Here is a 458463-nt window from a genome sequence, read left to right as displayed (position 1 = left end):
ACATCGCGAGCGACCTTGATATGCGCGATCGCCAGCGGCACCTGGGCGGTGCGCGAATATCCAATCGCCGCGCCCATTTCGAGGGTGAGGCATTGCGCAAGCAGTTCACTGCGCGCCTCGAGCAGCGCCTGCAGGCGGTCGAGCAGACCGGCACGATATTCCGGCGTGGTCCGGCTCCAGGCGGTGAATGCCCGGCGGGCCGCTGCAACGGCCGCATCCACGTCCAAGCTGTTTCCGAGCGGAAACCGAGCCACAACCTCTTCGGTGGAGGGGTTCACCACCAAGCCCTTGGCGGTGCCGCTTGGCTCGGCCCATCGACCGTCGATGAAGAACTTGTCCAGGTGGCCGTTGCGCGAGAGATGTTCGAGGGGCGTGATCACGCGACAAGATCCTTAATGCGGGAATAGGCACCCAGAACCGGCAGGAACCAGGGGCGCCCGAAATGGCCGGGTATCGCTGGCCATTCGAAATCCTTCCAGAGGTTCAGGTCGGGGCGCCCATCCATGACATCAGTCATGGTGCTGCCTATCAGCGTCGACTTATCCAACCAGTGAGAGGCAAATTTCATTTTCTTGACCGCCAGTGCTGATTAGAGTGGGCTCGTCCGAGGCGTGTGTTCGCGTCTACCAGCCGCGCATCCGCTCCCAACGCGTTTCAATCTTGGGGCTGTCCCCGTTGACGACGCTGTAGAAGTCATGCTGGGCAGCCATCGCGCACGCATGGTTGGGCAGGATCCGGACCCGAGACCCGAGCGGCAGTTCGGGCATGGATTTCCCGGAACCGGCACGAATGGAGAGGATACCGTGTTCCTGGCTGGCCTGGGCCACAATCACATCTTCAAGCACGCGCCCCTTTTCGTCGCAGACCACGCCGTAACCCTGGTCGATCTGCTGGTTTGCGGTTCCCCGGTCGCGCGATAGCGCCATCCACCCAGCGTCAACCAGCACCCATCCATTTTCCGGCTTGGAGCCGATAACGGTGGCTAAAACGGAAATTGCGAGATCGTCGCGGTCGCAGACGCCAACCCCATGCTGGACGAGATCGAAGAACATGTAGACGCCGGCGCGCAGCTCCGTGACACCCTCCAGGTTCTGGGCGAAATGCGCTGTCGGCGTCGAGCCGACGCTGACGACCGGACAGGCGTGGCCATAAGCGCGCAGGATTTCAGCGGCGCGCACGGCGGCTGAACGCTCGTTCTCCGCTGCCTTGACCAGCGCATTGGGTGTGTTCAAGCCGTAGGATTCGCCCGCGTGAGCGAGAACGCCGACGAGCTTGGCACCGGCAGCGACAACCCTGTTGGCCACGTCGAGCAATCTTGGGTCGTCCGGCCTCAAGCCACCGCGATGGTCGTCGCAGTCCAGTTCGATGAGGACCGAGGGCGTCATGCCGGTGGCTTCGCGCACTCGGGCCAGGGCGTCGGCCTGGTCCACGCAATCGAGAAGCAGCTTCACATCGGCGCCGGTACGGCGACAAAGCTCCATGGCGCGCCTTGCCGAAGCCGGCGAGATGCCGACGGCATAGGTGATGTCGCGAAAGCCGTGGTCCGCGAAATACGCCGCCTCGGCGACGGTCGAGACCGTGATGGGACCGGGTCCCTGTGGAAACACGTCGCAAGCGACGTCGATGCTCTTGGCCGTCTTCATGTGCGGACGCAGCACCACGCCGAGCTTCTTGGCGCGTTCAGCGAGGCGTTGAATGTTGCGTCCGAGCCGTCCGCGGTCCAGCAGCAGGGTCGGCGTCACAAGGGCGTCGATACTCTTCGCCGTCGCGCTCCCTGATAGATTTGCCGCCCTATTGTCCATGACCTTGTTTCCTAAATGAACGACTGGTTTGCCAATGCGTACATGTGGGCCAGCCCGTCAGAAACGGGTCGTTGCCCTTTGACCATAGCGGTGGCACTGCCGGTCCGCTTGAGGCCGAGGCTCTCAAGCCAGTCGCCCAATCCATCCTCGGCATAGACGTCGATGCGAACGAATTGATCGCGAAGCTTCGAAAGCTGGGCCAGGATCAGAAGCCGCGCGTCCTCCACGCTTTCGGCCGCACAGGGGCCGACAACATAGCCGCGCCCGAACTTCCTGGCGATGGCGTAGCCGGCAACCCGCCCCGCGCGCTCGATAACGACGACCTTGCCCGCATCGGCGAGCGCAGCCACCATCGCCGTCCGGGGCATGCCGGTGGCCCGTTCGTCGAAGGCCTGGATTGCCGCGAGGTCTAAGACCGTCGCCTGACGGATGTCAGGGGTCGTCTGCGTCACGGCAACAGTCAGCGGGCCCTGGTGCTGAAGTACAGTGCCCCAGGCAGTGAAGCCACGCCGTTTATAGAGCGCGAGCCCCTCTTCGGTCGAATTGAGCAGCACGTGGCGCCCCTGTGTAGCCGCAAGCAATCCATCAAAGAGCCGGGAGCCGTTGCCGCCGCCTTGCGCGGAGCCGGTGACGATGATCATTCCGGCGGAAGCATAGGTCGGTCCGTAGCTCCAGGACATGGCCGTGCCGATCACGTGTCCTCCCCGCTCCAGGACCAGACCATTTCCAACCATTGCGGCAAATTCCCAATCCTCCAGGCGATAGGGCCAGCCCATCTCCTGCGACAGCTTCAGCGCGCCCGGCAAATGGCGGGGCTCCAATTTCATCAGCTCCATCTGGTTGCTGACGATGTCTGTGCCATGCTCAATTGCCATAAGTGCAACGCTGTCATTCGATCCAGGATTGAAGTCGCACCTTAGAGTGGCGTCCGGCGGACAGATTTCGCTGCTGTTTTGCGCTTTCAATTCAGCGGGATTGTTCGTTTTAAGCAGTTCCTCGGCATCCCAAATTGCGCAAATCAGGCGAGGACTATCGGGCACCTAGAATCGCTCCGCCTGGTTGCCCTGCGATCGGCCGAGGTCCGCATCGTTCGCTGTGGCGTGCGATTTCTGCCTCGGTAACGCCGTAGCTGCAACCAGCGATAAACGACTGACGCACATGGGGAATTTTGGATGATCTACATCAGCGAGGAGGAATCGGCCGCCCTTGTCACGCATGAGCTTGCTTTCGAGGCGGCGCGGAAGGCTCTCGTGGCAGCAGCGTCGGGGCGGAGCTGGGTCTTTCCTGCTGTTCTCGGGCGCACACAGGAGGCGACCAATACCTTCTCAGTCAAATCCGGTTCGTCGGATGACCTAACCGGCGTGAAAATCGGCTCCTTCTGGTCTGGCAACCCGGCACGTGGCCTTCCCCGCCACAACTCCACAATCGTGCTGCTCGATCAGCATTCAGGTCAGCTCAGCGCCGTTATCGAGGCCGGAAAGGTCAACGCCTACAGGACGGCCGCAGCCGACGCGGTTGCGGCCGATTTACTTGCGCGCAAGCGAGCCAAAGTTCTGGCGATATTCGGCGCCGGCAATCAGGCGGGCTTCGAAGTGATGGCGGTGGCCCGCATCCGCCCAATTGAAACCGTGCTGGTCGTGGCGCGGCCTTCGCCGCAGCTCGACGCTTTTGTCGATCAGATCGGCGAAAAAGGCCTGGATGCGCGCGCTGCCTTGCCGGAAGAAGCCGTGCGCGCAGCCGACATCGTGGTCACAGTGACACCCTCACGCGAACCGCTGTTCGATGCCGCTTGGGTGGGACCCGGAACCCATATCGTCAGCATGGGGTCGGATGCCCCGGGCAAACGCGAATTGCCGAGCGAATTATTTCCCAGGGCACGCCTGTTTTGTGATCTGCTTTCCCAGTCCGTCCAGATCGGCGAGTTCCAACACGTGCGCGACGACATCGACGGCGGCGTACTTGCGGTGACGCCAATCGGCGACGTCGTTGAAAAACGTGCTCCCGGACGCCGCTTCGACTATGAAATCACTGTCTTCGACAGTTCCGGTATCTCTCTCCAGGACCTCTACATGGCCGACGCGCTGATCCGCGCGAAAGCGTCCCACCACTGATCGGCCTCGCACCGACAGGTCCAGCCCCGACGAATTTTTTCCGCTGCACTGGAAAAAACCTTTACAGCCGAGCCGTGCTTCACGGCACCGCATGAGCTCAAGACTCCGGCCCACCGCCAAAGACCATATGGCAACCAAGTCCCAGATTCGATAGCCCTGAGTGAGAAACCAGCGTCATCGTCGCCATCAGAATTCTGCCCTGGACGTTCATGCCCGCAGATGGCGAGCCTTGGAGGGAGCCGCAAGCGCCGCCTACCAATCCATCACCACCTTGCCCGAACTGCCGCTGCGCATCGCATCGAATCCAACCTGGAAATCATCGATGCCGATACGGTGGGTGATCAGGCCTGAGACGTCGAGCGGGCCCTGGACCAGAGCTATCATCTTGTACCAGGTCTCGAACATCTCGCGGCCGTAGATGCCCTTGAGATGCAGCATCTTGAAGATGACCTTGTTCCAATCGATCTCGAACCCGGTCGGCGCAATGCCGAGGATGGCGATCTTGCCGCCATTGTTCATGGTGTCGATCATGTCGCGGAAGGCGGGGGCTGCCCCCGACATCTCCAGGCCGACATCAAAACCCTCCGTCATGCCGAGCGCCGGCATCACGTCGCGCAGTTTTTCCTTGGAGGCGTCGACGACATGCTGGACGCCAAGCTTGCGCGCAAGATCCAGCCGAACCGGATTGATATCCGTGATAACGACCTTCCTGGCGCCGACGCATTGCGCCACCAGCGCGCCCATGATGCCGATCGGTCCGGCCCCGGTGACCAGCACGTCCTCGCCGACCAGATCGAAGGACAATGCGGTGTGGACCGCATTGCCCAGGGGATCGAAGATCGCGGCGATCTCGTCCGGCACATCGTCGGGGATCGGCACGACATTGTGCTGCGGGATCGCCAGGTACTCGCCGAAGGCGCCCGGGCGATTGACGCCGACGCCGAGCGTGTTGCGGCACAGATGCCCCCTGCCCGCGCGGCAGTTGCGGCAATGACCGCAGACGATGTGGCCTTCGCCCGACACACGCTGGCCGACCTTGTATTCGGTGACCGCGGCGCCGAAATCCGCAACGGTGCCGACGAATTCATGGCCGGTCACCATCGGCACGGGCACCGTCTTCTGTGCCCACTGGTCCCAATTGTAGATGTGGACGTCGGTGCCGCAGATCGCGGTCTTTTTCACCTTGATCAGGACGTCGTTGGGGCCGATTTCCGGCACCGGCACCTCTTCCATCCAGATGCCCGGCTCGGCGCGAGTTTTTACAAGTGCGCGCATCATGTTGGACATCAGCTAATCACTCCGAGTTCGCGGCCGACCTCACCGAACGCTGCAACCGCCCGGTCGATATCGGCTGCCGAATGGGCGGCCGACATCTGCGTCCTGATCCGGGCCTGGCCCTTGGGCACGACGGGGAAGGAAAACCCGATCACATAAATGCCGCGCTCGAGCAGCATGTCAGCCATCTGCAAAGCCAGCGCGGCATCGCCGATCATCACTGGAATGATCGGGTGGTCAGCTCCGGCCAATGTGAAGCCGAGCTTTTTCATGCCGGAGCGGAAGCGCTCCGCGTTCTCATAGAGACGTTCACGCAGCCCTTCGTTCCTCTCGATGATGTCGAACACCTTAAGCGATGCCGCCGCGATCGCTGGCATCAGTGTGTTGGAAAACAGATAGGGTCGCGAGCGCTGGCGCAGCCAGTCAACGACCGGCCTGCTCGCCGCCGTGTAGCCACCCGAGGCACCCCCCAGCGCCTTGCCTAGCGTACCGGTGATGATGTCCACCCTGCCCTCGACGCCGCAATATTCCGGCGTGCCACGGCCATGCTCACCGACGAGGCCGACAGCGTGGCTGTCGTCCACCATCACCATTGCCTCATATTTTTCTGCGAGGTCGCAGACGCCCGCCAAATTCGCGATGATGCCGTCCATCGAGAAGACGCCGTCGGTGGCGATGAGCTTGAAGCGGCTGCCTTCAGCCTTTTTCAGTTCTTCCTCAAGGCTCCCCATGTCATTATTGGCGTAGCGGAAGCGTTTCGCTTTGGAGAGCCGCACACCGTCGATGATCGAGGCATGGTTGAGCGCGTCGGAGATGATCGCATCCTCTTCGGAAAACAGCGTCTCGAACAGGCCGCCGTTGGCGTCGAAGCAGGAACCGTAGAGGATCGTGTCTTCCATGCCGAGGAAGCTCGATATCTTTGCCTCGAGCTGCTTGTGTTCCTCTTGTGTGCCGCAGATGAATCGTACCGAGGCCATGCCGTAGCCGTATCGGTCGAGCGCGGCCTTCGCCGCCTCGCGCAGCTCTTCGCTGTCAGCGAGGCCGAGATAGTTGTTGGCACAGAAATTGAGCAGCTTTCGGGCGCCAACCTCGATTTCGGACCACTGGGGCGAGGTGATGACGCGCTCGCGCTTGTATAGGCCCTCCGCCTCGATCTGCGAAAGCAACTCGCGAACGCGGTTGTTGAGAGTCGGTGCCATCCTGCTTTTGCTTCCATTGGTGATCTTCGCGGTCTTGCTCATGCGATTTCTCCCCTGTGCACGCGTAACATGCGCTCGCAGTGGCTCGGATCGTGTGCTTTGAGGATTGCAGCCTCCCGAGGCTGGTGCAGGTCCCAGAGACGCGATAGCCAAAAGCGAAATGCTCCAGCGCGTTGCATCGCGGGAAGCAATATGCGTTCGGCTGGAGTAAGCGTTCGAACGGACTCATAGGCGCCTAAGAAAGCGGCTGCTCGCTCACCGTCTTGGCTGCCGGTGCAGTCATCGACGCACCAGTCATTGAGGCATACGGCAATGTCAAATAAGAAGGCGTCGCATCCGGCGAAGTAGAAATCAAAGACGCCGGTCAGCTGACCACCGTCAAACAACACGTTGTCACGAAAGAGATCAGCGTGCACCGGCCCCTTGGGTAGTTGCCGGTAGGTGGAGGACTGGGCAATTTGGTTCTGAAAGGCCAATTCCCTTGTGAGCAGCGAGCACTGTTCCTCAGATACCCAGCGGCCGACCACAGGCACCACCTCGTTCCACCATTCGAGACCACGCGGATTGACCTGGTGTCGTGGATAATCGGTCCCAGCCAAGTGTATTCGCGCCAGGGTCTCCCCGATAGAGCGACAATGCGACACTGTCGGTGCTGTCACGCTCTCGCCAGGAAGCCTGTTGACGACCACCGCAGGGCGATCTTTCAGCGAATGAAGGATTTCGCCTTTGACGTTGGCAACCGGATCCGGGACCGGCAGGCGCCGCGCCGCAAGGTGCTTTATAAAATGGAGGTAGAAAGGCAATTGTTCGAATGTCAGGCGCTCAAACAAGGTGAGCACATACTCTCCGGTTTCGGCATCTACGAAGTAGTTCGTGTTCTCAATTCCGGTCGTGATGCCGCGAACAGAACGCGGCCAGCCTAGACCCAGCTCCCCAAAGAAGGCTGCGACTTCGTCGAATGACAGCTTCGTATATACAGCCATGGCGGAAATAACGATCTCCGATTGCTCAAGCAGTTCTTCAGCAGGCCGCACCCTGCACGATTTCGGCGATGTAGGTCTTTACGGTCTGCGCATCGGCGGGAATGACCTTAAATCGTCTCGGCAAATCTTCTATTCCATCGAACCGTTCTGGACGATCTGGCTCGCGGCCCAAAGCCTCCCTGATGGTCCCCGCAAATTTGACCGGCAGGGCCGTCTCGAGCACGATCATCGGCATCTCCGGAACGGAGTGCCTGCGTGCGACCGTGATGCCGTCAGCAGTGTGTGGGTCGATTAACGCGTTGAAGCGGCGCCACGTGTCACGGATCGTCTCCAAGCGGTCGGCGTGCGTGCTCTTGCCGCTGTAGAAACCAAAACGAACCGCCACCTGCGCAAAGGCGGGATCACCACTGAGATCGAACGATCCTCTTCCCCCGAGCTGGTTGTCGAACATTGATTTCGTTCGGCTCGCATCGCGACCGAGCAGGTCGAAGACGAAACGCTCGAGATTGGAGGCCTTGGAAATGTCCATCGATGGGCTTGATGTTTCATACGTGTCCGCTCGGCCCCGCACGCGATACACGCCGGTGCGGAAGAACTCATCGAGCACGTTGTTCTCGTTGGTTGCAATGACGAGACGGGATACGGGAAGTCCCATCATGCGCGCGACGTGACCAGCACAGATGTTTCCGAAGTTCCCTGAAGGAACGGTGAAGTCGACCTCTGATGTGTTCCCCGCGGTGACCTGGAAGTAGGCGGAGAAATAGTAGACGACCTGAGCCATCAGCCGGGCCCAATTGATCGAATTGACGGCGCCTATCCGGTGGCGCCTCTTGAAATCACCATCGCCGGACACGGCTTTCACGATATCCTGGCAATCGTCAAACACCCCTTCGATGGCGATGTTATGGATGTTTTCGTCCTGCAGGCTGAACATCTGGGCTTGCTGAAAGGTGCTCATGCGTCCGTGCGGCGACATCATGAAGACCCGCACCCTCTTCTTGCCGCGCATGGCATATTCCGCCGCGCTGCCCGTGTCGCCACTGGTCGCCCCGAGGATGTTTAGTTCCTCACCACGCCGCGCCAGTTCATACTCGAGCAGATTGCCAAGCAACTGCATCGCCATGTCCTTGAACGCCAGCGTCGGGCCGTTCGACAGTTCCGCCACGTGGAGACACGTCTCAAGCGCGCGCACCGGCGCGATCCTGGTGGTTCCGAAAACCTCGGGCGTATAGGTCTTTGCGCAGATGGCCTTCAGATCGACGGGCGGAATATCGTCGATGTAGAGCGACAGGATCTCGAAGGCGAGGTCCGGATAGGACAGCCTTCGCCACCGATCCAGCATTGGGTCATCCACAAACGGGTACGTCTCGGGCACATAGAGCCCGCCATCCGGCGCCAGACCTTCAAGCAGGATCTCGCAGAACTTCCTGCGTTCGGAATGGCCGCGTGTGGAGATGTAGTGCATGTGATGCTCTTCCCTGTAGACGCGATCGTTCAGCCGGGCCGCAGCGCCGCATGGTCAATGGGCCGCCAGTTTTAGCGGTCAGCGTTGGGCCCGCCACCACGCGATCTTGTCCTGCAGGCCATAGCGGCGATTGTTTGTGCGCGTCAGGCCTGACTTCCGGCTGATCTTCAGATAGCGGCGATGTCCAGCTTCGAGCCGTCGACCAGACGCGACAGGCGGAATGGTGTAGGATCGACGCAAGGGGTGTCGTTTACGACAAGCTCTGCGGCCAGATAACCAAGCCCCGGGCCCAAACCGAAGCCGTGGCCCGAGCAGCCCGCCGCGAGGACGAGACCTTTCACCGCATCCACCTGCGACACCACAGGCACTGCGTCGGGCGTGCAATCGACGAAGCCGCCCCAGGCACTATCGATCTCTATGTCGCCGAGTTGGGGGAAGGTCTTCCGGACACTCTCCACGACTTGGCTTACCAGCCATTTTAAGGGTGGAGGATCCAGCACCCGATTCTGTTCGAAGATCCGATCGTCGCTGGTCAGCAGCGCCGGCATTGAGTCCGGCCCCGAAAGGAACGATTGACCGATGCCGAGCCTGACGTTCTTTAGGCGACGCAAGAATTGCGGCATGAATTCCCGGCTATACCGGATCGCTTGGGGCGTGATTTCGAGATTCGCCTTGCCGCTGATCGCAAGCGTATAGCTGCCGTCCAGTCGGCGCGTGATCGTGCAGTAGGGTGTGGAGACCGCCTCGCCTATGTTGATTGTCGGGGTGGAACGCAGCGCGGTCTGCCGGATGCTCGCTAGGGGGAAACTGATCCCGAGCGGCCTAAGGAAGCGCGAGGACCAGGCGCCAGCGGCGCACAGCACCGCGCCGGTTCTGATGTAGCCCTTCTCCGTGTGCACGCCCGCGATCTTGCCGTTGGCCAAGTCGAGCGCCCGCGCGGCGCATTCCTGGTGGATGGTGGCGCCCAGAGCTCTGGCCCCATCGGCGATAGCCGGCGCGGCGAGCGCAGGTTCGGCCTTACCATCCCGATCTGAATAGGTCCCGCCGACCCATTTGTCGCGCGCTTCGGGGACGCGCTCGGCCACCTCCGCCCGGCTCAGCATGCGGGTGTCGACCTCGTATTCCCTGGCGACCTCGCGCCACCTTTCCCAGCCGGCGAGCACAGCCTCGTCGTGAGTCGCATAGACGAGACCGCAGCGTCGAAATCCAAGGTCCCGATTGATATCGCGCGTCAGCTCGTCCCACAGTCGCATGGAGATCACCGAGAGCGGCAGTTCGCGCCGATCGCGGTTCTGCTGGCGGCACCAACCCCAGTTTCGGCTCGATTGTTCACAGGCGATGTGGCCCTTCTCTAGCAGAGCCACAGAGAGGCCACGCTTCGCCAGGAAATAGGCGGCCGTAGAGCCGAGGATGCCGCCGCCGACGATGACGACATCGACTTCGGCCGGGAGACGCTCATCGCTGTGAATGCGTTCGACTCGGGGCGACATGTTCCAACCAACCTCGGCTGCCATGAAGGCGGAAGCAAAGTTCCGATCAGCCCTTCATCGCATCGTGCGCTCGAAAGAATGTGCCGAAATCATCTAGGACTTCGCCAGATGTGCGCGCTTTTGATCCCTTGATCGATACGAACTGCTCAGGCCCGACCGAGTTCCAGTTCGGCGCAGGGCGGCGTAACCTGCTCGCGAGTCCGTTGGATCGCGCTTGAGGGTCTTGAGCCTGCGTGCGAAGTTGTAGGCGGCAACGAAGTCGGCGAGGTGTTACCCGAACTGCTCGTGGCTCTCCTAGCAGAAGCGTTTGACCGTGGCGTCCTTGATCGTGCGGTACATCCTCTCGACCTGTCCATTGGTCCAATGATGCTTGGCCTTAGTCGTACGGTGCTCGATGTCGTTCGTGGCCTAGGCATATTCGAAGGCGTGCGCCCAGAAGCGTTCGCCCGTTGGCTATAGCCCCTTTGATCAGCGGCGCGGCCGAGCCTCCGGCATTGGGTGTGGTGAACTGCTTCCATCGTCGGTGAGCACTGAGTGGATTTATAGGGAACGGCCGCGATCAACCGGAGCAGGAACTCTCGGGAGACGACAGTGGTGGCCTTCTCATGCAATTCCATGAAGGCGACCTTCGAGGTACGATAGATGGCGACGAACTTGTGCTGCTTGCCCTGATGCGGGATCGTCGGCTGCAACGCATAGAAGCAGTCATCCTGCGGCGGCAGCGTATAGCGTCGAAAGGCGACGATGACGGCCTCTTCATCGACCGTGAGCAGGGTCGACCGCGCCTCCTTCGGCGCAATCGGCAGATCGAGGACACAGATTCGACTCTGCAACTTCGCGACGGTCTTCTTCCATAGCGCTTCGCCGGCGCCGTCAAGCTCCGCGGTGCTCCAGCCGGGCCGCAGCGACGAATGGTCAAAAAGGCCGTCACCTTTGGCCTCAGCGGCTGGCGCGCCAGAAGGCGATACGGTCCTGCAACCGATAGCCCTGGATAATCGCAGGCATGAACCACGGAGTGCCGCGATAGAGCGGGATGGCGGAAGGCGGTCGAAAGTCGAACGCTGTGCGCGACTGCTCACCATGCCCGATCAGCTTGTGGGCCGCACGCATGCCGATCCATGGCGCCCAGACCACGCCCGAACCGCAGAAGCCGGTGGCATAGACCACACCTTCCTTCTCGAAGATTCGGGGCAGCATATCGCGGTTCATCGCGACGTTGCCGAACCAGCAATGCGAAAGGCGCACGTTTTCCAACTCCGGGAAAAGGTTCACCAGGCCCTTGCGTAGCAGAAGTTTCGGCGCCACCGGATCGCCGACGCGAGAACTGTCGCGCCCGCCCAGCAGAATGCGTTTTCCGTCGGGCGAGGGACGATAATAAAAACCGAGTTGCCGGTTTTCGGTGATCGTCATCAGCTTCGGCATCAGTTGCGCCATGACATCGGGCGCAAGTTCCTCGGTCACGATGATCCGGCTGCGGACCGGAACCAAGCGGCGACGCAGGAAGGGAGCGGCGCCGTCGGTATATCCATTGGTGCAGACCAGAACCTGCCGTGCATCGACCGTCCCTGCCGAAGTCACCACGCGGAACCCCGAACCGTTCCCCTCGATCGACTTGACCACTGTATGCGAATGGACCGTCAACCCGGATGCGAGCGCCACCCGCAGGAGCTCAGCGTGGAACTTTGCGGGGTGCAGCCCGCCAATGTCCATCCGAACGGTTCCGCCGCGGTAGAAGTCGGTGCCGATATAATTTCGCTGCTCGGCATGCGGAACGGCGTAGGACTGGATCCCCAGTTTCTTCGCCAGTGTCTCGGCGCCACGCGCCATTATCTCATACTGTTGATACCCGAAAGCGCCTTTGAACTGGCCAACCAGCCGGAAGTCGCAGTCGAGCCCTTCGGTCTTGATGAAGTCGTAGAGGAATTCGCGCGCGATCTTGCCCTCGGCCTCGATCGCCATGGCCTTCTCTTCACCGAAGCGCCGGGTGATCGTGGCATGGTCCGGCCGGATGCTGCCGCTCGTAATCCCGCCGTTGCGCGTGGAAGCACCCTCGCCCGGATGCATAGCATCGAAAGCGGCGACCGAGCGCCCCTCGCGCGCCAGCACAAGCCCAGCCGAAAGCCCGGCATAGCCGGCGCCGACAATCACCACATCGAGCTTCTTTGCCAGCGGCTGCCGCGGCAGCGGCATGACGGGCGCCGCTTCCCACCAGTAGGGCGTGTTCTTTTCGGCGACTTTGGGCTCTTGCACGTGACTGACTTCTCTTGATGTTCCAGGGATTAAGAAAGCGGCCGCTCGCGGCACTTCAAATATGGTCGTCCCGGACGTCCAGCGCGTCACGCAGTCCGTCACCAATGAAATTGAAACTGGTCACCGCGATGGTGATTGCAGCTCCGGGAATGATGGCCAGCCAAGGTGCGCTGCCCAGATATTGCTGGGCGCCGTTGAGCATGTTGCCCCAGCTGGGCAATGGCGGCTGAATTCCGTAGCCCAGGAAGCTGATGTAGGCTTCCATTAGAATGGCGCGCGCGACCGTCAGGGTGGAAGCAACGATAATGGGTCCCATGGCGTTGGGCAGTATCTCGCGGAACATGATGTGGGTGCCGCTCAATCCCAGCATGCGCCCGGCCAGGACGAACTCGCGTTCCCGCAACGAGCGGACTTCCGCTTCCACGATACGGGCAACCTCCATCCAACTGGTGAGGGCGATGATGACGGTGATCATCACAGGACTGGGCTTCAGTGCCGCAGCCAGCGCCAGGAGCAGAAAGATCGAAGGGAACGACAGGAAGCCATCGACCGTGCGCATCAGCGTCGCCCCGATCCAGCCGCCGCGATAGCCGGCGATCACGCCGACAAGCGTGCCGACGAGGGTCGACAATACCATGGCGAAGAAACCCACCAGCAGCGAGATTCGTCCCGCCATCAACAATCTTGCCGCAAGGTCGCGGCCAAGCGGATCAGTGCCCAGAAAGTGGTGGCCCGTCAGCGGTGGGGCAAAGCGGGCCCGCAGATCGATATACAGTGAGTCATAAGGCAGTAGATGGGGGCCGAGCACGCAAGCAAGCACGAGGAAAATGATCATCGCCAACCCGAGCAGCGCCAGGCGGTGTCTCATGAAACGAAGCGCCGCGCGGTTGTTTGTCCATCGGCTTGGAGCTGCATTTGCGGTGAGAGCGGTCATATCGGCTGTCTCCTGTCGGGGAAGTTGCGCGCTCAAGCCAGGCGAATACGTGGATCGACAATAGCGACGACAATGTCGGCGATTAGGTTTCCAAGCAGAACGAGGATGGCCGAGAACATCAAAAGCCCCATCACAACCGGATAGTCGCTATAGCCAAGGCTATCCAGGAACAACCGTCCCATTCCCGGCCAGGTAAAGACGGTTTCGGTCACCAGAGCGCCGGTGAGAACACTGGGAAGCTGCATCCCGGCCAAGGTAATCATCGGCAAGAGTGCGTTGCCGACGACATGCCTCATCAGAATCCGCCGTTCGCTCAATCCCTTGGCCCGAGCCGTCTTGACGAAGTCCTGGCTGATGGCGTCGAGGGTCGCCGTCCGCATGTAGCGGCTCCAGATCGCGACATGGACCAGCGACAGCACGATGCTTGGCAGGATCAAATGGTGGAGATATCCCAGGATCGAGGCATCTCCGATCTCGGACATATTGCCCGCGGGCAGCCAGCCCAGCTTCAGGGAAAAGATGTAGATGCCGACGAGTCCGAACCAGAAGGTAGGGACCGACAAAGCGATCATGGCACCGACAGTCGCTAGATAGTCGAATAGCGAGTAGCGGCGTGTGGCGCCCCGAATTCCAATCCAGGCGCCAATGGAGATCGCAATCACGGTTGAAGATCCCATCAGCAGCAGCGTGGCGAACACGTGGCTGCCAATGATCTGCAATACCGGCGCTCCGTCGCGGAAGGAGTGTCCCCAGTCGCCCTGCAGCAGCCGCCATGCCCAGTCCAGGTATTGGATCCATATAGGCCGATCGAGGCCAAGCAATCCCTTCAGCCGCTCGATATCCTGCTGGGTCATTCCGGGATCGAGCCCGAATTGCGCCAGTGGGCCGCCCGGGAGGAGGTTCAGAATGCCGAAGCCGATGATCGAAACGATCACAAGCAGCACCAGGCTCTGCGAGAGGCGATTGAGCAGGAAGCCGCGCATTCTGAGTCCTCCGTTGTGGGTTGGCGATTTTAGGCTGTTGCCGTCGCCGCAGTGAAATCCGGCGACGGCAATAGGATGGATCAGGCCTTCCAGCGCCAGTCTGCGGCATGCCACGACGCGGTGCGCGTGTTGGCATTGGGCTTGAAACCGTCCAACCCTGCCTTGCGTCCGAGCACGTTGGTGATCGCTAACAGCGGCAGGAAGGGCAGATCATGACGCACCACTTCCTGCACGCGGTTATAGATCCCGTGCCGCTCTTCCTGATCGAAGCTGCGAGCACCCTTTTCAAGCAGGGCATCGACTTCGGGGTTGGAATACTGCCCGGTGTTCGAACCGTGCCCGCCTTGAGCAGCGATTGCCTTCGTATGGAGGCGGTTTGTGGCGTCGGGGTCCGCGGCAATCAGATAGGTAACGCCCACCATGGCGGTGTCGAACTGCGACTTCAGCCAGAATTCGCCCCACATGACCGCAGCCGGCAAGTTCGAGATCGTCATCTCGACGCCGATCTCGGCAAACGTCTGCTGCAGGAACTGCTGCGTCTGCTCGCGAAGATTGTTGCCTGACGTCGTCGAATTGGCAAAGGACAGTCGCACTCCATCCTTGGCGCGAATTCCATCCGGGCCTGGCGCCCAGCCGGCCTCATCCAGAATTTGTCGCGCGCGGTCCATATTGAATTCCTGCGCGGGCAGGTTCGGATTGTAGTAGTAGGACTCCTTCGGCATGAAGGTCTCGGTGAGAGTGCCCACGCCGTAATAGATCGTGTCAACGATCGCTTTCCTGTCCATTGCGGCGTAAAGCGCCTGGCGCACTGCCAGGTCCTTGAACTGCGGGCGCCCCAGATTGAGGTAGATCGACTCCACGGATGCGCCGGTCTCCAGTGTCACCACGCGGTCTGGCAATTCGCGGGCTTCAGCATAATGGTCGGCGGTAATGTAGGATTGATCGACCAGGTCGACGTCGCCGCTCTTGAACTGCGTGTAGAGCACCGTCATATCGGGGATGTATTTGAAGATGAGCTGCTCGACATAGGGGCCCTCGCCGGCATGCTCGGGGTTGGCGACGAGCTCGATATGGTCGCCGGCTACCCGTTGGCTCCACTTGAAAGCGCCGGTGCCGATCGGCGCCTGGTTGAACGCCGCTGTATTCGGATCGCCCTCTTTCCCCAGGATGTGCTTGGGCACTATGAAGGTTTCGGCCAGGAACGACAGATAGGGCGCAAAAGCCTCCTTCATCCGCCAGGTGATCTCGGTGGGCGAAACCACCGTAATGTCCTGCACGAGCGAATGGCCGCTTGTACGCCAAGCGCGAAATTTCGGGTTGGTGATGAGCTCAAGGGTGAATTTCACGTCCTCGGCCGTGAAGGGCTCGCCGTCGTGCCAGCGAACATTGTCACGTAACCGGATGCGCCAGTTGAGACCATCCTCCGAAATGCCGCCGTTCTTCTGGCTTGGCACCTCGGCCGCGAGGTTCGGCTGAAGGACACCTTCGGCATCCATCCTGACCAACGCATCGAAAACCGAGAAATGGACCGCGTCATCGACTTCGATATGCGCCATCAGCGGATTGAACACCGTCGGCTCTTGTGAGAGGCCGACGACGACGCGACCGGCCGGGCCCGTGGCAGGGGTCTTGGCGAAAGCGGACTTGCCCAGAAGATTGGGCGCGATCAAGCCTGCAGCCCCACCTAGCGCCATCAGTCGGAGTGCCTGGCGTCTCGAATAGTTGGATGTAGTCGTTGCATTTTTGGTCATCGTAGTTCCTCTCTTGTTATTTTTCATGCGTTTGCTGCAATGGGACGGGCATTGCCTGGCCGCTCCCCCGGAATCGCCGCCACGAGTTGGCGCGTGTAGGCTGCTTGCGGGTTCAGGAATATCTGCGAGGGCGGTCCGCGCTCGACGATCCGGCCCTTCTGCATCACGGCGATTTCATCGCAGATTTGGCTGGCGACTCGCAGGTCGTGCGTGATGAAGACCATCGATACGCCAGTCTCGCGCTGGATCTGGTCCAGAAGCTGCAGGATCTGCGCCTGGATCGACACGTCGAGCGCGGAAACCGCCTCATCGGCAATGAGCAGCTTCGGTTTGAACATCAGCGCGCGCGCGATGCCTATGCGCTGGCGTTGCCCACCCGAGAACTCGTGCGGATAGCGGCCGAAGGCGCCGACATCGAGACCGACATGGGCCAGGAGCGCCCGCGCTTCCTCGCGCGCTTGGGCGTAAGGCATTCCGTGTGCCACCGGACCGACCGTGATGATATGGCCGACCGTTGAGCGTGGGTTCAGAGACGCGAAGGGATCCTGGAAGATCATCTGGATCCGCGGTCGAAGTGGGCGGAACTTCGCTTCGGAAAGCTTGGCGATGTCAGATCCCTCGAACAAAATCTCGCCGCCGTCGCTGTCCAGCAATTTGATCAGAAGCCGGCCCAGCGAGGATTTTCCTGAACCGCTCTCGCCTACGACGCCCAGGGTGCGGCCTTGCGCCAGTTCGAACGAAACCTCGTTCACCGCCATCACAATCCGCTGCGCTCCGAATAGCGCGCTGCCGCCATGATAGGTCTTCACCAGACCTTCGACTTTCAGGATCGGCTCCTTGCTGGCGGCTTCCGCACGAGGGCGATCTTCGCCGGTCAGATGCGGTACGGCCGCGATCAGGCGCTGCGTATAGGGATGCTTGGGCGACTTCAGCACCTGCTCGGCGCTGCCCTGCTCGACGATGTGACCTTTTTCCATCACCACGACGCTGTCGGCGATCTCCGCCACCACGCCAAAATCGTGGGTGATGAACATCACGCTCATGCCCTTGCGGCGCTGAATGTCGCGGATCAACTCCAGAATCTGTGCCTGGGTGGTCACGTCGAGCGCAGTGGTTGGCTCATCGGCGATCAGCACCGTCGGCTCGAGCGCCAAGGCCATGGCGATCATGACGCGCTGTCGCTGCCCGCCCGAAAGCCGGAAAGGGTACTGATGATACATGAGTTCGGGATCTGGCAAGCCCACTTCGGTGAGCAGCTCAATGGCGCGGTCGCGGCAGGTTTTTGGCGTGCCGTATCCATGCGCGGCCATGACCTCGTCAATCTGCGCGCCCACGGTCATCAGGGGATTGAGCGCCGAGAGCGGATCCTGAAAGATCATCGACACGACCCGACCACGCAGGTTGCGCAGCTTGTCGGGCGACATGCCGATGATGTTCATCCCCTCCAACTGTATTGAACCCGATGAGAGGCGGATCACCTTGGGCAGGAGCCCCATGATCGCGTTCGCCGTGACCGACTTGCCTGATCCGGACTCGCCTATGATGCAGAGGATCTGGCCGCGTTTCAGATCGAACGAGATATTCTCGACCGCATGGACCCGCTCCATCCCGGCCGGCAGGCTTACGGTCAGATCGCGCACCGAAAGCGCTATGTCATGGGGGGCAACAGCCTGGATGCTTGCGACCATCTGGATCAGATCCCCTTCAACCGAGCGGGTCCACGCTGTTGCGGACCGCATCATCGCCCTTTGAGCAGAAGCGCCTCACCGCAACAGCCGTAGCCTGGGCATCTCGACGCTTCGCACGCTGAGGCCGCGAGAGACGGGTTCTGCTCATCCAGGCCACTCCCTTATGAAAATCCGGCCGTGTACCGAACTGTGTTCCCTTTTCTTGGAGAACTCACCGATGGGGCAAACTGTGCCTTATCGGATGTCCTCTGGAGCCTGCCCGCCATAAAGAGGTTGGCTCCGTTCTTTCAGCCAGTTTGACTGTTCTGTTTCCGCAGAGTCATCGAAACTTGGCCCGCGAGCAGCACGAACTTCTGAAAAGAGCGTCCGAATTGGCATTTCACTCTGTTTGGCCTGATGATGATAGCGTGGGATAGGTGAGAGTCTGAGAGTGATTGCCCCAAAAATGAATGAGCAATGAGGCCAGCCGCCGTGCCGACCTGTCCAAGGCGGGCACGGCATTCCTTGTCACAGGAATTTGCACGATCCGCCGCGCCGGGATTTTCCGCATTTGAAATGGATTGGCACCCATCCAGGCGTTGAAGGTAGGTAGTAACCGGCGTCACCTGTACGAAGCCCGTGATGCGCCCATGCGATGCCTCATCAGGATGCCTGTAAAATGGTAGTGCGGAACCAAGCACGGCAAACTGTGCCGCTCATCGAGAAACTCTACCCGGCCTATCAATGCTCGGTTGCTGCTTTTCGATGCCGGTCGACCACATTCAGCTAGGCGAAGCTCGCAGGGCGCTCTTTCAAAGGTGCTGGGGGCTCAGGCCGCTGAACTGCGCTTGGAGCCACTCTGCGAGTTCAAACTCCACACCTTGCAGTTCACTCGACCCCAACCATATCAACCCATATTGACTGCCGTCGGGGTCAAAGCCAGCAGGCGCCGCCAGGCTTCCTCGTTCCACATCGTCAACCGCGAGTACGAGCGGACTGAGGGCTACACCCAAGCCTGCGGACGCTGCCTCGACGATCAGCGCGTGATTGTCGTAGTATCGCATTTCTGTGGGTCGACGCGCCGACGGATGGGTCTTCAGCCATTGCGCCCACGCGTCAGGTCGAGTCTTCGACCCGAGAGCGAGATAGTCGCCACGTTCGAACGCTGGCACCACTTCCGGCCTCATAACGGGCCCAACCGTTTCGGGGAAAAGGGTCCGGACGTTCCATGTCTCGGGCACAGCGAAGTCCAGCCGTCGAATAGCGAGATCGACCTGTTTCTTGCGAAATTCCACAAGCCCACCACCCACGGAGAGGTGGAGGGCCATGTTCGGATGCGCCACTTGAAGCGCCGCCAGGCGCGGAATAAGCCAACGCATGGCAACTGAAGGCTCGCAGGAGAGCACAAGGGCATTCTTCCCGGCATTGGCGGTACGCAGGCTTTGCACTGTGGTGGCCAACTCACCGAAGAACTTCCCGAGAGTCAGGTTGAGTGTCTCGCCAGCCGGGGTGAGCCGCAGGCCTCGCCCATTCTTTTCAAACAACCTGACCCCGATGTCATGGGCGAGTTTGGTGATACGGCGACTCACGGCGCCGTGCGTGAGCGCAAGCGAGTCTGCTGCAAGCCGGACCGAACCCAGCCGCGCTGTTGCTTCGAACGCTCGCAGGTCGTCGAGCGAAGGTATGTCCGAGCGATCCATCAGTGACAATCTATCACCGATTTCGTCAGAAACTATCGCTATTCATACTTGGCGACGTTTTGTTAATTGATGCATGCGCACCCATCATCAACCCAGCATAGCGGTCCTCGCCGATGACCTCACCAGCGCGGCAGATGGCGCAGCACCTTTCGTCGCCCGCGGCTTGACTGCATCGATCGGCAGACGCCAGCTTCCGAACCAAGCGGCAGCGGTAATCGCAGTCGATAGCGGTTCGCGGTCTGCTACTTCGTCGCAAGCGTTCGAGGCGGTCGCTCGATTGACCGCACGACTTGCCAGCCGTGCCGTGCTCTATAAAACGGTGGACTCCACTCTACGCGGCCACGTAACGGAGGAGCTTGAAGCATGTTTTGCGGCGAGCGGCCGCAAATCGCTGCTCTTCGCGCCGGCGTTCCCCCAGGCCGGACGTACGACAGTGAGGGGCATTCAGTTCGTTGACGGCATCCCGGTGTCGGAAAGTGCGTATAGCCATGACCCCGTGCATCCCGTGCGGCATTCCGCGCTAGTCGACCTGGTCCCCAACTGCATCAAGAATGTCAGGCTGCTTGATGCAGAAACGCAGGAAGAACTCGATTCGCAGATTGCTTCCATCGAGGATCCAGAGTCGGTCCTTTGGGTTGGTTCTCCCGGAATGGCTGCAGCCCTATCGCGGCGTTTTGTGCAAGCGAAGACCCCACCGCCATTGCTCGATGGCATCAGTAGCGATGTCTTGGTCGTCATTGGGAGCGCAAATTTGCGCAGTCATCAGCAGGCAGACCAACTCCAGGAGGTCAGGGGCGTGATGCTGCTGCGCGGACCAAGGGCGCGCGAGGCGGACTCGGCAGCGGTGCTGCGCCGTATCGCACAAGACGCAGCGCAAGAGCTTCAAAGCCCACGCTTCGGCGCTTTGATCGCCACCGGCGGCGACACGATGGACGCGATCCTGGATCTTCTCAACGTCCGTGAGTTCGAGATCCTGCAAGAACTCGATCCCGGATTCCCACTTGGTCTCGCCAGGCTTGGCGATGGGCGCTCGCTCCTGTTCGCGATGAAGGCCGGTGGCTTTGGCAGTGACGACGCCCTGACGCGCGCCGTCGCGCGGATACGTGGAGCAACCCAATGAAGAACATTCCCCCGCTTGCTCTCACGATGGGCGACGCCTCCGGCATTGGACCGGAGATCGTGGCGAAGGTGCTTGCGAAGGGCGGCGAACGCGTCGTCGTGTTCGGCAGCTATGTTGTCATGCAGGATATTGTACGCCGGCTCGGGTTGAACATCGAGGTGCGACGCATCAACGCTGCCGATGCAGCTCAATTCGAGCCGCGGCGAATTGAAGTTATCGAAACCACCCGCATTACCGGGTCCCCACCAATCGGGCGTATCAGCGCGATCTCCGGGCAGGCGGCCTTCGACGCCATCGTTGCAGCGATCGCAGCAGCGAAGTCCGGACAAGTGAGCGGCATCGTCACGGCCCCGATCAATAAAGAGGCGATGGCCAGCGCGGGAATCCGCTACCCCGGCCATACCGAAATTCTGGCCGACTACGGCGGCGCCAAGCGCGTGGCGATGATGCTTGCGAACGATGACATCCGCACGGTGCTCGTCACGATCCACACGTCGCTGAGCAAGGCGATCGAACAGGGCGATTTCGACGCTCAGCTATCCGCCATTCGGCTCGCCCACGACGGTGGAAAAGCTCTCGGCTTCGCGATCCCGCGTGTCGCCGTAGCAGGTCTCAATCCGCACGCAGGTGAAGGCGGCCTCTTCGGGGACGAGGAAATCCGGATCATACAACCTGCAATCGACGCGGCCCGAGCCGAGGGCATCGACGCCACTGGCCCTTATCCGGGCGACACCGTCTTCATGCAAGCACGTCAAGGCCGATTCGATGTTGTGGTGGCACAATACCACGATCAAGGGCTGATCCCTGTGAAGTATCTCGGGTTGGAAAAGGGCGTGAACATCACGCTTGGCCTGCCGTTCGTCCGCACCAGCCCAGATCATGGCACGGCCTTCGACATCGCGGGCCGGGGGATTGCAGACCAGGCCAGCTTGGAAACGGCGCTTGCCTACGCCAAGCGGCTGGTAGCGGCGCGAACCAAAACGAACTAGATTCGAAAGGAACCACCACCGATGGGGTTACGCTTTATCTTCATGCTTACGCGCAATGACCGCACGGTTCCGGACGCGTCGCAGCAACTTCAAACCGCGCTCAGCTTTGGCGTGCGGCACATCGGGTTCAAGGACATCGGCGTGCCGATCGAGCAGCTGAAAGGCCTCAATGCAGCCATCAGGACGGGCGGTGCAACTTCCTATCTGGAAGTCGTGTCACTGGACCGCGAAAGCGAAATTGCTTCGGCAAAGGCAGCTGCCGCAATCGGCGTTGACGTTCTTCTTGGTGGCACGCGGGTCGACGATGTGCTGCCGATCCTCAGGGACACCGGCATCCAGTACTTCCCGTTTCCGGGTCGGATTGCCGGTCATCCGAGCGTGCTTGAAGGCGCCATCGACGAAATTGTCGAAAGTGCCAAGACGATTGCAGGGCGCGATGGAGTGCATGGCCTGGACCTGCTGGCATACCGTTCGGCGCAGAACGTGCCCGAGTTGATGAAGGCTGTCTGCGCTGCGGTCACCAAGCCTGTCTACATTGCAGGTTCGATCGACACCCCTGAACGAATCGCAGTCGTCCAAAGCGCAGGCGCAGCTGGTTTTACGATTGGGACTGCGGCTTTGGATGGCAAGTACCCGGCCAATGGGAATGACCTACCAAGCCAACTCACCGCGATCATTCGCGACGTCGCTGCCCTGAACAAGCACCTTTCGCCAATTCACAAGAAGAATTTGTCAATTGAGTTTGCCGGGCTGCACGCGCCTTGGGAGCCTAAAGTCGAGGTGCATGTCAACAACATGCAAATCCAGGTCGCCCTGTTCAAGGGAAGCTCTAACTGGTCATTTCGGCAGCACGACGATCAGCTGTTCTTCGTTCACCGGGGACGCCTGCTCATGAAATTTCGTGACCGTGAAGAGATCATCGAACCCGGAGAGTTCATCGTCGTTCCATATGGCGTTGAGCACAGTGCGGTGGCCTTGGGCGAGGAAGGATGTGAAGTGTTGCTGGCAACGTCAACCGCTCTACCCTGCTACCCACCCGCGGGAACTGATCTCGCACACTCTGAGCGATCCCAGTTGACTGCTTAGCACGACGGAACCGACTGCTAGGTTTCAGTGAAATCATGACGCAAGGCGCAAGAGCAATCATGACCGTGGCTATAGTGCTGCATCGCGCCGACGGCGCACCCGTTGCAAGCTCTTTCCGCAGGGCAGCGTTCGGCAAGGACGACCCCTTGGTGGGGCATCGCGAAATCGCCTGGGAAGGACCGGACTCGATGATCGTGGGCCGAACCAGCTTTATTGGTGAGCTCGAAGTCGCAAGCTTCCCCCACATCGAAACCATCGTCGTGGTGGAAGGAGAGCTGATCCCCACGGCGACCGGGACGGCCCGCTGGTGCTCGGGCCGCAAGCGGCGTTGTCATCGGATGTGGCACCGCGCTTCGGATCCAGAGCGGATCAGGCGTGCGGTTTTCGTTCTGCGCAGCCGCTTGCGACAAACCGACGAAGCCCGGCCTTGTCCAACTGTTCGCCGACGCCGACATCAAGCCGTCTGCTTCGCTACCGGCCGAGGCCTTGCTTGGCCCGGCCCCGCAATGCCGCAGCGACAACGTCTTCTCCAGCGACGGCGCGGATTGCCATGCGGGCACGTGGGATTCGACCCCATAGGCCGCTTACGCAATCGACGCCCCTTCACACGAGATGGCTTTGAGGCTTCAGCCTACCTCCCCTCTGTGAGGTGGGACGCCAGCGAGCTTTTCACGCAATAATTTGCATGTCCTAAGGCTCACTAACCGCAGGATATTCCGTCCAGGCACACAACTCCGCAGCCTGTCTATTCTCGGCGCGGGTTAGAATGCTTCAGAGTAACCGGAGTCCCGTAGATGCCCGCGCCGCTAATGCACATCGAGTGCAGCCCTTCCCTGCCCCGCGAGGCGGACGTCGTCGTGATCGGCGGCGGCGTCGTGGGCGTGTTCACGGCGTATTATCTCGCACGCCGCGGCTTCAGCGTCGCCCTGGTCGAGAAAGGGCGGGTGGCCGCCGAGCAGTCCAGTCGAAACTGGGGCTGGTGCCGCCAGCAGAACCGTGATGCGCGCGAGCTGCCGATGGCGACCAAGAGCCTCGATCTCTGGGAGAAGGTGGCACAGGAGACTGGCGAGAACACTGGATTTCGCCGGTGCGGGCTCCTCTATCTCTCACAAGACGAAAATGAGCTGGCGGGCTGGGCGAAGTGGCGTGACTTCGCCGGGACAGTGGGCGTTACGACGCATGTGCTGAGCGCGGAGGAAGCCACCGAGAAGGGCAAGGTGACCGGACGCAAGTGGAAGGGCGGCGTTTTCTCACCGACTGACGGAACGGCGGATCCGTCCAAGGCAGTGCCGGTTGCCGCCCGCGGTATCATGGCGGCCGGCGGTACCGTCCATCAGCATTGCGCGGCGCGCGGGCTGGAGTTGAGCGCTGGCAGGGTCAGTGGCGTCGTTACGGAAGCGGGAACCATCCGTACGAAGACCGCGGTCATGTCCGGAGGCGCGTGGGCTTCCTCCTTCTGCAGCCAGCTTGGTATGCGCTTCCCGCAAGCTGCCGTGCGTCAATCCATTCTAGCCGTGGCGCCAGGCGCAAGCGGCCTGCCCGATGCCCTGCATACAGCGAGCGTCTCGCTGACGCGGCGCAGCAACGGTGGATACACGCTGGCTATCAGCGGGCGGGCTCGCGTCGATCCAACGCCGCAGCAGTTCAGGTTCAGCCGCGAGTTTATCCCGATGTTCGCCCGCCGCTGGCGCAATCTCGCCCCGGGCGCCTTCGAGGGCTGGCGCCAAGGCCATGAAAGCCTGCGCAAATGGGGCCTTGACGATATTACGCCAATGGAACGGAACCGGATTCTCGACCCGAAGCCCGACATGGGACAGATTCGACTGACATATCGAAGAGCCTGTGAATTGATCCCCGAACTCCAGCGCGTCGCAATCTCCGATGCCTGGGCGGGCTATATCGACAGTACACCCGACGGCATTCCCGCGATCGGTGAAGTGGAGGGGATTCCGGGCTTCATCCTGGCGGCGGGATTCAGTGGTCACGGCTTCGGCATTGGCCCCGGCGCGGGGCATATGATCGCCGACATCATTACAGGCAGCGAGCCTATTGTCGACCCGCGTCCTTATAGGCCCGAACGCCTGAAGACCGCTGCGTGGGGCAAGGTCGCTGAATTCTGAGAAGATCAACTTACAGGTAACAATCGGTCGCACACGAGATTAAGGCTGCGAGCAGCCGTGCTGAAAACAGGGAAGTGACGATGCGCGAATACGAGATTGCCGCCATTCCTGCCGACGGGATCGGCCCGGAGGTGATCGCCGCCGGTCTCCAGGCGCTTGAGGCGCTGCAGCAGCGCTGCGGCGACTTCAAGCTGCGCGTCCAGCACTTCGACTGGGGCTCGGACTACTACAAGGCCAATGGCCGGATGATGCCCGAAGATGGAGTGGCGCAACTGAAGCGCTTCGATGCCATCTTCTTTGGTGCGGTCGGCGCTCCCGATGTGCCCGACGACATCACGCTTTGGGGTCTCCGGCTGCCGATCTGCCAAGGCTTTGATCAATACGCGAATGTGCGGCCGACCAGGATATTGCCGGGCATCGTTTCGCCGCTGGCGGGCGTTGGCCCCGGCGATCTGGATTGGGTGATCGTGCGGGAGAATTCGGAGGGTGAGTATTCCGGCCATGGCGGCCGTGCCCACCGCGGCCTCCCAGAGGAGGTCGGAACCGAAGTCGCGATCTTCACGCGCGTCGGGGTCACGCGCATCATGCGCTATGCATTCCGGCTGGCGCGGTCACGGCCGCGAAAGCTCCTGACTGTGGTTACGAAATCCAACGCGCAGCGTCACGGCATGGTAATGTGGGATGAAATCGCAGCCGAGGTGGCGCAAGAGTTCCCTGACGTCTCGTGGGACAAGATGCTGGTTGATGCTATGACGGTGCGTATGACACTCAAACCTCGCAGCCTCGATACGATCGTCGCCACCAATCTTCACGCCGACATTTTGTCGGACCTTGCGGGCGCGCTGGCGGGCAGTCTCGGCGTTGCACCGACCGCCAACATTGATCCCGAGCGGCGCTATCCCTCGATGTTCGAGCCAATTCACGGATCGGCCTTCGACATCGCCGGCAAAGGTATTGCCAACCCGGTCGCCACCTTCTGGACCGCTGCCCAGATGCTCGAACATCTGGGCGAAAGCGCAGCCTCCGTCCGGTTGATGAGCGCAGTGGAAACAGTGACCAGTGAGGGCGTGCTGACGCCGGACGTGGGTGGCACAGCGACCACGCAGGACGTGACGGACGCCGTCTGCCGGACGATCCGCAGTTCGAACGTGTGACAGGTTTGCGATGAAGCTCGACAAGATCGACATCAAGATCTTATCCCAACTGCAAAAGAACGGGCGGGTCACCAACGTCGAGCTTGCCGACCTGGTCAACCTCTCGCCGAGCCCTTGCCTGATGCGGGTGAAAAAGCTTCAGGCGGAAGGCTTCATTACCGGCTATTCCGCCCAGATCGATGTGTCCAAGCTCGGACAGACTCTAACGATCTTCACCGAGGTCACGCTCAAGCACCATCAACAAAACGACTTCGCGAGGTTTCTCACAGCCGTTCAGAAAGTGGATTCCGTCATCGAATGCCATCTGATTTCGGGCGGGTATGATTATCTTGTGAAGTTCGTCACAGCGGGCATAAGCGAGTATCAGACGATCATGGAGCGCATGCTCGAACTGGATATCGGGATCGACAAATATTTCAGCTTCGTCGTGCTGAAGTCACCGATCGTAAAATCCCATTTGCCTCTCGATGTCATTTTCGACAAATGAAAAGCCGCTCCGCGGTCTGAACACCTGGAGCGCGCGCCGGTGTTTTCTTCTGCTGAGGTCCCATAGCTGCAAATTGCTTGGCACCTGGCGGAATGCGGCACCACCCTGAGGGTTTGCTTCGTCCCCGCTCGGCGTCTGCCGCCTGGACGGGGGAGCTCCGGCGATGGCGAGGATCAGCCCTTCATCGCCGCCCGCACATCCTTGTCTTCGAGGGTTTGATCCAGCGTCATCCGGGTGCGTTCCAGGATACCATCGATTTCGTCGTCCGTGCAGCAGAGCGGTGGTGCAAAGCCGAGAATGCCGCTGTTGAAGGCGCGAATGACAAGGCCATTCTCCCAAGCGCGGTCGAAGATGCGGCGTCCCGGATCTGCCGCCGCCGGCAGCGGCGTTTTGCGCGCCTTGTCGGTCACCAGTTCGACCGCGGCCAGCATGCCGCGACCGCGAATATCGCCAACCAGCGGGTGATCGGCGAGCGAGCGGAGGCCCTTCATCAGGCGCCTCCCGGCCTTCCGGCCGTTCTCGAGCAAGCCATCTTCATAGAGACGCAGGCATTCCAGCCCGACCGCCGCGCTCACCGGATGGGCTGAGTAGGTATAGCCGTGGCCGACAGCCGTTTTGCCGGCCCCGTCCGCGATCGTATTGTAAACATGGTCGGTCATGAAGACGGCGCCCATCGGCACGTAGCCCGACGTCAGTCCTTTTGCCGTGGTCATCAAATCCGGCACGACCTCGTCTTCCTCACATGCGAACAGGGGCCCGGTGCGGCCGAAGGCGGTGATGACTTCGTCGGCAACGAACAAGACGTCGTGTTCTTTGCACACGGCGTGCAGTGCCTTCAGCCAGCCTGCCGGTGGAACCAGGACACCGCCCGAACCCTGGATGGGTTCGGCGTAGAAGGCCGCGACGCGATCAGCACCCAGTTCGGCGATCTTGTCCCGCAGTGCCGCGACCGATGCGTTGATGATCGCCTGCGGGTCGGAACCGACCGGATTGCGATAGGCGTAGTGCGAAGGTATCTTGTGCTGCCAGTCGTAAGGCACGCCGAAGCCAGCATGGAAAGCCGGAAGCGCGGTCAGACCTGCGCCAACCGTAGAGGATCCATGGTAGCCATACTCGACCGAGATAAACTGGTCTTTTCGCGGCGTCCCCTTGGCATGGTAGTAATAGCGAACGAAACGGATCGTGCTGTCAATCGCGTCGGAACCGCCCAGCGTGAAATAGACATGGTTCAGATCGCCAGGCGCCAGTTCGGCAAGGCGCGCTGCGAGACGAATGGCGGGCTCAGATCCTAGCCCGAAATATCCTGTCGCATAAGGAAGCTCTCTTAGCTGCTTCGCCGCTGCTTCGACGACGCTTTCTTGCCCGTATCCGATGTTGACACACCAGAGACCCGCGAACCCGTCCAGCAAGGTTTTCCCGCTTGCCTCGGTCACCGTTGCGCCCTTGGCGGATTTGAGCACCCGCACGCCCGTTTCTTCATGGCTCCGATAGCTTGAAAATGGGTGAACCAGATGTGCACGATCGAGTTCGATCAATGAGTTGGCCAGCATTTCTTCCTCCGATTCAGCCTAGCGCCTGACTAACGAGCGCATAAGTTTGGTGTGACCTGATTTCGACCTTCGGCTCGTCTGCGGTTCGTCGCATCGTGATGCCACCGCCGACGTGGGCCAGCCCGCGACGGGTGAGCCACTCGCCGAGAGCCGTGGATTCGTCGGTGTCGATACGGACAAACTCGCCCGCACTGTCGGCCAGCAGGAAGTCGATCAGGCATCTCGCTTCGTGAAGCTTCCTCCCCACCACCGGCCCAATCACCAGCCCTCGGCCAAACCGACGAACTGCGGCAAACGCCTGAACATTGCCTTCATCGCGAACGACGGCGAACTTCGCGCGCTCGCGCAACGAGCGCATGAGCGCCGACCGGTCATGACCAAACGCCGCGCGATCCAGAGCAACAAGGCGCGCGTGGTCGCCGTCCTTGCCCCATGACACATGTGCCGGTGCGTCTACAGACGGCGCCAGGCCCTGGTGTTGCACGATCTTGCCGGTCGCGACGAATCCCAGCTTCTCGTAGAGCGCGAGCCCTTCCTGCGTCGCCACCAAATAGCAGGTGCGCCCGCCTGCCTTGGCAAGCGCCTCCTCCATCAGCTTGCGACCGAGCCCGCGACCACGCATTGCGGCATCGACAATGACCATGTTGACGGTGGCGGCATCGTCGCCATAGGGCGTCATCAAGATCGTCCCCACCACTCGTCCTTCCTCCTGGACAACGACGCCTTGGCTGAGCGATTGCATCAGTTCCCAGTCTTCACGACGGTGCGGCCATCCAACATGACGTGACAATTCGAGAGCATCCCTCAGATGCGCGAATGTCATCGTTTCCAGCGTAATTTGCTGCGTGGTCATGGTTCAGTCCGGGCCTGAATTCTCTGAGCTCAAGGTAGGCTGCCGCAGACAGCAGTTCCTTCCGACCAGGAGCTGAGCGATAGGTGTTTTGACTTTCCTTTGCCGCCGGCGCCGCATGTTATGCGGACGGACAGCGGGCCGATCGCGCTCCCCTCGCAGACCGAAACGGTCTCGGGCGCAACTCTCTGCCAAGGCTCTACCGCGATACGAAACAATCTGCTTCGGGGCGCATCGAATGCGGCGACTCGTCTTGTTCGGCTCTCATTATGATCCTCGCTGTTAAAGGCACGCAGTGCCGAAAGATTGGAAGGATCGACGCCCATGACCCAGTTCAGACCGAAATACATCATTTTCGACTGCTACGGCACGCTGACCAACTTCGACATGGCCGGCGCGGCGCGACGCGTTTATGGCGCGCGACTATCCGCAACCGTGATGGCGCAGTTCATCAAGGACTTCTCGGCCTATCGTCTCGATGAGGTTCTTGGCGCCTGGAAGCCCTACAGCGAGGTCGTGCACAATTCCGTGGAGCGCGCCTGCAAGCGCAACAATGTGACGTTCCGGCCTGAGGACGCCCAGCGCATCTATGCGGAAATCCCGACATGGGGTCCGCACCCGGATGTACCGGCGGGGCTGGCCAAGGTCGCCAAGGAGATTCCGCTGGTGATCCTGTCGAACTCCATGAAGAGCCTGATCATGTCGAACGTGGAGAAACTCGGCGCACCTTTCCACATGGTCATCACGGCCGAGGAGACCGGCGCCTACAAGCCGCATATGAAGGGCTTCGAGTATATGTTCGACAAGCTCGGCTGCGGCCCGGAAGCCGTTACGCATGTGTCGTCCTCGTTCCGCTACGATCTCATGACCGCCTATGATCTTGGCATCAAGAGCAAGGTCTGGGTGAATCGCGGCCACGAGCCCGCGAACCCCTTCTACGAATACACCGAGATCAAGGACATCGGCGGTCTGGCCGGCGCCGTCGGGCTGGAGCCCGTTCGTGAATTCGCCTGAACGTCTGTTGTTAGTGCAGTCGCGCCAGGCTGATACCCTCCCACCACGTTAATGATCACTGGTCGCAATACGGAGAAAGGGGCGGTTTTCACCGCCCCTTTCTTGTTGTTCCAACACTTTGGAAGCTGCAGGTGTCTCCACCTGCTTGCAAGACAACTAGTTAAGTCCGCCAACATGAAGCGTCTTGACCTCGAGATATTCCTCGATGCCGAGCTGCGATCCTTCGCGCCCCACCCCTGACTGCTTGACACCGCCGAAAGGCGCAACCTCGGTCGAGATGAGGCCGGTGTTGAGCCCGACCATGCCGAACTCCAGCGCCTCGGCCACACGCCACGAGCGCTTGAGGTTCTCCGTATAGAAATAGGCAGCAAGGCCAAATGGCGTACCGTTCGCGATCGCGATAGCCTCTTCCTCCGTCTCGAAGCGAAAAAGCGGCGCCACCGGACCGAACGTCTCTTCCGATGCCAGCAGCATCTCGGTCGTAGCCTCTCCCAGCACGACGGGCCGTGCATATTGCTTGCCGTCCGGCACTGTCTCGCTCTGGGCGATGATCCGCGCGCCTTTCGCCTGTGCATCCGCGATATGACGCTCGATCTTGTCGATCGCGGCCGCGTTGATCATCGGGCCGATCTCAGTGCCGTCATCGGTCCCTGCGCCAACCTTCATCCCCGCTACGCGCTGGCTCAGCTTTTCGGCAAAAGCGTCGTAAACGCCCGCTTGCACCAGAATCCGGTTCGCGCAAACGCAGGTTTGACCCCCATTGCGGAACTTGGATGCGATCACCCCCTCGACTGCATTGCCCAGATCGGCGTCGTCAAACACGATAAAGGGCGCGTTGCCGCCGAGCTCGAGGCTGAGCCGCTTGATGCTATCGGCCGCGCCACGCATGAGCAGCGCTCCTACGCGGGTCGAGCCGGTGAACGAGATCTTGCGCACCGTCTCGTTGGCCATCAGTTCGTTGCCGATTTCGGTGGGCATGCCGGTGACAATGTTGATCACCCCGGCCGGAATACCTGCCCGTTCCGCCAGAACGCCGAGCGCCAGCGCCGAGAATGGCGTGAATTCCGACGGCTTAATGACAACCGTACAACCCGCGGCCAGCGCCGGCGCCACCTTGCGCGTGATCATCGCGTTGGGGAAATTCCATGGCGTGACGATGGCACAGACGCCGACGGCCTCCTTCAGCACCAGAATGCGGCGCTCGGGCGTTGGCGACGGAATGGTCGAGCCACCGATCCGGCGTGCTTCTTCGGCGAACCATTTCACGAAGGAGGCGCCATAGCGGATTTCACCGCGTGCCTCCGCCAGAGGCTTGCCCTGTTCCAGCGTCAGCAGCAACGCCAGGTCCTCTTCATTTTCCCGTATCAGGCTGTGCCAGCGTTCCAGAAGCGCTCCGCGTTCGGCATGGGTCCTGGCCTTCCAGTCCTTGAACGCCGCCTGGGCTGCATCTATTGCAGCCCTTGTCTCATCTCGGCCCATGTCGGGCACGGTTCCAAGCACCTCCAGACTGGCCGGATCGGTCACATCGACAGTCGCGTTGCTGTACGCATGCTGCCAGACATCGCCAATCAGCCCCCGCTGGCGAAACAGATCCCCATCTTTCAGGAAACCAATCTTCGTAATTGCGTTCATGGTCTTTTCCTCTGCTCTTTCAGCTTAGTCCTGCCAGCACGGCCCGCGTGATTGCTTCAGTGCTGTCCTTACCCGCAATCGTGCCTATTCCGCGTGCGGTTGCGGACTCGATTGCCGACATCACTTCGGCCGCGGCCTGCTCCTCGCCCAGATGCCCGAGCATCATGGCGCCGGACCAGATCGCGGCGATCGGATTGGCGATGCCGAGATGCGCGATATCAGGTGCCGAACCATGGACAGGCTCGAACATGGAGGGCGCGCTGCGATCGGGATTGATATTGGCGGAGGCGGCGTAACCGAGTCCGCCCTGGATGGCCGCTCCAATATCGGTGAGGATGTCGCCAAAAAGGTTCGAGGCGACGATCACGTCGAGGCTTTCAGGCGCCAGCACCATGCGGGCGGCAATGGCGTCGACGTGGTAGGGCGAGACCTCCACATCGGCATAGTCTTTCGCGACCTCGCGCGTGACCTCATCCCAGAAAACCATGGAATGTCTCTGCGCGTTGGATTTGGTGACGGATGCGAGCTGCTTACGACGCGTCCGCGCCTGTTCGAAACCGAAACGGAGGATTCTTTCGACGCCCTCACGCGTGAAGATTGCCGTCTCGATCGCGACCTCTTTGGTCGTACCGGAATGAATGCGCCCACCGGCGCCGCAATATTCGCCTTCCGTGTTCTCGCGGATGCACAGTATATCGAAACCCTCACGACGAAGGGGGCCCTGAACGCCTGGCAACAGCCTGTGCGGCCGTATGTTGGCATACTGCGTGAATCCTTTGCGGATTGGCAGGAGCAGTCCGTGAAGCGATACGGAGTCGGCCACCTTCGCTGGCCATCCCACAGCGCCGAGGTAAATCGCATCGAACTTCCGCAGCATCTCGACGCCGTCAGGCGGCATCATCGCACCGGTTTCCAGATAGTAGGCGCACGACCATGGAAATTTCGTAGGATCAAGGGCGAAACCGCCTCGCTTTGCCGCCGCCTGCAGCACCTGCCATCCCGCCTCGGTCACATCCTTGCCGATGCCGTCGCCGGGAATAAGCGCTATCGTGTAAGCCTTCATTGAGATCCTCCTGGAGACCGATGGGCACCGAAGGTCGCAGCTTGCTCAACACGGCAGCGACATTCGGCATCTCGTACCTGGTTTCATCGGAACAATAGTCGACAGCACGCCGCATTTTTCGCCGAGAATGAGCCGCCCGGCCGCGTCGAATCGCGTCGGGCGGAACCTGGAAAGTCGATTGTTCTGGAACCGCCGCGCGGACTATTCGGCCGGACCTTGAGCGTTGAGCTCAGTCGTAAACGCTGACGTAGATCTTGCGCACGGTTTCGATCGTGCGCCAGACGCCGACAAAGCCGGGCTTCATCACGAAACTGTCTCCGGTACGGTAAGTCTTGGTCTCACCGCCCTTCTCCTCGATCTCGACGAGACCCGAAACGATGTGGCAGAATTCGCAGGTAGTGCCCTTGATAGAATGCGTCTCGCCGGGCGTCGCCTCCCAGACGCCGGTCAGGACCTTCTCGCCTTTCGAGGCATCCTGCGCCCACGTCTTGAAGGATGGATTGCCCGAAATTAGCCGCTCTGGAGCCGGTAATGCCTGCTTCGGCGCGAAGGCTGGATCTGTGTCGATCGTGATCAGAAGTGACATGTCATGTTTCCCTGTTAGTAGCCGAGTGTCCGATCGACGAGGCCGATCAGTTCTTCCCCGGCGCGGTGGCGCCGGATATTGTCCACGACGGATTGCGCCGCGGAATCTGCTTGCGTTATGGAAGCGATGTGCGGCGTGATCGCCACCTTCGGGTGCCGCCAGAGCGGATGGCCGTCCGGCAGCGGCTCGGGATCGGTGACATCGAGCATTGCGGCATCAAGGTGCCCGCTATCGAGAGCCTGAAGCAGGGCGGTTTGGTCTAACTGCGGCCCGCGGCCGACATGCAGCAGCCTCGCCCCGGCCGGCAGCAGGGAAAAGAGTTCCGCATCGAGAATGCCACGGGTTTCCTCCGTCAGCGGCAGCAGGCAAACGAGAATATCCGTCCGTGCGAGGAAACCGGCAAGCTGATCCGCTCCATAGAAGCAGGTGACGCCGTCGATCTCCTTCCTGCTTCGGCTCCAGGCAGCGAGGGGAAAGCGAAACGGCAGCAATCGCTCGATAGCCGCCTGCGCCAGCATGCCGAGGCCGAGAAAGCCCACGCGGCGCTCGGCGGCTTGCGGAGCGGCAAGACCGAGCCACGACTGGCGCTTCTGCTGTTCACGATACGCCACCATATCCCGGTGGAGATTCAGCACGCCGAGAACGACATATTCCTGCATCATGCGAATGATGCCGTCCTCGACCATGCGCACCAGCTTCACCTCCTGAGGCAGGCTTTCACGCTTGAACTGGTCGACGCCGGCGCCAAGCGAAAACAGCACTTCGAGATTGCGATAGCGCGCGATGTCATCTGGTGCCGTCCAAGTCAGGAGGTAGCGCACCTTCTCCGGGTCGACACATTCGCTGCTGTGGAACAATTCGACGTCCGGGAGCTCGCGTGCGAAAACCTTGCGGAAGACTGCTGCGCGCACCGGGTCGGAATTGAAAAGAAAAGCCATGAAACCGCCCTCTCCCGCTATACGGCAAGGCGCTTGCCGAGACGCTCGATCATGCTCTGGCAGGCAACAAGTTCGCCGATCTCAATATATTCGTTGGCACGATGAGCCCGGCTGATATCGCCGGGACCGCAGATGATCGCGTCGATGCCGGCCTGCTGATAGAGACCAGCCTCCGTGCCGTAGCTCACCGCAGACAGAGGCTCCCGCCCCGTCAACTCGGTCAGAAGGGCTGCCAAACCACTCTCCTGCGGGAGCGAAAGCCCCGGATACGCGCTCAGCTCATGCCACGCCACGTCAAAGCCGCTGTCACCGAGCGCGATTAGCTGGGCCTTTACCGGCTCAAGCAATGATGATGGGGAAACACCAGGCACGGCACGGACCTCGATATCGGCGGTGCAGCGATCAGGGATGATGTTGACGGCTTGGCCGCCAGCGATGACACCAACCTGCAATGACGAGTATGGAGGCGCGAAATCCGTGTCGAACGGCCCATCCGCGAGGGTCTGACCATAGGCCACGATCTGCGTGACGAGACCTGACATTGCATGCACGGCATTCAGTCCCAGCTCGGGCCGTGAAGAATGGCCGGACCGTCCTATCACCTCGAGCCGCGCGGCCGCCTTGCCTTTGTGCCCCCGCACGGCTTCCATCCGGCTCGGCTCACCGATAATCGCGCCAAGCGGCTTCTCGCACAGGCTTGGCAGGGCGGCGATGAGATGCGGCACACCACGGGCACCCGCCTCCTCGTCATAGGAGAATGCGAGATGAATGGGCCGCTGCAAGTTCGTCGCCGCAAGCCGCGGCAGCGCGGCCAGCACGCAGGCAAGAAAGCCCTTCATGTCGGAGGTGCCCCGGCCATGAAGCCTGGCGCCATCGTGGCGCAGAACAAAGGGATCCGAGTTCCATTCCCGCTCACCGGCCGGCACGACATCCAGGTGGCCCGACAAGATGTAGCCGCAGGCCCGCCGCGGCCCGATCGTGACAAACAGGTTGGACCGGTCGCCTTCGGGGCCGCAAAGGACGGTCGTTTCTGCTCCGGCCGCCTCGCAATATTCACGCACCCAGTCGACGATCGCGCCGTTGGGCGAGCCCACGACCGAGGGGAACGCGATCAGCGTCGCTAGAATTTCTTCGACATTCACCGGGCGCCGCTCCACTCGCACTTCGCTGGATGCGACAAGTGTGGCAGCAGGCGAGAGCATTCCGTGCCGAATGAAGCTATGCTTTGGCCGAAGATTTCGAATATTGGCCCGGAACCAGCGAAACCTGCTGGCTTTCGGGTGCAATCATAAGGCAAAGACGGCTGCGGCACCGTCAGCGACGACAGGACGTGCTCGCGAGTTGGATATAAGGAGCAGGTCGACTGAAATGCAGAGATCAGTGCGCCTGAAGTCTTTCGAACTGGTCGCGCGGGACATCGATGATGTTGACGTCGAGTTGCTGCACGCGCTGTCGATCTCAGTCCGCTGGCCGCATCGGCCAAAGGACTGGGATCTTCTGCGCCGTGCCGGCCGCGGCATTGTTGCCGTAGACGGCATTGGCCGGGTTTTCGGCAGCGCGATGTGGTTTCCGCAAGGGGACGATTTCGCCACCATCGGCGTAGTCATCACAACGCCCCGCACACAAGCGCAAGGAGGCGGCCGATGGCTCATGGACCAAGTGCTCGAGCAGTGTGGCGATCGCAATTTGGCGCTCAACGCCACCCATGCCGCCTATCCTCTCTATGTCTCACTTGGCTTCACGAGCGAGGGGATCGTATATATGCGCCAAGGAGAGGTTCCGCCGGCACTCCCTGCCCTGCCTGATTTGGAAGGTGAATTGCAGACGCTGCCGAGCGACAGGCTGAATGAGATCATCGAGCTGGATACGCGCGCGTTTGGCACAAACCGCGAGAGGCTGCTCGCATTGCTCTCAGCGGATGCCTCGATCTGCACTTTGAGCCGTGGCGGCGAGATCGTCGGCTACTCCATGTGTCGCGAGTTCGGGCGTGGCTACGTGATCGGCCCGATGGTCGCGCGCAGCGATCTGGACGCGGTCCATCTCACAGCCGTCCATCTGAGAAATCTTGCAGGACGCTTCGTCCGAGTCGATACCCGGGAGAAGGATGGCATGTTTGCCGCGTTTCTCGAGCAGTGCGGCCTTGGCATTGCCGAGACCGTTACGACAATGTCCAAAGGGCGTCGCTTCCTGAACCGGGAAGAAAACGGAGCGTGGGTTTATGGATTGGCTGGCCACGCATTGAGCTGACTGCGGCACCACAATGCGACCGAAAGGCGCCACTGCAGATTGTGGCAGTGCGGTTTCCACGACTATGCCTTCGTAGTGGCATTTCTGGGTTACCCGTTCCCTTGAAGATATCTTCGGTGTGGCCCATCCGCCATCAATCACTCTCGCATTGTTGCGAAAGGCAGCAAGCAGGCCGCCCTTCCCTCAGCCTCCGGATCGCAGCCGTCTAGGGGCTCCGTGACAACATCAGGCATCCTTTGGAAGCACCTGAAGGACCCGTGCGATGAACATATGGAACTCGGCCATGTAGTTGCGCAAGAACTCCTGCGTGGATTCGACTGTGACTTCGCCGCCGTCCGTGATCAGGCCCGGCGTGAACTGGATGTAGGCTTCCGGAGCGTTCATCTGCGGGGAGTTGCAGAAGCTCAGCACGCTGCGCAGGCTCTGCTGGGCCACGGCGGTCCCTATGGTTCCGGGCGAGGTCCCAATGACAGCTGAGGGCTTGCGGGCGAACGAGTTCTTGCCATAAGGGCGGCTGGCCCAGTCGATTGCGTTCTTCAACCCACCTGGGATCGAGCGGTTATACTCGGGCGTTATGAAAAGGACTGCCTCCACCGCGGCGATAGAGTCTTTGAAAGCGCGCGCGACAGGTGGAAACTCAGCATCGTAGTCGTAGCTGTAGAGCGGCAAATCCTTGAACGAAATCTCCGACATTTCAAGCTCTGGTGGAGCAAGCTGCACAAGCGCTTTCGCAAGCTTGCGATTGATCCCCTGCATGACGCTATGGCAAAAACATCGTTCAGCAGCTTCGTGCAGTCAAGCGCCTACGACACCAATGTAGAGCGCGGGCACTCTCGTGATGTCGCCGCTGGGGATATGTTGCCGCAGAACAGAGTTCACTTGAGCCCAGTGTCCGCCGAAGACAATCGAAGCGTATTCAGCGACAACATGGCGCCAGGGTTTACGACGGCGGTACGTGGCCGGACTGTGTGCGCCATCGGTGTTGGTGCCTAAGTACAATAGGTCCGAGAATCCCTCAGTCGGATGAAGTGAGTTCGTGAACTAAAAAAGGCCGGACTGATAAGCCCGGCCAGGTTTGAAGATAAATACCTCCTGAGGGGAACGCGTCGACGTATGGGGGAAACTCTCGACGCAACACCTATGTGGGACGTGTAGCTTCTCTTACAACGACAGGGTGGTGGACCACAATCGCTGCTCCGTCGAGCCAGGGACGCAAAGCTCGCTTTCGGTTGCCGAGCAGATGGGATAGGAACAGCGACTTCGCTTCTCGCTTCCCATAGATGCCGAGCGACGTCCGCCAGGCCCCGCGCGACGCGGTGGGGACTATCCAGGTCTATGTTTGTCTCTTCGACCACAAACGCCTGGACGGCCTCCTTGCGTCTGGGCTCATAACGGATCGCCGAGACGCAGGCATCGAGCGCCCCGCGGATCGTATGGCGCTGAACTTCGACCGTCTTCCATTTGCGATCGGCCGTCCTGGCCGTGGTTGCGCACTACGGGGCTAGTCAGCTTCGACCGTGCAATGGAGGCCAGCTTGATAACATGCCCACCCGCGTCACGCTCGTCCTCGCTGATGTGGCCGTTCGTCATCAGCCAAGCCAAGATCTGCGGTGCCGACATTGCCGTGGTCTTAGGTTGCTGGAGTTCGGCAATGTTGTCGTTTGCGGCTTCGAATGGATCCTGCGTCGGAGTCTCGTCGACCTGGCCGGCGCGGATGGCAGCGTGCATTAAGTGTCCTCGGTATGGTGGACTTGTGAGCAGTCGTATTTAGTGGTTTTCTAATTCAGCAACCTTGTACGGAAGGTGATCACATGGCGTCGCCTGTGTTTAAGATTGAGCTCGAGAGCGATGTCGAGTTCGGCGAGATGGTATCGTTGATGGGATGTTATAGTGACGAGGAATATAGGAGCCTTGTCCAACAGCGATGCAGTGATAGCCACCGTCGGGAAGTGCTCTTCCGAAACATCGCGTTCGTGGATGATGTCACGAATGCGTTCGCTCCATTGAATGCGAAAGTCGAACATGAGATCGCGGACGTCGAGTCTATCGTTAAGCGGAATAGGAAAGCGAACAAACTGTTTAACGAGATTGATCGGCTGGGTGGCTCTAGGGGCTTCGACGATCCTTTCGAGGAGACTTTCAAGTTCAGGGCTGAGCAGCACTTGAGTGGTCCCGAGTTTGCCGATCTAGCGAAAATCATCATCTCGAGCGGTGCCTTAGGAGCGGGAGGCGCCGCCGTTCTGAAAGCCACTAAAGACATTGTGATAAAGTGGCTCGACAACCGCGGAAAGAAGAAGGTGAAAATCTCGCTCGGCTCCGGGAAGTCGATCGAGATCGTAGGACCTATCAGCGACCGCAAAGTTTCCAAGATGCTGGGCTTTCTGCAGGAGGGGCTAGACGACATGCCGGAACCGGCACGGCCCAAGCTGGCTGGTGATCCAGATCCTCCAACCAAGCGGAGAGGTAAGGCTCCTCGATCGATCTGATCGCTCATTCAACGTTTCATTCCTTCTTCTGTGTCAACTTATCAACTTTTTGAACTTTTCCCAACGCCCGTACAGCAAAGGGGAAAGCCGTAGAAACCAGAATCTAAAACCAATGGGCAAGGTTCAATAGTAAGAGGTTTAAATATATTTTCTTCTCTATATGTATTATGTCTTTACGTTTCGTCATGTCACGCCTACTTTTCATACCGGCAAAGTTAGCAAAAAACTTCAAAAGTTCGAAGGCCATTTTTGCCACCCCGAACTTTTGAAGTTGTAGCCAACTTTTCGCGCCTCCAGAAGTTTGAAGGATGCTCGAGCGCCCGGCTTCGACCGACCCGACAAGTCTACCGCCTTCCCGGTCTCGATAAGCCATGTGAGCGCCTTGGCAACGTCTTCGCTGTCGGCCTGGCTGAGGCCCTCCCGCTGCAGCAACTGAGGCCAGGGCAAGGTCTTCTCCTCGGCCTGCGACAAAGCACGGACAATCGCCTTCCGGCTTCTGCCATGGATCCAGCCATGTGCTGTTCGGCACCGTCAGTGGTGGCCTGAATTGAACGGTGGACGATCGCCCATCCCCATCCCACGTCATGGGCGGTTATCACCGGGTCTGACGGACGCCATCGCCAGGAATCCGGCGAGGACCGTAGCCTTGTCGCCATAGCGGCGTCCGAGGGCGCCGCTAGGGAAGGCGAGCAGGACGCCCGACGCAAAATAGACTCCGATGAGGATCCCAATGTCGGCCAGACTCGCTCCGAGGCTTTGGCTAAGCTGCGGCGCTATGGATCCTACGCTGACGAGCTGGAAGGCGAAGGCGGCGCGAGCGACGAACAAGACAGCAAGAATGGTCCAGCGGCTTCGCACTTGAATCCTCCCCTGGGCTGACAATCGGCGCATGGTTTTCCATCAAATGCGTCGCCCACTCAGTCCAATCAATCATGATTCAATGTTTGCAGATCATGTCGGCCAGCAGCCCAGGAAAGCGCCTCTTCTAGCCGGTCGTCCCCCCAAAACGTTTCGCCATCCACGACGAAAGCCGGGGAGCCGAAAATGCCATAGCTGCGGGCCACATCCGTTTCAGCCTTGAGCCGCTCATGGGCGCGGGCGCCGTCGGCCTTGGCAATCACATCGTCGACATCATGACCGAGGGGAGTCAGCACATGCCCCAGATGAGCGCGACTACCCAGTTCCATGCCTTCCAAGTACCACGCCGTGAAGCTTGCGACGGTATAGGCCTCACACCAGCCCTCCTCGGCCGCCACCATGGCGACCCGGTTGGCCAGAAGGTCCGGATCGGTCGGCCAGATGGGCGCCCTGACGTAAGGCACGCGGTGCTTCGCCGCGCGCCGCTCCACATCGCGCCACATGTATTGCACCTTTGCCGTCTGGGTGCGGAGGGCAATGTTGTTCTCGGCCATGACGGTGCGGACATTGAAGGGGCGCCATCGAACGGCAACACCCGACTGTTTCGCCATAGTGTCAATGCGCATCACCGACAGATATGCGTAGCCGCTCCCAAAGAAATAGAAGAAGTCAATCTGCTTCATTTCCACCGCCTCCGCGCCGCAGCCAACTCGGCAACGAACCAATGAATCAGTCAGTGCTGTTAAGGCTGCACATGCGTATGAGCCATGACCCGTCGGCCTGTCGTTCGAAGACGTCGACAGACGTACCGTTGCCGACCTCCAAGCCCTCGGTATACGTGGCCAGGCACCAAGCCAACTCACCAGATTTGCCCGCGTGTATCACTGCCATTTTCTTGTGGGTCGCCTCCCTGTGCCCGTTCGTCCAGGTTGCGTGGAGAGCTTCGACAGCGTCGCGGCCCCGAGCAGGAGACGCGTAGGGCGAATGCAATTCGGCATCGGCCGTAAACATGGCGCCGCATGTTTTGGCATCGCCAGCACGATAGGCAGCCACATAGGAATTCCAGAAAACCTGCAGTTCCTCGTGGATCGACATGGGACGGCCCTCCGGTAGCCAGTTTACTATATTAGCGGTTTCTTAGATGTGCGACAATTCTCCCATGCTGGTCCGCCGCTGGCCATCTTCCCACCTAGCCGTTATCGCGGTGGCCCCGGGGTCGGTCTCCGCTTCTGGCAGTATGCGACCTCACACCGCGCACGGGTGCGCTTATGGGATGTCGGAAAGGCGGGCTCTACGTCTGAGTTCAGCGGAGATTAGATATTCAGGAGCAGACCGTCCACGCCTCGGTCGCCTCACCCCCTCCACACCGTAGAGCGGAGAACGGCCTGCATATGCTCTGCCAAGTCGAGTTCACCGCGCGCCTCGATCTCTAAAAGGTACCGAGCCTTGGCTAGGCGGTCCGCTTCCCCCACCGCAGGGTAGCCGCAGATGGCGAGCAGCGTCCTCTCCTCCTCCCGGCTGGCTCTGTCGGACTCTTTGCTTCCACCGCCCATGTTATGCAGGGCTTCACCGAACGCAGCATAAGCTATCTTGTGCGCCTCAATCAGCGCTAGCAGACTATCGGACGGTCCTCGGTCTCGATCTGACGGCTCAGTACCGATTGCCATTGCCGCAACTGTCGAGGCGACGACTGCGCTGCCAGAGTGGAGGAGCAAGGCGCGGCGGTTGATAAGCCACGACCACGCCGGCCGTGCGCTCGACGCTATGGAGATCGCCGGCGATGATTGGCAGCGCCGCGGCGACGATCGTCTGATCGATCACGGCGAGGAACATCGGCAGCATGATCGACGGGAACAGCGTCAGAAAGGAAGCCTTCGTGGAAGCGGCTTCGGCTGACGCAAGGGTGGGATCGCTGGCGGACATGGCTAATGCCGGGCGCAACGGAGTGGCCTGCCGGTCACCATGGCCGGTGCCCTCGCTGCGATCGGCAAGCTTGCCTAGGACGAGCAGCCGTCACATTGGCCGCCCGAGCCACATGTTTGCGGTGAAACAGGCTTGTGCGCATATGGCTGCCTCCCTCGCAGATTTTATGCAATCCTTCTATCATAGATCAAATTTTTGCTTGATGTATATAATGATGGCGTTCTATGTTGATCAAGGGAATAGCCGGGCGGGCGCTGGACGCAACGCCGGGAAGGTGTGCGCCCCGATCCAGAACGTCCGTCACGCAGGGAGGAACAGATACGCATGGTCAACTACATTACAGATGAAGTGAAGGCCCTGATCGGATTGGAATCCGAGTGGGAGGAAGGCTGCGATCCGGTCGAACGCGGCCAGATCCGTCGTCATTTCCAGGCCACTATGGACAATGACCCAGTTTACTGGGACGACGCGCATGCCGCCGGCACGAAATTCGGTTCGGTCGTCGCTCCGCCGCTGTTTCCCTTGCACGTTCTGCGGCCAGCGCCCGGTACGCCCGACCCGTTCGAACGCGCCGCCAAAGACCCAGACTTCGATGGCTCCGTGCGTGGCCTGATGAAAGGCCTCAAGCCCCTGCCCATTCCACTCACGCGCGTGCTCAACGGCGGCAACGAGGTCGAGATCTACCAGCAGGCGAAACCTGGCGAAACCGTTCGGGTCCGCTCGAAATATCTCGACATCTACCAGAAGGAGGGCCGGACCGGCACGATGGTCTTCCTGCTGACGGAGACTGTCTACACGAACGGCGATGGCGAGCTTCTGCTCAAGGCCATCCAGACGCGTATCCTGCGCTGACCGTTCGATTCCCGGAGGAACCCATGACACAAGTTTATTTCGATGACGTCGAAGTCGGATCGACCATCCCGCAGATCGCCAAGGGGCCGATGACCACCGCCCACATCATGCGTTGGTCGGCTGCCATGGAGAATTGGCACCGCATCCACTACGACAAGCCCTACGCAACCGAGCACGACAAAGTTCCGGACGTCCTCATCAACGGGAGTTGGAAGCAGCACGTGCTCTCGCAGATGTTGAAGGACTGGGCGGGCGCCGGAGGCTGGCCATGGAAGATCGCTTTCCAGTACCGCGAAATGGATCTGCCGGGCGACACCATCACCGGCTGGGGCAAGGTCACCGGCATGTCCGAGAAGGACGGCCTCGGCCACATCGAACTTGAGATCGGGCTTCGCAACTCGCGCGGCCTCGATTCCACCAAGGGCACGGCAACCGTTGTGCTGCCGAAGAGAGGCGGCAAGCCGGTCCCATACCCGTTTGTCGCACCGAAGGCTTAGGAGGCAACGATGAGCGATCTGCCCAAGAAAGTCACGATCTACGAAGTCGGCCCGCGAGAAGGCTTCCAGTTCGAGAAGAACTTCATACCTACGGAACGCAAGTTGGAACTCATCAACGCGCTTGCCGATACCGGGGTTAGCGACATCGAGGTTACCTCCTTCGTCAACCCAAAATGGGTGCCGCAGATGGCGGACGCTGACGAGGTCTCGGCCGGCCTCAAGCCGAGGAACGGCCTGCGCTACTCCTGTCTCTACCTGAATACGCAGGGTCTCAAACGGGCGGCGGCCACCGGCAAGTACCATCTCGACGGTTCGCTGAAGCTGGGCGCCAGTCCAGCCTTCATCAAGAAGAATACCAACAAGACCATTGAGGAAACGGTTGCAACCTACCCCGAATGGATCGAGACCTATCGTCAATTGGGTGTTGCGGTGGAACAGGCGACCGTCAACGCCGCGTGGGGCTGTAACTACCAGGGCGAAATTCCCGTCGACTGGGTCTTGTCGCGCATTTCAACCATCGAGGAAGTCATCAACGACGCTGGCTCCAAGCTGAAGCGGCTGCTGATCTCGGATACCATGGGATGGGGCAACCCGTTGCAGACCAAGCAACTGCTCGGTGCGATCCGCAATCGATGGCCGGACGCCGAACTGCGCATCCATCTGCACGACACGCGCGGTCCGGGGCTGACCAATGTCTATGCCGCGCTTGAACTCGGGGTCGCGCATTTCGATTCCGCCGTCGCCGGCCTCGGCGGCTGTCCATTCGCCGGTCATTCTGCGGCGGCGGGCAACATATGCACGGAAGATCTTCTGTTCATGCTGCAGGAAATGGGAATCGAGACTGGCATCGACCTGGAAAAAATGATCGAGGCGGCGCGTCTTGCCGAACATGTCGTTGGTCATCAATTGCCCGGCAAGGTCATGAAGGGTGGCTCCCTGGCAAAATACCGACACGCCGCCTGATTTCGGTGTGTGGAAACGGGGATCCTGCCGCCGATAATGGCCTGCCGAAACGCAGGCCCTTTTGTTTGAGCCGCGCTTGGATCGGGTCAGCGTTCGAGAGAACCGCTGATCCGATCCAGTGCAGTTGCCCTACGGCGTCATGTCCGCAAGGTTGACGACGTTGAGTAGGTCTCGGCCATCTGCCAGCCGATCGAGATTAGCGAGCATCTGGTTCCAGATCCGCTCACGCGATTGCCGGCTGGAACCGGCGCTGTGTGGTGTCTGAACAACGTTGTCCAGGCTTCGCAACGGAGACTCCACCGGCAGTGGTTCTTTCGCATAGGCGTCGAGCGCGGCCCGAATCCGCCCGTTTCGAAGGGCATCAAGCATTGCCTCCTCGTCTACAATCGCTCCGCGGGCGATGTTGACCAGAAGCGCATCCCGCTTCATCGCGGTGATCTCGGAACGGCCGACCATGCCTTTTGTCGACGCATTCAGCCCAGCGGCGATAACGACGATGTCGCTGGCGCGCATGAGAGTGGGAAGGTCGACAAAGGCGATATCCGATCTGCCTTCGGCGGGGACGGTGCGGGTATGAACCAGCACCCCGGCGCCGAACGCCAGAAACCGCCTGGCGAGATCGGCGCCGATCGAACCGAAGCCAAGGATGCCGACGGTCTTGCCGCCGATCTCCTCGCCGCTCCAGACCTCCGCGCCGGACCAGCCACCCACACGCATGCTTTCGACTTGCCAGACCAGTCCGCGCAGGGCAGCCAGTACCAGCATGAAACAGTGCTCGGCCACGGCATTGCTGGTGGCTTCGGGTGTGTTTGCGACGCGGATGGCAAGCCGCCCCGCGGCGGATAGGTCAATACGGTCTGTACCGATGCCGACCTGCTGCACCAGGCGCAGGCGGCGTGCGTGCCCCAGCAGATCCTCGTTTACCCAGACGCGGCGGGTGACCAGCGCATCAGCATTGCCAAGAGCGGACGCCAGAGCAGCAACGTCGTCGTGACGCACGTAGGCGACATCGTGGGACAATGGCGGCGTCGTCTCGGGTTCGAGGAAACCGTCCGTGCCTATCACAATACGCAATACCTGCCTCCCTTGCCGCTGCCCAGCCGCCGTTGGCACGGTCGCTAGGCACCCGATCGCGCGGCCGTTTGCCGGCGCCATTCCTCGTGGTCGAACTCGATGCCGGCACCCGGCTGCTCGCTCGGCCGCACGCGCCCGTTCTCAGGTTTCAGTTCGCCCAGCATCAGTGGCGGCGGTGCTTCGTCATTCGGGCCATAAAAGACAAGGTATTCGGCGAGCGGGCAATTGGGCGTCGCCATCATCAGATGGGTAGCCCAGGGCTGGAGGACACCATTGTGCGGTATGACCGGAATTCCATGAGACGATGCCATTGCCGCGACGCGGCGGATTTCGGTGATGCCACCGCACCAAGCGACATCGGGTTGCAGGATGTCGGCGCAGCCGCGTTCGATGAGATCGCGAAAACCCCAGCGCGTATATTCGTGCTCTCCGGTCGCGACCAATGGGCCATTAAGACGGCGGCGCAGTTCCACATGGCCGTCGAGATCGTCGGGCAGCAACGGTTCCTCGATCCAGCGAACGCGATACTCGGCCGCGGCCCGTGCGAATTCGAGCGTGTAGTCCACTGTCCAGGACATCCAGCAATCGACCATGATGTCGATGTCGGGACCGACGGTCTCACGCACCTCGGCGACGCGCTCAACGTTGCGTCGAAGGCCCTCCTTGCCGTCGGGAGGCCCATAGGCCATGGGCAGCTTGGTTCCTATATAGCCCTCCTTCACCAGGGCGTCGGAGTCGGGATGCGTGGCGTAGCAGGGAAGCGAGGCGCGCATCTCGCCGCCCAGGATGCGGTAGAGCGGCTGTCCCATCCATTTGCCCAACAGGTCCCACAAGGCGAGGTCGATGCCAGAGAGAGCCATGACCGGCGCACCCTTGCGTCCGTAGGCGAGGGTGGAAAGGTACATCTGGTCCCACAGCATTTCGATGTTGCGAGGATCCTTGCCGACCAGCAGGCCCTTCAAATGCTGGGCGACGATCGTCTCTACGATGGCGCCGCCGCGTGTCATTCCGACACCCGTCAAGCCATCGTCGGCGATAATCTCGATGAAGACGTCCTGCGCGTTCGGTCCGCGCCAACCGCCGCGTTTGCCGCCGTACTCGGGATAGGCCGACATCGGCGTCGAGACGCGGATCTCGTTCAGCCACGAACCGCGCGGCGGCGGGGCGATATAGGAGCGGACATCGAGAATACGCATGGGTATCAACCCGCCTTCCGCTTTTCATGAAGCGTTTGCCGCGGACGGCAGACGACAAGCGCGTCCAGCGCGGTCGTGCCCTGCCCCTCACCGAAGACCGCCAGCGGGTTGATATCGAGACTTTCGATCGCATCGCGGGCATCCGAGGCCAGCTCGGATACCGCGACCAGCGCCTCGGCGAGCGCCTTGCGGTCGAACTTCTGGCTGCCTCGAAATCCGGCGAGCAGGGTGGGCAGCGCCCGCACCTCGTCGATCATCTCCTCGGCCTCGCGCCGGTTTACCGGACACAGCCGCCATGTCGCCGCCTTCAGCGCCTCGGCCAGAATGCCGCCGAGACCCAGCATGATCACGGGGCCGAACTGCGGGTCCTGCGAGGTGCCGACAATGAGCTCGATACCGCCACTCCTCATGCGCTGCACGAGGACGCCGGGGATGATGGCCTTCGGCGCATAGGACTTCGCCGATGCCATGATGGCATCGTAGGCCTGTTCGAGGCCCTCGGCGTCCTTGATGCCCAGCCGGACGCCGCCAGCCTCTGTCTTGTGCGAAATGTCCGCCGAGACAATCTTCAGAACGACCGGGTAACCGATCGCTTCGGCTGCCTTGGCCGCGTCCTCCCGGTTCTTGCAAAACTGTTCCGCAACGCCCGTAATGCCATAGGCCGCCAAAACCTGTTTGCTCTGATATTCATCGAGGCCGGTTTCCGCTTCCGCAAGAGCGGCGCGGACCGTCTCGAGATCGCGGCGGGCCGCTGGGCGGGTCGCCCCGGCCTCGGCAATCGAAAGTTCTCTGGTGCGGTGATAGGCGATCAATCTGCGCGCTGCCTTGGCGGCCTTCGCCGGGAGATAGAAGAGCGGCACGTCCGATGCCTGGAGCCGCCTCAAGGCGTCGAGGTCGCGGGCGTCCTGGGTCGAGCCGGTCCATGTGAACAGGATGGGTTTGCGGGCCTGTTTCGAGGCCTCGATGATCGTGTCGGCCTGCATGGCGCCGCCGACGCTCGACATCAGGACGAGATCCTGCTCGCCCTCCGAAAGCAATATATCGAGCACGCGCGGGAAATCCGGGCCCGTGCCGAACCCTGTCAGATCCGCCGGATTGGCGGCCGACCCGCGATCACCCATGATCTCGAGAAGCTGGCCCCTTACGCCGTCCGACAGAACCGGCACGTCGAGCCCCTCCTCGGCGCATTTGTCGGCCATGAAGGAGCCCATGCCGCCCGACTCGGAAATCACTCCCATGCGTTTGCCGCGAGGCCTGATTTTCATGCGGAACATTGCGGCGGTTTCGAGAAGCTCGTCATAGTCATCGACGCGGATGACGCCCTTCTGCCTGAACAGCGCGTCCTGCACGTCGTCGGAGCCGGTCATCGAGGCGGTGTGGCTGCTCGCCCCGCGCGCGCCGGCCTCCGTGCGGCCGATCTTGAGCAGCACGAGCGGCTTGCCCGCCTCCCGGGCCATGTCGGCCGTCTCGACGAATTTCTCGCCGTCCTTGAAGCCCTCCACCACGGCCGCGACGGCGCTGATCTCGGGATCACGCAGCATGTACTGGATGAAGTCCGAGGATTCGAGATCAGCCTCGTTGCCTGTGGCGACCATGTACCGGAAGCCAATGCGCTTGTCCTCGGCTGTGCAAAGCAGCGGGCGATAGGCCGTGGCGCCGCTCTGCGAGACCAGGCCGATCGTTGGGTTGAAGGCCAGCATGTCGGGGCCTATGCGCGTCGAAGGCGTGGTCCAGCTCTTGCCCGCGACATTGGCGAGGCCAAGGCAGTTCGGACCGCACACGCGAATGCCGCTGTCGCGGGCCAGTTGCCGTAGCTCCGCCTGACGCGCCCTGCCCTGGTCGGTTGCCAGTTCGGCGAAACCGGCGGAGATGATGAGCGCCGACTTCACCCCCCTTTCGATGCATTGGCGGAAGGCAGGCAGGACCTGCTCCGACGAGACCACGATGCAGGCCAGGTCCACGGCTTCGGGCAGGTCGACGACGCTGGGATAGCTGCGCACGCCGAAGATCTGGTCGCGATTCGGGTTGACGGGATAGAGCCGTGCCGAACTTCCGGTATTGACCAGGTTTGGAAGGAACCGCCCGCCATAGCCCGGCTTTTCCGTTGCGCCGACGATGGCAATCGAGGCGGGGTTGAACATGGCATGGATCGATCGGAACTTTGCCTCGTCGTTGCTGGCCGGCTTCACGTCTTGCACTCCTGATTCAATTCTTGGATGGCTGGCTCTCAGGCCTTAGGCGTCATCGAAGGTCCAGGCACCGAATGCCGGGCTTTGGAGATCAGCAGGCGCAAAAGCGGCAGGGCCAGCATGAGGACCACGACAACCATCAGGGTTCCGGAAATCGGCCGGTCGAAGAAGATGAGCGCATTGCCCTGCGACATCATGAGCGACTGCCTGAGTGCCGTTTCCAGACCGTTGCCGAGCACCAGCGCGAGCACCATGGGTGCCGCGGGGTAGCCGAACTTCTTCATGAAGTAGCCGAGCACGGAGAAGATCAGCAGGACCCACAGGTCGAACATCGAGGCGCTGACGCTGTAGACGCCAACCACCGCAAAAACGATAATCAACGGGCCGAGGATTGTGAACGGGACGCGCAGGGCCTGCACGAACGCCGGCACGAAAGCGATGTTGAGCACCAGCAGCATCACGTTTCCGATATACATGGAGGCAATCAGGCCCCAGACGAATTCGGGATGGCTGGCGAACAGGAACGGCCCCGGTTGGATGTTGAACAGGGTCAGCGCGCCTAGCATCACCGCTGTCGTGGCCGAACCTGGGATGCCCAGTGTCAGCATCGGGATCATCGAGCCGCCGGTGGACGCGTTGTCGGCCGAACCCGGACCGGCGACGCCGGCGATCTCGCCCGTGCCGAACCGCTCCGGATGCTTGGAGAACTTGCGCTCGGTGACATAGGAGAGCAGCGCCGCGACGGCGCCGCCGGCGCCGGGCAGGATGCCTACGAGAAAGCCGATCACGGTGCCGCGCGCGATGGGCGCGGCGCTTTCCCTGATGTCCTGCGGGGTGATCATCATGTCCTTGAGCGAGGCCCTGATGACCTTGTAGCTGGCCATCTGCTCCAGGGTCAGCAGCACTTCCGCGATGCCGAACAGGCCGACCGCGATCGGCAGGAATTTTATGCCGTCGGCCATCGCGAGCGACCCGAAGGTAAAGCGCTGATAACCCGTGATCATGTCGAAACCGACCAGCGACAGTGTGAGGCCGAGAAACGCCATCAGGTAGCCCTTGAGCTTGGCATCGCCCATCAGGCCCGCCACCGCTCCGAGGCCGAGCAGCATCAGCGCGAAATACTCGGGCGGCCCAAAGCTCAGCGCCCATCGGGCGATAGGAGGCGCAAACAGCATGAGCATCACCACGCTGAACGTGCCGGCTATGAAAGAGCCGATGGCTGAGATCGTCAGCGCCGGACCGGCGCGCCCCTTCTTGGCCATCTCGTAGCCATCCAGGCAGGTCGGAATGTTGGAGGCCTCGCCGGGAATGCCGACCAGCACCGAAGTTATGCTGCCGCCGAACATCGTTCCGGAATAGATGCCGGCCATCAGGATCATCGCGGTGACCGGTTCCATTCCATATGCAAACGGCAGCAGCATCGCGATGCCGGCGACCGGCCCGATGCCGGGCAGCGCGCCGATAAGCGTGCCGGCGATCACGCCGATCGTGCAGAACAGCATGTTAACGGGCGTCACGGCGACCGAGAAGCCGGTCGCGAGATGGCTCAGAAGATCCACGACCATACTCCCGTGACGTTGTCGCCCAGGAAACCCTTGGGCAACGTGATTTCGAGGGCCACGTCAAAGACCTGGTGAACGAAGATGCCCATGACAAGCGCCACCGGCAAAAGCACGTAGAGCCGACGCATTCCGAGCAGGTAGCCGACCACGGCCACGAACAGCATCGTCGTGGGCACGAAACCGAGCGGATTAATAAGCAGCAGGAAGAGCATGAAACCGGCGAGCATCGAGATAATGTGCCGCCGGCCCGTGGCATCCGGCCAGACCTCGTCCGCAGCCAGCCCATTCCATTCACGGGCCGCCTGGATTGCCACGGCGATCCCGAAGCCAAGCACGCCAAGCGAGGCCCAGAACGGCAGGAAACCCGGTCCAGGCGCGCCGCGATCGAAATAGAAATAGTCCATCTGCGTAACCGACTGCCACAGAATGACGGCACCGAACGCGGCGAGCAACACCGGCAGAATGATATGCGCTTTACTCACGAGACCTCCCGTCTATCCATGCCAGGCGGGCTGCGGCCGCTATTTGATCAGGCCTATTTGCTTGTAGATCCGCTGGATCGTCTGCATCGTTTGCTGGATGAAGCCGCGCCACTCGGCCGGCCCGAGATACTTGTTCTGGCTGCCGGACTTCTGAACGTAGTCTACCCATGTGCCGTTGGTGCTGAGCTTCTTGAACAGTTCGCCATACCACTGCACCTCCTCGTCCTTCAGTCCGGGTGGACCAAACCAGCCGCGCGCGAGGTTGAGGACGACGTCGTAGCCGAGTTCCTTCATTGTCGGGACGTCCGGCAAGCTCGGATTCCGTTCGGCGTCGAATATTGCCAGCGCCTTGATCTGCCCGGCGCTTATGAGTTCCTGCGCGTTGGAAAGTTGCCTGGACCCTACGGCTACCTGGCCCCCAAGCACGGCCGCCTGCACTTCGGCGCCGGAGGCGAACGGTATCTGGTTGAATTCGACCCCGGCCGCGGCGCCGAGCGTGTTGGCCACGACGCTGTCCCAGCCGGACCCGCCGGCACCCGCCATGGTCACCGAACGTGGTTTCTTCTTCAGCTCCGCCGTCACATCGGCGAGGGTGTTGTAGGGTGAATTGGCTGCCGCGATCACGACGGAGGAGTCGAGCGTCGAGAGGGCAAGCGGGGTGAGGCCCGTCAGGGGATCGACGGGCGATTCGCCAAGAACCGCCTGCAGCAGCAGCGCTCCACCGCCGGGCATGAAAACATAGGGATCGCCTTTGCGGTCGGAGACCAGCGCGGTGCCTATCAGACCGCTTGCACCTGGCCGGTGGTCGAGCGTCATCGGCTGGGACAAGTACTTCGCCTGCGCCGAAATCTTCGCGACCGCATCCGATATCTGCGACGGTCCCCCGCCCGGCCCCCACGGGACAAGAATGGTGATCGGCTTGCTTGGGAAAGCGTCCAACGCTTCGGCGCTGCCGGCGAAGAGGCCCGAGCCCGCCGCAATGCCGGCGATCATCGAGCCCTTGAGCACCTGCCTGCGGTTCGGCGAAAGGCCCGCCAGACGGCGTGCCGCATCGTTTTGGAAATCATCCATCATCAGGTTCCTCCCGTTTGACGTCTGGCAAATGCCATTAGGCAGCTGACCTCGTCGTCCGAGGCCGGCTGAATAGCGTTACTTCACGACACCGATCTTGCGGTAGATGCTGCCGACGGTGTCGAGGCCGTCCTTGATGAACTTCGCCCAGTCTTCAGGTCCCAGATACTTGTTCTGGATGCCGGAAGAGGTACAGAAGTCCTGCCAGGCCTTGGAAGCGCCGACCTTCTTGAAGAAGTCGGCGTACCAGGCCACCTCCTCTTGCTTCAGGCCAGGAGGCGCGAACCAGCCGCGCGACAGATTGAGCACCACATCGAAGCCAAGCTCGCGCATGGTCGGGACGTCGGGAAGGCTCGGATTGCGCTCGGCGTCGAAAATGGCGAGCGCCCGAACCTGCCCCGCCTTCAGAAGGTCCTGGGCGTCGGACAGCTGACGGGTGCCGACGTCCACCTGCCCGCCAAGAACGGCTGCCTGCACATCGCCGCCGCCTCCGAATGGTATCTGGTTGAACTGGACGCCCGCCAGATTGTTCATGACGGTCTCAAGCATGCCGTCCCAACTGCCCGGTCCGCCGCCGGCGCCGGCCAGGGTCACGGAGCGGGGCGAGGACTGCAGTTTCTTGATGACGTCGGCCATCGTCTTGTAGGGGGCGGCCGTGCGGGTCATGACCACGGAAGAATCCACCGCGTTGAGCGCCAGCGGCGTCAGATCCTTCAGCGGATCGACTGGGGTATCCTTGACCACCACCTGAGCCAGCAGCGCACCGCCACCAGGCATGTAGGTATATGAATCCCCCTTTCGGTCCGCGACCAACGCGGTGCCGATGAGGCCGCTGGCTCCCGGACGATGGTCGAGCGTAATGGGCACCGGCGAGAATTTTTGCTCCATCCCAATCTTGCTGACCACGTCGGCGATGGTCGATGCACCGCCGCCGACACCCCAAGGCACCAGACATGTTATTGGTTTGTTTGGAAACGTGTCGGCGGCGAAAACGCTGGTTCCGGAAAAACCCAGTCCAACGGTTCCGGCGACGGCTCCCATGAAGCCTCGACGATCGAGACGAATGTCGCCAATCCCGTCCATGGCGCTCGATTGCTGCACTGTGCTCATGTGTTTTTTCCTCCCATGAAGCGTTCTCCCCCGCAGTGCGAGCCCGCTCTCACTGCGCTTTCGCCGGTTGCCGGTCGCTGGACCGATCTCCTCCTCCGGCGCATCATCCGCCCTGCCATTGGTCAAGGCAGCTCCTCCGCAGATTTTATACACTATGACATAACTATATACAACTCGCAATTATTAGATGAAATCCTTGGCTTGCCTCGCCCGCAGAACGAGAAGCAAGGGCTCGCTTAACGCCGCTTCTTGTCGATGAAGGCCTGTTGCGCCTCGACGCGCTCGGACGTCTGGTGCAGCAGCTTGCGGCACTCCGCCAGGAACTGTTCGGCCTGCGTATGCCCGGCAAGATCAAGAAGATAGGACATGGCACGCTTCGTATAGGCCATCGCCTGCACCGGCTGGCCCGCCAGCTGTTTGGCGATGGCGGCGACGGCTCCGTCGAGCTCGCGATCCTCCACCGCCTTGTAGACGAGCCCCCACCGCTCCGCCTGCTCGCCCGACACCCAATCGCCGGTCAGCAACATGCCAAGCGAACGGGCGCGGCCAAGCGTGAACAGCGGTAGTCCAGGCAAAGTCCCCGCTTGCACCTCGCGGATTGAAAAGCGCGCACTCTTCGAGGCTACGGTGATGTCGCAGCATTCCGTGGCGATCGCGCAGCCGCCGCCGGCGGCAGGACCGTGGACACGGCCGATGACCGGCTTTGGCAACTTGCGCAGGCGATCGCGTGTACCAAGGTTCAGGCGACCGTAAAGCGCGCCTTCGGCAGGGGTGGCCCTTGTCGATTCCTTGAAGTCGCGCCCGGCGCAGAAGGCCGGTCCGTTACCGGCTAGAACCAGGACGCGGATGCTGTCGTCAGCTTCCACGATATCCAGCGCCTCGAGCATTTCCGTGAAGAAGCGAATGGTGAGCGCGTTGCGTTGCTCCGGACGGTTGAACGTTACCGTGGCGATGCCGTCCCTCGCCCCGAAAAGAAGCGTCTCGAAGTGTCCCGCCTGCTCGGCAGCAGTCGTGACAGTCGGTGTTTTGCTTGCTTTACCAGTCATGATGTTCCTCCCATTGGTGACCGCCGCCTCCTGCTGCGGCATCGCGATGCCTAGAGCCGGATGACTTCAGGCCGAATCGGCTTGCAATCTGAATCCGTTTCCAAATCGAAGAGACAGAGCACGATGTCGCCCGAAATCGCTTCACACTTTTCGACATCAGGCTCTAGCATTCGCGCTTGGCGCGAATGCTAGCCACAAGATCGGCCTTGGCACCGTTGGCGTGATCGCGAACCAGCGTGATCAGGCGAGCAAGCTCCTGATTGCGCAGGGCCTGTAGAATGCGTTCGTGCTCTTCCACCATGTCGAACATCCGCGCTTCGCTGTAACCGTAGCGCCCGCGCAATGTCCCAAGAAGCTTGGCGAAGCGGTCATAGATTCCACGCGCTTCCGGATTGTCGGCGTGGAAGTAGAGAAGATCGTGGAACCGCAGATTAAGTTCGAAGACGGTATGGACGTCTCGCCGTTCGGCGGCTGCGGCGAGTTCCTCATGCAATGCGACCAGCTTGGCCATGGTGGAGTTCGTCATGTTTGGGAGCGAACTGCGCACCAGCAGCACCTCGATAGCCGTTCTGAGATCGTAGATATTGGCGACACGGCCGGCGTCGAGCGACAGAACAGTCGCCCCGCGATGCGGCAGGATGGTTACAAGCCCCTCCCCCTCCAAGGCCTGCAGGGCTTCCCGGACCGGCATCTGGCTCAGGTTGAAGCGCTGCACGAGGGAGCCCGTGGTCAAGCGGGTGCCGGCCGCAAGTCTGCCGGACAGGATCTCGGCGCGGATGAAATCTCTTATTGCGGCATAGGCGGGGACGCCGGGCAGCAGATCCAGAGGGGTGTCGACGTTCATTTGTTTCGCTCCGTCGGCCGCCAAGTTTGATATAATATTTGTCTTTAGATCTAATCATACGTCAATGTCAATTTCCCGCATGGGCGACAAAGGGTGCAGCTTTTATATAAGATAGCATGATTGTATCGAATTGGCTTAGGCGTTAAATGAGGTCGGCACTCACCGAAGCAAGGAGCAAAGTCATGGCTCAAAACAGCCTCAAGTGGCTCGGACAATCCGGCTGGCAGATCACCACCTCCAAGGGCAAAGTCCTGTTCATCGACCCATGGCTGACCGGAAATCCCCTGGCGCCGGTCAAGATCGAGGATTTGCCCGCGGCGGGCTTCTTGTTGCTGAGCCACGACCACGCAGACCATGCCTCGGATGCCGTGGCCGTCACCAAAAAGACCGGCGCTACCTTGGTCGGGCAGCCTGAAACCATGGCCATATACAAGGAAAAAGGCGCCCCCAACACGCTTGCCATGAACACGGGAGGCAGCATCGATCTCGATGGGGTCCAGGTGACCATGACGGACGCCTATCACACCAGCGCTAGCGGGACCCCGGCGGGATATATATTGACGTTGGAGGACGGCAAGGTGGTCTATCACGCGGGCGATACCTGCCTGCATGCCAACATGTCCACATGGGGCGAACTGTTCGATATCGACCTCGCCCTTCTGCCCATCGGCGGCCGATTCACAATGGACGCTCGTCAAGCCGCGCGCGCCCTGAAACTGCTGCGCGCCAGAGCGGCGGTGCCGATGCACTACCGTACCTTTCCGCTGCTGGCGCAGAGTGCCGACGAGTTCGTTCAGCGCGCCGCGCAGGATGCTCCCCGGTCCAAGGTCCACGTTATCGATCCCGGCGACGAGTTTCTTCTGTAGGACTGTAGGACGACCCCAATCCGGAAGCATTTTCCGAGACCGCCATTGACAGCCGGACATATTATATATAATCGACAGCTATATGATCTTATCGATAGTCATTTGATAATAAGATGCTAAAGGTGGACCGCCTGGCGCGAGATGGTAGCCGGGTGTGCTGAAGCAGGCCTCGACGTCCATCGGGAGCAGTCTAGGGTCGAGGACAGAACTTGAAGATAACGGGCATCGAAACTTTCGTCGTCGACTGTTACCGGACGAACTGGATTTTCGTCGAAGTGCGAACCGACGAAGGCATAGTGGGCGTCGGCGAAGGCAGCATCGAGTATCGCGAACACACGGTCTGCAAGGCGATCGAAGAACTGTCTCCGATACTCATCGGCGCCGATCCGTTCGCCATCGAAGGGCTGCACATGCTGATGCAGCGCGAGAGCTACTGGTGGTCCGGCCCGATCCTGAGTACAGCCATCAGCGCCGTGGAACTCGCGCTTTGGGACATCAAGGGCAAGGCCCTCGGCGTCCCGGTTTACCAGTTGCTCGGAGGCAAGGTGCGCGACCGCATCCCGGTATACGCCAATGGCTGGTTCGCCGGGGCGCGGACCGGCGAGCAGTTCGCAGAGAAAGCCTGTTCCATCGTGGAACAAGGGTTTCGCGGCCTGAAACTGGATCCGTTCGGTCAAGCCTATCTCTCCATGACGACAGCGGAACTCAACGAATCCATCGGCAAGATCGCCAAGATACGCGACGCGGTGGGACCGGACATCGACATCATGGTCGAGGCGCACGGCCGCTTCAACGTCATGACCGCCATCGAAGTCGGCAGAGCGCTGAAGGATTTCAGGATACGCTGGCTGGAAGAGCCGACAGTCCCCGAGCGGAACACCGCGATAGCCCAGGTGCGCAAGGCAACGCAGGTGCCTATCGCCGCGGGCGAACGCAGCTATTCACGTTTCGACTTCGGTGAGTTGCTCGCCTGCGAGGCGGTCGACGTCATCCAGCCCGATATATGTCACGTTTCGGGGCTTCTGGAGATGAAACGCATCGCCGCGCTGGCCGACACCGAGCTTATCCCCGTGGCCCCGCACAATGCCAATGGCGCGGTCTGCCATGCGGCGGGCCTGCACTTCGCGGCCAGCTGCAACAATTTCATGGTCCTCGAGACGTTCGCCATCGATGTGCCCTGGCGCAGGGAGATGACGACCGAGGACTGGACGTTCCAGGACGGATGCCTGCTGGTGCCCGAGACGCCCGGCCTGGGCGTGGAACTGCGCAAGGAAGCCTTGTGCAAGCATCCTTACAAGCAGCATAGCCTGCGCCACTTCACCGGCAAGCTGACCGACATCAGACCGCCGGACTCATGCCGCTGGTTCTGAACCGCTGTCCGCCCTTTGATAGCGGCAGCCGACATCTCGGGGCACCTATGGGCTCCGCCATACGCAAGACCATATGAAGAAGGGTGTACGACATGCTGGCCACGGAAAAGATTAAGAAGGTCCACATTATGGAAGTCGGCCCTCGGGACGGTTTCCAGTCCGAAAAGCAATTCGTGCCGACCGAGAAGAAGATCGAGATCATCAACGCACTGTCGCGGACTGGCGTGCCTGAGATCCAGATCACGTCGTTTGTCCATCCCAAGGCCATTCCGCAGTTCGTCGATGCCGAGGACGTGGTCGCCGGGATCGACATCGTACCCGGTGTCAGCTATCGCGTCATGACGCCCAACATGCGCGGGTTGCAGCGCGCCCTGCCCTTCAAGGACCGTATCACCACAGTGAGCTTCATGCTCTCGGTGACCGAGTCGCACAATCGCGCCAATGGCAACCGATCGATCGACGAAACGTTGGAAGAAATCGCACGCATGGCGATTATCGCCCAGGATGCGGGTTTTACGGTGTCGGGCAGCATGATTTGCAGCCTCGGCTGTCCGTTCGAGGGACAGGTTTCGACCGATCAGCTCGAACGCGTGGCGGACAAATATCTTGGACTCGGCATTACAAATATGTCGCTTGCGGACACCATCGGCGTGGCCAATCCGAAGCTGGTGCACGACATCGCTTCGCACATGCTGAAGAAGTATCCGCAAGTCACCTGGAACCTGCATCTCCACAATACGCGCGACATGGCCCTGGCAAACACGCTGGCAGCGATGGAGGCGGGGATGTCGCGGTTCGATGGCGGCGTCGCCGGGCTCGGCGGTTGTCCCTACGCGCCAGGCGCGACGGGCAATATCGCCACCGAGGATATGGTCAATATGCTCCACGGCATGGGAATCGAGACCGGAATCGACCTCGACAAGCTTTTGGCGATCGCCAATTCCCATAAGGCCTTCATCCCACACACCCTCGACAGCGCTCTGGTGCGCGCCGGGCGCGGGAACGTACTTCTGCCCGCGCCGGAACGGCAGCAGAAAATCGCCTGACGCAGGCAGTCCGGCCGTCCTACTGTACTGAGAACCCGGCGTTCGTTCGCCGGGTTCTCCGTGTTTGTCCGCGACCACCGTAGCAGTGGATCGAGACATCGCCGCACCGCTGTGTGCATGGACGAGCGCATCATGGTGTGCTAGACAGCTAAAGGTGACGTCTTACTGGTGAAGGCAAGAATGTCTCGAAATATAATTGCAATGCGCAAATATATTTTCTCCTCACCGAAAGAATAGTTAGCGGTCAGAGTCGTAGCATCAGATGAATCGCCAAAGTCCACGGGGGCAAATGTCGACGAAGCTGGAGATTGAATCGGGCATTCCGGCCTATGCTGCGCTTCGCGATAGGCTACGCGCTGAAATCCTGTCGGGCAAGCTGGCCGCAGGTGCCCGCCTCACCACGGCATCGCTGGTCGAGCGCTTCGGTGTCAGCCAAATGCCGGTTCGCGAGGCGCTGCAGGCACTCGAGGGCGAAGGGCTGATCGAGATCGCACCGCACCGCGGGGCAGCGGTCTTGCCGCTCGACGAGACGCGCGTTCGCAACATCTACGATCTGCGCGGCGCTCTGGAATCGCTGCTGATTCGGCTCGCCGTCCCCAATCTGAGCAACCGGGCCATGGCCGAGATTGCGGCCACTCATGAACGAATGAAGGCCGAGGTCGGTCAGCAGGATCTCAGCCACCTCTTTGCGCTCAACAGCCAGTTCCATGACCTCATTTACCGGCACGCCGACAATGCCGAGGCACTTGCCATGTACAATCGCTACGCAAGCCTGCTTGGCACACTGCGTGAGGCATTCGGCTTCAGCGTCGCGCGGATAGGGCGCATGATGATCGAGCACGAGGAAATCCTCATGGCGCTACGGGCACAGGACGAGGAAGTTCTCACCGATCTTATCGAACGCCATTGCGAGGGCGCAAAGCTCGACATGCTTGCCCTGATGCATAATGGTGTCACCAGAAAAAAAGCGCCCCCCGCTCAAAACAACCTTTGATGCGCTTACCGAGGCGAGCGTCCTGGCGACCTTGACGAGCCGTCTCGCGCCCGGCCATCCATCCTTGTTCCAAGACACCGGCGACGCGACCTCCCCTGTCGTTCGCCACGACCGTTGTGCATGTCGTTTCACGCGAATGCACTGGGACCATGTGCGCCCTGCGTTCGAGCAACTCGCCGTCCCCCCACGTTTTTGCCGATCGCTCCCGGCTAACGAAAGTGTGATGGCCCTCCCGACTGTTGTTGACCCTGCCATCGAGTTATATATAATAGCATGGTATTTAATACAATATTAGACGGGAGGCTCTGTGGCGGATCGGCCGAAATAGGTTGTCCCGTTCAACTGTTCAAATGGCCCTTTTGGCCCGGCACAGCTGGCCGAAACAGCCGAAAACACGGGAGGAAAAAATGGTTTCGAAATTTCATTCATTGATCCGCTTCGCAGCCGCGGTGGCGATCACGGTATCGGCGGGCTTAGCAGCCACGTCGGCGGTGCGGTCCGAGGACTATCCCAACCGGGATATTACCTTCATCGTCCCCTTCAACCCCGGAGGAGGCACGGATCCGATTTCCCGCTTCTACTGCGCCGAACTGGAGAAGGTGCTCAACGTAAACATCAACGTCATCAACAAGCCGGGCGGCTCCGGTTCGATCGGCATCGGCCAGATCGTCAAATCGCCGGCCGACGGATACACCATTGGGATTGCTACCAATTCGGCGCTTGCCTATCAGCCCTTCATTAATGACGGCTTGGCCTGGAAGTCACCTGACGACTACCAGCCGATCATCAAGCTCGACGATCTTCCGGCCATTTTGGCGGTGCGCGCCGATGCGCCCTGGAAAACGTTCGAGGACTTCATGGCGGACGTCAAGAAGAACCCGGGCAAGATCAGGCTTTCCAATTCCGGCGTCGGCACGCTACCCGACCTGCTCATCCAGCAACTGGACAAGAATGCCGGCACCAGGATCGCCAGCGTGCCATTCACAGGCGGGAGCGGCGAGGCCATGGTGGCGCTGCTTGGCGGCCGCGTCGAAGGTTACATCGGCTACGGCGCTGCGGTGGTGGGACAGTTGAATGCCGGCAAGGTCAAGATCCTCGCTCATTTCCAGAAGGGCAAGCTGGAATACTTCCCCGAAGCCGAATCCGTGATCGACGCCGGCTACGACGTCAGCCTCAGAACCGCCAACTATGTGGTCGCCCCAAAAGGCCTGCCCGACGATGTGAAGAATAAGCTGGCGGAAGCTTCCAAACAGGTCGTCATGAGCGATGCTTTCCTCGACTTTCTTAAGAAGCAAGGCTTCCTGCGCGACGCCAAGGGCCCAGATGAGGTCAAGGCGGAATTGGTTCAGTATGGAAAGGACTTTTCAGACCTGATTCAATTCATCGGCAAAGAATAGGCCAGCGTGACCTAACGACCATGACGTTCCAGAAGCGAACCGTCTATCTCGTTTCCGGGATCGTCGGTATTATCCTCGCAGGTGCCTATCTGGCACTCGCGGTCCGTCTGCCCTTTGGGCGGATGGACCGGCCGGGAGCGGGAGTGTTTCCGGTTTTTGTCGGCATCATTCTCATCATCGCCAGCTTTGCCGCGCTTTGGGAAGGCTGGCGGATGAACTCCATTCCATCGATCAGATTTCCCGTGGGCACCGACCTCAAGAGGGTGCTTGCGCTTGTTGCGCTGCTGTTTGGCTATTTTTTCGCACTCCCCTGGCTCGGACAGATCGTCGCCGGCGCAATCTTCTGCATGCTGTTGATGCGGGTTTTGTCGGATACGTCCTGGTTGCGCATCATTGCCTATTCGGTGACCCTTTCGCTCATCCTCGACCTGGTATTCGAACGACTGCTGGCCGTGCCGCTTCCGCACGGCGTGCTCGGACTCTGAAGGCCGAAAGGATCTATCCCGTGAATGCGCTCGACGGAATTATCTACGGCTTCGGTGTCGTCTTCACCTATCAGAACCTGCTGGCGGCCTTCGCGGGCGCCTTTGCCGGCACGGCGATCGGCGTTCTGCCCGGATTGGGGCCGACGGCGGGCATCGCGATGATCCTGCCCATCAGCTATTCGTTCGATCCGACCACCGGCCTCATAATGATGGCCGGCATGTATTACGGCGCCATGTATGGCGGCTCGACCACGGCGATTCTGGTCAACATGCCTGGCGAGGCCGGATCGATCATGACCTGCGTCGATGGCTACGAGATGACCAAGAAAGGCCGCGGCGGGGCGGCACTTACCATCGTAGCGGTCGGATCCTTCATCGGCGGCACTTTTGCCACGCTGGGTGTCATGCTGTTTGCGCCGCTGCTGGCGGATTTCACCATCGAATTCGGCCCCATCGAATTCTTCGCCATGGCGGCGGGAGGCTTGCTCCTGTTCTCACGGATCTCGGGCGGCACGTTCGCGGCCGGGGTATTTCCGATGGCCATCGGCCTCGTACTCAGCACAGTCGGACAGGAGGCTGTCAGCGGACTGAACAGATTCACGTTCGGGTTCACGGAACTGAGCCTGGGCATCGAACTGGTCGCCGTCGTGGTGGGCGTCTACGGCGTCGCCGAGATCATGTCGGTGGTCGAGACCAAGGAAAGCCAGGTGCGCCCGGCTAAGGTCAAGATACGCGAGTTGCTGCCAAACCGCGAGGAGTGGCGCCGCTCATGGGCGCCATTCGGACGCGGTACCGTTCTCGGCTTCCTGCTTGGACTCTTGCCTGGCCCACACACCACGCTGTCCAGTTTCATATCCTACAGGCTGGAGCAAGCGGTTTCCAAATATCGTCACGAGCTTGGCACTGGCGCTATCGAGGGCGTTGCCGGACCGGAGACCGCCAACAACGCCGCCGCCACCGCGACCATGGTGCCACTCCTGGCGCTTGGCCTGCCATTCGGCGCCGTCACGGCGCTGATGTTGTCGGCCATGATGGTTCAAGGCATTCAGCCTGGCCCGATGCTGGTGATCACGCATCCGGAGATTTTCTGGGGCCTGATCGCCTCGATGTACGCCGGCAACGTCATGCTGCTGCTGCTGAATGTGCCAATGATCGGCATCTGGGTATCGATGTTGCGCATACCGTTGCACATCTTCCTTCCCGCAATCCTGCTGCTGGCCATCATCGGTGCCTACAGCGTCAACAACAGCATGCTCGACGTGTTCGTGCTGATCGTGATGGGCATTTTTGGCTACATCCTCAAGAAGTGCGACTTCCAGTTGGCGCCGATGGTGATTGGCCTCGTGCTGGGGCCGATGATCGAAAAGGACCTGCGCGAAGGAATGTTCATGAGCCTCGGAGATGTCAGCGCCTTCTGGACCAGCCCCGTCGCAATCGTCATCTGGCTGATCGTGCTGGTTACGCTGCTGGGCTCACCCGTCCGAAAGCTGGTTAGGCGTATACTGGGCGTACCCGAAGGCGAGGCAATCCCCAATTCCGAAGAATAGCCTAAAGCCGCCGCGAGACGACACGAACACCCGCGCTGGGCGGCCAATCGACGACAAGGGAAGGACAGTACATGGCCGAAGAACAAGCCAAAACCGACAATGTGGGGCCGCTCGCCGGTCTCAGGGTCATCGATGCCGGGGTGATCTTTGCCGGTCCTTTGGTGGCGACGCTGCTGGGCGATCTCGGCGCGGATGTCGTCAAGATCGAGCACCCGAAGGGCGACGATGTGCGCAAGACGGGCAAGTTCAAGGACGGCGAAGGCTTGTGGTGGCGGGTGACCGCGCGCAACAAGAAGGCCATCTCGATCGATATGGGCAAGCCCGAAGGCGCTGAAGTCGTGCGCAAATTGGCCGGCTCCGCCGACGTTCTGGTGGAGAATTTCCGAGCCGGACGATTCGGAAAATGGGGGCTGGACTATGCAAGCCTGTCCAGGCTCAACCCTGGTTTGGTGATGTTGCATATCAGCGGCTACGGTCAGGAAGGGCCCTACAGCCAGCGGCCCTGCCTGGGCACGCTCGCTGAGGCGTTCAGCGGGTTCGCCCACGTGAACGGTGAGACGGATGGCCCACCGACCCTGCCCTCCTTTCCCGTAGCCGACAGCGTGGCGGCCATCTACGGCGCCTATGCGGTCATGGCCGCGCTGTGGGCTCGAGAGAAACGCGGCGGCAAGGGCGAGGAGATCGACATCAATTTGTACGAGCCTCTGCTCAGCTTGATGGGCTCCATGGCCATAGACTACGACCAGCTCGGTTTCGTCGCCAGGCGGCACGGCAATCGGTCGATCTGGAGTGTTCCTAGGAACGCCTACAGGACCAGCGACGACCGCTGGGTGGCCATATCGGGCGCTGCCAACTCGGTCACGCAGCGCCTGTTTCGCGCCATAGACCGCAACGACATGGCAGACGATCCGGGGTTGGCCACCAATCAGCTGCGCGCGCAGCGCATGGATGAATGTGACAGCGCGATAGCGGACTGGATCGTCCGGCACACGCTTGAAGAGGTTATGGCCCGCTTTCATACCTACGACGTGGTGGCCGGCCCCATCTACGACATCGAGCAGATCTTCAATGACCCGCAGGTGCAGGCCCGCGGCACATTCGCCCAGCTCGATGACCCGGCGCTCGGCAAGGTGCGCATCCAGGATGTTGTGCCTCGATTCACCAACCGACCCGTCCATATGCGCTGGCTGGGCAGGCGCGAGATTGGCGCCGATACCGAAAGCGTGCTTGGCGACCTCGGCTATTCCAGCGATGCGCTCGAACAGCTTGAATCCCAGGGAGTGATCAAGCGCGCTTGCCTCAACAATAGCGCGCCTCGCGTAGATTGACGCTTGCCCGGGTTGAACGATGTCCTGCCCTATCTTGCCGTTTTACAATGACCTCTTCCTGAAAACCGGTTCTTGTCCACAGCATAGGCATTTGCAGGATTTCGCACTGCGCCCGCTGAACCTGTTACGGCCATGGGTTCGACCTGACCGAAACAACAGGAACTTGGAACCGTGAATTCTCTGATTGGAATCGGCGAAGTCTTTGTCATCAACCTCGCACTGTCAGGTGACAATGCCGTCGTGATCGGCCTTGCCGCAGCAGGCCTGCCGGGGCAGCAACGCAGAAAGGCTATCCTTTTTGGGATACTTGCAGCAACTCTACTTCGCTTATGCTTTGCCCTTATCGCAAGCCAGATGCTCGATGTGTTCGGGCTGTTGTTTGTCGGCGGCGTCCTGCTTGCGTGGGTATCTTGGAAGATGTGGTCCGAACTGCGCCAAGACAACAAGGCTCACTGCCTGAATAACGAGGGACACCCGGACAATGTGCCTTCAAAGACGCTGTTTCAGGCAGTCACCCAGATCGTGATTGCCGACGTGTCCATGTCGCTGGACAACGTGTTGGCTGTTGCAGGAGCCGCAGGCCAGAGCACGACCGTACTCGTTGCGGGACTTCTGATGTCTATCGCACTGATGGGCGTTGCGGCTACGTTTATCGCCGATGTGCTGAACCGATGGAGGTGGCTCGGCTATGCTGGTGTAGCCCTGATTGCTTATGTCGCCGTCACAATGATTTGGCAGGGCTCCGAACAAATGTTGAGCTCCGGGATACTCGGAAACTCGTTGTAACCCACCGAGCTGGCATGCCTCCGGTCAACGAGCAGTTGGCTCAACCTCGCTAGCGTCGGCATCGGCATGCGTCAGCAGCACGGGTGCAAAATGGACCGCGACATGGTGCCATATGTTACGCCGGATACCAAAGTTCATTCAATTTCCATGCCTTTCCTTCGTCTTGAAGCTTTATCAAATGCGCATCCACATTGCGCTGCGCAGCCCGCATCAGCTTGGGGTGCGCGTTGCGGTATAGTGCATCCGAAATCTGCTTTACCGACATACCATCGACGGTCAGCGATTTTAGGATCTCTTTTTCGCGGGTCTGCCTTCGTTCCAAAAGGTCACAGACATGTGGCAAGGGTTCGAACAAGGCTGGCCCGTGCCCCGGCAGATAGACCTTGTCTGATCGGTCGATCATAAGCTGCAGACTGACGAAGTATGCCCTCATGTCACCAAGGGGCGCCGAGACAACGGTGCTCGACCATCCCATGACGTGGTCACCGGTAAAAACGGTCCCATCGGGACCACAAAAACATAAATGATCAGGAGCGTGGCCCGGAGTGTGGAGCGCGGTCAGATCTGCAACGACGTCACCATTCGTGATCGCGCGGTCGGGGATAAAGTCCGTGGTCGGGTTTTTCCCGAAAGCGTATGTGGGGACACCAAGCGCTGCTTTCAGCATCGGTAGGGCGCCGATGTGATCATAGTGGGCGTGACTGACCAGGATCCCGGCCGGTGACGTCTTAATCGCCGCGATCACCGCCGCGACGTGACCAGCGTCATCTGGTCCTGGATCAAGAACGAAAGTGCCTTCAGGACGATCCAGGAGGTACGTGTTAGTGCCGTGGTAAGTCATAGGCCCAGGATTTGGTGCCACAACACGGCCGACACCGGGCAGCACCGGCATGTAGATCCCGCGAGGGGGTTCCGATTCCGTAGAAAAGGGCATCAAGGTTTTCCCGAGGCAAGCGAGTTGCCGAATATGATGTCTAACGCACCGTATCGCGCGTTTCGCTGAGGTTTGGCTGCCTGAGGTACTTGTTACCCAACGTCAAGTCCGACAGTTCGACACCCTTCTCGTCTACCACCTCAAAGTGCAAACAATTCTTCATCCCCTCCTGGCCTCCTGGAGCCCCAGCTTTGCGCGGTTTGGGTTTGAAACCTGGGGAGTGTGGAAACAACGTCCTCACCAAATCTATTCTCCGAATATCCATCATTCTCAAAGCTAAGGAATAGCTCCAAAATTGCCAGGTTTTGACGACCGCAATATCAATGCTTTAGCGTCGGCCTCGCTTCGGGCAGCTTTGCGGCTCGCACGCCTCGCAAACAAAACTCAACTATGCCATCGCCCCGTGCCCATCCGGTGAAGACCGCAGGTGGCTTGAGCCTGTTTCTAGAAATTTGATCGGAGCGCCACGACTGCTTCTGCGGCTCTATCGCACAGTTTCGCCGTCTCGCGATCGGGGAGATCGGCGCGGCATCCCTCACCACAGTCCCGTCGGCTGCCGACGGCCAGATGAAGCGGCCGCGTTCAAGCTTCTTCGTGAACAGGCAAGCACCCTGGCCGATGCGCGGAATTCCCTTCTGGTTCTTCCTGACCGCCACCCTCTATGTGAGCCTTGGGATGGTCTGGGGCACTCGAGCTGCCGTTCGACATTTTCGATCGGCCCGGAATGTTGCGACGCTGGAATGGTTGTAGAATTCGGCTTTCGTAGTGCCATCGCCATCATGGTGGCTTGAGGACGTTTGCCTTCGGCTTCTGCCTGCCCGGTTTCGCCTTACATTCCTTGGCCCTCGGCTTCTTCAGCTTTCCCGGTTTTCCTTCGGGCTTTCCAGTTCGAGGCGCGATAGCGGGCCGTGGTTGTACTCGTGCGTCACCCGCTGAACGGTCTCCTTCTGCGCTTCACGAGGCCGGCGCTTTCGACTGCATGGCCATGACAAAGCTCCTTCCAAACTCGGTTTTGCCTTTGCCGTCGATGGCTGGACGTGAATTCTATGGAAGAACGGAAGCTGCCCTCGGCGCCTCACCAGCGAATGACGATCACCTTATCTCTCCCGCCGCCCAGTTGGATCGCCTCGGTGCCATCGGACTTGCGGCTACCAATTTGAGCGTCGTCAACGATTTCTACCGCAGTAGGATTCATGCCAAAGGCTTCGTCCACTTCGGCGCTGCAGACCAGCGTCTCCGGCGGTAAATCCTTGATCTGCTCTAAAAGCTCGCGAACGGTCATTTCGCACCTGTTTCATGGAAGTGGAAGACACAGATCGCAAACTGCCCCCCTCGCGAAATGTTCCTCCTGCACGGCGAATATCCCCGCAGGCGGAGCTGATGGCATCGCTCAGCCGCTCAGCGGATCTTGCGGGCGACGAGGTGATGAAGGATCCGCTTGGGAGCATCACCTTTGCCCCTTCGTTTGCTTATGGCTGCCCCTGGCCGCCGCCGGACCCGTAGATATTTCCGGTTGCGAAGCTTGCATCGTTGGCTGCCAACTGCACATAGATGGAGGCCAGTTCCGCCGGCTGACCCGGCCGTTCCAACGCAGTTGTGCTGCCGAATTTCTTGTATTTTTCCTCCGACGCGCCGCCGCTTATCTGCAGGGGCGTCCAGATCGGTCCCGGGGCCACGCCGTTTACGCGAATACCCTTAGGTCCGAGCTGCTTCGCCAACGACTTCACGTAGTTCATAGTCGCGGCCTTGGTCTGAGCGTAGTCGTAGAGCTCGGGCGAAGGATCGTAGGCCTGTTCCGAGGTCGTTCCGATTATGCAGGATCCTGGCTTCAGATGCGGCAGCACCGCCTTGATGATCCAGAACGGCGCGTAGATGTTGGTCTTCATTGTAGCGTCGAAGTCCTCGCTCGTTATGTCGAGGATGGAGGGTTTCGCCTGCTGCCGGCCGGCATTGCAGACGACGATATCGAGCCCGCCGAGCTGCTGCAGGGCGTCGGCAACCAATTTCTGGCAGAAAGCCTCCTCCCGCAAATCGCCGGGAAGCGCGACTCCGGTCCTGCCGGCATCTCGTATAAGTTGGATCACCTCACTCGCGTCGGGCTCTTCCGACGGATAGAAGTTGATCGCGACATCCGCTCCTTCGCGCGCATAAGCAATAGCGGCGGCCCGGCCCATACCGGAATCGCCTCCCGTGATCAGAGCTTTGCGACCCGCAAGCCGGTCTGAACCCTTGTAGCTGGTCTCTCCGTGGTCGGGTTTCGGCTTCATGTCGCGTGCCAGGCCGGGCCAGGGCTGCGTCTGTGCTTCGAATGGCGGCTTCGGGTACTTGGAGCGGGGATCTTGCATCGCGGGTCCGTTCTCTGAGATTTTGGTCGTTGTTTGCTGGGCGCTGGCCGTACCCGAGACGCCGGCCGCTATTCCGACTCCTGCTGCCGCCATGACTTCACGTCGGGACAATGAACGGGGACGGTCTTTGGTCATTCGACTTCTCCGAGGCGCGTGAAACGTCCGAACCGCCTCGGCCTGATAAGGTTCCTTGGTCCGATCGAGAGAGCCCGAGGAGGGCCGCCATGTCATCTTTTCTCCACGGGATGGCGAATTTTCTCCACGGGATGGCGAATGGCTGGGCGGCTGGTTGCGCAGGAGGTCCGATTGACCGCGAACCCAAGAGCTCTCAATGCCCGAGATAAGGAAGCAATGGAGCAAATCATCGGCTATGACAGCCGAAATTACCTCGACTGGAGATCGGCAGTGCGTACGAGGCGATCCTGCTGGCGTTGTGGGCCCACAGAATTTCGCCTACCCAATTGACCGCTAGCAGAGTTCTTTGCCCGTTAGCGGCAACGCATCTTCGTCCAATGATTTGAGCCGGCCGATCCGGAGCTCGCGGCTGGTGATTGATCTAATCGGTCTGCACGAGCGACATAATTTCACCTTTGACAAGCGCCTGGGGATTACGCGGCCTCTTCCGTCTCAGCGTAATTGACGGGAATCTGCAGGTATGACGGGTCGAGCCGTCGAGCCCAGTTCCTCTCAGCATCGAGCAGTTCATCCTCCTCAGTCAGGCCGTTCATAAAGAGCCTGAGGACGTGCGCAGCAATGCGCGCTGCTTCGTTCGAAGCAGGGGCTACGCCGCGCTCTTTGCAGACGGAGTGACAAACGTGGGCAAGCATAACAATATCGCTCGGCCCCAAAAAACGACCAGGATACAACATACCGTTCTCTGCTCAAAAGCTACTGATGGCTACCGGTTACGCAAGGTTACCAGCAGTTACAATTAACTATGATAGTCATGCACCTCGACTTTGCGAAACATCCATTGCGCCCTCGAAAGGGCGTCAGGTACCAGCAGCACTGAGGCCGAGCCGGACGCTGGGCTGATCTGGCTGCTCGGGAGAATGTGAGAGAGCCTGAAAACTTGGACGAAGTGAAGCCGCTGGACCCGGGAGCGGCAGTCCCGTGCGCTCTGTGGCCGCGGCTACCAATGCGATCAAAGCGTCCGTCATCGATCCTTGAATGCCGGCCGATCGCGCAAGCTCCAAACATTGGCGTCCGGTTCAAATGTCGCGCCGACCACCCGCTCCTTCTCCTCCGGCCCAGCGCCGGCGCCGCTCGACCGAGGTGATCACTTCAATCTGATGCTTCGTCATAGGGCTACTCCTAGTGCTGGCACTAGAACTTGCAGCCCTTCAGCCTATGTCAGCAAGGCTGCTTCACCGGATGGGTACCGGGTTTCCAAAGAGGACATTCGTGCTTCTCGCGGTCGCTCGCCTCGCCATGTGTATATCGAGAAGAGATCGCCGCGATCCCCTATTCATTTCACCTGCACTTCGTCATTCCCGTATGGACCGGTATGTCGTCGATCATCGCGCAGCGCTGGAACGGACGAAACTGAGGCAGGGGGTTATGTCCGGGTAGAGGGCGGCCTGCCGGCATGCGGAACCCGAACACATAGTTCGATCCAATAGCTGGCCCTGACTTTCAGTTCCACACTACGCGCCGATGAATTGAACCGGAAGAGTCCGGCCGCGTTGTTGGGAAATCGAAACTAATCCTTGGAGGAAGAAATGGCCGCTACTCAAACAACTCGCGGGCGCAGCCAGGACCGCGCAAAGGTCGCTGGTGGGCAGAATCATGAGGTGAAATACGAGGCGGGCAAGAGTGGGGCAAGCAAAGCCGACGTCAAATCGGCCGTGAAATCGGTCGGCAACAGTCGCAAGAAGGTCAAGGACAAACTCGGAAAGAAATGAGCCACGGCAAATGGTTCGGATTGCCACCTTCAATGTGAACGGTGTCAATGGACGGCTGCCCGTGCTCCTCAAGTGGCTCTCGGCCACCAACTACGACATCGTCTGCCTCCAGGAACTAAAAACGTCCGACGAGAAATTTCCGATCAAGGCCATCCGCGAGGCGGGGTACGGCGCCATCTGGCATGGCCAGAAATCCTACAACGGAGTGGCCATTGTAACTCGAGGGATGGACCCGGTTGAACGCCGGCGCGGCTTGCCTGGCGATCCTGATGACACTCACAGCCGCTACATCGAAGCCCAGGTGGACCGGCTCGTTGTCGGCTGTCTCTACGTGCCCAATGGGAATCCAGCGCCTGGTCCCAAGTTCGACTACAAGCTGCGCTGGTTCGACCGCTTGATCAGCCACGGCCAGGACTTGCTCAAAGCGGGAGCGCCGACAGTGCTGTGTGGAGACTACAACGTCGTTCCAACTCCGATTGACGCCGTGGTGCCGCGACGATGGCTCGGCGATGCGGTTTTCTTCCCCGAGAGCCGGCAAGCCTATGCCGAGATGCTTGAGGATGGCTGGATCGATGCGGTCCGGCGCATCCGCCCGGAGAAGGGGGTCTATACTTATTGGAATCACACCTATGGCGGCGGCTACGACAAGAGTTCTGGCCTGCGAATGGACCATCTGCTCGTCAGTCCATCGTTGTCGCCCAGGCTTCGCGATGCCGGCGTGGATGTTGGGACGCGAGGGTGGGAAAAGCCCAGCGATCATGCGCCGGCTTGGATAGAGCTCGACTAGTCGATTTTGACGGGGCCAAGTTCAGATGTCAGCAGGTTCACGCCTTTGTCCGAAACTTGTCGCATATTTCGGACATGTCCTTGGTTGAGCCTGACAGCAATTTCCGTTCGCGCGTGCTTGCACGGATCGAGTCCAAACCCGACGAGGTATGGACCCGCCGACTTTGCAGACTTCGGTGGAGGCATCGAGAAGAGCCTCAACGGTGGCAAACAGGGTCACACTCGACCTCGCCGTCTTTCCAACCCACGCGCCGCCTTTCGTGCGACCCTGAGGTCATCGAGAGTTGGCTGCCACCAAAGCGCGTCACCAATCTCCGTCTTGGTTCGCGAGGGCCAGGTCTTGATGAGCTCATCGAGGGCGGCGGGACGCCACCGACCCCAGACATAGTCATGGTGGTCTGGAAAGTCGGCGTACTGGGTACCAAGAATGTCGCCATCGACGGGCTCGCCATCGCACCCGATGAAGACAATGACACCGTAGCCCCGTGTCATTACCGGCCGGCCAAGCGGCGGAAGATCGTTTGGATCCAGCGGATAGCGCCTGCGGCGGCGTTCCGTGGCATGGGCGCGAGACGCCAGTTCTTGCGGAGACCCCTGCCTCTGCGCCGCGCGCTGTTTTCGCGCTTCGGGCTCGTTGCGAAGAGCGGCAGCCTCAATTTCCGCCCAGCGTCGATGCAGTTGTTCATAGGAGCGATATGGCACTTTCCAAGCGTGCCTGTCGGGATCCCAGGACGCAAACGGCACGTCGCGCATCACCTTCACCACCGAGCGAGAATATGGTGTTTGCACCTCCAGCCGATCCTGGTGCACGAACAGGTACTTGGAAACGATAGGATCGAAGGCGTAGGCGTCGCGTCCTCTGCTGTCAGCATGCACGCTCGATCCGGCGAGTTCTTGCTCCATCCAACGATTGACGCGCCGAGCTGCGGTCTTTCCCGGGACAAACCAGGCCTTGAGTTGATCGCTCCAGCGGGCCCGGGGAAAACTCTTCCGGAAGCGTTCGACGGTGGTCCGATCAAAGGGGAAGGACGCCGGCACGCCCGTTGAGACATTGTCATTCGAACCTGATCCATCCGTTCTCTTCATGATCATGGAGCCTTCACCGCATCTCTGACAGGAGAACGCTTTACGAAAGCGCAAGTGCCCTTCGCGCCGATGTCGGCAAGAACTCCCAGATTGCAGGAGGCGAACGGACCTTTGCTTACTTCGCTAGGGCCTGGGCGATAGCGCGATCGGCGATCCAGCGCGCAATGCAACAGGATCTGCGCTTTTCGTCCGGAAGCCCGAGAGGCCGATCAAGCTGGATTTGCACCAGCTTTCTTAATTCGAGACCGAAATCGAAATTCAACAGTGCCAATTATGTGGACCTTCTCGAGCACAGACACCTGACCGTTTCCATTCATCGCCCAAGGCCAGTTTATCGCTGGAAAGCCAAAGTGCGGGAATTCAGGAGAAATGGCCGCTGGATGCGTTTTTTCTGAAGGGGGTTGTCGAGGGGAGATACCCATGGCTGCACCAGTCTGTCGGCGCTGCCAAATTTGCAGATCGCATCCAGGACCTTTCCAACGACATTCCGGAGCTATGTGACATTATGGAGGCGTTGCTTGCCGCCCGACAGAAACTTCGCGAGCAGTTCACGGTGCTGCATGAAAGGTTGTTGTCGATCGTGAAGGATGACACGGTTCTGCAGGCGGTTGATGACCGTGCCTGGCATCGGCCCTGTCGTTGCGCTGGCTTTCAATGCCACGGTCGACGTTCCTGCACGCTTCAAGAACTCGAAAGCCGTAGGTCCGGCTCTCGGGTTGACGCCGCGGTTGCATCAATCAGGCGAGGACAATCGCGTCGGACGTGTTTCCCTGTGCGGTGACGCCATGATGCGGACGCTGCTTTATGAAGCCGCGCAAGTCTTGCTGACGGTGGTGAGAAAGTGGTCATGGCTGAAAACTTGGGCGACGAACATCGCCAAACGTCGAGGCCGGCAAAGGGCGACCGTTGCCCTTGCTCGCAGAATGGCTGTCATCATGCACAGAATATGGTCCGACGGCGGTGAGTTCCGCTGGGCGCGAGAGGAAGCGACGGGGGTGATATAGCCGGGTCCACCAAACGAAAGGGAGAAGATCCGATAACGGGATCCGCCAAGGGCGGATACATGTCCTTCGCGGGACGGAGGATGAAGAGAGGACGTGCCGGGACTCGTTTCCACCGCGGCAACGTGGTGAGAACGCTGTTTAGATTGTCCCCTTCATTCCAACTGATCCCATGCTGGGAGGGCCAAAGCGCCGATCCCGAAGAGAAGCAGGGCCTCGCGAAAGACATCAAATGCCCATGGTAGAGGAAGCTTGAAAGCGATTGACTTCAACACACCGAATAGAGAAGTCCCGGCATTTGCTGGAGCGGATTGAGAGTGAAGCGCTCGGGCTGGGAAGCTCATGGCTTGCAGATGAACTCGTAGGGGGTGAGACTTTGAGGGTTTCGAGTCTGCGACCGAAATTGTAGGCCGCGACCAAATCGGCAAGATGCCGACGCAGTTGGGCGTGATCGTGGTTCTGGGATGCCGCACCGAGCCGCAGCGTGTATGAGAGGCGCTCAACATCGCGTCGGCCGCGCCGCGCTTGGCGGTTTGTGTCTTCTGAGCGGGGAGCGGCTTTCGCTTGGGACGAAGGCAGCGTGATGCTGATCATCGCCGCCGCGCTTCGGTCGCCGATGACGCATGATCATCAGCAGCACCAGCATCGCCACGATGATCATCATGATCGGCATGCCAATGACCATCGCCGCGGTCGGTTGGTCCGTGTGGGGTACATTGGCGCTCGGCTACGCGCCGCCGATCACCATGACTTTGGGCTGGCTGGCCAATGCGAATGCAGCGAATGAGCGCTGCACCCGTTCTAAATCGAGGCCGTCGGCAATGATGACCAGCCGCGATGTGCGGTCTTGGCTCGGCCACGCCTCCATATGTACAGGAGGATGAACGAGATGCTGCACACCGTGGACCGCGACCGGGCGGTCTTCACCTGCGATGTTCAGGATGCCCTTCACCCGAAGGACACGCTCTCCATGTCTGTTGAGCAGCATGGTGAGCCATAAGCCGAACGCGGTCCAATCGACTTGCTCGTCCCAGACCAGGACGCAGGATGCGATCGCCGCTTGATGCGCCTGTCCGGCGGCAGTCGCCAACACGGCAGCCTCCTCGCAGAAGAAGCCTGACTGCGATTGCAGCTGGCTTGCACGGGCTACAGTCTCCTGCTCGAACAGATCTCGTGCGCAGAACCCGGAGCGGACATTCAGTATCGGGGCATCCGGATTGATGCGCTCCAGCCGATCTGCAAGTCGCCCGATTTTGGCGTCGTCAGCGAGATCGGTCTTGGTCATGACCAGCCTGTCGGCAATGGCCACCTGACGATTGGATTCGATATATCGGTCGAGGTTGGCAATCCCGTTCATGACGTCGACGGTGGTCACCACATTTCCCACGATGAAATGGTGCTTCAGCATCGGATCGGATTTTAGCGTCGAAAGAATCGGAAATGGGTCAGCCAGCCCCGTACTTTCGACCACTACCTGCCGGAACGGGGATATCTGGCCTCGCTCCCGCTTCGAATATAGATCGCGGATCGCGTCGGCCAGTTCACCGCGCACGGTGCAGCACACGCAGCCGGACTGAAGCAGTACCATGGTTTCGTCAATTCGTTCCACCAAGTGGTGGTCGAGCCCAACCTGGCCGAATTCATTGATGAGCACGGCCGCGTCCGATAGATCCGGGTCATCAAGCAACCGTTTCAGAAGTGTGGTTTTGCCCGAGCCGAGAAAACCTGTCAGCAGGTGGACCGGGGTGAAAGGCGGTAGTTCAGCCATCGCGACCGGCTTCGAAGCTTGCGATGACATCGGCCTCCAACGGATCGCAAGTCCTGCCCGAAAGACGCTCCGCAGCCTGCCATAGGTGTCCGAGATCGTTGATGATCTCGGTCTTGCCCGTTCGCGTTGAAATGACAAAGGCCGTCCCCTGCCAGTCCGCCAGCCGCATGCCGAAGGAGGCCAGGATGAGATTAGCTATCCTGACGCGATTGGCGCGCTCACGGCGCCGGTCAACGTTTTCGACGTTGCGCGTGTAAACGCCGGGCCGGGCCACGGCATCGGTCCAATGTTCGTTGCTGCCTAGAACGCCGCATAGCGAGCACATGATCTGCTCCTTGGATGACCGTCTTCGGAGACCGTTTGACCCCGACAGGGCCTTACAGTTCCTCTGTAGGTGGTTGCCCTGCCTGGCGATGCCAAGTCCCCCCTGCCTGGTCTACCGCAGGCTTCGACCAGAAGAAGAACGCGGTCTCGGAAATGCCGAGGCCGCGTTCTTCTGTCGAGGAACTCAAGGGGCCGGGATCGGCTTAACCTTGTTTGGCTCCAGCCAGTCCTTGGTCGGCTCACATTTTCCGCAATTGATGCCGGGCAAATTGTCGGCGTAGGTCACGTCGGGCAGATCCTTGATGGTTGCGCCCGGCGTGGGCGTACTATCTTGCACCGACTTCAAGCTGAGTTCGGGCAGCAGATCGCCGTTCAGCGAGGTGTCGATGAAGAGCGGTGGCACCTTGTCGGCAGGGAAGGTGTTGCAGCCGTCAACGAAGGTCTCACCCTGGCAGAGCTTCACATCCTGCGGCTCAACCCATGGCAGCGGATATTCGATGTTGTTGGCGGTTAGCTTCTTCTTGCCGGTCACGACTTCCATCATGAGCTTGAAGGCGTAGCCGCCAACGGCCGGACCCGCGCTCGAGGAAACGCCTTTCAGGCCCTTGGCCTGCATGGCCGGATCCGCCATCGCCAGGCGATAGCCGTTGTTGGACTGGCCGGCAATCACGACCAGCTTGTCGGGACGACTGTTGATGACGGCCTGCAAAGAGCCAAAGGTGCCGTCAACCGTCCAGATGCCGTCGACGTTGGGGTGCGCGGCCAAGATCTTGGCAACCTCCTCCTGCGAGGTCGCGTCGTTCCAGTTGCCATAGAAATCGCCGACGATCTTGATGTCGGGATATTTCTTGAACACGCCATAGGCCTGTTCGTCATAGGTCTTGGTCACGGTCGTGCCGGCGACGCCGTGGTTGAAGATCAGCTCTCCCTTGCCGCCCATCTGGTTCACCATCCACTGCGCCGTATTGGCGCCGTAACGGGCGGTGATGTTGGAGACGTTGTGCGCGCAGGACTCCGTAACCGTACTGTCGTAGGTGAACACCACGACGCCTTGATCGCAGGCTTGCTTGATGGTGCGGTTGAGCGCAGTCGGCGAGAGCGGATACAGAAGAATGGCGTTGGCGCCTGCCGCGATCATGCTCTGGAGGTCAGATATCTGCTTCTGCACGTCGGTGCCGGAGATAATGGTCTTGAACTGTACCTGCTTGTCGTAAGGCGGGGTCGAAGCCAGTGCCTTGATGCCGTTGGCGGCGCTCGCCTGCCAGGTGTTGCCGCTGTAGCTCATGTTCAGGAACACCTTGTAGGTATCCTGGGCATTCGCGCTGGATGTCCCCAGACCAAGCAACGTGGCGGCGATGGCCGCCCGGCCGTAAGTCAGTCTACGCGAAGCGTTCTTCATGTTCTTTCTCCCATTTGAAGCGACCGCCGACTAACGGCTTCGCAGATTGAGCCGCCCACGCTGGAGCAGCAAAGCGATGATGATGATCCCGCCCTGCACCAGGTCGCGGAATCCCTGCGAGAGGCTGAGCGTGGTGATGACGGTGGACAACGTGCTGAGGAAGAGCGCGCCGGCAAGAGTTCCGAGATAGATGCCGGAGCCACCGGTGACCCGTGCGCCGCCGATGACGACGGCGGCGATGGAGGGCATCAGCAGCGCATTGCCCATGTCAAGCGTCGCGCTCGAGGAATAGCCGGCCAAGAGGATGCCGGTCATTCCGGCACAAAGGCCGCTGATGGCATAGACCGCGATGGTGAGCGCGGCGATCGGCAGGCCCAGCACGTTGGCCGCGCCAGGGCTGCTGCCAATGGCGTAGAGCTTGCGGCCTTCCGCGCTCTTGTTCTGGAACAGCCAGGCGAACACCGCAAAGACGATTATGAAATAGACGGGATAGGGTACACCCAGCCAGCGGGAGCTCATGAACTGCTGGATCGCAGGAGCGACCGATTGTTGCGAATTGCCCGCGGTGAAACCCAGCGCCACCCCGAAGAATGTGATGCCGGACGCCAGCGTCACGATGAAGGGCGGGATCTTGGCAATCGCCACACCGATGCCGTTGATGAGACCGATGCCAAGACAGCACAAGAGGGTAAGCGGAATGGCGTACAGCAGCGCGTCGTTGCTGCCGCGCGTAAGTTCCGCGATCATCATGCCGCCGACACCGATGACCACGCCCAGTGACAAGTCGATGCCGCCCAGAAGGATCACCAGCCCCTGCCCGAACGAAGCGACCACCAGGAAGATGGCGGTAACCAGTATGGCGGTGAGCTGGTCGAACGAACCGAAATTGGGACTGGCGATCTTCGTGCCGATGACCAGCAGCGCCGTGGCGGCGAACACGGTAATCGGCGGCACAAGGTCCGATGAGACAAGTGCGCGGCGCGCGCTCTGCGCGCCGTGCTCGGACGTCTGTGCGGGGGTCGTAATGTCCTTGTCGGTCATCAGGCTTCCCTTCTCGCGGATCGGCGCGCCAAATAGGCGGAGGCTTGGCCGAAAAGGATTGCCAAGATCATGATAAGTCCGTTGAAGATGTTGGTGTAAAAGTCAGCCACGCCGAGCGCGAACAGCATCTTTTGCAGCACCGTCAAAATACCTGCACCGGCCAGCGTGCCGACCACCCCGCCGCGACCGCCGAACAGGGACGTGCCGCCGATCGCGACCGCCGCGAACATGAACAGCAAAAAGGAATCGCTGATGCGTGGATCGCCCGAACCGATCTCGGCGCTGAAAACGAAGCCGGCCATGGCATAGAACAGGCCGGCGGCCACGAAAGCGAATAGCCTGGTGGCGCGGATATTGAGCCCCGAGAGCCGCGCGGCCGTCTGATCCGTGCCGACCGCGTACATTGCTATACCCATGCGCGAATGCTTGAGCAGAAACCAGAAGACGAGCACCAGCACCAACAGGATCGCCGGCACGGGAATGCGTAGAATGTCGCCGGTGATGCCATAAGCGATGGATTCCACCACCTCGCCGCCAGGTGCCGGAAGGATGAGGAGCGCGATGCCTTGGCATGCGATCAGAGAACCGAGCGTCACGGCGAGCGACTGCAGTCCAAAATAGGCGACCAGTATGCCGTTGAGACCACCGACCACGAGGCCGACCAACAGAACCAGGCCGAAGCTGCCGAGGGCGCCCGCATCGCCGCCACTCACCGTCGCCACCACCACATTCGCGATGGCGATCACACCGGGGCCCGAAAGGTCCAGCTCGCCGCATACCACGACGAGCGTCAGTCCCGTTGCGGCGAGGGCGAGTACGATGGCGTTGTTGAGGAGGTTACCGATGCCGAACAGCGAGAGTGCCGAAGGCTCGTGGGCGGCATAGACGGCGAACATGACGATAAGCAGGCCGATGGCGGCGACCGCTCCGTTGCCCAGAATTGTCAAGCGGCCGCGAGGCGTATCGGATGCCATCGTTACGCCCCTTGGGCGGCAGGCCGCCGCGACCCGTCGCGATAACCGGATGCCAGCGACAGCATACGGTCCTGTGAGAGATGGTCGCGACCCAGCTCGCCGGCAATCGAATTGCGGTAGAGAACGAGGCAGCGATCACAGAGCTGAACGAGTTCGTCCAGTTCAGTCGAATAGAACAGGATCGAGCCGCCATCGCGCACGAACGCGCGCATCATGGCGTATATGTTGCGCTTGGCGCCGACGTCGACACCGCGCGTGGGATCGAACAACAGCAGGCACCGCGCGCCCGTTATCAGCGCCCGCGCCAGGACCGCCTTCTGCTGGTTACCGCCCGAAAGCGCGCCGACGTTGAGGGGCAGGAGCTGCTTCGAAAGGTTCACTGCCGGGGTTACCTGTTCCACCAGCCGCAGCTCGGAAGATCTGTTTACGAGCTTGAATGGGCTCACCTTGTCTATCACCGGCAGCGAGATATTCGCCTGCGTGGTGAGATCGTGAAACAGTCCTTCGGACTTTCGTTCCTCCGGCACCAGCACCATGCCGAGCCTACGCGCCGCGCGAGGCGAGCCGACCGAAGTCGCCTTGCCTGCGATCGAGATCGTGCCCTCCCGCAGCGTCGACAAGCCCACCAGCGACTTGAAGAGACTGGACTGCCCGTGCCCCTCCAGGCCCGCCACACCAAGAATCTCGCCGGGAGCCAGCGAGAAGCTGATATCATTGACGCCAGGGCCGATCAGGTGACCGACCTCCAGCGCCGGCGTGGCGCCGACGCGAACCGCCGACGGCACCTTCTCCGCGGCTTCAACCACGGAGCGACCGGCCATACTGCTGAATATCGCTTCGTCGCTCATGGATTCAACATCGCTTTCCAGCACCTTGCGGCCGTTACGCAGGATAACGCAGCGCTGGCACAGGCGGCGGATCTCGTCGAGCTTGTGGCTTATGTAGAGCACTGACGTGCCGCCACGAACAGCGGCATCGACCAGCTTGAAAAGCCATTCACGGTCGGAGAGCGCGGCGGTCGCTTCGTCGAGCACCAGCACGGCCGGGCGGTGCCGCAGCGCACGCACGATCTCGACCTTCTGGCGCATGCCGAGCGGCAGATCCTCGACCAGCCGCCGGGGCGCGATATCCGTCACGTCATGGGCTTGAAGAATCTCAGCCGCCTCACGCTCAATGTTGCGCGCCGACACCAGGCCAAGGCGGTTGAGTGCCGGGCGCGGCAGGAACAGGTTCGCGGCTACTGACAATGTCGGAATCAGGCTGAGTTCCTGGAAGGCGGTTGCTATGCCGGCCAAGCGGGCGTCGACAATGCCCTGCGGCTTGAAAGGAGCGCCGCGCAATTCGATGGAGCCGGTATCAGGTGTGACGACGCCACTCAGTATCTTCACGAGTGTCGATTTGCCGGCGCCATTTTCGCCGAGCAGACCGCATACTTCGCCGGAGCGCATTTCAAACGAAATATCCTCAAGCGCAATCGTGGCACCGTAGCGCTTGGACACGGATCGGAAATCAAGGACGTTGTGCGTTCTATCCTTCATTCCACCTCTTCCCAGTCTTCCCTGTTTGGTCAGACCAAGATTGGAGCTAGCACGCCTTACCCGCCATGACAATTAAGAAAACTTGCAAGAAAGCTTGAATTTTCAGCACATTTGGTCTGACCGGAAATGGATAGTCGAAAAGTGGTGCGAAGGCACCAACTCCACCATCAATTCTGCTGTTTCCAGCAGAATTGATGGGCGCTGCCATCGGCGAGATGACACAGAAAGCATAATCAATCCGATCTATCGGGTCTGACCATTCAAGCGAACCGGGCCGGAGACCGCGCGGCGGTCCCGGCATAGTACGCCGAAGCCGCTCAGGATTTGGGACGTGCCTTGCCGCTGCGCGGGAAGCGCTTGCCGAAATCGGCCGCGATCTCTTCCATCTTGACGAACTTCACGCCCTCGAAGCCCTTCATATAGTCATGGAGCCGTTCGTGCATCTTCAGCACATGCGGCTTGCCCGACACGTCGGGATGGATCGTCAGCGGGAACACGGCATAGTCGTAGTTCTCGTAGATCCAGTCGAACTGGTCGCGCCACATCTGCTCGATATCGCGCGGGTTGACGAAGCCGTGACTGTTGGGCGAGGCCTTGATGAACATCATCGGCGGCAGGTCATCGAGATACCAGGATGCCGGTATCTCGATGAGATCGGTCTCCTCGCCTTGCGAATACGGCTTCATCCAGCTGGATGGATGCTTGGAATAATCGATCTTCGTCCACTGGTCGCCGACCGTCACATAGTAGGGGTGATGGTCGTTATGCATCAGCGAGTGGTCGTAGAGCAGCCCCTTCTGCTTCAACAGCTCATTTGTTTTCGAGCCGAACTCCCACCAGGGAGCGACATAGCCGCGAGGCGCCTTGCCGCAAAGCTTGGTGATGAGGTCGACGCACTTGTTGAAGATGGCCTCTTCCTGCTCGGGCGACATGGCGATCGGGTTCTCGTGGCTGTAGCCATGCATGCCGATCTCGTGGCCAGCGTCCGCCACTTCCTTCATTTCGTCCCAAAAGCTCTCGATGGAATGACCGGGGATGAACCATGTCGTCTTGATCCCCCACTTTTCGAACATCCGAAGCAGCCGGAGGCTGCCGACCTTGCCTGCGAAGGCGCCGCGAGAGATGTCGCAAGGGCTGTCCTCACCGCCGTAGGAACCCAACCAGCCGGCGACAGCGTCAACGTCCACTCCGTAGGATACAAACATTTCTTTCGGCATCTCTCTTCCTTTCGTTGTTCATGTCCCCGGCCGAAGGGCGTCTAGGGTAGTTGCGAGGGTGGAAGACCGGCCCGGCTTCCCGCCATGCTGATATGTTTGCGCATGTAGTAGTTGGCGCCATCGGGATCGCCCATGGCAATCGCCTCCAGGATGCGGTCATGCTCCTGCACCGCGAACAGCAGATTGCCCCGCCGCTCGGTGGGCAGGCGCTGGCTCTCCAGCAGCACGCTCGCGAATGTCTGGTGCATGTCCACCAGCAGCTTGTTGCGCGAGATGCGCATGATGAGGTTGTGGAAATCGAAGTCCGTCTGCGCGTAGGAATTGAGGTCCTTTTCGCGCGCCGCGTTGCGAAAGGCGGTCGTGCATTCCTTCAGGTCGGCGATCTCCTGATCGGTATGGGTCAGCGCCGCGAGCTCGGCCGCGTAGGATTCGACGATGTAGCGGAACTGATAGACCTCGCTCAGCGAATAACGCGCCGCGAAGCGCCAGGACGGAGTTGCCGGTGCGCCGGAAGGGTCGGCACAAACGAAGCCCCGCCCTCCCTCGCGCGCAACGATCTCGCCGATGGTGGCGAGGATCGACAGAGCCTCGCGCAGCGTGGCGCGGCTCACATTGAGGTCGCGGGCCAGGTCGCGCTGCGGCGGCAATGTATCGCCTGGTCGCAACCTGCCGTCGCGGATCATCGACTGCAAGGCGGCCACCGTTGCCTGGGCCACACCGCCGCTGGCTTCCCGGCGCTCGCGCCGCAGGTCGGGCGGCTGTAAGGCCGCCGTCTTTCCATCATCACTAAGATTGCGTTTCATCATGGCTAGGCCCCAGCGTCAGCAGGAATTGTCGCCACATAGCTAGAACAAGATACATTTGGATGGAACCATTCAGCCCGCGGTTGATCAGAGCATGACATCGCCGCCGTTCGGATTCATGGTCGCGCCGATGTAGTAAGCGCCCTCCTCCGACGCCAGCAGCACGGCGGTGGGAGCGATTTCGTCGACATGGCCGGCGCGGCCGATCGGCAGTTCGCCGAGCTTGCGCTTCTTCCATTCCTCCGGCAGCGCCTTGAATAGCTCCGTTTCGATCGGGCCGGGACAGATGGCATTCACGGTGATGCCGTCGCGCGCCACCTCATAGGCGAGCGAGCGGGTGAAGCCGATGACACCGGCCTTGGCGGCCGCATAGTGCGCCATTTCCGGCGCGCCCTTGTGACCGAGCTGCGAGGCGATATTGATGATGCGGCCGAACTTGCGGGAAATCATCGGCTTCAGCACCGCGCGCGTGCAAAGAAAGACGCTGCGCAGGTTGACGGCCATCATCTGGTCCCACATGCCGGTGCTCATTTCGGCGACGACAGACGTCGTGTCGATGCCGGCATTGTTGACCAGTATGTCGATATGGCCGAGCGCCGCCTCCACCTTCTTGACGGCTGCCTCGACCTGCGCCTCGTCGCTGACGTCGGCCGCGACGGCGAAGGTCCTTGCACCGAAATCAGCAAGGGCGGAGATGCGCGCCTCGGCGGCCTCGAGTTTCAGGTCGAGAACGGCCACGTCGGCGCCCTCGCGCGCGAAGGCCGTGGCAATCGCGCCACCGATGCCGCGTGCGCCTCCCGTGACCAGTGCTTTCTTTCCAGCGAGACGTCCTGACATGCTTGGTTTCCCATTTCCTGGTTGATTGACTATCGAAGCGAAGACGCGAGACCACCGGGCGCCGGCCGGCCGAGGATGCGTTCGGCTTCCTTCATGAACACGTTGAAGGTGTCGGAGGCCGGCACCGAAGCGGCGACGTCCTTGTGGCGGAAGCAATGGACCGTGTGCCGTTCGCCGACCGTCTCAGCCGGCGGCATCTCACGGCGGCAGCGATCGATGACGAACGGGCAGCGCGATGCCAGGAAGCAGCCCTGGGGCAGATTGATCGGGCTCGGGATCTCGCCTTTGAGGCTGACGCTGCTTTCGATCTTGAGATGCGGATGCGGCAGCATGACCGACGACAGCAAACCACTGGAATAGGGATGTTGCGGGCGATTGAAGACCGTTTCGGCGCTGCCCTGCTCAACGATCATGCCGAGATACATCACCGCGACGCGGTGGCTGATGAAGCGCACCGTGGAGAGGTCGTGGGAGATGAACAGATAGGCGGTGTTGCGTTCGCTCTGGATGCGCCGCAGCAAATCGATGATCTCGGCGCGGGCGGTCGGGTCGAGCGCCGAGGTCGGTTCGTCGAGGACGACGAGTTCGGGCTCCGTGACCATGGCGCGCGCTATGCCGACACGCTGCTGTTGCCCGGAAGGCAGCTCGGAAGGATAGGCGTCGAGCAAGTCGGTATCCAGCCGCACCAGGCGCAAGGCGTCGGCCGTGCGGCGGCGCCTCGTTTCGCGGTCGAGCTTTAGCGGCAGGAGCGGCTCGCTGATCGTGTCGCCGATCTTCATGCGCGGGTCGAGCGACTCGTTCGGTTCCTGGAATACAAGCTGAATCTTGCCAGCCAGCTTGCTCTTGTGTTGATGGCGCTGCGCCAGGTCGGTGCCGCGGAAGCGAATGTTTCCGGCGGTCGGCTCGATCAGGCCGACGATGCAGCGGCCGACCGTGGTCTTGCCTGAGCCACTCTCGCCGACGAGCCCCAGTGTCTCACCCGGCTCGATGGTCAGGCTGACGCCGTTGATCGCCTGCACCACCTGCTTGGAGCCGGCAATGGGGAAGCGCTTGTAGAGGTTGTCGATGGTCAGGACGGCGTTCATGCGTGCCTCACGGGGAAATGGCAGCGGACGAAGTGGCCCGGACCGATCTCGGCGAAAGGTGGCCGCTGTGCGCGGCAAACCGGCTGAGAGATGGGACAACGGTCGGCATACTGGCAGCCGGTGGGCGGTTCGCGCCGCCGGCCAGTGTCCGGCACGCTCCAGCTGTCGCGCAGCCTGGGGCTATGGGAGAAGGCTGCAAGCAGCATCAATGTGTAGGGATGCGCGGGCGCGAGGAAGAGCGCCTCGCGCGGCGCGATTTCGACGATTTCGCCCGAGAACAGCACAGCGATGCGATTGCAGAAATGCGCGGTGATGCCGACGTCGCGGGTGATGAACAGCATGGCGCTGCCATGCTCCGAGGCAAGCTTGGTCAGCAGGGCCAGGATCTGCGCCTGCACCGTGACGTCGAGTCCGCTGGTGGCGTCATCCGAGATGATAAAGGCCGGGCTGCAGATCAGCGCCATGGCGATGACGACGCGCTGCGCCATGCCGCCGGACAGTTCGTGAGGATAGGCATCCATGCGCCGTTCCGGGTCCGGTATCTGCACGTCGTGCAGGATCTTCAACGCCATGCGCCGCGCCTCCTTGCCGCCGACGCCGAGATGGATCCTCGCCATCGCGGCGATCTGGTCGCCGACCTTGAGCAGCGGATTGAGCTCAGCGCGGGGATTCGGCACCACGACCGAGAGACGGCGGCCGCGAAGACGGCGGAGTTCGGATTCGGACAGGCTGAGGATCTGGCGGCCCTCGAAGTGGACTTCGCCGCCGGCGATGCGGCCCGGCGATGGCGGCAGCCCGAGGATGGAGCGGGCGAGCGTCGTCTTGCCCGCGCCACTCTCACCGACCAGGCCAACGATCTCGCCAGGCTGTACTGCAAGGTCGATGCCCTTCAGCACCGCCTTCGGTTCGGCGCTTCCGGACGGGAACGTCACGCGCAAGTTCCTGATGTCGATCAACGGCGGCTTGTCGCCGCCGGACGCGTTGCGCGTTTTGCTTATGATTTCTGCTGCGCCCAATGACATTCTCACATTAATTGCTGATCCGCGGGTCGAGCAGGAAATAGATGAGGTCGACCGCGATGTAGACGATGAGGGAGAAGATGGCGGAGAAGAGCACAAAGCCTAGAACCGGATAGATGTCCGAATTCAGCACACCTTGCACCGCGTATTGCCCCGCCCCTCCCCACGAGAACACGATCTCGACGAGCACCGCACCGCCGATCAGGAAGCCGTAGAGCACGCTGATAATGGTGACGATCGATGGCAACGCATTGCGCAGCGCATGGCGCACGACTAGGTTCTGCGGCACCCCGCACAAAACTTCAAAGCGGCTGAAATCCGAGTCCAGCATCTTCTCCATCGTCGCCTGCGTCATCTTGAGGATGGGACCGGCATTCAGGAGCCCGAGCGTCATCACCGGCAGGACCAGATGCGCGCAGGCAGACCAGAAGGCCTGCAGGTCGCCGGCGAGAAGCGCGTCGATGGTGAGGGCTCCGGTGACCGGCGCCGGCGGTATGACGATCATGTCGATACGGCCGAGAGGCGCAGGCGCCCAGCCGAGCACGGTATAGAAGATGAAGATCAGCACGAGGGCGAACCAGAAGTCCGGTAGCGCACCGGCACTCAAGCCATAGAGATCGGACAGGCGCGCGATCCAGCCGTTTGGCTTGCGCGCCGCATAAACGCCCAGCGTTACCCCAACGATGATAGCCAGGAGCAGCGAAAGCGTGACGAGTTCGAGGGTCGCCGGGAAGCGCTGAAGCAGATCCTCGAGCACCGGCCGCGTTGTCTGCCAGGAGGTTCCCAGGTCGCCATGCAAGAGATTGCGCACATAGATCAGGAACTGCATGTAGAGAGGCTGGTCGAGCCCGAGCTGCTGGCGCAGTGAGGCGATGGCCGAAGGCGTCGCCGTGGGGCCGAGCATCAGCACAGCGGGGTCACCCGGAATGCTCTTCACCAGCAGGAAGCTGACGAGCACAATGCCCAGCAACTGCGGGACCACGAAAATCAGGCGCTTGGCGAGATAGGCCAGGATGCGCATCAGGCGCCCTCCGCCGGCCGGTCGACCCGGCGGCGATGCTCGCGTGCATCGCTCAGCAGCTGCCGGCGCTTGGACGGATCGGCCAGGACCTCGATGGACGCGCCGACCAACGAGAAGCCGAATACGGTGATCGCGAGCATCGCGCCGGGGAACATGGACGGCCACCACTGGCCGGTCACCACGTTTTGAAAGCCCATGGCGATCATGCTGCCCCATTCAGGTGTCGGCGCGCGCACGCCGGCACCAACGAAGGACAGCGCCGAGGTCAGCAGGATGCCCCAGCCGACATTGACCGATAGCTGCGCCAGCACCGGCGCCATCGCATTGGGAATGATGTGGCGCCGAATGGTCTGCATGTCCGACAGGCCATTGACCTGCGAAGCCTCGACATAGCGCATGGAGCGGATGCTGAGCACCTGCGAGCGCATGAGACGCAAGTAGATCGGCGCATTGACGAAGGCTATGGCCAGAACCACCGTCTGGATGCTCTGACCGAGGCTGGCAACCAGGGCGATGGCGAAGACGAAAATGGGAAATGCCTGCAGCACGTCGGCCGCGCGCATGACGGCGAAGGATAGCCACACGCGAATGCCGCGCCCGCTGCTGTAGAAACCAACAACAGCACCGATCGAGCCGCCAATCAGCGCCGACAGGAGCGTGCCCAGTATCGCGATCGTCAAGTCAATGCGGGGCGCGTAGATGGAACGACTGAAAATATCCATGCCGACATTGTCGGTGCCAAAGAGATGGGTGGCATCCGGCGGCTGCAGGAAGCTGGCCGAATCCGCCTCGGTCGGCGAATAGGGTGCAATGGCCGGCGCGAAGATCGCCAGCAGGGTGATCGCGATGACGATCAGATAGCCGATCGCAAATCTCGGCCGGATGACCGCCAGCCTCAGGAGAAGGCTAAGCTTCGAAGACATCTAAGATCTTTCCGATACACTAACTTGTCCCCGGAGGCGGCAGCCTCCAGGGACAAGACCTCATCAGCCGCGGCTGAAATCCTGGAACCGAAGATTATTGGACGTGTAGTAAGTGTAACCCTTGAGGTTCGCCTTACGCGCCAGCGTGTATTTCGGATAAGCAATGAAGCCCCAGGGCGCTTCGTCCATCAACGTCTTCTGCACCTCCGAGTATTTCTGCTTACGCACATTGTCATCAAGCGTGGCAAGACCGTCCTTGATCATCTGATCGACGCTCTTGTTGTCATAATTGGAATAGTTCACGTAGCTTTCGGAGTTGAAGTAGAGGTAGGTCGAGTAGCCCGGATCCGGCGTCCACGGCGAATCCAGATAGAAGATCATCGGCTTGGCGCGCTTGGTGACGTTCTCGTAAAACACGCCGGCCGGCAGCTTCTCCAACGTCAGCTCCACGCCGATCTGCTTTAGCGCGGTCTGGATCAGCAATGCGATCGGCTCCTGCGTCGGGTCGCCGGCGTTGTAGGACAAGGTGGTCGCCAGGTTCTTGGCACCTGCCTTGTCAAGAAGCTCCTTGGCCTTGGCAAGATCATAGCCGTACGCGAAGAAGCTTTCATCCGCCATCGGGTAGATATAGGGCATCGGCGCCTTCTGCTCGTCGGCATAGCCGTAGTAGATGGTGCGGATGATCTCGTCGCGCGGGATAGCGAGGTTGATGGCTCGGCGCACGTCGACATTATCGAATGGAGCGATCTTGGAGTTGAGCTCCAGCCAGATCATGTAGGACGAATTGACGGCATCCACCGCCACGTTCTGCTGCTTCTTCAGCGCCTCCAGTTCGCGCGGCTGCAGGAACTGTGCGATGTCGACCGCCCCGCCCTGCAGCAGCGAGAAACGACTGGCCGACTGCGGCACTTCGCGCATGATGACGCGCTTCATGAAGGGCTTTTCATCCCAGTAGTCTTCGCGCGCCTCGAATACGGCTTGTTGACCGCGCACGAGCTGGGCAAGGCGATATGGACCAAAGCCAGCACTATCGTTCTTGAGGAAATTGACCGCCCACGGGTCGTCGGAGCCACCGGCTTCGGCGCATTTGGTGGCGTCGTAGATCGGGTTGGCGAGGTTACACTGCTGCTTGAGAAGCAATGGATTTGGCTGTTCGAGATTGAAAGAGACCGCATAATCGCCTTCCACCTTGATCTGGTCAGGCGTCTTGAGACCGAGCACCGCGGTCTGGAACAGGCCTTGCCCCTTGAGGTTGAACTTGCGGTCCCAAGTCCATTTCACGTCCTTGGACGTGAACTTGTTGCCCCAGTTGGAGACGACACCCTCGCGTAGCTTGAAGGTCGCCTTGCGGCCATCGGGGGCCACTTCCCAGCTTTCCGCCAACCGGCCGCGCAAGGCGAGGTTGTTCGGCTTGTCGGTATGGACGCCGGTATCCTCCCGCAGCACGCCGGGTGCATTGGGATCATCCATCTTCTCATAGCCAAGCATGTACTCGTAGAGCGCACCGAGGGAATCGATCGAGCCCAGGCTGACGTCGAACTCGATGTCGAGGCCCTGGGGCGTCGCGGGCGCCGCGATCACCAGCGTACTGTTTGCGTCCTGCGCGAAGGCTTCCCCCAAGCGGCCGGTCGATGCAGCAAGTGCAGCGCCGCCGAAGGCGGCAGTCGTTTTCAGGAACTGACGGCGCGTGGGCGCCAACCGAATTCTGGTAAAATCATCAACCATCTCTCGTTCCCCATTGGTTGCGCGAATACGCTTCGTTATCTTTCCGCTTTTGGACAGACCAAAGAGCGTAACTGACATTAATGGACAAATTGGCCTGACCGTCAATCACAAAAAATGCGAAAAATTCGTGCATTTCATGCACAAAAAAATAGCTTCTTGATTTCTTGGTCTGACCAAATTATTCAACGTCGGGTACGGCAGCGAGGAACCGAAATGCGAAAAATCTGTCTGATGACAACAGGAGGGACGATCGCATCCAAGCTGGAAGCCGAGAGTGGACATGTCACCGCAAGCGTCACAGGATCGGAGTTGCGCGCCATGCTGCACGATCCGCTCGATGGCATTGACATCGCCATCGACGAGTTCTGCAACGTCGGCAGCTATGCCATCGACCTCCCGCTCGGCTTTGCACTGGCCCAGCGGATTTCACACCACCTTCAAGGTGACTTCGATGGGGTCGTGGTGACCCACGGGACCGATACGATGGAGGAAAGCGCCTTTTTGGCTGATCTCCTTGTCGCGACTGACAAGCCGATAGTGTTCACCGGCGCACAGCACGCGGCCGATGAGGCGAACCCCGACGGCCCACGCAACCTCACGGATGCCATCCGGCTAGCCGCATCCGAAACTGCGCGGGGCCTGGGCGCGATGATCTGCTTCGAGCAGGAATTCCATGCTGCGCGTGACGTGAGCAAGTCGCACAGTTCACGCACCGATACCTTCATCTCCTACGAGCACGGCAAGCTCGGGGAAGTGGACGGCGACCGTATCGTATTGCACCGCAAGCCGGTCCTGCGCCGCACCTACGACGCAAAAGGCATTGTCGCTGATGTCGATCTTATCAAGCTGGTCATGGGGATAGGTGACCGCTACATCCGCTTCGCCGCCCAGGATGGTGCCAAGGCCATCATTCTGGAGGGTTTCGGGCGGGGTAACGCGACGCCCGCCGTCACTGCCGCCGCGACGTCGCTTGTCGCCAATGGTACTCCCGTCATCATGACCAGTCGTTGCCAGCGCGGCCGGGTCAAGCCGATTTATGGCAATGGCGGCGGCAAGACACTCTCCGACGGGGGCGTGATCTTTGCCGGCGACTTGAGCGGCCAGAAAGCACGAGTGCTCGTGGCAGTCCTGCTCGGCATGGGCATCGAGGGCGAACGCCTGCGCCAGGAGATCGAATATTTCGGCGGCTGATGCCCGCTCTTCCACCGCCTGATTTCCGTAAGGCGGCCGTCCGTCGCCGCCGTCCCATTCCTGCAGCCGAGGAACCATGATGTCAGCAAAGAAGCACAGGATCGCGGTCATTCCCGGTGACGGGATCGGCAAGGAGGTCGTCCCCGAGGGACTTCGTGTACTGGAAGTGGCGGCAAGGCGCTTCGGCATCGACCTACAGTTCGACCATTTCGACTTTGCGTCGTGCGATTACCATGCCAGGCATGGCCGCATGATGCCGGAGGACTGGAAGTCCCGGATCGGAAACCATGATGCCATCTTCTTCGGCGCGGTGGGCTGGCCGGCCATGGTTCCCGACCATATCTCGCTTTGGGGATCGCTGCTGCAGTTTCGCCGCGAGTTCGACCAATACGTCAACCTGCGCCCCGTCCGGTTGATGCCGGGCGTGCCGTCGCCGCTCGCCAACCGCAAGCCCGGCGATATTGATTTCTACGTCGTGCGCGAGAACACCGAGGGCGAATATTCATCTATCGGCGGCCGGATGTATCCGGGCACGGAGCGCGAGATTGTCATCCAGGAAACCGTGATGTCGCGCGTCGGCGTCGATCGCATCCTGCGTTATGCGTTCGATCTGGCGCAGAAGCGTCCGCGCAAGCACCTCACATCGGCCACCAAATCCAACGGCATCTCGATCACCATGCCGTATTGGGACGAGCGCGTCGAGGCGATGGCCGCCCAATACCCGGATGTCTCTTGGGACAAGTACCACATCGATATTCTGGCAGCCCATTTCGTGCTCAATCCGAACCGTTTCGACGTTGTGGTGGCATCGAACCTGTTCGGCGACATTCTCTCGGATCTCGGACCCGCCTGCACCGGCACGATCGGCATCGCCCCGTCGGCCAACATCAACCCGGAAGGCCGCTTTCCGTCGCTGTTCGAGCCGGTACACGGCTCGGCTCCGGACATCGCCGGGAAAGGCATCGCCAATCCGATCGGACAGATCTGGACGGCCGCCATGATGCTCGACCATCTTGGTCACGAGGAGGCTGGCCGCGCGATCGTGGAAGCCATCGAAGCCACGCTGAAGAGCGAAGCCACCCGCACCGGCGATCTCGGGGGCAAGGCCGATACCGTCACCTGCGGCAAGGCGGTGGCGGAGGCACTCGAAGGATAGGACCAAGCATGCGCATCGTCGACATCAGGGAAAAGACCGTCTCGATCGCCTCCCCCATCGCCAACGCCTATATCGACTTTTCGAAGATGACCTGCTCGGCCGTCGCCGTGATCACCGACGTCGTGCGTGACGGCAAGCCGGTGGTTGGCTACGGCTTCAATTCGAATGGCCGCTACGGACAGGGCGCGCTGATGCGCGACCGTTTCCTCGCGCGCGTCCTCGAGGCCGATCCCGAAACGCTGATCGACCATGAGAACGACAACCTTGACCCGTTCGCCATCTGGAAGACGCTGATGACCAACGAGAAGCCCGGAGGCCACGGCGAACGGTCCGTGGCGGTGGGCACCATCGACATGGCCGTCTGGGATGCCGTCGCCAAGGTCGCCGGCGTCCCGCTGTGGCGCCTGCTGGCGGACCGTTACCGGGCGGGCGTGGCGGACGAGAAAGTTTGGGTCTACGCGGCAGGCGGCTACTATTATCCCGGCAAGGATCACTCGAAGCTTCAGGCGGAGATGCGGGGCTATCTCGACCTCGGCTACAAGGTCGTGAAGATGAAGATCGGCGCCGTGCCCCTGGATGAGGATCTGCGCCGCATCGAGGCCGTGCTGGAGGTGGTCGGTGGGGGCCAGTATCTGGCTGTCGATGCCAACGGACGCTTCGACCTGAAGACCGCCGTCGCCTATGCCAAGGCGATGCAGCCATACGGCCTGTTCTGGTACGAGGAGGCCGGCGATCCGCTGGACTATGCGTTGCAGACGGAACTGGCGAACCACTACGGTGGGCCGATGGCGACAGGCGAGAACCTGTTCTCGCACCAGGATGCGCGCAACCTCTTGCGCTACGGCGGCATGCGGCCCGACCGCGACTATCTTCAGTTCGACTGTGCCCTCTCCTATGGCCTGGTGGAATACCTGCGCACGCTGGAGGTGATGAAGGCGCTTGGCTGGTCGTCACGACGCGTGGTGCCGCATGGCGGACACCAGATGTCGCTCAACATTGCCGCAGGGCTGCATCTGGGCGGCAACGAATCCTATCCCGACGTTTTCCAGCCCTTTGGCGGCTTCGCCGACGACATCGCGGTCGAAGATGGCTATGTCGGGTTACCCGATGTTCCCGGTGTCGGCTTCGAGAAGAAAGCCGAACTGTTCAAGCTGTTCCGACAATTGCACCAGCCGTGAGCGAGACGCCGGCCGTGCCGAACGACGGTTTTCAGCCTGTCAGGACGTTGCACCCGCCTATGGCGTTGCAGACTGCTTCGGTGACTTCGCGCGTCGTCGCCGCAAGATTGGGTGCGGCGACGCCGACAGCCGCAACCTCCTTCGAACTCAGTGTGATATCCGCCCTCATAATCGCCATGCGGGGCAATGGCCTGATCATTCTCGGCATGTGGTCCGAGAAGCAGAAGATCATCACCGGCCTAATTCTCATCCTTGCGGTGTTTCTTTCGCTGGAACACGGCAAGATCGGCCGTCATCGAGTGATGCGCATGTCCACAATCGCATCGAACCACGCAGTGTCCGGGAGATCGTCATGACCAAGCCTACCGTAATCATCAGCGGCGCCGGCATCGGCATTGGCCGCGCCACGGCCCTCGCTTTCGCCAGGGTTGGCTACAGAATCTGCGTGACCGACATTCTCGAGACCGAAGGCAAGCAGGTGGCCGAAGAGATCAAGGCGGGCGGCGGGGATGCTTATTTCCGCAAACTCGATGTGACCAGATCGGATCAGGTCAACGACGTCGTGGGAGAAATCGACAAGCAGTATGGCGGCGTGGACGTCGTGGTGGCCAATGCGGGTATCGCCCACAAGGTGCCGCTGGCGCAGATGAGCGATGCCAAGTGGGACATCACAGTCGACATCGACCTAAAAGGCGTGTTCCGGATGGCACGCGCTGCCACGCCGCGCATGCGAGAGCGTCGCAAAGGCGCCATCGTGGCGGTATCGTCGATTTCAGGCATGAGCTATGGCTGGGCCGAACATGTCCATTATTCCGCCGCCAAAGCCGGCGTTCTGGGTTTGGTGCGAGGCTTGGCCGCCGAGTTGGGCGGCGACGGGATCCGCGTCAACGGCGTCGCGCCCGGTTTCATCCGCACGGCACAATCCCTCTCCGAGGAGCACTCGATGGGTGAAGCGCGGCTGGTGGCTCAGGCTCCTTCCATTCCATTGCGTCGCATCGGCGAACCCGACGAGGTGGCGGATGTAATCCTGTTTCTGGCTTCCGACGCAGCGCGATACGTGACGGGCCAGACTTTGCTGGTAGACGGCGGGCTGACGATCAAACAAGGCTAAACATCATCATGCGTCTGCTTGCTTGTGCAACTGGTCGTCCTTTGTGCCAAGCCAAGGCGCCCCACGTTGCATCCGCTTGGCGGCGGCGTGGTGGAGGTCTATACGTATCGGCCCACTGGTGGTGCGACTGGGTTGACGGCGAGTCACCCTATGAAGCTGATCAATCCAAGTGCGTTCCAAGCCCTTAGGACCGTCGCATGCCGCTGAGCCCTCGCGAACGAATAGACTACCAGGCCATCGTCGATAGACAGCCGCTGAAATTGCCTGACGGCGTCAGGATGCCGGTGTGGCTGATCGTCAATGTCGAACATTGGGACGCGAGGCGGCCGATGCCGCGCACCGTCTTGCCGCCGCCGATGGGCATGCCGATGCTACCCGATATTCCGAATTGGTCGTGGCACGAATACGGCATGCGGGTCGGCTTCTGGCGCATCCACGAGAGCCTGACATCCCGAACAATTGTTCCGACGTTGGCCATCAATGGATCAGTGTGCGAGGTCTATCCCAGGATCGCGCATGCCGCGCACGACGCCGGATGGGAACTGATGGGTCACGGTTGGCTCCAAGGGCCGATGCACAACCTCGAAGACCAGCGCGTTGCAATTCGGCGCACAATCGGCGCGCTGTCCAAGATTTCCGGTAAGCCGCCGGTGGGATGGGAAAGCCCAGGGCTTACGGAGACCTCGGACACGGCCGACATCCTCGCTGAAGAAGGAATTCGGTACGTCGCCGATTGGGTAATGGACGACCTGCCTTGCGAACTGAAGACGACGGCCGGCCGGCTGGTGACACTCCCCTATACGGTGGAGATTAACGATGTCGCAATAATGGCTGTGGCGCAGCACTCGTCGGCGGAACTGCTCGAGCGCGGCAAGCGCCAGTTCGACCGGCTGTATCGGGAGAGCGCGACCTCGCCCCGGATCATGTCCATCAGCGTCCATCCTTATCTTAGCGGTGTTCCGCATCGGATTGGCTATCTGGAGGAATTGCTGGATTATATCTCCTCTCATCGCGACGTGGCATTCTGGACGGGCGAGCAGATCTATAATTGGTACACTTTTGCGCGGCTCCCCGCAGGGTCGGTAGAGCTGTCTGGCACGGCTATGGGTTGAAAAAAGCAAACGCTCGTCTCCACCGAAGCGCAGCATTCTCGTCGATCGGGCTGTTCGGAATGCTATTGCGGAACTGGCGGGCCCGTGGCAGCTTGGGCGAGGCGTATCCGCGCTTTGGTGAGCGCTAATTTCCGTCCGCCTTTGCGGCCGCGTGCTCTGGCGGTAGGAAGACCAGCTGGCGCATTCACGGGTCAGGTCGCGCTCCAACTCGCCAGCGTGGTGAAGACGCAAAACCACCATACGGCCGCTGCGGTCGTGGTGCGATCTACGCACTTTTCCGGCTGGTCAGGCAGGGTTCTTTACCGTATTGGCCAGGTAGGCAAGCGATCGCCCGAGGCAATCCAGCTTATAGTTCCTTAGTGCCTTGTTTTAGACGAACACGGCGAACAGACCTCAGCTACGGTATATTCCCTCGTACGCGATCCTGATCAACGAGGATATTCCTCAGTCCAAGCGACAGGGCGGCTTTCGGGTCGCACTTTTTTCTGGCGACGACTTCACGGCCGAGTTGAAGCCGTCCAACTCCTCGCCGATCTCGACAAGGGCCTTTCTGACTGTCTCCTCAACTTCCTGTCGTTTCTTCGGCGGCATCAGGCTCAGCCCCTTCAGCATCGCCTCGCGCCAGTGCTGCCCCCTGCCCCACGCTTCCGCGAACGCTGTTGCAAGGTCGTCCTGGCGACGGGTGGCCTCCAGTGCCTCGATAAGGAGGCTGGCCTGATAGACGTCCTTTTCGCGCTTGGCGACGCCGTTTGCATCTGATTGCCTGCGAGAGGCGACGATGAGCTTGTGAACTGCATAGCGTTCCGGCGACGGCACGGTTACAGGCACCCCTGACCGATGCAGCATCACGGTCCGGATGGGCTCGTGGATGAGGAAATCAAGGAAACGCAAGGGCTGCGCCGAAGCTCCGCCCAGTGCTGGCATCGGAGTGGCATGGTCGGTGTAGTGATCGGATCCCCGGTTCGGCGTGAGGAATTCGACCTTGTATCTCGTTGCATTCTCGAATTGCGTCGCGTGTGCGGGATCCGATCTGTGCGGGATCTCCCTGAAGGTCGGGTCAATCTCTCTCAAGATTTCCAAGATCGGCGGCCGGCTGTCGTCGACTGACGAGGAGATCGAGTAGTGCTGCGCGAAATCGGCATCGCCGGTTTGCAATGAGGCACCGGGCAATCTCACGCCGAGATGTCCCGCATACGTCTGGAAGGCAACCGTACCGACGAGCACGCCTCTCAGGCGGAAGATTCCTGCTGCTCCCATTGCTCCAACGACATCGCCAGTGAACCGGTCCGGTGCAGTCAGCCCTGCTTGGCGAGTCAGCGTGGAGACGAGTTTCCGTCGCCCGCGGAGGTCTTCCTTGATCTCTTGGAAGGCTGCAACGCGTTTCGCGATCTCGGGATCATCGGACGGGCCGACATACTTCCGCGTCTTCTTGGGTTGGGTCTCCTCAAAATACCAATAATCCCGCCCCTTCACCGGAACCCGAACGAAATTTCCCGCCGTTGAGAAGTCGGTTTCGAACGATGCACCAAGGCAGCGCTGAACGAGTTCCGCATACATCGTGCGATAAACGAGATCGACCGTCTTCATGCGCCGGCTCCGTTATAAGAAAAATGAGTTTCTCTTATAACAGGATGAACTCAAGCGACGCAAGCGGTGGTTATAAGACAGTTGCAGAAATCTTATAACGCCGCCGCATCATCCAGGGTTCACGCAGACCCGTCATGCCACACATGGCGATCGATGCGCCCGGCTTTGGCCAATGCTACCGCCAACGATGCTGGAGCCGCGCCGATCAATCAGGCACCGCGTGACCGCCGCTGATCATGTGAACCATTTTGATGCCGTTTAGGATGATCGCGGCTGATCCCGGTGATTTGAAGCCGAGCATTGACCCGATGCGGCGCTTGATGCGCCGATGGTCCTGTTCGATCCGGTTACTCAGGTATTTACTCTTGCGGGTCCGGATCGGCTTTAGCCGACGCCGGGAACGATACTGCAAGCGATTTGAGTTGTCACAGGAAACGACAGCCTCCAGGGTGGGCTGGTGCTGCCAGCACCAGGTCGGCAAGCACCAGGCCAAAAGCTCGAGGTCGGGCCGAATCGCGGCGACGCGGGCGGCGATTGCCGTTGCAGCGAACGGCACCGGCCGCTGCGATCCCGCCAGTTTTTCGATCTCCGTGCAAAGGTCGGCGAGCGCCGCGCGGTGGCAATGGAGCCCGAGCTGGTCGACGATCTTTTCGAGTCGGTCGGCGCTGCCAGCGGGCGGCTGCACGGACAGCTGCCGCCAGGCGCCAAGAACCGCGCCGGCGGGGCCGGGATCGGCGCCGGCCGGGCGCAGGTACCAGGGGTCGCGCAGGGCGTCCTCGGCGCGGCCGGCGAGCCGCATGCTGCCGGCCGCGCTTCCTATCGCGGTGAGCTCGGCTCCGGCCTGTCTGACAAGTCCGTCAAGCCCGGCTCCGCCGTTAAGTCTAAGGCGAGGCCGCGTGAACGAACACGATCTCAAAGCGCCTGTTGCGCTTTGTGAACGATGCCCTTTTCGAACCGGGAAAGAGCAAAGGCGGAAAGATTGATCGAGGGGCTGCCCTGTGTGACCCATTCGCCGAGTTGTTTGCCGATGGAAGGTCCAAGCGCAAAGCCGTGGCCGCTGAAGCCGGCCGCCACGAAGAGTTCGAGCTCTGGCTTGGGCCGATCGATGATTGGAATGACGTCGGGCGTGATATCCAGCCTGCCGGCCCAGGCGTTCTGCAGTTCGATCGTATTCAGATGCGGAAAGATCTGCCGGAAGCCAGCAAGGTTGGCCATCACCTTGCGCATATTGGGCTTCGGCTCCGGCAGCGCCTGCACGGCATTGCGGCGGCTGAAGCGCGCGGCTAATTGATGACGGAAATCGGCTCCGATGCTGAGGTGCAGTTGACGCCAGTTGTTGCGATAGGCGGGTATGAAATGGCGCATGCAGCGAAATGAGTCGACGGTGATTTCGTAATCGACTCCCATGCCGCGATAGCCGTTACCGATAATGAAATCGCCGCCCATAGAGGGGCGGAATGCAACGCGGGGACCCCACATCGCGATGCGGGTGAAGGGTGCTGCCTTCCGGGTGCGGCCGACGGAGGATTTGACGATCTGGATAGGCAGGTGCAGGCCGGCCGAAGCGGCCAGCACCGGTGCGCCGATGCCGTTTGCCAAAACGACGGTTTTTGCTTCGAAGATCCCGTTAGACGCCAGGAGCCTCGGTCTGTCCTGCCTGTCGAGGTCGAGCCGGAAAACCGGTGTATCTTCCAGGATAGTGACTCCGGCTTCGCGTGCCGCAGCCGCGATGGTCCGGGTCGAAAGAGCCGGATCGGCATGGGCGTCGTCGGCGGTGAAAAGTCCGCCGCGCCATTGCCCAGCCAATTCGGGGATTGTCTGACGAACGTCCGCGGCATCCAGCAGGCGCGTCGAAAGGCCGAAGCTGCGCGCAATATCGTGGCCGCTGCGGATCCGATCCTCATCGGCAGCGGTTTCCGCGGGGACCAGGATTCCGCTGCGGGTGAACTGCGTCGCCTGTGTGCCGTATCTCGAGGTCAAGTCCGCCCACAGTTCCAAGGCTTCGACCGCGAGCGGCAGCTCGGCTTCATGCCGTCCTTGCCGGCGGATGAAACCCCAGGCACGGCTGGATTGTTCGGAAGCGATCTTGCCGCGCTCGAAGATTGTTACCGACCTCCCTTTGCGGGCTAGGGAAAGAGCGGTCGAGCAGCCGACAATTCCTCCACCGACAATGGCCACGTCCGTTTGAAAGGTGCCCATCTATGTTCCTTGCCCGATCCTTCGCCGCGACAATAACAGGAGAAGGCAGCCGCGCGTGGCATAGGGCTATGCCGGATCGGCATAGATGCGCGCCCGGCTTCAATTGCGGTGGAAGATATCGTCGATCTGACGCAGGACATCGCGGCGCGATGCCTTGAGGCTGGAAATGAATTCGCGCGCGACGCGCGAGGGGGAACGGTGTGTCGGATAAAGCATGCCGAGACGCAGGCTGACCGCGGGCTCGAAGGGAATGGAGCGCACTCCCGGATGCTCGCGAAAATCGAACGCCGTGAAGGGGTCGATCAATCCGATTCCCAGCCCCTTGGCCACCATGTTGGCGATGGTGCTAAAAAGCTGGGCTTCAAGGACAATGCGGCGCTTAACGCCGTAGCGGTCGAAAATCTGGTCGGCGAGTTGCCTCCCCAGATGATTGTGGGTGATGGAGATATAGCGTTCGTCGCGTAAATCTTCCGGCGTCAGCCGTGCCTTCTGCGCCAGCCGATGATGGCTTGGAACCGCCATCAGATAATGCGCGGAGCAGAATTCCTCGATTTCGATGCCGGAGCGGTCGAAGGGATATTCGGCGATGCCGACATCCACAAGCTGGCTGGCGACGAGTTCTTCTATGCGCGGCGACATCTGGATACGCAGCGAAATGCGGCTCTCCGGCCGGCTTGCCGTGAAGCGGGCGATCGCCGAAGGCATGAAGTCCATTGCCAGCATCGGCAGCGACGCCGCCGAGACCATCCCGGAATTGGCGACCTGCATTTCGCGGGCGATCTCGCGGATTTTGTCGATCGACACGAAGGCACGAAGAACCTCCTCATGCAGCAGGAGGGCTTCCGGCGTGGGATTGAGGTGCCCGCCGGACCGGTCGAACAGGGTCACTGACAAAGATGTTTCCAATTGACCCAGAAGCCGGCTTACGGCCGGCTGGGAAACGCCGAGAAGCTCCGCGGCCCCGATGGTGGTCTTTGCAGTCATCGTTGCCTTGAAGGCTTCGAGTTGCCTGATGTTCAAGCCGCCTCTCCTTTGCAGCCTATAACGGAACTGCATAGCGTCCATAATTCCCCTTATTTGACAATGGGATCGGCGCGAAGTCCGATTGATGAGGCGGTGACCAATCGCCGGACCGCGACATTTGTCGCCAATAATTGCAATGGGAGGATTGGGCAATGGATTTATGGGTGAAGTTCACGTCGATCGCCGTCGTGGCTGGCGCGGTCCTTGCGGGAGTTGCCGCAAAGGCGGACGCGGCCAATGATCGCTTCAAGGAAGTCCTTGAACGCGGCACGCTGCGGGTCGGAGTGCAGGGTGCCTATCCGCCCTGGTCCTATCGTGACCCCGATGGCAGGCTCGTCGGGATCGAGCCTGATCTCGCTGCGGATGTCGCCGAAAAGCTGGGCGTCAAGCTGGAACTGGTTCAGATCGAATCCGCCAACCGCATGCAACTCCTGCAGCAGGGAAGGATCGACCTCATCCTCGGGGCGATGTCCGACCTGCCGGAGCGACGCAAGGTCGTCGGGATGGTGCAGCCAGCCTATTGGGTATCGGGCGCCAATGTCATGGCCAAGGCCGGACTGATCAAGAGTTGGGAGGATCTCAGCGGCAAGCCGCTTTGCGCCAAGCAAGGCCTTTTCTACAATACCGTGATCGCTCAGGCCTATGACGCCAAGATCATTTCCTTTTCCGGCAATACGGAAACCAAACAGGCCCTGCGCAGCGGCAAATGCGCAGCGTGGCTGTCGGACGATACGGCGATCCAGCAGTCGTTGAGAACCGAAGGCTGGGATGGTTACGAAATGCCCCTGAAATCCCGTTATCACAGCTATTGGGCGGCAGGCGTTCCACTGGAGGAGCGCGACGGCATCTGGGGAAAATTCATGACCGGCATGAGCCATGGCTGGCATGCCTCCGGCAAGCTCATCGAACTTGCCGAGAAATGGAAAGTGGTCGCGGATCCGTGGTTCGAAGCCGAACACGAAAAGCTGCTTGAGGCTGACAACACGAAAATGGACAGCCAGTAGTCTCAACGCGACAGGCGCGCCGCCAGGCCGATTGGCGGTCGACAGACAGCCTTTGTCGAGCCGCCGGCCGGAGACGGAAAAGCTCCATTTTGAGACCGGTGGACGCGGTCCTCCGGTCGATTTTTTTCAACTCTTGGTTCGATCGGCCCGGCGCGGGCGCCTGCGCCAAGCGGATCCATAGTTGCAAACAAGCAGGGATATCATGCGCCTTTCACTCGATGAACTTTCCGGATCAGTCTTCGACGTCGCCATCGTTGGTGCCGGCATCAACGGCGCCGAAACAGCGCGTTGCCTCAGTGCTGCCGGCTATTCGGTGCTGCTCGTCGACAAGAGTGATTTCGCCGCCGGCGCCAGCGGACGGTCTTCGCGGCTCCTTCATTGTGGTCTGCGTTATCTCGCGCCCGGAAAATCCGTCTGGGAATTCGTGCGCCAGCCGCAGCGCTTCCTGACCGCGTGCCGGATGGCCCGGGCGGCGATGCAGTCACGGGCGCAATTCGTCCGCGACACGCCCGACCGTATACGCTCCATGAGGTTCTGCTTTCCCGTCTACCGTGGAGGCCCTTATAGCGGGTGGCAGATCGATGCGGCGTTCCGCATCCTGAAATCCCTGGGCGGCCGCGAGGTGCCGCTGAATTACCGCCGGTTATCGGGCGCAGAAGTCGCGCAGATGCCGCTTCTCCAGCATCTGCGCGACAAGCAGGCGCTCCAGTCGGTCGCCATGTTCGACGAATACCAGTTCGACTGGCCCGAACGGGTGGTGGTGGATGCGGTGCTGGAAGCGCAGCGTCTGGGTGCGTCGGTACGCAACTATACCGAAGTCACCCATGCGGCGCAGCAGGGCGATCTGTGGCAGCTGGAGCTCGGCGATACGCTGGATGCTGCCGCCCGGCCCGTTCACGTCGTCGCGCGCAGTGTTTTCAACATGGGCGGGATATGGATCGACCGCATTAATGCGCGCGTCGAGGCTGGGCGGATCGGTCGTCGCATCACCGGCACCAAGGGCGTGCATATCGTGGTCCGCCTGCCGCCCGAATGCAGCCGTTTCGGCATCGCAACGCTCAACCGGCTGAATGAGGGGCTGTACTGTATCCCGTGGCGTGGCCTGCATTATTTCGGACCGACCGAAACGTTGTATGACGGCGATCCCGACGACATCCATCCGACCGAGGAGGATTTCGAGTTCCTGCTCGGCGAAGCCAATCATCTCCTGCCGACGCTCGATATCAGGCGGTCCGACATTCTCTATGGCTGGGCGGGCGTGCGGCCGCTCACTTACGATCCGGCGCAGCCCATGGGCGCACGTTCGCGGCAACTGCATGACTTCGGTCCTGAAGGAGCGCCCAACCTGTTCGCCATGACGGCAGGGCCGATCATGAGCCATCGCTCGGCAGGGCAGCTCGCATTGACGGCACTGGGCAAGGGACTGGCACCGTCACGGCCGAGCCAGCAGCCGGATTTCGCTTCCAGGAGCGTTCCGCGCGAAACCGGGAACAGCTCACGCGAGGACAAGCTTTCGATCATGCAACGGGGCGTGGAGAGCGAGCATGCCGAGACCATCGACGATCTGCTGGTACGCCGCAGCGGCCTCGTCTGGAACGACGACCCGCTTGGCGAAGACGTAGACCTGGCAGCCGAGGTGCTTGCCAAGGCGCGCTCATGGTCGGCGCAGAGGAAGCGGCAGGAGGCTGCTTCCGCCCGGGAGGCTATCGCCCATCGGCTGCACATTGATCCGCCCGCTTGACCCAATATCGGGCCCACCTGCCACCAGAGGCAGTGTTTCATGCCCTCTTTGCAGGACAGTCCGCGCCTTGAAGCCGTCAAAGATAATGACAGCCTGCTGATGGATAGATGCTACACAGCCGGTACGCGATCGCGGGAATCGCGATTACGGGACGAATGGCTTTGCAGGGAGTCCGGGGAAGACCGGTGCGCCATGACAAGTACGTTGAACCTTCTGCACTACTCGGCATTTCGCGCCGTCATGCTCACCGGCACCGTCAGCGGCGCGGCCGAATTGCTGGGGCGCAGCCAGCCGGCCGTCAGCCGGCTTCTCGACAAGCTGGAATACGAGCTTGGCGTTTCGCTTTTCGAGCGCCGCAGGGGCCTGATCACGCCGACCACCGTGGCACACCTGTTACTCGACGAGATCGAGCGAGCCTATGTCTCGCTGGACGCGTTGAGCAGCTTCGCAGCACGGTTGGCAAGCGGGGAAGGCGGCGAGATCAGCCTTGCGGTCATGCCGGCGCTGGGCATCAATTTCGTGCCGCATCTGCTGGCCGATTTCAGGAAGAACTGGCCGAAGACCAAGGTCACGCTGAACGTGCGCATGTCCGTCAAGATCGAGGAATGGGCGGCCGCGCAGCAGATTGATTTCGGACTGGCGGAAACACCGTTCAAGCGCTCCGGGTTCCGGACCGAAGTCTTCAGTGACGCGCCCTATATCGCGGCTGTTCCGCGCGATCATCCGCTCGCCGGGCGCAGCCGGCTCGGCCCGGCCGACCTGCGCCAGGGGCCATTCATTTCCTGGACTTCCTTCGTCTCGGCACGGCATCTCCTCGATCAGGCGCTGCTGTCCAGTAGCGTCAAGGTGGATGCCGCCTATGAGACGACCTTTTCGGTGTCGGCCTATGAAATGGTCAAGCACGGGATCGGTATTGCGATCATCGATCCCTACACCGCGGTCGAGCAGTTGGACGACCGGGTCAGGCTGATCCCCTTCGCGCCGAAGATCCCGTTTAACGTTGCCCTGCTGCGCCCGGAGTCGCGCGGGCCCAACCCCGCCGCCGATGCCCTGCTGGAGCTGATGGCGCAAAAGCGCGATCGGATCCTGAGACAATTGCCGGACCAGGACGATATGCACACTACGCATATCAATCGCCGATAATTCTATTTTGAACATTTCGGTATCAGCGCTTTATTGGCGTGATCGACCGTCCAGGAAAACAGGCCGCCAATGTCGCCTAGAATTATCGAGATGCAGGGCCGGGACTACGATGTCGTCGTGGTCGGCGCCGGCATCAACGGTTCGAGCGCGGCGCGAGAACTGGCCGCAGCGGGTTACAGCGTCCTCCTGGTCGACAGGAGCGATTTCGCCGCCGGCGCCTCCAGCCGATCCTCGCGCATCCTGCATTGCGGCCTTCGATATTTCGAAACGCCCAACCCGATCCGCACCTTTGCGTTTCATCCGCAGCGCTTCGCCGCGGCCTTGCGCATGGCGCGGGCGGGGATGGAAGCGCGAACCGAACTTGTCGGGCGGAGCCCGCAACGGTGCAAGCCCTTCACCATGTGCTTTCCGATTTATCCGGAGAGCCCCGTCCGCGGCTGGCATTTGGATCTCGGTTTCCGCATCCTGCGCCGTCTCGGGCCACCGGAACCGGCGCTCGCCTATCGTCGGCTGAAGAGTGATTTCGAAACCCACCTGCCATTCGCAAACGACCTGCGGGACCCCGAAAGTCTGCGGTCGATTGCCACCTACCGTGAATACATCATGGACTGGCCGGACAGGCTGTGCGTGGATGCCGCCCTCGACGCCGAGCGAAACGGCGCCGAAATACGCCTGTTCTGCGAAGCTTCCGTTATACGTAGGAAGCCGGAAGGCTGGCTCGTCGAACTGCGCGACGGTAAGGGGGAAGCGGCCGAGGTTCGCGCGTCCGTCGTGCTGAACATGGCCGGCACCTGGGTGGACGCGGTGAACGCCAATCCCGTCGCCGGCAAGCCAGCGCCCTGCCTTGTTCGCGGCACCAAGGGCGCTCATATCGCGGTCAGGCTGCCGGATTCCTATCGCGGCTACGGCATCGCCACGATCAACCGCAGCGGTATGCCGTTCTATTGTCTGCCTTCGCATGACGACTGCTTTTATTTCGGGCCGACGGAGACGCCTTTCGACGGCGACGCCGCCGGTGCCGCAGCCACCAACGAAGACATCGATTTCCTGCTTGCGGAAGCCAGTCACATGCTTCCCGGCCTGCGGCTCGGCCGCCGCCACGTCGAATTCACCTGGGCCGGCGTGCGGCCGCTCACCTTCGATGCAGCCGAGCCGATGGGGCGGCGCACGCGTCAGATCCACGATCTCGCATCTGCCGGCAGGCCGGGTATCTTCGCGATGACGGCAGGGCCGGTCATGAGCCATCTGAGCGCAGGGCGCGAGATGCTGCGGATCGTCGAGAAGCAACTGAAGCCGACGCGCAAGTCCGTGGCGAGGCGGATCCCGGAGACAGGCGACAGCGGTGCGGAGTTCGCAATTTCGAGGCCGCTTTCGCAAGGCAGGCGCGCCGCTTTCCGCACAGCGGTTTCGGTCGAGCATGCCCGCGACCTGAAAGGTATTCTCTATACGAGGACAGGCCTCGCCTGGCGCCGCCATCTCGACCGCGCCGAGGTTGAGGAGGCTGCCGATGCCATTGCCGATCTGGTCGGCTGGGCGCCGGAGCGGACCGTCAGTGAAATCGACGGGTTCATCCGATACCAGAAGACGGCGTTCCGCGCCGCATCGGACCTTCCAATTCAGCCGACAACACACAAAATGGGAGATGTAGAAGCATGAAAATCGGATCAGCACTGAAAACCATCGCCGCCCTTGCAGTCACGCTGGCCGCAAGTGCGATCCTTCCCGCCAGCAGCGCGCAGGCGGCCGAATCGCATCTGCAGCAGATTCTGGAACGAGGCGCCGTGCGTGTCGGCGTTCTCGGCGCGTTCAAGCCCTGGTCCTTCCCATCGCCGGATGGTTCGATGCAAGGCATCGAGGTGGACCTCGCCCAGTCGGTAGCCGATGCGCTCGGCGTCAAGCTTGAGCCGGTCGTGGTCACGTCCGCCAACCGCATGCAGTTCCTGCAGCAGGGCAAGATCGACGTCATCATCGGCGGCATGTACGACACCACTGAGCGGCGCAAGGCGGTCGGCATCATCGAGCCGGCCTATTGGACGTCCGGTCCGACCCTGCTGGCCAAGGAGGGTGTCATCAAGGACTGGAAGGACATCGCCGACAAGCCGGTCTGCGCCAAGCAGGGCGTCTACTACAACAAGCTGGTGGAGACGGAATATCACGCCAAGGTCGTCGCCTTCACCGGAAACACGGAGGGTAAGGAAGCCTTGCGCTCCGGCAAGTGCATCGCCTGGGTCTATGACGATGCGAGCATTATGGCCGACCTCGCTTCGGGCGAGTGGAAGGGTTATGAGATGCCTGTTTCCGTTCTCTTCGACAATCCCTGGGCGGCCGCGGTGCCCGTGGCGGAAGTGGACAAGGCCTTGGGCGTGTTCATGGCAGGCATGGCCTATCGCTGGCAAGCGTCCGGAAAGCTGGTCGAGCTTGAAAAGAAATGGAAGGTGAAGCCGTCGCAGTGGATCGCCGAGCAGCACAAGAAGGCTGAGTGGGACACGAGCTACCTGAAGGGCGGCAACTGAGCCGATGCTCTGCGAAACGCTGATCGATGACCGGCTGCCGGAGCTAAAATGTTCCAGTTGATCGCGCCCTTCTTCCAGGATCTCTACGACCGCACGGGCCTCAATTTCATCGTCTTCTACGACAGCTATGAATATGGGCGCTTCCTGTCCGGCATCAGCATATCGCTACAGCTGATCTTCTGGTCGATCGTCGTGTCGCTGGTGATCGGCGTCTTGGGGGCCTGGGCGCAAAGCGCCCGGTCTCCCGTCCTGCGGGTGCTGATGGATGCCTATATCCAGGCATTCCGCAACACGCCGCCGATGATCCAGCTCCTGTTCTTCTATTTCGCTCTCGGCGCCTTCACGCCGCAGGTCGATGTTGGCGGCTATTACCAGCCGCTGATCTCGTCCTTCGCCTGGGCGATCATCTCGCTCGGCATTTTCGGCGGCGCCTTCAATGTCGAGATCTTCCGCGCCGGCTTGGAGGCGGTGCCGGGATCGACGAAGGAAGCAGCCGAGAGCCTGTGCATGAGCAAGTGGCAGATATACCTGTATGTCACCCTACCGCTGGCCTTCCGCATCAGCCTGCCGGCCCTCACCAACAATCTCGTCAGTCTCGCCAAGACGACATCGCTCGCCTACGTCATTTCCGTCCCGGAGATGACCTATACGCTGAACCAGGTGTGGTCGGACAATGTGAACGTGCCGGAGATGATGTTGCTCCTGTTCCTGTTCTATGTGCTCGTCGTCTCGCTCCTGGCCGCCGGGCTCCATTTCATCGAGCACAGGCTGACCCTGCCGGGATACGGCCAATGAGCGGCGCGGCTTTCCGTATCGAAAGGGGCCGCTTCGCAGAAGAAAGCTTCTGCTCGCGCATCCATTGGCGGCACGGGCTGTGGCTGGTGCTCGCCTTCTTCGGCTCGCTTGCCTTCGCCTATGCCCAATCGGACCCCCAGCAGCAGGCCCCGTCGGCCATCGCCACGCTGATCCTGTGGCTGCCTTTCATTCTCAAGGGTTTCGCTCTCAATCTCCTGATGAGCTTCATCGCCATGGCGGTCGCAACCCTTCTGGGGATCGGGCTGGGATTGCTGCGGGTCAGCCGCTCGAAGCTGTTGCGAACGCCCGCATGGTTCGTGACGCATCTGTTCCGCAATTCGCCGTGGCTGGTGATCCTGTTCACGGTCATGCTGCTGGTGCCGTTCGAGATGCGCCTGCCCGGCGCCGGAACGGTGGCGATACCGGACTGGATCAAGGCCACCTTCGCCTTTTCGCTACCGGTGATGGCCAATATCAGCGAGGTGCTGCGCGGCGCCATCAACTCCATCCCGAAGGGTCAGTGGGAATCGGCGGAGAGCCTTGCCTTCACGCGTGGCCAGACCTTGCGCTGGATCATCCTGCCGCAATGCGTCAGGCGCGCCATTCCGCCATGGATGAACTGGTACGCATTGCTGGCGCTGGCGACGCCGATGGCCTCGATCCTCGGTGTGCACGAGGCGGTCGGCAATGCCCAGGCCGCCATGGAAGCGGCGGGCGCGCGGCCGGAATTCCTCATTCCGTTCTATCTTTTTCTTTTGTGCCTGTTCTTCGCCTACATCTATCCGATCGCAATCTGGACGCGGAAGCTCGAGCGAAAATATGTCGTTGCAAGTTAAATCGAATACCGACGAAGCAAAGCTGAAATCAGGCTGGTCGCCGGACATGCCGATCATATCGCTGCGCGACGTGCACAAGTCCTTCGGCGCCCTGGAGGTGCTGAAGGGGATCAGCTTCGATGTCCGCAAAGGCGAGGTGATCTGCGTCATCGGCCCGTCCGGCTCGGGTAAATCGACGCTGATCCGCTGCATCAACGGGCTCAGTCCTGTCCAGAAGGGCTCGATCAAGGTCGAAGGGCAGGAGGTGAACGACACCAAGCTCGATCTTCTCGCGCTGCGCAAGAAAGTCGGCATCGTGTTCCAGCAATATAATCTCTTCCCGCACAAGACGGCCCTGCAGAACGTCATGATGGCGCCGGTCCTGGTGCTGAAGGAGCCGAAGAGGGAAGTCGAGGAGCGCGCCCGCGCGCTGATCGCCAAAGTCCGCCTGCAGGGCAAGGAAAACGCCTATCCGGGAGAACTGTCGGGTGGCCAGCAGCAGCGCGTCGCCATTGCGCGCAGCCTGGCCATGCGCCCCGACATCATGCTGTTCGACGAAGTCACGGCGGCGCTAGATCCCGAGACGGTGAAGGAGGTGCTGCTCACGATCAGGGAACTGGCGGCAGAGGGCATGACCTGCATCCTCGTCACCCATGAGATGGGATTCGCCCGCGAGGTGGCGGACCACATCTATTTCACCGACCGGGGCGTGATCGTGGAGCACGGCCCACCGGACGAGTTTTTCACCAAGGCGAAGGATCCCAGGACGAGGCAGTTCCTGAGTCAGGTTCTTTAGGGCCGCAGGCCCTCGGACTAGGAGTTTAGGCCCAAGACCCTTGGGCCTCGGAAATTGAACCAACAGGCCGGCAACGGCGACGCGCGGACCGATCCGTCTGCGCGAGCGATCGTGCTCGGCCGGAATTCGGCAGGAGAATGAAATGAACGGGCCGGTCAAGACCATTACCAGGGATCCGCTGCTGCAGCCGCTGACCATCAAGAAGCTGACATTGCGCAACCGTATCATAAGCACCAGTCATGCCTGTGGCCTGGAAGTCGGCGGCATGCCCGAGGAAGCTTATCAGCGCTATCACGAGGAGAAGGCGCGCGGCGGATTGGCGCTATCGATGTTCGGCGGCTCGTCCAACGTCGACCTGGATTCCCCCAACATCTTCCGGCAGCTCAATGTCGGCACCGACGCGATCATCCCGCACTTCCAGCGCTTCAGCGCGCGCATGCATGATCTCGGTGCGGCGCTGATGTGCCAAATCACCCATCTGGGCCGCCGCGGCGATCCTTATGCCGGCGACCGGCTTTCTACGATCGGACCCTCGCCAGTGCGCGAGACGCTCCACCGCAGCATCCCCAAGGAGATGGACGAGCACGACATAGACCGTGTCGTGAAGGCTTACGCCCAGGCTGCCCTGCGCTGCAAGGAAGGCGGTCTGGACGGGATCGAGACCCTGGCGGCCGGGCACCTGATCGGCCAATTCCTGTCGCCGTTGACCAATCGCCGCACGGATCGTTTCGGCGGCGCGCTTGAGAACCGCCTGCGTTTCGGCCTGATGGTCCACGAAGCGATCCGCAAGGCCGTGGGGGATGATTTCCTCGTCGGCATACGTTTTGTCGTCGACGAAGGCCCCGATGGCGGCCTGAACTTCGAGGAATGCGTCAAGGCGGCCCTGATGCTCAAGGCGGGGGGAGGCGTTGACTTCTTCAATGCCATTTACGGCACGATGGATACGACACGCGCGCTTGCGGAGGAGAACATGCCCGGCATGGGCTCGCCGCTGGCTCCATGGATCGAACCGGTCGGCGCCTTCCGCCACGAGGTCGGGTTGCCCGTCTTTCACGCCGCGCGCATTGCCGATGTCGCTTCGGCTCGCTTCGCGGTGGCGGAAGGCAGGCTGGACATGGCGGGCATGACGCGCGCCCAGATCGCCGACCCCCATCTGGTGGAGAAGCTCGCCGGCGGCCGCGAGGCCGAGATACGCCCTTGCGTTGGCGCCACGCATTGCCAGTCGCCGTATCGCCCCTCCTGCCTGCACAATGCCGCGACGGGCCGCGAACTGACGCTGCGCCACATCATCCAGAAGACTGACGGACCTGCCCGCAAGGTAGTCGTCGTCGGCGGCGGACCGGCCGGCCTGGAGGCGGCGCGTATCAGCGCCGAGCGCGGCCATGCCGTTTCGCTCTACGAGGCGGCTGGCGATCTCGGCGGGCAGATCCGGATCGGCGCGACCGGCTCCTGGCGTCGCGACCTCATGGGCATTGTGGAGTGGCGCGAAGCCGAACTGCAGCGTCTCGGCGTTGCCGTCCATACCAACGCCTATATGGAAAGCGCCGATATCGCCGCGCTTGAACCGGATGTCGTCATCCTCGCCACGGGCGGCCTGCCGCAGATCGACCTGCAGGAGGGCGCGGAACTCTGTCTCAACACATGGGACGTCCTGACCGGACAGGTGCCGCTGCATGGCGAAGTGCTGATTTACGACGGAACCGGACGGCATCCAGGCCCGCTTTCCGCCGAACAAGCCAGAGATGCAGGTGCGGAGGTCGCCTATGTCTCGATCGACGCGCAGCTTTCGGAGGAACTGACCTATGCCGAGCGGCTGCGCTGGAAGAAGCGCTTCCTGCAGCTTGGCGTGAGGCCAGTCTTCGAGAGCCGACTCTTCGCGGTTCAGCGCAAGGACAACCGGCTGGAAGCCAGCTTTGTCAATGAAATCTCGCGGGAGGTGACGAGTATCCTTGTCGACCAGGTCATCGTCGAGCAGGGCAGCATTCCCATGGACGAAACCTATTTTGCGCTGCGCAGCCACTCGGCGAATGATGGCGTCACCGATCTCGACGCCATGGTTAAGGCGGCGCCGCAACCGCGCCTGCGGGAAAGCGGCTTCGAACTGCACCGTATCGGCGACGCGGTTTCGAGCCGCAACATCCATGCCGCGGTGCTGGACGCCTTGCGCATATGCAGCGCGCTGTGACGGTGCGCGCGCCGGCGGTGTCAGCGGCCGATGCGGTCGAGAAACTGATACCAGCCCGCCACTGTGCGCACCGCCGGCTCGCGCAGGAAATAGAAGGGGATGGATTGCGGCTCGTTGCGTTGCATCAGGCCGAGTTCCGGCCTGTCTCCCAGCATCAGGTCGACGGCGCGGCGGCCCATGAGGCCCGACATGGCGATGCCGGCCCCGTTGTAGCCGAGCGCGAAACCGGTCCGCTCGTCGAGCATGCCGATCTGCGGCAGGCTATCCATGGTCATGGCCACGAGCCCCGACCATCGGTGGGTGATCGCGGTGCCGGCAAGCTGGGGGAGCATCTCCTTCAGCGCCCTTTCGAGCGCCTGGAAGGCGGAGGCGGAATCTTCGCGCCCGAAGGCCCCGCGCCCGCCGAACAGCATCCGGTCGCCGGCGGGTCGAAACCAGCGCATCATGCGCCGCGTCTCGCTGTAGCTGCGGCAGTGCCGCATCAGCGTGGCCCTGAGGTCGGCGCCAAGCGGCTCGGTCGCGATCATGGCGCTGCGGAAGGGGATCACCGTTCCGCGCACCGGCGCAGTGGCGGCGGTAATGTCGGAATAGCCGTTGGTGGCGATCAAGACATGCCTGGCTGCGACCTGGCCCCGCGCCGTCGTCAAAACGGTGCGGTCGCCGTCCTTCCGGCGTGCCACCACGACCGAATTCTCGAAGATCTCGCCGCCCCGCGTGCGCACTGCGCCGGCAAGCCCCCGCGCATAGTTCAGCGGATGAACGATGCCAGCATGGGTGGAAAGCACGCCGCCGACGAAATCGGCCGAACCGGTTTCCTCGCGCACCGCGCTGGCGTTGAGTATGGTCAGGCTGGCATCGCCGAACATACCCCGCGCCGTCTCCGCTTCGGCCACGAGCCTTTTCTGGGCAAGTTCGTTGTGGGCGCAACGCAAATTGCCGGTCTGGATGAAGCCGGCGTCGGCAATACCCAGTTCTTGGATATTCCGTTCGACGCGATCCATCGCATCATGGCCGATGCGGTGCATGCGCCGCGCCGCTTCAAGCCCATGGTGCGCCGCGATGTCGCTTAGCGAGGCGCGAAACTTGGTGGAAACGACCCCGCCATTGCGGCCGGAAGCGCCCCAGCCGATTTCGACCGCTTCCAGAACGACGGGATGCAGGCCGCGCTCGATGGCGCGCAAGGCGGCATTGAGGCCGGTATATCCGCCGCCGATGATGGCGATATCGGCCTGGACCGCGTTTCCAAGCGCGACCGGCGGCGGCGCCGGCGAGGCCGTTTCCAGCCACAGCGATCGTGGATGTGCCAGGTCCTGCATCGGCATCGTCCTCCCTTGGGCGCCGGCGGAGCTATTCCCGCTCGACGGCGTCGGCGAGGTCGCGCAGTGTGGCGAAATGGAAATCCGGCTTCGTCACTTCGCCCGGATGCGGTGTGCCGCCATAGCCTTCCAGGTGCATCCGCCGCTCGATCCAGCAGACCTTGTAACCGAGCGAGCGGGCAACGCCGATATCATGATACTGGCTCTGTGCAACGTGCAGCATGTCCTCCTGGCGATAGCCGAAGGCGGATTGCCGCCCGAGATTATGCGAGAAGAAGCGTGGGTCAGGCTTGGCGCATCTGGCGTCGTCCATCGTGACGGCGTCGTGGAAAGGGGTCCCCAGCGTGTGCGAGTAGGCGCTGAAGGCAACGCGGTCGGCGTTCGTCATGGCGACCAGGCGGAAATGCCGGCGCAGCCGCTTGAGTGCCTCGGCGGAATCCTCGAATGCCGGCCAGCGCAGCACGGCAATCTGGAAAGCGTCGGCCGAGCGCTGGTCCGCAGGCAGGCCGAGCTTATGGGCCACATGGAGGTAGACGTCCGCCATCACCTGGCTGGAGCGGCCGGGATGATCGACGCGCCCTTCAAGATAGGGGGCGAAGAGATCGTCGTCGCTCAGCCCCTCGGCAGCCTTTCCCCCGATCGAGCGGAACGCGTCGAGAATGCCTTTCTCGAAATCGATGAGCGTCCCCACGACGTCGAATGTCAAAATTTTGAATTGCTTGAAGGACATCAGACCTGCCTCTCTTCCTCGCTGAAACCGGCTTCCGACCGGCGGAAGCTTGCGTTCAATGAACAGAAGAGGATGCGTCGCCGCAATTCCACAAATGCTGATCGGGGAGCTTACATTTTGTAATGTCCCGCCTTCGACACCTGCTTCCTTCGCTCAATGCGCTCGTGACCTTCGAGGCGGCCGTACGCTGCGGGACCTTTGCTCGTGCCGCACAGGAACTTTGCGTCACCGGCCCGGCTGTCAGTCGCACGATCGGGCGGCTGGAGGCCCATCTGGGCGTCGCGCTTTTCCACCGGACCGCTTCCGGCGCCGTCCTGACGGAGCAGGGCAGCGTGCTTTTTTCGGGAATTTCGGGCAGCTTCGACGAAATCGAGCGAACAGTCCTGCGGGTGCAGCAGTCAAGGCAGTCGGGAATGCGGACAGTGGTTCTTTCGGTGTCGTCTGCCTTCGCCACGCACTGGTTCATGCCCAGGCTAGCGCTGTTCCAGTCGAGATTCCCGAAAGTCGATATCCGCTTTCAGCTGATCAGCGGACCGCTTGGCGGAGCCGTGGACGGTGTCGATATTGCGATGCGCTTCGATCATGGCAGCAACGCCCGGCACGTCGCGCGCAAGCTGATGCCGGAATTGCTGGTGCCGATCCGCGCTCCTCACCTGCCGGAAAAACAGGCGCCCACCGGCACGTTCATGCCGGCGCTCGACAGGATCATCAATCTCAGCACGGCAGAACCGGACTGGTCGGGCCTGTTTTCGGAGAACACGGCAAATGGCACGGCGGGCGGGCTGCAGTTTTCGGACTATACAGTCGTGGTCCAGGCCGCCCTGCTCGGGCAGGGCGTCGCTCTCGGCTGGCTCAACGTCGTGTCGCATCACCTGGCGCGCGGTGTCCTGGTGCCGGTAGGCCCGGTCATGAAGACCGGCCGGACCTGCGAACTGGTCATCGCCCGCAAGCAGGAGACTCCTGTAGTTTCCGAGATCTGCGATTGGATAGATACCGAATTCACCACCGATATGAAGCGCGTCGACGCGCAGTATCCTGGCCTTGAACTTGGTGCCGATCCATCGCGCCAGGAAAATGGCCGTAATCCGATCAGGAGTTCATCCCATCCAGCGTCTTGCGGCGGATTCTGATAAGGGTGTTTCTCCATTGCTCCAACGGCTGCGGCGGCATCGCGCTTTTCAAGGCCGTCGAGTATTAGGGTGTGATCGCGGACGCTCAGTGACACGGCGCCCTTCGCCAAAAGCCCCGGCGGCGGAATTCCAGGCCGAACGAATACATCTTGTGCAGAAAATCGGCCAGAAGCGGATTGCCGCCGGCCCGACAGATGGCGTCGTGGAATTCGGCGTCGGAAATCTGAAACTTGACGGGATCATACGTCATCTCGCGCTGCGCCTCGACCAGGCGTCTCAGGCGCTGGATTCCGGCATCGTCCATGCGCTCAACGGCGAGACGAACTGTCGGCAATTCGACGAGGCGCCGTGCCTCGTAGATTTCATGCGCCGACGAGCTGTGATCATCGTCGACCTCTGGCGTGCGACGCACGACCACACGCCAACGGTCATCGTGCTCCTGCGGCGCAGGCGTGAATCGGGATCGCGCGTTTCATCGCGGTCGAGCTCCGTCCAGGGCGTGGCACCGCGCACCGTCAGCGCAGCGTGGATCGGATTGGCGCGATCCGCATGATCGAGTCTCACCCATGACCGAAAAATGCCTACATATTTCGGATCAGCATAGCTCTGGCTAACTTGATACCTTCGAGATCACTCGCGAGGCGCTTCAGTGGCTTGCAGAGCGAGTCTCCGACCGGTCGTATCGAAATGATCTGCCTGTCACGGCTTGAGAAGTTGAGGAGCGAGGCAAAGACGGCTGATCAGCGAGCAGGCTAACTTCGCCATCGCACCAATTCCAGTGTGCCGTCCAGAATTATCTGTAGCTGTCCGGAATTAGTCAGGACGTCGCCGTCGTGCGCAAGTGCCAACGCTGAGATACTGACGCCATCTGGCTCAAGCGATTGTGGGGAAGTATAGAGCTGAACCTCGGTCGACAGGGCTGCTGCCTCGGGTACCAATCCTGGCGTCTTGGGGTTGACCAATCCGTTGGCCGACGTAAGCGGGTTGACCAACAAGGGCGCCTAATTCCACGCAAATCCAATTACTTAATGCCACCCCAGAATTAACTGTCATTGAGGCCATTGGTAAACTCGGTTTTTGGATAGGGAACCCTTACCTTCGGCCCGAAACCCTCTTGTTTTTAATCGCATAGGGCGGGTACCCAGGCCCATAATTCCGGACTGCTAAACCCCATGAAATGCCAAATAATTCCGGAGATCACACCACACTGCCCTTTTATGCGACTTTCGAAGCACAAAAAGCGAACATCAAGGCGGCGGTCTTGAACGGAACTGAACCGCAGGCTCACCAATTAACCCCGTTACGCCAAGGCAACCCTAAAATCATCCAAAACTCGAGCCAGTCCCGGCGCACCGATAAGCGTCACTACGCGTTCCGGCTGAAGCTTTCCCACTGCTCGATCATAGATGGCGAGATTGGTCCGCGCCGTTGAGTCGAGAAGGGTAAATGATCCCGTCAGGCCGGGACGGATGTTCGTAAAACGCTACCGACCATTGGCGAGCGAGATTGTGGTTCTGTGCGCGGACGACGTCACTCGGCACCCCCATCCTGACCGCATTGTCGCCTCTGAGGTCAACAAGACGAAGGTCTTCCACTGTCCTGACCTCTGCATAGCGCCGTTGTGTCAATTCCGCCTCGTCTATCGGGAGGTCGTCGAGAACCCCTTCGCGCCGATCTCGAAGCACCGCCTCAATGAAGCATACCTTCAAGGAGTCTCCGAGATAGAGAACACCGAACCGGTTGGCCTCGATACGGCGCCGAGGATCACTGAAGCGGCTTGGCGACTTGCCGTACCCCAGCGGATTGGGAAAGGTCCTCCAGTAGATTCTGCCGAATGTTTGCCCCGGCGCTATTGTTTCGATCTCGAGCGTTGCGCGCGCGAAATCGGTTGGAGGTGATAGGCCCGGCATTCAGTTGAAGTCGCCGCTGGCGATGCCTTCTGCAGCAGTTAACACCGAGACATCATCTCCGCGCTGAAGGGCTTGAAGTCCGGTCCGACCATCGAGCGCACCGTGCCGAGATACGAGAAAGCGGTAGACCGCCCAGGAATTGTTGCCCAACGTCGAATGGAGGATCGGCAGCGCCCCGAATGGACGGCCGTCCTTATCAAGTTGCCACACAGGGAAACGGAAACCCCGCTTGGCGCCATCGATCCCTAGCACCTGTCCGCTTTGCCGCTTGGCGTTGACCGTCACCCGCGATGTCCCGAGCAGCTTGGCAAACGCATCAGCACTGAGCATGTCTTCCCCCGAGACAATCTCGGCAACACGCTTCCGGCCGCGCTCGCGCGCACTGGCGAGCGCAGCTTCCAACTCGGCATCAGGCTTGCCCGCTTCCTCGATGGGAAACATGTCACTTGTAGCAAAGGGCTGCTCCTCAACCGGCGTGATCGTTTGCGCGTCAGCCGCTGGATCAACCTCTACCCGAAACGACACACGATGACCCACCTTGCGGCTGCGCGCGACGGCCTCCTGGTAACGTTCCAGCAGCACTTTCTTGAAATCCGCCTGTGCCGGCAGCTTCGCGGTAAAGCTCAGAGTGGCGGCTCTCGCATGCGATGTGGTCTCGCGATTATGGACGCGACCGGCTGTGCCGTTTAATCGGCCTACCTATGGCCAGAATCGGTTATGTCCGCGACCCCTCGCAACACGGACAATCCCTCTCACAGCCGATAGAATGACTGACATTTCACATAACAAGCTGCTTTCCCGTAAGATTTCCGATTTCTGCCGTCTCCGGGTCGATCCGGTCCTGCCTCCGCAGGAAAGCGCGCGGATCAAATCATTCCTCCTCAATCTGATCGGTCTTTCCCGAATGCCGCCGCGAAGTCCGCGCGGCTACGATTGGGACGAAATCGCCTTTCAATGCGGCCTCGGCAAAGAAGCGCTGCAGGCTGCCAAGACTGCGATCGTGCCCGCATTGGATGCGATCGCCCGCAATACGAAAAGCCCGACCAGGCGATCAGCCGAAATCTCCGGCGGCACCGCAACGGAGTCCCCTACCCCGCGCGGCCGTTCCTCACTGCAGCCGACGGCAAAACCGATTGCAGCAAGGCCCAACAGGTCGATCGATCGACCGGAGAAACAGACCGCGACACCCCGGCAGAAGCCCGGCATCAAACCACGCGAGATCGAGGAATTCCCCGAAGCTCTGTTCAAGGAGTGGTCTGATCCGGCTTCGTTTCCGGAAGCGCTGGAACTGCACATGCGTCGCCATGGTGACAGCTACTGGCACCTCCATCGCGCCGTGGTCCGCGATGACGAGAACTTCGACGACTCCACAATCCGCCACTGGCTGCAGGGCTCAAAGGCGCCGCGCAGCGTGGCAAGCATGGAAGTGCTTGCCCGCATCGAGCGCCGCTACCGCCTTCCAGCTGGCTACTTCAAGACAAAGCTTCCCCATCAGACACGATCCGCTTCCGGACACATCCTTGACGATATCGGCGCGGCGGAGCGGCGGCGGATCGCATGGCATTTGCCTGATGATTTCAACGCACGCTCACGCGATGAACAGGAAGAGATCCTCAAGTGGGTGCAACGCGTGATTATCCGTGGTTCGACCGATTACAGACGGTTCCAGGCCGCCGCAATGAAACAGCGATATGCCATCCGTTTTCCTGGCATCACCTATGGCCAATCGGACCTTGCAAATGACGACTGCCGAGATCAGCGTGAAGAACATGATCATGACGGTCCATCCTTCACCGATCCCGACCTGATGTCCGGTGTCATCGACGCACCGCCAGCGCTTGCGATGGAAATGGTGGAACTGATCCGCTTCAAGACCGCAACGCTCACCGCATTCGGCCTCCAGCGCAACGGTGTCTGGGGTGAGGAAACAACGTCGCAAAAGATCGAACATCTCGGATTGATGTTCGGCGCTCTGGCTGCCCATCCGCGCGGCCCGGTACGCGGCTATGGCGTGCCACTGCAGCACCTGACCTTCGCGCTGTTCGTATTCCCCTCGGTCTGGGATTGGTATGTTCAATGGCGTGAGAAACGCCGCGGCTTCTACACGGCGTGGGAAGTGGACATGCTGAGGATTTCGCTGGCGCTTACCCGCAAGGAAACGGGCTGGCTGCGACAGCATCCTCATCTGGCGTCGCGACTACGTCCGATCGACGGATTGGTGTCGCAGAAGGATATCGATCGTGCCCGCGCGGATTGGGACGACGCCTGCGATGTCTACTTCAAGCACGCCTCCTCCCGGGTGAAAGAAATCCAACGCGTCGCGCGCGTCCATCGTGATCCGTTCGAGCCGATCATGCCGGTGCTGGAAGCCGAAAGCCCGGTTGGCGAGTATCGGAAGATCACCGAAGAAATTCTCCGACTGATGCCCGATGAGCGCCTCTACCGCCGTCCTGCGGCGGAGGCAGCTCGTTCATTCCTGATGCTACGCTTCGGGCTGCATCTCGGCTTGCGGCAGAAAAATCTGCGCCAGCTGATGGTCTGCGAGCGCGGGAAGCCGTCCCGTTCAGAGCGACAGCTTGCCGACATGAAGCGTGGCGAGCTCCGCTGGAGCGACCGCGATCAAGGCTGGGAGGTGCTGATCCCGTCGGTCGCATTCAAGAATGCCCACTCGTCCTATTTCGGAAGCAAGCCATTCCGGTTGGTTCTGCCCAATCTTGGCGGCCTTTACGATCATATCGAAGCCTATATCGATCGACATCGGCGCGCCCTGCTGGGAGAAATGGAAGACCCGGGCACCTTCTTCATCAAGACCGTGAAGACCACGAGCGCGGATGCCTCATACGACCAGAACACATTCTATGAGGCGTGGCGCCTGACTATCCAGCGATACGGCATATTTAACCCTTACACCGGCCGAGGGGCGATTCCAGGTCTTCTGCCTCACGGCCCGCACAATGTCCGGGATGTTCTGGCTACTCACATCCTGAAACAGACCGGCTCCTACGAGCAGGCAAGCTATGCCATCCAGGATACGCCTGACATGGTGGCGCACCACTATGGCCGCTTTCTTCCGCAGGACAAGGCGGCGCTTGCCGCACGAATTCTCAACCAGGTGTGGGAGGCAGCGTAGGCTGGTCCCGGGGGCATCCAGGCACTCGGTCAATGCTTGAAACAGTGCTCGCGATGCCAGGCCAGGAAATGCGGGTGCGGCCGTTCACTCGTCCTGGCCGCAGTCAGTGCGCGGCCGCTCTTGTTGATGATCGCTCTGATGCCGTCGACATCGTTAGCCTGCCGGGAAATCAGGATCTCGAGATCGTCTTGCAGGCTGATCAGGCCGCGGTCGAACAATGCGCTGTCCCGAAAGTGCCAGACCGTTGCTGACGATATCCGGTCCGTTGGCCTCGACGGGCCGAATATGCGCTGCTGCAACCTCGGCCCGTCCGCCGCCATTGATGAGTTTCAGGCCGGTGACGGCACAACGAGCGTCGTAGGCTCGCAGCACAATCTTGCGGAATACCCGATCTCGAACCAGGCGAGACGCAAGGTAGTTCACCCGGGCCCGGTCCTGCTCGAGGATGAAGGGGACCTGAGCTTCCGAGAATCCATCTGAGTTCAAATCTTCGTCGACGCGCGGAAGGAGAGGCTCGTTGTCATCCAAGCCAAGCGCGAGAATGCGCTCGAAATCTTTGCTCGACAGTGGCCGCACGGCTGATTGCGCACGGCCCGGTATCCGGCCCTCATCATTCAACAGCCCCTTCTCGACGATAGCCTCACCATCCTGGAATGGCACCGGACCCGAAAAATCCAGATAGCTGCCCGGCTCGATCAACGCGAGATACATGCCAGGCGTGCCGGGGTCTGGGATGACCTGACGAACCTTCGCAACAGCGAAGTAGGCTCGTGTGTCACGGATTTTTCGGGGCTCGTAGTAGACAATCCAGTCGCCGACGCATTGTTGCACCCGACCCAGATACTGCCTGGGAAACTGATAGCATTCCGCAGGACTGTCGTCGTAGATCGAATCCGACCGGTGAATGAAGACCCCATGTCCCATAAGATAGCCATATCGTGCCGGGGGATTTGACGCGACCACCTACTTCGTTTCCCCACTGTGATTGCACGACTTTCCCGGCTGATCAGTGCGAATTATGCTCGGTGGCGAGAGTCGATATATCTAACTAGCGTCGCTGAAGGCTTCATTCCAAAAATGTCCAAGCATCCCCTCGTGGCCGGTATCGATCTGAAAACGGTCCGTGATCTCTTTGTCAGGCATCAAGAGACGCACTATCGCCTCTCGCTACGGCGATCGAACGTCTGAGATATCCTGCTGTAGAAGCAGACGCCTTTCTACGACGGCTGGCAAATGCAGGATATATCGAGTGGGCTTGGAACGACCTAGAAAGCAACGACTGGATCCTGACAGAACACGGTCGTCGGCTCGCCGCGGATGATCTTGGCCCAAGATTACCTGGCGCTCTTGCGCTTGGGGACGAGACTGCATGGAATTGTTCCGCGTGCTCATGTGTTCTTTACCGCCATGGCGCCAGCAAGCCGCAGCCCACCTGTCCTGCCGGATTAAGGCTGCCATTGCCTATTCGAAGCTGTGTGGTGTCGGAAACTAATCGAACTGAGAGGTTCGCGGTGTCTGAGCGCAGACGGCGCGTGACCCTCGTCACCACCGGCCGCTCCCCACAAAGATGAATACGCCGCACCGCATCATCATCGCCTCCCCAGATTCTCACAAAGCGCATAATGGTAAGATCTTCTTGAGAATCAATGACCTGTTCAGCAAATTCAAGCTGGCGCGGGAGATTGTGGCGAATGGGCCACAGTTGATGTCCACTAAAAGCTGAATAAGGACACGAAATGCCCCTTGGAACCAAGTGTATCTACATTAGTTACAACTAATGTTGAGACGCATTAGTTCTTCCTTGGATGGGGTAGAGCCCGCATAAAGGCCAAACACGGCCTGCTCTGCGTCCGCCACCTACCCCTGCCTGCGACCCAACCCAACTACCTCCCTTTCGGCTTGCGGAGCTCGCTCCTTGGAATTGCCGGGCGGAAAATCCATTAGCTCTCCACAATATAAAATGAGGCCCGCGAGCGCCGATTACGACCTGTCGAGCTGGAAGTTCAGGGCGGGCGTGGACAAGCCTCTTGCCCAAACCGACGGCGGCGAACTGGTCGGCGGCGTCAGCCTGAACTTCGGGACCTATTCGGCGGACGTCAGCTCGCCGTCGGCCGACGGTTCGGTGGAGGGCAAGGGCTATGGCGTGGGCGGCACGCTGACTTGGTATGCAACCAACGGGTTCTATGTCGACCGACAGGCGCAGGTCACCTGGTTTGACAGCGATCTCGACTCCAATCTGGCCGGAAGAATGGCTGACAATAACAAGGGCGTGGGTTACGCGCTGAGCATCGAGGCCGGCAAGCGCATCGCCTTGACGCAGGAATGGCTCACCACGCCGCAGGCGCAGTTGATCTGCTCGGCGGTCAACTTTGACGACTTCACCGACGTGCTCGGCGCACCGGTGTCGCTAGGCTCGGTCGACAACCTGACGCCCGGCTCGGCATCACGCTCGATTGGCAGACCGAGTGGGACAACGGCGCCGGCAAGACGAACCGGTCCCATATCTACGGCATCGCCAGCCTCTATTACGGCGGCTCGAACGTGGGTGTCGGCGGCGTGAATTTCGAGAGCAAGAGCGACAATCTGTGGGACGGCATCGGTATCGGCGGCTCGATCAACTTCGACAACGACAAATACTCGATCTATGCGAAGCGCTGGCGAAAACCGCCCTTGAGAACTTCGGCGACAGCCGCTCCGTGACGGCACCGTGGGCTCCCGCATGCAGTGCTAGTCCAAGCGCTACTGGAGCATCGCCCCGTCAGACTGGCTGGCGGGTTTTTGCGTGCAGACCGGCTAGTGGTGGACGGCCTGGGCAGGCTGGCGCCCTGCCCGCGACCCGACCATGATCTTCCTTCCGCTGATTCGTAACTTTGAGGCGCAGAGCGCGGGTCGACGTCGTCCAGATCCGATCTTCGAAAATGTGCACTTGAAGGGTTGCCGATCGGGGATGCTGAGGCATATTGAAACGCGGGTTTGCGGCACAAGCCTCGCCGGGCGCGAGCCATTGAATGCGAATGCAGGATAGAACATTGCTTGACTTCGAACAGCGCCCGATCAACTCCCCTAGCAGCAGCGGTCTCCGAGACTTTTCTTAGAGCATTCGGAGCACCGAGAATGCGCGGTCGAAGCTGGATTCGGCAACTGCGGCTTGCTGATGCTCAACAGCTCAGGCAGGAAATCGCCCAGTTGGAAGGTGAGCTGGTTTCCGAGAGAGCGGCCTTGAGGCCACGAAGGCTCACCGAGCTCGGCTATCACATCCATTCCCGCAAGTGGCGACTGCACCGGCTGGAACACTGCATCTCCGCCCTGCAAGCGCCCGATCAGCAGTAGGAGAGATCGTCGGCAGCAGCAAGGGCGGAAGCCATTGCGCCAGCCTCGCGTGCAGGATCGGATTGGCGCCGCATCGCCCAGTCCCGCTGGTCCCTGAACACGTGCCTGCCCCAACGGTTGATGTCCGGAATACGACCGCTTTCCGGACATCGCCCTAAGTTGCGCCCGGATAGCGATCCGAAGAATGGTTTGTGTGCGGAAACCATGTGCGGAATTCTATTGTGCGGATAACGCTCCACCAGCCAAACCGAAAGCGCATGTAATTCGGGTTGGGACGCGACCCAGTAAGTTCGAAAAGCTTCCAGGAAGCCCAGGCAAACTGGACGCCGCGGCGGATCATGAGGTTCACGGATATCCCGGCGAACATCCGCATTGGAGCGGTCAATATCGTCGGCAGAAGAGCATCCGAGAAGGGCTGTCGGCGGCTCCGTCGTGGGAACGAAAAAAGAAGAGAAGCAGAACTTTCGTGTGCGAATTTTGCACACAAAAGCTCGTAACTAGCTGATTTTATTTACGTATCTGCCCCATCCATCATCGCCACGGGTCGCGATTTTCGACCGCACGGCATCGAACGCAACTTGCTCACGCTGCATGCCGGCGATAGCAAAAGAACGCGCCCTCAATAGTGGGTCTTGCGATGTAGCGGTCTACCGACTCGAACCCCAGATGAGCATCGCGATCAAGTTTGCACCGCGGCTAGTTCAGCCGCCCCAACGTCCTTCATAAGCCCGCGAAATTCGGGCCGATACGCAACCCAGAAAGTTCGAAAAGCTTCCACGAATCCCAGTCGATGGCCAATTGTAGACCGTCTGACGTCCGCAATGGGGCCGAAAGCAGACCGGCAGCGCAACGGCTTCGCAATCCAAACGGTGTCGCTGCAGCAGGTTGGTTTCAGCTCTCCACATCAGGACCCTTTGAGCTTTGCACCGCAATGCCACTCCAGTCCTCGGGCACTACATCAGCTATCGACTGCGAAAAGGTCCAATTGTGGCCGGCGAGGTCACGGCAGGAATATTGACGCTCGCCATAGGGATGGCTCGTTGGGCCGCTGAGAATAACTGCGCCATGCCGCGCGGCTCGGCTGTGGTGCGCGTCGACATCCTCGACGCGTACCATCACTGCGAATGGCCCACCTGTCCGCGTCAGTCCGCCAGACTTCAATTCTGTGACAACGATGGCGCCGTCTCCGAAGCCGAGCTGGGCACGGTGATTGCCGATCATCAGCCGTATTTCGAACCCGTAGGCCCCGCAAAGCCAATGGCTGGCCGTCTCGACATCGGGATACGAAAGCACCGGTATGACCGTGCTCGTGGGCATCGAGCGGTTGTCGATCATGGTCATCTCCTATGCTGCCTTGAAAGGGTTGAAGGCTCTCAGCGAAGAGCCTTCAACTATAGGGCGACCAACATTGTTGGCGAGGCCCGTTATAGGGCTGGTAGCTGTTGTCCCAGGCGCGGTAGGAGACGTAGCGCTCGTAACACCAGCGTATATGCGCTGCTTCCAGACGGACGGCGGGACGCGGCGGCAAGGGTGCGACGGACGCGGCCGCGACACCGGCGGCAAAGGCGGCGGCGGGGAACCAGTAGCCGTTGTAATAGCGATAGCCTGGTCGCACGCGCACATAGCCGCGATAGCCATTGTAGTAGTATCCGCCGCCGACGACGTAGAAGCCGCGCCGAAACCAGACCGGCGTCGGCGCTGTGGTGACCGATGCCGGGGCAGAGGTCGGCACGACCGGCAGGGCCTGGGCCGGCGAGGCCAGCACCGTAGCTCCGATCATCAAACCGCAAAACGCTGTGATTGTCCGTTTCATCTTTTCACTCCTGTGGATGGGGTCGAAGGGTTGGGATTACTGACGTCGGAGCGCCCGCAGTTCGGAGATCGAAAGCGAGCCATCGCCGTTCGTGTCCGCCTGCAGCAATCGGTCGGGAATGAAGGCGGCAAACTCGGCGCGCGAAATCTTGCCGTCGCCATTGCGGTCGATGCGGTCGGCCTGCGCCTGGAAGCCGCCGAATTGGGCGGCCTGGAAGTCACGCTTCGACTTCACCTGTTCCACCGCCGCGCGCACTTCGCCCGCGTCGAGCAAACCATTGTGGTTGGCATCCATCCGGTCGAATATGTGCGCCCGCGCGGCCTGGATTTCTCTGAATTCGAGCTTGCGGTCGCCGTTGGTGTCTATGCGCCGGAAGAGTTCCTTGGCACTGCCGTCCGCCGCACAGGCGCTTCCCGCGCCAAGCAGCAGGCCGGCAAAGGCCATGACGATCTTATTCATGCTGGTCTCCGCATTGGATCGGATGGTCCGCCGCGGACCGTCCTTGCAGAGCCTTCTACGCGGCGCCTTCCGTGCCCCTACGCGGCGCGAGGTGATTTTTTTCAAGAATGGTGCCGGCGTAACGGCCTATCCCGCCGCGACAGAGATTGGCAGGTCGGCAAAGAATCCTCCGCGTCGAGCGTAGGAGCCAGGCCGGCGCTGCGTATCGGTCAGCAGTCGCTCCCCGCGACTGGACACGAAAGGACCACCATCATGAAACGCTCTGCACTCATTGCGGGTCTGCTCATCGGGCTTACACCGCTCTTTGCGGCGCAGGCACAGGACATGCCCGGCCAGCGCATTCTGCAACGGATCGACACCAATGGCGACGGCGCCATTTCCAAGGATGAGATGACGGCCGCCCGCGAGCGCTTGTTCAGGAAGCTCGACCGCAATGGCGATGGCGTAATCGACGAGAAGGAGATGGAGAGCGCCCGCCAGGCGATCAAGGATCGCGCCGAGGTGGCACAGGCGCGGCTCGGCAGCCGCTGGCGGCGCATGGACGCCAATGGCGACGGCAAGGTCTCCGAGCAGGAATTCGTCAGCAGCATGCCTTTGTTCGACCTTGCGGACCGAGATGGTGACGGCAAGCTCTCCGCCGATGAGATCGCCTCCGTCCGCAAGCTGGTTGCCGAGCACGCCAACTGATGATCGGCAGCTATCATTCCCTTTACAAAACAAGGAGTACTACATTTTGTCTTCGGTAAAGATTCCGATGTTCTGTCTCGGTGCGATGCTTGTCTGGTCAGCAGCTTCGCCGGCTTCGGCCGAGGAGTGGCAGCGCCCGACCGCGCATGGCGGCGAGATCAGTCGCAGCGTTGGCAAGGACGGCAACGTCTACACCGGCTCGACCACCCGCACCGGTCCGAATGGCGGCACCTACACGTCGAGTTCCAAATGCGTGGGAGGCGTTGTTGACCGCTGCGCCAGAAGCTATTCTGGCACCGGGCCGAACGGGCAGACCTTTTCGGGAAAACGAGTGTCGGCGCGCGGGCCGTTCCGGGGCCGCTCGGCCGGCAGTTTCACCGGCCCGAACGGCAACACGGTCCACGGCTTCCGCCGCTGGCGGCGCTGACATCTGGTGTGATGGATTTGAATCCGAAATTCGTTTCTGTGCTCCGCCTGATCGATGCGAATTTCGGATTCGCCGAACCAGCAGTCTCGTCCGTGGATGCCCGCCGCCGTGCGACATGATGAGCCCCGTGGCGACGATGAGCTTCTGGCGCGCATCGCCGCGGGCAGCCAAAGCGCGCTGTCCGAGCTTATCGCCCGCCATGGCCGTGGGCTGCGGATATTTGCCGCGCGCTATCTCGGCAGTGCTGGCGACGCCGAGGATGTGGTGCAGGAGGTGTTCGTGACCGTCTGGAAACAGGCCGCGCGGTTCGATCCGGTCAGAGGGCGGGCTTCGACTTGGCTCTACCGGATCACTGCCAACCGGTGCATCGACCAGCGTCGACGCAGGGCGCTACGCAGTTTCATCGGGCTGGACGACATAAGGGACGAGTTAGCGTCGCCGGAGGCGGATGCCGAAGCGACGACCGCGGCGCGGCAGGAATTGACGATCGTGCGTGACCGGCTCTCGCGCCTGCCGGAACGGCAGCGCATGGCGGTGCTCCTGAGGGCCGTCGGCGACCTCGACATCGCGGCGATCGCCGAGGTGATGGGCAGCAGCGTCGGCTCGGCCGAGCAATTGCTTGTCCGCGGACGGCGCGCGCTCAGGGATCATTTGGCAATGGCGGCCGTGGGCCGCGAAAGGAAGTCCTCATGACACGGGACGAATTTGAACGATGCAGGCGCCGCTTCGGCGATACCGTCGAAGCATGGCCGGCGCCTTTCCGCCAGCAGGCGCTGGCCTTGATGGCAGCGGAGCGGAATGACGATCCCGATGCCGCGCTCGACCGACTCGTGCTCGAGGCGGCGCTGACCGGTGGCGACGACCAGGAACTGGCACGCAATGTGCTGGCTCGCATCGAAGCCGGCTCGGCTGGCCCGTCCTTCCTGCCGCGCCTGCTCTTGAGTCCGACCGGGCTCGCGGCCTGCGCCGCTGCTGTGGTCGTGGCGGTGACGCTGGCCGGCTACCAGGTGGCGCGGCTGCAGGACGATCCGTCGGATACGGAGCTTCTGGCGTTGGCGTCGGGTTCGTCATTGGCCGATGGCGGTGTTGTCGCGGATGATCCGGCAGAGGAGGGCTCGCTTTGAAGCGTTCCTGGACACGGACGGCGACGCTGGTGCTGCTTGCGCTGTCGCTCGCCGTCAACTTCTTCCTGGTCGGTTATGCCATGCGCGGCCAGCGCCAGGGCGCGGCGGCGCGCGTTCTGTTGTCGGAGATTGCCAGCAGCTATCCGCCCGAGGTGAGAAAGGAGTTCCGTGGCGTGCTGCGCGACAACCGCGCGCGCACCTTCCAGGCACTGCGCGAACTGCGTGCCGCGCGCGCCAATCTGGCAGCGGCACAAACAGCCAAACCCTTTGACGAAGCGGCGGTGAAGGACGCGATGGCGGCGGTGCGCAGCGCAACGACCAACCTGCAGGCGACCATGCAGGACTATCTCCTGGCCGCGATAAAGAATGTCAACGCCAAGCCCGCCGTGGGAGGTTGAGGCGCGACGGCCCTACTGGCGGCACAATCGTCGCCGACCTATGTCGATATCCAACCGGTCTGCGATCGCGATGATGGAACAATGCGGCACGACAGGCTTGTCCTGACCTTGCTCCGGCGCGAGCTCTTGGCTGGCCTGCGCTCGATGCGCCGCCGCGACCTTGCCTGGATTGGGCTCGGCGGCGGGGTTCTGCTTGCCTATGCCATCACTGATATCGCTGTCGCTTTGCAGACGGCGGCAGCCACGCTGCGGCAGCCGCAGTCGCTGTGGACTTTTGGCTTGCCGGCGGCACTTCTCGGCCTTGGTGGTTTCGCTGGCAACGCGATCGCGAGACTTTGCCTGTCGCACGCCTTCGCGCCCTTCCTGAAGGCATTGCCGCTCTCGCTCGTGCAGCGCCGGCGCATGGCGGCGGTGGCGGCGTGTGTGCTGGGCGTTCCCATTGCCTCCGTCGTCGGGGCGACGGTGGGCCTTGGCTGTTTCGTAATTGCAAAACCACTCGCACCGGTCTGGGGGCTCGGCGCCGCGATGCTGTTTGGCGCTGGCTTCGGCGTCTCAGCCGTGCTGCGCCTGCGGAGCGCTCGCGACCTGGTCCACACCGACACCGCCGATCTGGCGGGCGATCCGGGCGGGCGTCGGCCTTGGCTCGGCGCGTTCGATCGTTTGGCGCCGGCCTGGCTCTCCAGCTGGGCCTGGGGCCAGCCGGCTAGCCATGTGCGCCCGTCCTGGCGACTGGTGGGCGCTGCCGTCTTCTTTGGTGTCGTCGCGGCCCTTTCCGCAGCCATCAGCCTCGTTCATCACGATGCCGTGCCGGCGGCCATGACCGGCCTGACCGGCGGCCTTCTCGTCTTCATGCTGAGCGCGCGCTTCCATCCGCTCGGCTCGCCGGTGCTGCGCACGGCTCCGCTCGGCTTTACCAGGGCCTGGCTGCGCCTGGCGCGGCTGCCCCTGCAATTGTCGGTAGCCTTCTTTCTCCTGCCGGCAGGCGCTGCCGTGGCGGCGGAGCCATCGGCCTGGGCGATGCCGCTCGCCAGCGGCTTCTGGCTGCTGGCGCTGAACGGCGCCTATGCGGTGTTCAGCGCCTATTTCATGACGGCGCCGTTCGTCGCCGCGCTGAGCTTCCTCAGCGCCATCGCCTACACCAGCTACGAATCGCTCGAATATGGGCGCACGGTGCTGATCGGCTTTGCCGCCCTTGTCCTGTTCCTGTGGCATCGGGCGCAACGGAGATATCGCCATGGATAGTAGCATCGATCCTGCCGAGATCCTCGCGGTTCGCGGGCTCAGCGCCGGCTATGGTGGCCGCGTAGTCGTGAGCGGGATTGATCTATCGCTCGGCCGGGGTGACATCCTTGGCCTGCTCGGCGCCAATGGTTCGGGCAAGTCCACTTTGCTCAGGGCGATCACCGGCCAGATCCGGCCGCTCGCGGGAAGCGTGGCGATCGACGGCGTCGATCTTGCCGCTGCGCCGGAGCGCGCCAAGTCCGGCTTCGGCCTCGCCATCGAGCCGCCCGACCTGCCGGGGGCGCTGACCGGCCGGCAATATCTCCAGCTCGTCGCCTCGATCCGCGGCTGTGCCGAAGATGACTGGCCCGGCGTCAATGTCGCCGAACGGCTCGGGCTCAAGCGCTGGATCGACCGGCCAATCGCCGAATATTCACTCGGTACGCGGGCCAAGATCGCCATTGCCGCGGCTCTGCTCGGTGCGCCGCCGCTGCTGATCCTCGACGAGTCCCTGAACGGCCTTGATCCGCTTGCCGCCTTCGAGGTCAAACGCATCATCCTTGCATTGGCGGCGAGCCGCCGCCGAGCCGTCATCATCTCCACCCACGTGGTCGAAGCGGTTCCCGGCCTGTGCAGCCGCGCCGTGCTTCTGGCCGAGGGCGGCATTGCCCGAGAGTGGGACGCCCGGCAGTTGGCCGAGGCCAGCCACGCGCCCGGCGCCTTTGAGCTCCACGTTATGCAGGCGCTGTCGGAACCCATGAGCTGGCAAAGGAGGTAACACGGCATATTTTGCCGAGGGGGGATGGCTTTCGGGTGACGTCTGCTTTTGGGTAATGGCAAAGACATCCCGAACCACCGGAATAAGGCGCATTGCCGACCGGCAGCCTTGGGCCAACTTGACGATCCGTAGACAGGCACACAAAGCGGATGATGTTCAGTTTATGTGACGCGGCTTAGGCGATCGACATACCGCCCGAACCTGTTGCTCGCGATAGGCTCACCCAGCGTATCGAGCCGCGGGATCACGCCGAGGCCAAGGGGGGGCGGGGCGGTAACTCAGCCATTCTGGACGTTGAACAGCCCTTAAACGCAAAAACCGCCCCGGTCAGACCGGGACGGTTATTGATTTATGATGAAAGTGGTTGCGGGGACACGATTTGAGGCTGCAAACTGCCCTGTAACTCACAAAGAAGTCGAGTTAGCAAACGAACTCCGTGGCTGCACTGTATTGACGGTATCCCTCTCCCGCTACCAAATTTCTCCAAAAAAAATCAGTGACTTACGGAGAGATATGGCGCTTGGCTGTCATAGCTTCAAAAGCACCGTATGATCCACACCACTCCTACACCATTTCCCGATCCGTTCAGCTATAGCTGCGTCGGTCAACAAAGTTGGCAGTTCGGCGTGAGCGAAACCCGCCAACGACCGTTCCGTTTGAGGTCTTTGCGCAGCCGAAAAATGCCGACGGCCACGGGACTCTAAGGCTTGCGGAAACCGCCAGGTACGCTGAGCGGCTATAAGCCTTGATCCGATTCAGGGCCGAGGTCCTGCAACATTCAACGCCACCGTCCGCACACGACAAAAGGGAGGCCCGAAGGCCTTCCTGCGTATAGCATAAGCGGTCCCGCAGCGGTGCTTACTCTAGCAGTTGCGCCATATTTGATCAGCACTGAATGTTCCCGGGGTCGGATTCGAACCGGCTATGAAGGCGAGCGCGGTCTCGAAGAAGTCGACGCGACCTAGCCTAGCGCAGGGAATTCGTCCAGCATCATCAGCGGTTGATGCTTGCGGCTCTTCTTTGGATCGCCCTCCAGGCGCTCTGGTTCCGTCGCTCCAGCGCTCCTTCGGGATCGACGCGTTGGATCGTGTCCCGCGGCGTGGTGTAGCTGGCGGCATTGGTCGCCGTGCTCTCCGGCATGGGCCGGGTTGATCAGCGCGCCACGCCTGGCAGGCTGATCATGGGATCATCGCTCATCTGGCTGATCGTTTCCAGAGTCATATATCTGGGCCCGCTGCACTGCCCATTCATCGTTCTATTCGAGCAGGATTGCGCCGTTGAGACGCTCGATCGGATTCGCCGAGTGGAGCTTGGCGCGATGTTCCTTCGGGAAGGTCATGTAGGCCAGCACGTCGAGCTCGGCGTCGTCCATGATTGTCGCCAGCTTCGGCACCTTCGGCCGGATCTGGTCGGCGACGGCGCGCCATTGTACGGACGCGGCCTCGAGCGTCTCCTGGGCGAAAGCGGTGGCGATGAAGGCTGAGACGACCCTGCGGCCACTCTTGCCGGCATGGGCCAGCACGTTCCTCATGAAGTAGACGCGGCACCTTTGCCATGTCGCGCACAGCACCTTGGTGCCGGCCGCCTTGCGCCACGGCTACGCAACCTCAAGGATCGGAAGTTCCACACCTTCGAGAAAGGCGATGCTTATCCGGCGTTGTCGAACCATATCGGGGCACCGATCAACGCAGCTCTGATTCTCGATCATTGGGATGATCTGCTCCATTTGGCGGCGTCGATCACGACGCGATCAGTGGTGCCGTCTACAATCCTGAAGAAGCTGTCAGCATCACCGAAGGAAAGCCAGCTCGCAAGGGCGCTACGGGAACTTGGCCGGATCGAGCGATCGCTGTTCATGATCGAATGGTACTCAAGTCCAGTGCTACGACGGCGTTGCCAGGCCGGCCTCAACAAGGGGTGAGGCGGCGCATAAGCTGAAGCGCGCCGTCTTCTTCCACGAGCGCGGCGAAATCCGTGACCGATCGTTCGAAAGCCAAGCCTTCCGCGCCTCCCGCCTCAACCTCGTCGTCAGCGCCATCGTCCATTGGAACACGGTCTATATTGAACGTGCCGTCACCCACTTGCGCAAAATGCGTCGCGAGATTTCCGGATCACCTGCTCAAGCACATCTCGCCGCTGAGCTGGATCATATCAATCTGACCGGCATCTACAGATGGGATAGCGATCAGCATCTGCCGGAAGGGTTCCGGTCGCTGAGACTCCCGGTTGGGCTACGGCGTGCCGCATAAGTTCTCACTCCGTTCGCTCTTAGCGCAAGAAGCCTTTATCAACCAAAGACAGCTACGGCAGATTTGATGGTGATGCCGCCATCGGGGCTTCGGCGCATCTGACGACCCGTGGCGGTGCGGAAGACATTCATCAATTGCAGCGCAGGCGGCACGCGCGACCACAAGGTTCGCACGCTCTCCCGGCCAGGCCTGGTTTTACGAATGGCGTTTCCTGTGACGACGCGTTGCGACCATCGGAAGCCTATCTCGTGGAAATACAGGTCGGCATGCTGCGGGCTGATATGATGAAAGACGCCGGCGATGGTACGGCGGACGCGGGAGTTGAAGCCCTCCACCGAATTGACGTGGACGGCGTCGCGAACATACTCGCCGCGGGAATGCTTCACGGTCTCGTGCTTGGCAAAGCTCTCACCAATGGCCATGAATGCTTTCCACTCGTCGCTCATCAAATGAACTCCGGACTCAATCTGCGCTTCAATGACGCGTTCGCTTGCCCGCACCGAGAGACCGGTCACGACCGCGGCACGCGCGTCACCGGCTGGAGTGCCAGGCATGACATCGGTCGGTCGCCGCACCATTGCCATGACTGGCGTTTTGTCCGTGTTCGCCTGGCCTTTCCGGCCGCGACCCGGAGGCGGGTCGTCAGGATTCTTTCTGGACCTTCCGCCGAGATGGAAATGGTCGATCTCTACTGTGCCGTCGAGCATGTTATCCCGCGCCACCATGAGCCGCAGTGCATGTCCCATCCGCCAGGCCGTTGGCTGGCTCACCCCGAGCGCCTCGGCCAGACGCACCGACGACAAGCCCTTGTCCGATTGCAGTAACAGCCACATCGCCTTCAGCCAAACACGCAAGGAAAGCTTCGTGGAGTGCAGAGGCGTGTGTGTCGTCACAGTGAATTGGAACCGGCAATCGCCGCTGGAACATTGATAAAGACCCGGTCGGGCGCGCCGCCTGCCCATGTCGCGGCCGGCTATCGCGATCGAGCGTTTGAAACCACAGGCTGGGCAGATCCGGCCATCCGGCCACACCATGCTTTCCAGTAACCGACGGCAATGCTGCTCATCCCGGAAGGCCACGATCATTTCTTCAACAGTCCGAATGCTGGAAAGCGCTGCAGGCATTTCAGGCATTCTCACCTCCTTCAGATCCGCCTGAAGAATCGCATGAAAAGCCATACATCACAAGGATATTGCTGTCTTTGGTTGATAAAGGCCGCGCAAGATTTTGAACTGCTTTTGTCCTGACTCCTTTGATCATCCACGAGCTTGCAACCAATTCTCTCAAATACGGCCCGCTGTCGGCCGAAACTGGGACGCTGGATGTGTCGTCCTCGGCGCAACCTGAAGGGCACCCTTTCGAGATTGGACGAAAGCTATCGAACCATCGCCGCTCGGCAATGCGTCGTCGGCAACGAAGCAGTCTCTCTTGTCCCCATCCATCCTTCATTGGTAAAGCAGATGGTGAACTTAAGTTTGGTATGCTTCGACGAGCCTGTCGTCCCAATCTGCGGAAACCAAAATGCACTCGGCCGGAATTGGCCAAAGGCGCGTGTAATGAGAACTTCTGTCTGGGCGAGCGTCAGGAGCTTGGACTGTTCACACCCGAAACTGCGGCGATCACCGCAGAGGTTACCTCGGCGGTGCTGGCGGCGCCACCAAGATCGGGGCTTAGATATTCTCCTCGACCGGTGACGGTTTCGATCGCAACCATGAGACGTCGCGACGCGGCCTGCTCACCGAGATGATCAAGCATCAGGCTTGCCGTCCAGAACGATCCAAGCGGATTAGCGACTCCCTTGCCGGTGATGTCGAAGGCCGAACCATGGATGGGTTCAAACATGGACGGATGACTGCGCGACGGATCGATGTTCGATGTCGAGCCGATGCCGAGCGACCCGCCAAGCGCTGCGGCCAGGTCAGAAAGAATGTCCGCATGGAGGTTGGTCGCTAGAACCGTGTCGATGCTGCCTGGCTTGTTGACCATGCGCTGCGTCATGGCGTCGACCAGCATCCAGTCGACCGTCAGACCGGGGTGGTCGCGAACCACTTCGCGCACGACTTCGTCCCAAAGCACCATGCCGTGGCGCTGTGCGTTCGACTTTGTCACCACCGTCAGCAGCTTGCGGGGGCGCGACATGGCAAGGTCGCAGGCAAAGCGGGCGATCCGTTCGATGCCGGTGCGTGTGAAGACGGCGACATCCATGCCGACCTCGATCGGCAGGCCGCGATGGGCGCGGCCGCCGACGCCGGCATATTCGCCTTCGCTGTTTTCACGGACGATCACCCAGTCTATCTGCTTGCCGAGTTCGGGCCGCAGCGGACCGGTCAGTCCAGGCAGCAGACGCGTCGGCCGCACATTGGCGTATTGGTCAAATCCCTGGCAGATGGCCAGACGCAAGCCCCAGAGCGTGATGTCGTCGGGGAGATTGGGATCGCCGACCGAGCCGAAATAGATCGCATCGAAGCCCTTGATCTGTTCGAGGCCATCCCGCGGCATCATGCGGCCGTTGCGGCGATAGTAGTCCGAACCCCAATCGAAGCGCTTGAAATCGAAGGCAAGGCCTGGCTCGACGGCGGCCAGGGCTTCCAGCACCTCGACGCCGGCCTCAACGACCTCCGGGCCGATACCATCGCCGCCGATGACCGCGATCTTATGCAAGGACATTTTGAGATTCCTTTTCGATGGCAGCGATGATGGCGCTGGTCATTCCTTCGGTGTTGGTGGTCCCGCGTATGTCGCCGGTGCGCGTTTCAGGCCGCGAGAGCGCGGCAATGGTGGCTTCCGCGATGATGGACGCCGCGCCGAGCGCCTCGGCAATGCCGCGGTTGTGGCCAAGCCACTCCAGCAGCATGCGGGTGGATTCGATCATCGCATAGGGATTGACGATGCCCTTGCCGGCGATATCGGGAGCAGAGCCATGCGCTGCCTGCGCCATGGCTATGTTGCCTTCACCGATGCAAAGGCCGGGCGCCATGCCGAGGCCGCCGACAAGGCCGGCGGCCTCGTCGCTCAGTATGTCGCCAAACATGTTGGTGGTGACGACGACATCGAATGTCTGGGGATCGCGCAGCAGCCGCATGGCGAAGGTGTCGACGATAACCTCATCGACCGCGACATCGGGGAACTGCTCGGCGGCCCGATAGCATTCCTCCACGAACATACCGCAGCCGAGCTTGAACACGGTGTCCTTGTGAACGATCGTCAGCTTCTTGCGCCGGGTCCTGGCAAGTTCGAGCGCGGCCCTAGCGACGCGATAGCTGCCGGCACGGGTGATGACGCGAACCGAAATGGTCGTATCGTGCGTGGGGCGAAATTCTCCGGAACCGGCAACCACATTGCGATCCGGCTGGAAACCCTCGTTGTTTTCCCGAACGATGACGAGATCGACGTCGTCGAACAGTGCGCCGAGACCGGGGAAGGAACGCGTCGGCCGTACATTGGCGAAAAGGCCAAAGTGCTTGCGCAGGATCGGATGCGGATTGATCGCGCCAGGCACTTTTGGATAGGCACGATGTCCGATCGGCCCGAGTATGAAACCATCGAGTGTCGAAAGTGTCTCGAGCGTGCCGTCGGGCATTGTCGAGCCGTGCGTGTCGAGCGCCGAGCGGCCGATCGGCATCGGTCGCCAGTCGATTTCCAGACCGCTCCGCGCGGCGGCGCTCCGTGCGATCCGCACGGCAGCAGGCACGATCTCGTGTCCGATATCGTCGCCATTGAGGATGCCGATCGTGAGATGGGCCATCGGGCCAACCTTTCTGAATGCCGGCCACGGCGCTGATGCCGCGGCGCCGTGAAGATCGGTCAGCCGGCCTTGGCGACCAGACTCATCAGCCGCTCGATGGAGGGCTGTTCTTCCAGGTCGCGCACCAGCGAGACGACCTCGTCCGCCGCCGAACGGGCAAGACGGGCGTGGGCGGCGTTGTCCCTGAACTTGTCGGCAACTTCTTCGTAGCTCATCGGATTGGCGGGACTGCCCTTGCCGAAGTCGGCCTCGCCGTGGATGACGCGGCCATCGTTGAGCGTGATGTCGATGATCGTCGTCATCTTGTGATAGCCGGCCTTTTCGGCCCTTTCGTCAACGACGAAATCGACCTTGTCGATCATCGCCTTGACATCCGCCCGCTCCGTTGTCGCATCGGTGAACTCGCCAAGCCCGGCCTTGCCGTCGAGCAAGAGGATGGCCATGCAGAACTCCATGGAGAACTTGGCCTGCAACTCGTCATGCGGATGGTGATGGATCAGAGCATTCGGCATGTTGGAATTGGTGCCGACCCGTACGTGCTTCACATCCCCGGCCTTGATGCCATTCTCGCGGATGAGACGCGCCATTTCCGTCATGCCGGGATGGGTCAACGACCCCGACGGATGAGGCTTGATCGAGATGCCCGGATTGGCGAACGTCCAGGGATCGCCGAGGCGGCCGCGGATCGCGTTCTCATCGTAACCGCCGCCGGCCGCCTGGAAGAACCCGCGGGGGGCCTCCAGTATCTTGTCGGTGGCAGTCCATCCGTGAGCGGCGAATTGTGCGGCAGCGACGCCGCTTTCCGATGCGCGCCCCGCGTGGAACGGCTTGGTCATTGTGCCGAAATTCTCGCGCAGGCCAGCAGACTGGCTGCCTGCGATCGAAAGCGCGCGAGCCGTGGTCTTGGCGTCGAACCATAGAAGCCAAGACGCGGCGGCAGCGGCGGCAAAGGTCCCGCAAGTGGCCGTCGCGTGAAATCCGGTCTGATAGTGGCGCGGCGCGATGGCCTCGGCGATCTTGCACTCGACCTCGACGCCAAGATGGTACGCCAACATCACCTGTTTGCCCGTAGCGCCCACCTGCTCACCGATAGCCAGGGCCGCCGGTAGTGCCGGCGCCGTAGGATGGGTCAGCAAGCCGTAGACACGATCCGTGGCCACGGCCAACTGGGTGTCGTCGTAATCGTCGGCGTGAATGCCGACACCATTGGCGAAGGCCGCAAAGCGGGGTGCGACCTTGCGCCCAGCGCCGATGACCGTGGCGGTACCCGGCATCAGCCCAAGCTCATCGAGATGGCGTAGGACAAGGTCGCCGCTCTGCGCGACCGAGCCGGAAAGAGCCAACCCGATGCCGTCCAATATCGACTTCTTGCCGAGGGCGACGACGTCGGCCGGCAGATCTTCCGGAGTGGCTGCTGCGACAAATTCCGCCACATAATTTGTGAGCCCTGCATGTGCGGTGTCGGGCATTGATAATCCTCTCCATCGAACGGTGTGCCGGTCCAAACCAAGTGCCGAGTTCAAGCTCGGCTCCGTTTATGGCACCGTGGTGCAGAGGAGTAGGAAGGTAGTTTTGGTAAACTGTCAACAATTTTTTGTTGACAGGCAAGCAGGTTTTTCGACGTTCGTCGGACGGCCATACCGCTGGCATGCAAATGCTACCAGCGTATATTTCCTCGACGTCGACAACAGAAATGGATGAGAGTCGCGCTGGTGGGTCAGTCGGAGCCGTGGCGCAAAGCCACACTGGCCCTGCGCGTACGCGACGTGCCGTTGACGATATGCTCCCGCCCGGCCGTGAAGGCCCGTTGCGGATCGCGGGCGGCAACAGCCTCCACTATGGCCCGATGCTCGCGGTTGGATATGTCGAGCACGTCGCCACTCGCCAACGCACGATAACGCTGGATATGGAGCTCACGGGCGAGACCGAGGTAGATTTGCGCCAGCCGTGCGTTGCCACACATCCTCGCCAGTTCGGAATGGAATTCCAGATTGACCGGATAGTACTGGCTCACCTCGCCGGTCTTGGCCAGCACGTCCATGCGATCAACGAGCGCACTCAACTCGGCAACCTCGGGGGCGGTGATCCTCTCCGCAACGCTCATGGTCATGCAGGCGAAGATGTAGGCGCGAGCCTCCGAGACATCACGGGCTTCGGCCTCGCTGAGTTCGCGCACGAAGAAGCCGCGATTGGGGATCACCTGGATGAGGCCGAGAGCGGCAAGCGCGCTGCAGGCTTCCCGGATGGGTCCCCGGCTGACCTTGAGCTGCTGGGCCAGGGCATTTTCGTTGATCCTCTCGTTGGGGGTGAATTCCCCCTCGACAATCATTCGCTCTATTTCGTGCTGCACAACATTGGCGAGGGAACGCGTGCGCAAAAAGTCGATGGGCGAAACCCCCTGCATGCTCTCGTTTTCGTTAGCCATGAGCTCGACTTCCGTTCGATGCGCCACAAGAGATGTCGCTTGCCCCCGGCCCCGATGGCCGCGAATGCTTTGCCAGCGCATTATCCACGGTTTGATCTCCTTCGTCGAATTGGATGCAAACAGCATCGACCCAAGACCATGACTGAGACATGCTTCGCGTTGTCAAGTGAAACGCCGATAATTGCTGTGGAACCAGACCGGCATCCCATCAACTGCCACTTCTCGGGGCTGTGCCGCCCAGAACCGGAACCTTGTTGGCTATGAAGACGACGGTGAACGAGACCACCAGCAGCAGAATGCCAAGCACCGAAATAGCTCCGTAGTCGCCGCTTTCGTTCAGGTCATAGATGATGACGGAGACCAGTTTGGTCTGCGCCGTCGTCAGCAGGACCGTCGCCGACAACTCCCGGATGGTGCCGATGAAGACGAAACACCAGGCCGCGATCAGGCTCGTGCGCAGCAGCGGCGCGGTGATCCGCCAGAGGGTCTTCAAGCGGGTGGCGCCGAGAATGCGGCTGGCTTCCTCCAGCTCCGGATGCACGCCATGGAAGGCCGATGACAGTTGCTGGTAGCCGGCTGGAAGCTCGATCGTCAGGAACGCGATGAGCAGTATCCAGAGCGTGCCGTAGAGGCCGAATGTCGGATTGGCATAGGCGAGGAAAAGCCCGACGCCGAGCACAATGCCCGGGATCGCAATCGGCGCGGTTGCCAGCATGCCGAGCAGCGAGGCGCCCGGCACGGCATGGCGCGCAACCAGATAGGATACGATAAGCGCTATGCCCGTCGCGATCGTTGCCGTCGCCAAGCCCAGGATCAAGGTGTTCCAGATGGCGAGCTGCGTGCTGGAGAATTCGAAAAGCACGAAATGGAAGTTGTGGAGGGTCAAGGAATTCCAGCTGAGCGGTTCGGAGATGTTGTGGGTCAGAGCCACCTTGAGCAAGGCCAGATAGGGAAACAGGATCGTCACGCAGAGGATGAACAGCACGTATGCACCCGCCAGCCATTTCCAGTTGCCCAGCTTCACACGCCGGGGGGTGCCGCTCTTGCCACCGAGCACGGTATAGCCACGCCGTCCGAGCAGCCATCTCTGCCCCCAGAGCAAGAGCATCGTCACCACAAGCAGAGGCACGGCACTCGCTGCCGCAAGGTCAAGCCGGGGAGGAAACTGGAAGAAGCTCCAGATCTTCGTAGTGAGAACGTGGAATCCCGCCGGCAGCGCCAGGATCGCCGGCGAACCGAACATGGTGAAGGCCTGGACGATGGCGACCAGAGTTCCGGCGAGCATCGCCGGCAGCACCATGGGCAACGTCACCCGCCGCAATGTGGTGCCTGGCTTGCCGCCGAGGATCGCAGATGCTTCCTCGAGATCGGAAGGCACCTTGTCGAAGGCGTTGGCAACGAGCGTGAAGACGAAGGGGAACGAATAACAGGTGATCGCGAACACCAGTCCGGTGAAGGTGTAGATGTTGAACAGAGCCTGCGATTGATCGAGGCCAAATGCCCAGCGGTAGATATTGTTGAGAATGCCGCTGTTGGGTGCGGCCAGCATCGCCCAGGCAATAGCGCCCAGGAATGGCGGCGTCACAAAGGATGCCGTCACCAGGCTGCGGACCAGGCGCTGTCCCGGCATATCAGTGCGTGCGACAAGCCAGGCCAACGGCGTGGCCACCAGGCAAGAAAACAGGCCGACACAACCGGCCATACCCAGCGATATGAGGAAGGCCCGGCGAATTGTGGCATCGGTAAAGAGGCGAGCCAGGTTCGCCAGGGTTGGTGAACCGGCCTTGTTGGTCAGGGCGTAGTATCCCAGCCAGAACAATGGCAGCAGGACCAGCACGCACAGGACGAGCGCAAGAAAAACGAAAAGCGGTGTCGACAAATCGAACCTGCCGAGGTGTCGCCTGTTGGCGGAATCGGGGGACAATGCAGCGATGGTCACCTGGTCACCTCTGGGTTGATCCGATGTCGGCGAAACATCCGCCGGACTGGCTCGGGATCTCGCGATGTCGCCGGCGGCGACATCGCCTGATCTTCCACTCCGCCGCCTAATCCGTGGGCGGCGCCGAGCCGCTTCTTAGGTGCCGAAATACTCTTCGTACTTCTGCTTGATCTCTTCCACGGCATCCCGAACGCTGGACGGATCGGAATCGAGAAGCTTGATCTGCGAGAGCGGCGTGCGGTTGGATTTCTCCTTCACATCAGGGCGAACCGAACGCAGACCACCGAAATCGTCATTCAACTGCTGTGCTTCCTGCGAGAACATGAAGGAGTAGAACAGCTTGGCTGCGCTCGGATGAGGAGCGTAAGCCAGGATCGCGGCGTTGCCATAAGCAATCGAGGTTCCCTCCGCCGGGTAGACTGCTTTGATCGGCACGCCTTTGTCCTGGAGGATGAACACGTTGTACTCGTTGCCGTCCGCTTGGATCGGACGCTCGCCCTGGGCGAGAACCTTCGGCGGCTCCGTCGAGGACTGAACCTGCATCACCCCCTGCTTGCCCAATTTCTCGAAATAGTCCCAACCGAGAAGCTGGCTAAGAGCATAGGTGGCAGTCATCACGTTGCCGCTGTAGCCGGGGTGCGACTTCACCAGCTTGTCCTTGTATTTGGGATCGAGCAGATCGGTCCAGGTCTTTGGCGCGTCCCCTTCCTTGACCATGTCGGTCCGGTAGGCGATCACCGTCAGCGTGGCGCGGAAAGCGGCGTACAGGCCATCGGGATCACGATCCCTTTCCGGCCACATCTTGGCGACATCCTCCGGAACAGCCGGCGTCAGCCAATTCTGATCCTTGAACGTCAGGAAGTGGGATGCGTCGGAGGTCTCGATGACGTCGGCATTGTGGATGCCGCTCGAATACTCCTGACCTATGCGCTGGAAGACGCGCTCCGAACCGGCCCTTTCCACGTGGACCTTGATGCCCGGATAGTGCGCCTCGAATGCGGCGCCCAGTTTCTCGGCGACCTGGACGTCGGTGGAGGTGTAGTAGACGACCGACGCTTCCTTGATCGCGGCGGCAACGAGCTCGTCGGTGACCTTGTAGGGCTCGGGCGGGGCTGCCCATGCCATCTGCCCCCATGTCAACGCCGCGAAGAGCGCGCCTGCTGCGACTTTCCTGTTGGACATTCTCTCTCTCCCTAGTGTGCGAGCGCCCGGCAACGATCAGGTGGGCAATGAAGCCAAATTTGCTGGTTTTCCGGGACCGCGACATCGACAGGCGCGATCGCCCGCACGGTTTCGCCACCTGATAGATTGACAAGATAATCGCGATGCGACCCGAGATAGACTTGGCGCACGACCTTTCCGGTGGCCCAGTTGCTCGGATCGCCCGTCGGTTTCTCGTTGGTGAGATGCAGATCGTGATGGCGCACGGATATGGCGGTCTGGCCACTGGCGGCATAGTCGCCGCTGCCACAGCGCAGCACCAGACCGTTGCCGCAATCGACGGCGTCCGTTCCGACCCGATTGCCCTTGAAGATGTTGGTGCCGCCGATGAATTGCGCGACAAATTCCGATCGAGGCCGCTCGTAAATATCCTCTGGCGAACCCGCCTGTTCGACATTGCCCTGGTTCATCACCACGATGACATCGGCGGCGGTCATGGCCTCCGTCTGGTCATGCGTGACATAGACGGTCGTGTAGCGGAACTCGTCGTGAAGGCGGCGGATTTCAAATCGCATCTCCTCGCGAAGATTGGCGTCGAGGTTGGAAAGCGGCTCGTCGAGGAGCAGCGTCTCCGGCTCGATGACGAGGGCTCTCGCCAGGGAGACACGCTGTTGCTGACCGCCTGACAACTCGCCCGGATAGCGCTCAGCCAGACTTTCGAGCTTGGTCGCCTGGAGGATGCGACCTGTCTTAGTCTGTATGTCGGCCTTGCCCATGCGACGAAGCCGCAAACCGTAGGCGATGTTCTCGAACACAGTCATATGCGGCCAGAGCGCATAGCTCTGGAAGATCATCGACATGTTGCGTGCTTCCGGCGGTTCGCTGGCGTGCGGCGACGACACGACACGGCCACCGACGCGGATTTGACCATCCGACGGCTGAACGAAACCGGCCACCAAACGCAGGGTCGTGGTCTTGCCGCAGCCCGATGGCCCGAGCAGGCACACCAGCTTTCCCTTTTCGATGGCGAGATCGACGCGGTTGACCACCGTCAACTTGCCGTAGCGCTTGGTCAGCTTGTCGAGTTCCACAAAGGCCAAAGGGTCCTCCCGAACATTTCCTCACAAACGCGATGCGCTTGTGCCTCCTGCTAAAGTTCCGTCTAATTTTGTCAATTGTCAACAATTAACTGACGACTATCTGCACGATGTAGAGATGCTGTGATGCCTTTCGGCCCGGAAATAGGGCTGAAATGCCTATCCGACAGCCGTCATCAACCCGCAGAAAACGACCGATCCGACGATCATCAGCGTCAAAGGCCCGAGGCGAACCATCCGCGCCGCAACAGCGACCATGATGGCCACGCACCAGGCAATCCATCCGCCTTTCGCATTGCTCAGGAGAGTGAACACGCTTGACAGGACCAGGCCGGCGGCAGGCGGTGCCAGGCCATAAATCAGAGCCCCTTGCCATGCCGCGTTGGGGCGGCTGTGCCAGAAATGCGCGACCACGATCACCAGCAGCGACGACGGCGCAAAAATCGCAATCGTCGAAACGATCGCGCCCGCCCATCCAGCAAGATGCCAACCCATCAGGGTGACGATCAGCGTGCCCGGTCCGGGCGCAACGCGGGAGATGGCAAACATGTCGAGGAAGCTCTTGTTAGTCAACCAATGCCGGTTGTCGACAACGCTGTGTTGCAGTTCGCCCAGAATGGAGGCCCCGCCGCCGATGGCCATCAAAGACATGGGCGCGAAGACCAGAAACAGACTGACGAGAAGATTATCGTCTTTCATGCCGGTTTCTTACAAAGCCGACGCCGATGCCGATGGGTGCGAGCACCGCCACCACGGCAAGAGCCGAGAAATGAAAGACCGTCGCGCCGATCAGCGTGCATGCGAAGAGGGCTATTGAAACAACGTCGACGCAGGCATAGCGCATGGCAAGGTAGCCGACCGACAGCGAGAACCCGGACGCCGCAACCGCGAGACCCACGAGCATCGCGCCGATCACAGGATCGGGGCTGAGCCTCAGCACGATGTTTCCTATCAGGACAATCGCGACAGCAGGTGGCAGCACCACCGCTGCCAGCGCAACCACGGCTCCAACAACACCGCGACATTGAAACCCGAGCCAGAGCGCCAGGTTTGCAACATTGACGCCAGGTAGGGACTGGCTGAGCGCAAGGCCGGACAAAAACTGCTTGTCGGTGAACCAGCGCCGATTCACCACGAACTCGGTGTGCATCATACCGTTCACACCACCGCCGATGCTGGTGATGCCGAGCTTGGTGAATGCCAGGAAGAGATCGAGGAGGCTTGGCGGCGGCAACGCATCTGTCGTCGGCGGGACGTCCATTTGGTCCATGAAACCTCCGATTGTCGTGCTTTCACCCGAGAACGCCCGTGATCGCGATCAGCGACGCACTGTATTCTGTTGACAGTTTGCAGTAAATAGTAGATCATGATGTCATGAGGGCCGAGCTTGAATTTCTTCAGAACCATTCCCTGACGAGCGTCCTGCGGCGCGAGTTAGAGACCCTCATCCTGTCGGGGGAATTCGCCCCGGGCGAGCGATTGAACGAGAACTCGCTGGCGATCCGTTTCTCGGTAAGCCGCGGCCCGATCCGTGAAGTTTGCCGCGCACTTGCCGAAAAAGGCTTGCTCGAACTCGTGCCCAATCGAGGCGTGTTCATGCGCAGGATTGGCGAGGAACAGGCCGCGGAACTCTACGATGTGCGCGCCGGTCTGTTTGCATCAGCGGCGCGACTTCTGGCCACGAAAGTCACGGCGGAGCAGATTTCGGAACTCGAGAGCTTGCTGGATCGCATGGAAGAGGCGGCCATCGCCCATTCGCTCGATGATTATTACCCGATCAATCTGGCGTTCCACGATTCCATCCTGCGCTTTGCAGGAAACAGCCGGTTGCACAAAGCCTATTCCGAACTCGTCAAGGAACTGCACCTGTTTCGGGAGCGCGCCTTGCTGCAGGGTGGCGGCCTGATCGTATCCAATGTCGAGCATCGCCGCATCGTTGCAGCATTGCGTGAAGGCGACGCCGCCGCAGCCGTGGAAACAGCCTTCCTTCATGTGCTCAGCGGCAAGGGCCGCATGACCTTGCCCGCGTCGGCCGATCCGACGCATGCGATCGGCAAAGCTGGCAAAACCAGGGATATCGCATGAACGACGCTCGGGAACTTGAGGGCCGCGTCGCCATCGTGACCGGAGCGGGACGCAATATCGGCCGCGTGATGGCGCTGGAACTGGCTCGTGCCGGAGCTGCGGTGGTCGTCAACGCACGTACGTCGCACGCTGAAGCCGAATCCGTCGTCAATGAGATCATCGCTGCCGGAGGCAGGGCCGCGGCCGTCCTCGCCGACGTCGTCGACCCGAATGCCGTTGACGCGCTGATCGGCGCGACGGTCCGGCAGTTCGGCGGCATAGACATTCTCGTCAACAGTGCTGCCGTGCGACGCGAGACGGCCTTTGCAGATCTGAGTTTTGTCGAGTGGCGCGAGGTGCTTTCGATCATTCTCGATGGCGCGTTCCTGACCGCCCATGCGGCGCTCCCGTACCTTAAGAAATCGGGACAAGGCGTGGTGATCAACATCGGCGGCCTGTCGGCTCATACCGGCGCGAGCGGCCGCGCGCATGTCATTGCGGCGAAGGCGGGTCTGGCCGGGTTAACGCGGGCGCTCGCCCATGACCTTGCCGGTGAAAGCATCACCGTGAACTGCGTTTCGCCAGGCATGATCGACACCCAGCGTGCCGGCGAGGAACCCTCTCATCATGCCGGGAAACTGCCGCCTGCCAGGCGGCGCGGAACGCCGGAGGAAGTTGCATCGCTCGTGCGCTATCTCTGCGGACCGGCGGCTCGTTACATCACCGGCCAGACCGTCCACGTCAATGGCGGTGCCTTCATGGCGTAATCCACGCCAGACCGCTAAGCATGCCGGTGCGCCGCGCGATGCTCAGCAACGATCCAGGGAGATCAAATGATGGACGTTACAGCCATACTGGCGCGCTATGTCGTGTCGGCATCCGCGGACAGCGTACCCACGAACGTCAGGCGCGAGGCAGTGCGCTCGTTCCTCAACTGGACCGGCTGCGCGGTTGGCGGCTCGCAGCACCCAAGCGTCGACATTGCCCTAGGCGCAGTGTCGCCTTTCGCCGGCAAGGATCAAGCAGCGATCCTCGGCCGCCGCGAACGGCTGGACGCCTTGAATGCCGCTCTCATCAACGGCATCGCCAGCCACGTTTTCGATTTCGACGATACCCATCTGAGGACCATCATCCACCCGGCAGGGCCGGTCGCTTCGGCGATTCTCAGCCTCGCGCAACTGCAGCCGACGAGCGGCCGTGATCTCCTGCATGCCTTCATCCTTGGCGTCGAGGTCGAATGCCGCATCGGCAATGCCGTCTATCCGGCGCACTATGACATCGGCTGGCATATCACGGGAACGGCCGGCGTTTTTGGCGCGGCGGCCGCCGCCGGGCGCCTGCTTGGCCTCAATGAGCAGCAGATGATCTGGGCGCTCGGCATCGCCGGCACGCAGTCTTCCGGTTTTCGCGAGATGTTCGGGACCATGTGCAAGAGCTTCCACCCCGGCCGGGCGGCGCAAAATGGCCTGTTCTCCGCTCTACTGGCGCAACGCGACTTCACCTCGTCAAACCGCGTGCTCGAGGCGCCGCGCGGTTTCGCCCATGTCATGTCCACAGAGCGGAATTTCGATGAGATCACCAAAGGTCTGGGCGACGGTTTCGAGATCGGGCTGAACACCTACAAGCCGTTCGCTTGCGGCATCGTCATCCATCCGATCATCGACGGCTGCGTGCAGTTGCGCAACGAATACGGGCTGAAGGCCGGCGAGATCGAAAGCATTGAGTTGGAAGTCGATCCGCTGGTGCTTGAATTGACCGGCAAGAAAACCCCGCAGGTCGGCCTTGAAGGCAAATTCAGTGTCTACCACTCGGCGGCGGTCGCCATCATCGAAGGCCGCGCCGGCGAGGCAGAGTACAGCGATGCGAGCGTGTGCGATCCCCAGGTCATCGCGCTGCGTGATCGCGTCAGCGCGGTGGCATCACAAGGCGTTGCCGAAGACGAATGTCACGTCACGATCAAGCTCAGGGATGGCCGTGTTCTCAAGCGACATGTCGAGCATGCGATCGGCAGCCTGGCGCGGCCGATGACCGACGATGACCTGAACGCAAAGTTCGGTGGGCTTGCCGAACCGGTTCTGGGCGCAAGGGCGGCGGCGCGCTTGCGCGATCTGTGCTGGGATATCGAGAGCCTCGACGATACCGCCGTCATCGCCAAGGCCGCGACGCCGGCAGCCTAGGCGCAAGCGACGGCACGGGCAGGTTGCCGACGAGGCAGCCTGCCGTCCTGGCTCTAAGCCAGCGTGATTGATCTAAAAATCAGAGCGCGGCGACGATTGCCTTGCCGCACTCGACAGTGTTCGCTGTGCCGCCGAGGTCCCGTGTGCGCAGCGATGGCTCGGCCAGAACGGTCTCGATGGCCGAAACAATTCCGGCAGCCGCCTCAGGCTGTCCGAGGTGATCAAGCATCATCGCAGCCGACCAGATCTGTCCAACCGGATTTGCGATCCCCTGCCCGGCAATGTCCGGTGCCGAGCCATGAACCGGCTCGAACAGAGACGGAAAATTGCGGTCCGGATTTATGTTGGCGCTCGGCGCGATGCCGATCGTTCCCGTGCAGGCGGGGCCGAGATCGGAAAGGATGTCGCCAAAGAGGTTCGATGCGACGACCACGTCGAACCAGTCGGGGTGAAGGACGAATTGAGCCGTCAGGATATCGATGTGATATTTGTCCCAGCGCACGTCGGGGAAAGCCTTGGCCATCTCCTCCACGCGTTCGTCCCAATAGGGCATGCTGATCGAGATGCCGTTAGACTTGGTCGCCGAGGTCAGGTGTTTGCGCTTGCCCTTGGCGGCAAGCTCGAATGCGAACTTCAGCACGCGATCGACGCCGATACGCGTCATCACCGTTTCCTGCACCACCACTTCGCGCTCGGTACCCGGGAAGATACGGCCGCCGATCGATGAATACTCACCTTCGGTGTTTTCGCGCACGACCCAGAAATCGATATCGCCAGGGCCGCGACCGACGAGCGGGCTCCGCACGCCGGGCATCAGGCGCACAGGCCGAAGATTGACATATTGATCGAATTCGCGCCTGAACTGGAGAAGCGACCCCCACAGCGACACATGATCAGGCACGCCGGCTGGCCAGCCGACGGCGCCGAAGAAGATCGCGTCGTGCGATCCGATCTTGTCCTTCCAGTCTTCCGGCAGCATGCGGCCGTGGCGGGCATAATAATCGTAAGAAGCGAAATCGAACCAGTCGAACGACAGCCCGATGCCGAACCGCGACGCGACCTTTTCCAAAGCGCGCACGCCCTCGGGTACGACTTCCTTGCCGATCCCGTCGCCAGGGATGACCGCGATGCGGAAACTGTTGGATTGTGTCATTTTGCTTTCCAGGATGATCGGCGAAAACTGCTCAGGCTGCGGCCTCTACGTGCTGCATGCCCTTTCGGCGCGCAAGCTGGGCCGCGAGTTGAATGGCGCTCTCCAGCGCGCCTGTCGACGCGGTACCTTTGCCAACGATGTCGAAGGCGGTGCCGTGCGCCGGCGTGGTGAATACGGTCTCCAGACCCGCCGTGACGGTCACACCACGGTTGAAGCCGCGCAGCTTGGTCGCGATCTGCCCCTGGTCGTGGTACATGGCGACCACGCTGTCATATTCGCCAGCGAAGGCCTTGATGTAGATGGTGTCGGCGGGGAAAGGCCCCTTGCAATCGATGCCTGAGGCCGCGGCGGCGTTGACCGCCGGTCCGATCAGGTCGATCTCCTCACGGCCGAACAGCCCGTTCTCACCGGCATGAGGATTGAGCGCCGCAACGGCGATGCGCGGCTTCTCCACACCAGCGCGCTGCATGGTGCGATTGACCAGTTCGATCGCCTCGATGATGCTGTCATGCGTGATCTGATCGAGCGCCGTGCGCAGCGACACGTGCGAGGTGACGCGCGACATCCATTGGCCGTCGAGCACGTTCATCTCGGAGAAATAGCCTTTGTGGCCCAATAGATCGGCAAACATCTTGTGCTCGTCGGGAAACTTCCAGCCGCCGGCATGAAGCGCTGCCTTGTTCAGCGGCGCAAAGGTGATGCCATCGACGTCACCTTTCATCGCCAGCCGCACCGCCTCGGCCAAGGTGTCGCCAGTCAGCTTGCCGGACTCCGGTGAAACAATGCCGCGCGGCAAGGCCTCGGGATCGATGTTGCCGAGATCGATGAGAGGCGTTCCGGCTGCATCCCAGTCGACGGATGCGACATCCGGCACGGTCTTGATGGCAAGGGATACGCCGGCGTCGCGAGCCCCCATCTCCAGGACTCGCCGGTCCCCCAGAACGACAAGGCGCGCCACATCGGAGAGCCTGCCATCCGACAGCACGCGGGCGACGAGTTCGGGGCCGATGCCTGTCATGTCACCGGGCAGCAAGGCGAGACGAGGCAGGGATGAGGCACTCTTGCGCGCGGATCTATCTTGATTTGCCATGGATATGCCCTTCGGCTCGACGGTGGTGAGGCCACCCAATATCGGCCGCGCAAGCTTGGCTTCGTGACCCTTATGAGGTGATGTTGCGCCGCATCCAAAAAAAGTCAACTGAAAATTGTTGACAATCTTCAATTTGAGAGGAAGACTTAGGACGACCTTTTTGGAGAAGCACCATGGACACCCAGCACACCTCGGACACTGCATCCTCTATGCCGCCACTGGAAGAGAAGCATGGCAGCTTGATGGAGGGGTTCTCCTACAGGACGGTGAAGACCAGGGGGGCGGAGATCAATGTCGCCGTTGCGGGATCAGGCCCGCCTTTGCTGCTGGTGCACGGCAACCCGTTGACGCATGTCAGTTGGCATCGGATCGCGCCTTCCCTGGCAAAATCCTTCACGGTGGTGGCCATCGACCTGCGCGGCTATGGCGACAGTTCGAAACCCGATGGCGGCGAGGACCATGCCGCCTACAGTTTCCGCGCCATGGGCGAAGACGCCTTCGATGTGATGAGCGAACTCGGATTTGAGAAGTTCGCGCTTGCCGGCCACGACCGCGGCGCACGTGTCGGCTTTCGCATGGTGCTCGACCAGCCCAACAGGATCACGCGCTTCTGCGCGCTCGACATCATCCCCACCTACCATCTTCTCACCAACGTCACCCTCGGCTGGGGGCTGGAGAGCTACCATTGGTTCTTCATGGCGCAAAAGGCGCCCTTCCCCGAGAAGCTGATCTGTGCCGATCTCGACTATTACATCAACTACAAGCTCAACAAGAAAGGCGTGGGCCTGGAGATATTCTCGCCCGAAGCGTTCAAGGAATATGCCCGCTGCACGACGCCCGAACAGATCCACGCGGTGTGCGAGGACTATCGCGCGACGGTGACGCTCGACCTCGCCATGGACACGGCCGATTTCGGCAAGAAGAAGATCAAGTGCCCGGCGATGGTGATCTGGGGTAGCAACAGCCATGTCGGCCGTCATCTGACGCCGATTGAAGCCTGGGAACCCTGGGCACCTGACTTGAGGGGCTGGGCTATCCCGACCGGTCACTATCCGGCCGAGCACCGCCCAGACCTGGTCTATGAAAGCTTCTGGACCTTCTTCAACGGCGGTGAACCGATCCCCTATCGTTCCTGATACGGCCTCCTGACTTCTTGCGTCAGGGTTTGTGCTCTGACGCCCTTCTCCCGATAGTCTGACAAGTCGGCGATCCAGTCCGTAGCCCCAGGGGCTTCTGGTGCGTAAACTCTCACTTTCGTGTAAAACGTATTTCGCGTAATCGTGAACATCCACGACTTCAATCGGGTGCCCTGCTCGCAGCTGTCAAAGGCGTTAAGTGCCTTGACTAAGGTTTCCTGAACGAGGTCGTCGGCATCGTTCGGGGCTCGGTAGAATGTGTGCGCAAAGCCCGCAATGCGGGGATGAGTTGCACAATGGAATCATCGTCTCGTTCACCAGAACCCGTGCTAAGGTCGTCTTTCTGCGTTTGAATGGGGCTAATACCCGGAAGGTAGAAGGTATAAGGGCTCTTGCAGGCAAAACTCTGATCTCGTCATATGTCGATGTGACGGGCCCGTAACCCAGCGCCCAACCGTGATTTCGAGGCCCTTCACTGCTGTGCTGGTGTGCAGTCCGGAATTATCTGTCGCTGTCCGGAATTAAGCCGATCTTCGGAGGTCGTCGCCGCGCTCGTGCAAAAGCTTGAGCGCATCGCTGCCGCACGACACGACACGAAGCGTGGTCTCGATCCGAGAAAGACGAATGCTGCCAACGCCATTGGTAACGGCAGCGCAATTCTGGAGGAGGTGGCAAAGCGCGCGAAGCGAGGTGTTCTCACCGTAGATAACAATCGCTTCGTAGGCGTCGGCTCCCTCAACGTTGTTTTCGGCGCCGATCCTTATGCAGTCCTCCCGCGTCGGCTGCCCGATCTCGAAACGCATGCCGATACGGCTTTCGATCTAATCCATAGCATGGGTATCACGCCTCGTGCCCGCTAACCGATGAGTGTTGCCGGCGAGCAGTAAAGCGAAGCCGCATCGCTCCTGAAGATGCAGCAGCTCCCGCAAAACAGTGGGTGTGAAGTTCTGATATTCGTCCACGAGCAACGGACGCGTCGGGCCGCATCGGGCGCCCAAAAAATTTCATGCAATCCTTGGCAAGGTCATATGTGTGCTTGCTGCCCCTTTGGACGCCGTACGCGTCATGCAGCATCAGGAACATCGGCCTGATAGCCTTGGTATGCTGCGCAACTTCACAATAGGCAGCTCCGCTTTGGCCGGCTATCCAGTTGAGCGCTACAGTCTTTCCGAGTCCGGCTTTGCCGACCGCAAGCACCGGATATCGGATCTTGACCGCCGTATCGAACGCAGCCCGCACGGTGAGCGCAGCCCGGGTTTCAACGAATATCGTCATCCGACGATCCTCTTCACCAAGTCCATCTGAGCGGCCATGCGCTCGTCCTGTTCGCGCCGGCGCTCTTCAGGAATCAACGGCTTCTTCGGCATCAGAATCCGCGCCGGCCGCTGAGACGGGTCGAATGATACTTTGCCCGCCGGCTCGTTGGGGATGACTTCAGGTTGATCCTGACCAAGCGCCATCAGCCGAGCTGCAACATCGATTTTCGGGACCGAGCGGCCCATCTGCACTATCGCATCGCGGTGCGCCTTTGCTCGTGCTGCCGTGCTTTGGGCGCCACGATGATCAAGTGGATGAAGTGGGACATCGGGGGTTGCGATCCCGAGCCTTTTACCCTTCATGTCCAGCACAAGCAGCTCTGCCGGCGCATGATAGACCGGGTCGCAGACCAGCACCTTGTCGTGCGTGTACTGCCACAACTCTTCGCAGGACCACCGACGCCCACGGAGTTGGATCGCGCCTTGAATGACGGTGCGCTCGACCCGGCGCGCGACTGCAGCACGGACCTCGTCCCGGCTCATGGTGATTGCTGACCAGCCCGCAACCACGTGCTGTTGAAAAGTGGTGTTGGGCGAATGCCCCTTGAGGCCACTCTGCTTTCCCGTAGGCATGCTGTGATAGGCCTTCAGGAGACCGAAGAACGCGGGAATGAAATCTTCGAAGGTGCCATAGGGCGCAACCGTCCGGCCGATCGCTTCCTGGCGCTTGTTCATACGGTTGCCGGAAATCCAGCCCGGTAGCGTGCTCAGATAGCGTGACTCGAAGTCGCCGAACCAGCGTTCGATGGGCTTTGCCGAGGCGTTGTAGGGCAAGGCATTGACAACTCGCATCGAGCGACCCGGCCCATGGAACCCGGGCACCATCAGTGTCATGGCGTCGTCGAGGTACGTCGCGAACCCGTATTCCTTGCCGTTGTCGATATAGAGAGCTTCAGGCAGGCCGAAGGCTGGATGATCCACCATGGCCGCAAATACTTCGATCACATCACGGTTGTTGACGCTGCCGCGCGTGTCGAATGCGATCAAATCACACCAAACGCGGCCAGTCGCCCAGTCGAGGAACCCGATCAGCTTTGCAGTACAAATCGAGCCGTCCGCCCGCGTCAGGTGGATGTCGATCGGATGCACATCTCCGACGACCAATTCCATCGGGCGCATGCCTTCTATGGAGCGCCGCCCGCGCGGTCGGCTGTCCTCGTAACCTTTGCGGTTCGTGCGAAACTGATGGACCTTCCGATAATGCATCTCTTCCGAAACGAGCGTCCACGGGATCGAACAAGCTTGCTCAAAACTGGCTGGATCATTGGGGGCGGAATCCCCATGACCTAGTGGTCTCTGCCAGAAGGTTGCGAGCCAAGATTTTGACATGTCCCCAGGCTGCGCCGGCCGCCAAAAGGCCTCGAGTTTCCTGTTTTAGATCCTCTGCAATCTGGGCCTTGGTGACAGCGTCGAACGGTACCAAAGCATCCCATTGCCGACTGATGACGACGCGTTTCTTGCCTTGATCCGCTCTGCCGCGCCGCCCCCGGCTTGCAATCGGCTTCGGACGGTTTTGAGCCTGCGTTTCAATGGGCTTTAACCGGAGTTGCAACTCCGGTGGGAGGGAAGCCAAACTAACGAGATACTGCTTGCCCGCGTTGCCACCCTTGCCCTGAACGACGCGCACCTCCAGGGCGTGCCCCCGCCAGTTGCCGCGCTGGCAGGCCTTCCAAACCGCTTGTCGAGAGATTCCCGCCAAGCTGGCGAGCAGGTTGAGTGGAACGAACTCTTTCCTCGACATCGTGCGCTAGTCCCCAGCTGCAGAACGGAAACCACCGAGTAGCAGCTCGAGTTATATGTGTCGTGACATCCACGCCTTGCCGCCCTCGCCCGCTCAAGGGCGCCATTCGCTACCGAGAGCCCTTGCTGGGGACAGTGAAGGCGTAGAGCTGAATCTTAGTCGATAGGGCTGCTGCTTCGGTTACCAATCCTGGGTTTTTGGGGTTGACCTATCCGTTGCCGACCGCAAGCAGGTTGACCAATAGAGGCGCTTAACTTCCACGCTGATTCAACCACTTAACGCCAATCCAGAATTAGCTGTGATTGTGGCCATTGGTAAACCCGGTCTTTGGATCGGAAACCCCTATCCTCGACCTGAAAATCCTCTTGTTTTCAATCGTATAGGCTGAACGCCTGCGGCCCATAATTCCGGACTGGTAAACCCCATGAAATGCCAAATAATTCCGGACATCACAGCGGTCATGGGCCGGCTGCGTTCCTCACTGCCATTTATGCGACTTTCGAAGCACAAATGGCGAACATGTAGTGGCGGCCTTTGTGTTTTTGACGTCAACAGCACTGGCTCCTTCGGCTATCGGCGGGCGCGTGAATGACCGGAAGGGGACCGGAAGGGGGCCGAAAGCGGACTGGCAGCTTTCGGCGCCTGAACAATGACGGCGGACATGCGTACCGGATACGTAGCGACCCAGTTGGCGCCACGCGACAACGAGTTGATCGATGTCCGACAAGATTTAGAGCCTACTCAAAGGAGCATGCAGGCACTGCTCACAAAACGGAAATCATTCCGCCATCGACGTAGATGATCTGGCCGTTGACGTAATCCGAGGCGCGCGACGCAAGGAAGACGGCGGTGCCTATCAGCTCCTCCGGCTTGCCCCAGCGGCCGGCTGGGGTCCTTGCCTTCACCCAGGCGTCGAACTTCTCGTCGTTGACGAGGGCCTCGTTCATATCGGTCAGCATGTAGCCGGGGCCGATCGCATTGGCCTGGATGCCGGATTTCGCCCATTCGGCCGCCATGCCGCGCGTGAGCATCTTTATACCGCCCTTTGCAACGGTGTACGGGATGACGGTGGCGCGCGCGAGTTCGCTGGTGAGTGAGCCAATGTTGATGATCTTGCCGTGCCCGCGCGGGATCATGCGGCGTGCCGCTTCGCGCCCGACGAGAAAGGCGCTGGTCAGGTTGGTGTCGATCACGCGCTGCCAGTCGGCAAGCGACAGATCGACCATCGGCTGCCGGTGCTGGATGCCGGCATTGTTGACAAGGATATCGACCGCGAGCCCCTCAGCGTCGAAGCGGTCGAAGGCCTTTTTGACCGCTGCCTCGTCGGTCACGTCGAAAACGGCTTCGTGCACCTCGTTGCCGCCGGCGCGCATTTCGTGCGCGGCCTTCGAGAGGCCGGCGCCGGCACGGCCGTTGAGGACAAGCCGGGCACCGGCGGCGCCCAGCCCCTCCGCAATCGCGCGGCCAAGGCCCCGGGAAGAACCGGTGACGAGAGCGGTGGAACCGGAGAGATCGAACAGAGTCATATCAGTGCCTCACAGTTCGGATTTGCGGCAGATGAGGTCAGAGCGCTCGTATACCGCAGGAAGCAGGTCGACGCCGAGGCCAGGACCTTCCATCGGCAGCACATAGCCGTCCTTGATGGTTGGAACCACAGTGACCAGTTCCTTGTACCAGCCGTCGTAGAACGCCCGAACCGATTCCTGGATCAGCGTGTTGGGCTGGCTGAAGGACGCATGCACGGCGGCCGCGAAGCCGACCGGCCCGGTGCAGTCATGCGGGGCGAAGGGGCGGTGATAGGTGTCGGCGAGGGACGCGATCTTTCGCCCCTCCGTCAGGCCGCCGGTCCAGCACAGGTCGACCATCACGACATGAGTGGCGTCGCGATCGAGCATGTCCTTGTAGGGGAACCGCGTGCCGAGCGTTTCGCTGGCGCATACCCAGACATCGGTTGAGGCCGCATATTCCGCCAACGCCTGCGGAGAATTCATGCGGATGGGATCTTCATACCAGGTCGGCTGATAGGGCTCGAGCGCGCGAGCGATTGTCTTTGCTGTCGGCAGGTTCCATAAGGAGTGGAACTCGACCATGATCTCCATCTTGTCGCCGACCCGCTTGCGTATTTTCTCGAAGGGTTCGATCGCCTTTTTCATCTGCTCGGCGTTGATGAACATGCCGCGGTTTTCCTGCGCGGCCGGGTCGAACGGCCAGATCTTCATGGCTGTAATGCCACTTTCGAGCAGGTTCTCGGCCAGCGCTCCCGCATCGGTCATGAACGCTGCGAGATCTTCATAAGGACCCTCCTTGTTGCCGAGGTTCCAGGTGTCGACCGGGCGGATATTCTTGTTGCGCACGTAACCATACCCCGCACAGGTGTTATACACCCGCAGTCTGTCGGTGCAGAGGCCGCCAAGCATCTGATGCACCGGTTGATGGCAGACTTTGCCGAACAGGTCCCATAACGCGATGTCGATGGCAGAAGCGGCGCGATATTCGACGCCCGTCGATGCCTGCGCCATCGGCAGGTCGGTCATGATCCGATTGAGTGCTTCGATGCGCAGTGGGTCCTGTCCAAGAAGACGGCCCGCCAGCGTGTCGTGGATCTGAGCTTCCACCGCGCCGGCGCCATAGAAGGTTTCTCCCAACCCGATCGTGCCTTGGTCGGTGTGCACGCGCACCCACAGGACGTTGGAGAATTCCTCGGTGCGCAGGGTTTCAAGCGCAGTGATTTTCATGGTCGAAATCCTCCTCCAGATATTGCTTCCAGAGAACGGCGCACGGTCAAGTCATGAGTGACCATGTTCCCCGGTAACGTACGGCAGCGTAATCCCTGTTGTGAAATATCACAATATGTCATAAGAGTTTTTACGGTGAGTTGGAACGCCGTCTCGGGAGGATTGGCATGGCTAACAAACGAACAGTGCCGAAACTGGCGGATTCGCTGGTGGCGGAGGATGCGCCCCGGCGACAAAATTCTAGAAATCTCTTCGAGCTCGCTTACGAGAGGATCGAGGGGCTGATCATCAACTGTGAGCTCAGGCCGGGCAGCCGGCTTTCGATCCAGGAGCTTCAGAACCTCTCGGGATTCAGTCGTACGCCGGTCCATCAGGCCGTCGGCAGGCTCGCTGACGACACCCTGATCGTCGTCCATCCGCGCCACGGGCTCCAAATCGCGCCGATCGATCTTGCCCGTGACCGGACGCTGCTCCGGCTTCGCGGTGATCTGGAGCGGTTCGTTATCCAGCTTGCGACCGAACGCTCGCAGTCGACCCACCGCAACCAGTTGCTGCATATGTCCCGTCTACTGGGAGAGCGGCGAGATACATTGACGGTCGATGCCTTCAACGTTCTGGACCGCCGCATCGACAAGCTTATTCTCTCCGCCGCCGCCGAGCCGTTTCTCGAGCATACGTTACGTCCGCTCCACACGATCTTCCGGCGGATCGGCTGGATTCATCACACACAATTGTCGGCCACGGACGGCCTGGCCGCGGCCATCGATTGCCATCTGGCGATCCTCGATGCCGTGGCAAACCGCCATGAAGATCGGGCGGTGAGGGCCACGAACGATCTCATCGCTTTCGTAGAAAGTATGTTCGAAGCGATCGAGAGAGAGGTGGATCCCTCGCTTCTCGATGCCAGCCTGGCGCCGCTGATCTGATCTGTAAACGTCGCCGGCGATGGGCCAATAACCCTACGCCCAATTTTCTGCATTCCAAACTTCAGAGAGGAGAACCCACGTGAAATCTATCCTTGCCTTGATCTTTTCCGCCGCGATAGCAGCGACCGCCCTGTCTGCCACAGACGCTTTAGCTGCCAAGTTCACCGCCAAGCTTTCGCTCGACGTCCAGAAGGGCAATCCCAAGGAGGTCGCTGCCGAGAATTTCGCTGAAGCGGTGCGCCAGCGCACCAAGGGCGACGTCGATATCAAGATCTATCCCAACAGCCTGCTTGGCGGCGAAGCCGACGCGGCGCAGGGAATCCGGCTGGGTTCCGTGCAGATGGGCGTTCTCACCAGTTCAGTCCTGTCGTCCTGGGTGCCGCAGGTCCAGGTGCTCGATCTTCCCTTCCTGGTGACGTCGGATGCCCAGGCCGTTGCGATCAACGGGCCGCTGACGGAGCAGCTTGCTCCGAAATTCGAGGAGCAGGGGTTCCATCTGCTCGGGTTTTCCGTCAACGGCGCCCGCAACCTGATGAGCACCTTTCCGATCGATAAGCCGGACGATGTGAAGGGCAAGAAGATGCGCGTCATCCAGAGCCCGCTCTTCGTTGCGACCTGGAAGGCGGTCGGCGCCAATCCCGTGCCGATCCCGGCTCCCGAAATCTACAATGCGCTGCAGACCGGCGTGGCGGACTATTTCGACAACACGGCCTCAAACTACCTGACGTTCAAATTCTATGAAGTCGCGCCCTACTACACGAAGATCGACTACATCTACGCCTTCGGCACCTGGGTGGTGGCCGACAACTGGTGGAACAAGCTGCCCGACGACTACAAGGCGATCGTTACCGAAGAGGCCGTCAAGGCCCAGAAAGAACTGCCGGCGCTACAGGAAAAGGCGGACAGCGCAGCGCTCGCCGAAACCGAAAGCAAGGGCGCCAAGATCAAGACGATCGAGGCCAAGGCGCCCTGGATTGCGCTGATGGAACCTGTGCAAAAAGAGTTCGCCGCGAAGATCCCCGACGCCGACGCGCTCATCAAGATCATCCAGAACACCAAATAGCGTCTCATGCGTCGGCCCCATGACCGGAGCCGACGCTCTCTACCGTTACTGCCGGGAGGAAGGTCATGGAAGCTCCAGATAGCGTGCAGGCCACGGCGCTTGGCCGCGGCTCCTCTATTGAGGCGCGGTTCGAGCCCGTGATTTCTCTCATTGAGAAAGCCATGGGCGCCGTCAATTTTGTCGTGCTCGTTCTCATGTCGCTTTCCGTTCTGGCAGGCGTGGTCTCACGCTACGTCTTCAACGATTCCTTTTCCTGGACGGAGGAGTTCTCTGTCTGGGCCTTCACCTGGATGATCTTCATCGGCGCGGCGATGGGCATCCGGCAGAAACGGCATGTCGCGGTCGATTTCGTCCTGGGGTACCGCGTCACGCGATTCCTTCGGGACGTCATTGTGGCGCTGACCCTCATCATGCTGGCGTTCGCGGGCTATCGGCTCGCCACCCTCGTCGGCGGCCTCAGCATCACCCTGCAATGGCCGAACGCCTACCGCTTCGGCGTGATCCCCACGACCGCCGCTATCGGGCTCCTGTTCGCGCTGTTCCAGGACGGAGACGGCCGCACCTTCTTGCGCAATGCGGCTGCCATCGTCACCGCGGCAATCGCCTATCTTGTGATGGACAATTCGTCCTTCCTGCCATTCATCGACATCTCGCCCAGCCTTCTGATGACGGTGACCTTCTTCGTCTGCCTGTTTCTCGGCGTTCCGGTAGCGTTTTCGCTGCTTTTCGGCGCATTCTTGACGACCTGGGGCGCCGACATCATTCCCGGCCCGGCCGTGGTCCAGACAATGGCGAGCGGCGCGACGAACTTCCTGCTGCTCGCCATCCCCTTCTTCCTGACGACGGGCTATCTGCTCGATCTCGGCGGCCTGTCGTCCAGGCTCATCGATCTGGCCGCAGCCCTTGTCGGCCATCTCCGCGGCGGGCTGGCCCACGTCAATATCCTGAATAGCCTGCTGATCGGCGGTATCTCCGGCTCGTCCGGAGCGGATGCGGCCAGCACTACCAAGATCATCGTTCCGCAGATGGTCAAGCGCGGCTATTCACCGGCCTTTTCCTGTGCCGTGACCGCTGCAGGATCGATCCTTCCGAATGTTGTACCGCCGGCCATCGCCATGCTGGTCTACGCCTCGGTCGCCGACGTCTCGATCGCCAAGCTCTTCATTGCGGGTTACGTGCCCGGTGTGCTCATCGCGATCGCCATGATGACGACGGCTTATTTGGTCGCGCGAAAGCGCGGCTATGAAACGGCGTCGGCAAGGGCACCGTTGAGCACGGTCGGCACGACGTTCCTGCGCGCATTGCCAGCCCTGTTCATCGCCGCGATCATCATCGGCTGCATACGCTTCGGCATCACCACGGCGACGGAAGCGGGGGCGATCGCGCTGTTCTGGACCTTCATCCTTGGCAAGTTCGCCTACCGGGAATACACGTGGAAGGCCTTCTATCGCTCGCTCGTCGAATGCGCGACGGATTCGGCCCTGATCGGCTTCCTGATCGCGGCATCGATCCCGTTCGCCTGGGTTTTGATCGCCGAGCAGATTCCCCAGCAATTGATCGAGTGGATCGGCGTCGGCGGCGAAAGCAAGCTGCTGCTCCTTTTGATGATGAACGCAATCCTGTTCGTGGCCGGCATGTTCCTCGACCTGACCCCGGCGATGCTGATCCTGGCGCCTTTGTTCCTGCCGCTGATGAAATCGGTCGGCATGGACCCGGTCCAGCTCGGGATGATCATGATCATCAACCTGCAGATGGGCGGGCTGACGCCGCCGGTCGGGATTCTCGTGTTCATCTCGGCCCAGATCGCCAAGGTCTCACCGGTCAAGGTCTTCCGGGAGGTCATGCCGTTCTTCCTTGCCGGCGTCATCGTCCTAGCCCTCGTCTGCGCTTTCCCGGTTCTGACGCTCGGCTTGTGGAATCTGATGGAGTGATTTCCCCAAACGGATTCGGCATCGAAGGTAACGGCGTACGTACCACAAGCATTGACGAGTGCGTGCCGACATAATCGGCTGGCACTCGGATGTATTAGAGGCAGTTCCCGCTTTTGAAAGTCTACGAACGCAGCTTGACGACCGATGGGGCCGATGAACGAACCCGCTGCGCGGGATGGGCGCCTGCGGTTGAGGTAGAGATCAAGAACCGGACGTTGCGCCTGCGTTGAGCGGGGTTCGGCAGGGGCAGAGCATCACGGGCTTCTTCAACAAGGAGCCCGACCATGCCCTATCCTATTCTTGATGCACCTATCAGTCCGCTGCGGCAGCGGCTGATCGACGACATGAACATGCGGCGTTTCTCACGGGAGACGCAGCGCAACTATCTCCGCGACATCGGACGCCTGGCGACGTTCCTCGGGCGCTCACCAGACACAGCGACCACCGACGACCTGCGCCGCTTCCAGATCGAGCAGCAGGACGACGGCGTTCCCGTGCCGACGATGAACAGCATCGTGTCGGCGCTGCGCTTCTTCTTCACGCATACGGTCGATCGTCCGGATCTGGCGCGCAAGCTCGTTCGGCTGGCGCATCCGCGCACGCTGCCCGTGGTCCTGAGCCGCGACGAGGTTGCCCGGCTGCTCAACGCCACCACCTGCCTCAAGCACCAGGCCGCGCTGTCGGTCGCTTATGGCGCGGGCCTGCGCGTGGCGGAGGTCTCGACGCTGAAGGTCGCTGACATCGATAGCGAGCGGATGCTGCTACGTGTCGAGCGTGGCAAGGGCGGGCGATACCGGAACGCCATGCTGTCGCAAGATCTGCTCTTGTTGCTGCGCCAGTGGTGGCAGGTCGGACGCCAGCAGGGGGTGATGCATCGCGACGGCTGGCTGTTTCCGGGGCAGCATGCGATGAAGCCGATCAGCACCCGCCAGCTTTATCGCGTGGTCGTCGAGGCAGCGCAGGCCGCCGACATCGCCAAGCGGGTCGGGCCGCACACGCTGCGTCACAGCTTCGCCACCCACCTGCTGGAGGACGGCACCGACATCCGGATCATCCAGGTCCTGCTCGGGCACGCCAAGCTAAATAGCACCGCCTTCTACACCAAGGTTGCAACCCGCACGGTGCGCACGGTCACGAGCCCGCTCGACAAGCTTGGCCTCTTCAAGCCGGAAGAGATCTCACCCGACGGCTGAGCGTGCGCGCCTCGATCGAGGTTGCCGACATCTTCCGCACTGCCGGGCCCGCCTACCGGGCCGCCCATGCAGGACATCTGACCCTGCAGCAGCTCAAGGTCATGTCGGCGATCGAGCACTGCCGCACCGTGGCCCTCGGCGGGCATGTCGAAGCCTGCGAGAACTGCGGCCAGTGGCGCATCGCCTACAACTCCTGTCGCAACCGGCACTGCCCGAAGTGCCAGGGCGCGGCCGCGCGGACATGGCTTGCCGAGCGCGAGGCCGACCTGCTGCCGGTCGGCTACTTCCACGTTGTCTTCACGCTGCCCGCCGAGGTCGCCGACATCGCCTTCCACAACAAGGCGGCGGTCTACGACCTGCTGTTCAAGGCAGCGTCGGAGACGATGCTGACCATCGCGGCAGATCGGAAGCATCTCGGCGCGCGCATCGGCATCACTGCCGTGCTCCACACCTGGGGTTCGGCGATGACGCACCATCCGCACGTGCACATGATCGTGCCGGGCGGCGGCATCGCGCCAGACGGAAGCCGGTGGATATCGTCGCGCCCGGCCTTCCTGCTGCCGGTGCGCGTGCTCGGCAAGCTGTTCCGCCGCCTGTTCCTCACGCGGCTGGTCGCGCTGCACGATGCCGGCCGGCTCACCTTCTTTGGATCGATGGCGCACTTCACCGACCGGCAAGCATTCCTGCGGCACCTGGCGCCGGTCCGGAAGAAGCGCTGGGTGGTTTATGCCAAGGCGCCCTTCGCCGGGCCTCAAGCCGTACTTGCCTATCTGTCCCGCTACACCCACCGGGTTGCGATCTCGAACCGCCGCCTCATCCGATTCGATGAGGCCGAGGTCACGTTCCGCTACAAGGACTATCGTCGCGACGGCACAGACCGGCAGCAGATCATGACGCTCGCCACCGACGAGTTCATCCGCCGATTCCTGCTCCACATCCTGCCGCGTGGCTTCCACCGCATCCGGCACTACGGCCTGCTCGCCGGCTCTGCTCGCAAGGCCAGCCTCGCACTCGCGCGCAAACTGTTGAGCGTCGCGCCGCCGCCCGAAGACGACACTCCGGAAGAACCGACTGACTTCCGCCCGCCATGCCCGTGCTGCGGCGGACGGATGATCATCATCGACGTGTTCGAACGGTGGAGGCAGCCGCGCGGGCCGCCGGACGCATCGGCGACGAACCGGGAGAGCGTCCCATGACGCGGCATGGCGAAGTCCAGCCTTCAGCCACAGGCGCTCAGCCTCCGGCAACGAACCCACGCGCGTCCATGGTGATCATCGGCCTCGACAGGGCTGCGTCCGACCGCACCCCGAGCCGAGCATGCCGAAGGCCGGAAGACAAGGCGGTCCGTGTGCATCAATCCCGCCGCTTCTCGGCGGTGGTCGCGCCATCCCCGACACCAGCCAAAAATCGAAATCCCCATAGCCATCGCCTGTGGCCCGCGGGTTCCTTCCTCGGGGACTTTCGTACGCCTGCCGGCGCCCGAAACTCTTCACGACAGCAGTCCGTCAGCTTTCGGCTGTATTTATCTCTATAGCTGCCATTCCGCAGCCGACCTCATCTCTGTCGTTCCGAAGCCACTGACTGCTTCCCGAAGTCTGCCATTGCGGGCACGCCCAACTTTAGGCTTGATCGGAGGCGCGTAAGACACCGTCATTGCGTGGCTAAAGGCTGCAAGCTGGCAAGCACTCTGGGAGATGCTAGATGGGACAAGCGAAGCAGAAGAAGAGCCGCTATCAACAGCTGCTAGAGGATCATCCCCTGTGCTGCCTCTGCGGCGGCGCGACAAAGTCGTCCACGATCGATCACATCCCGCCTCAGGCGTGTTTTCCGAAAGGCTACTTCCCCGAGGATTTTGAGTTTCCGGCGTGCGAAGCCTGCAACCGGTCGAGCAAGAAGGAAGACCAGATATTCGGCTACTACATGCAGATGGGGAACCCCGATCTGTTCGCCAAAGACCTGTGGTCGATGTGGAAGCTACGGGACGGCATCAAGAACAACTACAAATCGGCACTCTTAAACACAAAGCTTAGCAATAAGGCCAAGGCGGAAGCGCTCACTAAGATGGGTATCCAGGTGCCGCCGGATGCTGACCTGACCAACTTGCCGCTTGCGGGAGCGTCCGAGGAGTTTTTCGAGGCCGCAAAGGTCATCGGTCGGAAGCTAGCTTGCGCGATCTACTACAGGGAGACGGGCGGCAAGTTCCTTACGAGGAAGCACTACATCTGGGCGGGCATAGTGCATGGCCGCCATCCGCGGGCTTCGATGCTGACGGACTACCTGAATCGGATGCTGCCCGAGACAGAGGAGGGGACCCGACGCAACATCAAGGAGTACGGGCGCAGATTCGGCTACCGCTACGGCTACAAGGAGAAGGAGGACTTTATGATCTCCGCGTGCCAATTCGGAATCGGCTTTATATGCCTTACCTCCAGCGGCTTGCTTGAAAAAGGTTCAAAAAACATTCCTCCTGAGGAGCTTCTAACTATCTTCCCGACGCCCGATGAACGGGCAGCCGCTGCGGCAGAGGCGGAGAATTAGATAGCGGCGGAGACCCCCGAGTGCCTATGGGGACCGACTGGCGATTGGCGGGCGGTGACTGGCAAAAAGCTGCCATCGCGGCGCCCGCAGCTACTCTCAATAAGCGGGTCGCAGGTTTAAGCCCAAGTGCCTCTAGAACTCCCAGCCTTCGCGCTCCATGAACTCTTCGAGCGACAGGCACTCCACCTCGAAATGGCGGCAAATGTTCGGGATTTTCGCGCCGTTCGGCTTGAACTCCTCCATGGTGACCACGCCTCGTCCCTCCGACGCCGCCTTCGCAATCACGAACGGGTCAGCGTTGCGCCCGCCCCTGAGCAGCTTCCGCTGCTCGATGTTTTGCTGGAAGTGCACGACCCCGTATATCTGGCCCACGAACGCGCCCTCAGCTGCGCCGGGTATGTGGAAGAATTCTTCCCGCGTCCCAGCCCAGTCCCTCAAGGTCTCCACAGGACCGTCCACGCACTCGCGGCGGACCTCGCGGGTTGAGATGATCTGGCCATCCGCTACCAGCCCGTCAAAGCGGTCCCAAAGCGTCGGGAAGCGGCGTCGGTAGTAGTTCTTGAACAGGGTTGAGAGGGGCGAGGTGTCGAACACGTACATTAAGAAGCCCCCCGGCTGAAATACTCCTCCAGAGCCCCAACGTGACGCGGCTTCGTATCGAGGAAGTCTGCCAGCTGTCCCTCGTCGATCCTGTTCTGGTGGTACTGCGACAGTGCCAGGGCCACGTACTCACGGCCCAGGTACGCGAGCTTGGTCCAATACGGATTTCCGCCCGGTGCGCGCTCGATCTGGCGCTGCGCGTTCCACCTTTCGACCGCTTGGTCGTACCGGTCCTCTGCCACTCTGCCTTCGTCCAACAGGCGACGAAAAATCACCTCCCTGCTGACGTGGAACTGGGCCGCGAGAGTCTCTGCAGTCACTTCGGTGGCTTGCCTTCCGACCATCGCGCGTTGGAAGGCGTCTTCTGGCAGCAGTACCTGGGCAGCGAAGCTGTTGCAGATAACCTCAATCTGCCGGGCATCGCCAACGAGCCGATCCACGTATCGGTCGCGAACCATATCGATTCCGCTGGTATGGAAGATGAGGTGCGCGAGTTCGTGGAAGTAGGTGAATATCTGCCGGGTCCTGGTCGAGCTGTTGTTCACATAGATTACTGGGAACTCATCGTCGTAGAGGCAGAACCCCGAGAAGTCGTCCGCTCGGAACGCGTCCTTGAAGACGAAGACGCCCACGTTCAGCAGAGCCGTCCGCCACTCCTTAAGAGCCGCATCATCACCGTGCCATGTCTGCTGCTGCTGGACGGTCACCCCAATGTACTGACGCACGGCGGCGGCCATCTGGGCTATATCTACGTTCGGAGCGAACTGTAGATCCCGCGTGATAAGACGCTCTGCCGGGTTCCGTCCTTGGGTGAGTTCCGCCAAATTGATCTGCATTGCCTTTGCCTTGCGCATCAACATGCGAACCCGGCTCGGCAGGCGATCCAACTCGGCCTCAGGCAGCGTGCGAAACGTCTCGTTGATCGGCGGCACATCCGGCGGGTCGGGGAAGAAAAACACCGCGATCGGGACCTTGAGCATGTCGGAGAGTTGCTCAAGCTGCGGGTAGGTCGGCGCGGATGCACCTGCCTCCCAGTCGGCGATCCGCTTGAACTTCTGTGCGACCTCGTCACGGCTCAGGCCCGCTCGCTGGCGGGCCCAAACCAAGAGGGCGGGGTTGATGGGAATCTGCTCTGCCATTTCGCCCCAGGGTATAACGGGTAAGCAGTTCTTCCTATGCCAAAGATTGCGCCACTAACTCGACATTTAGCCAGCCGGCATAGGAGAGCGCCTCCTTAAGGCCACTCCACCGTCAGACCTCGGTTCGCGCTGCGAGGGTCAGAGCGTCCTCTATTTCGAGGCCGAGATACCGAGCGGTGTTCTCGATCTTCGTGTGACCCAGCAGGATTTGAACCGCGCGAAGGTCGCCGGTGATATTGTAGATCATCGATAACCTGTCGGTCCTTCACGTCACCAGCCGTAGCGGGCTGACGGACGGCAGCTTCAGGGTTTATGCATCGGAAAGCTGAACGGCCGAAATGAGGCGCAAAGCTGACGCCAAAGGCGGCGCTTGGAAATGTCGATTAGACTACCTAAGGGGAAAATCGAACAGCACGGTAGTTACCGCAGCGCATCAAATAAAGTCCAATCTCATCCGAGCTCATGGACCGCTACGCCCGGCACTACTGTCTTGGCGATCTCGCACAGGTGCTGGTGATGTGTCAGGTAGATTACCTGTCCTGCACTTGCCATCTCCCCAAACAACCTGAAAACCTCCTCGGACCGGACATGGTCGAAGGTCTCCATGATGTCGTCGGCGATGAATGGCACTGAGGGTCGAAACTGTGCGAACTCGTAATACCCGGCAAGCCTGAGCGCCAGGTAGAGCTGAAAACGCGCGCCCTTTGACAGCGCGTCGGCGACCTTGGATTGCCCATCGCGCTGCAACGCGATGAGCACTTCCCCACCCTTAACAGGTTGCGTTGTGAGGCCAGAGTACTGGCCGCGCGTCATGAGGACGAATGCGTTAGATGCGCGCTGCATCATCCCGGAGCGGTGGCGCTCGCGGTAGACGCGCAGAGCATTTCCAGCCGCCATTATTCCCAATTTCAGCTCGATATAGCGGACGGCCTTTTCCTCGATTTCCAGAAGGACGGTGCGCCGTTCGGCATCTATGCGGGCAACAGCGCTGTCGCCGCCAATGGCGTCCAGCTTGTCGGTCGCGCGCATCTGCCGAATGAGCTGGTGCTGTATTGCCTCGTCGGAAGCGCGAAGCCGTTGCTCGGCCTCAGCCTTCTCGATTGCGAGACTGTCGAGATCGACAGCATCCAATATCGAACGCGCCTGCTCGAAGCCTTCCGTCGCGAGCTCGGATGACACCTGCTCCTCAAGCTCGGCCACGGTTGTGCGCAGGCGATCCCTGTCGCGCAGCAGTTCGTCGCGTTGCACGACCTCCGCCAGCGTGGCCACGCCAAAGACGCTCAGGACCTCGTTCTTGCGGCGCTCATGTGCCGAAATCTCGCCATCGAGGATCTCACGCGCATCGTGCAGGCGCCGCAGGTCATTGACGAGGCTTGCCTTGGCCTCGCGTGTGCGCTCCGCGCGCTCCAGGCGCTCGGCAAGCCCAATCGCCAGCTGTTCCGGTCCGTCGTCATCGGCCGCCTCCCCCGCTTCGGCTGCAACGGCGGCAACCTCGACCAGGAAACTGTCCCTGTCGGCCTCCATCTTGTCGATACGCAGTTGCATGGCGTTCCGGTCCTGAAGACATCTGGACAGCTCAGCCAATTGATCCAGCACCCCGCCGAGGCCGGGCGCCGAGATGCCACTCTCGAGCCAGGTACCCTTGAGCGCTTCGGCAATGCCGGCCTGCCATTCATCCTCACGCCGCTCAGCGACTTCAATGGCGCGGCGCCTGGCGGCCAGATCCTCTTGCCTTGCGGCAACGGTCTTGAGCGCCTCGGCGCGCTCGGCGTCCACCTTGAATTGCCTGTCAAGAAACAGCTCTGCCACGGCCATGACCGTTTCCAGGCTGTCACCAGGATCCGAACCGACGCCGACGCTCGCCAGGGCGCCGCTCAGCGCCAGGCGTGTTCGGCCTTCCTCATCAACCGCGCGCTCGGACTTCTTGCGGGAAAGCTCGATCTCCTCCCATCCCGCGAGCGCATCGTTCCGAGCAGCAATGCGATCCTCTATCATCTCGACCAGCTGTTCGGGGGAAGCTTCCTGGCACGGCCCGAGCAAGTCTCTTGCGGCCGCGCGCATTTCCAAGTGCACTGCCTGCAGATCTGAGCCGATGCGTGCAAGTTGGTCGCGCGTATGCGCGATGTTGGCCGCGGTCTCAGCGAGGTTGCGGTTGGCGCTGCGAATCTCAACGAGCTCCCGGGCGTTGGCCAGACGGCCTGCTCCGACACTGTCGTCTCGGGCCAGTGCCGCCGCGAAATCATCCGCGGTTTCGCCAGTCAGGTCACCGCGATGCCGCGCCCAAGCCTCGTCGCGGGCGCGCCGTATGGCGCCGGCCGCATCATCGTCGCTGACATGGACCGAGGCACGAAGGGCATTGAGCCGCGCGGCAAACAGATTGTGATTGCCCTGGTGCTCGGCAAGACGTTCGGCAAGGACGCCCCTGCTCTTCCCCAACTCCGCAGCCAGCGCCTTCCAGGCGCCAAGCTGTCCAGCATTCGGAACGGCGATCCTGGCCAAGCCTTGCGCATCTCCCGACCAGGGATGCAAGCGCGCGATCGCGGCCTGCCATCGAATTGCTGCCGCATCCGTGGCCTCACGCGCCGCCTTGGTCTCCCTCAGGTATCCGCCGGCCCTTGCCGTCGACAAAGCCGAAACCAGCCTTGCCCGGGCAGGCTCGGGCACGGCCCGTTCTTCGCCGACCCGGTCGCGCGCATCCTGGAGCGCATCGGCTGCTGCCGCGGCCTCCTCGTGCGCAACACGCACGCCGGTAACGATCCCCGATCGCTGCTCGAGCATGGTGCGCACAGCGCCAATGGTTGCGGCAGGCAGGAGCAGCTTGGCAGGGTCCGGCTCGGCGGGCCTTCCAAGAGCGGCAAGGCAGGTCGCCACGGCATTGTCGAGGATTTGTAGCTCGGTCCTGCGACTTGGCAGGTCCAGCCCGGCCGAGACGTGACGCACCTTGCGGTCGGCCAGGCCGCGAACCCGTTCGGAAATCGCAAGGACCGCTTCGTCGACATGGACCGAGGCGATTTTCGTCGTCACCCGCTCGAGCTCGTCTTCGCTCGCGGCTAGCCGCGTTCTCAGAGTGGCGTCGGCCTCGATCATGTCGGCGACGCTGCCGGTCCAGCTCCGTGGCGGTGACGCGATCTCAGGCAGCTCGGCCAGCTGGGCTTGCTTGCGCCTGATATCGGCAAGGATCGGGATCGCGCGAAGATACTTCGCGATCGTATCGAGCCTGGCCGACAGCACCGACCGTTCAGCGATGCTGCGGTCGTATTTTTCTGTCGCGTCCAGGCGCTCTGTCTGGAGGGTTTCGAAGGTCGACGCCAAGGTGTCGATCGCCTCCCTCCTGGACTTCAGTTCCGCAAGCCGCTTCTTGAGCAGAGCAAGCTCGGTTCCGTGTGCCTGCTTGCGATAGAGCCTGTCCGCCTCGGCCTCGAGCAGGCTCAATGTATCGCTTGCATGCCCGAGGCCGGCGCTGGCCGTGAACAGCAGCTTGCCGAGGTCACCGCGCGATTCCAGGATTGATTTTCCACCGGCTTCCAGCGTTTCGTCGTCCAGCGAGAACATGGTCTCGTATGCGTCGCGAGACAGGCCGGCGAGATGGGATGATATCGCCATTTCGCTGACTGGTTGGCCAGTCGCGTTCAGCAACGAGTTGGTGCGCTGTTTGGTGCGCGTGAAAATCTGCTCCGCGCCGCCGAGCTCGAGCACACCGCCGATGCGCATGGCGCTGTATTCGTGCACGAAATTGTAGCGGCTGCGTTCCTCGATGCCGAACAGCAGATCGAGATAGCCGGAAAGCGCGGTCGACTTGCCGGCCTCGTTGAGGCCGAAGACGATATGCAGGTCGGGACCGGCTTCCGGTCTCGGCCCGAAGTCGATCGTCCTGTCGGTGAACTTGCCATAACGGATGAGATCAAGTCGCCGGAGCCTCATTGCGACCCGCCGGTCTTGAGGCGCGCGGTGACCAGGTCGGCGCCGCTGGCAAGCACCCTGTCGAGGAACTTTTCCAGCCCCGCCTCGTCCTTGCCGGCGAAATCGCGCCCCTCAGGCGGAAGATCCGCGATCATCTTTTGGACCAAAGCCCTCGCCTCGGCACGGAAGGCTTCCGAGCCGGCATCGGCGCGCATGGACTCTGCGAGCTCGAAAATCGGATCGGCGACGCCCTCGGATGATTCGGCTGCGGGTGGCGAGACGTTCAGCTCGAGCTTCTCCACCCAGGTTTCGCCTACCTGTTCCGCGACCTGCTCGGCTTCTGCGAGCAGCAGATCCCGGTCGCGGATCAGTGCCCACGATAGAGGTGACGCCCCGGTCAGGCCGAGGCGAACCACAGCATGACGGGATCTAACGGAGGCGCGTACATGTTCGAGCGCGGATCGTACACGCTCGACGATCTCGGACCATTCCACCGTTTCGGTCACGTCGACGCTCACCCGCTCGAATTGGGCGATACTGGTAAGCCTTTCCTCGATCTCGATGGTGCGGTCGTCTCGTATCGTCACCAGGGTGACGGATTTCTCGCCGGCCTCGTTGATGTCCCTGCCCTGTGGAATTCCTGGCATCACCACGGTGCTTGCCCCGGGATGGACTTGGCGGACATGGATGTGCCCAAGCGCCCAGTAGTCGAAACCGTGGCCGTGCAGGTCAGCGACATTGCAGGGGGCATAGACGTCGTGGCCCGGCGATCCGGCCAGGCTGGTATGCATGATGCCGACATTGACCGCGCCCTCGCGCGGCGCTGAGTACTTCGGGAGTAGACTGTGCGGCGCCTTGGGGCTGGCAAAGCTCAGGCCATGGAACATAACGTCGAGCCCCCCGGCTGTCTGCAGCACGGTCTGGGGACGGCCGCCGAACATCGTGACCGTGTCCGGGAACACCAGCTGTTTCGATATCCGCGACAGGGCGTCATGATTGCCACGGATCTTGAAAACCCTGATGCCGGCCTGATGAAGCCGTGTCATCTGTGACGCCAGGAAGCGGGCCGTTTTCATCGAAGTCTGATCGCCATCATAGAGATCGCCGCCAATGACCAGGGCATCGACACGTTCCGCAAGGCAGAGGTCAATGATCGAGACAAACGCCTGACGGCTGGCGTCTCCGACGAGTTCGGCAAGGTCGGGGTTTCGCATCGCCAGCGAACGCAGCGGCGAGTCGAGGTGGATGTCGGCGGTGTGGACGAATCGAAATGGCATTGGAAATCTCCGGTTTGAACATACCGGTGTTCGACCGCGGCTCGACAGGGAAAATCTCAAGAAAATCCGGCGGTCGACACCGCCGCCCCCCTTCCGCATGAGTTCGCCGACATCTTTCCGAGGTAAAAGTCTGTTCGCTTATGCGTCGACGGAGAGTGACGCTGCGGGACGGACCCTCCGCAGATAAAAGCGCTGGGAAATAGTGGGGCATGTATTGAGGAAATCCCCAACATTGCAGTGATGCGTGATGAGCTTAAATCCCTCTGCAATGTTTAGCATGCTGACTTAACAACTCTTCCATTTGATGCCGCACTGTGTGCGTTGCTCAATTCGGCCGAACGAGGCAGTGTGTGGATTCGGGGCCTCGTCTCGGCTATGCACACAAGATGGACGACAGATCCTTGTTTATGAAATCCAGCATCGACCACCTCCCGCCACCAAAGCAGCGCGAGTTGAGAAAGACGGTTGAGCTGCTCCTCGAGGAGTTTGAGGATGCCCTCAAGGGAGGGACGACCGACTTCAAAAAGCGCGGGCGCATTCTCAAGATCATACTTTTCGGGTCTTATGCACGTGGTGGCTGGGTCGACGAGCCGCATACCAGAAAGGGCTACCGTTCGGATTTCGACCTGCTTGTGGTGGTGAACAATCGCAAACTGACCGATTTCGCCGGCTATTGGCAGACGGCCGCAGACCGCCTGATGCGCGAAATCAACACGCCAGTCAGCTTCATTGTGCATTCTCGCCGGGAGGTGAACACTGCCCTCAGGGAGGGTCAGTACTTCTTCGTCGACATCCGTCGTGAGGGAATTGTCCTTTACGAGCTCGACGAGGAACCGCTGGCGCATCCGGCACCTACAAAGCCGGCCGATGCATTCCGATTAGCGGCCGAACACCTCGAAGACAGGCTGCCGCACGCCCGAGTATTTGCAAAGACAGCTGGATTTCTTCTCAGCGAATCCAACTTCAAGGAAGCGGCCTTTCTCCTTCACCAATCAATCGAGCAGGCCTACGCGGTGTTGTTATTGGTTTTAACGAACTACAGCCCTGCCTCTCACAACGTTAAATTCCTCCGCAGCCTCGCTGAAGATCAAGCACAGGAACTTGCCGAAGTTTGGCCCCGCGACCAGCAGCGTTTCGTAGCTTGGTTCAACGTCATTAACGAGGCTTATGTGAAAGCGCGCTATTCGAGGCACTTCGAGATCACTCGCGAAGCGCTCCAGTGGCTTGCCGAGCGGGTCTCCGAGTTGATCGATCGTATCGAAATGATCTGCCGATCACGGCTTGAAAAGTTGAGGAGCGAGGCAAATACGGCTGATCAGCGAGCGGGCTAACTTCGCCATCGCACCAATTCCAGTGTGATGTCCGGAATTTTCTGTCGTCGTCCGAATTTAGTGTCGCTGCCGCACGACCTGCCGCGAAGCATGGTCTCGATTCGGGGAAGACGAATGTTGCCGTCGCCGCTGGTGGCGGGGGCGCAGTTCTGGACAGGTGGCAAAGCGCGCGAAGGGAGGTGTTTCGCCCGTAGGTGGCGTTTGCCTCGTAGGCGTCGGCTCCCCTCAACGTTGTGTTCGGCGCCGATCCTCACGCAATCCTCCCGCGTCGGCTGCCCGATCTCGAAACGAATGCCGATACGGCTTTCGATCTGATTCATAGCGTGGATATCACGGCTCGTGCCGCTAACCGTTGAGTGTTGCTGGCGAGCAGTAAAGCGAAGCCGCATCGCTCCTGAAGATGCAGCAGCTCCCGCAAAACAGTGGGTGTGAAGTTCTGATATTCGTCCACGAGCAACGGACGCGTCGGGCCGCATCGGGCGCCCAAAAAATTTCATGCAATCCTTGGCAAGGTCATATGTGTGCTTGCTGTTCTTTTGGACGCCGTAGGCGTCGTGCAGCATCAGGAACATCGGCCTGATAGCCTTGGTATGCTGCGCAACTTCTCAATAGGCAGCTCCGCTTTGGGCGGCTATCCAGTTAAGCGCTACAGCCTTTCCGAGTCCGCCCTTGCCGACCGCAAGCACCTCGCCTTCCCGTTGGCACGGAAGGATTCTAGCATCCGTTGAGTGCCATTCCCGACTCGTCGCCTAAGCCCTGCGCGGTCAGGCAGTTCCAGTGTCTTTGATCTTCACGCATCTCTTCCTCTGTCTTGCGGTTTTCCTCGATTGCCGCATTGGAATCGTCGGCGCCGGGGCCAGGCGACTGCTGCGCCTTCCTCAATGCAGCCGCTCCCAGTATTGTAAGAATGCCTTTCATCACCTCAACGGTCGGATCAGACACCGAACCGGAACCATCCGCGGCATCGGGAGTACGGGTTACGACCGTTTTCCGCTCGGCGAGGACCTCTGTTGCCCGGCCCCTTGCCCAACTCCCCTCAAGTTTTCCATTCGGTCTCACCTGGTAGATAACGGGCGCGTCGCTTCCCCAGTCGACGGTAAGGATATCACCCTTCAGCAAGCCTTCGCCCTTGTAGCTATTGCCAACTGACCATTCGAACCGAAAGCGGTTCTCGCCGACCTTCGTGACCTTGCAGGCACCCGCATATCGCGAGCCGTCGGGATTGGTCCCCTGGACTGAATAGGTCCCTTCGAGCTGCGATGTCGCGGCAGTCTGTCCCGCTGTCCGGGCGGATGCTTCAGCATCTGCCGCTGCCGCAGGCGCGAGGTTGAGGAAACTCGCCAACACGATCCCTGCACACCATAGGATGTTACGGCCTATCGAAGCCGTTCCATGGATCAATGTGTGGTCAGTCATATGGACCCCCTTGCTTGCTTTTGCGACGGCGCGGGGCTGGACCTGGAATTGGCGATCCGTACCGCGTCGGACCAGCTGTCTCCTTCGAAAAGAACCAGAATACAGCTCCAATCTCAGGAAGTCATTTTAGCCGAAGGGAGTAGTGTGTTCGGTTCAGGGGAATCCCTGACGATTGGAACTATCAAGCATGACCTCCCAACGACGAAGGTGCAGCGCACAACTTTGTACGGCTGATCTTTCACGGCGTCGACGACCTCAAGATGGCAGCGAAAGCACTCGGCGCGGCCACAACTGAAATGCATCAGAGTAAGAAAGAGCGATTCCATACGCATTCTGTAAATCGGCGTGCGAAATTGGACTCCACCAAAGGTCCTGAACCGCGCCGGGTTTGCCGGAGGCTCCGAACCTTGAGAAAGTGGAGCCATGACAAGCAAGATGACGAACAGGTTTTCTCCGGAGGTCCGCGCCCGAGCGGCGGATGGTTTTGGATCACGAGAGCGAGCATCGGTCGCGCTGGGCGGCGGTTTGTTCGATCGGGGCCAAGGTCGGCTGCACGGCGCAGTCGCTCAATGAGTGGGTCAAGAAGGCGGAGGTGGACGGTGGCGTGCGCGCCGGCTTGGCGATCCTTCGAGGCGGAGGAGTTCGCTACCCTGGAATGGGTCGACCGGTTCAACAATCGCCGGCTGCTGGAACCCGTCGGCAACATCCCGCCGGCCGAAGGCGAGGAACGCTACTATGCCGTCCCGGAAGAGCCGGCCATGGCAGCATGACTCAAACGAAATAGCCTCCGGCAAACCAGGCGCGGTTCACTGGCCGCGTGCCGGCGCCCTCTCAGCGGTGCGCTGCTACCTTCCTAAGTAGGTGTTCTAGCCCAGTTTCGGCTGTGCTACTGTTCCCGCGCAACATGTGCTGGGGCGTACAGTGCAAATCCTGTCCTCGTTGGGAACCATCAGCAGTCTAGCGGCTACACTGCTCTTGATCGGCTGCGTGGAGAGCGAGCCACTCAATCAGATGCCCGCCAACTTCAAACCCGAAAAGCCGCTGGATGACATCTACTATACGGGAGAGAACGAGAAGGTGCAGGTCTTCACCGTCCATCATGATAAGCAAGGACTCTACCAGATTGCGTTTCCCGCTCCCGACAAAGACCCTGCAGAGGCGCATTTTGGAGCCCTTGGAATATTCGGCTGTTTGCAATGTGGTGTGAAGGGAGAGGAAATAAACGCTGTGGCTCTTATGCCCAAGGATGGGGATACCATATTCGGCTATCTCCAGTTCACAAAGGGGCACTGGGTTCTGAACGTCCCGACCATCTCGGAGGACAATTTGTCCGTTGTCCAGAGCCTCGCCAGGAAACACGATCTTGCAATAACGAAAGACGCTCTGGGGATATACAAGATTGCAGGGGATCTGACGTTCGAGAACCTGACGGGCTTCTTCAGAGACCCCGCGTACTGGGTCAGCACCAAGCCCTCGCAGACCATGGTTCTAAATCGGTTCGGGTGTGAAATGGCCAAAGCGGCGCTCAAGCGGGCCAAGACCGTTGCAGATGAAGAATGCACAGCGGAATTCCTGTGCTCTTATGATACCGAATCAATTCAGGATGCCGCCGAGAATTTGGCCAAAGCCTGCGATGGCATCGAGCGTAACGGTCTTTCCGGCGGACAGACAGTCAAAGAGATGGAGCGATTGCAGAACAGATTGGCGAGCGAGATCTACGATTTCGAGAACAATTCCGAACGAGAATTTTGGTAATTCGAAGTCTCGTTTCCAATCTCTATTTGTGTCAAGCGAATTAGAGACGCGACATCGACAGCAAGTTAGAAATGCGACAGTGACGCACCGGTGCGCGCCTGAGCGAAAAGCTCACGCACCCCTGCCTCGGCCACAGTACACGACGTCAAGGGCGAGGAAGGTTTGAAGTGATTGAATAGGGGATTCTTCGCCAAAAGGATCCTCCCATGTCAAGCAACGGTTCACGCCGCCTCGTCGAGACCCCAAAAAGTCATTTCGTGCTGCGCGATTCGCGACTGGAAACGCTGGCGGTTCTGATCCTGGCGCTGGTTCAGGGCCGCACGGTCAATCTGGGGAGCATGAAAAAGTTGGGGGTCATCAGGCGGCCGGCTTGAGTGCATTTTTTTTCAGATTTCTGCCGCGTCTCGCGCCAGCGCTTGAAGTTGTTGTGGAGATTGCCGTCGAAGACGCGGGTTCGCAGTTGCATCAGGAGATGGACGCCGCGCGGCGTCCATTGCATCTGCTGCTTCTTGGCGAAACGCTTGGCGATCACCTGGTTGAACGTTGACTCGACGAAAGCCGTCGAAACGACCTCGCCATAGCGGTGCCGTTCGGCATAGTTCGGAATGAGATCGGCCTTATTGTCAATGTAGCGGCTGAATTCCAACAGGTTTAGCGCAGCTTGCGCACCTCAACGCCGCCGGAGCCTGGGGCGCGCGCATCGCTGAACAATTCGGCGAAGAGGTTCCGCTCGATGCCCGCGGCCCGCAGATGGAGGTGACCGAACCGCTGCCGCATCGGATCCTGCCAGTGGTCGGCATCTGGACCCACGACAAGGATCACGGCGCCTATCTCCGTCAAGTCGAGCGGGGCAATATCGTGTTCGGCGGCGCGGCCAAAAGGGTGCAGGTGGACCTGGAGCCGGGCCATGCGACGGCCGATCCCACGCGCCTTCCGCTGCAACTGCGCGCGGTCGCGCGGCTGGTGCCGGCAATCGCGCGGGTCGCGGTCATCCGCACCTGGTCCGGATGCGAGGGTTAACCCGAAACAATGGAAGGCGGAATGCGAGCTTTCGAATTGTGGGGAAGGAAGTACGCCGTCGTGTGAGGCGACAGGACCGCCGTTCTTGGTAATCGGCGCAGTGTCGGAACGGAACATGAGCCGCTATCCTGGTGTGCTCCGCCAATCCCATGCTTGTCCGCTGTCCCGGGACTGAGGACAAAGCTTAAAGACCGGTTGCGCTGCTGTACCGCCCGCTCAACCCGCTTCACAGGCGGGATCGTTGACAGGGGGGCTGCGCAGTGCTTAGTGTCCTCTGTCCGAGGACAGAGGACGGCGCTGATGATGAAGAGCCAGGATGTTGTCGTCCTTTTCAAGCTAGCGAGCTTGGAGGACGACGCAAAGGATATCGGTCATGAATCTCCACCGGCCGGGCTAGCCGCGGGCGAGGACCCCTATTCCGTGCGCGCTCTCGAAGCAGCACTCGGAATCAGCAAGACCGAGATCAGCGCTTCGCTCAAGCGCAGCATCGTGTCGGGCCTCGCGATCAAGGACAGGAAGACAGGTCGGACCAAACCGAGCCGGCGCCATCTGCGCGAGTTCATCGTCCACGGTCTGAAATTCGTCTTTCCGGCGAAACCCGGCGCCATGCAGCGTGGGTTGCCGACGGCGTTCGCCGCCCCCGTGCTGCGTGAATCCCTGCACAGCGCCGGCAATCTCATCTGCGTCTGGCCGTACGCGCACGCAAAAGACATGGGTCAATCGGTCGATCCGCTCTTCAAAAGCGTGCCGGAGGCCTGCGAGAAAGATAAGCGGCTCTATGCCTATCTCGCCCTCATCGACGCGATCCGCATCGGTAATCAGCGCGAAAGCAAGCACGCCGCCGACCTGCTCGCACAGAGGCTGGAATGACAGTCCAGGGTCAGTTGAAAGCAATGCTGAAGACCGTCGCCGAGGCGCTCGGCGAGGAGTTGCGCGCGCGTCTGGTCTTCGTCGGCGGCTGCACGACCGCGCTCTACATCACCGACCCCATCGTTCTCGAAGGGGTGAGAGCGACCGACGATGTCGACCTGATCGTCGATCTCGCTGGCTTTGCAGAATGGGTCGAGCTGACGGAGCACTTGCGCGCACGCGGCTTCACCGAAGCGGTTGATGACACCGTCATCTGCCGCATGAAGCTTGGCGAGTTCAAGGTAGACTTCATGCCGGACGACAAGGCGATCCTGGGCTTCAGCAATCGCTGGTACGCAAAAGGGATCGAGACGGCCGTGCCAGAAGAGCTGGAGAAGGCGCTGAAGATCCGGCGCCTTACTCCGGAGCTGTTTGTCGCGACCAAGTTGGAGGCTTACCGCGGACGAGGCGAAGGCGACCTCATCGGCAGCCGAGACGCCGAGGACATTCTCCTTCTGGTCGACGGGCGGGAAGAGCTCGTCGAGGAGATCGCGAAAGCAGAGCCGGAGATCCGGGTCTACATCGCCAAACAGATTGCGGCGCTACTCAACGATCCGAACTTCGACCATTTCCTTGAGGGAAACATTCGCGGACCGGCGGGCCGTGTCGACATCGTTTACCAGCGGCTGGTCGCGATCAGCACCCTCAAAGCGCGCTGACATGACCTTGCAAATCCAGTGGCATTGCCGCCAAGGAACGCGGACGGCCGACAACCGAGACCATACAGGCATAGGCATCTGCGGCGACGCCGTCCTGGCCATCGTTCTCGATGGATCGATGTCGGGTTCGGCCAGCGGCGATTTTGCGCGCGAGATTGCACGTCGTATGGTCGACTGGTTCGTAGCCGGGACTGAAGAGGTGACCGCCAACACCGCGATCGCCCAGCTTCGCATGAGCCACGCGACGCTCGCGACAGACTTTCGCACCGATTAGAATGTTTGATCCCAGGTTTTGATGGTTCATCATTGTCGTCCGAATCAAAGGATGCGCTATGGGCCAGGTTCTGCATGGGAGCGCCACAACGACAGAGGCGATCCGTCGAGCGATACAGCATAGTCAAGCGAGCCTGAGGACGCTTTCGAAGCGCTACGGCATCAATCCTAAGACGGTCGCTAAGTGGAAGAAGCGGAGTTCGACCGCCGATCTACCCACCGGCCCCAGGGAGCCGAGATCGACGGTTCTGTCTGTCGAGGAAGAAGCCGTTATTGTCGCCTTTCGCCGGCACACGCTGCTGCCGCTCGATGATCGCCTCTACGCATTGCAGCCGACAATCCCGCATCTGACACGCTCTTCATTGCACCGCTGTCTGCAGCGCCACGGCATCGGCCGATTGCAGGATGTCGAAGGCGACAGGCCGGCGAAGAAGACGTTCAAGGCCTATCCGATCGGCTTCTTCCACATTGATATCGCGGAGGTCCGAACCGAGCAGGGCAAGCTACACATGTTTGTCGCCATCGACCGGACCTCGAAATTTGCCTTCGTCGAACTGCACGAGAAGGCTCCGACAGCCATTTCCAAAGAGTTTCTGCTACGCCTGATTGCCGCCGTCCCTTACAAGATCCATACCGTGCTCACCGACAACGGCATACAGTTCACCACGCCAGGAGCTGGCGGTTCGGCCGTTCCACTGATCAAGGAAGCGATCGCCAACGGTGAGATATTCCGGGCTCATGCCTTCGAATACACCTGTGCCAAGAACGATATCGAACATCGGACCACAAAGCCAAAGCATCCTTGGACCAACGGCCAGGTCGAGCGCATGAACCGCACCATCAAGGACGCAACGGTCAAGCGCTTCCACTACGACGATCACGACCAACTGCGTCGGCACCTTGCCGACTTCGTCACAGCCTATAACTTCGGTCGCAGGCTCAAGACCCTCAAAGGTCTCACCCCCTACGAGTTCATCTGCAAGGCATGGGCTTCCCAGCCCGAGCGCTTCACTCTCAACCCGATCCAGCAAATGCCGGGACTTCTCTATTCGGCGTGTTGAAGTCAAGCGCTTTCGAGCTCCCTCATCCAAGGGGTTTTGGTGCCTTCGCGGGGCCTCGCTTCTCTTCGGGATCGGCGCTTTGGCCCTCCCAGGATGGGATCAGTTGGAATGAAGGGAGCAATCTAAACAGCGTTCTCACCATGTTGCCATGGCCGACACGAGTCCCGGCACGCTCTTCCTCATCCTCCGTCCCGCGAAGGACATCTATCCACCCCAAGGCGGATTCCGTTATTGGTCGTTGCGTTCTGTTCTTCGATGAATCAGCTACATCACCGCTGGCGTATCTTCTCGAGCCCAGCGGAACTCGCTGCCGTCAATCCATATCCTGTGCATGATGACCGCCAATCTGCGTGCAAGAGCGACTGTAGCCCTTTGTCGACCACGGCGTTTGGCAACATTCATCGCCCACGCTTTCAACCACGACCACTTCTTCACGACGGTCAACAAGACTTGCGCGGCTTCATAAAGCAGCGTCCGCATCATAGCGTCGCCGCACAGTGAGACACGTCCGACGCGATGGTCTTCCCCTGATTGATGCAGCCGCGGCGTCAAACCGAGAGAAGGACCCACAGCCTTCGAATTTCTGAAGCGTGCCGGAATGTCGATCGTGGCTTTGAAAGCCAGCGCAACAACGGGACCCACCCCGGGCACGGTCATCAATCGTCTGCAAACAGGGTCACCCTTCACAATCGAATATTTTCCCTGCGAGATGCCATCGACAAGCTCACGGATACGCTCGCCGAACTTGATTACACTCACAATGCCAACCTTAAGCCCGAAGTTGCGCAGCAGCCCCGGATATCATTCTCGATTGCCACAGCCTTTTCCTGCAACAGTTTGCGCGCAGTCAGCAAAGCCCGGCGCTTTTGACTGGTGAGCGTCTTCACATGCACGGGTCGGAACAAGTTGACCCGCATCATCTGGGCAATGCCACGGGCGTCGTTGCGATCGCTCTTGTTTACCTGCGCCTTCAGGTAGGCCTTCGTGTGCCGGGTCTCGATGCAAACCACCGGTAGCCCGGCTTCCGCCATCCCGCTGAACAGCCACTGTGACAGCGGCCCGGCTTCAAGACCGATGCGAGTCGCTGGCATCGCAGGATCATTGAGCAACCTCACCAAATCGTCGGGATAGCTCGGGATCTTGGTCTCACGGCAAATCTTGCCGGCGTCGTTCACGATACAAACCGAGGTCTCTTTGACCGAGACGTCCAGGCCAACATAATATGACATGCTGCGCTTCTCCATCTGATGCTTGTGGCTGCTCCAAAACAGACCACGTTTACCATCAGCTCGAAGCGCAGCACCTCAACGGGGAAACGAGGGGCTCGGACAGCCGAATACCCCATCTAAACATGTAGCGTTAGGCTTCCTCGATCGCGGCCGACCAGCTCGGCTGAGCGCATGGGCTTGGTGCCTGCCGGCCGGCCAACTGACGCCGACATGGCGTGTTGTCACCGCCACGGTTGCGACAAGCTGGTTGCCGCGGTCTCGGCAGCCACCACATTGGTCCAACATCATGCCGAAGTGGGGGCTACGGTCGGTCTTGCCGGCGGCCTGCTTGTCTTCATGCTCTGCCTGCGCTGTCATCCTCTCGGCTCGCCGGTCTTGCGCACCGCACCGATCGGTTTTGCGCGAGCGTGGTTGCGGCTCATCCAGCTTCCACTGATACTGTTGGCTGCATTCTTCTTCGTGCCCGCCAGTGCCGCGCTGGCGGCCGAGCCATCATCATGGGCGATACCGGCTGCAAGCGGAGTGTGGCTGCTGATCCTCAACGGCACCTATGCGGTGTTCGCGGCGTATTTCCTGAACACGCCGCTGGTCGCATCCATCAGCTTCCTGGCAGCGATCGCCTACACGAGCTACGAATCCCTGGAATACGGCCGCACCGTTATCATCGGTTTTGCCGCATTGGTGCTGTGGCTAGGGTACTGGGCACGGCAGAGATACAATCATGGATGAGATGACCAACAAGACACACGCCGACCAGGCCCTCCTGGCCCTGTCGGACCTCAGCGTCGGCTATGGCGGACGGCTGGTAATCACCGATATCGACCTCACGTTGCGGCGTGGGGACATTCTTGGGCTTCTCGGCGCCAACGGTTCCGGCAAATCGACCCTGATCAAAACCATGACCGGCCAGATCCGCCCTCGATCGGGAACCGTCACCATCGACGACATCGCGCTGGCGCATGCGCCGGAGCGCGCCAAGGCTCGCTTCGGGCTCGCCATCGATGCCCCGGACCTGCCGCCGTTCCTGTCCGGGCGGCAATATCTCGAACTCGTCGCCTCGATCCGTTCCTGGAGCGCTACCGGCTGGCCTGGTAGCGATCTCGTCTCGCGGCTCGCACTCGACCCGTGGCTCGATCGGCCGATCGGAGAATTCGCTCGGCACCCGTGCGAAGATCTCGATCGCGGCAGCATTACTCGGCTCGCCGCCGCTCATCATTTAGGGGAGGCAGCGTGACGTTTGCTCTGTCAGCGCACCCAACGGCTCGTTACGAGTTAAGGGCGAGCCGCTTGGCTAGCTCTTCAGAGCGCGGCGGCTCCGATGCTTGCCAAGCTCCATGTCAGGCGAAATGAGAAATTGACCCCTCCTATTGCCTCACCGATCAATGTTACCGAGGGCTGCGGTGGCGACAGTGCTCGCATTAGCTGCCGCAGTGGCGGCGGCGGGTACTGGACGTGGTGGCCGAGATCGTCAGTATGGCCGTGGAGGGCGATCGTACTGAATTGGAGGTGGGTCATGTCAGGCGACTTCGGACCGTCAGAGTGCGACGGCCTCACACATGACTTCACGCGCAAGTAGCGCGTCGCCGTTGTCGAACCTCGACGCCAAGCTGCGCCGGCGCGTGCGCGAAGAAATCCGCGATCTCCAGCAGGAGCTGAAGCTGACCGTGGCCTACGCCACCCACGACCAGGAGGAAGCGCTGGCCGTCTCCGACCGCATCATCGTCATGAATGCAGGCAAGATCGCGCAGGACGGCACGCCGCGCCAGCTCTACAACCAGCCGGACAACCGCTTCATCGCCGACTTCATGGGCGACGCCAACCTCATACCGGTGACGTGGCCGACGGACGGCGAGCATGTCGAGTCCAGGCGGGACCGGCGCGGCTGAAAGTTCGCCGCCGCGGCGGACAGCCTTGCCGGCACCGTGCTGAAATCGTCCTATCTCGGAAACCATATGGAATACCGCGTCGGCCTCGTTGATCCCGCCATGGAACTGTTTGTGTCATCGCCCGATACGACGAGGCTGATCGCCGACGGCAGCGCGGTTTCCGTAGTCGTCGAGCCTGCCGACGCGGTGCTGATCGGCGGCGGCTGAGCATTCTCCCGATCGCCGGACCGCGATGCGTTTGCAGAGGCCGCCGCATCGATGCTTGACACGGCTAATGTTTCATTGAAGTATGACAATGCGCAGGGCAAATGAGCCCATGCAGCGCGAAAATTGCGTGACATATTGATGGCAAGAACGCCCACAGTGCCGACTGTTGGGCGTCTTTTTGCGTCGAGGGGGTCATGGCAAGAACGCAGTACCATATTGGCGTCCTGTTCTCGCAAAGCGGGCCTTACGGCGTGGTTTCGCGTTCCATGTTCAACGGCGCGATGCTCGCCTTCGATGAGATAAGGGCGTCTCCCGACTTTCCTTTCGACCTGGTGCCGATCGTGGCCGATCCGGCAGGTTCCTTCGGCCAGTACGCCGTTTCGAGCCAAGAGCTTCTCGGCCGGAACGGCGTGCGCCATGTCGTCGGCTGCTACACCTCGTCCAGCCGCAAGGACGTTATCCCCCTCTTCGAGAAATATGACGCGCTGCTCTGGTATCCCTCGCATTACGAGGGGTTCGAGAGTTCGTCCAACGTCGTCTACACGGGTGCGGCGCCCAACCAGCACATCATTCCGCTGATCGAGTTCCTGCTTACCCATATGGGCCGGCGGGCATACTGCATCGGCTCCAACTATATCTGGGCCTGGGAGAACAACCGCATCCTGCGCGAGGGGCTGTCGGTAGCCGGCGGAACCGTCCTCGCCGAACGCTACCACGCGGTGGGCGACACAGATTTCTCCAAGACCATCGCCTCGATCCTCGACGCCAGGCCGGATTTCATCTTCAACACGCTGATCGGCACCAGCGCCTACCGCTTCTTCCAGGATTTCCGCGCCGCGTGCATCGAGCGCGGCATCGACCAGCCCGCCGAAATGCCTGCCGTCGGCTGCAGCCTTTCCGAACCCGAACTGGGCGAGATCGGCGACCGCGCGATGGATGGGCACATCAGCTCGAGCGTGTACTTTTCTTCCATAGACACCCCCGCCAACCGCCGTTTCATCGGCGCCTACCGTCGACGCTGGCAGGATGCCGCGCCATCGGCGGATGCCGAGGCTTCCTATGTCGCGGTGAAGATGCTCGCAGCCGCTATCGCCGCGGCCGGGTCGGACGACGTCCAAGCCGTGCGGCTCACGCTTCCCACGCTTTCGATAGACGCTCCTCAGGGAACGGTCAGCGTGGACGGCCCCACCAATCACGCCTTTCTGACGCCACGCATCGGCCGATCCAAAGCCTCGGGCCAGTTCGAAATCCTTTGGCAGGCAAACCGTCCCGTCCAGCCCGATCCGTATCTCGTTCAGACCACCCCACGCTACGCGGTCCGCAACAGCGTTCCGAAGCTGAGGTCAATCAAATGAGCGAGCCGCGGATCATCCAAAATTTCATCGGCTATCGCGCCACGATCGCCACGGAGCAGCCCGCGGCCGTGGAACAGCTCCTGGATATGCTGGCGAAGCTTGGCATCTCTTCCGCCGCCGCCGAGATCAATGACTGCAAGATCCAGATCGATCCCAGCGACAAGGACGTGCTGTTCATCGATTCCGATCTCAACGTCACCGTCGAGACGGGAGCATCGGAGCCCAGCCGCTGCCTGCCCGTCATCGGCATCATCGGCGTCGAGGCGCCAAGCCGGCTGCGGTGGCTCATGCAACTTGGCGCGACGGCCACCCTGCGCAAGCCGGTCCATCGGGCGACCGTCTATTCGGCGCTGTTCGTCGGCATCAATGAGTTCCGCCGCCGGCGCTATCTCGCCGATCGTGTCGAGGAATACGAGCGGCGCCGGCTCCTGCGCAGGAGCTTGGTCAGGGCGGTGTTGATCGTCATGCAACGCACCGGCAGCGACCACGCTGCCGCCTACGATCATCTACGTCGTGAAAGCATGCGCTCGCGGCAAAGCATCGAGGAGTTCTGTGCATCGTTCGTCCAGGCCCATGGTCCCGACTTGGATGAAGCCGAGCCGCCCATCGGGACAGGCTTACCCTACGCAAAAAAACTGTAACCGGAGGAGAAATCGATATGACTGCAAAGTGGTTACGGGCCGGGACGCTGGCATGCGCCTTTGCCCTCTCGGGAGCGGCCTACGCCGCGGACCCGATCAAGATCGGCGTTCTCGAGGATCAGTCGGGCGACTTCGCCGCGGCGACCATCGGCAAGGTCCACGCCATCCAACTCGCGACCGACGAGATCAACAAGGCGGGTGGCATTGCCGGGCGCCAGATCGAGCTGGTCATCTACGACACCCAGTCGGACAACAACAGATACCAGGAGTTCATGCGCCGCGTACTGCAGCGCGACAAGGTCGATGTCGTCTTCGCGGGCTTCTCCTCGGCTTCGCGCGAAGCCTACCGCCCGATCGTCGACCAGCTTGACGGGTTGGCCTTCTACAACAACCAGTACGAAGGCGGCGTGTGCGACTCGCACATGATCGTGACCGGCGCCGTGCCGGAACAGCAGTTCTCGACCCTCATCCCCTGGATGATGGAGAAGTACGGCAAGCGCGTCTACACGATCGCGGCCGACTACAATTTCGGCCAGATCTCTGCCGAATGGGTCCGCAACATCGTCAAGGAGAATGGTGGCGAGATGGTCGGCGAGGAGTTCATCCCGCTCGGCGTCTCGCAGTTCTCGCAGACCATCCAGAACATCCAGAACGCGAAGCCTTCCTTCGTCGTGACGCTGCTAGTCGGCGCCGCGCAGGCGTCCTACTACGAACAGGCGTCATCGGCCAATCTCGGTCTGCCCATGGCGTCATCGGTCAACGTCGGCCAGGGTTACGAGCACAAGCGCTTCACCCCGCCGAGCCTCGCCAACATGTATGTGACGACGAACTACATCGAGGAAGTCGACACGCCGGCCAGCAAGGCTTTCCTGGAGAAGTTCCATGCGAAGTTCCCCAACGAGCCATACGTGAACCAGGAAGCCGCGAACTCCTACATCGCCATGAATCTCTACAAGGAGATGGTGGAGCGCGCGAACGGTTCGACCAAGCGTGACGATCTGCGCAAGGTCATCGCCCAGGGCGACGTCTGTTTCGATGGCCCGTCCGGCAAGGTCTGCCTCGACCCGAAGAGCCAGCACATGTCGCACACCATCTTTCTCGCCCATGTCAACAAGGACCACTCGATCGACTTCCCGAAAGTCTGGGAAGACATCAAGCCATACTGGCTGGGCGAAGCCGGCTGCGACCTGACGAAGTCGGACCCGATGGAACAGTACACGCCATCCAATCCTCCGCCCAAGCAGTAGACCCGACTTGCCGGGCGGGCGCATCGTCGTGCCCGCCCGGCGGCATGCCCGCCTGTTGGACCGGAGCCGCCCATGCAGTTCATGACAGCACTCGTATCGTCGGCCTACCAGTTCGGTGACGCCTTCGCTTTCCTCGTCTTGTCGGCCTGCGGGCTCGCTGTCATCTTCGGCATGATGGGCGTCATCAATCTCGCCCATGGCGAATTCATCATGTGCGGCGCCTATGTGACCGTCTTCGCGGTTCGCTGGGGCATACCGCTGCCCCTTGCGATCATCTGCGGCAGCCTGTTCGCGGGACTGGTCGGCATCGTCATAGAACGGCTCATCGTGCGCAGGCTTTACGCCAGACCGCTCGATTCCATCCTCGCCACATGGGGCGTGAGCCTGATCGCTTCGCAGGGTACGCTCATCCTGTTCGGTCCGACCATGCGCGGCGTCGGCACGCCGCTCGGCAGCTTCACGGTGGGGAACCTGTCCTTCTCCTACTACCGGCTGGTTCTTATCGCGACCGCCCTGGCGGTATTGCTGCTCCTCTATTTCATATTCAACAAGACCCGCTTCGGCGTGCTTGCGCGGGCGACCATCCAGGCGCCGCACATGGCCAGCGCGCTCGGCGTCGACACGAACCGCGTCTACGCCCTGACCTTCGGCATCGGCGCGGCGTTGGCCGGCCTGACCGGAGGCATCTATGCCCCCACCATGACGATGGTGCCGACGATGGGGACGACGTTCATCATGGAGGCCTTCGTGACGGTCGTGGTGGGCGGAGCCGACATCTTCATCGGAACCGCTCCGGCCGCGGCGCTGCTCGCGGTCGTGAAGGCCTCATTGACGTCCTGGCAAGGCCAATTGGCCGGGCAGATCGGCCTTCTGCTGGCGGTCATCCTGGTCATCCGCCTGCTGCCCAAGGGCATCACCGGCTTGATCCTCAAGGACCGAGCGTAGGCAAGATGATGCTGTCACGGATTTTCAAACGCTTCGAGGGGCCGCAGACCATGGGCCGCGGGCCTGTGTTCTGGAGCCTGTTCGGGCTGGTTCTCGTCGCCGCCCTCGTCTATCCGCTGTTCGCCGACGGCTATGATGTCGGCAACAACATCTACTTCCTGAACTGGACGTTCATGGCGCTCGGCCTCAGCGTCATCTGGGGATATGGCGGCTCGCTGTCCTTCGGCCAGACCGCGTTCTTCGGCATCGCCGGCTACAGCTACGGCATCCTAACGATCAACTTCGGCACCGCCTCCGGTCTCGGCCTTGTTTCTGTCCTGCTCGCCGTCGCGATCGCGGCGCTGTTCGCGGCAATCCTGGGCTACTTCCTGTTCTTTGGTCGCATCAGCGGCATCTTCCTCGGCATCGTGACCTTGTCGGTCACGCTCGCCCTCGAGCGCTTCATGGCGCAGACCGCCGGTCCGGAATGGAAAGTCGGATCGGCGCGGCTCAACGGCTTCAACGGCATGAGCGGCATGCCGCCGCTCACCCTGCCCTGGTTCGGCGGCGAACTGGTGCTCTTTCCCGACATCGGCCTCTACTACGTGGTTCTAGGCCTGGTCGTCGCCGTCTATCTCGGCCTGCGCGTGCTGGTCAATTCCAAGTTCGGCAACGTGCTGGTCGCCATCCGGGAAAATCCCGGACGCGCCGAAATGCTGGGCTACGACGTGCGCAGATACCAGCTTGCGGCCTTCATCCTCGGCGCTGCCCTCGCCGGGCTGAGCGGCGTGCTCTATACCAGTTGGGGCCAATACATCACGCCCTCCTCCATGGGCATCACCTCGGCGGCGCTGCCAATCATCTGGGTGGCGGTTGGCGGCCGGTCGGATCTCACGGCGACGCTCATCGGCACGCTCGTCGTCCTATCCGCCTTCCAGGCGTTGACGATCTACGGCAGCCAGTACGCGCTGGTGGTGATGGGCCTGTTGCTGGTCTGCACGGTCCTGCTGGCCCCCAAGGGCCTTGTCGCGAATGCAGGGCTGCTCCTGGCCTCCTTGTTTTCGCGCAAGGGCGGGAGCAAGTGACGATGGCGCTGCTCAGGACGGAAAAACTCAACAAACGCTTCGGCGGCCTTCATGTCGCCGCCGACGTCAGCTTCTCGCTGGAGGCCGGCAAGATCCACTGCCTGATCGGGCCGAACGGCGCCGGCAAGAGCACCTTCTTCAAACTCCTTCTGGGAGAGCACCAGCCCTCGAGCGGGACGATCCTGTTCGACGGCGAGGACATCACGCACCTCAAGCCGTTCCAGCGCATCAACCGGGGCATGAGCGTGAAATTCCAGGTGCCGGGCATTTTCGGCGCGCTGAGCGCCCGCCAGAACCTCGAAATCGCCCTGCAGCACCGTGTCGGGCCAGCGACGCTCGACGAGGAAGTTGAGCGGCTGCTCGATTTCCTGCAATTGCGGCCGGTGGCGCTTCAGCTGGCGGGCAACCTCAGCCATGGCTTCAAACAGTGGCTGGAGATCGGCATGGCCATCAGCCTCAAACCCAAGCTGCTGCTTCTGGACGAGCCAACCGCGGGGATGTCCCCCGAGGAAACCTTCATGACAGGCGAGATCGTCAAGCAGCTCAACGCCGAGGGCATGACGGTGCTTGCCGTCGAGCACGACATGGCGTTCGTTCGCCAAGTCGCCCAGCGGGTCTCCGTCCTTCATTTCGGGCGGCTGTTCGCCGAAGGCACGATCGACGAGATCGTCGCCGACGATCGGGTCGCGGCCATCTATCTGGGACAGAACCATGACTGAGGCCCTGCTCCAGATCAAAGGCCTTCGCGCCGGCTATGGCGGCAAGCCGGTCCTGCAGGGCATCGACCTCGAGGTCGCCAAGGGCGAGATCGTGGCCGTCATAGGCCGCAACGGCGTCGGCAAATCGACCCTGATGAAGACCCTGATCGGGCTGGTCGACAGCATGGCGGGGACAATCCGGCTGGATTCGACCGAGCTGACGGGACTGACGCCATTCCGCAGGGCGCGGCTCGGGATAGGCTACGTCCCGCAAGGGCGAGACGTTTTCCCCCGCATGTCGGTTCGGGAAAACCTCCAGGTCGGGGAATCCATGAAGGGGCGCGTCGCGCCCGACATCTACGAGCACATCTACCAGCTCTTCCCCATCCTGAAGGAAAGATCGAAACAGCAAGCCGGGACCATGTCCGGCGGCCAGCAGCAGCAGCTCGCCATCGGACGCGTCCTCGTCGGATCGCCGCGACTTCTCCTGCTCGACGAGCCGTCCGAAGGCATCCAGCCGTCGATCGTGCAGGACATCGGCCGCATCATCAAGCAACTCAACAGGGACAGCGGCATGACGATCATGTTCGTCGAGCAGAACCTCGACATGATCAAGGCCTTGGCCCAGCGCTGCTACGTGATCGACAAGGGCAGGATCGTCGCGCATGTGACGCCGCACGAACTCGAAGACCGCGACACCATCAGGAAATACCTGGCCGTCTAGGCCGGATCATAAGGAGAGAGACAAATGTCCTGGCTTGAAAACTCGATCATGGCTAGACGGGGCGTCGCCAAGGGAAAGGTCAAGACCGTCCACAACATGACGGAGGCCGACCAGGGGAAGTACCACTATGTCTACGGACCCTATGTGGAGCCGGTGCTGCGGGTCGATCCCGGCGCCGAGGTGTCGGTGGAGACACATGACGCGTTCGAGGGCGTCATCAGGAAGGAAACGGACGTACCCAGCAAGCTTCTGAATTTCCCCTATCTCAATCCACAGAACGGACCGATCTTCGTCAACGGCGCGGAAAAGGGTGACTGCCTGGCCGTTTACATCAAGGAGGTCCGCCCCCGCGGGGAACAGCCATGCGGCACCACCTGCCTGATTACCGAATTCGGGGGGCTGGTGGGCACCGGCGATACGGCCGTGCTCAACGCACCCCTTCCCGAGCGGGTCAAGAAGCTGCATGTCGATGCCAAGAAGGGCGTGGTCTGGAACGACAAGATCACGATCCCCTACGAGCCCTTCATCGGCACGATCGGCACCTCCCCGGAGATCGAGGCGATCTCCTCCCTGCAACCGGACTATTACGGCGGGAACATGGATCTGCCGGATGTCGCACCCGGCGCCGTCATCTACCTGCCGGTCAATGCGGCCGGCGGCCTGCTCTATCTCGGCGACTGCCACGCCAACCAGGGTGACGGCGAGCTTTGCGGCGTCGCCATCGAGCACCCGACCGTGACGACCGTGCAGATCGACCTTATCAAGGGCTGGAACTTCAAATGGGCCCGGCTCGAGAACGAGAAGTCGATCATGACGATCGGTTCCGGGCGTCCGATGGAGGACGCCGTCCGCATCGCCTATCGCGAACTGGTCCGCTGGATGGCCGCCGAATACGGCTTCACCGAGCTCGACGCCTATATGCTTCTGACACAGGTCGGCCGGGTCAGGCTGGGCAACATGGTGGACCCGAAATACACGCTGGGTGCCTCCATCCTGAAGCACTACCTGGCGTGACGATCTTTTCGAAGCCGGATCTTCGGTGCTGAACTAGCGCGGCCGGTTCATCGCCAATGTCGGTCATGTCCTGCGCACCGAAGGCAACAGAGTGCTGTCGGCGTTCAGTCTGCGACCATCATTGCAAAGGATCCGAGAGCACGCCCTCGACAACAATTATATCGTTGATCGACGCGTCTTTCCGAAGGGCAATCGCCTTCCGGTATTCCGGGGATTCGTAGCAGGCGAGCGCGGTGTCGTAGTCCGGTAACTCGATGATGATGTTACGGTCCCGCCCCTGGCCTTCCACAACCTTCGAACGCCCTGCCCTTACAAGATATCTGCCGCCATACTTGCCGAACAGCTCGAGGATGCAATCCAGTAGGCTTTCTGTTTCATCTGACTCTCCTCCGGCGACGACCGTTTCCTAGCGTAGACAACTCCGCGGTCACGCGCGCCGCCGCGTGCGCCGTTGTCCAGAACCCGCTGGCAGGCAAGGCTGCCGAAGACCTGTTGGAGCTTGTCTCCTATGGCGCCGAACCCGGAGAACTGCTCGTGCGCGAGGCGGCGATGCTTCTTTCGAAACCCGTCGTCTCCTATGGCAAGGCCGCTATTGTCGGTCCTGGCGGAGACATCGAACATGCCGCAGCGACGCTGCGCAACGCGCTTCGGTCGTCGCGCCCTCCACTTCCTTGCTTTCATCCACCTCGCCGCAGCAATGCTATGGATGCGCTGAATGTCGATTCAGCCTAGTTCTGGCAAGCGCCGCGCTGCGGCGTGCCGCGCGTTTGGCGCGGCGAAGACAGCCTGGCGTATTTGCGCAACCTCTATGAGGAGCGCTTCCCTGTTCCCCGTTCGATGAACCGGCCACGCCCGGGCTTGCCCACGAACGACCCGCCATCTGCGACGACCTCGCCGCGGCTGATCGTCATTTGCGGATATCCACGCACCGATATGCCGTCGTAGGAGCTGTAATCGATGTCGGAATGGAGCGTCTCGGCCGAGAACGTGAATTCCTTGTTCGGATCGAACACCACCACATCCGCGTCGTAGCCGGGCAGGAGCTGACCCTTTTTGGGGAGGCCGAAGATTTTCGCAGGGTTGGTGCAGCACACCTCGACCCACCTGTTGAGGCTGAGCCTGCCTGCGTTCACGCCGAAATGATGAATCAGCGCCAGACGGGCCTCGATACCCGATATCCCATGGGCGGGTTGGCCCGGGGGCCGCTTGCGCGGACCATGGTCGGTGGACACGATGTCGAGAGTGCCGTCCGCGAGAGCCTGCCAAAGCGCATCTTGATGGCGCTTCTCCCGTATCGGCGGGCTGGTCTGGATGGAGAAACCGTTGGCCAGGGTTCGCTCATAGTCGTCGCTGGTGTAAACCAGATAGGCCACGCAGACCTCGCCATACACGCTCTGACCACGTGCTTTGGCGTGCCTGATCTCGCGCACGCCTTCCTCGCAGGTCTGGTGATAGAGGATCAGGCGGGCGCCGGTGTAGGCCGCGAAGGCTATCACGCGATGGACGGCCTCGCCTTCGGTCGCGGAAGGAAGTGTCGACAGATACCACTCCGTGCCGGTCTTGCCTTCCTTCGCCAGACGGGCCTTCAGCATCCTGATGATGTCGTCGTTTTCGGCGTGGACCACCGCGAGGCCGTCGCGTTCGGCGATGACTTCCATCGCGCTGAAGATGGTGGTGTCGTTCAGCCGATAGCCGTCATAGGCCATGAACATCTTGATGGAGGTGACCCCGCGATCGAAGATGTCGTGCAATTCTCCAATTCGCGACGGGTCGGTGTCGCGTATCGTGAGGTTGAACGCATAGTCGATCACCGCCTCGCCTTCGGCCTCCTTTTGCCGGACATCCAATTCCTTGACGAGATTGACGCCGGCATAGGGCGACGCGAAATCGACGAATGTCGTCACGCCGCCGATCGCAGCGGCCCTGCTGCCGACCCCGAACGAATCCGCACCCGGCGTATAGAGCGGGGCGTAGCGCGGGTCAGTCAGATGCACATGCGCATCGATGGCTCCGGGAAGCACATAACGACCCCGCGCGTCGATTTCCCTCTGCCCGACCAACCCCTGCCCAATGGCAGCGATCTGTTCGCCGTTTATAGCCACATCGGCAAGAAACGTATCATTGGCGGTGATCACCGTGCCGTTTTTGATAGCCAGATCGTAGCTCATGGAGTTTCCACCTTCAGCTTGGTGAGAATTCAGAGGGGCGCACCGCGTGATGCGACGCCGATAGGGGCAAGGTCCCTGCCCTCCCAGAGATTTCGGGAGGGCGTGAACCGTCTTCCAGTCGACGGCGAGCCGGCGCTGTCTAGGCCGCCACGACTGCGTAATCCTTGGCGAAGATGAACTCCGACGGGTGCTTCTCGAAGCCCTTCACCTTCTTGTCCATCACGGTCTGCTGGTCGCGCCAGTAAGGCTGGATGATCGGGCTTTCGTCCTGCAGGATCAGCTCGATCTTCTCCATCACCTTGGAGCGCTCCTTCGGATCGAGGATGCCCTCGGCCTGGGTCAGCAGCTTGTCGAATTCGGCGTTGGAGAAATGCGACTCGTTCCATGCCACGTTCGAGCGGTAGGCCAACCCCAGCGTCATGATGCCGAGCGGCCGATGGCTCCATCCCGTGATGGAGAACGGAACCTTGGTCCATATGTCCCAATATTGGGCATTCGGCAGGGTCTTGATGTTGATCTTCACGCCGATGTCCTTGAACTGCTCGACCAGCGTCTGAGCCATGGCGACCTCATAGGCCGGTTCGGAGCGCGTGATCATGTCGTGCTCGAACCCATCCGGGAATCCGGCGTCGGCCAGAAGCTTCTTCGCTTTCTCGACGTCTCGATCGATCTTGGGCAACGGAGCATACTCCGGATGCGACGGGGCGACGTGGTGATCCTCCCCTTCCGCTCCACCGCCGAGCAGGGCCAATTGAATGATCTTGTTGCGATCCACGGCGAGCCTCATCGCCTGGCGCACGCGCTTGTCGGCGAACGGACCTTCCGGGTGCATGCGCGCGACCGTCGTCTGGGCCGACGGGACGCTGTAGACGGCAACATGCGGGAAACTCTTCATCGAGTTGATTTCGACGCGATCCGCAGTCGACAGGCCATCGACCTGTTTCGAGGCCATGGCGGCGATGCCGGCCCCGGCGCCGTCACCAAGATCGACGAAGGCGAACGTGTCGAGGTACGGGCCTCCGCCCCAATAGTCCGTCCTGGCCTTGAACTTGGCGTTCTTTCCGATGTTGTACTCGATGAGTTCGAACGGCCCGGTTCCGTTCGTGCCGACGCCGAACGCACCATTGTTGTTGGGATCGATGATCGGCATCGCGTAGTGGAAGAAATGTTCCGCCACCGCCACCTGGGGCGACTTGCAATTCAGCCTGACGGTATGATCGTCGACCTTCTCGATGGCATTGTCGGACCACAGGCGGCTCGACATCTTTGCGTTGCCCTTGTCGTCCTTCTCGCCCGTATCGTACTGTTCGACGAGGTAACCCGTCATCAGGCCCAGCATCGAAGAGCCGACCTTGGGATCGCAGACACGCTTGAGGTTCCATACGACGTCGTCGGCGGTGAAGTCCCTGCCGTCGTGCCATTTCACGCCCTTGCGAACATGCAGCGTCCAGGTTTTCAGGTCGTCGCTGACATCCCATTTCTCCAGAAGGTAAGGACGGGTGATGTTATCGCGATCGGTGAAGGTCAGAAATTCGCAAACCTGGCGGATGACGTTGGACTTCTCGTAGAAGTCGACGGTGTGGGGATCCTTGATCTCCTGGCAACGCATGCCGATCCGCAGATTTCCACCTTTCGGCATATCCTCGGCGCGAGCCTGGGACATAGGCTCGGGCAGCCCCGCCATGGCATAGGCGGCCGTCGCCGAAAGCCCAAGCAGCGTTGCCTTCCTGAGAAAGTCGCGGCGGCCGATCCGGCCGTCCTTCATCTGGTCGAGAAGCGTAGGAATATAGGGATGCGATGCTTTTTCCACGGTATTACCTCCCAGTTGCCGCAGGTCTAGATCATGCGATAACCCTTTTGGCGCGCCACGATTTTCATAATCAGGCCCGCAGTCTCTTGCCATCGGGGTCGAAAGGCGGCCGGTCGAGCAACACGGCCTTGTGCGGGTGGCCGAGGATCGCGACCGTGACCGCTTCTCCGGACTTGACGGAGCCCGCCTTCACGTAGCCAAGCGCCAGCGACATGCCGACATGGTAGCCATAGGCGCCGGACGTGACTTGGCCGACCGGCGTGCCGTCCGGCAGGAAGATCGGCTCGCCGCCCGTCGCATCGGCATCCTCCGCCTCGATCGAGATCATGATCAACTCGTCGCGCGCCGGCTTGGAGGCCAGCGCAGCATAGGCGCCCCGATTGAGGAAGTCGCCCTTGTCCATCTTGACCAGCCGGTCGAGCCTGACCTCCTGCGGCCAGTATTCGGGCGAATATTCGCGACCCCAACTGCCGTAGCCTTTCTCGACCCTGAGTGACATCAGCGCGCGCGAGCCGACCGGCCCGCCGCCTTCCTGCCGCGCGGCGTCGAGCAACGCGCTGTAAAGGGCAGTCTGGTCCTTCTCTTCGCAGTAGAGTTCCCAGCCGAGGTCTCCGGTGAAGGAGACGCGCAATGCGATGACATCGACGCGTGCAACGGTGATGCGGCGCGATGCCATGAAGGGGAAGGATTCGGTCGTCAGATCGTCATTGGCAAGTCGCTGCAGCACCGCGCGCGACTTCGGTCCGGCAACATTAAAGCCGCACATCGCCTCGGTCAGCGAGCGGAACGTGGTGTCTGGAGGCAACGGCACCATCTTGAAGAAGCGCTGATGGTAGCGTTCGGCCATGCCGGAGCCGAAAATGCGATATTCGTCTTCGCCGAGCTTGGTCACCGTGAAGTCGCCGGCAATGCCGCCGCGCTTGCCGATCAGCGGCGTCAGGCAGGATTTGCCGACCTTGGCAGGGATCTTGTTGGCGAAGAGTGCGTTCAGCCAAGCCTCGGCACCCGGCCCCTTCACCTCGTATTTGGCGAAGTTGGAAACATCGATAACGCCGACGTGGTCGCGCAGCATGCGCGCCTCGCGGCCGACGGGATGCCACCAGTTCTGCCTGGTGAACCCTATCGTCTCTTCTCGAGGCTCGCCGTCGGTCGAGAACCACAGCGGATGCTCCCAGCCGAAATTCAGGCCGAAGACTGCGCCCTTATCCTTCTGCATGGCATAGGCCGGTCGCGTCCGCACCGGCCGCCCTGCCGCGCGCTCCTCATTCGGGAAATGGATCTTGAAACGGTGGCTGTACTGATCCTGCACCCGCGCCTTGACGAAGGCCTTGCTTGCCCAGTGGCCGAACCGGGCGAGATCCCAGCCGAACATGTCGAGCGTCGGCTCGCCCTCGATCATCCACTCTGCGGCGAGTTTGCCGAGTCCGCCGGATTGCGAGAAGCCAGGGATGAGGCCGTTGCAGCAGAAATAGTTCCTCAACTCCGGCACGGGACCGAACAGCGCCGCGCTGTCCGGCGACCAGATCATCGGCCCGTTGATGACCTTCTTGATGCCCGCGGCGCCAACCGCCGGCACGCGGGCGATGGCGCGCATCATGTTTTCCTCGATGCGCTCCAGATCGTCGGGGAAGAGCTCATGGCCGAAATCCAGCGGCGTGCCGTCCTCCGCCCAGAATTTCATCGCCCGCTCATAGGCGCCGATCAGCAGGCCAAGGCCCTCCTGGCGGAGGTAGTATTCGCCGTCGCGGTCGGCGACCGAAGGCAGGCGCCTGCCCATATTGGCGATTTCCGGGATGGTCTCGGTCACGAAATACTGGTGCTCGGTGGGGATCAGCGGAAGTTCCAGCCCGGCCATGGCGGCGACCTCGCGTCCCCACAGGCCGGCGGCGTTGACCACCCATTGCGCGTGCACGTCGCCTTTGGTGGTGCGCACGATCCAGCTGCCGTCCGGCTGCTGCTCCGTTCCTGTCACAGGGGTAAAGCGGTGGATCTCTGCGCCGCGCTGGCGCGCGCCGGCGGCATAGGCCATCGTGACGCCCGAAGGATCGACGTTGCCGCCCTCGGGTTCGTACATGATGCAGCGTATGCCATCGAAATCCACCAGCGGGTGCAGCCGCTCAGCCTCGGCCCGGTCGACCTCGTAGAAATTCATCTTGTAGCGGCGGGCCTTGGCCTCCTGCAGCCTGAGCTGATGTTCCCGCGCCTCGGTCTGGGCAAGGTAGAGCGATCCCGGCTGGAAGACGCCGCAGCCCTGCCCCGTCTCCTTCTCCAGCTCCTTGTAGAGCGCCATCGTGTAATGCTGCAGACGGCTGATGTTGGTGGAGTCGTGCAGGCCGTGGATGTTGGCCGCGGCGTGCCAAGTCGAGCCCGAGGTCAGTTCATCGCGCTCGAATAGCACGACATCGGTCCAGCCATGTTTCGCGAGATGATAAAGGATGGAGCATCCGATCAGACCGCCGCCGATCACAACAGCCTGGGCATGGGTCCGCATTTCACGTGTTCCTTTTGGCTCTAGGTCCGAGGGCAGGCAGATTTGCAATTGGCATGATGGTGACTGAGGGCTGGGCTCGGCTTACGTTCGCCGGCATGACCTCACTTTTTCGACTATCGGCAGTGTAGAAAGCCCGACAAATGGCTGTAAAGCCTGCAATTGGGCGCCAATCCCGGTTTCGGCTATGATTTTGGCCAAAAAAAACGAGGTCATAGCCACATTAATCTTCGTTTGTGGACAGGGGGGCCCGGTGTAGCTTCTAGTGGGGAAATGAGCAGCTGTATCAACGGCGCCACGAATGGGAGCCACCGCTATGGACATGCATCCGCGGCATGGGGACAGGCCGGTTTTCCGGCAAGCCTTTTCGCCGACCACGCATTGTCACCACGGGCCTTGGAGTTGCGCGTCCGCCAGCGAATTCGGTTCCTTGCCGACCGAACGGCAGCGCCGGGACGCCCATCCAACCAGCGCATTGTGACAACTCGGAGGTCAATATCTTGGATAAGGCTCCACACGCGTATATCCCGACACTCGTCGATCAGCTCAACGACGGCGCGATCAGCCGCAGGGACTTCCTGCGCAAGTCGACGCTGCTCGGTCTTTCGGCCGGAGCGGCCTATGCCATGGCCGGTCTCGTCGACCCGTCGACGCAGGCCCGCGCGCAGGATTTGCCGAAAGGCGGAAACCTGCGCATCGGCATGCGCTGCATGGAGATCAAGGACCCGCATCTGGCCGACTTCGCCGAGAAGTCGAACATCATTCGCCAGGTCTGCGAATATCTGACCTTCACCGACCGCAACAACATCACCCGTCCCTATCTGCTCGAAAAGTGGGACGTCAGCGACGACCTGAAGACTTGGACGCTGCACATCCGCAAGGACGTGAAATGGCGCGACGGCAGAGCGCTGAACACCGACGACGTGGTCTGGAACCTGAAGCGGGTCAGCGATCCGGCTGTCGGGTCCTCCGTGCTCGGCCTGTTCACCGGCTACCTGGTCGAGGAATACGACACCGGCGAAAAGGACGACAAGGGCAATCCCAAGAAGTCGAGCCGGCTGTGGTCCGACAAGGCGATCGAGAAGGTCGACGACAGCACGGTGCGGCTCAACCTGTTCTCGCCGCAGATCGCGGTCGCCGAACACCTGTTCCACTATCCTATGTTCATTCTCGACCCGAAGGACAACGGCGCCTTCGGTCCGAGCGCTAATGGCACCGGAGCGTTCGAGATCGTCGAATACACGGTCGGCAAGGGCGCGAAATACAAGGCGCGAGCTGATTATTGGGGCGGCGCGCCGCATCTCGACACGTTCGAGTTCGTCGACCTCGGCGACAATCCGGGCGCCGGCATCGCGGCAATGGCCTCCAAGCAGGTTGACGGACTGTCGGAAGCCGACGCGGTCCAGATCAATTCTATGAAGGCTTTCCCCCACGTCGCGATCCATAAGGTCGAAACCACGCAGACCATCGTGATGCGCATGCATCCCGACGTCGAGCAATTCAAGGACAAGCGCGTGCGCCAGGCCATGCGCTACGCGATCGATCGCGACAAGATCATCCAGACGGTCCTGCTCGGCGCCGGCACGCCGGCGGAAGACCACCACGTGGCGCCGTCGCATCCCGAGTATGCCGCGCTGCCGAAATGGCCGCGCGACATCGAGAAGGCAAAGAAGTTGATGGCCGACGCCGGCCAGGGCGATGGCTTCGAGATCGACGTCGTGACAAGGCCCGATCCGATCTGGGAACTGAACACGACACAGGCGATGGCCGAGCAGTTGAAGGACATCGGCATCAAAGCCAACATCAAGTCGCTGCCGAGCGCCCAGTATTGGGAAGTGTGGACCAGCGCGCCGTTCAGCCTGACGGCATGGGGGCATCGCCCGCTCGCCATCATGACGCTCGGCCTAGCCTACCGCACCAATGGAGCGTGGAACGAGTCGCATTTCTCCAATGCCGAGTTCGACAAGCTGCTCACCCAGGCCGAAGGCATCCTCGACCCGAAGGAGCGTTCCAAGGTGATGGAGAAGATCGAGCTGATCATGCAGGACGAAGGGCCGATCGTGCAGCCATTCTGGCGCATCTTCTCGACCGTGATGGACAAGAAGGTGCAGGGTTTCGAACTCCATCCTTCGCAGTATATTTTCGCCAAGGACTACGCGGTCGTCGCCGCCTGACCAATTTGCCCGGCCGCCTTCGAGGCGACCGGGCATTCAACCCCGATTGCATCAGGAGCGGACATTCCGGCCGATGGCGAGATTCGTTGCGAGACGACTGGCGATGATGCTGCTCACCATGGTGGCGGCTTCGTTTCTTGTTTTTGCCGTCTGTGAATTCACGCCGGGCAGCGTCGCGCGCAAATCCCTCGGGCCTTTCGCGACCCAGGAACAGGTCGATTTCCTCACCAGGAAGCTGAAGGCGGATGATCCGCTGCTGGTGCGTTACGGCCGCTGGGCGGGCATACTGCTCGGCGTCATTCCGGACCCGCTTCAGGACCCCAGCACCGGGCTCAATTTCACGGACCCGCGAGGCGCCCAGTACTTCGGCAATTTCGGCTATTCGACGCTCAACAAGCTGCCCGTCAACGATGTGATCTGGGACCGGCTCGGCAATACGGCGATCCTGGCCGGACTGGCCTTCCTGTTGATCGTGCCCTTGTCGATTGTCTTCGGCATCCTGTCGGGCCTCAAGGAAGGCGGCGTACTCGACCGGGCATTGTCGATCATATGCATCACCTTCACCTCGATCCCCGAATTCGCTTCCGGCGTTTTCCTGGTTACCCTGTTCGTCATCCTGTGGCCGGTGCTGCCGGGCACCAGTCCGCTGGATTCCGACGGCGGCTGGTCCATTCCATCGCAACTCGTGCTGCCGGTCGCGGTGCTCGTCATCTACGACTTCGGCTATGTCGCGCGCATGATCCGAGTCTCGATGATCGGCGTGATGGAAAAACCTTTCATCCGCACCGCGGTGCTGAAGGGCATGAGCACGCGCCAAGTGGTGATGCGCCACGCCCTACGCAACGCCATGATCGCGCCTTTCACGGTGCTTCTGCTGCAGATCAACTTCCTCATCAGCGGCGTGGTGGTGACGGAACTCGTCTTCGCCTATCCCGGCTTCGGTCGGCTGCTGCTCGACGCCAGCCTGTTCGGCGACATCGCGACCATCGAAGCCGCCACGCTGATCACCGTCGCCATCGCGGTCACGACGCAGTTCCTCGGTGACCTCGGTTACATGCTGCTTGACCCACGCATAAGGTTGAAATGAACGCAGTGGCCGAACAGAGAGCGATGGACGGGACGGCTGCCAAGCCGACGGGCAGGACGCGCCTGAAATGGGCGCGGATGCTGCGCTCGCCGACCGCGATGATCGGATTATTCCTGGTGGGCTTCTGGGTACTAGCAGCGATCCTCGCGCCGGTCCTGCCGCTCTACTCGCCGACCGAACAGGACGTGATGGCGCTCGCCGACCCGACGCCTTCGGCCGCGCATTGGCTTGGCGTCGATATCCTCGGCCGCGATGAGCTGTCGCGGCTGATCTTCGGCGCCCGCACCGTGCTGGTGGTGGCGCCGCTCTCCGTCGCCATCGCCATGATAGTCGGCATCACGCTGGGAATGATCGCTGGTTATTACGGGGGCTGGATCGATGCCCTCATCAGTCGGCTGTCCGACATCATCCTCGCCTTCCCGGTGCTGGTCCTCTACGTCATACTGATCGCCAATATCGGCCCGTCCGTCTTCAACATCGTCATCGCCTCGACCGTCGCTTCGGCCCCGGGCATCGGGCGAATAACGCGAGGGCTGGTGCTCGGCCTGAAGGAGCAGGAATACATCGCTGCGGCTAGGCTGCGCGCCGAAAGCACGCTCTACATCATGCTGGTCGAGCTGCTGCCCAACTGCCGCGGCATGCTGATCGTCGATGCCTGCCTGCGCATCGGCTACACGATCATCACCATCGGCATCCTCGGCTTCCTCGGCCTCGGCCTGCCGCCGCCCAACCCCGATTGGGGCGGCATGGTCAAGGAAAGCACGACCGTGCTCAACGTCTGGCCGCTGATGTCGGTGCTGCCGTCGATTGCAATCGTCAGCCTGGTGCTCGGCTTCAACCTCCTGGCCGACGGCCTGCGGGAAGCCTGGAAGCCATGATTCCGACTGCTGACATATTGGCGCCAGCGCCGAAGGGGCAAGCCGCGGACGCCCCGCTGCTCGAGGTCCGGGACCTGCGCATCGAGTTTCGCGCCAAGGCGGAGACCGTCGTTGCCGTGCCAAGCTTGTCGTTCGAGGTCAGACCGGGCGAAAGTTATGGGCTGGTCGGCGAATCCGGCTGCGGCAAGAGCACGACCGCGATGGCCATCATGGGCTATCTCGGCGCCACCGGCCTGATCGCCGGCGGCAGCATCCGCTTCGAAGGCGAGGATCTGGTCGGCGCGCCGGCACACAGACTGCGCTCCATGCGCGGGCGGCGCATCGCCATGGTCTATCAGGATCCGATGAGCGCGCTCAATCCGGTCAAGACCATCGGCGCGCAGCTTGCCGAAGTGCCGATGCTCCATCTCGACGCCAGCCGAACCGACGCGCTCGACATGGCGGCAGCCATGCTGAAGGACGTGCGCCTGCCAGACGCCGGCGACATGCTGAAGCGGTATCCGCATCAGCTTTCCGGCGGCCAGCAGCAGCGGGTCGTGATCGCCATGGCGCTTCTGGGCAGGCCTTCTCTGCTGCTGCTCGACGAGCCGACCACCGGCCTCGACGTCACGGTGGAATCGGCGGTGATCGACCTGATTGGGGAGCTGCGCCAGCGCTACGGCACCAGCCTGCTGTTCATCTCCCACAATCTCGGCCTGATCGCCGAGAGCTGCGACCGCGTCGGCATCATGTATTCCGGCGAACTGGTCGAAGAAGCGCCGACAGGCGAGCTGTTCGGCCAACCGCGGCACCCCTACACGCAAGGGCTGATCGACTGCATTCCCGACATCGACCACGGCAAGCACAGCCGCACGCTGGCTGCCATTCCGGGTCACATCCCGCTGCCCTCGGAGCGGCCGCGCGGCTGCCTGTTCGGGCCGCGCTGCGCCGGTTTCAAGGCCGGCCTGTGCGACCAGCCCGGAATCATCCTCGAACCGGCGGGAGAGCACCATCTGGTGCGCTGCGTGCGCTGGCCTGAACTCGACCTCGGTCGCCGCGACCTGCCGACGCTGGCCGAAGAGAGAACGGCGCCGGAGGCCGCAATAGCCGTATCGGATGTCACCAAGCTCTACCACCTCAGCAACCACAGGACGCTGAAGGCCAACGAGCATGTGTCTTTCGAGGCCGGCAAGGCCGAAATCGTCGCGCTGGTCGGCGAGTCCGGTTGCGGCAAGTCGACCCTTGCGCGCATCGTCACCGGCCTCGACCGCGCCACATCGGGTGAAATCCGCATGGCCGGCGAAAACATCGCAAAGATCGAAGCAGCCTCTCGGCCTAAACAATTGCTGCAATCGATCCAGATGGTGTTCCAAAATCCGGATTCGACGCTGAATCCCTCGCACAGCGCCGGCTTCTCCATCCGCCGATCGTTGAAGAAATTCGGCATTCGCACGGGCAAGGCAGCCATCGACCAGCGCATGCGCGAACTGCTCGAGATGGTGCGGCTTTCGCCGGACTTCGCGGCGCGTAAGCCAAGCCAGTTGTCGGGCGGACAGAAACAGCGCATCGCCATTGCCCGCGCCTTCGCTTCCGACCCGTCGCTGATCGTCGCCGACGAGCCGGTATCGGCGCTGGACGTCTCGGTGCAGGCGGCGGTGGTGACGCTGCTGCTCGACATCCAGCGGACCCGCCACGCGACGATGCTGTTCATCAGCCACGATCTGGCGCTGGTGCGCCATGTCGCCGACAAGGTCGTGGTCATGTACCTCGGCAAGGTGATGGAGAAAGGCACGGTCGATGAAATCTTCGGCGGCGCCACCCATCCCTACACCGAGGCCCTGATTTCGGCGATCCGCAGCACGAAAGCGGAAGGCGCCGGGCGCAGGCGGATCACGCTGACCGGAGACACGCCTAGTCCCGTCAACGTTCCTACCGGCTGCCGCTTTGCCAGCCGGTGCCATCGCAAGGTGGGTCCTATTTGCGACAGCGAGCCGCCGCCGATCCGCACAATGTCCCCCACGCACGAGATCGCCTGCCATATCCCGAAGACGGATCTGGCCGCGCTCACCCTCATGGACGAGGCGCGTGGCCCTAAATGAGGACATGGTCGCTGGCCCGTCTCTGGCGTCAGGCGGAACGATCGCGCGCCATCCTGCCGATCATGGCGCTCATCTGCCTGGCCGGCATCGGCAGCTCCATGCTGACGACGGCCGTGTCACTGGCCTTGAGCGCGCCGGGCATCGCGCCCCCAAACGTGCAATTGGTGCTCACCGCCTACCCGCTCGGGTTCCTCGTCGGTTGCCTCATTGCTCGTCCACTGGTGTCGCGGGTAGGCCACGAGCGCGCCTTTTTCATCATAACCGTGATCGCGGCGATCGGCACATCAGGCTTCGTGTTCACCGATCTGCTGCCGGCATGGTTCTGCTTCCGCCTGCTCGGAGGGCTGGCCATGGCGGCCATGTTCGTCGTGTGCGAAAGCTGGATCAACCTTTATGCTGACCAGCACAATCGCGGCAGGCTGTTTTCCGTCTACATGATGACAACAGCGATCGCCGTGCTGCTCGGCCAGGTGCTTTTGGAGATCGTCGGGGCGCACTCGCCCCATCTGTTCGGGGTCAGCGCGGCCACGGTATTAATGGCAGTGCTTGCACGCTTCGTCTCAAAGCCATGGCCTGCCCTGCCTGCTCCGCAGTATGAACCGTCCGTGCCGGACATCCCGGCGAAGGAAGAGCGTTACGGCGTCATCCAGTTGCTGCGGCTGGCGCCCGTTACGGTGGTCAGCGTCTTCCAGGCCGGCGTCACCAACATGAACGTTTTCGTTCTGACCCCGATCTATGGCGCCAAGATCGGGCTATCCGCCAGCGCGACCGTCGGCCTGGTGACGACCGTCAGCATCGCCGGGATGCTGGCGCAAACGCCAGTCGGATGGCTCTCGGACCGGTTCGACAGGCGTGTGATACTGCTCATCCAGGGCCTGCTTTCGGTGTCGCTCTGCGCATCCATCGCCTGGATCGGAACCAGGCCGCTGCCATTCCTCTTCCTGCTGTTCTTCATCTATGGCGCCACGGCGCTGACCGTATATCCGGTGGCGATAGCCTTCGCCAATTCGCGAATGCACAGCCGTCATATGGTTGCCGCTTCCGGCACGTTGCTGCTGCTCTATTCAATCAGCAATATCCTGACGCCCGGCCTGTCCGCGGCGCTCATGGAGCACACCGCCCCGCAGGCCATGCTGTTGGTGCTCGGCACCGGCGGCATTCTGGTGGCAATCGCGGCTTGCATCAACTTGCGGCAGCGCCCGGTGGGGATTGTGGTCGTGCAGCCCTCGGGAGGCGAGCCGTGACAGCCGCCGCATCCCCCCTGCCCGGCCGCCTGACCGGCAAGGTCATTCTGATCACCGGCGCCGCAAGCGGGATCGGCGCCGCGATCGCACGCCGATGCGTCGAGGAGAACGCTCGCGTCGCCTGCGCGGATCGCGACATGGCGGCAACGCAGGCGCTTGTCGCAAGTCTCGGATCGAACGCCTTGGCGGTCGGCTGCGACGTCACCGATCCGGATTCGGTCAAATCCGCGGTCGCCACTACAGGCCGGGCATTCGGTGGGCTGGACGGTCTGGTCCACAATGCCGCCGCCCCATCGACCGACGGCACGGTCGCCGATCTCGCGCTCGACAAATGGCGGCTGGAGCTGGACGTCAGCCTCACCGGCGCCTTCCTGGTCTCCAAATTCGCAGTGCCCTTGATGGCGGCCGGCGGCGGCGGCTCGATCGTCCTGATCGGCTCGCAATTCGCGCGCGTCGCCGTCGGCAAGGCGGTGGCCTATTGCGCGGCCAAGGCCGGCCTTATGCATCTCGCCAAGGCCATGGCCGTCGACCATGCCGGGCAACACATCCGCGTCAACAGCCTGTCGCCCGGCGCTGTCGCGACCGCGCGCCTGCTGCAACGCTGGCCGGACCTGAAGGCGGCCGACGAGGGTCTCGGGCCGGCGCATCTGCTCGGGCGCATTGCCCAACCTGAAGAGATCGCCGCCGCCTGCGCCTTCCTGCTTTCGTCCGATGCCTCATTCGTCACCGGCACGGACCTTCTCGTGGATGGCGGCTATGCCGTACGCTGAACCCCTTTCCGGTATTGGAGGTTGATCCGATGACCCTGCTCGTCACTGGCGGCACCGGCTTCGTCATGAGCGTCGTCGCCCGCGCCTGGCTCGACCGCGACCCGACCGCGCGGGCTGTGATCCTGGACCGGTCTAATCTCGACGCGGCCGCCGAAAAGCATTTCGCGCCGATGCGCGATAGGCTCACCGTCGTCAGCGCCGATATTCTCGACCCGAAGACATGGTCCGCCGCGCTGGACGGGCAGAACATCTCGGCCATCGTGCACGGTGCGACCATCACCCCGATCTCGCGCGGCAGCGCTTCGGAAGCCAAGCGGCAGCCTGAGGCCGAGGACCCGGCGCGCATCGTCGACGTCAATCTCATGGGCACGGTGCGCATGCTGGACTGGGCCCGCACGCGGCCTGCCCTGAAGCGCTTCGTCTATGTCAGTTCCGGCTCCGTCTACCGGCACAACGGGCCGGACTGGAGCGGCGAGCCGCTGCCAGAGGACGGCTATGTCGCGCCGCTCACGCTCTACGGCATCTCCAAATTCGCCTCCGAAATGGTGGCCAATCGGTACGCCGACCTGTTCGGTCTGTCGGCGATCTCGGTGCGTCTCGCGTCCGTCTACGGGCCGATGGACCGCGCCACGGAGAGCCGGAATTTCCGCCATGTTCCAAACCGCGTCGCGCACATGGCATTGGCCGGCGAGACGATCAGGCCGAACAGCCTTGAATCGGTCGGCGACTACGTCACTTCCACCGATGTCGCCGCTGCCATTCTGGCGCTGATCGACGCGCCGCGCCTCAATTATCGCCACTACAATATCGGTTCCGGCGGCGGCCAGACGATCGGCGACATCATCGGGTGGACGCGCGAGCGGGTTCCAGGTTTGAAGGCCGAGGTCAGCGCCGGCGCCGATGCCAATATCGTCCAGGACACGTCACTGAAAGGCGGCATGTGGGGGGCCTACGATATCGCCCGGATCATGCGCGACACCGGGTGGCGGCCGCGCCCCGGCAAGGAAGCCTTCCACGCCTATATGGATTGGATTTCCGCCAACGAGACGAATTGAGAGGGATTGCCATGGCACCGAACGCTGCTTCACATCCGGCGAACGCCCAGCCGCGCGACTTCGTCGGCTATGGGGCGAACCCACCCTATGTGATCTGGCCGGGTGGCGCGAAGGTCGCGATCAACCTCGTGCTGAACTACGAGGAAGGCTCGGAATACAACTGGCTGGACGACGGCCGCAACGACAATTGGGGCGAGTACAACAACAACGGCACATCACCGCACCGCGACCTCGGCACCGAGACGCATTTCGAATATGGCAGCCGGGTCGGCGTCTGGCGGCTCGCCCGGCTTTTCGACCGCTACAACGTGCCGATCACGGTTTCGGCCTGCGCGGTGGCGCTGGAGAAGAACCGCGCCGTCGCCGAATGGATGAATGCGCGCGGCCACGACCTGCTCGGGCATGGGCTGCGCTGGACCGACTATCCCGGCATGCCGCGCGAGGAAGAGGAAAGGCAGTTGCACGAGGCGATCACGCTCTACCAGAAGGTGCTTGGCCGCCGGCCGCTGGGCTGGAATTGCCGGTCGTTCCCGAGTGTCAACACACGTGACCTGCTGGTGCGAGAGGGCGGCTTTCTCTATCACTCCGACCCCTGCAACGACGAATTGCCCTATTTCGTCGACCATGGCGGCCAGCGCATCCTGGTCGTGCCCTATTCCAAGACGCTCAACGACAGCCGCTTCCTCATCGCGCCGGGCTACAGCAACCCGCGCGACTTCGCCGAGGATTGCCGCTCGGCGATCGACTACATGCTTTGGGAAGCCGACGAGACCGGCGGGCGCATGCTGAACATCTGCGTGCATGCGCGCTGGATGGGTCAGCCGAACCGGGCTGCGGGCCTGCGGGCGGTCATCGAGCATATACAGAAAACGCCTGGCGTTATCTTCATGCGCCGGGCCGACATCGCCCACTACTGGATTGACAATCAGGACAGTTTTACCCGCAGACAGGGCCACTAGCAGCGGAGATGCGTCATGTTTGAGACGCTCATCACAGGCGCCACGATCATCAATGCCGATGGAGAAGCGCGCCGCAACGTCGCGATCCATGGCGGCAGGATCGCCGCCCTGGTCCAGCCCGGAGAATCCGCCGAGGCGCGCACCCTGATCGACGCCGCCGGCTGTTTCCTGTTGCCTGGGCTGATCGATGCGCATGCGCATCTCAGGGAACCGGGACTGACCCACAAGGAGGACTTTTCATCCGGCACGCATGCGGCCGCACTCGGCGGGGTGACGACCGTGCTCGACATGCCGACAGACGAGCCCTGGACGGCGACGGCGGATCAACTCGCCGACAAGATGGCGCTGACGACCGGAAAACTGAATGTCGATGTGGGTTTCCAGGCCGTGCTTACCAAGGATTTTGGCCTGATCGCCGCCGTGGCCGAAATGGCGCCGGTCTCGTTCGAGCTTTTCACCGCCGACGTCCCAAAGGATTTTCTGTTCCAGACGACGGATGCGGTGCTGCAAGCCCTGAAGGTGATGGTGCCTTTCGGCACGACAATCGGGGTGTCGCCCGGCGACCAATCGCTGCTCGAAGGCAGCATGGCACGTGACCATGACGGCCACATAGCGGCGTTCCTGAAGAGCAGGCCACCGGCGGCGGAGGCCAACGGCATTGCCCGCGCCGTGCTGGCAGCGACCGAGGCCGGCACCCGTATCCATGTGCGGCAGATCAATTCGGCGCTCGGCGTCGAGACGTGGCACCGCCTGCGGGATCTGGCCGATGCCAGCGTCGAGACAACGCCACAAAGCCTGTTTTTCACGGCGCACGACTATGAGACCCAGGGAGCCACGCTGAAGGGCTCGCCACCGTTGCGATCGCCGGAAGATGTCCGACGCCTGCGCGAGGCCGTTGCCTCTGGCATGATCGATGTCATCGGCACAGACCATGCGCCGCACAGCCCACGGGAAAAGGCCGCCGCCTATCCCGCATTCGCCGATATTCCAGGTGGCATGCCAGGTTTGCAGACGCTGCTGCCCGTGATGCTGAAGCTGGCAGACGAAGGCCTGATCGGCATCTCCGATATCGTGCGGATGTGCGCGGCCAACCCCGCCGACCGTTTCGGGCTGGGCAAGCGCAAAGGCCGGCTCGCCGTCGGGTTCGACGCCGATATCCTGCTTCTCGACCCCAAGCGGACTTTCACCGTGCGCAACGCGGACCAGAAATCCAAAGCGAATTATACACCGTTCGACGGCTGGAGCGTGTCGGCAACTTTGCGGCAGGTATTTCTTCGAGGCGTGGAAATCGTCCGCCACGGCATTTTGACCCGGCCGGGGCAAGGCCAGGTGGCGCGGCGGGAAGGCTAAGGCAGCGAGATGGGTATTATGGAAGGCAAGGTAGCAATCGTCACCGGCGGGAGCTCCGGCATCGGCCGGGCCATCGCGCGGCGCTATGCGCAGGAAGGCGCGCGGGTCGTCGTGGCCGATGTGCGCGAAGAGCCTGTCGAAGGCGGAGAGCCGACCGCTCAGGCCATCCAATCGGCAAGCGGCGAGGCGATCTTCCTGTCCGTCGACATTTCGGACAACGGCGCGGTCGAAGACATGACTCAGCAGGCAATCGGCCATTTCGGTCGGCTCGACGTGCTGGTCAACAATGCAGCCATCTACACCTCGACGACTTTGACCCAGACCACGCTAGAACAGTGGGCGAAGGTCATGGCGGTCAACGTCACCGGCTTCTTCTACTGTTCGAAGCACGCGGTATTGCAGATGCTCAGGCAGGAGCCGGTGAACGGCGTGCGCGGCCGCATCGTCAACATATCCTCGCAGCACGGCATGGTGGCTTGCCCCGGCGACTTCCCCTATTCGGTGAGCAAGGGGGCCATCGTCCAGATGACGCGCCAGATCGCTGTCGACCACGCGGAAGACCTGGTCGTCTGCAACGCCGTGGCGCCCGGCAAGATCATCACCGGCAAGCCGGGCGTCGCCAACGATCCCGACGCCCTCGACTATTCGCGCCGCCGCACGCCATGGCCGCGGCTCGGCCAGCCGAACGACGTCGCCGGCGCAGCCCTGTTCCTCGCTAGCGACCTGTCCACTTACATGACCGGCGTCAATCTAGTGGTCGACGGCGGTTGGATGGCGGGTTGACCGGCCATCCAGCCTGCATATTGCGAACCGATAAGTCGTGCTCGATAACGGCTACTTGTTCGGTATCTCGTAGACCTTGCCGTGCCATGGCGCAGCGTCGATCTGGTCCAAGGCCATGACGTAGAGTTCCTTCTCGTCCGGACCGAATGCGAAGTTCGGCATCGACGGGGACGGCACCGACAGCGTGCGAAGAAGCTTGGCGTCCTTATCGACGACGATGATCTTGCCGGGTGCGTCGAGCGAGCGCGGGCTCTGGCCGATATACATCTCGCCGGCGTTGTCCATCTTGATGCCGTCCGGCCAGATATGCGGCTGGTCCGGGAACAGGTCGTCCAGCCGCAGGAAGACGCGCCTGTTGCTCAGGCTATGGTCGGCGGCGACATCGAATTCGATGATGCGGTTGTCTTCCGTTTCGACCAGATAGAGGATCTTGCCGTCGTTCGACATGACCAGGCCGTTGGCGTTGTGCAGGTCGTCCGCGACCTTCGCCACGCTGTCGTCCTTGCCGATGTAGTAGGCCGACGCGTCGATCGCAGCGCCGCCCTTGCCAGAGCCGGTGAAATAGATTCCGCCATCCTTGTCCGGCGCGAAGTCGTTGGGGCCGCTGAACGGCTTGCCGTCCTTGTCCTTGTCGTAGGCATCGAGGGTCTTGCCATCGGCCGAAATGCGGCCGATCGAGTTGCTGTCGTAGCAGGTTACGACGAACTCGCCCTTGGCGGTCGGCAGGACCGCCGAGGGCCCGCAGCCGTCCATTTTCCAGAAGATTTCGTTCTTCTTGCCATCCCACACATCGACGGTGTTGCGCCCGTATTCGACGTAGAACAGCTTGTCCTGGAACCAGATCGGGCCTTCCGCGAACCAGGCGTCGTCGTTGATGACCTTGACGTCGGCGGCTTGCGCAGACGCCGTCAGGGCAAGAGCGATCGCGGTACCGAGCAGATGCAGTTTGGTCATGCCAGTCCACTCCTTCTGTTTGAAGTCGATCAGGGCTCCTGGTCGCCGATCTCAAGTCTCCGGCGCGCCACGTAGTCATCCAGTTCCTCACGGACCGCGGGGTCCAGGACGGGCTCTTCATATTCGGCCAGCGCCTGCTGCCAGAGCTGGGTCGCCCGTTCCAGCGCGTCATGGCCACCGGCTTCCTGCCAGGCGCCGTAGTTCTGCCAGTTCGACAGCATCGGTCGGTAGAAAGCGGTCTCGTAGCGCGCCATGGTGTGCTCGGAGCCGAAGAAATGGCCTCCGGTCGGCACCGACTTGATCGCCTCGAAGCCAAGGTCGTCCTCCTCGAAGGGCATCGGCCGCAGGAACTCCATCATGTTCTGCAGGATCTCGACATCGAGGATCAGCTTCTCGTAGGAGGCCGTCAGCCCGCCCTCGAGCCAGCCGGCGGCGTGATAGATCAGGTTCGCACCGCCGAGCACCGCGCCCCAGGTCGCCATCTCTGTTTCGTAGGTGGCCTGCAGGTCGACGACGTTCGACGCATTCGCATTTGAGGTGCGGTACGGCAGATTGTAGCGGCGGGCCAACTGGCCGGCGACGATGTTGGCTTTGGCATTTTCGGGCGTGCCGAAGGCAGGCGCGCCGGAGCGCATGTCGACGTTCGAGGTGAAGGCGCCGTACATCACCGGCGTGCCGGGATTGATCAGTTGCGTCAGCGTCACGCCGAAAAGCGCTTCGGCATTCTGCTGCGCCAGGGCGGCGGCCAGCGTGACCGGGGTCATCGCGCCCATCAGCGTGAACGGCGTGATTGTCACCGGCTGGCCGTGCTCTGCCATGGCGATCAGCCCCTCCGCCATCGCCTCGTCGAACAGGCGCGGCGAGTTCACGGAGATGATGGTTGTGACGCCCGGCGAAGACCTCATCTCCTCAACCGGAATGCCGCGCGTGATTGCCATCATGTTGATGCTGTCCATGGCGCGGCCACGTCCTATCGCGGAGGCGTGGAAGCCCAAATCGGAAAGCGCCAGGTTTGCGCGGTAGGTGTCGAGATGCCGGGAGTTTGCCGGCAATTCCATCGGCGCCACGACCTGGTTGCCGATGATGTGGATGGCATTGAAGTGGTGCGCGAGGCGGATGAAATTCTCGTAATCCGCGAGATTGCCTTGCCGCCGGCCGTTGATGCGATCGTGCACGTTGGGCGGGCCGGCAACGAGGCCGAACGCCAGCGAATTGCCACCGAACCTGATCCTCTTCTCCGGATTGCGCGATGTGATCGTGAAGCTCGACGGCGCGCTCTTCAGCGCTTCGGTCACGATGCTCTCGTCGATGCGGATCGTGCTTTCCTCTCGGTCGACTATGGCTCCCGCGGCTTCGAAGATGCTCATCACCTTCTCGCCCATCACCCGGATGCCGAGCTCGGAAAGTATCCGCATCGAGGTGCGATGCAGCTTGTCCATCTGCTCCTCGTCCAGCATCCGCATCGGCGCGTAAGGGTTCGTCACGCTCTGCCAGGGCAGTTGCGCGATGCCGCCGCCGCTGCGCCCCGCTGCTCTGGTGCGCCGTCCACCGCTTCGCCTGTCATGCGCCGTCATCGGCCTGTCCTCCTAGTAACCGCGTTTGGGATCGACGACATTGTTCAGCGGCTCGCCACGCCGGTAGCGGGCCAGACTGTCGGCGAACATGCGCACCGACTTCACATCCCAGCCGTCATAGACCGAAGAGCAATGCGGCGTGACGATCACGTTGTCGTAGCCCCATAGCGGGTGCGATTGCGGCAGCGGCTCTGTCGCAAAGACGTCGAGCGCCGCGCCCTTGATCCGTCCGGCATCGAGCATCGCGAGAAGCGCCGCCTCGTCGACGACGAAGCCACGGGACACGTCGATCAGCACGACCGAAGGTTTCATCGCCGCGAAGGCTTCCTTGCCGACAAGGCCGCGGGTGCTGTCGAGCAGGGGCACGGCACACAGGATGAAATCGGCACGGCCCCAAAGTCTTGGCAGATCCGCTATGGCGTGCACTTCATCGATATTCTCAGTCGGCTTCGGATTCGCTCGCACCCCCAGCGTCGTCATGCCGAACGCCTTGGCACGCGCGGCAACCGCCTGCCCCGTCTTGCCGAGACCGAGAAGCAGCAGCGTCTTGCCCTGGATCGGCTCGACCTTGCCGCCGATCCAGTTGCCGGCCGCCTGTTCGCGTGCGAAGCCACGCAGGCCAAGCGAAAACGACAGCATCGCGCCAAAGACGTATTCCGCCATCATGTCGGCGGCGACGCCTGCCGAATTGGTCACCGTCACCCGCGCGGGATCCCACGGCCGCAGGTGATCAGTGCCGGAACCGCCAACACAAACCCAGCGCACTGTCGGGTTCTCGACCACCGCCTTGCGTGGATAGAGTGAGCGCTGGCCAAACCTGATGCTGAAGATCACTTCGGCGCCGGTTTCCGAAATCAGGGCCGGAAGCGCCTCGTAACTTTCGCAGCCATGCACCGTGATGTCGGGATGCGTCTCGGCCAGCACGGCCAGCGGCCCGTCCAGCGAATCGGCACTGACGATGACGGTCGGGCGCGCCGACATCTCAGCCTCGCCTCGGGCCGGGAATGTGATCGGCAAGAGGCCGCAGCACATCCAGCAGGGCCTTGCCCTCCTGCACGGTGGCGTTCTCATGCGGCGCGCGCAGGTTGAGCCAGCGATGATCGCCGGAACGAACGGCGAGAGCCGCCTTCATGCCCTGGATCAGACCAGCATCCTGAACCGCCTTGCGAAACGCCTTGATGGCGATGTTAGCGGCCGTGACGTCTCGCCCCGCGCGCGCATTGTCGTAGAGCGCTCGGATCGCCTTCGCGTTGAGGTTGACCGAGGCTGATATGCAGCCCGCCGCGCCGGCATCCAGCCCCTGGGTGAGCTGGCCTTCGGAGCTTGGAAAAACCGAGATGTTCGGGACCGCGGCGATAATCGCGGCAGTGTTGTCCCAGTTTCCGCCGCTGTCCTTGTAGGCCACGACCGTGTCTGGAAAGGCTGCGTTGAGCCGGGCGGCCAGTGCCGGCGAGACCGGCACGCCGGAGTTCTGCGGGATGTGATAGAGGATCAGCTTCAGCTTCGGGTCGGCAACCCTGTCGATCAGTTCCGAATAGTAGCGCGCCTGTCCATTGTCGCCTGCCGCCGTGTAGAAGAACGAAGGCAGCACCATGACGCCGGCGCAGCCTACGTCCAGCGCATGTCTGCTAAGCTCGACCGTCTCGGGCAGCGCGGTCAGACCGGTTCCTGGCATCATCTTTTCCGCGGGGATACCAGCCTCGGCCAGCCACTCCAGCGCCTCCATGCGCTCGACCGGCGAGAGCGACAGCGCCTCGCCGGTCGTGCCGAAAGGCGAGAGATAATGCGCCCCTTGGGCGAGCACCCATTTCGCATGGCTTATCCACAGATCGCGGGCGATGCCGCCGTCTTTTTCGAAGGGCGTCAGGATCGGTGCAATGACGCCTTGTACGCTGTTCATCAGTGGATCCCCCTGGTCATCGTATCGTCGGCGGCTAGCTTTGCCACCGTGGCAACTGTCCTGATGAAATACGCTGTCGATGCGATGTCGAAGAAGATGTCAAAGCCCCCCTCGCCCCGCACCAGCACAGCCTCGACATGCGCGACCCGCGTCTGCGCGATCGCGTCGGCGGCGAAACGGTCGGGCCGCAAATCCAGAGCGCAAAGCCGCGCCATCACAGGTTCCGTCAGCGGCCCCGAGAGCCGCATCCAGCTCCAGCCCTCCTCCCGCCAGGACCAGTAGCCGCGCGCGCCATCGGCGGCCTGCCAAGCGTCGGTCAATTTTGCGACTGCGTTGCCGACACCATCGTCAACCGCCAGAAAATCCTCGGCCCCCAGACGCAGCAGCCGGATGCCGCCCAGCGTGGCAACGCCATTGACGGCCGGTAGAGCCAGGCCCTGCGCTTCCAGCCAGCCGGCGCTTCCAGGCCCCTTGATGCCGAAACGCGGCCGGGCCGTCAGATCGCTCAATGTCAGCCGGCCCTTCGGCAAGGCGGATTCCGCTGCCGAGCCGTCCGGCGACAAGGGAAATGTGCGCGATCCGGGAACGGTCATCGCTACAGCTCCTGCCGAACGTTCTGCGGATCGAAGAAGGCATGCCCAACAACCGGTGCCTCGACCAGCTCGCCGTCGCGGCATTTCACCGTAATCCTGCTGCCGGGTGCCGCATCGTCGATATGGACATAAGCCAGCGCGATGTGATGGCCGAGCGTCGGCGAGAAACCGACCGAGGTGACCTGCCCCACCGGGTTGCCGCCGCGCAGCACGAGGCAGGATTCGCCCGGCACATTGCGCAATCCTTCAAAGGAAAGGCCGACCAGGCGGCGCGATTCTCCGAGATTGGCGCGCATCTCGATCGATCGCTTGCCGACGAAGAACGGCTTCTTCTTCGAAACCGCCCAGCCGAATCCGAGTTCATCGGGCGTGGTCAGCGCATCCGTGTCCTGGCCGATCAGGATATGTCCCTTCTCCAGCCGCATGATGCGCGAGGCCTCCAGCCCGTACGGGCGCAAACTATAGGGTTTGCCCGCCGCGACCAGCGCATCCCATAGCGCGACGGCGTAGCTCGACGGGCAATGCAGCTCGAAACTGACTTCTCCGGTGAAGCCGATGCGCATGATGTGCACCGGAACGCCCGCCAGGCGACCCTGACGGCCATGTAGATAGGGAAAGGCGTCGCGCGCAAAATCGATGTCTCCCTCGAGCGCCTGCAACACGTCCCGCGCCTTGGGGCCTGTGACGTTGATGCCGGAAAACCCGGCCGTGACGTTGAGCACGTCGACCTTCAGTCGCCACTGCGCGTTCCAGAACAACATGTCGGCCTGCACCCGAGCGACCGCGCCGGTCGTCGCCGTCACGTAGAACTGGTCCTCCGCGAAGCGATAGGCGACGCCGTCGTCGATGACCGTGCCCATCTCGTTCAGCATCAGGCAGTAGCGGACGCGGCCGACCGGCTGATTGGCATGGGCCATGGTGTACATGCGATCGAGGAAGGCGCCGGCGTCCGGACCACGGATCTCCAGCTTGCCCAGCGTCGAGACGTCGAGCATGCCGACGCCGTCGCGAACGGCCGCGACCTCTTCGTGGATCAGGCGTTCGCTCCGGCTTTCTGGCCCGTAATAATAGGGTCGCCACCAGTTGCCGATCGGCTTCATGCGGGCTTCGAGCGCAAGATGCCGAGCATGCAGCGCGGTGCGGCGCTCCAGCGGCTCATGATGACCTGCGAGCACGCCGAGCTTTTCCGGACCCGTCGGGGGCCGCGCCGTGGTCACGCCGACCTGGCCGACCTTGCGATCGGTGGCCTCGGCAACGATCCGCGCCGTGGCAAGGGCCGAATGCCTGCCCTGGCTCGACCCCATGCCGACGGTGGAAAAGCGCTTCACGAGCTCGAGTTCGCGATAGCCTTCCTTTATCGCGTTCTGCAGATCATTGACCTGCAAATCCTCGTCGAGATCGACGAAGTCGCGCCCTTTCTCGTGGCCAGTCAGCTTCTGCGCCCAGGCCACGGCTTCAGGTTCGAATTCACTTGAGGCATTGGGCAGATCGGAGTGTCCCAGCCCATGAAGCGCCTCGTGCGCTGCGCGACGGCCATCCGCCATGGCCGACGATAGTCCCGTCCTGCCGGCAACGGCGCCAGCCAGGTGGACGGCGCCGTCCGGCAGCGTCAGCGTCATGCGCGCGGTCGCTTCGTCGTAGCCGACCTTGGCGCCCGCATGACATGGCACCTGCCACGCCGGCGCCGAGCCAACGGCCATCACCACGAGGTCGCAGTCCATCCAGCGGCTTCCGACGCGGACCCGTCTGACATGCTTGTTGCCGCGGGTTCCGGCCGCTTCATCGATCTGGGCGCCCGTGATGATTTCCGCGCCCCTGGCCCGAAGCTCGCCAGCGCTGCTGCCCGCGCCCTGTCTCGGATCGACGACGGCCGCGAGTTCGACGCCTGCCTCGATCAAGTCGAACGCGGCATCATAGCCGTCGTCATTGCCTGCCAGCACGACGGCGCGGCGGCCGGGTTTCACCGCATAGTGCCGCATCAGCCTCTGCACGGCGCCGACGGTCATGATCCCAGGCAGGTCGTTGTTGCGGAACACCGCCGGCTGCTCGATGGCACCTGTTGCCAGGATCACCTCGTGAGCCCTGGCGCGGTAGAGCCGGTTGCCTTGGATCAGCGGCAGCCAGTTGTCCTCGTACCAGCCGTTGCAGACGGTGGCGGTCATGACGCGCAGATTGGCCAATCCCGCCGCGGCAGCCCTCAGGCTGGCGAGCACGCCCGGATCGCAGCGGCGATAGGTCAGTGAACCGCCGATTTCCGGGTTCTCGTCGCACAGGACGACGTCGGCGCCGATTTGCGCGGCGGCGATCGCCGCCGCCAGGCCTGCCGGTCCGGCCCCAACGACCAGCAGGTCGCAGTGAAGATCGACCTTGTCGAAGCTTAAATGCGGGGCGCGAGTATCGACGATCCCGAGCCCGGCCTTGCGCCGGATCATCGGCTCCCAGAAGCGAAGCCAGCTATCCTGCGTCGGCCCCATGAAGGTGCGATAGTAGAAGCCAACCGGCATGAACCGCCCGAGCCGATCCATGATGGCGTCGCGGTCATTTCGCAGCGAGCCGTTGACGTTCTGCGCCGTCACCGTCATGCCTTCCCAAATCGGCGTCAGGTCGGCGGGGACATTCGCCTCCGACGGAAGCTGCACTAAAGTGTTCGCTTCCGCGCCGGCCATGGTCATGATGCCGCGCGGTCGATGGTACTTAAATGAGCGGGAAAGCACCCACTGGTCCGAAGCGGCGAGCGCGCTTGCAATGCAATCGCCGGCAAAGCCCTCATAGGACTTGCCCTCGAAGGTAAAGCGCATCGGCTGCGTGCGATCGATGCGCGAGCCATAGGGTGCCGCAAGCCGGGTCATGCCTGATTGCCCTCGCCCGGCGCGTAGGTGCGGATGATCTCGTTGGTGACGACGTCGCGCTCCGCCAGGAAAAAGAAATTGCTCGGCACGTGCCGCCACCACTCGGTCACGACGCCCTTGCGATTGTCCGCGCGAAACAGATGTTTCGCCCAGTCGGCGTCGGCGGTCGCATCGGCATCGAGCGTCTGGCGCACCGGACCGAAAGACCGGAATTCGTCGATGTTGCGCAGGCCGTTCATAGGGCAATCAAGCTGCTTCATGGTCAATGGCTCGCCGCCGTGGCGCCCATTTCATTGAGCAGCCGGAAGGTCTCGAAGCGCTCCAGCGCGAAGGGCTTGAGCAGGTCTGGCGCCCGGCCCTTGGCGATGGTCTCGGCCATGCGTTTTCCGGCCACGGCCGTTGCCTTGAAGCCCCAGGTGCCCCATCCGCAGTCGAGCCAGAGATTGGCAAGCGGGCTGGCGCCCATGATCGGGCTGTAATCCGGCGTCATGTCGGTGATGCCCGCCCACTGCCGCAACAGCCGAACCCCTTGCAGGAAGGGGAAAAGATGCACGGCGCCCTCGGCCAGATGTTCCTTCATGCCCAGCGTCGAGCGAGTCGAATAGAGCTGGTACGGATCCGAACCACCGCCGATGACGACCTCGCCGCGCGAGGACTGCACAAGATAGGTGTGCAGCGAAACCGACGAGACTAGCGTGTGCAGCCACGGCTTCAGCGGTTGCGTCACCATCGCCTGCAAAGGATAGCAGCGGATCGGCAGCTCCACCCCAGCCATCATCGCGACGTCGTAGTTCATGCCGCCAGCGGCGATGAGCACCGCGCCGCATGCGACGCGCCCGCGGTTTGTCATCACCGCCCGGACATTGCCACTCTCGACCTCAAAGCCCTGGACCTCGGTGCGCTGGTGAATCTCCACACCGCGGCGCGAGGCCTGCGCCGCGTAGCCCCAGGCGACCGCGTCGTGGCGCGCTGTACCGCCGTCGGCGTGCCACAGGCCGCCAAGAATCTCGAGCGCGTTGCCGCGATCCATATTCAGTTCCGGCACCAGCTTTTCGACTTCCTTTGCGTCGATGACTTCGGTGCGGGTGCCCATGTGCTTGCCCATCTCGGCGCGCAGATCGAAGGCGCGCAGCGTGGCCTCCGTATGGGCAAGCGTGAGCTGGCCGCGCTGCGAGAACATGACGTTGAAGTCGAGCTCCTGCGACATCGTCTCGAACAGCGAAACGCCTTCCTTGTAGAAGGCGATGCCTTCCTGGGTGATGTAGTTGGAGCGGATCGTCGTGGTGTTGCGCGCCGTGTTTCCGCCAGCCAGATAGCCCTTCTCGAGCACCGCGATGTCTGTGATGCCATGATATTTCGACAAATAGTGCGCGCACGCCAGGCCATGCCCGCCGCCGCCGACGATCACCACGTCATAGGACGGCTTGAGCTCGGGCGTCCGGGGAATGTCGCCGGTCACCGGATAATCGCGGCTGAACCCGTATTTGAGGAGCCTAAGCGGCATGGCCACCCAGAGCGCCTGGAGGTTCGTAGATGAGCGCCGACAGGTCCGAGAACCGGCTTTCCGTGCCGGTCAGGCCGAGTATAGCATCGCGGATCGCGGCCGCCCTGGCTTCGCCCAGAACCGGCGCCGAGAACTCCATGTATTTGGCGACGATATCAGCCTCGCTGATGGGCGCTTCAGGACCGCCGCGTGCGTGGACGTCACCGGAATCCAGCAAGCGTCCGTCTGTCGTCTCGATCTGCACGTCAGCCCAGCGCCCTTCCGGGAAACGAGCGCTGTGCCTCGCCGATTCGCTAACCTCGACGCGCCCCAGCATCTCCCCAACCGCGCCGTCGCGCAGCCCCTGGCCCGAAATATGCTCCACCGCTATCCGACCGTACAGGATCATCGTGGCCACGGCGAAGGCCAAGCTGTATTGCGCCTTGGAAGTTGTGTCGGGCATGCCGTCGAACAGCGTCGCCGCGTAGTGGAAGCTGTTGACGTTGACCCTGCCTATATCCTGCGGCCGCAGGCCATGCTGCAGGCATAGCGACCGGGTCGCGTCGATCGCGGCGTGAGCCCAGCGGCAGATGGGATAGGGTTTGACGTATTGTAGCGGCATCTGCCAGAAATCGCCGAGATCGGCCCAATATCGGGCCACTTCCGGCGCCTCGACAGTGATGGCCGGAGCGCCGGCGAACCCGGCTTGCGCGAGTACCGCGGCCGACAGGCCGACCTGTGCGCCCATGCCGGAGCCGTCGTGCAGCATGGTCGGCGTCGCGATCTCACGCATCATCTGGCTGCGCGGCCCATGATATTCGGCAATGCCGAAGGCGTCGCGCAACTGGGTGTCGTTCAGCCGCAGCAGGCGGGCCGCGACAGCAGCGACGCCAAGGGAATTCCAGGCGCCCGAGGTGTGATAATCCGAAACGGTCGCGTGCAACGCGATGCCGGCGCGGCCCGCGACTTCGTAGCCGACCACGATCGCGGCGAGCGCTTCGATCCCGCTCAAATCTGGCTTCTCCTCTGCCAGCGCAAGCAGTGCCGGGATGACAGCAACCCCGATATGGCCCTTGGTCGGCGGATAGCCATCATGGCCGTCGAGATTGTCGGTCTGGGTCGCGGCGGCGAAGGCGGCACCCGCGATGCTGACCCGCCTGCCGTCGAAGATCATCCTTGCGGCGTGCCGGTCCGTTCCGCAACCGTAGAGCAAAACGGCGGCATCCCGCGCAATGCGGCCGGCCTGCATCGGCCCGGCAGCTATGGCGATGCCCATCGTATCGAGGAACTGGAGTGAGGCCGCCTTCAGGACATCGGCTGAAAAGAAATTCTCCGGGGAGCGCAGCACGAACTCCGCGACACGCCCGAACACGGTGCAAGTAGGCTCGCCCCGTTCCAACCGCAGGTCCATGATGCCCACCTCTCGCCAACCGCGCGCTTCCAGATAACTACGAATAATTTGGTCTCGCAGGCCGATCACGTGATTAGTTTGGCGCCATGGTACAAAAAAAACGAGGGCAAGCGATTGCGAAACCCGTTCGCGATGGTCTAGTTTTCGGCTCGATCAGGAGCGATGCCATGAAGCCACCTCCGCCATTGAACTACATCCGCTCGTTCGAATGCTCGGCGCGACACCTGAGCTTCACCCTCGCCGCCAGCGAGCTTGGCTACACACAGGCAGCCGTCAGCAACCATGTCCGGGGGCTGGAGCATTATCTCGGCCGCCAGCTCTTCGTGCGCTATCCGCGCAGCCTGAAACTGACGGAGATGGGCGAAGCCTTCCTGCCCACCCTGCGCCAGGCGCTCGACCAGATCGACCACGCCACGGAGGCGATCGTCGCCTCGTCACGCAACCGGACTGTCGTCATCTCCTGCCCGATGAGCCTTGCCGAAAACTGGCTGGCCGGATGTATGGGCGCGTTCCGCCAGGTCCATCCCGAGATCGAGGTCGTTCTGCACGGCACGATATGGGAGGACCTCAGCGAGCAGATCGCCGACATCACCATCTCGACCCGCCGCTTCGACGACTTGCCGCCGGGCGCCGTACAACTGTGGAGCGACCAGCTTGCCATCCTTTGCGCGCCAAGTCTGCTGTCCGGCCCCAAGGCGCTGAAGGCGCCGAGCGACATACTCGGCGTCGACTGGATCTTCGTGCATGGACGCCAGGAATACTGGCAGTGCATGGGCGACGCGCTGCAGATCGACATTTCCGACTATGAGAAAGGCATCACCACGAATGCCTCCAACATCGCGCTGGAACTCGCGGCGATGGGCGCGGGCTGCGTCGCCACGCAATATTCGCTCGCCAGAACCTACATAGCTCGCGGTCTCTTGATCGAGCCCTTCCCGGTGCGCGCCGCCAGCCCGTGGACATACTACCTTTCGGAAAGCCAGCTCTCCAAAGGCAACGTCGTCAAGATCGTCAGAAACTGGACCCTGGAACAGGCCGCCCTGCATATGCGGGAGCCGGGGGGTTAGTCAAGATCCGGACAGGCCGCACCCTGCCGGCGCTGCCAGACGCCGACTCCTTTGGGGCCTTTGCCGAACCTCAAAGTCGGTTTGCCTGCCGTTGTTTGATCCGCAGGCCGCGCAGGCGGCCTGCGGCTTTCGTGGCCCGCGCGATGCCGGCTTGCCGGTTACTTCTTGATGATGCCCAGAGTCGAATAGACCGCACGAAGCTCATCCCGATCCTTGGCGTTGGCCTCGGTGGCTGCTTTCGAGTCCTTGTAGTCGACGCGCCAGTAGGCCTTCTCGGCGGCTTGCTTCCACGCGGCGCTCTCGCTCATAGACTTCAACGTCTTGTCCCAGAAGGCGATCTGCTCGGTCGACAGTCCGCCTGGGGCTATGACGCCGCGCGTCGGGCTGTAGGACAGGGCCACTCCGAGTTCCTTGAGCGTGGGCACGTCGGCGAGTTCGCCGCCGAGCCGGCCTTCGCCTGACACCGCCACGCACTTCAGTTCACCCGATTTCTGATAGCCCGCGAAAGTCTCGCCGCCGGAGATCGAGAAGTCGATGTTGTTGCCCAGAAGCGCCACGGTCGACTCCGAGGCACCGCCGAACACGGCGGTATTGATCTTGCTGACATCTGCGCCGAGTTCCTGCGCCAGGCGCACGAGAAGGACGTGATTCTGGTTGCCGATGGCTGTGGAGGCGACGGGACTCGTGCTCGGTGTCGGCGGTGTGGCGTTTATCGTCGAAGGCAGGATTGCCGGCGGCCATGACAGTCCCTTCGGCATCGCCTTGACCGTCGGCGCTCTTGTCTCACTGGTTGGCGGCACGATCCTGTTTAAGCGGTTCGCGCCAAACGGCGGATTGTGGATCGGCAACGGTGTACAGAACCTCACCGGCGGCCTTGCCCTCGCGCCGTTCGCCTTCGGCATGGAAAGTGTCGCAGACGTGATGCCGGGCTGGCACTCGCCGCAGCGCTCGCCTATCTCGCCCTCCTTGTCTCGGTAGTTGGTTACCTGCTGTGGTTCCATCTACTGAAGACGTCGGGGGCGACAGCCGCGAGCGCCTATTATTTCCTGATGCCGCCGCTCGGCATGCTGTTCGGCTGGTTTCTGCTTGGCGAGCAGGTGGCGCCAACCGATCTTGCCGGCATTATTCCGGTAGCGCTCGGCATCTATCTCGTCACCCGCCCGGAGGGTTTACCCATCCTCCAACAGTAGAACGTATCGACTTCATAAACGGCTTCCTGAAAGACGAGAAGTTGGACGATCTCGACATGTTCCAGGAGGCGCTTTCAAAGCTCGGCCTCCCGCGCCTTCGGTAGTCGTGTCAACGCCGGTGAAGAAGCGCTCGGTTCCGTTCCCCTGCAGATCGACCTTTTCCGTGTTGCCGATCAGACGGTCGTCGCCGACCTGCTGAGCAAGCCAGACGCCATAGGACTGAGGATCGACGCCAGCCAGCCGTTTCAACTGCAAGCCAGTGATGAAGGGAGGCCCACGTTTTCTCATTTGAATCATTCAGCAACACTTACGATTGTCTCACGCTGGCCGTATATCAGCGACCGCATAGGCGCGTCGTTGGATTCTAGAAATCGCCCAGACATTGCGCGTGCTGCCCCGCTCACGCCAACCCGACTTTGAAGTTCTCCAAAACTTGAGCCAACCCAAGCGCGCCCAGGAGCGTCGTCACGCGGGTCGGCCGCAGTTTTCCTACTGCCCGATCGTAGACCGCGAGATTGGTCGCGCCGTTGAGGCGGGATGGATAGATGACCCCGTCAGGCTGAGCCGGGTGCTCATGAAACGCCACCGACCACCGGCGCGCCAAATTCTGCCGCTGTGCCCGAACGACATCGGTCGGCACCCCCATCCTGACGGCATTGTGAGGTCGACCAGGCGAAGCTCCGCCGTGGTCGCAACTTCCGCATAGCGCCGTTGGGTCAGCTCCATCTCGTCGATCGGAAGGTCGTCTACAAGTCCCTCGCGTCGGTCGCGAAGCACGGCCTCGAGGAAGCATACCTTCAACGGGTCGCCAAGGTAGAAGACACCAAAGCGATTTGCGTCGACGCGGTGCGCGGATCGCTGAAACGGCTTGGCGACTTTCCGTACCCGAGGGGATCGGGATATGTACCCCAGTAGATCCGCCCAAATGTGCGGCCCTGCTGTATGGTCTCGATTTCAAGCTCTGCTCGCTCGAAATCGGGTGGAGGTGGAGCGCCAGGCATTCAGTCGAAGTCGCCTCTGGCCATACCTTCCGCGGCGGCCAGCACCAAGGCATCGTCACCTTGCTGAAGAGCGCGAAGACCTGTTCGTCCATCGAGCGCGCCGTGACGCGAAACCAAAAACCGGTAGACCGCCAAGGCGCTGTTGCCCAATGCCGCGTGGAGCGCGGGCAATGCGCCGAACGGCCGTCCGTCCTGGTCGAGTTGCCAGCCAGGAAAGCGAAAGCCGCGCTTGGCGCCGTCGATCCCCAGGACCTGGCCGCTCTGCCGCTTTGCATTGACCGTCACCCGCGACGTGCCGAGCAGCCTGGCAAAGGCATCTGCGCTCAGCATGTCCTCGCCGGCGACAATCTCGGCGACACGCTTGCGGCCGCGCACGCGCGCCGCCGCAAGGGCCGCCTCAAGTTCGGCATCCGGCTTAGCTGTATCCTCGACGGGAAACGCATCGTCCAAAGCGACAGGTTGTTCCTCGACCGGCGATATCGTCTGTGCGCCGGCAGTTGGATCGACGTCAACCCGGAATGAAACGCGATGGCCGATCTTGCGACTGCGCGCGACGGCTTCCTGGTAGCGTTCGAGCAGCACCTTCTTGAAATCCGCCTGTGCCGGCAGTTTCGTCGTGAAGCTCATTGTGGCTACTCCCGCATGGGACGCGGTTTTGCCACGATTGGTTCGTTTTGAAGCGGCCATGGTGACAACCTCCTTCTTGCTGTCACCAATTTGGTTACAAGACGCAAGTTCGTCAAGTTCGATAACTTCGTAAAGTAGCCGGAGCCGTTACACAGGACCGATCAACGGCCCCGAGGGAGTGTTACTCCTCCAAGCGCAGTGTCGCATCGGGGAGCAGCTCGAGGACCTTGGCCAGCTCTGACTTCGGTACGTAGAACGGCATCCGTTTGGCCCCGTAATGATGCGCAGATGGTAGCGATGCATGCCGCCGACGATGACTATTTCTCCCTCGTGCTCTGCGATGACAGGCGGAGACACGCGCAGCCCGTGAACCCAGCGATACCCGATCTCGATGCTCTTAGATTTATACTGTACGTGCCAAGGGTCTTTGTCCCTGGTCGCCTGGTAGGTCAGCTTGGGATGGATGTCCGCCATATCAGCCTCGATAAGCGCGAAGTTGCTGGCGGGACGGTCGTCGGGGTCGTTGCCGTCATAGGCTAGATAGATCCTGGCGGGATCGCAATCCCATCCCGGCACGAGAGCCTTCGGGATGTTCTTACGCCCCTTGCCCCATTTCTGCGCTTTCCGCTCTATCTCCGCCTGGGTGACTTCGAATCCCTCGTCGAGCTTTCCTTCCATCACGGCCATTGCCGTCAGGTTGTTCAGCCCGCGGCCAATCAGCCGATTGAGTTCAGCGGCGTCTTTGGCGGTGAATGTCACGCTTTCCCCATCAACCTTGAACGACTTCTGCGCCACGCTGGACTGCAGGATGGAAAACCGTACAGTCGAGTGGATTCAACCATAAATGATTCGGTCCATGTCGCAGTATCCGCGGCTCGAATACAGCATGGATGACGTGCGGGCAGCCGGGAAAAGCCTGGCTGGTCCAGTGTACTTCACTCCACAAAACAATGCTGAAGCCATCGGGATATTCTCGGTAGCGAACTCTTGGCGTGACTCCCACATCTACCCCATGCGCAGCATCCGCGCTTCAGTGCGGATTGCCATGCGGCAGACCTCCATCCGCGGAGACATGGCCGCACGGCCAAAGCGGATGTCGTCCATCAGGCGTAAGCTCGCCGATACGACGATCCGGCTCGACCAGATGCAGGATCTCGGCGGATGCCGGGCGATCCTGAACGACATCGATGGGGTAAACCGGCTCGTCGAACGCGTCCGCGAGCGCTCCCCGCACGTCATTCGCAAGGAATGGGACTACATCCAGAAACCCAAGGGCGATGGCTACCGCAGCCACCATCTCTCCATGGAATTCACGCCCGCAAGAAAGGAGGACGAGTCCTTTGCCGGTCGGCGCATAGAACTGCAGGTTAGGACGCGCCGTCAGCACTCGTGGGCGACCGCCATCGAGGCCGTCAGTCTCTACCGCAATCAGGACCTGAAGCATCATAAGGGAGACGGCGACTGGCTTCGTCTGTTCGAGCTGGCTTCCGCCGAGTTCGCCCAAGTGGAGCGAAGCCCGCTTCCGACCGGGGTTCCGGATCGGGCAGAGCGCATCAAGGAGCTGAAGGACCTCAATGCACGGCTCGGCGCCGTGAGCACGCTCGAGAACATCAAGGCGGCCACCCATTTCGCCGAGAATTTTACCCATGACCGCGGCCGCTACTACCTCCTGCGGTACAGGCCGGATCACACAGTCAAGATCGAGACGTACATGGGGACCTTCTCCGCAACGGGCGCCCTCGAGATCGCCGAAAGGGCGATCGAGGCCGGGGAAAGCCAGGAGAAGGTCGTCCTCGTCGAGGTGGACAAGATCGACAAGCTGGTCTCCACTTACCCGAACTATTTCGGCGACGTCAGCCTGTTCATCCGCAACCTGCAGCTCGCCTGCAGTGGAAAGTCAGGCATCGAATACACCGTCGCGCCGCAGGAGGTGGTCAGGCCGAGGGAAGTGCAGCAGCCTGACTACGGCGCCCTGCGCAGGCGCTACACGCGTTGGATCGAACCGCGACGCTGATCGCTTTTTGGGGGGCGTGGACGATGCTCAGAATATTGGTCGACACGTGCGTGTGGCTCGATCTCGCCAAGGACTACAGACAGCAGTCCTTGATCCTTGCAGCGAAGGAGCTGTTCGACGGGCGACAGATAGACTTCTTCGTGCCGGACGTGGTCAAAGCGGAGTTCGCTCGCAACAAGGCCCGTGTCGCCGAGGACGCGCGTCGCAGCCTGCAAGCCCATTTCCGCTTGGTCCGCGAAGCGGTCGACCGCTTCGCTGAGGACGACTACAAGAAGGAGACACTGCACTCCCTGAACGAGGTCGACCAGCGCATTGCCATGAAGGGCGAGGCCGTCAACGACTCCATCGAATGGATAGAAGGGCTGCTGACGCACGGACTGAGCAAGGCGACCACCAAAGCTATCAAGCAACGGGTCACGGAACGCGCGATCGCCGGGCTGGCGCCGTACCACCGTTCCAAGAACTCGGTCGGCGACGCGATCCTCATTGAGACCTACGCCGACTTGGCGAGGACTGCCACGGCGAAGGGGCAGCGCGTCGCGTTCGTATCCCACAATACCCGCGACTTCAGCGACCCGAACGGCGACCAGCGCAACCCCCATCCAGACATCGCCTCGCTCTTCGACGGGCCTCACTCGACTTACTGGACGTCGCTGAGCGACGTCCTGAAGTCTGAGCACGCTGACTATCTCGAGTTCGTAGACGAAGAGCTATCGTGGACGGATGAGCCGCGGCGGTTATCGGAAATCCTTGAGGCCGCGCGCTTGCTGGAGCGCCAGGTCTGGTACAACCGCCACTGGAACCTGCGTGTCCAAGTGGAGCGCGGAGACACGAAGGTGGTCACGAAGTCGGAATGGGAAACCGCCGAACCCCATAGCCGTAACAGCCGGGTCATTGTTGACAGCATCTGGAAAGGCGCACTGGAAGCCGCCCGGAAAACAGAGGAGGAGGTCGGCCTGGATCACCTTGGCCCGTGGACCGACTTCGAGTGGGGAATGGTCAACGGCAAGCTGTCAGCGCTCCGATGGGTCATGGGCGATGACTGGGACATGCTAGACACCTAGCGCGTCGGGCCAGAATCGGAGGGGTAAGCATGCAGGAATTCGAAGCCGCACTGATGGACCATTACGTCGCGTTCAACCTAGCCGTCGCCGTGGCCAGCATCATAGTGTCCGGCTACCTCGCACAGCGCATGCGGCCAGGGGTCCTGCTCGGGACGCTGGGCTTCGTCCTGGCGACAGCCCTCGCTCTCTTCGTAGCGGCGGCTGCTACATGGCTGGCGGCGGCGTTCATAACTCCGGGGCTGGCCCCAAGCTCGTCGGCGGTACCGCTCGGCGCGCTCGCATGGTCGTTCGAGACGGGTGTTGAGTTAGCCATGCTTGGCATCTCCGCGGGGATGCTCGCTTACCTCGTCCTCAGACTGAGACGGCCGGCTAGACGGGCGCATTCCTGATGACGAACATGGTCAGGATTAGCTGGAAGGTCATCGTCCCCGCAACAACGCTCATCCTCGCGGCAGGGCTGTCCTCGATACACGCGGCCGCGCAGTCGACAGGCGGAACGCCCGGCGGCGCTTCCGTTTCCGTGCTGCTGACGGGCTGGCCGCTTGCCATCATGACCGCCGTGGCGACGACCATCGGCACCATTGCGGTTGCCTATTTCAACCATCGGCTGACCGTTGGCAGGGACTCCCATGAGGAGCGCGCCAGGCACGCCACCTATGTGGCGACTAGGGTCGTCTGCACGCTGGATCCGTTCGTGCTGCACTGCGTGGACGTGATCCATGACCAGGGCGAGTACGTCGACGGCGAACTGACCCCGCAGGTCGACGCCCCTGGACTGGAATTCCCGGCCGACCTCGACTGGAAAACCATGGACGCGGCCTTGATGTACCGGACCCTGTCCTTGCCCAACGAGATCGCTGCCGCCGACAGCACGATCTCCGCCTTCGCCGAGCACTCGGGGCCGCCGAACTGGGACGAAGTCTGGGAGGAAAGGCGCTACCAGTACGGCCGCGTCGGCCTCTACGCCCTCGACCTCGCCGCCGACCTGCGGCGACACTATGGGCTGGCGCAGCCCGACTACAGCCGCTGGAATCCCCGCGACACACTCGATATCGCCTACACGGCGGAGGATGCCAGGCGCATGAAAGTGAGCGAGGGCATCAAGGACATGATCAAGAAAGCCGACAAGTAAAAGGTGGAGAAAAAAGAAGACTGACGGCCGCGACGGCCATAATGCATCTCGCATCATTAACGGAGGCAAGAGGCGTCATCAGATCCCCGCCGCTGGCGGCGGTTAGTCGGTCGCCACCTCATGGCGCTCAAATCACCACGCCCGCCCCTGCCGGTCATCTCGCGCAGGCCGACTCTGCCGATGAGATTGAGCGCTCGCTGTTTCGAGACTTTCGAGCGCCTCTGCCCTGAACTGCCCTGTCCGAAAAACGCCCATACATTCGAGCACGCAACTGCTGGCGGTTGCTACACGCCGGACAGTCATCCTCGATCTCTGGATCGGCGTTTCAATAGTTGGACGAAAACCCCGGCATGATGTCGCCCGCCAGCAGCTTTTCCTTCGACAGCAGCCCTGCGTCTTCGAGCGCCTCGAAATCCGGCAGCTGGCGCAGCGTGTCGAGCCCGAACTGCGACAGGAAAGTTTTCGTCGTCACATAGGTATAGGGCGCGCCCGGCTGCGGGCTGCGCGGCCCTGAGGCGATCAGCTCTTGCCCGCGCAGCACGCCGATCAGGTCGCGCGACACCTCCTTGCCGAAGAAGGAAGACAGCTCGCCACGGGTAATCGGCTGAAAATAGGCGATGCACATCAGCACCAGCGCCTCCGCCTGCGACAACTCTTTTGTGCCCTGCCCCGCCGCTGTGCCGAACGCGGCATGGATGACGTCGCCAAAAGCCTTTTTGGTCCGGTACTGCCAGCCGCCGGCGACCGCCACCAACTCATAGGGGCGGCCGACGAGTTCGGCGCGGATGTCGTCGATGATCAGGTCAATGTTGCAGCTTCTGCCCACCACCCGCGCCAGCACCTCGCGTGTCACCGGTTCGCTGGCGGCAAAAATCACCGCTTCGACGCGGCCCATCCACTCGCGCCAGCGCAGCTCGGCGGGCAGATGCTCGAGCTCCGTGTCCAGCAGCATTCGCTGGACGTCCCTCTTGTCTGTCGGGCCTTCGGCTCTCGCGGTCCCAGCCATCGCTACAGGCCAAAAATCCGGAAGGTGGTGCGGCCGGAGAGCTCGCGCACGGCCTCGAGTTGCTGCAGCCGTTCGAACAGGCGTCGCGCCGCAAAACGCGACAGGGTTTTGGTCGTCAGCGAGCCAGAAACAGCATCGTTGTCGAGCAGTCTTTGGATGACATCGCCGGCCCCCTTTGCTCTGAGCTTCGGCGCAAAGGTGATGAGCCGTTCCGCCCGACGGCCAATCTCGGCGGCCAGCCGGCACGCTTCGACGGCGCCCTGAACCAGCGCGACGCAGACCGCGCGCTCAAAGCTCTTCTCCCCGGGTCGGATACGCTTGCCGCCGGCCTCACCGCGAAAGGCCGGGCCGAAGGCCTGGGCCATCAGCAGCGGCAGCGGGAGCGGCCAGCGCAGGCTTTGCGCAAGCACCAGGTCGGCCAGCCACCAGGCAAAAAGCTCGGCATCGGGGCGGATCGTTACGACGCGGGCGGCGATCGCCGCCGCGGCGAACGGCGCCGGCCGTCCCGAGCGCGCCAGGTCTTCGACGTGTTCACAAAGCGCCGCAAGGGCCTCGACATCCGAATGGAGGCCAAGCTGGTCGAGTATCTTGCCAAGCCGGTCAGGGGTAGCGACGGGCGGCTGCGCGGAAAACTGCCGCCAGGCGCCAAAAATGGTGCCGGCGGGTCCAGGGTCGGACCCGGCCTGGCGCAGATACCAGGCGTCGCGCAAGGCGGCCGCGTCCTCGGCGCGGCCGGCCAGCCGCATGCTGGCGGCGGCGCAGTTGAGCGCCAGCCGCTGCCGCCAAACGCCGGCCCAGGCGGGCTGTCCGCGGGCAAGCGTGTCGAGCGCGCCCAGGGCGGCGCCGGCCGCGAAGGCGGCGTCAGCGTCGCTGGAGGCGCCGTCGGCGGCGAGCGCCCAGACCGGGATGGTCGGCGGCAACGTTGGCTTGGCGGTGGCCGGATCAAGGCGAATCATGAAAGTGAGGGTAAAGCGCCCGTGCGCTTTGCGCCATGGCTTTCGCACCAAAACGCACAGCCTGTCGGAGCGGCACAATGAATGATAATGTTGCATTATCGATCGTTAGTGGACTACAAGGACAAATGGCCGTTTTCGTCGAGCAGAAGCCCAAAATTCACGCCCAGCGACCCTCCGGACCATCACACAGCGCGACGCTCTTTCCTGGAAAGGCTAACGATAGCGCTGGTGCATCCCACTGACGCTTTTACGCCTGCGGGCGCAAACCTGGCGCTGCCCGGTAGAAGATCACCCGCACCGACGGAACAAGCTGGCTGAGGTAATCGAAATCGCCAACATTGCCGGTCAGGACCGTCGCCCCGAGCAGACCGGCCTGGTGAAACATCAGCGCGTCGTTGAGGAAGCGGCGCTCATGCCCCTCCCCTTTCGGCAGATGACTCAGCCGGAACAACAGACCGGCAAGCATGCCGGCGCCTCCCCAGGCGGTGGCGTCGGGTGCATGCAACCGGTGCGCCGGAATATCCTCGATCGTGTCCGCAACCGCTTTCAGGACCGACTTTGTCGTCGGGTACGCCGGATCGAGCCGGCCGAACACATGGCTGAGCTCGGCAAGGCAGACGGCCGAGTGGTGACAGAGCCGATAGGTCAGAAGGTTATCGACCGTTTCGGGCGTGCGTCCCTGCAGGACATCCAGATAGACGCTGGTGTCGAGGAGCAATACGCCGCCGACAGGCGACTGGTCACCTGCCCAGGACAGGGCGGAATCCGGTCGCCGTTCCAGCCCAGCGCTGCGCCGCTGTGGTTTTAGGGACCGCAGTGCGCCGCCTAGATCAAATGCCAAGATCGATGTCCGCGGAGATGCTGCCCTTGCGGCCGACGAGCCGGGCGCCGAAATCATCCTCGAGCGCCAGCCGCGACAACGCGAGCTCAAGCAGTTCGGTGTCTGAGCTCACATGGGCGCGCTTCTTTGCCGCCTCGATCAATTCCGACGACACCCTGCCGGAAAGGCGGGTGTTCTTGGCCGCGCCAAGCAGGCCGACCGCCCTCGCCTGCTCAAGCACCAGACGGTTGCGGGTGTGGGCGATCCGCTCCTCGCTTGCGGCTGTCGCTGCGCCACGTATGGTCATCTTGGGATCTCCATCTGTTGAACGGAATATGAAGGATGTTGAACATGAAAACAAGGAGAGACCGCCCTTGAGAGGCCATCCCTGGATCGGACAGGCCCGTTGCGCTCCCGCTGATGCGATACCAAGACCGGAGCGGACACAATTCCCTCAGCTATTCCGTCACACAGCTCGCGGTGGACAATTCCGGACTTTGGCCGCACCTTCGCTCGCAAGAATCGCATTGCTGCGACATTAGAATGGACGAGGCTGGATGGGCAAAGCCCGTAATTTGATGGTGTCCACCGACGCAATCGACGCCGATGACCTGCCGGACATTGTCGACGTCGTCATGGAGATGGGGCGGTCGGATGAAGGCCCCTCCCCTCCCCCGTCGGTCCTTGACCCGCGACAGACATCGTTGCCTACGCATCTCGAAAAGCTCGCCGACCGTGCGCGCGATTATGTCGAGGCAGCAAGTTCGGCGAACACCCGTCGCGCCTACGCAGCCGACTGGAAGCATTTTTGCGCCTGGTGCCGGCGCCAGTCTTTTGATCCATCGCGGCCGGACCCGCAGACCGTCGGCCTCTATATCACCGCGCAGGCTTCGGGCACTGGAAGGGACAAAAAGGCGGTAGCGACGATCGAGCGCCGCCTGTCATCCCTGACCTGGAACTACACGCAGCGCGGCCAGCCGCTGGACCGCAAGGATCGGCACATCGCCACCGTGATGGCCGGCATCCGCAACAAGCACGCCGCCCCGCCCCGGCAGAAGGAGGCGATCCTTCCCGAGGATCTGACCGCTATGCTAGAAACACTCGACCGCGGAACCTTGCGCGGCCTGCGCGACCGCGCCATGCTGCTCTTGGGTTTCGCCGGCGGCCTGCGGCGCTCCGAGATCGTGGCTTTGGACGTCGGCCGCGACCAGACTGAGGACGGCCGCGGCTGGATCCAGATCCTCGACAAGGGCATGCTGGTTTCGCTTCGCGGCAAGACCGGCTGGCGGGAGGTTGAAGTCGGGCGCGGGTCGTCCGATGCCACCTGCCCGGTTGTCGCGGTGCAGACCTGGCTCAAGCTCGCCCGTATCGCGCACGGTCCCCTCTTCAGGCGCGTCACCGGGCAGGGCAAGGCGGTCGGCGCCGATCGGCTCAACGATCAGGAGGTCGCGCGCCTGGTCAAGCGCACTGCGCTGGCGGCCGGCGTGCGCGGCGATCTGTCGGAAGGTGAACGAGCAAAGCTCTTTGCCGGACATTCGCTACGCGCTGGCCTCGCCTCCTCGGCCGAAGTCGATGAGCGCTATGTGCAAAAGCAGCTCGGCCATGCCTCGGCTGAAATGACGCGCCGCTATCAGCGCCGACGCGATCGCTTCCGTGTCAACCTCACAAAGGCGAGCGGACTATAGGCCGGGCTCGCCCCTCCCCTGCCCTTCGGATGCGGAAAAGTGCGTTATCTCCAGGACAGCTGGTCCTTCGGCAACCGGCCGCTTGGGTCGAATACGGCTACCTTGTGCGGCAGACCCGGACCCCAGTCCCAAAGGACCAGGTTACGATCCTCCTTCTCGGCGCTCGGCGCGAAACTTGGGACCACAATCCCGGCAATATTCCGAGGCCGCAGCCTGTCGTAGACGGACCGGGACGCCGGGCGCTCTCCGTCGCTAAGCGCCGTCGCCCAGGCGCAGGCCATGTCCTCGAGCGCGATAGAAAATTCTCCCCTCGCCTCGTCCGTTGTCAAATCCACGATGTCATCGCAGTCGATCTCATAGGAACACAGCACGCAAGGATCGATCCGGTGCGCGAACCCCTGGTTGGCTTCCTTGACCGCTGTCATGATGGTCAGCGCCAAATAGAGCGCCGGCACGCCTTTGGGATTAAATCGCGCACCTCTGATCGCCGCCCCTTCGCCGGAAGTCGGCTTGAATGCCCAACGTGGATCGTGTGCCCGGTAGCAGGTTCCAACGAACCTCAAGCGAAACCACCGACGGCCATGTGATCGAGATAATCACGGACCGCTGCGGCCTTGCCATCCTTCACCAGCGCCTCAGCGGTGCGTCCGCCAAATGCTGGAAGCGGCTGAGCCCGATACCAAGCCATCGCCTGCTCCTTGCCACCCGCCCAATCCGTCACGCGACTGATGATCTCGAGCATTTCCCGCAGACGCCCCTGTGTCTTTACCGCAGCGCTGCGCTCTGAGCGATAAAGGGTCTCGCGCGCAAGACCGGCGGTCTGGGCCAACTGGCCCTTGGACATGCCAAAACCGTCCGCGACCTGCTCGATCGCAATCTTCCCGTTCCGGTCCATATAGGACAAGATGAGAGGTCCATTCTTCTCGAGGATCTTGAATGCAGGGGCCACAGAATTCGTCCTACCATATTGAGAGTCATATTTCTTGTGCAAAATATATGGCAGTTCTCGGCAGCTTTCAAGCCCGGGCTGCTGCCACCGCCCGAGTACGGACGCGGATCGAGCCGACCGTGCGCGCGAGCATGTCGAGGTAGCGAGTTCGGCAAACACCCGTCCCGCCTATGCCGCCGGCTGGAGCATTTTTGAGCCCGGTGGCTTCAGGATTGTAACGCCCCTCCCCTGCCCTGATCAGGAGCCAAACAGCCGCGGCCCAGTAAAAAACGGCATAAGCTGGGTTGATCAGAATGTTGCCCGGTCGTGCGATGACATGCAGGGGGCAAGGTCTCACACGACAAAGTCGGCTAAGCATCTACAGGCAGAGCGGTCGTTTGGTCGAGCGCCCGCACAAATTGTGGTGCTCATCATCATCCGGTCATTCTTGCTGTTGCCCCATTGGCCTTCAGGGCTGCCATGAGCATCGGTCCGACCGAAAACTCTCCCGCCCTCGCCTTGTCGGTCAGCACACGCAGGTAGCCGCCGGCCGAATTGATGTGCTGCGCCCTTTGCAGGATGCACGCAATCACGATCGCGGCAACCTCCTGGCCCATCACATGGCAGGCCTCCTCATAAGCTGAGGGCGAAACGCCAAGGTATCCCCGCACCTGGGCGGCAGTCATCATCAAATCGCGCCAGTTTCCGATCCCGTTAACCGCATAGTCCGCAATTTCGGGACAAGCGCGCAGCACCAGTCCAATTGGGTAGCCTTTCGGCTTCTCAGCCGGAGGAGATGCTGGCTCGGCCGCCGCCCTGCTTTTTTCGAAAGCTGGTTCAAATACAAAAGTAGAGTCTGTGTTTGAATCAGATTGCTGCCGCTCATTATGGGATTCATTGGCGCTAGGATTCGTGGAATTCATAAAGCTTTCCAACATCCTATCCACTTCATCGTGGAGCTCGGCGAGATCTGCAACGATGCTCTCCAGATCGGACAGGCCGGCCCTGCGCGGTATTGCCTCCACGATAGCCCTAAACCGTCTCCAGACCGCCCCCCAATCGCCCGCGGCGCCCTCCTCGATCGCGGCCTCGACAAGCTTTTGAATATCGCGTCGATGGAGCGTGATCCGTTCGCGCATCAACTTGAGCGCCAGAGCGTCGGACCGGACCTGCTCCGCCGCTCGCTGGAATTCCGCTGCCCGTGTCAGCAGCGGCGCCAGCGAGAACCCAAATGCCTCCGCAATATTCCCGCCATGCCCCTTGCGAGCAAACCTTTTGCCGTTCGGACTGTCGCGGCGGACAATCAGCCCGCAACTCACCAGCTCGGCCAGATTCCTCCGAAGCGTGGACTCGGCCATGCCGTGCGCGCGCAGCGACAACTGTGCGTTCGACGGAAAAACCATCAAGCCGTTTTCTTCACTGACCTGGTCATCCGGGTAGAAGGACAACAGCCCGTTCAGCACTGCCAGGGCGCGGTCACCCACGCCGATGATGGACTTACCTTCACATAGCCAACGGTAGACTTGCCATTTTTCGACAGCAGATCCTTGCGGGATCTCCCGTGATGCCGCATTCGCCTGCACCAGCGCAAGCGTCATCGGCCGCCGCCCAAAGGGCGTCGTCGCGTACCCACTCTCCATTTCCCTCACCTTTCAATCAGGCAAAAGAAATCTGCTCGCCGAAACGGCGCCACGACTCTTGACAGTGATTCGGGGAAATGCGATTCTCAGCTTGCTACAGACGTGAGAAGGGCTTCCGCGACGGTGACGTTCGGGGGCCTTTTTCTTTTGCGGTCTTAGTCTCCTGTTTTCTTCGCCATTTCCGACTCCCGAAATGCCTCGAAAAGCTCATCGAGTTTGCCGGCAATGAATGTACCGAAGGGCAATGCTTCCTTGGACTTAAAGGCAAGCGTAAACACTTTTCCCGTGTCGGTGATCTTGGCCTGAACGGATTTGTCCTGGGGCATCCACGCCCGCTCCTTGGGCTTCGCTGCTGCGCGTGGGCGCTTTTCTAAGGCGCTCACAAGGTCGAACAGACGGGCAAAACGGGCCTCACTGCCTTGCTGCGCGAAATCGGCGCGGCTCACGCACTCCATGGCCTTCGCCGCCGCACCAGGATGTTCCATAAGCTTGGCAAGCTGCCACCAGCGGTCTCGGCCAACGCCTTTGGCAGCCCCTACCGCCAAAATGACCTGTTCTGGAATGGTGCTGGTCACGGAGCGCATCTTCGAGAAGGTCGTATCGTCGAGCGCGAGGGCCGACTTCACCGTATCAGGCGAATGGCCCCGCTTGAGGATGCGGTCGGCAAAAAGCGTCCGTTCGATGAAGGACAGATCAGCTCTGGCGGCGTTCTCCTGGCCTTGGGCGATGACATGGTCCCTATCGTCCATCTTCTTGACGACGGCGCGCACAGGCCGTTCCAGCTGCCGGGCAACCCTGACGCGCCTGTGGCCAAAGACAGTTTGAAAACGTCCCGAAATGTCAGGGTGGGGCCTGACCAGCACAGGAGAATCCTGGCCACGTTCCCGAATTGCAACCAGCAGCTCCTGAAACGCTTCATCGTCATCGTCGATACGGTCCGACACGAATGAGGTGTCGACCAAATCCGGATCGAGATCGACGACTGAGCCCTTCGAGAGCTCCTGGAACGACTGTATGATCGACCGTGATGCACCACGAACGGCGTAGCTCGAGACGTCCTGGGCATCGGCGACTGCCGATGCGGGACCCATGACACTTCCGAAAATGTCCTTGCGTGCCATTCAATCGCTCCGATTCGCGGCTAATGGACTGAATTCACGGCAAAAATTGCCACTATTTACTGCCGTAAACCGCGTCGTCATGTCCGTCCCCAGGCGCGGTGAATAAGTGTCGTGATCTCCGAATTCACCGCGTCGAGCGATTCAATCGCCCGGTCATAGGTTGAGCGGGTAAAAGACGACTTCTCCACCTCATAGAGCGTCTGTTTCGTCAGGCCCGCATCCGAGATCGCTGTCGATTTGAGCATGGGATTTTCGAGGATCTGGCCAGCAAGCATGGACTGCATGAAGCCGACCATCTGGGCTTGCGGAATGTCTGTCGGTTCGTACCGCGTGATCAGATAGCGGAACCAATCGAGTTCGATCGCCGCGCCAGCGGCTTTGATGGTCTTCAAGATGCCGCCGAGCATCAAAAGGAACTGGCTCATCGACATCAGGTCGAGCATTTGGGGATGAACGGTGATCAGAACGGACGTCGCCGCCGACATGGCCGTTAGAGTCAGATAGCCAAGTTGCGGAGGACAGTCGACGACGACCACGTCATAGCGGTCGTCCACCTCGGACAAGGCGTTTGCAATCCTGACGAAGAACTGCCGCCCGGCAGCGGAGGATTTGTCCTGCATAGCGAGCGGCGTGTCATACTCGTACTCTTGCAGCTCGAGATTGGCCGGAATGATATCCAGGCCAGGAAAATTCGTCGGCACGATCACATCGGAGATCGGCCGGCGCTCGTCATCGTAACGGATCGCCTCATAGAGCGAGAGGTTGCGGTCGAGTTCCGGTTGAAATCCATGCAGAGCAGACAGCGAGGCTTGCGGGTCGAGATCGATCGCGAGGACCCGGTGACCTGTCAGAGCCAAGTGCTGGGCAAGGTGGGCGGCAGTCGTTGTCTTGCCGCTGCCCCCTTTGAAATTGACGACCGCAACGACCTGGAGCTTGTCGCCGGGTTTGCGGTGCGGGACATACTTCTTGACCTCGGTCCTGCCATGCTGGTCCAGAAAATGGCGAAGTTCGAGTATCTGCGCGGCCGTGTAGGAGCGGCGCCCGGAAGGCATCTGTTCCGGCAAAGGACCCTTGCGCTCAAGGTGTAGCCGCTTCAGATTGTTTTGCGACACACCGAGATAGTGGGCGACTTCTGCCATCGAAAATGAACGCAGCGTCTTGGTCGCGTTGGGTGGAAATTTCTCCATGCGCAACTGATTGAGGCGTCGCGATATCTCAGCACCCTGCTCGAGGATTTTGTCATCGAACTCGAAGCGTGGTAGCCGCATGGCGATATTCATTCTTGTCGAAACCTGAATTGGCGCTTTTTGCGAAGAAACTATTCAACAAGCGCCATTAAGCTCCGATTCGGACAGCCCGGCAAGAAGTTTTGGGTTAACAGAAGGTTAACGCCACCAGCAGGCGTCTTACTGCCGAATAGCGAGATCGTCGCCATAGCGGCTGCTTGTCGTCTGAACCCAGGACTCTGCCGCTGCGTGGCTAAATGCATGTTTTCTCTGCGACAAGGGCAAGTTTTTACCGCAGTAAAGATCGCGCCAGTCAAAGGTCGAGGGTGGCACAAGCGGACCGGTGCCTGGCAGGGCGGTTCCAACCCGCCCAGCGCTGACGGACGCCATCCGCCAAGCGCTGCTCAAACCGCACAGGGGCGCTGCAATTTTTGATCCTCATTGGCGCGCCCGATTGCGATCGATCCACGGGAATCCAGTTTTACATGTCGTAAAGGGCTCTGTCGGAAATCGAGCCACTGAGATCATTGGGCAGCTCACATTGCAGCGATCCTGGTAGGGCAGGGCGGCTGCCCTTGCGACTTCAGCGATGCCGGTCGAGTCTGCCTGCCATTGCCGACCGCAAACCCGGATGGCGACGCAGGCGCAAGGGCGCCGTGACAAGCAACTTCAAGAGGCCGCAATCGTCGATCGCGGCGCGACCGGTGTTGCGTTGAGAGAAGGAGTTGAACGGCTGCGTTGAGCAGCCTGCACTCTAGACGTGCCGATATGAATGGCTCTCGAATTGGCAGAGGATAGCGAGGTGGGGTTGCCCCGCCGGTGGAGCACTCTGCGTCTGCCTGCCGAGACTGCGCTGGATCGGTACGAGAAGCCAAGTCAGGGCTGGACCACGGATCGGGCACCGCCGCCCGCCTTGCAAACATGCCTCGGCGTTTTCGAATGCGCGCACGACCAATTGAAACGGCCCATGCCACAGCTGTACGTCAGAGGAGCCAAGTTTCTGAAGGCCTCGTGAAGTCGCACGATTAGGACAATGGGTTCGCAGGTCCGTTCTGAAGAATGGCTGCTCTTGCTGGGTCCGCGGAATTATCACCGACCTCAGATAGAGATGTTCGGAGATATTCGTTGACATCGTTTGCCCCCTGACGGAACTATCACGCATCTGAGATGCGAGATAATTCCTTGCTTCATCTGGCCGGAAAGACAATAAATCCCAAGCGTGCCCATCTGCGCTCGCAAGCAGGCGAATTGGTTCAGCTCGTTCGCGGTATCTATGTCGATGCTGCCGATGACATCGAGACCACGATCCTGAACCATGCCGTTCGGATCGCACGTTATCTCTATCCAACGGCGTATCTGTCATCGGCAAGTGCGATTCTGCTCGGACCTACGCCGGACGGGCGGCTTTTTATCAGCGGGCGACGCAACCAGCGCACCCGCCTACGCACCCTCGAGATTATTCAAAATGAGGCGCCAGCCCACCCGTCGACGATGGGCGTTGTTGTTGGAGATGACATGGGGGAGTTGCGCACCGATGCTTCGTCCCCACGACAGGGGTTTTTGGAAGCGTTCCGGCTGCGCGGCGAGCATGCGAGTGCGATACCCGGGCAGATGCGGGCACAACTTGCTGTGCGTCTCATCGGTGAGTTTGGATCGCCGCAAGCAGCCGCGGACGCGGTTTGGGCGCTCGCCCGTGAGAACAGCTGGTGTCGGGAAGGGCAGGGGGCAGAACGCTATCTTTCGGCGCGGGCCGACGCCGGCAAATCGCCGGCAACAAGTCCGCATTGGAGTTTCTCGTTGCCTGGCACGGGATCTCGCTTGGACAGCTGATCCATGACGGTTTCGAGAGGCGGTGGAAGCCTGCTCACCGAACAGGCGGCACGCTGCTCATTCGCGAGACGATCCCAGGCAACTTGCCACCGTTCATCGTGTCGCTCTTGCCGGAGGAGTGGCTCGCCCACATTGCGTCAGCGCGATGGAGCGCGACGTCCTCAGAAAGCGCTGAATGTCCAAAAAACTGAAGGACCGTGCGGAGCTTGCCGATCTTCGTCGAGACACCGCAGGGCGAGCTTCTGGCCTTCTTGAAGGCCGGCCTGTTCACCGGTTCCTATGCAGGCCGGCGAGGAGGTCTCGCTGGGTCAGTAGCGGCCGTGAAGTGCCGCCAAGAGGAGTTCAGCGTTTCGGCCGGTTGACCTCGATTTATCATGAAGGCGCCGGATCTGCTCCTAGGCTCCAGCGCGTGCTGAACGCGCGCCAGAAGCGGCTCTCAATGGCGGCAAAGTGCCAGGCGAACAGTCGATCTCAGCGTAGCGGCTGCACTCTGCCTTTTAGCGCAGTGCCTGCTCCAGATAGTCGCTGAAGGCGCGGGCTTTCTGCGAAGGGCGTCGCCCGGCGGGGAACACGACAAAGGCGGTCACCGGCTCGAGGCTGTAGTCAGGAAGGATTTCAACCAGAGCTCCCGAGACAAGCTCGTCCGCGCACATCCACCTCGATGCGATCGCAATACCGAGGCCGGCGCTCGCACAAGCGATAGCACCTGCGGCAGAGCGGGTTCGCACGCGCGGGCTGACGGGCTGAACCTCGGTAACGCCTTCGCGATGGGCGGTCCAATTCTGATCGCCCGTATCACTGGGACCGCCAATGAGATGGTGCTGACTAAGCTCGGCGAGTTTTGTCGGTGTGCCGCGTCGTGCGAGATAGGTAGACGCGGCCACGAACAAACGGCGGCTAGCGGCAAGTTTACGCGCCACGAAACTGGAGTCCGGCTGGTTGCCCAGGCGGAGCGCCATGTCTGCGCCTTCTGCGACGAGATTCTCGTAGCGGTCGGACATCATGAGATCGACCTTGAGCAAAGGATGCCGCTCCAAGAAACCATGCAGCAGCGGTACGATCTGCCGCACCCCATAAGTCGCCGGCAGAGCCACCCGCAATATCCCCGACAACTGATCCGCCCCACGCGCTGCGCTCTCCGCCTCTTCGATCCCAGCAAGTGCCTCGCGCGCCCGGGAAAGCAGCGCCTCGCCGGCATCAGTTAGCGAAAGTTCGCGGGTCGTACGCGTGAGTAGCTTGACGCCCAGCCGTTCTTCCAGCGCCGCGACCGTCCGCGAGACGGAGGGTTGCGACAATCCGAACTCTCGGGCCACTTTCGAGAAGCTGCCGGTTTCCACCGTGCGAACGAACATCGCGAGTTGCTGGAGCCGATCATTCATACGGAATACGTATACATTATATGAGATCGGCAGCGCTACTCGCCGATTTGCGCATGATTTAACTCCTGAGCAACACGCCACTCAACGGCGGTTCACAAAGCTGAAAGGAGTAAGACCATGGACAATCTCAGGGGCAAAGTAGCAATAGTGACCGGCGCATCGAAGGGCATAGGCGCGGAAATCGCCCGGCAGTTCGCCGAGGCGGGCGCGGCCGTTGTCGTCAACTACGCGTCGAACAAGAGCGATGCCGACAAGGTGGTGGGCGAGATCCTGGGCGGCCACGGCAAGGCCGTTGCGATCCAGGCGGACGTAAGCAAGAGCGCCGACGTTAAGCGGCTGTTCGCCGAAACGAAGACCGCGTTCGGAAGGCCCAGTATCCTCGTCAACAATGCGGGCGTGTACCGCTTCGCCCCTTTGGAGGAGGTGACGGAAGCAGAATTCCATCGCCAGTTCGACACCAACGTGCTGAGCATCCTCCTAACGACGCAGGAAGCCGTAAACGCCTTTGGCCCTGCCGGCGGCAGCGTAATCAATCTTAGTACGATTTCGAGCACCAATCCTGTGCCGAATTCGGTCATCTATTCCGCCTCGAAGAGCGCGGTGGATACAATCACCAAGGCGCTCGCCAACGAGCTCGTGGGCCGCAATATCCGCGTCAACGCGATCGCACCCGGCATGACCGAGACCGAGGGTCTGGCGGTGGCAGGCATCGAAGGTGAGACTGCCAGAAATATCGGAGCAACCTTGCCGATGGGCCGACTGGGACGGCCCGATGACATTGCGCGCGTCGCAATCTTCCTCGCTTCGGACCAATCCGCCTGGCTGACAGGCGAACGCATCACGGCCTCCGGCGGCCAGCGTTAGGCGGCCGGCCTTTCTTCGACGGCACTGCGGGAGCGTCTTGGAGTCGGCCTCCCTCATATCCTTCATCCAGAACTGACGGAGAGAACTCATGTCTGAGCCCGAACAATATGACGTGGTGATCCTCGGCAGCGGCCAAGGCGGCAAGCTGCTCGCATGGCACCTGGCCCGCGCGGGAAAGAAGGTTGCGGTCGTGGAACGCCGATGGATCGGCGGCTCCTGTCCAGCCGTCGCTTGCCTGCCGAGTAAGAATGAACTCTGGAGCGCGCGGGTCGCACACCTCACCCGTCACGCCGCGGAGTTCGGAACGGTCATCGGACCCGCTGTGACCGACATGGCGCAGGTCCGCCGCCGCAAGCAGGACATGATCGACCGGGAGGTCGCCTTCCATCTCAACGCCTACGAAACCAGCGGCGCGGAGCTAATCATGGGGAGCGGCCGTTTTGTGGCGCCAAAGACGCTCGAAGTGGCTTTGAACGGCGGCGGCACGCGACTGCTCGTTGGTGATAAAGTCGCAATCAATGTCGGCACGCATGCGGCCATTCCGAGCATTCCCGGCCTTGAGGCGGCACGACCGCTTACACACATCGAAGCCCTGGAGCTCGATGTCTTGCCACCGCATCTGATCGTGCTCGGCGGCGGCTATGTCGGCCTTGAGCTGGCGCAGGCCTACCGCCGTTTCGGCAGCCGCGTGACCGTAATAGAAGCCGGTCCTCAACTCGTCGGCCGCGAAGATCCTGACGTCGCCGATGAGATGCGTCGGCTTCTTGCTGGCGAAGGTATCGAGTTCCTTATAGGGGCGGAGCCTCTCAATGTGCATGGCCGCTCTGGCGAAGGCATCAGCGTGGCCGTGCGCACCTCATCAGGCGAGCCGACGTTGGAGGGCAGCCATCTCCTTGTTGCGGCGGGGCGCGTGCCGAACACTGCCGGAATTGGTCTCGAAAAACTTGGCGTCGAAATCGACGGACGCGGCTACATTCGGGTCAACGAGCGGCTGGAGACGAGCGCGCCTGATGTTCTGGCGCTAGGCGAATGCGCCGGCAGCCCGCAGTTCACGCATGTCTCCGTCGACGACTTCCGCATCGTCAGGGACAATCTGGCAGGCGGCAACCGCAGCACGCGCGATCGGCTGGTGCCCTACACGATGTTCACCGACCCGCCGCTTGCCCGTGTCGGGCTAAGCGAAGGCGAAACACAACGCCAGGGTGTCAGCGTGCGCGTCGCAAAGTTGCCGATGAGCAGCGTCTTGCGCACCGAAGCAACTGAGGAAACCCAAGGGTTCATGAAGGCTGTCGTGGGCGGGGATGATGACCGTATCCTAGGGTTCACGATGATCGGTTCCGAAGCCGGCGAGGTCTTGGCTGCCATCCAGACTGCCATGCTGGCGAAGCTGCCGTACCCGAAGCTTCGCGATGCCGTCATCACGCACCTGACGATCGCAGAGGGACTAGGAGCTCTCTTCTCCAACGTGCCGCCTAGGTCGAATCAATAGCGATGAAAACATCACAGGCAGGTCCAGTTGATATGACGGGATCTGTCTGCGTCTGACCTGCACATTAAAAATTGACGCTCGAGCGACGCAGCCAACGGTCTGCATCGGATCGGTCCCGACTATGCAACCGGGCACCTCAACGTTCTCCCCGGACTGATCTGTATTTCGAAGCTGCGGGTTCGTTCTCCGGTGCGGTCCTTGAACGGTTCTGTAATCAGAAGCAGCCCGGCCACGAGACTTTTCCTGCAAAGAAACGTCGGAGGGCCATAGCGACAACAACGCAGAGGGAAAGATCGCCTATCGTAACGGCCGAGGTACCGTTGCAAGCATCTGGATCTTGGATGTGAGGCGGTCGATATCTCTTCGACCTGATTTCGAGAAGGCTACCGCGCGGGGTTCTCTGGATCGCCAATGTGCGTATGCTATGCGTGGACTATCGAACAATAACGAATTGTTTTTCGTGAGGGAGCTGAGAGGCGCCACAGGGTGTTCCCACCGGGAGGTAACAAGGTCGAAGATGCGGCGCAATGATGATTTTCCGGAATGGATTTCCGTAACTGATGCAGCGCCGCATCCACAGATGAACGAAAAAGGTGGGCTTTCTGCCCGCAATGCCCGGGGTGCAGGAATTCCTGAGCGCGAACTTCTCGCGCAAATTAGCGCTTGCCGATATGGCCGCGGTTTGCGGGCTTTCATCCTCTCATTTTGTGCGGGCTTTCTCCAGGACAGTCGGGGCGCCGCCGCATCACTACGTTCTCAATCTGCGGCTCGACTTGGCGGAGAGACTGCTTGCCGACAAGCGCATGGCCATTGCGGAGATCGCCCATGTGAGCGGGGTTCTCTAGCCAAAGCCACTTTACGACCGTCATGAAGAAATGCCGGCATCTAACGCCGGCGCAGGCGCGGGTGGGCAAGGTTATACGCGAAGCTTAGGCTGCATGCTGGAAGGCGGCTGGGCGCGAGGAGATGGAGGACGGCGTGTCGAGCGTTAACATAAGCGTCGGGCCATTGCACGTCGCTCGATGCGTGACTGGATGCGGGCTTCCGCTGGCTGGCTGAAATTTGGTTGGCCTTTACCGCCGCAAGGCGCGCCGCAAGCTTGGCAGGGGCGCAGGAAGAACCAACCCATTGGGATCTCCAGAGCTTCAGCTTCGGCGGAGGCAAAGGGTCGACGTGGTGCGCGGCTCGACGCACCGTACAGGGCCAGCAGCGGCATGCGGCGAAGCGCAGGCCAGTCTCCCTGGTTCGATCCCGGAAGTCCATCTAGATCGATTGAGACAAGCGGAACCTAATTCCATAACCTGGTATCTACCAGCCCTGCCGACCATACCAGTCATCGACATCTCGGCGTACGCGATCCTTCTCGATGCCGTAGCGTTCCTGGATCAGGCCCTCGAGCTGATCGCGTTTGCCGCCAATGCGGTCGATATCATCATCAGTGAGCTTGCCCCACTGTTCCTTGACTTTACCTTTGACCTGCTTCCAATTTCCTTCGACGCGGTTCCAATCCATCGTGGCTTCTCCTTCGAATCACACATCGGAAGAACGGACATATCGCCCTCGAGTTCCGCTATAATCGGGAGAGGCGGGCTGGGAAGATGGTGGCGCACGTTGGTTTGATCGGCGCGATGATCATTGCGGAAGTTTCTAAGCGCTCCCATCCGTTTCGCTATCCTCATCGATTTGGCGCACCGGCAGGTAGGCGTTGGTTTCCAGCCACTCGCGCAACACAATCTGAATGAGATCTGACCGGCCGATCTTCATCTCTCCGGCGATCGAGTTCAGCGCGTCTTCTGTTGCCGGCTCCAGGGGAACGCCAGCGACGTTTCGCAGCATCAAGGCGGCGCGGCGAAGGATAACTTGAAGATCCGGCCGCGGCATGTCCGCGATGCGGTCGGCGGCACGCTCAAGCTCTTCGGCAATGGATGCGCGGGTCATGGCTCCATTTTTGCCACACCGGCGGTGGCCTGCCCAGTACAAGGGCAGGATTTAGTTCGCGTCAGGCGACTTTGGCCGTGGGTTTGGCAGGAGGTTTCTTCCGAGGGACCGGCTTCCGCCCCAGACCCGACGCCTTTGCCAAAGCGGACCGCTGTTCCGCATAGTTCGGCGCCACCATCGGGTAGTCGGCTGGCAATTTTCACTTGGCACGGTATTCATCGGCCGTCATGCCAAGGTAACGAAGGTGGCGTTTCAGCGATTTGAACTTCTTGCCGTCGTCAAGACAGATGATGAAGTCCGCAGTAACCGACTTCTTTGGATTGACCGCGGGGACCTGCATCTCAACTGCCGGCGCGGCAGGCTTGCTCAGACCAGGCAGGGAAGCGTGTAGAGACGCAATGAGGTTTGGCAGTTCGCCGGCCGGCACGGGGTTGTTGCTGACATATGCGGCGACAACACCCGCGGTTAGCTCGACAATCTCAGTGACACTATTGGTCCGCTCCGGCAATTATTGGAACTCCTATTGCTTCGGCACCTTCTACTTGGGATTTGCCTCTTCGCAATTCGCGAAAGAGCAAAACGTTCTGCGGTTGTAGATTGGCGCGATCGTATACGACCGCGCTGGCGGGTGTCCCGGTGTGTCATACTCTCAAGATGATGCAAAGCCAGGCGACCAGAAGATCGCGCCAAAGCCTCGAAATTGCGGCCTAATTCGGCTTCACGTCGCGGTGCGGGCAGTCCTGCACTTCAATCGACGTTCAGGGGCCGCATCTCGAACGCTGGCGACGCGGATGTCCGTCGCGCGCTCCACGATGCTGACGGCGGCGAACCGCCGGTCCGCATTTCGCGGCAGGAGCGGCGCAGCCCGGTTGCCGTGCTGTTTCATCATATTCGGTCATCAGCGAAAGTCGCTGACCTGACCTTGGTCGTGTGTGACGCGTATCGACATCATACCGGGTTGGCGTCCGGTCGTCACCGTCGACCCTTCGATGAGGACGCCGCCTGAATGGCGCTTGGCGCCCCAATCTTGTCAACTCCTCCACGACAAATTCGGCCATCGATGGCTCCTGAAAGCCCGCCCAGCGCGTCAGCCGTATCCCGCGGTTTTCTGGATCCAGTGCTCGGCCTCTAGTGCTGCAAATTATTCTGGAGACTTGAGGTTCCGGTAACTTGCGAATTCGAACTCACTGATCTTGCGCGTGCCGAGATCGGTGACGCGCACCCAGGGTTTGCCGGATGTTCGCCCGGGCTTCAGTGGTCGCTGGACGACCTTCACAACGGCATGAACATGGCTGTGGGCTTCCACTGAGGTGGTGCTGATCACCTTCGTGCCGTTCATCGCCTCAACTTTGAAACTTGCCATCGGCCCGATCTCTCCGAGGCGATCCTAGCCAAGTCCGAATTCGAACGGAACTGTCATGGCTGTTGCTGGTGAACAGGAATTGCTTGCTAAGGTGCTGGTGCACGAAGGCGGCTATTCGAAAGATGGGCGGCCTTGTTCGCTTAGGTGCAACTGATGGTTTGGGGGAGCGTTGCTACCCTTGGCCAGCATCGTCCTCCGCTGGCCGGCTCCCATGAAGCCCGTCACTGTTTCCGCAGTGGCGGGCTTTTTGACATCCGCTGACTGTGCGTATCGGCGCAGCAACTTTGGGGCAGTATCGGTGACAGACCGATGGCTTCGTACATCATACGACGACTCGCAGAAATAGACCCAAACCAGCTCTGCGGCGCCGGCCATCCGGAGCCGCGACAAGACCGACCCCTAGCGTTTACCCATTCGAGGCGTCCGGTCCGACAGGAACCATGCGGCGATCAGATCGTCGCCAGCAATCTGGCCGCGACCGTCATCCCCGATGCCGCGACCTTTCGGGAGGCCTCAGTGGTACGCGCCGTACCGTACTCTCTCGCCTGGAGATCAACCAGGCGCGCGACGAGGGCTAGCGACGTCTCGACTTTAGGGTTCATCATTTTCATTTGTCCGGTTGAATGGCGATCGACATGCACAACCCGCCGCCAACGTGGCGGCGGGTTGTGGGGTTCGTTCGAGGTCTCAGTCGTAGACTTTGACGATCTTGCGGGTGCTCGGGTCCACCAAAACCGTGCGGTTGTCGACCACCACATATCGGTATTTGACATTGGGAACCTCATGGAGCTCGACCGTGTCCGGCAGAGCCGTGCCGACATTCAGCTCAAGTCCGAGAAGGTTCACGGAAGCCAGCGGTTGCTTCTTCACGTATTGGCGCACGACGGTGTCCTGTTCCGGTGTGATGACCACATCCTGTGCCGCAACTGCGCCGACGCCGGCCAAAAGCAATAGCGCCGCAGCAGTGCTGGTAAGGTGTATCCTCATGGTTTTTCTCCTGTTGTTCCGGCGACAGCACAAATTTTCTGCGCGCCAGCCATCTGAACACGTCGGCAGGCCGAACGTTCCTCTAGCGGACTTCAGTCTGAACGCTGACCAGACCAAAGGCCGATCACAAAACGCGATGGTCTTACCTCTTGAGACTAGTCGGAACGGCTTAGGGGCCAGGGTAGTTGCTTCTCCAAATTCGGAGAAAGCAGATGGATAAAAGCATTGGCCAAGCGCGTTGGTTGCTCGCGCCAATTTTCGCGACAGCCGTCACATTTTTGGTGATCGGCATATTCCTTGGCTGACATGTCGTGGATCGGCACAGCTACGTCCCTTCCTGTGCTGATAGGACCCGCAAGCCGCCTCGGTGGCTGGCGGGCCCTCTATTTCAGTATGTTTGGTGAGCAAAAGACAATGACATCGATCCAGAGAACCAATGAGAGTGGCAAAGCAAACCAACCGGCAAATGACAACGATGATCCTGCGCCTGGGCTCTTGGACGCTGTTTCTTTGACGAATGAGGAAAACATTGTCGACCTTGTCAGGCGAACCGAGCGCGTGGCGATTTTGGTGGCGCTGGGAATGGGGGGCTGGTTGATGTTAGTCCCCGCAATCTACCTTGTACTGAGTACTGAGCCACCGAATATGAACGAACAATTGCGCCCGCTATAGGGCATTTGCCTCAGCCCGGTTTTGAAACTGAAACGCGCCGGTTCGAGGTGGGTGCCTATGTATTTGTGAGTATCTCGTTGGAACCACGCCAACCAGAGTGTCTGCGAATGAGATGGCGGCGAAGTTCGTGTAAACTTCAGGCAACTTTTTGACTTACTTGCAGAATCGGCTGCTGCAGCGGCGTCGAGCGATCCCGCTAGGGCGAAACTGTCCACAGCGCATCCAATTTGCCTGGGGTTCCTAGAAGCTTTTCGAACTTTCTGTCTTGCGGCTCCCGTCGAGATGCGCGCGCTTCTGAAGGAGGCCGGGGTGTCTGGATCCGCTGTGGTGCAACCTTGATCCAAGCATCTATGGGGGTTCGAGTCGGTAGAGCGCTACATCGCGAGACCCACTATCGACGAGGCGTTCTTCTACTACCGGCGGCACGCGGCTTAGTCAATTTTGGCGATGGAACCCATTGTCTCCGAAGGCAGAGGATCACAGGTTCGAATCATGGATTCCGACAGGAATCGAAATCTGTGACCCACAGATTAGGAATTTGTCAGACGGCCTTTCCCGTTGTTTCCCAATACCAGTCGTTGTATAATTGAAATGGTTCTAACATATTCAAGTTTTTGCGGTTTTCGTACTCCGCTGCCATGATGGCGTAGACAAAGCAACAGATCCAGACAGATCGAACAGGACGCAATTGCCGTACTAATCCCGCACTAACTTCATGACAGACCTTCGACTTGCCCTTACAGACCGCGCCGTCGCAAGCCTCCAGCCGGCGTCTTCAGGTCAATATTTTGCTCGGGACACCGACCTGCCGGGCTTCATGGTGCTGGTGGGCAAACGGAAAAAACGTTCGTCGTCCAGGGTGATCGAATGAAGGCGGGCAAGCGTCTTTCCGTCCGGATGAAGGTTGCCGAAGTTGGAGAACTCACAACGCGTGCGGCGCGGGCGAAGGCGAAGGACATTCTCGGCAAGATTGCCAACGGCATTGACCCTCGCGCGTCGACGCGCAAGCGGGACGGCGAAGCTGCAGCGGCTGATCTGCCATCGATTGCAAACCCCACCCTGCGCATTGCCTGGGAACGCTACCGCGACGGGCATATGAAGAACAAAGGCCGCAGCGACGGGACGATCAACAACTATCGCGATCACATCGAGCGGCTGTTAGCCGATTGGCTTGACGAGCCGCTTTCCAAGCTCGGCAACGATCCTTCCCTCGTGACTGTGCGACACGAGAAGCTCACCAAGGATAACGGCGCCTATATCGCCAATGGGTGCATGCGAACGCTGCGCGCCGTCTACAATCATGCCCGCAAGGCCGCCCGCACGCTTCCGGCGGACAACCCGGTCTCAGCCATAGACTGGAATGCCGAACATCGGCGCAACACGGCGCTGGGTCTTTCGGATCTCGAGCAATGGTTCTCCCAACTCGCGGTCTTGAAGAACCCTGTTCGGCGGGAGTTGCATCTGTTCATGCTGCTCTCGGGACATCGCCCTGAAGCGATCAGGAAGGCGCGGGTCGAGCATGTCGACTTTCGCGCGCGTGTCCTGCACATACCCAGGCCGAAGGGTGGTGAGGTCAAGGCATTCGATATACCGCTTTCCCGAGCCATGATCTGCTGTCTGGTTCGAGTGATGCGCATTGGTACAGCTCTCTATGGCGAGCAATCGCGTGAGTGGCTCTTCCCGGCCGACAGCGAAAGCGGTCACATCATCGAGCACAAGGAGAAGCGTAGCGATCTGTCGAAATGGGGGAATGACCTGCGGCAGACGTTCCGCACAATCGCCCAAGCTGTGGACGTTGCCGAGCTTGACGTTCACTTGCTGATGAACCACTCGATCCCAGGCGTCAATGCGGGCTACATCACACGCAACAAGCTGCTGAGCGACCACCTGCGCCTGCAGCAGCAAGCCATTTCACGACGGATGCTCGACGCCGGTCGATCGCGACAAAAGCCATCGAAGTCTTGCGCCTGGCCCGCCCTTCCCAGCAGGGGCCTACTTTCTGAGCTGATGAGCGGCAGGGATTAGCGGCATCAAACGTGTTCGGGGGTTCGGATGCGGGTATCGCTACGGCGCAAGGGAGCCGCCATGGTCATGCTCGTCAATCCGATTAGCTTGCGATACGCACTCGACTACCGGAACTATCCGCTCTGGCAGTCGCATGCGCACACGACCTACGCCTTCGTGCCGATCGAAGGGCCGATTGTCGCCTACAACGTCTATGGCAATCCCCCTGGCGCCGATGACGTCCGCGTCGGCCAGTGTAGAGCGATCAACCTCAATGCTCAGGCAACTTGAGAGCGTGGGGCTCGTTGATAATGCGGCCACACGTCGATCGACAGTGCATTTGGCAGGTGCACTGAATGACGCGAGCAATATTCTGCGGACCCAAGCAAACGGAACCGTAGTCCGAGAGTCGGTTCTGGCGGGGCCGAATGGGGTGATGAAGTTTGAGACGATCTGGGACGGGGCCAAACTCATCACTGGGAAGTTTTATGGAGGGCGGTGAAGGTGAGCGCGTCACTAAGATCGTGGGATTCAAAAAATCTCCTTTTGAACCACGTTGCCCAGCGGGGACCGAACGTTCTTCTCGTGGCGATGTAGAGGCGCCAAGGGGCTTTTACTCTTGGCCCGGGGATGGGGCTGATTCTTCTATCAAAGTAGGGATTATTGTCAGTCAAGCGAACGTCCCATCTGTAATGCGATCGCCAGCTGGTCGCTACTGTTTGTCTTGTTATGATAGGTCCATCTCCATTGTCGATTTGGAGGAGGGTATCTTAAAGAAGACACATCTGCTTGAGGATGTGTTTTTCAATTTATAGCCTGTAAAAATACCATCAGATACTTGCATTTCATCAGCTAGGTGTCGTCTCGATGTGTGACAAAGGGGAGGAGCTTTGGCGCTATATCTCCAGCGATATCCTGGAGAACTGGAACGTCGTAGGTGATCATCTTCTGCTCACCTGCACAGATGCGGGTCCGCCTATGGTGTTGAGTTTGACAAATGGAGAGATGGTGGCGTCTTGAGGAAGGCCCTTCTAGTGAACGGTAAGCGCGAGGCCGCCGTCGGCCAGAATCAGTGGCACGGCTCACGACCTAATCAACAGTCGTCACTTGCAGCCCTCGTTGGACCGCCGGACGTGCGAGTCCACGGTCCAGCCACGATTGCACGTGAGGAAAGTGGTCGAAGCCGACGAGTTCGCGAGCTTCGTAAAAGCCGATAAGATTGCGAACCCAGCCGAGCAGCGAAATATCGGCGATGGTATAGTCAGGGCCCATCACCCAGTCTCGACCTGCGAGCCGATTGTCGAGGACGCGTAGGAGCCTTGCCGATTCAGTTGCGTAGCGGTCGCGTGGACGCTTGTCCTCATACTCCTTGCCAGCGAACTTGTTGAAGAACCCGACCTGGCCGAACATGGGTCCGACTCCGCCCATCTGCCACATAACCCACTGGATCGTTTCATAGCGGGTGTTCGGGTCGGCCGAAATAAATTGCCCCGTCTTGTCGGCAAGATAGAGGAGGATGGCGCCCGACTCGAATAGCGCTAGCGGCGCGCCGCTCGGCCCGTTGGGATCGTAGATTGCCGGAATCTTGCCGTTCGGATTGAGCGCGAGAAACGCTGGGTCGTGGCTTTCGTCTGCCATGATATCAATCCGGTGCTCCTCATAGGGGAGTCTCGTCTCCTCAAGCATGATGCCGACCTTCACCCCATTGGGCGTCGGGAGGGAAAAGAGTTGCAGCAGGTCAGGGTGCTGCGCCGGCCAGCGTGTGAAAATCGGATGATCGAGCGTCACTTTCTGTCTCCAAAATAGTTGCGCCGAACCGAGCAGGAACTGATCCCATCACTCAGCTCGTGTTCGCTGAGCGCGAACTATTTTCGCTGAGCGCGACTATTATTGTCTTGTCGACCGACTTGTTGTCAGCCGGCGCGGTGACGCAGGCATTATTCTCGGCCCCGTCCGGGACCGGGTTTCTTGCGCGCAATACAGTGAAGAGCGCGGCTGCGAGAGCCAGCCCCCCATATCCCAAGGCGATCTGCGGTATTGTAAAGGTGCTTGAAAGCTTGCCGGAGATCAGGCTCGGGAAGGTGGCGCCGCTGTAGGAGAGAAGATAGATTGCACTGAAAATTGGCGCTCTGTCGGCAAGCTTGCTGCCATCCAGCAGCCCACGAGTGGCGGCGCTAATTGCGATACCTTGTCCGGCGCCGGCGACCATGGTGGCGAGGATAAACAACATCAGCGTGCCGGCATTGATCGCTGTGATGATACCGATCATGCCGGCCAGGAATGCGATCATGCCTACGCGTTGGGCCATTGCGGAGGTGAACCGGCCGCCGATGGGCGCGCCAAGGACGCTGGGAGCCATATAGGCAGCAAACACCGATCCGAGGATAAGCGGGCTGCGGGTGTGGAGTTGGTCTTCGACCAGCGCGGGAACGAAGGCTTGATAGAAAGCGCCTGTCGCCCAGGTGGCCAGGAATACCGCTGCGGCGACAGGGAGGAGAGGCCTGGCACGGGCCGGCACCTGTAATCGGGGCAATAGCGATCGCCATGCACCAGACGTCGGCGCTGCTGTTTCAGGACTGATCGCGATGAGCGCGGCAGACAGCAGCAGGAAGCCGACGCAGGCCAAGTAGATGACGTTGCGCGGCCAAGGACCAAACTGGACCAAGGCACCGGATACGATGGCGCCGACAGTGAGACCGAGCATCGGACCTTGGCTTGACGCAACGGAGGCCAGCCATTCCGGTCTGGCCGGTGCCGCGTCGACGATGTAGGAGGTGAGGCTGCTGCTCGCTAAACCGGTGCCAAGCCCCACCAGGAGCCGGCCGGCCAGCAGGATGCTGATGGCATGTACATTCAACAATAGCAGACAGCCAAGCATGATGAGGCCAAGGCTTGAGACTGCGGCTAGCCGGCGGCCCACGTGATTGGAAAGTCGTCCCAATGCCAACAGTGCACTGATCGTGCCAACGGCATATGCGACGACGGCCATGGATATTCCGGCGTTGGTAAACCCGTCTTCCGCCCGGTAGATGTTGTAGAGCGGGATCGGCGCGGCCGCCGCGGCGAACGAAGCTACCAAGGATATTACAGCTGATATGAAAGCCAGCCGGCGGTTCGCGCTCGGTCGTGCAATGTTGATCGCGGGTGCCCCATTTTGCATCGAGCTGTGCATCTCTATTTCACGCGGTTGAGTAATATCCACCATCGGTGGATGGCGCGTCGCTCGACGAAGCCTGTGACAGCGCCTCCGTCTCGTTGATCTGCGAGACGACGGTCATCCGCTCGAGCCTCGACGGGATGTGGGCGGCGCTGCGGCGTTCAGCCCGCCGTGCGCGTGCCCATCCCCGAGACCGGCGCGACCGGCTCCTCGGGTGCATTGAAGACTGACGTCGTGAGCAGTACAGCGATCGCTAAAATCCAATAGTACCAGGCGTCGAGCCCTACAAATTTAAAGACAAACGGTGCGATGATGAACACCACGCCCACGGCCCGATCGACCCAAAGGTGGAGCCAGTAAGGTATGATGCGCACGAGCCCGGTGGGATGGTCGGTCAGTGCAGGCAAGATCAGCGCCGCAATTCCGACAACAACCGAAAGCCATAGCGCCATCGGTCCGCTCTGGCCAAGCTTCAACAGAAATGGCGCTGCGATCAAGACGACAGCGACAGGGTAATCGATAAGGTAGGCGTGCATAGACTTGGTGACGAAGGGAAACGACATTGGTGACTCCTGTGCCTCTTGTCTTGGGTGCGTCGTCACGCCGATGAAAACGCATTCATCTCAGATGTCGATCTCGCCGCCCCTGATCGCCGGCATTCCATACAATCGCCTCAGATCAGGCCGTGTTGACGCATAGAAAGGCTATGCCGCCGTGCGAACGAGTGGAAATGCTTGATTGTTATTGTTTCCATTCCGCTTGTCTCGCGTCATGGTACGGAGAGGCGCATCACCAACGCCATTGTCAGTCGGGACGCCAAGAAAAATCAGGCGCCCGGGACGAGATTGCTACGGCATCTGACGATGCAGGTGGGGAGAGTATCGAAAGGACTAGGCGCAAAACGTCTTTCGACAGCCTATTCGTCGCGCCTCGCACGTCGCGGACTATCGCAGGGGATAGCGAGCGACATGTCGAAAGGCAGCTTTCTTCCACGTTGAAGCTATCAGGCGACCTCTTCAATAACGAGGTCTCTGCCATTAAACGACACCTCGTCGCCGGCGCGCTTTCCCTCCAATTCAGCGTAGATCGGCGCCTGCGTGGAGATGCCCATGATCTCATTGCCGTCGCATGTGAACTTGGCTGTCGACACGGCGATGACGAAATAACGACCGCCTAGTTTCACGACGGCGCCCTCCTCGATCATGCCTTTGGGGCCGAAGTCTATCCTGGAGAGCTTATCTATTTTGTCGGAATGTGAGTGAACGGTGTCATCGAAGGCTTCGGACAGGTCGCTCGCGAGCTCCGCCTGCGCTTGTTCGTCATCTTCGATCGGCTCGCTTCTATCAAGCCGGGCGCTCGCGACATACTCGAGGTATTTTTCTCTCGCACTCTCGAAGTCGCGAGTCTCCAGCGACAACATGGTCTGTTTCACGATCTGTTTGTTCATTTCAGGTCCTTTGTGAGGTAGGGCTTCCGGCCAGACTGTGATGGCGACGCTGGCAAACTCGACAATTATGCGGTCATTCGTTGTCGGGCACCTCGGCGCCTTGATAGGGGACTCTCTCAAGCCTGGGATCGCGGAGAATGCTGGTGACGAGCCAGACGTAGGATTGCTCCGCGGTATCGAACCCAAGAATCGAGAATGATTGCCCGAACGGGCACGGCGGGAAGTCAGGAAAGCCAATCCTCAGGACAAACCGCTCCGGATCCTTGTCGAACTCTTCCTTGAAGATCTTCCGCAGCCCATATCGGCTTGCGATTTCACCCTCGTTCTCGTGACGTATGGAGCGGTTCGCGTTTAGCTGTTCGAAGAGTTCTCGCGAGCATTCGCCGTCCAGTTCATCAAAGGCGTCGATCAACAGGCCTTTGCTGCCGGCTTTCCGGTTAGTGATCGCATAGATGTTTGAGCCGTCTCCAGCGTCCGGAGCGCTCTCGAACCTCTTCGCAAAATCGACCTGAATGTCGCCGGCGGCGACGGATTTTTCGGACGTCAGGTCGTAGAGCAGGCCGTCTCTTATGCGATACTCGTGGTCATACCCGTGTCCCAAGAGATCTGAAACCGCCACGACCATATCCTTCGCGTCGAGATTCATCTGCACTCTCCTAGCGTCGGCACGTCGTCCAACGCCAAACGCCGGGTTTGGCATTGGCCATTTGGAAGCGCCGTGCAGTTTTCGTTTCCACTCCCGGCATTGCGACGGGTGAGACTGGGGTCCTTTACGCGTCGGCCGCGGGATAGTTCGAGGGGAATAGCGCCCGCTTCGTTTCCTCGTCGTTGACCTTCTTGAAGTCGTGATCCTTTCCAACCGCGCGCGCCTTGGCGACCGCTGGGCGCGCGTCGATCGCCGTGAACCATCGCCTGATGTTGGGGAACGGCACCAAGGGATCCGTCGCGCCCTTCATGACGCGGGAAGCGCGATCGATCCAACCCCAGGCGGACATGTCGGCGATCGTATATTCGGACCCGACAATGTAATCCCGGCCTGCGAGTTGGCTGTCGAGTACCCGATAATGGCGCTCCGCTTCGCGGCGATATCTGTTGACGGCGTAGTCAAGACCCTCGGGAGCTGCAAACTGGAAATGTACGGCTTGCCCCGAGAACGGACCGAGGCCTGTACCGAGGAAAAACAGCCACGACAGAAGCTCGCCTCGGTCAGCCGGCTGGCCTAGGAAGCGACCGGCTTTTTCGGCGAGATACAGTAGAATGGCACTCGAATCGAAAACGCGTGCCTCTTTTCCGCCGGGACCTTCGGTGTCGACGATCGCGGGGACCTTGCCGTTAGGGTTTACGGCGCGAAATTCGGCCTGGTGCTGCTCGCCCTTGCTCGTGTCGACCGGCACCAGCTCATAAGGTAACCCCGACTCCTCCAAGAAAAGCGCAACCTTGGCTGGGTTGGGGGTCGGGTGGAAATAAAAGCGGATCATCGCGCTCACCTTCGGAGTTTCAGAGATTTCGCGCACGGGCCACGCGCGTCAGGCCGACGGGGCCGCTGGTTCGGTCGGCCCACGCGACATTGCCAAGACGTTTGCCGCTATGGAAGCAACGCCCTGTTATCGATTTCATTCCCGATGGTCTGCAGCGCCAATCCAAGCTGGTCGGTCCGACGGGCGGAAGCGCGATACGCCCGCCGATTCCCAGCCGGTTGGAGTCACGCCGGGACGTTTTCGGCGATCGGGGGCGCGGCCGGTTCTACACGTCGGTCGTAACGGACCGTCGGCGCCTGCATTGTGACGATTTCTTCACCGATTGTCGGATGCACCGCCATGGTCGACACAAAGTCATTCATGGTGGCTCCACTGCGAATTGCGATCGCCAGCACCTGGATCATTTCGCTGGCTTCCTCGGCGAAAATGTGGATGCCAAGGATCCGGTCCGTCTCGCAGTCTACGATGATTTTCAGAAGGGAGGTCTCGCAATCGCGTGTCAGGCCGGCCTTCAGCGGCTTGAAGCGCACCTTGTAGATGTCGACTGCGGGGTACTGCGCCCTCGCTTCCAGTTCGGTCATGCCAACGGTGCCGATCTCCGGGCTGGAGAAGACCGCCGTCGGCACATTGGAATAGTCGACCTGCCAATTGTTCTCCCCGAACACGCTATCGGCGAATGCGTGGCCTTCGCGGATCGCAACAGGTGTCAAGTTTATCTGGTTCGAGACGTCACCGACTGCATAGATGTTCGGGACATTTGTGCGAGAGCCTGCGTCGACAATAATCGCACCATTCGCGGCGGTCTTGACGCCCGCTCGGTCGAGCCCGAGGGCGGTCGTGTTCGGAGCGCGTCCAAAGGCAAGCAACACCTGGTCTGCCACCAGTCTGCCACCTTGTTCAGTCGTAACGTCGATTCCTCCCAAACCGCCGCCAGTTTGCCCGCGCCGGGGTTCAAGTCGACGTATGCTGTCACCGAGTATCAACTTGATGCCGCGGTTCGCATAGGACGCGGCGACGGCCTGGCGCACGTCCTCGTCAAAGCCGCGCAGGATATTACTTCCTCGGCAGACGACTGTGACGTCGCTTCCCAACGCAGCGAAAAGGCCCGCGAACTCAATGGCAATGTAACCGGCGCCGCCGATTACGAGCTTCCTCGGAAATGTCTTCAGGTCAAAGACGGCATCGGAGGTGATACCGAGTTCGATACCGTCGAAGGGAGGGAGTTCGGGCCTTGCACCCGTCGCAATCAGAATCTTGCGCGCACGTACGCGGCGACCGTCTTTGACCAGGCGAACCGTATGCGCGTCTTCAAGCACAGCACGGGACTTGACGACTTCGACGCCCGCATTTTCCTGACCGCTGCCGTAAAGTGCTTCCAGTCGTGCGATTTCGCGGTCCTTTGCGGCGACCAATGACGGCCAATCGAAACGCGGCATCGACAAACGCCAGCCGAACTCCGCCGCTTCGTCGAACTTGTCGCTGAAGCGACCCGCATAGACGAACAGCTTCTTTGGGACGCAGCCGCGGATGACGCATGTTCCGCCCAACCGGTACTCCTCGGCGAGCATCACTTTTGCGCCATGTCCCGATGCGACGCGGGCGGCCCGGACGCCTCCTGACCCGCCGCCGATCACGAACAGGTCGACGTCGAACTCCGTTGCGCAGGAAGCCGCTGAAGCGTCGCTTTGGACGGATTGCAATAGGTTCGTGTCGCTCAAGTTAAGCACCCAATCCGTTGTTTGCGGAGTTTCACATACGCGGCCTGATCGCATTCCGAGACGGCCCGATGCTTTGCGTCACTCTGGATTCGAACGGTGACGAGTCCTAGCTCACAGGACGCCACTTCGGACTTGCGGCGTCCTGTTTTGGACTTTCAGTACAATGGAATCGTCGAGAATCAGCCCGCCCGTGCGGTCTCGCGGAGGAACCAAGCTCTCTTCTCCGCGGCGTCGATATAGCCTTCCAGGAGGCTTGCAGTGGCAAGGTCCTCCAATTCGGCGCAGAGCTTGTGGGCCTGGCGCATCGAGGCGGCAAAGGCGTTGTTGTCTTCCATGAGTTCGGCCAGCATCGCGGCTGGCGCGACTTCCTCGGCCTCGTTATCCGCGATGGTGCGTAGTCGTGCCGCTTGGCCAAGTGAGCGGATCGTCACGCTATCCATCGCCCGGACACGTTCCGCGAGCGGGTCCACGACTTCAAGAATTTCGCTCGCCTGTTCGTCCAGCATGAGGTGATAGTCCCTGAAATGGGGGCCGCTCACGTGCCAGTGAAAGTTCTTCGTTTTGAGATAGAGCGACAGAGAATCGGCCAGAACCTGATTGATCTTCGCTGCGAAGGTCGCAAGCGAGTTTCGCAGCGCCGGCTCGTCTCGCTCCCCGTTTGGCACGTCTTCAACGTCTGTCGTCATGATCGTGGTCCCTTTCACTATTCGTGTTGCGTACTGTTTTTTTGTTTGATTGCAGGCTGAATGCGGCCTGCGCGAGCTGCAAGGCAGCGAGTTTTGGGGTGGATGGGGGGCAAAAAGACGGGAATCCGTCAGCCGCCGGTGAAGGCAGCGATCGCTTCCTTGATTTTCGCGACAGCGTAGCCGCCGACCTGCTCCAGTTCGACATGTGGCAGGTTCGGCATCTCGTCAGGTACCACGCCGCATCCGACGATTGCAGGGCCCGGGCACGCGAGTGCCTCGATCAAAATCGCCTCGAGTAGCGCGGGATCGCGGACGGTGAAACCCTGCGCGCCGCAAGCACGTGCCAGCACAGAATAATCGGGGTTTGGGAATTCGATCGCGTCGTGAAACGGAAGAATGCCCACGCTTTCCGCCTCGAGCGTGATGAGCCCGAAAGCCGCATTGTCGAAGACGACGACTTTGACGGGTAAACGGTGGTGGACCGCTGTCAGGAATTCGCCCATCAACATGTTGAAGCCGCCGTCCCCGGTAAGGACGATCACCTGTCGCGCGCGATCGAGCGCCTGTATTCCGTTTGCTTGCCCGAGTGCCGTGCCGACGGCCGCATTGTTGAACGAACCGGTAATGCGCTGTTTGCCGTTCTGTCGAATCCAGTTTCCTGACCAAAGGGTGTTGAGGCCCGTGTCGAAGACGAACACGGCATCGTCCTTCGCAAGGTCGCTAACCATGCGCGCTACAGCCTGTGGATGGATCTTGCCGCGGTTGCGCATCAGGTCGCTTTGCTTGTCGAGGAGTTCGTCCCAAGCGCGGCGGCTGCGCGCGACGCTGTCGAAGAATGTGCTATCGATTTTCTGTCGCAGTCTCGGCAAGAGCGCGGCGAGGGTCGGACGCACCGAACCTTGTACGCCGAGCACCGTCGACGTGCGTCGTCCAATCGCTACGGCCCGCTCATCGATCTGAATGACGTTTCCGTGGGTCGGCAGGAAATTGGAATAAGGGTAGTCTGTACCGAGCATAAGCAGGAGGTCGCACTCCTGGACCGCATTGTAGACCGGTTTGCTGCCGATCATGCCGAGCCCGCCCATCCATCGCGGATCGTCATATGCGATGATTTCCTTGCCGCGAACAGTGTGGACGAGCGGCGCCTTCAATCGGTCTGATAATGCGCGGAGCAGCTCTGCGGAGCCACGGCATCCCGCGCCGCACAGGATCGTGATCGACGTCGCTTCGTCGATGTGACGAGCAACCGCCTCAATTTCGTTCTCGCCAGGCGTGATCTCGCTGCGCGGACCAAGAGTTGCCACACTCGGAACGGCGTGTTCGACTTTGCTGGACAGCACGTCCTGGGGGAGCGTCAAATGCGCGACTCCTGGGCCCGCGTATGCGGAGGCGATCGCTTGATGGATCACGCCGGGCGCTTGTGCTGGCGCCGTTATCGTTTGGGTGTAGAGCGACACGTCGCGAAATAGCAGGTCCGGCTCGGTATACTGGTGATAGTCAATCCCTTTCAGACGTCGCGGCATCTCTCCCGACAACGCCAAGACAGGTGCATGGTCGCGCGCGGCCTCGTAGAGGCCAGCGACGAGGTGGGTGCTGCCAGGACCCGTTGTTCCGGCGCACACGGCGAGCTGGCCAGTCAGCTTGGCCTGGCCTGCCGCAGCCAATGCGGCTCCCTCTTCGTGGCGAACCCCGACCCATTCGATCTTGCTTTGCCGTACAGCGTCGCCCAGCGGATTGAGCGAGTCGCCGATCAAGCCGAAGATCTGCTTTACGCCGACCTCTTCCAGGACATCGACGAGGGCTTCTGCGACTGTACGCGACATGGATTACTTCCGCGATAGCCCCGCATTTTTTCGAAATGACCACCGGGCCCGGGCCGATGCCGCGGCGTCACTGCGACAGCCTTGCGCTCTCGCATTAAGCGGCTTGTTGTACAGGAGGAATTGCCGCGCGGTGATAACGCCGAGTTATGAATAGCATGCCCCGATGTATTCCGGGCTGGCCCGCCCAGAACCTACATCGGTCGGCCGAGCGCCAGGCGGCAATTGTGTTGTCAGCGTCGGTTTAAATCCGCACGGATCAATTCCTCAAGGGCAGCGCTGACGGCGGTATCGTCGGGCCGCACCGTAAGGTACATGGTGACGGTCCGCTCCGCTCGATCGAGGATTTCGTGCGCCAGGCGCGATCGAAACTGCGTCGTGGTTACATGCAGCCCCAGGTTGCCATTCGTCCTCTCGGGTTGTCTGTCGGAGTGTCAGGTCTGCCCGTCCTGCGGGCGAATTGTCATGCGGCGCGTATAGGTGTCCTGGCTGACCGCGTCGTCGACGATCCGCCCTATGCAGGCTTCGATCTCCTCCTGATAGGCAGAAACCGGACTTGCGTGCTGGTCGTCGTCAGCCACAAACGGGGAACATGCCGCGATGCTCGGCGGAGGCGGGCCACGAGAGCGTCCGCCGCCTCTTGCGTCGGCTCAAGCGCAAGGAAGTGTGCGAGCAGCGTCTGCACGACAGAGGTCACGGCCGACACGTGAGCCGCGTTCGCTGTGTTCTCGTGGCTTTGCACGCCAGATCCGATCGTTGGGCATCTTCCGGACTGGATACCACGATCGCCGGTGATGATCTCATCCCGGCTGGTTATCAATTGGATGCCCGCATTCTATGATCCGACCGGGTCGGCGATCGCTACTCTCGCAAAGCGGTATCTGGCCGGCTGAAGGAAGGCAAACATGGCTACGGAGAAGGCGATCCTTGCCGGCGGGTGTTTTTGGGGAATGCAGGAGATGTTTCGAAGCGTCCGCGGCGTAGGTTCAACGCGTGTCGGTTACACCGGCGGTGATCTCCCTAATCCGACCTACGGCAGTCATCACGGGCATGCCGAGGCAATCGAGGTAACTTTCGATCCTCTGATCGTAAGTTACCGCGCCATCCTAGAACGCTTTTTTCAAATTCATGATCCGACGACGTACGAGCAGCAAGGGAGTGACTTTGGATCGGGCTACCGTTCCGCCATCTTCTACACCGATGCACAGCAGAAGGAGACAGCCCTTGAAACGATCGCCGAAATCGAGGCCTCCGGCTTGTGGCCTGGTCCAGTAGTGACCGAAATCAACCCGGAAGACCGATTCTGGGAGGCCGAGCCGGAGCACCAGGACTACCTGCAAAGACATCGGCAAGGGTACAACTGCCACTTTGTTAGGCCGGACTGGCGCCTTCCTTCATCTCATGCATTCCGCAAATCTGGAACTGCCAAGCTGCAAACCTGAACGACCTGCCAATGTCGATGGGCGAAGCTCGCTGCTACGCTGATGGCGAGGCGAACACATCGGTCCCGCAATGCCGTCGCATAATGGCGGCGGCGGCATCGAAATGTTCTGCGCTCGCAGGATGAACGATCAACACAATACCACCATTGAGGACCTGTCTCTCGGCCCATTCGTGCACATACGCTTCGTGGCCCCGTCCAAACAAGGCGGCCAGCCCGCCCACTCCGCCTCCGGCAGCCAATCCCGCCAGCACGGCTGGCGCCGCCGTTCCGCCAGTCGCAGCAAGAACGGCGCCAGCGCCGGCGAACGACGCGACAGTTGCGGCGAGCGAGGTCACAAGTGTGCGAACTTGTTGCCGGTCGTCGCTCATGCTGACCTCCACACGGGGCAGTTGTCTGATGTCGCAACCAACGGTGCCGGCGCATGTCGCAGCTATATCCTCCTGCGCGAGGAAGCTTATTCGAGAGCGGTCGATCCCCGCAGCTTCGAGCTCGCCTACAGCGGCCTCAAATTCGACATGACTTTGCAGCGCACCAATGACTTCTCGCAACTCGCTCACTTTGTGTATCCTGTTAGTTCGTTTTCACTCTAAAAGGCCTCGTACTGTGCATCGCTCCGCATCTCACGAGTAATCTCCGCCGCTCTGCTGCGTAAGATTGCCGAGATAGTCGCGCTTTCCGATTTTCGCCCCGAGATGCCGGAGGATCGCATGCGCTATCGAGATGTGGAAAAAGAAGTCAGGTAGCACCAAGTACCGGATGTAGTCGTCGCCGCCATACCATCCGCGCACGATAGGTGGGGTCAGCTCATAGGTGTGCGACTGGGCACCTGCGATCTCGTCCGGCTGCACGTTCTGCAAGAAGCCGCGAGTCTCGAGGAGCCGTCCCTTCAATGCCGGATACATCATCGCAGTGGTGCGGGGCGGTGTCGGGTCGCGCTGCATCAACTTCGCCATGTGCGCGTCAACCTTGTTGCAGCTTACAGAGAACTGTTCTCCAAACGTCAGCATGTCGGGTGCGAGCCGCTCGCCTAATATTCGTCCCGGCTCAAACCCTTTGGCCCGCTCGAGCGCCTGGGCGTGATCGAGATAGTCATCCATCACGTTCAGTCCATGCACCATGACAGGGACTGTGATCTCATAGACCGAGAAGGACACACTGACCTCCGTGGGTTCGTTTCTAGTCTGAACGTCGGTTGGTCCCAGAAGGTCGATAACCGAAGCGAATGGTCACAATAATTCCCGTGGTTCCGCTCTTGCTCGTGGCGTCCTTCGAGATAGGCGTCGAAGCTCCGCGAACCGCAGCGAGAACGCTCACGCGCATTGACATCTAGCAACGGAGCGCCGGATATCCATTCACGTAAATCCGGTCAGTGTTCCTTGCTGGCACGTGGCAACCCTGGCAATCGGTGTGGTAGTTTGTCGAGGTGGTCTTGAGGGGCTTGTCTGCATCGAACCACGACCAGCCCAACCGTTTCCCCACAGCGGGTTGCCTGGGTGCGATCCTTTGCTGTCTTCACCATGACGAACCAGCCCTTGAGCTTGTCGACGTGGCTTACCGTGCCGGGGGTCATCTCGTTCGTCGAGGTCGCAAAGACTTCCTTCACGAGAACGGCGCCATCCGGGAAGTGCCCGGTCTTTCGATATGCGTCGATCGTTCCCGGAGAGGCGTAAACGGTGTGCATCTGCTTCGAGCTCTGCCCGCTATCGGCGGCAATCGCCCAACTGCCGAGCGCCTGGTAAAGCGTTCTGTAATCTGTCGGAACATGCGAGTTCCCGGCGGCGTCCGCCACATTTGCGCTTTGATCGACTGGAGCCGCTCGGCTCATCTGCGCGAGAGACACGGCGGCGCCGGCGACCATGACGATCGCAACACCCAGGCTGACTGTCCTCGATAATTTCATTGGAGGTCTCCTTTGCTGCTCGCACGGGGCACCCCCCCTCGGTGCGAGGGGTTCAAGCACCCTGGAAGCGGCGGGCTTCGTGACCGGGCTGGCAAGCCCCAGGATCGGACTCTGTCGACGAAATGAGAAATTCCCTTTGGACATGCATTTGATAGGCGTGAGATATCGTTCTCCAAAGGTCTGTCTGGGGGCAATACGGGTTGGTTTTGGGTCAACCATCGAGGAGTGCGCCATATTCGGGTTGCCGGGTGGCGTAGGAAGACATGAAGGGGCACTTTGCGATCACTCGTTTCCCGTCGCGCCGCAAGGCCTCGAAAACGCCGTGCGCCAGCCGCGATCCGTAGCCAAGGCCAGATAGCTCCTGCGGTACTTCCGTATGCAGCAGCACGACCCGGCCGTCCTCGATCTTGTAGTACGCGACCGCGAGCGCATCGCCGCTGAGGGACATCTCAAACCGGTTCATGGCCGGGTTGTCCCTGATGTCGCTTTGCACTTTCCGTCTCCTTCGCTCAGAGGCCGACAAAGTTAGCAGGCACGAGTGCGGCGGTCTGCGGCCGCACGCTGAATAACGCCCGCGTCTGGACGAACGGCGACGGATTATGGATTCGCTGCGCGATCTACGGACCTACGTTTTTGACGCGAAAGCGTCGGCCGTCGGATCGCGCTCGGGGCAGGGGCGAGGGCTGTATTCTTGGGCGCGTAGGGATGAGCAGACCAAGTTCGCGCCCGCCACGTCCAATCTGCTCTGGCGGCAGACCATTATTTTCGGAGTTCCTGTTATGGCCGACACTTTCGAATACGCGCTGCCTATAGGTGAACGGGCATGAACATCACCGGCAAGCGCATTCTCATCACCGGCGGATCGAGCGGCATAGGGCTTGCGCTGGCGCGAATATTGCTGGCGAAGCAAGGGAAAGTGGCGATAAGCGGACGCCGTCCGGAAGTCGTCGCTGAAGCCGTTCGATCCCTGCAAACCGGAACTACCGAGATCCACGGCATAGCAGCTGATGTTTCGACAGCCGAAGGACGCGCCGTGACGCTCGAGCAGGCCGTTTCCGCTCTCGGCGGCCTTGATGTCCTTGTGAACAATGCCGGCGGCGTGCGAGCCGGTCGTTTGGAAAAGACCGATGAAGCCGAACTGCACGCGATGATCGATGTCGGCTTAACGGCCCCGATCCTGCTGACGCGCGGAGCGTTGCCGGTCCTCCGTGAGAGCGGTGACGCCATGGTCGTGAACGTTTCCTCCGGCATCGCATTGGTAGGGGCTCCGTTCTATTCCACCTACGCGGCAGTCAAGGCCGGGCTTGCACATTTCGGTGAGGCGCTGCGGCGTGAGCTGAAAGGGGAGGGCATCCATGTGCTGACCGTCTATCCGGGCGGCACCGACACACCGATGATGAAATCAAATCATGCAGGGCCCGAACTCGGGTTTTCGCGCGAGCCAGCTTCCGCCGTCGCCGAAGCGATCGCTGCGGGCATCGAAGCTGAGGCGTTCGAAGTGATCCGTGGCGGCGAGGTTCGCGCCCAGATGATAGCCTTGAATCGAGAGAATCCGGCTACGGTCGATGAACGCATGCTCAGTATGAAACCCGCGCTCGAAGAAGCGGTGAAAGATCACGCTGCCCTTTAGAGCGGCACACAGGTCGAACAAGGAGTCCCTATCGCGATGCTGCAAAACGGCGATGTTTTTCCGTCTCTAACCTTTGCCCGCGCTGGTGGCGGCGAAGTCGATCTGCCTGGCGATCTCGCTGGCGGATACGGAGTGATCCTGTTCCACCGCGGTTCCTGGTGTCCGTTCTGCAACGCCCAGCTTGCAGCTTTTGCGCGGGCGGCAGACAAATTCGCCGAGGAAGGCATCAAGGTCGCCTCGGTATCGGTGGACGATCGTGAAAAGACGGAGGCGCTCGTCGCAAAGTATAAACTCGGCTTTCCGGTCGCCCACGGGGCCGATGCACGAGCCGTCTCCGCGGCCACCGGCGCCTTCGTCAATGACGATCCCGTCTATCTCCAAGCAACTGGCTTCGTCCTGAATCCCGAGAGTCGGATTGTGACGGCCGTCTACTCGACGGGCGCGATCGGACGTCTGCTTCCTGATGACGTATTGGGCATGGTCCGCTACCTGAAATCATCATCGAAAAGGTGAGATAGAATCGTGAAGCAAGGACCGCAGAGCTAGTTGGCGGCGTTGGAGCCGAGACTATTCATCGAAACCAAGATTTGTAGATTGCATTGGCGAACGTGCTTCGGACCCATCGAGAACAGAGATGGAGACGATAATAGCGTCGATGATGAGTTCGTGCTGTTCATCGGGGCGGTCAGTCATGAGAAACCGCGAGCGACAGGAGTTCGTATCATGGTGAAGGCATTTGTGTTCGATGCATATGGCACGCTTTATGACGTGCATTCGGTTTCAGAAATTACCGATGCGTCGTTCCCGGGCCATGCCGACTACATCACGCAGATCTGGCGCATGAAGCAGCTCGAATACAGTTGGCTGCGATCGCTGATGGGGCGCTACCAGGATTTCTGGACGGTCACGCGTGAGTCACTTGATTACAGTCTTCGAACTTGGGTCTTCGCTCCGATACGCAATTGTTCGACGATGTCTGAACCGCCCCGGGTTTTCCGGAGGCCGTTACATTTGAGTCACGCGGCTATGGCTGGTTCATCCAGCATGGCGTAGTAGCGTTCCTCGGCTTCGGCCGGCGGATGTTGCCTATGAGCTCCAGCAGCCGGCGATTATTGAACCAGTCGACCCATTCGAGCGTAGCGAACTCGACGGCTTCGAAGTTGCGCCATGGTCCGCGTCGATGGAGCACCTCGGCCTTGTAGAGACCGTTGATCTTTCGGCGAGAGCATTGTCGTAGCTGTCGCCGACATTGCCTACCGAAGGCTCGACGCCGGCCTCCGCCAGGCGCTCGGTATATCGAATGCTGACATATTGGCTGCCTCTATCGCTAGGTGCATAAGCCCGCCGCGGTGGATCGGCCGCCGATTATGGAGTGCCTGTTCCAGAGCGTCCAGGACGAAGCTCGCATGCGCCGTCCGGCTCACCCGCCAGCCAACGATCCCGCGGGCATAGGTGTCGATGACAAAGGCGACATAGACGAAGCCCGTCCAGGTCGCGACGTAGGTGAAGTCGGAGACCCACAGCATGTTCGGCGCCGGGGCATGGAACTGGCGATTAAAGTGATCGAGAGGGCAAGGTGCGGCCTTGTCGCTCACCGTGGTGCGGATCGGATTGCCGCGGATGATGCCCTCAAGACCCATAGCCCTCACCAGGCGGGCAACCGTGCAGCGGGCGACGTCGAAGCCCTCGCGCTGCAACTGCCGCCAGACCTTGCGAACGCCGTAGACGCGGAAGTTCGCCTCGAACACGCGTCGAACCTCATCCTTCAAAGCCTCGTCCCGCTTCGCCCGAGCCGACAGCCGGGAGGGATCGATTCGCTTGGCGATATGGTCGTGGTAGGTCGACGGGGCGATCGGCAGCACCAACCAGCCGCACCGCACGGGTCCGGATTTCGGGAGAGAACTTGTTGGTCGTCTTGCTTGTCATGTGCGGTTCTTCGATCAACGCCATGGCGAAGAAGAAGGGCTGGGAGGAACGTGACGGTCTTTCTTTCGCTCGCCGTTCGGGTATGGTTACAAGCATGTCCCTGGTCACACCGCTATAGACATATTTCGACACGATCAAGTTGCGCCTGACGGCATCGTGGCCGCGGGTACGTTCCCAGTTCCCACCATGAGTAGGTAGTGAGGGTCGTGCTTTGGAGATGCACCAAATTCGATACTTCTTGGCAATCAGCGAAACCCTGAATTTGACCAAGGCAGCCGAGCAGTGCAACGTCACCCAGCCGTCCCTGTCACGCGCGATCAAGGGCCTCGAAACCGAGCTCGGTGGCGAGTTGCTGCGACGCGAGCGTGCGCTGTCGCATCTGACGGAACTCGGCCAGCGCATGCTGCCGATGTTGCGCCAGTGCTACCAATCAGCCCTTACGGCCAAGATGGTGGCTGCATCGATCAGCGAGGGCGAGGCCGCGCCCCTATCAGTTGCGGTCTCGCGGACCGTCGCGCTCAATCCCTTCACAACAATGCTGCGGGAGCTGTCGCGTGCTTTCCCGGGTCTGCAACTGCAGTTGCGTCGCGGCACGGGCGCCGAGGTCACCGAATACCTGAGATTGGGCACCGCAGAGCTGGCAATCGCCGGCCCGCTTAATGAGCCCTGGTCTCGCCTCGATGCTTTCCCGCTTTTCGAGGAACCATTTCACCTCGTCGTCAATCGAACTCACAGGCTCGCGGGCAGAGACAGAGTCGAGCTCAGGGATCTTGCCTCTGAGACCCTCGTGATCAACACCGAATGTGAGATGGTCGAAGAGCTCAAGACCCGCCTGGAAGCAAACGGCGTCGTCAACACTGCCAGGCACCAAGTGGCGACGCAAGAGGACCTGCTGGCCTTGGTCGACTCGAACCTTGGCGTCGCGATCATCCCCAATGCGACCTCGGACACGGCTGGCTTCCGCCGAATACCGCTGATGCGCCTGGAACTCGCACGCACTGTGTCAGCGTACACGGTTGCGGGTCGACGCCGCGCGGTCGCCTGTGCCACTCTGCTCAATCTGCTGCGCGCCGCCGACTGGAGCTTCGACGTACGACCGGCGCGGCAGAGGAGAGCTCATTGATGGCCGAACGCCCCATTGGTGAAATCCTCGAAGTCGCTTTCATCCGATGCCGCGATCTGGAGGCACCGCTGGCCGATCGGCTCCAGGCGTTCTCGGATGAAGTGCGGCGGCTGGGCCCGCATTTCGCTGAAGCGGTCGATGCCCTCGTCAACGGTCTCGTCGAAGCCGGCGCTGGCGCAACAGCGCCCCAGGTAGGGGAGCCGATGCCGGCATTCTTGCTGCCCGACGAGCAGGGGCGCCTGGTCCACCTGAACGATTTGCTCGGCGAAGGGCCGGTGGCGATCGCATTCAATCGCGGGCAATGGTGTCCGTATTGTCGCATCAATGTCGACGCGCTGGCCCGTGCTGAGGAACAGATCGCTACCGAACACCGACACGTCGCCGCGATCGTGCCTGATCGCACAAAGTTCGCTATGTGGCTCAAGTCCGACGCCAATGCGCCGTTTCCGGTTCTCACCGACATGGATAACGGCTATGCGATGTCCCTCGGCCTCGCGTTTTCCGTCGACGACGAGATGAAGCACATGATGATCAGCTCTGGATGGGATCCGTCGGTGTCTCAGGGCGCCAATGAATGGATGCTGCCGATCCCGGCCACCTTCATCGTCGGCACCGATGGGATCGTCCATGCGCGCTTCGTCGACCCGGACTACCGCACGCGTATGGCGACCGAGGACATGCTTGTGGCGCTGCGCTCTGCAAGATAGTTCGCGTCGCGATTCCACAGTCCGCACGGCCCCGCGTATGCCTATCTGAGCGTTGCGATCGCAAATGCTGGCTGAAGGATCGCGCGGCTGTGATCCAGATCCTCTGCAAGAAACCACCCGTAGACCATAGCAGCGAGCTATGGAATCCCCAGCAAATCGGCATTTTCAATCGCGTGAGCATCGCCATAGCATTTGGCTGCTTCCACCGATTAACCCGCAGGCGGTCTGGGCGGCGATAGGCATTTCGCGATGCAGTATCCTGAAAGCGTGAACATCCGTGGCTGACGACTATGCATCCGTAACCCAGCCGACGTCGGTGTGGCATCGAACCCGCAAGTGAGCCGCATCTGTTTGACGCGCTCGGCACGACGAAGGAGGACGCATGTGGCTGGAGAAGAGCACGACGCAAGGGAAACTTCCCTTTCACCAAAACTCAGAGTTGTCCAAGAACAAGTGAGAAGCCCAATGTCAGCATTTGTTTACACTTTCGATAACGATCACCATTGCGCCGATAAGGTTGGCACTTCTCAACGGGCAATGAAGATTAAAGAAAGTATGAATTGCAAACCGATTGTACGAATATCTCCTTCTGACCTAGACAATCTGTTGATGACCATGGAGGTCGAGTTCGTCAAGCTTTCTGAATGCGTGGTTGGTCCAGGCTGGAGATTGACGATGGCCACCACCAACGCTCCTGGCATCCACTATGACCTTATAGGGACGGGTCGGATGATTATCGGCCATCATACTCCTATCGATCTCCGGCCGCATACCTTAATCATTGTTCCTGCTGGGCAATCTTTTTGTATTGAGGGTGCTGACGATAAGCGGCATCCAGCAACTCTCACAATCACCGAGGAGAACGCCCGGACATCGGTTTCTGGAGCCCTGAGCAGATTCGCTGCAGGTAGAGGCGAGCCCAAGGTCATGCTGATCTGCGGGTACTTCCGTGCCACGTACGGCGCTTCAATAGATCTTTTCGGAACCCTCACGTGCCCGATTGTGGAACAATTTGGTGCAACGGACCAACTCGATCATAGGCTGAGTTCGGCGATGGACGAACTAGTTGCCCAGGAGGTCGGGACCGGCGCCATGACCGCAGCTTTAATGAAGCAAGTACTCGTTACTTTACTGAGACGATCACTTACAACCAAAAATCTATGGGTGGAACGATTCTCTATGTTAGGCGACCCACGGATCGCGCGTGCCTTTGCGGAGATGGTCACCCATCCAGAATTCCCGCACTCGGTAGAGAGCTTGGCGCGGACCGCTTGTCTTGGTCGATCCGTATTCATGGTTCGCTTCACTCGTCTGTTCGGGAAACCGCCTATGGCGACCCTTCGTGACCTAAGAATGCGCAAAGCCGTAGTCCTCCTGAAGAATAGCGGCCTATCGATCGACCAGATCGTCCATGGTGTGGGCTATACAAGTCGCAGCAGTTTCTCCCGCACCTTTCGGAAGATGCATGGTTGCGATCCTTCGAGGTACCGAGACATACAAGACATGGGCGATTCGTCATTCAATCCTTAGGATAGGACCTACTGGACTGCTTATTTGAGGGATGCCAAGTAGCACTTAACCAGCTTAACGGCATCCAACTGCGCCGGCCCATTCTGAATAAGGCGCTGACGGGGAACGAGTTTGGCGAGGGATGATGAAGCGGGTCTGGTCCAGATAAAGCGAACGGGAGCACTTCAATGAGTAAGCGCATGCCGCCGTTGATATAGGCTTCCCGACATCGAAGAGACGGTAAGTCCGAAGTCGGTTTCACGAGCGCCGGAAAAGCCGCTCCAATACTGCATTTGTAATGCGTTCGGAGCGGCTGTCCCCGAGCTGATAGACGCTCCCAAAGGTTAGGACCGAGGCCACAAACCTGCTGCGCAGGTCAGCGGGCAAATCATCTATCGACTTTTCCAGGATCTCTTGGATCGCGCCATCGGTCATCTCGCACTCCGGAGCAATTCCTTGCTGCAACCCTCGCTGAGCTCCACGATTTAACGTCACCTCGGCTCAGTGCGACGCGCCCGGGATGCTCGGCAAACATTGAGACGGCGACCGCCGCGGCTTCGCGGCGCACCGCAGATTACGTCGCGCTCGTGTCGCTCACGGGCGAACACGGATGACCGTTTTCCCCGCGCGCCGCTCGGTCGAGTTGAAGGCGGCGATCGCCTCGCCGAGGGTCGCGACTTTGCCGATGTTCGTCCGCAGCCGTCCGTCCCGCACCCGCTGGACGATCTCGCTCAGCTGGGCACGGTCGGACTCGACGACGAAATCGACCGCCAGGCCATCCACGGGCCGCGCGTCGGCCGGTCCGACGACGGTCACCAGCGTACCTCCGGCTCGGATCAGCGCCGCGGACCGTTTCTGCATGTCGCCGCCAATGACATCGAACACCAGATCGATGCCGCGCACGTCTTCCAGGGTGTCGTTCTCGAGGTCGACGAATTCATTCGCGCCGAAATCGAGCGCCTTCTGACGGTCGGCAGAGCGTCCGGTGCCAATGACGTAGGCGCCGGCCTCTCGTGCGAGCTGCGTCACCATCGACCCGACGGCCCCGGCCGCACCATGCGCAAGGACGCTCTGCCCCGCCTGAAGGCGGCCATGCTGAAACAGTCCCTGCCACGCGGTCAGGCCCGAGATCGGCAGGCTCGCGCCCACCGTGAACTCGACATCGCCCGGAAGTGGCGCGAGATTGCGCGCTTCCATCGCTACATACTCCGCGAGCGTGCCGTCGCGATGCCAGTCCGCGAGGCCGAACACCCGCTGACCGATTGAAAGCCCCGTGGTGCCGTAGCCGAGCGCAGTGACCACACCGGCCAGCTCATGGCCGAGGATCGACGGCGTCCGGTCGCGGAAGGCTCGATCGGCCCAGGTCGAGGGCCACTCCAGTTCGGTGTTGACGAATCCCGCCGCATGAACCTGTACGACGACATCGTTTATGGCAGCCTGCGGCTCGGGCCGCTCCACCAGCTTCATCCCGGCCGTTCCGGCAGCCTGATCCGTTACTACAATTGCTTTCATCGGAATTTCTCCTCGGTCATCTGTTGTTTGTTGAGATGGTCGGGCAACGTAGAGTCTCCCTCACGGACGAACGCGGATAATCGTCTTTCCCTTGCGTCGCTCGGTCGAGTTGAAGGTGGCGACGGCATCGTCGAGGGCCGCAATCTTACCGACGTTCGTTTGCAGTCGACCGTCTCGCACCCGCTGGATGATCTCGTTCAGTTGCGCGCGATCGGGCTCGACTACGAAATCCACCGTGAGGCCATCCACGGGCCGTGCTTCAGCCGGGCCCATGATGGTCGTCAGCGTTCCTCCGGGCCGCACCAGGCGCACGGAACGCTTCGCGATGTCACCGCCGATGACGTCGAATACCAGATCGACTGTACCGACGTCCTCCAAAGCGTCGTTCTCGAGATCGACGAATTCATTGGCGCCGAAGTCGAGCACCGACTGACGGTCGGCGGCGCGTCCGGTGCCGATGACGTAAGCGCCAGCCTCACGCGCAAGCTGGGTGACCATCGAACCGACGACGCCCGCTGCACCGTGTGAGATGATGCGCTGGCCGGCCTCGATCCGCCCGTGCTGAAACAGACCTTGCCATGCAGTCAGGCCGGACATGACCACGCTCGCACCGACTGTGAAATCGACGCCGCCGGGTAGTGGCGCGAGGTTTCGCGTTTCGACAGCCACATACTCCGCCAATGTGCCGTCCCGATACCAGTCCGTAAGGCCGAAGACCCGCTGTCCCAGCGATAGACCCGTCGTGCCATATCCGAGACCCGTGACCACTCCGGCCACCTCGTGCCCAGGGATCGACGGTGTTCGGTCGCGGAAGGCGCGATTGGTCCAGGTCGGGGGCCAGGTCAGCTCATCCCAAGTGAACCCCGAAGCATGAATCTGAACGACGACGTCATTGATCGCCGCCTGCGGCTCTGGCCGCGCCACCAGCTTCATCCCGGCCGTTCCTGCCGCCTGGTCGGATACCACGATCGCCTTCATCGGAATTGTCCTCAGTGATCAGCCTCTTTGGTGGGATGGTCCCGTCATCGGCTTGGTTGGCTCATGGGCGAATGCGGATGATCGTCTTTCCGCTGATCCGTTTGGTCGGATTAAATGCGGCGACGGCATCATCGAGCAACGCTATGTGGCCGATATTGGTTTGCAATCGGCCGTCCCGCACACGCTGGATGATTTCGCCCAATTGGGCGCGGTCCGCGACGAGAACAAAGTCCACCGAACGGCCGTTTGGAGGTCGCGCCTCGGTCGGTCCAGCGATGGTCACGAGCGTTCCTCCATCCCGGATCAACCCTGCTGACCGCGTGGCGACATCTCCGCCGATGACATCGAACGCCAGGTCGACGCGACCGACATCGTTCAAGACTTCATTCTCGAGATCGACGAATTCGCTGGCGCCAAGGTCGAGCGCCTTCTGGCGGTCGGCAGCGCGGCCGGTGCCGATGACGTAGGCGCCGAATTCGCGCGCGAGCTGCGTCGCCATCGAACCAACTGCGCCGGCGGCGCCGTGCACGAGGACGCTCTGTCCCGTCCGAAGACGGCCGTGCTGGAATAGCCCCTGCCATGCGGTCAGGCCCGGCATCGCCACGCTCGCCCCGACTGTGAAGTCGACATCGCCCGGTAGCGGCGCGAGATTGCGTGCCTCGATCGCTACATATTCGGCCAGTGTGCCGCCACGATAGGAGTCCGAAAGGCCAAATACCCGTTGTCCAACCGAGAGCCCGGTCGTGCCGTAGCCGAGAGACGCGACCACGCCGGCAACCTCCTGCCCCGGAATAGATGGAGTCCGGTCACGGTCGAGACGATCGGTCCACGTCGAGGGCCATATCAGCTCACCCGAAGTGAACCCCGACGCATGTACCTCGACGAGGACGTCGTTTATCGCCGCCTCTGGTTTGGGAACGTCGACCAACTTCATCCCGGACGTTCCGGAAGCCTGATCCGTAACAACGATTGCCTTCATCATCTGCTTTCCGGGATGAGAGATCTTGCGATCTTCTGAATTTCTCGCAGATAGCGGAAAATAGAGCGGCGAAAATCTGTCGTCTAATGACCGTCAGCTATGGAATCGATGCCACCAAAGGGCCGCGCGACAATTATGAACTCGATAAGGGCCGTCGTCCCGGCGCGATCGCGGCATAACGACCGTCATGAAGGGTGGCCGTCGATCCAGGGCGGTCCGGGCCTCGGGCGCTCACTCAAGGCTTGGAGGCGATACAGCCAGGTTCCGGAGCCACGCCGCGAACTATGTGGGAGAGGCTCGTTCCGACCGCACGCTTCACGCGAAGCAGCCAGGATTTCTTATCCGGCTGGGAGCCGTCGCGCAGCGTCACTGTTCCTGTCATTCCGGAGACGAGCGGCATGCCGGGCGGAACCCTATCAATAGCGATCCGGACCGGCACGCGTTGCGCCAGTCGTACCCACGTATAGACCGGGTCGATATTTGGAAGACCCTGAGGGCCGGCCGCAGCGTTCGATACGCTGACGCCTCGGGTGATCGTCGTTACATGACCCATCAGCGGGGCTGCGTAGCCCATCAGTTTGACTTCTGCGCGATCCCCAATGCACATCTGCGCTAACTTTGTCTCCTCGAAATAGCCGTCCACCCAGAAGCTGTCGGTATCGACGATCGAGATGTTGCTAACTCCTTCGTGCGCATAGTCGCCTACTCGTAGGAGAAGATTCGTGACATAGCCGTTGACCGGGCTGCGGACCTCGGTTCGCTTCAAGTTAACGGCTGCCTGGGCGACCTGTTCACGCGCAACGTCGACCGCGGCTTTAGCTTGTCGGGCGCTGCCCTCGAAGATCTGTTGCTGTTCTTTCGAGATCGACAGTTCCGACAACTGCTTCCGGCGTTCCGACTGCAACTCCTTTACATAGTTGTCGGCTTCTTTTTGTTCCAAAACTGCTTTGCTCAGGCGCAACGCAACATCGAAATCAAATGGCTCGATCTGATAGAGTACATCTCCCTTATGGACGAATTGGTTGTCGGAGACCCACAGCTTTGTGATCTGGCCGGACACGCGAGGTGCAACGCCCGCAACCTGAACTCGTACGCGCCCGTCGCGTGTCCAAGGCGCGACGACATACTGGTCCCACACCACGAGTGAGATCATCGCCGCGACAAGAAATATTGCCAACGTTGCAAGTCTGCGAGAAATCGGCAGAAGAGCTTGCGTGATGTTTGTTCGCCGTCCGACCGGTGGTGTGGCGAACGCGACGGAGATCTCTGGCCCGCAAGATTGACGTCCTCCGGATTTCGCACGTGCGACTGCGCTTAGCCCGACTGACACATCGCTCTCGGTCGATCCAGGCAACGTGGCGGATCCCGGTTCTTCTCGGTCGATCACCTTGTCTTGGCTGGCACCATCCATCAATTTTCCCTCAGAGAAACAAGGCAATCAGGCCCAGAATTGTGATGTAGAGGCTGAGTTCGGCAATCGCGGCATTGCTGAAGAGCCGCCAAAAACCGACAGTTCGCAGCAGCGGCTTCGTCAGAAGCACGACGAACAGAGCCGCAACCGCATAGGTCATGAAGGGTGCGACCAAGACCCCGCCAATAACCAAGTCGTGGAAGGAATGAGCCATCACGCGGTCTCACTAAGATGAGCACGTCGCCCTAGTGCCGCCTCAGCGTGATAGCTCGCGACCATTAGCGCGGCGCGGAGATCGGTAATCGAATGATTTGGCGGTGTTGCTTGGTTCAAGCGGTGGGCAATGGCACGAATTGCCCGCGGTTCACGCTTGTTGAACGCGGCGCGTACGTCTTCAACCAACCCCGCCAAGGGGCCGCCGGCGAGAGCCTTCAGCTTGGTGTCGCACAATCGGAGAATCGAGGATTGGTCGAAATGTGAAAGAACTTCGCCGATCGTCTCCGGATTTGTCCCTGTGGACAGGATTTGCCCAATCCTGACGGCGTCGCGAAACATCTCCTCCTCAGGCTCATGCCGACGGCCACGCGGGGGGCCCTGAGCAAAGTCTTCGCGGGACGACGTTAACATCCATCTTCGCCGCCTCTCCTGAGGGACTGGAGGTACAAGAAACTGCGTCGCCAACAACAAGGCGGGCGCAAGGCAAGCGAGGAGGAAGAAGAAGAGGTACGATTGCCCGTTGTAGGTCTGGGGGTTGGTCGGCGAGGCAATTACCAGGCTGTAGATAAGCGTAAATCGGCCAATCGCCGACATCAGGCGATTGGGCGATGATATCAGCAGCGCGGTGCCGATAATCAGCGGCGCTAGGCCGATGGCAAGGAGCGGAAACGCGTCGACGCCATCGAGGACGACAAACTCGAGAAGGCCAGCCAGAACACCGCCGACGGGCGCAGCCATGAGCGCGAGGGCAGTGGTTGCACGTGAATTGGGCGTTATCGCCCCGAGTCCCACGAACGTTCCAACGAGCGCCAACGAAGTGTTTGCCGCGGGCCAACCCGCATAGACGAGAAACACACTCGCCAACGCAACCCAGATCGCCGCGCGAACTCCAGACTCAATTGCCGCGCGGTGCGATCGATAGATCAGTCCACGCCATCGCCAGGAGGGACTCCCATCAGTGCGCAGGGCAGCGATGTTCTGTCGAACCTGATCGTCTCTTCTCAGCAATTCCTCAAGCGTCCAGGCCAACGGCACCGTCGCGTCTGCATCCGCTTGCTTCTTGACTCGCCACGCGCATGGCGACGGCTGGCGAGCCTTTTCGTCGCGGTCAAGCGCGTGCGCAATTCTTTTAGCGCTCGTCTGGTCTGCAATCACCGGAAGGACATCAAGACTTCGAGCGGCATGTAACTCGGCCACAAGCGCGGCGGCCACGTTCTGCGCCGCTACGCTTCTGGCCCGGCCGTTACTCGACTCAAACACCAGCGTCGCGATCTCTGGCCGAAGCGCGGCAATTTCGGCGAGCAGGGCAGCGGACGCCATTGGTTCCATCGGTTCGCCAAGGATCGCCGCTTTGGCGTGGTCGGCGATCCGGCGATGGATATCGGCCAGTTGCCCCAGTAGCTTGGTGTGACGATCCGGCGACCCCAGTAGGTCGTTGACGATCGCAACGGATGCAATTGCGATGAGAATTGCCGCGCCGCGCATCATACCCGCCTCGAACACGTGCCCGGGATTGTCGATTTCCTGGATCGCAACCAGAGCAACGGTGAAGCCCGACAGGACCGCCGCGTAGGCCCGATTGCCGTCGAGCATTCCTGCGGCGTAGACGCAGAGACCTATCCAGCCGGCATAGGCGATCAAGAGAAGATCGCGCGACTGGGAGAAAAGCCCGGTTAGGGCAATAGAAGCGGCCACGCCGATTGTCGTTGCCAGGACACGAAAGACTGCCTTGCCCAGTGCCTGGCCGCGCGTTGGTTCGGCGATGATCGCAACTGTTACCATCGCCATCGACGGCATCTCGATCGAGAGCCAGAAGCTTACATACAAGGCCAGAACCGCCGCCAGCCAGGTTCGGCCGGCAAAAGCCCAGGCGGCGAGAGGAAACCCTAACGGACGGAGCTTCATCTGTTCAGGCAGCGTCAAACACAACTACTCCCCGATTCGGGTTTCTCGCCCTGCGGCGAACCGCGGCCGTTGCCGCCTTGGGAAAGCGGCCCTTAATTTCTTGTAAGATCCTCGACCAGCATTGCCGTGCCGTGGCGTACGAGCGCCTGCGTCGGCGCGTTCGTGTTTCCGCTGGTGATGTTTGGCAGGATGGAGGCGTCAATGACGCGGAGACGGTCGATCCCGCGGACCCGAAGTCTTGCGTCAACCACTGCCCGTGCGTCCTGCCCCATACGGCACCTACCAACTGGGTGCCACATTGTCGTCACGACCCGCTTTGCCCATTCGGCAATCTCTCCGTCCGATTGGACGTTCGGACCAGGGTCCAGCTCTTCCTCGATCACCGACGCCAATGAACCTTGGGCCATGACCTCGCGGATTGCCCGCACCGATTGCACGGCCGACCTCAAGTCGTCTTCTTCCCCGATGAAATTCGGATTGATCAGCGGCGTCGACGTCGGGTCACTGTCGGCAAGCCGAACCCAGCCGCGACTCTTGGGCCGAAGCACCACGAGTTCGAATGTGATGCCGGACCTATCGCCTGTCGGAGCAAGCCCTTCGTTAGCAATAATGGGGGCGTGATAGCATTGAATCGTCGGGTCTGCGGTGAAGTCCGAAGGGTTCCAGTGGGTAACCGTTTCGATGCCGTTGCCGGCCGCGGGACCATCCTTGGTAACGAGATAACGCAGGCCCGCCTTTATGGTGCCGAGACCATGGGCGGTCGCTTGATAACCGAGATCACCCTTTACGTAGGCGCGGACCGGGACCATTGCGTGGTCTTGCATATTTTCCCCGATTTCCGGGGAATCGACGATCACCGCAATCCCATGCTGGCGCAGTTGCGCGGCCGGACCGACGCCGGAATGCATCAAAATGTTAGTGCTGTGAACGGACCTGGCCGAAAGCACGACCTGGTCGGTCGTGATTGTCTCCAGATCGCTCAACTCGACGTCAACCGCGCGGGCATTGTCGATGAGAATGCGGATGACGGTCTTGTTGGTGAAAAGGGCCACGCGGCCCGAGGCGAGGTGTGGGCGCAAAATATGCGTCGACCGCGCTGCACCGTCGCTGATTTCCGACCGCAGAGTGCACCGGCGAACACCAATCGAGCTCGTGCCGTTATAGTCCGGATTGAAAGGAACGCCGTATTCCTGGAACGCCTTGAGACAATACTGGTTCAGTGCGTTGATGCCCTTGGGCTGCTGGACCGCGAGTCCGCCGTTGATGCCGTGGAATTTATCGTGGAAGGTGTCGTTGCTTTCCTGCACCATGAAGACGGGAAGCAGATCCTCATACGACCACTTGCCGGTGTCGCCCACGGCGTCTTGCCAAGCCGCGTAATCACGGCTCTGGCCACGGACGTATGCCATCGCATTGACCGAAGAGCCCCCGCCCAACACCTTTCCCGAGCGATAGGCGCGCTTGATGCCGTGCTGAGGAACAGTCTCGTATTTCCAGACATTTCTGCCATGCGCGAGCATGTTGGCGAAGCCGGCTGGAATGTGAATTAACGGATCGTGGTCCACGTTGCCCGCTTCGATCAAGGCGATCGATGCGTCGGTATGTTCAGCGAGATAACTTGCAACGACGCAGCCGGCGGCGCCCGCGCCGACAATGACAATATCGAAGGCGTCATCGGACATTATTGTCTTCCCTATTTGTGCCGTTTGGATCGTTCGGTAAATGGAAGCGGCGCACATCTCCGTGCCGGCCGTTGGAAGCGTTCTGGCCATCTAGCTGAGAAAGTGACGTTCCAACGCCAGCGAGGGAAATCACCTCTCGCCATAGAGTCGATAGACGGCCGTTATTGCCGTGCGCTGCCGAATGCGAAGCGGCGCCTTGCGTGCAAACGGGATCAACTCGCGAAGGCGAGGGAGACAGGCACCGCGCCATTCCCCGGCACTATCAAAACGATACGCAGCGGCAATTGGAACAGGTGGTCGGGCGCCGGGATCAACAACCGCCCCTGCGCGCGGACCATCGCCTCTACTTCAGCGTAGCCAGATAGGCAACGAGGTCCGCTCGGTCCTCGGAATTCTTCAGCCCCGCATAGGGCATTCTGTTTCCGGGAACGACTTTTTGTGGTGATTCCAGATACGCATCGAGGATCTTCACGTCCCACACGATGTCGGACTTCTTCATCGCATTGCTGTAGCGGAATCCGGCAACCGAACCGGCCTTCCTGCCGATGACGCCTCCCAGACCTGGCCCAACACGATTGGCATGATCCGTCGCGTGGCATGCAGCACAGGCCTTGAAGACGACCTTTCCGTGCTCCACGTCCTGCGCATAGCCTCGGTTCGCTGTCACGTCGGCAAGCCCGACAACCATTATAAACACGGCAATATTGCCAACGCCTTTCATAGAGAATGCCCTTCGTGGATGACGATTAGAGGTGGCGCGGCCGCGCGACGTAATCATTGAGGTCATCGCCAAGGCGAAGCGCCAGCGCTCCAAGCGGACCTGTGGGATTGTAGCCGGCGTTAAAGGGATAGACGGATGCACCGACGACAAAGAGGTTCTCCGCATCCCAGTGCTGCAGATGAGGGGAGACGACGCTGGTCAGGGGGTCGCTTCCCATGATCGTGCCGCCAGTAATATGGGTCGTTTGATAGACGCGGCTATCATAAGGTCCCGTCCGGGGAGCTGTCGGCGGCGCGATGTCCGCGCCCGTCGCTTTTGCGATCTCATCGATCTTTTTCGACAAATAGACCGACATCTTGCGTTCGTTCTCGCGTACGTCGAACGTCATGCGAAGGAGCGGCTGTCCATAGGCATCGACATAGGTCGGATCGAGATCGACGTAGTTCTCACGATGCGGATACCAGCTTCCATGGGCTGATATGCTGAAATTGTGCGCATACCAATCGGCGTTGGCTTTCTTCCAAGTCGAGCCCCATTTCGGGGTGCCCGGAGGCACTGCCCGGCTTGTAATCGGCCGCCCGTTCGTCACGTTGGCGTAGATGTAGCCACCGCCAAGGAAGCCGAGGCCGCTATGGTCGAAATTGTCGCCGTTGAATTCGTCGATCACCGTTTGTGAGGCACCGGACGCCAGGAACGGATTAATCCAGCGGTCTTTGAAGAAGACGCGCGTCCCGGACATCGTCTGGTGGCAGAAATTCTTGCCGACCACGCCGTTGCCGGTCTTCGGATTGTAAGCCGCACCGATGCCTGCCATCAGCAAAAACTTGGTATTCGACATCGTGAAGGAAGAGAGTACGACAACGTCTGCCGGCTGTTCGTACTCCTCGCCGCTTACGCGATCGATGTAGCGAACGCCTTTTACGCGCTTTGCCTTCTTGTCATAAAGAATGTCGAGAACGTGCGTTTGCAGCCGTAACTCGAAGCCCTTGCGCTGTCTTAGCATGGGGTAGAGCAAGACCTCCGGGCTCGCCTTCGCGTTGGCCTCGCAGATGAAGCGCTCGCAATGGCCACAGAACTGACATTGGCCAAGCTGCATGCCATCGGGATTGGAGTAGGCGGCCGGAGAGTTCGCCGCCGGCATCGGAAACGGCTTGTAGCCGAGCTTTTTGGCTGCCTCGCTGAAGATCACGCCCGCCTCAGTGATGGGCAATGGCTTTTGCGGATATTCGTTCTTCCTTGGAGCCTCGAACGGATTTCCCCCGGCCTGCACCTTGCCGCCAAGATTGCCAGCCTTGCCGGCGATCCCGAACAGCTTTTCGAACTGATCGTGATACGATTCCAACTCAGCATAAGTGACGCCCCAATCCTGGATCGCCATGTCCGCCGGAATCGCTTTCTTCCCATACCGGCTTTCGAGATGGGTGCGCAGGGCGGGATCATGTTCGCCCCAGCGCCAGGTCTGACCGTTCCAGTGATTGGCGGCGCCACCCATTCCTTCGCCTGATTTGAAAGCCTGGACGCGGCGTATCGGCAAGGCCGCTTCGCCGCCATTGTGGCGGAGCGTGTAAGTCTGGACGGACCAGTCCTGAAAGAGCTCGCCGTGTACGTCCCAACGCAGCTCATCACGCTGCGACGGCAGGCTGGTGGCAGCGGTATGGGTCCGGTCGATCCCCCGTTCGAGGACGACGACGTCGACGCCTTTGGCAGTTAGCTGGCGGGCGGCAAGCGCCGCGGTAAATCCTCCGCCGACGAACACGACAGCGCGGCGTTTCAAGCGTGTAGCCATGATATCCTCTCAAGCGAAGTCGGCGATGGATTTCGGGTCAGCAGCGCCTGGAAAGGGCTTGCCGCGGAAATCGATCATGTCTTGGGAATGAACCGCAGGCAGACCCGGATAGCCAATTGCCTTCCAGAAAATCTTGCCGACATTGCCGCCGTAGATGGGGTCGGCAAAGCACGCTTGCTCAAACAGCGGATAGAGGAGTTCGTTGAACCATGTCGAGAGATGGATGCGCTCGTCCACCACCTTCCCCTCGGCAATTTCATGGAGAAAATGGTCGGCAGCGCTCTCATCGAGTTCGCTAAAACTCTTGCCATTCTGTTTTCGGCAGGCCGCATCTGCGGCAGCGAGCCCTGCCTTGAAAAACTGCTCGGGCGTGAGCGGCGATTGATACCCAAGCTGAGGCTTACCCTCGTGCCAGGGGCCGCGCATATAAAGACGCGCGCCCTTGCCGAAGCTGCCTGCCATTTGTCGATCGATATAGACAGCAAGCCCGCAATCGACGCCACCTGGTGTTAAAGCGTCGGCAGGACACATGACATTGACAATCGCCTCGACCAGGCCCGCCTCGTCAGGGCCGAACGATAGATATCCGAGTGTTGGCGACGGCAGCCTCGCTGAAGGAATACTCGCGGAAGCATCTCCGGCCTGGGAGGAGGAGACAGGCTCGGATGCTTCCGCGAGAGCCGCGGTCGTCGCGGTTGAACCTACGAGAATGGCCGGAGCGAGCGAAGCGGCTCCGGTGGCGGCTGCCACGCCGAGGAAGCCCCGACGGTTCGGATGAAGAAATTTGTCGCTCTGATCATTGCTCATTGGCGTTGCGGTTCACTTTCTTGGTCGTGGCAAAACCACGTGATCCCATAACGGACTCTAGCCCATGCATGGCGCGGAGGCTCCACGCGGCAGTCTGAATGAAGCGTTGACCGCCTGTGCTCAGCCGGCCAATCGTTGTCAGGATCGGACGGGACGGGCGGAATTAGAAATTCCCTTTGGACATGCTTTCGATAGGCGCCAGGTATCGTCGTTCGAACCCTTGCCTGATCTGTCGCGGGCCATCTCAAACTCGTCGATCTCTGGATTTTTCCGGACAAGCCCACTGCGATTGGGGCGCTTGTTATGTGTCTGGACGAACGGCGACGGATTGTGGATTAGCGGCGCGATTTGCCGCCGTATTTTTAGTCCGCGGCGGCGCACGGCCCGCGGCACTCCCGTCAGGCCCTTTAAGGATGAACGCGTCGATGGACAATCTGACTGCAACGCTGTCCGATACCGACAACAGCCTCATTCGATCCGGTGTGGGCGAGGGACTGTCCCGCCGTCAAAAGGCGATCCCGTGCCGCTGGCTGTATGACGAGCGGGGCTCACTGTTCGAAGACATCACGCGCCTTGAAGACTACTATCCTACGCGAGCGGAGCCATCGATCCTGCGGACGCGGCAACTCGTGTTGCCCGTAGGTGGGATCAAGGAGAAGGTTGTCGCCGCTGCAGCTGCAGGTTTGACTCGCGTGCTTCCACCCGCCCGCAACCGACGCGACTTCGATGATATCCCCGCCGGCGCTCGAGATAAGCTCGAGTTCGTTTGGCTTGAACGTGTCGACGACGCAATAGCAGCGGCGTTGGAGGAGATTGCAAATCCAGCCGCGTCGGCGACAGATGTGGCGACGCAGTCCCAGCAGGTGCCGCTTGCCGCGCGGCGGGCGCAGTGATGATCCGCCCCTGAATCACCGGCGCCGCTGCGCCAGGATGGGTCGATCGAATGCTCCGCGAGGGATCAACGCGAGGTGTCCCTGACGAAACGTCGGCATTAGCTCCGGTGGATTCATTGAGTTTTGCCCGTCATCGCGACGCTCAGCCAGACTATTCATGTTGCGGCTGAATATATCAAATTCGGCGGCAACCACTACTCCATCGACCGCAACTGGGTGATTGTCTAGCGTCTTCAATTGAAGGCAACGAAGACTAAACCGATCAAATCCCAGATCAGGTTGGAGCGCGGAACGGCCCTTCGCCCAGTTGCAGTAGGCTGCCTGCGTGAGATGGCATCGACCCGCTGTCCCAGAGCCAAGCTGATGTGGGCCCGAGCATCATAGAGGCTTCCGGACGTGGCAGGCGAGCCGTTCTGGCGTATATCGCGACAAGATCTCGACAAGTTGATGACGACCTTGGACGTCACCTTCGTCAGGCTGTCGGAATGCGCGCTTGCGGCGGACGCTCACCTGGCGCTTGCCCGCGCGGCGGCTCCGACCATCCATTACTGCCTTCGGGGCACCGGATTTATCCTCCTTGACAATGAAGCGCCCATACGCCTGACACCTCACACACTGGTGATTGTCCCCCCTGGCCAAGCTGTCACGATCACTGCGTCGGAGCATCCGATAGCGCCGCGGAATGGGGGCAAACACGGAGTGGGCGGATCCACACTAGGCTCTTCGCAGCGGCACAGCATTGGAGAGGGAGAGCCGAAACTGGTGCTCGCATGCGGGCCCTTTCGCGCGCACTACGGTCCGGCGCTCGACTTGTTCGCTTCTCTCGCGACGCCCATTGTCGAAGAATTCGACGTGCACGACCAACTCGACCAGGTTATGGCTTATGCAATGGCAGAGCTTACGGCCCAGGACGTTGGTGGGGGGCCCATGTCGACGGCACTGCTGAAACTTGTCCTCATCACCTTACTTCGGCGATGCCTGGTGTCGACGAACGCGTGGGTCGAACGGTTTACAAACTTAAGCGATCCGCCGATCGCACGAGCTTTTGCCGAAATGGCCTCGCGCCCGTCCGCGGCGCACACCGTTCAGAGCCTCTCTCACGCTGTCGGTCTCAGCCGATCTGCTTTCATGGCGCGTTTTTCCGCCGCCTTCGGAGAGTCGCCGATGTCATTGCTTCGCCGGGTGCGGATGCGTCACGCAGCGGATCTGCTTGCGGCAAACGCGCTGTCTATCGATCAAGTTGCGTTGAATGCCGGTTACCAGAGCCGTAGCAGCTTCACGCGTGCTTTCCGCAGACAACATGGTGATGACCCGTCTGAATACCGTGCCAAGGCGCAGCGACCTCCGTTTGTCAGTTCGACGACAGCCGATGACGTGATCGAGGAATCGGATGCAGCCTAAGCTGGACTTCAAGCGGCGGGTGCATAGATGCAGTCATTGCGCGATGCGCTTCGTGCAATTTCCATCCGTCGTTTCGATCGGTATCGGACGGCTCGAAACTCAAACTATTAAGGTGGACGGCAAGATTACGCGGGCAACGCAAACGCTCTCGGGTGTGGCGGCGTCATGGAGCTCAAAGAAGACGTTCGGCAATCCTGCGGCGGAGAACTTTTAAGTCATTCGCGAAAACGCGAATACCCTCCGCCAGCTTCTCGGTCGCCATGGCGTCTTCGTTCATGATCCACCGAAAGGTTGTTTCGTCCATCGGCCCTTCGGGGGCTAGGTGTTTTAGGTCGACGGCGTCTTCGCTCACGAACCAATGGCAGATTTCGTCTTCCGCCGTTCGCAAGGAACGTGGCTCCGGGGCCGTGGGCGCCAGGACACGTTTGATCCGGCCTTCTTCGGAAGCAAGGGCATCCATAAGGGCCGGCGCGATCGTAAGGCGATCGCATCCGGCCAACGCTTCGATTTGGCCAGTGTTACGGAACGACGCGCCCATGACGATCGTCTCGATTCCGTTTGATTTGTAGTAGCCGTAGATGTCCCGCACGGATCGAACTCCAGGGTCCTCGTCGGCAGTGAAGTCCCTTCCGGAGGACTTCTTGTGCCAATCATAGATGCGGCCTACGAATGGCGAGATCAGGAAGGCACCTGCCTCGGCGCTGGCGATTGCCTGTGCACGGTTCAATAGCAACGTCATGTTGCATTTCACGCCTTCGCCTTGGAGGATCTGTGCAGCGCGTATGCCCTCCCATGTCGAAGCGAGTTTGATAAGAACGCGCTCGGGTTCGATGCCACGTTGCTTGTAGGCTTCGATGATCTGACGCGCTCTTGCGACTGATGCCCCGATGTTGAACGAGAGGTTCGCATCCACTTCGGTCGACACGTAGCCTGGCACGAGTCGCAACAGTTCGACACCGATGGACACAGCGAGCCGATCGGCCGTCGCTGCAGCAAGTCGCGCACCGTCGCCGCTCTGGCTCCGTCCCCAGGCCAACGCTTCATCGACAACATTCCCGTACTCCGGAGTGTCAATGGCCTTCAGAACTATCGTTGGATTCGTCGTGCAATCGGTCGGCTTGAGACGTGCGACCGCCGCGAAATCTCCGGAGTCAGCGACGATCGTGGTCATTGTGCGGAGCTGATCAAGTTTTGACGCCAAGGCCGTCTTCCTCTCATGTTGGTCCGAGCCGAAGACACACCGCAATGCCGTTTCTCTCACCGAGCGAGGCCGCTGTTCTCCGAGTTCGGCGTTGTCACGATTAAGGGGCTCTGTTTTTAGACCGGCTTGCCCGATTGTTCTTCCTCGAATGTCACCGCAACGGCCGCATTCGCTGAAAGGCGAACCTTCTGCCCCTCGATGTCGGCGACCAGACCAGCATCGATGAAATGTGCATGGCCCTTGTGCTGGCCTTCGCCGCTGTCACGCTTGGCGAGTCGGATGCGACCGTCGACAACTGCGTCCACGGTGCCAATGTGGACGCCGTCCGCGCCGATCACTTCCATGTTCCGAGCTATCTTGTCCGTGGTCATCGAGTCTCTCCTTTTTGCATCGATTCCTTTGGGGCTACGCATCTTCGGCCAAGCGGAGGCCCGCGAACTGCCAACGCATGTGCGCAGGGAAGAAGTTGCGGTAGGTCGCACGGAGGTGTCCGGGCGGCGTGACACAAGAGCCGCCGCGCAAAACAAACTGCCCGGACATAAACTTGCCATTGTATTCGCCGACGGCGCCTTCGACCGCTCGGAAGCACGGGTAAGGCGAAAACGGGCTGCGCGTCCACTCCCAAACGTCGCCGAACAGCTGCTGCAAGCCTGGTTTCTGCGGCGATGCCGGCTTTGGCCTAAGCCTATTGAGATCGAGGAAATTACCGTCGACGTCGAGCTTCTGCGCCGCAACTTCCCATTCCACCTCGCTCGGCAGCCGCTTTCCAGACCACGTGGCGAAAGCATCGGCCTCGAAGTAGCTGACATGTGCGACGGGCGCTGTCGGGTCGACCAACTGGAAGCCTCGCAGCGTCATCGTCCAATGCTGTCCCTCGCGCATCTCCCAGTAGAGCGGATGCGACCAGCGATCGGCCAGGACTTTTGCCCAACCTTCGGACAGCCACAGAAGTGGCTTGGTGTAGCCGCCGTCCTCGATGAATTCCATCCACTCTGCGTTGGTCACCAGGCGATTGGCGAGGCGGAACGGCTCCGTCAATACGCGGTGTCGCGGTCCCTCACTGTCGAAGGCGAAACCCGCGCCGCCATGGCCGATCTCGACGATTCCTCCATCGAAGTCGGTGAAGGAGAGGGCGGGAAGCATTGCGGTCTCGACCGTCACCGGGGCAGGGTCACGATAAGCCGGCCGGATTGGATTCTGCGCGAACAGATGAAGGATGTCCGTGAGCAGGAGTTCCTGGTGCTGTTGCTCGTGGTGGCATCCGAGCTCGATCAGTTCTGCAACCGCACGGGCTGGGCGAGAGTTGAGCAGCTTCGCAACGGCGTGGTCGACATGTGACCGGTAGGCGTAGATCTCATCCAACGTCGGCCGCGTAACCATGCCGCGCCGCGGACGCGGCTGTCGCGCTCCCAGCGTCTCGTAGTACGAATTGAAGAGAAACGTGAACTTCTCGTCGAAGGGCTTGTAGTCCTTCACATAACGCGAGAGCACCATCGCCTCGAAAAACCAGGTAGTATGTGCGAGATGCCACTTTGCGGGGCTCGCATCGGGCATCGATTGAACAGTCGCATCGGCGTCGGACAGAGGCTCGCCGAGCGCCTCGCTCGTGTGCCGGACTTCGCGGTAGAACCCCTCAAGGTCAGAGGGTTGAAGTGACGATTGGAAAAGATGCGCAGAAGCCATTGCAAGTCCTCAGTATGAATTCGGAATGAGCTATCGCAACGGGCATGGCACCGCGCGGACTAAACGCCATGCAATTTTCGGAAGTCGAGAATCTTAAAGCCGTGTCCAACCGTCCAATCCTCGCCACCTTGTCGCGCTTCGAGCGACCCTACAGCGGGCGGCGAGGATGATTGTCGAACGAGCTGCAGAGCACATGCAGTTCCACTGTGTCCGCAGCGCCTCAAAGCGTGAGACGGCCCTCAGGCGGCGGTTCTCCGCGGCAACTTCCAGTCCGGCCGAACGAAATGGCAGGTGTAGCCACTCGGATAACGCTCCAGGTAATCCTGGTGTTCGGGCTCCGCCTCCCAGAAATCGCCAACAGGGGATAGTTCCGTCACGACTTTGCCCGGCCACAGCCCTGACGCCTCGACGTCCGCGATGGTTTCTTCGGCGACACGTTTCTGCTCGTCATTGGTATAGAAGATTGCGGATCTGTAGCTGGCTCCACGGTCGTTTCCTTGGCGGTTCGGCGTGGAGGGGTCGTGGATCTGGAAGAAAAACTCCAGCAAGTCGCGAAAGCTTGTTTTGCGCGGATCGAAAATGACCTCGAGCGCTTCCGCGTGCGTGCCGTGGTTGCGATAAGTGGCGTTCTTGACGTCGCCACCGGAGTAACCGACCCGGGTCGAAACGACTCCGGGCAAACGCCGCACCAGCTGCTGCATACCCCAGAAGCAGCCGCCGGCAAGGACCGCGCGTTCCGTATTCGCTGCCATTGTCAGGCCTCCTGTTTTGCAAAGAGCTTCGCGTATTCGCCGTACCCTTCGCTCTCCAACTGGTCGTGATGGATGAAGCGTAGGGAGGCCGAGTTCATGCAATATCTCAAACCACCTTTGTCGCGCGGCCCGTCGGGGAAGAGGTGACCCAGATGGCTGTCGCCGTGCTTGGAGCGGACCCCAGTGCGAATCATGCCGTGCGAGCTGTCGACCTTCTCGACGACGTTCGCAGCTTCGAGAGGTCGTGTGAAGCTCGGCCAGCCGGTGCCGCTGTCGAACTTGTCGAACGATGCGAAAAGCGGCTCGCCGGAAACGACGTCGACATAGAGACCAGGCTCTTTGTTGTTCCAGTATTCGTTTGAAAACGGGCGTTCGGTGCCATCCGTCTGCGTAACGCGGTACTGCTCGGGAGTCAGCTTCGAGACCGCTTCCGGGTTTTTCCTATAGGTCGGCATTCGCGGAACTCCTCTCTTGTTCTGGTCTGAAGATAAGTATCGGGTGGGCGAGCGTCCAATCACCACCGGCTATCGAAACCATGCCATGCGGGCCGCCGTTAGAGGTGCTTCAATCCCAGGGCGTCACGGCATTTGCCCCCAAACGGGAGGTCTGAAATTATTGGAACAGGACTTTGAATCGGCGCTCGCAGCGATACCGAGTGGCTACGGCGAAGGCATTTACGAGGGTCTGCGCTATGGCGTCACCGTGCGGAGGTCGCAAGATGGAAAGCGCATAAGCCTGTTTGCGCGAGAGCTCGCCGGTGGCGATCTCGTCAGTTTCAATTTTTACCGGTTGAGCTCCGGTGAGGGCACTTTGCGGCCCTGCGAAATGCCGGTCGATAAAGTCGTTGCTTTTGTTCACGGTTACCTTCCGGACAATCGGCCGCAGTCCACATCACGCGCCGATAGGCTTCAATGACCGCGATCGATGCGACATCGGACGAGGAGGTCCCACCGAATGCAAATCTAAGTGCTGCGATCGCAACGAGGCCGCGAAGCCGCGCGGCTGCGTTGTTGATGCCGCAGGCCGACCCGCCCAAGTCGCTCGGGACAGCGTCCAGCACTACGGTCGTGAGCGGGGTGACGCACGCCGTCACACCGATCGCCACGTTGACGACTGTACTATCGATGAACCCGAGACTTGAGCCGAGAATGGACGTGGGCAGTACCCAACGCGGATCGCGCCCCCGCGGGCCGAACCGCTGACGGGGTTTCGCAGGGCACCTTCTGGAATCCTACCAACCCGGCCCCCTTTCGCCGACCCACCGAGACCCGCGCGTTCCGTGATCGCAGGTCCTCAGACGTTAGCCAATTTCGGCTACGACGTGGAGGCGACCTGGCGTAACGATTCCAAGATCTGCGTCGGCTCCTCCCGGATCGTGAAGTCCGGTTCGACGAACGCGCTGCGGATTCGGCCTTCGGTGTCGATGATATAAGTCGCGGGAATGGGTAGCATCCAGACTGGCGAACCGTGCCTAGCGCCGAAGTCGAACCCTAGTCCGGAATAATGCGTTTTGGTTTCATCGGGCACACGGAACAATACGCCGTACGATACCGCAACCCCGTAGTCGACGTCGGACAGTACCTTCAGATCCAGGCCGAGATTTTGCTTGAGCTGGCGCGGGAATTGCCTTGTCTCGGGCGTCACGACCGCGAGCGTTGCGCCGAGGCTCTCGAATTCGTCCTTCGCGGCCTGCAGCGCGCACAGCTCGGCGGTGCAGAACGGACACCAGCCGCCTCGGAAGAAACTCAGGACGAGGGGGCCATCGCGGCGTAGTTGCTCCGAGGAGTGGAGACGGCCGTCCGCGTCCGGAAGAAGGAAGTCCGGCGCGGTGTCTCCGACCTTCAATGCGTGCGATGCCACGCCCGTATCGCGAAGCCAGCCTACGAGGTGGTTGTATGACTCCCAGTCTGCGGCGCTGAACGTCGCCAACAGCTCCGAGCGTATCTGGGCGAGTGTCTGGTCGGTCTGGTTTGACATCGGTGGAGTGTAAGACTGCGGATTAATCGGATGGGAGCAGTTGGCCGGCGGCATACCCGTCGTGGTCATGCCGCCACGCCCGCCGCTTCCGGAAGCGTTACTTGTGGCATGCCGCGATTGGGCACGTCGATAGACCAGTCGCGAAGTCGCGCCACCTTGACGAAAGCGTCCAGTGCCGGCGAGTAGCGGCGGCCCTGCACGGCCAGCAACCGGACTTCCCGCGAAACCTGATCGCCTTCGAGCGGAATGGTCTTGAGTGTCGGAAGGCGCGGCATGTGTTCCGGTGCGAGCATCACGCCAAAGCCGGCCGCTGCCATGTGCTGCAAGTGCAATTCATGCCCGCTGCAGTGGCCGAGATGGGGAGGTTCATCAGGAAAATAGGTCTGTTGGATCTTTCGAGCGACGTCGCATCCGGCGCGATCGAGCAAGACGGTCTCTCGGAGGTCGTCGATCCTGATCGACGGACGGTTTGCCAGTTGGTGTGTCGGTGCGAGAACTGCAACGTAGCGCTCCTCGAACAGCGACCAGTCATCGATACGGGCGGGCATATCCTGCACGGCGCCGACCATCGCGGCGTTGATCTCCCCCTCAAGCAACAGATTGACGAGCTTGTCTGCTGCACCCTCGCGCAGCTCGACGTGAAGGCCGGGGACGAACTTTGCGATCTCCGCGATTGGATCGACGACGAGCGACGCCGAGATCGAGGGGGCGAGGCCAATCTTCAGCGGGGCGACCTCTTTGCGTTGGAACTCCTGCGCTCTGCGACGCACCGCCTGTGCTGAAGCGAGTGTGCGCTCCAGCATCGGAAGGACTTCTTTCCCGAGGTCGGTGAGCTGCGTCAGCTGGCGCTCGCGGTAGATCAACTGGCCACCGAGCTCATGCTCGAGCTTCTGCACGCCCTTGGTCAGGGCAGGCTGCGTAACATTGCACTGCTCGGCGGCGCGGGTGAAGTTGAGGGTGGACGCGACGGCGAGGAAATAACGGACCTGATGAAGCTCCATGTGTTGTTCTCCGTCAAGTTGCGACTGTCTGTATTGACGAGCCTTTGCACTCGACGGCGTGACCGGGCACGCCGTAATCATGGCGCGTGGATGCCACTTACCGACACAGGTTGGAATGGCCCAGTCTATTGGTTTGGACGCGCGGACACGCTTTCTGGAGCCCGTGAACATGGGCCGCCGCCCGCGGCGAGGTGGGCAAGGACCGGGATCAGTTCGGACGGGTCGCCGCGCCGCGTGTAGTCGACGCTGATGTCGGCATACTCGATCGTCCCGTCACGGGCCACGACGTACCGGGCGGGCATGGTCAACGTCCAGCTCGCATCGCCGTTGAAGGTCGCGAGATCCAATCCTGATTCCTGCTCGACGGTACGCAATTCGTCGGAGGCCTTCCAGCGCAGGCCGAATGCGTGCGCGACCTTGCCCCCCGCGTCGACCAGGCTGGCGAATGAAAGGGCATTTCGCCTCTGCGTCTCAAGGCTGTTGTCAGCGGTCTGCTGCGAGACGACCACCAGCGAGGCACCAAGGCTGCGAATGTCGCGAGAGGCTGACTCGATCGCGCGAAGGTCAACTGTGCAATAAGGGCACCACCTTCCTCTGTAGAAAACGAGGACCATCGGGCCGTGCCGTAGCGCCTCGCGCGACGAGAACGCCCGGCCGTTACCGTCACGCAACCGAAACGAGGGGGCTTGCTCCCCGGCTTGCGTAGCCCGCTCGGCCAGTCCAGAGGCGGCAAGCGCTTCCACCGCCCGTTGCCGAACGAGCGTCACATTTGGCGGGGTCCTCGCCAAATCAGCGGCTTTAACAGCGTCCAACTGGTCCTGGAGTAACATCTTCGGCTCGTCGCGCGGCGCGATATACCGCTGTCATAATCGCTGATGTAGTGTGGGTCGGGTAGCCTTGCTACGAGAGTTTGAGTTATTTTTGTCGTGCATGAATGAGCGTCCTCGGACGGGGCGGCTATTTCTTTCTTTTTGAGCTCGATTTTGGTGCAGAAACCTTAGCGAGATCCGCCGCAAGAGACTTCCGCAGCCGAGGCGCGGCGAATTCCATAAAGCGACGCAGCTTGAGGGGAAGGATCGCCAGCCCCGCATGCACCATGTGCACCGGGGTGGGCTCGGGCTCGTAGTCTTCGAGAATGACCCTCAATTTCCCCGCTTCTACCGCCCGCGCGACCTGATAGGAGAGTACGTTCGTGACGCCGACACCGGCGATCGCTGCATCGATCGCCGCCTCGGCGGTGTTGATTTTCAGCCGGCAATAGGGGCGGACGCTCCTCGAGGCCTTGCCGCGCGGGTTGAAGATCCACGTCATCCCGGCCGCGAGAGCCGTGAACGTTACGCACATGTGCTCCGATAGGTCCTCGGGGGCTCTAGGGACGCCATGAGCTGCGAAATAGTCAGGACTACCGCAAACTACTCGTCTGATATCGCCGACTTTCGTGGCTATGAGCGTGCTGTCGGGCAACATGCCGACTCGAACCGCCAGGTCGATATGCTCGTCAACGATGTTGATCGTGTGGTCGGACAGCGTCAATTGAACGCTGATCTGTGGGAAGTGGGCTAGGAATTCGTTCACGACCGGTACGACATGCAGGCGTCCGAAGACAATCGGAGCGGTCATCGTAAGCGTGCCGCGTGGGACGCTGTATTCTCCGGCGGCCTGCGTTTCGGCCTCCTCGACCTGTTCCAGGATGCGTTTGCATGCGGCAACGTAGGCGACGCCCGCCTCTGTCAGCGACAGTTTCCGCGTGGATCGAACCAGCAGCTGGGTGTTGAGGTGCGTCTCAAGTTCGGCAACCTTCCGGCTGATCGTCGGCAGCGGGACGCCGAGTTGCCGGCCCGCCGCCGAGAAGCTGCCTGCCTCGGCGGACGCCACCAAAATCGACATTGCATCAAGCCGGTCCATTTTCTCTCACATTCCGAGAGGCCATTTCTCACGATTACCGGATTATGTCGTGGAGCGGTAGGGGCTACACAGCGGTTCGAAGGCCAAGCGTGCCAGATTTGAATGGAGAGGAGAGAGAATGTCCCGCATCGCTATTCCCGGGCGCGATGATGCACCCGCCGAGTCTCAGCCGATACTCGACAACGTCAACAGGATGCTGGGGTTTGTGCCGAATCACTATCGCCTCATGTCCATAAGCCCGAATGCGCTCAGCGGTTGGGCGGGGCTGATGGGGCCAGTGTCGAAGACCCTCGATCTGAAGACCCGGGAAGGGATCGCACTAGCAGTCTCGGAGGCTAACGGTTGCGATTACTGCCTTGCCGCGCACAGCTACGTCTCGACAAATTTGGCGAAGATTCCCCCGGAGGAGATTGCGCTAAACCGTCAGGGCTGCTCCAGCGACCCCAAACGCAAGGCTGCGGTTGCTTTCGCGAAGGCGCTCATCGAAACGCGCGGCAAAGTCTCCGACGCCCAGTTCGAAGCTGTCAGGGATGCAGGCTGGACCGATGCCAACATCGTCGAAATAATCGCGCTGACCGCTCAGTTCCTGTTGACCAACTTCATCAATAATGCGGTAAGGACCCCGATCGATTTTCCAGCGGTCAGCCCCGCGAAGACAGATTAGCGGGGTGAATTCGATTGCTGGGCCGAAACAGCGGATGGCCGGGCGGCCCTCCTAGTTCCGATGCCAACTTAGTTTGCTCGCGGGCGCCAAGCGTCCAGTAGCGGCTCGGGGCGCTTCGGCGCGTCCACGAGACCGAGCGCGGCAATTCTGTGATAATCGGCGCGAACCTTGCCTGGCGCTAATCCGGGTCGATATTCGGAATGGGAAGCTCGCTCAGGTCGTCATCATAGTTGGCTGCCGGCCCGACGCTGACGCTATCGTTGGTGCGGATGTCGGCGCTGAGGCCGAGGGTTCGCCCGACAGGACACAGGTCGGCGGCCTGCATCAGCTGGGCCCGTTGATCTTTGCTCAGGTTTCCTTCGAGCGCGATGGATCGCTCGAACACGTCGCGCTCTCCCTCTTCACCGTGGTGATACGACACGGCCACCTCGAGGTGGGACAGAGGGAATTTGCGCCTTTGCGCTTGGAATCGTATCGTCATCGCTGTGCATGCAGCGAGCGAAGCGCTCAGTAATTCGTATGGATTCGCACCAGCCGCCCCGCCGTTCACGGCGCCGATCGAGAACTCCGATGCACCGGCACGCCCGTTGAGTGCATCGGCGCTATTTAGATCGCCCGCTACCACAGCCTGTGGGCCGGGGGTGCCACCACTGCCTGAATGCGTCATCCTGCTCTCCTTTCAGATCCTGACAGGACCCCTGGTGAGCCCGTCACAGACACTTCTCATTCACTTCAAGCGCTTGCCGCCATCTCGCGAGATCGGTAGTCGTTGGTGCACGTTTCTTCTCCGGCAGTGCCGTGCCGAACGCTCAAGGGACAGATCCTCCCGTTGCAGGCGGTCAGGAGTGCGGACTGTCTCCGCGTGTGGCGTCCGCATAATATTGTGGCGCCTCGCGCCGATCGTATTTCCCATAGTCCCGCACGATGCGAACCGTCCGGATTCTCGCCTTGTCGTTCGGCGCAGAAGCGTCCTCGTAGGCTTGCGCGGCCGCGGCGTCCTTCCAAGTTATCAGGAGGATCAACTCGCCGGGTGTGAGGACGGCGTCGAAGATGTCCCACGACGTGCTATCGGCGGCGAAGGGATTCAGGCCGAGCCATTCAGCGCAATCGTATGGATTGTTGGTCTGCTTCCACTGTGCAGGTCGAGAGGCGTTGATCAGTGTCACGGTCGTTCCCTCGCCGACCTCCGTCTCGTCGAGCCTCTGTTCCGTAAGGGCGTACCCTTCCGGGAGGTGATTGTCGGCGGTGACTTGGCCAACGCGCAGGCGATAGTCGGCTAGGATTTCGTCGCGGCCTTTCTGCTGGAGCTCGTGGTGATGTATGCGGGTGCGCCAACGAACCAGCGACTTCTCGTCTCGCCAGTTCGACAGTGAAAGGATCCAGCCTTCACGAATCAGGCTCTTGTAACGGATGTTGTCGACGAAGCCTTCTTCTTGCTCCAGTTCGGGACGCAGCTTCTCGGCATTGTCGAGGTAGTCGTCCCTTTTGTCAGTGTTTGGGAGAACTTCGAAAATTACTGAAAACATGGCCGTATCCCGTTTCTATAACCCGTGACGCTGTTGATTTCGATTTCGAAGTGACCCGACCCGTGCCATGACACGGCGTTGACGAAGGTTCCAGCCGATGGCGATCGAGATGGATAATGGCCGGCAACAACTAAGCTGGAGCCTTCCAACCGCAAATAAGAGGATCGAGCTTTGCCGGTTGGGCTGGTAGCCCTTGCAGTCGAATTTGATAAATTCACCGTACGCATGAGTAGGCTCTCTAAACCTCTCGTTTAGGTTGCGTTTTCGCATGGGTTGGACGCGGCCGATTATCCCGCTGACTGCGGCATCTCGCCTGATGCGGAGCGGTCGTACGCGAGAAGAAGCGCTTTTCAGGCACCGTAGCGTTCGGTCTTGATCAACCCGGGCTCCAACTCCAGTGCGAGAGCGGCATCCGCCGCGATGTTGACGAAGGGATTTGACCCACACACGAAGACAGCGCCAGGCGAGGCGGGCAGCCTCCTCGTCACATCGGCGACCATTTCCGCGTCGATTCTCCTGCTGAAATCCTTGCCACGCTTTGCCGGCTCGCGGGTCAGCGCCAAGGCAAAGGCGAAATCGGGCAGCGAACTCTCGAGTCCGAGGAGCTCATCCCTGAACAGGACGTCGTTCCAGGTCCGCGAGGAAAGCAACAGTGCGACCGGGACATGCTCACCGCTTGCTTTTCTATGCCGGATCATGGCCATAAGCGGTACCACGCCGGAGCCGGCGCCAATCAAAAGCACAGGCTTCTCGGTCGGCCCGGGCCAAAGAAAATGCCCGCCAAGTGGTCCGCGAAGCTCGATCGTATCGCCGACCTGAGCGACATCGTGGAAAAACGGCGAGACCTCACCATCCGCGAGGCGCTCGATGGCGAGTTCGATCACGTCCGAACCGTCCGGGGCGGAAGCGATCGAGTAGCTGCGCATAGCCGTGTAGCCGTCGGGCGCAGTCAAGCGGACATCAACGTGTTGGCCGGCCTTGTAGTCGAACGATTTCGCGAGGCGGAAGCAATAGCTCTTGATGGTTGGCGTTCTCGCGACAATCTCGACAATCGCGCAGCTCTGCCAACGCGCTGTGGCCGAAAACGCATCAGTCATTCGTATAGCGCTGCTCACGCCATGGGTCGCCATACACGTGGTAACCGCGCAGCTCCCAGAAACCGGGCTCGTCCCGTTGGGTGAACTGAAGTCCGTTCACCCACTTCGCCGATTTCCAGAAATAGAGATGAGGCACAAGCAGGCGCGCCGGCCCTCCGTGATCGCGCGGAAGCGGCTGCCCTTCATATTTAAGCGCGACCATCGCCTTGCCCGTCGCAAGGTCCGCGAGGGGCACGTTGGTTGAGTATCCGTCGTAGCAATGCGCGAGCGCGAAAGAAGTCGGAGCGCCAAGACCGGCGTCGGCGAGAATGTCGTCGATGGCCACGCCCTCCCATGCCGTATTGAGCTTCGACCACGACGTCACGCAGTGGATGTCTCTCGTCATCTTGGTTTTTGGAAGGGAATTGAATTCCGACCAATTCCAGACCTTGACCGGACGAGGTCCGACCTTGAGCGTGAAAGTCCAGTCCCCGGTTTCGATGCGCGGCGTGGGGCCGGCGGTGAGCACCGGAAAATTATCGACGAGATGCTGTCCCGGGGGGATCCGGTCCGATAGGTCCGATCCGGATTGCGGGCCTGTGAAACCACGAGTGACCATGGCGGATTTCCTCTGTCCTTGGTAAACATACGCCGGTCCGCACAAAACGCTAAACTGTCGTGGGCCGGGCGCGAATGCATGGGCGAGAATGAAACGGGCCGCGCCGAAAGAGAAATGACCTCGCGCCATGGAGTCGATAGCCGCGCGTTATGATGATCGTCCCGAAGCTGCGTCGACCCCACATCTGCCTGACGTGGACTGCTCCAGCAGCTCAGTCAGCATCCTGACGGCCTCCGTTAGCTCAAGGACCTCGCGCTCCCGCAGTTGGTCGATCTTCTCATGCAACAGCTCGATTTCGAGCTCCGCCTTCACATTGATGCGGTAATCATTCTCGGCCGCTTTGCGATCGATATCCCGTTGCCTGTTCTGGCTCATCATGATGATTGGCGCGGCATAAGCCGCTTGGAACGAAAGCGCGAGGTTGAGAAGAATAAACGGATAAGGATCCCAGCCCCTGATTGCGCCGAGGATGTTGGCGGCGATCCAGACGAACAGGATCAGGCTCTGAATGATGATGAAGGTCCACGATCCCATCACGGTGGCGACCGCGTCCGCGATCCGTTGCCCTAGCGACATGCCCGCGACGGCCGTCGGCTCATCCATGTCCTGAAGGCGAAGTGAGCGGCGCGCTTGCCTGAGATCAGCGAGCAGGTCGCGCTCGGCTTCTTCCATGCCGTCCTGATCTTCTAGCTTCTCGTTCACGCTGCCAATACCATTTCGCTCGAATGCACGGCCGACACCGCCGGGCGTTCCCGATGTTTGATTATCGCGTCGTTCAGCCGCGCGTCGCCGTGAGCGTTATGTTTCGGAAGAGGCAGGGTAAAGGTATTGTATCAATAACTGCCGGGAATGCCGTGAAGCACCGGCACCTGCAGCGATCCTAGGCAGCACGAAGTTCTTTGAGAAGGAAGTCTGTAAATACTCGCGCGGCAGGCTTGACGGCCTTTCCGCTGACGAAGAGCGCATTCACCTCCATCGAGCCGAAATCCCAGTCGGCCAGCACACGAAGGAGCCTGCCGGTCTCAAGTTCCGGGCGCACGCTGTTTTCGCTCGACGCCGCGATACCCAGCCCGGCCACCGCGCTTGCGACGGCCACTTCGTTGGTGGTGATGTCCAGTTGGCTGTCGACACGCACGGTGGTGATACGGCCGGCCTTGCGGAAGGAGAACGTCGGGGAGGGATGGGCCGGACTGATGATCACCGAGTGGTGAGCGAGGTCCGACGGCATCGTCGGGGCGCCGCGCTTCCGCAAGTATTCCGGGGATGCGGTGAGTATTCTCGGCTGATGAATGAGCTTGCGCGCGGTCGCGCTCGAATCGGGGAGGGGGCCGAACTGGAATGACACGTCGAGCCCTTCGGTCACGAGGTCCGGGTACCGGTCAGTCACCCGAAGCTCGACCTTCAGTGCCGGATGCTGCTCCACAAATGCGGGAAGGCGTGGGATGATTTCCCTAAGCGCAAGGCTTATTGGTGTGCCGATGCGGAGAGAGCCGCGCAACTCTCCCGTTCCGCGCGCTTCGTGGTCGGCCTCGTCGAGTGCCCCCAGGATGGCCTCCACGCGCATCAGATAGGTGGCTCCGGCTTCCGTCAGCGTCACCGCTCGTGTCGTGCGGCTGAAGAGCGTCGCGCCAACCTCCTCCTCGAGCGCGGCGATCAGCCGGGATGCCGAGGGCTGCGACAGACCGAGCTCGCGACCGGCACGAGAAAAGTTGCCGACGCGCGCGGCCCGGACAAATAATCTCAGTGCTGATAGTCGGTCGCCCATCGCTCGGTACGCTCGCACCGCGCTAGCCGAAGGCCTGGATGTAGGCGGACGCAGTTTCGGTCGATTCGACCATGGTAGCGACCGCCGCGGCCAGGCCGGCGATCCAAAATCCTCGGCGCCCGTCTGAAGCGAAAACTGCAAGTTGCGCTATCGAGCGTGGCTTTCCAAGCATTCGTCGGTCTCCTCGGCGGCTCCGTTCATTTTACAAGAAAATAGCGCCTATCGACTTTATGTATAATCGTACATTTGCGAGACATTGTCTCTCAAAAAATGAGAGACGATTGCTTTCGTGCACATCATGTGGCTATCGGTACCGCCAGCCAACGGAGTGTGAACCATGGCGGTGGGGTCCACGGCATCGCCGCGCATCTGGACACAGCACAAGATTGTCTCGGCGAAATCGCCAGGATGAAGGTGCGGCCGCGGCGCAACGGCGAGACAAGCTCACCATTTCGAATGCTACTGCCTGGGTGTGTCCGATCGCATGGCTTGGACGATCGGACACCGTGGCCGATCCTTTCGCAGCATCGCCAGCGTCATCATCTCGGCGATCGTCTCGCTTGTGACGAGACCGACCAGCTTGCCGGCGCCGTCGACAACACCAACGGTCGCGGCGGAATTCTCAATGATCAACTTCAACGCCTGCTCCAAGGTGGCGCGACTGGACACAGTGAGAACCGGTGAAGCGGACAAGGCGTCAGATACGCGCGCGTCGGTCCCCGCCTGTTTCACAAATTGAAGGGTGTTGGCGCGATCGAGCACGCCGACAAGACTACCTCTGACGTCGACAACCGGGAAAACCCGCTGCGAGGTTTGCAAGACGAGGTTTACGGCTTCCTCGATGTGGGCGTCGGGTTTCAGAGTGACGAAGTGACTCTGCATTGCCTGGCTTACGGGCACGCCGCGCGAGACAGCGCGCAGGGCGACCGAATGTGCTTCCGACGCGGCGGCCAGATAAACGAACACAGCGATAAAGACGAGGATCGGGTTATGGAAGAGTCCGATGAAGCCGAGCACGAAGGCCGTGAACTGGCCAATTGCCGCGGCGCGTTCGGTCGCGCGCACGTACCCCATCCGGCTCGCGAGCGCTGCACGCAGCACACGACCACCGTCCATCGGGAAGGCGGGAATGAGATTGAATAGCGCGAGAAACAGGTTGAGCGTGGCCAGCCGATCCACAATAGGGATCTGCATGTTGTCGATGCCCATCGCGGCGCTTGCGTGCGGCTCCGCATGCGCGAAGGCGATCAGGGCGCCCGCGATCACCACATTCACCGCAGGGCCGGCGATCGCGATGAGGAATTCCTGCCACGGCTCCTCGGGAATGCGCTCGAGCTGAGCGACACCGCCGATCGGCAGCAACGTCACGTAAGGTGTCGCAACCCCAAAAGCCCTGGCGGCAAAGATATGCCCGAATTCGTGGAGCAACACGCACAAGAAAAGGAGCACGACAAAGAGCAGGCTGCTCCAGGCGATGGTTGCGCCGCCCGCGGTATAGCTCGCGAAGAAGATCCACGCGAGAAACAGAACGAATGTGATGTGCAGGCGAACGGTGGTTCCCGCGACCCTTCCAATATTCAGCGACCAGGACATATAAGCCTCACTCGATCAATTCTGCTGTCATTGCGCACGCGCTTCCCGCACTACTTCGTTGCCGTCCAATCGACGAGCAGGGTGTCCCTGCGGCGAGCAGCCAAGACCGTCTTTGCATTGATATGGGTGGAAGCATCCAAGCCCCGGCGCTCAACGCCGCGGGCCCGCTCGGGTTTCAGCGACGTCTCGGACAAACCGGTTGAGGTTGATATCGAAACCATCCTGAAGGACCACCCCGTCAGGCCCGATGGCAACAAACCATGGCGTACCACCGGTCCGGAAGTTCTCCATCGTGGAGGGATAGGCGCCGAGCGGCGAACGCCCATCATATCCGAAGGGAATCCGGAGGCTGTAGCGCTGCTGGTCCACCTGCAGCGTGTCGCGAGTGTTCACGGAGTCACCTTCGAAGACCGTCTGGACTGCGGCGAAGCCGACATCCTTCATGCGCGGATCATTGACCAATGCCTGCAAGGCCGGGAAGCCGCGCGAGTGGCAACCGGGGCACCAGTGCTGGTAAAAAAAGAGAAGCCTGTGCCGGTCACCGAGCTCCTTCAGGGTCAGCGGCGGGCGCGCAATTCCATCCGCGTCAATCCAATAAGGAACCGCGAGTTCAGGGGCACGTCGTCCTGCGATGCTCTGAGTCATGATTATTCTCGCAATTCTTATTGCGGCGGCTGCATGCCCTTCAATTCGCCTGACCGCGCTCGCGCATAATCGTTATTGTCGTGCAAGCCGCTGGTAAAGCTATGGTCTCCATAACCCCCCGTAATGCCGCGACCGTCGCGAGAACAACGGACGGCAACGTCTCGGCCGTTGTGGGTCGGCTCGCAAAGAGCCATACGCGGAGCCTGGCCGAGCGCGGCCTATAAGCAACCCGCGCGCCCGCGTTCATTCCGATAACAGACGGCTATCAACTCCATGGCGAGAGGTGATTTTCCTTTAGGCCGCAGTGAACTCACTCTTCGACCAATCGTCGGCCCCTCGCTTACGGGCTGTAGTCGGCGTTCCATCGAACGATCGCAGGCCAGGAGGCTCGGAATGCAGATCAATGAGACAAGTGAATCGCGCCCTCGCACCCTCGACAGCGAGCGGCTGGAGGACATTGTCGTATTGGGCGACCGCGCCGGCCTTGCACTCGGCGTTCAGCCTGCGTTCAGTGCGAGAGACCTGGTCGCTGATGGCGACAATAACGGCACCTTCGCATCCAGGTGCGTGGAGATTCCCGTCATCGGGGCCAATGGCGAAGTGTCAGGTGTCTTGTGCCACACCAGTTGGTACGATACGCGCGGTATGAGCGCACTTCGCCCGCAGCAGGAGATGCACACCACGGGGGATCCAGCGCGGTTCATCGTTCACGACATCAATAACGTTCTGGCCGTGATCGCCAGCGGGTTGCGGCTCATCGAGCGTCAGGGCAGTGCCGAGCACCGACGGGCCATCGTCTCCAGATTGCAGGACGCTATCACGAGAGGTGCGATGCTCAGTCGCCAGTTTCTCGACACGGCGCGGCAGCAGTGCAACGCAAGCGACGGGTCGGTGGCAGGCAGTCGGCTTGCGGCGATGGCTGGAACGCTCGATCGCGCGTTGCACCCAGACGTCGCGGTCCGAACCGCAATCGATTCCGACCTATGGGCCATCAATGCCGACTGCGAAGAGTTATATTACGCTTTGCTGAATCTTTGCCGGAACTCGGCCGATGCGATGCCGAAGGGCGGCACAATTACCATTTTGGCGCGGAACGTCGAAGCGACCGCCGGATCGGCGGCGGGGTTCGTCGAGATCGCCGTGGTCGACGACGGAATCGGTATGCCACAAGACGTTCTCTCGAAGGCGGCCATCCGGTACTTCACCACAAAGCCCGTTGGGAGCGGATCCGGTCTAGGCCTTTACCAGGTCTACCGCTTCGCGGAGGGACGAGGCGGCGCGATCCGCATAGAAAGTGAACCAGGAGTCGGCACGGCGGTGAGGATCGTTTTACCTCGAGTGGCGGCATCCGCGCTCCCCATTAGCGGCGTTGCCGAGATTGCCTACACGCCGTCGCCCGATGGCGGCGTATTCCACGTCGTCGACCCGGCGACTGCAATACCGACGTCTTAGTCGGCAGGAATGGTTCGGCGATGCAGCTCACGTCCCCGCCCGGCCGTCTCGATCGTCCGGTCGACCACAAGACGGAACACGTGCTTGGCCCTAGCGACGCCGAGATTACGCTTGTCGAGTATGGCAGCTATGCCTGCCCACACTGCAGGGCGGCCAATGAGCGTATCGCGCAGGCGCGGGATCAGCTTGGCGATCGCGTGTGCTACGCCTTCCGACATAGGCCACTGACGGACAACAACCTTTCTTTCAGAGCCGCCGTGCTCGCGGAACTCGCGCCTACACGGGATGCATTCTGGGCCGCGCACATCAAGCTGATGACGAGATCAATGCAGCTTACCGAGGAAGATCTCCTCGCGGTGGCTGCCGACCTCGGCGTGGACCCGAATTTTGCGGACAACGACACTTCGCGGCATGCAAGGACAAGGGTAGAGGCAGATATCGCAAGCTCCCGCGCAAGCGGCGTGAGGTTCACGCCCACCTTCTACATCAACCAGCGGCGCTACGACGGGCCGTGGGACGAGAGCTCTCTCGTCGACGCGATGCTTGGCACCCTCGGCCACCGCGTCCGTACGGCCGCCCTTGATTTCGCGAGCTGGGGCCCTTCCGCCGGCATTCTGCTGGTGCTTGCGACTGTCGCGGCAATCGTTTTGACGAACTCGCCGATCGGACCGGCATTCATGGCGTTCTGGCGGCAAGAGCTCGGCCTGAGCGTGGGTGAGATATCCTTTCGGATGTCGATCCTCCATTGGGTCAACGACGGCTTGCTGACGTTGTTCTTCCTCGTCGTGGGACTGGAAGTGAAGCGCGAAATGACGGTCGGCCACCTGGCAAGCCGATCATCGGCCGCACTTCCCATCTCGGCCGCTATCGGTGGCATGATCGCGCCCGCGCTTCTGTATGCGCTGGTCATTCCCGCAGGGGCGTGGTCGCACGGTTGGGGCGTTCCGATGGCGACCGATACCGCGTTCGCGGTGGCCTTAATTGCCGTGATGGGAGCTCGTGTCCCCGTCGAGCTGCGCATCTTTCTCACTGCGGCCGCTATCGTGGACGACATAGGTGCGATCATCGTCGTCGCATTGTTCTACTCCACCGACATCCACCCGGGCTACCTGGCCGCCGCTGGCGTGGTGGTCGTCGGGCTGGCCCTATTGAGCCGGGCAAAGGTCTATATTCTCTCGCCTTACATTCTGATGGGCGTCGCGCTGTGGGCTTTCGTTTACGCCGGCGGCCTTCACGCGACGCTCGCTGGCGTAGTGCTGGCGATGTTCATCCCGACACGTCCGCCCGCCGACCTGGAGGCTCTGATGATGCAAGCGAGCACCATCATCGGGTCCGAAGCCCGGCATGAGGGAGAGGTTCTAAGGCACGGCCCCTCCACCCCCGCCCTACACGCGCTCGACGCCATCTACGACAGGCTAGAGTCGCCCGCCGACCGCTTGCTGCGGCACGCCGGTGCGCGATCGAGCTATGTGGTCCTCCCGATCTTCGCCCTCGTGAATGCGGGAGTAGCAATCAACCCGAGTGTCTTCGTTGGACATAGTCGGCTCATGGCCGCGATCGTAATCGGCCTTGCCGTAGGCAAGCCGGTCGGCGTCTTTCTCGCGGCGGTAGCCGCAGTTCGCACGGGCATAGCCGCCAAGCCATCAGGGTATACGTGGCGGCAGTTGGCTGGAGCGGGAGCACTCGCGGGCATCGGTTTCACGATGTCGCTCTTTATTGCGGGCCAAGCGTTTCCAGACGCCACTGCATTCTCGGCCGCCAAGATCGCCGTTTTCGCGGCGTCGGTTCTTTCGGCTGTCATGGGAACCATTCTGCTTTGGGGCGCGTCCCACCAAGAGCTCAACGAAGAGGTACCGCAGGACGCTTCCGAGCACGGCTCATGCCCCAAACGTTTACGCTGCATAGCAAACAGGAGGTTTCTAGATGATCCTACCGACAGGTACGACGATAGCAGTTGCTGATGGTGAGACGGTCCGGCTGTTCCACAATACCGGCGTGAAACCTGGAGTGCATTTGGTCGAGATAACGGAGGCACCGCCCGCGCCCCATAACTCCGGGTCTGGCGCGCGCCATCACAACGGATCGAACAATCACGATGGCAGGCGGCTCGCCGAGGACGATTTCGCGGCTGCGACGGCCGCGTTCCTGAACAAGCTCAGCCTCGACGGTACGATAGAGCACCTCGTCATCGTATCGGATCCCAGGACCTTGGGCGAGATGCGAAAGCACTTCGATCGCGGCCTGAAAAGCAAAATCATAAGTGAGCTCGCGAAGGACTTCAGCCGGCGTTCGCTAGAGGACATCGCCTCACTGATCGCGAGCGCCTGAAGCATTGATCCGAAAGGCGGAGGCATAGAGTAGCTCAGTCATAATCGCGATGAATAACTCAAAGTTGCCGACAACGGCTACTGCTCGCGAGCGACCTGAACCAGAGTTCCCCAGGGTAAATAGCGGCCATGCGGGAGGAAAGACCGGCAATGCGAAAAAGCAAGAGCACGTCTGATGCGGCTTCGCCTCCGGTGACAAGGCGAAAAACGCGTGACGTCGCGGACCTGCTTCATAGCGCCACGGAATACCTGATCGCGACTGGGCAGGCCGAGCGCGCGCTCAAGGCAGGCAACAGTGCGCCGTCCTTTCGACTGCCGGGCCACGATGGCGTTGAGGTCGCCTCGGAAACACTGCTCCGGCATGGGCCGATGCTAGTTACTTTCTACACCGGGTTGTGGTTTCCCGCATGCAATCGCGACCTGCAAGCATTCGAGTCCCTTCGCCCGTCGATCGAAGCGCGTGGCGCGTCACTCGTGGGCATCTCCCAGCAGACCGTCGCCGAGAACGCAAAAGCACACGCGCAATTGAAGCTCGGCTTTCCGATTCTTTCAGATCGAGGCGGTCGCGTTGGCCAGCTCTTCGGCGTGCGATGGCGCATACCTGAATTGCTCCGAGACCTTCACAGGAAGAATGATATCGACCTCCCCGTTTTCAACGGCGACCAAAGCTGGACGTTGCCGATACCGTCCCGCTTCATCGTCGATAGGGCAGGGCTTATTGCCTTCTCGGAGATCAACCCCGGGCAGTCCAGTCGTTCTCCACCACGTGACGCGTTACCGGTGCTGGATCATCTGCGCCATCCGCATGCTGCATAGGCCGCGAAGAAGAAAGTCCCGAGTTGCGAAAGCGTTGCCTCGGCTCCGCGTGATCGAAATCATACGACACGACGCACAATGAGAGCTGGCAGGCGGGTCACGCCAAACCTGAATCTGGTCGTCTGGGGAAGGGAGCACCAAGCCGCCCATCGCCTTTGATAGCACGCAAGAAACCGCGATCTCAGGCGGGCGTGGGAGCGTATCGACCGTCGAATGTTGCCCCGCTAATCGGGTCAGTGAACCTCACTCCTACAGCCTTTCCGTCGGAACCGGCTATCCAGAACACATCGTATGTGGTGTATACCGACGGCGGCCAGAACGACTGGAACCTCCCGTCATTGTCCACTTTCCATTCTCCCGACGACCGACCTCCGGCGTCCGTGTAAACGGTGCGTCCGTCCGAGTAGAACTCCTGTGTTGCGCCGTCCTCATACGCAAATGGTGCTCGTGTCACCGCGATGGCGATGTCGGCTCGGTCAATACGATCGCCGTCTTTGACAGCAGAACCTTCGATATCGGACATGTCGTTCTCCTATTGAAATGGAGTTTTGTTGACGGCTCGTTTCCAAGCCCCAGCTTGCCATCAGCGAATGGCTCCCCGGGATTACACATGAACGAGAGTTGTATCTTGGCGGGATGGATCGATGCTTCCAACTACCGCCGGGCATGGTTTTCATAGCGATTGGCAATTAGGGATTTCGATGAACTGCCTCTTTGTCTGCGCGGTAGCGCACCGCCTAGGGGATGATGACGCTTCGCGAAGGAAGACATTTACACAGCGAAGCAACCAGCTGAAATCACTGAGCCGAGCGACAAGCGTTCCCGAATGCGTCTTCCTCATCGCAGTCGAGATCGGAAGCGAGGCGCGCAGCGGCATCGGTTTATGGATCGACTATTATAACCGGCGACCCACACTCGATTTCTGGCGGTAGGACACCCAACGAGGTCTATGCTACGTCAGAAATGGGAGCAACTGGCCGCGCAGAAACCAACCCGATCCATCTTAGTCAAGCCGCCAAGCTGTCTCATCAGGCGGGCCTACCTCACAGACCACTTCAATTCCCGTCTGTTATGAAATCCATACAATGGTTTCATTCGCTTGGAGCGTCAACTTCTGGCGAAACCTAAATGCGCCGAAGAGAACGCAGTTTTCGAGCTGGCGCAGACACACTTTGCATAAGAACTCCCGCAAACTAGAAGGACACCTACTAATGAATCTGAGACCCATTCTGTTCGGAGCATTGGCTTTCTCAACGCTTGGAGGCGGGGCATTGGCAGGCGCTCTCGACTCGCCAGCGATGATGCAGCCGTTTTTTACTGATTCAGCAATGAAAACGATGAAGCCGAAGGCTGCGTTCGAGGCCGCTTGGAAAAACATGGCAAAGAGTGATCAGGACGCGATGATGAAAGAGTGTCAGGACGCCGCTATGAGCAAACCTTACGCGGAATTTTGCGCGAACCTAAAACCCTTAGGCGGCGCAAACCACTAGGGCCGAAGCCACTGATTAGCGGCGGGCCTCGTGCCCGTCGCCCATGATTCGACCATGCGGGCCCGGGCCGAGATCGCGCATGTAAATGCAGTGTGAATGCCGAACTGACCAGCCAACGCTGCGTCGATTGGTCGGTAACTTTACGGTGCCGTCTCGTCTCATCCGTATGGGAGAACGTTGTCATGCCCGAAAAGTCCGTTCGGAACTTCAATATAAACTTCGGTCCGCAGCATCCGGCAGCTCACGGCGTGTTGCGCCTGGTGCTCGAACTGGACGGCGAACTCGTCACCCGCGTCGATCCGCACATCGGGCTCCTGCATCGCGGCACGGAGAAACTGATCGAGCACAAGACTTATCTTCAGGCCGTGCCCTATCTCGACCGGCTCGACTATGTCGCGCCAATGAATCAGGAGCATGCGTTCGCGCTGGCAGTCGAGCGGCTCCTGGACATCGACGTGCCGATCCGAGGGCAGCTGATCCGCGTCCTCTATTCCGAAATCGGCAGAATACTGAGCCATCTCCTCAACATCACGACACAGGCTCTCGATATCGGTGCGCTTACGCCTCCGCTTTGGGGTTTTATCGAACGCGAGAAGCTGATGGTTTTCTATGAGCGCGCTTCCGGGTCACGGATGCACGCTGCCTATTTCCGTCCGGGTGGCGTACACCAGGATCTGCCCGAACGGCTGATCGAGGACATTGGCAACTGGATTGACCCGTTTCTTGTCACAGTTGCAAATCTCGACGAGCTTTTGACCCCCAACCGCATCTTCAAGCAGCGCAATGCCGATATAGGTGTCGTCGCGTTGGACGATGCTTGGGCGTGGGGCTTCTCGGGCGTTATGGTGCGCGGCTCGGGCGCAGCCTGGGACCTCCGGAAATCGCAGCCTTACGAATGCTACGCAGAGATGGATTTCGACATCCCCATCGGAAAGAATGGCGACTGTTACGATCGCTATCTAATCCGGATGGAAGAAATGCGTCAATCCGCAAAGATCATCCGCCAGTGCGTCGACCGCCTTCTGGGCAAAGAGCGCATTGGTCCGGTGTCAACGGAGGACGGCAAGGTTGTGCCGCCGAAACGGGCCGCAATGAAAAGGGCGATGGAAGCCTTGATCCATCATTTCAAGCTCTACACTGAAGGCTATCATGTGCCCGCCGGCGAGGTTTATGCGGCAGTCGAGGCTCCGAAGGGCGAGTTCGGCGTCTATCTCGTCTCCGACGGCACCAACAAGCCCTATCGCTGCAAGCTTCGCGCCCCGGGTTTTGCCCATCTCCAGGCGATGGACTTCATTTCCAGGGGCCACATGCTTGCCGACATTTCGGCGGTTCTCGGTTCGCTCGATATCGTATTCGGTGAGGTCGACCGATAAACGACAACATAGCTCATGGATCCGTGTAGTCGCTACAATCAGGCAAGGGTGGCATCCGGCAAATATTGCTCGCGCGTTAGGTCGTAGCGGAAGCTACGCGAAAAGGTACAACGTGGGTCTTCCTCCCACGTCAGATCGCCCTTATGGATGGGCGCCAACCTCGTTGAATCGTCAAAACGCGAGATGCCTCGCGGAAAGTGCGACGCCTCCAACTTAAAATGCAAAACGGGGAGATGCTGTCCGTCCGATTTGTCGGCGCTCAGGACCCCGGCAAAACTGAATTCGGCGGAGCACGCTCCAGCGCGGCGTTTGTAATCTTCTTCGGAAAAGCAGCTGTCGCCTTCGGTATCCAGCGTCCAGCGAGCGATCTCCTTTTCGCCGCGCGCCACCGTAAAGACGCTAGGCTCCGCCCTCTCGACGCAGATCCTCAACATCGTTACATGCGAGTTCGTGATCGCCGGTGGGCGAAAGCGGTTCGAAGCCCGGATGGGGGGCGGTGTCGCCGCTGCGAGTAGCAGAAGCGCGGTCAAAGGCAGCGATCATTGCCTGTTCCTGCGTGTCATCGAAGCGCGCCTCTCATCATGGCGCATACCGCCGATTTGAGAGGCAGCCTGGGGGCTGTTGTCCTTCGGAGATGTGAGCGCAGGCGGGGAGGGGTTGATGCTTGCCGATCTCAAGCACGACTGGCAAGCCGACGAAGACAACCGCCATGATCGACAGCAAAAGCCCATCGACCGGTCCCGATGACCGCAGCCTCGACCCGAAACCGTATCGACGCAGCATCGTGCCGAGCAAAAGGTCCCCCCGCTGAGGATCATGGCCGAGACGATCTCAGATCGTTCGGGGCTGAAGATCAGTTGCCCTCCATAATCGTCTAGATAGTGCCATAGCGCCAACGCGCCGAGGACGATCGGCAGTGCTCCGTCCACGGTCCACGCTAAGCCGAAGCCGGGGAGCCGCAGCAGTGCGGTGACAAGCACGCCGCACAGCGAAATCACCCAGAGCAACCCGTCCGGCGGCGCGCTCATCGCTCCGCCGAGGAGTGTCCGCTTACGTCGATAGGCCTCAGTGAATAGCTCGTCCACACGTAGAGCTGAACGATGATTCCGGCGACGACCACCGCGCCCACTGTGCGATAGACTCGTCTCAGAAATCGGACGATCAATCCGATACCTGGCTGAGAAGCGGGGTCTGAGGATTTTGAATCAACAAGGATCATTCTCTCACACTGCTTCGGACGGCGAGCTAGGTCCAGTTCCTGGCGATCCAAAGCAGGTTCAAGTTGGACGGCAAAAAGCATTGTCCGATCGACCTCGTAACGCCAGTTGCCATCTTCGGTCTTGCGGCGTTTTCGTTCAGGTCGATCTGCGAGTAGGCGCATTGCATCGCTTCGTTGCTGCGATCGCTCGCTCGCAGGTCGCATCTCAAACTTGAACCTACCCTTCTTAAATTGCCTGTGGCGGCGATGTAGAAATGTCGCCAGCTCTGCAAAGAAGAAATGTCGCATTGGCCGTTCCAAAGGGCAGGGTGCAGCAAGTTAGAAATGCGACAGTGGCGCGCTTCCTGGCGCCGACTTGAGCGCCCGATCGGGCGTCAGCCGAGGTTTGCGGCTGAGTTGCGTAGTCAGTCAGTCTCGACCGCGCACGTGTCCAATATCGAAGGCCTGGGACCGCTATAACGCGCGGCTATTAATTTCATGGCGTGACGTCATTTCTCCTTTGCCGCCCGCGATCCCATGCTGATGGACGTGAGCGACAATTGTTCATCGCTACTGCGATACCCAAGCAAAGGTCATGATTAGGAGGCCACAAATGGCAGTCAAAAAACCAGTTCTGACACCGCCGCAGGGCGGCGAGACAATGACCGCCAGCGGCGGTTCGAAAATCGAGATCAAAGTGGAAAGCGGCCAGTCCGGCGGCGACTATAGCGCGGTCCTGTGGACGGTGCGCGCCGGAGAGGAGCCTCCGATGCATACCCATTCGCGCGAGGACGAGTTGGTCTATGTCGTGGAGGGAAAGCTCATCGCGACGGTCGGCGATACCCGCGTCGAGGTCGGCCCTGGCGCCTACGCCGCACTTCCACGTGGCGTGCCGCATACGATCGAGATTGTCGGCGACCAGGCGGTCCTGCTGGCCACTTACGTGCCGGGAGGCTTGGAGCGCATGTTGGTTCCCCGAAAAGGTGAGAAGCCGGATCCGGCCGCGTTCGGCATAACGTTCCCGTAGAGGACATGGGCAGCGGCGCGCCGTTGATGACTTTGCGGTCTCACGGCGCCGCTAGCCTGTTGTTTCAGACGCAATGCGTTCGCTCCACGGGGTTGGCCCAAAACGCTGCTATGATCGATAAGTCGAAGTCTCCCTCCCGCGACTATTCCAAGACACTTTATCTGCCGAAGACGGACTTCGCGATGCGCGCGGGTCTGCCGGAACGCGAGCCGAACTTGCTCGCCCGCTGGAACGAGATCGGCCTGTACGACCGGCTGCGCGAGAAGTCTAAGGGCCGTCCGAAATTCGTGCTGCATGACGGCCCGCCCTATGCCAATGGCAACATCCACATCGGCCACGCGCTCAACAAGATCCTCAAGGATTTCGTGATCAAGAGCCGGCAGATGGGTGGCTTCGATTCGAACTACGTCCCAGGCTGGGATAGCCATGGCCTGCCGATCGAATGGAAGATCGAGGAGGCCTATCGCGCCAAGGGCAAGAACAAGGACGCGGTGCCGATCAACGAATTCCGAGGAGAGTGCCGGGCATTCGCGCAGAAATGGATCGACATCCAGCGCGAGGAATTCAAGCGCCTCGGCGTGATCGGCGACTGGGCGCATCCCTACACCACCATGAACTTCGGCGCCGAAGCGCAGATCGCGCGCGAGATCATGAAATTCGCCGCCAACGGCCTGTTGTATCGTGGCTCCAAGCCGGTGATGTGGAGCGTGGTCGAGAAGACCGCGCTTGCGGAGGCGGAAGTCGAATATGAAGACCAGATCTCCGATACGGTGTGGGTGAAGTTTCCGGTGAAGGCCGCGTTCGGCCGCCTCGCTAATGCCTCGGTGGTGATCTGGACCACGACGCCATGGACGTTGCCCGGCAACCGCGCCATCTCGTTTTCCTCCAAGATCGCCTACTGCCTTTACAAGGTTACCGACGCGCCCGCCGACAATTGGGCGAAGACCGGCGACCTTCTGATCCTTGCCGACAAGCTTGCGCCGGATGTGTTCAAGCAGGCGCGCGTGACGTCCTATGAGCGCACCTCCGACATCGATTCCGGTATCCTCGACGCGCTCGAATGCAGCCACCCGCTGAAGGGGCTCGACGGCGGCTACGAATTCACCGTGCCGCTGCTCGATGGCGATCATGTCACCGACGACACCGGCACCGGCTTCGTCCACACCGCGCCGGGCCATGGCCGCGAGGACTTTGACATCTGGATGGCGAATGCCCGCGACCTGGAAGCGCGCGGCATCTCATCGACGATCCCCTACACCGTCGATGCTGACGGCGCGCTCACCGCGCAGGCTCCGGGCTTCACCGGCAAGCGCGTGCTCACCGACAAGGGTGAGAGGGGCGACGCCAACGACGCCGTCATCAAGGCGCTGATCGAGCGCGGCGCGCTGCTGGCGCGCGGTCGCCTCAAGCATCAGTATCCGCATTCGTGGCGCTCGAAGAAACAGGTGATCTATCGCAACACGCCGCAATGGTTCATCGCGATGGATAAGGACATTTTGAACGGTAGCAAGGCGAAGTCCGGCGACACGCTGCGTCATCGCGCCTTGCAGGCCATTCAGGTTACGCAATGGGTGCCCGAACAGGGACAGAACCGCATCACCGGCATGATCGCGGGCCGCCCCGATTGGGTGGTCTCGCGCCAGCGCGCCTGGGGCGTGCCGATCACCGTATTCGTGCGCGAGAAAGGGGACGGCTCGGTGGAGATCCTTCGGGATGAGGCCGTCGATCTGCGGATCGCGGAAGCCTTCATGAGCGAAGGCGCCGACGCCTGGTACGCCGAAGGCGCGCGCGAACGCTTCCTCGGCGATCACGCCAAGGACGATTGGAAGAAGGTCGACGACATTCTTGATGTCTGGTTCGATTCCGGCTCGACGCATGCGTTCGTGCTGGAAGACGCGCAACAGTTTCCCGGCCTCGCTGGCATCAAGCGCAAGGCCGATGGCGGCAACGATACCGTGATGTATCTCGAGGGAAGCGACCAGCATCGCGGCTGGTTTCATTCTTCGCTGCTGGAAAGCTGCGGCACGCGCGGCCGCGCGCCGTATGACGTGGTGCTGACGCATGGCTTCACGCTCGACGAGCACGGCCGTAAGATGTCGAAGTCGCTCGGCAACACCACCGCGCCGCAGGACGTCATCAAGCAGTCCGGCGCGGACATCCTGCGCCTGTGGGTCGCGCAATCGGACTACTTGGACGATCTGCGGATCGGGCCGGAAATCCTCAAAGGCACCATCGAGACCTATCGGAAGCTACGCAATATCATCCGCTGGATGCTGGGCAGCCTCGCGCACTTCCGCGACCAGGATCGCATCAAGGCCGATGAAATGCCCGAGCTTGAACGGCTGATGCTGCATCGGTTGAGCGAGATCGATGCCGTCGTCCGCCGGGCCTATGCCGAGTTTGGATACAAGGCGGTGATTGGCACGCTGTCGCATTTCATGAACACCGAGCTCTCGGCCTTCTATTTCGAAATCCGCAAGGACACGCTGTATTGCGACCCGCCATCATCCGTCGCGCGCAAGGCCTCGCTGACGGCGATCGACTATTTGTTCCGGCGCATCGTCACCTGGCTTGCGCCTATCCTGTCCTTCACCGCCGAGGAAGCGTGGCTCTCGCGCTATCCCGGCGCATCCTCCGTCCATCTCGAGCCGTTCCAGAATGTCCTTGGCGCATGGAGCGACGATGCGCTGGCGCAGAAATGGGACGCGATCCGCGACGTGCGCCGCGTCGTCACCGGCGCGTTGGAAGTCGAGCGCGCCTCCAAGCGGATCGGCTCGTCGCTTGAGGCCTCACCGCTGGTCTATGTCTCGGACACGACGTTGCTGGGCACCCTCGCCGACATCGACCTGGCCGAGATCTGCATCACCTCCAACGCGATGGCGAGCAACGAAGCCCCGCCCGCGGGTGCATTCACGCTCAATGACGTGCCGGGAGTTGCCGTGGTGGTTGAGAAGGCGGTCGGCAGGAAATGCGCGCGGTCATGGAAGATCCTCCCAACCGTCGGCGACGATCTCGAATATCCCGATGTCACGCCGCGCGATGCGCAGGCGCTACGTGAGTGGAAGGCGCTGGAAAGAGCCGCCTAGCCTGCATCCTTGGCAGTTAAAGTCCCGGCTACGAAACAACAGTTGCGCGCATATTGTCCGGCGTGCTGTCGAACGTTGCTATTTGACGTCGACGCCATTCCAGAATGCGACGTAGTCCTTGATGTTTGCGGCCGCCGTCGACGGCTGTGGGTAATACCACGCCGCGTCCTCATTGGTTTTCTCGCCCACAACCAATGAATAATAGCTCGCTGTTCCCTTCCACGGGCAGCGGCTTGCCGTCGAACTGGTTTGCAAGAATTCCTTATGCACGCTTTCAGGTGGGAAGTAATGATTTCCTTCGACGACGATCGTCTTATCTGATTCCGCGATGGTCGCGCCGTTCCAAGTCGCCGTTGTCATTGAATTCTCCTGGCCGTGCCACGTTGTTTTGATGGCCAGAAGGCTACCGCAGGCTGTCGGCCCGGCGAATTAACGAACGGGAATGGATTGCATAGCGTTACGGATCCGCTCTGGTCCTATCTTTCGTCCTTCCCAAAAGATCGGTGCAGCGCGTCGAGCGTCTCGATGGCCTCGCGGACCGTCGGTCCGTGTTCGTTGCGAACGGTGGCGCTCATTGCGTTGAATTCCGCGTCTTGCTCTTGTGCCGCGGCGGCCAGGATTTCGCGAACGTCGCAGGTTTCTCCCGCCGGCGCCGAAGGTTGTGTGCCGAGGGAAAGCATCTTGCCTGGCAGCGGTTTGGAGGGTGGCGCGGCAGGACGCGGCACAAACGCCAGCGCGGCGTTATCACCTTGCATCGCCGGAGCGGCCTTGGCGTTTGCCTTCGTGCGGCGCGACGCCCGACGTGCGGCGGTTGACGTGGCTTAGACCTAGACCGCGTCTTCGTACTCGGCGCCTCTTGAGTGTTCTGCGGCTCGGGCGCCGGGCTGATGGCCCCTTGCAAGGGCTCGTCTTGCCAAGCCTGCAGCCGAGGCAGGACAGATGGCGATCCTTTCGCGCGCTCGTAATAGCCGCGGTAGGGCTTGTCTAAGGAGTGCCGGATCTTGGTCAGTTCGAAGGACGGGGAGTTCGTACCATAAGGATCGACAGGAGCGGTGACATCTCGCGCAGCTCGAGCGGACTTCGCAGCGGCCGCGGTGTATAGTGCGGGGCCCAGACGCGGGGCGCGAATATCCCCTGCCCCGGCCGCTGGATCGGCGTCTTGTAAACCTGGGTCGTCTCGCCGAGCATCTCCGAGACAAATTTATTCATCCGATGCGACCGTTCATGACGAGATTGTCGGCAAGCAGGGTGCGCACGAGGGCCTTTTGCGAAACCTTGGATTTCTTTGCAGGACAGGCGCGCAGATCGAATTGCGCACAGTGCTGATGCAACCGAACGCGTCCAATCTTTCAGCACTTGCACGCTTCATCGCTACGATCCTGCCGTTTATACACACATGGGCAATCATGCAGCTGAAAAACATCGGCTACGGTCGGCAGAATTGGGCAAAGCTATTTTACGACAGCTCAAGTGGCTTTGACGTGATTTCGCGAGCCGTGAATTTCGTCACCAGCCGCGGGATAGAGGCGCGGTTGTATAATTTTCCGCTCTGCACGGTGCCCGAGGAATTCAGGCACCGTGCCCCGGGACAATTTCCGACTGGAAACGTACCTATTTGAACGATACGCGAATTTGGGGGTAGGGGCATGAAGAAGCGATTGTTTGCGATCCCGTCGCTCCTAGCGGCCGGCTTCCTTCCGACCCAGACGCATGCATTTCCGACGAAACCGACATTCAGCGACGGCGGAAAGTCAACGCCTTTGTTCGATATCTTCAAACTCAATCACGAGTATACGCTGGCGGGGCATAGTAGCCACAGCAGTCACAGCTCGCATAGCAGCCATCGTTCGTCGACCGGGGGATATTCAGCTCCTGACTATCAAAGCCCATCCCCAACTTACACCGCTCGGTTGTACAGTCCGCCGACACCCCCTCCGACATATCAAGCCCGAAGACCGTGCCTGCCCCGGCACCGCTCAAGATCCTTCCGGGTAACGCCGAGCGTTTCAAGGACATTGTCCTTGAGGTGCAGTTCGCCATGCTGGCGTTCGGCTATTACAACGGGAAACTCGACGGCATATTCCGTCCCGAAATGAGGGCTTCCTTGACGAAGCTTCAGACGGACTATGGTTTGAAAGTGACAGGTACGATCACACCTGAGACATTGGATGCGTTGAGGACAACGGACGGATCAGGGATATGAAGACGCGCAGCGCCAAGCATTTCTGGAGTGACCCGTTGCAGACGTTCTTTCAATGGCCGGCTTTGTGACGCAGAGCCGTCGAGGCGGAATGCTGACATCATCTGAGCGGCCGGCCGGCTTCCTCTGAGGAGCTGGCGGGAGCCCTGATAGAGCCGGTGCAGCCGTCAGCGCAACAGCGGCTTACCGGTGACTTCACTCCAGAAGCGGACGAACAGTTTTCGGTCCCAAGCCAGCCGGCCACGGGCCCTTGTTTCGGTGACTCAAATCGCTCCGCCGATATCCGAAAAACTGTCGATCCGTTGAGCGGTGGCACCTGCCCGCTCCCAAATCGTTCCCATTGGTGGCGGCTCGTTAATTGAACTGATAGCCGCACGTTATGGCAGTGTCTGATACAGGGTCCACGGTTCTGATTGTCGAGCGCTCGATGGCTCGCGCACGCTCCAGCGCTGGTGCGGCCCCAGGTTTGGAGATGTGGCCGAGAGGTAAAGCCAAAAGGCTGTTTCGATAAGAAGCGTCGCTGTTTCAGGTTGCCGAGGTTTTATGTCTGAAGTGGACTGGCTCAGCCGTCTCTTGCAAATCATTACCGTGACCGGGCAGCTCGAGGTTCGCTGCGCGTATGGTGCGCCGTGGCGCGTAGCCTGGGGCCAATCTGCGGCGAACGAAATTCCCTACCACGTTATCGTCAGTGGCCGGGCCATTTTAGAGAATCCGGAGACGAGAACGGCGCGGGAGCTGGCGAGGGGAGATGTCGTGCTGCTCCCTCACGGCGCGGCGCACGTACTGCATGACGGCAGCGGCGGAACGCCAATCCGTACACACGAAAGCGTTGGCTCTGCCGGATGGACGTTGAGTAAGAACGACGGCCGGGGCGAGCAACTGGATTTGTTGTGCGGGCGATTTTTCATTGGGCCGCCGCACGATCGGCTGATCCGCAACTACATGCCCGCCGATCTCGTCGCTCGGGCAATGAACGGTGATGGAGAAGACGGCATCGGCTCTGCCTCCAACCAACTGGCGAGTCTCGTAAGGCTGATGCGAATGGAATCCGCGGGCGACAGAGCGGGAGGACGGGCCATTCTCAACGCACTTTCTTCGGCACTGTTCACGCTGGTATTGCGCTCGGCGAGCGAGGCCGAGGAAGCCCCCGAAGGCTTGTTGGCTCTTGCCGGCCATCCGCGGCTGGCGCCAGCAATCGCGGCGATGTTCTCCGATCCGGCGCGATCCTGGAAGCTGCCTGATCTGGCGGATATGTGCGGCATGTCGCGGGCCACATTCATGCGGCACTTTCAAGACAGGTTAGGTTGCTCCGCCCTCGATCTGTTGACCGATCTCCGCATGAGCTTGGCAGCCAATGAGTTGAAGAAGCCCTCCATCAGCACCGAGGCAGTGGCCGAGACGGTCGGCTATCAGTCGGTATCGGCATTCAGGCGCGTATTTGCCGAGAGGATGGGGATGACGCCGGGGGAATGGCGTCGAGCGGCGCACACCGGCGAGCAGATGCGCGGCGGCTGAGCATGGGCATGTTTTGATCCTTTAACGCATCTTATTGAGCCAATCCAGTCTCGAACTAATCACCGCCACACGTAAATTGATCTTTGTAATCACTTGATGAGGGAGCTACCCCAATGAACTGCATCAACACCGCCGCCACCAAACCCGCAACGCGCGTCGTTGGCGACGCCGATTCTGAGACCGGGAATAGCGAAAATGCTCTCGCGACGAACGTCGTAATCGAGACCATTTTGAGCCGTAGTGCCACTAAATACTACGACCCTGCCGCGACCCTGACCGACGATCAGATCCGTCAGCTGGTGCGCATCGGCACGTCCGCACCGACATCCTTTCATCTGCAGAACTGGCGCTTCATCGCCGTACGGTCGCCTGAAGCCAAGGCTCGGCTGCGTCCGATCGCCTGGAACCAGCCTGCGATCACCGACGCTGCCGTGACCTTCATCGTCATCGGCAAGTTGGCCGATGCCAGCACCGTCCCCGATCGCCTGGCGCCGGTGGTGGAAGCGGGCATCATGCAGGCGCAGATGGTGCCGGATTGGGAACGGGACGCGCGCCGGATCTATGACGATCAACCGCAACAGGACCGCGACGAGGCGGTCCGCACCGCCACCTTCGGCGCTGCGGCGATCATCTATGCGGCCCGCTCGCTGGGCTGGGGCTCGACGCCGATGATCGGCTTCGATGCCGAACCTGTGCATCGCGAGTTCGAGCTCGCCGAGGATGAAATCCCGGTGATGTTGCTGACCGTGGGACCGGAGAGAGCGGGCAACTGGCCGCAGAAGCCGCGCATGCCGGTGGCCGACGTTCTCGACTTCGCATGATCAACCACACAATCAAGAACTTATGGAGCCTATGATGGCGAGAACTGTCGCTCTGAAGCCGGACCAGGTGCCGGCTGACTCGAAACCCACTCTCGATGCCTTTACCAAGAACATCGGGTTCACCCCAAACATGATGGCGGCGTTCGCCCAGAGCCCCATTGCATTTAACTCATGGGCGACACTACTCGGATCCCTGAGCAAGGCGCTGGATGTGAAGACACGCGACAGCATCGGCCTCGCGGTCTCCGAGCTGAACGGCTGCAATTATTGCCTGACGGTTCACAGCTTTACGGCCGAACACATGGCCAAGCTGTCGGCCGAGGACATCATCCTCGCCCGAAAGGGTCACGCCAACGACCCGAAGCGGGACGCCGCCGTGCAGTTCGCGCGCAAGGTCATCGAGACCCGAGGGCATGTTGGTGACGCCGATCTGAATGCTGTCCGCGAGGTTGGCTACACCGACGCGAACATCATCGAGATCGTCGCGCTGGTCGCCATGTACTCCCTGACGAACTTCTTCAACAACGTCTTCGATCACGACAAGGACTTCCCTGGGGTCGCACCGGCTGGCTCGATCTGAGCCCTGTCTTCTCGCCACCTCGTGAAGCCATCGGAACAATCACATGAACATTCTCCATATCGATGTCAGTCCGAGACAGGAATCGCATAGCCGCAAGCTTTCGGCGGCGATGGTCGAAATGCTTCTCGAGGTTGCGTCCGGGGCGACCATCACGCGGCGTGATGTGGGAGCGCAACCCCTGCCTCACGCCGAGGCGGATTACGCAGTCACCCTGTCGTCGCCGGTCACATTGGCGGCCCCGCTGCAGGGTTCTCTGGATCTTTCCGAAACACTCATTCGAGAAGTCGAAGCGGCCGATGTGATCGTCATCGGAACGCCGATGCACAATTTCACCCTTCCCTCGGTCCTCAAGGCCTGGATCGATCAGGTCCTGCGCGTCGATCGCACGATGAAGTCGACGCCGGCCGGAAAGGTGGGAATGCTCAGGGATCGTCCGGTGTTCATCGGCGTCGCTTCCGGCGGCGTCTTCACCGGCGAGCGAGCCAACCAGCCGGATTTTCTCACGCCGTATCTGACGCTGGCGCTGAACTCCATCGGGCTGCAAAGCCTGCAATTCCTCCCGCTAGAGGCCACCGCCTTTCTTGATGGGGACAAGGCGGGACTTGCGAGGAAGAAGACTTTGGCAGCGCTTGACCTGACGGTCGTGCGAGAGCTTCCAGGTGTCGGTTCGCCTGCAGTGATTTCGCGGTGCCCTGCCGCTCCGGAAAGTATCGCCAAGAACACCTTGGCGGCGCGTCGCAACCTCCTGGCACGACCATGCGACAACCTTCCGGCCGCCGCCGGTCTGTGAACACGAGGTCTCCCGATGAGTTTACCTACCGGTCCGCTTCCCCAAATCGGTGACAGGATCACCGGCAAATCGGCGCCGCCCGATGACAAAGTCGTCCGCGAATGGATCGGACCAGATCCGTTCAAGCGTTGGGCCGAGCTGCGGAACTGGATCGACGAATCCTACCCTGGGGTGTTCGCGCCGGACTGGCTCTACGGTGGCAAGAACCGCGGTTGGTCCCTGCGCTTCAAGAAGACCAGGGCGTTCTGCACCTTGATTCCGGAATACCGCCGGTTTTCGGCTTTGGTCGTCATGGGGGGAGCAGAACGAGAGAAATTCGAGGAGCGGCGTTACGTCTGGCGTCCGCAATTGGTGAAACTCTACGATGAAGCGAAAACATACATAGACGGGAAATGGCTGACGATTGCCATCTCGTCGAAGGATGATTTGCATGATGCGAAGGAGCTTCTGATCATGAAGCGCCCGCCGCCGTCGCGAGGTTAAGGGTCACAAAAAATGCCGGACTGTCGTCTCGGTGGTTCTGAGGTATCCGAGCCGTGTTCGTGCCGACATCACACAGCAATCGATGCGAACGGACCCAGCCGCAATCGTCATTGTTTTGCGAACCGGAGACACCATATTAGCGCCATGCAGAAAGATGGAATTTCCTTTCGCGAGCATCGTGAGCTTGGCGATGTCACGTGGCTGCGCGATCATGACCGCGCCCTGGCGCTTGCGGCCGAACAGGGCAAGCCTGTCCTGCTGCTTTTCCAGGAAGTGCCCGGCTGTTCGACGTGCGTGCGGTTTGGCCAGGATGTGCTGACGCATCCGTTGATGGTAGAACTGATCGCCGACCGGTTCGTGCCGGTGGCGATCTTCAACAACCATCCGGGCTCCGATGCCGAAGTCCTGCGGCGATACGACGAACCGTCCTGGAATAATCCTGTCGTCCGGTTTCTCGGACCCGACGGAGCCGAGCTCCTGCCGAAACTGGCAGATCGCTACGATGCCTTGGGTCTGCACGAAAAGATCGTCGCCGTGCTCGAGAGGCTTGGCGAGGATGTCCCCGGCTATTTCCGCCTTCTCGGGCGTGACCTTCTGGTCGAATACGGCCTCAGCAAGCGTGCAACATACGCAACACCGTGCTTCTGGTCTGGCGAAACGAGCCTTGCCCAGCACCCGGCGGTAATCACGACCGATGCCGGTTGGGTCGACGGCGAGGAAGTCGTACAGGTGCAGTTCGATCCGCGCGAAATCTCTCGCGCCGGTCTGGATGCCTTTGCAACTGCGGAAGGCTTCGACGTCGTCGAAAGCGGCCGCTTCGAATCGGATCGCGAACCGCAGTTCTATCTGCGTAAGAACGCGGTTCGTCATCTACCTTTAACGCCGGCCCAGCGTTCGAGGATCAACCGGGCTGCGCCTTATCGCGAACCGCTTGCGAATATGCTCAGCCCGCAGCAGAGCGCCTGGCTCGCCGATCCGCATCTGCCGCGCGCGAGCGAGGATGAAGTCTATCGCGAGGATATACGTCGGAGTTGGCCGTCGCTGGTGGCGCAGCTCGGTTCTATCGGCAAAGGGGCGTGATCATGGACGTTGCCTCCATCGGCCTGATCGAGGATGAGGACATTCTTCTCGACTTGGCGTCGCTTGCGCTGAGCCACCTTGATCATGAGCACACGGACATCGCGCCGTATCTCGAAAAGCTCGAAGAGATCGAGGATCGGGTGTGCCAGGAAGGGCGCAGCGCACTTCTCGTGAGAGAACGTGCCGCCGTGTTGTCGAGGGTACTCAATGGCGAGTTTGGGTTTGTCGGCGATACCGAAACCTATGATGCCCCGATCAATGCCGACTTCATCCGGCTGCTCGACCGCAAACGTGGTCTGCCGATTGCGTTGTCGATCCTGTACGTTGCCATGGCGCGCAAGGCTGGATGGAGCGCCTATGTGCTTAATCTGCCGGGTCACGTCCTTGTCCAGATTGGTGACAAGAGCCCTGTGGTGATCGACCCCTTTTCGGGTGGCAACCCGGTGTCGCAAGACGCGGTCGCGGCGATCTGCCGGGCGTGCCTCGGTGAGGAAGGCGGCGCTTCCGCACTCAGTGTCGCGCGGATGAGCAATCGTGACGTGCTGGCCCGCTTGCTGAACAATCAAGCGATTCGTGCGGCAAACGACAACAAGCCCCTTCGGGCCATGGAGCTCTATCGGCGGATCACTCAAATCGCGCCGGGAGTGCTCGATGCGTGGGAAAATCTGGCGCGGCTACAATCGGCGCTCAACGATGTTGCATCTGCCAGGGAAAGCCTGTTCGCGATGTCGGAAGTGGCGCCCGATAAGTATACGCGCGATCGAATCCTGAAGGCCTTTAAAGCGCTTGGGTCAGCCAAACCTGTCCCGCGATAAAGCGCGTCGCCCCTCGGCTTGGCTACGTCATGCGCTTCGTCTCGCGCTCCGTTCTCACGGGCTTCGTCAACGCACTCGCCATCCTCATCTTCATGGCGCAGATGCCGGAACTGATTGGCAAGTCGTGGGAGAGCTACGCCATGATTGCTGCCGGGCTGGCGATCATTTACCTCTGCCCCCGGCTCACCAAGGCCGTGCCGTCTCCTCTGGTCTGCATCGTGGTTCTGACCGTCGCGTCCCTGACGCTCGGACTTGATGTCCGCACGGTCGGTGATCTGGGCGAGCTGCCATCGAGCCTGCCGACATTCCTCATCCCCAACGTGCTCTACACACTGGAGACGCTGTGGATCATCTTTCCCTACTCAGTCGGCGTCGCTGCTGGAAAGCCTGCTTACCGCATCCATCGTCGATCAGATGACCGACACAAGGAGCGACAAGAATCGCGAGTGCGTCGGCCAGGGTGTCGCCAACTTCTGCACCGGACGGCAATCTTCTGTCCGCTGCGCGTCCATTCCTCGCGATCCAAGAAAGCCTCGCGCCGCCGTCTTTCACTTCGTTTCAGCCCCTTCAGGGGTGCGGACCGATCGTCTCCGGTCTCACGACCACCATCGAGGCTGCGATGGGCGCGGCCCGAGTAACCAGAAGGAACTACCACAATGGCTACGATCGGCACTTTCTCCCGCACCGCCAAACGGCTTCTCCGGCTCGGTCAAGACCCTCAATCTCAACGTCAAGACGGTGACGCTCTCTCCGGCCGATGGCGAAAATGAAAAGGGTCCCGACTACCGCATCTTCGCCGGCGCCACCGAGTTCGGGGCGGCATGGAAGAAGACCTCGCGCGAGGGTCGCGACTACCACTCCGTCAAGCTCGACGATCCCAGCTTCCCCGCTCCGATCTATGCGAGCCTGGTCGAGACCGACACCGAGGGCGACTTCTCGCTCATCTGGTCCCGCCGCTCCGCAGAGTGATCCGACTTAACACGAAGCCCCGACGCAAGGCGGGGCTGCGCTATGTTCTGGTCCTACACAGCCTGGCACGTCCGCCAGGTGCAGCGCGCTAGGTTTTGGCTGGTGCCTTGCGTGTCTTCTTCAGCGGCGACTTGATGGCTGCCGCAGTCGTCGTCGCTGCTGCCGCACGAGCAGGCCGTTTTGGTTTTTCCGCCGCGGCAGGAGTGGGCGCCGCCTTGCGCCCGAGCCCTGATGCCTTCGCCAAGGCCGAACGCGTGGCGGCGTAATTCGGCGCCACCATCGGATAGTCGGAGGGCAGGTTCCATTTCTGCCGGTATTCGTCTGGGCTCAGATTGTAGTGGACTCCGATATGGCGTTTCAGCGATTTGAATTTTTTTCCGTCTTCCAGACAGATAATGAAGTCCGGCGTCACCGACTTCCTGATCGATATCGCCGGTTCCTGCTTGGTCACAGGTTCCGTCGCCGGCGTGCCGATGCCTTTCAGAGCGGCATGGATATCGCCGATCAACTTCGGCAACTCGCCGACCGGCAGTGGATTGTTCGACACATAGGCGGCGACGATGTCGGCCGCTATCGACACGGTATCCAGTTGACCGTCTTGTTCGAGAGCAGTGGTCATATAAGTTCCTCTAGTTGTATCGGACGAATTGAGTGATATTTGATTTCCCCGTCCCGCCGCCGAGGCAAATAGTACATCTCGTTGTAAAATCCACGTCTTTTGCGCAACATTATAAGAGTAAGCTTCGCTTTGATCATTCTGATCGACTGCGGATACCCTTTTCGATCGGTTGGGAAGCGAGGAACTTCCCCTCGCTTCCCCGCCATTGCCGCCTGTGCAGAGCAGGGCTGCCGGCTCGCAAAGCTGCCAACCGCAGCAATAGTTGCCATCAGCTCCGCTCGACCGTGCGTAATACCCCGTTCAGGCCGAAGTGATTGTTGGCCCAGTGTGACTTAATGGGTGGCTTGGATCGTCCGCCGCTTGCTGACCACCGCTATGTTCGCTTGGCCATTTGGTCTTCATGCCATTCTGATGCAAACGCCAGCTTTCCCTTCGCGGCCCACAGACCCCGCGCTTGCTCGCCTTCATGGCTTTGCAGTTTGTCCGCCATCCAGAGCAGCGCGCCGTAGATGATGGCGCGATCGTCATTGGTGAGCTCGACAATGCCTGCCTTGACGACGAGACCGCCAAGTTCGATGAGCTGCCGCGTGCGCTTGCGGCGCTCGATCTGCCAGGTGCGCATGTCATTGCGAGCCAGAGCCGCTTGCCGGCGATTGTGAGCTGCCCGGTTGCGCTTGAGCGCTGCGTGGGTTGCGCTCAGATGCCAAAGCAGTTCGCCGGGACCTATTTTCGAAAAACATTACTCCACGCTTGGCCCATGCCTCACGCTTTGAGGTGTCTTTCGTCTCGGCAATTGCGACCAGTGCACCAGCCAGTTCGTCGCTGCTGAGTTGATCGGCGCCGGTGGCGATCACCAGCTCGCCAAGCTGCTGCACCTTTCGCGTTTTGAGTTCCCGCGCCTTGTCTTCCAGTACCTTCAGTTCCGCGTCGAAATCCCGTGGTTTGCGCATGGCTGTCTCCATCGATGTCGATGCGGCCATGATAGGCGAGCGTGTGCCGGAAGGCTTCAGGGTTGCCGAGACAGCCCGGGACGGGCTGGTCCATCCCGAGATTTTTTCGAGGGAGGGCGCGCTTATACGTCGTGCCGACGTGCGGTTTGACGTGCAAATGATCTGGTCGCGATGGCGATCTTTCATCTTCATGTCAAAGTCATTGGCCGCAAGGCTGGGAGCAGCGCTGTAGCATCTGCTGCTTACCGCTCGGCCGCGAGGTTACGCGACGAGCGCATCGAACGCAGCCACGACTTCTCGGCCAAGCGCGGTGTCGTCCATTCCGAGGTGATGTTGCCTGAGGATGCACCGGAGGCCTGGCGCGACCGCGAACGGCTGTGGAACGATGTCGAGGCCTTCGAGATGCGCAAGGATGCGCAGCTTGCCCGCGAAGTGGAATTTGCCCTGCCGCGCGAGCTAAGCAAGGCGCAAGGCATCGAACTGGCGCGCGACTTCGTTCGGGCGGAGTTTGTCAGCCGGGGCATGGTCGCCGATCTCAACGTGCATTGGGACAGGGCGGAGGATGGCAGTCTCAAGCCGCATGCTCATGTCATGCTGACCATGCGGTCCGTGGACGAGAACGGTTTTGGTGCCAAGGTTCGAGACTGGAATGCTACCCAGCTGGTCGAACGCTGGCGCGAGCGATGGGCGGAGCTGGCCAACGAATGCCTTGCCGAACGCGACATCGACGCCCGCATCGATCATCGCAGTCTGGAAGCGCAGGGCATTGCCCTGGAGCCGCAGACCCAGATCGGCGCTCCGGCTCAACGCATCGGGGGCAATGGCCTTGCTGCTGGCGACATTGAAGCAGATCGCGCCGAACTGCATCGCGAGATCGCGCGCAACAATGGCGGGCGCATCATTGCCGATCCATCCGTGGCGCTCGATGCCATCACGCATCAGCAATCGACCTTCACCCGAAAGGACATCGCGAAGTTCTCGCATCGCCACAGCGATGGCATCGAGCAGTTCAACCAGGTGATGAGCGCGATCGGCAACGCGCCCGATCTGGTCGAACTCGGCAAGGACGGACGCGGCGAAGACCGTTTCACCACAAGGCAGATGATCGAGAGCGAACAGCGCCTTCACCGCGCGGCAGAGCGTATCGATTTCGACGAGCGACACGCGGTGAGCAACGCACATCGCGAGGCAGCGCTGGCGCGGGCTGCGCAACGCGGGCTTTTCCTTTCGGGCGAGCAGATCGATGCGCTTGCGCATATCACCGATGGTCGCGGTCTTGGTGTCATTGTCGGTTTTGCGGGCACGGGCAAGAGCGCCATGCTGGGCGTTGCGCGCCAGGCATGGGCAGCGGCGGGCTACGAGGTCAAAGGCGCCGCACTCTCTGGTATTGCCGCCGAGAATCTGGAAGGCGGTTCAGGCATCCCGTCACGCACCATCGCCAGTATGGAGCACAGCTGGGGACAGGACCGTGATCTGCTCACCGCGCGTGATGTCCTGGTGATCGACGAAGCCGGCATGGTCGGCACGCGCCAGTTGGAGCGCGTGCTTTCCCATGCGGCGGACGTTGGCGCAAAAGTTGTCCTCGTCGGCGATCCACAGCAGCTACAGGCAATCGAAGCCGGCGCTGCATTCCGCTCTCTCCACGAGCGACACGGCGGCGTCGAAATTGGTCAGGTGCGGCGGCAGCGCGAGGACTGGCAGCGCGATGCCACGCGCGATCTGGCAACCGGCAGGATCGGTGCCGCGATCAGCGCTTACGACGCGCAAGGCATGGTGCATCAGGCTGCAACGCGCGAGGAAGCGCGAGGTGAACTCGTCGAGCGCTGGGATCGCGACAGGCAGGCGCATCCAGAGGCCAGCCGGATCATCCTCACCCACACAAACGACCAGGTGCGCGCGCTGAACCAAGCAGCGCGCGAGCGCATGCGCATTGCCGGCGATCTCGGCGACGAGGTTCAGGTGACTGTCGAACATGGCCCAAGAAACTTCGCCAAGGGCGATCGCGTCATGTTCCTACGCAACGAGCGTGGCCTCGGCGTCAAGAACGGCACGCTCGGCGTGATCGAAGAGGTCAGCTCACAGAGCATGACCGTGCGCACCGATGATGGCAGGTCGGTGCGCTTTGACATGAAGGACTATGCCCATATCGACCACGGCTATGCCGCGACCATTCACAAGGCGCAAGGCATGACGGTCGACCGCACCCATGTCTTGGCGACGCCAGGCATGGATGCGCATGGCAGCTATGTGGCTCTATCGCGTCATCGAGACGGGATGGACCTGCATTATAGCGGCTGTGACTTCGCGACCCGCGAGCGGCTTGTCCGCACGCTGTCACGCGACCGCGCTAAGGACATGGCGTCGGACTACGAGCGGATCGACCCAGCGCAGAGCTATGCCGAGCGGCGCGGCATCACCTTCCGCGAGCGTGTGGTTGAGATCGTGCGTCGTCTCGTTCCGGAGAAACTGCGCGACAGGATCGGCGAGTTGCTGGATGGATTGCGCTCGCCCGCAGACGCCGAGCCCGGCCAGGACCGTGGGCGCGGGCCGGAAAGGGAGAATGTTGGGGCGTTAAGCGCAGACGGCGGCGCGGCGCCTGAAAGAGATGTTTCGGTCAGGGGAGCGCAGCGCTACGCGGATGCGGCGGTGAGCCCCGAAGCAGCGTTGCGCAGCGCTCGCACGAAGGCGCTTGTGCGTCACGCGCGAGCGATCGATGCGATCCTCAGCAGTGGAAACGCGAATGGCCAAGGTAATCCCGAGCAGATGCGCGAACTGAGAGATGCCCGTAGCGCTTTCGAGAAGGTGCGGCCGTATGGCTGGCGCGATGCCGAAGCGGCTTATGTGAAAAATCCCGAGCTTGTCCGCGAGGCGGGCGCCGGCCGCGTCAGCCGCATCGTGCTTGCTCTGCAGCTTGAAACGGAAATCCGTACCGGGATGGACATCGATCCCAGCCGCCGCGCCGACCGGTTCGTGGAACGTTGGCAAAAGCTCGATCGGACGGGACGGGAGCAATATCAGGCCGGCGACATGTCCGGCTACAGGTCCACGCGGTCGGCCATGTCCGACATGGCCAAGAGCCTCGAACGCGATCCGCAATTGGAATCTCTTCTCGCCAACCGCAAGCGCGAGCTTGGCATCAACATCGATTCCGGCCGGCGCCTTGGTGCGGAACTGGCATTCAGCCATGGCATCGGTAAGGGGCGGAGCCTTGGGCTCTGACACCCCTCCGATTTGCCGCCGTTTTCACGCCGCAGACGGCTGAAGCGACAAACCTGATTGCGTCCAGCATTCGTTCCGTCCTGTCTGGTCCCAGCAGGTGTCAATTGCAGTCAGCGAAAGGCAACGCAGTCATGCCCGAACCGGATCGTATCATTCGCCTTAAAACCGTCCTTGCCCGGACCGGCCTGTCCCGCTCGACCGTCTATCGCAAGATCGCCGAAGGCACGTTCCCAGCTCAGATCAAGATAAGCATCAACGGGGCGGGCTGGCGCGAATCCGATATCAATAGATGGGTGGGCAATCCGACTGCATGGCGAGCGGAGCGTCAGGTCTGACTGAAAGTCAGGATCTTCCGATCTCGACAAACGATCGCTTAGGAAGAGTCCCATCGCACTCAGAATGATCGCTTGCGTCAGTTGCCGTCCAGTCGACGGGCAAGTCGGACGCCAGGTCCTCCTCCATTCTGTGAAATGAATTCGATCCCCGCTGCTTCCAATGCTGCGGTTAACGCTTCAAGTGTAGCCGGTCTAGGGGTCGTTTGAGAGCTCTCAATTCTGGCAAGCGTACGAACGGTCAGGCCCGATGCGTTCGCCAGGTCCTCTCTTGTCCAGTCAATCAAGGCCCGAGCCGCGCGGAGCTGCTGGGGCAATATGTCCTTTTTCATGACATTAATCTTGTTAAAAGTCACAAAAAGTGACATAAGTGACGGAGACTGTGCGGCCGCACAGGTGCTCGCTACACCTAGTGCGGCCTGACCACAACCCAAGCTGTTTGGAGCTCGGATCATGGCTGATTCCGACAATACCACGACTTTGTCTCTCGTCACGCGGAGGAGCCTACTTGGGGGAACAGCAATTGCGATTGCGGGATGGCAGCCAACAGCATTCAGACGCGACGATCTGAAAGTAGGCCAATCCGCTGACCCTGCGGTTGCAGCTTGGCGCAAATGGCAGGCTGCCCAACAGAAGACTGAACAACTGTGCCGCCTGCAGCAGAGCATGGAGAGCAAGCTTGTCGCAACGGTCGAATTGCCTTGTTCGACCATCCGGCTGCACGACAGGGACGGCGTAACGCTGCATTCCGTCGAAGCCGAAGCGCTGCCCAATCCTTCTCCTAAGGAAGTTGCAAACCGCGCGAAGGCTGAGACCGATTTGGCCGCTCATCAAGCGCGCTGGGATGCGGCCGATAGGGAGATGGGCTATTCAGCGATGTTGCTCGCCGAAGGCGAGGCTGCCGACCGAGCGGAGGAACTGCTCGAGCTGTTGTCCAGAACCCCCGCGGCCTCACTTGCCGGCGTGGCGGCTAAGCTTGATGCCGCGTTGACGGAAGGGGAACCTTCGGAGGGCAGCAGTGAGTTTCCCTGGCCGCAGATTCGTTCGGCGCGCGACGACCTTGTTCGGATCGCCAAGGAGGCAATGCCCGAGCAAGTGTTTCCCGAAGAAATTGGTCAGCAGCAACATTGCCGAAGGCCCGGAGAGGGCGGCTTTGCTTTTGCGCGTGGCGACGATGGGACCGAGGCATGACAAGGCTCGCCTACGCATCCCAGTTCACAGTCATAAGGTTCCCAACCGTGTTGCGAGGACTCTCGCGAGACTTCGTTAGTCTGGCACCTATCCGATTTCTATCCTGCAGGGTCTCAATTGCACGATCGAAGGAGTGGGCCCCTTTTATTGCCTGTAGTCATCGTGATCCTGGCCTTCGTGACGGCTGCAAAAGACAAATACAATGGTGGATTGCCCCACGGAACCACCCCAGCGGCGACGGCGGGGGAACTTCGCAGAGCTATGGTTAAGTTCGTCGAAGCGCTTGCCGTTGCTGATGCCAGGCGCGATCATCTCATTTCAATCGGAGTTGCGGACAACCGACATTCCGAGTTTGATGCAGATCAGTGCCAGAAGAAGGGTTCCGACAGACGAGGCGGGCCGCCGTCTACGCACGCTTTTCGACAGAGCTGCAAAACGAAAAGTCCACCGAGGACCAGATTGCGCTGTGCCGTGCATATGCAGATCGCAACGGCCTCGATGTCATTGCCGTCTTCGAGGACAAGGCGCGCTCCGGTGCTTCGGTATTGGGTCGCGACGCCCTGATGCGTTTGATGGAGGCGGCAAGCCAGAATGCGTTTGATATCCTGGTCGTCGAGGCGCTCGATCGTCTGTCGCGGGACATGGCGGACCTCGCGGGCATTTACAAACGGCTCTCTTTTCTCGGCATCCAAATCCAGGCTGTTCATGACGGGATTGCCGATGCAGTTCTCATAGGTATTCGTGGACTTGTCGGTCAGATGCAGAGGGAGGATGGCGCCAAAAAAGTGCGTAGGGGTATGGCCGGAGTCGTCCGTGACGGACGTCACGCGGGAGGCCGCGCCTATGGCTATCGACCTATCTTGGGCCGCCCAGGCGAACTGGAGATTGTCAAAGAGGAGGCTGAAGTCGTCCGGCGCATTTTTGCCGCCTATGTCACCGGTCGAACTCCAAGAGATCTAGCAGGCGATCTCAACCGGGATGGGATAATGCCACCGCGGGGAAAGCGATGGAACGGTTCTACCATCAACGGAAATGCACGACGTGGGGTCGGACTGCTCTTCAACGAACTCTATGTCGGCAGAATCGTCTGGAACAAAGTCCGGATGGTGAAAAATCCGGATACTGGAAAGCGCGTCTCCAGGGCAAATCCGAAGGACCAGTGGCAGACGAAAGAGGTTGCGCATTTGCGAATTGTCGATGACGAAATCTGGCAGAAGGCACAGGCTCGCAAAGGCGCGAGGGTGAACGCGCCTACTAATAACAAGCGTCGGCCGGCCCACCTGTTGTCCGGTCTGCTTCGTTGCGGAGTGTGCGGATCGGGCATGTCCGTTCACGATCGTGACAAGACCGGTAAGACGCGTATCCGGTGCTCGGCAGTTCGTGAAAGCGGGAGCTGTTCCAACCGGCGCATCATTTATCTGCCCGAGATCGAGAAGGCGGTCCTTGATGGCATGCGCGAACAGCTGAAAGCGCCGGACCTGATAGAAGCCTACATCCGCAAATACAATGAAGAGCGTCGGCAGCTTGCTGCCCAGGGAAATGGAATTCGGACAGCACTGGAGACCAAGCGAGATCGAATTGAAGGCGAACGGCAGCGCACGATCGACCTGGTGATCAGGAGCGTCATTGCTGAAGAGGATGCAAAGCAACGTATTGCGGAACTCAAGGCACAGCTCTCTCACATCGAGGCGCAACTTTCGAATGTCGATGAGCCACCGTCGACCGTCGCACTCCACCCAGCGACCCTGCAGCGTTACAACGAAACCGTCGATGCTCTTTCAAAGGTCTTGGCTGACCACGCAACTGCCGCCGATGACCGTGGCCCGCTCATCGAAAGCTTTCGGAGCCTTGTTCACAGTGTCACGGTGCAGCCCAAGCCTGCACGAAAAGGCTTCGAGATTGAGGTCAAGGGCAAGCTTTCCGCCCTTATTGGCGGGGCTGCATTCCCCAGCGCTCGGTATACCGACAGGCACACCGCATTGGCCGGCCGCCACATTGCCGCCATTACGTACGATAGTGGGTTTGAAGTGGTAGCGGGAGAGGGCTACCGCCAATACAGCGCTGTTGTTGAAATCGTCTGCTAACGCACCATTCGCGGTGAGTCTATGCGATTAGATCTCGTTTTGCTTCAACCGAGTGGAGGTGCTGATATCAAGGGATTCAGATAGCGTTCAGCTCGTTGCTATCTCATCCGAATGGGTAACGAGGGGCCACTCATCAAGGTTGGCCATGGAGCGTATCGCGCAACGGATCAGGAGGCGACATGACCAGGGTTCGGGGTGACGCGCAAGCAGCCAGCGTGACGGCGACAGGCCCTAGTGATCGGCGCGAGCCGTGGGGATGAGATCCAGAGGCATCAGAAATTCGAACTCGTCCAGACAGCTATCGAAATCGCCATTGAAGGTTCGAACTGCTCTATCTTTGCCCACCAAGACGATCTGATATGCGTTCTCTGCCGGGTCAAGCGCCCACCAATAGCCCTCGCGAATTCTAGACGGATCGACGGCGACCTCTGTTGGCCAGAGGCTGGAATCAAGCCATTGCAGTAGCTCGAATTCTATCAAGTCGAATGGATCGGCATCCCCAACGCGATTGGCCATTTGGCCAAAGGAATAAGAACCTACGTCGATGATCTCGGGCCGATCATCCTCCTGCCGAATGCTAATCGCCCACCAATAGCCACTCTGTATCCGCATGACTCCATCTCCAAACGTGTTCGTTCGGCCGCAGACGTGCATGAGCAGGTCAGCGGGCCAGTTGATGTGTTCAAAGAGTTTTGTTGGGCAGCCGTGCTGCTCGTTGTCTACGACGTACGGGCTCCCCCATCGTCGGTTATCACGCGGCTTCGCCAAGATGCCCAGGGCCGCTTCTCTCAAGGCACGACATGGAGTTTATCCGGCCCAGTCAGGCAGTCAAGAGCGCTACAAACCTAGGCTATGAAGCCAAGGCGAGGGATAGGCACTCGCGGAGGCCAAGTACCCGCGGGCATTTGGCTCACCTGGGTTCCTGGAAGCTTCTCGAACTTTCTGTCTAGCGTCTCCAGCCGAATTGCGGGCTGGTTATCTTTCGCTGCCCGTTCAACGCACTATCGGATCAAGGACGGAACCAGCTTCCCGTCCGAAAAGCCGAGCGTGCAATTTCATTACCTCACCTTCAGTAAGGCTAGCCACACAGTCTGCTGCAAAGCGAGCCCGCGAAATTTCGAAGTCCTGGACGTAAGAAAGGCGGCTTGGAAGAAATTTAGGGGGGAAAACCTTGAGTTTTTCCAGTTCGACTTCTTTCGACACATGGAAGCAATCGAATAGATCTCGAATTAGCAGTCCCTGACCGTGCTGCTGTGCCAAAAGTGCAGGTGACGAGATGATATATTGGCGGGCGATCTGCTTTAGGAGCTTCACTTCCGCCTCTCGATCGGGATCGATGATGACGCCGGAAGTGCCATCTGATGGCCGAAGGGTTACGGCTTCAAGATATCGCGTTATGAGATGCGAGGTCATATTGCGCAAAGCGATTCGCTGAGCGCGGCTGCCTTCGTAGGGACGCTCGCGGACTTGCCCAATGCCTGTAAGGACGTCCTCCAAGCGGGTGAACGCTACCTTGAGGCGCTCCTCTGCACGAGCTGGCGCCCCATGCCAGTTTCGTAGGGTCTTCCCTATCAGTTCTTCGCCATCGTCGCCAAAGATGGTCTCCCACGGAATCGCTCTACAGCGATGAAATTCCTCCAGATCGTGTACGGAATAGGCGATGTCGTCGGCCCAATCCATTAACGCTGCTTCGGCGGTTTGCACGCCTTCAGGATGGAATGCTCGGGCGAAATCAAAGTCTGCTTGATCGCACTTATAGGCACCCCACTTCTTCTCGCGATCCGGGTTCCCGATCTCCCTGAACCAAGGATATTTCATGCATGCCGCCATCGTGGCCCGTGTCAAATCCAAGCCTGAACAACTCTCATATCTGACGCCAAGCATCGCTATTATGTGAAAGGTCTGAGCGTTGCCCTCGAACCCTTCCTTATCACCGGCTTCGGTTACCAGCTTGTCCAAGGTACTCTCGCCCGCGTGCCCGAACGGAGGATGTCCCAGATCATGAGCCAAACCGGCCGCGTCTACGACCTCGGGATCGATTCCTAGCTCATCGCAGGCGGGGCCGAACTTTTGCTGGCAGTATTGCGCTATGCGCTTACCAACTTGGGCCACCTTAAACGTATGTTGTTGGCGGGTGTGAAAGACGTCTGCCTCGCCAGCGCGTACTATCTGTGTTATCCCGGCCAGCCTCTGGAAAGCCGAAGAGTACATAATCCGGTCGCGATCTCTCTCGAAATCGCGGCGCTGATCGCCTTTGGAGATGTTATGGCGCCGATCCTGCCGATCCTGCACCGACCATATTGGCAAGTTACGCAGCTTCCCTAACGAGCTGCATCTCCGAGCCTAGCCGCAATTGTCCTCGCTCAAGGCACAGTTGAAGCGCTCTTTGGATGTCTCGCCTCTGATAACCCTTAGCCATGAGTTCGGCCGTCAGCTTTCGCGCGCCAATGCCGTTACGTGCGGTTTCGAGCAGATCGGCTTTGAGCTGAGTCATGTCCGCCATTGATCGTTCTCCCTCGTGCCTGAACTTTGTCATATCAACTAACGGTTTACAATCCATACCCGTTCCTAAGGCGACCTCAAGGGCTAAGCCAGGGCCAGCACGACACCCGCGGAAAGCGTGAAGGCGAGCCAGGCAGTCATCAGCCCATCATCAGATAGAGCGTTGCCCGCTCGGGAGGTGACAGAGCGTCATACTCCGCCTGGGAAAGAGTGGTGATGCGCTCGATCGACACCAGCAAGAAAGACGGGCAGGGCGCTCCAATTCAGGAGGCCAAATATACCGGCATGCATTCGTTGAGGCACTTCTTCGCATCGTGGTGCATCAACGAGCAGCAGCATGGCGGCCTAGGGCTTCCGCCCAGGTAGTGCAGGAGCGCATGGGACATTCATACATCACTATGACGATGGACGCATATGGCCACCTTTTCCCCAACACGAACGACGCCGACGTCCTGGCGGCAGCCGAGCGAATACTCATGTCGGCCGCCGACGCGACATAAACGCGACACGGATTTGCCTTGCGAGGCCAAGTTTCTGCTAAGTCCTTGCAAGTGTTTGGCTGAGGTTCCTGGAGGCTTTTCGAACTTTCTGAGTCGCGCCTCAGCCCGAATTGCGGGTGCTTATGGACAAAGTGGGACGCTAGATTCGATTTTACAAATTGGAAGGCGGCGACTTATGGCACGTGTGCCTTCCTGATAGCGCGAGGTGCCAGCCAGTTAAGGCCCTACCTCGTTGGTATCGAGAAAGAATGTTAGCCGTTCGCGAGGCTTGAGATCACCGTAGATGCGTTCTCCTTCCAACGCTGAAAGCCGTAAGAACCACCCCAGGCGAGCCTCAAAGCGTTGAAGTGTCTTCTTAAGAAGCCGCCGGTTGATACAAGATACTACGCCGATTCGCGTCGCCCCCTTCTTGGGCGCGAGCGGCGTCCAGTCATCGTGCCAGAATGAGGTGGTCGCAACGAGATCCTTGCCGATGGACAAGGCCAATCCCCGATCGTCTGCTGAGAGCCGCGGTGTCGAGTCGAAGCAGTAAGCCGCGGGTATTGCCATCCCAGCGCCAAGGTATTCATCGTGCCAAAGACCGGACGGCATCGGTATCAGGTGCGTGCTCACAGGAGCGCACCATCCGACTTTCCCGTCAACGCGAACGTCCTCGAAGTTTCGAAAACGGATGTCGTCTCCCAGTCCAACGTCATGAGAAAAAACAAGTGTCTCGGGCAGGAAGGGGTCAAAATCCTCGGCCGGCTCGAAGTCTGCCGAACAGAGGAACGCGGTAGCGGAGACTGCCCCAAATTCGGCAATCTCTTTTGGCAAGGGAACGTCTAGCGAGACAGCAACCCGGGACCTCGACACGCCCGCTTTGACAAGCGCACGTCCAAGTTTTTGGAAGTCAGCGCTGGGGTCGTGGAGTTTCGCCGGGAAATCGGACACCCATTTAGGCCGAGCCTGAGGTTCCACCTCAAACAAGCCGGGCACAGCCGGAAGCACTTCAAGGCAGTACGCCGTAGCCGATCGAACGGGCATATCCCACGCCGCGACGGCGTGTGCAAATACCCGAAGGTAGGCGGATCGGTACAGCTCCGACTGTCGCTGCAGAAACTGACCGTGAATTCCGGACCGAGCTAGAGCAAAGTCACCGAAATAGTAGGGATACTGGGTAAAAAGAATGCCGGTTTCTTCGCGCAGCACGTGCCATTCGTATGCCCATTGCCGCTTGAACGGCTTACCGGACTTGGCCTCGAGTTTTGAGAGGCTGTTCAGAAGAATTGGCGGGACATGCGCCGTCTTGTGCTGCTCAAAATATTGGCTCGGCTCGAAATATTCGGGTGCATCGGGGCGTAGACCCTCATCCCATCCCCCCAGGCTCCAGCCATAGGCCACTTCAAGCAGTATGTCCGACAGGATAGATGGCCGTTTCACACAGGGAGCGACGTCGCGGAGATCGGGTTTCGCCTCCTCATTTACGACAGTCAGCAACGAGAGCACTGAGCAGACCTCCGATTCAAGATCGCGCGCCGCCATCCAGTCAAGAAGCGCTCGCGTTGCCTTCTCCCGCGTCGGCTCCTGTTCCAGAAGTGTCCTGATTGCCTTTGCCGTCCGCCACCTGACCATCTTCACTGGCCAGCTAAGCCGATCCATAAGCAATGAAAGCGCAGGTTCCGAAGTGTCGGTTGTCACTGGAGCCATGGCGCGTCCAACCAGGGCAGATCACTCACTTCCTGCTTTAGGACCCGAACCAACGTCTCGGTCACATTGGCTGCTACATCCTCTTGACCCACAAGGATCAGGAATCGAACCAAGTGCCGCAGGCCGATTGAGAAGCTCTCACGACGCCTCCACCCCGTCGCTGGTCCAGCGGTATCGCGAATGTAATCGAGCCACTTTGCGGCATAGTGCTTTGCCGCAAGCTTCAGTCGGTTCATGACCTCCTCTTCCGAGTGGTAGTAGCTTGCCCATCCGCTTCGCAAGATGTGGCCTTTTACCAGCCAGCGATAGGCCTTAGCTTTCCCCTCAAGGCGCAGACTTGCCAGGAAGGCATCATCCAGAATGTCATCTGCCTGAAATGTAGGTCCTCCGATTGCGAAATAGGCCTCGATAGATGCGAGTGCCCGCTTGCCTTCGCCGGCATCCGTCCAATGCCGAAGCCAGTCGCCCATGAATTCCTTGCGGTGCTCGTAGGGAAAATTGCCTGACACGACTTTTACCAACGCCGAAAAATCGGATGATCCCAGTTTGGTTGGATCCCGGCGGGGCTTGCGCGGCTTTTTCCTAGCTGTTCCTTGCCGTTCGTGACGGTCCTCGGGCTTGCCGCCGAGAAACACTATTTGAGCGGCATGAATCGATGCAGCCGCTGAACTTCTCGCAGTTTCCTTTTCGAGTTGATATAGCGTCTTATGATCGAGATATGTGTCAGGCAATGCGCGCTCGAACTCCGACTCAAATCCCTGCACGTGCGTGAATTGCTGCAACGTCTCATCGGCATATCGCCACTCGTCATTGTGGAGATAGTGACGAAAGAACTGAGGCATTCGATCGGGGTAGGTTTGCGCCACAACCTCTATCATTTCCGAGCGGACGTGGTCCGTTTCATCGCCATCGGTGAACTCGGTAATCTCGTCGATAATCGGTACGAGGTCCTTGAGGAACGGGAGAGCTGTACGGGCGCCGGCTTGATGGACTTCCCTGACGGCATCGAGAACGTCGATCGCCCATAAATCCTTGTGGTATCCGTACCCAAGAAGGCAATCTGATGCCCGCACCATGAACTGGCGGCTGCCAGCCAACCCGTAAAGGTCGCAAAACCGGGCCAGTTCGACCCATCGGTCACATCGTTCGTGAAACTGGGTGACTGTAGCCGCCTCTTTATCCGCAACCTCCTTCACAAGCGTCGCCGCACCGGTGGCGTCAAGAATCGCTTTTTGGTTTTCTACGTTCTCCGCTAGCCATATTTCGTCCGACCAATGGACCGATGCGCGCGCAATCTCGAGCGCTGCGACACTCACGTTGGAGGTCGAGCCGTCCGCTGAGATAAGGTGGAGATCGAGCGCAATCTTGAGAAGTGCTCGCCTGAAACTCACGTAGAGTAAATACTCGCTCTCAGTGTTCGGCCCGTGCTTGAGCTCGGCCACGTCCGCCGCACCGAGCCATGGAGCAGAAAAGCCGTAGAGTTCCCCACGCGAGACCTGCGTTGCGGTATTTTCGAGCGTGTCGATCGCGAGACGCATCCATCCGATGTCGTCGCGGGGCACGCCAGGGTACAGGGACGAATAATCACCTTCTGCTATTAGCGAAGTCGCAAGGGCGGAGAAGAACACATTTACGAAGAAGGCCTCAAGACCGGGGTCTCGTCCAAATCTATGGTCGTCGCTAAATAGATTCGATGCAGCAACCGGAAGAAGCATCTCGTGAGAAATGGTCGGCCGTTGCAGGCGAAACCAACACGCAGACAGCGGCGCTATTGCTTCGTCCGGCGCAGGCAAAAGCGCGGTCAAGTCCGCTCCGATGACGCAGCAGGTTCGCACGATCTCATCGAATATAGCGCGACGAACGTCCTTCCATTTCTTTGCCTGAAGCCTGCCGTGCACGAAGATCAGTCCGTCAAGATTGTCAGCGTTCCCAAGCCATTCAACAAAAAACCGAACCAGTTCTTCGGGTTCTCGAAATCCCAGAACGAACCTCAATGCTTGTCCGACCGAGTCTCCACCGACATATGCCGCCGCCTTGAGGAAGAGCCGTGCCAAGGCAATGAAGTCCTGTTCAGATTTGTGTCGCAGCTCGATCCATACGTTGATGCGCCTGGCTAGCTCCCGCAATGCGGCAGCGCCCAGCTCCTCCCTCAGGTCGGGCGGCGCTATCGCGGGGAGAAGCGAAACCTCGTTTCGATTGAGATTCTGTATGTTGTCCGCGAGGTTCCGCAGTTGCTGCCAGTTCGAGGAAGCCTGAATGGCTGCCGCAACAAATGATGCGCTGTCCGAGACTTGAAATTCCGCGCCGTTTAGCGCGCGCGTCTTGAGCAACCTCAGTTCAACAGTCTTCGGCAGATCACCGTCATCAAAGGCCTTGCGTTCCGCCACCCGCAAAATCGCTACAATTTGGTGGTCAGGCCATCCATCTGCGAGCGACTCGATAGCCCAGGCGCGGGTTGCTCCTCGCATAAGGTCTTCGTACTGTCCCTGTTTTGCTTTGCTGAGCCAGAGCCAACCCCATCGCCAGAACGCGGGCGCTGCCGTTTCGAGCCAACTTGTAACTCGCGGCAACAGGGCCTGATATGCATCCGCATGATCAGATCTCTCGCGAACGTAGGCGAAGATGCTCGAATGAAACGGCACCATGCCAGACTCTCTCGGCTCGAGCAGAAAGTCGATTTCCTCATAGCCGCCGGCGCATTGACGAATCCCCGAGCTGGGCCAGTGGAAGTCGGAGCCGGCTAGCATGTGAAGTGTATCTCGCGCTGCGGGCTTAAGCCCGGTCCACAATCCTCCATAGTAGCTCCGGATGTCACCATCGGGACACGGCGGGATCCGGTCTACGTCCTCACTCGAAATGGGCGCACCGTTTCGGGTAACGCTCTCAAACGCATAGATTAAGTGCAGCGGGTGGCCCTGTGATATCGAATAGAAACTGGAAGCGATCTCAGACACTTGCTCCTCGCGTCGATCTCCCCGATTGTGGCCCTTGACCATGACCCTACCAGCGGCATCCTGGGCCTTCACCCAGGTATGAACGGCGACCTCGTCCATGGCTGGGATTTCGATCCAGTCTGACAGCTTCGCCTTGCGGACGAGCCTGTTGGGGAGCTGATTGTCGGGCACCCGTTGGGTCCCGACTATCAAGCTCACGTTGTCCGCGAGCGGCAAGAGAGCATTGAAGATGTGGTTCAGTTGGTCGGTCTTGGCGGTGTCGCGCCAGACATGGTCCAACCCGTCCATGACGATGTACAGTCGCTTCGACTGGGCCTTGAAATGTTGGGCGGCCCCCGAGACGATATGTTGAAGCTTGTCGTACTCGTCGCCGCTTCCTCTGGTCGCCTCTGGGTAGAGAATGAAGAGCTGGTTGATGAGGGAACCCGCAATAGCGACGAAGGACATTCGATCAGTTGTAGGATCGTCATCCGCTAGAAAGTAGTGGTGCCGAATGACCGGTAACCCTGATTTGCGAAGCACGTCAGTTAGGTAGCTCAGGTAGGTGCTTTTCCCACGGCCCGGCGTACCCCAAACGATTGAGACTGGCGTTTTCCGATCGCTGATCCGTCTCGAAAAATCGGCATGGAAGGTGGTCGACGGAACAGAATAGCCTGTGGGAATGCGGAAGTCCTGTCGGATGGGCTCGGGACGTCCCCGCGAGATGACTTGAGTGAGGTGCTCGTAAAGGATTCGTCCCGCTGGCTTCGGCTCCTTACGCCGCGTTGTCCATCGCCTGACACGTTCCCGAAGATAGAGCCAACCGCTCGCTTCCAAGTCGGTCGGCACAAGTTGGTCACGAAGGTGGCTTTCGTACGCGTCGAAATTCCGCGCGCTGTGAACAAACTCGAACTTCCCGAAGAACGCCAATGCTGCTTCTCGACCACCGCACTCCTTCTCAAGCTTTAGCCTTGTGTCCCTGGGAACGAGGTCGAGCGATAGCAGAGTACCTTTCAGGCATGCGGCAACATCAGCATCAGGGATGCGATTGGTTCTAAGGCTCGCAGTATGGATAGAACCTTGCTTGGCCACGTTCTTCAGAGAACTGGCCCACTTGCGGAGAAGCGAGGTCCCTCGGGGTTTCTTCTTGAGTAACCAATCCCAGGTGAGTGGATAGTCGATCTGGTCCACCGTAAATTTAACTTGGTAGTATTCCAGTGATCCATCGCTGCGAGCCACGACGACATCATCCAGCGAGCTATCTGTCTTGTCAGCCTCAAGCTCAACCCAACTGTAAGATTTGGGGTCCCGATAGAAGCGAATTATCGCCTCGATCCCTACGAGGTCTTGATACTCATAGCCCACGCGGGTGATCGTTGTTGGTTTGATCGTAGTGTTTGCCAAGGCCGCAGTCTTCTCCGCCAGGATCTCTATGGCAACGCTAGGCGGCGCGTTTCCCGCATTGAGTTCGACGGCGCCGGCCCCAATCCGGCCGTGTGTTTTTAGGCCGGTACAAATTATCCAAATGCAATCAGAGCGATAGTGCTAGGCCCCTCGCCATCATTCCAACAGCTTTTCAATGATGGGTCTCTTTTCTTGTGATCCATCGCCGTGACCTTCACCAGCGTTCGCCGCGCAGCATCAAAGCGCACCCCAGCCAAGAGCCTTCGCAACGTCGCTTTCGCTTAAGCGGCTTCAGCGGCTTTGCCGTCAGCGCCAAATGACACTCTCTCTGCCTCGGCGCCAAGGCAGCCGGCCTTGCGATCCTATCTCGAAGTCGAGTCTCCTTCGGACTCAGCTTTTTTCAGTCGACAAACAACTGTGTCACCATCAACCGTGTAGACGTTCGTAAAATTTCGGCGACCGAACAAATCCGAGTCTTGCTTGTCGTGGACCTCTTTAGCTCCGGCCAGCACCCAGATCGGACGAAAGCCTTTAGCCTGGCACATCTGCAAAAACTCCGTCCGGGCCACGAGTACTGTGCTCGGCCCCGCTTGTTCTGCTGACGGATCGAACGCCCGTGTCTTGCCCTGCGAGTCTACGTATCGAACCGTGCGGCCATCGGCGAGTCGCAGTCCGAGCGCCTGGATCACCCAAGGGGCGGGCAACCGCACCGAGAAGTTTTGTTTCAGACTATGGTCATAACTCCCCGCTTCTTGCAGAAACTGAACCGTTGTTGCGGCCGCCTCGACGCCAGCTCGTCGATGTTGGCGATTCCCCCACCAGCGTGACCACTGCGGATCGCGGTCATTGCGCCAGTCGTACTCGCCCAAATACCAATCGTCCTGGCCATCCTGATTTAGTCCGAGATCGTGATTTCCCAAAAAGAGAGCATCTTTAAGCTGGTCAAGACCAGCAGATTCATCACCGATATGCACTATAAGACACTCGAGCCGAAGCCATGTTTCACGCAGGATTCGCTCGGTTTCCTGGGTTGTGCCCCGCAACCGAAAATGTTGAAAGCCCCCCAACGGCAACCACTTCTGGCCGTTGTGATCCGATTTCAGGTCGACAAAGCAGGCGCCGTCGAGCAGCTCGCGGTCGGCATCCAGCCACTCCCAGGCAGCATCACGATCCATCGCTGCCTTCCTCGGAATCACTGGCATCCAGAACGTTGGCTCGTTGAACGACGCCCAGCCCCAGTCGTGGCTCTCTTCCATCAGCCGGGACGGATCAATTTTGCGAAGCCGCCGTACTGTTTCGCGATACTGCACGGTCCAATCCCCTTTCGTTGCAGCGCAGTTGTCGGAGATCCTGGACATCAGTTCGTGCAGTGCGATCCACTGGTACTTCTTGCCTATGCGTTCGCTCTTGTGACTGGTCCGTCCATGGCCACACGTGCGGTCATACTGGCCGTGGAGCCCTTCGCTCCAACCGAGATCATGGGCGCGCATGCAGACCCAACGCTGCGCCCAGGCAACATTGAACTCGGCGGGATTTTCACCCCAACCAGCCGAAGGTCGCCAGTGACGCGCCATCACGCGGTATCGCTCAAACCGCTCAGTCCCTAGCGTATCCCGAAACTTTTCCTCGATTCTCTGATGCTCCTTTGCGCTATCGCCGCTGGCATAGGCCCATTCCGGACCTTTGGCCCGGAGCGCATCCATTTCTTCGAACAAGTGCACCATTTCGGGCGTCGAATAAGAATCAAATTCAGCGCGCCATAGTGAGTACAGATCCGCGGAAGACGGAGGGGTCGTCTCCTCACGGCCAGCTGGGCTCCAGCCTCCTACGGCATACTTGATGACGTACGATCCGAAGTCCCCGTGATGACCAGTAGAGGACACGATCTCATCGCTCAGTATCACGCCGTCTCGGTACGTACGGGTATACGTAGCGATCTGGGCATCCGGTACCGGTTCAAGCGGCCAATTGCTAGAAAAGGGCGGATGGGTGTTGACGCCGCCCGGAATAAAATCGGTGCATCCTCTGCTCTCTGCGTACCTTAAGAGGGAGGAAAGATGGTCGCGCCACAGAAGGTCTAAGGGTAATGGGCCACGCTGGAAGAACTGAGTCGCCACTCTTTTGGCGATGACGCCTAGGTCATCAGCACCCCAGCGGCCCTGGAGAGCAGCCCCATAGAGCGATGCACTGAGACGCTCGCCAACGTAGGGATCGTTAACGCCATCGAAAAGCTCTAACAACTCGTCTGCCACGGCGGGGAACCTGGCGAAGAGGTTCACGAGACCCATTGTCGCCGTATCTCGCGCGCGCCGGCTTGAGGTCGAAAGAAACCAGGTAAGAATTATCGCCGCGCGCTGCGCAATGTTCGGATCAGCTTCTCCAGCTTGCACGTCTCTTGCCCATGCAATGAGGTCCACAGCCGCCGAATTGTCGGGGTTTGAGCTGTCATCGCCGTAGTTTGCGACAAAGATCGACCAATCAGCATCGCGTTCGGAAATTTTCATGACCTTCAGAAGTTCATGTAGCCAGTACGCATCGAACGTACTTTCAGAATCGATGCTTAGCCGCACGAGTGCATCCCAACGGGCATCTACACCGCCAGAGTCCTCAAGTAGTTCCAGAGTACGTTCGGTGATGCTCGACGGTGCCCGCAATCGCACCGTTTCCGGTGTTATGAGGCTCTTGGTCATTACGCCGGGAATGTTTGCCAACGCGTCGGAGAGCTCTACGCCCGTGCGCTCAGGAAGCTGAACTGCCAGCGCTTCGCGCACCCCCCAAGGAAGACCACCTCGCACACAAGCGCGCGCTAGCGGGCTGTCTGGCGATAGCGGAGACGGTAGCCGTGCTTCGACCAGAGTTTCGTCGAGTATTGAACGTGCGACAGTGTGATCGGCGAAACGCTCGAACGTGAACCTGACGTGGTCATGGAGATCGGAATCTGAGGTCTCATCAGCGGGGACGGGTTCGACCGAGATTACTCCCTCTGTTTCCAATTGATGCAAAAGGTCGCTGTCTTGGTCGCCCTTCCCCTCGTGAATCTCGTCAATAATCTCGAAGGCTCGGTCTACGGGAATATACGGATCTTGGGTGGATTCAATCTCGTGGGCCAAGGCGTCTATGGCGCGCTCGGTTATCCGTCGCCGACTATTCAGATTCATTCGTCGCTGAATGGCGTCAGATACAGCCTCTCGGTACATTGAGAAGACGGCCGTGACGCCGCGAAGACCTTTCGGGAAGCGAGTCTTGCCTTCCCGCTCTAGCGCGTCGCAGCACGTCTTGAGAAACAGTGGATTTCGGAGTTCGACATCGAGAAATGGATGCTCAGTCAACATGATGCCTCGCAAAGCCAAAAATGCGCGCGCATCGAAAGTTGAGAAGCCTGTGTGCTCAAGCTGCAAGGGGGATCGCGCGCCAAGGTCTGATGGCAAGGTTTGTGAGAGGTAGGTTGACCGACAGGAGAAAATGACCGCGACGTTTGCGTACTTGGCAGCGTCGAAGAGAAAGCCGCCGAGACGATCCGGCCATATTTGTCGTCCATGCCGCTCGTTTATGGCATCAATCATAAGCAGGCTTCGGCAACCAGCAGCTTCACCGGCGGCGTCGAGAGCCCCAAGGAATGTATCGCGCGTGTAGTGAGATGGCAGGCCCAATTGTTGAATGAGCTGGGACCAGACGTCCGTGTCGACAAGACTGCTCCCTAAGAACAGCAGTGCGGGGCGGGATTTCTGCAGCTGGTAGGCACAGGCGTCTGCGAGCAGGTGTGACTTGCCGGCACCCGCCTCGCCAGTCACCACGACAGCCGCACCAAGGGCCACCAGCCAAGGCTGATCCTCTAGCGTGTCAACAAGAGCGTTGAAAGCCTCAAGAGCTTGCCGGAATGTCGAGTAATGCGATCGTTCGGGTCGGCCTGAATCTTCGGCTGTCCGGTGTTGACGTTCCAATTCCGCATGGTAGAGCGAACGAGCAACCTCAAGGGCTGTATGCGCCTTCCCTTGCCAAGTACTTATTGGCCACTGGTCAGCGCTGAGATCCTCGATGGCATCCAGCGAGCGAGCCGCGGCCTCAATAGTTTCCGCCTGCTCGGCCGTCATGATGCCGGTGCGCTTGAGCCCATCTGTTACCTCCAGCAACTTACTACGATGGTCTGCAAGTTCCTGCAGAAGCTCAGCATTGCGTGCCAAACCAACCAGAGCGCGCCGAACAGGCAAGGCGACGTTGGTTTCCGCGGTATACCGGCGCCCCAGATTAGACCTTATGCGCCCGAATTGCTCGGCGAACCAGTCGGCCGTCAGATGCTGCGTTCCAAACCAATATAGACGGCGACCAGAGAGCCTTGAATCATCAGAGGTGAGTCGCTCTCCAAGGGCATGTGCGTCCCATAGCTTGATTTCCAAGGACCTGCCGTTCTTGGCGGCCTCTGCGATTCGATTAGCCCGCCAAGTTTGATATGCAGCCCGTTGGGTCACAGCCTTGCCACGGGCATCAGAAAGGTCGAAGGGCAGGCACACCGTTAAGACAGTTAGCTTCGGATGCTTCGCCAGAGCAGCGGCGAGGGACTTGTCGAGGCTACCAATCAGATTTGCGTCAAAGGACCACGAATACTTGACTTGCCAGCCGATTTCGCTTCCATCGCCGAGCCGGACGAAGCACTCGAGCCCGCCATCGCGGCCTTTGCCTTTGCGAATAAACTCGCTGCCGGCTGCTCGCTCCTCTAGACCCGCGAGTTGGCAAACCAGTTCCTCGAACCCCTCCGAGCGGCGCCCATTGAGGGCTCGCACTTCGTGGAAATCAATCGATGGGGATTCGTGCGGCATCAGGTACTCTTGGAATCGGTTGGTTTAGATTTCCGGCGGTTACGCTACATGCTTAGTGATCTGCAATTGACGGTTTATTCCCTCATGTTTAATTCAGACGTTGATATCGCCAGAAGTGGCGGTGCTCCACCGCTTGCCTTTTGAAGCTACGTTACAAAGCCGTCTTCCTGCGAAGCTAGTGGCTACATCAAGCCGGCTCTAGCGAAGATGTCTCTCGCGGTCCCCGCAGTCGAGCGCGCACCGGATGCCCGTTGGCAGCGCAACGCAAAAGGCGTCTGATAGAATTCTTTTGTGGCTGGACGTCGCGATGGATGAGACGTGCGTTGTCGATGATCTTGGCATGGTACATCTTGAGATAACAGTTGTGACTGGCTCTGACGCGCGGTTTGCCGCGTTGAAGTCGTTTCCAGCGCCTGCTGCGTCTGGGGCATGAAGCCGTCGCGTTGTCGCCCTAGCTGCTCCCGGACTAAAGAAACTCGGCCTGCCGGCCGTCTGCCCGGAGACGCAGCACGTGTGCCCGGTGACGGCGCTTTCGTTCATGATCGCGATCGACGATCCGTCATGTTTCCGCCGCTCGCGTGACGTTGTGGCCTACTTCGGGCTGATGCGACGCTGGCAGTCCGGTTCCACGATCGACGTCCAGGGACGCATCTCGAAGGCCGGCGACGCCGAAGTGTGGCGTGCGTTCTACGAGGCAGCGTCGGGACTGATGACGCGCTTCAGGGGCTCCGACAAGGTCGAGAGCTGGGCCAGGCGATCGCCAAACGCTCCTGCCACCGCAAGGCCTGTGTCGCTGTAGCGCGCAAGCTGGCGGTGATCATGCAAGTGATGTGGAGCGACGGCTACGCGCCCACATCATGGATCGAAGCCTCGCTCGGAGCGCATCGATGAGCGGCGCGACGGCTGTTCAAACGCATGGCGCCAGCACGCTGACGGACGCCATCTGAACAAGGAAATCCGCCCCGGCGTATGAGGATCGATGCAGACCAGGAACGACGGAACGCACGTTATCCTGACGGCGGCCGCACCGATCGACAGACGGCCGGACCGCGCTCGATTGTCTGTGACGATGCTCCGTCAGTCCGCTGAAAAGTGCGCCACGCCGGTTCCTGTGCTGCAAAAAAGCAGCGCTGCTACCCCGTCGCAGAGCGCGGAAGACTGCACGGCGCATCGGAACTCAACGCCAGACTATGGAATCGCAACATTGATTATAGAATAGTGTATTATCGTAGATTGGAGGAGAAACGACGAAAGAAGCCAAGTCTCTCGAAGCACGACCGATTAAGACGGCAGGATAAAAGGGCGCACATTGTGCTCCGGTCGGTCGGCTGTTTTTGCTTGGATTTTGTGCGCCCTCGGCACATTGTGAGGTTTTGCCGCAATGTGCGCTCCGATCCGAAACAATTGTTTAAACTCAACAATTTACAATGTGCTTCACAATCGGCGTTTGCGATTGTCCACGGATATTTGGAAGTGGTTCCGCACCGCCGCGAGGTTAGGCCCTGGATGGCTGCCGCGTTGTCATGACGGCAGACTGCACCCTTGTCGACATGGCATCTTTGACCGGCAGTCCGCGACCTCGATCGCCCAAGGTGCGAACGTTGGACCGGTTCCATGGATGGATAAGCCCGACGGCGACGGTCCTGCTGCTGGTGTCGATGCTCGTGCTTCTGGTGACCAGCGTGCTGATCTCCAACTCCCTGTCTTCAATCCTATCGGCCTCTGGCGGGTTCACGGTGCGCCAGATCCACGTCGCGGCGTCCTACTGGGCGGTGATCCTGGTGGCGATCCATCTGGGACTACGATGGCCGATGCTGATGGGGGTCGCATGCGGATGGTTCGGCATCACGCGTCCGAGCAACGTACGGATCTGGTCGCTTCGGCTCGCCACGGCACTCATTGCCGCCAACGGCCTGTTGAGTTCTCAAGCCCAGGCGCTGGGCACTAAGCTATCCATGCAGATGACGCTCGACTGGTGGAATTTCGAGGGGTCGAACGCGGGTTTCTTCCTGCACTGGCTGGCCATCGCAGGTCTGTTCATCGCGCCCACCTATTATTTGAAGCTGGGCCTGGCCAGCCTCTCGCGCACCCGCTCGTCAAGGTCCCCGGTAGCGAAGCACCTCGACCAATAGCGTGAGCGCGGGCGACGGATGACGCCGGCTTGGGTAGTAGAGGTGATACCCCGGAAAATAGGGGCACCACTCTTCCAGCACCCTTATCAGGCGGCCTCCCGCGATGTGTTGCAGCGCCTGGTCTTCCGGCACGTAGGCGAGCCCCAAGCCGTCGAGCGCCGACTGGATGCGGATCGTCAGGCTGTTGAAGATCAGCTGGCCATCTGGGCGAACGTTCACCTCGCGCCCCTCGCGCTCCAGGCCCCAGGTTGCCAGTCCGCCATAGGTGGGCATCCTGGTCGTGATGCAGTTGTGGTCCGCGAGGTCCTGGGGCTCACGGGGCGGCGGATGACGATCGAAATAGTCGGGCGAACCGACAAGCGCCATGCGCATATGGGGTCCGATCCGGACCGCGATCATGTCCTTGGCAACCTGTTCGCCCATTCGCACGCCTGCATTGTAACCCTCGGCGGCGATGTCGGTCAGGGCGCTTTCGACGATTATCTCGACTTTGACATCCGGGTAGTCCGGCAGGAATTTGCGCAGCGCCGGCTGCAGCACGCTTACGGCGGGATGTTCGCCCGCGGTGATCCGCAAGGTTCCGGCCGGCTTGTCGCGAAGTTCCGTCAGGGCCGCAAGTTCCAGCTCGATCTCGCCCAGCCGCGGCGCCACGGTGCGCATCAGGCGCTCGCCCGCCTCGGTGCACGAGACGCTACGCGTGGTACGCGTCAGTAGCCGAATGCCGAGCCGCTCTTCGAGGCTGCTGATCGTCTGGCTGAGCGCGGACGGCGAAACGCGCAGCTTGGCGGCGGCGCGGGTAAAGCTCTTTTCCCGCGCGACGGCGGCGAAAGCGGCCAGATTGTTGAAGTCCATGCTCATTCGTTAGCTCACCTAAACACCGCATGCGAATTATAGCGCGTTATCGCAGAGTTCGACACGCACTATCTTGGGCCTACCGACATTGATGCTGCACCGTCGCCCCTCCGGCCATCGCGGCGCGGCGACCCAGACCTGGAAGGAACCGAGACATGACCGCCGACAGCAGGATGAAGATGAGCCGCAGGAGCCTCCTCAGCGTCGCGGGCGGCCTGGCCGCCGCTCCACTCCTCGCGGCAGGTACCGCGCCCGTCCTGGCTCAGTCGAGTGGGACTGCAGCAGCCGCAGGCAGTTCGTCGCTTGGCACGCGGACGCTCGGTACGATCGAGGTCTCGAGCGTTGGCCTAGGTGTCCAGAATATGCACCGGACCTATGAAACGACCGTCCCCCATCGCCCTGAGATGATCAACCTGATCCGCACGGCGTTCGACCGGGGCGTTACGTTCTTCGACACGGCGGAAGCCTATGGCCCGCATGAATGCGAGCGAATTCTTGGCGACGCCATTACGCCTTTCCGAGACAAGGTCGTAATTACCTCGAAATTCGGCTGGAACATCGATCTGGAGACCGGAGAGCGCCGGCCGGGGCTCAACAGCCAGCCCAAGCATATCAAGCTCGCCGTTGAGGGTTCGCTCAAACGCCTCCGGACGGACCACATCGACCTGTTGTACCAGCACCGCGTCGACCCACAGGTGCCGATCGAGGATGTCGCTGGCGCGATCAAGGACCTGATGGACCAAGGCAAGATCGTGCACTGGGGTCTGTCTGAAATGGGTCTCAAGACGCTCCGGCGCGCCCACGCGGCCGTACCGCTGGCCGCAGTGCAGAGCGAGTATTCCATGCTGTGGCGCGGCCCCGAGCAGGATGTTCTGCAGCTTTGCGAAGAACTCGGCATCGGCTTCGTCCCGTGGAGCCCGCTGGGTGTCGGCTTTCTGACCGGCGCCATCGACAGCCGCACGCGGTTCGCCGAGGGGGATATTCGTGGCATCGAAGGCCGTTTCGCTCCGGAGAACCTGCCGCATAATCTGGCCCTAGTCGATCTCCTAAAAAGCTGGGCGGAGCGCAAGCAGAGCACACCAGCACAAATCGCACTGGCCTGGCTGATGGCCCAGAAACCTTGGATCGTACCGATCCCCGGCACCACTCAACTCACTCACATGCTTGATAACATCGGTGCGGGCGGGGTGCGGTTCACCTCCGAGGAAATCGCGGAACTCAATGCGGCGGTGCGAGTAATACAAGTTCAGGGTGCGCGCCTGCCGGATGCGGTCCTAGCCTACTCTGGCGTTGAGGCGCCCGCGAAGAACTGAGTGCACCATCAGTCGCAGGAAACCATTTATGCGGACCAGAACGCCGGGCATCGCGCTGAACGACCGGCCTCCAGCCTGGATTTACCCTCATGACCAGTATCGACATTCCGACCCGAAGAGACCTCCTGATGTCATCGCTGCTCCTGCCGCTTGCGATGGGGACTGGAGGCTCGATCTCGCCGGCCACAGCCGCACCTCGTGCAGGGAGTAGAACGCTGGTCGCCTACTTCTCCCGCAGCGGCAACACGCGCACCATCGCCGGGCTCCTCAGCCGCGATCTCGGTGCCGATCTGTTCGAGATTGAACCGGCGACACCCTATCCGGCTGACTACTTCGCGACCGTGGAGCAAGCAAAGCAAGAACGCGAGCGGAATTATCTGCCGCCGCTGAAGGCTATTGTTCGCGACCTCGCCTCCTATGATGCGGTCTATCTCGGTTTCCCGGTGTGGGGCGGCTCTGCCCCCTCAGTCATCCGCTCCTTCCTTGCGGCTCACGACTTTACCGGCTTGGCGGTCGTGCCGTTCAACCTGCACGGCGGCTTCGGGTTGGGAGACAGTCTCGAGGTCATTACCCGCGCGGCGCCACAAGCGCGTTTTGCCGAAGGCTTCGTGATGGAAGGGCTCCAGGAACGACGCACGACGGAAAGTGTTCGGAAGTGGCTCACCAAAGTGAGCATCGACAAATAACGGAAGTGCGTAGCAGCTCTCCGTCCCAGCCTCATCTATCGAAAGGATATGAGAATGAACATCCCCGCAGTGACACTGAACAATGGCGTACGGATGCCGAGCCTCGGGTTCGGCGTCTTCCAGGTGCCGGACCCAGCCGAGTGCGAACGCAGCGTCCGCGACGCGATCGATGTCGGATATCGGCTACTCGACACTGCGACCTCCTACGGCAACGAGGAGGCGGTTGGCGCCGCAATCAAGAACCACGGGATCGACCGAAGCGAGCTGTTCGTTACGACCAAGCTCTGGATCGAGGACGCGAGCTATGAAGGCGCGAAGGCCGCCTTCGACCGCTCGATGGACAAACTGCAGCTCGATTATCTCGATCTCTGGCTGATCCACCAGCCCTATGGCGATGTCTACGGGGCGTGGCGAGCAATGGAGGAACTGCACCGCGCCGGCCGCATCCGCGCCATCGGCGTCAGTAACTTCTATCCCGATCGCCTCGTGGACTTCGTGCTCCACAACGAGATCATCCCCGCGGTGAACCAGATCGAGATCCATCCTTTTCACCAGCAGGACGATGCGCAGAAGATCCTGCAGGAATACAAGGTTCAGCCCGAAGCTTGGGGGCCGTTCGCCGAGGGCAAGAACGGGCTGTTCTCAAATGACGTGCTCCAGTCCATCGGCCGTAAGCACGGCAAGAGCATCGCTCAGGTGGTGCTGCGCTGGCTTAATCAGCGGGGCATCGTCGCCATCCCGAAATCGGTGCGGAAGGAGCGCATGGCGGAAAACTTCGCGATCTTTGATTTCGGGTTGGACGACGACGATCTCGCCAAGATCGCTACGCTCGACCAGAAGGCCAGCAGCTTCTTCGATCATCGTGACCCTGCTATGGTCAAGCGGCTGGGGACCCGGAAGCTATCGGCTTAAATCGCCCCAATGGAGCGGCCTCAGACGTTCCAGGCATTAGATCCGGCTGAGCTTCCGCTTTTGTGCGGCAGCGAAAGTGCACGACCGTCCACCGTGGGGCCGGAAGCGGAATGTCGGCTTCCAAGCTCGGAATTCTGGAATCGGACATTCACCGGGCGCAGTCCGTCGGGGTAGTTAGATCTTTTGTCGAACGAGCTGCCGGGGCGCTCCTATTCCGGCTGAGCGGGAGCCAACTCCATTGTGCACCTCCCGAAAATTGTGCCGATCAGGAAAGGATAGCTCATACTGTGCCGAGTTAGAGCGACATGTTTGAGTGCGGTTTTGTTCGTCACGCCTTAAGACGGAGTGCCTCGACAAGAAGAGCGAAGGCTGCAGTGTGCTGGCGTCGGCTGGGGTAATACAGGTGATAGCCCGAGAAGGGTTGGCACCAGTCTTCCAGCACCCGGATCAGGCGTCCGTCTGCGATGAACGGAGCGACCTGGCTTTCAAACGTATATGCTAAACCGAGCCCGTCGAGAGCGGCAGCCTCGAGCATTTCCCCGTCATTGATGACGAGTGGGCCATTCATCCTGACTTCAAGTTCCTCACCCCCTTTCTCGAACTCCCAGGCGAAGAGCCCGCCGCCGGTCTTCTGTCGGTAGCTGATACCTCTGTGTTCCCCAAGTTCGCGCGGTGTCTTCGGAACCGTTCGGTTCGCAAAATACGACGGTGAGCCTACGACCGCCATCCGCAGGTCCGGGCCGATCCTTATTGCCACCATGTCCTTCTGGACCTGCTCGCCGATCCGGATACCGGCGTCGAATTTGCTTGCAACGATGTCAACTAGACCCTCGTCCAGGCTCAATTCCACTTCGATATCCGGATACTCCAGCAGGAGTTTGGCGAGGACGGGCCACAGTACTGATTTGGCGGCATACCGGAATGTCGTCAGACGAATGAGGCCAGTGGGCTTGTCGCGCAGGGCGGTGACGGCGGCGATCTCGCTTTCGATGTGATCGAAGGCCGGTCGTAGGCTTCGCAGCAAGCGCTCTCCAGCTACGGTCACGGACAGGCTGCGTGTGGTGCGTGAGATCAGCCGTACTCCCAGGCGCTGTTCCAGCGTTCTGACAGCGTAACTGAGCGCCGACTGCGATAGGCCGAGCTTTGCTGCGGCGCGTGTGAAGCTGCCTGCCTCTGCTACGGCGATGAAGACTGCCAGCTCGCTGAAATCTCCGCGCCTCATTTATCAATCCCATTTCTAACTTCATGCGGATTATAGCGGCTAATCATATCAAGTCCTATCCCCTATTTCATCCTGGACAACGAACGAGCGTCGAAAGGGAACGCCTGTGGACACCACACGACAGATATTCGAGCCGTTCCAATTTCGGAACGGGTTGAGCCTCGACAACAGGATTGTGATGGCGCCGATGACCACATGGTCGGCCAACGACGACGAAACGGTCTCTGACGCGGAGATCACGTACTACCGGCGTCGGGCGACTGGCGTCGGGCTTGTGCTCACTGGCTGCACTCATGTGTTGCCCGATGGCATCGGCTTTACCGGCGAATTCGCCTCCTACGACGACCGTTTTACTCCAAGCCTCTCTCGGCTGGCGTCAGCGGCCAAAAGCGGCGGGGCCTTGGCCGTCCTGCAAATCTTCCACGCTGGGAACAAGGCCGTGCCGGCGCTTATTCCTGGCGGCGAGGTCGTCAGCGCCAGTGCGCTCGAAGTCCCGCCCGGCCCCTTCAATCCGGGCGGCGTGAAGACACGTGCACTGACGAATGACGAAATCCTCGCGATCATTGCCGCCTTTGGCGAGGCGACACGACGGGCTATTGAGGCGGGCTTCGATGGCATCGAACTGCATGGTGCCCACGGATTTCTGATCCAGAACTTCTTCTCGCCTCTCTACAATCAGCGTGGCGATGAATGGGGCGGCACTCTCGAAAATCGGATGCGTTTCCCAATTGCCATTGTGCGCGAGGTAAAACGAGTAGTCGCGGCGCACGCGGACCGCCCCTTCCTCTTGGGCTACCGGGTGTCACCCGAGGAAGCCGAGCCAGGCGGCTTGCGTATCGCTGACACGTACGAGCTGATTGAATGTCTTATCGACGAAGGTGTGGACTACCTCCACGCATCGCTGACGAGCGTTCTCGAGGCAAAGCCTATAGAGGCGCCCGAGGGCGACACTATCGCTGACCTGATCACGCACCGAGCCGGCGGGCGGGTTCCGGTCGTTGCCGCCGGCCAGGTCAGAAAGCCTGGGCAGGCCGAACTCGCCCTGCAAAGAGGCCTCACGCTTGTCGCGGTTGGACAGGGGCTGGTGATGAACCCGGAGTGGGTCGAGCTGGCAAAGAGCGGCCGCGAGGATTTGATCGAGACCGAAATCCGGCCGTCGAGCGTTCCGGGCGTCGATATTCCAGCGAAACTATGGGGTGTGATTCAGTCCGCCACCGGGTGGTTCAAGATCACCGCCGCGACGGACGTGCCAAAAGCCAACGCAGCATAAATTGAAAAGATACCGGTCAGGAAGGATACGGCTATGGGTAGAGTATGGATGATTACCGGCGCTGGGCGAGGCATGGGTCTCGACTTTGCCAAGGCGGTCTTGGCCATCGGTGACAGGGTCGTTGCGACCGGTCGTAACCCGGATCGGGTCGCCAAGGCGATCGGGCAGTCGGACAATCTTCTGGTCGTCACGTTGGACGTGACCAAGCCGGCCGACGCCGACGCCGCGGTGAAGGCAACCCTCGACCGCTTTGGTCGCCTCGACGTGCTCATCAACAATGCGGCGGGGTTCTATGCGGGCTATTTCGAGGACCTGACTCCAGCCCATATCGACCTTCAGCTCGCGTCCACCCTGACCGGGGCCATGAACGTCACCCGGGCGGTCCTGCCGGTGATGCGCGCACAGGGTTCCGGCAAGGTCATTGCAATCTCATCGACGGCAGGCCTGGTCGGCTTCGAGTTCTGTTCTGCGTACGCCGCGGCCAAATTCGGCGTGGACGGTTGGATCGAGTCGCTGCAAGCCGAGGTGGCGCCGTTCGGCATTGAAACCATGATCGTGAACCCCGGGTTTTTCCGCACAGAGCTACTGACGGACGAATCCACTCAGTATGCTCCGTCTTCCGTTAGCGACTACAGCGAACGTCGCGCCCAGCAGATAACGGGCTGGAAAGCCGCGAACGGTCAGCAAGTCGGCGACCCGGCCAAACTCGCGCAGGCGTTGATCACTCTGGTCGACAAGCCGGAGCTGCCCCGTCGGTTCATCGCCGGCGCCGATGCTCTTGGCATGGTCAGGCAGAAACTCGCTCTGCTGCAGCAGCAGGTCGATGCCCATGAGGCGCTATCCAGGTCACTGGCCTTCGACAGTTGAACGTCGCATCCAGCACTGCCGTTGTGGCAGGTCTATTTATGAGCGCCATTGATAGGCCCATGCGAATTCTGGGGCTAATCCGAATGCCGCGCCCATGCTCTCCTGAGGGTTGACCTTCGGCAACCGGCCAACGACCGAATTTCGGAATAGACGTTCCCTTTCCGACTGACGCCGCCAGGCTTCGTCGGTCCGATCAGCTTCGCGTCCTAATCCCGCCCGCCACTCGAGGAGACGACATGTCAGAGCCCCGACAGCTAGCCTTGGACATCAACAGCCGCCGCCACCAGTTCAATCTCGATGTGCGCGTGACCTTGCTGGACGCACTACGCGAGCATGCCAACCTGCCCGGCACGAAAAAAGGCTGCGATCATGGGCAGTGCGGCGCATGCACCGTCCACGTCAACGGTGAGAGGGTATTGAGCTGTCTGACCCTCGCGGCCCAGGTCGAGGGCCGTCAGATCACAACGATCGAGGGCCTGCAGACAGCCGACGGTGTGATGCACGCGGTTCAAACCGCCTTTATCGAGCACGACGCCTTCCAGTGCGGTTATTGCACCCCAGGCCAGATCATGTCGGCTATTGCCTGTATTCGCGAAGGCCATGCAGGCACCGACGACGACATTCGCGAATACATGAGCGGCAATATCTGTCGCTGCGGCGCTTACCCCCACATCGTCGCCGCGGTGCGCGATGCCGCCAGCCGCCTCAAGAAGGAGGCAGCACTATGAGAACGTTCGAGTATCTCCGCGCCGAAGACGCCGCGACGGCGGTTGCCGAGGCTGCCAGGCCCGAGACCCTTTTTCTCGCGGGCGGCACCACGCTCCTTGATTTGATGAAACTCAATGTCGAACGCCCTGCCCGCGTGGTGGACATCACGCGCCTTTCCGGGCTCGACACGATCGAGGTGTCCGCGGATGTCATTCGTATCGGCGCGCTCGCCAAGATGAGCAAGGTCGCCGACCACGCCGATATCAAGGAGGCTGCGCCGGTTCTCTCCGAAAGCCTGTGGCGTGCCGCCTCAGCGCAGCTGCGCAACATGGCGTCCATCGGCGGCAACCTGATGCAGCGAACCCGCTGCACGTACTTCCGCGACCCCGGTGCTTATTCGAACTGCAACAAGCGCAATCCCGGCTCCGGATGTGCAGCGCTCGAGGGTGTCAACCGCAATCACGCGGTGCTCGGCACCAGCGACGCCTGTATCGCCATCTATCCCGGCGATTTTGCTGTTTCACTCGTGGCATTCGACGCCACTGTCATCGTTCGGGGAGCTTCCGAACGCAAAATTCCCGTCGACGAATTCTTCCTGCTCCCGGGCGATACCCCGCATCTTGAGCATGAGCTGTCGCCAGGCGAGATGATAGTCGCGATCGAGATCCCGCGTTCGGCCGCGTTGAAGCGCTCCCATTATCTCAAGGTCCGCGATCGCGCGTCTTATGAGTTCGCGGCAGCCAGTGCCGCCGTTGGAATCGAGATGGAAGCGGACGGCAAGACGATCCGCGATGTGCGCATTGCCGTTGGCGGCATTGCCACCAAACCCTGGCGCCTGCGCGCTGTAGAGGATTCGCTCAAGGGAAAGACCCTCGACGAGGCGACGCTCCGTACTGCTGCTGCAGCCGCCGTCGATGGCGCGAAGTCGAGCGGACACAATGCGTTCAAAATCGAGCTGGCACCGAAGGTCGTGGCACGCGCCCTGATGACGGTAGGAGATATCGCATGACACATGGCAACGAGTTCGAACTCAACCGGCGTACCGTCATGAAACTCGGAGCAGGCGCAGCCGCTGTGGCCACCGCTGGGGTTAGCTTGTCGGGCGAAAAAGCTTTTGCAAGCGATCCCACTAAATCCAAGGGCTCTGTGCTCGGTGCGCGTCTGTCGCGCGCCGAAGGCCCGTTGAAAGTCACCGGGCAGGCCCGCTTTGCGATCGAGCAGAAGCTGGAGAACCTGGCCTATGGCGTTACCGTCCAATCAACGCGGCCGGCAGGGCGTATCGTCAATATCGATATGGCGGCCGCCAAGGCTCTACCGGGTGTCCTGGACGTCTATACCGCGCAGAATTCCCTGAAGCTCAACAAGCCGACCGTGTACAGCAAAGGCGGCGGAGCCACCGAGGAATTTACCCCAATTCAGGACGATGTTGTCCGTTTCAACGGCATGCATATCGCGCTCGTGGTCGCTGAAACCTTTGAACAAGCAACGGAAGCGGCAAGCCTTCTCAAGGTCGAATATGAGGACAGCGACCCTATTCTCGACATCAACGATCCCAAGGCAAAAGCGCAGCTCATCGACCCCATGGGTGCTGCTTGGGGCGATGCGGCGATAGCCCTGGCCAATGCGGAGGTCAAGGTTGACGTCACTTACACGACATCGCGGGAATACAATTTGCCGATGGAGCCGCATGCCTGCATCGCTTCCTGGGAGACGGGGAAAATCACCGTCTGGGAGCCCAGCCAGTGGGTTGGCGGGGCTCGAAGCGTCGTGGCCGAATGGCTCGGCATCGACATCGAGAATGTGCGGGTGATCTCGCCTTACGTCGGCGGCGGGTTCGGCTCCAAGATCGGGGCACATCCGCATGTGGGGCTGGCTTGCGCGGCCTCGCGCAAGCTTGCCAGGCCCATCAAGGTTTCACTCACTCGACCACAGACCTTCACCGGCCTTGGCGGCCGACCGGCAACTCGGCAGACCCTCTCTATCGGCGCCTCGAAGGACGGAAAGATAAGCTCGATCGTCCATGAGAGCTGGAACGAGACGGCGATCGACGAAGTCCATATCGAGGCTTGCAACAATGTGACGAAAATCATGTATGCGACGCCGAACTTCTCGTCACGTCTCAACGTCGTGCCGGTCAATACGGTCCAGCCTGGCTGGAAGCGGGGGCCCGGCGAAAACCCTAGTGCCTATGCCCTGGAAAGCGCGATCGACGAGCTGGCGTACGCGCTCAACATGGATCCAATCACCCTGCGCCTTGCCAACTGGGCAGAGGTGGATCCCAGCAACAACTTGCCGTGGAGCACTCGGCGGTTACGCGAAGCCTATACCGTCGGCGCGGAAGCCTTCGGCTGGTGGAACCGGAACCCGGCCCCTCGCTCGATGCGCGAAGGCCGCGAGTTGATCGGTTATGGAATGGCCGCCGGGTCATACCCCATGATCCGTACCGCGAGCGAAGCCAAGATCGTACTCCATGCCAGTGGACAGATCGAAATCCTCAGCGCGGGCACCGATATGGGAACGGGGACCTATACCATTCTCGCCCAGACAGCGGCTGACGCCTTGGGCGTTCCTGTCGAGACGGTCGCGGTGCGGCTTGGCGATACCATCCTTCCCAGATCGGCGCTCGCTGGCGGCTCTCAGCAGGCCAACAACCTGACAGGCGCGGTGGACAAGGCGGCCAAGAATGCACGCGATGCCTTGCTGGCGCTTGCCGCATCCGATCCGAAGTCGCCACTGGCAGGCTCGAAGGCGACTGACCTTACGTTCGAAAACGGCTCGGTGCGGCCGGCCCGTCGACCGAACGGCGGCATCAGCACAGCGGAACTGTTGAAGGCAGTGGGCAAAGACAAACTGGAAATCGAGGGCAACACCTTCGCCCTAGGCGCCACCGAAGAGATGAAGAATGGGGCCGACCGCAGTTTCGCCCAGTTGAAGGGCGCCGTGGAAGGAGGCGTCTCGACCCATAGCTGGTGTGCGCATTTCGTGGAAGTTCGCATCGATGAGGATTTTGGCACGATCCGTGTCAAGCGCATGGTCTCGGCATTCGACAGCGGCAGGATCTTCAATCCGAAGCTTGCCGAAAGCCAGTGGATCAGCGGTATGGTGATGGGTCTCGGGCAGGCTCTCCTGGAAGAAGGTTACGTCGACCAGCGGGACGGACGCACCGTCAATGCGAATTTTGCCGACTATGCCGTCCCGGTCAACGCCGATGTGCCCGACATCCAGGCGATCTCGGTTGGCATTCCGGACATGCAGGCAACTGCTCTGGGGGGCAAAGGCGCCGGCGAGATCGGTGTCGTGGGGGTCGCCCCTGCAATCGGGAATGCGGTCTTTCACGCCACCGGCAAACGCATTCGAAGCCTTCCGATCACGATGGAGAAGCTCGCGTGAGTTCGAACGATGCGCCTCTCCTGGGATTTCGGACGCGCTGCCTTGGCCTTCTTCCTGCACCATGTCGCCATAGTCGGCCTGTTTGCCTGCCTGTCACACTATTCCTCGAAAGCCCTGCAACGACGGCGTGGCAGGCTTGACCAAGTTGACGGCTTGATCCTGGCGAAAAACTCCGCCGACCACACCTGTGAGAAACGGCACGCAAAGGCTCTGGAAAGGTCCTGACCCCCAAAATCCAGATTTCACGATTTATAGATACTCCGCGCAGTGCTGCGTTTATGCATATGGCCAAAGGCGATGTCTGGTTTCAGGAAGACACTAGCTGATCTCTACGGCCGGCATGAGGCGCAAACCCGCCGCTCGCTCGCTACGGCGCTGTTTACGGCGCGCTCGCGAGCGGCTACGCGCGGACTTATTCTGACTGACTGCCGTTCGCTTTGCGAATGAGTGCTTCCGGCTCCATTCCTAACACATCGCCGATGCGCCCAAGCACACTTGCTGAAACATCAGCGCGTTCAATGGCATTTATATAGGGGCGATCAGGCCGGAGCGCTCTGGCAATTCCTGTTGCGTCATGTGCCGCCTGGTTCTGGCTTACCGGCTGTCTTAGAGCCTAGACCAGCCTCGACAAGGCGGCGGAAAGCCTCCGATCTGGTGGGAAGATCGGGCTGATTTCGGCGCCATTCGTCAATGCGGGCAAGCAAGTCACTCGTAAGCCGCAGTTCGAAGCGCTCAGTTTTGTTATCAATAGCATCAGGCGTGTTTGACAATGACTATGTCCGTAATGTACGGTATGTACGTAAATTGTGGTCTGCGCTTTGCGGCCGAACAACGTGCTCGAACACGTCGCTCGGCCTGACCACAACCCAAGCTGTTTGGAGCTCGGATCATGGTTGATTCCGACAATACCACGACTTTGCCTTTCGTCATCGGCCGCCAACGCGATGAGCTCGAGAGGCCGGAGCCCCAAGGCACAGATTCCGCTTTGAGACTATGGAGCGAGTGGCAACGAGCTCGATATGCCTCATTGCTGTTGTGTCGAATTCAGCAGCGGGTGGAGGCGCGAATGATCGCCAATACCGGAATTCAGGTATTGACTGCGGGCGAGCCGATGCCGCGGCAACTGTCAGTGTCTACTACGGGTCTGGACTCTGAGCATCTGATAGCTTGCGAAGCCGAGGTCTTTGCGATGACCGAAGCCCTAAAATTTCAAGATTCGGTCCCTGACGTCGCGGCTACGTCGCTCATCGGCGTCATCGCCAAGTTAGAAATGATCATTGGAGCCGATCGAGATATTGGTGACCCTACCGACTTCCCGTGGCCGCACATAACTTCCGTACTGCGCGACTTAAAGGCGATCGCGGGAGGTTGGCCGGCTGGTCGCCGGAGCCGAGCAAGGACGCGGAGCGATGTCGCCAAGCATTGGGAGTCCGCAGTCAAGCTGGTCGCGGCGCTGAAAGCGGAAGGCGAAGCGGAGTAGTGCAGCGGTGTAACCGACTTCCGAGACGCCTTCTGAAGTGATGGTGCTCCTGGATGTGAGCATCAGGACGTTCCCACTTGTCGCCTGCAGCCCAACCTTAAGGATCGAGACGAAACCGCACGACGCAAGTCATTGCACGCTGTGGTCCTACTTCATGAACTTCGTGCTTTCCCTAGCCGTCCGGCGGCCTCCGATAGACGGTCGATCCACCATTGGGAGAGCGACCGCGATGGCTGAAGAAACCAGGACCGGCCCACAGGCTTTAGTTCCGGCGAACGACAACGGTGAACTCGCCAACCCCGAGGGGCGCCCAGAAAACAAGGCGGCCAGGCTGGATCAGGTCGTGCTGGATATCGCCCGGCTGATCGGCCGGCAGCTGGCGCGGGAGGCATTCGAGGCAGGGCTGGCGGCCAACGACAATCGTCCGGGCCGCCGAGAGGGAGAGGGCAGGGAGCCGGATGGCAAACCCTTTGAGGACAGGAGAGAGGATCCGCCGCCATGACCCGTGTTGCAGTCTATGCCCGCTATTCGTCCGACAACCAACGCGAAGCCTCCATCGAAGACCAACTGCGTCTTTGCCGAGAACACTCATCCAAAGAGAGATGGACTGTCGTTGGGACCTATGTCGATGCTGCCATCTCTGGTGCAAGCATCGTTCGCCGACCAGACATTCAGCGGCTCCTGAGTGATGCTCAAAGCGGGCAGTTCGAGATCGTCCTTGCCGAGGCGCTTGATCGCCTCTCACGCGACCAGGAAGATGTGGCTGGTCTCTTCAAACGCCTGCGCTTCGCCGGCGTCAACCTCGTCACCCTCTCCGAGGGTGCGGTTGACGAACTTCATGTCGGCCTCAAGGGAACGATGAACGCGCTCTTCCTGCGTGACCTTGCGGTTAAGATCAGGCGCGGACAAAGCGGACGAATATTGAATGGATATGCGGCTGGTGGCCTTTCCTATGGCTATCGCGTGGTCAAAAAGCTTGATGAAAGCGGCGAACCGATCCGCGGTCTGCGCGAGATCGATGAGCATCAAGCCCAGGTCGTGCGCAGAATCTTTCAGGAGTTCGCGGTTGGTCGATCAGCGCGTGCGATAGCTGCTGACCTCAATAAGGAAGGTATCCCATCGCCCTTTGGTGGTGCTTGGGGCGCCTCGACGATCAACGGCAATCTCAAGCGAAGAAGCGGCTTCCTTTACAACGAGATCTATATTGGGTTGCTCGTTTTCAACCGTATCAAGATGGTGAAGGATCCAGAAACCGGCAAGCGCATCTCGCGGCCGAACCCGCCCGAAACGTGGCAGGTCATGGAGGTCTCGCATCTGCGCATCGTGGATGATGCGCTATGGGAAGCAGCCCAAGCTCGCAAGAAGCTGTATGGAGGTGCGAAGCTCCATCATCGCCGACGGCCGAAACATTTGTTCTCAGGGCTCGTACGGTGCGGCTGCTGTGGCGCTTCCTATACCGTGAAGAATCAAGACCAACTGGCCTGTGCTGCGCATCGTGAGAAAGGTACCTGCACCAACAGCAGGACGATCCGTGTTGGCGACCTCGAAAAGCGTGTGCTTGCTGGCGTCCAGCGGCGATTGCTGGCGCCAGATGCTATCGCGGGCTTCCTTGCCGAATATCACGCCGAGCAAAAGCGGCTGAATGCGATGAACCGCCAACGGAATAAGGAAGCTGAGAAGCGGCTCATCGGCATCGACAGGCAGATCGCCAATATCGTCGATGCCATTGCCGACGGTGTCTCGACGGCCAGCATGAGATCGAAGTTGCTGGACCTCGAGAGCGAGAAGGAAAGTCTAGCGCGAGAGCTTCAAGCCATGGCGGCCGCTGAAAGCGTCGTGGAGTTTCACCCGATGGCGGTCGAGGCTTATCGTCGGAAAGTGTCAGAACTCCAGGGGGCGCTGCAATCCGACGAAAGCGAGCGTCACGAGGCAGCGAGGATTGTCCGCTCGCTAGTTGCGAAGATCGAGATCATTCCGGCCGAGGGCAGGGGGCAGATTGAGCTAAAGGTCCACGGCGCGCTGGCGGAGCTCCTCAACCTGGCAAACCGCAAACCAGGAGAGGCGCCTAACGCTGTATTGATGGTAGCGGGAGAGCGCTACCGCTTTCCCCCCACTCAGAAGACTGCAGTATTTTGTACGGTGTTGGGCGTGATGGACCTGTCTTGGTGCTGCAAAGACTGGTGGGGAACGGGAAAGTCTGACCCGAAGCCGACGAACGTTTCCACGACGCGAACGACAGCTTCGCGCCTCCAATCGGTCGTTCGGGTGACCCCGCCCTTCTCCAGAAGCGGATATCGCTGGTGTCAACGCCACGGGCGAGTTTGCGCCAACCGCCGACATTTGCGCGGGACGCAGCGAGCGTCGCGATCCGCGGGAAAGCTGTGCATCGGGTGTCTGTGATCTGTCGCGAAGAACAGCGGCAATAAATGTTCATCGGCCTCCATTTCGTTCGCATCCCGCCCTGGCTCCTATCCCGTAGATCCGGGCCTGCAACGATACCCGCGCAGATTGTTGTATTATGGTAACAGGCCCCGACAAAGCGGCATCATAATCACGTCATAGACAGCTCATTCGCCACCTCTGCGGGGACGACAGCTTTGGGTTGAGTTAACGTGCGCGAACGCGGGTGACGGGCTGGCGCGGGTGGCGACTTTTGATCGCCTCCGCGCCTCCGCTGGTCTTGGGGACGACAGGCTTTCGGGGGGCCGCCTTCATCGGGTCGGGAATGCCGAAGCCGGACATAATGGAGGGGCTCATGCCTCGGAACCTGTCCTGGCGCACCGCGCTTGTAAGCTCCACTGCACTTGTTTCCTTGACCGCAACGCTGGTCGGCCCGCTGGCGTTTTCGGCTCCAGCGCTGGCACAAAGCGGCGGCACGGGTGGTGGAAACTTCATCGACGGCGACAGCGTGGGTGGACCTGGCGGTGCGAGCAAGGCGACGACTGCCGGCGTGAATGGCGGGAACGGCCAAACGAACACGGCCGCCGGCGGTGGCGGTGGTGGTGGCACGACCGGCGGCACCGGTGGCACCAGTCAAAATGGCGCTTTTGGCGGCACCGGCGGCGTCTCGGGGATCAACAACGGCAACGGCGTGAGCGGCGCGAATGCCGACGCCTTTCTAACCTTCAACGGCGGCGGTGGTGGCGGTGGCGCGCACGGCCACATGGTGACGACGAATTCCAGCGTGTCCAGCCCAATCGCTGGTGGCAATGGCGGAAATGGCGGCAATGGGCTTGGTAGCGCAGGCGGAGGCGGCGGCGCCGGCGGCTATGGCGTGGTGGTCGAAAATGGCGCGACTGTCAGAGTCGACGCCTCAATCACCGGTGGCAACGGTGGCAACGGCGGAATTTCTCAAAATCCGTTTGGCGCCAACGGCGGCGATGGAGGTATCGGACTTGCCACGGCGGGCGCCTCGACAATTACCAACGGCTCCACAATTTCCGGCGGCAACGGCGGCAACGGCGGCAACAACGTCGGCTGCTGCTCGACGCAAACGATCCCGGTGCTCGGCGGTCATGGCGGCAATGGAAGCGCCGGCGTTTCGCTTGTCTCCGGAGCCACATTCACTAACCTCGGGACGATCACCGGCGGCAATGGCGGCAGCGGTGGCAACGACAATGCGGCTCCCACCACGGGCGGCAATGGCGGCAATGGCGGGATAGGCGTCACCGGAAGTGGCGCAACAATTAGCAACAGCGGAACAATCACGGGAGGTACTGGCGGCGTTGCCGGGACCGGAGGCACCAATGACGGTACGGCTGGGTCCGCCGGCTTCGGGGTGAGCGGAAGCGATCTGACGATTGTCAACAGGGGCTCGATTTCGGGCGCATCCGGGACCAACGCGATTGTCTTTGCTGGCGGTGCCAACACACTGATGCTTGAAGCCGGCTCGATGATTACGGGCAACGTCGTCGCCTTCAGCAGCGCCGACACCCTAGCATTGGGCGGCAGCGCGAATGCCAGCTTCGACGTCTCACAGATCGGCGTGGCCGCTCAGTACCAGGGCTTCGGCGTGTTCTCGAAGACAGGCACCAGCATTTGGACACTGACGGGAGCAACAGGCACGGTGACACCCTGGACCATCAATCGGGGCACGCTGTCGATCTCCTCCGATGCCAATCTCGGCGCCCCGTCGGGCGGGCTTACCTTCGACGGGGGTACGCTGCGGAACACGGCGGCCCTCACGACAGCGCGAAACGTCACGCTGAACGCAGGCGGCGGCACCTTTTTGACTGGGGCCGACCTCACCGCCGCCGGTGTCGTCACAGGCGGCGGCTCCCTCATCAAGACCGGCGCCGGCACGCTGACGCTGTCCGGTGCCAACAGCTACACGGGTGGCACGTCCATCCTGAACGGCACACTGCAGGTTTCAGCCGACGCAAATCTCGGCGCCGCCTCGGGCGGGCTGGCCTTCGACGGTGGCACACTGCAGAATACGGCGGCGCTTGCAACGGGACGCAGCGTCACGCTTGAGGCTGGCGGCGGCATCTTCCAGACCGATTCGAATCTCACCGTGACCGGTGCGATCTCCGGCTCCGGCAGCCTGACCAAGGATGGCGCGGGCACGCTGACGCTCACCGGCTCCAACAGCTACCAAGGGAACACGCTTATCGAGGTCGGTACACTTGTCGGCAATGCCGCATCGTTCCGCGGTAATATCGGCAATGACGGCACGGTGGTGTTCGACCAGAATGGCAACGCGACTTTCGCTGGCGGTATCGGCGGCTCGGGGAATATGGTGAAGGACGGCACTGGCACACTGGTTCTCGCCGGCATGAGTACGCTCGACTGGTCCGTCGATGCCGGCGACCTCGTCAGCGCGGGCGAGCGTTTCGGCGGCGATGTCGCGATCGGCTCCGGCGCGTCGTTCACGTTTGAGCAACGTGCGAATGCAACCTACGCCGGCAGCATCTCGGGCGCCGGCGACTTCCTGAAGACAGGTGCGGACCTTCTGGAAGTCACCGGCAATTCCGCTGCCTTCGCCGGCGCCACGACCGTCGATGCTGGTACGCTTGCGGTCAACGGAACGCTCGGCGGCACGATCGATGTTCTGGCGAACGGCCGTTTGCAAGGCAACGGCACGGTTGGAACCACAACGGTGGCGGGCACCATCGCACCAGGCAACTCCATTGGGACGCTTACGGTCGACGGCGACTACACCCAGCTTGCCGGATCCACCTATGAAGCCGAAATCGACCCGGACGGCAGTTCCGACCTGATCGATGTGACCGGTGCTGCCGGGATCGAGGGCGGCACCGTCTTTGCGCTCAAGGCGCCAGGCGGCTACGACACCGGCACCCGCTACACCATCCTGACCGCCGCTGGCGGCGTTACCGGCACCTATGGCACACTTGACCAGAACGCGCCTTTCGTCGACCTTTCGCTCGCCTACGATCCAAACGCCGTCTATCTCGACGTAGCCCGCAACGACGCGTCGTTCTGCGATGTCGCAATCTCTGCGAACCAGTGTGCGGTCGGCGATGGCGCCGAGGGCCAGGGGCCTGGCAATCCGATCTATGACGCGATCGTCGGCTTGCCCGACGAGGAAACGGCCCGGGATGCCTTCGATCAGCTTTCTGGTGAGATACACGCTTCGATAAAGGGCGCCATGCTGGACGACAGCCGCTTCGTGCGTGAGGCGGCAACGAACAGGGTGCGGGCCGCCTTCGGGGATGGCTCTGGATCCTCCATGCCGGTGCTGGCTTATGGGCCGGATGGTTCCGCCCTGACGCCTGAGGAACAGGCGCTGGTGCGAGAAGGCAAGAGCGCGCGCTATAGTGCTCCAGGGGCAGCGCCCGCTCCGGCCGATACGGAGCGCTTTGCGGCGTGGGGGCAGGCCTTCGGTTCATGGGGAACATGGGACAGCGATGGCAACGCCGCTTCGCTTGACCGCTCGACCGGCGGCTTCCTTGTCGGCGCAGACGGAATGATCGCCGAAAACTGGCGGCTGGGCCTGCTTGCCGGTTACAGCCGCAGCTCGTTCGATGTCGATGATCGCGCGTCCTCCGGCGACAGCGACAATTACCATCTCGGTGTTTATGGTGGCGGCCAGTGGGGCGCGCTTGGCCTGCGGGCCGGTGCGGCCTACACATGGCACGCCATCGAGACGGCGCGCTCCGTCAGTTTTCCCGGCTTCACCGACCGTCTCACCGCCGACTACGACGCCGGCACGGCTCAGGTCTTCGGCGAGCTCGGCTACCGGATCGACCGCGGCTCCTTCGCCTTGGAGCCTTTTGGCAATCTCGCTTACGTCAACGTGCATAGCTACGGCTTTACCGAGGATGGCGGGGCGGCCGCGCTCACAGGCGCCAGCGGTACCACCGACGCCACCTTCACCACGCTCGGCCTGCGTGCTTCGACCGAGTTCGGGCTTGGTGGGATGAAGGCCACGGCGCGCGGCATGCTCGGCTGGCGACATGCCTTCGGCGACGTCACGCCGCTCGCCGATTTTGCCTTCACCGGCGGTGAGGCCTTCACCGTCGCCGGGACACCGATCGCTGAGGACGCGCTCGTGCTCGAAGCTGGGCTTGATCTCGCCCTCTCGGAAAAGACCTCGCTCGGCCTCTCCTATTCCGGCCAGATCGGCGACGGCACCAGTGACCACGGGTTCAGGGCGGATCTTTCCGTGAAATTTTGATCGGTGGCGGAATCTTTGAAGGCTCCTATTGCCAGCGAAATTGGCATTCGCCGCGAATGCTTGGTCGTCAGGATCGGGTCAATTCGTTGTTACGGTTCCAGTAGACTTAATGTCGGCAATTTTCGTTGCGAAAGCCAGAAGCTGACCGTCAGCTCGCGGCTAACGAAGATTGTGATGCTTAGATGTTGAACTTCAATTCACCGGCAGGACAGGCAACATTTCGCCGGTGTCATATACACGATCGCACCGCGTGGCGCCGAAGCTACCTGAAGGTAGCGCTGCATCTGCTGGACATACGCAGCGCGGTGCAGGTTTGTGTCGCTATCGCTCTTGGACGTCAACCGTCCCGACGCCACCAAGGCACATGTCCTCGACGCCGCGCGCGACGCTGCTTTTTCAGGTCTGACAGCCCCACTGCCGCCTCTTCGCCGGCGGCCAATGGCGGAAGCCGCCGAGCAGTTGCTCGCCAGAGCCGGATGCCTGCCTTCTGTCTTGGGGACCCAGGAACCTGTGGTGGTTGGTGAACGGCAGGAAGGTTCAGATGTCAGTTCGGCGAACGTTGCCGAACTGGAGCCGGAAGTCCCCGAGCCGGCCAGGATGAACGGTGCGCGCTCCGACAGCAGCGCTTTGGCCGGGGGGCGAACCCTTCAACATCGCCGCCGAGTAAGCGCGACGGCCGGAGCTGCCGCGCGGTTCCGGCCAGCCTGCTGTTGGAGAATTTTCCGGCCGCGCATTGGCGCGCGGCCGGGGACCTCGACCTAAGAACGGCAGCAATGAGAAGCTGATGATCTTGGCATGAGACACCGTCGCCCAACAGGACAGCGCGTTACCATCAGACGAGATGTATCGTCATTGAATGATCAGCCGTTCACCGAGTCCTTGAGAGCCTTTGCCGGCTGGAAGACGATCTTCTTCGATGCGGCGATCTTGATCGTGGCGCCAGTCGACGGGTTGCGGCCATCACGTGCTGGTTTGTTCTGGACCTTGAACTTGCCGAAGCCATTGAGGCTAATTTCCTCGCCCTTGGCAGCGGCTTCCGCAATGCCCTTCAACACATCCTCGACCACGGATTTCGCTTGGGTTTTTGACAGGCCGTGCGCGTCTGCAAGGCGTTCGGCAATATCGATCGTGTTTACAGCCATCGTTTCCATCCCTTCTGAGTTGATTCAACGATTGGCCTTATGGCACAGGCAATTCCACATTGTCATCGCGTCAAGGAACGGAATGCGGTGCGAACCAACGCTCAAGCCAGGAATTTCCACCACTCTGTCGCGAAAGTCACGCAGCGCATCACCTCGGCATCAGACGTCCGGCGTGGATGCGACCCGTCCCACCAGTGCCTCACCGTGTGTGAGGCGTGACCGCAGCGGGATCATTCAGCCATACGGTGGAGGATCAGGTGTGACGCGGCTATGGGCAGCGCTCTAAGTGCCATTGCGCTCCAACAGGCGCTTCTCGCGGGTGGTCATGCGCTAAAGATCTGATCCTCACCAACACTTCAACGACTGACATCGACGCGCGGCCGGCTGCGATCTCTACGCAATGTCGCATCACATCCGTGGCTTCAGGCTTTGGCTTTGCCGGCGAAGCACTCGACAATGTTCCACACCTTTTCCAACTCCTCGACTGCTGCGACATCGATATCGGAGGAGGCGACATGGGCGCCAAGCGTGGGCCGGCTCTGCACAGTCCTGTTCTAGCGAGAAAGTGATCTTTACTTGCCGGTGAACGGCACCGATCAAAACGGGTGATATTCCAGCGCGTATCCACCAAGCCGTACGGTGCGAATGATATCGCCATGTGAGGAATGCTTGAGCGACTTGCGCAACCGGCTGATATGAACATCCACCGTGCGCGGACCGACATAAACATTGCCCGGCCAGGCCACCGCAATCAACTCGTCGCGGCTGACCACTTTTTCCGGGTTCTCGAGCATATGACGCAGCAGCCTGAACTCTATCGGTCCCAGTAGAATTTCTCTGCCGTTGCAACGCACGTGATGGCTGTCGACCTGCATTTCGACGTCGCCATATTTCAGCGACATGGCAGGCGGGGTCCGTACGCCGGGTTCTGGACTGGTTCCAAGTTTGAAGTGCAGGTAGTCAAGCAGCTTAGACGGCGCCAATGGCCTCACGAAACTTTCGTTGATTCCGGACTTCAACAACGCCAGATGCTGGTTCTCGGCACCAGCTGCAATCAGCGCAACGACGGGGAGGGCGCTTGTCCGGGCGTCCTGCCTGAGTCGGGCACAGTTGTCGGCCATACGATTGTCTGGCCGGCAATCGAGCACACAGGCCCGCACCGTTGTCTCGGCTGCCAATTCAAAGATTTCATCCACGTTGCTGGTCAGCGCACTGGTGAATCCGTCCACGGCAAGAATGTGGCTGAGCACGAGATAAAACTCCGCGTCATGCGTGCATATCACGATGAGTGGCTTCATAGTCGCGGTTCAGTTCTCTCAGGCGGCGTGGCGCAATGCCCGTCTCTTGGCACACCCCAACTGCCAGGCAACTGCCGGATTTCCGAAACGTCTCCGGTTTTCAGTCGATTGGCTTCGTGCCTCGCAGGACCTGCGATACGGGTCACCAGTCGGCCCTCAGGCGTCGCTTAGCCTTTTCGAACGAGTACGACCTGCGCGCCCACTAAATCCCTAGTTGATGACCGGCATCCGTTCGGGGGAAAGTTCACTTAAGAACTCGATTTCCTTCTCGCGAACGTAGATCACTTCCTCGAATTGAAAGACGGCGCCATTGATTTCCAGCTTGGGCTCAAGGTGAAGGATCATGCCCGGCCTTATAATTTCGGGATTATCTTTAGAAATGGATGGCGGCTCGGTGACGTCGAGCCCTCCGCCGTGGCCGATCCGGGAAACGAGACCATAAGCGGGGGGCAAGCCTGCATCGCGCCAAAGCTGCTCAAAGGCCCAAAAAACGTCTCCGGACGTCATCCCCGCCCTGACGCCATTTGCGAGCGCGACCGTGAGCCCGCGCGTTCGTTCGTATGCATCGATCTCCCAGCGTTCGGGTAGGCCGCCGCGGGCAATGCGATTTCTATCAGCCGGATAGCCACCATAGGTGGACCGGAAATCGGTCCAGGCGTACTGGCCGACCGCAAGGGGCTGCATCCGGGGTGGGCGGCTGTAGTTGAACTCCCCCCGGCAGAAGGTCATTGCAATCGGATCGGCGCATTCCGCTCCATTCATGATAATACGCGACTGGATCTGCCGACAAAGCTCGACTTCGGTAATGCCTAGACTGGCCTGCGAAACGGCATCATCGAAGGCGGCGTTGACGATCTCGAAGGAGATGCGCTTGAGGCCAGCTTCGAACGGCGATTTGATGATGCGGGTTCGCCACAAAAGATCCGTGGCGCTCTCCAGCCGGCCACCGCGCGCTCTCAAGCCATCCACGATCTCCAGAGAACCGCGACCAAGCATGTCCTGTCCATAGTCGATCGCGGCTTTTGTCGTAGCAGCCGGATCGCGAGCGGAAATCTCCTGGACGATGGCGCGCGCGCCTTCCGCAAGATAGCCAGCATAGTAGACGATCGAAAAAGCCCTCGGCCTCGATTCAAGGTTTCTGGACTCAATCCGGTTGGCTATGACGAGTATGTCGCGCTGGTCGATCACCACGAACAACGGCCGCGAATGATAGCCCCACGACAATGTTCGGTAGTCGGTGAAATACTCGATGTTTTTCTGATTGGTGAGAACCAGGAAGTCGACCGCGTCATGGGCCATTTCGCGCCGGACGGCGGCGAGGCGCGTGGCCAGCTCGTCAAGGGGCACATCGGGTGATGGTGGTGCTGGAAGCATGGTCGCCTGCTCCTGGACTGTCTCTGATTATCGTCGCTTTGCGCAGCCCGGTTCGCCGAGCTGTTCACTCGCCCCCTACCTTTTCGACTTCGAGCCTTTGCTCCTCGCATCCAGTTCCACCACGCAGGCCAGGCGGTCGAAGGGCGATTCCGTTACGCCGAAGACCGAGAAGGACTTGTCGGTCGTGCTCAACCGATAGAGGCGACGCAGCGTTGGATATCCGTTCTTGATCGTGAAGGTCTGTTGGGCTTGCTCGGAAGCCGGTGCGGCATCGATCAGCAACTTGGTTTTGGTGAATTGTGTTCCATGAGCGCGCAACGCGTCGCTGATGAACTTTTCCCCGAACTCACCAACCACCTCGTCGCTCAGGGAACGGGGCAGGTATGAGGTGTCATACATAATTGGCGTGCCGTCGGTGGAAATCACCTTGCGAACACACAACATCAGCCCATCAGGCGGCTCAAGCGCATCAAAGGCCGGGTCCTGTATCTTTTCTTGCGTCAGCGAGAGGAGGCGAATCGTGGGCTTCAGGCCAAGCCGCAAAGCGTCGTCGTGAGAGGTAAGCGAGAAATCGAGGTCACGAACGAACCTTCGTTGCTCCCGCACGAAGGTCCCCAGCCCGGGCACCGAACGCAAGATCCCGGCAGGCTGGAGATCGCGCAATGCCCGTTTGATGGTGATTGGGCTTACCGCGAACTCCTCTGCCAAAGCCGCTGTTGAGGGCAGGGATTCGCCGATCGCATATTCTCCAGCACGTACCCGGCGCATGATTTCATGGCGTACGTTCTCGTGAAGGACCGTCCCGGTTTGTCCGTTCATTTCAACTCCCACCTTGGTATACTAGGGATACCTAGCGCATGCAGTGGGGGATGTCTATCCCCGTCACGTTGCTCGCATTGCTGGATCCATCGCGCAGCGGAATTTTACAAAACTCAAATATCATCTTCATAAAAATTTGACATACCTGTTATACCTGGTCTACCTTTAAGGACATTCGATGCTCAGGGAGTAAGCCGCATGGCAAGCAAGTACCGGCTCTTCAGCAAGATCACGGCCGCAGCGGCAGCCTGCGCTTTTCTCTTTTTGACGGCTGGCGCTTCGAGAGCCGAGACGACGCGCGAAAGGGTCTTGCGTGAGGGCAAGATCGTCATCGGCATCTCCAATGGCGCTCCTTGGGGATTTCGCGACAAGAATGGCGACCCTGCGGGCTTTCATCCCGATCTGATCAAGGCTGCCTTTGAGGGTCTTGGGGTGGGTAAGGTGGAAATCGTCGTCACCGAATTCGGCGCGTTGATCCCCGCACTTACAGCACAGCGTTTTGATGCGATCGCCGCCGGTCTCTACATCACGCCGGAGCGTTGCGCGGTCGTCGCCTTCAGCGACCCCGATCTCAAGCTTGCGGATGCCGCCCTGGTCGCCGAGGGCAATCCGAAGAAGATTCACAGCTACGCCCAAATCGCGGCAAACCCCGAGATCAAGTTTGGTGTGGGGCGCGGCAGCACGACTGCGAAGAATGCGGCGGCCGCAGGTCTGGTGGAGCAACGCACGCAGCTTTTCCCCGATATCCAATCAAACGTTTCCGCGCTGCTCACCGGCCGGATCGACGTTGCGGCATTTTCGGCGCCGACAGTGGCCCGCATTCTCGCCGACGAGAACATCCATAGGGTCGAACGCGCCTTGCCCTTCCAGGGGGTGCAGGAAGGTGGCAAGGAACGGTTCGGCTATTCGGCGATTGCGTTTCGCAAGGACGATGGTGACCTGCGAGACCTGTACAATTCCCGGCTCGAGGCGCTCAAGCTCGATGGCACGGTCGCGCGCATAATGGCCAGGAACGGATTTACCGATCAGGAGAAGGCGCCGGATCTGACCAGCGATCAGGTGTGCAAGGGGCAGGACTGACCGGCTGCAAGGCGGCGGGAGAAAATCGGGGCGTCAGGCGAGATTAAGCGTTGCTGGACAGCCTGCATTCCTACGGCCTAGCCCCACCGCATCTTGGCCAGCGAAGCCCAATATACGACCGAGCGAACGCCCCGCTTCATCGAGGCGTTCAGGATCCAGGGACGTTCAAGCGTGACCATTATCGAGATTTTCGTCGGCATTTTCCAAGGGTTCCGCATAACGGCCGTGGTTACCGCGTTGGGCGTGCTGTTTGCCGTGCCCTTCGCCTTGATTTTTGGCGTAGCCCAATATCTGACCAGCGGCGTCGCACGCTTCGCCATCACTGCCGTCATAGAATTCTGGCGTAGCTCCGCGGTGATCATTCTGCTCTTTGTCTTCTACTACGTCCTGCCGGTCGTCGGCATCCAACTTCCAGCGATCGCCGTGAGCGCTATGGTGCTGGGGTTGAACGCCGGTGGGTATGGAAGCCAGGCCGTCCGAGCCGGTCTCCAGTCACTCGATCGAGGTCAGATCGAAGCCGGTTCTGCGCTCGGGCTGCCGCGCCGGCATATCCTCAGCCTGATCGAATTGCCGCAAGCACTGACCAGGATGGCGCCGACCTTCATCAACCAGTTCATCCAGTTGATCAAAGGCACTGCATTGGTCTCTCTTGTAACTCTAACCGACATGACGTTCCGGGCAAAGGAAATCGCGGAACTCCAATACAACCCTGTCGGCGTCTACACGTCACTTCTGCTTGCCTATTTCGTGATCTGTTATCCTGTCACGGTGTTTGGCCGATGGGTGGAGCAGCGCATTGGCGCGGGGAGGGGCCTGACAAATGAATTTTGATCTTGCCTTCGCCGCCTCGACCCTTCCGACGATCCTTAGCGTCATCGGGACCACCATCGGCGTTGCGCTGCTGAGTTGCGCCGGCGCCTCTATCCTCGGATTCAGCTTTGAGATCACTCGGCGAGCAGGATCCGTGTCCGGATATCTGATGCGTTTCGCAATCGACTTCATCCGCTCGACACCCGTGCTGGTCTGGCTCTATTTCCTTTATTTCGTCCTTCCTCATTGGGGTTTCACGCTGCCGGCGTCCGTGGTCGGCATACTGGGCCTGAGCATCTATTTCAGCGGATATCTGGCTGAGGTATTCAAGGCTGGCATCGACGCCATTCCTAAAGGCCAAGCCGAAGCCGCCAAGGCAGTGGGATTGAACCGGATCGATACCGTGTTCTTCATCCTGGCTCCCCAGATGCTGCGCAACGTCGCGGCCCCTGTCGGGAACCACTTTGTCTCGATCCTGAAAGCGACTCCTTATCTGGCCGTCATCGCCGTGCCGGAAATGCTGGGCAGGGCACTAGACATCGCCTCCGACTCCTATCGCTATGCCGAGCCGCTAACGGTCGTCGGCATTGTATTTCTCGTTCTGGCCCTGACGATCGCTCAGATGGTCAAGCTTCTCGAACGCAAGTTGCTGGGCCCAGAGAGCCGATGAACGACGCTGTCCATGCAATGCAACACCCGATCCTTGGGCCGACTGAAATCGGGCAAGGCAGTAACCCGGCCCGCCCGGATCAACCGGCCGTCGAGATCATCGCACTCAACAAGTGGTTTGGCAGCTTCCATGCTCTGAAGAACATCGATCTTGCCGTTCCGCAAGGCGCCCGGTTGGTGATTTGCGGTCCGTCAGGATCGGGAAAATCAACCCTGATCAGGTGTGTAAACGGGCTGGAGCGCTTCCGCAGCGGCGCCATTCGCATTGGCGGCGCCGATATCACCCGGGATCAGAAACAGCTGCAGAAAATTCGGCGCGAAATCGGGATGGTTTTCCAGCAATTCAATCTGTTTCCACATCTGACAGTCATGTCTAACTGCACGATTGCCTTAAGACGTGCCCTCGGCAAGTCCAAGGCCGAGGCTGCCGCCATCGCGCTTCACTATCTCGAGCGGGTCAGGATACCGGAGCAGGCGCACAAATATCCGGGCGAGCTTTCCGGTGGTCAGCAGCAGCGCGTAGCGATAGCGCGCGCGCTCTGCATGAATCCGAAGATCATGCTCTTCGACGAGCCGACATCGTCGCTTGATCCGGAGATGGTCAAGGAAGTGCTCGATGTCATGGTCGGCCTCGCCGCGGACGGCATGACGATGCTTTGCGTCACCCATGAAATGGGCTTCGCCCGCAAGATCGCCGACCAGGTGGTGTTCATGGATCAGGGAACCATCGTCGAGATGGCGTCGCCCGCCAACTTCTTCGCCGCGCCGAGCCAGGAGCGGACGCGGCTCTTCCTGGAGAAGGTGCTTCGTTGAACAAAGAGGATCGACCATGACTGGCGAAACACGGATCTGGACACCGATCGACTATGAGGCTGAGGGAAAGCAGTCGGACTGTCTGAGATTGCCCCATTCGTCCGACCTGTCCGCCTATGGCTGGATACCGATCCCGCTGGTGTGCATCAAAAATGGGTCCGGGCCGACGGCGTTGTTGGTCGCCGGCAACCATGGCGACGAATACGAGGGCCAGATCGCCCTTTCCAATCTGGCTCGAGAGATCGACGTCGACCAGGTTTCGGGCCGGCTCCTCATCCTTCCGGCGCTCAACTTTCCCGCGGTCACGGCGGGACGCCGCGTATCGCCACTTGACCAAGGCAATCTCAATCGCCTGTTTCCAGGCGATGCGAACGGAACCCCGACCGAGATGATCGCCCACTATGTCTGCAAGGTCTTGATCCCGATGGCCGATGTCGTCGTCGATCTCCACTCGGGCGGCCGTTCGCTCAACTATGTGGCGAGCTCCCTGGTGCGTCCAGGACGGACCTCCGACGAGCATACATCACTGCTCAGGCTGTTGCGGCTATTTGGAGCACCAATCAGCTTCGTAAGCGATGGAACCGGCGGCGGCGGCCTTACAACACTTGCAGCGGCCGCGCAGGAACGTGGCGCGCTGGCGCTGACCACCGAACTTGGCGGGGGCGCAACCTTGTCCAGGTGGGGGCTGTCGCTTGCCGAGGCGGGACTAAGGCGCGTGTTGAAAGACCAGGGGATTCTGCGCGATGTCGCCGTCGAGCCCGCTTCCCCCACGCGCCTCATGACGGTCAGCGGTCACAGCGCATTTGTCTATGCGCGCGATCGAGGCGTTTTCGAGCCGGCCGCGAACATAGGCGATGAAGTTGTGACGGGCCAGATCGCAGGTCGCATCCACTTTCCGGATTTACCGACCCGCGAACCTGAAACGCTGTTCTTTGAATCGTCCGGTCTCGTGGCGTGCCGTAGGGTGCCATCGCTCACGAACCGCGGTGACTGCCTGTTCAAGGTCATGGCCGATATGGACGGCGGCTCCTTGCATGCTTAGCCCAATTCCGAGCCTCAATCCGCGTGTGATTGGTCTGCGCTGCATTCGTTGTCGGATTGTCTTTCCGATCGCGGATCACTTCGAAGGCTGCCCGATTTGTCTGAGCCAAAATCTGCCGGCGAGCTTGGCGATCGAATATCAGGGACTGCCCAAATCCCTGAAGCGCATCGATGACTGGCAGGTCTACAGCAACTACCCAACGCTCGGGGAGGGCAACACACCGCTTGTGCGACTGGAGGGACTCGCGAAAGAGATCGGCGTTCGCGCGCTTTTCCTCAAGAATGAGGGCGCCAACCCGACTGGATCACACAAGGACCGCATGAGCAGGTTCGTCGTCCAACGTGCGCTGGAGATCGGTGCGTCGACGGTAGCCGCGGCCTCAAGCGGCAATGCCGGTGTGTCGCTGGCTGCTTACGCGGCTCATGTCGGGCTCGATTGCGTGATCGTGACGACGCCCGACATCAGCCCGAACTGGCGCCACGCGATCGAGATGCACGGGGCGACGTTGCTCGCCAGCGAAACCGCGCAGGGTCGCTGGCAGGTGCTCGCAGATCGGGTCAGAGCCGGGGAGTGGTACCCGGCCACCAATTTTGCTGTTCCGCCCGTCGGCAGCAATCCTTTCGGAGTGGATGGCTACAGGTCGCTCGCCTTTGAGATCTTTCTCGAGCTGGGCGCCAGCGCATGCAGCGATATCCTCGTTCCGACATCGAGAGCGGACCTGCTGTGGGGTGTTGCACGCGGATATTGCGACCTGCAGGCCGCCGGGCTTGTCGAAGAACGGCCCCGAATCCATGCCGTTGAGCCGTTCGGCCGGATTTCGAGAGTGCTTGCCGGGGAGGACTATCGCGGCAATTTTGCAGGCAGCTCGGCCTTGACTTCAATCGGTGGTTCGACCGTGACCTACCAGGCATTGGATGCGATCGCCTCTTGCAAGGGATCGGCAGTGGCAGTTGACGATATGGCCGCGCGCGACGATCAGAAGCGGTTGGCGCGTTGCGGGTTTTATCTTGAACTCTCGAGCGCCGCGGCTTTGACTGGCCTGAAGAAACTCGTTCCCCAAGGTGTGATTTCATCGGACGCCGCGGTCGTGCTTGTCGGCACGTCGAGCGGCTTTTCCGATTTCCAGACCTTCTCGTCCCCTATCGCCGCACCCGAGGAACTCGCTCCATTTGAGGCAGTGCCGGTTGCTCCGCCCCCAAGCAGTTCGTGTACTTTCATCTGATCGGCTAGAGCAGGCGCACACCGCGGGTAAGGTGATCGCAAGAATGTTGACGCACATTCCTACAATTGAAACGAAGGGTCGCCGTCCTCTGTGTCCAACATGGGTTTGTTGGATCAAAACGAATAGTCGGGAACCAGTTCATTTGAGCGGCAGTTTACATTTTAGAAAATCTGAGGACGCCCCAGCCGGATGGGACAGGTGTGCTCGATTCTTAAATTAAAGTTATATAATTCTAACCCGGATCTGTTCCCGCCGGCCCCTGCGATACCGGCCGAAAGTCAACAATAACCAAGCTCAGCGGTCAGCAACTACTCGCGACTCTACTGCCTCGTTTTGGTCGCGAGCGCCGCCAATACGATACCGTCAGCGTAGCCAAAATACGGATAGGGGCTAGATCGGTTCGCCATGGTGGCCCGATCCTGCGCAACCGCGAAGCCTGGCATCGAGGTGATTCTGTTAGTGTTTAATTAGCCAACACCACAACTCTGTGGACAAAGATCGAGTAGAATTTGCTCCGTCGGCCGGCCTATGCCTATTCTGACGGGCTGGACCTCGTTACCGGCACAGGGGGCATCTATGGAATTCTTGCCGACCAAAGATGGGCCTTGCCTAGACTTCATTGTCGTTCCGCCGATTGGCACAAGATTTGATGATTCGTTGTTGTTGACGAAGATCGAGGATGGACTGAATGCTGAATTCACCGGCTTCAGATTCGTCGTCACGGCCGATGGACTCGACCGCTCCCAGGATTTTCTTCTGATCCCGGTCTTTGGTGTTCTTGGAGAACACACCTACGAATCCATCATGCGAGCGGCGCCGGACTTGGAAACATGCCGGGGGATCGCAATCTTTCTTTGCCGTTACCAAATCGATGGGCTGACAATGCATTGAGCGTGTTTGGCATACTGAATGCAACGTCATGGAAAGCAGCCGCTTCCTTGAGGCTGCTTGCTGAAACGCCCGAACAGACTGATTGACGGCCCGGGAAGGCTGCCGCCTTCGACGAAGAAGGTCGGCCGGGAAAGGATCTTCGGCAGATGACAGGAGAAGTCCCCTTGCCGATCCGGCCCGCATGATTGCCCGCACCTCCGCCGTTCGGAACCTGGCCCGCCCGAGCACGTTGTGGCCCATCAGCCTGGGTTACCCATGCAAGAACTTTTCGAAGAATTCGGCCATCCGACATACGTCCCATTTCCGGTTATCGCGGCGAGGCTTCTGTTGGCCTCGATCTTCGGCGCTGTGATTGGTTTCGAACGCGAATGGCGAAATCGGCCTGCTGGGCTTCGCACCCACATCCTGATCTGCGTGGCAGCGGCTACTTTCGGTATTCTGACGATTGAAATCGTACATGCTCCGCTGTTTGTGCAAGAATCCGTCAAGGTCGATCCGATCCGAGTTGTCGAAGCGGTTACCGCTGGCGTCGCCTTCCTTGCTGCCGGGTCCATTTTGTTTTCGAAAGGCGAGGTTCACGGGCTGACGACCGGCGCAGGAATGTGGCTGGCTGGTGCTATTGGCGTGGCATGCGGGCTCGGGCTGTGGCAGGTCGCGGCGCTCGGCACGTTTTTGGTGCTTGTCGTGGCAGGCCTTCTTTATAGTCTTGCGGCCAAATCCGGGATTCGCGAAAACAACGGCCAAAGAACTCCAAAATCGGAAGAAGATGGGTCAAAGTGGCAATAGGCTGCGGATTGGGATCATGTTCCTTGTCACAGAGCTTCTTCAGTTTGGCGTGACACGCCCCTGCTGCTGTAGTGGCCCCGAGGTGCCGACGTGATGAGAAGCGTATGCTTGTGGTTGACTGTCAACGCAAATCTGACGACTTGACCCAATCACTGCCAAGTGATGGATCGTTTAGCGCGGCTTGTTATTACGGCGGGTCGCCTCACCTCGGGAACTTAGCATGGAAAAGATCTTCAACCATCTGGCAGGTGCCGTCGCGCATGCGACAGGCCGTCCTTGGGCTTTCGCGCTTTGTGTCGCATCAGTTGTCATTTGGGCGGCAACCGGTCCCATATTCGACTACTCCGAGACGTGGCAGCTCATAATCAATACAGGCACGACCATCATCACGTTCCTGATGGTGTTTTTAATCCAGAATACTCAAAACCGGGACGGGGCCGCGCTCCAGGCGAAGCTCGATGAACTGATCCGCTCGGGTGCGGCCAAGAACGATTTTATAGGCATCGAGCACCTGACCGAGGCAGAGGTCGAGCAATATCGATCGCTCTGCGCGCGAGCCAAAGACAGAAAAGAAGCTAATCTGGGTCGAACTAACGCCGACACAGGAGTCAAGGCCGGTCTTTGAGAAATCGGCTTCGCGCAGCAACGAATTCCAGCCTGGGCCGATGATCAGATCCAGTGCATGCAATTCGGGAATGCCGGCCACATTCCCGAGCAATCGAGCGAGGTGTCCTAACTTGCCCGAGGCGGTTTCGTTTTGCCCCCGAACAAAAAAACCGCTGGCCGGAGCCGGCGGGCTTGGTTCCAGTGCTGGCGCTTTGTGGGCCCGCACCACTGGCGGGGCGATGCGGGCCCGACCAAGGTTTGAGAACCTCGGCCAGCAGCGTGAGGGAACGCTGCCATCATCGAAACCAATCGCCGAATGTCAGGTTCCGCTTACATGACCAAAGGCCCCGCCACCTTTCGGAAGCGGGCGAGTCTGGGGAACACATACACTGAATGGGAACAGTGCAAGGCCGAAGCTCTTTAGCGCGGGAATGTTCCACAACTGGCCGCTTCTTGTGCTCTCGCCCATCATCTAAATGCAGCGGTTGGCCCCCATCCAGTTTTGTTGGTTTCGACCGCCAGCGCCCTGACCGGCGCAGGGAGCGTTCGGCGTTTGAGAAAGATGCGCACGGCATGGATGCGCGGCCGGATTTCCTCATTGGCGTTCCAGCATTTTGGTGGACTCAAAGGTGCATCTGGTGCTGGAGCGGGAGGCAAAAGAAAGATCAGCGTGCATTCGATGGTCTCTTCGACCCAGCTCGTCAGTCGCGGATAGGGGGCCGACCATTTGCCAAAGCCATGCGGCAAGATCGGCCCAGCCTCAGCGACATCGCGCCGGTCGTGGGACCATCTGAGTTCCGGCAGGCAATGGTCGTCAGGCTTGCGCGGCAGGTGATCGAGCGATTCCTGAGGAACCGCACATAGCAGCGCTGCCCGGCGGCGTCCGGGATCACCGATTGCGGCGAATCAGGCTGGCATGGTGGTTGGAGAGCCGACTCGACGCCCCTGCGACCGCGCCTCCAGTGCGACGAGGAAATCCCTCCAGGCCGAACGGCTTCCGCGATTGGCCATCTCCACGGCCAAGGTCTGGCGCCGCGAGGCGCGTGTACTCGACGGTGATAAGCCGATCCATGCGAAAGCCTTCTCCCAACTCGCGCGTTGTGTCCAGAGGAGTCTCACGAGGTCGGCGCAGTAGGCTAGCGCACTCAGACCAGGAGGATCGGCGCCGGTCGTGTTGATCACCGCGCGAGGCAGCTATCCCAATACCCGGGACTCCAAAGCTGCCTGTCCGGAAATGGTTCCTAAGTCGGCGCAACTGTGATGGCAGACCTGACCTGAACGGTCTGGCGCGCCACGAAAGTCTTGGAATTGCGCGGAACAATCGCATGCGCAGACCGTTGCCCAAAGCGATCTTCGACCTAGGATTTGCTCGTTGCAGCGATCACATAAGCCCCCCAACGAGGCCACTCAAATGGTTGGCGATTCAATTGAGGGCGACGCCATATTGGGTGAGGCCAAGCAATCTGCCATTGATGCCGTCCCGCGGCACCTGGTTGTCGTTTCGAACCGGCTCGGGAACATTCGCGACCTGTCGCAAGCCGGCGGGCTGGCAGTAGGTGTCGCGGACGCGTTGGCTGATCGTGGAGGTCTATGGCTAGGAGCAAGCGCCCTGTATCAGGACTCTGCCGCGAGTGACGAACCTCTGATCCAACTCGAACGCGTGGGGAGGATCGAGACGGCTGCGCTCACCCTGCCGCGCGAGGAGTATTCGCTGTACTACAACGGCTATGCCAACAGTACGCTATGGCCACTTTTCCACTACCGGCTCGACCTGGTGAATCACCGGGGAGAGTATCTACACGCCTATAGGCAGATCAATGCACGCTTCGCGAAGGCGCTCGCAGCACTGCACTTGGGGAACGACGACCTGGTTTGGGTCCACGACTACCATCTTATCCCCTTGGCGGCCGAGTTGCGGCGGCTGGGATTCCGGAATCGGATCGGCTTTTTCCTTCACATACCCTTCCCGCCGCCTGACCTTTTTGCCGCCGCACCCGATCACGAAGAACTCATCGATGATCTGCTTGAGGATGACGTGCTGGGTTTCCAGACCGAGACGGACGTGATGAATTTTCGGCGATCGGTGCAGGCGACCAGTCCCACCACCTTTGATATCAATGGCGCGGCTGAGGCCAATGGCCGGACAGTCTTGTCACGGTGCTTTCCGATTGGCATCGACGTTGATTCCTTCGCACGCATGGCTAACGAGGCGGCGGAGGATGTCCAGATTGATTCCATGCGCCGCCAGATTTTGGGCCTTAAGCAAATCATCGGTGTGGACAGGCTGGACTACTCCAAAGGTCTGCCCGGCCGCATGCAGGCCTTCGCCCGGCTTCTGGAAAGGCACCCCGAACACGAACGGGCGGTAACCTATTTGCAGATTGCTTCGCCTACACGCGAGGAGGTGAGCGCGTATGCTGACATACGGGCACAGCTCGAAGCAACCTCTGGCTCGGTGAACGGAAGATACGCGGATTTGGCTTGGACACCGATCCGCTACATCCATCGAGCCGTCCCACGCTCACGGCTAGCTGGCCTATTGCGCGCTAGTCAGGTCGGGTTGGTCACGCCTTTGCGTGATGGAATGAACCTGGTGGCAAAAGAATACATTGCTGCTCAGGACCAAGCCAATCCCGGAGTGCTTGTATTGTCGCGTTTCGCGGGCGCGGCTGAGGAGCTTGCGGAATCCTTGATCGTGAACCCGTATGTGATCGACGAGGTTGCTGACGCGATCGCAAGCGCGCTCGCCATGCCACTTGACGAGAGGATTGCAAGGCACGGTGCATTGCTCAAGCGCATCAGACGCAATGACGCAGCAAAATGGCGGCGGTCATTTCTCGCCACGCTCGCGGACGAGGACTAGCGTCCCAGGCATTTGCCGCCTGAAGCGCCCGCGGCGCCACAACTGTTCCCGAACCGGTCCCTGCGGGTCCCACCCGCAACCGGCCAGAGTCGTATTGCGGCCTAAGCTGTCTAGCGGCGACCGCCCGATGTCGGCAGTAGAGACGAACGTTGCCTTCCCCGCGGAGAGCATCTCGATCTGATTTTGATGGGACGGATAGCTGGCTTCCGCTGCGCTGCGTGATCGTCGCTCAGGCTGAAATCGAGGGCGGCTGTTCGCCGCCCCCGGCTAAGCTCAGCGGTCGCGTCTTCCACTGGCGCGCTCCAGATCAGCCCCCGTATAGGCATCAGCCGCCGGATTGAATCCGGTCCAGCCGCCGGCTTCGTATTCCTTGCGCCGACCGGCGATATCGACCGAATTGTATTGGCTGAGGATCTGTTCCGCGTTCGGAACGAGATTGTCCTCGACCTTGGCAGTGACCAGCGTTCCACCGCGGCGAATGCCTTCCGCGTAGACGTGAGCATCGTTTTCCGGCACGCCGGCTTCCGTCATTGCGCCGATGATACCGCCCGCAGCACCCCCGACGACGGCACCACCCACGGCGCCGACAGCGGTGGCAGCCAACCATCCGGCGGCAACCACGGGCCCGACCCCGGGGATAGCCATCAAGCCCAACCCGGTGAGCAGTCCGCCGGCACCGCCAACTACGGCGCCCACGCCTGCTCCTGTCGCGGCATCTTCCCCAGCTTCGGAAGCTTCAGCCTCGTGCCAGCCTGTCGCGTTGTTGGCTACGATGCTGATGTCCGAGCGGGGCACACCCGTGGCCTCAAGTTCCCCCACGGCATCGCTGGCGTCGTCATAATTGTCGAAGAGTCCTGTTATCGTTTTCATTTGAATGGTCCTTGGTTTCTGATCAGTTGGCGCCGGCAACAACGTTGCCTTGGTAGTCAAGCGCGATAGGCGTCGATTTGCCGTCCTTGCTCGCGGTACCACGCCAGATGCCCTTGTCGTCCTTCGTCAGTGCGGAGACGTCGGCGTAACCCGCCTTCTCAATGGCGCTCTTGGCCTGGTCCTCGGTGAAGCTGTTGGCGCCCGGCACCGGCGCCGCTGGATCAGTGGCATCCGTGTTGGTGACGGCTGGGGTGGTGCTGTCGGAAGCTGACGCCGAAGCTGCGACCTTTTCGATCATTTCCTGATGCATCTTGAGCGTCGGCAACATGTCGGCTGCGAACGATTTCAGAGCGGCGTTGTCGCCGTCCTTTGCATATCCTTCGAACAGGCTCACAGCGTCGTCATGGGCCGCCTTCTGCATCTTCGCATAGGATGCATCGACGGGCGCCGCAGCCGACTGAAGCTTGTCGACATCGGCCTTGTGCGGGGAATCCAGGTCCGATGGGACCTGCAACTTTTGCTCACCGGCAATACTCTCGAGTTTGGCATTGGCGGCCCCATGATCGGAGATCATTTTTTGAGCGAAATCCTTGAGGCTCTGATCCTGGAGCTTGTCCTGGGCGACCTTGCTCGACTGCACCTCGAACATGCCGCCGATCGCTGCCTTGGTTACGAAATCTTGGGCCGTTTCTGCGGCCAGCGCAGGCAGCGCAAACACCATTGCTGTGGCGACCGATAACGATGCCCAGCGGAGACTGTTCTTCATGAATGGGTTCCTTGATTAGAGAGGACGATGCTCCCTAATGTCCAGGCGGAGGCTTTGTTCCGGACGCTGCCATCTACGCGCCGTTGTGCAGTTGGGGCGCGGACCTTGGTCACCGTCGTCCGGGACAATTGGTCGAGCGTGGCTCAGGGCGGTCGCCAGCGATCTCGAAAAAGCTTCATGGATGAGCCGTAGATAGCCGAGGGTGCCGCCGGAGCGGTACTATTCAACGATCTCGTCGTGCATCGCCTGGGTACCTGGATTCGTGCGGGTGGCCCGGACACAGGTGAGCTCGCCGGCAAGTGCCAATCTGGGCGACCCAGTCGCCGTGGTTAGGCGCAAAGATTACCAGGCTCTGATTGGCGAGCACCTTCAGCGCCTCGCGCACACCCGCCATGATCGTGATACCGGCGCCATCCAGAACTGCTCAGCACTGACGGCGAGCGAAGGGGTGAACCATTGGGGTTGCCATCAGACGTCCCCTTGGGCGACCCTACGCTTCCCGTCGAGGCTGTTCAGGAGGGCTACCAGATCGTCGGCGTAATCCTTGTCGAGACCGACAGCCGGTACGCCCCAGGCGTCGGCCGGCAACCCGGTGAACACGTCAAACACGGTCCAGGTTTTGTCCAGGTCCATCTTGAGGTCGTATCTTTGCGGTGCCATGCGAGAGGTCCCTTGGTCGGCTTGCACGAAACTGCCGAACTTTCCGGACGCTCATGTGGTTCCTTACTCGTGAAGGTCGAAGAGGACGACCTTTCCAATCGCTGAGGCCACTGAACTACCTGTTCACATAGCTCGTTATCCGTCTCCATCTCGTCTAGCTCCTCCTTAAGGTCAGGACGCTTTGCTCGGATCAGCCCGACGGTCTTTTTTAGGAAGACAATGTCGCCTTCAAGGGATTCCTCGATGGCTTTCTGAATGATCGCTTCGGTGGACTTCGACAGGCGATCCACTGGGTACCTCCCAAGCTCCCTCTCGGGCACTATGGGGACAGCAGGGGAGAAATGAAACCATTAGCTAAATCTAATATAAGTTAGATCAAATCGACTCCGACGTCGGACAGCCGTATGGTGCAGCATCGGCGACACTGCATTTGGGAATCGCCGGCTGTGAGCGATCATCGCGCTTCCGCCCCACCGGCAGGACTCATGGCCAACACCAAGACCGAACACAGTATTGCCTACCCAGGCGACCTGACGCTCTAAAGCAGCTCTTTGATCGGGTTTGCGCTGAAGAATCGTATTCTGGAGGGTAGTGACCGCTCCCAGCAGCGGAGCCGTCTACGCAATAGCACTGTTCGCGAGCGGAGAAGTGGAAGAGGCAGTTCTTTACCAGAGCCTCCGAGAGGCTGCGCGCCATCACCATAAAAAGGATGTGCGACTCCGATACGGAGCACGCCACACGCATTGTTTCAGGCGTCGAACGCACGCGGCGCTGTCGCTCCGATCCGGCCGCAGACGAGACGTTTCTTGTGCAACCCACTACCTGCCTGCCGACGGCGCGCTGCCTTAAAGCGCGCAGAAGACCGCATTATTTGATAGAATTTCTGAGCGAAGGATCGGGGGCACGACTCTTCGCGGCTCAAAGCGGCAGGCCACGCGCCGCAGAAGGTTCGGCGGAGATCCGTCACCAGAAATCATAGCGTCGTGGCCTTCGCAGGCACGGGTACCTAGGCGGCCTGAACAATCTCGACCAGTTCGACGTCGAAGATCAGATCCTTTCCGGCCAACGGGTGATTGCCGTCGAGTTTGACTCTTGCGTCGTCCACGCCAACGACCGTTACCTGCATAGGGCGCCCCTCGCGGGTTCTGGCCTGTAACTGAGTACCGATATTGATGTTGATGTTATCCGGCACACGGACGCGCTCGATGCTCAAGACCGCTTCGGGACGGTGGGGACCATAGGCGGCGTCGGCGGGGACGGTGACGGTATTTTTCTCGCCCACCTCCATACCCTCGACATGGGTTTCAAGGCCGGGGATCACTTGCCCTTCACCTAGCGTGAATTGCAGCGGCTCACCACCGGAAGCATCGAATTGAGTGCCGTCGGCTAGACGTCCAGTATAGTTGATGCGCACGGTGTCGCCATTCTTGGCCTGCGTCATGACAGTCATCCTTTGGGGTTTTTAACGGACCGGCTAGCGTTCACGGTCCCGTTTTCGATCATCCGCGCACTAAGATGCACGGCGCGAAACTCTAAAACTAGGGGCTTGCCTGCCGATGTAAACCCACAACACCGATTGAGCTATGTGACACCCGTTGGCGTTCACCGCCGCCTATTCGGCGACATTGATTTGCGCGACCTGGCGGCCGACTTGAGGCCGGACACGGTATGGCTAGTTTGTGCAGATTGCCTTCAACAGCCTAAAGTCGGCTTCTGGCCAAAATGCAGCATCCGAGTAGCGGGTTGGCGATGTCGCGCGACCTGCTCGTCGGAAGATGACTTAGCCAACTTCCCATCTTTTTCCTGCGGTTTGCATTCCCGGCGGTCAAGTGAATCCCATCCCCGGCATCCTTACCCGGCTTGGCCGCTATCCACGTCGTCGGGTCAAGAAGCGGCACTGATTGCAACTGGCTTGGCCGTAAGACATGCGAGCAACGGTGCGATTTCCCCCATCTTGAGCAAGGCCACCGATTGGATGAGTTTGTCGAGTTCGGCTTGCGAAAGGATGTCCCATCCGAGGTCGTGGAGCTTCTCCTCGACGGCGGATTGGTCCATCGGATTGTTGGCGTCGCCGAGTGGACGCGGCACATCCGCGGTTCGCTCGTATCCACCGACAACCATTGTAACTCGCGCCGGCGTGCCTTGCGGGAATATGCCGGCAAATTCGTCAGGGTAGCGAACCTCCACTCTTTGAGCGAGTTCCACCACCTGCGGATCTGAAAGGGAGTGGGGGCGAAGCGGCCGAAACGCCTCCGCGCCGCGCAACGCTGCGAGTGCAGCAGCAAAGGGAACCGAGAACTGTCCCCCCTCGAGCGATTTTGGCGCGTATTCGTTAGGGAGTTTGCGTGCTTCGGGAAAGATGTCGACCGCAATGCGGCCTATCGGTTCATCTGTGCCGCGGCCTGCGACCAGCGCGAGCACGGCATCGATTACGGGGTGTGTATAGCGGCAAGACGCATAGGGCTTGAGATAGGTCTCGCTGATCAGCCAGCGGCTACCCAAATCAGCGGTGATTGCACCGACATTGTAGGCATGAGCGCGGTCTAGCATGTCGATCGAGCCGCTCATCCCACAGCTGGCGCGCTCGACCGCGAACAGCGCGGCAACCGTCGACCAGGGACTGCTGCCCTTGACGGAGCTTGCCTGGCAATCGCCTTGCGGCAGATTTTGCGGTGCCTCGGCACCCGCTATCGCGAGTGCATGGGCAAGCTGATCCGTGTGCATCTTGCGCAGCCATCCAATGGCGGCCGCCACTCCAAACCCGGTCCACTGACCACTGGCAAAGCTCATTGTGTCGGAAAAGCGTCGCGCAGCCGCAATGCGCAAGGCGACGTCATATCCAATGGCCGTCGCTGCAAGCACCTCATGACCGTCACTGCCAAGCTTTGCCGCTTCCATCAGGACGGCTGGAATGATGCCAGCCCCCGGATGACCTGCCGCAAGACAATGGCCGTCATCGACATCAAGCGAGCTCGCTGCAGCGCAATTGGCAAACAGGGCGCCAAGATAATGCAACCCTCCTTCGGCGAACCAAGCGTGTGCGCCGCCGGACCCGAAACAAGCCTTCGCGGCGATGCGTGAGAGCCTGGCATTGTCGGTCGGCACCCCGCCAATCAGCGCGGCGAGGGTGTCGAGGATGGCCCGTTGGCTCTTTTCGACGACCTCGTCTGAAAGGTGCTCGTAGCGCACATTGCTGACGAAGCCGGCCAGCTGTTCGGCAATTAACTGCATCGATCTCTCCAAAGAAAAATATACCTAGTATACCTTGTCTTCTGGCATGGAAAGGCTGGCCGTGAAATTTCTTTTCAGCCGTCGCTTTGCAGACGGTGGAACGTCAAGATGTGCTGGTCACCGATGGCACCGCGAAAGATCGATCCGGTGTCGACGAACCCCGCCTTGAGATAGAGCGACTTGGCGGGCAGGTTGCGTGCGTTGACTGCAAGCATCAGTTCCTTGACCTCGGGCCGGTTCCGCCGTACCCAGGAGATGGCCAGAACCACTCCCGCCCTACCAAATCCTTTTCCTTGGCACGCGGAAGAAATCCGGAAGCTGTGCAGTGTCACAGCGCCGCGCGGCGCCCACTCTGGCAGAGCCTGTTTCTCTCGCAAGATGAAGAACCCTACCGTCTTTTTGGAGATGATAATCGCGAAGGCATGTTCCTGGTCAGGATACCGGCTGGCTTCCAGACCGTCGAAAACCGCATCCACCGAGCCGGCGAACTGCTCCTGTCCTGGATCGAGCATTAGTTTCTTGATAGCGGCACGCTCCAAGACCGTTACTGGTCGCAGCTTGATCGGATCTGGACGGACCGCGTCTGGAAACGCTAACGGCTGCCGACATGACGCCTTGCCGGATCCCGATCGCGACCTCATCGATCGATCCTTCGCATTGCCGCGCTCCGCTGCATCCATAAGATCGCACCGCTGCCGCAAGCAAACACGCAGGCAAGACCGAGGAAGATGTGCCGGGCAGGAACACCCGAGGCGAGCGTTGGAAGAAGGTAGACGCCGATAGCGACCACTCCGATGGCGGCCTCGATGTTGCTTCTGACACGGCCGACCATTCGAGTTGAAACGGTCTTCAGAATCGTCACATCGCTCCCGGCCCGAACCATCATGAAAGACAGGCCTATCAGGCCTTGCCAGAACACGGCCTGCGCCGTGGTTTGAGAGGTGGACAAAGCAGCAGTGGCCGCGGCGAGAAGGATAGTTCCCACGGCAACAAGGATCCTTTCCTGCGCAAGACCGGAGAGCCACATCAAGGTAATGCTTCCGACCAAGCCCCCACCCGAATACGTCGCAGCGAGCCAGCCATAGGGGCCGGGCGACAGCTTGAGCTCGTAACGTGCGAAGCCGGCCAGCAGAGCATTGGATGCATGCGCCGATGCATAGGCCAGCAACAGCGCACACCCCGCAACCCTGAGGTGGGGGTTTCTCACAGTCTCGAAAAGACCCCCCATCAGGTCCTGCATGTGCGGACTATGCTGCACCGGGGAGGCGTGATCTTCCTCTATGAGAAGACCAGCGAGCGCAGCGGCCATGAAGGAAAAGGCCGCGCAGACGACGAGACTGCTGGCCAAGCCCGATAAGGACAGGCAGAGGCCGCCTGCCGCGGCGCCGACGATATTTCCGACCTGGCTGAAGAAAATGCCCAGCGAGACGGTCCGCGTCACAAAATGCGCGCCCGCCAGCTGCAGCAACGCTTGGCTGCTCGGATAGGAAAATAGCGATCCGATCGAGACAAAACATGCCGTGGCGTAAAGGATACAGATCGGCGTGCGTTCGGGAGAACACGACCAGACGATCAACGCCAAAAGCCCGATACCGGCGCCATGGATCATCTCTCCCGTAGCAAACATCGTCCGCCGGCGGGAGCGATCTATCAGTGGCCCGATGAAGGGACCAACGGTGAAGGCCAGCAGTTGCCAGCAGATCAGGACCTTGCCGACCGAAGCGATGTCACCACTGATCTGCAGCGCAAACCAGGAAACCAGGACGATGTACATGCTGCGCGCGCATTGCATCGTGAACAGCATCGCGTAGATCGGGCTAACCGGCTGGTGCACCAACGCTGGATACCGAAACATTGGCCACCAACCTTCAAAACAGTATGACCGTTGCTTCGCCCGCTATGCGGGCTGGTTGCGGAAGCTGGGGCCGAGCACCGGGTTTTCTCGCTGCATTTGCCCGTCTTGGGTCTCGATCCTCGGCGCACCAACGCCGTGGCCTCGCGCTTTCGTTTGTCCGACCGACCGGCCGCCGTGAGCGGAAGCCTCTCGGCCCGATTACGACTTAGCTGCCGGTCCGGCATCATCCCCATCGCCAGCATGCGCCAACACCTCATGGAGCGTTCTGCGCTCCCAGGGCAGCCGCGACCACCTAGCCATTCTCGACCTGGGCGAGCTGACTGTTGTTGGGCCTTCGGCCGGTCGTTTGCTCCATCCGGCGACCGCCTTTAGCCACTCGTGGTCGTAGACGGTTTCGACGTATCTGTGTCCCTCGTCGGGGAACAGCGCCACGACCGTCTTTCCGGGATTGGCCTCAGCCCACCATCGAGCAACCCGATAGGCAGCTCCACTGGTCGGCCCCATGAAAAGACCATGCTTTCGATGAAGATCGTGCGTGGCATGAAAGGCCTCCGCCGGCGTAACCCAGTGCACCTCGTCGAACTGGCGGTGATCGACATTTCGCGGGAGAATGTTGCCTCCAAGGCCGCTCAGGTTGAGTTTGCCGCTCGGCTGGCCGAACAAGACGCTGTTCGGTGTGTCGACACCGATCGCGTAGAGGTCGGCGAACAACGTCCGCAGGTAGCAGGATATGCCGCTCACGGAGCCACCCGATCCGACAGGACCAACCAGGCAGTCGACCTTTCCGAGCCTATCTATGAACTGTTCGGCGACCTTGGCGTAAGAGATCGGATTGTCGGGATTGTCGTACTGCGAGGGCCAGTAGCTACCGGCAATGTCGCGCAAATGAATGTGCAGTCGGTCGAGCCGGGCCTGCTGAAGGCCGCCCGAGGCAGCCGGACTATCGACAATCGTAACATCGGCGCCGAGCTCGATCAGACGTCGATGAAGATGGCGATCGAGCGCCCAGTCGCTGACGAGGATCAGCCGGTATCCCTGCTGAACCGCCAGCATGGCAAGCGCGAGGCCAAACGTTCCCGACGAGGATTCGCAGATCGTGGCTTCAGGCTTCAATTGATCGCGTTCCACAGCCCGCTCGAGCATGAACCGGGCTGGCAGCAGCTTCATCAGGACGAAGCTGGCGCCGAAAAGAGCTCCGCCGAGCGCCACAAGGCGCGGGCCCTCGAAATCTTCCAGCTTTCGCATCAGCGCACGGGTCGACATGGGTTACTCCTGCGTGCCAGGCGTTCAATGGCGAAAGATCGTCGGCTCGAAATTGGACTGACGCAGAGCGCCTGCCGCGCGATCGATGTTTACGGATGCATTCTGGTCTCTAGCGTCGAACATCAGTCCGACGACCGTGCCGCTGTGAGCGACCTGAACGCCAATGGCGCCGAAGCGGTCACCGACGGTTTCGATCTCTCTCAGCCGTGGTTTGGCAAGAAACCGCTCGTTGATCCGCGCGCTCGCCGTCGCAACCCTGCCCAGCATGCGGGCGTCCGCATTCTTGATGGCTGTTCGCAACAGGCTTCGAAGCGGCCGAAAGGTCTCGATCTCCAGGTGATCGTAACGCGCCGGCTCGAATTCAAGCGTATCGACCGTGAGCAGGGGGGTGGTATCGATGCTGATGAAGTCGATCGGCGGCAGCGGCTTGCGGAATGCCTCCATCACGATGCCGTCCCGGTGCGCAAACAGCACCGCTTGCTGCCTGAACAAAGTGGAGTCACAGGCCGTTTCCGCGCTGACCGCGAGCTGCATGACCTCATCCGACGCCGCATCGATCTCCAACCAATTCAATACCGCCAGGATGCTTGCCAGAACGTCGGCGGTGGAGGAGCCCATGCCACGGCCAATGGGGATGTTGCTATCCATCGAGAGATGGCCGCCGCTGCCGGGCCGGCCGAATGCATTGATGGTCAACTCGGCCGCGCGTCGAGCCTTCTCCCGCGAGGCTGGCCAGACAGTCACGTGATCGCTATCGTTTGCGCTGAACCTGGCTTTGGACCTCAGATGACGACAGGGCAGCGAGACCAGCGCGCGTCGCAACCGTGCGCCCTCATCCTCGAAAACGCCTTGAACCAGTTCCCCGTGATGGCCAATGGCTTCAGCGTATCCCGAGCCCTCAGACATGGGCATTCCTCCCTATACTTTAGCAACCACTTAAGTTACTCGGTGAATACTTTCGCAGGCCGGATCGTCTACAGCAACAACCAAGTTGATAATCTTTTGTATTCCAAAACGTTGCGAGTACATGACGCGCATTTATTTCCTCTTACATATTGGTCACAAATGTAGAGCCCGACCAGGCGGGCAGGGGCGGCTGCCGGCGTTCCTCGATATGTGCTGCGGGAATGATCAGGCCGACTGGTCTTCGAGCGCGTATCCGGCGAGCCTTACAGTGCGAATGGCAACGCTTCGTGATGACCGCCTGAGTAACTTTCGCAACTGGCTTATGTGAACATCGACCACGCGCGTGCTTACACTGGCGCTATTTGTCCAGGCCACGGCGATCAGCTCATCGCGGCTGAGCACCTTTTCCGGATTTTCCAGCATGTGGCGCAGCAACTTGAACTCGATTGGCCCGAGCGATATCTCCTTGCCGGCGCAGCGCACGCGATGGGTATCGAGCTGCATCTCGATATCGCTATATGCCAGCGACTTGCCACGCCGGGATCCCTGTTCCGATGCTTGGCCCACCGCCAGCCTGGCCCGCAGGTATTCGAGCAGCTTGGCCGGGGCAAACGGCCGGACAAAGCATTCGTCAATGCCAGACCTCAGCAGCTGAATGTGCTGAGCTTCCGCGCCGGGCGACACCAGAGCGACACAGGGGAGGGCGCCTGTGCGAGCATCCTGCTTGAGCCCGGCACTTTTGGCCCCCAGCTGATTGTCCGGTCGACAATCCAGCACCACGGCCCGAACCGGCATGTCCGCTGCAAGCTCCAGCACTTCATCGATGGAACCGGCCAGCGTACTGGCGAAGCCGTCGACCTCGAGAATGTGGCTGAGGAGCAGATAAAATTCCGCGTCCTTCGAGCAGATCACTATCAATGGCTTCATATGCGCAGCGTTAGGATCTTTCAGCTGCCATCAAGACGGGCTGGCTATATTCGAATCCCGCATTCCCAAAGGCCAGCATGCCAGAACAAGCCACCCAAAACAACAAAGCCCAAAAACGAGCTTGGCGTCGCAGCAAACATGCCGGCGGCCGGTCCGTGCTTCCCTCTACGGCAAATTCGAGTCCAGCGGCGGCCGCCGCCAAAAAAGACAGAGGGCGTATAAACCGAAATCCCGCGCGCGTCCGCAACGGCGGACAAGCCTCGCGCGTGGGATGGAGGAATTCCGCCTCGGCCGCGGTGGTGAACGGGACAGCCTAAGGAGCGTCAGCATAGCGACGGCTGAAAGCCTGGACGCGGGACTGACTGTCCCCGCCAAGGCGGTCCGCACACTGCACGATGGTCGAGGTAGGCCGTGGTATCTGTCATCGGCATCCCGCCGCAACGGATCTCGCCGGCGAACCGGAACCTATCGCCTGATCATTAATCTACTCCCAGGGGGAGCCCGATGGCCGGCGATGACCAGTTCGAAAGATGTTGCGGCCCGGAAAGCCTTACCGCGTGTTCTCGAAGGGCTGAAAGAGGCCCATCACGCCCGCAGGCTATTCATTGAGGCCGCACGAAGGGGATATTCTGGCTAAATGGGGCCCGCTGAGTTGAGCGGCAGCCGCCTTTTCATCGAGAGCCAGATAGGCTTACTCTAAGAAGGTCGCCCGGAGCCTTCCATGTGCAACGATTATGAACAGCATGTCCTGTGGTCTGAATACTGTCGGATGATGGCGTCGCTGGCGCTCAAAATCCCGGCGCACCAAACCGAACTCGATTTGCCGCAGGCGGATGACATCCGCATTAATGACCCGGCGCCAGTAATGCGCGGCGCCGGCGATGCGATTGAATTGGCATCGATGACGTTCGGATTTCCGCCGGCGGGCCCAAAGGGGGGACCGGTGTTCAACTTTCGCTCCGAAGGGAGGCAATTCGCAAACAGCAATCGATGCCTCATTCCGGCCTCCGGGTTCTTCGAGTTCACTGGTGCGAAATATCCGAAGGCGAAACATCGCTTTACGCTCAACGGCTCTCCATTTATGGCCATCGCAGGGCTTTGGCGTGAGGCCGCCGGCAACAAGCCGCCTACCTTCACCATGCTGACGACTGATCCCGGGCCCGATGTCGCACCATTTCATAATCGGCAGGTCGTTGTTCTTCAGCCGCAGAATTGGGCTGCCTGGATCAACCTGACGAAGCCCGAATCTGAACTCTTGCGGCCGCTTCCGGCGGGGTCGCTTAGAGTGGAAACGGTGCGCCCGCAAAGCGCGTAACACGAGGCCGATCCTGACGATCATTCCATGTCGGGTACGTCACCGCTGACGAAAAGCGTTGTAGGCGGGCCGTAGTCTCCAAGCGCTGGATCGGCATCGCGGCTCCATGCGATGACGCCGACATGCCTGGTAGCCAGCGCCTTGGCTGTACGAACTGCTCTTTCCTCGCTTTGCTGATCCGCCGGGCCGTAGGCGGCAAACAGATCGCCCTCGTTGCCGCGATCAAAGGCAATGACGACGATCAGCTTTGGCTTCTTCTGGCCAGGCAGGACATGGTCGGACATCATCTCTCCTTCGCATCAGCGCAAGGCCGGCTTTTCCGTCCCCGCTTCAAGCGCGTTTATTGCATCACAGACGGCTTGGCGCTTGGGTTCGACCGGCTCGTCAGGGTGGAAATGAGAAAGCGAAAGAGTGGTGAAGGCGACGGTTAGGTCACCGATGAGGTCTCGCATTTTGAACCGATCTTTGACCTCGGCCGCAATGCGCCAGGCCAAGATGGAATCCCTTCCGCTAAGCGTGTCTTTGCCGCCGCGCTCAAGATCTGCACGAAGCATCGCCAACGCGGTGACGCGGTCGACGAGTTGGGTTTCCGGATCGATCAGTAGCTCCAGGTCCACGTTTAGAGGCTTGCGTTCTTCAGGCCAGCCGGCACAGCACGCCTCCAGGGCAGCGGTATGGGCTTGGCCCCATGCTTGTGCGCCAGCGCCGGCTCGGCGGTCCAACCCATCTTCCGGAAAGCCGTTTATATCCCAGCCTTCGAGTGCAAAGGCGCCTTGTGCCGCTTCCTCGGCTGTGAAACCGGCGCGCTCCAAAGCCGCCTCGGCGGCCGCGATGCCGCGCGAAATCTCCTCAGGCGATGCGTCTGGGACCGTCAAAACCAGGTCCATGTCTGCCTCCTGTAGCTGTTTTAGCTAAAGTGAACGAAAAGAGAACATTGAGTCAAGACTGCTCTTGACGAGGAAGGAATATGTTCCTTATTCCTGAATGGCATCTGAGCAGGAAAGAGCCATGGGAAAGCGCCAGAACGCGCCGGCCAGCGAAGCTATGTCCGAACTGGAAAACCTGGCTGAGCAGGCAATAGCCGCAGCCGGCGGCGATGTCTTGGTCGCGTTGCTGAATGTCCTTACCAGGAACAACGACCTTGAACGGGAACTGGGCTTGTCCCGGGCCGCAGTCTCGAACGGCTATTCTCGCGGCTGGCATAAGGCGCGGGTTCAATGACGAAAACGGCGGAAGACAATTTCCGGATCGAAGTCTGGGATCGAGAGGAGAAAACCCATCTCGAAACCGTATGCCGATCTCCGGACGCGGTGGTCAGCCAGGCAGCTTGGCAGGCAGCCATTCGGCGCCGGCCCGGAATGCTGCTGATCCACTACAACAGCCGCCATGTCATGGAGAAGATCATCACTCCGGGCGAGGTGAAGATTCCACCGCAGACTGTTATCGACGGCAGCATTCATGCGGGGTTGGACGTTTCACTTGGAGATCTGCGCGAATGGCACGCGTTGCGAGCTTGGTGCAAACGCTGCTCGCATTATGCAGAGGTGAAGCCAGCCGCACTTATTCGGCGGTACGGCAAGGACGCGCTGTTCAGCTCCGTTGAGAGGGCGCTTGTCTGCACGAGCTGCGATCGAGGCGGTCCGGTGAGACTGGAGATTCATAAGCTGCCGCGGAATTGAACCGGCTCCTGAGGGATCGGACAAGAAACGGCGAAGGTCCTAGTGTTGCCTGCGCCAATTCCAGGGCTTGTCGAATGAGCCGGCCCACAGGCCGCGCTTTGCGGTCCTGGCTTCCTGCTCGGCTCCAACGTAGAAGCCGGCACTGTATTTCGGCCAATCAAGCGCATAGCCCTGCCTGACCATCCATTCGCCGATATCGACGCCTGCGGCGGTGCAGACAGCGACCATGCGCCTGTAGCGATCGCGGTCGACTCCAATGCACGATGTTGGGCGATGCGCCTCGAGGAAATCCGCCAACACCAGAGACGCCTGCTGACCGCAACGGTACTTCTTGCCAGAGGCACTGGCGCCATCGCCGTTGAGGGCGTGTGCGGCCGCCACCTGGATCGGGGTGAACGCACCGTAATCGAGATAGGATTTCACCCGGGTCAGCGCGCAGATCTGAGCACTCTCCGGCGCGTCCATGCCATTGAGGCGAATCCGCTGTCCATGAATTTCGATCGTGTCGCCGTCCACGACTGACGGAATTCCCACCAGTGGTTCGGCCACGGAAGGCAAGGTGAGGCAGAGCAAGGCGGCCGACAAGCGGCAGATGCCAAGGGCGGGAAATCGCAGCATATCAGCCATCACACGCGCAGCCGGGCGCTTTGTGGCATCGCTTCTCTCGCGGGATGCAGCTATCACCACATGCCTGACCGGCCGAACAAGTCTTGCAACATCCCTCGACATGAACCGTCGACCAGGGCACCGGCGCCTGTGGGCGCCGCACGACCGACGCAGGATCCACCGGCATGAAAACGCCGCCGATCGCCAATGCGGCGATAATCCGAAACATGCTGCGCCTCCCACGACACTTCGGCTCTCTGCCAGCGACCTCGGTGATCCAAGACCCAGGTCTTACGTTCTCTTCTTCGCCTTCTTGGTAGGGGCGGTTCTTCCCTCATCTGGTTCCGCTACGCCGCAAACTGAACCGACATACAACTGAGCCCCGCCACGCGGCGGGGCTTCACCAAGGTCAGGCGGCTACAGCCTGGCACCTTGCCAGGGCAGTCCCTCAGGCTTTGACGGATGCCTTGCGCGTCTTCTTCAGCGGTGACTTGATTGACGCCGCAGGTGTTCTTGCGGCTGCAAAGCGCGCTGGTTTTTTTGTTTTCTCGTTCGCGGCTGGTGCGGGCGCCATCGCCTTTCGTCCAAGGCCTGCTGATTTCGCCAATGCCGAGCGAGTTGCCGTATAGTTCGGCGCCACCATCGGATAGTCAGCTGGAAGGTTCCACTTCAGGCGATACTCATTAGGGGTCAGATCGTAGTGAACTCGAATATGACGCTTGAGCGACTTGAACTTCTTCCCATCCTCAAGGCAGATAATAAAGTCTGGCGTCACCGACTTCCTGATCGATATTGCCGGTTCCTGCTTAACCACAGGCTCTATCGCCGGCGTGCCGATGCCTTTCAGAGCGGCATGAATATCGCCAATCAGCTTCGGCAACTCGCCGACCGGCAGCGGATTGTTCGAGACATACGCGGCGACGATGTCGGCCGCTATCGACACAGTATCCAGTTGGCCGTCTTGTTCGAGAGCAGTGGTCATATAGTTTCCTCTTACCGTATCGGACGAATTGATCGAGCTTTGACTTCCCATACCGCCAGTGAGACAAATAGTTCATTTCTCTCTACAAGCCACATCTTTTTCCCAGAAACTGCCGAAAAATACTGCTCCAACCTGGCCAAGCAGTTTGTCGATCATAGGCATGGAGCAGCAGTAATCGTCGACGAACCGCCCGGTTGCCCTGCCTTGGCACTGCCAGGCCGTTCTGTTGACCATTCCACATCAGCATCGATTGCTCCGGTCAGCGCCGGCAGCCTTTCGCATATATCCGAGCCTGCTATAACGAGCACTTCGACACGCGCCTGCGTTCATCAAGCTGAACTGACCAAAATGAAGACCAGCATCGATCATTTGCCGGAGCACAAGCAGGCGGAGCTCGCCCGCGTGATAGAGATCCTGCATGCCGAATTCGAGGACGCGCTGGCCGAGAGCAGCGCCGACTGGAAGAAGAGCGGCCGCATCCTGAAAATCATCCTGTTTGGTTCCTATGCCCGCGGCGACTGGGTCGACGAACCACTGACGATGAAGGGCTATCGCAGCGACTTCGATCTGCTGGTGGTAGTCAACAACAACAAGCTTTCCGACTTCGCCTACTGGTACAAGGCCAAGGACCGGCTCGAGCGCGATCGCGCGATCAAGACGCCAACCAGTTTCATCGTGCACAGCCGCCGCTTCGTCAACACGGCGCTCCACCAGGGGCAGTACTTCTTCACCGACATCCGCCGCGAGGGCATTGTCCTCTATGAGCTCGACAGTGAGCCGCTGGCAGAACCCCAAGCGCTTACACCGCAAGCGGCTTATCAGCGCGCCGAAGAGAACTTTCAAAACAGGCTTCCCGGCGTAAAACAATGGCTAGAGACTTTCGCGTTTCAGCTAGATAGATCCGCATCGACGGCGGATGGAGGAAGGCCGCTGCATTTACGCTCCACCAATCCATCGAACATATCTATGCAACTCTCCTTTTGGTGCTCACCAACTACAGCCCGCCATCCCACAAGCTCACATTTCTGAGAGCCTTAGCCGAGGACCAGGATCGACGGTTGTCCGAGGCGTGGCCACGCGAACAGCAGCGCCATCGCGCCTGGTTCAACACATTGAATGAAGCTTACGTGAAGGCTCGCTATTCCAACCACTATCTAATCAGCGAGGAGGCGCTCGTCTGGTTGGGTGAGCGGACAGCGGAGCTCCACAAATGCGCCGAACTGGTATGTTTGCAGCACTTGAGGCGCATGAGAGAAGCCGCCGGGCCGTAGCTGCCCATGATCGCGAGGACGATCCGGTTGTTTGACCCGACGCGATGAAAGTTTTGCAGCGGGCACGGTGCCCGCTCCGCGATCTGAGAGTTCCTTACCGGATTGATCCGGACGAGATAATTTCTCATTCGAAGGGGAGGAGGACTGACAGTAGATCTAGCAGAAGGGCGGACGATCGTTCCATCAGTCTGAAATGTCACTTTTACACGAGAGGGGTCCACGAACCATAGGTGTGCATCAAACACGAACGGAACCCCATAGGTGACCCTTGAGGAGTATCTCTCCTATCGGCAAAGGATCGTCGAGCGCGACCCCGATGCGATGAAGAAGGTCGAGACGAAATCCCCTCCTGTCGACGCAACGGATTTTACGCTCCGAGTTTCATACGTGATTCTCAACAGTGGACTGAGGTGGACGGTAGCTAAGGACATCTGGACACAAATGAAACCGTCTCTCGTCGAGACAGGGAGGTTGGCAAAAGCTTCGGGCATCCAGGAAAGCGAAAAGCGATCAACTTGGCGATGTCGAACCGGTCGGAGCTTTTTCGGGGCCTTCACATCGGCTTGGGCAAACGGATCGCAGGGAATTGTGCTCGCAGATCTCAAAACTGGCCGGAGACAGCGTCTCGACGGTTGACTACGTGATTTGGAAAGCATGTCAGCAGGGATGGTGGCGCTCATAAACATTGCCAGACTCCGACAACTAAACCGAATGACGCCGGTTCGACGCGGACTAACCACTCTAAATAAGAACTGAAAGGAGGGATTGACCCGTGAAGGCGCTCGGTAGGCAGGTCCCTCGTACCAAAATTAGGGATCCATAACGAGGCGCTCGAGAGGAAACTAAAAAGTACAGGACGAGTGCTCATGTCGCGCTGGACGGTTATGTGTCGGCCCGAGGGAGGGCACTACTGCATCGCAGATTGCGGTGCCGAGAGGGGAGTGCCCAGGAGTTAGGTCGGGGGTTGCTTGGGATCATCATCGCCGCAATTGCTGCGGTGCTCGCCAAACGGGCCGGAGTGAATGCCATGACCGACGCGACGCCGCGGCCGATAGTATTCGCTCCCCCGGCGGGGCGCCCCAATGAAAGCACGTGGCCCGCCCGCCGACTGCCTACGGATCACATATTGAGCATGCGCGCATATCAGCGCGATTGAGTTGGGTAGCTGTTGCGACTGCTGTGTCTCTGTCAAATGGGCCGTGCCATCGGCCATTCCTATAGCCTCCTCCTGCCTGTGTGCCATGACCCCCGTTGCAGAAACCACAATCGGCTCGATGGATGCGCCCTCGATCGTGGGCCCAATTCTCATAAATGTACTAGTCCATCCCTCTCTCCAAGCTCGTGACGGCCGATCTGTTTCAGTACGCGTATTTTGCAGGCCAGCGCCAATCCGTCTGGGCTTTTCCGTAGCAGTTGCTGTAGTCGACGAACTGGCCGGTAGCGATGTCGCGGCAAGCCCAAACAAGTTGGCGATACTGGTTATAGAATTCGTCCCAATCCGCGCCCTGGTAGTAGTTCGGCCTGGCGTACCCGCCCCCTCCGCAGTTGTTGTTCGCGCAGACAGCCACGGCGGCACCTACGGCCACGATCGCAATGCCTGCCGCTATCGCCTGGTTCTGCTTCCTAATCATGTCGGCGCATTGGCTAACGGTCATCGATCGGCGCGTCAGTTCAGCGTAGAGATCCTGCTGAAATTTGGCATCTTTCGTTGATGCCAATGTCCTGCAAAGAGCTGAAGCGCTGACAGCACTCGGATTCTTACTGAGCGTTTGTTGCGAGGTCGTGCATGAGGCGCTTGCAAGCGCCAAGACTGCCGCAGCCGAAACTGCGGCTCGTCGACCCAATCCCATCGTCTTGCCCCTCACCCCCAGAAATAGTCCGGTCCGCGAAATCCCCGCGTACTGTTATTCGCTAACAAAGCGTCTCACACGCCAGGCCATCCCCATCGCGGTCCAGCTTGCCGCCCCACGGACAATTGCCGAGATACCATCGAGCCTCGTCGCACGAGCTGATTTGAGAGCATTTCCGCCGCGGCTGACAGGAATAGCTTTGCGCTACTTGTTGACGGCTAGTGATGCCTAGCGGTTGGGTCATAGCCTGCCGAGCATTATCTCCAGGCCCAGCGCGCCATTCCCACGGCGCCTGAAACGATCCGGCCCACAGACCGATCTTCGCCGCCTCGGCCTTTGCCTGCTGCCCTGCATACGTGCCGTCGCTGTATTTGGGCCAGTCGAGCGCCTGGCCATGTTCGACCATCCATGCGGCGACGTCGGTCCGTCCGCACGCTGGCAGTTGGCTACAAAGCGGTTGTAGCGGTCCCACGCCACGAAAGTGCATGTGACCGGCCTCGATGCGGCCAAGAATCCGTCGAGTGCTGCCGCGACATTGGCGCCGCACTGGTAGCGAAAGCCCTTGGCGTCATGGCATCGTTGGGCTGACTCAGGCGCGTCAATGCCGTTCACGCCTACGCGGCGTCCGTGGATCTCTATCGTGTCGCCATCGATGACCGAAGCGACGCCGGCGATCGACGCCGGGCCCGGGCCCGGGCCGGTCCAGTTCGGGAAATTGAGCTCGGGCATGCGGTCGCTGTGCTGCATGACGAACTGCGCCACGAAGGCTGCCATCGCAGCCACGGTCACGAAGATCAGCCGCTTCGGAATGGCCGCCAATTGGCGGGCACGTCGCAGCTTGGCGCTGGTCCGATTGCGCCATTGGGCAGGCCGATTGTCGTGTCGATATTTGTCCAAACCCCACTCCCCGATGAGAGGATGCGGCTATTTTGGCTTGGAGTCCAGAAGCGCCTGTCGGGGCCTAAGCATTCGCTGCTAATCCGTGGGATACTTTGCACCAGAAGCGATAGTCACTTTCGCGACCGTCAAAATGTGCATGTAGCGCGCAGTGTGCTGCCGCAGTCGCCGCGCTCGACCCATAAAGCTCAACGGCCGCCTGCGCCATGCGTCTGGTGTCGGCAAGTTCCCATAGCGTCAACTCACCTTCAAGGCCGGCCAACAGATCGAGCTTTTCGACGTCCATTCAAGCATCGTGCACCGATTTCGCCAGCAGGGCAAACAATGGCGGCGACCTCAGGTCGTCGCCTACCGACAGTCGTTCGCGACCAAAGCCCGTCACTGCTTCTTAGTGACGGGTCTTCTAATGATAGATACCTGATCGCGCTTCCGCCGACACATAACTGTAACGGAGTAATCTGATTATTCATTCCGTGGGACAGTATGAGCAGGGGACTATGGACATGCAGCGTTCTTACAAAGGAACAGCATCGACCCATCTTTTCGGTCGAAATGGCGCAGCATTGGGCGCTTGGGCGAGCGCACGGGGCGTTAAAATCTATCAGCGTTCAAAGACGGTATGGATCGCGGCTGGCGGCCATAGAGGTCGCGATATGGAAGTAAAGGGGCGGTCGCCGGCGATCGCGATTGCACTATGGGTTGAGGCTACCCAGTACAGAGGCTCGATATAGGGCTGCGGCTTGTACAACGACGTACTTGGTGTCGTGCAGAGCCAAGGTGGCCGGCGCCTTACTTTGGGGGGTGGGTGGGGTAACCTGCCTTGGTGAGACGCCGGCCTGGCGGTTGGGGTCCGCCACAAATAGAATATCAGCAAAAATTGAGATTCGATGTTCCGCGATAGCGGAACGTCTGCGCGAGAGATGGCGGCGCTGGTCTCGACTAGTCGATCTCAAGCGGCTCGTGGTCGGGCTGTTCATGCCACATGGCCTGGCGCAGGTCGCGCATGTCGACCTTCTGGCCGCAGATTTCGCAGGTATAGAAGTTGTCCTCTTGGCGAGCCGGATCGCCACCATGCCGATGGCCGGACTTGGGCGGGCCGAGGTCGGATCGCTTGGTCACGGTTGCGCAAAGCTGCCGCCGGCGTCCTTGATAACCTGTGCGGTAGCCGTCGAATTTGACCTCGTGCAACCAGTCGTCACCCTCGGGCGGGGTGTCGACAAGCTCCGCCATGCCAGGGCGTCCATAGGCCTGCGAAGAAGAACAAAGGACGTTCCTCGTTCAGCGCGACCAGTAGTTCCGCTGAACGCCGGTTTCGGGGTCCTTGTCGCCAGGGGTCGGGGAGGGCTCGGCGAAGCTGGTTACGGGAACCACGCAGCGATGCTCGATCCTGACATATTGTTGCCAGTGGCCATATTGCGGATTTCGTATGTTCGTGGTGCCGAAGTCGGCGGCACCTTTCACGCGCTCGGCCGGCGTCGGCATCCCCCAAAGGAGATTGGCCAACTCGCGCTGACCATCCTGCGCGTTGCGAACTACCGGGCCAGGCCTGTTCGGATAGATGTCGATCGACGCTTCCAGGTTGCCGAGGACGTCCCGGAGGACATGCGTCCATTGGGGTATGGCCTCTTGGCTGGTGGTGAGATTTTAGAGCTTGCACATGTTTTGCCCCCCGAGTTGCGCAGGATCTCGGGAACGCTCAAAGGTCCAAGGTCGAGGATGCGTTTGTATTCGCCCGTGCGACGCCAGACACCGCGGATTTTCCACCCTCCCGATCGCGTTTCGGATCGAACATTTCGCCGCCAAAATGGTCAAGGAACGCCTTGGCCGCGGCGGGGTCGGCGAAGCAGTGGATGTGATAGTCCTCATATTTGCCGCTCGGCCATATCGCTTGCCCGTGCCCGATCTGTGGCTTGATGTTGGCGTCCTGGCAGAACTGCGTGATCAAAGTCAGGTTCCGGTCGGTGCAGATGTCATCCGGCAACGCTACCTTGGGACGGCCAATCCCGGTCAATAACCGATGGCGCCGGCGTGACGCGATTGCGTTTCGGCATCAGTGTGAGGTCGGCTTCTCGGTTGCTGCCTCCAGCGCGTTGATTGCGTCGCGCACAGCTCGGCGCTTCGGTTCGGTCGGCTCATCCGGTCGGAGATGGGGAAGGGATAGGGCGGTAAAAGCCATATACAGTCGCCAATCAGGTCGCGCATTGAAAGCTGGTCAACAACCTCGGCAGCAACCCGCCAACCCAGAATAGCGTCCTCCCCGTTCAACGTGTCCTTGCCATCTTGCTGGAGATGTTCGCGAAGCATTGCCAGCGCTGTTGAACGGTCTGCGAATGCGTCTCGGGATCGGTCAGCAACTCCAGGCTGATCGATATGGCCTTGCGGCTCTCCGGCCAGCCGTCACAACAGGCCTCCATTGCTGCCGCATGGGCTTGCCCCCAAGCACTTGCGGCGCGCGACGTCGAATGGTCGGGACCATCTTCGGGCGCACCGTTGATATCCCAACCCTCAACAGCGAAGGCGCCGTAAGCGGCTTCCTCAGGGGTGAAGCCAGCGCGCGCAAGTGCTTCCTCTGCGGCCGCCAAACCTGGCGAAATTCCTCGGGCGACGCGCCCGGAACTGACAGAACGAGGTCCACATCATGCTCCTTTGGTTATCCTGCGGCAGTGAACAAAAAGAGAACATTAGAGTCAAGAGCCTCTTGACGAGTGACACACTGGGCAAGGCGACCCGGCACAAAATGCTCGTCAAGGCGGAATGCAGCTGCGGCAACGTCCGCTACTGCCGTTCAGCCGACTCGATGATGGTCTACCGCGGTGGCATCGACCCGCTGTCACTGAAGTTCGATTGCAGCCGGTGCAAGCCGCAGGTGACGATCACATTGCTGGAACTGCATCCTGAGCATTTGCCGAAGCGCCTGGTGATCCATAAGCCGATGACGGTTGATGGCAAGATCATCTGGCACACCGAGCGGTTTCGGGGATGACAAAGACCAGCCCAGTCCGGACGGAACATTAGCTATCGCTAACGATTGACGTGTGCGGCAGGTGGTGCCCTCCATCGCCTGCTGAAGATCGGCCCCCCGATCGGGCCCGCGTCCTCCGCCGAGGCGCGGGCTTTCGGCGGCTGATCCTGTCTCATCCAAGGGTTTTTGAGGTGGATGCCCGCTCATCAAGATGTGGCTAATATTCTAGAGCGCGACCGCCGCTCTGACTTTTGCGGCGAAACACAGGGACCCGTTCACAGGAGGCAACAGGTGAGGCACGAAACAACGAAAGTCACTGGAGGATGTCTTTGTGGCAGCGTTCGATATGAAGCAGAGGTCTATCTTCAGAACGGCTATATCTGCCACTGCACCATTTGCCAACGCAGCACAGGCCACCCGGCTGAGATTACGGTCTTAGTAAAGGCCGGCACTCTCAGATATTTGAAAAATGGCCCAAAATACTATATTTCGTCGGATGACGGGAAACGTGGGTTTTGTGGGCATTGCGGGTCTCGGATCGTATGGCAGGCATCCAGGTGGAAGGATGACTGGTTGACGAATATCACGGTGGGCACCTTGGACAGGCCGGCCGAGGCCAGGGTCACCAGGCATATCTACACGGACACTCAGTTGCCTTGGTATCGTGTGTGTGAGGAGTTGCCGAAGCTAACTGAGAGTGATGCTGGAAGGCTAATCGAACTTCTCAGAGATGAGTTACGGCCGGAACTGCCGCGTAAGCTTGGCAACGAAGGAGAACTCTAGAGATGTCGATCCGCGATGAATTGCAGGAATTTTTGGACATCTATGTCGCTGCATACCGATCGAACGACGCCGCCGGTTGCGCAGCCATATTCGCACCTGACGGGGAAGTCCATTCGCCTTATGCGCCCCCGGCCCGCGGCCGCGCGGCGATAGAGTCGCTGCACGCCGTATGGACACAAGGCGCAGGCACCAACAAGACGCTTGCCGTAACGGAGGCGGGGAGCTCTGGCGACCTCGCCTGGTGTCTTGCGGCCTACTCAGAAGGTGAAGCGACGGGAAACGGAACATCACTCAGCGTCTTTGAGCGTCAGGCTGGTGGAGGCTGGTTGGTCCGGATGTGCAGTCTCAATTGCAGCGATGTTGGCGAGTGAGCGACAACTGATGACCACATCGTGATACCGGCAGTGGCCTGCCCAGTACAGGGCAGGATTAGTTCGCGTCAGGCGACTTTGGCCGTGCGTTTCGCAGGAGCCTTCTTCTGCGGAACCGGCTTGCGCCCAAGACCCGACGCCTTGGCCAGTGCTGATCGCGTCGCGGCATAGTTCGGCGCCACCATGGGATAGTCGGCAGGTAGGTTCCTCTTAGGGCGATATTCATCGGCCGTCATGCCAAGCTGACGAAGGTGGCGCTTCAGCGATTTGAACTTCTTGCCGTCGTCAACGCAGATGATGAAGTCCGGCGTGACCGACCTCGTTGGATTGACGGCGGGTAATAGCTCTGCGGCAGCGGCTGCCACAGGCCCGCTAAGGTCAGACAATGCCCGGTGAACCGACACAATGAGGCTTGGCAATTCGCTGACTGGCACCGGGTTATTGCTGACATACGCGGCAACAACATCAGCGGCCAATTCAACAACCTCGGGGCGCTATTGATCTGCCCTGGCAATTTTTGGAACTCCTATTGCTTATCGGTATGTGCGTCGTCTCGGCGCAGGAAAGTCTCGCTGACGTAGCGACATTTGCGACGGACTTGGACACGCTAGGAGCCGCACGGGAGTTCTGTGTAGTTGGCCATTTTTTCGTGTGCGCTCCGTGTGCACTGAGAGATCAAAACGTGGCGAAAAAGGGGGGTATTCTGGCGAAAATTCGTATGCACTCGGCAGGTTAACGATTTGATTTTAAAGAAAAATGATGAATCAAGGCCAAGGAGTGGCCGTGGCACCCATGATGGACTGGACGGACCACAGGAAGTCCATGGATCAACCCGAGGTCCAATGAGCGTGTCGTCGAAGGCTTATACGAACGTTCGACGAATTGGTTTGCCGCTGCGCTGCCGTTTACGCATGGTCCACGCCCACTGACGATCGCCGACGCCAGTCGGCAATCAGCGCCAGCTCGCCATTCCTCTGGACGAGGCCGCCGCCCAGTGGCGGCGATCGCCGTACGATCATCACCAGCGGGCACAGACTGATCATACTCGCACCCATCAACACAGATTGTTTTCCAGACAGCGCTCTGCAATAAATTTGTCATGCGCAACCTTCTGCGGGTGGCTACCACCGCCTTGCGAAGATGCCGTAGGCCAGGGACGACACGACGAATATCCTGGGCGTAACGCCCTTGGATCGTGGCTCACTCCACGTGGGTTCCCAACGTCCGGCCTCGCAGCGCACCGCTGCCCTCGCTGGACCCCAACCCGCGGGAGGTTATGCTATGCCCAAAATTCAATCCGATCGCCGTGGCGACAGTGCAGGTTTTGGCGACTTGACGCTCTGGGAGCTGGCCGACCCGGATGCCATGGCTCGGGCAGCTATCGAGCTTTATGGATCGAATGCGTCGACTGCCGCGGCACATTGCGCGCTGACAGCCCATTTCGATGGCCGCACGGGCGACTACCGCTTCTGGTGCACAGTTTTTTCGGAACTCGGTTGTGGCAGGGACCGAGCGGATCAGCATTCAAACAGCGGGATCAAACGCGTCTCTGACCATGCCTGAGACTCAGCATTGCCTGGCCAGACCATAGGCTCACGTGTCGATCGGGAGCCGGTTGGACCGCTTGATCTGGGCAAGGGCAAAGCTGGATTCGATCGAGGCAACGCCATCGAGCCGCGTCAGCTTTTCCTTGAGGAAGCGGTCATAGGCTTGCAGGTCGCGCACCACGATGCGCAGCAGATAGTCGCGCTGCCCGGTCATCAGATAGCAGTCGACGACCTCCGGCCAGCGGCCGATGGCCGTATTGAACCGCTCCAGTTCGTTCTCTCGCTGACGCTCTAACCTGATCGAGGCGAACACCGAGATTGGTAGATCAACGAGATCTTGGTCGATGAGCGCGGCGTAGCCCGTGATAACGCCCCTATCCTCCATCATGCGGACGCGGCGCGCGCAGGGCGAGGCTGAGAGGCCGACCTGATCGGCAAGTTGCTGCGCCGTCATTCTGCCATCGATTTGAAGCGCGGCGATGATCTTGCGGTCGATATCGTCCAGTCGGATTTTTGGCACAGATCAACACTCCTATCATCGATCTTGATCAAAGCAGCTAAACTAGGCGCCATAATCAGGCAAGTTTAGCGACAACTGGCTTTTACCTCGGCCTATGATTTCGATCGGTTCACCAGGAGGCTGGGCAATTGGACGAACGGGAATTGGATGCGCTTTCGGCGCTGGAGAAAAAGGTGCTGTGGCTGTCGACGTGGACGATCCACAACGCCAACCATCTTCGCGAAAGCACTGACGGAGTGAAAGTCGGCGGGCATCAGGCATCATCCGCCTCGCTGGTGACGATCATGACGGCCCTCTATTTTTCAGTGCTGCGGCCGGAAGATCGCGTTGCGGTCAAACCGCATGCATCACCTGTCTTTCACGCTATTCAGTATCTTCTCGGCAACCAGACCAGGGAAAAACTCGAGCAGTTCCGCGCCTTTGGCGGAGCGCAAAGCTATCCATCGCGGACCAAGGACGTCGACGATGTCGATTTCTCCACGGGCTCGGTGGGGCTGGGTGTTGCACAGACGCTGTTCGCCTCGCTCGTGCAGGACTATCTCTTGGCCCGTGACCAAAGCATGTCCCAGGGCCGCATGGTGGCGCTGATCGGCGACGCCGAGATGGATGAGGGCAACATCTTCGAGGCGCTGTTGGAGGGCTGGAAACATGGCCTGCGCAATTGCTGGTGGATCGTTGACTACAACCGCCAGAGCCTCGATGCCGTCCTGCGCGAGGGGCTGTGGGAGCGCTTCGAAAGCATCTTCCGCAACTTCGGCTGGGACGTCGTCATCCTGAAGTACGGGTCCCTCCAGCATGCCGCCTTCACCGAGCCAGGCGGCGGGGCGCTGCGCGACTGGATCGATGCTTGCCCCAACCAACTCTACTCGGCGCTGACTTTTCAAGGCGGCGGCGCCTGGCGCAAACGCCTGCTGGCCGACATTGGCGAAGAGCCGGAAGTCGCGTCACTGCTCGATCGCCGCTCCGATACCGATCTGGCCGCGCTGATGACCAATCTCGGCGGTCATGATTTGCCCTCCCTACTCGATGCCTTCGACACGGCGCGCGGCAACGAGCGGCCGACATGCTTCATCGCCTACACCATCAAAGGTTTTGGGCTGTCGCTTGCCGGTCACAAGGACAATCATGCCGGCCTGATGACCAAGGACCAGATGGCAACGTTTCGTGCGTCGATGTCGGTCGTCGAGGGGCGCGAGTGGAACGCCTTCGAAGGATTGGATATGGGCGAACTGGATCTTCAACGGTTTCTCGATGCTGTTCCATTCGCGGCGAAGGGCAAACGGCGCCGTCACGCCCAGCGCATGCTCGTTCCTGGTCATCTTGTCTCGGAGGCCAAAGGCATCGTCTCCACGCAGATCGGTTTTGGCCGGATCCTGGACGAGATCGCGCGCGCCGGTGGGCCGCTTGCCGATGCGATTGTCACAACATCTCCGGACGTCACGGTCTCGACCAATCTCGGCCCATGGGTGAACCGTCGCGGCCTCTTCGCCAGGGAATCGCTGGCGGACACATTCCGCAACGAACGTATCGCCTCGGCGCAGAAATGGGAGTTCGGCACGTCCGGCCAGCATATCGAGCTTGGCATCGCCGAGAATAATCTGTTCATCCTGCTGTCGGCGCTCGGACTGTCGCATTCGATCTTCGGCAAGCGGCTGCTGCCGATCGGCACGCTTTATGATCCGTTCATCCAGCGCGGTCTCGATGCGCTCAACTATGCCTGCTATCAGGATGCGCGATTCCTGCTCGTGGCCACGCCGTCAGGCATTACGCTGGCACCGGAGGGCGGAGCGCACCAGTCGATCGCCACCCAGCTGATCGGAATGGCGCAGGATGGGCTTGCCGCCTACGAGCCGGCCTTTGTCGACGAGCTGAGCGTCATTATGCGCTTCGCACTCGATTACATGCAACGCGATGGGGACGCGGTGCAATCGGAGCGTACCTGGCTACGCGACGAGACCGGCGGGTCGGTCTATCTGCGGCTTTCGACACGTCCCGTCGAGCAGATTGCGCGCGTCATGACGCCGGAACTCGAACGCGACATCGTCGACGGCGCCTATTGGCTAAGACGTCCAGGCCCGAATGCCGAGCTGATCGTCGCCTACACCGGCGCCGTCGCACCGGAAGCCATCGAAGCGGTCGGTTTGATGGCTGAGGACCGTCGCGATATCGGTCTCCTGGCAGTGACATCAGCCGATCGGTTGAACGCCGGCTGGACCGCGGCAAGCCGCGCACGCGAGCGCGGCCTCATCCATGCAAGAAGCCATGTCGAAAGGCTGCTTGCCGACCTTCCAGCCCATTGTGCGATCATTACCGTCACCGACGGCCACCCGGCGGCACTAGGCTGGCTTGGCTCGGTCTCCGGCCACCGAACGCGCAGCCTTGGCGTCGAACACTTCGGCCAATCGGGGACCATCGATGATCTCTACCGGCATTTCGGCATCGACTCGAATTCGATAGCGACAGCGGGTGACCGGATCATCAATAGCCGGCCGGTGCGCCATTTGCGCGCGCTGGAGTGATATTATCTCAGCCTGGCGCCGCCAGGTTTAGCATTTTCTTCGTTGGCGAGCCCGTCGGGTCTCGGTCATCAGAATATCTGGGAAACGATCCACTCTCCGCCAGAACACCAAATCAGCGAGCGGTCCTTCCGCAAGCTCAGATCCACTTGCGCTTTATCGCGATGCCGAGGGCCTGATAGGTGGTTAGGACGTTGAGTTTGCGGCGAATGTTCTGCAGCTGAAACTCGACGGCTCGCCGGCTGACGTTGCGCAGCGTCGCAATGTCGTCGTTGGTCTTGCCCGCAAGGAGCCATGCGAGGCACTCGAGCTGATAGCTCGTCAAAGGAGAGGCGGCTGCGCTCATCAGCTGCTGATCATCGCGGCTCTGCAGATAGCCATCGACAAAGGCACCAAGCGTCAGAACCGAATAGGGGTCGGCCAACATGGTGGTGTCGGGTTTGCGCTCGCGCGACGAGAAGGTGAAGAGAGCCCGCCTTCCAAAACCATCGAAGATAGGGATAGAGATCCCCGAGCGGATGCCAAAATTCCGGGCTTCGCCGAAGAACGTCCGGTGATGCTTTCTCGCTGGAACGGGCAAGCCGCTCTCCCACCAGGCGTAGGCACCGCGTCTTGGAGAAACCGCTTCAACGACAGGATCCACCTTGGCCAGCCCGCTGTCGAGATAGTGCTTCTGCCACGCCACCGGATAGTTCGACATCCCATACACGTCCGCCTCGTGTACCGAGAGATAGGTGAACCATTCAAACCCCTGCGCGTTGGCGAACCTGCGCAAGGCCTGATCGATGGCAGGCTTGTCGGGCGCCAGTTTCAACCAGTCCCGCAGCATTTCAAACTGTGGCTTCAGAGACTTCATCGGCACTCCTTCTTACTGCCCCAGCCGCAAAAAGGTGCGTCTCATATTGAGGTTCAGGCGGTTGAGATCAACCTCAAAAATGCAACCATCGCTAGCAGACGGGTGAATCTTCGGATTTACCTGGCCGACCTTCGGAAACCCGTAATGGTCCGCCTGCTCGAACGCTGTTTCTTTCGCACTATCGAAACAGCGCGGAGAAAAAGGCATGCAGATAGTTGCGGTCAGGAATGGAGAAAGCAGCGCAGGGGATGGGCTGATTGATCAAATGCACGCGCTGCGCGCGCGGGTGTTCAGAGACCGCCTCGGCTGGAACGTGACGGTCAAGTCCGGGCGCGAAACAGATGAATACGATGCGCTCGATCCGACCTATCTCCTCGCTGTGACCGACGATTTACGCAATGTCGCTGGCTGCGCACGCCTTCTTCCGGCCACCGGTCCGACAATGCTGGGCCAGACGTTTCCGGTCCTTCTCGGTAGCGATCCCATGCCATGCCATTCAGGCTTGATCGAAAGTTCCCGGTTTTGCGTGGACACGGAGCTTGGATCCAGGAACGCGGCCAGAGGCCTCCACAAGACGACGATGGCGCTGTTCGCAGGCATCCTGGAATGGTCATTGGTCAACGGCTATTGCGAAGTAGCGACCGTCACCGACATCCGTTTTGAGAAGATCCTTGGCAGGGCAGGGCTACCTTTCAATCGCCTCGGCTCGCCCCATCCGATCGGCAACACGATCGCGGTTGCCGGCATCGTTCCAGCCACCCTTCAAAATGCGCTTCGCGTTCGGGCGAACGGATATCAGCCCTTCTCCCTGGACGCGCGCCCACTCGCAGCGTGACGGCGGATTGATCCAAGATGCATCCAAGATGATCCTCAAATGATGCCCACTTCGCAATCACACCATCGGCTCGTGCGAAAACTTCGCGAGGCCATGGGCAGCACGATCTGCAACACGCTCGACGACGCGCTCGTCGTCGAGATCATGCTCAATCCAGACGGGCAGCTCTTCGTCGAACGCATCGGCGAACCGATCACGCAGGCAGGCAGGTTGGCGCCGCAGGCGGCCGAGACGATCATTGGCACAGTCGCTCACGCGCTCGGAACGGAAGTGAACCTCAACCGGCCCATCATCTCTGGCGAGCTGCCGATCGGCGGACATCGGTTCGAGGGCCTGTTGTCACCGGTGGTCGCGGCACCCGTCTTCACGATCCGCAAGCGCGCCACGCGGCTCTTCCCGCTCGACAGCTATGTGCGCGACAAGATCATGACCCCATACCAGGCTTCGGTCATTCGCAACGCTGTCGAGAACCGGATGAACATCGTCGTCGCTGGTGGCACGGGGACGGGCAAGACAACGCTCACCAACGCGGTCATCGGCGAGATCGTCAGCCTGATGCCGGAACACCGCCTGGTTATTCTCGAAGACACGGGCGAGATCCAATGCGCGGCAGAAAATGTCGTCGCGCTCCACACGACTGATGCGGTGGACATGAGCCGACTGCTCAAATCCACCATGCGTCTGAGACCCGACCGGATCATCGTCGGCGAGGTTCGCGACGGCGCCGCACTCACGCTGCTGAAAGCGTGGAACACCGGCCATCCCGGCGGTATCGCCACGATCCACGCAAACAGCGCGCTCTCGGCCTTGACCCGCCTCGAGCAGCTGACGGCCGAAGTCAGTTCCAACCCGATGCCCGAAATCATCGGTGAGGCGGTCGACATGGTCATCTCCATCGAACGCACGCCGAAAGGTCGGCGCGTTCGTGAACTGCTGGTTGTCGAGGGCTATCGCGACGGCCGTTACCGCATCGAATCCCACGGCAGCGAAGAGGGGCACCGCCATGTCGCATAGGGCGATCAGGACTTCTGTTGGATTGACGGCCTCTCTTGTCCTGTCGAACAACTCGGCGCTAGCCGCCGGCGGTGGGGGCGGATTGCCTTGGGAGGGTCCGCTTCAACAGATCCAGCAGTCGATAAACGGACCGGTCGCCGGTACAATCGCACTGGCGGCCGTGGCGATCGCCGGTGGCATGCTGATTTTCGGCGGTGAATTGAACGATTTCGCACGGCGACTGGTTTATGTCGTGCTGGTTGCAGGCATCCTTCTCGGCGCAACCCAGATCGTGGGGCTGTTCGGGGCCGGCGGAGCGTCGATCGGCACGGAGCCAGCCGTCGAGGGCAGAGCGACCCAATCTCCCGCGGTTCTCATCGATGGCTGAGCGTTCCAGCCAACTTCACAGCGTCAGGATCCATCGCGCGCTTTCCCGGCCGAACCTTCTGTTTGGCGCGGATCGGGAACTGGTGCTCGTGACGGGCTTGGCAAGCGTCGTTCTGATTTTCGTTGTCCTGACCTGGTTCTCTGCGCTGCTTGGCATCGCGATTTGGGTCGTCATCGTCGGGTTGCTCAGGCTGATGGCAAAGACCGACCCGATGATGCGGACGGTGTATCTGCGACACATCCGTTACAGAGCCCATTACCGGCCGACATCGACGCCCTGGCGGGCCTACTAAATACGGACGGCTGATGATGGTCGCACTCAAGAAATTCCGGCATGCCGACCCCTCGTTTTCCGACCTGCTTCCTTATGCAGGGCTGGTGGACAACGGCGTCCTGCTGCTGAAGGACGGATCACTGCTCGCTGGATGGTATTTTGCCGGCCCGGATTCCGAAAGCTCGACCGATTTCGAGCGCAACGAAGTCTCGCGACAGATCAACGCGATCCTTGCTCGTCTAGGCAGCGGCTGGATGATCCAGGTGGAAGCGGTGCGTGTACCGACCACCGCCTACCCCCCGTGTGAGGACGGCCATTTTCCAGACCCGGTGAGTGCTGCGATCGACGATGAGCGCCGAAGGCATTTCGAGGCCGAAAGCGGCCATTTCGAGAGCCAGCACGCAATCCTTCTCACCTACCGTCCGGCCCAGAAGCACAAATCGGCGCTGGCAAAATATGTCTATTCCGACGACGCCTCCCGCAACGAACGTTTCGCTGATACGGTGTTGAAGTATTTTCGGAACGCAATCCGCGAGTTCGAACAGTATTTGGCGAACGTGCTGTCGATACGGCGCATGGTCACGCGGGAAACAGTTGAGCGCGGCGGAACACGCACGGCGAAGTATGACGAGCTTCTGCAGTTCGTCCGCTTCTGCATCGTAGGCGAGAACCATCCGATCAGGCTGCCAGCGATCCCGATGTATCTCGATTTCCTGGTAACTGCCGATTTCCATCACGGTCTTTCGCCGCTCGTCGACAGCCGTTACCTCGCCGTGGTGGCGATCGACGGTTTTCCGGCCGACAGCTGGCCGGGCATTCTTAACTCTCTCGATCTGATGCCTCTCACCTACCGCTGGTCGTCGCGCTTCATGTTTCTCGATGCCGTCGAGGCGCGTCAGAAGCTCGAACGAACCCGCAAGAAGTGGCAGCAGAAAGTTCGCCCCTTCTTCGACCAACTCTTTCAGACGAACTCCCGGTCGATCGACCAGGACGCCGCCATGATGGTGGCCGAGGCCGAGGATGCGATTGCGGAATCGTCGTCGCAGCTCGTTGCCCACGGCTACTACACGCCGGCTATCGTGATGTTCGACCAGGACGAGCGGCGCCTTCGCGACAAGGCTGAAGCTGTGCGCCGGCTTGTTCAGGCCGAAGGCTTCGGGGCCCGCATCGAGACACTCAACGCGACGGAGGCCTTTCTCGGCAGCCTACCAGGCAACTGGTACGCTAATGTCCGCGAGCCGCTGATCAACACGCGAAATCTCGCGGATCTTATCCCGCTCAATGCGGTGTGGTCGGGCAGTGCTGTTGCACCGTGTCCGTTCTACCCGGAGAATTCCCCGCCGCTCTGCCAGGTCGCGTCCGGCTCGACACCATTCCGGCTCAACCTTCATTCGGGCGATGTCGGTCACACCCTGATCTTCGGCCCGACCGGTTCTGGAAAGTCGACGCTTCTCGGCCTGATAGCAGCGCAGTTCCGAAGATACCAGGGCGCGCAGCTCTTCGCCTTCGACAAGGGATTGTCAATGCTACCGCTGACGCTTGGTGTCGGCGGCGATCATCATGATGTCGGGGCAGGCGAGGGGCTTTCCTTCTGCCCGCTTTCCCAACTTGGGTCCGATGGCGACAGGGCCTGGGCTGCTGAGTGGATCGAGACGCTGATCGCGCTCCAAGGCGTGAAAATCACGCCAGACCATCGCAACGCCATCGCCCGGCAGCTGGCCCTCATGGCGATGTCCCAAGGGAAGTCCCTCTCCGACTTCGTGTCAGGCGTGCAGTTGCGTGAGATAAAGGAGGCTCTCCAGCATTACACGGTCGACGGTCCGATGGGGCACCTGCTCGACGCCGAAGCCGACGGTCTGACGCTGTCGTCCTTCCAGACGTTCGAAATCGAGCAGCTGATGAATATGGGTGACCGAACCCTCATTCCGGTTCTGCTCTACCTGTTCCGCCGTATTGAAAAGCGCCTCACTGGATCGCCCAGTCTTATCATCCTCGACGAGGCCTGGCTGATGCTCGGGCACCCCGTGTTCCGCGACAAGATCAGAGAGTGGCTCAAAGTCCTGCGCAAGGCCAACTGCGCGGTTATCCTCGCAACGCAGTCGATCTCGGACGCCGAGCAGTCCGGCATCATCGACGTGCTGAAAGAATCCTGTCCGACGAAAATCTGCTTGCCGAACGGAGCCGCCCGGGAGCCCGGCACACGCGAATTCTACGAACGGATCGGCTTCAACGAACGCCAGATCGAGATCGTGGCGACGGCGCTCCCCAAGCGTGAATACTACGTCGTCTCGCCCGAGGGACGCAGGCTGTTCGACATGGCGCTCGGACCCGCAACGCTCTCCTTCGTCGGCGCTACCGGCAAGGATGACCTCAGGCGCATTCAGGAATTGCGAGACGTTCACGGCCAGGGCTGGCCCGCAGCTTGGCTCAAGGAGAGAGGAATAAACAATGCCGACACAGGCCTCCAATCGTAGTCGCGGCATCCGGCGAGGCTCACTTGCTCCATTGATTACGGCGCTGGCAACGAGCGCGTTGATGCCTGCTGCGCTGACGCCTGCCAACGCGGGTGCTGCCACGGGCAATGCGACCGAATGGACCCAGTTGCTCAATAACTCAGAACTCGTCGGCCTTGTCGGCCAGTCTGCCGAGCAAATTCAGAACCAAGTCAAGCAAATCACCCAGCTTGCCGAGCAGATCCAGAACCAGATGCGCATTTACGAGAACATGCTGCAAAATACGGCAAAGCTTCCTTCCCACGTTTGGGGTCAAGTCGAGAGCGATCTCGGAAAGCTCCAGGAGATCGTCAGCCAGGGACAGGGGATCGCCTTCTCGATGGGCAACATCGACGATGTCCTGAAGCAGCGGTTCCAAAGCTATGCCGATTTCAAATCCAAACTGCCCGAAGGGCAGGACTTTGCAAGCGCATGGCAAAGTTGGTCCGATACGAACCGCGACACCGTAGCCGGCACACTCAAAGCGGCGAACCTGACCGCGGAGCAATTCTCCAGCGAAGAGGCCACCATGCGCCAGCTCCGTTCTATGTCGGAGTCGGCGGACGGACAGATGAAGGCCCTTCAGGTTGGGCATCAGATCGCCACCCAGCAGGTAGCCCAGACCCAGAAACTGCGCGGCCTGCTGGCTCAGCAGACGACCATGATGGGAACTTGGTATCAGTCCGAGCAGGCAAAGGACGATCTGGCTCAGGCGCGGCGCGCGGAGTTCTTCAAGCGGTCGGAAAGTCCCTCCACGACTGATGGTCAGCAGTTCCGGCCGAACTGGTGAAACAATGAAACGCCTCGCGATTATTGCCGGCACCGGAATCGTTGTTCTTGCGGCCTTGATCTCAACGCTGGTTATTATGCTCCCGCGCGAAGAACAAGCTCAGATTGAGCCGTCCTCAGCGACCGACGATCGCGATTTCCTCGCGCTTCCCGAAAAGCCACGCACCGACGATGGCAAGGCGTTCAAGCCGGATTGGGATTGAATATAGGATGAGTAGGCAACTCGTACCTTGTTGGGTTCTGATCGGCGTGACCTCCGCGTGCCTCGTCACCACCGAACCCGTGGTCGCGCAATCGTTCAACAACGTTGTTGATACGATCCAAGACCGGATCACGAACGCTGCCAAGAGCTGGGAGACAACGATCCTTCAGGCCGCAACCTCATTGTTCTGGCTGCTCGCTTTGATCGAGGTCGGTATTTGTGCTGTGTGGCTTGCGATTAATTCCGCGACTCTCGAAGCCTGGTTCGGTGAACTGGCCAGGCGCATTCTGTTCATTGGCTTCTTCTTGTTTGTGCTTACCACAGGCCCGCAGCTAGCCAAAGATGTGGTCAACAGCCTGTTTCAGATTGGCGGAGGTTCAGGCTCGGTTTCGCCCGCGGACGTCTTTGACGCTGGTCTCAAGGTAGGTGCGTCGCTCTCCGAAAAGGTGTCTTTCGGCCTATTCGAAGATAACGCCCTCGCGACGGCGGCAGTATTTTCAATGGTTGTTGTGGTTATCTGTTTCGGCTTGGTCACCGCAATATTTATCGCTGTGATCACTGAGATGTATGTCGGCCTCCTTGCCGGCATGATCATGTTGGGCTTCGGTGGGTCGTCCTTCACAAAGGACCTCGCAATCCGATACCTGATCTACGCCTTCGGCGTCGGTATGAAGCTGATGGCACTCGTCATGATCGCCAACATAGGATCAGATGTCTTGGTCGGGATTGCTGACGATCCAATGACCGAAGAATCAGCCTACGCCACGACCGCAATAGCTGGAATTGCGGTGATCATCTTCATGGTTGCCATGTACGTGCCGACCATTGTGCAGGGTGTCGTCCAGGGCGTCTCTGTCACCGGCGGCATGGAAGCGATCCGCCACGGCGGTCAAGCGATTTCGGCGGGCCTCGGCGCCGGCACCCTTGCTTATGGAGGGACAAGGGTCGGTATTTCCGCCTACTCCGAAGCCCGGCAATCGGGCGCATCGTTCGGATCTGCCGCGATGAAGGGGGCTTTCTCGGGTGTCGGATCGGCCGGCAGTGCCCTGGCGTCCGCCGCGAGGGACCAGGCGATCGGCGCACCGGGATCTTACGGAACCTCCACTCTTGGTCTGGCCAACGCCAAGCTCGACGCGCCCCGCTCCATCCCCAAACAACGTTCCGGTTCTGGCAAAACCAGCTCAGCACCCAAGAAATAACGTCCTCCCAGTCAATCGAGACCAGCGCAGATGGCAAGACGAGACCATCCCGACAACCCCTATCTCGCCGCTCGCCAGGAGTGGAACGAGCGCTATGGAAGCTATGTGAAGTCTGCGAGCGCTTGGCGCGTCGTTGGCATCACTGGCATGACCATAGCGGTGATCGGCTTCTCCTACGCACTCTATCAGAGTACGCAGGTGAAGCTGGTGCCCTACATCGTCGAGGTCGACAAGCTGGGCGCCGCGGCTGTTGCCGGCTTCCCGCAACAGATCGAGTACGCCGATCCTCGCGTGGTTCGCGCAGCCCTGGGCGGCTTCATCACTTCCTTCCGGTCGGTCACGCCCGATGCGGTCGTCCAGAAGCAGTATATCGATCGCACCTACGCGCTTCTTCGGACCTCTGATCCCGCAACCGAGAAGATCAATAGCTGGTTTCGGGGCAATTCGCCGTTCGAGAAAGCCAAGGCCGCAACGGTCGCGACCGAAGTGAACAACGTCGTCGCCTTGTCGAACCAGAGCTACCAGATCGACTGGACGGAATTCGAGCGTAATCGAAAAGGCAAGGAAACGGCGACCCGCCGTTTTCGAGGCATTGCCACCGTCACGCTTACCCCGCCGCAGGATGAGGAAATCATCCGCTTGAACCCGATCGGATTGTATCTTCGCGATTTCGATTGGACCGCGCAACTATGATGTCCTTGAGGTTTTACACCATGATCCCCTTATCCATGCGAGCGAGTGCCTGCGTTGCGGTGCTCGCTCTAGCCTCAGCATCGATCTGGGCCTCGGCGGCGGCCCAGGAGATGAGCGCCAATGAGACGAAAGGAACCAGCATTTCGGGGAAATGGCGAGGGTCACGAGGTCTCATCACCAAGGGCGCCGATGGCAAGGTGGTCTTCCTCTATGGCGAGGTGCAGCCGTCCATAGTTTGCTCACCGCTCCAAGTCTGTGACGTAGAACTCCAGGCCGGTGAGGTCGTTCGGGACGTGCTGGTTGGCGACACCGTTCGCTGGAAGGTCGAGCCGGCCACATCCGGCGCGGTGGGTGACCAGGCGGTCCATCTGATCCTCAAGCCATCTGAACCCGACCTCGTCTCATCGATGGTCGTGACGACGTCGCGGCGCACCTATCATATCCAGCTCAAGTCGCATCAAACACAATACATGGCCCGCGTCGGGTTCGAATATCCGGACGAGGTCAATCAGAAGTTCGCCGAGATTAACGCGCGGATGGAAGCGACCACGATCCCGGGCGCCGGCGTGCCCGCCGAAAATCTAAACTTTGGCTATCGGACGAGCGGCCGCGCTCGCTGGAAGCCGACACGCGTCTATTCGGATGGAACCAAGACCTACATCCAGTTCCCGTCTTCTTTTGCCGGGCAGGACGCGCCGGTCCTGTTCGTCGTCTCGGGTGGCGAGAACCGGATCGTCAACTATCGGGTGAAAGGCACGATGATGATCGTCGACTACATGGTGGACCGCGCGGTTCTCGTTTCCGGCGTCGGCTGGAAGCAGGAGAAGATCACCATCAAGAGGGGAGGGTGACCATGGCCAGCTTTCGATCGTTAGCACCACTAGCCCGGATTACGGCTGTTTCCGTAATGTGCGCCTGCGCCACTGCTTGCCAGACCCCGGGCGAGGGCGATCTCACGGCAAGCGTCGACAAGGCGGAGCTCTCTTCAACGGCTGCCAATGCGATCGCCGGTGACATGGTGAGCAAGCTCGCGGACGTCGTCGGACCTGGCACCGGAACCATTGTCCTCAAGTCCGATGGTTCTCCCTTCGGCGAGGCCATGAAATTGTCCTTGAAGAGCTCGGGCTACGCAGTGGCGATGGCAGATCAGAAGACGCACGGCAGCAAGCTGATCCATCTCGCCTATGTCGTTGACAGTTTCGAAGGCAGCGTGCTCGCCCGTCTGTCGACATCGACCATTGATCTTGGCAGGGCTTATGCGGTCACGAAATCAGGCGCGACCCCTTCGAGCCCGCTGTCCATCATGCGGCGCGGCTGAGAGGAGGCGCGAATGTCCTCACTCGATATTTCAACAAAGCCATCCGGCGACGGTGATGGCGCTCCCCGCATTCGCCGCCTCAACAGGTTGCCGGTCATCGCAGCAATTGCGCTCGCGATCTTGTTCTTCGGCGTCATCATCTACGGATTGTCGCAACGCGGCCTGTATTTTCGCGGCGGTGACGGCATCGGCTCGGCTTCGAACTCTCCGCCCGCGCGCGACTTCGCCGACCAACTCAAGCGCGGCGTGTCGGACGGCGTCATCGAGGCGCCCGTCGAACCCTCCGTGTTTCGGCCGTCACCACCACCGGCGACCGCCGCGCCGCTTCCAGCCAATCCGTTCAAGCCGGCACCCACGACAAGTCAATCCACCGCCGTGCCGGAACCGGCGGTCGAGCCGGAACGCATCTGGCGCGCGCGCCTCCAGCGTGAACAGGAAGAGCAATATCTGCGCGAGCGGCATCGCCAGCGGATGGCCCGGCTTCAGGCGAATGACGCAGCGTACGATTCTCCGATCAGCGTCGGTATCGGCGATCAACGTAAGCTGGATGGCGACAAAGGGAGCGCTCCCGATACGGTGAGCGCGAATGCATCGCGAGCCGGCGCAACTGACCTTTACGCCGCAGCGATGCGCGCTGGACTGGCCGGCCAGGCCGGATCCGACGCGAACCGGCAAGGCGATAAAGCCGGCTTCTTCAATCAGGATATCAAGGATCTCGGCTACCTACCGAACCGTGTCGTTCCCCAATTGTCCCCGTATGAACTCAAACGGGGGTCGGTCATTCCCGCGACGCTGATAACGGGTGTGAATTCTGACCTGCCAGGCCGCATTACAGCACAGGTCTCTCAAAACGTCTTCGACAGCGCCACTGGACACCATTTGCTCGTTCCCCAAGGCGCGAAGCTCTTCGGCAGGTACGATTCGAGCGTCACCTTCGGCCAGCGCCGCGTGCTCGTCGTCTGGACCGAGGTCATTTTCCCGAACGGTGCGACCCTGCAGATCGAAGGCATGGCCGGCACCGATGCCCAAGGTCACGGCGGCTTCAAGGACAGAGTGAACAATCACTATCTCAGGACATTCGGGTCTGCGATCCTGATCGCGGCGATCGGTGCCGGCGTAGACATGGCGATACCGGAAGATCGCAATGCACTTGGCTCCGAAAACAGTGCCGAAAATTCGGCAAGACGATCTTTCGCAGAAACCTTTGGCCGCGTTGCCGAGCGGGCGATTTCGAAGAACATCGACGTGCAGCCGACGCTCGAAATCCGGCCTGGCTATAAGTTCAACATTCTGGTTGATCAGGACATCGTCTTCCCCCGTGCTTATTCATCCTGAACCATAAGCGTCGGGTCGACCAGAGAAGACGACAAACGAAGGGAGGAGCACACAGCTCACTGCTTCATGTCGTGTGGGCGGGCCGGCTCTGCTCCCATCTTGATGCGCAGAGTCGCGAGGGAATACGCGAAGTCGTTGCCGCCGACATCGATCCGGCGATTGCAGTCGACTGGTCGGAGTGGCTGCCGTCCTACCTGGTATGGATTCCACTCGCGCCTCCGCTTGGTGCGCTCGTGCTGGCGCGGGAGACACCGCTGAACGAGGGAGAGCGGAATCTGCTGGCACTAATGGCGGATGCCTATGGCCATGCGTGGAAGGCGCAGCTCAAAGGCCGGCCTCTTCGCGAAAAGATAACATTCGCACGAAGGGGCCGGCGCAGCGTGGCCGCTGCCCTCGCGCTAGCGCTGCTCATCGGCATCGGTTTTTTGCCGGTTCGCCAGTCGGTGCTTGCGCAGGCCGAGATCGCTCCGCGTGAATCCTTCATGGTCCGTGCGCCGCTCGACGGCGTCGTCGAGAACGTCCTTGTCAAGCCCAACGAAACCGTGGTGCAAGGGCAGACCGTTGTCACCCTCGATCCGAGAAAGCTGCGCAACCAGCTCGAGGTGGCGACCCGCGCTGAGGAGTCGGCGGAAGCCGAGCTGCGCCAGGCGAAGCAGTTCGCGGTCGTTGACCAGAAGGTCCGCGCCTCACTGCCGGTGCTCCAGGGAAAGCTTGACCAGCAGAAGGCCGAGGTCGCCTATCTTACCGAACAGCTCGGCCAGACCGAGATCAAATCGTCACGCTCCGGAATAGCGGTGTACGACGACCCGAACGACTGGATCGGCCGGCCCGTGGCCATTGGCGAGCGCATGATGCTGATTGCCGATCCGGACAAGGTCGAGGCCGAGGCGCGCCTTCCGGTTGCCGATGCGATCGACCTTGAAATCGGCGGACCGGTTTGGCTCTTCCTGAACATCGAGCCCGGGCGGCCGCTGGATGCTGTCCTGACCTTCGTCTCATACAAGGCGCAGCAAGGTGCCGACGGGGTGCTTGCCTATCGCGTGAAGGCACGGCTTGCCCGAGACGAGCAATTGCCGCGGATCGGACTCAAGGGCACCGCAAAGCTCTATGGTCAGCAAGTGCCACTGGCCTATGCGATATTCCGGCGACCGATATCGGCAGCGCGGCAATGGCTGGGGTTCTGAGCCTCGGCGGGGGCGCGCCAACCAGGCGCCCAGTGCCGAACAGCGCTGCTGCCGCGACCGCGCCGTCCGACCTTCCGCCACTTCGCGACGAGCTTGTCCTGGAGCCGGCCGGCCGGGTCAGTGGCGGGGCGCCGAGCTGGACGCTTTACGATCCGGCCGCCAACCGCTTCTACCGCCTCGGCTGGCTGGAGTTCGAAATGCTGTGCCGCTGGCACCTCGGCGACATGCAAGAGATCGCTGACCAGATCGGCCGCGACACAACGCTTCGGCCCACAAAAACCGATGTCGAGCAGTTCTTCCGTTTCCTTGCCAGCGCCCACCTGCTGCGCGAGGCGAGGCCCGAAGGGACGTGGCGTCTCCTCGAGCACAAGGCGGCCAGGAAGCACGGATGGCTCACCTGGCTGCTCCACCACTATCTGTTCATTCGCATTCCGCTCTTGCGGCCGGACCGGATTCTCGAGGCCCTGCTGCCACGACTGGGATGGGTCTACAGCTATGGTTTTTTCGCAACCACGATGTTTGCCGGGCTGATGGGCCTATATCTCGCCGTGCGGCAATGGGATATGTTCAAGGCGTCTTTGCCCTGGTTCTTCTCGCTGGAAGGCGCGGCTTTGGCCGGAGCAGCGCTACTCACGTCCAAGGCCCTTCACGAGCTTGGCCATGGCCTCACGGCCAAGCGCTACGGCTGCCGCGTTCCAAGCATGGGTGTGGCGCTCCTCGTTATGGCGCCGGTCCTCTATACTGACACGAGCGCCGCCTGGCGGCTCAAGGACCGCCGGCAGCGGCTCGCGATCGGCTGCGCCGGTGTGGCGGCCGAATGCTGCCTCGCGGCCTATGCTTTGCTGCTGTGGAACTTCCTTCCCGACGGGATAATCCGCAGCGTGGTATTTGTCTGGGCGACCACCGCATGGGTGCTGACGGTGCTCGTCAACATGTCACCCTTCATGAGGTTCGACGGCTATTACTTGTTCTCGGACCTGATAGAAGTCCCCAACTTGCAGGAACGCTCCTTCGCGCTCGCCCGGCACAAGCTTCGGGAGTTGCTGTTCGACTTTGGCGCTCCGCCACCCGAGGCCTGGTCGGCAGGGATGCGTCGTATCCTTACGATCTATGCTGTCTCGACCTGGCTCTACCGCTTCTTTCTGTTCCTCGGCATCGCGCTCGTGGTCTACCACATGTTCTTCAAAGCGCTTGGTATCCTGCTGTTCGCTGTGGAGCTGTGGTGGTTCCTCGCACGTCCAATCTTCCGCGAGCTGGTCGAATGGGGGAAAAGGCGCAGAAGCAGGCCGTTGAACGCCAGAACCGTTCTCACTTCGACCGTCTTCGCCTGCATTTTCGTTGCGCTGATCATTCCCTGGCGCGGCTCGGTTCATTCACCGGGGATCCTTGCAGCCTCTACCCAGGTCGAGCTGTTCTCGCAAATGCCGGGACGCGTATCGGTGATCCATGTGAGGGTCGGCGACCAGGTGGAAAAGGGCGAGCCCCTCGTTGAATTCACCTCGCCCGAAATCGACTTCAAGGTCGAGCAGGCCAAGCTGAACGTCGATGATCTGGTAAAGAGAATCCGCGCGGCAGCGCAGGATCCGGCTCTGCGCTCCGATGCGCAGCTGCTGGAACGTGAATTGGAGGGAGCCAAAGCGGAGCTTGCCGCCGCCGAGTTCGAGCGGAAACGGCTCGTTATCCTCGCGCCCGCGTCAGGGATTGTGGTGCAGCTTGCGGAGCCCCTCGCAGTCGGCGAATGGGTCAAGGCCGGCGAATCCGTCGGTCTGGTTGCGGATCGCTCGGCTGCTCGCGTCCATGCCTATGTCGTGGAGGCCGACCTCCAGCGCATCGAGGTCGGCAGCGCCGGCTCATTTGTTCCCATTGACCTTGCCTCACCGCGTCTGACGGCCCGCGTGATCGCCATCGATAGCGCCGCAATAGAGACACTGCCCGATGTGGAGCTCGCCTCCGCCCACGGTGGTCCGATCGCAACGCGGCAAGGACCGAACGCGAAGCTGGTTCCGGAAATGTCGCTCTATCGCGTCACCATGGGTGTGACTGGGCCGGCCCCGCTCCAGCATATCATGACGGGGACCGCGATCGTCGCAGCCCGCCGCGCCTCCATTGCCGGCCAGATTTGGCGCAAGATTGCCGGCGTCATCATCCGCGAAAGCGGATTTTGAATTTGCCGAACAGCAGCTGTCCGGCCTACCGCCCGCACGTTGAGCTCTCCGCGCCTTTTTGCAGAACTTGACGCACACAACCGCGTTCAGGCGCCGCGTCTAGTTTCCTAACTGCTGCGTGCCGGCGCCGATATGTGCCCAACGGGTTCGAAGAGTTCGTCGGAGCCCGAGAGGCATTTCCGCAGACGTCAGCCCGTCGATGCAACATCGTTGCCCATGAATGACGGACCAGCGAAAGCGTGTTGATGCAATAGATCCATCGTTGTCTACAACCGAAAAAACCACGCCGGCGTTGGCTGCGGGGCGCCGCTTAGTCCATGCCGGCAGCGCTGATCGCCTTATATTCGTGGAGCAGCCGCGCACCCATACAGCGCAGCGCGCCACGGAAGGTCAGGGTGCGGCAATGGCCGCGCGGAGCCAGGGCGCACAGCCGCTGCCACTTCGGCCGCCAACATGGCAGCGAGCCATGTTGGCCTTGATCCACGTCTCATCGAACAGGGACTGGGGATCGAGGCCGGTCTGCGAGGATCGCAAACGCAAGCGCCTGCTGGCGAGACCAGCGCGCGCCAGATACGCGTTAGTCTTCCAGGTGTCTTTTATAAATTTTGAGTAGAGGCGAAGAGATTCGATTAAGTCGGCTCCGATATCCTGCGCCAACTGGAAATCAGGGCGACCGAGATTCCATCTTGCCATTTGCTATTCATCAGCGCTTCCGCACCTTGATGTCCTGGACCAGTCTTCCGGCAGTGATCGCCCTTGCGGTGCTGTTAACTGCCGGAATTTTTGCCGACCATCAAAATAGCATTGTCACCGAGCAGGCATTGCGCGTTGACGTTGCGAAGGAGATGAACCTCGTTCGCGCCAAACTTGAGGGTAATGTCAACGGAGACCTTCAACTGGCGCGTGGTCTGGTCGCGACGATCGTTACTGAACCGAACATGAGCCAAGCTCGCTTTGCCAAACTGGCAAAGAGCCTCTTTCGCGAGAAGACACAGATCAGAAACATTGCCGGGGCCCCTGACCTGGTCGTCTCGTTGATGTATCCGAGGGAAGGCAATGAAAAAGCGATAGGGCTGGACTTCCGCGAAGACGAAAGGCTGCGCGAGGCAGTACTTCGGGCACGCGATAACAAGCAACTGGTATTAGCCGGGCCGGTAGAACTCAAACAAGGAGGTCAGGCATTCATCGGGCGATTTCCTGTCTTCCTTGACCGTGACGGCCCTCGCGAGACCTTCTGGGGCATAGTGGCCGCCGTGATCGACGTTCAGAAGCTGTACGCGGACAGCGGTCTTTTAGACAAGAACCTGCCAATCGAAATCGCTCTGATCGGTAAGGACGCTCTCGGGAGAAGCGGGGCGCGATTTTACGGTCCCGCGTACGTGACGGAACAAGATCCCGTCACTTCCGAGGTGCGGTTGCCGACAGGGTCTTGGCAGATTTCTGCGATTCCCAAGGGTGGCTGGAACACCACGCCTCGCAACGCCTGGATTTTGCGACTAACAATGCTCATCGGCGGCGCCCTGGTCGTGGTTCCGATCGTCTTGGCGGGGCGGCTTCTCGATCAGCGGTATAAGCATTACGCCGATCTGCGCCGCGGCGAACGACGACTGGCACAGCTTTCAGAGAGGCTGGAGCTTGCGCTTGACGCCTCGCAAATTGGCGTCTGGGAGCAGGATCTCGACTCGGACATTATATTCTGGGACGACCGCCTGAACGAAATCTATGGCAAGTCAGCAGATGGCGAACCAAGGACCTTCGAAGAGTGGTCAAGATCGATCCACCCTGACGATCTCGACGAGGCTAAGCGGGATTTCGCGCAAGGGATCGCAACCGGCATATACTCTTCGCAATATCGTGTGGTGCTTCCCAATGGAGTTGTCCGACACGTCCGCGTGCGTGCCAAGACTTACAGGGACGGCACCGACTACAAAATGGTTGGCGCGGAATGGGACGTGACGGCGGATGTGATCCAGACACGGGAACTGGAACGGGCAAAGGATCTCGCCGAAACGAGGAGTGCTGAGCTTGAGGCGGCGACAGCGCGCAATGAGCATACGGCGCTTCACGACTCACTGACCGGCCTTCCGAATCGCCGCCACCTCGACACGATGCTCGATAGCTATGCCGCCACAGGCTCAACGCCTGGCAGCGGCGCCGCGCTTCTGCATCTTGATCTCGATCGTTTCAAACAGATAAATGGCACGCTCGGCCATGCCATCGGCGACGCCGTGCTGATCCATACCGCAAAGGAGCTGACATCAACTGTTCGCTCATCAGACTTCGTTGCCCGAGTCGGAGGCGATGAGTTTGTGGTAGTCTGCAGACGCGATATCTCAACTGATCAGCTTAAACAGCTGGCCGACCGTATCATACATAGATTGCGGCAGCCGATTCCCTACAAGGACCATCAATGCCGTATCGGCGTTAGCATCGGGATTGCAGTCGATGCGGACGGTCCCATCGACGGCCCACGCCTGATGGTCAACGCGGATATAGCCCTTTACCGGGCCAAGAGTCGGGGACGCAATCGATATGAGTTCTTCACCCAAGACCTCCAGTCTGAGATCATTCGGACCAAACGGGTAGCCGACGAGATCCTCGCAGGGTTGGAACGCAACGAGTTTGTTCCACATTACCAGCTACAGTTCGATGCCAAAACGCTGGAGGTTGCGGGCGTTGAGGCGCTGGCGCGCTGGAACCATCCCGCCGACGGACTTCAGACGCCAGCCGGGTTCCTCAAGATTGCTGAAGAGTTGAATGTCGTTTCAATTATTGACCGACTAGTACTGGAACAAACCCTCCGCGACTTTGATCGCTGGCAGAGGGCCGGCCTCCTGGTTCCGCGCGCTTCGGTGAACGTCTCTGCGAGACGGCTTCAGGACGAGGAGCTGATCAACAGCCTGACGTCACTTTCGATAAAACCAGGAACCGTTTCGTTCGAACTTCTAGAGTCAATCTTCCTCGACGACAACGATGAGCTTATGATCTGGAACGTCAACCAGATCAAGGAACTCGGAATCGACATCGAAATTGACGATTTCGGCACCGGCCATGCGTCGATTGTCAGCTTGCTCAAGCTTCAACCGCGACGGTTGAAAATTGCACGCCAGCTAATTGGTCCAATCGCCAGGTCAGCCCAGCAGCGAGAGGTCGTACGATCGATTGTGCAGATTGGCCGGTCCTTGGGCGTGGAGGTCATCGCCGAAGGTGTCGAGACGATGCAGCAGGCCAAGGTCCTCAAGAATTTGGGCTGTGACATCTTGCAAGGCTATGCGCTGAGCCGACCAATGACCGCACACGGCATCATGAAGTTGTTAAACAACCGGCGAATGCTCGCAGCATCGTGAGATCAACGCGCGCGCGACGAGCATCGGCGCCCGCCAACCCCCGTTGCGGTCAGTGGACCGGAGGCGATCGACTGGCACCCGCAGGGCTGGAACGAAGTGGAAGGCGGTCGTGAGAGACTTTCTTGATCCGCGAGGAATGGCCGCGCAGCCGTCAGGGGAAGAAAGTCGCGAAGGCCGTTGCCGGACAAGATCGAGAGCCCGCGATAGCGGGATCGGCCTTCGGTCAGACCAGTCACATCGCGGACGCAGATGGACGTGGCCTTTGTCGAAACCGAAATGAAGACCGGCGTTTCCGTCGACGGCATTATACCCGCAAGTCAGCGACTGTTCGTTCGAGAGCCCCCTCGCCGCCACGGTCAGGCAACGGATCGCCTCCGATCCCAAAGGCGAGAACCGCAGCCCCATTGTCTCGCACCGGCTTCGAAACGGTGATGCACCGGGAGATCAGCGACAGAAGCGCGCGAGCTACGTGCCAGACTGACCCACCCGTTGAAACGACGCTGCGTTTATGGCGCGCAATTTGGGGAAGCGGCCAGCAACTGCCTATCCGGCTCTCGTCTCAAACGGAATCGGCAACCGATAGAGCCGGGCGCACCGGCGGAGGTTCGTTAATCGGCAAGTTTTGGTGCGGAGCCGCATACCTGATAGTCGATCCAGCAGCCGACTCGCGTCGTCCGAGCCGCAGCGGCCGGTCGTTCTTCAAGGAACCTTGATGAGATCGGTTTGCCGAAGCTCACCTGCCGCCGCAAGAATGGGCGTCGAGAAATATTTCGCGCACGCATAATGGGGACTATCCCCGAGATTTAGGCCATCGGCCCCGGACCGATGCCGGTGTCGCTTACGCGCAGGTTCGCCGATATGGCCGGCGTCAGCATCACCGATGCCATCGTCATCGCGATGAAGGAGGCGATCGAGCGCCGGCGTGATGCCGAGAGCCCGCTTCAGACGGCTGCACGTCTGCGTGAAAAACGTGGCGTCTAGCTGCGGAAGGCGGCTAAGAAGCCGCTTCCGCGAGTTTTTCGACGAGCGGAGGATCGAGGTTCGAGACTTGCCGCCCGCGCCCGAGACCACCAGGCTGGCGCTGTCGGCGGCCGCATCAGCCTCCGGATTGTTGACATTGAACTACCGCGCCAGCCGGCGTGACGGTCTTTGGCGAAGGCGAGGATCGAGGCCCAGCGGTTGCCCTACCCGGCCGCGATCAGCTGCTCGCGAATATTGCCGTCCGAGACGATATGGACCGGGAACGGCAAGACTTTGGGCGACACCAGCCGTGCGAGATGATCGTAGACGGCCTGTGGCTCCCAGCCGGTATCGGCGAAAATCGCGCAATCTAGCATGGGGCCGATCTCGCCATGGGCCGCCATCAGGGCGAGCGTGGTGGATTGCACGCTGGCGCCAAGCGACAGCGCGCGCAGGCGCATGGGGAAGGCTCGGCGCCCTCCCCATGATGGTCGGAGCATGCAGCATCACGCCGCCTCCGCGACCTGTGTCGCCCCTGGCTGGAGATCGTGCAGATAGTTGACGGCACGTTGGGCATGCGCCGCCGCGGCGAAAATGAAGCGCGTCTCGTTCTTGAGAATTTCAAGCCAGCTCGCCAGATAGCTTGCGTGATCGGGCCTCGGCTCCAGCTCGGGGACGATGCCGAGATCGGCCGCTAAAAAACAACCGCCCAGATCGGCGACCAGTTCTTCGTGCGCGCGAAAGGAGCGATCCTTGTGGTAGCGCGCGAGATTGCGATCGAGCCGCTTTTCCCCGCCCACCCAATGAGTCAGCTCGTGCCCTAAGGTGGCGTAATAACTCGGGGCATCGCGAAAGCTCTCGAAGGGCGGCATTTGCACGATATCGAGCGCCGGATTGAAAAACGCCTTGTCGCCAGCGTGGCGGATGACGGCACCGGTATTTGTGAAGAAGGCATCCGCATGCTCGATCCGCTCGACCGGATCGGCCCCAGGCGCGGGATTGTCGTAACACTGCGCGGGCAGGTCGTCGATCTGATCGGCGCAGAAAACGGTATAGGCCTTGAGGAAGGGGATGCCGCGTTCGACTTGCTCGCCCTTCGCATCGGTTTCGGTGCGGGTGAAACGGCTGGCGTAAACGACCATCGAGCCGGTCTCACCCTTGCGGACATGACCGCCGAGCTCAATGCTCTGCTTGAACGTCATCCAGGTGGGCGAGACGAACCCCCGCGCCATCGCCTCCGACCAGAGAAGCAGTGTATTGATGCCTTGGTATGGCAGCCCATTGTGGCGGAGCGGTCGCGTGATGCGACCCGTCCTATTTCCCGCGCTCCAGGGCTTCACCCACGGGCGCACCCCCCTTTTTAGATCCGCGACGATCCGATCGGTGATCTTCGCGTAGATATCGAGACGGGGTTTGCTCTCTTTCCTGCTCATTTTCCAAAACCTCCATTCGAGGTCGCGCCAGTCGCGGCCGTCACGAGGTCCGCATGCGCAGGACCGCAGGTTCGCGAACCCGCCGCGAGCGATCGGAAGGAGGAGAGATGTCGTGTGCGGGCCGCAACGTCAGTGAAGGACGGCGCAGCCGTTTCGCGGGGCGAGGACCGAAGCAGGACCAACGTTCGTGACGGCCGCGAGTGGCGCGGCCAGCAGGATCACATTCATTTGTCGGGTTCCTTGGCGACGCACACGCGAAGAGGCCGGTGTCCGCAAGGACACCAGCCTCGATGTGAGAAGATGGGGCGGAGCCGTAGCTCCGGCCGGTGCGGCTAGCCGAGCGCCGCCATCTGGAGGTCGGCTGCCTGCCGGCTGACAGTCTGGCCGGGATTCTCGACCTGACGCTCGTAGGGCTTCCAGGCCTCGCCGACGATATGCTCGTAGGCCGCGACGGCTCCCTCGGCGGCCATGCGCAGGGCGTGGGACTGAAGGCCCATGTCGGCGGCGAATTCGCGCTTGCGCTGGGCGTTGCTGTCGAAGCCGACCGGTCCGTCCAGATCCTCGTCGCGGATGTCGTTGGCGAGCTTGGCCGTGGCGTCTTTCGCCTCGGTGACGGCCTTGGAGTAGAACTGGCCTGCCCCGTAGGCGGAACCGACATAGGAGCCGACGATCCGTTGCAGGTGGATCTGCATCGCCTTGTCGGAAACCCCCTCGGAGAGGGTGTCGGCGCCTTCGATGAGGCTGCGCTCGTGGAAGTCGCGGATGCCGTCGCTGTCGAGGACCGGAAGGCCGAAGCTTTCGGAGATGATTGCGGCCTGGCTGCTGTCCGGACAGCAGAGCCGGGCCATTTCGAGGGTCGTGCCCTTGCGGAGCGGGAGGACGAGGGATTTGGACTTGGGGGAGCGGATTGAACTGGACATTGAGCTTACCTTTCTGGCGATGCCCTTCAGGTGATCGGCCCTCGGCCGTTCTTTCCTGCGGGTGCGGTCAAAAGGAACCGGCGGGAGCTGGGCGCTTCAGGGTCCGGGCCCTGCCAGGCGAGCGAGGTCGGCTTGCGGAGAAGCGGGGGCCAGTTCTTAACTGGTCCCCGCGCGGGACGCGGGCCGGCCTTGCCGAGATCGGCGGGGTTCCGGCCGCTCTGCGGCGCGATAGCGGCCTTGAAGGGGCCAGCCGCTGGTCCAGACCGCAGCAAACCCGCGGGGAAGAGCGGCGAGGGATATCTGCGACACCGGCATGGGGATCGGTAAGCGCCTGGTCGACCCGCACCGCCATGGCGTTCCATGGCCTGCCGCGCTGCCGGGAGGCATCCACGGCATGGCGACGCTGTCGTATCTCGTGGCTCAGCATCATCGCCATGGATGAATGCCGGCCGGTGAGAGAACTATATTCGCGTCACGCACAGAGCTCTTCCGGTTCGAGCTGCGCCCGCAACGCCGCTATGGCGCGTTCCTGGCGTGCCAGTTTGTCGATTCCGGCTGACATTCTGGCGTAATGGCCGCCAGATTGACACGATACCGTTCGAGGAAAGCGCCGGGGTCAGGCGACTTCCCGCGCCGATACGTGGTCTGGCGCCGATGCAATTCCGGTATTAGCGCCGCCACACCTTGATCTACCGGTCGATCATGTCCAGCTGACGCTGGATTTGCCGGCGAGCTTCGTCCATGCGAAAGGGCCGGGCGCGGCGACCTCGCGCGACCATCACGCTGATTTCCCTTGCCAGCTGACAAAGCTCGACGGCCCGCCATAGACGGCGTGGCGCTCCGGATCGATGACGAAGCCGAAGCGGCCGACACGATATTCGCCTGAGGGGACGAGGAAGCGACGTTCCTCGCTGCCCGGCCCGCGTTTGCCGCCGGGAGTGGCGATAACCTCGGTGAAGCCGGATTGCTGCTGTGAGATGATCGCCGAGATGACGATCCAGTCATCGCGGTGCTCCGCGAAGAATGTACGTTCATCCTTCTTCCAGGACTCACCCGGACCAAGCACATTGCCGGTAATCGCCTCCCAGGCGTCCGGGAAGCTGTCCTTCATCGTCTTTTCAGCAGCCCGCCGCTCGAAGGCGGTAAACAAATGAGGAAAGCTGAATGCGACGATCGCCCAGGCCTCATCCTCCTCATAGGCTCCGCCGGCGACGCGGATCAAGTGGTGTATCCTGCGGTTGCGGTCGGGCGAAAGAAGAAACCCGCCATGGTCGGTGGTTGAGTGGAAGACAACGCCATCGGCATAGACGGTCGCTCCCTGCGATTGACCCCACGGCGTATTGGCCGTGGATCGCTCTTCGCGTCGGCCGAGCGCAATCTTCTCGCGTTGGTGTTCGGCGTTTTCCAGAACCTTTACCCGGAACGCATTCTCATCGGCGAGGTCGCCGCTATGACCATAGAAGTCGCGCCGCGTCCATTCGGCGATGGGCCGTCGGATGCGCCAGCCGGTGACAAGGAAATGGCGCCCGTCTCGGGCGGGAGCCATGGCAAAGGCGTGCTCGCCGACAAGTGCAACGACGAGACCATCGGCACTTTTTCCAAAAGAAACCTCCGGACAACCGGGGGCTTCAATGACGTTGGTTTCGAAATCAAGTGCGCTCATGCCGCCGCTCTCCCCTCGATAATGTCCGCCGCTTCCACGTCGGCTCTGATTTCCTGGAGCACGGCATGCGGATAACCGTGGCGGGTCAGCCATTCCTCGGCGGCCGCGCGATTGGCGGCAAGATGGACAAGCTCGGCGTCGTCTCCAGCCCGATCGAGGACGAGGACCGAGCCGATCGCGGGCCGTTCCTTGACCGCGAACTTGAGTTCGCTGTTCACCGAAAAGTTCCGGTGGACGCGCAGGACAATCGTCTCCTGGCTGCCATAGTCGCCGTCGTGGAGCGTGATGGAGGCTGGGATTGTCGTGTTGCCGACACGCGCTTCGGCCTGTTTGCGGATCAGGCGGCCACCAGAGTTGCTGTTTTCCCAGGCGGGAAGCTTCCTTCGATGGCGTTCCGGCGGACGCGGGGAGCCGTCGGAATATATCAGAGTCGAGCCCAGGGGCACGAGGTCATAGATCAACTGAGCGGACATGGTTTCTCCATGATGTCGGGTGGAAAACAGAACCGCCGCCGGTAATGGACCGGCGGCGGGATGATCGTTCAGGAGGAAAGATGTGAGGCTTATTCGGCGGCGACCTTGTAGGCCTCGCGCTGCTCGTCGGCGAGATCCTGGTCGGCCGAAGCCGGAGCTTCATCGGCGTAGTCATGCGCCGGCTCGACTACCGCATTGCCATCGAGCTCGTCCTGGTCCTCCGGCGTGCCGTCGTCTTTAGGCTGCTCGGCGCACTCGTTCTTCTTCAGCCACGACGCGAGCTTGGTCTGGTCGGGACCGAATAGCGCTGACGGATGGACGAAGCGACCTTCCTTGAAGTGCTCGACCAGGGCCGCGCGGGTGTCCTTGACCTTCTTACGAGGAAGGACCGATGTGTCCGCGCACGAGGCCTCCAGCGCCGGTCGCGACAGGCACGAGAGAAAGTCTTCCGTACCCATATTCGGCAGGTAGCCGTCCGCGCCGATCACATCGCCAGCCACACGGGACACGACGCCGCTGTCCGAACGGTTTTCCCTGCACGACAAGACGTCGATCAGGAGCGAGCGCACGGCGACGCGAAGCGTGTCCATGTCGAAGTCGAGCTTGCCCTCCTGGTCGAACAGGCAGGCGGCATGTTCGCCTAGGCCGGCAGCCCCGTAATACGAGATGTCGCGCGTGCCGGACGCCACCGTCACGTTCTGCCCTGCGAACGCCAGAACCAACAGCGCCATCAGCGTGTCGTCATCGATCGGAGCCCGCGACAGCGCTTCATGCAGAGCATCGGTGCGCAGATCACCGATCATCTCGATGCCCTTGCGGGTGACATCTGGACGGGCCTTCACGACGATCGCAGCATCGTCGCCCTCCCCGACCGGCTGTTCGCCCTTCTTCGGCTTCTTCGCCTCCGGCATACGGAAATGCACCGTCTGCACCTTGCCCTCGCGATCGAGGTACAGGGCCGTATGGTCGGACTTGCCCCGCTTGCCATAGACGCGCTCCGCCTTCTTCGGCAGTTCCGGCTGGCCCCAATTGTTGGTCTCGGTGATGACCCCCTTCTTGGGCAGGTTCTGCGTCATCCACTCCTGCTGCGCGCCCAGGAACGCCTCGACGTCGGTGGTGTAGCGGCTGTCCTGATCGGCCGGGGCGAACAGATCCTCGACCCAGGCAATGCCGTAGGCCTGCGCCAGCTCGTCGCCGAAGCTGGCATCGCGGGCATACATGCGGGTCTTCTGCAGGCCCTGTGTCACGCTCCACCAGGACACTTTGGGGTCGGCCTTCGAGGGCTTGTGCTTCTTCCAGACCTCCTTCTGGTCCTCGAGCGAGGCAGAAGCGATGGTGCGCAGCTGGCTCTCATTGGGCATATCGCCCTTGGCCATCTGATCGAGCATCGCCGGCAGGACATTCGCGAGCAGACGAAGCTTGCGGATCTGGCGAACCGGCAGAGCCAGGGCGACGGCGATCGCTTCCTCGGTCCATCCGAGCGCGAGCAAACGCTCGATCGCCCGCCACTGATCGACGGGATTGAGCTGTTCATGCGCAAGCGTTTCGGCGAGCGAGCGCATGGCGCCGCCATCTTCGGCGCGCTCGACCACCAGCACGGCGATCTCTTCAAGCCCGGCGGCAATGGCCTGCTTGACCCGGCGATGGCCGGCATCGATGACGAAGCCGTTGCCGCCATCGGATTCGGGTACAACGACGGGCGGCTGCACGATACCGACGGCGCGAATGGTCGCCAGCAGCAATGCGTCGGCTTGCGGGCTGGACTTGGAACGTCGCGCCTTGTCGGGGTTGCCCTTCAGCGCGCGCGGATCGACAAATTTCAGTTCCATGGAAATGCTCCTTACGGGGTTGCCGGACACAGCCCGTCGCTGCGTCCTTTCTCGTCTTCTTCTCGAAGACACCCCCGGCCCGCGGAGCGAGCGGGCCGGTGCAACTGCGGCCGAGCATCCCTGCCCGGCAGGACAAGCGGGGCTAACAGCCCTGCGAAGGACGACGTGGCCGGGATCGCGAGCGGCGCGGTTCAGCGCAAGCGTCAGCGGTCCGCCCGATCTGCGAGCAGGTTTTCGCCTCCCCTTCCTTTTCAGCCTTCTTCCCAAATTTGGATTGAACTCCGCTATTCCTGACGCTATATTGCGTCATAATAATTGGCATACAGGAATGGAGGTAAGCGTCATGGGACTTGCCCAATATGCTGACGGCGGACTTTTTTCACCGCGCAAAATCGCGGACGCCTTGCGTACTACCAGCGAGGAGATCGCCCGAACCGCCGGTCTCGGAAAGGATGCCATCCAGCGCAAGGACCGCATTGGCTCGGACAAGACGCAGCGACGGCTGCGCGAGATGACGGAGATCGTCAACAAGGTCGAGCCCCGCTTCGGCTCGGCGCTGATGGCCTATGCCTGGTATCGCTCCGAGCCCCTGCCCGGCTTTTCCGGCCTGACCGCGATGCAACTGGTCCGTGATGGGCGCGCCGATGACGTGCTCGACTATATCGACGCGGTCGACGCCGGCGTTCACGCCTGATCCGGTCGATGCATTTCAAGGGGGAACTCTATCGGGCGCTGAATCCGATCTATGCACGCGAGCCGATGTCTGGCCATGGCGCGGAGCTTTACGGTGGCCGTTTCAACCGGAAGGGAACGCCAGCGCTCTATATGTCCTTGTCGGTCATGACGGCGTTGCGCGAAGCCAATCAGGCCGGCAGTTTGCAGCCGACGACACTCGTGTCTTATGATGCGGATATCGAGGCGGTTTTTGACAGCCGCGACCATGAGCGCCTGCGTGCGGAGGGGATGGATGCGGCGGGGCTCGCCGGTACGACCTGGCGCGATCAGATGAAAGGAACCGGAGAGGCGAAGACGCAAGCCTTCGCACGAAGACTTGTCGCGGCTGGCTATCATGGATTGCTCGTCAGAAGCTTCGCCCCCGGAGCGACGGACGACGACCTTAATCTCGTCCTCTGGACATGGAGCGATGTGGCGCCCTGCCGTCTCACCCTGATCGACGATGAAAACCGCCTGTCGCGATAGCGGCGATCGAGGACAGCCCGTTATGGTTAACAAAAAGAAAGGCCGGCCACGCCGCGAGGCGTGACCGGCCAGCACATCGGGAGCAACTGCTCGGCACTGATGAATTCGATGCTGTCATCGCCCCCGAAATGGCGATGCTTGTAGTGAAACCAGTCCGGATTTCCGACCGGATGGCACTCCTCGGAGTAGACGACGAGCGGGCGCTCGCCATCGGGAAGTTTTCCATTTGACATGATGTAGACGCCCTGGTCTCCAACGAGCCAGAGCCCAGGAATCTCGCCCTCGCTCGGCTTCATGCCATAGTACGGATTGCGGACTCCGCCGTTGATTGCGGCATCCGCCTTACCTCGATCGATGACCTTGCGAACGACAACAATCGGAAACGTGAACATCGCCGCCCCTCACGCTGCAACGGCAAAAGGAAGGTGGCGGAGATGGACCGGCAGCTTGGCCGCGATCTCCGCGTCGGTGAGGTCGTTAAGCAGCTTTACGTCGCGGCTTCGGTCGGGACCGAAGAACAGGACCGTCCGCCAGCCGCGCTGTGCGTGCGGAAAACGCCAATCGGCATAGCCGCGATATTCATCGTGGCTCGCGCTCCAGATATGCTCGATCCGCTCTTCGCGTGTCATTGCACGGACGGGCCGGCTCTCCCGCTCCACGATCGCCGCTCGCATGTTTGCGGGCGAACCCTTGTCGGCAAGGTCGCAATAGGCGTGGAAGAACCGCATGCGGTCGTCGACTTTTAACGTGAAAAAGACGCTGGTGATGCTGCCTGTCAGGAATTCGCGCATGGCGAACATCTCGCCCTTGATGAAGAGCGGCGGCGGGATGTTGAACATGTAGGCATGCTCGGGCTGGGCAAGCTCGAACCACTCGCCGCTATAAAGGCTGCCGTTGGCATCCTCGAACCGATTGGAGCGCTGGGCATGGCGATCGAACATGCGGAACATCTGCCGGGGTCGGCGATACCCTGGTAGACTTTACGGATCGGAGAAAAGGGGTTCATTGGCGGGCTCCTTCAGCCTCGTCGGACTGGAGCGCGGCGCATCCTCGGGGATCACCATCATCTTCAGCCCTTCCTGACCCCTCCCCAGCGGCCGCCTCTCCGTCCGGGCGGGTCAAGTGCCGGCAAAGCCGGGCGAAGCTTCACACTTGACGCGGCAGGCGGGCATGCGGCAGCCGGGTCCATTTATTTTCTTCCCCTCTTTGGCCGCATGGCCGGGCTCCGGCGATGAACCGCACGCTCGTCTTAGCCTTCGTCCTTGTCGCTACGGGCGCACCCACGGCCACGGAAGCCGAAGCGCCGCACCGGTGGATCCAGTCTTGGATTGCTCAACAACAGTTCTCGATGCCGACACACCGGAGACAGCAAAACTGTTGCGAGTGCAGTACGGCGGACGCACTCGTGCGCCAGTTACGAGAGACCAACGCCTCTCGGCTGGGCGGGCTATCCTGGCAGACGGAGGAGACGAACGCAGATTGGTCCTGCGGCTGACAGGCGACGAGCCTGTCGACAGAATCATGGTGTGCGGAGAGTCGCTGACCATCGAGTTCCTCTCAGACCTGCTGCGTACGAGGGAAGAGCTCCACAAGCTTCACAGCGACGATCTGGAATGGTTTCGGGGCAAATTCGCTGGCCTGCAGGTAACTTATGCAGACGAACGTACAGGCGGGATTGTCCTTGAAATCTACACTCCAGAGGCTCAGGGGTCGGTGTCGAAGCGCTAAAGCTGGAGGCCGAGTCGCGGCTTGGCGCGCCGTTGCAGATTGAGATGACGACAAAGGTCGGGCTCGCGATCCTCGATCTCGCACCATAAGTGCGGGAGCTCGCTTTCTGCCCGGTCAAGCGGTTGCCGCCTCCTTCAACATCGCATTCCAGTCCTCGGCGAGCGGCCTCAGACGTTCGAAGTCGCAGGAGAGTTCACCGGCAAGCTCACGCAGCCGCGACACGAACGCCTCACCCTGCGTGTTCGCATCGGTGGCCGCGACGAGGCGCGCGTCGGGCCGTTCCCCTAACAGGCGAATGGCGCCATCGGTGGCCGGCGACCAGCCGCCGCCGGTGCTGACATAAAGCGTATCGCGCCGGATCTTCTCGATCGCCGCAAGGCTCATGGCGTCGACGGCCGCTTCGGTCACGCAGATGCGAGTGGCAGGTTTGAACCCGAAACGGAACAAGACCTTGCTGCCGCCGGTGGCAAAGCCGCGCCACTCGGGACCACGCTCCTCCCAGCCGGTAACCGCGCCGTCGGCGCCCTGATGAGCGGCCCACATGCTCCCGCACGGCCCTTCCCGCAGAAGGTTCTGGGCGATGGCTGCGCTGATGACCTCTTCAGGAATGTGCCGCTGGTCGCGCAGATATCGCCAGGTCGCCGATCCGCGCCATGGCTTGCGCCGAGCCGCCCAACGATCCGGTATGGATCGATCAGGTTCCGTTTCAGGCGATTGTCGTTTCCATTCCGGCTCGCGGGGCTCGAAGCCGACCAGGGATGCCACCTTGACAAAGGCTTCCAGAAAATCGCAGCCGCCCAGATGCTGAACCAGCGAATAGACATCGCCCTTGGCGTCGGAGAGCGGGTCAAACCAGCCTTTGCCATTGTGGATGACGATAATGATGTCATCGGCGCGGCGGTACTTCATCGCCTGGCGCGTGCTTTCCTTCAAGTCGATCGCAAAACCGCCCGTCTCCAGCACGGCATCACACCCCACCCGGCTACGCAGTTCTTCGATATCCGCCTTTTCCATTCTGTTCTCCCGGCCGCCTTCGGCCGACCTTTCATCCAGTTATCTTCTCCGCACACTTTGCGGAACACCTTAGCGACCGGCGCGAAGAGCAAAGGCCGCAAGGGCGCGGCTCCGGCTGCGGCGCAGCTTCCCTTGCGGCCTGCCGCTCGTAAGCGACACGCCGGACGAAAGCCGGTTCAGTGAACCGGCTTACTACCCGGGGGGTCGTACAGGTAGAGGCCGTTGACCTCGTCGTCATTGCCGGGGCGTGTCCGCGGCGAAGCCTCACTTGCGCCCTGTCGGGCGCAAGTGGCAGGCAACGATCCCCGCTTAGTGAGCCGGGCGGTACTCGTAGGGATCGTATTCGTGGACCACCGTGCCCTCGTCACCGTCATATTCGCTCGACACCATGACGCCGAACTCGCCATCGACTTGGAAGAGCGTGACCGGGACCATCAAGGTCTGCGCGAGATTGAAGGCATGGTGCTGAGCAAGGGTGAAATTGTGCGACATCGTTTGGCTCCCGTCTTTGGGCGGGGTCCATCCCCGCTCGACAGGCGCCCGACGTGTTCAGGGCATGGCCGCGGTCACCTTGAAGGCGCAGCCGCAGAGGTCGCACGCTTGCGTAGCGAACCCCTTGCGGGTTGATTGTGGAAGGCCAGGACCTGAACCAGGAAAGCCGGACATGAGAGCGGGATTGCACCTCCTCAATGGCGGCCGCCCTGTCCCCCGTCTCACACTCCTTCACGTGCTCGCCCGAGAGCCGTTCATACCGAGCCCGTTCGCCTTCAGTTCAACGTCACTGCGCCATGCCTTCCACCGGCATCACCAAACAGCAGGCGGATGACCAATTTCGGCTGGGCCTGAAGGAAAACCCCAATGGTTCCGATAGCCTTGGGATCCAAGGCTTCATGGGTAACAACCAGCACTCCGGGGGAAAGTGCAAGCAAGCCCTCTAAGTCGTCGGGGCTGGCCGCTTGAGCCCGGGCACCGCGCTCTTGGAGCAGGAGCCCGTGTACTCCAAACATCTAGACTCCCGTCGCATCTTCCCGGTGGCCGAACGGCTATCGCTTGCGAGCCGTGCAAGATGGCGCGCTTCCGGCGTCGCATCGGTACACTTGACTTCGGATGCAATCACCCGTCAGCCGCAGTCGAACTGGCAAGGGGGTGCTGAAGCCGGCGTGATCTATGTCATCAAGGCCTCGGGCTTCGCAATGGACGCCAGCCACTCCGTCGAACACTCTCAATCGCTGGATGCGGCCTCCGTGAGCATGCTTCGGACGGCAGGCGCTAACCGCTGGAAGCCGCCGGTGCCGCGGTCTGATGCTGCCGGCTCAACATGCTCGGCACGCACGCTCGGGGCGATCTGATGGTAGCGGCATATCAGAGGTATGGCTAGCGGTGGAGCGACCAGGAGCCCAATCCGGCCATGTCGGTCAAGCGGATAGCCTCAAGGGTGTCGAGTTCCTTCCTGATGGGCAGTTCTCGATCGGTCTGCTCTTCCGCGTTCCTCCTCCGGGTGTTGCGGCCAAAGAAGGATCGAATGGCAGTCAGCATGTGCGATGTTTCCCCGCGTTCTCGAGAGGTCTATAACATCGCTGCTACAATCCGGTTCCAAGGCAAACTGAAATAAGCGCTAGAGTCCAACGCTTCATAGCTGCCACAGCCGGGATTTCCGCTTGCCGTTTGACAAGGCCCACCCGCCGAGCAGCATCAGCGCACCCCAAATCAAACAACCCGATCTCCCAGTAGACCCACTGGGACCGCGGGACGGTTTCGTTGACATGGTGTGTGCCGAGAAGCTGGTGATCGTCCACTCCCTCGACCAGGTTGAATATGCCAAAGCCCATGAGCATCGTTGCAAGTAGCAACTTTCCTGACCACCCGAGATGAGGTTGGCGCGTCGCACGCCATAGCACAATGAGACCTAGTGCGACGAACACGTATGTGCCGGCGTGGAACCAGCCATCGAGGGACGTGTTGAACCGAAGGTTCTCAAGACTGCCGGCGGGATAGCCGGCTAGTCGCCATATGATGCCACTGGAGCAACTGATGCAGAACGATTCCCTCGAAGAACCAGCCTGAGCCAAGCCCGAGCAGGATCCCGGGCGAGGTCGGGAACCTGTGAGGCTCTTCGTCGCTGTTCCTTTTTCTCCTAAGGGGACCCAACGTCGAGCCCGTACATCACCGTTTTTGCGCTACCGGCGCGTCGTCATCGGATCTTTTCGAGAACCGCTTCAGCTGGCAGACCGAGACGGTGACTGCCACCGGCCTTGTGGTATGGCGACTGGACAGAACGCTATGATGTCAGGAGGCAACTGCGCATGACCGACCAACAACTGATTATCGAAGCATTGGGAGTCTCGTCCAGTTTTGACGTCGCGCTTGAAGCGCGCCGACGCACCGACTTTCTCGGCACCTATCTGCGTGCCTCGAATCTCAACACCTACGTTCTGGGCGTAAGCGGTGGCGTGGATTCGCTTGCCGCCGCTCTTCTTGCGCAACGGGCGGTGGAGGAACTGCGAACGGCAGGATATGAGGCCAGATTCCTGGCCGTTCGGCTTCCATACGGCTTACAGGCCGACGAGAGCGACGCGCAGCGGGCACTGGATACAATACAAGCAGACGAAGTGCGCCGGGTCGACATCAAGCCCGCCGCCGACGCGATGCTGGATTCGATCAAGCTTGCGGGCACCGAACTCGGCGATGCCGGCCGAGAGGACACTTTGCTTGGCAACATCAAGGCTCGTGAGCGGATGATTGCCCAGTTTGCGCTTGCCGGCGCCACCCGAGGGCTGGTCATCGGTACCGATCATGCGGCCGAAGCACTGATGGGTTTCTTCACCAAGTTCGGCGACGGTGCTGCCGACATCCTTCCTCTTTCCGGGTTGAACAAGCGTAGGGTTCGCGCCTTGGCGGCGCATCTGGGCGCTCCGCCTCAATTAGTTGCCAAGGTTCCGACTGCCGACCTGGAGAACCTAATTCCGCTTCGCCCGGACGAAGATGCCTATGGCGTAACTTACGATCAAATCGATGACTTCCTTGAAGGTCGAGAGATCGACGAAGCCGCGCGCACGCGCATATTTCAAGCGCACGCCGGCACCGCACACAAGCGCGCGCTTCCAGTGGCGCCCGTCGCCTCGTCCGGTCCATCACGACAGTAGCCGGACTCTCGGGATGGATGCTCACTATTGCTGCGACCGCCGCCAGATCTTCCACGTCCGATCCGACAGCGTCAGGTGCCGAATCCCGCCCTCGGGCTCACTTGGATTCAGCGAATAAGTTGAGCCGTCCTATCGCGCGCAGTGCATCGGCGGTCGGCCCCGAGGGCGACTCTCGATCGAAACGAGCACTGCGTAGGGACGGTTGTCCGTCGCGGTGATGGCGCCTTTCCGGGCGCGCTGGGTTAAGCGACGTTTGAAAAAATCTGCTGATCCAGGTCGCACGTGGCCAGCCCATAGCGCCACCTGTGATTCGTTGCCTCGCGCCGGCTCTGATAGAACAGCGTCAGTTGCCGGCCCTCTATCATCACAGTCGAGTGCCCGTTCTCTCCCGGCTCGCCCGGATCCAGCACTGGGCCGACGGACACGTAAGGTCCTTCGACGCGATCGGCAATTGCGAAGAATACACGCTGGCGGCTGCCGCGCGGCCCCTCGGGCAGGAAGCAGGTTGCATTGAGCAGCACGCGTCCATCCGGCAACTCGACCAGTTGAGCGCCTTCGATGCCCCATTCATAGTCGGGATGCTCGCGTGCGTTGTGATGCGGAACGTCCAGGTGGTCCAGGATCTTGCCAGCGCGCTTCCATGGTCCGAACCAGGAGTCGGACTGGCTGCGTGCGAGATAGACGTCGGGTTGCGGGACCCTGCTGAATTTCGGCATTCCCGAGTAGACGATGTAGCGCTTGCCGCCGATGACCGCCGGATGGGGATCGTAGATGCCATCTTCATCGGTGTCCGGCAGGGATAATATCGCCGACGTCAAAACAACCCAGTGGAAACCATCATTAGACACCGCATGCTCGCACCGCCCACCCGACTTCATGAATTCGGTCTGGATGAACATGTGGAAAACCCCGCCTTCGTGGATGACACCGGGCGCCGCCACACCCGAGCCGGTGATCGGCAAGGCGATCGGTTCATGCTCGGTCCAGGGGCCACGCGGATCCGGCGCTGTGGCGTGCAGTATCTTCCATTCCTCGCTCGTGACGGTGCCGCTCGATCCGAACATGTGCCAAAGCGTCCCGTCGAATACGGGACAAGGGTCTTTCAGGTCGTCCACCTGCTGTGGGTGAAACAACGGAAAGACGTGCGATTCGAAATTGATCTTCATGTCCACAAACCTCGACCGCCTCTCTCAGCTTCCGACACCCAGGTCCAAACAAACTGATTCGAGGCGTTCGTATTCTAGCAGCGTCGGCTAACACGTGTTGATTTTCCCGCTGGCCTTCAACAGCTGGATAAGTGGCAAAGCGCCACGTTAGGGCGCCGCCGTAGTCCCAATTCCAGCGGATCTCATGCCGCATTCCGACACCTCCTGCGAAGCAGTCGGGCGACCCTGCCTCTGATCGTCGGGGCCGGCGATCGACCTACGCGGGTCAATTAATCCCGTTGGAACAACTTACTGAATCGCAAGTTAGATAGAACTGATGGGCATCAGATGGCAACGTGAAAAATTAACCTACGTTAATTTTCGCGGTTATAACTCGTATTAAAAGGGAAAATATATGGACATCGCGCTTTCAAAAACAAAAAAAAGCACTTCCCAGGCGTATAATTCAGTACTTATCTGCTTTTCACATCTCCGATGGAACTTTGTATTTCAAAGGCCACAGCACCTCATGACCCTCGCCGCCCGGCAGCAACAGGTAATTTACTTCGAAGAACCAGCCTTCGAAGATGTCCGCGGTCCCTTCATGCGCATGAACGACGTAGCTCCGGCAATCAGGGTTGTCACGCCGGTCGTCCCCATTGGAACATCAGCGACAAAGGTGGATGCGATCCAGCGAAGTTTCGTCAATGAACTCGTCGCGCCGGTTCCTCATGACCGGCTGATTGCCTGGTATTACACGCCAATGGCGCTGCGCTTCAGCAGCCATCTTCGCTGCAATGTGTGCATCTACGATTGCATGGACGAGTTGTCCGCCTTCCGGAACGCGCCCGCGGAACTGGCACAGCTGGAAAGGGAGCTGTTCGGCCGTGCCGATCTGGTCTTCACGGGCGGGCAAAGCCTTTATGAGGCAAAGCGCAGTCAGCATCGTTCGATCTTTCCGTTCCCAAGCAGCATCGATGCTGCTCATTTCAGCAGGGCGAGAGGGGGTGGCGACGAACCGGCCGACCAGGCAGGCATTCCCCATCCAAGGGTCGGCTATTTCGGCGTGATAGATGAACGGCTCGACATCGCCCTTGTGGGCCAGACGGCTGCGGCAATGCCCGACATCCAGTTCGTCATGCTGGGGCCGGTGGTCAAGATCGATTCGGCGATCCTGCCACGGGCAGGCAATTTGCATTGGCTCGGTCCCAAGAACTATGCCGACCTGCCGAGCTATCTCCGTCATTGGGCAGGCGGATGGATGCCATTCGCACTCAATGAGGCAACGCGATACATCAGCCCAACCAAGACCCCCGAGTTTCTTGCGGCCGGACTGCCGGTGATCTCCACCGCCATCGTCGATGTCGTTCGCACCTACAGTGCGGCGGGTCTCGTCGAGATCGTCGACGCCGACGATATTGCGATCAAGCTTCGCTGCATGCTGGCCCGCCCCAAAGACCTGCAGGTGAGGGAAGTTGATGCCTACCTCGCCGACAAGTCGTGGGAACGTACTTGGGATGCCATGGCCTCACACATCCAGGGTGTCCAGGCGATGAAAACTGTCGTTCCGCTGCGCAGGAGAGCCTGACAATGTTCGACTGGCTGATCGTCGGAGCCGGCTTTGCCGGCAGCGTGCTTGCCGAGCGCATTGCATCGCAACGCCGCGAAAGTGTCCTGCTCATAGACCGCAGAAATCATGTCGGCGGCAACGCCTATGACTGCTACGACGAAGCGGGACTCCTGATCCATCGCTATGGTCCCCACATCTTCCACACCAACGCGCAATCCATCGTCGACTATCTGTCGCAGTTCACGGCGTGGCGGCCCTACGAACATCGCGTCCTCTCTTCGGTAGACGGCAAACTGCTGCCCATTCCGATCAATCTCGACACGATCAATCGTCTCTACGGACTTGATCTCACCTCCGAGCAACTGGAAGAATTTTTCGCTTCGCGACGAGAAACGGTGGAGGAGGTCCGAACCGCCGAAGACGTGGTGGTCAGCACCGTGGGCAGGGAACTCTACGAAAAATTCTTTCGCGGCTATACTCGCAAACAATGGGGCGTGGATCCGTCCCAACTGAGTAAATCCGTAACGGCACGGGTGCCGACCCGCACGACCCGCGACGACCGCTATTTTGGCGATACGTTCCAGAACATGCCCGCCGGCGGCTATACGCGGATGTTCGAGCGGATGCTGGACAGGCCTGAAATCAAGGTGATGCTGCAGACCGACTATGGCGAGATACGCGACAAGATCGGCTTTCGGCAGCTGATCTATACTGGGCCGATTGATGAATATTTTGATTGGAGGCTCGGCCGTCTGCCTTACCGTTCCTTGCGGTTCGACCATATGACAGTGGATTGCGAACAATTCCAGCCAGTGGCGGTGGTGAACTATCCGCAGACGGAAAACTACACCCGCGTCACGGAGTATAAGCATCTGACAGGCCAACGGCATCCGAAAACCAGCCTCACCTACGAATACCCGACCGATATAGGCGATCCCTATTATCCTGTTCCGAGAGCCGAAAACGAGGAGCTGTACAAACGCTACGAGGCAATGGCGGACGCCTGCCCAAACGTCTGGTTCGTTGGACGGCTAGCGACCTACCGTTATTACAACATGGATCAAGTGGTGGGTCAGGCCTTGGCCACATTCGCGAGGATACAGAAGACCCTGCCGGCCTCGGCTTCGTTGGAGGCGCCGACATTTGCTGTGCTCGCGCCGTAACCATTTGCCGGACGAAGCCGAACGCGATGCCGTTCTACCCGACAGGCCCATGCTGCACGCGTGATGGCCGGGCTTACGCGAACAGAAGGCGCTGGCGCGCCAGCTCGTCCGCAACTGGCTGCCGGATGCTGCGCGAACCATCCGCGTGCACGGTAGAAAACAAGCCGACTTCGGCGTGGCGGGAATTGTCCCACCCCGGATAGGCTGTCACGGGATAAATGCAAATGCCTTGGATGGGGACGCCCAGCTTCATCGCGGCGCGGACCTCATCGCAGACATAATGCAGCCATGCTGGCCCGGCGGATCCTTCGGACCCGGTTTCAGCAATGAACATCGGCTTGCGGAACCTGTGAGCGACCTCGAGCAACATCTCGGACAGCGCCTGATATTCATGGTGGCCCATGGGAATGGTCGGACCGTTTAGATACCATTGGTTGTGAGGATAAAAGTTCAGGCCAATCACGTCGACAAGATCTTGGCTGCCGCCCAGTTCAGGCTCGACCTGTCCCATCAGCATCTCATACGCCTCGAACTGACCTCGCCGGGCGTTCTGCGCGCGTTGCTGTTCCGCTCGGCTGCCGTCGCGAGGCGCGATATGGATCAGCGGCTCAGCCCAGACGAATCGACAGTCGGGGTCGGCCTGTCGCATTGCACGGATGCCCGCGACCGCTGCCTTAACGAGATGCCGTTTGAACCATCCGCGCTTCTTTGGGCCGACACGCGGGAAGTAGCCGACTTCGACGGCCCAGGCAAAGAACGAGATTTCGTTGATTGGACAAAGCAGCGGAGAGGTGCCCGTGAAGGAGCGATGGAACCGCACGGCCTCCGCGGCAAAAGCGGCGTAGGCGTCGATGAATTCCTGCGATCCCTGATCGATGTGATCGGGCGACCCGTAATGAAAAACATCCCAGATCACCTGCACGCCAACGGCACGAGCCGCTTCGATCATGGCCGCCCAACTCGACCAGTCATAGATGCCCGGCGCCGTTTCGATCAGGTGCCAGCGCAACCCGTCTCGGATCGTTCGAAGCCCGAGCTCGGCACAGCTCCGGTAGTCCGCCAAGGCATGGATGTTGTGCGAGGTAGCGCGAACAAGATCGAGCCGGACACCGTCGTTCCGCCTGTGGGAGGAACATTCAAAGCCGGCCATGAAGAAGCTTTCGAAGGTTCGGCCGACCGCTCGGTGTTGACCACCGTCTACCACATCCTGGACCGGGCCGGATCGTTCGGTGGGGGCCGGCCTGGCCATCATGCTCTCTCGCGGGTCTGGCGATTTGCCCGTAGCTCGTTACAGTTCACGGTGCTACGCGATTCGTCGACAGGATCGGCTTCAGGATGCCGACTGGCGCGAGCCTCTGCTTGGCTTCTGTCCTGCTCGTCCATGCCGCGCTTGGCTGTGTGCGGCCAGGCTAGCCTACCCGAGTGTGCCGGCTCCTTGATTGTCATTGATGCATTTCTCCGCTGGCGATCGGCGCCGGAGCTAAACCGCGAGCACAATGCTTTGTTCCGGCTGCGCCCGTTACGAACCCCATGCGGATGATTGTTCCCCGGCGCGTCGCAAACCCCACGGCGGGTCACCGCCTGCACGAGAATGGAACCGGCGACCGTCCCGGTAGTTGGGATGATTATCGGTCAGAGGTTTGTCCATGCTTTCCCCCATCGAGGAGCTCGCGCGTTCCGTCAGGGAGCGGCGCGCGATCCTGTTCGTTGGGGCTGGCGTGTCAATGAGTGTCGGCCTGCCCTCCTGGCGTAAGCTCATTGATCATCTGGTCGAGGACCTGGGCATCGATCACGGCATCATCGCGCCGTCGGACGTCAGCTACCAGACCCTGGCGGAGTTCTACCGGTTGAAGCGGGGCACCATCGGACCGCTGCGAAGCTGGATGGATCGGAACTGGAGTGTCTCGCGTGAGAAAGTGAGACGTTCGGAGATCCACCGCCTGATCGTGGCACTGGACTTCCCGATCATCTACACGACCAACTACGATCGCAACCTTGAGGTCGCCTTCGAGGTCCATAGCCGCGACTACGTGAAGGTCGCAAACGCAAAAGACATCGCCAAAGCCAGCAACGGTATCACCCAGATCGTCAAATACCACGGCGACTTCGACGACGACTCCTCCCTCATTCTGGCCGAGACCGACTATTTCGACCGGCTGTCCTTCGATTCACCCCTGGATGTGAAATTCCGCGCGGATGCATTGGGGCGGACGATCCTTTTCATCGGCTACAGCAGTCGGATATGAACATCCGCCTGCTTTTGCACCGCCTGTGGCAGACCTGGAGGCTGTCCGGCTATGAGACCGACCGCCCCAGATCGTTCGTATTCATGCCTAGCCCGAGCGTCGTCCAGGAGGCGGTGCTGGGTCGATGGGGCATCGAAATGTTGAGCGAAGAGGCGGCTCAGCCTGAACAAGCGTTAGCAGCGTTTCTTTCCAAGCTGCTTGACGCCATGAGGGGTCCATGAGGGGGGACGAACCGGGCACCAGGGCCGCCTTGAGGGCGGGGTGAAGGCGATCACCCCGCGGATCGCTTCATCTTGGTCTTGCGCCAAACAACCGCGCCCTGCCGAAGCGGATTGCACACGTTTCGCGCACGCGCGTCCAACTCGACATGGTCAGGATAAATACTGTCGAACAGAAGGAACATCTGGTTCTGCGGTCGGTTGGGCGAGATCAACGGAGATAATATGAGATGTTTTACACCGACAAGAAATTGCAATTCCCTGTGCGCGTGGAAACGCCCAGCCCGATCTTTGCTCGTGCTTTGCAGCAGGCGATCGGTGGCGTCGAAGGCGAGATACGAGTTGCGCTGCAGTACTTCTTCCAGGCCTGGGGCGCGCGCGGCCCAAGCAAGTATCGGGACCTGCTGCTGAACACCGCCACTGAGGAACTCGCCCACATCGAGATGCTCGCGACGGCCGTGGCGTTGAATCTGGAAGGGGCGCCGCTGTCTTTGCAAGAAGACATTTCAGCCGATACGATCGGCGGCTCCGTGTTGAACGGCATGAACTTCCGCCACATCCTTTCCACCGGACTCGCGGCATTGCCGGAAAATTCAAACGGCGTGCCCTTCAATGCTTCACACGTCTACGCCAGCGGCAATCTCGCCGCCGACATGATCGCCAATGTCACGGCGGAAAGCAGTGGCAGAGTGCTTGCCACACGCCTCTACAATATGACCGACGATCCCGGCATGAAGGAGATGCTGTCGTTCCTGATCGCCCGCGACACGATGCACCAGCAGCAATGGTTAGCAGCCATCGAGGACATGGGCGGGCTCGCGGCTTCACTGCCGGTTCCCAATTCCTTCCCCCAGGAACAGGAACTTCGCGACGTCAGCTATGCATTCGTCAACTGTTTCGTCGACGGCGTGCCGCCGCCCGAGGGCCGTTGGTCGAGCGGCAAATCCATTGATGGCAACGGAGAGTTCACGACCGTCCCGGGCCAGCCGATGGGTGAGGAACCCATGCTTGGCTCCCCCCGCGCGGACAGCGGAGCACAGAGCGAACAGATCGGTTCTACCCAGGGCTCCAGTCGCGCCAGGGGGTCAGACGGCAACGGCGCTCGCGCCTAGTGACACCTTTCAGCTCAGGGCTGACGCCAACGCTTTCTCCCGTGCCGCCAATCCCGGGGGAAAGCACTCTATGGCGTCGCGCCTCTGCTCAGGGTGAAGAAGCCGTGTTGGCGGAACTCACCTGCTGCCCATCACTCGGCCAGCGAAACCATCGTCACCGTCAATCGAACAAATCGATGAGGGGACGCGTGATCATGAGCCAGAAGATGGCGAGCACGGCGGCGAAGGCTGGGAAGCCGAAGACAAACCACAACCGAAACAGCTTGTTGTATCGCTCCGGCGGCGGGTCGCCAGATGTGGCGGCGCGCGCCGCCAGATTGCGCATCTCCATCTGCATCCAAACAACCGGCAGCCAGAACAGGCCGGTCACGACATAAAGCACAATCGACAGCACGATCCATCCCTCCCTCAGTGAATAGCCAGCCTGCCAGGCAAGGGCTACCCCGGTGATCGGCTGCGCGACGACGGCAGTCGCGGTAAAGAGGAAATCAGCGACAACCACGATGCGGGCAACTGCCGCGATCGTTGCGGCATTGCCGGTCCGGTGGGCGAGGAGCATGAAGAAGGCGATCCCCGCCCCTGTCCCAAGCAGCACGGCTGCGCCGATGACGTGCAGATATTTGACCACGAAATAAAGCATCAGCGCTCCTCCAGGATCGCCAGCGCAACGAAGTGCAAAGCGAGGATCGGCAGGATCTTCATCAGCGGGCCGAGTGGCTCGTTCCAGAGATCCGGACGCAGGATGGTGCCGGCGATGGCATAGAACAGCGAGATCGCGATCGCACCCCAAAGACCCGGGCGGCTTGTCGGCCGGAAGGCAATTAGCGCGCCGACAGCCGCGTCGGCGATTGCACCGGCCACGACCGCGGCCTCGGCGTGGGGCGCCACCGCAGTGCCGATCAGCAGTTCGACGCCATTACGCCAGCCTGTCGTGAGCGAGATGATGCCGGTCATGATCCAGAAGAATGGCAGCACAACGAAGATCGCCGGCTTGATGAAATAGAGCCCGGCAAACCATCGCTCCTGGACCGTTGCCGGATCTGCCGCCAATGCTGATGCGAGGCTTGCCGGGTGAATGCCTGTCGTCGCGATCCAAGGCTGCGGATCACCGACAGCGCCTCGCGTGATTTCTTTTTGCGCATTGCTGCGGATCGGCGGTCGCCAGCCGAGCCATCCAGCCAGATCGCCCAGACGATAGAGGCCTCTCGCCGCCCAGCCAGGCACGGTGAATACGGTTGCCTTTTTCCATCCGAACCACTGGCGGTAACGACTGATGAGCTCTGTCATGGTGAGTGCCTCCGGCCCCGCAAGTTCCAGCGTCAAGCGAGTAGGACTCGCGGGCTGGAGGAAGAAAAGAACGGTGGAGACAATGTCATCGAGCTGAACGACTTGCAGGCGGCCGGTATTGGGCATGGCCAGCAACAATGGCAGCGCGGCCAGCCCACGCAACAATGCGCTTGCGCCAAAGACGCCGCGCCCCAGCACCACCGAGGGACGCAGGATCACCCAGCCGACATCGAGCGCCATCAATGCCTTGTCGCCGGCCAGCTTGCTGGCGGAGAAGGCGGACGGCTGATCGCGGTCGACACCGATCGCCGAGAAGTGGATGACCGTCTTGATGCCGGCCCGTTCGCAGGCCCTGAAGAGAGCGGAAGCGGCGATGGCATGGACCTCCTGAACCTTTTCCCGCGCGTTGTCCTGCAGAACGCCGGCGCAGTTGACGACGGCATCGACGCCTGAAAGAGGGGCACTCCAGTCCTCCGGTCGGACCGCCTCCGTCATGTCCAAAATGACGTCCGAACTTTTCGAAGAGCCGGCAGGTCGGGAGCGGCGGAGCACGCGCCGTACTTCGTGTCCCTCCGCCTCCAGGCGCGCGCATAGTGAGGCGCCTATCAAACCTGTAGCGCCGGTGACAAGGATCTTCATCCCTAGAGCCCGGCCAGCACCGGCGCTCGAGCCTCCGGCGGCCTGTTTGCCGGAAGCACGTCTTGTTCGTCGAAGGCCCATTTGTGGCAGGACCAGTACCATGTCCGGTCGACCGGGTTCCAACCGTCGATGCAGCCGGCAATCGAACCGTCTGCCGCCTCGCTGATAGCGAGTTGCTCGCCATCATGGTTGATCACCCGGCCGTCGCCTGGGTCGATCTCATCGATCTCAACAGCTTTGGTGCGACGTTCGAACAGGAGCTGTCTTTTGCTCGACGCCGGTTCCGCGGACATAGGCGCGGCCGCTGCTTGGTCAAGCGCCATCAATTGCCGGACATCCATGACGGACCTCCTCGGCGTGATCCAGTGCGGCTATCTAGGCCGCCTTTTGCATCGCTCTCTCGTTCACACCGGCCTCCCCGAGTTGCGTCAGTGCTTCATCGGTCGCCTTCTCCTCCTTGAGCGACTGTTCAAGCAGCGGAACGGCGTTTTTCAGCCCAAGCAAACCGGCCCAGGTGATCAGCGTTCCATAACGGGCGATCTCATAATGCTCGACGGCTTGCGCGGCGGCCACGAGCCCGGCATCCAGGGCTGGAGCCTGTTGAAAATCCTCCAGGATCTCCTGCCCTTCTTTTATGATGCCGTCGATTGCCGGGCAGGTCTTTCCCTGTGCCCGCTTGCCGAGGATCTCGAACACCTGCTGCAGACGCTCGATCTGGCCTTCCGTCTCATCGCGATGCTTCTCAAAGGCAGCAATCACCTTTTCGGATTCAGCTCCCTTCGCCATCTTCTTCAAGGCGGAAAGGATTTTGCGCTCAGCGTAGTAGATATCCTTCAAGCCGTCGTGGAAGAGATCCTCAAGTCCCTTTGTCTGCGAAGCTTTCTTGGTTGCCATCCTCATCTCCTGCTTGAAAGCGCGCCGGGCGGCACCCCGTTCAAACGAGGCGGCTCCTTGTTTGTTCCGCCGTTTTTCCCCAGCAGACGCCGGCACCCCGTCGGTTGCGAATAAGCGGCATCGACGGCAGTGCCTGAATGCGCACACAATTGGTGTTGTCTCGCCAATGCCGCATTGAGGCTCTTACGGCGCCAATGGGGCACCAGGATGCCGGGGAAGCGACGAATATCCCCGCGAGGGCTGCGCCACGCGCCATCCTGTACGACTGAACGAGGGCGGACCTGTTCACTCGTTTTGCGCAAGATAGCTGTGCATATCGGTTGCGGCGATCGCCGCGTGTCCGAAGGCGACCGCGACCTGGTTGATTTCGTCAACCACATCGCCTGCGGCGTAGAGGCCCGCAATTGCGGTTCGCTGGCGCGAATCCACGACAAGATTGCCGATTTCGTCACATTCCGCGCCGAGGTTGGTGGCCAGCTTCGATCGCATCGTGCAGCCCAATGCGGGATAGATGGTATCGAAAGACAGCGTGTTTCCGGCAACGAGCCTGATGGTCGCCTGATGGCCGGCAGAGCGGATCGAGCCCGGGAGGCACGCGTGCACCTTGATTCCAGCCTTTTTGAGCAAGGCGTCGGCGGCGGGGTCGAGTCGAGTTGTCGTCTCCACCAACATGGTGACGTCACTTGTGTAGCTTCGCATAAACAACGCCTTCTTCATTGCGTGATCTGCCGGGCCCATCACCGCAACCCGTCCGTCGATGACCTCGTAGGCGTCACAGATCGGACACAGCCGCAACGTGCCGGCCTTGATCATATCGGCGGCGTCGGGCGTGTCTGGAAGCGTATCGACAATACCGGTGGCCATGAGCACCGCGCGAGCCCGAATGGGAACCGATGCCGTGGCGATGAAATCGGTCCCACCCCGCTTAATGTCGTGGATCGTATCGTCCACGAGATCGACTCCGCTCAGCAGTGCCTGCTGCCGCAGACGATCAAGCAGCTCAACACCGGCAATACCGTCAGGAAACCCGGGACAGTTGTGGGTTACCGGTATCCACTTTGCGCGGCTTTGGCCGGCATCCACAAGGACGATCCGGCGCCGAAAACGCCCCAGGTAGGTCGCGGCGGTCAGGCCGGCCGGTCCGCCGCCGATGACCAGGCAGTCGTATGATTCGCCAGGACGGATTTCATCGTCTGAAACCACAAGAGAACTCCCGACATGAGCGCGTCATTCCTGGCTGCCACCGCTGAGCGCCTCGTAAACCTCAGAACGCAACCAAACGAAGATCATCGCTCAGTCCTTGAGGCAGCGGGATCCAGCACGTCCGCGACCGCGTCCTTCTTCGCGCGAGGAAGGAGCGTCATCAGAAGAATGAATGCCGAGAGAACGAGACAGGCGGCGTTTGTGATGATGATCGGCCACTCGCCTTTCATGGACCCGAAGATGAGCCAGAGGGCGAACCCTGCTGCCGTAATCGCATACATAGGCGCGGAGATACTGCCCGTGTCTCGCGTCTTTATGATCTTCCAGGCTTGCGGCGTAAAGCTCACCATCGAACATAGTGCCGCGAGATAGCCGACCAGTGTCTCAGTTTCCATGCAATCAAACCGTCGGCGCGCGGTTTTGTTCACGACGGGTGTCTCTAAGTTCAATTTGACCGCTGCCCTGGCACCCTGCAGATGGCTTTAGGGCTTGGCCGTGGAGGACTGATCCGATTCGGGAAGTCGATCTCGAACAGCCTTTTCGGTAGTTTTTGCGGTGGCCTTGACGACCTCACCGACCTTACCGGCTAACGTGTCGGCGGTGCCGCTCGAGCCCTGCCGGTCCGCCTCGCTCTTGACTGTCTCGTAAGCTTCGGCAGCGATCTCTTTCGCTTGCTCCACGCTGTCCTCTAAAGCACTGTTGGCGCTGCCAAGTAGTTTGTCGCGATAGCCGCCGAGTTGCTCGTCTTCCATGGCTGTGCGAGGCAGAAGCACGCCTATAGCCGTACCCGCCGCCAGGCCGAGGACGGCAAGTGCCAGTGGTTCGCGCTCAAATAGTTCCTGCGCGGTTCGACTCGCCTGCACAACCATATCACCCGCACTGGAGCCAAGCTGCCCCACGGTGTTTACAACCTTATCCTTGGTCTCGCCAGCCGCAGTTGCCACCGCTTCGCTTGCATTGCTCGCATTCGCGCCAACGGTACCGCCGGCATCCGAGAGCATCTCTGCGACCGCCGATGGTCCACCATTGGGGATCTCTTGTCCGGAACTCAGCCCTTCCGCAGCCCCCGTCACATCGCTGACCCCGAACGTCCCCCCATCCGTGTCGGCCTGATTGTTGACAGCCTGGGTTGCAGGAGAGCCACCCGCCGAAGCACCGCTGCCAAGCATCAGCCAAGCCAGGCCGGTTCCAACCAGCATCAGGGCCAAAGGGTTGTCGCTGACTTGGGTCTGGAATCTGCTGAGGGCGGCGGTCCCTGCGCCGCCAGCAAACAACCCGGTGAACTCGTCGATCAACTGACCGGGTGTCATTTTGCTGCGGATGGATTCGGCGGTATCGACGACCGCTGCGCGGGCAATCTCGGCTTCGCGTTCGAGTTCGGCTGCCGATTTCTCGCTCATCTCATTTGTCCTTTGATCACACGCGCATCGCTCTTGAGTTGTTCTTGTGTGCGGTCAGGAGCCAATCCGGAAGGCGCAATGCCGGCCATTCCCGTGCGAAGGAGAATCACCCCCAGGATCGCCACGACGACACCGACGAGCAGCGAGGCCCACCCTGCCCCAAGCCCTGCCTTCGCCAAAGCGATCACGAGGGCTTGGAGCAGTACCACCAGCGATGCCAGCAAGCACACGGCACCGCCTACGACTTCGACCGCGCCGTGCCCGGCTTTGCTGACGTTTTCGGATATTTCGGCCCGCAGAAGCCTTGTTTCGGTCTGTAGCAGGGTCGTCACTTGCTGTGTGAGGTCGCTCACAAGGCTCGCGAGACTGCGGCCGTCCTGATCGTTGTTCATCGGTCATGCTCCGTGCTCGGCCAAGAAAGTGGCTGCATTCGTTATGACGTGAGGTCGTCCCGTGGAGAGCTGCCTGTGGTCTTCGGGCGCCTCACAGTCTTTGGGGCGCTACTGCTTTTCAGCCGACCGTCCGCTTCGCTCGAATCAGCGGGTGGCGAGCTTTTGATGAAGCGTCCCAGAGCCAAACCGGCGAGAACCGAGCCGGCGATAAGCACTCCAGAGTTTTCGCGCCCGAATGACCTGACCTCGCCTAACACTTGTTCGACTGGTTTGTCGCGCAACGAGGACGAGAGGCGCTCCAGCCCGCCAGCGGCAGTAAGCACGACCTTCGAAACGGTGGCTTGATCGCTGTTGGCCAGATGCTCACTTGCCGCCCGCAGCGCGCCCCCAAAAGCAGCTAAGCTCGCGCTCATGTCGCGCTGCGTTTCCTGCGCCTTCCCTAACAACGCCTCCTGCGCTTCAGACGTGTACTCGCCAGCTTTGCTTACGACTTCGTCACTGGCGTCGTGAATTAACCGGGTGGCATTTTGGGTTTCTTCCTGGAGCCGGTCGGAGAGCTCGCTCTTTGCCGTATCGAAATCGGATGCTGGACGTCCTGGATCGCCTTCGCGTTGCATAATGGCTCCTAGTGAAAACCGAGGAAGGAGAGAATTGCCAGCACGACTACAACGAGGCCTATCAGATAAATGACGCTGTTCACGGCCTGATTTCTCCATTTTCGTCGAAAGCAAACACGCTGAACCGCGCGATGTTCCATTAGCCAAAACTTTTTTAGCTCCCTTAGATTTACAGACCCCCTGCGAGGGTTGATCGTGCGAGTTGAACGCGAGCACGTCGCCAGGTTTGGAGCCTAAGGGTTACTCGTCACCGGCGCTCTTTGGCTATCCAGTCTGTGGAAACGGCTGGCAAGACTAACGCCTCCTCCGGCTGTCATTTGACCTTCCGCGGGCACAATCTCGAAGAGCCCTGGGCCGAGGTAAGCCCGTAGCCTCGTTCGAAGGTCAGGCGATCAGGGGCCCGGAACAACCGTGTGGCGTCTCGGTTCGGATGGCGAAAAATGGTGAGCCTTTGGGGTGCGACGTCCCAGCGGATTCGCCAGTCGCCTCAACCTATGCAAGGAGCACGGCAGCTTGTCTTTCCGGTTTCAATTCTCACTGAAACGATCATCACGCGTCTGGGTCGGCGGCCTGGTTGCGGCGGTGGCCTTGCTAGCGTTGAACAATCGAGCAGCGACCAAGCAAGCGCTTTCCGTCCGCGCGAAAGGAAGGACCATAGAGGTCGACGGTGTCCGCCTTCGATATGTCGAGGCTGGAAGCGGCAGGGACCTGGTTCTCCTGCACGGGAACGGTTCCGCCGCTGAGGATTTTCAAACCAGCGGCCTGGTAGACAAGGCAGCCAAGCGTTATCGCGTCATTGTCTTCGACCGTCCAGGATTTGGCGGCAGTACACGACCGCGCGATCGTCTGTGGACCGCCGCGGCCCAAGCGGATCTGCTCCGGAGCGCCACGCAGAGGATCGGGGCAGACAATCCTATCGTTCTTGGCCATTCCTGGGGGGCATCGGTCTCCCTCCAGTGGGCGGCCCGGTATCCGGACGAGATTGGTGGCGCGGTTCTCCTCTCCGGCTATCATTTCCCTTCCCCCAGGTTCGATGCCCTGCTTGCCGCCCTGCCGGCACTGCCGATCGTGGGAACCATTATCTGCCACACCGTCCTGCCGCCCGTCGTCAGGCTGATCTGGCCCGTGTTGATGCGCCGCCTGTTCAGGCCGCAACTTGTCCCGCCAGAGTTTTCCGAGGCCTTGCGAGGTCTGGTCACTGCACCGTCTCACCTGCGAACGACCGCGGCGGAGTCTGGTCTGCTGATCCCCGTTGCCGCATTAGCCCCCAAGACCGCAGGGAGGACAAACGCGACGATAGGTATCATGGCCGGCGAAGCCGACAGCCTGCTCGACACCAGCTATCATTCGCAACGCCGGCACAGGGCCTTACCGGGCTCGATGATACGCATCGTTGCAGGTGCGGGTCACATGGTTCATCATGCAGCGCCGCATCTTGTGCTGGAGATGGTGGACAGCATCGCGGCTGCCGGATCGCCGTCACCTGAAAAAGCTTCACACTCTGCTCCTGACTCGAGCGGAAGCCTCGAGCCCGACCGGCCAATCTAAACAGCGCGGCGTTCAGATGGCGCGACTATGCCGATTTTCGCCCGGCTTTGCTTTTGGGACGGTCCTTGATGCCTTCCTTGGCGAGACTCTTGCGAAGAACCGACGCCAGATCGATAACGTTCTCCTTCGGCGGGGGCACCGGTTTGGGCGGCTGCTTGCCCTTGCGTTTTGCGTCGATCAACGCGATGAGCGCATCCTCGTAGGTGTCTTCAAATTTCGACGGATCAAACTTGGTCACTTTTTTGTCGATCAGCAGGCCTGCGATTTCGAGCAGTTCCTGATCGTATTCGTGGCTTTTCAGGTCTTTGAATACGGTCTCTTCCGAGATCATTTCGTCATGGGTCCGCAACTCGGTAAGCAGCATTCCCTTGCCATATGGCTGTATCACGACTTCGCGCCCGCGTTGGTACAGCACCACGCAGGACCGCGCCGCCACACCCTTCTTGGCCATCGCTTCGCGCAGCACTGAGAAGGCCTCGGTGGAGGCGCCGTCGGCAGGGATCAGGTAATAGGGCTTTTCCAGGTAGCGCGTCTCGATATCCTTGATGGCGACAAACTCGTCGACCTCAAGCGTGTGCTCAGACGTCATCTTGAGCTTTTTGATCTCGTCCGGTTCGACCTTGATGAAATCGCCCGCGTCTGCCTCGTAGCCTTTGACTTGGTTTTCGCTATCGACGACATCGCCCGTCTCTTCGTCAACATAGGCAGCCTTGACGGGCAATCCATCTTTCCGATTCAAAATCTTGAAGTGGATTTTCGATGCCTCACTGGTTGCACCCACAAGCTTCACTCCGCACGACACGGACCCGACTTTCAGAAACCCTTTCCAAACTGCTCGTGGGGCCGCCATGCAGTCCTCCTGTCGCGCCGATCCTTGGCACAAACGTCAGCCAGATCGTTCCGTTCCGCCCGCCTGATCAGCATCGACGCGCACGATCGCATCACGGATCGTGCAATCGAGGCGGCCGACCTCCTCATCAATCTCGTCGCGCTTGATGCCAAGCGCTTTTGCGTCCGCGATCAGCTTATGGATCAGTTCGTTGATGACGATTACATCCGCCTTCGCCGTCTCCGGAACGTTGTTCGACAGCCATTGGCGGAGGAAGTTCATGCCCCGGGTGCTCATGCCCCCAACAAGCTTTGAGCCTTTAATAGGTTCCGCTTTATATTGACGAACCGGAGCACCGACCCTGAGTATCGGGAGAGCTTGTAGATCGCTGCGAAGAAGCAGCCCAATTAGCAAGAAAGAGACAACCGTGTTGACCGTGCTGAGCACCAGTTCGTCGAACGGCAGGTGGTGATTGATGACTTCGCTTAGCGCAGTGATCGCTGCGCTTGCCGCCAGCGATACCATCAGCACGAAACCCAGTGCGGCAACCAGGCCGAGACTTGCCGCACGCACCCGCACCAGGCGCGAAAGCGACAGGCCGTCGGTTTTTACCTTCCAGATGTCGTTCAGCGACTGTTGTATCTCACCAAATAGATGTCGAGGCGAGGAAGCGACGGAACACCGTGGAGCAGCGCTTCTGCCTCGCAACCTCAATACTGCCGGGGCACAATGGATATATCGCTTGTCCCGGCAATACACGTGCACACCCCAGTCGCTCAAGCTAGAGAGCCGGCCTCCCCTTCCTTCCGCCGCCTCCAAGCCAGATCGCCACGGCCAGCAATGCTGCCGGCACCGCAATGCGCCACCAACATTGCGGTCGTTGCTGTTGCTATTGCCGCCGGCGAAGCCACCGTGCGCAGCCACTGTGCCAACGCCGCCGCCATTGCAGCAGCCACCGGTCCCGCCCAGTCCGCTACCGCCGCCGCCAAAACCGTCGGACCCAGCTGTACCGCTACCGCCGCCGCCACCGCCCAGTCGAGGCCGACATCGACCGCACCGTCGCCGCCCTTGCCGACCAGTGCCTTGGCATTGGCGATGGTGAGATCGTTGATCGCGACGTTGCCGGACTGCACGAATACGCTACAATGCTGGTTGTCGCCGGAGAGCGTGTGGTTGCCGCCGATGACGGTCACGTCCTTCTGCATGATCGGCAGGTTGGCACGCAAGGTGCTGTCCATGGGTGAACGTGATGCTGTCGCCGTCGTGGGCGTGGATGATAGCACTCCTGAGATCCGTCTCGTCTTGGACAATCCAGTCGGTGGCTCTTGCCGGAAACGCTGTCCACAGCGTGCCTGCTGTTAGAAGGATGCCAGCGTCAGGCGTGTTCCCGACGTCGACAGACAGGTTTGCCCAAGCAGGGCAGCCGTCAAGCGAGTCCGCGTGACATCGACTTTTCTACCCATCTGCCCGGCTCCCGGAATCCCCCGAATTGGAGGATCTTAAAACCGATTCTTTGCCCTCAGACGGTCCAACCCGACCGGCAAAATCGACCGCATCTCGGCTGCCCCGATGGCCACGGGTATTGTTTGTCCGCCTGCAACTTCGTAGGGCCATGGACACCATCGTTCACCAGGTGATGCCGAGCTTGAGCTTGCCGGAATAGCTCTTCACGTTGCCGGAGAACTCGCCCTGGAAGGTGGCTGCGGCGAAGACGCCGGAGGGAGAGGTGTATTGGGCGCCGGCGTCGACGAGCAGGGCGTTGCGGTTGGGCTCGGCGCCACCGATGGTGAAGCTGCTGGCGGGAAGAGCCTGGAAGCC

Annotated in this window: 421 protein-coding genes and 36 pseudogenes (1 of these 457 only partly in view); 203 read left to right on the top strand and 254 right to left on the bottom strand. The window is 60.7% G+C overall.

Translation table 11 applies throughout. From position 1 onward, the window contains the following. The 4 genes in view from FJ959_RS13210 to FJ959_RS13195 are tightly spaced (at most 55 nt apart) and all read right to left on the bottom strand, a layout consistent with a single transcriptional unit that may run on beyond the window. A protein-coding gene (locus FJ959_RS13210; protein WP_140630297.1) for an aldehyde dehydrogenase family protein crosses the window boundary here: on the bottom strand, positions 1-380 show its 5' portion. 1075 nt of this gene lie to the left of the window's left edge; the window shows 380 of its 1455 coding nt (coding positions 1-380); it begins with the start codon at positions 378-380; its stop codon lies beyond the left edge, outside the window. Continuing rightward, positions 377-568 (bottom strand): hypothetical protein, encoded by a 192-nt coding sequence (locus FJ959_RS13205; protein ID WP_224704882.1) that lies wholly within the window; start codon positions 566-568, stop codon positions 377-379. Before FJ959_RS13205 ends, FJ959_RS13210 begins: the two co-directional genes overlap by 4 nt. A 55-nt stretch (positions 569-623) precedes the next feature. Beyond that, the gene (locus FJ959_RS13200; protein ID WP_140581843.1) at positions 624-1802 is read right to left on the bottom strand and encodes an alanine racemase; all 1179 of its coding nucleotides are present in this window, start codon (positions 1800-1802) and stop codon (positions 624-626) included. A gap of 11 nt (positions 1803-1813) precedes the next feature. Then, positions 1814-2842 carry a GNAT family N-acetyltransferase gene (locus FJ959_RS13195; protein ID WP_224646636.1) on the bottom strand — a complete coding sequence of 343 codons (1029 nt, stop codon included), beginning with the start codon at positions 2840-2842 and terminating at the stop codon, positions 1814-1816. A gap of 132 nt (positions 2843-2974) precedes the next feature. On the opposite strand from FJ959_RS13195, the gene FJ959_RS13190 reads away from it, so the two are divergent. Continuing rightward, positions 2975-3913 (top strand): ornithine cyclodeaminase family protein, encoded by a 939-nt coding sequence (locus FJ959_RS13190; protein ID WP_140581841.1) that lies wholly within the window; start codon positions 2975-2977, stop codon positions 3911-3913. A 252-nt stretch (positions 3914-4165) separates the two neighbouring features. Here FJ959_RS13190 and tdh read toward each other — a convergent pair whose 3' ends face one another. The 13 genes and pseudogenes from tdh to FJ959_RS13130 form a co-directional block, all read right to left on the bottom strand. Then, the gene (gene tdh / locus FJ959_RS13185; RefSeq protein ID WP_140581838.1) at positions 4166-5200 is read right to left on the bottom strand and encodes an L-threonine 3-dehydrogenase; all 1035 of its coding nucleotides are present in this window, start codon (positions 5198-5200) and stop codon (positions 4166-4168) included. Beyond that, complete coding sequence (locus FJ959_RS13180; protein ID WP_140581916.1) at positions 5200-6387, bottom strand: glycine C-acetyltransferase; 1188 nt, start codon at positions 6385-6387, stop codon at positions 5200-5202. The genes tdh and FJ959_RS13180 overlap by 1 nt, the downstream gene beginning before the upstream one ends. A 38-nt stretch (positions 6388-6425) precedes the next feature. After that, on the bottom strand, positions 6426-7370 hold the full coding sequence (locus FJ959_RS13175; protein WP_140581836.1) for a homoserine kinase: 945 nt from the start codon (positions 7368-7370) through the stop codon (positions 6426-6428). 37 nt (positions 7371-7407) lie between these two features. After that, positions 7408-8835, bottom strand: coding sequence for a threonine synthase (gene thrC, locus FJ959_RS13170; RefSeq protein WP_140581833.1), 1428 nt, complete (start codon positions 8833-8835; stop codon positions 7408-7410). A gap of 167 nt (positions 8836-9002) precedes the next feature. Then, a complete protein-coding gene (locus FJ959_RS13165; protein ID WP_140581914.1) occupies positions 9003-10325 on the bottom strand; it encodes an FAD-binding oxidoreductase in 1323 nt (440 codons plus the stop codon). A 273-nt stretch (positions 10326-10598) separates the two neighbouring features. Next, positions 10599-10727: pseudogene (locus FJ959_RS32235) on the bottom strand (IS481 family transposase); the annotation flags it as partial. Positions 10728-10838: 111 nt separating this feature from the next. Next, a pseudogene (locus FJ959_RS32230) lies at positions 10839-11190 on the bottom strand (IS481 family transposase); the annotation flags it as partial. A gap of 74 nt (positions 11191-11264) precedes the next feature. Further along, positions 11265-12575: an FAD-binding oxidoreductase gene (locus FJ959_RS13155; RefSeq protein WP_140581830.1), complete on the bottom strand. Its 1311-nt coding sequence runs from the start codon at positions 12573-12575 to the stop codon at positions 11265-11267. Positions 12576-12630: 55 nt separating this feature from the next. After that, entirely contained in the window at positions 12631-13509 is an 879-nt protein-coding gene (locus FJ959_RS13150; protein WP_140499530.1) for an ABC transporter permease, read from the bottom strand. 32 nt (positions 13510-13541) lie between these two features. After that, positions 13542-14492: an ABC transporter permease gene (locus FJ959_RS13145; RefSeq protein WP_140499531.1), complete on the bottom strand. Its 951-nt coding sequence runs from the start codon at positions 14490-14492 to the stop codon at positions 13542-13544. A gap of 80 nt (positions 14493-14572) precedes the next feature. Further along, positions 14573-16243 carry a peptide ABC transporter substrate-binding protein gene (locus tag FJ959_RS13140; RefSeq protein WP_140581828.1) on the bottom strand — a complete coding sequence of 557 codons (1671 nt, stop codon included), beginning with the start codon at positions 16241-16243 and terminating at the stop codon, positions 14573-14575. 23 nt (positions 16244-16266) lie between these two features. Beyond that, positions 16267-17931, bottom strand: a complete 1665-nt coding sequence (locus FJ959_RS13135; protein ID WP_140581825.1) for an ABC transporter ATP-binding protein — start codon at positions 17929-17931, stop codon at positions 16267-16269. A 791-nt stretch (positions 17932-18722) separates the two neighbouring features. Next, positions 18723-19610, bottom strand: a complete 888-nt coding sequence (locus tag FJ959_RS13130; protein ID WP_140499537.1) for a LysR family transcriptional regulator — start codon at positions 19608-19610, stop codon at positions 18723-18725. A 73-nt stretch (positions 19611-19683) separates the two neighbouring features. Between FJ959_RS13130 and FJ959_RS13125 the strand changes: the two genes are divergently transcribed. The 6 genes from FJ959_RS13125 (at position 19684) to FJ959_RS13095 (ending at position 26566) form a co-directional block, all read left to right on the top strand. Then, positions 19684-20730, top strand: coding sequence for a four-carbon acid sugar kinase family protein (locus FJ959_RS13125; protein WP_140581823.1), 1047 nt, complete (start codon positions 19684-19686; stop codon positions 20728-20730). After that, positions 20727-21719, top strand: a complete 993-nt coding sequence (gene pdxA, locus FJ959_RS13120; protein WP_140499541.1) for a 4-hydroxythreonine-4-phosphate dehydrogenase PdxA — start codon at positions 20727-20729, stop codon at positions 21717-21719. The genes FJ959_RS13125 and pdxA overlap by 4 nt, the downstream gene beginning before the upstream one ends. A gap of 21 nt (positions 21720-21740) precedes the next feature. Continuing rightward, positions 21741-22805 carry a cupin domain-containing protein gene (locus FJ959_RS13115; protein WP_140499543.1) on the top strand — a complete coding sequence of 355 codons (1065 nt, stop codon included), beginning with the start codon at positions 21741-21743 and terminating at the stop codon, positions 22803-22805. 794 nt (positions 22806-23599) lie between these two features. Then, entirely contained in the window at positions 23600-24925 is a 1326-nt protein-coding gene (locus FJ959_RS13105) for an FAD-binding oxidoreductase (protein WP_140630294.1), read from the top strand. An 80-nt stretch (positions 24926-25005) separates the two neighbouring features. Then, entirely contained in the window at positions 25006-26079 is a 1074-nt protein-coding gene (locus FJ959_RS13100; protein WP_140523338.1) for a tartrate dehydrogenase, read from the top strand. A 10-nt stretch (positions 26080-26089) separates the two neighbouring features. Continuing rightward, positions 26090-26566 (top strand): Lrp/AsnC family transcriptional regulator, encoded by a 477-nt coding sequence (locus FJ959_RS13095; RefSeq protein WP_140499549.1) that lies wholly within the window; start codon positions 26090-26092, stop codon positions 26564-26566. A 173-nt stretch (positions 26567-26739) separates the two neighbouring features. Here the strand turns inward: FJ959_RS13095 and FJ959_RS13090 are convergent, their stop codons facing one another. Both FJ959_RS13090 and FJ959_RS13085 read right to left on the bottom strand, forming a co-directional pair. Then, entirely contained in the window at positions 26740-28116 is a 1377-nt protein-coding gene (locus tag FJ959_RS13090) for an aspartate aminotransferase family protein (RefSeq protein WP_140630291.1), read from the bottom strand. 13 nt (positions 28117-28129) lie between these two features. Then, positions 28130-28969, bottom strand: coding sequence for a GNAT family N-acetyltransferase (locus tag FJ959_RS13085; RefSeq protein ID WP_140581818.1), 840 nt, complete (start codon positions 28967-28969; stop codon positions 28130-28132). A 321-nt stretch (positions 28970-29290) separates the two neighbouring features. Between FJ959_RS13085 and FJ959_RS13080 the strand changes: the two genes are divergently transcribed. Then, positions 29291-29980 carry a haloacid dehalogenase type II gene (locus FJ959_RS13080; protein WP_140499555.1) on the top strand — a complete coding sequence of 230 codons (690 nt, stop codon included), beginning with the start codon at positions 29291-29293 and terminating at the stop codon, positions 29978-29980. Between the two features lie 156 nt (positions 29981-30136). Here the strand turns inward: FJ959_RS13080 and FJ959_RS13075 are convergent, their stop codons facing one another. The 5 genes from FJ959_RS13075 to argE form a co-directional block, all read right to left on the bottom strand. Continuing rightward, complete coding sequence (locus tag FJ959_RS13075; protein WP_140581815.1) at positions 30137-31612, bottom strand: NAD-dependent succinate-semialdehyde dehydrogenase; 1476 nt, start codon at positions 31610-31612, stop codon at positions 30137-30139. Between the two features lie 19 nt (positions 31613-31631). Then, the gene (locus tag FJ959_RS13070; protein ID WP_140499559.1) at positions 31632-32675 is read right to left on the bottom strand and encodes a tartrate dehydrogenase; all 1044 of its coding nucleotides are present in this window, start codon (positions 32673-32675) and stop codon (positions 31632-31634) included. 229 nt (positions 32676-32904) lie between these two features. Beyond that, a complete protein-coding gene (locus tag FJ959_RS13065) occupies positions 32905-33261 on the bottom strand; it encodes a cupin domain-containing protein (RefSeq protein WP_140499561.1) in 357 nt (118 codons plus the stop codon). 14 nt (positions 33262-33275) lie between these two features. After that, positions 33276-34199 (bottom strand): glyoxylate/hydroxypyruvate reductase A, encoded by a 924-nt coding sequence (locus tag FJ959_RS13060; protein ID WP_140581813.1) that lies wholly within the window; start codon positions 34197-34199, stop codon positions 33276-33278. Between the two features lie 17 nt (positions 34200-34216). Further along, positions 34217-35341 (bottom strand): acetylornithine deacetylase, encoded by a 1125-nt coding sequence (argE, locus tag FJ959_RS13055; RefSeq protein ID WP_140581810.1) that lies wholly within the window; start codon positions 35339-35341, stop codon positions 34217-34219. Between the two features lie 226 nt (positions 35342-35567). Here argE and FJ959_RS13050 point away from each other — a divergent pair, with 226 nt between their 5' ends. After that, positions 35568-36446: a GNAT family N-acetyltransferase gene (locus FJ959_RS13050; RefSeq protein WP_140581808.1), complete on the top strand. Its 879-nt coding sequence runs from the start codon at positions 35568-35570 to the stop codon at positions 36444-36446. Between the two features lie 225 nt (positions 36447-36671). On the opposite strand, the gene FJ959_RS13045 is transcribed toward FJ959_RS13050, so the two are convergent. Both FJ959_RS13045 and FJ959_RS13040 read right to left on the bottom strand, forming a co-directional pair. Continuing rightward, positions 36672-37202, bottom strand: a complete 531-nt coding sequence (locus FJ959_RS13045) for an NADPH-dependent FMN reductase (RefSeq protein ID WP_140559993.1) — start codon at positions 37200-37202, stop codon at positions 36672-36674. A gap of 630 nt (positions 37203-37832) precedes the next feature. Beyond that, complete coding sequence (locus FJ959_RS13040) at positions 37833-38174, bottom strand: hypothetical protein (RefSeq protein ID WP_140581805.1); 342 nt, start codon at positions 38172-38174, stop codon at positions 37833-37835. An 83-nt stretch (positions 38175-38257) separates the two neighbouring features. Between FJ959_RS13040 and FJ959_RS13035 the strand changes: the two genes are divergently transcribed. After that, positions 38258-38932, top strand: coding sequence for a hypothetical protein (locus FJ959_RS13035; protein ID WP_140559995.1), 675 nt, complete (start codon positions 38258-38260; stop codon positions 38930-38932). A 582-nt stretch (positions 38933-39514) separates the two neighbouring features. Here FJ959_RS13035 and FJ959_RS32600 read toward each other — a convergent pair. From FJ959_RS32600 to FJ959_RS13010, 4 genes are all read right to left on the bottom strand, one after another. Beyond that, positions 39515-39823 (bottom strand): MFS transporter, encoded by a 309-nt coding sequence (locus FJ959_RS32600; RefSeq protein ID WP_348640287.1) that lies wholly within the window; start codon positions 39821-39823, stop codon positions 39515-39517. Positions 39824-39858: 35 nt separating this feature from the next. After that, positions 39859-40473: a DsbA family protein gene (locus tag FJ959_RS13025; protein ID WP_140630289.1), complete on the bottom strand. Its 615-nt coding sequence runs from the start codon at positions 40471-40473 to the stop codon at positions 39859-39861. 46 nt (positions 40474-40519) lie between these two features. Further along, the gene (locus tag FJ959_RS13020) at positions 40520-40885 is read right to left on the bottom strand and encodes a nuclear transport factor 2 family protein (RefSeq protein ID WP_140559997.1); all 366 of its coding nucleotides are present in this window, start codon (positions 40883-40885) and stop codon (positions 40520-40522) included. A gap of 555 nt (positions 40886-41440) precedes the next feature. Further along, positions 41441-41713: an MFS transporter gene (locus tag FJ959_RS13010; RefSeq protein WP_140559998.1), complete on the bottom strand. Its 273-nt coding sequence runs from the start codon at positions 41711-41713 to the stop codon at positions 41441-41443. A 324-nt stretch (positions 41714-42037) separates the two neighbouring features. Between FJ959_RS13010 and FJ959_RS13005 the strand changes: the two genes are divergently transcribed. Genes FJ959_RS13005 through FJ959_RS12995 form a run of 3 tightly spaced genes read left to right on the top strand, consistent with a single transcriptional unit; the run spans position 42038 to position 44025 of the window. Continuing rightward, positions 42038-42565 (top strand): MaoC family dehydratase N-terminal domain-containing protein, encoded by a 528-nt coding sequence (locus FJ959_RS13005; RefSeq protein ID WP_140559999.1) that lies wholly within the window; start codon positions 42038-42040, stop codon positions 42563-42565. A gap of 23 nt (positions 42566-42588) precedes the next feature. Continuing rightward, positions 42589-43062: an acyl dehydratase gene (locus tag FJ959_RS13000; protein WP_140560000.1), complete on the top strand. Its 474-nt coding sequence runs from the start codon at positions 42589-42591 to the stop codon at positions 43060-43062. A 9-nt stretch (positions 43063-43071) separates the two neighbouring features. Then, the gene (locus tag FJ959_RS12995) at positions 43072-44025 is read left to right on the top strand and encodes a hydroxymethylglutaryl-CoA lyase (protein WP_140560001.1); all 954 of its coding nucleotides are present in this window, start codon (positions 43072-43074) and stop codon (positions 44023-44025) included. Between the two features lie 129 nt (positions 44026-44154). Here the strand turns inward: FJ959_RS12995 and FJ959_RS12990 are convergent, their stop codons facing one another. The 9 genes from FJ959_RS12990 to FJ959_RS12950 form a co-directional block, all read right to left on the bottom strand. Next, positions 44155-45090 (bottom strand): NAD(P)-dependent oxidoreductase, encoded by a 936-nt coding sequence (locus FJ959_RS12990; RefSeq protein ID WP_224704926.1) that lies wholly within the window; start codon positions 45088-45090, stop codon positions 44155-44157. Between the two features lie 53 nt (positions 45091-45143). Beyond that, entirely contained in the window at positions 45144-46295 is a 1152-nt protein-coding gene (locus tag FJ959_RS12985; protein ID WP_140581798.1) for an enolase C-terminal domain-like protein, read from the bottom strand. 5 nt (positions 46296-46300) lie between these two features. Further along, positions 46301-48484: an acetate--CoA ligase family protein gene (locus tag FJ959_RS12980; RefSeq protein WP_140581795.1), complete on the bottom strand. Its 2184-nt coding sequence runs from the start codon at positions 48482-48484 to the stop codon at positions 46301-46303. Between the two features lie 38 nt (positions 48485-48522). Beyond that, complete coding sequence (locus FJ959_RS12975) at positions 48523-50043, bottom strand: tripartite tricarboxylate transporter permease (protein WP_140560005.1); 1521 nt, start codon at positions 50041-50043, stop codon at positions 48523-48525. Then, positions 50031-50528, bottom strand: a complete 498-nt coding sequence (locus FJ959_RS12970; protein WP_140560006.1) for a tripartite tricarboxylate transporter TctB family protein — start codon at positions 50526-50528, stop codon at positions 50031-50033. Before FJ959_RS12970 ends, FJ959_RS12975 begins: the two co-directional genes overlap by 13 nt. A 39-nt stretch (positions 50529-50567) precedes the next feature. Beyond that, positions 50568-51602, bottom strand: a complete 1035-nt coding sequence (locus tag FJ959_RS12965) for a tripartite tricarboxylate transporter substrate-binding protein (protein WP_140560007.1) — start codon at positions 51600-51602, stop codon at positions 50568-50570. Positions 51603-51677: 75 nt separating this feature from the next. Next, positions 51678-52709 (bottom strand): tripartite tricarboxylate transporter substrate binding protein, encoded by a 1032-nt coding sequence (locus FJ959_RS12960; protein ID WP_140560008.1) that lies wholly within the window; start codon positions 52707-52709, stop codon positions 51678-51680. 236 nt (positions 52710-52945) lie between these two features. After that, positions 52946-53797 (bottom strand): enoyl-CoA hydratase/isomerase family protein, encoded by an 852-nt coding sequence (locus FJ959_RS12955; RefSeq protein WP_140560009.1) that lies wholly within the window; start codon positions 53795-53797, stop codon positions 52946-52948. Positions 53798-53918: 121 nt separating this feature from the next. Next, positions 53919-54599 carry a GntR family transcriptional regulator gene (locus FJ959_RS12950; protein ID WP_140630286.1) on the bottom strand — a complete coding sequence of 227 codons (681 nt, stop codon included), beginning with the start codon at positions 54597-54599 and terminating at the stop codon, positions 53919-53921. A 182-nt stretch (positions 54600-54781) separates the two neighbouring features. Here FJ959_RS12950 and FJ959_RS12945 point away from each other — a divergent pair, with 182 nt between their 5' ends. From FJ959_RS12945 to FJ959_RS12905, 9 genes are all read left to right on the top strand, one after another. Further along, positions 54782-55465, top strand: a complete 684-nt coding sequence (locus FJ959_RS12945; RefSeq protein WP_140560011.1) for a metal-dependent hydrolase — start codon at positions 54782-54784, stop codon at positions 55463-55465. A 209-nt stretch (positions 55466-55674) separates the two neighbouring features. Next, positions 55675-56835 carry a galactonate dehydratase gene (dgoD, locus tag FJ959_RS12940; RefSeq protein ID WP_140560012.1) on the top strand — a complete coding sequence of 387 codons (1161 nt, stop codon included), beginning with the start codon at positions 55675-55677 and terminating at the stop codon, positions 56833-56835. Between the two features lie 92 nt (positions 56836-56927). After that, positions 56928-57881: a hydroxymethylglutaryl-CoA lyase gene (locus tag FJ959_RS12935; RefSeq protein ID WP_140560013.1), complete on the top strand. Its 954-nt coding sequence runs from the start codon at positions 56928-56930 to the stop codon at positions 57879-57881. 289 nt (positions 57882-58170) lie between these two features. Then, positions 58171-58875, top strand: coding sequence for a GntR family transcriptional regulator (locus tag FJ959_RS12930; protein WP_181171877.1), 705 nt, complete (start codon positions 58171-58173; stop codon positions 58873-58875). Positions 58876-59282: 407 nt separating this feature from the next. After that, on the top strand, positions 59283-60272 hold the full coding sequence (locus FJ959_RS12925) for a tripartite tricarboxylate transporter substrate binding protein (RefSeq protein WP_181171878.1): 990 nt from the start codon (positions 59283-59285) through the stop codon (positions 60270-60272). 20 nt (positions 60273-60292) lie between these two features. Next, positions 60293-60757 carry a tripartite tricarboxylate transporter TctB family protein gene (locus tag FJ959_RS12920; protein WP_140560016.1) on the top strand — a complete coding sequence of 155 codons (465 nt, stop codon included), beginning with the start codon at positions 60293-60295 and terminating at the stop codon, positions 60755-60757. Positions 60758-60777: 20 nt separating this feature from the next. Beyond that, positions 60778-62304, top strand: a complete 1527-nt coding sequence (locus FJ959_RS12915; protein WP_181171879.1) for a tripartite tricarboxylate transporter permease — start codon at positions 60778-60780, stop codon at positions 62302-62304. A gap of 71 nt (positions 62305-62375) precedes the next feature. Further along, positions 62376-63632, top strand: coding sequence for a CoA transferase (locus FJ959_RS12910; protein WP_140560018.1), 1257 nt, complete (start codon positions 62376-62378; stop codon positions 63630-63632). A 171-nt stretch (positions 63633-63803) separates the two neighbouring features. Then, a complete protein-coding gene (locus tag FJ959_RS12905; RefSeq protein ID WP_140560019.1) occupies positions 63804-64418 on the top strand; it encodes a TerC family protein in 615 nt (204 codons plus the stop codon). Positions 64419-64533: 115 nt separating this feature from the next. Here FJ959_RS12905 and FJ959_RS12900 read toward each other — a convergent pair whose 3' ends face one another. The 3 genes from FJ959_RS12900 to FJ959_RS12885 form a co-directional block, all read right to left on the bottom strand. After that, entirely contained in the window at positions 64534-65310 is a 777-nt protein-coding gene (locus FJ959_RS12900; protein ID WP_210239517.1) for an MBL fold metallo-hydrolase, read from the bottom strand. Between the two features lie 1117 nt (positions 65311-66427). Next, positions 66428-66634, bottom strand: coding sequence for a sugar phosphorylase (locus FJ959_RS12890; protein WP_140560021.1), 207 nt, complete (start codon positions 66632-66634; stop codon positions 66428-66430). A 187-nt stretch (positions 66635-66821) separates the two neighbouring features. Next, a complete protein-coding gene (locus tag FJ959_RS12885; protein ID WP_140555432.1) occupies positions 66822-67832 on the bottom strand; it encodes an SDR family oxidoreductase in 1011 nt (336 codons plus the stop codon). A 1586-nt stretch (positions 67833-69418) separates the two neighbouring features. Here FJ959_RS12885 and FJ959_RS12875 point away from each other — a divergent pair. After that, positions 69419-69601 carry a DUF3606 domain-containing protein gene (locus tag FJ959_RS12875; RefSeq protein WP_140523303.1) on the top strand — a complete coding sequence of 61 codons (183 nt, stop codon included), beginning with the start codon at positions 69419-69421 and terminating at the stop codon, positions 69599-69601. 10 nt (positions 69602-69611) lie between these two features. Beyond that, positions 69612-70388: an exodeoxyribonuclease III gene (gene xth, locus FJ959_RS12870; protein WP_140560023.1), complete on the top strand. Its 777-nt coding sequence runs from the start codon at positions 69612-69614 to the stop codon at positions 70386-70388. Positions 70389-70603: 215 nt separating this feature from the next. Here xth and FJ959_RS12865 read toward each other — a convergent pair whose 3' ends face one another. Next, positions 70604-71479 (bottom strand): hypothetical protein, encoded by an 876-nt coding sequence (locus FJ959_RS12865; RefSeq protein WP_224704885.1) that lies wholly within the window; start codon positions 71477-71479, stop codon positions 70604-70606. A 559-nt stretch (positions 71480-72038) separates the two neighbouring features. Between FJ959_RS12865 and FJ959_RS12860 the strand changes: the two are divergent. Continuing rightward, positions 72039-72477: pseudogene (locus tag FJ959_RS12860) on the top strand (transposase); the annotation flags it as partial. 496 nt (positions 72478-72973) lie between these two features. On the opposite strand, the gene FJ959_RS31745 reads toward FJ959_RS12860, so the two are convergent. From FJ959_RS31745 to FJ959_RS12785, 15 genes are all read right to left on the bottom strand, one after another. Then, the gene (locus FJ959_RS31745) at positions 72974-73147 is read right to left on the bottom strand and encodes a hypothetical protein (protein WP_181167739.1); all 174 of its coding nucleotides are present in this window, start codon (positions 73145-73147) and stop codon (positions 72974-72976) included. A gap of 54 nt (positions 73148-73201) precedes the next feature. After that, on the bottom strand, positions 73202-74242 hold the full coding sequence (locus FJ959_RS12850) for a GTP-binding protein (protein ID WP_140581788.1): 1041 nt from the start codon (positions 74240-74242) through the stop codon (positions 73202-73204). Then, positions 74235-74567, bottom strand: coding sequence for a hypothetical protein (locus FJ959_RS12845; protein ID WP_140523295.1), 333 nt, complete (start codon positions 74565-74567; stop codon positions 74235-74237). Before FJ959_RS12845 ends, FJ959_RS12850 begins: the two co-directional genes overlap by 8 nt. A 183-nt stretch (positions 74568-74750) precedes the next feature. Beyond that, on the bottom strand, positions 74751-75965 hold the full coding sequence (locus FJ959_RS12840; protein ID WP_140581785.1) for a sugar ABC transporter substrate-binding protein: 1215 nt from the start codon (positions 75963-75965) through the stop codon (positions 74751-74753). Between the two features lie 30 nt (positions 75966-75995). Then, positions 75996-77006, bottom strand: coding sequence for an ABC transporter permease (locus FJ959_RS12835; protein ID WP_140581782.1), 1011 nt, complete (start codon positions 77004-77006; stop codon positions 75996-75998). After that, complete coding sequence (locus FJ959_RS12830) at positions 77006-77902, bottom strand: ABC transporter permease (protein ID WP_181171880.1); 897 nt, start codon at positions 77900-77902, stop codon at positions 77006-77008. Before FJ959_RS12830 ends, FJ959_RS12835 begins: the two co-directional genes overlap by 1 nt. An 80-nt stretch (positions 77903-77982) precedes the next feature. Then, on the bottom strand, positions 77983-79518 hold the full coding sequence (locus FJ959_RS12825) for a sugar ABC transporter ATP-binding protein (RefSeq protein ID WP_140581777.1): 1536 nt from the start codon (positions 79516-79518) through the stop codon (positions 77983-77985). A gap of 317 nt (positions 79519-79835) precedes the next feature. Beyond that, positions 79836-80735 (bottom strand): polysaccharide deacetylase, encoded by a 900-nt coding sequence (locus tag FJ959_RS12820; RefSeq protein ID WP_140560027.1) that lies wholly within the window; start codon positions 80733-80735, stop codon positions 79836-79838. A 41-nt stretch (positions 80736-80776) separates the two neighbouring features. After that, complete coding sequence (locus FJ959_RS12815; RefSeq protein WP_224704886.1) at positions 80777-81541, bottom strand: FadR/GntR family transcriptional regulator; 765 nt, start codon at positions 81539-81541, stop codon at positions 80777-80779. Between the two features lie 84 nt (positions 81542-81625). After that, positions 81626-82375 carry a 3-oxoacyl-ACP reductase FabG gene (gene fabG / locus FJ959_RS12810; RefSeq protein ID WP_140523280.1) on the bottom strand — a complete coding sequence of 250 codons (750 nt, stop codon included), beginning with the start codon at positions 82373-82375 and terminating at the stop codon, positions 81626-81628. A 29-nt stretch (positions 82376-82404) separates the two neighbouring features. Continuing rightward, positions 82405-83460 (bottom strand): ABC transporter ATP-binding protein, encoded by a 1056-nt coding sequence (locus FJ959_RS12805; RefSeq protein WP_140560028.1) that lies wholly within the window; start codon positions 83458-83460, stop codon positions 82405-82407. Next, positions 83457-84392 carry an ABC transporter ATP-binding protein gene (locus FJ959_RS12800; protein WP_181171881.1) on the bottom strand — a complete coding sequence of 312 codons (936 nt, stop codon included), beginning with the start codon at positions 84390-84392 and terminating at the stop codon, positions 83457-83459. Before FJ959_RS12800 ends, FJ959_RS12805 begins: the two co-directional genes overlap by 4 nt. A 97-nt stretch (positions 84393-84489) precedes the next feature. Continuing rightward, complete coding sequence (locus FJ959_RS12795) at positions 84490-85500, bottom strand: ABC transporter permease (protein WP_210239516.1); 1011 nt, start codon at positions 85498-85500, stop codon at positions 84490-84492. Then, on the bottom strand, positions 85500-86423 hold the full coding sequence (locus FJ959_RS12790) for an ABC transporter permease (RefSeq protein WP_140523273.1): 924 nt from the start codon (positions 86421-86423) through the stop codon (positions 85500-85502). Before FJ959_RS12790 ends, FJ959_RS12795 begins: the two co-directional genes overlap by 1 nt. Before the next feature lie 63 nt (positions 86424-86486). Beyond that, on the bottom strand, positions 86487-88148 hold the full coding sequence (locus tag FJ959_RS12785; protein WP_140560030.1) for an ABC transporter substrate-binding protein: 1662 nt from the start codon (positions 88146-88148) through the stop codon (positions 86487-86489). A gap of 213 nt (positions 88149-88361) precedes the next feature. On the opposite strand from FJ959_RS12785, the gene FJ959_RS12780 reads away from it, so the two are divergent. The 6 genes from FJ959_RS12780 (at position 88362) to FJ959_RS12755 (ending at position 93896) form a co-directional block, all read left to right on the top strand. After that, complete coding sequence (locus FJ959_RS12780) at positions 88362-89339, top strand: asparaginase (RefSeq protein ID WP_140581772.1); 978 nt, start codon at positions 88362-88364, stop codon at positions 89337-89339. A gap of 79 nt (positions 89340-89418) precedes the next feature. Further along, entirely contained in the window at positions 89419-90495 is a 1077-nt protein-coding gene (locus FJ959_RS12775; RefSeq protein WP_140581769.1) for a tartrate dehydrogenase, read from the top strand. 8 nt (positions 90496-90503) lie between these two features. Continuing rightward, on the top strand, positions 90504-91673 hold the full coding sequence (locus FJ959_RS12770; protein ID WP_140581767.1) for a mandelate racemase/muconate lactonizing enzyme family protein: 1170 nt from the start codon (positions 90504-90506) through the stop codon (positions 91671-91673). After that, on the top strand, positions 91670-92029 hold the full coding sequence (locus FJ959_RS12765) for a hypothetical protein (protein ID WP_181171882.1): 360 nt from the start codon (positions 91670-91672) through the stop codon (positions 92027-92029). Before FJ959_RS12770 ends, FJ959_RS12765 begins: the two co-directional genes overlap by 4 nt. Beyond that, a complete protein-coding gene (locus tag FJ959_RS12760) occupies positions 92026-92784 on the top strand; it encodes an SDR family NAD(P)-dependent oxidoreductase (protein WP_140581761.1) in 759 nt (252 codons plus the stop codon). The genes FJ959_RS12765 and FJ959_RS12760 overlap by 4 nt, the downstream gene beginning before the upstream one ends. Before the next feature lie 197 nt (positions 92785-92981). Next, entirely contained in the window at positions 92982-93896 is a 915-nt protein-coding gene (locus FJ959_RS12755) for a polysaccharide deacetylase family protein (protein ID WP_140523252.1), read from the top strand. 444 nt (positions 93897-94340) lie between these two features. Here the strand turns inward: FJ959_RS12755 and FJ959_RS12750 are convergent, their stop codons facing one another. From FJ959_RS12750 to FJ959_RS12730, 5 genes and pseudogenes are all read right to left on the bottom strand, one after another. Continuing rightward, positions 94341-95483: a GSU2403 family nucleotidyltransferase fold protein gene (locus tag FJ959_RS12750; protein ID WP_140560036.1), complete on the bottom strand. Its 1143-nt coding sequence runs from the start codon at positions 95481-95483 to the stop codon at positions 94341-94343. Between the two features lie 205 nt (positions 95484-95688). Continuing rightward, a pseudogene (locus FJ959_RS12745) lies at positions 95689-95928 on the bottom strand (DDE-type integrase/transposase/recombinase); the annotation flags it as partial. 93 nt (positions 95929-96021) lie between these two features. Next, a pseudogene (locus FJ959_RS32225) lies at positions 96022-96282 on the bottom strand (DUF1403 family protein); the annotation flags it as partial. A 113-nt stretch (positions 96283-96395) separates the two neighbouring features. Continuing rightward, positions 96396-97682 (bottom strand): FAD-dependent oxidoreductase, encoded by a 1287-nt coding sequence (locus tag FJ959_RS12735; protein WP_140523245.1) that lies wholly within the window; start codon positions 97680-97682, stop codon positions 96396-96398. 99 nt (positions 97683-97781) lie between these two features. Then, a complete protein-coding gene (locus FJ959_RS12730) occupies positions 97782-98702 on the bottom strand; it encodes a LysR substrate-binding domain-containing protein (protein WP_181165427.1) in 921 nt (306 codons plus the stop codon). A 155-nt stretch (positions 98703-98857) separates the two neighbouring features. On the opposite strand from FJ959_RS12730, the gene FJ959_RS12725 reads away from it, so the two are divergent. The 9 genes from FJ959_RS12725 to FJ959_RS12685 all read left to right on the top strand — a co-directional run bounded on the left by FJ959_RS12725 (position 98858) and on the right by FJ959_RS12685 (position 109697). Further along, a complete protein-coding gene (locus FJ959_RS12725) occupies positions 98858-99709 on the top strand; it encodes a transporter substrate-binding domain-containing protein (RefSeq protein ID WP_140523240.1) in 852 nt (283 codons plus the stop codon). Positions 99710-99911: 202 nt separating this feature from the next. After that, on the top strand, positions 99912-101450 hold the full coding sequence (locus tag FJ959_RS12720) for an FAD-dependent oxidoreductase (protein ID WP_140523237.1): 1539 nt from the start codon (positions 99912-99914) through the stop codon (positions 101448-101450). A gap of 192 nt (positions 101451-101642) precedes the next feature. After that, positions 101643-102593 carry a LysR substrate-binding domain-containing protein gene (locus FJ959_RS12715; protein WP_224656359.1) on the top strand — a complete coding sequence of 317 codons (951 nt, stop codon included), beginning with the start codon at positions 101643-101645 and terminating at the stop codon, positions 102591-102593. Positions 102594-102662: 69 nt separating this feature from the next. Further along, entirely contained in the window at positions 102663-104249 is a 1587-nt protein-coding gene (locus FJ959_RS12710) for an FAD-dependent oxidoreductase (RefSeq protein WP_140523234.1), read from the top strand. Continuing rightward, the gene (locus tag FJ959_RS12705; protein WP_140523232.1) at positions 104246-105106 is read left to right on the top strand and encodes a transporter substrate-binding domain-containing protein; all 861 of its coding nucleotides are present in this window, start codon (positions 104246-104248) and stop codon (positions 105104-105106) included. Before FJ959_RS12710 ends, FJ959_RS12705 begins: the two co-directional genes overlap by 4 nt. Positions 105107-105154: 48 nt before the next feature. Then, positions 105155-105901, top strand: coding sequence for an amino acid ABC transporter permease (locus FJ959_RS12700; protein WP_140499588.1), 747 nt, complete (start codon positions 105155-105157; stop codon positions 105899-105901). Further along, a complete protein-coding gene (locus FJ959_RS12695) occupies positions 105898-106737 on the top strand; it encodes an ABC transporter permease subunit (protein WP_140523229.1) in 840 nt (279 codons plus the stop codon). Before FJ959_RS12700 ends, FJ959_RS12695 begins: the two co-directional genes overlap by 4 nt. After that, on the top strand, positions 106721-107512 hold the full coding sequence (locus FJ959_RS12690) for an amino acid ABC transporter ATP-binding protein (protein WP_281405127.1): 792 nt from the start codon (positions 106721-106723) through the stop codon (positions 107510-107512). The genes FJ959_RS12695 and FJ959_RS12690 overlap by 17 nt, the downstream gene beginning before the upstream one ends. 142 nt (positions 107513-107654) lie before the next feature. Further along, the gene (locus tag FJ959_RS12685; protein ID WP_140523226.1) at positions 107655-109697 is read left to right on the top strand and encodes an NADH:flavin oxidoreductase; all 2043 of its coding nucleotides are present in this window, start codon (positions 107655-107657) and stop codon (positions 109695-109697) included. A gap of 20 nt (positions 109698-109717) precedes the next feature. On the opposite strand, the gene FJ959_RS12680 is transcribed toward FJ959_RS12685, so the two are convergent. After that, the gene (locus tag FJ959_RS12680) at positions 109718-111013 is read right to left on the bottom strand and encodes an FAD-binding oxidoreductase (protein ID WP_140581759.1); all 1296 of its coding nucleotides are present in this window, start codon (positions 111011-111013) and stop codon (positions 109718-109720) included. A 31-nt stretch (positions 111014-111044) separates the two neighbouring features. After that, positions 111045-111743 carry an HAD-IA family hydrolase gene (locus FJ959_RS12675; protein WP_140523221.1) on the bottom strand — a complete coding sequence of 233 codons (699 nt, stop codon included), beginning with the start codon at positions 111741-111743 and terminating at the stop codon, positions 111045-111047. A gap of 122 nt (positions 111744-111865) precedes the next feature. Between FJ959_RS12675 and FJ959_RS12670 the strand changes: the two genes are divergently transcribed. Continuing rightward, a complete protein-coding gene (locus tag FJ959_RS12670) occupies positions 111866-112873 on the top strand; it encodes a LysR family transcriptional regulator (RefSeq protein WP_140523218.1) in 1008 nt (335 codons plus the stop codon). Between the two features lie 202 nt (positions 112874-113075). Continuing rightward, positions 113076-113426 (top strand): hypothetical protein, encoded by a 351-nt coding sequence (locus FJ959_RS32220; protein ID WP_246678956.1) that lies wholly within the window; start codon positions 113076-113078, stop codon positions 113424-113426. 847 nt (positions 113427-114273) lie between these two features. Here FJ959_RS32220 and FJ959_RS12660 read toward each other — a convergent pair. Then, positions 114274-114783 (bottom strand): RES family NAD+ phosphorylase, encoded by a 510-nt coding sequence (locus tag FJ959_RS12660; protein ID WP_318012529.1) that lies wholly within the window; start codon positions 114781-114783, stop codon positions 114274-114276. Beyond that, on the bottom strand, positions 114784-115410 hold the full coding sequence (locus FJ959_RS12655) for an XRE family transcriptional regulator (protein WP_140630284.1): 627 nt from the start codon (positions 115408-115410) through the stop codon (positions 114784-114786). Positions 115411-115549: 139 nt separating this feature from the next. Between FJ959_RS12655 and FJ959_RS12650 the strand changes: the two genes are divergently transcribed. After that, complete coding sequence (locus FJ959_RS12650) at positions 115550-117913, top strand: hypothetical protein (protein WP_140581751.1); 2364 nt, start codon at positions 115550-115552, stop codon at positions 117911-117913. Positions 117914-117942: 29 nt separating this feature from the next. On the opposite strand, the pseudogene FJ959_RS12645 reads toward FJ959_RS12650, so the two are convergent. Further along, a pseudogene (locus FJ959_RS12645) lies at positions 117943-118837 on the bottom strand (restriction endonuclease). 991 nt (positions 118838-119828) lie between these two features. Between FJ959_RS12645 and FJ959_RS12640 the strand changes: the two are divergent. From FJ959_RS12640 to FJ959_RS12635, 3 genes are all read left to right on the top strand, one after another. Further along, positions 119829-120473, top strand: coding sequence for an autotransporter outer membrane beta-barrel domain-containing protein (locus FJ959_RS12640; RefSeq protein ID WP_140581749.1), 645 nt, complete (start codon positions 119829-119831; stop codon positions 120471-120473). Further along, a complete protein-coding gene (locus FJ959_RS31740; RefSeq protein ID WP_181171884.1) occupies positions 120470-120613 on the top strand; it encodes a hypothetical protein in 144 nt (47 codons plus the stop codon). Before FJ959_RS12640 ends, FJ959_RS31740 begins: the two co-directional genes overlap by 4 nt. Positions 120614-121027: 414 nt before the next feature. Beyond that, entirely contained in the window at positions 121028-121243 is a 216-nt protein-coding gene (locus FJ959_RS12635) for a hypothetical protein (protein WP_140581746.1), read from the top strand. An 891-nt stretch (positions 121244-122134) separates the two neighbouring features. Here FJ959_RS12635 and FJ959_RS12630 read toward each other — a convergent pair. From FJ959_RS12630 to FJ959_RS12620, 3 genes are read right to left on the bottom strand one after another with little or no spacing between them, the layout of a single operon-like run. Further along, the gene (locus FJ959_RS12630) at positions 122135-122578 is read right to left on the bottom strand and encodes a VOC family protein (RefSeq protein WP_140581744.1); all 444 of its coding nucleotides are present in this window, start codon (positions 122576-122578) and stop codon (positions 122135-122137) included. Between the two features lie 52 nt (positions 122579-122630). Further along, positions 122631-123056, bottom strand: a complete 426-nt coding sequence (locus FJ959_RS12625) for a BA14K family protein (protein WP_140581741.1) — start codon at positions 123054-123056, stop codon at positions 122631-122633. 36 nt (positions 123057-123092) lie between these two features. Beyond that, entirely contained in the window at positions 123093-123515 is a 423-nt protein-coding gene (locus FJ959_RS12620) for an EF-hand domain-containing protein (RefSeq protein ID WP_140581738.1), read from the bottom strand. A 252-nt stretch (positions 123516-123767) separates the two neighbouring features. Here FJ959_RS12620 and FJ959_RS12615 point away from each other — a divergent pair, with 252 nt between their 5' ends. The 7 genes from FJ959_RS12615 (at position 123768) to FJ959_RS12585 (ending at position 128150) form a co-directional block, all read left to right on the top strand. Then, on the top strand, positions 123768-124202 hold the full coding sequence (locus FJ959_RS12615) for an EF-hand domain-containing protein (protein WP_140581735.1): 435 nt from the start codon (positions 123768-123770) through the stop codon (positions 124200-124202). Positions 124203-124248: 46 nt separating this feature from the next. Continuing rightward, a complete protein-coding gene (locus tag FJ959_RS12610; RefSeq protein ID WP_224704888.1) occupies positions 124249-124629 on the top strand; it encodes a hypothetical protein in 381 nt (126 codons plus the stop codon). Positions 124630-124725: 96 nt separating this feature from the next. Then, positions 124726-125322, top strand: coding sequence for a sigma-70 family RNA polymerase sigma factor (locus FJ959_RS12605; RefSeq protein ID WP_140560074.1), 597 nt, complete (start codon positions 124726-124728; stop codon positions 125320-125322). Next, on the top strand, positions 125319-125753 hold the full coding sequence (locus FJ959_RS12600) for a hypothetical protein (RefSeq protein ID WP_140560075.1): 435 nt from the start codon (positions 125319-125321) through the stop codon (positions 125751-125753). The genes FJ959_RS12605 and FJ959_RS12600 overlap by 4 nt, the downstream gene beginning before the upstream one ends. Positions 125754-125782: 29 nt before the next feature. Then, a complete protein-coding gene (locus tag FJ959_RS12595) occupies positions 125783-126151 on the top strand; it encodes a periplasmic heavy metal sensor (protein WP_246678957.1) in 369 nt (122 codons plus the stop codon). 81 nt (positions 126152-126232) lie between these two features. After that, positions 126233-127393 (top strand): hypothetical protein, encoded by a 1161-nt coding sequence (locus tag FJ959_RS12590; RefSeq protein ID WP_140581730.1) that lies wholly within the window; start codon positions 126233-126235, stop codon positions 127391-127393. Next, positions 127386-128150 carry an ABC transporter ATP-binding protein gene (locus tag FJ959_RS12585; protein ID WP_140581727.1) on the top strand — a complete coding sequence of 255 codons (765 nt, stop codon included), beginning with the start codon at positions 127386-127388 and terminating at the stop codon, positions 128148-128150. Before FJ959_RS12590 ends, FJ959_RS12585 begins: the two co-directional genes overlap by 8 nt. A gap of 917 nt (positions 128151-129067) precedes the next feature. Here FJ959_RS12585 and FJ959_RS32595 read toward each other — a convergent pair. Together FJ959_RS32595 and FJ959_RS12580 are read right to left on the bottom strand one after the other, a co-directional pair. Then, a pseudogene (locus FJ959_RS32595) lies at positions 129068-129192 on the bottom strand (type IV secretory system conjugative DNA transfer family protein); the annotation flags it as partial. A gap of 110 nt (positions 129193-129302) precedes the next feature. Next, positions 129303-129786: pseudogene (locus FJ959_RS12580) on the bottom strand (transposase); the annotation flags it as partial. A gap of 3 nt (positions 129787-129789) precedes the next feature. Here FJ959_RS12580 and FJ959_RS32215 point away from each other — a divergent pair. Then, positions 129790-130287, top strand: a pseudogene (locus tag FJ959_RS32215) (Tn3 family transposase); the annotation flags it as partial. Between the two features lie 150 nt (positions 130288-130437). Here FJ959_RS32215 and FJ959_RS12565 read toward each other — a convergent pair. From FJ959_RS12565 to FJ959_RS12520, 10 genes are all read right to left on the bottom strand, one after another. Next, the gene (locus FJ959_RS12565; RefSeq protein ID WP_140581722.1) at positions 130438-131532 is read right to left on the bottom strand and encodes an IS1595 family transposase; all 1095 of its coding nucleotides are present in this window, start codon (positions 131530-131532) and stop codon (positions 130438-130440) included. A gap of 448 nt (positions 131533-131980) precedes the next feature. Then, positions 131981-133066: a tartrate dehydrogenase gene (locus FJ959_RS12560; RefSeq protein ID WP_140581719.1), complete on the bottom strand. Its 1086-nt coding sequence runs from the start codon at positions 133064-133066 to the stop codon at positions 131981-131983. After that, entirely contained in the window at positions 133053-134144 is a 1092-nt protein-coding gene (locus FJ959_RS12555; RefSeq protein ID WP_140560081.1) for an isocitrate/isopropylmalate family dehydrogenase, read from the bottom strand. The genes FJ959_RS12560 and FJ959_RS12555 overlap by 14 nt, the downstream gene beginning before the upstream one ends. A 59-nt stretch (positions 134145-134203) precedes the next feature. Then, positions 134204-135613: an MmgE/PrpD family protein gene (locus tag FJ959_RS12550; protein WP_140581716.1), complete on the bottom strand. Its 1410-nt coding sequence runs from the start codon at positions 135611-135613 to the stop codon at positions 134204-134206. Positions 135614-135861: 248 nt separating this feature from the next. Then, a complete protein-coding gene (locus FJ959_RS12545; protein ID WP_181171885.1) occupies positions 135862-136569 on the bottom strand; it encodes an FCD domain-containing protein in 708 nt (235 codons plus the stop codon). 208 nt (positions 136570-136777) lie between these two features. Next, positions 136778-138508, bottom strand: a complete 1731-nt coding sequence (locus tag FJ959_RS12540) for an iron ABC transporter permease (protein WP_224704889.1) — start codon at positions 138506-138508, stop codon at positions 136778-136780. Positions 138509-138643: 135 nt separating this feature from the next. Next, complete coding sequence (locus FJ959_RS12535) at positions 138644-139690, bottom strand: extracellular solute-binding protein (protein WP_140560084.1); 1047 nt, start codon at positions 139688-139690, stop codon at positions 138644-138646. An 11-nt stretch (positions 139691-139701) separates the two neighbouring features. Beyond that, complete coding sequence (locus FJ959_RS12530; RefSeq protein WP_224704928.1) at positions 139702-140760, bottom strand: ABC transporter ATP-binding protein; 1059 nt, start codon at positions 140758-140760, stop codon at positions 139702-139704. Positions 140761-140925: 165 nt separating this feature from the next. Beyond that, complete coding sequence (locus FJ959_RS12525; RefSeq protein WP_140560086.1) at positions 140926-141465, bottom strand: chromate transporter; 540 nt, start codon at positions 141463-141465, stop codon at positions 140926-140928. After that, positions 141452-142036: a chromate transporter gene (locus tag FJ959_RS12520; RefSeq protein WP_140630282.1), complete on the bottom strand. Its 585-nt coding sequence runs from the start codon at positions 142034-142036 to the stop codon at positions 141452-141454. The genes FJ959_RS12525 and FJ959_RS12520 overlap by 14 nt, the downstream gene beginning before the upstream one ends. A 104-nt stretch (positions 142037-142140) precedes the next feature. Between FJ959_RS12520 and FJ959_RS12515 the strand changes: the two genes are divergently transcribed. The 3 genes from FJ959_RS12515 to FJ959_RS12505 all read left to right on the top strand — a co-directional run bounded on the left by FJ959_RS12515 (position 142141) and on the right by FJ959_RS12505 (position 145007). Continuing rightward, entirely contained in the window at positions 142141-142851 is a 711-nt protein-coding gene (locus FJ959_RS12515) for an FCD domain-containing protein (protein ID WP_140560088.1), read from the top strand. Next, positions 142848-143597 (top strand): 3-oxoacyl-ACP reductase FabG, encoded by a 750-nt coding sequence (fabG, locus tag FJ959_RS12510; protein ID WP_140581705.1) that lies wholly within the window; start codon positions 142848-142850, stop codon positions 143595-143597. The genes FJ959_RS12515 and fabG (FJ959_RS12510) overlap by 4 nt, the downstream gene beginning before the upstream one ends. A gap of 66 nt (positions 143598-143663) precedes the next feature. Beyond that, a complete protein-coding gene (locus FJ959_RS12505; RefSeq protein WP_140581703.1) occupies positions 143664-145007 on the top strand; it encodes an MmgE/PrpD family protein in 1344 nt (447 codons plus the stop codon). A 79-nt stretch (positions 145008-145086) separates the two neighbouring features. Here the strand turns inward: FJ959_RS12505 and FJ959_RS12500 are convergent, their stop codons facing one another. Both FJ959_RS12500 and FJ959_RS12495 read right to left on the bottom strand, forming a co-directional pair. Continuing rightward, positions 145087-146160, bottom strand: a complete 1074-nt coding sequence (locus FJ959_RS12500) for a tartrate dehydrogenase (protein WP_140560091.1) — start codon at positions 146158-146160, stop codon at positions 145087-145089. Positions 146161-146191: 31 nt separating this feature from the next. Next, a complete protein-coding gene (locus FJ959_RS12495; RefSeq protein WP_140581700.1) occupies positions 146192-147250 on the bottom strand; it encodes a 4-hydroxythreonine-4-phosphate dehydrogenase PdxA in 1059 nt (352 codons plus the stop codon). Positions 147251-147423: 173 nt separating this feature from the next. Between FJ959_RS12495 and FJ959_RS12490 the strand changes: the two genes are divergently transcribed. Next, positions 147424-148386, top strand: a complete 963-nt coding sequence (locus FJ959_RS12490; RefSeq protein ID WP_224704890.1) for an alpha/beta hydrolase — start codon at positions 147424-147426, stop codon at positions 148384-148386. Between the two features lie 119 nt (positions 148387-148505). Here FJ959_RS12490 and FJ959_RS32210 read toward each other — a convergent pair. Together FJ959_RS32210 and FJ959_RS32205 are read right to left on the bottom strand one after the other, a co-directional pair. Next, positions 148506-148684: pseudogene (locus FJ959_RS32210) on the bottom strand (sigma factor); the annotation flags it as partial. Positions 148685-148907: 223 nt separating this feature from the next. Next, positions 148908-149189: a hypothetical protein gene (locus tag FJ959_RS32205; protein WP_224704891.1), complete on the bottom strand. Its 282-nt coding sequence runs from the start codon at positions 149187-149189 to the stop codon at positions 148908-148910. A 262-nt stretch (positions 149190-149451) separates the two neighbouring features. On the opposite strand from FJ959_RS32205, the gene FJ959_RS12475 reads away from it, so the two are divergent. Next, a complete protein-coding gene (locus tag FJ959_RS12475) occupies positions 149452-149691 on the top strand; it encodes a hypothetical protein (protein ID WP_140581697.1) in 240 nt (79 codons plus the stop codon). Here FJ959_RS12475 and FJ959_RS12470 read toward each other — a convergent pair. The 4 genes from FJ959_RS12470 to FJ959_RS12455 form a co-directional block, all read right to left on the bottom strand. Continuing rightward, a complete protein-coding gene (locus tag FJ959_RS12470; protein ID WP_140581695.1) occupies positions 149658-150812 on the bottom strand; it encodes a hypothetical protein in 1155 nt (384 codons plus the stop codon). The two genes, FJ959_RS12475 and FJ959_RS12470, sit on opposite strands and share 34 nt — an antisense overlap. A gap of 151 nt (positions 150813-150963) precedes the next feature. Further along, positions 150964-151443 (bottom strand): hypothetical protein, encoded by a 480-nt coding sequence (locus FJ959_RS12465; RefSeq protein WP_140581692.1) that lies wholly within the window; start codon positions 151441-151443, stop codon positions 150964-150966. A 764-nt stretch (positions 151444-152207) separates the two neighbouring features. Next, complete coding sequence (locus FJ959_RS12460) at positions 152208-152969, bottom strand: SDR family oxidoreductase (RefSeq protein WP_140581690.1); 762 nt, start codon at positions 152967-152969, stop codon at positions 152208-152210. A gap of 9 nt (positions 152970-152978) precedes the next feature. Then, complete coding sequence (locus FJ959_RS12455; protein WP_140630281.1) at positions 152979-154178, bottom strand: mandelate racemase/muconate lactonizing enzyme family protein; 1200 nt, start codon at positions 154176-154178, stop codon at positions 152979-152981. A 167-nt stretch (positions 154179-154345) separates the two neighbouring features. On the opposite strand from FJ959_RS12455, the gene FJ959_RS12450 reads away from it, so the two are divergent. The 6 genes from FJ959_RS12450 (at position 154346) to FJ959_RS12420 (ending at position 161829) form a co-directional block, all read left to right on the top strand. Then, positions 154346-155104 carry a GntR family transcriptional regulator gene (locus tag FJ959_RS12450; protein ID WP_140581901.1) on the top strand — a complete coding sequence of 253 codons (759 nt, stop codon included), beginning with the start codon at positions 154346-154348 and terminating at the stop codon, positions 155102-155104. Between the two features lie 79 nt (positions 155105-155183). Next, a complete protein-coding gene (locus FJ959_RS12445; protein WP_140581684.1) occupies positions 155184-156167 on the top strand; it encodes a TRAP transporter substrate-binding protein in 984 nt (327 codons plus the stop codon). A 65-nt stretch (positions 156168-156232) separates the two neighbouring features. After that, entirely contained in the window at positions 156233-158098 is a 1866-nt protein-coding gene (locus FJ959_RS12440; RefSeq protein WP_140581682.1) for a TRAP transporter large permease subunit, read from the top strand. A 284-nt stretch (positions 158099-158382) separates the two neighbouring features. Then, positions 158383-159291: a tyrosine-type recombinase/integrase gene (locus tag FJ959_RS12435; RefSeq protein WP_140581679.1), complete on the top strand. Its 909-nt coding sequence runs from the start codon at positions 158383-158385 to the stop codon at positions 159289-159291. 2 nt (positions 159292-159293) lie between these two features. Continuing rightward, positions 159294-160487 carry an IS91 family transposase gene (locus FJ959_RS12430; RefSeq protein WP_140581677.1) on the top strand — a complete coding sequence of 398 codons (1194 nt, stop codon included), beginning with the start codon at positions 159294-159296 and terminating at the stop codon, positions 160485-160487. A 505-nt stretch (positions 160488-160992) separates the two neighbouring features. Then, positions 160993-161829, top strand: a complete 837-nt coding sequence (locus FJ959_RS12420) for a hypothetical protein (protein WP_140630278.1) — start codon at positions 160993-160995, stop codon at positions 161827-161829. 132 nt (positions 161830-161961) lie between these two features. Here the strand turns inward: FJ959_RS12420 and FJ959_RS12415 are convergent, their stop codons facing one another. From FJ959_RS12415 to FJ959_RS12400, 5 genes and pseudogenes are all read right to left on the bottom strand, one after another. Next, the gene (locus FJ959_RS12415; protein ID WP_140581672.1) at positions 161962-162429 is read right to left on the bottom strand and encodes a PIN domain-containing protein; all 468 of its coding nucleotides are present in this window, start codon (positions 162427-162429) and stop codon (positions 161962-161964) included. Then, positions 162429-163568, bottom strand: a complete 1140-nt coding sequence (locus FJ959_RS12410; protein WP_140630276.1) for an XRE family transcriptional regulator — start codon at positions 163566-163568, stop codon at positions 162429-162431. The genes FJ959_RS12415 and FJ959_RS12410 overlap by 1 nt, the downstream gene beginning before the upstream one ends. Before the next feature lie 112 nt (positions 163569-163680). Then, a pseudogene (locus tag FJ959_RS32200) lies at positions 163681-163824 on the bottom strand (integrase); the annotation flags it as partial. A gap of 194 nt (positions 163825-164018) precedes the next feature. Further along, positions 164019-167489 carry an AAA family ATPase gene (locus FJ959_RS12405; protein ID WP_140581666.1) on the bottom strand — a complete coding sequence of 1157 codons (3471 nt, stop codon included), beginning with the start codon at positions 167487-167489 and terminating at the stop codon, positions 164019-164021. Next, a complete protein-coding gene (locus FJ959_RS12400; RefSeq protein WP_140581664.1) occupies positions 167486-168745 on the bottom strand; it encodes a DNA repair exonuclease in 1260 nt (419 codons plus the stop codon). The genes FJ959_RS12405 and FJ959_RS12400 overlap by 4 nt, the downstream gene beginning before the upstream one ends. 407 nt (positions 168746-169152) lie before the next feature. On the opposite strand from FJ959_RS12400, the gene FJ959_RS12395 reads away from it, so the two are divergent. Further along, the gene (locus FJ959_RS12395; protein WP_140581899.1) at positions 169153-170076 is read left to right on the top strand and encodes a nucleotidyltransferase and HEPN domain-containing protein; all 924 of its coding nucleotides are present in this window, start codon (positions 169153-169155) and stop codon (positions 170074-170076) included. On the opposite strand, the gene FJ959_RS12390 is transcribed toward FJ959_RS12395, so the two are convergent. Both FJ959_RS12390 and FJ959_RS12385 read right to left on the bottom strand, forming a co-directional pair. Beyond that, positions 170073-170648 (bottom strand): hypothetical protein, encoded by a 576-nt coding sequence (locus FJ959_RS12390; RefSeq protein ID WP_224704892.1) that lies wholly within the window; start codon positions 170646-170648, stop codon positions 170073-170075. The two genes, FJ959_RS12395 and FJ959_RS12390, sit on opposite strands and share 4 nt — an antisense overlap. A 142-nt stretch (positions 170649-170790) precedes the next feature. Beyond that, positions 170791-171492, bottom strand: a complete 702-nt coding sequence (locus FJ959_RS12385) for a hypothetical protein (protein ID WP_140581661.1) — start codon at positions 171490-171492, stop codon at positions 170791-170793. A gap of 435 nt (positions 171493-171927) precedes the next feature. Between FJ959_RS12385 and FJ959_RS32195 the strand changes: the two are divergent. From FJ959_RS32195 to FJ959_RS12375, 3 genes and pseudogenes are all read left to right on the top strand, one after another. After that, positions 171928-172108, top strand: a pseudogene (locus FJ959_RS32195) (IS3 family transposase); the annotation flags it as partial. A 1-nt stretch (position 172109) separates the two neighbouring features. Beyond that, positions 172110-172262 (top strand): annotated as a pseudogene (locus FJ959_RS12380) (IS3 family transposase); the annotation flags it as partial. 151 nt (positions 172263-172413) lie between these two features. After that, positions 172414-173247 (top strand): hypothetical protein, encoded by an 834-nt coding sequence (locus FJ959_RS12375; protein ID WP_140630274.1) that lies wholly within the window; start codon positions 172414-172416, stop codon positions 173245-173247. Between the two features lie 310 nt (positions 173248-173557). Here the strand turns inward: FJ959_RS12375 and FJ959_RS31735 are convergent. Continuing rightward, a pseudogene (locus FJ959_RS31735) lies at positions 173558-173890 on the bottom strand (hypothetical protein); the annotation flags it as partial. Positions 173891-173916: 26 nt separating this feature from the next. On the opposite strand from FJ959_RS31735, the pseudogene FJ959_RS12365 reads away from it, so the two are divergent. The 5 genes and pseudogenes from FJ959_RS12365 to FJ959_RS12345 form a co-directional block, all read left to right on the top strand. Further along, a pseudogene (locus FJ959_RS12365) lies at positions 173917-174264 on the top strand (FAD-dependent oxidoreductase); the annotation flags it as partial. A gap of 303 nt (positions 174265-174567) precedes the next feature. Beyond that, the gene (locus FJ959_RS12360) at positions 174568-175137 is read left to right on the top strand and encodes a hypothetical protein (RefSeq protein WP_318012530.1); all 570 of its coding nucleotides are present in this window, start codon (positions 174568-174570) and stop codon (positions 175135-175137) included. A 23-nt stretch (positions 175138-175160) separates the two neighbouring features. Beyond that, positions 175161-175835, top strand: coding sequence for a hypothetical protein (locus FJ959_RS12355; RefSeq protein WP_318012531.1), 675 nt, complete (start codon positions 175161-175163; stop codon positions 175833-175835). Between the two features lies 1 nt (position 175836). Next, positions 175837-176109, top strand: a complete 273-nt coding sequence (locus FJ959_RS12350) for a hypothetical protein (protein WP_140581654.1) — start codon at positions 175837-175839, stop codon at positions 176107-176109. 58 nt (positions 176110-176167) lie between these two features. Continuing rightward, on the top strand, positions 176168-177169 hold the full coding sequence (locus FJ959_RS12345) for an IS481 family transposase (RefSeq protein ID WP_140581651.1): 1002 nt from the start codon (positions 176168-176170) through the stop codon (positions 177167-177169). Between the two features lie 264 nt (positions 177170-177433). Here FJ959_RS12345 and FJ959_RS12340 read toward each other — a convergent pair. Continuing rightward, positions 177434-178398 (bottom strand): annotated as a pseudogene (locus FJ959_RS12340) (IS110 family transposase). Between the two features lie 177 nt (positions 178399-178575). Between FJ959_RS12340 and FJ959_RS12335 the strand changes: the two are divergent. The 12 genes and pseudogenes from FJ959_RS12335 to FJ959_RS12280 all read left to right on the top strand — a co-directional run bounded on the left by FJ959_RS12335 (position 178576) and on the right by FJ959_RS12280 (position 188179). Continuing rightward, positions 178576-179127, top strand: a complete 552-nt coding sequence (locus FJ959_RS12335; protein WP_140581646.1) for a hypothetical protein — start codon at positions 178576-178578, stop codon at positions 179125-179127. Beyond that, a complete protein-coding gene (locus FJ959_RS12330) occupies positions 179120-179632 on the top strand; it encodes an ATP-binding cassette domain-containing protein (protein ID WP_224704893.1) in 513 nt (170 codons plus the stop codon). The genes FJ959_RS12335 and FJ959_RS12330 overlap by 8 nt, the downstream gene beginning before the upstream one ends. Positions 179633-179954: 322 nt before the next feature. Continuing rightward, positions 179955-180284, top strand: a complete 330-nt coding sequence (locus tag FJ959_RS12325; RefSeq protein WP_224704894.1) for a hypothetical protein — start codon at positions 179955-179957, stop codon at positions 180282-180284. 21 nt (positions 180285-180305) lie between these two features. Then, positions 180306-180491 (top strand): annotated as a pseudogene (locus FJ959_RS12320) (TOBE domain-containing protein); the annotation flags it as partial. 194 nt (positions 180492-180685) lie between these two features. Then, complete coding sequence (locus FJ959_RS12315; RefSeq protein WP_140581640.1) at positions 180686-181846, top strand: transporter substrate-binding domain-containing protein; 1161 nt, start codon at positions 180686-180688, stop codon at positions 181844-181846. After that, positions 181843-182487, top strand: a complete 645-nt coding sequence (locus FJ959_RS12310) for an ANTAR domain-containing protein (protein ID WP_140646432.1) — start codon at positions 181843-181845, stop codon at positions 182485-182487. The genes FJ959_RS12315 and FJ959_RS12310 overlap by 4 nt, the downstream gene beginning before the upstream one ends. 17 nt (positions 182488-182504) lie before the next feature. Next, positions 182505-183734, top strand: coding sequence for an urea ABC transporter substrate-binding protein (locus tag FJ959_RS12305; protein ID WP_140581636.1), 1230 nt, complete (start codon positions 182505-182507; stop codon positions 183732-183734). Positions 183735-183815: 81 nt separating this feature from the next. Next, positions 183816-184679 carry a branched-chain amino acid ABC transporter permease gene (locus FJ959_RS12300; RefSeq protein WP_140551984.1) on the top strand — a complete coding sequence of 288 codons (864 nt, stop codon included), beginning with the start codon at positions 183816-183818 and terminating at the stop codon, positions 184677-184679. A gap of 5 nt (positions 184680-184684) precedes the next feature. Beyond that, positions 184685-185743, top strand: coding sequence for a branched-chain amino acid ABC transporter permease (locus FJ959_RS12295; protein ID WP_140581633.1), 1059 nt, complete (start codon positions 184685-184687; stop codon positions 185741-185743). Between the two features lie 2 nt (positions 185744-185745). Then, positions 185746-186462, top strand: coding sequence for an ABC transporter ATP-binding protein (locus FJ959_RS12290; protein ID WP_140581631.1), 717 nt, complete (start codon positions 185746-185748; stop codon positions 186460-186462). Then, positions 186455-187165 carry an urea ABC transporter ATP-binding subunit UrtE gene (urtE, locus tag FJ959_RS12285; RefSeq protein WP_140581628.1) on the top strand — a complete coding sequence of 237 codons (711 nt, stop codon included), beginning with the start codon at positions 186455-186457 and terminating at the stop codon, positions 187163-187165. The genes FJ959_RS12290 and urtE overlap by 8 nt, the downstream gene beginning before the upstream one ends. Positions 187166-187189: 24 nt before the next feature. After that, the gene (locus tag FJ959_RS12280; protein WP_140551882.1) at positions 187190-188179 is read left to right on the top strand and encodes an acetamidase/formamidase family protein; all 990 of its coding nucleotides are present in this window, start codon (positions 187190-187192) and stop codon (positions 188177-188179) included. 118 nt (positions 188180-188297) lie between these two features. Here FJ959_RS12280 and FJ959_RS12275 read toward each other — a convergent pair whose 3' ends face one another. The 5 genes from FJ959_RS12275 to FJ959_RS12255 form a co-directional block, all read right to left on the bottom strand. Beyond that, on the bottom strand, positions 188298-188468 hold the full coding sequence (locus tag FJ959_RS12275; RefSeq protein ID WP_246678959.1) for a DUF1330 domain-containing protein: 171 nt from the start codon (positions 188466-188468) through the stop codon (positions 188298-188300). Between the two features lie 20 nt (positions 188469-188488). Then, positions 188489-188860 (bottom strand): hypothetical protein, encoded by a 372-nt coding sequence (locus tag FJ959_RS32190; protein ID WP_246678960.1) that lies wholly within the window; start codon positions 188858-188860, stop codon positions 188489-188491. Positions 188861-188985: 125 nt separating this feature from the next. Next, a complete protein-coding gene (gene hydA, locus FJ959_RS12265) occupies positions 188986-190347 on the bottom strand; it encodes a dihydropyrimidinase (RefSeq protein WP_140581626.1) in 1362 nt (453 codons plus the stop codon). Between the two features lie 139 nt (positions 190348-190486). Then, complete coding sequence (locus FJ959_RS12260) at positions 190487-192157, bottom strand: ABC transporter substrate-binding protein (RefSeq protein ID WP_140581623.1); 1671 nt, start codon at positions 192155-192157, stop codon at positions 190487-190489. A gap of 70 nt (positions 192158-192227) precedes the next feature. Further along, positions 192228-194648, bottom strand: coding sequence for an FAD-dependent oxidoreductase (locus tag FJ959_RS12255; protein WP_140581620.1), 2421 nt, complete (start codon positions 194646-194648; stop codon positions 192228-192230). Positions 194649-195145: 497 nt separating this feature from the next. Between FJ959_RS12255 and FJ959_RS12250 the strand changes: the two genes are divergently transcribed. The 10 genes from FJ959_RS12250 to FJ959_RS12205 all read left to right on the top strand — a co-directional run bounded on the left by FJ959_RS12250 (position 195146) and on the right by FJ959_RS12205 (position 207023). Continuing rightward, positions 195146-196819 (top strand): ABC transporter substrate-binding protein, encoded by a 1674-nt coding sequence (locus FJ959_RS12250; RefSeq protein ID WP_140581618.1) that lies wholly within the window; start codon positions 195146-195148, stop codon positions 196817-196819. Between the two features lie 73 nt (positions 196820-196892). Then, a complete protein-coding gene (locus FJ959_RS12245; RefSeq protein ID WP_140581615.1) occupies positions 196893-197906 on the top strand; it encodes an ABC transporter permease in 1014 nt (337 codons plus the stop codon). Beyond that, positions 197903-198784, top strand: coding sequence for an ABC transporter permease (locus tag FJ959_RS12240; RefSeq protein ID WP_224704900.1), 882 nt, complete (start codon positions 197903-197905; stop codon positions 198782-198784). The genes FJ959_RS12245 and FJ959_RS12240 overlap by 4 nt, the downstream gene beginning before the upstream one ends. Beyond that, positions 198781-200862, top strand: a complete 2082-nt coding sequence (locus FJ959_RS12235; RefSeq protein ID WP_140581612.1) for an ABC transporter ATP-binding protein — start codon at positions 198781-198783, stop codon at positions 200860-200862. Before FJ959_RS12240 ends, FJ959_RS12235 begins: the two co-directional genes overlap by 4 nt. After that, positions 200859-202106 carry an MFS transporter gene (locus tag FJ959_RS12230; protein ID WP_140581608.1) on the top strand — a complete coding sequence of 416 codons (1248 nt, stop codon included), beginning with the start codon at positions 200859-200861 and terminating at the stop codon, positions 202104-202106. Before FJ959_RS12235 ends, FJ959_RS12230 begins: the two co-directional genes overlap by 4 nt. Then, entirely contained in the window at positions 202103-202876 is a 774-nt protein-coding gene (locus FJ959_RS12225) for an SDR family oxidoreductase (RefSeq protein WP_140630272.1), read from the top strand. Before FJ959_RS12230 ends, FJ959_RS12225 begins: the two co-directional genes overlap by 4 nt. A gap of 29 nt (positions 202877-202905) precedes the next feature. Further along, a complete protein-coding gene (locus FJ959_RS12220; protein ID WP_140581602.1) occupies positions 202906-203931 on the top strand; it encodes an NAD(P)-dependent oxidoreductase in 1026 nt (341 codons plus the stop codon). An 11-nt stretch (positions 203932-203942) separates the two neighbouring features. Then, positions 203943-204890: a polysaccharide deacetylase family protein gene (locus FJ959_RS12215; protein ID WP_140630269.1), complete on the top strand. Its 948-nt coding sequence runs from the start codon at positions 203943-203945 to the stop codon at positions 204888-204890. 15 nt (positions 204891-204905) lie between these two features. Then, positions 204906-206240 (top strand): dihydroorotase family protein, encoded by a 1335-nt coding sequence (locus tag FJ959_RS12210; protein ID WP_140581596.1) that lies wholly within the window; start codon positions 204906-204908, stop codon positions 206238-206240. Between the two features lie 9 nt (positions 206241-206249). Then, complete coding sequence (locus FJ959_RS12205; protein ID WP_140581593.1) at positions 206250-207023, top strand: SDR family NAD(P)-dependent oxidoreductase; 774 nt, start codon at positions 206250-206252, stop codon at positions 207021-207023. Between the two features lie 51 nt (positions 207024-207074). Here the strand turns inward: FJ959_RS12205 and FJ959_RS12200 are convergent, their stop codons facing one another. Genes FJ959_RS12200 through FJ959_RS12160 form a run of 9 tightly spaced genes read right to left on the bottom strand, consistent with a single transcriptional unit; the run spans position 207075 to position 217787 of the window. Then, positions 207075-207977, bottom strand: coding sequence for an SMP-30/gluconolactonase/LRE family protein (locus FJ959_RS12200; protein WP_140581590.1), 903 nt, complete (start codon positions 207975-207977; stop codon positions 207075-207077). 29 nt (positions 207978-208006) lie between these two features. Further along, a complete protein-coding gene (locus FJ959_RS12195; protein WP_140581587.1) occupies positions 208007-209551 on the bottom strand; it encodes a trimethylamine methyltransferase family protein in 1545 nt (514 codons plus the stop codon). 12 nt (positions 209552-209563) lie between these two features. Beyond that, positions 209564-210532: a D-2-hydroxyacid dehydrogenase gene (locus tag FJ959_RS12190; RefSeq protein ID WP_140581584.1), complete on the bottom strand. Its 969-nt coding sequence runs from the start codon at positions 210530-210532 to the stop codon at positions 209564-209566. A 1-nt stretch (position 210533) separates the two neighbouring features. Further along, positions 210534-211451: a dihydrodipicolinate synthase family protein gene (locus FJ959_RS12185; RefSeq protein ID WP_140581581.1), complete on the bottom strand. Its 918-nt coding sequence runs from the start codon at positions 211449-211451 to the stop codon at positions 210534-210536. Beyond that, positions 211451-212044: a hypothetical protein gene (locus tag FJ959_RS12180; protein ID WP_181171887.1), complete on the bottom strand. Its 594-nt coding sequence runs from the start codon at positions 212042-212044 to the stop codon at positions 211451-211453. The genes FJ959_RS12185 and FJ959_RS12180 overlap by 1 nt, the downstream gene beginning before the upstream one ends. Positions 212045-212046: 2 nt before the next feature. Continuing rightward, positions 212047-214893 (bottom strand): 2Fe-2S iron-sulfur cluster-binding protein, encoded by a 2847-nt coding sequence (locus FJ959_RS12175; RefSeq protein WP_140581575.1) that lies wholly within the window; start codon positions 214891-214893, stop codon positions 212047-212049. Continuing rightward, positions 214890-215153, bottom strand: a complete 264-nt coding sequence (locus FJ959_RS12170) for a sarcosine oxidase subunit delta (RefSeq protein WP_140551861.1) — start codon at positions 215151-215153, stop codon at positions 214890-214892. The genes FJ959_RS12175 and FJ959_RS12170 overlap by 4 nt, the downstream gene beginning before the upstream one ends. Before the next feature lie 2 nt (positions 215154-215155). Next, positions 215156-216397 (bottom strand): FAD-dependent oxidoreductase, encoded by a 1242-nt coding sequence (locus tag FJ959_RS12165; protein WP_140581572.1) that lies wholly within the window; start codon positions 216395-216397, stop codon positions 215156-215158. Beyond that, entirely contained in the window at positions 216387-217787 is a 1401-nt protein-coding gene (locus FJ959_RS12160) for an MmgE/PrpD family protein (protein ID WP_140581569.1), read from the bottom strand. The genes FJ959_RS12165 and FJ959_RS12160 overlap by 11 nt, the downstream gene beginning before the upstream one ends. A 167-nt stretch (positions 217788-217954) precedes the next feature. Between FJ959_RS12160 and FJ959_RS12155 the strand changes: the two genes are divergently transcribed. Next, entirely contained in the window at positions 217955-218854 is a 900-nt protein-coding gene (locus FJ959_RS12155) for a LysR substrate-binding domain-containing protein (RefSeq protein ID WP_140581567.1), read from the top strand. Between the two features lie 158 nt (positions 218855-219012). Here FJ959_RS12155 and FJ959_RS12150 read toward each other — a convergent pair whose 3' ends face one another. Next, positions 219013-219489, bottom strand: coding sequence for a tripartite tricarboxylate transporter substrate-binding protein (locus tag FJ959_RS12150; RefSeq protein WP_246678961.1), 477 nt, complete (start codon positions 219487-219489; stop codon positions 219013-219015). A 37-nt stretch (positions 219490-219526) separates the two neighbouring features. Here FJ959_RS12150 and FJ959_RS12145 point away from each other — a divergent pair. Further along, positions 219527-220044 (top strand): annotated as a pseudogene (locus FJ959_RS12145) (DMT family transporter); the annotation flags it as partial. Between the two features lie 12 nt (positions 220045-220056). On the opposite strand, the gene FJ959_RS12140 reads toward FJ959_RS12145, so the two are convergent. From FJ959_RS12140 to FJ959_RS12120, 5 genes and pseudogenes are all read right to left on the bottom strand, one after another. Beyond that, positions 220057-220332 carry a multiubiquitin domain-containing protein gene (locus tag FJ959_RS12140; protein WP_210239515.1) on the bottom strand — a complete coding sequence of 92 codons (276 nt, stop codon included), beginning with the start codon at positions 220330-220332 and terminating at the stop codon, positions 220057-220059. A gap of 112 nt (positions 220333-220444) precedes the next feature. Next, positions 220445-220690, bottom strand: coding sequence for an RES domain-containing protein (locus FJ959_RS32185; protein WP_246678962.1), 246 nt, complete (start codon positions 220688-220690; stop codon positions 220445-220447). Next, positions 220639-220947, bottom strand: a pseudogene (locus tag FJ959_RS32180) (RES domain-containing protein); the annotation flags it as partial. The gene FJ959_RS32185 and the pseudogene FJ959_RS32180, both read right to left, overlap by 52 nt. A 98-nt stretch (positions 220948-221045) precedes the next feature. Next, positions 221046-221672, bottom strand: a complete 627-nt coding sequence (locus FJ959_RS12125; protein WP_224704905.1) for an XRE family transcriptional regulator — start codon at positions 221670-221672, stop codon at positions 221046-221048. Positions 221673-221819: 147 nt separating this feature from the next. Continuing rightward, positions 221820-222467 carry a hypothetical protein gene (locus FJ959_RS12120; protein WP_140630266.1) on the bottom strand — a complete coding sequence of 216 codons (648 nt, stop codon included), beginning with the start codon at positions 222465-222467 and terminating at the stop codon, positions 221820-221822. A gap of 61 nt (positions 222468-222528) precedes the next feature. Between FJ959_RS12120 and FJ959_RS12115 the strand changes: the two genes are divergently transcribed. The 4 genes from FJ959_RS12115 to FJ959_RS12100 are packed head-to-tail and all read left to right on the top strand — an operon-like array spanning position 222529 to position 225882. Further along, positions 222529-223686, top strand: coding sequence for a RelA/SpoT domain-containing protein (locus FJ959_RS12115; RefSeq protein WP_140630263.1), 1158 nt, complete (start codon positions 222529-222531; stop codon positions 223684-223686). Positions 223687-223709: 23 nt separating this feature from the next. After that, positions 223710-224750 (top strand): PIN domain-containing protein, encoded by a 1041-nt coding sequence (locus tag FJ959_RS12110; protein WP_140581888.1) that lies wholly within the window; start codon positions 223710-223712, stop codon positions 224748-224750. A gap of 29 nt (positions 224751-224779) precedes the next feature. Beyond that, positions 224780-225139, top strand: a complete 360-nt coding sequence (locus FJ959_RS12105; protein ID WP_140581549.1) for a hypothetical protein — start codon at positions 224780-224782, stop codon at positions 225137-225139. Then, positions 225139-225882, top strand: coding sequence for a hypothetical protein (locus tag FJ959_RS12100; RefSeq protein ID WP_140630261.1), 744 nt, complete (start codon positions 225139-225141; stop codon positions 225880-225882). The genes FJ959_RS12105 and FJ959_RS12100 overlap by 1 nt, the downstream gene beginning before the upstream one ends. Before the next feature lie 325 nt (positions 225883-226207). Here FJ959_RS12100 and FJ959_RS12095 read toward each other — a convergent pair whose 3' ends face one another. From FJ959_RS12095 to FJ959_RS12080, 4 genes are all read right to left on the bottom strand, one after another. Further along, positions 226208-226834 (bottom strand): SMC-Scp complex subunit ScpB, encoded by a 627-nt coding sequence (locus FJ959_RS12095; protein ID WP_140581544.1) that lies wholly within the window; start codon positions 226832-226834, stop codon positions 226208-226210. A gap of 56 nt (positions 226835-226890) precedes the next feature. Further along, entirely contained in the window at positions 226891-227844 is a 954-nt protein-coding gene (locus tag FJ959_RS12090) for a DUF1403 family protein (protein ID WP_140581541.1), read from the bottom strand. Between the two features lie 247 nt (positions 227845-228091). Beyond that, on the bottom strand, positions 228092-228685 hold the full coding sequence (locus FJ959_RS12085; RefSeq protein ID WP_140560111.1) for a hypothetical protein: 594 nt from the start codon (positions 228683-228685) through the stop codon (positions 228092-228094). Then, the gene (locus FJ959_RS12080; RefSeq protein ID WP_140499702.1) at positions 228675-228971 is read right to left on the bottom strand and encodes a hypothetical protein; all 297 of its coding nucleotides are present in this window, start codon (positions 228969-228971) and stop codon (positions 228675-228677) included. The genes FJ959_RS12085 and FJ959_RS12080 overlap by 11 nt, the downstream gene beginning before the upstream one ends. Positions 228972-229221: 250 nt before the next feature. On the opposite strand from FJ959_RS12080, the gene FJ959_RS12075 reads away from it, so the two are divergent. Further along, on the top strand, positions 229222-230349 hold the full coding sequence (locus FJ959_RS12075; protein ID WP_140560112.1) for a site-specific integrase: 1128 nt from the start codon (positions 229222-229224) through the stop codon (positions 230347-230349). A gap of 44 nt (positions 230350-230393) precedes the next feature. Here FJ959_RS12075 and FJ959_RS12070 read toward each other — a convergent pair whose 3' ends face one another. The 5 genes from FJ959_RS12070 to repA form a co-directional block, all read right to left on the bottom strand. Continuing rightward, entirely contained in the window at positions 230394-230912 is a 519-nt protein-coding gene (locus tag FJ959_RS12070; RefSeq protein WP_140560113.1) for an RES family NAD+ phosphorylase, read from the bottom strand. Then, on the bottom strand, positions 230909-231244 hold the full coding sequence (locus FJ959_RS12065; protein ID WP_181165405.1) for an MbcA/ParS/Xre antitoxin family protein: 336 nt from the start codon (positions 231242-231244) through the stop codon (positions 230909-230911). Before FJ959_RS12065 ends, FJ959_RS12070 begins: the two co-directional genes overlap by 4 nt. 467 nt (positions 231245-231711) lie before the next feature. After that, positions 231712-232917, bottom strand: coding sequence for a plasmid replication protein RepC (gene repC / locus FJ959_RS12060; protein WP_140523080.1), 1206 nt, complete (start codon positions 232915-232917; stop codon positions 231712-231714). A gap of 155 nt (positions 232918-233072) precedes the next feature. Beyond that, positions 233073-234038: a plasmid partitioning protein RepB gene (gene repB / locus FJ959_RS12055; RefSeq protein ID WP_140499711.1), complete on the bottom strand. Its 966-nt coding sequence runs from the start codon at positions 234036-234038 to the stop codon at positions 233073-233075. A gap of 77 nt (positions 234039-234115) precedes the next feature. Beyond that, entirely contained in the window at positions 234116-235318 is a 1203-nt protein-coding gene (gene repA, locus FJ959_RS12050; protein ID WP_140499712.1) for a plasmid partitioning protein RepA, read from the bottom strand. 1128 nt (positions 235319-236446) lie between these two features. On the opposite strand from repA, the gene FJ959_RS12045 reads away from it, so the two are divergent. Continuing rightward, positions 236447-237094, top strand: a complete 648-nt coding sequence (locus FJ959_RS12045; RefSeq protein WP_210239514.1) for a HipA domain-containing protein — start codon at positions 236447-236449, stop codon at positions 237092-237094. A 497-nt stretch (positions 237095-237591) separates the two neighbouring features. Here FJ959_RS12045 and FJ959_RS12040 read toward each other — a convergent pair whose 3' ends face one another. Then, complete coding sequence (locus tag FJ959_RS12040; protein WP_140499714.1) at positions 237592-238473, bottom strand: LysR family transcriptional regulator; 882 nt, start codon at positions 238471-238473, stop codon at positions 237592-237594. Between the two features lie 117 nt (positions 238474-238590). On the opposite strand from FJ959_RS12040, the gene FJ959_RS12035 reads away from it, so the two are divergent. From FJ959_RS12035 to FJ959_RS32175, 3 genes are all read left to right on the top strand, one after another. Next, on the top strand, positions 238591-239337 hold the full coding sequence (locus FJ959_RS12035; protein ID WP_140499716.1) for a glucose 1-dehydrogenase: 747 nt from the start codon (positions 238591-238593) through the stop codon (positions 239335-239337). An 88-nt stretch (positions 239338-239425) separates the two neighbouring features. Beyond that, entirely contained in the window at positions 239426-240826 is a 1401-nt protein-coding gene (locus tag FJ959_RS12030) for a mercuric reductase (RefSeq protein WP_140581538.1), read from the top strand. A 593-nt stretch (positions 240827-241419) separates the two neighbouring features. Then, positions 241420-241671 (top strand): AraC family transcriptional regulator, encoded by a 252-nt coding sequence (locus tag FJ959_RS32175; protein ID WP_224646664.1) that lies wholly within the window; start codon positions 241420-241422, stop codon positions 241669-241671. Positions 241672-242134: 463 nt separating this feature from the next. On the opposite strand, the gene FJ959_RS12020 is transcribed toward FJ959_RS32175, so the two are convergent. From FJ959_RS12020 to FJ959_RS12000, 5 genes and pseudogenes are all read right to left on the bottom strand, one after another. Further along, positions 242135-242338: a CsbD family protein gene (locus FJ959_RS12020; protein ID WP_140499719.1), complete on the bottom strand. Its 204-nt coding sequence runs from the start codon at positions 242336-242338 to the stop codon at positions 242135-242137. A gap of 135 nt (positions 242339-242473) precedes the next feature. Then, entirely contained in the window at positions 242474-242764 is a 291-nt protein-coding gene (locus FJ959_RS12015; protein ID WP_140499721.1) for a hypothetical protein, read from the bottom strand. Positions 242765-242825: 61 nt separating this feature from the next. Continuing rightward, a pseudogene (locus tag FJ959_RS12010) lies at positions 242826-243272 on the bottom strand (MucR family transcriptional regulator). 633 nt (positions 243273-243905) lie between these two features. After that, complete coding sequence (locus tag FJ959_RS12005) at positions 243906-244127, bottom strand: hypothetical protein (RefSeq protein WP_140499723.1); 222 nt, start codon at positions 244125-244127, stop codon at positions 243906-243908. A gap of 687 nt (positions 244128-244814) precedes the next feature. Next, positions 244815-245114 carry a DUF1236 domain-containing protein gene (locus FJ959_RS12000; RefSeq protein WP_140499724.1) on the bottom strand — a complete coding sequence of 100 codons (300 nt, stop codon included), beginning with the start codon at positions 245112-245114 and terminating at the stop codon, positions 244815-244817. Between the two features lie 1539 nt (positions 245115-246653). Here FJ959_RS12000 and FJ959_RS11985 point away from each other — a divergent pair. Next, positions 246654-247811 carry an integrase gene (locus FJ959_RS11985; protein WP_181171888.1) on the top strand — a complete coding sequence of 386 codons (1158 nt, stop codon included), beginning with the start codon at positions 246654-246656 and terminating at the stop codon, positions 247809-247811. A 60-nt stretch (positions 247812-247871) separates the two neighbouring features. After that, on the top strand, positions 247872-248081 hold the full coding sequence (locus tag FJ959_RS11980) for a hypothetical protein (protein ID WP_140646434.1): 210 nt from the start codon (positions 247872-247874) through the stop codon (positions 248079-248081). Positions 248082-248879: 798 nt separating this feature from the next. On the opposite strand, the gene FJ959_RS11975 is transcribed toward FJ959_RS11980, so the two are convergent. From FJ959_RS11975 to FJ959_RS31730, 10 genes are all read right to left on the bottom strand, one after another. Next, positions 248880-249578, bottom strand: a complete 699-nt coding sequence (locus FJ959_RS11975; protein WP_140581533.1) for a glutathione S-transferase N-terminal domain-containing protein — start codon at positions 249576-249578, stop codon at positions 248880-248882. A 52-nt stretch (positions 249579-249630) separates the two neighbouring features. Next, entirely contained in the window at positions 249631-250995 is a 1365-nt protein-coding gene (locus FJ959_RS11970) for an MFS transporter (RefSeq protein WP_246678964.1), read from the bottom strand. A gap of 113 nt (positions 250996-251108) precedes the next feature. Next, the gene (locus FJ959_RS11965) at positions 251109-251510 is read right to left on the bottom strand and encodes a hypothetical protein (RefSeq protein WP_140581530.1); all 402 of its coding nucleotides are present in this window, start codon (positions 251508-251510) and stop codon (positions 251109-251111) included. A 440-nt stretch (positions 251511-251950) separates the two neighbouring features. Then, positions 251951-252394 carry a hypothetical protein gene (locus FJ959_RS11960; protein ID WP_140581527.1) on the bottom strand — a complete coding sequence of 148 codons (444 nt, stop codon included), beginning with the start codon at positions 252392-252394 and terminating at the stop codon, positions 251951-251953. A 73-nt stretch (positions 252395-252467) separates the two neighbouring features. Continuing rightward, entirely contained in the window at positions 252468-253040 is a 573-nt protein-coding gene (locus FJ959_RS11955) for a hypothetical protein (protein ID WP_140581525.1), read from the bottom strand. Between the two features lie 124 nt (positions 253041-253164). Continuing rightward, positions 253165-253872 (bottom strand): glutathione S-transferase C-terminal domain-containing protein, encoded by a 708-nt coding sequence (locus FJ959_RS11950; protein WP_140581522.1) that lies wholly within the window; start codon positions 253870-253872, stop codon positions 253165-253167. A gap of 224 nt (positions 253873-254096) precedes the next feature. Next, positions 254097-255572, bottom strand: a complete 1476-nt coding sequence (gorA, locus tag FJ959_RS11945; RefSeq protein ID WP_224704936.1) for a glutathione-disulfide reductase — start codon at positions 255570-255572, stop codon at positions 254097-254099. 197 nt (positions 255573-255769) lie between these two features. Further along, positions 255770-256276, bottom strand: a complete 507-nt coding sequence (locus tag FJ959_RS11940) for a DNA starvation/stationary phase protection protein (protein WP_140581517.1) — start codon at positions 256274-256276, stop codon at positions 255770-255772. Between the two features lie 128 nt (positions 256277-256404). Continuing rightward, positions 256405-258099 (bottom strand): thiamine pyrophosphate-binding protein, encoded by a 1695-nt coding sequence (locus tag FJ959_RS11935; protein ID WP_140630258.1) that lies wholly within the window; start codon positions 258097-258099, stop codon positions 256405-256407. Between the two features lie 431 nt (positions 258100-258530). After that, positions 258531-258677, bottom strand: a complete 147-nt coding sequence (locus FJ959_RS31730) for a hypothetical protein (protein ID WP_181171889.1) — start codon at positions 258675-258677, stop codon at positions 258531-258533. A gap of 324 nt (positions 258678-259001) precedes the next feature. On the opposite strand from FJ959_RS31730, the gene msrA (FJ959_RS11930) reads away from it, so the two are divergent. Beyond that, the gene (gene msrA, locus FJ959_RS11930) at positions 259002-259538 is read left to right on the top strand and encodes a peptide-methionine (S)-S-oxide reductase MsrA (RefSeq protein ID WP_140581512.1); all 537 of its coding nucleotides are present in this window, start codon (positions 259002-259004) and stop codon (positions 259536-259538) included. A gap of 34 nt (positions 259539-259572) precedes the next feature. On the opposite strand, the gene FJ959_RS11925 is transcribed toward msrA (FJ959_RS11930), so the two are convergent. The 4 genes from FJ959_RS11925 to FJ959_RS11910 all read right to left on the bottom strand — a co-directional run bounded on the left by FJ959_RS11925 (position 259573) and on the right by FJ959_RS11910 (position 261933). Continuing rightward, entirely contained in the window at positions 259573-260097 is a 525-nt protein-coding gene (locus FJ959_RS11925) for a hypothetical protein (protein WP_140581509.1), read from the bottom strand. A gap of 63 nt (positions 260098-260160) precedes the next feature. Next, entirely contained in the window at positions 260161-260694 is a 534-nt protein-coding gene (locus tag FJ959_RS11920) for a DUF1993 family protein (RefSeq protein ID WP_140581506.1), read from the bottom strand. Between the two features lie 212 nt (positions 260695-260906). Continuing rightward, the gene (locus FJ959_RS11915; RefSeq protein WP_224704907.1) at positions 260907-261440 is read right to left on the bottom strand and encodes a cytochrome P460 family protein; all 534 of its coding nucleotides are present in this window, start codon (positions 261438-261440) and stop codon (positions 260907-260909) included. A 211-nt stretch (positions 261441-261651) separates the two neighbouring features. Beyond that, a complete protein-coding gene (locus FJ959_RS11910) occupies positions 261652-261933 on the bottom strand; it encodes a GNAT family N-acetyltransferase (RefSeq protein ID WP_224704909.1) in 282 nt (93 codons plus the stop codon). A gap of 330 nt (positions 261934-262263) precedes the next feature. Between FJ959_RS11910 and FJ959_RS11905 the strand changes: the two genes are divergently transcribed. The 3 genes and pseudogenes from FJ959_RS11905 to FJ959_RS32170 all read left to right on the top strand — a co-directional run. Beyond that, the gene (locus tag FJ959_RS11905; RefSeq protein WP_140581505.1) at positions 262264-263070 is read left to right on the top strand and encodes an SDR family oxidoreductase; all 807 of its coding nucleotides are present in this window, start codon (positions 262264-262266) and stop codon (positions 263068-263070) included. 36 nt (positions 263071-263106) lie between these two features. Beyond that, entirely contained in the window at positions 263107-263583 is a 477-nt protein-coding gene (locus FJ959_RS11900; protein WP_210239513.1) for a redoxin domain-containing protein, read from the top strand. A gap of 207 nt (positions 263584-263790) precedes the next feature. Then, a pseudogene (locus FJ959_RS32170) lies at positions 263791-264006 on the top strand (HAD-IA family hydrolase); the annotation flags it as partial. Positions 264007-264086: 80 nt separating this feature from the next. Here the strand turns inward: FJ959_RS32170 and FJ959_RS11890 are convergent. Beyond that, positions 264087-264932: pseudogene (locus tag FJ959_RS11890) on the bottom strand (IS3 family transposase); the annotation flags it as partial. Between the two features lie 281 nt (positions 264933-265213). Here FJ959_RS11890 and FJ959_RS11885 point away from each other — a divergent pair. The 3 genes from FJ959_RS11885 to FJ959_RS11875 all read left to right on the top strand — a co-directional run bounded on the left by FJ959_RS11885 (position 265214) and on the right by FJ959_RS11875 (position 268356). Beyond that, complete coding sequence (locus tag FJ959_RS11885; RefSeq protein WP_224704938.1) at positions 265214-266119, top strand: LysR family transcriptional regulator; 906 nt, start codon at positions 265214-265216, stop codon at positions 266117-266119. Continuing rightward, the gene (locus tag FJ959_RS11880; RefSeq protein WP_140581493.1) at positions 266119-266826 is read left to right on the top strand and encodes a peroxiredoxin-like family protein; all 708 of its coding nucleotides are present in this window, start codon (positions 266119-266121) and stop codon (positions 266824-266826) included. The genes FJ959_RS11885 and FJ959_RS11880 overlap by 1 nt, the downstream gene beginning before the upstream one ends. A gap of 465 nt (positions 266827-267291) precedes the next feature. Then, on the top strand, positions 267292-268356 hold the full coding sequence (locus FJ959_RS11875; protein ID WP_210239512.1) for an AraC family transcriptional regulator: 1065 nt from the start codon (positions 267292-267294) through the stop codon (positions 268354-268356). 237 nt (positions 268357-268593) lie between these two features. Here FJ959_RS11875 and FJ959_RS31725 read toward each other — a convergent pair whose 3' ends face one another. The 11 genes from FJ959_RS31725 to FJ959_RS11825 form a co-directional block, all read right to left on the bottom strand. Beyond that, positions 268594-268770, bottom strand: coding sequence for a hypothetical protein (locus tag FJ959_RS31725; protein WP_181171891.1), 177 nt, complete (start codon positions 268768-268770; stop codon positions 268594-268596). A 159-nt stretch (positions 268771-268929) separates the two neighbouring features. Then, a complete protein-coding gene (locus FJ959_RS11870) occupies positions 268930-269847 on the bottom strand; it encodes an NADP-dependent oxidoreductase (RefSeq protein WP_140581490.1) in 918 nt (305 codons plus the stop codon). Positions 269848-269907: 60 nt separating this feature from the next. Beyond that, positions 269908-270825, bottom strand: coding sequence for an NADP-dependent oxidoreductase (locus tag FJ959_RS11865; protein WP_140581487.1), 918 nt, complete (start codon positions 270823-270825; stop codon positions 269908-269910). Positions 270826-270886: 61 nt separating this feature from the next. Further along, complete coding sequence (locus FJ959_RS11860) at positions 270887-271804, bottom strand: NADP-dependent oxidoreductase (RefSeq protein WP_140581877.1); 918 nt, start codon at positions 271802-271804, stop codon at positions 270887-270889. 235 nt (positions 271805-272039) lie between these two features. Further along, positions 272040-273215: an HlyD family secretion protein gene (locus FJ959_RS11855; protein ID WP_140581484.1), complete on the bottom strand. Its 1176-nt coding sequence runs from the start codon at positions 273213-273215 to the stop codon at positions 272040-272042. 10 nt (positions 273216-273225) lie between these two features. After that, a complete protein-coding gene (locus FJ959_RS11850) occupies positions 273226-273429 on the bottom strand; it encodes a DUF1656 domain-containing protein (protein ID WP_140581481.1) in 204 nt (67 codons plus the stop codon). Next, positions 273429-275354 (bottom strand): FUSC family protein, encoded by a 1926-nt coding sequence (locus FJ959_RS11845; RefSeq protein WP_140581478.1) that lies wholly within the window; start codon positions 275352-275354, stop codon positions 273429-273431. Before FJ959_RS11845 ends, FJ959_RS11850 begins: the two co-directional genes overlap by 1 nt. 74 nt (positions 275355-275428) lie before the next feature. After that, positions 275429-277018: a GMC oxidoreductase gene (locus FJ959_RS11840; RefSeq protein WP_210239511.1), complete on the bottom strand. Its 1590-nt coding sequence runs from the start codon at positions 277016-277018 to the stop codon at positions 275429-275431. A 343-nt stretch (positions 277019-277361) separates the two neighbouring features. Continuing rightward, a complete protein-coding gene (locus FJ959_RS11835; RefSeq protein WP_140581475.1) occupies positions 277362-277739 on the bottom strand; it encodes a cytochrome c family protein in 378 nt (125 codons plus the stop codon). A gap of 25 nt (positions 277740-277764) precedes the next feature. Next, positions 277765-279525: a GMC family oxidoreductase gene (locus FJ959_RS11830; RefSeq protein ID WP_140581472.1), complete on the bottom strand. Its 1761-nt coding sequence runs from the start codon at positions 279523-279525 to the stop codon at positions 277765-277767. A gap of 9 nt (positions 279526-279534) precedes the next feature. Further along, on the bottom strand, positions 279535-280332 hold the full coding sequence (locus FJ959_RS11825) for a gluconate 2-dehydrogenase subunit 3 family protein (protein WP_140581469.1): 798 nt from the start codon (positions 280330-280332) through the stop codon (positions 279535-279537). Between the two features lie 182 nt (positions 280333-280514). Here FJ959_RS11825 and FJ959_RS32590 point away from each other — a divergent pair. From FJ959_RS32590 to FJ959_RS11815, 3 genes and pseudogenes are all read left to right on the top strand, one after another. Beyond that, positions 280515-280946: pseudogene (locus FJ959_RS32590) on the top strand (L-histidine N(alpha)-methyltransferase); the annotation flags it as partial. Between the two features lie 12 nt (positions 280947-280958). Then, positions 280959-281225 (top strand): annotated as a pseudogene (locus tag FJ959_RS31990) (S16 family serine protease); the annotation flags it as partial. A 447-nt stretch (positions 281226-281672) separates the two neighbouring features. Further along, positions 281673-282626 carry an AraC family transcriptional regulator gene (locus tag FJ959_RS11815; RefSeq protein ID WP_210239510.1) on the top strand — a complete coding sequence of 318 codons (954 nt, stop codon included), beginning with the start codon at positions 281673-281675 and terminating at the stop codon, positions 282624-282626. A gap of 172 nt (positions 282627-282798) precedes the next feature. Here the strand turns inward: FJ959_RS11815 and tal are convergent, their stop codons facing one another. The 10 genes from tal to FJ959_RS11765 form a co-directional block, all read right to left on the bottom strand. Continuing rightward, positions 282799-283827, bottom strand: coding sequence for a transaldolase (gene tal, locus FJ959_RS11810; RefSeq protein WP_140581463.1), 1029 nt, complete (start codon positions 283825-283827; stop codon positions 282799-282801). A gap of 116 nt (positions 283828-283943) precedes the next feature. Continuing rightward, positions 283944-284198 carry a DUF2171 domain-containing protein gene (locus tag FJ959_RS11805; protein WP_140581460.1) on the bottom strand — a complete coding sequence of 85 codons (255 nt, stop codon included), beginning with the start codon at positions 284196-284198 and terminating at the stop codon, positions 283944-283946. A gap of 34 nt (positions 284199-284232) precedes the next feature. Further along, on the bottom strand, positions 284233-285510 hold the full coding sequence (gene egtB / locus FJ959_RS11800) for an ergothioneine biosynthesis protein EgtB (protein WP_140581457.1): 1278 nt from the start codon (positions 285508-285510) through the stop codon (positions 284233-284235). Positions 285511-285749: 239 nt separating this feature from the next. Further along, entirely contained in the window at positions 285750-286262 is a 513-nt protein-coding gene (msrA, locus tag FJ959_RS11795; protein WP_140581453.1) for a peptide-methionine (S)-S-oxide reductase MsrA, read from the bottom strand. Positions 286263-286264: 2 nt separating this feature from the next. Beyond that, positions 286265-286717 carry a peptide-methionine (R)-S-oxide reductase MsrB gene (msrB, locus tag FJ959_RS11790; RefSeq protein ID WP_140581450.1) on the bottom strand — a complete coding sequence of 151 codons (453 nt, stop codon included), beginning with the start codon at positions 286715-286717 and terminating at the stop codon, positions 286265-286267. A 157-nt stretch (positions 286718-286874) separates the two neighbouring features. After that, entirely contained in the window at positions 286875-287120 is a 246-nt protein-coding gene (locus FJ959_RS32585; RefSeq protein ID WP_181171893.1) for a hypothetical protein, read from the bottom strand. A gap of 456 nt (positions 287121-287576) precedes the next feature. Then, entirely contained in the window at positions 287577-288308 is a 732-nt protein-coding gene (locus FJ959_RS11780) for a peroxiredoxin-like family protein (protein WP_140581447.1), read from the bottom strand. Then, positions 288305-289240, bottom strand: a complete 936-nt coding sequence (locus FJ959_RS11775; RefSeq protein WP_140581444.1) for a LysR family transcriptional regulator — start codon at positions 289238-289240, stop codon at positions 288305-288307. Before FJ959_RS11775 ends, FJ959_RS11780 begins: the two co-directional genes overlap by 4 nt. Positions 289241-289365: 125 nt before the next feature. Beyond that, positions 289366-290070 carry a peroxiredoxin-like family protein gene (locus FJ959_RS11770; RefSeq protein ID WP_140581441.1) on the bottom strand — a complete coding sequence of 235 codons (705 nt, stop codon included), beginning with the start codon at positions 290068-290070 and terminating at the stop codon, positions 289366-289368. Positions 290071-290197: 127 nt separating this feature from the next. Then, positions 290198-291145: a LysR family transcriptional regulator gene (locus tag FJ959_RS11765; RefSeq protein ID WP_140581439.1), complete on the bottom strand. Its 948-nt coding sequence runs from the start codon at positions 291143-291145 to the stop codon at positions 290198-290200. 118 nt (positions 291146-291263) lie between these two features. Between FJ959_RS11765 and FJ959_RS11760 the strand changes: the two genes are divergently transcribed. Next, positions 291264-291809: a peroxidase-related enzyme gene (locus tag FJ959_RS11760; RefSeq protein WP_140581436.1), complete on the top strand. Its 546-nt coding sequence runs from the start codon at positions 291264-291266 to the stop codon at positions 291807-291809. A 178-nt stretch (positions 291810-291987) separates the two neighbouring features. Here the strand turns inward: FJ959_RS11760 and FJ959_RS11755 are convergent, their stop codons facing one another. From FJ959_RS11755 to FJ959_RS11720, 8 genes are all read right to left on the bottom strand, one after another. After that, on the bottom strand, positions 291988-292476 hold the full coding sequence (locus tag FJ959_RS11755) for an OsmC family protein (RefSeq protein ID WP_140581434.1): 489 nt from the start codon (positions 292474-292476) through the stop codon (positions 291988-291990). Positions 292477-292648: 172 nt separating this feature from the next. Continuing rightward, positions 292649-293335 carry an antibiotic biosynthesis monooxygenase gene (locus FJ959_RS11750; protein ID WP_140581431.1) on the bottom strand — a complete coding sequence of 229 codons (687 nt, stop codon included), beginning with the start codon at positions 293333-293335 and terminating at the stop codon, positions 292649-292651. Between the two features lie 350 nt (positions 293336-293685). Continuing rightward, the gene (locus FJ959_RS11745; RefSeq protein ID WP_181171894.1) at positions 293686-294432 is read right to left on the bottom strand and encodes a ferredoxin reductase; all 747 of its coding nucleotides are present in this window, start codon (positions 294430-294432) and stop codon (positions 293686-293688) included. Further along, entirely contained in the window at positions 294425-295030 is a 606-nt protein-coding gene (locus FJ959_RS11740; RefSeq protein WP_140581428.1) for a sulfite oxidase-like oxidoreductase, read from the bottom strand. Before FJ959_RS11740 ends, FJ959_RS11745 begins: the two co-directional genes overlap by 8 nt. A 147-nt stretch (positions 295031-295177) precedes the next feature. Then, positions 295178-295732 carry a DUF1003 domain-containing protein gene (locus FJ959_RS11735; RefSeq protein WP_140581425.1) on the bottom strand — a complete coding sequence of 185 codons (555 nt, stop codon included), beginning with the start codon at positions 295730-295732 and terminating at the stop codon, positions 295178-295180. Positions 295733-295910: 178 nt separating this feature from the next. Continuing rightward, complete coding sequence (locus FJ959_RS11730; RefSeq protein WP_140581423.1) at positions 295911-296795, bottom strand: LysR family transcriptional regulator; 885 nt, start codon at positions 296793-296795, stop codon at positions 295911-295913. A 459-nt stretch (positions 296796-297254) separates the two neighbouring features. Then, on the bottom strand, positions 297255-298388 hold the full coding sequence (locus tag FJ959_RS11725; RefSeq protein WP_140630255.1) for a site-2 protease family protein: 1134 nt from the start codon (positions 298386-298388) through the stop codon (positions 297255-297257). Between the two features lie 150 nt (positions 298389-298538). Then, a complete protein-coding gene (locus FJ959_RS11720; protein ID WP_140581417.1) occupies positions 298539-299033 on the bottom strand; it encodes a redoxin domain-containing protein in 495 nt (164 codons plus the stop codon). A gap of 393 nt (positions 299034-299426) precedes the next feature. Here FJ959_RS11720 and FJ959_RS11715 point away from each other — a divergent pair, with 393 nt between their 5' ends. From FJ959_RS11715 to FJ959_RS11700, 4 genes are all read left to right on the top strand, one after another. Next, positions 299427-300485, top strand: a complete 1059-nt coding sequence (locus tag FJ959_RS11715) for an ATP-binding protein (protein WP_140630252.1) — start codon at positions 299427-299429, stop codon at positions 300483-300485. A gap of 20 nt (positions 300486-300505) precedes the next feature. Beyond that, complete coding sequence (gene nhaA / locus FJ959_RS11710) at positions 300506-302446, top strand: Na+/H+ antiporter NhaA (protein ID WP_140581414.1); 1941 nt, start codon at positions 300506-300508, stop codon at positions 302444-302446. Continuing rightward, a complete protein-coding gene (locus FJ959_RS11705; protein ID WP_140581412.1) occupies positions 302409-302813 on the top strand; it encodes a host attachment protein in 405 nt (134 codons plus the stop codon). Before nhaA ends, FJ959_RS11705 begins: the two co-directional genes overlap by 38 nt. Before the next feature lie 149 nt (positions 302814-302962). Further along, positions 302963-303628, top strand: a complete 666-nt coding sequence (locus FJ959_RS11700; RefSeq protein ID WP_140581409.1) for a peroxiredoxin-like family protein — start codon at positions 302963-302965, stop codon at positions 303626-303628. A 181-nt stretch (positions 303629-303809) separates the two neighbouring features. Here the strand turns inward: FJ959_RS11700 and FJ959_RS11695 are convergent, their stop codons facing one another. Then, positions 303810-304151, bottom strand: a complete 342-nt coding sequence (locus FJ959_RS11695; RefSeq protein ID WP_210239509.1) for a hypothetical protein — start codon at positions 304149-304151, stop codon at positions 303810-303812. A gap of 301 nt (positions 304152-304452) precedes the next feature. Between FJ959_RS11695 and FJ959_RS11690 the strand changes: the two are divergent. From FJ959_RS11690 to FJ959_RS11680, 3 genes and pseudogenes are all read left to right on the top strand, one after another. After that, a pseudogene (locus FJ959_RS11690) lies at positions 304453-304579 on the top strand (IS3 family transposase); the annotation flags it as partial. 260 nt (positions 304580-304839) lie between these two features. After that, on the top strand, positions 304840-305118 hold the full coding sequence (locus FJ959_RS11685) for a hypothetical protein (RefSeq protein WP_140581406.1): 279 nt from the start codon (positions 304840-304842) through the stop codon (positions 305116-305118). Positions 305119-305300: 182 nt separating this feature from the next. Further along, a complete protein-coding gene (locus tag FJ959_RS11680; RefSeq protein ID WP_140581404.1) occupies positions 305301-306491 on the top strand; it encodes an NADH-quinone oxidoreductase subunit D in 1191 nt (396 codons plus the stop codon). A 38-nt stretch (positions 306492-306529) separates the two neighbouring features. Here the strand turns inward: FJ959_RS11680 and FJ959_RS11675 are convergent, their stop codons facing one another. Both FJ959_RS11675 and FJ959_RS11670 read right to left on the bottom strand, forming a co-directional pair. Continuing rightward, on the bottom strand, positions 306530-306880 hold the full coding sequence (locus tag FJ959_RS11675) for a hypothetical protein (RefSeq protein ID WP_140581401.1): 351 nt from the start codon (positions 306878-306880) through the stop codon (positions 306530-306532). A gap of 635 nt (positions 306881-307515) precedes the next feature. Next, a complete protein-coding gene (locus tag FJ959_RS11670; protein WP_140581398.1) occupies positions 307516-307998 on the bottom strand; it encodes a hypothetical protein in 483 nt (160 codons plus the stop codon). 304 nt (positions 307999-308302) lie between these two features. On the opposite strand from FJ959_RS11670, the gene FJ959_RS11665 reads away from it, so the two are divergent. Together FJ959_RS11665 and ileS are read left to right on the top strand one after the other, a co-directional pair. Further along, complete coding sequence (locus tag FJ959_RS11665; RefSeq protein WP_140581395.1) at positions 308303-308716, top strand: cupin domain-containing protein; 414 nt, start codon at positions 308303-308305, stop codon at positions 308714-308716. Positions 308717-308826: 110 nt separating this feature from the next. Then, a complete protein-coding gene (ileS, locus tag FJ959_RS11660) occupies positions 308827-311802 on the top strand; it encodes an isoleucine--tRNA ligase (protein ID WP_140581392.1) in 2976 nt (991 codons plus the stop codon). A gap of 78 nt (positions 311803-311880) precedes the next feature. Here ileS and FJ959_RS11655 read toward each other — a convergent pair whose 3' ends face one another. Beyond that, positions 311881-312162: a DUF427 domain-containing protein gene (locus FJ959_RS11655; protein ID WP_140581389.1), complete on the bottom strand. Its 282-nt coding sequence runs from the start codon at positions 312160-312162 to the stop codon at positions 311881-311883. 950 nt (positions 312163-313112) lie between these two features. Between FJ959_RS11655 and FJ959_RS11650 the strand changes: the two genes are divergently transcribed. From FJ959_RS11650 to FJ959_RS11600, 11 genes and pseudogenes are all read left to right on the top strand, one after another. Continuing rightward, on the top strand, positions 313113-313421 hold the full coding sequence (locus tag FJ959_RS11650; protein ID WP_140630249.1) for a hypothetical protein: 309 nt from the start codon (positions 313113-313115) through the stop codon (positions 313419-313421). Between the two features lie 338 nt (positions 313422-313759). After that, positions 313760-314005, top strand: coding sequence for a peptidoglycan-binding domain-containing protein (locus FJ959_RS32580; RefSeq protein ID WP_224704912.1), 246 nt, complete (start codon positions 313760-313762; stop codon positions 314003-314005). A gap of 540 nt (positions 314006-314545) precedes the next feature. Beyond that, the gene (locus tag FJ959_RS11640; RefSeq protein ID WP_140581384.1) at positions 314546-315517 is read left to right on the top strand and encodes an AraC family transcriptional regulator; all 972 of its coding nucleotides are present in this window, start codon (positions 314546-314548) and stop codon (positions 315515-315517) included. Between the two features lie 113 nt (positions 315518-315630). Beyond that, positions 315631-316338, top strand: coding sequence for a nitroreductase family protein (locus FJ959_RS11635; protein WP_140581381.1), 708 nt, complete (start codon positions 315631-315633; stop codon positions 316336-316338). 34 nt (positions 316339-316372) lie between these two features. Next, positions 316373-316918: a carboxymuconolactone decarboxylase family protein gene (locus tag FJ959_RS11630; RefSeq protein ID WP_140630247.1), complete on the top strand. Its 546-nt coding sequence runs from the start codon at positions 316373-316375 to the stop codon at positions 316916-316918. A gap of 43 nt (positions 316919-316961) precedes the next feature. Continuing rightward, positions 316962-317708, top strand: a complete 747-nt coding sequence (locus FJ959_RS11625) for an NAD(P)H-dependent oxidoreductase (protein WP_140581377.1) — start codon at positions 316962-316964, stop codon at positions 317706-317708. 15 nt (positions 317709-317723) lie between these two features. Further along, positions 317724-318191, top strand: coding sequence for a DUF3788 domain-containing protein (locus FJ959_RS11620; protein WP_140581375.1), 468 nt, complete (start codon positions 317724-317726; stop codon positions 318189-318191). Positions 318192-318203: 12 nt separating this feature from the next. Then, the gene (locus tag FJ959_RS11615) at positions 318204-319271 is read left to right on the top strand and encodes a VPGUxxT family thioredoxin-like (seleno)protein, type 2 (RefSeq protein ID WP_210239508.1); all 1068 of its coding nucleotides are present in this window, start codon (positions 318204-318206) and stop codon (positions 319269-319271) included. Positions 319272-319273: 2 nt separating this feature from the next. Next, a complete protein-coding gene (locus FJ959_RS11610; RefSeq protein WP_140581374.1) occupies positions 319274-320086 on the top strand; it encodes a transglutaminase-like domain-containing protein in 813 nt (270 codons plus the stop codon). Positions 320087-320100: 14 nt separating this feature from the next. Then, positions 320101-320569 (top strand): annotated as a pseudogene (locus tag FJ959_RS11605) (SulP family inorganic anion transporter); the annotation flags it as partial. A gap of 173 nt (positions 320570-320742) precedes the next feature. Beyond that, a pseudogene (locus FJ959_RS11600) lies at positions 320743-321055 on the top strand (DUF736 domain-containing protein). A gap of 88 nt (positions 321056-321143) precedes the next feature. Here the strand turns inward: FJ959_RS11600 and FJ959_RS11595 are convergent. From FJ959_RS11595 to FJ959_RS11585, 3 genes are all read right to left on the bottom strand, one after another. Then, the gene (locus tag FJ959_RS11595) at positions 321144-321674 is read right to left on the bottom strand and encodes a MucR family transcriptional regulator (protein WP_140581372.1); all 531 of its coding nucleotides are present in this window, start codon (positions 321672-321674) and stop codon (positions 321144-321146) included. A 373-nt stretch (positions 321675-322047) separates the two neighbouring features. Continuing rightward, positions 322048-322296 (bottom strand): conjugal transfer protein TraD, encoded by a 249-nt coding sequence (locus FJ959_RS11590; RefSeq protein WP_140581370.1) that lies wholly within the window; start codon positions 322294-322296, stop codon positions 322048-322050. A 1-nt stretch (position 322297) separates the two neighbouring features. Next, a complete protein-coding gene (locus FJ959_RS11585) occupies positions 322298-322624 on the bottom strand; it encodes a conjugal transfer protein TraD (protein WP_181171907.1) in 327 nt (108 codons plus the stop codon). 171 nt (positions 322625-322795) lie between these two features. On the opposite strand from FJ959_RS11585, the gene traA reads away from it, so the two are divergent. Together traA and FJ959_RS11575 are read left to right on the top strand one after the other, a co-directional pair. Next, positions 322796-325843, top strand: coding sequence for a Ti-type conjugative transfer relaxase TraA (traA, locus tag FJ959_RS11580; protein ID WP_140581368.1), 3048 nt, complete (start codon positions 322796-322798; stop codon positions 325841-325843). Between the two features lie 131 nt (positions 325844-325974). Next, entirely contained in the window at positions 325975-326178 is a 204-nt protein-coding gene (locus FJ959_RS11575) for an AlpA family phage regulatory protein (protein WP_140581367.1), read from the top strand. Positions 326179-326255: 77 nt separating this feature from the next. On the opposite strand, the gene FJ959_RS11570 is transcribed toward FJ959_RS11575, so the two are convergent. Further along, positions 326256-326507 carry a helix-turn-helix transcriptional regulator gene (locus FJ959_RS11570; protein WP_140581365.1) on the bottom strand — a complete coding sequence of 84 codons (252 nt, stop codon included), beginning with the start codon at positions 326505-326507 and terminating at the stop codon, positions 326256-326258. A gap of 121 nt (positions 326508-326628) precedes the next feature. Here FJ959_RS11570 and FJ959_RS11565 point away from each other — a divergent pair, with 121 nt between their 5' ends. Both FJ959_RS11565 and FJ959_RS11560 read left to right on the top strand, forming a co-directional pair. Next, the gene (locus tag FJ959_RS11565; protein WP_181171895.1) at positions 326629-327366 is read left to right on the top strand and encodes a hypothetical protein; all 738 of its coding nucleotides are present in this window, start codon (positions 326629-326631) and stop codon (positions 327364-327366) included. A 365-nt stretch (positions 327367-327731) separates the two neighbouring features. Beyond that, positions 327732-329450, top strand: a complete 1719-nt coding sequence (locus FJ959_RS11560; protein ID WP_140630244.1) for a recombinase family protein — start codon at positions 327732-327734, stop codon at positions 329448-329450. 231 nt (positions 329451-329681) lie between these two features. Here the strand turns inward: FJ959_RS11560 and FJ959_RS11555 are convergent, their stop codons facing one another. The 3 genes from FJ959_RS11555 to FJ959_RS11545 all read right to left on the bottom strand — a co-directional run bounded on the left by FJ959_RS11555 (position 329682) and on the right by FJ959_RS11545 (position 331953). Continuing rightward, complete coding sequence (locus tag FJ959_RS11555; protein WP_140630241.1) at positions 329682-330062, bottom strand: hypothetical protein; 381 nt, start codon at positions 330060-330062, stop codon at positions 329682-329684. Between the two features lie 381 nt (positions 330063-330443). Beyond that, complete coding sequence (gene dgt / locus FJ959_RS11550) at positions 330444-331742, bottom strand: dGTP triphosphohydrolase (RefSeq protein WP_281405965.1); 1299 nt, start codon at positions 331740-331742, stop codon at positions 330444-330446. A gap of 16 nt (positions 331743-331758) precedes the next feature. Then, a complete protein-coding gene (locus FJ959_RS11545; RefSeq protein WP_140630239.1) occupies positions 331759-331953 on the bottom strand; it encodes a hypothetical protein in 195 nt (64 codons plus the stop codon). 230 nt (positions 331954-332183) lie between these two features. On the opposite strand from FJ959_RS11545, the pseudogene FJ959_RS32160 reads away from it, so the two are divergent. Continuing rightward, positions 332184-332452, top strand: a pseudogene (locus FJ959_RS32160) (tyrosine-type recombinase/integrase); the annotation flags it as partial. A 216-nt stretch (positions 332453-332668) separates the two neighbouring features. Here FJ959_RS32160 and FJ959_RS11535 read toward each other — a convergent pair. The 3 genes from FJ959_RS11535 to FJ959_RS11525 form a co-directional block, all read right to left on the bottom strand. Next, positions 332669-334138: a hypothetical protein gene (locus FJ959_RS11535; RefSeq protein WP_140630237.1), complete on the bottom strand. Its 1470-nt coding sequence runs from the start codon at positions 334136-334138 to the stop codon at positions 332669-332671. Further along, complete coding sequence (locus FJ959_RS11530) at positions 334126-338475, bottom strand: dsDNA nuclease domain-containing protein (protein ID WP_140630235.1); 4350 nt, start codon at positions 338473-338475, stop codon at positions 334126-334128. Before FJ959_RS11530 ends, FJ959_RS11535 begins: the two co-directional genes overlap by 13 nt. Positions 338476-338837: 362 nt before the next feature. Continuing rightward, on the bottom strand, positions 338838-343289 hold the full coding sequence (locus FJ959_RS11525) for an ATP-binding protein (RefSeq protein WP_140630232.1): 4452 nt from the start codon (positions 343287-343289) through the stop codon (positions 338838-338840). A gap of 278 nt (positions 343290-343567) precedes the next feature. Between FJ959_RS11525 and FJ959_RS11520 the strand changes: the two are divergent. Then, positions 343568-344180 (top strand): annotated as a pseudogene (locus tag FJ959_RS11520) (transposase). A 710-nt stretch (positions 344181-344890) separates the two neighbouring features. Next, positions 344891-345421, top strand: coding sequence for a DUF4405 domain-containing protein (locus tag FJ959_RS11515; protein WP_246678967.1), 531 nt, complete (start codon positions 344891-344893; stop codon positions 345419-345421). Here the strand turns inward: FJ959_RS11515 and FJ959_RS11510 are convergent. Beyond that, complete coding sequence (locus FJ959_RS11510) at positions 345386-346273, bottom strand: LysR family transcriptional regulator (RefSeq protein WP_140630317.1); 888 nt, start codon at positions 346271-346273, stop codon at positions 345386-345388. The genes FJ959_RS11515 and FJ959_RS11510 overlap by 36 nt on opposite strands. A gap of 155 nt (positions 346274-346428) precedes the next feature. Here FJ959_RS11510 and FJ959_RS11505 point away from each other — a divergent pair, with 155 nt between their 5' ends. The 3 genes from FJ959_RS11505 to FJ959_RS11495 all read left to right on the top strand — a co-directional run bounded on the left by FJ959_RS11505 (position 346429) and on the right by FJ959_RS11495 (position 349184). Then, on the top strand, positions 346429-347586 hold the full coding sequence (locus tag FJ959_RS11505; protein WP_140630227.1) for an aldo/keto reductase: 1158 nt from the start codon (positions 346429-346431) through the stop codon (positions 347584-347586). Between the two features lie 89 nt (positions 347587-347675). Continuing rightward, positions 347676-348272 (top strand): flavodoxin, encoded by a 597-nt coding sequence (locus tag FJ959_RS11500; RefSeq protein ID WP_140630225.1) that lies wholly within the window; start codon positions 347676-347678, stop codon positions 348270-348272. A 48-nt stretch (positions 348273-348320) separates the two neighbouring features. Next, a complete protein-coding gene (locus tag FJ959_RS11495) occupies positions 348321-349184 on the top strand; it encodes an aldo/keto reductase (protein WP_140630222.1) in 864 nt (287 codons plus the stop codon). A 328-nt stretch (positions 349185-349512) separates the two neighbouring features. On the opposite strand, the gene FJ959_RS11490 is transcribed toward FJ959_RS11495, so the two are convergent. After that, positions 349513-350406, bottom strand: a complete 894-nt coding sequence (locus tag FJ959_RS11490) for a LysR family transcriptional regulator (RefSeq protein WP_140630220.1) — start codon at positions 350404-350406, stop codon at positions 349513-349515. 106 nt (positions 350407-350512) lie between these two features. On the opposite strand from FJ959_RS11490, the gene FJ959_RS11485 reads away from it, so the two are divergent. The 9 genes from FJ959_RS11485 (at position 350513) to FJ959_RS11440 (ending at position 364758) form a co-directional block, all read left to right on the top strand. After that, on the top strand, positions 350513-351676 hold the full coding sequence (locus FJ959_RS11485; protein ID WP_140630217.1) for an NADH-dependent flavin oxidoreductase: 1164 nt from the start codon (positions 350513-350515) through the stop codon (positions 351674-351676). Positions 351677-351709: 33 nt separating this feature from the next. Beyond that, entirely contained in the window at positions 351710-352543 is an 834-nt protein-coding gene (locus tag FJ959_RS11480; protein ID WP_140630214.1) for an SDR family oxidoreductase, read from the top strand. A gap of 236 nt (positions 352544-352779) precedes the next feature. After that, positions 352780-353271, top strand: coding sequence for a (2Fe-2S)-binding protein (locus FJ959_RS11475; RefSeq protein WP_140630211.1), 492 nt, complete (start codon positions 352780-352782; stop codon positions 353269-353271). Beyond that, positions 353268-354260, top strand: a complete 993-nt coding sequence (locus FJ959_RS11470) for a xanthine dehydrogenase family protein subunit M (RefSeq protein WP_140630208.1) — start codon at positions 353268-353270, stop codon at positions 354258-354260. Before FJ959_RS11475 ends, FJ959_RS11470 begins: the two co-directional genes overlap by 4 nt. Next, a complete protein-coding gene (locus tag FJ959_RS11465; protein ID WP_140630206.1) occupies positions 354257-356641 on the top strand; it encodes a xanthine dehydrogenase family protein molybdopterin-binding subunit in 2385 nt (794 codons plus the stop codon). Before FJ959_RS11470 ends, FJ959_RS11465 begins: the two co-directional genes overlap by 4 nt. 889 nt (positions 356642-357530) lie before the next feature. Continuing rightward, positions 357531-358121, top strand: a complete 591-nt coding sequence (locus tag FJ959_RS11455) for a hypothetical protein (protein ID WP_246678969.1) — start codon at positions 357531-357533, stop codon at positions 358119-358121. A gap of 229 nt (positions 358122-358350) precedes the next feature. Further along, positions 358351-358623: a hypothetical protein gene (locus tag FJ959_RS11450; RefSeq protein WP_140630203.1), complete on the top strand. Its 273-nt coding sequence runs from the start codon at positions 358351-358353 to the stop codon at positions 358621-358623. Further along, a complete protein-coding gene (locus FJ959_RS11445; protein WP_246678970.1) occupies positions 358620-360521 on the top strand; it encodes a recombinase family protein in 1902 nt (633 codons plus the stop codon). The genes FJ959_RS11450 and FJ959_RS11445 overlap by 4 nt, the downstream gene beginning before the upstream one ends. A 355-nt stretch (positions 360522-360876) precedes the next feature. After that, positions 360877-364758, top strand: coding sequence for an autotransporter domain-containing protein (locus FJ959_RS11440; protein WP_140581361.1), 3882 nt, complete (start codon positions 360877-360879; stop codon positions 364756-364758). An 860-nt stretch (positions 364759-365618) separates the two neighbouring features. Here the strand turns inward: FJ959_RS11440 and FJ959_RS11435 are convergent. From FJ959_RS11435 to FJ959_RS32155, 6 genes are all read right to left on the bottom strand, one after another. Next, positions 365619-365900 carry an HU family DNA-binding protein gene (locus tag FJ959_RS11435; RefSeq protein ID WP_095089546.1) on the bottom strand — a complete coding sequence of 94 codons (282 nt, stop codon included), beginning with the start codon at positions 365898-365900 and terminating at the stop codon, positions 365619-365621. 422 nt (positions 365901-366322) lie between these two features. After that, on the bottom strand, positions 366323-366445 hold the full coding sequence (locus tag FJ959_RS32475) for a hypothetical protein (RefSeq protein WP_263493742.1): 123 nt from the start codon (positions 366443-366445) through the stop codon (positions 366323-366325). A 51-nt stretch (positions 366446-366496) separates the two neighbouring features. Then, positions 366497-367198 carry a response regulator transcription factor gene (locus tag FJ959_RS11430; RefSeq protein WP_140499732.1) on the bottom strand — a complete coding sequence of 234 codons (702 nt, stop codon included), beginning with the start codon at positions 367196-367198 and terminating at the stop codon, positions 366497-366499. Positions 367199-367408: 210 nt separating this feature from the next. Beyond that, on the bottom strand, positions 367409-368572 hold the full coding sequence (locus FJ959_RS11425) for a M24 family peptidase (protein ID WP_140581359.1): 1164 nt from the start codon (positions 368570-368572) through the stop codon (positions 367409-367411). Between the two features lie 75 nt (positions 368573-368647). Further along, positions 368648-369391 (bottom strand): GntR family transcriptional regulator, encoded by a 744-nt coding sequence (locus FJ959_RS11420; protein WP_140581358.1) that lies wholly within the window; start codon positions 369389-369391, stop codon positions 368648-368650. Positions 369392-369573: 182 nt separating this feature from the next. Next, the gene (locus tag FJ959_RS32155) at positions 369574-369729 is read right to left on the bottom strand and encodes a hypothetical protein (RefSeq protein ID WP_246678979.1); all 156 of its coding nucleotides are present in this window, start codon (positions 369727-369729) and stop codon (positions 369574-369576) included. Between FJ959_RS32155 and ehuB the strand changes: the two genes are divergently transcribed. The 10 genes from ehuB (at position 369656) to FJ959_RS11365 (ending at position 380173) form a co-directional block, all read left to right on the top strand. Next, the gene (ehuB, locus tag FJ959_RS11415) at positions 369656-370471 is read left to right on the top strand and encodes an ectoine/hydroxyectoine ABC transporter substrate-binding protein EhuB (RefSeq protein ID WP_246678977.1); all 816 of its coding nucleotides are present in this window, start codon (positions 369656-369658) and stop codon (positions 370469-370471) included. The genes FJ959_RS32155 and ehuB overlap by 74 nt on opposite strands. A 171-nt stretch (positions 370472-370642) precedes the next feature. Then, entirely contained in the window at positions 370643-371302 is a 660-nt protein-coding gene (locus tag FJ959_RS11410) for an amino acid ABC transporter permease (protein ID WP_140499739.1), read from the top strand. Next, positions 371292-371951 carry an amino acid ABC transporter permease gene (locus FJ959_RS11405; RefSeq protein ID WP_140499741.1) on the top strand — a complete coding sequence of 220 codons (660 nt, stop codon included), beginning with the start codon at positions 371292-371294 and terminating at the stop codon, positions 371949-371951. The genes FJ959_RS11410 and FJ959_RS11405 overlap by 11 nt, the downstream gene beginning before the upstream one ends. Beyond that, positions 371948-372763: an amino acid ABC transporter ATP-binding protein gene (locus FJ959_RS11400; protein WP_224646666.1), complete on the top strand. Its 816-nt coding sequence runs from the start codon at positions 371948-371950 to the stop codon at positions 372761-372763. The genes FJ959_RS11405 and FJ959_RS11400 overlap by 4 nt, the downstream gene beginning before the upstream one ends. 16 nt (positions 372764-372779) lie before the next feature. After that, on the top strand, positions 372780-373805 hold the full coding sequence (locus FJ959_RS11395) for a succinylglutamate desuccinylase/aspartoacylase family protein (RefSeq protein WP_140581354.1): 1026 nt from the start codon (positions 372780-372782) through the stop codon (positions 373803-373805). Next, complete coding sequence (locus tag FJ959_RS11390; protein WP_140630201.1) at positions 373798-375027, top strand: pyridoxal-phosphate dependent enzyme; 1230 nt, start codon at positions 373798-373800, stop codon at positions 375025-375027. Before FJ959_RS11395 ends, FJ959_RS11390 begins: the two co-directional genes overlap by 8 nt. 576 nt (positions 375028-375603) lie before the next feature. Continuing rightward, complete coding sequence (locus FJ959_RS11385) at positions 375604-375918, top strand: hypothetical protein (protein WP_140560120.1); 315 nt, start codon at positions 375604-375606, stop codon at positions 375916-375918. Positions 375919-376173: 255 nt separating this feature from the next. After that, positions 376174-376704, top strand: a complete 531-nt coding sequence (locus FJ959_RS11380; RefSeq protein ID WP_140499748.1) for an MgtC/SapB family protein — start codon at positions 376174-376176, stop codon at positions 376702-376704. 220 nt (positions 376705-376924) lie between these two features. Then, complete coding sequence (locus tag FJ959_RS11375; protein ID WP_140499750.1) at positions 376925-377329, top strand: low affinity iron permease family protein; 405 nt, start codon at positions 376925-376927, stop codon at positions 377327-377329. Positions 377330-378721: 1392 nt separating this feature from the next. After that, positions 378722-380173 (top strand): trehalose-6-phosphate synthase, encoded by a 1452-nt coding sequence (locus tag FJ959_RS11365; RefSeq protein ID WP_140584517.1) that lies wholly within the window; start codon positions 378722-378724, stop codon positions 380171-380173. A gap of 273 nt (positions 380174-380446) precedes the next feature. Here the strand turns inward: FJ959_RS11365 and FJ959_RS11360 are convergent, their stop codons facing one another. The 10 genes from FJ959_RS11360 to FJ959_RS11310 form a co-directional block, all read right to left on the bottom strand. Further along, positions 380447-381043: a general stress protein gene (locus FJ959_RS11360; protein ID WP_140560122.1), complete on the bottom strand. Its 597-nt coding sequence runs from the start codon at positions 381041-381043 to the stop codon at positions 380447-380449. A gap of 22 nt (positions 381044-381065) precedes the next feature. Beyond that, positions 381066-381809, bottom strand: coding sequence for a DUF4142 domain-containing protein (locus FJ959_RS11355; protein WP_140630198.1), 744 nt, complete (start codon positions 381807-381809; stop codon positions 381066-381068). Between the two features lie 468 nt (positions 381810-382277). Further along, entirely contained in the window at positions 382278-382469 is a 192-nt protein-coding gene (locus tag FJ959_RS11350) for a hypothetical protein (RefSeq protein ID WP_140499755.1), read from the bottom strand. 1006 nt (positions 382470-383475) lie between these two features. Further along, on the bottom strand, positions 383476-383910 hold the full coding sequence (locus FJ959_RS11340; protein ID WP_140499758.1) for a peptidylprolyl isomerase: 435 nt from the start codon (positions 383908-383910) through the stop codon (positions 383476-383478). Positions 383911-384353: 443 nt separating this feature from the next. Then, the gene (locus FJ959_RS11335; protein ID WP_140499760.1) at positions 384354-385700 is read right to left on the bottom strand and encodes an MmgE/PrpD family protein; all 1347 of its coding nucleotides are present in this window, start codon (positions 385698-385700) and stop codon (positions 384354-384356) included. Positions 385701-385774: 74 nt separating this feature from the next. Next, positions 385775-386341, bottom strand: a complete 567-nt coding sequence (locus FJ959_RS11330; protein WP_181171896.1) for a GNAT family N-acetyltransferase — start codon at positions 386339-386341, stop codon at positions 385775-385777. Beyond that, a complete protein-coding gene (locus tag FJ959_RS11325) occupies positions 386338-387504 on the bottom strand; it encodes an MFS transporter (RefSeq protein ID WP_181171897.1) in 1167 nt (388 codons plus the stop codon). Before FJ959_RS11325 ends, FJ959_RS11330 begins: the two co-directional genes overlap by 4 nt. A 249-nt stretch (positions 387505-387753) precedes the next feature. Further along, positions 387754-388818 carry a pyridoxal-phosphate dependent enzyme gene (locus FJ959_RS11320; protein ID WP_140630195.1) on the bottom strand — a complete coding sequence of 355 codons (1065 nt, stop codon included), beginning with the start codon at positions 388816-388818 and terminating at the stop codon, positions 387754-387756. Positions 388819-388842: 24 nt separating this feature from the next. After that, positions 388843-389724, bottom strand: coding sequence for a GHMP kinase (locus tag FJ959_RS11315; RefSeq protein ID WP_140499766.1), 882 nt, complete (start codon positions 389722-389724; stop codon positions 388843-388845). Positions 389725-389949: 225 nt separating this feature from the next. After that, positions 389950-390636: a response regulator transcription factor gene (locus FJ959_RS11310; protein WP_181181028.1), complete on the bottom strand. Its 687-nt coding sequence runs from the start codon at positions 390634-390636 to the stop codon at positions 389950-389952. 736 nt (positions 390637-391372) lie between these two features. Here FJ959_RS11310 and FJ959_RS11300 point away from each other — a divergent pair. Next, positions 391373-391966, top strand: a complete 594-nt coding sequence (locus tag FJ959_RS11300; protein WP_140584521.1) for an SOS response-associated peptidase — start codon at positions 391373-391375, stop codon at positions 391964-391966. Between the two features lie 20 nt (positions 391967-391986). Here the strand turns inward: FJ959_RS11300 and FJ959_RS11295 are convergent, their stop codons facing one another. Together FJ959_RS11295 and FJ959_RS11290 are read right to left on the bottom strand one after the other, a co-directional pair. Continuing rightward, positions 391987-392250, bottom strand: coding sequence for a hypothetical protein (locus FJ959_RS11295; protein WP_140584522.1), 264 nt, complete (start codon positions 392248-392250; stop codon positions 391987-391989). Positions 392251-392265: 15 nt separating this feature from the next. Continuing rightward, entirely contained in the window at positions 392266-392853 is a 588-nt protein-coding gene (locus FJ959_RS11290) for a hypothetical protein (RefSeq protein WP_140584523.1), read from the bottom strand. Between the two features lie 121 nt (positions 392854-392974). On the opposite strand from FJ959_RS11290, the gene FJ959_RS11285 reads away from it, so the two are divergent. Together FJ959_RS11285 and FJ959_RS11280 are read left to right on the top strand one after the other, a co-directional pair. After that, entirely contained in the window at positions 392975-393187 is a 213-nt protein-coding gene (locus tag FJ959_RS11285) for a hypothetical protein (RefSeq protein WP_140584524.1), read from the top strand. Beyond that, positions 393184-393645, top strand: coding sequence for a hypothetical protein (locus tag FJ959_RS11280; protein WP_140584525.1), 462 nt, complete (start codon positions 393184-393186; stop codon positions 393643-393645). Before FJ959_RS11285 ends, FJ959_RS11280 begins: the two co-directional genes overlap by 4 nt. A gap of 39 nt (positions 393646-393684) precedes the next feature. Here the strand turns inward: FJ959_RS11280 and FJ959_RS11275 are convergent, their stop codons facing one another. Together FJ959_RS11275 and FJ959_RS11270 are read right to left on the bottom strand one after the other, a co-directional pair. Then, the gene (locus FJ959_RS11275; RefSeq protein ID WP_246678972.1) at positions 393685-394161 is read right to left on the bottom strand and encodes a thermonuclease family protein; all 477 of its coding nucleotides are present in this window, start codon (positions 394159-394161) and stop codon (positions 393685-393687) included. A gap of 538 nt (positions 394162-394699) precedes the next feature. After that, the gene (locus tag FJ959_RS11270) at positions 394700-395233 is read right to left on the bottom strand and encodes a MucR family transcriptional regulator (RefSeq protein WP_140499779.1); all 534 of its coding nucleotides are present in this window, start codon (positions 395231-395233) and stop codon (positions 394700-394702) included. Between the two features lie 348 nt (positions 395234-395581). Here FJ959_RS11270 and FJ959_RS11265 point away from each other — a divergent pair. Then, positions 395582-396504, top strand: a pseudogene (locus tag FJ959_RS11265) (nucleotidyltransferase and HEPN domain-containing protein). Positions 396505-397862: 1358 nt separating this feature from the next. Here the strand turns inward: FJ959_RS11265 and FJ959_RS11260 are convergent. From FJ959_RS11260 to FJ959_RS11230, 7 genes are all read right to left on the bottom strand, one after another. Next, positions 397863-398312, bottom strand: coding sequence for a hypothetical protein (locus tag FJ959_RS11260; protein WP_140630192.1), 450 nt, complete (start codon positions 398310-398312; stop codon positions 397863-397865). A 282-nt stretch (positions 398313-398594) separates the two neighbouring features. After that, on the bottom strand, positions 398595-399251 hold the full coding sequence (locus tag FJ959_RS11255; RefSeq protein ID WP_246678973.1) for a thermonuclease family protein: 657 nt from the start codon (positions 399249-399251) through the stop codon (positions 398595-398597). A gap of 64 nt (positions 399252-399315) precedes the next feature. Then, entirely contained in the window at positions 399316-399537 is a 222-nt protein-coding gene (locus tag FJ959_RS11250) for a hypothetical protein (RefSeq protein WP_140584528.1), read from the bottom strand. A gap of 653 nt (positions 399538-400190) precedes the next feature. Further along, positions 400191-400481 carry a hypothetical protein gene (locus FJ959_RS32150; protein WP_246678974.1) on the bottom strand — a complete coding sequence of 97 codons (291 nt, stop codon included), beginning with the start codon at positions 400479-400481 and terminating at the stop codon, positions 400191-400193. A gap of 48 nt (positions 400482-400529) precedes the next feature. Further along, positions 400530-400829, bottom strand: coding sequence for a hypothetical protein (locus FJ959_RS32145; protein WP_348641473.1), 300 nt, complete (start codon positions 400827-400829; stop codon positions 400530-400532). Positions 400830-400947: 118 nt separating this feature from the next. Continuing rightward, positions 400948-401262 carry a hypothetical protein gene (locus FJ959_RS11235; RefSeq protein ID WP_140584529.1) on the bottom strand — a complete coding sequence of 105 codons (315 nt, stop codon included), beginning with the start codon at positions 401260-401262 and terminating at the stop codon, positions 400948-400950. Positions 401263-401512: 250 nt separating this feature from the next. Then, positions 401513-401833 carry a hypothetical protein gene (locus FJ959_RS11230; RefSeq protein ID WP_140584530.1) on the bottom strand — a complete coding sequence of 107 codons (321 nt, stop codon included), beginning with the start codon at positions 401831-401833 and terminating at the stop codon, positions 401513-401515. Positions 401834-401889: 56 nt separating this feature from the next. On the opposite strand from FJ959_RS11230, the gene FJ959_RS11225 reads away from it, so the two are divergent. Beyond that, complete coding sequence (locus tag FJ959_RS11225; protein ID WP_246678975.1) at positions 401890-402234, top strand: hypothetical protein; 345 nt, start codon at positions 401890-401892, stop codon at positions 402232-402234. Positions 402235-402998: 764 nt separating this feature from the next. Continuing rightward, the gene (locus FJ959_RS11215; protein WP_140584533.1) at positions 402999-403367 is read left to right on the top strand and encodes a nuclear transport factor 2 family protein; all 369 of its coding nucleotides are present in this window, start codon (positions 402999-403001) and stop codon (positions 403365-403367) included. 68 nt (positions 403368-403435) lie between these two features. On the opposite strand, the gene FJ959_RS11210 is transcribed toward FJ959_RS11215, so the two are convergent. After that, on the bottom strand, positions 403436-403843 hold the full coding sequence (locus tag FJ959_RS11210) for a MucR family transcriptional regulator (RefSeq protein WP_140584534.1): 408 nt from the start codon (positions 403841-403843) through the stop codon (positions 403436-403438). Positions 403844-404648: 805 nt separating this feature from the next. Here FJ959_RS11210 and FJ959_RS11205 point away from each other — a divergent pair. Then, complete coding sequence (locus FJ959_RS11205) at positions 404649-404930, top strand: hypothetical protein (RefSeq protein ID WP_181171900.1); 282 nt, start codon at positions 404649-404651, stop codon at positions 404928-404930. 30 nt (positions 404931-404960) lie between these two features. On the opposite strand, the gene FJ959_RS11200 is transcribed toward FJ959_RS11205, so the two are convergent. After that, positions 404961-405434, bottom strand: coding sequence for an Lrp/AsnC family transcriptional regulator (locus FJ959_RS11200; RefSeq protein ID WP_140500822.1), 474 nt, complete (start codon positions 405432-405434; stop codon positions 404961-404963). Between the two features lie 128 nt (positions 405435-405562). Between FJ959_RS11200 and FJ959_RS11195 the strand changes: the two genes are divergently transcribed. Continuing rightward, a complete protein-coding gene (locus tag FJ959_RS11195; protein ID WP_140584535.1) occupies positions 405563-407953 on the top strand; it encodes a 1-deoxy-D-xylulose-5-phosphate synthase N-terminal domain-containing protein in 2391 nt (796 codons plus the stop codon). Between the two features lie 136 nt (positions 407954-408089). Here FJ959_RS11195 and FJ959_RS11190 read toward each other — a convergent pair whose 3' ends face one another. Next, positions 408090-408806, bottom strand: coding sequence for an autoinducer binding domain-containing protein (locus FJ959_RS11190; protein ID WP_140500821.1), 717 nt, complete (start codon positions 408804-408806; stop codon positions 408090-408092). A 205-nt stretch (positions 408807-409011) separates the two neighbouring features. Here FJ959_RS11190 and FJ959_RS11185 point away from each other — a divergent pair, with 205 nt between their 5' ends. The 14 genes from FJ959_RS11185 (at position 409012) to FJ959_RS11120 (ending at position 422672) form a co-directional block, all read left to right on the top strand. Then, on the top strand, positions 409012-409641 hold the full coding sequence (locus FJ959_RS11185; RefSeq protein WP_140560153.1) for an acyl-homoserine-lactone synthase: 630 nt from the start codon (positions 409012-409014) through the stop codon (positions 409639-409641). 42 nt (positions 409642-409683) lie between these two features. After that, positions 409684-410655, top strand: coding sequence for a P-type conjugative transfer ATPase TrbB (trbB, locus tag FJ959_RS11180; protein ID WP_140584550.1), 972 nt, complete (start codon positions 409684-409686; stop codon positions 410653-410655). Continuing rightward, positions 410645-411022: a TrbC/VirB2 family protein gene (locus FJ959_RS11175; RefSeq protein ID WP_140584536.1), complete on the top strand. Its 378-nt coding sequence runs from the start codon at positions 410645-410647 to the stop codon at positions 411020-411022. The genes trbB and FJ959_RS11175 overlap by 11 nt, the downstream gene beginning before the upstream one ends. Continuing rightward, entirely contained in the window at positions 411015-411314 is a 300-nt protein-coding gene (locus tag FJ959_RS11170; protein ID WP_140584537.1) for a conjugal transfer protein TrbD, read from the top strand. Before FJ959_RS11175 ends, FJ959_RS11170 begins: the two co-directional genes overlap by 8 nt. A 16-nt stretch (positions 411315-411330) precedes the next feature. Next, positions 411331-413769 carry a conjugal transfer protein TrbE gene (locus FJ959_RS11165; protein WP_140584551.1) on the top strand — a complete coding sequence of 813 codons (2439 nt, stop codon included), beginning with the start codon at positions 411331-411333 and terminating at the stop codon, positions 413767-413769. After that, a complete protein-coding gene (trbJ, locus tag FJ959_RS11160; protein ID WP_140584538.1) occupies positions 413744-414577 on the top strand; it encodes a P-type conjugative transfer protein TrbJ in 834 nt (277 codons plus the stop codon). Before FJ959_RS11165 ends, trbJ begins: the two co-directional genes overlap by 26 nt. A 4-nt stretch (positions 414578-414581) precedes the next feature. Beyond that, complete coding sequence (locus tag FJ959_RS11155; protein WP_140584539.1) at positions 414582-414779, top strand: hypothetical protein; 198 nt, start codon at positions 414582-414584, stop codon at positions 414777-414779. A gap of 7 nt (positions 414780-414786) precedes the next feature. Then, positions 414787-415977: a P-type conjugative transfer protein TrbL gene (gene trbL / locus FJ959_RS11150; RefSeq protein ID WP_140584540.1), complete on the top strand. Its 1191-nt coding sequence runs from the start codon at positions 414787-414789 to the stop codon at positions 415975-415977. A gap of 30 nt (positions 415978-416007) precedes the next feature. Next, a complete protein-coding gene (locus FJ959_RS11145) occupies positions 416008-416670 on the top strand; it encodes a conjugal transfer protein TrbF (protein WP_140584541.1) in 663 nt (220 codons plus the stop codon). A 35-nt stretch (positions 416671-416705) separates the two neighbouring features. Continuing rightward, a complete protein-coding gene (gene trbG / locus FJ959_RS11140; RefSeq protein ID WP_224706184.1) occupies positions 416706-417521 on the top strand; it encodes a P-type conjugative transfer protein TrbG in 816 nt (271 codons plus the stop codon). A gap of 2 nt (positions 417522-417523) precedes the next feature. Next, positions 417524-417988, top strand: coding sequence for a conjugal transfer protein TrbH (gene trbH / locus FJ959_RS11135; RefSeq protein WP_140584552.1), 465 nt, complete (start codon positions 417524-417526; stop codon positions 417986-417988). Between the two features lie 12 nt (positions 417989-418000). Then, positions 418001-419323, top strand: a complete 1323-nt coding sequence (trbI, locus tag FJ959_RS11130; protein ID WP_140584543.1) for an IncP-type conjugal transfer protein TrbI — start codon at positions 418001-418003, stop codon at positions 419321-419323. A 71-nt stretch (positions 419324-419394) separates the two neighbouring features. Beyond that, positions 419395-420507 carry an HlyD family efflux transporter periplasmic adaptor subunit gene (locus FJ959_RS11125; RefSeq protein ID WP_140584544.1) on the top strand — a complete coding sequence of 371 codons (1113 nt, stop codon included), beginning with the start codon at positions 419395-419397 and terminating at the stop codon, positions 420505-420507. Between the two features lie 437 nt (positions 420508-420944). Then, complete coding sequence (locus FJ959_RS11120; RefSeq protein WP_181181027.1) at positions 420945-422672, top strand: efflux RND transporter periplasmic adaptor subunit; 1728 nt, start codon at positions 420945-420947, stop codon at positions 422670-422672. A 370-nt stretch (positions 422673-423042) separates the two neighbouring features. Here the strand turns inward: FJ959_RS11120 and FJ959_RS32140 are convergent. Next, positions 423043-423239, bottom strand: a pseudogene (locus FJ959_RS32140) (IS630 family transposase); the annotation flags it as partial. A gap of 155 nt (positions 423240-423394) precedes the next feature. Here FJ959_RS32140 and FJ959_RS11110 point away from each other — a divergent pair. Continuing rightward, positions 423395-426019 (top strand): EAL domain-containing protein, encoded by a 2625-nt coding sequence (locus FJ959_RS11110; RefSeq protein WP_140584553.1) that lies wholly within the window; start codon positions 423395-423397, stop codon positions 426017-426019. Positions 426020-426844: 825 nt separating this feature from the next. After that, positions 426845-426997 (top strand): annotated as a pseudogene (locus FJ959_RS11100) (type II toxin-antitoxin system VapB family antitoxin); the annotation flags it as partial. Between the two features lie 148 nt (positions 426998-427145). Here FJ959_RS11100 and FJ959_RS11090 read toward each other — a convergent pair. The 3 genes and pseudogenes from FJ959_RS11090 to FJ959_RS11080 all read right to left on the bottom strand — a co-directional run. Next, positions 427146-427479, bottom strand: a pseudogene (locus tag FJ959_RS11090) (hypothetical protein); the annotation flags it as partial. Positions 427480-427485: 6 nt separating this feature from the next. Beyond that, positions 427486-428412 carry a zincin-like metallopeptidase domain-containing protein gene (locus FJ959_RS11085; RefSeq protein WP_140562290.1) on the bottom strand — a complete coding sequence of 309 codons (927 nt, stop codon included), beginning with the start codon at positions 428410-428412 and terminating at the stop codon, positions 427486-427488. A gap of 332 nt (positions 428413-428744) precedes the next feature. After that, positions 428745-429332: a hypothetical protein gene (locus tag FJ959_RS11080; protein WP_140501375.1), complete on the bottom strand. Its 588-nt coding sequence runs from the start codon at positions 429330-429332 to the stop codon at positions 428745-428747. Positions 429333-429645: 313 nt separating this feature from the next. Between FJ959_RS11080 and FJ959_RS32470 the strand changes: the two genes are divergently transcribed. After that, entirely contained in the window at positions 429646-429774 is a 129-nt protein-coding gene (locus FJ959_RS32470; protein ID WP_281406686.1) for a hypothetical protein, read from the top strand. A 336-nt stretch (positions 429775-430110) separates the two neighbouring features. Here the strand turns inward: FJ959_RS32470 and FJ959_RS11070 are convergent, their stop codons facing one another. From FJ959_RS11070 to FJ959_RS11060, 3 genes are all read right to left on the bottom strand, one after another. Then, positions 430111-430995 carry a hypothetical protein gene (locus tag FJ959_RS11070; protein WP_140630304.1) on the bottom strand — a complete coding sequence of 295 codons (885 nt, stop codon included), beginning with the start codon at positions 430993-430995 and terminating at the stop codon, positions 430111-430113. After that, the gene (locus FJ959_RS11065; RefSeq protein ID WP_140584570.1) at positions 430992-431468 is read right to left on the bottom strand and encodes a hypothetical protein; all 477 of its coding nucleotides are present in this window, start codon (positions 431466-431468) and stop codon (positions 430992-430994) included. Before FJ959_RS11065 ends, FJ959_RS11070 begins: the two co-directional genes overlap by 4 nt. A gap of 89 nt (positions 431469-431557) precedes the next feature. Further along, positions 431558-433297 (bottom strand): ParB N-terminal domain-containing protein, encoded by a 1740-nt coding sequence (locus FJ959_RS11060; protein ID WP_140584569.1) that lies wholly within the window; start codon positions 433295-433297, stop codon positions 431558-431560. Between the two features lie 343 nt (positions 433298-433640). Between FJ959_RS11060 and FJ959_RS11055 the strand changes: the two genes are divergently transcribed. After that, complete coding sequence (locus FJ959_RS11055; RefSeq protein WP_140501383.1) at positions 433641-433991, top strand: antitoxin Xre/MbcA/ParS toxin-binding domain-containing protein; 351 nt, start codon at positions 433641-433643, stop codon at positions 433989-433991. A gap of 8 nt (positions 433992-433999) precedes the next feature. Next, on the top strand, positions 434000-434497 hold the full coding sequence (locus tag FJ959_RS11050; protein ID WP_140501385.1) for an RES family NAD+ phosphorylase: 498 nt from the start codon (positions 434000-434002) through the stop codon (positions 434495-434497). Between the two features lie 26 nt (positions 434498-434523). Here the strand turns inward: FJ959_RS11050 and FJ959_RS11045 are convergent, their stop codons facing one another. Beyond that, a complete protein-coding gene (locus FJ959_RS11045; protein WP_140584568.1) occupies positions 434524-434889 on the bottom strand; it encodes a DUF3085 domain-containing protein in 366 nt (121 codons plus the stop codon). A 9-nt stretch (positions 434890-434898) separates the two neighbouring features. Next, positions 434899-435503: pseudogene (locus FJ959_RS11040) on the bottom strand (DUF1419 domain-containing protein). Positions 435504-435976: 473 nt separating this feature from the next. Here FJ959_RS11040 and FJ959_RS11035 point away from each other — a divergent pair. Then, complete coding sequence (locus FJ959_RS11035; RefSeq protein ID WP_140584566.1) at positions 435977-436225, top strand: hypothetical protein; 249 nt, start codon at positions 435977-435979, stop codon at positions 436223-436225. Between the two features lie 114 nt (positions 436226-436339). Here the strand turns inward: FJ959_RS11035 and FJ959_RS11030 are convergent, their stop codons facing one another. The 5 genes and pseudogenes from FJ959_RS11030 to FJ959_RS11015 form a co-directional block, all read right to left on the bottom strand. Beyond that, on the bottom strand, positions 436340-437239 hold the full coding sequence (locus FJ959_RS11030) for a DUF3991 and toprim domain-containing protein (RefSeq protein ID WP_140584565.1): 900 nt from the start codon (positions 437237-437239) through the stop codon (positions 436340-436342). A gap of 309 nt (positions 437240-437548) precedes the next feature. After that, positions 437549-437731 (bottom strand): hypothetical protein, encoded by a 183-nt coding sequence (locus FJ959_RS11025; protein ID WP_140584564.1) that lies wholly within the window; start codon positions 437729-437731, stop codon positions 437549-437551. Between the two features lie 275 nt (positions 437732-438006). After that, positions 438007-438246 carry a hypothetical protein gene (locus FJ959_RS11020; protein WP_181171902.1) on the bottom strand — a complete coding sequence of 80 codons (240 nt, stop codon included), beginning with the start codon at positions 438244-438246 and terminating at the stop codon, positions 438007-438009. A gap of 367 nt (positions 438247-438613) precedes the next feature. Then, a complete protein-coding gene (locus FJ959_RS31705; RefSeq protein WP_181167365.1) occupies positions 438614-438775 on the bottom strand; it encodes a hypothetical protein in 162 nt (53 codons plus the stop codon). 94 nt (positions 438776-438869) lie between these two features. Next, positions 438870-439387, bottom strand: a pseudogene (locus FJ959_RS11015) (DUF2243 domain-containing protein). Between the two features lie 155 nt (positions 439388-439542). Between FJ959_RS11015 and nadE the strand changes: the two are divergent. Beyond that, positions 439543-440382: an ammonia-dependent NAD(+) synthetase gene (gene nadE, locus FJ959_RS11010; RefSeq protein WP_140584563.1), complete on the top strand. Its 840-nt coding sequence runs from the start codon at positions 439543-439545 to the stop codon at positions 440380-440382. A gap of 242 nt (positions 440383-440624) precedes the next feature. On the opposite strand, the gene FJ959_RS11005 is transcribed toward nadE, so the two are convergent. Continuing rightward, positions 440625-441548 (bottom strand): hypothetical protein, encoded by a 924-nt coding sequence (locus FJ959_RS11005; protein WP_140584562.1) that lies wholly within the window; start codon positions 441546-441548, stop codon positions 440625-440627. A gap of 508 nt (positions 441549-442056) precedes the next feature. Between FJ959_RS11005 and FJ959_RS11000 the strand changes: the two genes are divergently transcribed. After that, positions 442057-443115, top strand: coding sequence for a glycosyltransferase family 1 protein (locus tag FJ959_RS11000; protein WP_224706177.1), 1059 nt, complete (start codon positions 442057-442059; stop codon positions 443113-443115). Positions 443116-443117: 2 nt separating this feature from the next. Next, the gene (gene glf / locus FJ959_RS10995) at positions 443118-444260 is read left to right on the top strand and encodes a UDP-galactopyranose mutase (protein ID WP_140584560.1); all 1143 of its coding nucleotides are present in this window, start codon (positions 443118-443120) and stop codon (positions 444258-444260) included. A 73-nt stretch (positions 444261-444333) separates the two neighbouring features. Here glf and FJ959_RS10990 read toward each other — a convergent pair whose 3' ends face one another. Continuing rightward, positions 444334-445509: a beta-glucosidase gene (locus FJ959_RS10990; protein ID WP_246678976.1), complete on the bottom strand. Its 1176-nt coding sequence runs from the start codon at positions 445507-445509 to the stop codon at positions 444334-444336. 397 nt (positions 445510-445906) lie between these two features. Here FJ959_RS10990 and FJ959_RS10985 point away from each other — a divergent pair. Beyond that, positions 445907-446727 (top strand): annotated as a pseudogene (locus tag FJ959_RS10985) (SIR2 family protein). A gap of 227 nt (positions 446728-446954) precedes the next feature. Next, a complete protein-coding gene (locus FJ959_RS10980) occupies positions 446955-447836 on the top strand; it encodes a manganese catalase family protein (protein ID WP_140584559.1) in 882 nt (293 codons plus the stop codon). Positions 447837-447996: 160 nt separating this feature from the next. Here FJ959_RS10980 and FJ959_RS10975 read toward each other — a convergent pair whose 3' ends face one another. From FJ959_RS10975 to FJ959_RS10935, 9 genes are all read right to left on the bottom strand, one after another. Continuing rightward, a complete protein-coding gene (locus FJ959_RS10975) occupies positions 447997-448476 on the bottom strand; it encodes a DUF2269 family protein (protein ID WP_140630190.1) in 480 nt (159 codons plus the stop codon). After that, positions 448476-449762: an SDR family oxidoreductase gene (locus FJ959_RS10970; RefSeq protein ID WP_140630187.1), complete on the bottom strand. Its 1287-nt coding sequence runs from the start codon at positions 449760-449762 to the stop codon at positions 448476-448478. Before FJ959_RS10970 ends, FJ959_RS10975 begins: the two co-directional genes overlap by 1 nt. Positions 449763-449764: 2 nt before the next feature. After that, on the bottom strand, positions 449765-450103 hold the full coding sequence (locus tag FJ959_RS10965) for a hypothetical protein (RefSeq protein ID WP_140584556.1): 339 nt from the start codon (positions 450101-450103) through the stop codon (positions 449765-449767). A 34-nt stretch (positions 450104-450137) separates the two neighbouring features. Next, complete coding sequence (locus FJ959_RS10960) at positions 450138-450656, bottom strand: ferritin-like domain-containing protein (RefSeq protein ID WP_140562320.1); 519 nt, start codon at positions 450654-450656, stop codon at positions 450138-450140. Positions 450657-450941: 285 nt separating this feature from the next. Continuing rightward, on the bottom strand, positions 450942-451859 hold the full coding sequence (locus tag FJ959_RS10955; RefSeq protein ID WP_224706175.1) for an NAD(P)/FAD-dependent oxidoreductase: 918 nt from the start codon (positions 451857-451859) through the stop codon (positions 450942-450944). Positions 451860-451942: 83 nt separating this feature from the next. After that, the gene (locus tag FJ959_RS10950; protein WP_224656178.1) at positions 451943-452287 is read right to left on the bottom strand and encodes a SemiSWEET transporter; all 345 of its coding nucleotides are present in this window, start codon (positions 452285-452287) and stop codon (positions 451943-451945) included. 54 nt (positions 452288-452341) lie between these two features. Next, positions 452342-453259, bottom strand: a complete 918-nt coding sequence (locus tag FJ959_RS10945) for a hypothetical protein (RefSeq protein WP_140562322.1) — start codon at positions 453257-453259, stop codon at positions 452342-452344. Next, complete coding sequence (locus FJ959_RS10940; RefSeq protein ID WP_140562324.1) at positions 453256-453651, bottom strand: phage holin family protein; 396 nt, start codon at positions 453649-453651, stop codon at positions 453256-453258. Before FJ959_RS10940 ends, FJ959_RS10945 begins: the two co-directional genes overlap by 4 nt. A gap of 41 nt (positions 453652-453692) precedes the next feature. Continuing rightward, on the bottom strand, positions 453693-454268 hold the full coding sequence (locus tag FJ959_RS10935) for a hypothetical protein (RefSeq protein WP_140584555.1): 576 nt from the start codon (positions 454266-454268) through the stop codon (positions 453693-453695). Between the two features lie 513 nt (positions 454269-454781). On the opposite strand from FJ959_RS10935, the gene FJ959_RS10930 reads away from it, so the two are divergent. Continuing rightward, positions 454782-455816 (top strand): alpha/beta hydrolase, encoded by a 1035-nt coding sequence (locus FJ959_RS10930; protein ID WP_181171903.1) that lies wholly within the window; start codon positions 454782-454784, stop codon positions 455814-455816. Between the two features lie 25 nt (positions 455817-455841). Here the strand turns inward: FJ959_RS10930 and FJ959_RS10925 are convergent, their stop codons facing one another. The 4 genes from FJ959_RS10925 to FJ959_RS31695 all read right to left on the bottom strand — a co-directional run. Continuing rightward, on the bottom strand, positions 455842-456666 hold the full coding sequence (locus tag FJ959_RS10925) for a Ku protein (RefSeq protein ID WP_140562330.1): 825 nt from the start codon (positions 456664-456666) through the stop codon (positions 455842-455844). A 36-nt stretch (positions 456667-456702) separates the two neighbouring features. After that, entirely contained in the window at positions 456703-456942 is a 240-nt protein-coding gene (locus FJ959_RS10920; protein ID WP_140584578.1) for a DUF768 domain-containing protein, read from the bottom strand. A 479-nt stretch (positions 456943-457421) separates the two neighbouring features. Next, positions 457422-457883, bottom strand: coding sequence for a hypothetical protein (locus tag FJ959_RS31700; protein WP_181172046.1), 462 nt, complete (start codon positions 457881-457883; stop codon positions 457422-457424). A 388-nt stretch (positions 457884-458271) separates the two neighbouring features. Continuing rightward, a partial coding sequence (locus FJ959_RS31695; RefSeq protein WP_181172045.1) for a hypothetical protein occupies positions 458272-458463 on the bottom strand: 192 nt, incomplete at its 5' end.

This window comes from Mesorhizobium sp. B2-2-4, from assembly GCF_006442375.1.
Lineage (GTDB): Bacteria > Pseudomonadota > Alphaproteobacteria > Rhizobiales > Rhizobiaceae > Mesorhizobium.
The sequence above is the reverse complement of the archived record's forward strand: the minus strand, read 5'-3'. Positions and strand labels throughout refer to the sequence as shown.

Excerpts from the sequence above, each read along its gene's own strand:
- FJ959_RS13205 (WP_224704882.1), bottom strand. The coding sequence starts at position 568 with ATGAAATTTGCCTCTCACTGGTTGGATAAGTCGACGCTGATAGGCAGC.
- FJ959_RS13200 (WP_140581843.1), bottom strand. The coding sequence starts at position 1,802 with ATGGACAATAGGGCGGCAAATCTATCAGGGAGCGCGACGGCGAAGAGT.
- FJ959_RS13190 (WP_140581841.1), top strand. The coding sequence starts at position 2,975 with ATGATCTACATCAGCGAGGAGGAATCGGCCGCCCTTGTCACGCATGAG.
- tdh (WP_140581838.1), bottom strand. The coding sequence starts at position 5,200 with ATGTCCAACATGATGCGCGCACTTGTAAAAACTCGCGCCGAGCCGGGC.
- FJ959_RS13180 (WP_140581916.1), bottom strand. The coding sequence starts at position 6,387 with ATGGCACCGACTCTCAACAACCGCGTTCGCGAGTTGCTTTCGCAGATC.
- FJ959_RS13175 (WP_140581836.1), bottom strand. The coding sequence starts at position 7,370 with ATGGCTGTATATACGAAGCTGTCATTCGACGAAGTCGCAGCCTTCTTT.
- thrC (WP_140581833.1), bottom strand. The coding sequence starts at position 8,835 with ATGCACTACATCTCCACACGCGGCCATTCCGAACGCAGGAAGTTCTGC.
- FJ959_RS13165 (WP_140581914.1), bottom strand. The coding sequence starts at position 10,325 with ATGTCGCCCCGAGTCGAACGCATTCACAGCGATGAGCGTCTCCCGGCC.
- FJ959_RS13150 (WP_140499530.1), bottom strand. The coding sequence starts at position 13,509 with ATGACCGCTCTCACCGCAAATGCAGCTCCAAGCCGATGGACAAACAAC.
- FJ959_RS13145 (WP_140499531.1), bottom strand. The coding sequence starts at position 14,492 with ATGCGCGGCTTCCTGCTCAATCGCCTCTCGCAGAGCCTGGTGCTGCTT.
- FJ959_RS13140 (WP_140581828.1), bottom strand. The coding sequence starts at position 16,243 with ATGACCAAAAATGCAACGACTACATCCAACTATTCGAGACGCCAGGCA.
- FJ959_RS13135 (WP_140581825.1), bottom strand. The coding sequence starts at position 17,931 with ATGGTCGCAAGCATCCAGGCTGTTGCCCCCCATGACATAGCGCTTTCG.
- FJ959_RS13130 (WP_140499537.1), bottom strand. The coding sequence starts at position 19,610 with ATGGATCGCTCGGACATACCTTCGCTCGACGACCTGCGAGCGTTCGAA.
- FJ959_RS13125 (WP_140581823.1), top strand. The coding sequence starts at position 19,684 with ATGCGCACCCATCATCAACCCAGCATAGCGGTCCTCGCCGATGACCTC.
- pdxA (WP_140499541.1), top strand. The coding sequence starts at position 20,727 with ATGAAGAACATTCCCCCGCTTGCTCTCACGATGGGCGACGCCTCCGGC.
- FJ959_RS13115 (WP_140499543.1), top strand. The coding sequence starts at position 21,741 with ATGGGGTTACGCTTTATCTTCATGCTTACGCGCAATGACCGCACGGTT.
- FJ959_RS13105 (WP_140630294.1), top strand. The coding sequence starts at position 23,600 with ATGCCCGCGCCGCTAATGCACATCGAGTGCAGCCCTTCCCTGCCCCGC.
- FJ959_RS13100 (WP_140523338.1), top strand. The coding sequence starts at position 25,006 with ATGCGCGAATACGAGATTGCCGCCATTCCTGCCGACGGGATCGGCCCG.
- FJ959_RS13095 (WP_140499549.1), top strand. The coding sequence starts at position 26,090 with ATGAAGCTCGACAAGATCGACATCAAGATCTTATCCCAACTGCAAAAG.
- FJ959_RS13090 (WP_140630291.1), bottom strand. The coding sequence starts at position 28,116 with ATGCTGGCCAACTCATTGATCGAACTCGATCGTGCACATCTGGTTCAC.
- FJ959_RS13085 (WP_140581818.1), bottom strand. The coding sequence starts at position 28,969 with ATGACCACGCAGCAAATTACGCTGGAAACGATGACATTCGCGCATCTG.
- FJ959_RS13080 (WP_140499555.1), top strand. The coding sequence starts at position 29,291 with ATGACCCAGTTCAGACCGAAATACATCATTTTCGACTGCTACGGCACG.
- FJ959_RS13075 (WP_140581815.1), bottom strand. The coding sequence starts at position 31,612 with ATGAACGCAATTACGAAGATTGGTTTCCTGAAAGATGGGGATCTGTTT.
- FJ959_RS13070 (WP_140499559.1), bottom strand. The coding sequence starts at position 32,675 with ATGAAGGCTTACACGATAGCGCTTATTCCCGGCGACGGCATCGGCAAG.
- FJ959_RS13065 (WP_140499561.1), bottom strand. The coding sequence starts at position 33,261 with ATGTCACTTCTGATCACGATCGACACAGATCCAGCCTTCGCGCCGAAG.
- FJ959_RS13060 (WP_140581813.1), bottom strand. The coding sequence starts at position 34,199 with ATGGCTTTTCTTTTCAATTCCGACCCGGTGCGCGCAGCAGTCTTCCGC.
- FJ959_RS13050 (WP_140581808.1), top strand. The coding sequence starts at position 35,568 with ATGCAGAGATCAGTGCGCCTGAAGTCTTTCGAACTGGTCGCGCGGGAC.
- FJ959_RS13045 (WP_140559993.1), bottom strand. The coding sequence starts at position 37,202 with ATGCAGGGGATCAATCGCAAGCTTGCGAAAGCGCTTGTGCAGCTTGCT.
- FJ959_RS13040 (WP_140581805.1), bottom strand. The coding sequence starts at position 38,174 with ATGCACGCTGCCATCCGCGCCGGCCAGGTCGACGAGACTCCGACGCAG.
- FJ959_RS13035 (WP_140559995.1), top strand. The coding sequence starts at position 38,258 with ATGGCGTCGCCTGTGTTTAAGATTGAGCTCGAGAGCGATGTCGAGTTC.
- FJ959_RS32600 (WP_348640287.1), bottom strand. The coding sequence starts at position 39,823 with ATGCGCCGATTGTCAGCCCAGGGGAGGATTCAAGTGCGAAGCCGCTGG.
- FJ959_RS13025 (WP_140630289.1), bottom strand. The coding sequence starts at position 40,473 with ATGAAGCAGATTGACTTCTTCTATTTCTTTGGGAGCGGCTACGCATAT.
- FJ959_RS13020 (WP_140559997.1), bottom strand. The coding sequence starts at position 40,885 with ATGTCGATCCACGAGGAACTGCAGGTTTTCTGGAATTCCTATGTGGCT.
- FJ959_RS13010 (WP_140559998.1), bottom strand. The coding sequence starts at position 41,713 with ATGTCCGCCAGCGATCCCACCCTTGCGTCAGCCGAAGCCGCTTCCACG.
- FJ959_RS13005 (WP_140559999.1), top strand. The coding sequence starts at position 42,038 with ATGGTCAACTACATTACAGATGAAGTGAAGGCCCTGATCGGATTGGAA.
- FJ959_RS13000 (WP_140560000.1), top strand. The coding sequence starts at position 42,589 with ATGACACAAGTTTATTTCGATGACGTCGAAGTCGGATCGACCATCCCG.
- FJ959_RS12995 (WP_140560001.1), top strand. The coding sequence starts at position 43,072 with ATGAGCGATCTGCCCAAGAAAGTCACGATCTACGAAGTCGGCCCGCGA.
- FJ959_RS12985 (WP_140581798.1), bottom strand. The coding sequence starts at position 46,295 with ATGCGTATTCTCGATGTCCGCTCCTATATCGCCCCGCCGCCGCGCGGT.
- FJ959_RS12965 (WP_140560007.1), bottom strand. The coding sequence starts at position 51,602 with ATGATGGATGATTTCCAAAACGATGCGGCACGCCGTCTGGCGGGCCTT.
- FJ959_RS12960 (WP_140560008.1), bottom strand. The coding sequence starts at position 52,709 with ATGAGCACAGTGCAGCAATCGAGCGCCATGGACGGGATTGGCGACATT.
- FJ959_RS12955 (WP_140560009.1), bottom strand. The coding sequence starts at position 53,797 with ATGCCGCAGCAGGAGGCGGCGGTCACCAATGGGAGGAACATCATGACT.
- FJ959_RS12950 (WP_140630286.1), bottom strand. The coding sequence starts at position 54,599 with ATGAACGTCGACACCCCTCTGGATCTGCTGCCCGGCGTCCCCGCCTAT.
- FJ959_RS12945 (WP_140560011.1), top strand. The coding sequence starts at position 54,782 with ATGGCTCAAAACAGCCTCAAGTGGCTCGGACAATCCGGCTGGCAGATC.
- FJ959_RS12935 (WP_140560013.1), top strand. The coding sequence starts at position 56,928 with ATGCTGGCCACGGAAAAGATTAAGAAGGTCCACATTATGGAAGTCGGC.
- FJ959_RS12930 (WP_181171877.1), top strand. The coding sequence starts at position 58,171 with ATGTCGACGAAGCTGGAGATTGAATCGGGCATTCCGGCCTATGCTGCG.
- FJ959_RS12925 (WP_181171878.1), top strand. The coding sequence starts at position 59,283 with ATGGTTTCGAAATTTCATTCATTGATCCGCTTCGCAGCCGCGGTGGCG.
- FJ959_RS12920 (WP_140560016.1), top strand. The coding sequence starts at position 60,293 with ATGACGTTCCAGAAGCGAACCGTCTATCTCGTTTCCGGGATCGTCGGT.
- FJ959_RS12910 (WP_140560018.1), top strand. The coding sequence starts at position 62,376 with ATGGCCGAAGAACAAGCCAAAACCGACAATGTGGGGCCGCTCGCCGGT.
- FJ959_RS12900 (WP_210239517.1), bottom strand. The coding sequence starts at position 65,310 with ATGCCGGTGCTGCCCGGTGTCGGCCGTGTTGTGGCACCAAATCCTGGG.
- FJ959_RS12890 (WP_140560021.1), bottom strand. The coding sequence starts at position 66,634 with ATGACCGTTCGCGAGCTTTTAGAGCAGATCAAGGATTTACCGCCGGAG.
- FJ959_RS12885 (WP_140555432.1), bottom strand. The coding sequence starts at position 67,832 with ATGACCAAAGACCGTCCCCGTTCATTGTCCCGACGTGAAGTCATGGCG.
- FJ959_RS12875 (WP_140523303.1), top strand. The coding sequence starts at position 69,419 with ATGGCCGCTACTCAAACAACTCGCGGGCGCAGCCAGGACCGCGCAAAG.
- xth (WP_140560023.1), top strand. The coding sequence starts at position 69,612 with ATGGTTCGGATTGCCACCTTCAATGTGAACGGTGTCAATGGACGGCTG.
- FJ959_RS12865 (WP_224704885.1), bottom strand. The coding sequence starts at position 71,479 with ATGATCATGAAGAGAACGGATGGATCAGGTTCGAATGACAATGTCTCA.
- FJ959_RS31745 (WP_181167739.1), bottom strand. The coding sequence starts at position 73,147 with ATGCCGATCATGATGATCATCGTGGCGATGCTGGTGCTGCTGATGATC.
- FJ959_RS12850 (WP_140581788.1), bottom strand. The coding sequence starts at position 74,242 with ATGGCTGAACTACCGCCTTTCACCCCGGTCCACCTGCTGACAGGTTTT.
- FJ959_RS12845 (WP_140523295.1), bottom strand. The coding sequence starts at position 74,567 with ATGTGCTCGCTATGCGGCGTTCTAGGCAGCAACGAACATTGGACCGAT.
- FJ959_RS12840 (WP_140581785.1), bottom strand. The coding sequence starts at position 75,965 with ATGAAGAACGCTTCGCGTAGACTGACTTACGGCCGGGCGGCCATCGCC.
- FJ959_RS12835 (WP_140581782.1), bottom strand. The coding sequence starts at position 77,006 with ATGACCGACAAGGACATTACGACCCCCGCACAGACGTCCGAGCACGGC.
- FJ959_RS12830 (WP_181171880.1), bottom strand. The coding sequence starts at position 77,902 with ATGTTCGCCGTCTATGCCGCCCACGAGCCTTCGGCACTCTCGCTGTTC.
- FJ959_RS12825 (WP_140581777.1), bottom strand. The coding sequence starts at position 79,518 with ATGAAGGATAGAACGCACAACGTCCTTGATTTCCGATCCGTGTCCAAG.
- FJ959_RS12820 (WP_140560027.1), bottom strand. The coding sequence starts at position 80,735 with ATGCCGAAAGAAATGTTTGTATCCTACGGAGTGGACGTTGACGCTGTC.
- FJ959_RS12815 (WP_224704886.1), bottom strand. The coding sequence starts at position 81,541 with ATGATGAAACGCAATCTTAGTGATGATGGAAAGACGGCGGCCTTACAG.
- fabG (WP_140523280.1), bottom strand. The coding sequence starts at position 82,375 with ATGTCAGGACGTCTCGCTGGAAAGAAAGCACTGGTCACGGGAGGCGCA.
- FJ959_RS12805 (WP_140560028.1), bottom strand. The coding sequence starts at position 83,460 with ATGAACGCCGTCCTGACCATCGACAACCTCTACAAGCGCTTCCCCATT.
- FJ959_RS12795 (WP_210239516.1), bottom strand. The coding sequence starts at position 85,500 with ATGCGCATCCTGGCCTATCTCGCCAAGCGCCTGATTTTCGTGGTCCCG.
- FJ959_RS12790 (WP_140523273.1), bottom strand. The coding sequence starts at position 86,423 with ATGTCTTCGAAGCTTAGCCTTCTCCTGAGGCTGGCGGTCATCCGGCCG.
- FJ959_RS12785 (WP_140560030.1), bottom strand. The coding sequence starts at position 88,148 with ATGGTTGATGATTTTACCAGAATTCGGTTGGCGCCCACGCGCCGTCAG.
- FJ959_RS12780 (WP_140581772.1), top strand. The coding sequence starts at position 88,362 with ATGCGAAAAATCTGTCTGATGACAACAGGAGGGACGATCGCATCCAAG.
- FJ959_RS12775 (WP_140581769.1), top strand. The coding sequence starts at position 89,419 with ATGTCAGCAAAGAAGCACAGGATCGCGGTCATTCCCGGTGACGGGATC.
- FJ959_RS12770 (WP_140581767.1), top strand. The coding sequence starts at position 90,504 with ATGCGCATCGTCGACATCAGGGAAAAGACCGTCTCGATCGCCTCCCCC.
- FJ959_RS12760 (WP_140581761.1), top strand. The coding sequence starts at position 92,026 with ATGACCAAGCCTACCGTAATCATCAGCGGCGCCGGCATCGGCATTGGC.
- FJ959_RS12755 (WP_140523252.1), top strand. The coding sequence starts at position 92,982 with ATGCCGCTGAGCCCTCGCGAACGAATAGACTACCAGGCCATCGTCGAT.
- FJ959_RS12750 (WP_140560036.1), bottom strand. The coding sequence starts at position 95,483 with ATGAAGACGGTCGATCTCGTTTATCGCACGATGTATGCGGAACTCGTT.
- FJ959_RS12735 (WP_140523245.1), bottom strand. The coding sequence starts at position 97,682 with ATGGGCACCTTTCAAACGGACGTGGCCATTGTCGGTGGAGGAATTGTC.
- FJ959_RS12725 (WP_140523240.1), top strand. The coding sequence starts at position 98,858 with ATGGATTTATGGGTGAAGTTCACGTCGATCGCCGTCGTGGCTGGCGCG.
- FJ959_RS12720 (WP_140523237.1), top strand. The coding sequence starts at position 99,912 with ATGCGCCTTTCACTCGATGAACTTTCCGGATCAGTCTTCGACGTCGCC.
- FJ959_RS12715 (WP_224656359.1), top strand. The coding sequence starts at position 101,643 with ATGACAAGTACGTTGAACCTTCTGCACTACTCGGCATTTCGCGCCGTC.
- FJ959_RS12710 (WP_140523234.1), top strand. The coding sequence starts at position 102,663 with ATGTCGCCTAGAATTATCGAGATGCAGGGCCGGGACTACGATGTCGTC.
- FJ959_RS12705 (WP_140523232.1), top strand. The coding sequence starts at position 104,246 with ATGAAAATCGGATCAGCACTGAAAACCATCGCCGCCCTTGCAGTCACG.
- FJ959_RS12700 (WP_140499588.1), top strand. The coding sequence starts at position 105,155 with ATGTTCCAGTTGATCGCGCCCTTCTTCCAGGATCTCTACGACCGCACG.
- FJ959_RS12695 (WP_140523229.1), top strand. The coding sequence starts at position 105,898 with ATGAGCGGCGCGGCTTTCCGTATCGAAAGGGGCCGCTTCGCAGAAGAA.
- FJ959_RS12690 (WP_281405127.1), top strand. The coding sequence starts at position 106,721 with ATGTCGTTGCAAGTTAAATCGAATACCGACGAAGCAAAGCTGAAATCA.
- FJ959_RS12685 (WP_140523226.1), top strand. The coding sequence starts at position 107,655 with ATGAACGGGCCGGTCAAGACCATTACCAGGGATCCGCTGCTGCAGCCG.
- FJ959_RS12680 (WP_140581759.1), bottom strand. The coding sequence starts at position 111,013 with ATGCAGGACCTGGCACATCCACGATCGCTGTGGCTGGAAACGGCCTCG.
- FJ959_RS12675 (WP_140523221.1), bottom strand. The coding sequence starts at position 111,743 with ATGTCCTTCAAGCAATTCAAAATTTTGACATTCGACGTCGTGGGGACG.
- FJ959_RS12670 (WP_140523218.1), top strand. The coding sequence starts at position 111,866 with ATGTCCCGCCTTCGACACCTGCTTCCTTCGCTCAATGCGCTCGTGACC.
- FJ959_RS12660 (WP_318012529.1), bottom strand. The coding sequence starts at position 114,783 with ATGCCGGGCCTATCACCTCCAACCGATTTCGCGCGCGCAACGCTCGAG.
- FJ959_RS12650 (WP_140581751.1), top strand. The coding sequence starts at position 115,550 with ATGACTGACATTTCACATAACAAGCTGCTTTCCCGTAAGATTTCCGAT.
- FJ959_RS12635 (WP_140581746.1), top strand. The coding sequence starts at position 121,028 with ATGCGCGGTCGAAGCTGGATTCGGCAACTGCGGCTTGCTGATGCTCAA.
- FJ959_RS12630 (WP_140581744.1), bottom strand. The coding sequence starts at position 122,578 with ATGATCGACAACCGCTCGATGCCCACGAGCACGGTCATACCGGTGCTT.
- FJ959_RS12625 (WP_140581741.1), bottom strand. The coding sequence starts at position 123,056 with ATGAAACGGACAATCACAGCGTTTTGCGGTTTGATGATCGGAGCTACG.
- FJ959_RS12620 (WP_140581738.1), bottom strand. The coding sequence starts at position 123,515 with ATGAATAAGATCGTCATGGCCTTTGCCGGCCTGCTGCTTGGCGCGGGA.
- FJ959_RS12615 (WP_140581735.1), top strand. The coding sequence starts at position 123,768 with ATGAAACGCTCTGCACTCATTGCGGGTCTGCTCATCGGGCTTACACCG.
- FJ959_RS12605 (WP_140560074.1), top strand. The coding sequence starts at position 124,726 with ATGCCCGCCGCCGTGCGACATGATGAGCCCCGTGGCGACGATGAGCTT.
- FJ959_RS12600 (WP_140560075.1), top strand. The coding sequence starts at position 125,319 with ATGACACGGGACGAATTTGAACGATGCAGGCGCCGCTTCGGCGATACC.
- FJ959_RS12590 (WP_140581730.1), top strand. The coding sequence starts at position 126,233 with ATGCGGCACGACAGGCTTGTCCTGACCTTGCTCCGGCGCGAGCTCTTG.
- FJ959_RS12585 (WP_140581727.1), top strand. The coding sequence starts at position 127,386 with ATGGATAGTAGCATCGATCCTGCCGAGATCCTCGCGGTTCGCGGGCTC.
- FJ959_RS12565 (WP_140581722.1), bottom strand. The coding sequence starts at position 131,532 with ATGCCTGAAATGCCTGCAGCGCTTTCCAGCATTCGGACTGTTGAAGAA.
- FJ959_RS12560 (WP_140581719.1), bottom strand. The coding sequence starts at position 133,066 with ATGTCCTTGCATAAGATCGCGGTCATCGGCGGCGATGGTATCGGCCCG.
- FJ959_RS12555 (WP_140560081.1), bottom strand. The coding sequence starts at position 134,144 with ATGGCCCATCTCACGATCGGCATCCTCAATGGCGACGATATCGGACAC.
- FJ959_RS12550 (WP_140581716.1), bottom strand. The coding sequence starts at position 135,613 with ATGCCCGACACCGCACATGCAGGGCTCACAAATTATGTGGCGGAATTT.
- FJ959_RS12545 (WP_181171885.1), bottom strand. The coding sequence starts at position 136,569 with ATGGCTAACGAAAACGAGAGCATGCAGGGGGTTTCGCCCATCGACTTT.
- FJ959_RS12535 (WP_140560084.1), bottom strand. The coding sequence starts at position 139,690 with ATGTCCAACAGGAAAGTCGCAGCAGGCGCGCTCTTCGCGGCGTTGACA.
- FJ959_RS12525 (WP_140560086.1), bottom strand. The coding sequence starts at position 141,465 with ATGAAAGACGATAATCTTCTCGTCAGTCTGTTTCTGGTCTTCGCGCCC.
- FJ959_RS12520 (WP_140630282.1), bottom strand. The coding sequence starts at position 142,036 with ATGGACCAAATGGACGTCCCGCCGACGACAGATGCGTTGCCGCCGCCA.
- FJ959_RS12515 (WP_140560088.1), top strand. The coding sequence starts at position 142,141 with ATGAGGGCCGAGCTTGAATTTCTTCAGAACCATTCCCTGACGAGCGTC.
- fabG (WP_140581705.1), top strand. The coding sequence starts at position 142,848 with ATGAACGACGCTCGGGAACTTGAGGGCCGCGTCGCCATCGTGACCGGA.
- FJ959_RS12505 (WP_140581703.1), top strand. The coding sequence starts at position 143,664 with ATGATGGACGTTACAGCCATACTGGCGCGCTATGTCGTGTCGGCATCC.
- FJ959_RS12500 (WP_140560091.1), bottom strand. The coding sequence starts at position 146,160 with ATGACACAATCCAACAGTTTCCGCATCGCGGTCATCCCTGGCGACGGG.
- FJ959_RS12495 (WP_140581700.1), bottom strand. The coding sequence starts at position 147,250 with ATGGCAAATCAAGATAGATCCGCGCGCAAGAGTGCCTCATCCCTGCCT.
- FJ959_RS12490 (WP_224704890.1), top strand. The coding sequence starts at position 147,424 with ATGGACACCCAGCACACCTCGGACACTGCATCCTCTATGCCGCCACTG.
- FJ959_RS32205 (WP_224704891.1), bottom strand. The coding sequence starts at position 149,189 with ATGCGTTTCGAGATCGGGCAGCCGACGCGGGAGGACTGCATAAGGATC.
- FJ959_RS12475 (WP_140581697.1), top strand. The coding sequence starts at position 149,452 with ATGCAGCATCAGGAACATCGGCCTGATAGCCTTGGTATGCTGCGCAAC.
- FJ959_RS12470 (WP_140581695.1), bottom strand. The coding sequence starts at position 150,812 with ATGGAATTGGTCGTCGGAGATGTGCATCCGATCGACATCCACCTGACG.
- FJ959_RS12465 (WP_140581692.1), bottom strand. The coding sequence starts at position 151,443 with ATGTCGAGGAAAGAGTTCGTTCCACTCAACCTGCTCGCCAGCTTGGCG.
- FJ959_RS12460 (WP_140581690.1), bottom strand. The coding sequence starts at position 152,969 with ATGACTCTGTTCGATCTCTCCGGTTCCACCGCTCTCGTCACCGGTTCT.
- FJ959_RS12455 (WP_140630281.1), bottom strand. The coding sequence starts at position 154,178 with ATGAAAATCACTGCGCTTGAAACCCTGCGCACCGAGGAATTCTCCAAC.
- FJ959_RS12450 (WP_140581901.1), top strand. The coding sequence starts at position 154,346 with ATGGCTAACAAACGAACAGTGCCGAAACTGGCGGATTCGCTGGTGGCG.
- FJ959_RS12440 (WP_140581682.1), top strand. The coding sequence starts at position 156,233 with ATGGAAGCTCCAGATAGCGTGCAGGCCACGGCGCTTGGCCGCGGCTCC.
- FJ959_RS12435 (WP_140581679.1), top strand. The coding sequence starts at position 158,383 with ATGCCCTATCCTATTCTTGATGCACCTATCAGTCCGCTGCGGCAGCGG.
- FJ959_RS12420 (WP_140630278.1), top strand. The coding sequence starts at position 160,993 with ATGGGACAAGCGAAGCAGAAGAAGAGCCGCTATCAACAGCTGCTAGAG.
- FJ959_RS12415 (WP_140581672.1), bottom strand. The coding sequence starts at position 162,429 with ATGTACGTGTTCGACACCTCGCCCCTCTCAACCCTGTTCAAGAACTAC.
- FJ959_RS12410 (WP_140630276.1), bottom strand. The coding sequence starts at position 163,568 with ATGGCAGAGCAGATTCCCATCAACCCCGCCCTCTTGGTTTGGGCCCGC.
- FJ959_RS12405 (WP_140581666.1), bottom strand. The coding sequence starts at position 167,489 with ATGAGGCTCCGGCGACTTGATCTCATCCGTTATGGCAAGTTCACCGAC.
- FJ959_RS12400 (WP_140581664.1), bottom strand. The coding sequence starts at position 168,745 with ATGCCATTTCGATTCGTCCACACCGCCGACATCCACCTCGACTCGCCG.
- FJ959_RS12395 (WP_140581899.1), top strand. The coding sequence starts at position 169,153 with ATGAAATCCAGCATCGACCACCTCCCGCCACCAAAGCAGCGCGAGTTG.
- FJ959_RS12390 (WP_224704892.1), bottom strand. The coding sequence starts at position 170,648 with ATGTTCCTGATGCTGCACGACGCCTACGGCGTCCAAAAGAACAGCAAG.
- FJ959_RS12385 (WP_140581661.1), bottom strand. The coding sequence starts at position 171,492 with ATGACTGACCACACATTGATCCATGGAACGGCTTCGATAGGCCGTAAC.
- FJ959_RS12360 (WP_318012530.1), top strand. The coding sequence starts at position 174,568 with ATGATGAAGAGCCAGGATGTTGTCGTCCTTTTCAAGCTAGCGAGCTTG.
- FJ959_RS12355 (WP_318012531.1), top strand. The coding sequence starts at position 175,161 with ATGCTGAAGACCGTCGCCGAGGCGCTCGGCGAGGAGTTGCGCGCGCGT.
- FJ959_RS12350 (WP_140581654.1), top strand. The coding sequence starts at position 175,837 with ATGACCTTGCAAATCCAGTGGCATTGCCGCCAAGGAACGCGGACGGCC.
- FJ959_RS12345 (WP_140581651.1), top strand. The coding sequence starts at position 176,168 with ATGGGCCAGGTTCTGCATGGGAGCGCCACAACGACAGAGGCGATCCGT.
- FJ959_RS12330 (WP_224704893.1), top strand. The coding sequence starts at position 179,120 with ATGGATGAGATGACCAACAAGACACACGCCGACCAGGCCCTCCTGGCC.
- FJ959_RS12325 (WP_224704894.1), top strand. The coding sequence starts at position 179,955 with ATGACTTCACGCGCAAGTAGCGCGTCGCCGTTGTCGAACCTCGACGCC.
- FJ959_RS12315 (WP_140581640.1), top strand. The coding sequence starts at position 180,686 with ATGGCAAGAACGCAGTACCATATTGGCGTCCTGTTCTCGCAAAGCGGG.
- FJ959_RS12310 (WP_140646432.1), top strand. The coding sequence starts at position 181,843 with ATGAGCGAGCCGCGGATCATCCAAAATTTCATCGGCTATCGCGCCACG.
- FJ959_RS12305 (WP_140581636.1), top strand. The coding sequence starts at position 182,505 with ATGACTGCAAAGTGGTTACGGGCCGGGACGCTGGCATGCGCCTTTGCC.
- FJ959_RS12300 (WP_140551984.1), top strand. The coding sequence starts at position 183,816 with ATGACAGCACTCGTATCGTCGGCCTACCAGTTCGGTGACGCCTTCGCT.
- FJ959_RS12295 (WP_140581633.1), top strand. The coding sequence starts at position 184,685 with ATGATGCTGTCACGGATTTTCAAACGCTTCGAGGGGCCGCAGACCATG.
- FJ959_RS12290 (WP_140581631.1), top strand. The coding sequence starts at position 185,746 with ATGGCGCTGCTCAGGACGGAAAAACTCAACAAACGCTTCGGCGGCCTT.
- urtE (WP_140581628.1), top strand. The coding sequence starts at position 186,455 with ATGACTGAGGCCCTGCTCCAGATCAAAGGCCTTCGCGCCGGCTATGGC.
- FJ959_RS12280 (WP_140551882.1), top strand. The coding sequence starts at position 187,190 with ATGTCCTGGCTTGAAAACTCGATCATGGCTAGACGGGGCGTCGCCAAG.
- FJ959_RS32190 (WP_246678960.1), bottom strand. The coding sequence starts at position 188,860 with ATGAAAGCAAGGAAGTGGAGGGCGCGACGACCGAAGCGCGTTGCGCAG.
- hydA (WP_140581626.1), bottom strand. The coding sequence starts at position 190,347 with ATGAGCTACGATCTGGCTATCAAAAACGGCACGGTGATCACCGCCAAT.
- FJ959_RS12255 (WP_140581620.1), bottom strand. The coding sequence starts at position 194,648 with ATGCGGACCCATGCCCAGGCTGTTGTGATCGGCGGCGGTCTGATCGGA.
- FJ959_RS12245 (WP_140581615.1), top strand. The coding sequence starts at position 196,893 with ATGGCGAGATTCGTTGCGAGACGACTGGCGATGATGCTGCTCACCATG.
- FJ959_RS12240 (WP_224704900.1), top strand. The coding sequence starts at position 197,903 with ATGAACGCAGTGGCCGAACAGAGAGCGATGGACGGGACGGCTGCCAAG.
- FJ959_RS12235 (WP_140581612.1), top strand. The coding sequence starts at position 198,781 with ATGATTCCGACTGCTGACATATTGGCGCCAGCGCCGAAGGGGCAAGCC.
- FJ959_RS12230 (WP_140581608.1), top strand. The coding sequence starts at position 200,859 with ATGAGGACATGGTCGCTGGCCCGTCTCTGGCGTCAGGCGGAACGATCG.
- FJ959_RS12220 (WP_140581602.1), top strand. The coding sequence starts at position 202,906 with ATGACCCTGCTCGTCACTGGCGGCACCGGCTTCGTCATGAGCGTCGTC.
- FJ959_RS12215 (WP_140630269.1), top strand. The coding sequence starts at position 203,943 with ATGGCACCGAACGCTGCTTCACATCCGGCGAACGCCCAGCCGCGCGAC.
- FJ959_RS12210 (WP_140581596.1), top strand. The coding sequence starts at position 204,906 with ATGTTTGAGACGCTCATCACAGGCGCCACGATCATCAATGCCGATGGA.
- FJ959_RS12205 (WP_140581593.1), top strand. The coding sequence starts at position 206,250 with ATGGGTATTATGGAAGGCAAGGTAGCAATCGTCACCGGCGGGAGCTCC.
- FJ959_RS12200 (WP_140581590.1), bottom strand. The coding sequence starts at position 207,977 with ATGACCAAACTGCATCTGCTCGGTACCGCGATCGCTCTTGCCCTGACG.
- FJ959_RS12195 (WP_140581587.1), bottom strand. The coding sequence starts at position 209,551 with ATGACGGCGCATGACAGGCGAAGCGGTGGACGGCGCACCAGAGCAGCG.
- FJ959_RS12190 (WP_140581584.1), bottom strand. The coding sequence starts at position 210,532 with ATGTCGGCGCGCCCGACCGTCATCGTCAGTGCCGATTCGCTGGACGGG.
- FJ959_RS12185 (WP_140581581.1), bottom strand. The coding sequence starts at position 211,451 with ATGAACAGCGTACAAGGCGTCATTGCACCGATCCTGACGCCCTTCGAA.
- FJ959_RS12180 (WP_181171887.1), bottom strand. The coding sequence starts at position 212,044 with ATGACCGTTCCCGGATCGCGCACATTTCCCTTGTCGCCGGACGGCTCG.
- FJ959_RS12175 (WP_140581575.1), bottom strand. The coding sequence starts at position 214,893 with ATGACCCGGCTTGCGGCACCCTATGGCTCGCGCATCGATCGCACGCAG.
- FJ959_RS12170 (WP_140551861.1), bottom strand. The coding sequence starts at position 215,153 with ATGAAGCAGCTTGATTGCCCTATGAACGGCCTGCGCAACATCGACGAA.
- FJ959_RS12165 (WP_140581572.1), bottom strand. The coding sequence starts at position 216,397 with ATGCCGCTTAGGCTCCTCAAATACGGGTTCAGCCGCGATTATCCGGTG.
- FJ959_RS12160 (WP_140581569.1), bottom strand. The coding sequence starts at position 217,787 with ATGGACCTGCGGTTGGAACGGGGCGAGCCTACTTGCACCGTGTTCGGG.
- FJ959_RS12155 (WP_140581567.1), top strand. The coding sequence starts at position 217,955 with ATGAAGCCACCTCCGCCATTGAACTACATCCGCTCGTTCGAATGCTCG.
- FJ959_RS12140 (WP_210239515.1), bottom strand. The coding sequence starts at position 220,332 with ATGAGAAAACGTGGGCCTCCCTTCATCACTGGCTTGCAGTTGAAACGG.
- FJ959_RS32185 (WP_246678962.1), bottom strand. The coding sequence starts at position 220,690 with ATGGGGGTGCCGACCGATGTCGTTCGGGCACAGCGGCAGAATTTGGCG.
- FJ959_RS12125 (WP_224704905.1), bottom strand. The coding sequence starts at position 221,672 with ATGAGCTTCACGACGAAACTGCCGGCACAGGCGGATTTCAAGAAGGTG.
- FJ959_RS12115 (WP_140630263.1), top strand. The coding sequence starts at position 222,529 with ATGTCGCAGTATCCGCGGCTCGAATACAGCATGGATGACGTGCGGGCA.
- FJ959_RS12110 (WP_140581888.1), top strand. The coding sequence starts at position 223,710 with ATGCTCAGAATATTGGTCGACACGTGCGTGTGGCTCGATCTCGCCAAG.
- FJ959_RS12105 (WP_140581549.1), top strand. The coding sequence starts at position 224,780 with ATGCAGGAATTCGAAGCCGCACTGATGGACCATTACGTCGCGTTCAAC.
- FJ959_RS12100 (WP_140630261.1), top strand. The coding sequence starts at position 225,139 with ATGACGAACATGGTCAGGATTAGCTGGAAGGTCATCGTCCCCGCAACA.
- FJ959_RS12095 (WP_140581544.1), bottom strand. The coding sequence starts at position 226,834 with ATGCTGCTGGACACGGAGCTCGAGCATCTGCCCGCCGAGCTGCGCTGG.
- FJ959_RS12090 (WP_140581541.1), bottom strand. The coding sequence starts at position 227,844 with ATGATTCGCCTTGATCCGGCCACCGCCAAGCCAACGTTGCCGCCGACC.
- FJ959_RS12080 (WP_140499702.1), bottom strand. The coding sequence starts at position 228,971 with ATGACCATACGTGGCGCAGCGACAGCCGCAAGCGAGGAGCGGATCGCC.
- FJ959_RS12075 (WP_140560112.1), top strand. The coding sequence starts at position 229,222 with ATGGGCAAAGCCCGTAATTTGATGGTGTCCACCGACGCAATCGACGCC.
- FJ959_RS12065 (WP_181165405.1), bottom strand. The coding sequence starts at position 231,244 with ATGGACCGGAACGGGAAGATTGCGATCGAGCAGGTCGCGGACGGTTTT.
- repC (WP_140523080.1), bottom strand. The coding sequence starts at position 232,917 with ATGGAGAGTGGGTACGCGACGACGCCCTTTGGGCGGCGGCCGATGACG.
- repB (WP_140499711.1), bottom strand. The coding sequence starts at position 234,038 with ATGGCACGCAAGGACATTTTCGGAAGTGTCATGGGTCCCGCATCGGCA.
- repA (WP_140499712.1), bottom strand. The coding sequence starts at position 235,318 with ATGAATATCGCCATGCGGCTACCACGCTTCGAGTTCGATGACAAAATC.
- FJ959_RS12040 (WP_140499714.1), bottom strand. The coding sequence starts at position 238,473 with ATGAATGATCGGCTCCAGCAACTCGCGATGTTCGTTCGCACGGTGGAA.
- FJ959_RS12035 (WP_140499716.1), top strand. The coding sequence starts at position 238,591 with ATGGACAATCTCAGGGGCAAAGTAGCAATAGTGACCGGCGCATCGAAG.
- FJ959_RS12030 (WP_140581538.1), top strand. The coding sequence starts at position 239,426 with ATGTCTGAGCCCGAACAATATGACGTGGTGATCCTCGGCAGCGGCCAA.
- FJ959_RS12020 (WP_140499719.1), bottom strand. The coding sequence starts at position 242,338 with ATGGATTGGAACCGCGTCGAAGGAAATTGGAAGCAGGTCAAAGGTAAA.
- FJ959_RS12015 (WP_140499721.1), bottom strand. The coding sequence starts at position 242,764 with ATGACCCGCGCATCCATTGCCGAAGAGCTTGAGCGTGCCGCCGACCGC.
- FJ959_RS12005 (WP_140499723.1), bottom strand. The coding sequence starts at position 244,127 with ATGGCAAGTTTCAAAGTTGAGGCGATGAACGGCACGAAGGTGATCAGC.
- FJ959_RS12000 (WP_140499724.1), bottom strand. The coding sequence starts at position 245,114 with ATGAGGATACACCTTACCAGCACTGCTGCGGCGCTATTGCTTTTGGCC.
- FJ959_RS11985 (WP_181171888.1), top strand. The coding sequence starts at position 246,654 with ATGAAGGCGGGCAAGCGTCTTTCCGTCCGGATGAAGGTTGCCGAAGTT.
- FJ959_RS11980 (WP_140646434.1), top strand. The coding sequence starts at position 247,872 with ATGGTCATGCTCGTCAATCCGATTAGCTTGCGATACGCACTCGACTAC.
- FJ959_RS11970 (WP_246678964.1), bottom strand. The coding sequence starts at position 250,995 with ATGGTGGATATTACTCAACCGCGTGAAATAGAGATGCACAGCTCGATG.
- FJ959_RS11965 (WP_140581530.1), bottom strand. The coding sequence starts at position 251,510 with ATGTCGTTTCCCTTCGTCACCAAGTCTATGCACGCCTACCTTATCGAT.
- FJ959_RS11960 (WP_140581527.1), bottom strand. The coding sequence starts at position 252,394 with ATGAACAAACAGATCGTGAAACAGACCATGTTGTCGCTGGAGACTCGC.
- FJ959_RS11955 (WP_140581525.1), bottom strand. The coding sequence starts at position 253,040 with ATGAATCTCGACGCGAAGGATATGGTCGTGGCGGTTTCAGATCTCTTG.
- FJ959_RS11950 (WP_140581522.1), bottom strand. The coding sequence starts at position 253,872 with ATGATCCGCTTTTATTTCCACCCGACCCCCAACCCAGCCAAGGTTGCG.
- FJ959_RS11940 (WP_140581517.1), bottom strand. The coding sequence starts at position 256,276 with ATGACGACAGACGTTGAAGACGTGCCAAACGGGGAGCGAGACGAGCCG.
- FJ959_RS11935 (WP_140630258.1), bottom strand. The coding sequence starts at position 258,099 with ATGTCGCGTACAGTCGCAGAAGCCCTCGTCGATGTCCTGGAAGAGGTC.
- msrA (WP_140581512.1), top strand. The coding sequence starts at position 259,002 with ATGGCTACGGAGAAGGCGATCCTTGCCGGCGGGTGTTTTTGGGGAATG.
- FJ959_RS11915 (WP_224704907.1), bottom strand. The coding sequence starts at position 261,440 with ATGAAATTATCGAGGACAGTCAGCCTGGGTGTTGCGATCGTCATGGTC.
- FJ959_RS11905 (WP_140581505.1), top strand. The coding sequence starts at position 262,264 with ATGAACATCACCGGCAAGCGCATTCTCATCACCGGCGGATCGAGCGGC.
- FJ959_RS11900 (WP_210239513.1), top strand. The coding sequence starts at position 263,107 with ATGCTGCAAAACGGCGATGTTTTTCCGTCTCTAACCTTTGCCCGCGCT.
- FJ959_RS11885 (WP_224704938.1), top strand. The coding sequence starts at position 265,214 with ATGCACCAAATTCGATACTTCTTGGCAATCAGCGAAACCCTGAATTTG.
- FJ959_RS11880 (WP_140581493.1), top strand. The coding sequence starts at position 266,119 with ATGGCCGAACGCCCCATTGGTGAAATCCTCGAAGTCGCTTTCATCCGA.
- FJ959_RS11875 (WP_210239512.1), top strand. The coding sequence starts at position 267,292 with ATGTCAGCATTTGTTTACACTTTCGATAACGATCACCATTGCGCCGAT.
- FJ959_RS31725 (WP_181171891.1), bottom strand. The coding sequence starts at position 268,770 with ATGACCGATGGCGCGATCCAAGAGATCCTGGAAAAGTCGATAGATGAT.
- FJ959_RS11870 (WP_140581490.1), bottom strand. The coding sequence starts at position 269,847 with ATGAAAGCAATTGTAGTAACGGATCAGGCTGCCGGAACGGCCGGGATG.
- FJ959_RS11865 (WP_140581487.1), bottom strand. The coding sequence starts at position 270,825 with ATGAAGGCGATCGTGGTATCCGACCAGGCGGCAGGAACGGCCGGGATG.
- FJ959_RS11860 (WP_140581877.1), bottom strand. The coding sequence starts at position 271,804 with ATGAAGGCAATCGTTGTTACGGATCAGGCTTCCGGAACGTCCGGGATG.
- FJ959_RS11855 (WP_140581484.1), bottom strand. The coding sequence starts at position 273,215 with ATGGATGGTGCCAGCCAAGACAAGGTGATCGACCGAGAAGAACCGGGA.
- FJ959_RS11850 (WP_140581481.1), bottom strand. The coding sequence starts at position 273,429 with ATGGCTCATTCCTTCCACGACTTGGTTATTGGCGGGGTCTTGGTCGCA.
- FJ959_RS11840 (WP_210239511.1), bottom strand. The coding sequence starts at position 277,018 with ATGTCCGATGACGCCTTCGATATTGTCATTGTCGGCGCGGGCGCCGCC.
- FJ959_RS11835 (WP_140581475.1), bottom strand. The coding sequence starts at position 277,739 with ATGAAAGGCGTTGGCAATATTGCCGTGTTTATAATGGTTGTCGGGCTT.
- FJ959_RS11830 (WP_140581472.1), bottom strand. The coding sequence starts at position 279,525 with ATGGCTACACGCTTGAAACGCCGCGCTGTCGTGTTCGTCGGCGGAGGA.
- FJ959_RS11825 (WP_140581469.1), bottom strand. The coding sequence starts at position 280,332 with ATGAGCAATGATCAGAGCGACAAATTTCTTCATCCGAACCGTCGGGGC.
- FJ959_RS11815 (WP_210239510.1), top strand. The coding sequence starts at position 281,673 with ATGACGACCTTGGACGTCACCTTCGTCAGGCTGTCGGAATGCGCGCTT.
- FJ959_RS11805 (WP_140581460.1), bottom strand. The coding sequence starts at position 284,198 with ATGACCACGGACAAGATAGCTCGGAACATGGAAGTGATCGGCGCGGAC.
- egtB (WP_140581457.1), bottom strand. The coding sequence starts at position 285,510 with ATGGCTTCTGCGCATCTTTTCCAATCGTCACTTCAACCCTCTGACCTT.
- msrA (WP_140581453.1), bottom strand. The coding sequence starts at position 286,262 with ATGGCAGCGAATACGGAACGCGCGGTCCTTGCCGGCGGCTGCTTCTGG.
- msrB (WP_140581450.1), bottom strand. The coding sequence starts at position 286,717 with ATGCCGACCTATAGGAAAAACCCGGAAGCGGTCTCGAAGCTGACTCCC.
- FJ959_RS11780 (WP_140581447.1), bottom strand. The coding sequence starts at position 288,308 with ATGACCACGACGGGTATGCCGCCGGCCAACTGCTCCCATCCGATTAAT.
- FJ959_RS11775 (WP_140581444.1), bottom strand. The coding sequence starts at position 289,240 with ATGGAGCTTCATCAGGTCCGTTATTTCCTCGCCGTCGCGTCCACCCTC.
- FJ959_RS11770 (WP_140581441.1), bottom strand. The coding sequence starts at position 290,070 with ATGTTACTCCAGGACCAGTTGGACGCTGTTAAAGCCGCTGATTTGGCG.
- FJ959_RS11765 (WP_140581439.1), bottom strand. The coding sequence starts at position 291,145 with ATGGACCGGCTTGATGCAATGTCGATTTTGGTGGCGTCCGCCGAGGCA.
- FJ959_RS11760 (WP_140581436.1), top strand. The coding sequence starts at position 291,264 with ATGTCCCGCATCGCTATTCCCGGGCGCGATGATGCACCCGCCGAGTCT.
- FJ959_RS11755 (WP_140581434.1), bottom strand. The coding sequence starts at position 292,476 with ATGACGCATTCAGGCAGTGGTGGCACCCCCGGCCCACAGGCTGTGGTA.
- FJ959_RS11750 (WP_140581431.1), bottom strand. The coding sequence starts at position 293,335 with ATGTTTTCAGTAATTTTCGAAGTTCTCCCAAACACTGACAAAAGGGAC.
- FJ959_RS11745 (WP_181171894.1), bottom strand. The coding sequence starts at position 294,432 with ATGACTGATGCGTTTTCGGCCACAGCGCGTTGGCAGAGCTGCGCGATT.
- FJ959_RS11740 (WP_140581428.1), bottom strand. The coding sequence starts at position 295,030 with ATGGTCACTCGTGGTTTCACAGGCCCGCAATCCGGATCGGACCTATCG.
- FJ959_RS11730 (WP_140581423.1), bottom strand. The coding sequence starts at position 296,795 with ATGGGCGACCGACTATCAGCACTGAGATTATTTGTCCGGGCCGCGCGC.
- FJ959_RS11725 (WP_140630255.1), bottom strand. The coding sequence starts at position 298,388 with ATGTCCTGGTCGCTGAATATTGGAAGGGTCGCGGGAACCACCGTTCGC.
- FJ959_RS11720 (WP_140581417.1), bottom strand. The coding sequence starts at position 299,033 with ATGACTCAGAGCATCGCAGGACGACGTGCCCCTGAACTCGCGGTTCCT.
- FJ959_RS11715 (WP_140630252.1), top strand. The coding sequence starts at position 299,427 with ATGCAGATCAATGAGACAAGTGAATCGCGCCCTCGCACCCTCGACAGC.
- nhaA (WP_140581414.1), top strand. The coding sequence starts at position 300,506 with ATGCAGCTCACGTCCCCGCCCGGCCGTCTCGATCGTCCGGTCGACCAC.
- FJ959_RS11705 (WP_140581412.1), top strand. The coding sequence starts at position 302,409 with ATGATCCTACCGACAGGTACGACGATAGCAGTTGCTGATGGTGAGACG.
- FJ959_RS11700 (WP_140581409.1), top strand. The coding sequence starts at position 302,963 with ATGCGAAAAAGCAAGAGCACGTCTGATGCGGCTTCGCCTCCGGTGACA.
- FJ959_RS11695 (WP_210239509.1), bottom strand. The coding sequence starts at position 304,151 with ATGTCCGATATCGAAGGTTCTGCTGTCAAAGACGGCGATCGTATTGAC.
- FJ959_RS11685 (WP_140581406.1), top strand. The coding sequence starts at position 304,840 with ATGAATCTGAGACCCATTCTGTTCGGAGCATTGGCTTTCTCAACGCTT.
- FJ959_RS11680 (WP_140581404.1), top strand. The coding sequence starts at position 305,301 with ATGCCCGAAAAGTCCGTTCGGAACTTCAATATAAACTTCGGTCCGCAG.
- FJ959_RS11670 (WP_140581398.1), bottom strand. The coding sequence starts at position 307,998 with ATGCGACATTTCTTCTTTGCAGAGCTGGCGACATTTCTACATCGCCGC.
- FJ959_RS11665 (WP_140581395.1), top strand. The coding sequence starts at position 308,303 with ATGGCAGTCAAAAAACCAGTTCTGACACCGCCGCAGGGCGGCGAGACA.
- ileS (WP_140581392.1), top strand. The coding sequence starts at position 308,827 with ATGATCGATAAGTCGAAGTCTCCCTCCCGCGACTATTCCAAGACACTT.
- FJ959_RS11655 (WP_140581389.1), bottom strand. The coding sequence starts at position 312,162 with ATGACAACGGCGACTTGGAACGGCGCGACCATCGCGGAATCAGATAAG.
- FJ959_RS11640 (WP_140581384.1), top strand. The coding sequence starts at position 314,546 with ATGTCTGAAGTGGACTGGCTCAGCCGTCTCTTGCAAATCATTACCGTG.
- FJ959_RS11635 (WP_140581381.1), top strand. The coding sequence starts at position 315,631 with ATGAACTGCATCAACACCGCCGCCACCAAACCCGCAACGCGCGTCGTT.
- FJ959_RS11630 (WP_140630247.1), top strand. The coding sequence starts at position 316,373 with ATGGCGAGAACTGTCGCTCTGAAGCCGGACCAGGTGCCGGCTGACTCG.
- FJ959_RS11625 (WP_140581377.1), top strand. The coding sequence starts at position 316,962 with ATGAACATTCTCCATATCGATGTCAGTCCGAGACAGGAATCGCATAGC.
- FJ959_RS11620 (WP_140581375.1), top strand. The coding sequence starts at position 317,724 with ATGAGTTTACCTACCGGTCCGCTTCCCCAAATCGGTGACAGGATCACC.
- FJ959_RS11615 (WP_210239508.1), top strand. The coding sequence starts at position 318,204 with ATGCCGGACTGTCGTCTCGGTGGTTCTGAGGTATCCGAGCCGTGTTCG.
- FJ959_RS11610 (WP_140581374.1), top strand. The coding sequence starts at position 319,274 with ATGGACGTTGCCTCCATCGGCCTGATCGAGGATGAGGACATTCTTCTC.
- FJ959_RS11595 (WP_140581372.1), bottom strand. The coding sequence starts at position 321,674 with ATGACCACTGCTCTCGAACAAGACGGTCAACTGGATACCGTGTCGATA.
- FJ959_RS11590 (WP_140581370.1), bottom strand. The coding sequence starts at position 322,296 with ATGCGCACCTGGCAGATCGAGCGCCGCAAGCGCACGCGGCAGCTCATC.
- FJ959_RS11585 (WP_181171907.1), bottom strand. The coding sequence starts at position 322,624 with ATGCGCAAACCACGGGATTTCGACGCGGAACTGAAGGTACTGGAAGAC.
- traA (WP_140581368.1), top strand. The coding sequence starts at position 322,796 with ATGGCGATCTTTCATCTTCATGTCAAAGTCATTGGCCGCAAGGCTGGG.
- FJ959_RS11575 (WP_140581367.1), top strand. The coding sequence starts at position 325,975 with ATGCCCGAACCGGATCGTATCATTCGCCTTAAAACCGTCCTTGCCCGG.
- FJ959_RS11570 (WP_140581365.1), bottom strand. The coding sequence starts at position 326,507 with ATGAAAAAGGACATATTGCCCCAGCAGCTCCGCGCGGCTCGGGCCTTG.
- FJ959_RS11565 (WP_181171895.1), top strand. The coding sequence starts at position 326,629 with ATGGCTGATTCCGACAATACCACGACTTTGTCTCTCGTCACGCGGAGG.
- FJ959_RS11555 (WP_140630241.1), bottom strand. The coding sequence starts at position 330,062 with ATGCGGATACAGAGTGGCTATTGGTGGGCGATTAGCATTCGGCAGGAG.
- FJ959_RS11545 (WP_140630239.1), bottom strand. The coding sequence starts at position 331,953 with ATGGCGGACATGACTCAGCTCAAAGCCGATCTGCTCGAAACCGCACGT.
- FJ959_RS11535 (WP_140630237.1), bottom strand. The coding sequence starts at position 334,138 with ATGGCTCCAGTGACAACCGACACTTCGGAACCTGCGCTTTCATTGCTT.
- FJ959_RS11525 (WP_140630232.1), bottom strand. The coding sequence starts at position 343,289 with ATGCCGCACGAATCCCCATCGATTGATTTCCACGAAGTGCGAGCCCTC.
- FJ959_RS11510 (WP_140630317.1), bottom strand. The coding sequence starts at position 346,273 with ATGGACTTCAACAATCTGGCCGCTTTCGCCGCCGTCGCGCGGGAAAAG.
- FJ959_RS11505 (WP_140630227.1), top strand. The coding sequence starts at position 346,429 with ATGACCGCCGACAGCAGGATGAAGATGAGCCGCAGGAGCCTCCTCAGC.
- FJ959_RS11500 (WP_140630225.1), top strand. The coding sequence starts at position 347,676 with ATGACCAGTATCGACATTCCGACCCGAAGAGACCTCCTGATGTCATCG.
- FJ959_RS11495 (WP_140630222.1), top strand. The coding sequence starts at position 348,321 with ATGAGAATGAACATCCCCGCAGTGACACTGAACAATGGCGTACGGATG.
- FJ959_RS11490 (WP_140630220.1), bottom strand. The coding sequence starts at position 350,406 with ATGAGGCGCGGAGATTTCAGCGAGCTGGCAGTCTTCATCGCCGTAGCA.
- FJ959_RS11480 (WP_140630214.1), top strand. The coding sequence starts at position 351,710 with ATGGGTAGAGTATGGATGATTACCGGCGCTGGGCGAGGCATGGGTCTC.
- FJ959_RS11475 (WP_140630211.1), top strand. The coding sequence starts at position 352,780 with ATGTCAGAGCCCCGACAGCTAGCCTTGGACATCAACAGCCGCCGCCAC.
- FJ959_RS11470 (WP_140630208.1), top strand. The coding sequence starts at position 353,268 with ATGAGAACGTTCGAGTATCTCCGCGCCGAAGACGCCGCGACGGCGGTT.
- FJ959_RS11465 (WP_140630206.1), top strand. The coding sequence starts at position 354,257 with ATGACACATGGCAACGAGTTCGAACTCAACCGGCGTACCGTCATGAAA.
- FJ959_RS11455 (WP_246678969.1), top strand. The coding sequence starts at position 357,531 with ATGGTTGATTCCGACAATACCACGACTTTGCCTTTCGTCATCGGCCGC.
- FJ959_RS11450 (WP_140630203.1), top strand. The coding sequence starts at position 358,351 with ATGGCTGAAGAAACCAGGACCGGCCCACAGGCTTTAGTTCCGGCGAAC.
- FJ959_RS11445 (WP_246678970.1), top strand. The coding sequence starts at position 358,620 with ATGACCCGTGTTGCAGTCTATGCCCGCTATTCGTCCGACAACCAACGC.
- FJ959_RS11440 (WP_140581361.1), top strand. The coding sequence starts at position 360,877 with ATGCCTCGGAACCTGTCCTGGCGCACCGCGCTTGTAAGCTCCACTGCA.
- FJ959_RS11435 (WP_095089546.1), bottom strand. The coding sequence starts at position 365,900 with ATGGCTGTAAACACGATCGATATTGCCGAACGCCTTGCAGACGCGCAC.
- FJ959_RS11430 (WP_140499732.1), bottom strand. The coding sequence starts at position 367,198 with ATGAAGCCACTCATCGTGATATGCACGCATGACGCGGAGTTTTATCTC.
- FJ959_RS11425 (WP_140581359.1), bottom strand. The coding sequence starts at position 368,572 with ATGCTTCCAGCACCACCATCACCCGATGTGCCCCTTGACGAGCTGGCC.
- FJ959_RS11420 (WP_140581358.1), bottom strand. The coding sequence starts at position 369,391 with ATGAACGGACAAACCGGGACGGTCCTTCACGAGAACGTACGCCATGAA.
- FJ959_RS32155 (WP_246678979.1), bottom strand. The coding sequence starts at position 369,729 with ATGCCGATGACGATCTTGCCCTCACGCAAGACCCTTTCGCGCGTCGTC.
- FJ959_RS11405 (WP_140499741.1), top strand. The coding sequence starts at position 371,292 with ATGAATTTTGATCTTGCCTTCGCCGCCTCGACCCTTCCGACGATCCTT.
- FJ959_RS11400 (WP_224646666.1), top strand. The coding sequence starts at position 371,948 with ATGAACGACGCTGTCCATGCAATGCAACACCCGATCCTTGGGCCGACT.
- FJ959_RS11395 (WP_140581354.1), top strand. The coding sequence starts at position 372,780 with ATGACTGGCGAAACACGGATCTGGACACCGATCGACTATGAGGCTGAG.
- FJ959_RS11390 (WP_140630201.1), top strand. The coding sequence starts at position 373,798 with ATGCTTAGCCCAATTCCGAGCCTCAATCCGCGTGTGATTGGTCTGCGC.
- FJ959_RS11385 (WP_140560120.1), top strand. The coding sequence starts at position 375,604 with ATGGAATTCTTGCCGACCAAAGATGGGCCTTGCCTAGACTTCATTGTC.
- FJ959_RS11380 (WP_140499748.1), top strand. The coding sequence starts at position 376,174 with ATGCAAGAACTTTTCGAAGAATTCGGCCATCCGACATACGTCCCATTT.
- FJ959_RS11375 (WP_140499750.1), top strand. The coding sequence starts at position 376,925 with ATGGAAAAGATCTTCAACCATCTGGCAGGTGCCGTCGCGCATGCGACA.
- FJ959_RS11365 (WP_140584517.1), top strand. The coding sequence starts at position 378,722 with ATGGTTGGCGATTCAATTGAGGGCGACGCCATATTGGGTGAGGCCAAG.
- FJ959_RS11360 (WP_140560122.1), bottom strand. The coding sequence starts at position 381,043 with ATGAAAACGATAACAGGACTCTTCGACAATTATGACGACGCCAGCGAT.
- FJ959_RS11355 (WP_140630198.1), bottom strand. The coding sequence starts at position 381,809 with ATGAAGAACAGTCTCCGCTGGGCATCGTTATCGGTCGCCACAGCAATG.
- FJ959_RS11350 (WP_140499755.1), bottom strand. The coding sequence starts at position 382,469 with ATGGCACCGCAAAGATACGACCTCAAGATGGACCTGGACAAAACCTGG.
- FJ959_RS11340 (WP_140499758.1), bottom strand. The coding sequence starts at position 383,910 with ATGACGCAGGCCAAGAATGGCGACACCGTGCGCATCAACTATACTGGA.
- FJ959_RS11335 (WP_140499760.1), bottom strand. The coding sequence starts at position 385,700 with ATGCAGTTAATTGCCGAACAGCTGGCCGGCTTCGTCAGCAATGTGCGC.
- FJ959_RS11330 (WP_181171896.1), bottom strand. The coding sequence starts at position 386,341 with ATGAGGTCGCGATCGGGATCCGGCAAGGCGTCATGTCGGCAGCCGTTA.
- FJ959_RS11325 (WP_181171897.1), bottom strand. The coding sequence starts at position 387,504 with ATGCTGTTCACGATGCAATGCGCGCGCAGCATGTACATCGTCCTGGTT.
- FJ959_RS11320 (WP_140630195.1), bottom strand. The coding sequence starts at position 388,818 with ATGTCGACCCGTGCGCTGATGCGAAAGCTGGAAGATTTCGAGGGCCCG.
- FJ959_RS11315 (WP_140499766.1), bottom strand. The coding sequence starts at position 389,724 with ATGTCTGAGGGCTCGGGATACGCTGAAGCCATTGGCCATCACGGGGAA.
- FJ959_RS11300 (WP_140584521.1), top strand. The coding sequence starts at position 391,373 with ATGTGCAACGATTATGAACAGCATGTCCTGTGGTCTGAATACTGTCGG.
- FJ959_RS11295 (WP_140584522.1), bottom strand. The coding sequence starts at position 392,250 with ATGTCCGACCATGTCCTGCCTGGCCAGAAGAAGCCAAAGCTGATCGTC.
- FJ959_RS11290 (WP_140584523.1), bottom strand. The coding sequence starts at position 392,853 with ATGGACCTGGTTTTGACGGTCCCAGACGCATCGCCTGAGGAGATTTCG.
- FJ959_RS11285 (WP_140584524.1), top strand. The coding sequence starts at position 392,975 with ATGGGAAAGCGCCAGAACGCGCCGGCCAGCGAAGCTATGTCCGAACTG.
- FJ959_RS11280 (WP_140584525.1), top strand. The coding sequence starts at position 393,184 with ATGACGAAAACGGCGGAAGACAATTTCCGGATCGAAGTCTGGGATCGA.
- FJ959_RS11270 (WP_140499779.1), bottom strand. The coding sequence starts at position 395,233 with ATGACCACTGCTCTCGAACAAGACGGCCAACTGGATACTGTGTCGATA.
- FJ959_RS11250 (WP_140584528.1), bottom strand. The coding sequence starts at position 399,537 with ATGGACGTCGAAAAGCTCGATCTGTTGGCCGGCCTTGAAGGTGAGTTG.
- FJ959_RS32150 (WP_246678974.1), bottom strand. The coding sequence starts at position 400,481 with ATGGCGGAGCTTGTCGACACCCCGCCCGAGGGTGACGACTGGTTGCAC.
- FJ959_RS11225 (WP_246678975.1), top strand. The coding sequence starts at position 401,890 with ATGCTCCTTTGGTTATCCTGCGGCAGTGAACAAAAAGAGAACATTAGA.
- FJ959_RS11215 (WP_140584533.1), top strand. The coding sequence starts at position 402,999 with ATGTCGATCCGCGATGAATTGCAGGAATTTTTGGACATCTATGTCGCT.
- FJ959_RS11205 (WP_181171900.1), top strand. The coding sequence starts at position 404,649 with ATGCCCAAAATTCAATCCGATCGCCGTGGCGACAGTGCAGGTTTTGGC.
- FJ959_RS11190 (WP_140500821.1), bottom strand. The coding sequence starts at position 408,806 with ATGAAGTCTCTGAAGCCACAGTTTGAAATGCTGCGGGACTGGTTGAAA.
- FJ959_RS11185 (WP_140560153.1), top strand. The coding sequence starts at position 409,012 with ATGCAGATAGTTGCGGTCAGGAATGGAGAAAGCAGCGCAGGGGATGGG.
- trbB (WP_140584550.1), top strand. The coding sequence starts at position 409,684 with ATGCCCACTTCGCAATCACACCATCGGCTCGTGCGAAAACTTCGCGAG.
- FJ959_RS11175 (WP_140584536.1), top strand. The coding sequence starts at position 410,645 with ATGTCGCATAGGGCGATCAGGACTTCTGTTGGATTGACGGCCTCTCTT.
- FJ959_RS11170 (WP_140584537.1), top strand. The coding sequence starts at position 411,015 with ATGGCTGAGCGTTCCAGCCAACTTCACAGCGTCAGGATCCATCGCGCG.
- FJ959_RS11165 (WP_140584551.1), top strand. The coding sequence starts at position 411,331 with ATGGTCGCACTCAAGAAATTCCGGCATGCCGACCCCTCGTTTTCCGAC.
- trbJ (WP_140584538.1), top strand. The coding sequence starts at position 413,744 with ATGCCGACACAGGCCTCCAATCGTAGTCGCGGCATCCGGCGAGGCTCA.
- FJ959_RS11155 (WP_140584539.1), top strand. The coding sequence starts at position 414,582 with ATGAAACGCCTCGCGATTATTGCCGGCACCGGAATCGTTGTTCTTGCG.
- trbL (WP_140584540.1), top strand. The coding sequence starts at position 414,787 with ATGAGTAGGCAACTCGTACCTTGTTGGGTTCTGATCGGCGTGACCTCC.
- FJ959_RS11145 (WP_140584541.1), top strand. The coding sequence starts at position 416,008 with ATGGCAAGACGAGACCATCCCGACAACCCCTATCTCGCCGCTCGCCAG.
- trbG (WP_224706184.1), top strand. The coding sequence starts at position 416,706 with ATGCGAGCGAGTGCCTGCGTTGCGGTGCTCGCTCTAGCCTCAGCATCG.
- trbH (WP_140584552.1), top strand. The coding sequence starts at position 417,524 with ATGGCCAGCTTTCGATCGTTAGCACCACTAGCCCGGATTACGGCTGTT.
- trbI (WP_140584543.1), top strand. The coding sequence starts at position 418,001 with ATGTCCTCACTCGATATTTCAACAAAGCCATCCGGCGACGGTGATGGC.
- FJ959_RS11110 (WP_140584553.1), top strand. The coding sequence starts at position 423,395 with ATGTCCTGGACCAGTCTTCCGGCAGTGATCGCCCTTGCGGTGCTGTTA.
- FJ959_RS11085 (WP_140562290.1), bottom strand. The coding sequence starts at position 428,412 with ATGAGCAGGAAAGAGAGCAAACCCCGTCTCGATATCTACGCGAAGATC.
- FJ959_RS11080 (WP_140501375.1), bottom strand. The coding sequence starts at position 429,332 with ATGTCCAGTTCAATCCGCTCCCCCAAGTCCAAATCCCTCGTCCTCCCG.
- FJ959_RS32470 (WP_281406686.1), top strand. The coding sequence starts at position 429,646 with ATGGGGATCGGTAAGCGCCTGGTCGACCCGCACCGCCATGGCGTTCCA.
- FJ959_RS11070 (WP_140630304.1), bottom strand. The coding sequence starts at position 430,995 with ATGAGCGCACTTGATTTCGAAACCAACGTCATTGAAGCCCCCGGTTGT.
- FJ959_RS11065 (WP_140584570.1), bottom strand. The coding sequence starts at position 431,468 with ATGTCCGCTCAGTTGATCTATGACCTCGTGCCCCTGGGCTCGACTCTG.
- FJ959_RS11060 (WP_140584569.1), bottom strand. The coding sequence starts at position 433,297 with ATGGAACTGAAATTTGTCGATCCGCGCGCGCTGAAGGGCAACCCCGAC.
- FJ959_RS11055 (WP_140501383.1), top strand. The coding sequence starts at position 433,641 with ATGGGACTTGCCCAATATGCTGACGGCGGACTTTTTTCACCGCGCAAA.
- FJ959_RS11050 (WP_140501385.1), top strand. The coding sequence starts at position 434,000 with ATGCATTTCAAGGGGGAACTCTATCGGGCGCTGAATCCGATCTATGCA.
- FJ959_RS11045 (WP_140584568.1), bottom strand. The coding sequence starts at position 434,889 with ATGTTCACGTTTCCGATTGTTGTCGTTCGCAAGGTCATCGATCGAGGT.
- FJ959_RS11030 (WP_140584565.1), bottom strand. The coding sequence starts at position 437,239 with ATGGAAAAGGCGGATATCGAAGAACTGCGTAGCCGGGTGGGGTGTGAT.
- FJ959_RS11025 (WP_140584564.1), bottom strand. The coding sequence starts at position 437,731 with ATGTCGCACAATTTCACCCTTGCTCAGCACCATGCCTTCAATCTCGCG.
- FJ959_RS11020 (WP_181171902.1), bottom strand. The coding sequence starts at position 438,246 with ATGTTTGGAGTACACGGGCTCCTGCTCCAAGAGCGCGGTGCCCGGGCT.
- FJ959_RS31705 (WP_181167365.1), bottom strand. The coding sequence starts at position 438,775 with ATGCTGACTGCCATTCGATCCTTCTTTGGCCGCAACACCCGGAGGAGG.
- nadE (WP_140584563.1), top strand. The coding sequence starts at position 439,543 with ATGACCGACCAACAACTGATTATCGAAGCATTGGGAGTCTCGTCCAGT.
- FJ959_RS11005 (WP_140584562.1), bottom strand. The coding sequence starts at position 441,548 with ATGAAGATCAATTTCGAATCGCACGTCTTTCCGTTGTTTCACCCACAG.
- FJ959_RS11000 (WP_224706177.1), top strand. The coding sequence starts at position 442,057 with ATGACCCTCGCCGCCCGGCAGCAACAGGTAATTTACTTCGAAGAACCA.
- glf (WP_140584560.1), top strand. The coding sequence starts at position 443,118 with ATGTTCGACTGGCTGATCGTCGGAGCCGGCTTTGCCGGCAGCGTGCTT.
- FJ959_RS10990 (WP_246678976.1), bottom strand. The coding sequence starts at position 445,509 with ATGGCCAGGCCGGCCCCCACCGAACGATCCGGCCCGGTCCAGGATGTG.
- FJ959_RS10980 (WP_140584559.1), top strand. The coding sequence starts at position 446,955 with ATGTTTTACACCGACAAGAAATTGCAATTCCCTGTGCGCGTGGAAACG.
- FJ959_RS10975 (WP_140630190.1), bottom strand. The coding sequence starts at position 448,476 with ATGCTTTATTTCGTGGTCAAATATCTGCACGTCATCGGCGCAGCCGTG.
- FJ959_RS10970 (WP_140630187.1), bottom strand. The coding sequence starts at position 449,762 with ATGAAGATCCTTGTCACCGGCGCTACAGGTTTGATAGGCGCCTCACTA.
- FJ959_RS10965 (WP_140584556.1), bottom strand. The coding sequence starts at position 450,103 with ATGGATGTCCGGCAATTGATGGCGCTTGACCAAGCAGCGGCCGCGCCT.
- FJ959_RS10960 (WP_140562320.1), bottom strand. The coding sequence starts at position 450,656 with ATGGCAACCAAGAAAGCTTCGCAGACAAAGGGACTTGAGGATCTCTTC.
- FJ959_RS10945 (WP_140562322.1), bottom strand. The coding sequence starts at position 453,259 with ATGAGCGAGAAATCGGCAGCCGAACTCGAACGCGAAGCCGAGATTGCC.
- FJ959_RS10940 (WP_140562324.1), bottom strand. The coding sequence starts at position 453,651 with ATGAACAACGATCAGGACGGCCGCAGTCTCGCGAGCCTTGTGAGCGAC.
- FJ959_RS10935 (WP_140584555.1), bottom strand. The coding sequence starts at position 454,268 with ATGCAACGCGAAGGCGATCCAGGACGTCCAGCATCCGATTTCGATACG.
- FJ959_RS10925 (WP_140562330.1), bottom strand. The coding sequence starts at position 456,666 with ATGGCGGCCCCACGAGCAGTTTGGAAAGGGTTTCTGAAAGTCGGGTCC.
- FJ959_RS10920 (WP_140584578.1), bottom strand. The coding sequence starts at position 456,942 with ATGAGCACCCGGGGCATGAACTTCCTCCGCCAATGGCTGTCGAACAAC.
- FJ959_RS31700 (WP_181172046.1), bottom strand. The coding sequence starts at position 457,883 with ATGGACAGCACCTTGCGTGCCAACCTGCCGATCATGCAGAAGGACGTG.